The sequence below is a fragment of the Thalassospira sp. A3_1 genome, assembly GCF_017744215.1.
Classification (GTDB): domain Bacteria; phylum Pseudomonadota; class Alphaproteobacteria; order Rhodospirillales; family Thalassospiraceae; genus Thalassospira; species Thalassospira lucentensis_A.
Genome location: NZ_JAGHQQ010000001.1, coordinates 346,030 through 807,402, shown reverse-complemented (window position 1 = coordinate 807,402; position 461,373 = coordinate 346,030). Strand labels below are relative to the sequence as shown.

Annotated in this window: 395 protein-coding genes, 4 tRNA genes, 2 pseudogenes and 3 riboswitches (1 of these 404 only partly in view); of the genes and pseudogenes, 226 read left to right on the top strand and 175 right to left on the bottom strand. The window is 55.4% G+C overall.

From position 1 onward, the window contains the following. Positions 1 to 147, bottom strand: the beginning of a protein-coding gene (puuE, locus tag J7395_RS03560) for an allantoinase PuuE (RefSeq protein WP_209220544.1). The gene continues 774 nt to the left of window position 1, outside the view; only the first 147 of its 921 coding nucleotides appear in the window; it begins with the start codon at positions 145 to 147; its stop codon lies off the left edge, out of view. 421 nt (positions 148 to 568) lie between these two features. Here puuE and uraH point away from each other — a divergent pair, with 421 nt between their 5' ends. The 9 genes from uraH (at position 569) to J7395_RS03515 (ending at position 11,425) form a co-directional block, all read left to right on the top strand. After that, on the top strand, positions 569 to 922 hold the full coding sequence (uraH, locus tag J7395_RS03555; RefSeq protein WP_209220543.1) for a hydroxyisourate hydrolase: 354 nt from the start codon (positions 569 to 571) through the stop codon (positions 920 to 922). Between the two features lie 7 nt (positions 923 to 929). After that, entirely contained in the window at positions 930 to 2,423 is a 1,494-nt protein-coding gene (gene xdhA, locus J7395_RS03550) for a xanthine dehydrogenase small subunit (protein WP_209220542.1), read from the top strand. Continuing rightward, positions 2,416 to 4,824, top strand: a complete 2,409-nt coding sequence (gene xdhB, locus J7395_RS03545) for a xanthine dehydrogenase molybdopterin binding subunit (protein WP_209220541.1) — start codon at positions 2,416 to 2,418, stop codon at positions 4,822 to 4,824. The genes xdhA and xdhB overlap by 8 nt, the downstream gene beginning before the upstream one ends. Positions 4,825 to 4,829: 5 nt before the next feature. Further along, a complete protein-coding gene (gene xdhC / locus J7395_RS03540; protein WP_209220540.1) occupies positions 4,830 to 5,864 on the top strand; it encodes a xanthine dehydrogenase accessory protein XdhC in 1,035 nt (344 codons plus the stop codon). Positions 5,865 to 5,995: 131 nt separating this feature from the next. After that, positions 5,996 to 6,448 carry a nucleoside deaminase gene (locus tag J7395_RS03535; RefSeq protein WP_062951155.1) on the top strand — a complete coding sequence of 151 codons (453 nt, stop codon included), beginning with the start codon at positions 5,996 to 5,998 and terminating at the stop codon, positions 6,446 to 6,448. A 122-nt stretch (positions 6,449 to 6,570) separates the two neighbouring features. Continuing rightward, entirely contained in the window at positions 6,571 to 8,154 is a 1,584-nt protein-coding gene (locus tag J7395_RS03530) for an ABC transporter ATP-binding protein (RefSeq protein WP_209221014.1), read from the top strand. Then, a complete protein-coding gene (locus J7395_RS03525; protein WP_209220539.1) occupies positions 8,141 to 9,220 on the top strand; it encodes an ABC transporter permease in 1,080 nt (359 codons plus the stop codon). The genes J7395_RS03530 and J7395_RS03525 overlap by 14 nt, the downstream gene beginning before the upstream one ends. Next, the gene (locus J7395_RS03520) at positions 9,220 to 10,140 is read left to right on the top strand and encodes an ABC transporter permease (RefSeq protein ID WP_062960630.1); all 921 of its coding nucleotides are present in this window, start codon (positions 9,220 to 9,222) and stop codon (positions 10,138 to 10,140) included. The genes J7395_RS03525 and J7395_RS03520 overlap by 1 nt, the downstream gene beginning before the upstream one ends. Before the next feature lie 217 nt (positions 10,141 to 10,357). Then, entirely contained in the window at positions 10,358 to 11,425 is a 1,068-nt protein-coding gene (locus J7395_RS03515) for a BMP family ABC transporter substrate-binding protein (RefSeq protein WP_209221013.1), read from the top strand. 71 nt (positions 11,426 to 11,496) lie between these two features. On the opposite strand, the gene J7395_RS03510 is transcribed toward J7395_RS03515, so the two are convergent. Continuing rightward, positions 11,497 to 11,880 (bottom strand): hypothetical protein, encoded by a 384-nt coding sequence (locus J7395_RS03510; protein ID WP_062960631.1) that lies wholly within the window; start codon positions 11,878 to 11,880, stop codon positions 11,497 to 11,499. Positions 11,881 to 12,148: 268 nt separating this feature from the next. Here J7395_RS03510 and J7395_RS03505 point away from each other — a divergent pair, with 268 nt between their 5' ends. The 3 genes from J7395_RS03505 to J7395_RS03495 all read left to right on the top strand — a co-directional run bounded on the left by J7395_RS03505 (position 12,149) and on the right by J7395_RS03495 (position 14,997). Next, entirely contained in the window at positions 12,149 to 12,682 is a 534-nt protein-coding gene (locus tag J7395_RS03505; protein WP_062960632.1) for a PAS domain-containing protein, read from the top strand. 26 nt (positions 12,683 to 12,708) lie between these two features. Further along, the gene (locus J7395_RS03500; protein ID WP_062960633.1) at positions 12,709 to 13,884 is read left to right on the top strand and encodes a methyl-accepting chemotaxis protein; all 1,176 of its coding nucleotides are present in this window, start codon (positions 12,709 to 12,711) and stop codon (positions 13,882 to 13,884) included. Between the two features lie 75 nt (positions 13,885 to 13,959). Continuing rightward, the gene (locus J7395_RS03495; protein WP_209220538.1) at positions 13,960 to 14,997 is read left to right on the top strand and encodes a histone deacetylase family protein; all 1,038 of its coding nucleotides are present in this window, start codon (positions 13,960 to 13,962) and stop codon (positions 14,995 to 14,997) included. Between the two features lie 64 nt (positions 14,998 to 15,061). On the opposite strand, the gene J7395_RS03490 is transcribed toward J7395_RS03495, so the two are convergent. Next, the gene (locus tag J7395_RS03490) at positions 15,062 to 15,976 is read right to left on the bottom strand and encodes a LysR family transcriptional regulator (protein WP_209220537.1); all 915 of its coding nucleotides are present in this window, start codon (positions 15,974 to 15,976) and stop codon (positions 15,062 to 15,064) included. 262 nt (positions 15,977 to 16,238) lie between these two features. Here J7395_RS03490 and J7395_RS03485 point away from each other — a divergent pair, with 262 nt between their 5' ends. Further along, positions 16,239 to 17,435, top strand: coding sequence for a urate hydroxylase PuuD (locus J7395_RS03485; protein WP_209220536.1), 1,197 nt, complete (start codon positions 16,239 to 16,241; stop codon positions 17,433 to 17,435). 96 nt (positions 17,436 to 17,531) lie between these two features. Here J7395_RS03485 and J7395_RS03480 read toward each other — a convergent pair whose 3' ends face one another. Next, positions 17,532 to 18,515: an MBL fold metallo-hydrolase gene (locus J7395_RS03480; RefSeq protein ID WP_209220535.1), complete on the bottom strand. Its 984-nt coding sequence runs from the start codon at positions 18,513 to 18,515 to the stop codon at positions 17,532 to 17,534. A 95-nt stretch (positions 18,516 to 18,610) separates the two neighbouring features. Here J7395_RS03480 and J7395_RS03475 point away from each other — a divergent pair, with 95 nt between their 5' ends. The 19 genes from J7395_RS03475 to J7395_RS03385 all read left to right on the top strand — a co-directional run bounded on the left by J7395_RS03475 (position 18,611) and on the right by J7395_RS03385 (position 37,428). Beyond that, a complete protein-coding gene (locus J7395_RS03475) occupies positions 18,611 to 19,564 on the top strand; it encodes a LysR family transcriptional regulator (RefSeq protein ID WP_209220534.1) in 954 nt (317 codons plus the stop codon). A gap of 357 nt (positions 19,565 to 19,921) precedes the next feature. Beyond that, on the top strand, positions 19,922 to 21,196 hold the full coding sequence (gene urtA, locus J7395_RS03470) for an urea ABC transporter substrate-binding protein (RefSeq protein ID WP_062951166.1): 1,275 nt from the start codon (positions 19,922 to 19,924) through the stop codon (positions 21,194 to 21,196). Between the two features lie 116 nt (positions 21,197 to 21,312). Then, positions 21,313 to 23,001 (top strand): urea ABC transporter permease subunit UrtB, encoded by a 1,689-nt coding sequence (gene urtB, locus J7395_RS03465; RefSeq protein WP_209220533.1) that lies wholly within the window; start codon positions 21,313 to 21,315, stop codon positions 22,999 to 23,001. A gap of 3 nt (positions 23,002 to 23,004) precedes the next feature. Then, positions 23,005 to 24,192 (top strand): urea ABC transporter permease subunit UrtC, encoded by a 1,188-nt coding sequence (urtC, locus tag J7395_RS03460; RefSeq protein WP_209220532.1) that lies wholly within the window; start codon positions 23,005 to 23,007, stop codon positions 24,190 to 24,192. Further along, complete coding sequence (gene urtD / locus J7395_RS03455) at positions 24,189 to 24,980, top strand: urea ABC transporter ATP-binding protein UrtD (RefSeq protein WP_062960639.1); 792 nt, start codon at positions 24,189 to 24,191, stop codon at positions 24,978 to 24,980. The genes urtC and urtD overlap by 4 nt, the downstream gene beginning before the upstream one ends. Positions 24,981 to 24,982: 2 nt before the next feature. Further along, entirely contained in the window at positions 24,983 to 25,678 is a 696-nt protein-coding gene (gene urtE / locus J7395_RS03450) for an urea ABC transporter ATP-binding subunit UrtE (protein ID WP_062951169.1), read from the top strand. A 222-nt stretch (positions 25,679 to 25,900) separates the two neighbouring features. Further along, entirely contained in the window at positions 25,901 to 26,776 is an 876-nt protein-coding gene (locus J7395_RS03445; protein ID WP_247741941.1) for an urease accessory protein UreD, read from the top strand. A 9-nt stretch (positions 26,777 to 26,785) separates the two neighbouring features. Then, entirely contained in the window at positions 26,786 to 27,088 is a 303-nt protein-coding gene (locus J7395_RS03440) for an urease subunit gamma (protein ID WP_007088863.1), read from the top strand. A gap of 16 nt (positions 27,089 to 27,104) precedes the next feature. Further along, the gene (locus J7395_RS03435) at positions 27,105 to 27,416 is read left to right on the top strand and encodes an urease subunit beta (RefSeq protein WP_007088864.1); all 312 of its coding nucleotides are present in this window, start codon (positions 27,105 to 27,107) and stop codon (positions 27,414 to 27,416) included. Positions 27,417 to 27,418: 2 nt separating this feature from the next. Next, on the top strand, positions 27,419 to 29,128 hold the full coding sequence (ureC, locus tag J7395_RS03430) for an urease subunit alpha (protein WP_209220530.1): 1,710 nt from the start codon (positions 27,419 to 27,421) through the stop codon (positions 29,126 to 29,128). An 11-nt stretch (positions 29,129 to 29,139) separates the two neighbouring features. Then, the gene (locus J7395_RS03425) at positions 29,140 to 29,760 is read left to right on the top strand and encodes an urease accessory protein UreE (protein WP_209220529.1); all 621 of its coding nucleotides are present in this window, start codon (positions 29,140 to 29,142) and stop codon (positions 29,758 to 29,760) included. Beyond that, the gene (locus J7395_RS03420; protein ID WP_209220528.1) at positions 29,750 to 30,475 is read left to right on the top strand and encodes an urease accessory protein UreF; all 726 of its coding nucleotides are present in this window, start codon (positions 29,750 to 29,752) and stop codon (positions 30,473 to 30,475) included. Before J7395_RS03425 ends, J7395_RS03420 begins: the two co-directional genes overlap by 11 nt. Beyond that, positions 30,472 to 31,092 carry an urease accessory protein UreG gene (ureG, locus tag J7395_RS03415; RefSeq protein WP_007088868.1) on the top strand — a complete coding sequence of 207 codons (621 nt, stop codon included), beginning with the start codon at positions 30,472 to 30,474 and terminating at the stop codon, positions 31,090 to 31,092. Before J7395_RS03420 ends, ureG begins: the two co-directional genes overlap by 4 nt. 163 nt (positions 31,093 to 31,255) lie before the next feature. Beyond that, a complete protein-coding gene (locus J7395_RS03410) occupies positions 31,256 to 32,332 on the top strand; it encodes a DNA cytosine methyltransferase (protein ID WP_247741940.1) in 1,077 nt (358 codons plus the stop codon). A gap of 8 nt (positions 32,333 to 32,340) precedes the next feature. Next, positions 32,341 to 33,405 (top strand): DUF262 domain-containing protein, encoded by a 1,065-nt coding sequence (locus J7395_RS03405; RefSeq protein WP_209220526.1) that lies wholly within the window; start codon positions 32,341 to 32,343, stop codon positions 33,403 to 33,405. Continuing rightward, entirely contained in the window at positions 33,406 to 34,137 is a 732-nt protein-coding gene (locus J7395_RS03400) for an MAE_28990/MAE_18760 family HEPN-like nuclease (RefSeq protein WP_209220525.1), read from the top strand. It begins immediately after the preceding gene. A 1,394-nt stretch (positions 34,138 to 35,531) separates the two neighbouring features. Beyond that, a complete protein-coding gene (locus J7395_RS03395; protein ID WP_209220524.1) occupies positions 35,532 to 36,080 on the top strand; it encodes a biotin transporter BioY in 549 nt (182 codons plus the stop codon). A 74-nt stretch (positions 36,081 to 36,154) separates the two neighbouring features. Beyond that, positions 36,155 to 36,829 carry an ABC transporter ATP-binding protein gene (locus J7395_RS03390; RefSeq protein ID WP_209220523.1) on the top strand — a complete coding sequence of 225 codons (675 nt, stop codon included), beginning with the start codon at positions 36,155 to 36,157 and terminating at the stop codon, positions 36,827 to 36,829. Next, entirely contained in the window at positions 36,826 to 37,428 is a 603-nt protein-coding gene (locus J7395_RS03385) for an energy-coupling factor transporter transmembrane protein EcfT (protein ID WP_209220522.1), read from the top strand. Before J7395_RS03390 ends, J7395_RS03385 begins: the two co-directional genes overlap by 4 nt. A gap of 93 nt (positions 37,429 to 37,521) precedes the next feature. Here J7395_RS03385 and fghA read toward each other — a convergent pair whose 3' ends face one another. Both fghA and J7395_RS03375 read right to left on the bottom strand, forming a co-directional pair. Continuing rightward, positions 37,522 to 38,379, bottom strand: coding sequence for an S-formylglutathione hydrolase (gene fghA, locus J7395_RS03380; RefSeq protein WP_209220521.1), 858 nt, complete (start codon positions 38,377 to 38,379; stop codon positions 37,522 to 37,524). 73 nt (positions 38,380 to 38,452) lie between these two features. After that, a complete protein-coding gene (locus J7395_RS03375; protein WP_085645581.1) occupies positions 38,453 to 39,577 on the bottom strand; it encodes an S-(hydroxymethyl)glutathione dehydrogenase/class III alcohol dehydrogenase in 1,125 nt (374 codons plus the stop codon). 101 nt (positions 39,578 to 39,678) lie between these two features. Here J7395_RS03375 and J7395_RS03370 point away from each other — a divergent pair, with 101 nt between their 5' ends. After that, a complete protein-coding gene (locus tag J7395_RS03370) occupies positions 39,679 to 40,554 on the top strand; it encodes a LysR substrate-binding domain-containing protein (RefSeq protein ID WP_209220520.1) in 876 nt (291 codons plus the stop codon). Between the two features lie 61 nt (positions 40,555 to 40,615). Here the strand turns inward: J7395_RS03370 and J7395_RS03365 are convergent, their stop codons facing one another. From J7395_RS03365 to J7395_RS03350, 4 genes are all read right to left on the bottom strand, one after another. After that, positions 40,616 to 41,926, bottom strand: coding sequence for a type II toxin-antitoxin system HipA family toxin (locus J7395_RS03365; protein ID WP_209220519.1), 1,311 nt, complete (start codon positions 41,924 to 41,926; stop codon positions 40,616 to 40,618). Then, positions 41,926 to 42,192, bottom strand: coding sequence for a helix-turn-helix transcriptional regulator (locus J7395_RS03360; RefSeq protein WP_097051590.1), 267 nt, complete (start codon positions 42,190 to 42,192; stop codon positions 41,926 to 41,928). Before J7395_RS03360 ends, J7395_RS03365 begins: the two co-directional genes overlap by 1 nt. Positions 42,193 to 42,307: 115 nt before the next feature. After that, the gene (locus tag J7395_RS03355; protein WP_247741939.1) at positions 42,308 to 43,093 is read right to left on the bottom strand and encodes a 3-hydroxybutyrate dehydrogenase; all 786 of its coding nucleotides are present in this window, start codon (positions 43,091 to 43,093) and stop codon (positions 42,308 to 42,310) included. Between the two features lie 81 nt (positions 43,094 to 43,174). After that, the gene (locus tag J7395_RS03350) at positions 43,175 to 44,785 is read right to left on the bottom strand and encodes a sigma 54-interacting transcriptional regulator (protein WP_209220518.1); all 1,611 of its coding nucleotides are present in this window, start codon (positions 44,783 to 44,785) and stop codon (positions 43,175 to 43,177) included. Positions 44,786 to 45,009: 224 nt separating this feature from the next. Between J7395_RS03350 and J7395_RS03345 the strand changes: the two genes are divergently transcribed. From J7395_RS03345 to J7395_RS03325, 5 genes are all read left to right on the top strand, one after another. Continuing rightward, the gene (locus J7395_RS03345; RefSeq protein ID WP_209220517.1) at positions 45,010 to 46,227 is read left to right on the top strand and encodes a methionine gamma-lyase; all 1,218 of its coding nucleotides are present in this window, start codon (positions 45,010 to 45,012) and stop codon (positions 46,225 to 46,227) included. A 640-nt stretch (positions 46,228 to 46,867) separates the two neighbouring features. Then, positions 46,868 to 49,252: a transketolase gene (locus tag J7395_RS03340; RefSeq protein WP_209220516.1), complete on the top strand. Its 2,385-nt coding sequence runs from the start codon at positions 46,868 to 46,870 to the stop codon at positions 49,250 to 49,252. Positions 49,253 to 49,417: 165 nt separating this feature from the next. Next, positions 49,418 to 50,356: a calcium/sodium antiporter gene (locus J7395_RS03335; RefSeq protein ID WP_209220515.1), complete on the top strand. Its 939-nt coding sequence runs from the start codon at positions 49,418 to 49,420 to the stop codon at positions 50,354 to 50,356. 228 nt (positions 50,357 to 50,584) lie between these two features. Continuing rightward, positions 50,585 to 51,754, top strand: a complete 1,170-nt coding sequence (locus J7395_RS03330; protein ID WP_209220514.1) for an HPP family protein — start codon at positions 50,585 to 50,587, stop codon at positions 51,752 to 51,754. 27 nt (positions 51,755 to 51,781) lie between these two features. Beyond that, positions 51,782 to 52,801 carry an Ldh family oxidoreductase gene (locus J7395_RS03325; protein WP_209220513.1) on the top strand — a complete coding sequence of 340 codons (1,020 nt, stop codon included), beginning with the start codon at positions 51,782 to 51,784 and terminating at the stop codon, positions 52,799 to 52,801. A gap of 44 nt (positions 52,802 to 52,845) precedes the next feature. On the opposite strand, the gene J7395_RS03320 is transcribed toward J7395_RS03325, so the two are convergent. The 3 genes from J7395_RS03320 to J7395_RS03310 form a co-directional block, all read right to left on the bottom strand. Next, positions 52,846 to 53,547: a MarC family protein gene (locus tag J7395_RS03320; protein WP_247741938.1), complete on the bottom strand. Its 702-nt coding sequence runs from the start codon at positions 53,545 to 53,547 to the stop codon at positions 52,846 to 52,848. A gap of 175 nt (positions 53,548 to 53,722) precedes the next feature. Then, on the bottom strand, positions 53,723 to 54,055 hold the full coding sequence (locus J7395_RS03315) for an HNH endonuclease signature motif containing protein (protein WP_247741937.1): 333 nt from the start codon (positions 54,053 to 54,055) through the stop codon (positions 53,723 to 53,725). A gap of 30 nt (positions 54,056 to 54,085) precedes the next feature. Next, positions 54,086 to 54,991: a M48 family metalloprotease gene (locus tag J7395_RS03310; protein WP_209220512.1), complete on the bottom strand. Its 906-nt coding sequence runs from the start codon at positions 54,989 to 54,991 to the stop codon at positions 54,086 to 54,088. A gap of 445 nt (positions 54,992 to 55,436) precedes the next feature. Here J7395_RS03310 and J7395_RS03305 point away from each other — a divergent pair, with 445 nt between their 5' ends. The 3 genes from J7395_RS03305 to J7395_RS03295 all read left to right on the top strand — a co-directional run bounded on the left by J7395_RS03305 (position 55,437) and on the right by J7395_RS03295 (position 81,538). Beyond that, entirely contained in the window at positions 55,437 to 57,755 is a 2,319-nt protein-coding gene (locus tag J7395_RS03305; RefSeq protein WP_209220511.1) for a type I secretion system permease/ATPase, read from the top strand. Further along, on the top strand, positions 57,755 to 59,059 hold the full coding sequence (locus tag J7395_RS03300) for an HlyD family type I secretion periplasmic adaptor subunit (RefSeq protein WP_062960660.1): 1,305 nt from the start codon (positions 57,755 to 57,757) through the stop codon (positions 59,057 to 59,059). The genes J7395_RS03305 and J7395_RS03300 overlap by 1 nt, the downstream gene beginning before the upstream one ends. Before the next feature lie 237 nt (positions 59,060 to 59,296). Continuing rightward, entirely contained in the window at positions 59,297 to 81,538 is a 22,242-nt protein-coding gene (locus J7395_RS03295) for a hypothetical protein (protein ID WP_209220510.1), read from the top strand. Positions 81,539 to 81,624: 86 nt separating this feature from the next. Here J7395_RS03295 and J7395_RS03290 read toward each other — a convergent pair whose 3' ends face one another. Beyond that, positions 81,625 to 82,623, bottom strand: coding sequence for a tRNA-dihydrouridine synthase (locus J7395_RS03290; protein WP_209220509.1), 999 nt, complete (start codon positions 82,621 to 82,623; stop codon positions 81,625 to 81,627). 231 nt (positions 82,624 to 82,854) lie between these two features. Between J7395_RS03290 and J7395_RS03285 the strand changes: the two genes are divergently transcribed. Then, positions 82,855 to 83,010, top strand: a complete 156-nt coding sequence (locus J7395_RS03285) for a hypothetical protein (protein ID WP_156487991.1) — start codon at positions 82,855 to 82,857, stop codon at positions 83,008 to 83,010. Positions 83,011 to 83,308: 298 nt separating this feature from the next. After that, complete coding sequence (locus J7395_RS03280) at positions 83,309 to 83,464, top strand: hypothetical protein (protein ID WP_156484587.1); 156 nt, start codon at positions 83,309 to 83,311, stop codon at positions 83,462 to 83,464. Positions 83,465 to 83,514: 50 nt separating this feature from the next. Here J7395_RS03280 and meaB read toward each other — a convergent pair whose 3' ends face one another. The 3 genes from meaB to J7395_RS03265 are packed head-to-tail and all read right to left on the bottom strand — an operon-like array spanning position 83,515 to position 88,839. Beyond that, positions 83,515 to 84,600, bottom strand: coding sequence for a methylmalonyl Co-A mutase-associated GTPase MeaB (gene meaB / locus J7395_RS03275; RefSeq protein ID WP_209220508.1), 1,086 nt, complete (start codon positions 84,598 to 84,600; stop codon positions 83,515 to 83,517). Positions 84,601 to 84,616: 16 nt separating this feature from the next. Then, positions 84,617 to 86,773, bottom strand: a complete 2,157-nt coding sequence (gene scpA, locus J7395_RS03270) for a methylmalonyl-CoA mutase (RefSeq protein ID WP_209220507.1) — start codon at positions 86,771 to 86,773, stop codon at positions 84,617 to 84,619. A 2-nt stretch (positions 86,774 to 86,775) separates the two neighbouring features. Beyond that, positions 86,776 to 88,839: a methylmalonyl-CoA mutase family protein gene (locus J7395_RS03265; RefSeq protein ID WP_209220506.1), complete on the bottom strand. Its 2,064-nt coding sequence runs from the start codon at positions 88,837 to 88,839 to the stop codon at positions 86,776 to 86,778. A gap of 114 nt (positions 88,840 to 88,953) precedes the next feature. Further along, positions 88,954 to 89,053: riboswitch (cobalamin riboswitch) on the bottom strand. 312 nt (positions 89,054 to 89,365) lie between these two features. On the opposite strand from J7395_RS03265, the gene J7395_RS03260 reads away from it, so the two are divergent. Next, a complete protein-coding gene (locus J7395_RS03260) occupies positions 89,366 to 89,788 on the top strand; it encodes a response regulator (RefSeq protein WP_007091698.1) in 423 nt (140 codons plus the stop codon). Positions 89,789 to 89,913: 125 nt separating this feature from the next. Here J7395_RS03260 and phhA read toward each other — a convergent pair whose 3' ends face one another. Then, positions 89,914 to 90,804, bottom strand: coding sequence for a phenylalanine 4-monooxygenase (phhA, locus tag J7395_RS03255; RefSeq protein ID WP_209220505.1), 891 nt, complete (start codon positions 90,802 to 90,804; stop codon positions 89,914 to 89,916). Between the two features lie 142 nt (positions 90,805 to 90,946). Here phhA and J7395_RS03250 point away from each other — a divergent pair, with 142 nt between their 5' ends. From J7395_RS03250 to J7395_RS03230, 5 genes are all read left to right on the top strand, one after another. After that, entirely contained in the window at positions 90,947 to 91,432 is a 486-nt protein-coding gene (locus tag J7395_RS03250; RefSeq protein ID WP_209220504.1) for an Lrp/AsnC family transcriptional regulator, read from the top strand. Between the two features lie 110 nt (positions 91,433 to 91,542). Then, positions 91,543 to 92,565 carry an asparaginase gene (locus tag J7395_RS03245; RefSeq protein WP_209220503.1) on the top strand — a complete coding sequence of 341 codons (1,023 nt, stop codon included), beginning with the start codon at positions 91,543 to 91,545 and terminating at the stop codon, positions 92,563 to 92,565. 12 nt (positions 92,566 to 92,577) lie between these two features. Next, complete coding sequence (locus J7395_RS03240; RefSeq protein WP_209220502.1) at positions 92,578 to 92,898, top strand: YnfA family protein; 321 nt, start codon at positions 92,578 to 92,580, stop codon at positions 92,896 to 92,898. Between the two features lie 194 nt (positions 92,899 to 93,092). Beyond that, positions 93,093 to 94,529, top strand: coding sequence for a catalase (locus tag J7395_RS03235; protein ID WP_209220501.1), 1,437 nt, complete (start codon positions 93,093 to 93,095; stop codon positions 94,527 to 94,529). A 26-nt stretch (positions 94,530 to 94,555) separates the two neighbouring features. Beyond that, positions 94,556 to 95,272: a hypothetical protein gene (locus J7395_RS03230; protein WP_209220500.1), complete on the top strand. Its 717-nt coding sequence runs from the start codon at positions 94,556 to 94,558 to the stop codon at positions 95,270 to 95,272. Between the two features lie 95 nt (positions 95,273 to 95,367). On the opposite strand, the gene J7395_RS03225 is transcribed toward J7395_RS03230, so the two are convergent. From J7395_RS03225 to J7395_RS03175, 11 genes are all read right to left on the bottom strand, one after another. Continuing rightward, positions 95,368 to 96,015: a ThuA domain-containing protein gene (locus J7395_RS03225; protein ID WP_209220499.1), complete on the bottom strand. Its 648-nt coding sequence runs from the start codon at positions 96,013 to 96,015 to the stop codon at positions 95,368 to 95,370. Positions 96,016 to 96,026: 11 nt separating this feature from the next. After that, positions 96,027 to 97,136, bottom strand: coding sequence for a Gfo/Idh/MocA family oxidoreductase (locus J7395_RS03220; RefSeq protein WP_209220498.1), 1,110 nt, complete (start codon positions 97,134 to 97,136; stop codon positions 96,027 to 96,029). 15 nt (positions 97,137 to 97,151) lie between these two features. Continuing rightward, complete coding sequence (locus J7395_RS03215; protein ID WP_209220497.1) at positions 97,152 to 98,183, bottom strand: ATP-binding cassette domain-containing protein; 1,032 nt, start codon at positions 98,181 to 98,183, stop codon at positions 97,152 to 97,154. Next, positions 98,176 to 99,798: a glycoside hydrolase family 43 protein gene (locus tag J7395_RS03210; protein WP_247741936.1), complete on the bottom strand. Its 1,623-nt coding sequence runs from the start codon at positions 99,796 to 99,798 to the stop codon at positions 98,176 to 98,178. Before J7395_RS03210 ends, J7395_RS03215 begins: the two co-directional genes overlap by 8 nt. A gap of 4 nt (positions 99,799 to 99,802) precedes the next feature. Further along, entirely contained in the window at positions 99,803 to 100,633 is an 831-nt protein-coding gene (locus tag J7395_RS03205; RefSeq protein WP_209220496.1) for a carbohydrate ABC transporter permease, read from the bottom strand. Beyond that, on the bottom strand, positions 100,630 to 101,562 hold the full coding sequence (locus tag J7395_RS03200; RefSeq protein ID WP_209220495.1) for a sugar ABC transporter permease: 933 nt from the start codon (positions 101,560 to 101,562) through the stop codon (positions 100,630 to 100,632). Before J7395_RS03200 ends, J7395_RS03205 begins: the two co-directional genes overlap by 4 nt. Positions 101,563 to 101,658: 96 nt before the next feature. Next, positions 101,659 to 102,918, bottom strand: a complete 1,260-nt coding sequence (locus J7395_RS03195; protein ID WP_209220494.1) for an extracellular solute-binding protein — start codon at positions 102,916 to 102,918, stop codon at positions 101,659 to 101,661. Positions 102,919 to 103,065: 147 nt separating this feature from the next. Then, positions 103,066 to 104,097 (bottom strand): LacI family DNA-binding transcriptional regulator, encoded by a 1,032-nt coding sequence (locus J7395_RS03190; RefSeq protein ID WP_209220493.1) that lies wholly within the window; start codon positions 104,095 to 104,097, stop codon positions 103,066 to 103,068. Between the two features lie 113 nt (positions 104,098 to 104,210). Continuing rightward, positions 104,211 to 105,644 (bottom strand): ATP-binding protein, encoded by a 1,434-nt coding sequence (locus J7395_RS03185; protein WP_209220492.1) that lies wholly within the window; start codon positions 105,642 to 105,644, stop codon positions 104,211 to 104,213. A 17-nt stretch (positions 105,645 to 105,661) separates the two neighbouring features. Next, entirely contained in the window at positions 105,662 to 106,855 is a 1,194-nt protein-coding gene (locus J7395_RS03180; protein ID WP_062951253.1) for an HD domain-containing phosphohydrolase, read from the bottom strand. 12 nt (positions 106,856 to 106,867) lie between these two features. After that, positions 106,868 to 108,088: a response regulator gene (locus J7395_RS03175; RefSeq protein ID WP_062951398.1), complete on the bottom strand. Its 1,221-nt coding sequence runs from the start codon at positions 108,086 to 108,088 to the stop codon at positions 106,868 to 106,870. A 400-nt stretch (positions 108,089 to 108,488) separates the two neighbouring features. On the opposite strand from J7395_RS03175, the gene J7395_RS03170 reads away from it, so the two are divergent. Further along, a complete protein-coding gene (locus J7395_RS03170; RefSeq protein WP_209220491.1) occupies positions 108,489 to 109,760 on the top strand; it encodes a pentapeptide repeat-containing protein in 1,272 nt (423 codons plus the stop codon). 80 nt (positions 109,761 to 109,840) lie between these two features. Here the strand turns inward: J7395_RS03170 and argJ are convergent, their stop codons facing one another. The 4 genes from argJ to J7395_RS03150 all read right to left on the bottom strand — a co-directional run bounded on the left by argJ (position 109,841) and on the right by J7395_RS03150 (position 114,600). Then, entirely contained in the window at positions 109,841 to 111,070 is a 1,230-nt protein-coding gene (gene argJ / locus J7395_RS03165) for a bifunctional glutamate N-acetyltransferase/amino-acid acetyltransferase ArgJ (protein WP_062951261.1), read from the bottom strand. A 146-nt stretch (positions 111,071 to 111,216) separates the two neighbouring features. Then, entirely contained in the window at positions 111,217 to 112,071 is an 855-nt protein-coding gene (locus tag J7395_RS03160) for a peptidylprolyl isomerase (protein ID WP_062951262.1), read from the bottom strand. Positions 112,072 to 112,299: 228 nt separating this feature from the next. Then, on the bottom strand, positions 112,300 to 113,427 hold the full coding sequence (locus tag J7395_RS03155; protein ID WP_209220490.1) for a hypothetical protein: 1,128 nt from the start codon (positions 113,425 to 113,427) through the stop codon (positions 112,300 to 112,302). A gap of 69 nt (positions 113,428 to 113,496) precedes the next feature. Further along, positions 113,497 to 114,600: a hypothetical protein gene (locus tag J7395_RS03150; protein ID WP_209220489.1), complete on the bottom strand. Its 1,104-nt coding sequence runs from the start codon at positions 114,598 to 114,600 to the stop codon at positions 113,497 to 113,499. Positions 114,601 to 114,933: 333 nt separating this feature from the next. Between J7395_RS03150 and secA the strand changes: the two genes are divergently transcribed. After that, on the top strand, positions 114,934 to 117,645 hold the full coding sequence (gene secA / locus J7395_RS03145) for a preprotein translocase subunit SecA (protein WP_114109496.1): 2,712 nt from the start codon (positions 114,934 to 114,936) through the stop codon (positions 117,643 to 117,645). Between the two features lie 82 nt (positions 117,646 to 117,727). Here the strand turns inward: secA and J7395_RS03140 are convergent, their stop codons facing one another. Further along, on the bottom strand, positions 117,728 to 118,603 hold the full coding sequence (locus J7395_RS03140; protein WP_209220488.1) for an alpha/beta hydrolase: 876 nt from the start codon (positions 118,601 to 118,603) through the stop codon (positions 117,728 to 117,730). 92 nt (positions 118,604 to 118,695) lie between these two features. Here J7395_RS03140 and J7395_RS21040 point away from each other — a divergent pair, with 92 nt between their 5' ends. From J7395_RS21040 to J7395_RS03120, 4 genes are all read left to right on the top strand, one after another. Further along, the gene (locus J7395_RS21040; RefSeq protein WP_209220487.1) at positions 118,696 to 120,189 is read left to right on the top strand and encodes an ankyrin repeat domain-containing protein; all 1,494 of its coding nucleotides are present in this window, start codon (positions 118,696 to 118,698) and stop codon (positions 120,187 to 120,189) included. 89 nt (positions 120,190 to 120,278) lie between these two features. Continuing rightward, positions 120,279 to 120,710, top strand: coding sequence for an 8-oxo-dGTP diphosphatase MutT (mutT, locus tag J7395_RS03130; protein ID WP_062951283.1), 432 nt, complete (start codon positions 120,279 to 120,281; stop codon positions 120,708 to 120,710). 58 nt (positions 120,711 to 120,768) lie between these two features. Then, complete coding sequence (locus tag J7395_RS03125; RefSeq protein ID WP_209220486.1) at positions 120,769 to 121,530, top strand: molybdopterin-binding protein; 762 nt, start codon at positions 120,769 to 120,771, stop codon at positions 121,528 to 121,530. Between the two features lie 82 nt (positions 121,531 to 121,612). After that, positions 121,613 to 121,954 carry a hypothetical protein gene (locus J7395_RS03120; RefSeq protein ID WP_114109500.1) on the top strand — a complete coding sequence of 114 codons (342 nt, stop codon included), beginning with the start codon at positions 121,613 to 121,615 and terminating at the stop codon, positions 121,952 to 121,954. Between the two features lie 48 nt (positions 121,955 to 122,002). Here the strand turns inward: J7395_RS03120 and J7395_RS03115 are convergent, their stop codons facing one another. The 3 genes from J7395_RS03115 to J7395_RS03105 all read right to left on the bottom strand — a co-directional run bounded on the left by J7395_RS03115 (position 122,003) and on the right by J7395_RS03105 (position 124,472). Further along, positions 122,003 to 122,254 (bottom strand): hypothetical protein, encoded by a 252-nt coding sequence (locus tag J7395_RS03115; RefSeq protein WP_209220485.1) that lies wholly within the window; start codon positions 122,252 to 122,254, stop codon positions 122,003 to 122,005. Positions 122,255 to 122,283: 29 nt separating this feature from the next. Continuing rightward, entirely contained in the window at positions 122,284 to 122,973 is a 690-nt protein-coding gene (gene bluB / locus J7395_RS03110; protein ID WP_209220484.1) for a 5,6-dimethylbenzimidazole synthase, read from the bottom strand. Between the two features lie 101 nt (positions 122,974 to 123,074). Continuing rightward, the gene (locus J7395_RS03105) at positions 123,075 to 124,472 is read right to left on the bottom strand and encodes a hypothetical protein (protein WP_348541204.1); all 1,398 of its coding nucleotides are present in this window, start codon (positions 124,470 to 124,472) and stop codon (positions 123,075 to 123,077) included. A gap of 240 nt (positions 124,473 to 124,712) precedes the next feature. Here J7395_RS03105 and J7395_RS03100 point away from each other — a divergent pair. The 3 genes from J7395_RS03100 (at position 124,713) to J7395_RS03090 (ending at position 125,958) form a co-directional block, all read left to right on the top strand. Then, positions 124,713 to 124,801: transfer RNA gene (locus J7395_RS03100), tRNA-Leu, on the top strand. A gap of 442 nt (positions 124,802 to 125,243) precedes the next feature. Beyond that, complete coding sequence (locus tag J7395_RS03095; RefSeq protein ID WP_062951288.1) at positions 125,244 to 125,636, top strand: hypothetical protein; 393 nt, start codon at positions 125,244 to 125,246, stop codon at positions 125,634 to 125,636. Between the two features lie 46 nt (positions 125,637 to 125,682). Continuing rightward, entirely contained in the window at positions 125,683 to 125,958 is a 276-nt protein-coding gene (locus J7395_RS03090) for a DUF3572 domain-containing protein (RefSeq protein ID WP_062951292.1), read from the top strand. A 29-nt stretch (positions 125,959 to 125,987) separates the two neighbouring features. Here the strand turns inward: J7395_RS03090 and J7395_RS03085 are convergent. Continuing rightward, positions 125,988 to 126,410, bottom strand: a pseudogene (locus tag J7395_RS03085) (GNAT family protein); the annotation flags it as partial. A gap of 192 nt (positions 126,411 to 126,602) precedes the next feature. Further along, on the bottom strand, positions 126,603 to 127,433 hold the full coding sequence (locus tag J7395_RS03080; protein WP_181850498.1) for an undecaprenyl-diphosphate phosphatase: 831 nt from the start codon (positions 127,431 to 127,433) through the stop codon (positions 126,603 to 126,605). A 265-nt stretch (positions 127,434 to 127,698) separates the two neighbouring features. On the opposite strand from J7395_RS03080, the gene J7395_RS03075 reads away from it, so the two are divergent. The 3 genes from J7395_RS03075 to pncB all read left to right on the top strand — a co-directional run bounded on the left by J7395_RS03075 (position 127,699) and on the right by pncB (position 135,169). Continuing rightward, positions 127,699 to 129,129: an NAD(P)-dependent oxidoreductase gene (locus tag J7395_RS03075; RefSeq protein ID WP_062961310.1), complete on the top strand. Its 1,431-nt coding sequence runs from the start codon at positions 127,699 to 127,701 to the stop codon at positions 129,127 to 129,129. Positions 129,130 to 129,157: 28 nt separating this feature from the next. After that, positions 129,158 to 133,708: a glutamate synthase large subunit gene (gene gltB / locus J7395_RS03070; RefSeq protein ID WP_209220483.1), complete on the top strand. Its 4,551-nt coding sequence runs from the start codon at positions 129,158 to 129,160 to the stop codon at positions 133,706 to 133,708. 180 nt (positions 133,709 to 133,888) lie between these two features. Further along, on the top strand, positions 133,889 to 135,169 hold the full coding sequence (pncB, locus tag J7395_RS03065; protein ID WP_209220482.1) for a nicotinate phosphoribosyltransferase: 1,281 nt from the start codon (positions 133,889 to 133,891) through the stop codon (positions 135,167 to 135,169). A gap of 24 nt (positions 135,170 to 135,193) precedes the next feature. Here the strand turns inward: pncB and J7395_RS03060 are convergent, their stop codons facing one another. The 5 genes from J7395_RS03060 to J7395_RS03040 form a co-directional block, all read right to left on the bottom strand. Then, a complete protein-coding gene (locus J7395_RS03060) occupies positions 135,194 to 135,424 on the bottom strand; it encodes a hypothetical protein (protein WP_062951299.1) in 231 nt (76 codons plus the stop codon). 71 nt (positions 135,425 to 135,495) lie between these two features. Continuing rightward, complete coding sequence (locus J7395_RS03055) at positions 135,496 to 136,044, bottom strand: NUDIX hydrolase (RefSeq protein WP_247741935.1); 549 nt, start codon at positions 136,042 to 136,044, stop codon at positions 135,496 to 135,498. A gap of 79 nt (positions 136,045 to 136,123) precedes the next feature. After that, positions 136,124 to 136,348: a hypothetical protein gene (locus J7395_RS03050; protein WP_062951301.1), complete on the bottom strand. Its 225-nt coding sequence runs from the start codon at positions 136,346 to 136,348 to the stop codon at positions 136,124 to 136,126. Positions 136,349 to 136,613: 265 nt separating this feature from the next. Next, positions 136,614 to 138,971, bottom strand: a complete 2,358-nt coding sequence (locus J7395_RS03045) for an ATP-binding protein (protein ID WP_062951303.1) — start codon at positions 138,969 to 138,971, stop codon at positions 136,614 to 136,616. 45 nt (positions 138,972 to 139,016) lie between these two features. Then, entirely contained in the window at positions 139,017 to 140,933 is a 1,917-nt protein-coding gene (locus J7395_RS03040; protein ID WP_348541203.1) for an ABC transporter substrate-binding protein, read from the bottom strand. Positions 140,934 to 141,444: 511 nt separating this feature from the next. On the opposite strand from J7395_RS03040, the gene J7395_RS03035 reads away from it, so the two are divergent. The 4 genes from J7395_RS03035 (at position 141,445) to J7395_RS03020 (ending at position 144,297) form a co-directional block, all read left to right on the top strand. Further along, positions 141,445 to 141,723, top strand: a complete 279-nt coding sequence (locus J7395_RS03035) for a hypothetical protein (RefSeq protein ID WP_209220480.1) — start codon at positions 141,445 to 141,447, stop codon at positions 141,721 to 141,723. 91 nt (positions 141,724 to 141,814) lie between these two features. Continuing rightward, entirely contained in the window at positions 141,815 to 143,029 is a 1,215-nt protein-coding gene (locus J7395_RS03030) for a hypothetical protein (RefSeq protein ID WP_209220479.1), read from the top strand. Positions 143,030 to 143,138: 109 nt separating this feature from the next. After that, positions 143,139 to 143,498, top strand: coding sequence for a TraR/DksA family transcriptional regulator (locus tag J7395_RS03025; RefSeq protein ID WP_062951311.1), 360 nt, complete (start codon positions 143,139 to 143,141; stop codon positions 143,496 to 143,498). A 139-nt stretch (positions 143,499 to 143,637) separates the two neighbouring features. After that, positions 143,638 to 144,297, top strand: a complete 660-nt coding sequence (locus J7395_RS03020) for a hypothetical protein (RefSeq protein ID WP_348541202.1) — start codon at positions 143,638 to 143,640, stop codon at positions 144,295 to 144,297. A gap of 19 nt (positions 144,298 to 144,316) precedes the next feature. Here the strand turns inward: J7395_RS03020 and J7395_RS03015 are convergent, their stop codons facing one another. From J7395_RS03015 to J7395_RS03005, 3 genes are all read right to left on the bottom strand, one after another. Further along, entirely contained in the window at positions 144,317 to 145,033 is a 717-nt protein-coding gene (locus tag J7395_RS03015; RefSeq protein WP_231858221.1) for a Crp/Fnr family transcriptional regulator, read from the bottom strand. A gap of 166 nt (positions 145,034 to 145,199) precedes the next feature. Further along, a complete protein-coding gene (locus tag J7395_RS03010) occupies positions 145,200 to 145,871 on the bottom strand; it encodes a response regulator transcription factor (protein WP_062951314.1) in 672 nt (223 codons plus the stop codon). Positions 145,872 to 145,931: 60 nt separating this feature from the next. Continuing rightward, positions 145,932 to 147,335, bottom strand: a complete 1,404-nt coding sequence (locus J7395_RS03005) for a cache domain-containing protein (protein ID WP_247741934.1) — start codon at positions 147,333 to 147,335, stop codon at positions 145,932 to 145,934. A gap of 434 nt (positions 147,336 to 147,769) precedes the next feature. Here J7395_RS03005 and J7395_RS03000 point away from each other — a divergent pair, with 434 nt between their 5' ends. The 4 genes from J7395_RS03000 (at position 147,770) to glcF (ending at position 155,389) form a co-directional block, all read left to right on the top strand. Next, positions 147,770 to 151,237: a pyruvate carboxylase gene (locus J7395_RS03000; RefSeq protein ID WP_209220476.1), complete on the top strand. Its 3,468-nt coding sequence runs from the start codon at positions 147,770 to 147,772 to the stop codon at positions 151,235 to 151,237. Positions 151,238 to 151,253: 16 nt separating this feature from the next. Further along, positions 151,254 to 152,738 (top strand): FAD-linked oxidase C-terminal domain-containing protein, encoded by a 1,485-nt coding sequence (locus J7395_RS02995; RefSeq protein ID WP_209221006.1) that lies wholly within the window; start codon positions 151,254 to 151,256, stop codon positions 152,736 to 152,738. Positions 152,739 to 152,828: 90 nt separating this feature from the next. Beyond that, positions 152,829 to 154,070 carry a glycolate oxidase subunit GlcE gene (gene glcE / locus J7395_RS02990; RefSeq protein ID WP_209220475.1) on the top strand — a complete coding sequence of 414 codons (1,242 nt, stop codon included), beginning with the start codon at positions 152,829 to 152,831 and terminating at the stop codon, positions 154,068 to 154,070. Next, positions 154,070 to 155,389: a glycolate oxidase subunit GlcF gene (gene glcF / locus J7395_RS02985; protein WP_209220474.1), complete on the top strand. Its 1,320-nt coding sequence runs from the start codon at positions 154,070 to 154,072 to the stop codon at positions 155,387 to 155,389. The genes glcE and glcF overlap by 1 nt, the downstream gene beginning before the upstream one ends. Positions 155,390 to 155,480: 91 nt before the next feature. On the opposite strand, the gene J7395_RS02980 is transcribed toward glcF, so the two are convergent. Next, complete coding sequence (locus J7395_RS02980) at positions 155,481 to 155,771, bottom strand: hypothetical protein (protein ID WP_062961298.1); 291 nt, start codon at positions 155,769 to 155,771, stop codon at positions 155,481 to 155,483. Positions 155,772 to 155,828: 57 nt separating this feature from the next. Between J7395_RS02980 and J7395_RS02975 the strand changes: the two genes are divergently transcribed. The 7 genes from J7395_RS02975 to phoB all read left to right on the top strand — a co-directional run bounded on the left by J7395_RS02975 (position 155,829) and on the right by phoB (position 162,342). After that, on the top strand, positions 155,829 to 156,032 hold the full coding sequence (locus J7395_RS02975) for a hypothetical protein (RefSeq protein ID WP_209220473.1): 204 nt from the start codon (positions 155,829 to 155,831) through the stop codon (positions 156,030 to 156,032). A gap of 165 nt (positions 156,033 to 156,197) precedes the next feature. Then, a complete protein-coding gene (locus J7395_RS02970) occupies positions 156,198 to 157,226 on the top strand; it encodes a PstS family phosphate ABC transporter substrate-binding protein (RefSeq protein WP_097051536.1) in 1,029 nt (342 codons plus the stop codon). A 132-nt stretch (positions 157,227 to 157,358) separates the two neighbouring features. Next, positions 157,359 to 158,738 (top strand): phosphate ABC transporter permease subunit PstC, encoded by a 1,380-nt coding sequence (gene pstC, locus J7395_RS02965; RefSeq protein ID WP_062951336.1) that lies wholly within the window; start codon positions 157,359 to 157,361, stop codon positions 158,736 to 158,738. Beyond that, a complete protein-coding gene (gene pstA, locus J7395_RS02960; RefSeq protein WP_062951337.1) occupies positions 158,731 to 160,080 on the top strand; it encodes a phosphate ABC transporter permease PstA in 1,350 nt (449 codons plus the stop codon). Before pstC ends, pstA begins: the two co-directional genes overlap by 8 nt. A gap of 1 nt (position 160,081) precedes the next feature. After that, positions 160,082 to 160,885 (top strand): phosphate ABC transporter ATP-binding protein PstB, encoded by an 804-nt coding sequence (gene pstB, locus J7395_RS02955; RefSeq protein WP_062951342.1) that lies wholly within the window; start codon positions 160,082 to 160,084, stop codon positions 160,883 to 160,885. A gap of 21 nt (positions 160,886 to 160,906) precedes the next feature. Further along, positions 160,907 to 161,629 carry a phosphate signaling complex protein PhoU gene (gene phoU, locus J7395_RS02950; protein ID WP_062951343.1) on the top strand — a complete coding sequence of 241 codons (723 nt, stop codon included), beginning with the start codon at positions 160,907 to 160,909 and terminating at the stop codon, positions 161,627 to 161,629. A 17-nt stretch (positions 161,630 to 161,646) separates the two neighbouring features. After that, positions 161,647 to 162,342: a phosphate regulon transcriptional regulator PhoB gene (phoB, locus tag J7395_RS02945; RefSeq protein ID WP_007091986.1), complete on the top strand. Its 696-nt coding sequence runs from the start codon at positions 161,647 to 161,649 to the stop codon at positions 162,340 to 162,342. Between the two features lie 61 nt (positions 162,343 to 162,403). Here phoB and J7395_RS02940 read toward each other — a convergent pair whose 3' ends face one another. Further along, the gene (locus tag J7395_RS02940; protein WP_209220472.1) at positions 162,404 to 164,164 is read right to left on the bottom strand and encodes a cation:proton antiporter; all 1,761 of its coding nucleotides are present in this window, start codon (positions 164,162 to 164,164) and stop codon (positions 162,404 to 162,406) included. Between the two features lie 320 nt (positions 164,165 to 164,484). Here J7395_RS02940 and J7395_RS02935 point away from each other — a divergent pair, with 320 nt between their 5' ends. The 6 genes and pseudogenes from J7395_RS02935 to moaE all read left to right on the top strand — a co-directional run bounded on the left by J7395_RS02935 (position 164,485) and on the right by moaE (position 170,414). Then, entirely contained in the window at positions 164,485 to 165,447 is a 963-nt protein-coding gene (locus tag J7395_RS02935; protein WP_209220471.1) for a calcium/sodium antiporter, read from the top strand. A 173-nt stretch (positions 165,448 to 165,620) separates the two neighbouring features. Further along, a complete protein-coding gene (locus tag J7395_RS02930) occupies positions 165,621 to 166,379 on the top strand; it encodes an SDR family oxidoreductase (RefSeq protein WP_209220470.1) in 759 nt (252 codons plus the stop codon). Positions 166,380 to 166,440: 61 nt separating this feature from the next. After that, positions 166,441 to 166,866 carry a dihydroneopterin aldolase gene (folB, locus tag J7395_RS02925; protein WP_051682075.1) on the top strand — a complete coding sequence of 142 codons (426 nt, stop codon included), beginning with the start codon at positions 166,441 to 166,443 and terminating at the stop codon, positions 166,864 to 166,866. Between the two features lie 523 nt (positions 166,867 to 167,389). Next, positions 167,390 to 169,225, top strand: a pseudogene (uvrC, locus tag J7395_RS02920) (excinuclease ABC subunit UvrC); the annotation flags it as partial. Between the two features lie 152 nt (positions 169,226 to 169,377). Continuing rightward, positions 169,378 to 169,929, top strand: coding sequence for a CDP-diacylglycerol--glycerol-3-phosphate 3-phosphatidyltransferase (pgsA, locus tag J7395_RS02915; protein ID WP_209220469.1), 552 nt, complete (start codon positions 169,378 to 169,380; stop codon positions 169,927 to 169,929). Between the two features lie 26 nt (positions 169,930 to 169,955). Further along, positions 169,956 to 170,414 carry a molybdopterin synthase catalytic subunit MoaE gene (moaE, locus tag J7395_RS02910; RefSeq protein ID WP_209220468.1) on the top strand — a complete coding sequence of 153 codons (459 nt, stop codon included), beginning with the start codon at positions 169,956 to 169,958 and terminating at the stop codon, positions 170,412 to 170,414. On the opposite strand, the gene J7395_RS02905 is transcribed toward moaE, so the two are convergent. The 4 genes from J7395_RS02905 to J7395_RS02890 form a co-directional block, all read right to left on the bottom strand. Then, positions 170,411 to 170,701, bottom strand: coding sequence for a hypothetical protein (locus J7395_RS02905; protein ID WP_209220467.1), 291 nt, complete (start codon positions 170,699 to 170,701; stop codon positions 170,411 to 170,413). The two genes, moaE and J7395_RS02905, sit on opposite strands and share 4 nt — an antisense overlap. 11 nt (positions 170,702 to 170,712) lie before the next feature. After that, positions 170,713 to 171,582 carry a hypothetical protein gene (locus J7395_RS02900; protein WP_209220466.1) on the bottom strand — a complete coding sequence of 290 codons (870 nt, stop codon included), beginning with the start codon at positions 171,580 to 171,582 and terminating at the stop codon, positions 170,713 to 170,715. A gap of 120 nt (positions 171,583 to 171,702) precedes the next feature. Continuing rightward, complete coding sequence (gene metW / locus J7395_RS02895; protein ID WP_209220465.1) at positions 171,703 to 172,347, bottom strand: methionine biosynthesis protein MetW; 645 nt, start codon at positions 172,345 to 172,347, stop codon at positions 171,703 to 171,705. Positions 172,348 to 172,350: 3 nt separating this feature from the next. Next, positions 172,351 to 173,511 carry a homoserine O-acetyltransferase gene (locus J7395_RS02890; protein ID WP_062961289.1) on the bottom strand — a complete coding sequence of 387 codons (1,161 nt, stop codon included), beginning with the start codon at positions 173,509 to 173,511 and terminating at the stop codon, positions 172,351 to 172,353. 177 nt (positions 173,512 to 173,688) lie between these two features. On the opposite strand from J7395_RS02890, the gene J7395_RS02885 reads away from it, so the two are divergent. The 6 genes from J7395_RS02885 to J7395_RS02860 all read left to right on the top strand — a co-directional run bounded on the left by J7395_RS02885 (position 173,689) and on the right by J7395_RS02860 (position 179,211). After that, positions 173,689 to 174,582, top strand: a complete 894-nt coding sequence (locus J7395_RS02885; protein ID WP_062961288.1) for a chorismate mutase — start codon at positions 173,689 to 173,691, stop codon at positions 174,580 to 174,582. Positions 174,583 to 174,636: 54 nt separating this feature from the next. Further along, positions 174,637 to 175,734, top strand: a complete 1,098-nt coding sequence (hisC, locus tag J7395_RS02880) for a histidinol-phosphate transaminase (protein ID WP_209220464.1) — start codon at positions 174,637 to 174,639, stop codon at positions 175,732 to 175,734. A gap of 1 nt (position 175,735) precedes the next feature. Then, positions 175,736 to 176,701 (top strand): prephenate/arogenate dehydrogenase family protein, encoded by a 966-nt coding sequence (locus J7395_RS02875; protein ID WP_209220463.1) that lies wholly within the window; start codon positions 175,736 to 175,738, stop codon positions 176,699 to 176,701. 89 nt (positions 176,702 to 176,790) lie between these two features. Further along, on the top strand, positions 176,791 to 177,672 hold the full coding sequence (locus J7395_RS02870) for a DMT family transporter (protein WP_062961285.1): 882 nt from the start codon (positions 176,791 to 176,793) through the stop codon (positions 177,670 to 177,672). Positions 177,673 to 177,715: 43 nt separating this feature from the next. After that, positions 177,716 to 178,276, top strand: coding sequence for a gamma-glutamylcyclotransferase (locus J7395_RS02865; RefSeq protein WP_209220462.1), 561 nt, complete (start codon positions 177,716 to 177,718; stop codon positions 178,274 to 178,276). Further along, on the top strand, positions 178,276 to 179,211 hold the full coding sequence (locus J7395_RS02860; RefSeq protein ID WP_209220461.1) for an EamA family transporter: 936 nt from the start codon (positions 178,276 to 178,278) through the stop codon (positions 179,209 to 179,211). The genes J7395_RS02865 and J7395_RS02860 overlap by 1 nt, the downstream gene beginning before the upstream one ends. A 74-nt stretch (positions 179,212 to 179,285) precedes the next feature. Here the strand turns inward: J7395_RS02860 and J7395_RS02855 are convergent, their stop codons facing one another. The 4 genes from J7395_RS02855 to ftsE all read right to left on the bottom strand — a co-directional run bounded on the left by J7395_RS02855 (position 179,286) and on the right by ftsE (position 182,684). Continuing rightward, a complete protein-coding gene (locus J7395_RS02855; protein WP_209220460.1) occupies positions 179,286 to 180,137 on the bottom strand; it encodes a 1-acyl-sn-glycerol-3-phosphate acyltransferase in 852 nt (283 codons plus the stop codon). A gap of 72 nt (positions 180,138 to 180,209) precedes the next feature. Beyond that, positions 180,210 to 180,935 (bottom strand): YdcF family protein, encoded by a 726-nt coding sequence (locus J7395_RS02850; protein ID WP_062961281.1) that lies wholly within the window; start codon positions 180,933 to 180,935, stop codon positions 180,210 to 180,212. Between the two features lie 121 nt (positions 180,936 to 181,056). Next, a complete protein-coding gene (locus tag J7395_RS02845) occupies positions 181,057 to 181,959 on the bottom strand; it encodes a cell division protein (RefSeq protein WP_097052158.1) in 903 nt (300 codons plus the stop codon). A gap of 47 nt (positions 181,960 to 182,006) precedes the next feature. Beyond that, positions 182,007 to 182,684, bottom strand: a complete 678-nt coding sequence (ftsE, locus tag J7395_RS02840) for a cell division ATP-binding protein FtsE (protein ID WP_082824648.1) — start codon at positions 182,682 to 182,684, stop codon at positions 182,007 to 182,009. A gap of 366 nt (positions 182,685 to 183,050) precedes the next feature. Here ftsE and J7395_RS02835 point away from each other — a divergent pair, with 366 nt between their 5' ends. Continuing rightward, positions 183,051 to 183,866: a DUF3426 domain-containing protein gene (locus J7395_RS02835; RefSeq protein ID WP_082832870.1), complete on the top strand. Its 816-nt coding sequence runs from the start codon at positions 183,051 to 183,053 to the stop codon at positions 183,864 to 183,866. An 84-nt stretch (positions 183,867 to 183,950) separates the two neighbouring features. Here the strand turns inward: J7395_RS02835 and J7395_RS02830 are convergent, their stop codons facing one another. The 4 genes from J7395_RS02830 to argH all read right to left on the bottom strand — a co-directional run bounded on the left by J7395_RS02830 (position 183,951) and on the right by argH (position 190,482). Next, positions 183,951 to 186,380: a DUF4175 family protein gene (locus tag J7395_RS02830; RefSeq protein WP_247741932.1), complete on the bottom strand. Its 2,430-nt coding sequence runs from the start codon at positions 186,378 to 186,380 to the stop codon at positions 183,951 to 183,953. 1,281 nt (positions 186,381 to 187,661) lie between these two features. After that, complete coding sequence (gene lysA / locus J7395_RS02825; RefSeq protein ID WP_209220458.1) at positions 187,662 to 188,927, bottom strand: diaminopimelate decarboxylase; 1,266 nt, start codon at positions 188,925 to 188,927, stop codon at positions 187,662 to 187,664. Beyond that, entirely contained in the window at positions 188,924 to 189,070 is a 147-nt protein-coding gene (locus J7395_RS02820) for a lipoprotein (RefSeq protein ID WP_147250134.1), read from the bottom strand. The genes lysA and J7395_RS02820 overlap by 4 nt, the downstream gene beginning before the upstream one ends. Then, positions 189,067 to 190,482, bottom strand: a complete 1,416-nt coding sequence (gene argH, locus J7395_RS02815) for an argininosuccinate lyase (RefSeq protein WP_062948436.1) — start codon at positions 190,480 to 190,482, stop codon at positions 189,067 to 189,069. Before argH ends, J7395_RS02820 begins: the two co-directional genes overlap by 4 nt. Before the next feature lie 32 nt (positions 190,483 to 190,514). Here argH and J7395_RS02810 point away from each other — a divergent pair, with 32 nt between their 5' ends. Next, complete coding sequence (locus J7395_RS02810) at positions 190,515 to 191,075, top strand: TlpA disulfide reductase family protein (RefSeq protein ID WP_209220457.1); 561 nt, start codon at positions 190,515 to 190,517, stop codon at positions 191,073 to 191,075. Between the two features lie 5 nt (positions 191,076 to 191,080). Here the strand turns inward: J7395_RS02810 and rbsK are convergent, their stop codons facing one another. The 8 genes from rbsK to J7395_RS02770 form a co-directional block, all read right to left on the bottom strand. After that, entirely contained in the window at positions 191,081 to 192,010 is a 930-nt protein-coding gene (rbsK, locus tag J7395_RS02805; protein ID WP_209220456.1) for a ribokinase, read from the bottom strand. A 153-nt stretch (positions 192,011 to 192,163) separates the two neighbouring features. Continuing rightward, on the bottom strand, positions 192,164 to 193,630 hold the full coding sequence (gene xylB / locus J7395_RS02800) for a xylulokinase (protein ID WP_209220455.1): 1,467 nt from the start codon (positions 193,628 to 193,630) through the stop codon (positions 192,164 to 192,166). A gap of 198 nt (positions 193,631 to 193,828) precedes the next feature. Next, complete coding sequence (locus J7395_RS02795) at positions 193,829 to 194,716, bottom strand: 3-hydroxybutyryl-CoA dehydrogenase (RefSeq protein WP_062948428.1); 888 nt, start codon at positions 194,714 to 194,716, stop codon at positions 193,829 to 193,831. Between the two features lie 80 nt (positions 194,717 to 194,796). Then, a complete protein-coding gene (locus J7395_RS02790) occupies positions 194,797 to 195,732 on the bottom strand; it encodes an FAD-binding protein (RefSeq protein WP_062948426.1) in 936 nt (311 codons plus the stop codon). A 15-nt stretch (positions 195,733 to 195,747) separates the two neighbouring features. After that, positions 195,748 to 196,497 carry an electron transfer flavoprotein subunit beta/FixA family protein gene (locus tag J7395_RS02785; RefSeq protein WP_037987118.1) on the bottom strand — a complete coding sequence of 250 codons (750 nt, stop codon included), beginning with the start codon at positions 196,495 to 196,497 and terminating at the stop codon, positions 195,748 to 195,750. A gap of 242 nt (positions 196,498 to 196,739) precedes the next feature. After that, positions 196,740 to 197,312, bottom strand: a complete 573-nt coding sequence (locus tag J7395_RS02780) for a cob(I)yrinic acid a,c-diamide adenosyltransferase (protein WP_209220454.1) — start codon at positions 197,310 to 197,312, stop codon at positions 196,740 to 196,742. A gap of 52 nt (positions 197,313 to 197,364) precedes the next feature. After that, on the bottom strand, positions 197,365 to 197,559 hold the full coding sequence (locus J7395_RS02775) for a twin transmembrane helix small protein (protein ID WP_062961271.1): 195 nt from the start codon (positions 197,557 to 197,559) through the stop codon (positions 197,365 to 197,367). A gap of 127 nt (positions 197,560 to 197,686) precedes the next feature. After that, positions 197,687 to 199,633: a sigma 54-interacting transcriptional regulator gene (locus J7395_RS02770; RefSeq protein ID WP_247741931.1), complete on the bottom strand. Its 1,947-nt coding sequence runs from the start codon at positions 199,631 to 199,633 to the stop codon at positions 197,687 to 197,689. Between the two features lie 209 nt (positions 199,634 to 199,842). Here J7395_RS02770 and J7395_RS02765 point away from each other — a divergent pair, with 209 nt between their 5' ends. The 7 genes from J7395_RS02765 (at position 199,843) to J7395_RS02735 (ending at position 207,398) form a co-directional block, all read left to right on the top strand. Beyond that, positions 199,843 to 201,312, top strand: coding sequence for a CmpA/NrtA family ABC transporter substrate-binding protein (locus J7395_RS02765; protein ID WP_209220453.1), 1,470 nt, complete (start codon positions 199,843 to 199,845; stop codon positions 201,310 to 201,312). A gap of 1 nt (position 201,313) precedes the next feature. Beyond that, positions 201,314 to 202,144 carry a nitrate ABC transporter permease gene (gene ntrB / locus J7395_RS02760; protein WP_007092352.1) on the top strand — a complete coding sequence of 277 codons (831 nt, stop codon included), beginning with the start codon at positions 201,314 to 201,316 and terminating at the stop codon, positions 202,142 to 202,144. Between the two features lie 11 nt (positions 202,145 to 202,155). Then, a complete protein-coding gene (locus J7395_RS02755; protein WP_209220452.1) occupies positions 202,156 to 203,085 on the top strand; it encodes an ABC transporter ATP-binding protein in 930 nt (309 codons plus the stop codon). Positions 203,086 to 203,121: 36 nt separating this feature from the next. Beyond that, positions 203,122 to 203,562: a cyanase gene (cynS, locus tag J7395_RS02750; protein ID WP_007092354.1), complete on the top strand. Its 441-nt coding sequence runs from the start codon at positions 203,122 to 203,124 to the stop codon at positions 203,560 to 203,562. Positions 203,563 to 203,846: 284 nt separating this feature from the next. Beyond that, positions 203,847 to 204,551 (top strand): glutathione binding-like protein, encoded by a 705-nt coding sequence (locus J7395_RS02745; RefSeq protein ID WP_062948414.1) that lies wholly within the window; start codon positions 203,847 to 203,849, stop codon positions 204,549 to 204,551. A 141-nt stretch (positions 204,552 to 204,692) separates the two neighbouring features. Then, the gene (locus J7395_RS02740) at positions 204,693 to 205,871 is read left to right on the top strand and encodes an adenosylhomocysteinase (RefSeq protein ID WP_209220451.1); all 1,179 of its coding nucleotides are present in this window, start codon (positions 204,693 to 204,695) and stop codon (positions 205,869 to 205,871) included. A 183-nt stretch (positions 205,872 to 206,054) separates the two neighbouring features. Then, positions 206,055 to 207,398, top strand: a complete 1,344-nt coding sequence (locus tag J7395_RS02735) for a ferric reductase-like transmembrane domain-containing protein (protein ID WP_209220450.1) — start codon at positions 206,055 to 206,057, stop codon at positions 207,396 to 207,398. Positions 207,399 to 207,474: 76 nt separating this feature from the next. Here the strand turns inward: J7395_RS02735 and J7395_RS02730 are convergent, their stop codons facing one another. From J7395_RS02730 to ccrA, 3 genes are all read right to left on the bottom strand, one after another. Then, positions 207,475 to 209,574 (bottom strand): methyl-accepting chemotaxis protein, encoded by a 2,100-nt coding sequence (locus J7395_RS02730; RefSeq protein ID WP_209220449.1) that lies wholly within the window; start codon positions 209,572 to 209,574, stop codon positions 207,475 to 207,477. Between the two features lie 242 nt (positions 209,575 to 209,816). Continuing rightward, positions 209,817 to 211,484: an acyl-CoA dehydrogenase family protein gene (locus tag J7395_RS02725; RefSeq protein WP_209220448.1), complete on the bottom strand. Its 1,668-nt coding sequence runs from the start codon at positions 211,482 to 211,484 to the stop codon at positions 209,817 to 209,819. A gap of 154 nt (positions 211,485 to 211,638) precedes the next feature. Beyond that, on the bottom strand, positions 211,639 to 212,919 hold the full coding sequence (ccrA, locus tag J7395_RS02720) for a crotonyl-CoA carboxylase/reductase (protein ID WP_062948406.1): 1,281 nt from the start codon (positions 212,917 to 212,919) through the stop codon (positions 211,639 to 211,641). Positions 212,920 to 213,220: 301 nt separating this feature from the next. On the opposite strand from ccrA, the gene J7395_RS02715 reads away from it, so the two are divergent. Continuing rightward, complete coding sequence (locus tag J7395_RS02715) at positions 213,221 to 215,278, top strand: protein meaA (RefSeq protein WP_209220447.1); 2,058 nt, start codon at positions 213,221 to 213,223, stop codon at positions 215,276 to 215,278. Positions 215,279 to 215,309: 31 nt separating this feature from the next. Here J7395_RS02715 and J7395_RS02710 read toward each other — a convergent pair whose 3' ends face one another. Continuing rightward, positions 215,310 to 215,930 (bottom strand): TetR/AcrR family transcriptional regulator, encoded by a 621-nt coding sequence (locus J7395_RS02710; RefSeq protein WP_209220446.1) that lies wholly within the window; start codon positions 215,928 to 215,930, stop codon positions 215,310 to 215,312. 105 nt (positions 215,931 to 216,035) lie between these two features. Between J7395_RS02710 and J7395_RS02705 the strand changes: the two genes are divergently transcribed. Then, positions 216,036 to 216,776 carry a 3-oxoacyl-ACP reductase family protein gene (locus tag J7395_RS02705; protein ID WP_209220445.1) on the top strand — a complete coding sequence of 247 codons (741 nt, stop codon included), beginning with the start codon at positions 216,036 to 216,038 and terminating at the stop codon, positions 216,774 to 216,776. 55 nt (positions 216,777 to 216,831) lie between these two features. Here the strand turns inward: J7395_RS02705 and J7395_RS02700 are convergent, their stop codons facing one another. The 5 genes from J7395_RS02700 to ispH form a co-directional block, all read right to left on the bottom strand. After that, positions 216,832 to 217,506: a DNA-3-methyladenine glycosylase I gene (locus tag J7395_RS02700; RefSeq protein WP_209220444.1), complete on the bottom strand. Its 675-nt coding sequence runs from the start codon at positions 217,504 to 217,506 to the stop codon at positions 216,832 to 216,834. Between the two features lie 36 nt (positions 217,507 to 217,542). After that, positions 217,543 to 219,942: an EAL domain-containing protein gene (locus tag J7395_RS02695; RefSeq protein WP_247741930.1), complete on the bottom strand. Its 2,400-nt coding sequence runs from the start codon at positions 219,940 to 219,942 to the stop codon at positions 217,543 to 217,545. A gap of 216 nt (positions 219,943 to 220,158) precedes the next feature. Further along, positions 220,159 to 220,602, bottom strand: coding sequence for a ribonuclease HI (gene rnhA, locus J7395_RS02690; RefSeq protein ID WP_062948394.1), 444 nt, complete (start codon positions 220,600 to 220,602; stop codon positions 220,159 to 220,161). Between the two features lie 6 nt (positions 220,603 to 220,608). After that, entirely contained in the window at positions 220,609 to 221,583 is a 975-nt protein-coding gene (locus tag J7395_RS02685) for a homoserine kinase (RefSeq protein WP_114109551.1), read from the bottom strand. Positions 221,584 to 221,615: 32 nt separating this feature from the next. Beyond that, complete coding sequence (gene ispH, locus J7395_RS02680) at positions 221,616 to 222,563, bottom strand: 4-hydroxy-3-methylbut-2-enyl diphosphate reductase (protein WP_062961351.1); 948 nt, start codon at positions 222,561 to 222,563, stop codon at positions 221,616 to 221,618. A 229-nt stretch (positions 222,564 to 222,792) separates the two neighbouring features. Between ispH and J7395_RS02675 the strand changes: the two genes are divergently transcribed. From J7395_RS02675 to J7395_RS02645, 7 genes are all read left to right on the top strand, one after another. Next, positions 222,793 to 223,377 (top strand): hypothetical protein, encoded by a 585-nt coding sequence (locus J7395_RS02675; RefSeq protein ID WP_247741929.1) that lies wholly within the window; start codon positions 222,793 to 222,795, stop codon positions 223,375 to 223,377. A gap of 236 nt (positions 223,378 to 223,613) precedes the next feature. Continuing rightward, positions 223,614 to 223,737: riboswitch (glycine riboswitch) on the top strand. Positions 223,738 to 223,740: 3 nt separating this feature from the next. After that, positions 223,741 to 223,843, top strand: a riboswitch (glycine riboswitch). 57 nt (positions 223,844 to 223,900) lie between these two features. Beyond that, positions 223,901 to 225,013 (top strand): glycine cleavage system aminomethyltransferase GcvT, encoded by a 1,113-nt coding sequence (gene gcvT / locus J7395_RS02670; RefSeq protein WP_209220443.1) that lies wholly within the window; start codon positions 223,901 to 223,903, stop codon positions 225,011 to 225,013. A gap of 165 nt (positions 225,014 to 225,178) precedes the next feature. Continuing rightward, positions 225,179 to 225,550: a glycine cleavage system protein GcvH gene (gcvH, locus tag J7395_RS02665; protein WP_062948384.1), complete on the top strand. Its 372-nt coding sequence runs from the start codon at positions 225,179 to 225,181 to the stop codon at positions 225,548 to 225,550. 3 nt (positions 225,551 to 225,553) lie between these two features. Continuing rightward, positions 225,554 to 226,909 carry an aminomethyl-transferring glycine dehydrogenase subunit GcvPA gene (gene gcvPA / locus J7395_RS02660; protein WP_209220442.1) on the top strand — a complete coding sequence of 452 codons (1,356 nt, stop codon included), beginning with the start codon at positions 225,554 to 225,556 and terminating at the stop codon, positions 226,907 to 226,909. Further along, entirely contained in the window at positions 226,906 to 228,402 is a 1,497-nt protein-coding gene (gene gcvPB, locus J7395_RS02655) for an aminomethyl-transferring glycine dehydrogenase subunit GcvPB (protein WP_062948380.1), read from the top strand. Before gcvPA ends, gcvPB begins: the two co-directional genes overlap by 4 nt. Before the next feature lie 205 nt (positions 228,403 to 228,607). Continuing rightward, positions 228,608 to 229,516 carry a protein phosphatase CheZ gene (locus J7395_RS02650; protein ID WP_209220441.1) on the top strand — a complete coding sequence of 303 codons (909 nt, stop codon included), beginning with the start codon at positions 228,608 to 228,610 and terminating at the stop codon, positions 229,514 to 229,516. A gap of 211 nt (positions 229,517 to 229,727) precedes the next feature. Further along, positions 229,728 to 230,132: a hypothetical protein gene (locus J7395_RS02645; RefSeq protein ID WP_209220440.1), complete on the top strand. Its 405-nt coding sequence runs from the start codon at positions 229,728 to 229,730 to the stop codon at positions 230,130 to 230,132. A gap of 78 nt (positions 230,133 to 230,210) precedes the next feature. On the opposite strand, the gene J7395_RS02640 is transcribed toward J7395_RS02645, so the two are convergent. Further along, positions 230,211 to 230,693, bottom strand: coding sequence for a peroxiredoxin (locus tag J7395_RS02640; protein ID WP_062961252.1), 483 nt, complete (start codon positions 230,691 to 230,693; stop codon positions 230,211 to 230,213). Positions 230,694 to 230,864: 171 nt separating this feature from the next. Further along, positions 230,865 to 233,096 (bottom strand): protein-disulfide reductase DsbD domain-containing protein, encoded by a 2,232-nt coding sequence (locus J7395_RS02635; protein WP_348541201.1) that lies wholly within the window; start codon positions 233,094 to 233,096, stop codon positions 230,865 to 230,867. 394 nt (positions 233,097 to 233,490) lie between these two features. Here J7395_RS02635 and J7395_RS02630 point away from each other — a divergent pair, with 394 nt between their 5' ends. Further along, positions 233,491 to 234,069: a YqgE/AlgH family protein gene (locus tag J7395_RS02630; protein WP_062948372.1), complete on the top strand. Its 579-nt coding sequence runs from the start codon at positions 233,491 to 233,493 to the stop codon at positions 234,067 to 234,069. Between the two features lie 21 nt (positions 234,070 to 234,090). Here the strand turns inward: J7395_RS02630 and J7395_RS02625 are convergent, their stop codons facing one another. Next, positions 234,091 to 234,264, bottom strand: a complete 174-nt coding sequence (locus J7395_RS02625) for a hypothetical protein (RefSeq protein WP_209220438.1) — start codon at positions 234,262 to 234,264, stop codon at positions 234,091 to 234,093. A gap of 124 nt (positions 234,265 to 234,388) precedes the next feature. Further along, entirely contained in the window at positions 234,389 to 236,026 is a 1,638-nt protein-coding gene (locus J7395_RS02620; protein ID WP_114124016.1) for an electron transfer flavoprotein-ubiquinone oxidoreductase, read from the bottom strand. A gap of 245 nt (positions 236,027 to 236,271) precedes the next feature. Here J7395_RS02620 and J7395_RS02615 point away from each other — a divergent pair, with 245 nt between their 5' ends. The 3 genes from J7395_RS02615 (at position 236,272) to J7395_RS02605 (ending at position 239,529) form a co-directional block, all read left to right on the top strand. After that, positions 236,272 to 237,162, top strand: a complete 891-nt coding sequence (locus J7395_RS02615) for a uracil-DNA glycosylase (RefSeq protein ID WP_209220437.1) — start codon at positions 236,272 to 236,274, stop codon at positions 237,160 to 237,162. Positions 237,163 to 237,389: 227 nt separating this feature from the next. Further along, on the top strand, positions 237,390 to 239,246 hold the full coding sequence (locus J7395_RS02610) for a lytic transglycosylase domain-containing protein (protein WP_062948313.1): 1,857 nt from the start codon (positions 237,390 to 237,392) through the stop codon (positions 239,244 to 239,246). Positions 239,247 to 239,256: 10 nt separating this feature from the next. Further along, entirely contained in the window at positions 239,257 to 239,529 is a 273-nt protein-coding gene (locus tag J7395_RS02605; RefSeq protein WP_114109569.1) for a hypothetical protein, read from the top strand. A 33-nt stretch (positions 239,530 to 239,562) separates the two neighbouring features. Here the strand turns inward: J7395_RS02605 and J7395_RS02600 are convergent, their stop codons facing one another. The 10 genes from J7395_RS02600 to J7395_RS02555 all read right to left on the bottom strand — a co-directional run bounded on the left by J7395_RS02600 (position 239,563) and on the right by J7395_RS02555 (position 247,450). After that, on the bottom strand, positions 239,563 to 240,321 hold the full coding sequence (locus tag J7395_RS02600) for a cytochrome C biogenesis protein CcmI (RefSeq protein ID WP_209220436.1): 759 nt from the start codon (positions 240,319 to 240,321) through the stop codon (positions 239,563 to 239,565). Positions 240,322 to 240,373: 52 nt separating this feature from the next. After that, on the bottom strand, positions 240,374 to 240,865 hold the full coding sequence (locus tag J7395_RS02595) for a cytochrome c-type biogenesis protein (protein WP_062961232.1): 492 nt from the start codon (positions 240,863 to 240,865) through the stop codon (positions 240,374 to 240,376). Then, positions 240,862 to 241,398 (bottom strand): DsbE family thiol:disulfide interchange protein, encoded by a 537-nt coding sequence (locus J7395_RS02590; protein ID WP_209220435.1) that lies wholly within the window; start codon positions 241,396 to 241,398, stop codon positions 240,862 to 240,864. The genes J7395_RS02595 and J7395_RS02590 overlap by 4 nt, the downstream gene beginning before the upstream one ends. Further along, on the bottom strand, positions 241,395 to 243,449 hold the full coding sequence (locus J7395_RS02585; RefSeq protein ID WP_209220434.1) for a cytochrome c-type biogenesis CcmF C-terminal domain-containing protein: 2,055 nt from the start codon (positions 243,447 to 243,449) through the stop codon (positions 241,395 to 241,397). The genes J7395_RS02590 and J7395_RS02585 overlap by 4 nt, the downstream gene beginning before the upstream one ends. A 142-nt stretch (positions 243,450 to 243,591) precedes the next feature. Then, entirely contained in the window at positions 243,592 to 244,080 is a 489-nt protein-coding gene (gene ccmE / locus J7395_RS02580) for a cytochrome c maturation protein CcmE (protein WP_082832867.1), read from the bottom strand. 14 nt (positions 244,081 to 244,094) lie between these two features. Continuing rightward, a complete protein-coding gene (ccmD, locus tag J7395_RS02575; RefSeq protein ID WP_209220433.1) occupies positions 244,095 to 244,298 on the bottom strand; it encodes a heme exporter protein CcmD in 204 nt (67 codons plus the stop codon). Then, the gene (locus J7395_RS02570) at positions 244,295 to 245,086 is read right to left on the bottom strand and encodes a heme ABC transporter permease (RefSeq protein WP_062961230.1); all 792 of its coding nucleotides are present in this window, start codon (positions 245,084 to 245,086) and stop codon (positions 244,295 to 244,297) included. Before J7395_RS02570 ends, ccmD begins: the two co-directional genes overlap by 4 nt. A 55-nt stretch (positions 245,087 to 245,141) precedes the next feature. Then, positions 245,142 to 245,807 (bottom strand): heme exporter protein CcmB, encoded by a 666-nt coding sequence (ccmB, locus tag J7395_RS02565; RefSeq protein ID WP_062948282.1) that lies wholly within the window; start codon positions 245,805 to 245,807, stop codon positions 245,142 to 245,144. Continuing rightward, positions 245,804 to 246,526, bottom strand: a complete 723-nt coding sequence (ccmA, locus tag J7395_RS02560; RefSeq protein WP_209220432.1) for a heme ABC exporter ATP-binding protein CcmA — start codon at positions 246,524 to 246,526, stop codon at positions 245,804 to 245,806. The genes ccmB and ccmA overlap by 4 nt, the downstream gene beginning before the upstream one ends. Positions 246,527 to 246,706: 180 nt before the next feature. Then, positions 246,707 to 247,450 (bottom strand): DUF1223 domain-containing protein, encoded by a 744-nt coding sequence (locus J7395_RS02555; protein WP_209220431.1) that lies wholly within the window; start codon positions 247,448 to 247,450, stop codon positions 246,707 to 246,709. A gap of 281 nt (positions 247,451 to 247,731) precedes the next feature. Here J7395_RS02555 and J7395_RS02550 point away from each other — a divergent pair, with 281 nt between their 5' ends. Then, complete coding sequence (locus J7395_RS02550) at positions 247,732 to 249,069, top strand: sodium-dependent transporter (RefSeq protein WP_062948276.1); 1,338 nt, start codon at positions 247,732 to 247,734, stop codon at positions 249,067 to 249,069. Positions 249,070 to 249,131: 62 nt separating this feature from the next. On the opposite strand, the gene J7395_RS02545 is transcribed toward J7395_RS02550, so the two are convergent. Both J7395_RS02545 and acnA read right to left on the bottom strand, forming a co-directional pair. After that, entirely contained in the window at positions 249,132 to 251,696 is a 2,565-nt protein-coding gene (locus tag J7395_RS02545; RefSeq protein WP_209220430.1) for an EAL domain-containing protein, read from the bottom strand. A gap of 227 nt (positions 251,697 to 251,923) precedes the next feature. Further along, positions 251,924 to 254,611: an aconitate hydratase AcnA gene (gene acnA, locus J7395_RS02540; protein WP_062948272.1), complete on the bottom strand. Its 2,688-nt coding sequence runs from the start codon at positions 254,609 to 254,611 to the stop codon at positions 251,924 to 251,926. 804 nt (positions 254,612 to 255,415) lie between these two features. Between acnA and J7395_RS02535 the strand changes: the two genes are divergently transcribed. From J7395_RS02535 to J7395_RS02505, 7 genes are all read left to right on the top strand, one after another. Beyond that, positions 255,416 to 256,225 carry an ABC transporter ATP-binding protein gene (locus tag J7395_RS02535; RefSeq protein WP_062948270.1) on the top strand — a complete coding sequence of 270 codons (810 nt, stop codon included), beginning with the start codon at positions 255,416 to 255,418 and terminating at the stop codon, positions 256,223 to 256,225. Between the two features lie 2 nt (positions 256,226 to 256,227). Continuing rightward, positions 256,228 to 258,177: a long-chain fatty acid--CoA ligase gene (locus J7395_RS02530; RefSeq protein WP_209220429.1), complete on the top strand. Its 1,950-nt coding sequence runs from the start codon at positions 256,228 to 256,230 to the stop codon at positions 258,175 to 258,177. 68 nt (positions 258,178 to 258,245) lie between these two features. Next, the gene (locus tag J7395_RS02525; RefSeq protein ID WP_062948266.1) at positions 258,246 to 259,139 is read left to right on the top strand and encodes a branched-chain amino acid ABC transporter permease; all 894 of its coding nucleotides are present in this window, start codon (positions 258,246 to 258,248) and stop codon (positions 259,137 to 259,139) included. A gap of 18 nt (positions 259,140 to 259,157) precedes the next feature. Beyond that, complete coding sequence (locus J7395_RS02520; protein WP_062948264.1) at positions 259,158 to 260,231, top strand: branched-chain amino acid ABC transporter permease; 1,074 nt, start codon at positions 259,158 to 259,160, stop codon at positions 260,229 to 260,231. 110 nt (positions 260,232 to 260,341) lie between these two features. Then, a complete protein-coding gene (locus J7395_RS02515) occupies positions 260,342 to 261,580 on the top strand; it encodes an ABC transporter substrate-binding protein (RefSeq protein WP_062948262.1) in 1,239 nt (412 codons plus the stop codon). A 110-nt stretch (positions 261,581 to 261,690) separates the two neighbouring features. Next, positions 261,691 to 262,512, top strand: a complete 822-nt coding sequence (locus J7395_RS02510) for an ABC transporter ATP-binding protein (RefSeq protein WP_097052096.1) — start codon at positions 261,691 to 261,693, stop codon at positions 262,510 to 262,512. Positions 262,513 to 262,557: 45 nt separating this feature from the next. Next, positions 262,558 to 263,793 carry an AMP-binding protein gene (locus J7395_RS02505; protein ID WP_209220428.1) on the top strand — a complete coding sequence of 412 codons (1,236 nt, stop codon included), beginning with the start codon at positions 262,558 to 262,560 and terminating at the stop codon, positions 263,791 to 263,793. A gap of 170 nt (positions 263,794 to 263,963) precedes the next feature. Here the strand turns inward: J7395_RS02505 and J7395_RS02500 are convergent, their stop codons facing one another. After that, positions 263,964 to 265,223, bottom strand: coding sequence for a permease (locus J7395_RS02500; protein ID WP_209220427.1), 1,260 nt, complete (start codon positions 265,221 to 265,223; stop codon positions 263,964 to 263,966). 142 nt (positions 265,224 to 265,365) lie between these two features. On the opposite strand from J7395_RS02500, the gene J7395_RS02495 reads away from it, so the two are divergent. The 9 genes from J7395_RS02495 (at position 265,366) to J7395_RS02455 (ending at position 273,995) form a co-directional block, all read left to right on the top strand. After that, positions 265,366 to 266,592, top strand: coding sequence for an MFS transporter (locus J7395_RS02495; protein ID WP_247741927.1), 1,227 nt, complete (start codon positions 265,366 to 265,368; stop codon positions 266,590 to 266,592). Positions 266,593 to 266,771: 179 nt separating this feature from the next. Further along, complete coding sequence (locus tag J7395_RS02490) at positions 266,772 to 269,642, top strand: monovalent cation/H+ antiporter subunit A (protein ID WP_209220426.1); 2,871 nt, start codon at positions 266,772 to 266,774, stop codon at positions 269,640 to 269,642. A gap of 4 nt (positions 269,643 to 269,646) precedes the next feature. After that, positions 269,647 to 270,003, top strand: coding sequence for a Na+/H+ antiporter subunit C (locus J7395_RS02485; RefSeq protein WP_062948254.1), 357 nt, complete (start codon positions 269,647 to 269,649; stop codon positions 270,001 to 270,003). Then, positions 270,003 to 271,538, top strand: a complete 1,536-nt coding sequence (locus J7395_RS02480; RefSeq protein WP_209220425.1) for a monovalent cation/H+ antiporter subunit D — start codon at positions 270,003 to 270,005, stop codon at positions 271,536 to 271,538. Before J7395_RS02485 ends, J7395_RS02480 begins: the two co-directional genes overlap by 1 nt. A gap of 20 nt (positions 271,539 to 271,558) precedes the next feature. Continuing rightward, positions 271,559 to 272,053, top strand: coding sequence for a Na+/H+ antiporter subunit E (locus J7395_RS02475; protein ID WP_231858121.1), 495 nt, complete (start codon positions 271,559 to 271,561; stop codon positions 272,051 to 272,053). After that, positions 272,050 to 272,319 (top strand): K+/H+ antiporter subunit F, encoded by a 270-nt coding sequence (locus J7395_RS02470; RefSeq protein WP_062948248.1) that lies wholly within the window; start codon positions 272,050 to 272,052, stop codon positions 272,317 to 272,319. Before J7395_RS02475 ends, J7395_RS02470 begins: the two co-directional genes overlap by 4 nt. Positions 272,320 to 272,330: 11 nt before the next feature. Then, the gene (locus J7395_RS02465) at positions 272,331 to 272,735 is read left to right on the top strand and encodes a Na+/H+ antiporter subunit G (protein WP_062961220.1); all 405 of its coding nucleotides are present in this window, start codon (positions 272,331 to 272,333) and stop codon (positions 272,733 to 272,735) included. Between the two features lie 72 nt (positions 272,736 to 272,807). Beyond that, positions 272,808 to 273,323 (top strand): GNAT family N-acetyltransferase, encoded by a 516-nt coding sequence (locus J7395_RS02460; protein WP_209220424.1) that lies wholly within the window; start codon positions 272,808 to 272,810, stop codon positions 273,321 to 273,323. Positions 273,324 to 273,380: 57 nt separating this feature from the next. Next, positions 273,381 to 273,995, top strand: a complete 615-nt coding sequence (locus J7395_RS02455) for a ribonuclease HII (RefSeq protein WP_209220423.1) — start codon at positions 273,381 to 273,383, stop codon at positions 273,993 to 273,995. Between the two features lie 239 nt (positions 273,996 to 274,234). On the opposite strand, the gene J7395_RS02450 is transcribed toward J7395_RS02455, so the two are convergent. Beyond that, positions 274,235 to 275,017 (bottom strand): acyl-ACP thioesterase domain-containing protein, encoded by a 783-nt coding sequence (locus J7395_RS02450; RefSeq protein ID WP_209220422.1) that lies wholly within the window; start codon positions 275,015 to 275,017, stop codon positions 274,235 to 274,237. Between the two features lie 282 nt (positions 275,018 to 275,299). Between J7395_RS02450 and J7395_RS02445 the strand changes: the two genes are divergently transcribed. Beyond that, entirely contained in the window at positions 275,300 to 275,893 is a 594-nt protein-coding gene (locus J7395_RS02445) for a helix-turn-helix domain-containing protein (RefSeq protein WP_209220421.1), read from the top strand. A gap of 14 nt (positions 275,894 to 275,907) precedes the next feature. Here the strand turns inward: J7395_RS02445 and arfB are convergent, their stop codons facing one another. Then, on the bottom strand, positions 275,908 to 276,324 hold the full coding sequence (gene arfB / locus J7395_RS02440; protein WP_062948238.1) for an alternative ribosome rescue aminoacyl-tRNA hydrolase ArfB: 417 nt from the start codon (positions 276,322 to 276,324) through the stop codon (positions 275,908 to 275,910). A gap of 164 nt (positions 276,325 to 276,488) precedes the next feature. On the opposite strand from arfB, the gene J7395_RS02435 reads away from it, so the two are divergent. Continuing rightward, positions 276,489 to 276,899, top strand: coding sequence for a YbaN family protein (locus J7395_RS02435; RefSeq protein WP_062948236.1), 411 nt, complete (start codon positions 276,489 to 276,491; stop codon positions 276,897 to 276,899). Positions 276,900 to 276,926: 27 nt separating this feature from the next. On the opposite strand, the gene J7395_RS02430 is transcribed toward J7395_RS02435, so the two are convergent. The 5 genes from J7395_RS02430 to J7395_RS02410 form a co-directional block, all read right to left on the bottom strand. Then, a complete protein-coding gene (locus tag J7395_RS02430) occupies positions 276,927 to 277,307 on the bottom strand; it encodes a MerR family DNA-binding transcriptional regulator (protein ID WP_209220420.1) in 381 nt (126 codons plus the stop codon). A 37-nt stretch (positions 277,308 to 277,344) separates the two neighbouring features. After that, complete coding sequence (locus J7395_RS02425) at positions 277,345 to 278,946, bottom strand: ATP-binding protein (protein WP_062948232.1); 1,602 nt, start codon at positions 278,944 to 278,946, stop codon at positions 277,345 to 277,347. A 14-nt stretch (positions 278,947 to 278,960) separates the two neighbouring features. Further along, positions 278,961 to 279,587: a chemotaxis protein CheC gene (locus tag J7395_RS02420; RefSeq protein ID WP_062961214.1), complete on the bottom strand. Its 627-nt coding sequence runs from the start codon at positions 279,585 to 279,587 to the stop codon at positions 278,961 to 278,963. Then, on the bottom strand, positions 279,584 to 279,958 hold the full coding sequence (locus J7395_RS02415) for a response regulator (protein ID WP_062948228.1): 375 nt from the start codon (positions 279,956 to 279,958) through the stop codon (positions 279,584 to 279,586). Before J7395_RS02415 ends, J7395_RS02420 begins: the two co-directional genes overlap by 4 nt. Positions 279,959 to 280,022: 64 nt before the next feature. Further along, on the bottom strand, positions 280,023 to 282,452 hold the full coding sequence (locus tag J7395_RS02410; RefSeq protein ID WP_209220419.1) for an EAL domain-containing protein: 2,430 nt from the start codon (positions 282,450 to 282,452) through the stop codon (positions 280,023 to 280,025). A 372-nt stretch (positions 282,453 to 282,824) separates the two neighbouring features. On the opposite strand from J7395_RS02410, the gene fdxA reads away from it, so the two are divergent. From fdxA to J7395_RS02395, 3 genes are all read left to right on the top strand, one after another. Further along, positions 282,825 to 283,160, top strand: a complete 336-nt coding sequence (gene fdxA, locus J7395_RS02405) for a ferredoxin FdxA (protein ID WP_007090191.1) — start codon at positions 282,825 to 282,827, stop codon at positions 283,158 to 283,160. A gap of 297 nt (positions 283,161 to 283,457) precedes the next feature. Further along, the gene (locus J7395_RS02400) at positions 283,458 to 283,958 is read left to right on the top strand and encodes a CarD family transcriptional regulator (protein WP_062948226.1); all 501 of its coding nucleotides are present in this window, start codon (positions 283,458 to 283,460) and stop codon (positions 283,956 to 283,958) included. Positions 283,959 to 284,050: 92 nt separating this feature from the next. Next, the gene (locus J7395_RS02395) at positions 284,051 to 284,857 is read left to right on the top strand and encodes a hypothetical protein (RefSeq protein WP_097052084.1); all 807 of its coding nucleotides are present in this window, start codon (positions 284,051 to 284,053) and stop codon (positions 284,855 to 284,857) included. Positions 284,858 to 284,911: 54 nt separating this feature from the next. Here the strand turns inward: J7395_RS02395 and J7395_RS02390 are convergent, their stop codons facing one another. Then, entirely contained in the window at positions 284,912 to 286,393 is a 1,482-nt protein-coding gene (locus tag J7395_RS02390; protein WP_097052083.1) for a M48 family metalloprotease, read from the bottom strand. Between the two features lie 266 nt (positions 286,394 to 286,659). Here J7395_RS02390 and J7395_RS02385 point away from each other — a divergent pair, with 266 nt between their 5' ends. The 6 genes from J7395_RS02385 to J7395_RS02360 all read left to right on the top strand — a co-directional run bounded on the left by J7395_RS02385 (position 286,660) and on the right by J7395_RS02360 (position 290,224). Next, positions 286,660 to 287,409, top strand: coding sequence for a hypothetical protein (locus tag J7395_RS02385; protein WP_142994499.1), 750 nt, complete (start codon positions 286,660 to 286,662; stop codon positions 287,407 to 287,409). A gap of 73 nt (positions 287,410 to 287,482) precedes the next feature. Next, the gene (pip, locus tag J7395_RS02380; RefSeq protein WP_209220418.1) at positions 287,483 to 288,445 is read left to right on the top strand and encodes a prolyl aminopeptidase; all 963 of its coding nucleotides are present in this window, start codon (positions 287,483 to 287,485) and stop codon (positions 288,443 to 288,445) included. An 82-nt stretch (positions 288,446 to 288,527) separates the two neighbouring features. Next, complete coding sequence (locus J7395_RS02375; protein WP_062948216.1) at positions 288,528 to 289,052, top strand: acyloxyacyl hydrolase; 525 nt, start codon at positions 288,528 to 288,530, stop codon at positions 289,050 to 289,052. A 142-nt stretch (positions 289,053 to 289,194) separates the two neighbouring features. After that, positions 289,195 to 289,271: transfer RNA gene (locus tag J7395_RS02370), tRNA-Arg, on the top strand. 109 nt (positions 289,272 to 289,380) lie between these two features. Continuing rightward, positions 289,381 to 289,746 carry a metalloregulator ArsR/SmtB family transcription factor gene (locus J7395_RS02365; protein ID WP_062948214.1) on the top strand — a complete coding sequence of 122 codons (366 nt, stop codon included), beginning with the start codon at positions 289,381 to 289,383 and terminating at the stop codon, positions 289,744 to 289,746. After that, the gene (locus tag J7395_RS02360; protein WP_062948212.1) at positions 289,721 to 290,224 is read left to right on the top strand and encodes an SRPBCC family protein; all 504 of its coding nucleotides are present in this window, start codon (positions 289,721 to 289,723) and stop codon (positions 290,222 to 290,224) included. Before J7395_RS02365 ends, J7395_RS02360 begins: the two co-directional genes overlap by 26 nt. 119 nt (positions 290,225 to 290,343) lie before the next feature. Here J7395_RS02360 and J7395_RS02355 read toward each other — a convergent pair whose 3' ends face one another. Together J7395_RS02355 and J7395_RS02350 are read right to left on the bottom strand one after the other, a co-directional pair. Further along, a complete protein-coding gene (locus J7395_RS02355; protein WP_062948210.1) occupies positions 290,344 to 290,736 on the bottom strand; it encodes a GFA family protein in 393 nt (130 codons plus the stop codon). A 29-nt stretch (positions 290,737 to 290,765) separates the two neighbouring features. Then, a complete protein-coding gene (locus J7395_RS02350) occupies positions 290,766 to 291,647 on the bottom strand; it encodes a LysR family transcriptional regulator (protein ID WP_062948208.1) in 882 nt (293 codons plus the stop codon). A gap of 140 nt (positions 291,648 to 291,787) precedes the next feature. Between J7395_RS02350 and J7395_RS02345 the strand changes: the two genes are divergently transcribed. The 5 genes from J7395_RS02345 to J7395_RS02325 all read left to right on the top strand — a co-directional run bounded on the left by J7395_RS02345 (position 291,788) and on the right by J7395_RS02325 (position 297,696). Continuing rightward, positions 291,788 to 292,441, top strand: coding sequence for a hydrolase (locus tag J7395_RS02345; protein ID WP_062948206.1), 654 nt, complete (start codon positions 291,788 to 291,790; stop codon positions 292,439 to 292,441). Between the two features lie 271 nt (positions 292,442 to 292,712). Further along, entirely contained in the window at positions 292,713 to 293,345 is a 633-nt protein-coding gene (locus tag J7395_RS02340) for a hydrolase (protein WP_209220417.1), read from the top strand. Positions 293,346 to 293,654: 309 nt separating this feature from the next. Then, complete coding sequence (locus tag J7395_RS02335; protein WP_209220416.1) at positions 293,655 to 294,812, top strand: homogentisate 1,2-dioxygenase; 1,158 nt, start codon at positions 293,655 to 293,657, stop codon at positions 294,810 to 294,812. Between the two features lie 311 nt (positions 294,813 to 295,123). After that, complete coding sequence (locus J7395_RS02330) at positions 295,124 to 296,254, top strand: hypothetical protein (RefSeq protein ID WP_231858119.1); 1,131 nt, start codon at positions 295,124 to 295,126, stop codon at positions 296,252 to 296,254. Then, positions 296,251 to 297,696 (top strand): hypothetical protein, encoded by a 1,446-nt coding sequence (locus J7395_RS02325; RefSeq protein ID WP_209220414.1) that lies wholly within the window; start codon positions 296,251 to 296,253, stop codon positions 297,694 to 297,696. The genes J7395_RS02330 and J7395_RS02325 overlap by 4 nt, the downstream gene beginning before the upstream one ends. Before the next feature lie 17 nt (positions 297,697 to 297,713). Here the strand turns inward: J7395_RS02325 and gcvA are convergent, their stop codons facing one another. Continuing rightward, positions 297,714 to 298,610: a transcriptional regulator GcvA gene (gene gcvA / locus J7395_RS02320; protein WP_209220413.1), complete on the bottom strand. Its 897-nt coding sequence runs from the start codon at positions 298,608 to 298,610 to the stop codon at positions 297,714 to 297,716. Positions 298,611 to 298,834: 224 nt separating this feature from the next. On the opposite strand from gcvA, the gene J7395_RS02315 reads away from it, so the two are divergent. From J7395_RS02315 to J7395_RS02305, 3 genes are all read left to right on the top strand, one after another. Then, entirely contained in the window at positions 298,835 to 300,025 is a 1,191-nt protein-coding gene (locus J7395_RS02315; protein ID WP_062948194.1) for an acyl-CoA dehydrogenase, read from the top strand. Positions 300,026 to 300,100: 75 nt separating this feature from the next. Continuing rightward, complete coding sequence (locus J7395_RS02310; RefSeq protein WP_209220412.1) at positions 300,101 to 301,324, top strand: CaiB/BaiF CoA-transferase family protein; 1,224 nt, start codon at positions 300,101 to 300,103, stop codon at positions 301,322 to 301,324. A gap of 81 nt (positions 301,325 to 301,405) precedes the next feature. After that, positions 301,406 to 302,296, top strand: coding sequence for a 2-dehydropantoate 2-reductase (locus tag J7395_RS02305; RefSeq protein ID WP_209220411.1), 891 nt, complete (start codon positions 301,406 to 301,408; stop codon positions 302,294 to 302,296). A gap of 46 nt (positions 302,297 to 302,342) precedes the next feature. Here J7395_RS02305 and J7395_RS02300 read toward each other — a convergent pair whose 3' ends face one another. The 3 genes from J7395_RS02300 to J7395_RS02295 form a co-directional block, all read right to left on the bottom strand. Continuing rightward, positions 302,343 to 303,266 (bottom strand): DMT family transporter, encoded by a 924-nt coding sequence (locus J7395_RS02300; RefSeq protein WP_209220410.1) that lies wholly within the window; start codon positions 303,264 to 303,266, stop codon positions 302,343 to 302,345. Between the two features lie 219 nt (positions 303,267 to 303,485). Continuing rightward, positions 303,486 to 303,614 (bottom strand): hypothetical protein, encoded by a 129-nt coding sequence (locus tag J7395_RS20985; RefSeq protein WP_280634633.1) that lies wholly within the window; start codon positions 303,612 to 303,614, stop codon positions 303,486 to 303,488. A 29-nt stretch (positions 303,615 to 303,643) separates the two neighbouring features. Further along, positions 303,644 to 304,435, bottom strand: coding sequence for a helix-turn-helix transcriptional regulator (locus tag J7395_RS02295; RefSeq protein WP_062961114.1), 792 nt, complete (start codon positions 304,433 to 304,435; stop codon positions 303,644 to 303,646). Positions 304,436 to 304,573: 138 nt separating this feature from the next. Here J7395_RS02295 and J7395_RS02290 point away from each other — a divergent pair, with 138 nt between their 5' ends. Both J7395_RS02290 and J7395_RS02285 read left to right on the top strand, forming a co-directional pair. Further along, a complete protein-coding gene (locus J7395_RS02290; RefSeq protein ID WP_097052071.1) occupies positions 304,574 to 305,860 on the top strand; it encodes an MFS transporter in 1,287 nt (428 codons plus the stop codon). 167 nt (positions 305,861 to 306,027) lie between these two features. Beyond that, positions 306,028 to 308,010 (top strand): bifunctional 2',3'-cyclic-nucleotide 2'-phosphodiesterase/3'-nucleotidase, encoded by a 1,983-nt coding sequence (locus tag J7395_RS02285; RefSeq protein WP_209220409.1) that lies wholly within the window; start codon positions 306,028 to 306,030, stop codon positions 308,008 to 308,010. 96 nt (positions 308,011 to 308,106) lie between these two features. On the opposite strand, the gene J7395_RS02280 is transcribed toward J7395_RS02285, so the two are convergent. Continuing rightward, positions 308,107 to 308,547, bottom strand: a complete 441-nt coding sequence (locus J7395_RS02280; protein ID WP_062948182.1) for a GcrA family cell cycle regulator — start codon at positions 308,545 to 308,547, stop codon at positions 308,107 to 308,109. A 224-nt stretch (positions 308,548 to 308,771) separates the two neighbouring features. On the opposite strand from J7395_RS02280, the gene J7395_RS02275 reads away from it, so the two are divergent. From J7395_RS02275 to J7395_RS02265, 3 genes are all read left to right on the top strand, one after another. Then, positions 308,772 to 309,434: an NnrU family protein gene (locus J7395_RS02275; RefSeq protein WP_209220408.1), complete on the top strand. Its 663-nt coding sequence runs from the start codon at positions 308,772 to 308,774 to the stop codon at positions 309,432 to 309,434. Between the two features lie 135 nt (positions 309,435 to 309,569). Beyond that, a complete protein-coding gene (locus tag J7395_RS02270; RefSeq protein ID WP_209220407.1) occupies positions 309,570 to 310,031 on the top strand; it encodes a methylmalonyl-CoA mutase in 462 nt (153 codons plus the stop codon). 119 nt (positions 310,032 to 310,150) lie between these two features. Beyond that, complete coding sequence (locus J7395_RS02265; protein WP_062948176.1) at positions 310,151 to 310,630, top strand: hypothetical protein; 480 nt, start codon at positions 310,151 to 310,153, stop codon at positions 310,628 to 310,630. 36 nt (positions 310,631 to 310,666) lie between these two features. On the opposite strand, the gene J7395_RS02260 is transcribed toward J7395_RS02265, so the two are convergent. The 5 genes from J7395_RS02260 to J7395_RS02245 form a co-directional block, all read right to left on the bottom strand. After that, positions 310,667 to 311,530 carry an NUDIX hydrolase family protein gene (locus J7395_RS02260; RefSeq protein WP_209220406.1) on the bottom strand — a complete coding sequence of 288 codons (864 nt, stop codon included), beginning with the start codon at positions 311,528 to 311,530 and terminating at the stop codon, positions 310,667 to 310,669. 80 nt (positions 311,531 to 311,610) lie between these two features. After that, positions 311,611 to 311,937: a hypothetical protein gene (locus J7395_RS02255; RefSeq protein WP_062948496.1), complete on the bottom strand. Its 327-nt coding sequence runs from the start codon at positions 311,935 to 311,937 to the stop codon at positions 311,611 to 311,613. A gap of 197 nt (positions 311,938 to 312,134) precedes the next feature. Next, positions 312,135 to 312,257 (bottom strand): hypothetical protein, encoded by a 123-nt coding sequence (locus J7395_RS20980; RefSeq protein WP_256376265.1) that lies wholly within the window; start codon positions 312,255 to 312,257, stop codon positions 312,135 to 312,137. A gap of 223 nt (positions 312,258 to 312,480) precedes the next feature. Beyond that, positions 312,481 to 314,904, bottom strand: coding sequence for a bifunctional diguanylate cyclase/phosphodiesterase (locus J7395_RS02250; RefSeq protein WP_209220405.1), 2,424 nt, complete (start codon positions 314,902 to 314,904; stop codon positions 312,481 to 312,483). 191 nt (positions 314,905 to 315,095) lie between these two features. Next, on the bottom strand, positions 315,096 to 316,124 hold the full coding sequence (locus tag J7395_RS02245) for a M23 family metallopeptidase (protein WP_062948170.1): 1,029 nt from the start codon (positions 316,122 to 316,124) through the stop codon (positions 315,096 to 315,098). A 103-nt stretch (positions 316,125 to 316,227) separates the two neighbouring features. Between J7395_RS02245 and J7395_RS02240 the strand changes: the two genes are divergently transcribed. Next, positions 316,228 to 317,124 carry a sterol desaturase family protein gene (locus tag J7395_RS02240; RefSeq protein ID WP_247741926.1) on the top strand — a complete coding sequence of 299 codons (897 nt, stop codon included), beginning with the start codon at positions 316,228 to 316,230 and terminating at the stop codon, positions 317,122 to 317,124. 12 nt (positions 317,125 to 317,136) lie between these two features. Here the strand turns inward: J7395_RS02240 and J7395_RS02235 are convergent, their stop codons facing one another. Beyond that, complete coding sequence (locus J7395_RS02235; RefSeq protein WP_209220404.1) at positions 317,137 to 317,928, bottom strand: class I SAM-dependent methyltransferase; 792 nt, start codon at positions 317,926 to 317,928, stop codon at positions 317,137 to 317,139. 242 nt (positions 317,929 to 318,170) lie between these two features. Between J7395_RS02235 and J7395_RS02230 the strand changes: the two genes are divergently transcribed. Further along, positions 318,171 to 318,605 (top strand): MaoC family dehydratase, encoded by a 435-nt coding sequence (locus J7395_RS02230; protein ID WP_082832855.1) that lies wholly within the window; start codon positions 318,171 to 318,173, stop codon positions 318,603 to 318,605. A 101-nt stretch (positions 318,606 to 318,706) separates the two neighbouring features. On the opposite strand, the gene J7395_RS02225 is transcribed toward J7395_RS02230, so the two are convergent. Beyond that, entirely contained in the window at positions 318,707 to 319,924 is a 1,218-nt protein-coding gene (locus J7395_RS02225) for an MFS transporter (RefSeq protein WP_209220403.1), read from the bottom strand. Positions 319,925 to 320,264: 340 nt separating this feature from the next. Here J7395_RS02225 and J7395_RS02220 point away from each other — a divergent pair, with 340 nt between their 5' ends. From J7395_RS02220 to mutL, 7 genes are all read left to right on the top strand, one after another. Next, positions 320,265 to 321,221: a bifunctional riboflavin kinase/FAD synthetase gene (locus J7395_RS02220; protein ID WP_168177176.1), complete on the top strand. Its 957-nt coding sequence runs from the start codon at positions 320,265 to 320,267 to the stop codon at positions 321,219 to 321,221. 103 nt (positions 321,222 to 321,324) lie between these two features. Further along, on the top strand, positions 321,325 to 324,165 hold the full coding sequence (gene ileS / locus J7395_RS02215; protein ID WP_209220402.1) for an isoleucine--tRNA ligase: 2,841 nt from the start codon (positions 321,325 to 321,327) through the stop codon (positions 324,163 to 324,165). 69 nt (positions 324,166 to 324,234) lie between these two features. Then, positions 324,235 to 324,708 (top strand): signal peptidase II, encoded by a 474-nt coding sequence (gene lspA / locus J7395_RS02210; protein WP_062961101.1) that lies wholly within the window; start codon positions 324,235 to 324,237, stop codon positions 324,706 to 324,708. Positions 324,709 to 324,758: 50 nt separating this feature from the next. After that, positions 324,759 to 325,337, top strand: a complete 579-nt coding sequence (locus J7395_RS02205) for a DUF3035 domain-containing protein (protein ID WP_062948159.1) — start codon at positions 324,759 to 324,761, stop codon at positions 325,335 to 325,337. Between the two features lie 187 nt (positions 325,338 to 325,524). After that, positions 325,525 to 326,946: a pitrilysin family protein gene (locus J7395_RS02200; protein ID WP_209220401.1), complete on the top strand. Its 1,422-nt coding sequence runs from the start codon at positions 325,525 to 325,527 to the stop codon at positions 326,944 to 326,946. A 2-nt stretch (positions 326,947 to 326,948) separates the two neighbouring features. Continuing rightward, on the top strand, positions 326,949 to 328,304 hold the full coding sequence (locus tag J7395_RS02195; protein WP_209220400.1) for a pitrilysin family protein: 1,356 nt from the start codon (positions 326,949 to 326,951) through the stop codon (positions 328,302 to 328,304). Between the two features lie 118 nt (positions 328,305 to 328,422). Continuing rightward, on the top strand, positions 328,423 to 330,330 hold the full coding sequence (mutL, locus tag J7395_RS02190) for a DNA mismatch repair endonuclease MutL (protein ID WP_209220399.1): 1,908 nt from the start codon (positions 328,423 to 328,425) through the stop codon (positions 330,328 to 330,330). Positions 330,331 to 330,337: 7 nt separating this feature from the next. Here the strand turns inward: mutL and J7395_RS02185 are convergent, their stop codons facing one another. The 4 genes from J7395_RS02185 to J7395_RS02170 form a co-directional block, all read right to left on the bottom strand. Beyond that, positions 330,338 to 331,648 (bottom strand): pentapeptide repeat-containing protein, encoded by a 1,311-nt coding sequence (locus J7395_RS02185; protein ID WP_209220398.1) that lies wholly within the window; start codon positions 331,646 to 331,648, stop codon positions 330,338 to 330,340. 54 nt (positions 331,649 to 331,702) lie between these two features. Continuing rightward, entirely contained in the window at positions 331,703 to 332,626 is a 924-nt protein-coding gene (locus J7395_RS02180) for an OmpA family protein (RefSeq protein ID WP_097052057.1), read from the bottom strand. A 57-nt stretch (positions 332,627 to 332,683) separates the two neighbouring features. Continuing rightward, on the bottom strand, positions 332,684 to 333,457 hold the full coding sequence (locus tag J7395_RS02175) for a MotA/TolQ/ExbB proton channel family protein (RefSeq protein WP_062948147.1): 774 nt from the start codon (positions 333,455 to 333,457) through the stop codon (positions 332,684 to 332,686). A gap of 364 nt (positions 333,458 to 333,821) precedes the next feature. Continuing rightward, the gene (locus tag J7395_RS02170) at positions 333,822 to 334,673 is read right to left on the bottom strand and encodes a GNAT family N-acetyltransferase (RefSeq protein WP_209220397.1); all 852 of its coding nucleotides are present in this window, start codon (positions 334,671 to 334,673) and stop codon (positions 333,822 to 333,824) included. Positions 334,674 to 334,873: 200 nt separating this feature from the next. Between J7395_RS02170 and J7395_RS02165 the strand changes: the two genes are divergently transcribed. Then, positions 334,874 to 335,947 (top strand): siderophore-interacting protein, encoded by a 1,074-nt coding sequence (locus tag J7395_RS02165; protein ID WP_209220396.1) that lies wholly within the window; start codon positions 334,874 to 334,876, stop codon positions 335,945 to 335,947. A gap of 14 nt (positions 335,948 to 335,961) precedes the next feature. Here the strand turns inward: J7395_RS02165 and J7395_RS02160 are convergent, their stop codons facing one another. The 5 genes from J7395_RS02160 to J7395_RS02140 form a co-directional block, all read right to left on the bottom strand. Beyond that, a complete protein-coding gene (locus J7395_RS02160; protein WP_209220395.1) occupies positions 335,962 to 336,888 on the bottom strand; it encodes a hypothetical protein in 927 nt (308 codons plus the stop codon). Between the two features lie 170 nt (positions 336,889 to 337,058). Then, on the bottom strand, positions 337,059 to 338,009 hold the full coding sequence (locus J7395_RS02155) for a metal ABC transporter permease (protein WP_209220394.1): 951 nt from the start codon (positions 338,007 to 338,009) through the stop codon (positions 337,059 to 337,061). Further along, positions 338,006 to 339,226: a metal ABC transporter permease gene (locus tag J7395_RS02150; protein WP_209220393.1), complete on the bottom strand. Its 1,221-nt coding sequence runs from the start codon at positions 339,224 to 339,226 to the stop codon at positions 338,006 to 338,008. The genes J7395_RS02155 and J7395_RS02150 overlap by 4 nt, the downstream gene beginning before the upstream one ends. Before the next feature lie 39 nt (positions 339,227 to 339,265). Further along, positions 339,266 to 340,066, bottom strand: coding sequence for a metal ABC transporter ATP-binding protein (locus J7395_RS02145; protein ID WP_062961090.1), 801 nt, complete (start codon positions 340,064 to 340,066; stop codon positions 339,266 to 339,268). A gap of 22 nt (positions 340,067 to 340,088) precedes the next feature. Then, positions 340,089 to 341,063, bottom strand: a complete 975-nt coding sequence (locus tag J7395_RS02140; protein WP_209220392.1) for a zinc ABC transporter substrate-binding protein — start codon at positions 341,061 to 341,063, stop codon at positions 340,089 to 340,091. Between the two features lie 142 nt (positions 341,064 to 341,205). Between J7395_RS02140 and mntR the strand changes: the two genes are divergently transcribed. The 14 genes from mntR (at position 341,206) to J7395_RS02070 (ending at position 357,593) form a co-directional block, all read left to right on the top strand. Further along, positions 341,206 to 341,634 carry a manganese-binding transcriptional regulator MntR gene (mntR, locus tag J7395_RS02135; protein WP_209220391.1) on the top strand — a complete coding sequence of 143 codons (429 nt, stop codon included), beginning with the start codon at positions 341,206 to 341,208 and terminating at the stop codon, positions 341,632 to 341,634. Between the two features lie 721 nt (positions 341,635 to 342,355). Beyond that, on the top strand, positions 342,356 to 343,435 hold the full coding sequence (gene gmd / locus J7395_RS02130; protein ID WP_209220390.1) for a GDP-mannose 4,6-dehydratase: 1,080 nt from the start codon (positions 342,356 to 342,358) through the stop codon (positions 343,433 to 343,435). Between the two features lie 8 nt (positions 343,436 to 343,443). Beyond that, a complete protein-coding gene (locus J7395_RS02125; protein ID WP_209220389.1) occupies positions 343,444 to 344,409 on the top strand; it encodes a GDP-L-fucose synthase in 966 nt (321 codons plus the stop codon). Continuing rightward, on the top strand, positions 344,406 to 345,179 hold the full coding sequence (gene rfbF, locus J7395_RS02120; protein ID WP_209220388.1) for a glucose-1-phosphate cytidylyltransferase: 774 nt from the start codon (positions 344,406 to 344,408) through the stop codon (positions 345,177 to 345,179). Before J7395_RS02125 ends, rfbF begins: the two co-directional genes overlap by 4 nt. Before the next feature lies 1 nt (position 345,180). Further along, a complete protein-coding gene (gene rfbG, locus J7395_RS02115; RefSeq protein ID WP_209220387.1) occupies positions 345,181 to 346,230 on the top strand; it encodes a CDP-glucose 4,6-dehydratase in 1,050 nt (349 codons plus the stop codon). Then, the gene (locus J7395_RS02110; protein WP_209220386.1) at positions 346,217 to 346,786 is read left to right on the top strand and encodes a dTDP-4-dehydrorhamnose 3,5-epimerase family protein; all 570 of its coding nucleotides are present in this window, start codon (positions 346,217 to 346,219) and stop codon (positions 346,784 to 346,786) included. The genes rfbG and J7395_RS02110 overlap by 14 nt, the downstream gene beginning before the upstream one ends. Continuing rightward, positions 346,783 to 348,009 carry a class I SAM-dependent methyltransferase gene (locus J7395_RS02105; protein ID WP_209220385.1) on the top strand — a complete coding sequence of 409 codons (1,227 nt, stop codon included), beginning with the start codon at positions 346,783 to 346,785 and terminating at the stop codon, positions 348,007 to 348,009. Before J7395_RS02110 ends, J7395_RS02105 begins: the two co-directional genes overlap by 4 nt. Further along, the gene (locus J7395_RS02100; protein ID WP_348541212.1) at positions 347,951 to 348,877 is read left to right on the top strand and encodes an NAD-dependent epimerase/dehydratase family protein; all 927 of its coding nucleotides are present in this window, start codon (positions 347,951 to 347,953) and stop codon (positions 348,875 to 348,877) included. The genes J7395_RS02105 and J7395_RS02100 overlap by 59 nt, the downstream gene beginning before the upstream one ends. 43 nt (positions 348,878 to 348,920) lie before the next feature. After that, positions 348,921 to 349,667, top strand: coding sequence for an ABC transporter permease (locus J7395_RS02095; RefSeq protein WP_209220383.1), 747 nt, complete (start codon positions 348,921 to 348,923; stop codon positions 349,665 to 349,667). 267 nt (positions 349,668 to 349,934) lie between these two features. Further along, the gene (locus J7395_RS02090; RefSeq protein ID WP_209220382.1) at positions 349,935 to 350,984 is read left to right on the top strand and encodes a hypothetical protein; all 1,050 of its coding nucleotides are present in this window, start codon (positions 349,935 to 349,937) and stop codon (positions 350,982 to 350,984) included. Further along, positions 350,959 to 352,368: an ABC transporter ATP-binding protein gene (locus tag J7395_RS02085; RefSeq protein WP_209220381.1), complete on the top strand. Its 1,410-nt coding sequence runs from the start codon at positions 350,959 to 350,961 to the stop codon at positions 352,366 to 352,368. The genes J7395_RS02090 and J7395_RS02085 overlap by 26 nt, the downstream gene beginning before the upstream one ends. A gap of 4 nt (positions 352,369 to 352,372) precedes the next feature. Beyond that, positions 352,373 to 355,888, top strand: a complete 3,516-nt coding sequence (locus J7395_RS02080) for a DUF5672 family protein (protein ID WP_209220380.1) — start codon at positions 352,373 to 352,375, stop codon at positions 355,886 to 355,888. Continuing rightward, positions 355,867 to 356,793, top strand: coding sequence for a glycosyltransferase family 2 protein (locus J7395_RS02075; protein ID WP_209220379.1), 927 nt, complete (start codon positions 355,867 to 355,869; stop codon positions 356,791 to 356,793). The genes J7395_RS02080 and J7395_RS02075 overlap by 22 nt, the downstream gene beginning before the upstream one ends. 47 nt (positions 356,794 to 356,840) lie before the next feature. Next, entirely contained in the window at positions 356,841 to 357,593 is a 753-nt protein-coding gene (locus tag J7395_RS02070; RefSeq protein ID WP_209220378.1) for a glycosyltransferase family 2 protein, read from the top strand. Between the two features lie 286 nt (positions 357,594 to 357,879). On the opposite strand, the gene J7395_RS02065 is transcribed toward J7395_RS02070, so the two are convergent. Then, positions 357,880 to 357,969, bottom strand: a tRNA-Ser gene (locus tag J7395_RS02065). 292 nt (positions 357,970 to 358,261) lie between these two features. Here J7395_RS02065 and rplU point away from each other — a divergent pair. The 4 genes from rplU to proB all read left to right on the top strand — a co-directional run bounded on the left by rplU (position 358,262) and on the right by proB (position 361,193). Beyond that, positions 358,262 to 358,573, top strand: a complete 312-nt coding sequence (gene rplU / locus J7395_RS02060) for a 50S ribosomal protein L21 (protein ID WP_007090142.1) — start codon at positions 358,262 to 358,264, stop codon at positions 358,571 to 358,573. A 30-nt stretch (positions 358,574 to 358,603) separates the two neighbouring features. Further along, complete coding sequence (rpmA, locus tag J7395_RS02055; RefSeq protein ID WP_007090141.1) at positions 358,604 to 358,864, top strand: 50S ribosomal protein L27; 261 nt, start codon at positions 358,604 to 358,606, stop codon at positions 358,862 to 358,864. Positions 358,865 to 359,043: 179 nt separating this feature from the next. Beyond that, complete coding sequence (obgE, locus tag J7395_RS02050) at positions 359,044 to 360,081, top strand: GTPase ObgE (protein ID WP_209220377.1); 1,038 nt, start codon at positions 359,044 to 359,046, stop codon at positions 360,079 to 360,081. After that, the gene (gene proB / locus J7395_RS02045; protein WP_209220376.1) at positions 360,078 to 361,193 is read left to right on the top strand and encodes a glutamate 5-kinase; all 1,116 of its coding nucleotides are present in this window, start codon (positions 360,078 to 360,080) and stop codon (positions 361,191 to 361,193) included. Before obgE ends, proB begins: the two co-directional genes overlap by 4 nt. A 46-nt stretch (positions 361,194 to 361,239) precedes the next feature. Here proB and J7395_RS02040 read toward each other — a convergent pair whose 3' ends face one another. The 4 genes from J7395_RS02040 to phaR form a co-directional block, all read right to left on the bottom strand. Then, positions 361,240 to 361,878 carry a hypothetical protein gene (locus J7395_RS02040; protein WP_209220375.1) on the bottom strand — a complete coding sequence of 213 codons (639 nt, stop codon included), beginning with the start codon at positions 361,876 to 361,878 and terminating at the stop codon, positions 361,240 to 361,242. Between the two features lie 106 nt (positions 361,879 to 361,984). After that, positions 361,985 to 362,380, bottom strand: coding sequence for a helix-turn-helix transcriptional regulator (locus tag J7395_RS02035; protein ID WP_007090137.1), 396 nt, complete (start codon positions 362,378 to 362,380; stop codon positions 361,985 to 361,987). Positions 362,381 to 362,550: 170 nt separating this feature from the next. Further along, entirely contained in the window at positions 362,551 to 362,820 is a 270-nt protein-coding gene (locus J7395_RS02030; protein ID WP_209220374.1) for a hypothetical protein, read from the bottom strand. A gap of 329 nt (positions 362,821 to 363,149) precedes the next feature. Then, on the bottom strand, positions 363,150 to 363,764 hold the full coding sequence (gene phaR, locus J7395_RS02025; RefSeq protein WP_209220373.1) for a polyhydroxyalkanoate synthesis repressor PhaR: 615 nt from the start codon (positions 363,762 to 363,764) through the stop codon (positions 363,150 to 363,152). Positions 363,765 to 364,087: 323 nt separating this feature from the next. Here phaR and J7395_RS02020 point away from each other — a divergent pair, with 323 nt between their 5' ends. Both J7395_RS02020 and J7395_RS02015 read left to right on the top strand, forming a co-directional pair. Then, positions 364,088 to 364,915 carry a hypothetical protein gene (locus J7395_RS02020; protein ID WP_209220372.1) on the top strand — a complete coding sequence of 276 codons (828 nt, stop codon included), beginning with the start codon at positions 364,088 to 364,090 and terminating at the stop codon, positions 364,913 to 364,915. Beyond that, positions 364,896 to 365,972, top strand: coding sequence for an alpha/beta fold hydrolase (locus tag J7395_RS02015; protein WP_209220371.1), 1,077 nt, complete (start codon positions 364,896 to 364,898; stop codon positions 365,970 to 365,972). Before J7395_RS02020 ends, J7395_RS02015 begins: the two co-directional genes overlap by 20 nt. Here J7395_RS02015 and J7395_RS02010 read toward each other — a convergent pair whose 3' ends face one another. Then, a complete protein-coding gene (locus J7395_RS02010) occupies positions 365,973 to 366,983 on the bottom strand; it encodes a hypothetical protein (RefSeq protein WP_247741925.1) in 1,011 nt (336 codons plus the stop codon). It abuts the gene before it with no gap. 272 nt (positions 366,984 to 367,255) lie between these two features. Here J7395_RS02010 and J7395_RS02005 point away from each other — a divergent pair, with 272 nt between their 5' ends. From J7395_RS02005 to phbB, 3 genes are all read left to right on the top strand, one after another. After that, a complete protein-coding gene (locus J7395_RS02005; RefSeq protein WP_348541199.1) occupies positions 367,256 to 367,552 on the top strand; it encodes an Lrp/AsnC family transcriptional regulator in 297 nt (98 codons plus the stop codon). Positions 367,553 to 367,757: 205 nt separating this feature from the next. Next, entirely contained in the window at positions 367,758 to 368,930 is a 1,173-nt protein-coding gene (locus tag J7395_RS02000; RefSeq protein ID WP_062960838.1) for an acetyl-CoA C-acetyltransferase, read from the top strand. A gap of 248 nt (positions 368,931 to 369,178) precedes the next feature. Beyond that, positions 369,179 to 369,901 carry an acetoacetyl-CoA reductase gene (gene phbB, locus J7395_RS01995; RefSeq protein WP_062948099.1) on the top strand — a complete coding sequence of 241 codons (723 nt, stop codon included), beginning with the start codon at positions 369,179 to 369,181 and terminating at the stop codon, positions 369,899 to 369,901. Positions 369,902 to 369,969: 68 nt separating this feature from the next. On the opposite strand, the gene J7395_RS01990 is transcribed toward phbB, so the two are convergent. Beyond that, positions 369,970 to 370,563 carry a cysteine hydrolase family protein gene (locus J7395_RS01990; protein ID WP_209220370.1) on the bottom strand — a complete coding sequence of 198 codons (594 nt, stop codon included), beginning with the start codon at positions 370,561 to 370,563 and terminating at the stop codon, positions 369,970 to 369,972. Positions 370,564 to 370,686: 123 nt separating this feature from the next. Here J7395_RS01990 and J7395_RS01985 point away from each other — a divergent pair, with 123 nt between their 5' ends. Next, complete coding sequence (locus J7395_RS01985; protein ID WP_209220369.1) at positions 370,687 to 371,556, top strand: LysR family transcriptional regulator; 870 nt, start codon at positions 370,687 to 370,689, stop codon at positions 371,554 to 371,556. A 15-nt stretch (positions 371,557 to 371,571) separates the two neighbouring features. After that, on the top strand, positions 371,572 to 372,441 hold the full coding sequence (locus tag J7395_RS01980; RefSeq protein ID WP_247741923.1) for a class I SAM-dependent methyltransferase: 870 nt from the start codon (positions 371,572 to 371,574) through the stop codon (positions 372,439 to 372,441). Between the two features lie 21 nt (positions 372,442 to 372,462). Here J7395_RS01980 and J7395_RS01975 read toward each other — a convergent pair whose 3' ends face one another. The 4 genes from J7395_RS01975 to J7395_RS01960 form a co-directional block, all read right to left on the bottom strand. Next, entirely contained in the window at positions 372,463 to 373,089 is a 627-nt protein-coding gene (locus J7395_RS01975) for a nucleoside triphosphate hydrolase (RefSeq protein WP_209220368.1), read from the bottom strand. Positions 373,090 to 373,093: 4 nt separating this feature from the next. After that, positions 373,094 to 373,882, bottom strand: a complete 789-nt coding sequence (locus J7395_RS01970) for an ATP-binding cassette domain-containing protein (protein WP_197467411.1) — start codon at positions 373,880 to 373,882, stop codon at positions 373,094 to 373,096. Then, positions 373,879 to 374,961: an ABC transporter permease gene (locus J7395_RS01965; RefSeq protein ID WP_097052039.1), complete on the bottom strand. Its 1,083-nt coding sequence runs from the start codon at positions 374,959 to 374,961 to the stop codon at positions 373,879 to 373,881. The genes J7395_RS01970 and J7395_RS01965 overlap by 4 nt, the downstream gene beginning before the upstream one ends. Positions 374,962 to 375,150: 189 nt before the next feature. Beyond that, entirely contained in the window at positions 375,151 to 376,179 is a 1,029-nt protein-coding gene (locus tag J7395_RS01960) for a sugar ABC transporter substrate-binding protein (protein ID WP_062948087.1), read from the bottom strand. A gap of 230 nt (positions 376,180 to 376,409) precedes the next feature. Here J7395_RS01960 and J7395_RS01955 point away from each other — a divergent pair, with 230 nt between their 5' ends. Further along, positions 376,410 to 377,657: an ROK family transcriptional regulator gene (locus J7395_RS01955; RefSeq protein ID WP_097052038.1), complete on the top strand. Its 1,248-nt coding sequence runs from the start codon at positions 376,410 to 376,412 to the stop codon at positions 377,655 to 377,657. A gap of 162 nt (positions 377,658 to 377,819) precedes the next feature. Beyond that, the gene (locus J7395_RS01950) at positions 377,820 to 379,244 is read left to right on the top strand and encodes a mannose-1-phosphate guanylyltransferase/mannose-6-phosphate isomerase (RefSeq protein ID WP_209220367.1); all 1,425 of its coding nucleotides are present in this window, start codon (positions 377,820 to 377,822) and stop codon (positions 379,242 to 379,244) included. Between the two features lie 102 nt (positions 379,245 to 379,346). Here the strand turns inward: J7395_RS01950 and gloB are convergent, their stop codons facing one another. Further along, positions 379,347 to 380,117: a hydroxyacylglutathione hydrolase gene (gene gloB / locus J7395_RS01945; RefSeq protein WP_209220366.1), complete on the bottom strand. Its 771-nt coding sequence runs from the start codon at positions 380,115 to 380,117 to the stop codon at positions 379,347 to 379,349. Between the two features lie 155 nt (positions 380,118 to 380,272). Between gloB and J7395_RS01940 the strand changes: the two genes are divergently transcribed. Further along, positions 380,273 to 381,094: a class I SAM-dependent methyltransferase gene (locus tag J7395_RS01940; protein WP_247741922.1), complete on the top strand. Its 822-nt coding sequence runs from the start codon at positions 380,273 to 380,275 to the stop codon at positions 381,092 to 381,094. 59 nt (positions 381,095 to 381,153) lie between these two features. Further along, positions 381,154 to 381,966: an ABC transporter substrate-binding protein gene (locus J7395_RS01935; RefSeq protein WP_209220365.1), complete on the top strand. Its 813-nt coding sequence runs from the start codon at positions 381,154 to 381,156 to the stop codon at positions 381,964 to 381,966. Positions 381,967 to 382,039: 73 nt separating this feature from the next. On the opposite strand, the gene J7395_RS01930 is transcribed toward J7395_RS01935, so the two are convergent. From J7395_RS01930 to petA, 3 genes are read right to left on the bottom strand one after another with little or no spacing between them, the layout of a single operon-like run. Further along, complete coding sequence (locus J7395_RS01930) at positions 382,040 to 382,816, bottom strand: cytochrome c1 (RefSeq protein ID WP_209220364.1); 777 nt, start codon at positions 382,814 to 382,816, stop codon at positions 382,040 to 382,042. Beyond that, positions 382,809 to 384,080, bottom strand: a complete 1,272-nt coding sequence (locus tag J7395_RS01925) for a cytochrome b N-terminal domain-containing protein (RefSeq protein ID WP_209220363.1) — start codon at positions 384,078 to 384,080, stop codon at positions 382,809 to 382,811. The genes J7395_RS01930 and J7395_RS01925 overlap by 8 nt, the downstream gene beginning before the upstream one ends. 8 nt (positions 384,081 to 384,088) lie before the next feature. Further along, complete coding sequence (gene petA, locus J7395_RS01920; protein WP_209220362.1) at positions 384,089 to 384,640, bottom strand: ubiquinol-cytochrome c reductase iron-sulfur subunit; 552 nt, start codon at positions 384,638 to 384,640, stop codon at positions 384,089 to 384,091. A gap of 394 nt (positions 384,641 to 385,034) precedes the next feature. Between petA and J7395_RS01915 the strand changes: the two genes are divergently transcribed. Next, positions 385,035 to 385,505, top strand: coding sequence for a tRNA (cytidine(34)-2'-O)-methyltransferase (locus J7395_RS01915; protein WP_209220361.1), 471 nt, complete (start codon positions 385,035 to 385,037; stop codon positions 385,503 to 385,505). Beyond that, positions 385,505 to 386,380, top strand: coding sequence for an oxygen-dependent coproporphyrinogen oxidase (gene hemF / locus J7395_RS01910; protein ID WP_209220360.1), 876 nt, complete (start codon positions 385,505 to 385,507; stop codon positions 386,378 to 386,380). Before J7395_RS01915 ends, hemF begins: the two co-directional genes overlap by 1 nt. An 80-nt stretch (positions 386,381 to 386,460) precedes the next feature. On the opposite strand, the gene J7395_RS01905 is transcribed toward hemF, so the two are convergent. Together J7395_RS01905 and J7395_RS01900 are read right to left on the bottom strand one after the other, a co-directional pair. Next, on the bottom strand, positions 386,461 to 387,126 hold the full coding sequence (locus J7395_RS01905; RefSeq protein WP_209220359.1) for a glutathione S-transferase: 666 nt from the start codon (positions 387,124 to 387,126) through the stop codon (positions 386,461 to 386,463). A gap of 96 nt (positions 387,127 to 387,222) precedes the next feature. Then, the gene (locus tag J7395_RS01900; protein WP_114109659.1) at positions 387,223 to 388,119 is read right to left on the bottom strand and encodes a branched-chain amino acid aminotransferase; all 897 of its coding nucleotides are present in this window, start codon (positions 388,117 to 388,119) and stop codon (positions 387,223 to 387,225) included. A gap of 113 nt (positions 388,120 to 388,232) precedes the next feature. Here J7395_RS01900 and J7395_RS01895 point away from each other — a divergent pair, with 113 nt between their 5' ends. From J7395_RS01895 to J7395_RS01885, 3 genes are all read left to right on the top strand, one after another. Then, positions 388,233 to 388,748: a MarR family transcriptional regulator gene (locus tag J7395_RS01895; RefSeq protein ID WP_062948064.1), complete on the top strand. Its 516-nt coding sequence runs from the start codon at positions 388,233 to 388,235 to the stop codon at positions 388,746 to 388,748. A gap of 157 nt (positions 388,749 to 388,905) precedes the next feature. Continuing rightward, positions 388,906 to 389,634 carry a response regulator gene (locus tag J7395_RS01890; protein ID WP_209220358.1) on the top strand — a complete coding sequence of 243 codons (729 nt, stop codon included), beginning with the start codon at positions 388,906 to 388,908 and terminating at the stop codon, positions 389,632 to 389,634. 87 nt (positions 389,635 to 389,721) lie between these two features. Further along, entirely contained in the window at positions 389,722 to 391,020 is a 1,299-nt protein-coding gene (locus tag J7395_RS01885) for an ATP-binding protein (protein ID WP_209220357.1), read from the top strand. 70 nt (positions 391,021 to 391,090) lie between these two features. Here the strand turns inward: J7395_RS01885 and J7395_RS01880 are convergent, their stop codons facing one another. Together J7395_RS01880 and J7395_RS01875 are read right to left on the bottom strand one after the other, a co-directional pair. Then, the gene (locus J7395_RS01880) at positions 391,091 to 391,786 is read right to left on the bottom strand and encodes a nitroreductase family protein (protein WP_209220356.1); all 696 of its coding nucleotides are present in this window, start codon (positions 391,784 to 391,786) and stop codon (positions 391,091 to 391,093) included. A gap of 200 nt (positions 391,787 to 391,986) precedes the next feature. Then, a complete protein-coding gene (locus tag J7395_RS01875; RefSeq protein ID WP_209220355.1) occupies positions 391,987 to 392,670 on the bottom strand; it encodes a GntR family transcriptional regulator in 684 nt (227 codons plus the stop codon). 310 nt (positions 392,671 to 392,980) lie between these two features. Between J7395_RS01875 and J7395_RS01870 the strand changes: the two genes are divergently transcribed. Next, on the top strand, positions 392,981 to 393,757 hold the full coding sequence (locus tag J7395_RS01870) for a ferredoxin--NADP reductase (RefSeq protein WP_062948056.1): 777 nt from the start codon (positions 392,981 to 392,983) through the stop codon (positions 393,755 to 393,757). Between the two features lie 177 nt (positions 393,758 to 393,934). After that, a complete protein-coding gene (locus J7395_RS01865; RefSeq protein WP_209220354.1) occupies positions 393,935 to 395,425 on the top strand; it encodes a PAS domain-containing methyl-accepting chemotaxis protein in 1,491 nt (496 codons plus the stop codon). A 76-nt stretch (positions 395,426 to 395,501) separates the two neighbouring features. On the opposite strand, the gene J7395_RS01860 is transcribed toward J7395_RS01865, so the two are convergent. The 6 genes from J7395_RS01860 to J7395_RS01835 all read right to left on the bottom strand — a co-directional run bounded on the left by J7395_RS01860 (position 395,502) and on the right by J7395_RS01835 (position 399,571). Continuing rightward, the gene (locus J7395_RS01860) at positions 395,502 to 395,846 is read right to left on the bottom strand and encodes a tRNA-binding protein (protein ID WP_114109664.1); all 345 of its coding nucleotides are present in this window, start codon (positions 395,844 to 395,846) and stop codon (positions 395,502 to 395,504) included. A 166-nt stretch (positions 395,847 to 396,012) separates the two neighbouring features. Continuing rightward, positions 396,013 to 396,465, bottom strand: a complete 453-nt coding sequence (gene phaP, locus J7395_RS01855) for a TIGR01841 family phasin (protein WP_062948051.1) — start codon at positions 396,463 to 396,465, stop codon at positions 396,013 to 396,015. A gap of 199 nt (positions 396,466 to 396,664) precedes the next feature. Beyond that, complete coding sequence (locus tag J7395_RS01850) at positions 396,665 to 397,369, bottom strand: TetR/AcrR family transcriptional regulator (protein ID WP_209220353.1); 705 nt, start codon at positions 397,367 to 397,369, stop codon at positions 396,665 to 396,667. Between the two features lie 24 nt (positions 397,370 to 397,393). After that, on the bottom strand, positions 397,394 to 398,209 hold the full coding sequence (gene proC, locus J7395_RS01845) for a pyrroline-5-carboxylate reductase (protein ID WP_209220352.1): 816 nt from the start codon (positions 398,207 to 398,209) through the stop codon (positions 397,394 to 397,396). A gap of 347 nt (positions 398,210 to 398,556) precedes the next feature. Then, the gene (locus J7395_RS01840; protein ID WP_209220351.1) at positions 398,557 to 399,063 is read right to left on the bottom strand and encodes a YbjN domain-containing protein; all 507 of its coding nucleotides are present in this window, start codon (positions 399,061 to 399,063) and stop codon (positions 398,557 to 398,559) included. Positions 399,064 to 399,253: 190 nt separating this feature from the next. Beyond that, positions 399,254 to 399,571: an accessory factor UbiK family protein gene (locus J7395_RS01835; RefSeq protein WP_209220350.1), complete on the bottom strand. Its 318-nt coding sequence runs from the start codon at positions 399,569 to 399,571 to the stop codon at positions 399,254 to 399,256. 230 nt (positions 399,572 to 399,801) lie between these two features. Between J7395_RS01835 and rfaD the strand changes: the two genes are divergently transcribed. The 10 genes from rfaD to J7395_RS01785 all read left to right on the top strand — a co-directional run bounded on the left by rfaD (position 399,802) and on the right by J7395_RS01785 (position 409,669). Further along, entirely contained in the window at positions 399,802 to 400,788 is a 987-nt protein-coding gene (gene rfaD, locus J7395_RS01830; protein ID WP_062948041.1) for an ADP-glyceromanno-heptose 6-epimerase, read from the top strand. Positions 400,789 to 400,880: 92 nt separating this feature from the next. Next, positions 400,881 to 401,732 carry a prolipoprotein diacylglyceryl transferase gene (gene lgt, locus J7395_RS01825; RefSeq protein WP_209220999.1) on the top strand — a complete coding sequence of 284 codons (852 nt, stop codon included), beginning with the start codon at positions 400,881 to 400,883 and terminating at the stop codon, positions 401,730 to 401,732. Continuing rightward, positions 401,729 to 402,856, top strand: coding sequence for a class I SAM-dependent methyltransferase (locus J7395_RS01820; protein WP_209220349.1), 1,128 nt, complete (start codon positions 401,729 to 401,731; stop codon positions 402,854 to 402,856). The genes lgt and J7395_RS01820 overlap by 4 nt, the downstream gene beginning before the upstream one ends. Before the next feature lie 11 nt (positions 402,857 to 402,867). Then, entirely contained in the window at positions 402,868 to 403,689 is an 822-nt protein-coding gene (gene pgeF, locus J7395_RS01815; RefSeq protein ID WP_209220348.1) for a peptidoglycan editing factor PgeF, read from the top strand. 112 nt (positions 403,690 to 403,801) lie between these two features. After that, positions 403,802 to 404,815: a hypothetical protein gene (locus J7395_RS01810; protein ID WP_209220347.1), complete on the top strand. Its 1,014-nt coding sequence runs from the start codon at positions 403,802 to 403,804 to the stop codon at positions 404,813 to 404,815. 317 nt (positions 404,816 to 405,132) lie between these two features. Next, complete coding sequence (locus tag J7395_RS01805; protein WP_062948033.1) at positions 405,133 to 406,065, top strand: ribose-phosphate pyrophosphokinase; 933 nt, start codon at positions 405,133 to 405,135, stop codon at positions 406,063 to 406,065. 122 nt (positions 406,066 to 406,187) lie between these two features. Continuing rightward, a complete protein-coding gene (locus J7395_RS01800) occupies positions 406,188 to 406,808 on the top strand; it encodes a 50S ribosomal protein L25/general stress protein Ctc (protein WP_062948031.1) in 621 nt (206 codons plus the stop codon). A 14-nt stretch (positions 406,809 to 406,822) separates the two neighbouring features. After that, positions 406,823 to 407,596 carry an aminoacyl-tRNA hydrolase gene (gene pth, locus J7395_RS01795; protein ID WP_062948029.1) on the top strand — a complete coding sequence of 258 codons (774 nt, stop codon included), beginning with the start codon at positions 406,823 to 406,825 and terminating at the stop codon, positions 407,594 to 407,596. A gap of 64 nt (positions 407,597 to 407,660) precedes the next feature. Continuing rightward, the gene (ychF, locus tag J7395_RS01790; RefSeq protein ID WP_062948027.1) at positions 407,661 to 408,764 is read left to right on the top strand and encodes a redox-regulated ATPase YchF; all 1,104 of its coding nucleotides are present in this window, start codon (positions 407,661 to 407,663) and stop codon (positions 408,762 to 408,764) included. Between the two features lie 158 nt (positions 408,765 to 408,922). Continuing rightward, complete coding sequence (locus J7395_RS01785; RefSeq protein ID WP_209220346.1) at positions 408,923 to 409,669, top strand: GMP synthase; 747 nt, start codon at positions 408,923 to 408,925, stop codon at positions 409,667 to 409,669. An 18-nt stretch (positions 409,670 to 409,687) separates the two neighbouring features. Here J7395_RS01785 and J7395_RS01780 read toward each other — a convergent pair whose 3' ends face one another. The 10 genes from J7395_RS01780 to J7395_RS01735 form a co-directional block, all read right to left on the bottom strand. Further along, on the bottom strand, positions 409,688 to 410,206 hold the full coding sequence (locus J7395_RS01780) for a DUF2478 domain-containing protein (protein ID WP_209220345.1): 519 nt from the start codon (positions 410,204 to 410,206) through the stop codon (positions 409,688 to 409,690). 125 nt (positions 410,207 to 410,331) lie between these two features. Further along, the gene (locus tag J7395_RS01775) at positions 410,332 to 410,922 is read right to left on the bottom strand and encodes a cytochrome c3 family protein (RefSeq protein ID WP_209220344.1); all 591 of its coding nucleotides are present in this window, start codon (positions 410,920 to 410,922) and stop codon (positions 410,332 to 410,334) included. Between the two features lie 11 nt (positions 410,923 to 410,933). Then, positions 410,934 to 411,398: a nitrate reductase cytochrome c-type subunit gene (locus J7395_RS01770; RefSeq protein WP_209220343.1), complete on the bottom strand. Its 465-nt coding sequence runs from the start codon at positions 411,396 to 411,398 to the stop codon at positions 410,934 to 410,936. Positions 411,399 to 411,409: 11 nt separating this feature from the next. Beyond that, positions 411,410 to 413,914: a periplasmic nitrate reductase subunit alpha gene (gene napA / locus J7395_RS01765; RefSeq protein ID WP_209220342.1), complete on the bottom strand. Its 2,505-nt coding sequence runs from the start codon at positions 413,912 to 413,914 to the stop codon at positions 411,410 to 411,412. A 42-nt stretch (positions 413,915 to 413,956) separates the two neighbouring features. After that, entirely contained in the window at positions 413,957 to 414,208 is a 252-nt protein-coding gene (locus J7395_RS01760; protein WP_209220341.1) for a chaperone NapD, read from the bottom strand. Continuing rightward, positions 414,201 to 414,728: a ferredoxin-type protein NapF gene (napF, locus tag J7395_RS01755; protein ID WP_209220340.1), complete on the bottom strand. Its 528-nt coding sequence runs from the start codon at positions 414,726 to 414,728 to the stop codon at positions 414,201 to 414,203. Before napF ends, J7395_RS01760 begins: the two co-directional genes overlap by 8 nt. A gap of 17 nt (positions 414,729 to 414,745) precedes the next feature. Further along, complete coding sequence (napE, locus tag J7395_RS01750; RefSeq protein WP_062948015.1) at positions 414,746 to 414,919, bottom strand: periplasmic nitrate reductase, NapE protein; 174 nt, start codon at positions 414,917 to 414,919, stop codon at positions 414,746 to 414,748. Positions 414,920 to 415,140: 221 nt separating this feature from the next. Beyond that, positions 415,141 to 416,181 carry a zinc-dependent alcohol dehydrogenase family protein gene (locus tag J7395_RS01745; RefSeq protein WP_209220339.1) on the bottom strand — a complete coding sequence of 347 codons (1,041 nt, stop codon included), beginning with the start codon at positions 416,179 to 416,181 and terminating at the stop codon, positions 415,141 to 415,143. A gap of 32 nt (positions 416,182 to 416,213) precedes the next feature. Beyond that, positions 416,214 to 417,176, bottom strand: coding sequence for a rhomboid family intramembrane serine protease (locus J7395_RS01740; protein ID WP_209220338.1), 963 nt, complete (start codon positions 417,174 to 417,176; stop codon positions 416,214 to 416,216). Between the two features lie 55 nt (positions 417,177 to 417,231). Then, positions 417,232 to 418,155, bottom strand: a complete 924-nt coding sequence (locus J7395_RS01735; RefSeq protein ID WP_062948011.1) for a LysR substrate-binding domain-containing protein — start codon at positions 418,153 to 418,155, stop codon at positions 417,232 to 417,234. A 166-nt stretch (positions 418,156 to 418,321) separates the two neighbouring features. Here J7395_RS01735 and J7395_RS01730 point away from each other — a divergent pair, with 166 nt between their 5' ends. Beyond that, entirely contained in the window at positions 418,322 to 418,849 is a 528-nt protein-coding gene (locus tag J7395_RS01730) for a peroxiredoxin (protein ID WP_007090070.1), read from the top strand. A 158-nt stretch (positions 418,850 to 419,007) separates the two neighbouring features. Continuing rightward, positions 419,008 to 419,544: a carboxymuconolactone decarboxylase family protein gene (locus tag J7395_RS01725; protein ID WP_209220337.1), complete on the top strand. Its 537-nt coding sequence runs from the start codon at positions 419,008 to 419,010 to the stop codon at positions 419,542 to 419,544. A gap of 73 nt (positions 419,545 to 419,617) precedes the next feature. On the opposite strand, the gene J7395_RS01720 is transcribed toward J7395_RS01725, so the two are convergent. Next, a complete protein-coding gene (locus J7395_RS01720; protein WP_209220336.1) occupies positions 419,618 to 420,424 on the bottom strand; it encodes an alpha/beta hydrolase in 807 nt (268 codons plus the stop codon). 116 nt (positions 420,425 to 420,540) lie between these two features. Then, entirely contained in the window at positions 420,541 to 421,743 is a 1,203-nt protein-coding gene (locus tag J7395_RS01715) for an aspartate transaminase (RefSeq protein WP_062948005.1), read from the bottom strand. A 318-nt stretch (positions 421,744 to 422,061) separates the two neighbouring features. Here J7395_RS01715 and uvrB point away from each other — a divergent pair, with 318 nt between their 5' ends. Beyond that, on the top strand, positions 422,062 to 424,197 hold the full coding sequence (gene uvrB / locus J7395_RS01710) for an excinuclease ABC subunit UvrB (RefSeq protein WP_209220998.1): 2,136 nt from the start codon (positions 422,062 to 422,064) through the stop codon (positions 424,195 to 424,197). Between the two features lie 90 nt (positions 424,198 to 424,287). Here the strand turns inward: uvrB and msrP are convergent, their stop codons facing one another. Then, complete coding sequence (gene msrP / locus J7395_RS01705) at positions 424,288 to 425,256, bottom strand: protein-methionine-sulfoxide reductase catalytic subunit MsrP (protein ID WP_062948003.1); 969 nt, start codon at positions 425,254 to 425,256, stop codon at positions 424,288 to 424,290. A 250-nt stretch (positions 425,257 to 425,506) separates the two neighbouring features. Here msrP and J7395_RS01700 point away from each other — a divergent pair, with 250 nt between their 5' ends. The 7 genes from J7395_RS01700 to J7395_RS01670 all read left to right on the top strand — a co-directional run bounded on the left by J7395_RS01700 (position 425,507) and on the right by J7395_RS01670 (position 432,440). Continuing rightward, positions 425,507 to 426,400: a LysR family transcriptional regulator gene (locus J7395_RS01700; protein ID WP_209220335.1), complete on the top strand. Its 894-nt coding sequence runs from the start codon at positions 425,507 to 425,509 to the stop codon at positions 426,398 to 426,400. A gap of 89 nt (positions 426,401 to 426,489) precedes the next feature. Further along, a complete protein-coding gene (locus J7395_RS01695; protein ID WP_209220334.1) occupies positions 426,490 to 427,341 on the top strand; it encodes a putative hydro-lyase in 852 nt (283 codons plus the stop codon). Between the two features lie 39 nt (positions 427,342 to 427,380). After that, a complete protein-coding gene (locus J7395_RS01690; RefSeq protein WP_209220333.1) occupies positions 427,381 to 428,433 on the top strand; it encodes a TRAP transporter substrate-binding protein in 1,053 nt (350 codons plus the stop codon). Positions 428,434 to 428,463: 30 nt separating this feature from the next. Then, positions 428,464 to 429,012: a TRAP transporter small permease gene (locus J7395_RS01685; RefSeq protein WP_348541198.1), complete on the top strand. Its 549-nt coding sequence runs from the start codon at positions 428,464 to 428,466 to the stop codon at positions 429,010 to 429,012. Further along, on the top strand, positions 429,009 to 430,289 hold the full coding sequence (locus J7395_RS01680) for a TRAP transporter large permease (RefSeq protein WP_062960804.1): 1,281 nt from the start codon (positions 429,009 to 429,011) through the stop codon (positions 430,287 to 430,289). Before J7395_RS01685 ends, J7395_RS01680 begins: the two co-directional genes overlap by 4 nt. Positions 430,290 to 430,423: 134 nt before the next feature. After that, on the top strand, positions 430,424 to 431,107 hold the full coding sequence (locus J7395_RS01675) for a DUF2848 domain-containing protein (RefSeq protein ID WP_247741920.1): 684 nt from the start codon (positions 430,424 to 430,426) through the stop codon (positions 431,105 to 431,107). 52 nt (positions 431,108 to 431,159) lie between these two features. Further along, entirely contained in the window at positions 431,160 to 432,440 is a 1,281-nt protein-coding gene (locus tag J7395_RS01670; protein WP_209220331.1) for an amidase family protein, read from the top strand. Positions 432,441 to 432,518: 78 nt separating this feature from the next. Here the strand turns inward: J7395_RS01670 and J7395_RS01665 are convergent, their stop codons facing one another. From J7395_RS01665 to trxB, 5 genes are all read right to left on the bottom strand, one after another. Further along, positions 432,519 to 432,989, bottom strand: coding sequence for a Dps family protein (locus J7395_RS01665; RefSeq protein WP_007089859.1), 471 nt, complete (start codon positions 432,987 to 432,989; stop codon positions 432,519 to 432,521). 121 nt (positions 432,990 to 433,110) lie between these two features. Further along, positions 433,111 to 435,198, bottom strand: a complete 2,088-nt coding sequence (locus J7395_RS01660) for an elongation factor G (RefSeq protein ID WP_209220330.1) — start codon at positions 435,196 to 435,198, stop codon at positions 433,111 to 433,113. Positions 435,199 to 436,114: 916 nt separating this feature from the next. Then, a complete protein-coding gene (locus J7395_RS01655) occupies positions 436,115 to 437,428 on the bottom strand; it encodes an adenylate/guanylate cyclase domain-containing protein (RefSeq protein WP_209220329.1) in 1,314 nt (437 codons plus the stop codon). A gap of 993 nt (positions 437,429 to 438,421) precedes the next feature. Then, on the bottom strand, positions 438,422 to 439,339 hold the full coding sequence (locus J7395_RS01650; RefSeq protein WP_062947986.1) for a LysR family transcriptional regulator: 918 nt from the start codon (positions 439,337 to 439,339) through the stop codon (positions 438,422 to 438,424). Between the two features lie 340 nt (positions 439,340 to 439,679). Next, on the bottom strand, positions 439,680 to 440,630 hold the full coding sequence (gene trxB, locus J7395_RS01645) for a thioredoxin-disulfide reductase (RefSeq protein WP_062947984.1): 951 nt from the start codon (positions 440,628 to 440,630) through the stop codon (positions 439,680 to 439,682). A 309-nt stretch (positions 440,631 to 440,939) separates the two neighbouring features. Between trxB and J7395_RS01640 the strand changes: the two genes are divergently transcribed. Continuing rightward, entirely contained in the window at positions 440,940 to 441,425 is a 486-nt protein-coding gene (locus J7395_RS01640; protein WP_209220328.1) for an Lrp/AsnC family transcriptional regulator, read from the top strand. A gap of 260 nt (positions 441,426 to 441,685) precedes the next feature. Here the strand turns inward: J7395_RS01640 and J7395_RS01635 are convergent, their stop codons facing one another. From J7395_RS01635 to carA, 4 genes are all read right to left on the bottom strand, one after another. Beyond that, positions 441,686 to 442,162 carry a GNAT family N-acetyltransferase gene (locus J7395_RS01635; protein WP_209220327.1) on the bottom strand — a complete coding sequence of 159 codons (477 nt, stop codon included), beginning with the start codon at positions 442,160 to 442,162 and terminating at the stop codon, positions 441,686 to 441,688. An 86-nt stretch (positions 442,163 to 442,248) separates the two neighbouring features. After that, positions 442,249 to 442,722: a transcription elongation factor GreA gene (gene greA, locus J7395_RS01630; protein ID WP_062947978.1), complete on the bottom strand. Its 474-nt coding sequence runs from the start codon at positions 442,720 to 442,722 to the stop codon at positions 442,249 to 442,251. Positions 442,723 to 442,826: 104 nt separating this feature from the next. Beyond that, the gene (carB, locus tag J7395_RS01625) at positions 442,827 to 446,069 is read right to left on the bottom strand and encodes a carbamoyl-phosphate synthase large subunit (RefSeq protein ID WP_209220326.1); all 3,243 of its coding nucleotides are present in this window, start codon (positions 446,067 to 446,069) and stop codon (positions 442,827 to 442,829) included. A gap of 90 nt (positions 446,070 to 446,159) precedes the next feature. After that, positions 446,160 to 447,326 (bottom strand): glutamine-hydrolyzing carbamoyl-phosphate synthase small subunit, encoded by a 1,167-nt coding sequence (gene carA / locus J7395_RS01620; RefSeq protein ID WP_209220325.1) that lies wholly within the window; start codon positions 447,324 to 447,326, stop codon positions 446,160 to 446,162. Positions 447,327 to 447,691: 365 nt separating this feature from the next. On the opposite strand from carA, the gene J7395_RS01615 reads away from it, so the two are divergent. The 4 genes from J7395_RS01615 (at position 447,692) to J7395_RS01600 (ending at position 452,541) form a co-directional block, all read left to right on the top strand. After that, a complete protein-coding gene (locus J7395_RS01615; protein ID WP_062947972.1) occupies positions 447,692 to 448,147 on the top strand; it encodes a GatB/YqeY domain-containing protein in 456 nt (151 codons plus the stop codon). A gap of 143 nt (positions 448,148 to 448,290) precedes the next feature. Next, positions 448,291 to 450,180, top strand: a complete 1,890-nt coding sequence (dnaG, locus tag J7395_RS01610; RefSeq protein ID WP_062960794.1) for a DNA primase — start codon at positions 448,291 to 448,293, stop codon at positions 450,178 to 450,180. Between the two features lie 118 nt (positions 450,181 to 450,298). Then, a complete protein-coding gene (rpoD, locus tag J7395_RS01605; protein WP_114109689.1) occupies positions 450,299 to 452,368 on the top strand; it encodes an RNA polymerase sigma factor RpoD in 2,070 nt (689 codons plus the stop codon). Between the two features lie 96 nt (positions 452,369 to 452,464). Next, positions 452,465 to 452,541, top strand: a tRNA-Ile gene (locus J7395_RS01600). Positions 452,542 to 453,314: 773 nt separating this feature from the next. On the opposite strand, the gene J7395_RS01595 is transcribed toward J7395_RS01600, so the two are convergent. Beyond that, positions 453,315 to 454,121 (bottom strand): oxidoreductase, encoded by an 807-nt coding sequence (locus J7395_RS01595; RefSeq protein ID WP_209220324.1) that lies wholly within the window; start codon positions 454,119 to 454,121, stop codon positions 453,315 to 453,317. A 179-nt stretch (positions 454,122 to 454,300) separates the two neighbouring features. Here J7395_RS01595 and J7395_RS21035 point away from each other — a divergent pair, with 179 nt between their 5' ends. Next, positions 454,301 to 454,471 (top strand): hypothetical protein, encoded by a 171-nt coding sequence (locus J7395_RS21035; RefSeq protein ID WP_348541211.1) that lies wholly within the window; start codon positions 454,301 to 454,303, stop codon positions 454,469 to 454,471. 173 nt (positions 454,472 to 454,644) lie between these two features. On the opposite strand, the gene J7395_RS01585 is transcribed toward J7395_RS21035, so the two are convergent. Further along, positions 454,645 to 455,217 (bottom strand): TetR/AcrR family transcriptional regulator, encoded by a 573-nt coding sequence (locus J7395_RS01585; protein ID WP_209220322.1) that lies wholly within the window; start codon positions 455,215 to 455,217, stop codon positions 454,645 to 454,647. 195 nt (positions 455,218 to 455,412) lie between these two features. Here J7395_RS01585 and J7395_RS01580 point away from each other — a divergent pair, with 195 nt between their 5' ends. From J7395_RS01580 to J7395_RS01570, 3 genes are read left to right on the top strand one after another with little or no spacing between them, the layout of a single operon-like run. Next, complete coding sequence (locus J7395_RS01580; protein ID WP_209220321.1) at positions 455,413 to 456,531, top strand: efflux RND transporter periplasmic adaptor subunit; 1,119 nt, start codon at positions 455,413 to 455,415, stop codon at positions 456,529 to 456,531. Beyond that, a complete protein-coding gene (locus J7395_RS01575; RefSeq protein WP_209220320.1) occupies positions 456,531 to 459,644 on the top strand; it encodes an efflux RND transporter permease subunit in 3,114 nt (1,037 codons plus the stop codon). The genes J7395_RS01580 and J7395_RS01575 overlap by 1 nt, the downstream gene beginning before the upstream one ends. Before the next feature lie 43 nt (positions 459,645 to 459,687). After that, on the top strand, positions 459,688 to 460,098 hold the full coding sequence (locus tag J7395_RS01570) for a MarR family transcriptional regulator (protein ID WP_209220319.1): 411 nt from the start codon (positions 459,688 to 459,690) through the stop codon (positions 460,096 to 460,098). The last annotated feature ends 1,275 nt before the right edge of the window (positions 460,099 to 461,373 follow it).

Here is a 461,373-nt window from a genome sequence, read left to right as displayed (position 1 = left end):
GCGATCACCGTGCAGAACGCAGTTTTCACCGCCTTCCTCGTAATTCAGCACGAACTGGACCGCAACACGGGCCTTGCCCGGCCAGTTGGCCTTTGGTGGATTGGGGCCATAGCCAATCAGGTCGCGTGCATAATTTTGTTCGGTCATCTTTGGCCTCTCCTGATATCGCAACGCCCGGCTTTGTCATGCTGGCTGTTTGGTGTAGCATTAACCATAGGTCGCAGCGCAGCAAGGAAGAACTCCTGCGCGCTGATTGATGGATGATCATGCCGCACTATCAATATGACTTTGATAATGTTCCTGGACGGGAAATCGCTTTGGCCGGTTTTTTGTTGGCTTTTAAAAGCTTTTTATCCGGCTTTGATCGTATTCTGCACGAAGCTGTGGCAATCGTTTTTCAAAGAATTATTGATATAGTTTCACTTTATCACCTCTTTCCACGATCCGTGTCCTAATGCGACCTTTTTGAAACGCTATAAATTCGTTCGGCATAAAACGATCAATCAGAAAAGCCGACCAGGGAAGAAGCGACCGACCACCGCATGAGAGAGAAAAGAGGAGGCCCGGCATGGGACGACTGACTACCCATGTTCTTGATACGGCAAAAGGTTGCCCGGCGGGCGGCATCCGGATCGAGCTGCACCGTTTTGGTGATGGCCATGATGATCTGGTTGCCGAAGCCGTAACCAATGCCGACGGGCGAACCGATGCGCCAATGCTTGATGGTGCTTCGTTCAAGCCGGGCGAGTATCAGCTTGTCTTTCATGCCGGTACGTATTTCGATGCCATCGGTCTTGATCTGCCGGAACCGAAATTCCTTGATCAGGTTGTAATCCGGTTCGGTATTTCAGATGCGCAGGCGCATTATCATGTGCCGCTGCTGCTTTCGCCGTTTGGCTATTCCACCTATCGCGGCAGCTGAGGCCATCATGACCAAACCGGCCCCTGATACACGCGATGATATCCGGTTCCTGTTCGGGAACGAAGAACGCAGCCTGCGTGATGTCGATCCGCAAATGACGGTTCTGAACTGGCTGCGCTTAAACGAGCGCAGGACCGGGACCAAAGAAGGCTGTGCCGAGGGCGATTGCGGTGCCTGCACGGTCATTATGGGCGAACCGGATAGTCAGGGCAGCATGCGTTACCGGACGGTCAATGCCTGTATCCAGTTTATGCCGACCCTTGATGGGAAGCAGCTTCTGACTGTTGAACATCTTAAATCCGATGACGGCAGCCTTCATCCGGTGCAGCAGGCCATGGTAGAAACCCATGGGTCGCAATGCGGTTTCTGTACGCCGGGCTTTGTCATGAGCCTGTATCAGCTTTGGCTGGATGGGGGCGAGGATGACCGGGGTGCCATCAATGATGCCCTTGCCGGGAACCTTTGCCGTTGCACCGGTTACGGACCAATCATCGAAGCCGCCCGCAAGGCCGGTGGCATAAGCGCAACCGATCCGGTCGAACAAAAACGCCGTTCCGATATCGCGACCCGATTGACCACGATGATCGAAGGTGCCGACATGCTGGCACTTGAAATGCCGGTGGGGCGTTATTTCGCGCCCCGCAGCAGCGATGAACTGGCCGCACTTTTGGTGGCCCATCCCGATGCGACGGTGCTGGCGGGCGGGACGGATGTCGGGCTTTGGGTGACCAAGATGCTTAAGCGACTTGATCCGATCATTTATATCGGGGATGTCGCCGATCTTAAATCGGTCCGGGAAAAGGATGGTGTTCTGACTATCGGTGCCGGTGTGACTTATAGCGATGCCCATAACGCACTTGGCATGATTGCCGGTGATGTCGGAGAGCTGGTCCGCCGGATCGGGTCACGGCAAATCCGCAATGCGGGGACGGTTGGTGGCAATATCGCCAATGGATCGCCAATTGGCGATACACCGCCTGCCCTGATTGCACTGGACGCGCGCATTGCCCTGCGCATGGGCGATATCCGTCGCGAAGTTGCCCTTGAAGATTTCTTTATCACCTATGGCAAGCAGGACCGGGCCAAGGGCGAGTTCGTCGAAAGCATCATCGTTCCGAAGCCTGCGGCCGGGGTGCAGTTCAAGGCCTACAAGATTTCCAAACGGTTTGATCAGGATATTACGGCGGTTCTTGCGGCCTTTGCCATTCGGATTGATGGCGGCAAGGTTGTCGAGTTCCGGGCGGCATTCGGTGGCATGGCTGGAACACCGATGCGGGCCAAAAAGTGCGAGGCGGCCCTGATCGGCAAGGACTGGAACGAGGCCAGTCTGAACGCGGCGCAACTGGCCCTGACCAAAGATTTTGCACCTATGTCTGATATGCGGGCATCAAAAGAATACCGCATGTTGGTCGCGCAAAACCTTCTGACCAAACTGTTTATCGAAACAACGGCACCTGAAATTGCCACCCGTCTGGTTGGCAGGGAGGCCGCCCATGTCTGACAACGCATCCAAAGTCATCGATACCAAAGACCCGGACGAACTTCTGGCGCCGACACCGGGGCTTTCGGGTGGGGTCCGGTCCGCCAGCAAGCATGACAGCGGCCCGAAGCATGTCGCGGGCGAAGCGGTTTATGTTGACGATATTCTTGAACCGTTCGGCACTCTTCATCTGGCTCCCGGTGCGGCGACAATCGCACATGGCAGGATCACGAAGATGGATCTGTCAAAGGTGCGATCCGCACCCGGTGTGGTGTGTGTCCTGACAGCGGATGATGTGCCCGGTGTCAATGACGTGTCGCCCGCCCATACCCATGATGATCCGGTTCTGCCCGACGGGATTGTTCAGTTTTACGGTCAGCCGGTTTTCTGTGTTGCCGCTGAAACCCGCGAACAGGCACGCAATGCTGTCAAGCTGGCCGAGATCGAATATGAAGAACTGCCCGCGATCCTGAGCGTCAAGGAAGCACTTGAAAAACAGCAATTCGTTGCACCACCCCATGTCATGGCGCAGGGCGATGCCAAATCGGCACTGGCGCGCGCCAAACATCGCCGATCCGGGGTGATGGAAATCGGCGGGCAGGACCATTTCTATCTCGAAGGTCAGATCACCTTTGCCATTCCGCAGGAAGATGGTGATGTGCTTTTGCATTGCTCGACCCAGCATCCGTCCGAGGTTCAGCACAATATCGCCAATGTCCTTGGTCGTCCGGCCAATGCGGTAACCGTCGAAGTGCGCCGTATGGGCGGTGGTTTCGGTGGCAAGGAAACGCAGGCATCACAATGGGCTGCACTGGCGGCGATTGTTGCGGTTAAAACCGGTCGCCCGGCGAAAATGCGTCTGGACCGCGATGATGACATGGTCATGACCGGCAAACGCCATGACTTTATCGTCGAATATGATGTCGGCTTTGATGATGATGGCCGGATTTGCGGGTTGGATATTCAATATGCCGCCAATTGCGGTTTCTCGGCCGATCTGTCGGCCGCGATCTGTGATCGTGCGATGTTCCATACCGACAATGCCTATTTCCTTGGCGATGTCGAAATCCGGTCCTATCGCTGCAAAACCAATCTGGTGTCCAATACCGCGTTTCGCGGATTTGGCGGGCCGCAGGGCATGGTTGCGATTGAGCGGATCATCGATGAAATCGCCATGACGATTGGCCGCGATCCGCTTGATGTGCGGATCGCCAACTATTACGGGACAATCGACCGCAACACGACGCCCTATCACATGACGGTCGAGGATAACGTCCTTGCGGAACTGACGAACGATATTCTGGCATCTTGCGACTATCGCAAGCGCCGCGAGGAAATCGACGCGTTCAATGCGCAAAGTCCGGTGATCAAGCGCGGCATTTCAATTACGCCGGTCAAGTTCGGCATTTCCTTTACCACGACCTTCCTTAATCAGGCCGGTGCGCTGATCCATATTTATCAGGACGGATCGGTGCATCTGAACCATGGCGGGACGGAAATGGGGCAGGGCCTGTTTATCAAGGTTGCCCAAGTCGTGGCCGAGGAATTCCAGATTGATCTCGACCGGATCAAGATCACGGCCACCAACACTGGCAAGGTTCCCAACACATCGGCAACTGCGGCCTCAAGCGGTGCGGATATGAACGGCATGGCCGCGCGCGATGCCGCGATTACCATCAAATCGCGCCTGATTGCGTTTGCGGCTGAGAAATACGGTGTTGCCGAGGCCGCCATTCGCTTTGTTCCGGGCCGGGTAATTGTTGGTGATGTTGCCGAACTGGAATTTGCCGATCTGATCAAACAGGCCTATCTGGCGCGTGTTTCGCTTTCGGCGACGGGCTATTACGCGACGCCGAAAATCCATTACGACCGTGAAACCGCGTCGGGTCGGCCATTCTATTACTTCGCCTATGGCGTGGCCTGTTCCGAGGTGATGATCGATACCCTGACCGGTGAATACAAGGTGACCCGCGTTGATATCAGCCACGATGTCGGCCGGTCGTTGAACCCGGCGATTGACCGGGGGCAGATCGAAGGCGGCTTTATTCAAGGGATGGGATGGCTGACATCCGAGGAATTGTGGTGGGATGATGCCGGTCGTTTGCGAACACACGCGCCGTCCACCTATAAAATTCCCGCATGTTCGGATCGGCCGGAAGATTTCCGTCTTGAATTGTGGTCTTCCGGAAGAAATGTTGAAAAAACCATTCACAGATCCAAGGCGGTTGGTGAGCCGCCCCTGATGCTGGCGATTTCGGTGCATCGTGCCATTGCCGATGCGGTTGCATCGGTCGGGGACTACAAGGTGATCCCGATGCTCGATACGCCGGCAACGCCTGAGGCCGTGCTGAACGCGGTGGCCAATGTGGCCAAGGGTATGATCGTCCAAAGTCACGATGCGGTTCCGGTGGCGGGGGAATAGACATCATGCGCCTGTCACCCGACGCCCATATCGCTTTGCTGCAATCATCCGATCCGGTGATGCTGGTCAGTGTGGCGGCCATTCGCGGGTCCACCCCGCGTGAGGCAGGGGCCTTTATGCTGATCAGTGAGGCCGACATTGCCGGGACGGTTGGTGGCGGCAATCTGGAACATCAGGTGACGGTACGGGCGCGTGAAATCCTGACCTTGGGTCGGTACCTTGGCGCGGAACTGGTTCCCTTTCCGTTGGGGCCGGGGCTTGGTCAATGTTGCGGTGGTTCGGTCGAGATTGCCTTCCACCTGCTGGGGGCAGTGCAAAAGCATCAGCTGGCAACAGCGATCCGAAACACGCGGAACCCTGCCGGTGCTGGTCATGGTGACTGGGTGATGCTCTCGATGAGCGAAAGCCGGAATATTGAAACGGCCAGCATTCAGGATACCGACGCACTGGATCGCCTGTTTGCCGGGGGCCGTGGCGGGTTGTGTGATCTGGCCGGGCAGCAGAAGCTGTGCTTGCGTCTTGATGATGGGGCAACACCGCTTTGGCTGTTTGGTGCCGGGCATGTCGGGCAGGCGATTGTTCAGGCACTGGCACCGTTGCCGTTCGATATTCACCTGATCGATTCGCGTGACGAATACCTGACCCTGCCGGAAACATCGAAACTTCATCTGCATCAAAGCGAAAGGCCCGAGGACGAGGTGCGCGACATACCGCCCGATGCCTTCGCGCTGATCCTGACACACAGCCACGCGCAGGACTTTGATATCTGTCGGGCGGCCTTGTTGCGGAATGATCTTGGTTTTGTCGGTATGATCGGAAGCCAGACCAAACGCGCGCGCTTTGTCCGGCGATTAAAGGATCGCGGGTTGGGTGACATGGAAATCGGTCGTTTGACATGCCCGATTGGAATTCAGGGCATTACCGGCAAACAGCCGGCAATCATCGCGGCATCGGTTGCGGTGCAATTGCTGTCCGTGCGTGAAGCACGTCTGGCGCGATATCCGGTGAACAGGGTTGCACAAGACGGCTTTGCCGGATGATAAAGCCTTCATTGCAAGGCATATAAATGATAAAGGGCCGCGCCAATAGCGGCCTGATCAGGAGGATCCGTTTACCGGATCAGGAGTTCATATAGGGAGATTTGGCTGTGTGTGATGCCAAGCATAAACACATGCTCCATGCCGTGAATTTGTCGCGGACAAAAATGGAAGAAGGCTGTGGCGGCCCGTTCGGGGCAATCATTGTCAAGGACGGCGAAGTCATATCCGAAGGCTGGAACAAGGTAACATCCAGCAACGATCCGACCGCCCATGCCGAGGTCAGCGCCATCCGTGCGGCCTGTGAAAAGCTTGGTACCTTCAATCTTGCCGGTTGCGAGATTTACACCAGTTGCGAGCCATGCCCGATGTGCCTTTCGGCGATCTATTGGGCGCGTCTTGACCGGATCTATTATGCCAATTCCCGCGATGATGCAGCGGCAATCGGCTTTGACGATCAATTCCTGTATGATGAAGTGGCAAAACCGATCCCGGATCGGAGCCTGCCGTGCGAACATCTGGATTTAGGGGAAGCGCGTGATGTCTTTGCGGCCTGGGATGCCAAAGAAGACAAAATCGCGTATTGAGACCGTTTGATTAGCAAACCGTGAACGGGTAATACCTTCGGTGCGCGTGATCGGATCGCAATTTAGGGGTGGCAGCAGTGACGTCGACGACCGGGAATACCGGATCAGATACAGGCTTGGCGATGACAGGCGGGTCAAAACCAGCGCAGCTTGAAGTGCGCGGTGTGACCAAGGCCTTTCCGGGCTGTCTGGCAAATGACGATATCAGTTTCCGTATCGAACCTGGTGAAATCCATGCTCTTCTGGGGGAAAATGGTGCGGGTAAAAGTACGCTTGTAAAAATCATCTATGGTGTGCTGCAGGCCGATCAGGGCGAATTGCTGTGGGAGGGTAAGCCAGTCACGATCCATAGCCCGCATGACGCGCGCGAAATGGGTGTTGGTCTGGTGTTCCAGCATTTCTCGCTGTTCGAAACCATGACGGTTCTGGAAAACATTGCGCTGGCGATGAATGACGTGCGCGATATGGTCGCCCTGCGTCAGCAGGTGATCGAGGTCGAAAAGACCTATGGTCTGCCGCTTGATCCTGATCGTCATGTTTACACGCTTTCGGTTGGCGAACGGCAGAGGATCGAAATCGTTCGCTGCCTTCTGCAAAATCCCAAACTGCTTATCCTAGACGAGCCGACATCGGTTTTGACACCGCAGGAAGTCGAAAAACTGTTTGAAACATTGCGCCGTCTTGCCGATGAAGGTTGCGCAATCCTTTATATCAGCCACAAACTGCACGAGGTCAAAGCACTGTGTCAGAAGGCAACCGTATTGCGCGGAGGCAAGGTCGTTGGCGGGTGTGACCCGCGCGAGGAAACGGCGAAATCCATGGCCGAAATGATGATCGGCCAGAAACTGACAGCACCCGATCGCAGTGGCACGCGCAAATTCGGTGATGTGCGTCTTGATATTTCCGATCTGTCACTGATCAGTGACGAACAGTTTGGCACCGACCTTAAGGGGATTGGCCTGAAGGTGCGGGGTGGGGAAATCATGGGCGTTGCCGGTGTCGCCGGAAATGGCCAGAACGAACTGTTTCAGGCACTGGCCGGTGAAACCGAAATCATCGGCACACCCGACTGCATCAAGATCGATGGCAATCCGGTTGCACATTTTGGCCCGCGCCGACGCCGTCGGCTTGGCGCGGCTTTTGTACCCGAAGAGCGTAACGGGCATGGTGCGGTCCCTGATATGAGCCTTTCGGAAAACGGGTTTTTGACCGCGTTCCGGCGCATGGCGCTGTCCGCGCGTGGTCTGATCCGCGAAGTGCCGACCCGTACCTTTGCCGACAAGATCATCAAGACGTTTGACGTGCGTACCACCGGTGCCTCTGCCGAGGCCGGAAGCCTTTCGGGCGGCAACCTTCAGAAGTTTATCGTCGGGCGTGAAATCCTTCAGGATCCGGGCGTGCTGGTGATTTCACAGCCGACCTGGGGTGTTGATGCCGGTGCGGCAAGTGCCATCCATCAGGCGTTGCTTGATCTGGCGGCAAAGGGCACGGCGGTTCTGGTGATTTCGCAGGATCTGGACGAAATTTTCGCCATCTGTGATCAGGTGGTGGTGATGTCCGAAGGCAAGATGTCCGCCCCGCGGCCAATGGCCGATGTCAGTGTCGAGGAAATCGGTTTGTTGATGGGGGGACTTCACGATCTGGACGGCGACGTAACCCTGAAGACGAAAGAGCTTATCGAAGGAGATCGCGTTGGTCAGGCTTGAACCCCGTCGCCAGCATAGTCAGGCGATGGTCTATCTGTCGCCGGTTCTGGCAATTCTCATGACGCTGATAGTCGGCGGGATCATCTTTTCCTTTATGGGCAAGAACCCGTTTGATGCGCTTTACACATTTTTCATCCTGCCGGTCAACAACAGCTATGGCATTTCCGAACTGTTTGTGAAGGCAACCCCGCTTGTGATCATCGCCATCGGGCTGTCGATGGGGTTCCGCGCCAATGTCTGGAACATCGGTGCCGAGGGGCAATTGACCATGGGCGCCATATTCGGCGGTGGTCTTGCGCTTTATTTTTATGACAGTGAAAGCATGTTCCTGTTGCCCGCAATGTTTGTGCTTGGGGCAATTGGCGGGGCGTTCTGGGGCGGCATACCAGCACTTCTGCGCACCCGATTTAATGCCAACGAAATTCTGACCAGCCTGATGCTGACCTATGTCGCAACGCTGTTCCTGAGCTTCCTTGTGCATGGTCCGTGGCGCAACCCCGAAGGTTTCAACTTCCCTGAATCCCGATCGTTTCCGGATGCGGGCCTGTTGCCGGTGATTTATGACGGCACGCGCGTTCATCTTGGAACCGCCTTTGCTGTACTGGTGGTGATTGCTGGTTGGGTTTTACTGTCGAAATCGGTGATCGGGTTCCAGCTGCGAGTGGTTGGCAAGGCCCCACAGGCCGCCCGCCATGTCGGGTTCCGTCAGAAACGCATGGTCTGGTTTACCCTGTTGCTGGGCGGCGCGCTTTCCGGTCTTGCCGGTTTGTTCGAGGTTGCCGGGCCGATTGGCCAGTTGCAGCCTGCCATATCGCCCGGTTATGGCTTTACGGCAATTATCGTTGCCTTCCTTGGGCGGTTGCATCCGCTGGGTATCCTGTTTGGCGGGCTGATTATGGCGCTGACCTATCTGGGTGGGGAATTGGCCCAGATTACTTTGGGGCTGCCAAATGCGGTGACCGGCCTGTTTCAGGGGATTTTGCTGTTCTTCCTGCTGGCCTGTGATGTTTTGACCAAGTACCGGGTGCGTTTCGGAACCCCGGCAGCCAAAGGGGAGGCCGCATAATGGATTGGCTCATTCCACTGATCCTGACCGTGATTACGGCATCGACCCCGCTTCTGCTGGCATCGACCGGCGAACTGATTACCGAAAAATCCGGGGTGCTTAACCTTGGTGTCGAAGGCATGATGCTGGTCGGTGCTATTTCCGGATTTGCGGTCACCGCATCAAGCGGCTCTGCCATTCTGGGCATTCTGGCGGCGATCATTGCCGGGATGCTGATGTCGCTGATCTTTGCCTTTCTGACCCTGACCCTGATGGCCAATCAGGTGGCAACGGGTCTGGCGCTGACCATTTTTGGGGTCGGTTTTTCAGCGCTTGTTGGTTCCGGCTTTGTCGGCTTTGCGATCGAGCCGCTTCCGGGGCTTCATATCCCGGTTCTGACCGATATTCCGCTGGTTGGCGAAATTCTGTTTGGTCAGGATTTTCTGGTTTATCTGTCGATTGTGATGGTGATTGCGGTTGGGTTTTTCCTGTCGCGTACGCGTGGGGGGCTGATCCTCAAGGCGGTTGGTGATTCCCATCATTCCGCGCATGCAATCGGCTATTCGGTGATCAAAATCCGGTATATGGCTACCATGTTTGGCGGCGCGATGGCTGGCCTTGCCGGCGCATATCTTTCGCTGTCCTATACGCCGATGTGGGCCGAAAACATGACAGCCGGGCGCGGTTGGATCGCGTTGGCGCTTGTCGTGTTTGCAACATGGCGTCCGGGCCGTCTGTTGGCGGGGGCCTATATGTTCGGGCTTATTTCGGTATTGCAGCTTCATGCGCAAAGTGCAGGCGTGCATGTGCCGTCGCAATTCATGTCGATGCTGCCATACCTTGCGACCGTGATTGTGCTGGTGATCATTTCCAGTGATCGCGCAAAGATCAGACTGAATGCACCTGCCTGTATCGGGCAGGCGTTCCGGCCCGCACAATAGGGCTGGTGAAACGGGATCGGGGTGCGTCAAAGGATACCCCGACCCGGTGGGAGGAAGTGCGTATCGGACCAACACTCAATCAAACCGGTCTTGTATCATGCGGTCGGTTTGGCTGAGTCTTGGTCTGGACAAGAACACGTCATTGATTGCGTAAACAATTGGGTTTAAATCCTGATTAGCTGATTAACAGGGAGACCAAATAATGAATGCAAACCTCGTGAAGCGCACGCTTGCCGCCGTTGTGGCAACCGGTGCACTTGCACTCGGCATGGGTGCTGCCCAGGCCGAAGAAGTCAAAGCCGGCTTTGTCTATGTCGGCCCGATCGGTGACCATGGCTGGTCCTACCGCCACGATATCGGCCGTCAGGCAATCGAAGCGGCCCTTGGTGACAATGCCACCACCACCTATGTCGAAAGCGTGTCGGAAGGTGCGGACGCGGAACGCGTGATCCGTCAGCTGGCCCAGACCGGTTATAACCTGATCTTTACCACTTCCTATGGTTATATGAATCCGACCGTCAAGGTTGCCAAACAGTTCCCGAATGTAAAATTCGAACACGCAACCGGTCACAAGCGTGATGCAAACGTTTCGACCTATGCCGCGCGTTTCTATGAAGGTCGTTATGTTGCTGGTGTGATCGCCGGTAAAATGACCAAGTCGAACATTGTCGGCTATGTCGGTTCGTTCCCGATCCCGGAAGTAGTTCGTGGCATCAACTCGTTCATGCTGGGCGCATGGTCGGTTAACCCGGACGTTAAAGTCAAAATCGTCTGGGCCAACACCTGGTATGATCCGGGCAAAGAAGGCGACGCTGCCAAGGCACTGATCGACCAGGGCGCTGATATCATGGTTCAGCACACCGACAGCCCGGCGCCGCTTCAGGTTGCCGAGAACCGCGGTATCGTCGGTTTTGGTCAGGCATCTGACATGATCAAGTTCGCACCGAAGGCTCAATTGACCGCGATTGTTGACCATTGGGACGAATATTATGTCGCGCGGGCCAAGGCTGTTGCCGAAGGTACGTGGGAATCGACCGACACCTGGGGGGGTATTGATTCCGGTATGGTCGACATGGCACCCTACACCAATATGCCTGATGAGGTAAAAGCACTGGCCGAAGAAACCGAAGCCAAGATCGCATCGGGTGAAATCCACCCGTTCGCAGGCCCGATCTATGATCAGGCTGGCGAACTGCGCATCAAGGAAGGCGAAGATGCAACCGACGAAATGCTTCTGGGCATGGACTGGTACATCAAAGGCATCGATGCCGAACTGCCGAAGTAATCACGATCTGCAAGCCTCTTGAGGGCAGCACGACGAACAACCCCGCATCTGGTATGCGGGGTTGTTTCGTTTCAGGGCTTCTTGATGCTTGTTTCCGGATCCCCCGGACGGATGCGTTTCGGGCTGTCGTCGATTTTTTCGTAGGCGATCATTTCCATTTTCGGGTGCAGCAGGGCGTAGAGTGCGGCGCGCCAGAATTTCAGTTTGACCTTATGTTCGCGCGTCTTGCCAGCCCATCGTTCACGGAAAAGCTCCATATCCTCCCGACGGGCAAAATAGATCACCATGTCGACGATGGGGGCGGATTGGGTCGCACGCGGCAGTTCGATATTGCGAATGCCCATGGTCCATCTGTCGCTGCGTATATTCTTGTCCAGCCAGTCAAGCACCCCTTGGGCGGAGTGCTTTTCATGGATGACCACGCGAAATGGAAAGTCCCGAAGATCTTGTGCCATGCTGCTTCCCTGCAAACGTCACCATAATCAGAAAATCAAAAGCATGAACATCTGACAAGGCGTGATCGATGACCGGCGCCGCTATTGTATGTCGGGAGCGCTATGGCCAATTATATTTATCTAATTTTTATCATCACGCTTAGTCTATGTATCACATGGATATTTTACATTTATCATTCGCGGATATATCGTTACATGATATCCGGACATGCAAAACTGCTGTGATCTACAATGGCAGGTTATCGGACAGAAAATCGGGGACAGAAACGTGAGCGAAACGCTAGTCAGGTCCAAGCCAACCGGCAAGGAACGCCATTTCAAGCCTGAAGAACTGATTGTCAGTAAAACGGACCTTAAGGGCCGGATTACCTATGCCAACGAGGTTTTTCTGCGTCTTTCCGACTACCGTGAAAAGGAAGTTCTGGGCCAGCCCCATTCGATCATTCGTCATCCCGACATGCCGCGCTGCGTTTTCAAGTTGCTTTGGGATGAAATCGCTGCTGGTCACGAGATTTTCGCCTATGTCGTGAACATGTCAAAGAACGGCGATCACTACTGGGTATATGCGCATATCACGCCCAGTCTTGACGCAAATGGCAAAATTATTGGCTACCATTCGAACCGTCGGGTGGCTGATCCGAAAGTTCTCAAGGATAAGATTATCCCGCTTTACGCGGAACTCCGCCAGATCGAAGAAAGCACAGCCAACCGCAAGGACGGCATGATTGCGGCTGGTAAGGCGCTGGCGCAAAAGCTTTCAGATGCCGGTCTGGCATACGACAAATTCATTCAAAGCCTTTAGGCTGATTGCTAATTCGAGGTTTCAAAATGTCGCTATTTGGTGGTTCCAGCAAATCGGGGATCAAAAAGGCACTGGACGTTGTTCTTGCCGCGGCTGAGGGTGATTACGAAGCACGCATTACCAATGTCGACAGTCATCCCGACATGCGCGAACTTTTCATCGCGATCAATAGACTGATCGACCGCAATGACGCCTTCCTGCGTGAAAGTGCGGCATCCATGGGCGCGGTTTCTGAAAACCGTTATTATCGACGGATTGTCGAAACCGGATTGGTCGGTGCCTATCTGACGTCAGCGCAGAAAATCAATGCGGCAACTTCGTCGATTGAAAAGAAGCTTACCGGCTTTAACACCATCATCGAAGAATTCAAAAGCGGATCATTCGAGGCCGTCGATCAGATTGCCGAAGCCGCAGGTGCACTTTCAAACGCATCGGGTGATGCCAACCGCATTGCGCACGAAACCAGTTCGCGTTCGACCAATGTTGCCGCTGCGGCCCGCCAGACTGCCGCCAATGTTTCGGGCGTCTCCGAGGCATCCGAAGAACTGAACCAGTCGATCCGCACCGTTGCCGATCAGGCCCGTGAATCGGTTGAAATTGCCCATCGCGCCAATGGTCTGGCGCAGGAAACCGATGGCCGGATTGGTCAGCTCGAAGCCGCCGCAGGCGAAATCGTCGAAGTCGTCAGTTTTATCCGCGATATTGCAGCACAGACCAACCTTCTGGCATTGAATGCCACCATCGAAGCCGCCCGTGCTGGTGAAGCAGGCAAGGGCTTTGCTGTTGTCGCCAACGAGGTCAAGGGACTTGCCAACCAGACCAGCAAGGCCACTGAATCGATTGAGGAAAAAGTCCAGGACATCCAGAATGCGATCGAAGCGTCGGTCAATTCGATCCGCGAAATTGCATCTGTCATTGATGATCTGGCTGCCCGTTCGGACCTGATTTCGAACAATGTTGAAACCCAGACGGCACTGTCATCGAACATCACGCGCAATGTCGAACAGGCATCCAGCGGCGCACAGGAAGTGACCGACAATATCACGGTGGTTTCTGAAATGGCCGGTCAGACGGGCGAGGCTGCCGATACCACGCGTGATATGGCGGGCAAACTGGCGCGGGAAGCTGAAAATCTGCGCAAACAGCTTGGCGGGTTCCTTGAAACCATCGCCGAACTGCTATACAGCACCGCGCGCAAATAGCTACCTGTTAAGAACTTTCTGCTACGATAAGGGGATAGATGCCCCTTATCGCCTTTGCCGGAAAGGAAGTCAGTCATGCGTGTGTTTTTTAATTCCCGCCACGATGCCCATGACGGGAATGGTGAAATGCACCATGGGCGTTTGATTCCATGCTTTGAAAATTCCCGCCGTATGGCAATTATCCGTGATGCGGTAGCCCACTCGGTGCAGGCGCAACTGGTTGATCCGGCCGATCACGGCATGGCACCGATTGCCTCAATTCATGATGCGGATTATCTGGCCTTTCTTGAAAACGCATGGGCGGACTGGAATGCGGCGGGCAACGACCACGACGCTTTTCCCTATGTCTGGCCAACAGCCGGATTTTCAGGCGGCAAACCCGCCCATATCAGCGCGCGTCTTGGGCAATATGCCATTTCATCCGATACCCCGATTACCAAGGGAACGTGGAAGGCGGCCTATTGGGGCGCGCAAACCGTAGTATCGGCGGCCGATGCTGTCTGGAACGATGGTGAGGCATCCTTTGCCCTGACCCGCCCGCCGGGACATCATGCGCATGCCAATCGTTATGGCGGATATTGCTTCCTCAATAACTCGGCCATTGCTGTCCAGCAGATGATTGCCAAGGGTGCTAGAAAGGTTGCGATACTTGATATCGATTACCATCATGGCAACGGAACGCAGGATATTTTCTATGACCGTGGTGATGTTCTGACTGTCTCGATTCATGCTGACCCGAAGCACCAGTTTCCGTTCTTCATGGGCTATGAAAACGAAACCGGTCGTCTGGACGGGCAGGGGGCGAATCTAAATATTGTGCTGCCCGGCGGATCGGATTTCGGTCCTTGGTCACAAGGCTTTTCCAAAGCCATCCAGAAAATCATTACCTGGCAGCCCGAGGCATTGGTGATCGCCCTTGGCGTTGATGCCCACGAGGCCGAAACGCTGTGCGATTTCAGACTGCAAACCGATGATTTCAACCGGATCGGGCAAATGATCGGGCGGCTGGGATTGAAAACCGTCTTTGTCATGGAAGGTGGTTATGCCCATGACGTCATCGGGTTCAATGTCGCGGCTGTTCTGGGTGGGTATCTGTCCGAAATCAAAAAGTAATACAAACAAAAGCCGCAATACGCCTTGCATCTATTGGGGCATTTTGTGGATGTACGGATTTGTATCAGCTCTTGTCCCATGGCGGTGTCCCGCCAAACTCGCTTACCAGAAAATCGACAAAGGCCCGTACACGTGTCGGCAGGTAACGGTTTTCGGGATAAAGCGCGTAAACTGCATGGGCTGGAGGGGTATAATCGGGCAGAACCACCTGAAGCTGGCCGTTGCGGATATATTCGCCGACTTCCCAGTAGGATTTAAGGGCGATGCCATGCCCGTCAAGGCACCAGCGGGTCAGGACTTCACCATTGTCTGAATCCATGGATCCTGAAACCGACAGGGTCACCGGGCCTTCTTCCTGTGAGCCGAGCAGGGTCCATTGATATTGACGTGATCCCGGAAATCGCAGCAACAGGCAGTTATGGTGCAGTAAATCACCGGGTGCGCTGGGGGCACCATGCCTTTTCAGATAGGCCGGGCTTGCCACCAGCATGCGTTTGTTGGCCGCAAGCTTGCGCACGATCAGCGAGCTTTCCTTTAACTCGGCAATGCGAATGGCAAGGTCGACCTTGTCCTGAAGCAGGTCAAGCAACCGGTCGGAAAGGTGCAGTCTGACCTGCACATCGGGGTTCTTCTCAACAAATTTCGGGATGATCGGTGCGACATATTTATTGCCAAACGCAATCGGGCAGGTCAGCGTTACCGGGCCGCGGGTGGTGTTTTTCTGGTTGGCGATGGCATTTTCGGCTTCCTGCATTTCGGCCAGAATGCGCAGGCAGTGCCGGTAATATACATCGCCTTCGGTGGTAAGGTTCACCCGGCGTGTGGTGCGGTTCAGAAGCCTGACACCCAGCCGTTCTTCAAGGCGTGCAATCCGGTTTGAAACAACCGCCGCCGAATGGCGCAATTCGCGCCCGGCAGCAGACAGGTTTCCAAGCTCGGCTACGCGGACAAAAATCTGAATGTCCTCAAAGTCGGACATGGGTTGCGGGCTCCTGATACAGCTTTTTTTATTTTCTGAATTTGTATTCTTCCAAATCCTGACGGTCACTGTGCCATTTTAAAAAATAACTTGAAAGTCATTTCGATTATGCATCTGCCCTTAATAATAGAGCGCCCGGATACGCTATGTTAGGACTCTGATTGGAATAATTCCGGATCAATGTGGTCAGATGTATCGCATAACCGGCAAGGGGATAGTGGGGCAGTATGAGAGATGCCCTGCAAGACGGAGGTTTCAACGGGTGGATATTCTGTTTCAGGACTGGATCAATCTGATCCTGCGCTGGGCGCATTTGATCACCGGTATCGCGTGGATCGGTTCATCCTTTTACTTCGTCTGGCTTGATCTGAGCCTGCGCAAGCGTCCGGGCATGGACGAGGGCGTTTATGGCGAGGCATGGATGGTTCATGGCGGCGGGTTTTACCATGTCAATAAATGGATGGTCGCGCCGAAATCCATGCCGCCCGAACTGCACTGGTTCAAATATGAAGCCTATTTTACCTGGCTGACCGGTTTTTCGCTTCTGGTGACGATGTATTACTGGAGTGCCGAAAGCTATCTGATCGATCCGAATGTCATGCCGCTTGGCAAATGGGATGCGATCCTGATCGGGCTTGCCAGCCTGTTTGCCGGTTGGGTGATTTATGACCTGATGTGCAAAAGCCCGATTGGCCAAAGCACCGGAAAGCTTGCGATTGGCGTTTTCATTCTGGCGATGGTTGCGGCCTATGGTTTTACCCATGTGTTTAGCGGCCGTGGGGCGTTTATCCATGTCGGGGCGATGATTGGCACGATCATGGCTGCCAACGTGTTTCGCATCATCATTCCCAACCAGAAAAAGGTCGTCGCCAGCCTCATGGCGGGCGAAAAACCCGATCCGGCATTGGGATTGCAGGCCAAGCAGCGATCCACGCATAACAACTATCTGACGCTGCCGGTTTTGCTGATGATGATCAGCAACCATTATTCGATGCTGTTTTCCCATGATCAGTCGTGGCTGATTGTCGGCCTGATCCTGATCATTGGTGGGTTGGTGCGCCATTTCTTTAACACGCGTAATGCCGGGGGCCGCGGCAAGGCGATTGCATGGCAACTGCCATCGGCTGCGGTGGGCATGGCGATCCTGGCGATGTTTGCGTCCTATGATCCCGATGCCGCCAAGCTGGCCGATCAGGAAATCATCACCGGCGATCATGCGCTGGCGATTGTTCAGACCCGCTGCACGGCCTGTCATTCTGCCAACCCGACCGATGAAGGCTTTGACGAGGCGCCGATGGGCGTAATGTTTGATGACATCGCGCAGGTCAAAGCCAATGCGCAGCGTGTTCTGGCCCAGTCCGTTATCGGGCGTGCCATGCCGCTTGGCAACATGACCGAAATGACGGACGAAGAACGGGTACAACTGGGGCAGTGGATCCGTGCCGGGATGCCGGAATAGCCGGTTTTGTCGAAAAAGGAAATCAAAGGGCGGCCTGCGTGATGCAGGTCGCCCTTTTTTCGTCTGGCGTCTTAAGCGCGGGTCGGGGAAGTCGGATCAGACGTCAGCGCGATAGTTCATCGGCACCCAGTCAAACATCGTGCTGTCTTCGATGACATGCCCAATACCCGGGAAGGCGATATGGCACCCGGCAACCAGATATTTTTCTGATACGGCTTCGGCAAAGGCAGCCTCGCGGGTGGTTATGGCCTGATCTGGATCGACATCAAACGCAATCGAGACGCCCGGTTCGTCAAACTGGATGACATCGCCGTGGGTGATGTCGCCCCAATAAACGAACTTTTCGCCTTTGCTTTCAAACCAAAGTGCACTGTGGCCCGGTGTATGACCCGGACGATGCGTTGAATTGATCAGGCCCGGAACGGGTGATGCATTGGCCTCGTAAGTCGAAAGTGTACCGCTTTCGCTATAAAGCTTTGTCGATAGGACGGCCTGATCAAAATATTGCTTTGCACTTTCTGGTGCCTTGTTCCGATTTTCCGTACTCAGCCAGTATTCGGCATCGAGTTTCGGTACATGCACTGTGGCGCTGGGGAAGACTTTCTTGCCGTTCATGATCAATCCACCGCTATGATCGGTGTGAATGTGGGTAATCACCACATCATCGATCTGATCGGGGTGATAACCCGACGCGATGATATTGGCCGGCAATTTACCAAGTTCCGGTCCCAACAGGTCGCTGGTCCCGGCATCAAGCAAAACAAGACGGTCGCCGAAATTCAGAAGATAGGCATTCACGGATGTCGATGTCGGGGTTCCCTGAAATGCATTGGCAAGGGCCGTGCGCGCATGTTCGGGGCTGGTATTCAGATACAGATCGGCAAGCGGGAACTGCCCGGTCCCATCCGAAAGTGCGGTAACTTCGACCTCGCCCACCATCAGTCGGTAATATCCGGGGGCCTGTGTGCCCACCAGTGGCGCCTTGGCCGCGGCGCGCAATGGAATAAAAACGGTGCTGGCCGTCGCCCCGATGGCAGCGGCAGCAAGCGAACCTTTAAGCATGTCTCTGCGTGACAGCATCAGAATATTCTCCCTCAATCAAATGCCGGGATTTAACCGGCAGCTTGTAACGCGATAGAGAAAGGCTATATTCCAATTAGTCAGTAATCAAATCGATGCGGATCATGGATACTATTGATCATTTCAATTTAAGGTCATTTGACCTCAATCTCATGATTGCGTTTGACGCAATGATGCAAGAGCTAAGCGTCACAAAATCTGCGGAAAAGTTGCGGATTGGGCAGTCCGCCATGAGCCACAATTTATCAACGCTCCGGATGCTGTTGCAGGATGATCTTTTTGTCCGTGTCGGACAGAAAATGCAGCCAACCGCAAAAGCACGTGCGTTGGCTGGACCGGTTCGGGCCGCATTGACACAGGCACAAAGTGCGCTTCAGGCGACCGACAGTTTCGATCCGGACACGGCAGATCGCATTTTCCGGATCGGTATCACCGGCGAAATGGAAATGGTTCTGTTGCCGGCATTGGTGCACCATTTGCAATCAACCGCACCCGGTGTGCGTCTGGTGAGTCGTTCGATTACTGTCGAGACGGTCGATCTGATGCTAAATGCCGGGGAAATCGATCTGGCAATCGGATGTAAGGAATCCCGCCAGATCGGCGAAGTGCTGTTTGAATCCAGTGTGGCCTGTTGCTTTAACCCCGATATGTGCAAGCTGACACTGCCACTATCTCGCGAAACATACCTTGGCGCGCGCCACGCGGTTCTGTCCCAGACGGGAAATGTCGAAGGCTGCGTTGGTGATGCCTTGCGCGCAATCGGTATTGATCTTGATGTCGTTCTGGCCGCGCCGGATTTCATGCCGTTGCTTGCCGCCGCCCGGAACGCCCCGATTGTCGCGACTGTGCCGCGCAGGATTGCGGTACAATATGCGCCGTTATTCGGGCTGGTGTTCTGTGAAATGCCTATTCCGCTGAACTTCCCGCCGGTGACCATGAACTGGCCGATCTGGGCGGATCGGGATGTCGGGCTTGTCTGGTTGCGTAATCGGATCAGATCAGTGATCGGCGACATTTCAACGGATCTGACTACCATTGCGGCACAATGATTGACCCGCATCACTGCATGTAAGCAACCCCGCCGGCGAACCGGCGGGGCGCGGGATGCTTCGGCCTATGGGCATTGTGGTGCAATAACCGCAGAAAGGCGAAACTTCCGCCCCTCAGATAAGGGCTGAGCGGGTGCAGGTCAACGTGATTAAAAAATAATCAAATTTTAATTAATGATCGAAAAGTGATCATTGAAATCGCGTCTAACGCAAATATTTTCCGTTTTTTGCCTGTTAAATAGTTGGATATTGCGTTGAGTCGCCGCGATTTCTGGCGCTGCAGCATATTATTCGGAATCTGGCACGATTTTAGCAAGCACCACTGCGGTGCAATAAACTCGCAGTGGAGGCAATAGAATGAATAAGAAGCTTCAGGCGCTTATGGGCGCTGGGGCCTTGGCTTGGTCGGCAATGACCATGTCAAATGCCCAGGCCGCTGATACGATTAAAGTCGGCGTTCTGCACTCTCTCTCTGGGACGATGGCTATTTCGGAAACCACGCTGAAGGATACGGTCCTGATGCTGGTGGACGATCTGAATAAAAATGGCGGCCTGTTGGGGAAACAGGTTGAGGCAGTTGTTGTCGATCCGGCTTCGGATTGGCCGCTTTTCGCCGAAAAAGCACGTGAACTGATTGAAAAAGACAAGGTCGATGTCGTGTTCGGCTGCTGGACCTCGGTCTCGCGCAAGTCGGTACTGCCGGTCTTCGAAGAACTGAACAGCATGCTGTTCTATCCGGTTCAGTATGAAGGCGAGGAAAGCTCGCGCAACGTGTTCTATACCGGTGCCGCGCCGAACCAGCAGGCAATCCCGGCTGTTGACTACCTGATGAGCGAAGATGGCGGCGGTGCCGAGCGTATCGTTCTTCTGGGGACGGACTATGTCTATCCGCGCACGACCAACAAAATCCTGCGTTCCTACCTGAATGGCAAGGGTATCTCCGATGAAGACATCATGGAGAATTATACCCCGTTCGGTCATTCCGACTGGCAGTCGATTGTAGCCGATGTGAAGGCATTCGCATCCACCGGCAAGAAAACCGCAGTGGTTTCGACCATTAATGGTGATGCCAACGTGCCGTTCTACAAGGAACTCGCCAACCAGGGCATCAAAGCCGAAGACATTCCGGTTGTTGCCTTCTCGGTCGGTGAAGAAGAACTGGCTGGTATTGATACCGCCCCGCTGGTTGGTCATCTGGCTGCCTGGAACTACTTCCAGTCGGTTGAGTCCGATGCGAACTCGGCCTTCATCGAAAAATGGCATGCCTTTATCGGTGATGAAAAACGCGTGACCAACGATCCGATGGAAGCAACCTATATCGGCTTTAACATGTGGAAACAGGCTGTTGAACAGGCTGGCACCACCGATGTCGATGCCGTCCGTCAGGCTATGTATGGCCAGGAAGTTGCAAACCTGACCGGCGGTACCGCTGTCATGAACACCAACCATCACCTCTCCAAGCCGGTTCTGATCGGCGAAGTGCAGGACGATGGCCAGTTTGACATCGTTTGGGAAACCGAAGGCACCGTCGTTGGCGATGCATGGTCGGACTTCCTGCCCGAAAGCGCAAAGCTGACCGCCGACTGGACCTATCCGTGGGTCTGCGGCAACTGTGAAAAACCGATGTATTGATCGGGATAGGACAGGCTGGCTGTTGATGCAGCCAGCCTGTTTTTCGTTGTCCTGATGATTGGGCAACCATTCTTTTTGCGATTTTCTGACATCCGATTTTCAAAGGCTTGGTGACCATGCGCACTGTCATGACCGCTGTCCTGTGCCGTTTCCGCGCGAACAACTCCGTGCCTGTCCTGTTTGCCCTGGTCGCAATTTTTGCGGTGATGGTGCTGGCATCGCCGCGACCGGCACACGCATTTAGCGACGAAGAACTGCGCAATGTAACGGAACAGCTCAACCATAAAAGTTCGACCAAAAAGGTTGAAGCAATCGAGGCCATGGCCGCCGATGGCGACCCCCGCGTCGCGCCGATCCTGAACGCGATACTTGAAGGCAACCTGTTCGTCCGCGCTAGCGACGAACACGTCGTGATTGGCGAGAAAAAGGGCAAGGTCTGGAACCATATCGACGTCGTCAGCGGCGAGGTTGTGGGTGAAAGCGGTTCCAAGGAACTCGACAAGATCAAGATCAACAACCGTCTGCGTGGCGCGCTGCGCGATGCGTTGGCCGCCCTTAACCTGTTTAGTCAGGATATCGGCATCCGCACCGCCGCCGTCGAGCAGGTCATGGACGCCCGCGATCCGTCGATGTTACCATTGCTGATCCGCGCGATCGAGCGTGAGGAAGATGCGACGCTTCTGGCGCGGATGGAACTTGCACGGGCGACCATGGCGCTGGCGGCCGGTGAAACCACCGAGGAACGTCTGACCGCCATCGAAGTGCTGGCCAGCGAAACCACACCGCAAATCCGTGCGGTATTGTCGCAATTCGTTGCCAGTGCTGAAGCCGAAGGTTACCAGCCCGAAGTCGTTGCCGCCGCCAAAGACGCGCTTGCCGATGTCGAGGGGCGGCTTTCGATGTGGCAGACGCTGGGGGATGTGTATCGCGGCATTAGTTTGGGATCGGTGCTGTTGCTTGCCGCGGTTGGCCTTGCCATCACCTTTGGCGTGATGGGCGTGATCAATATGGCGCACGGCGAAATGATCATGATCGGTGCCTATACCACCTTTGTCGTGCAGCAGATTTTTTCATCTGTCATTCCGTCGGGTTCGCCGTGGTCGTTGATGATTGCGGTGCCTGCGGCATTCGTTGTTGCCGGTCTGGTCGGCATCGTGATCGAACGCTGCGTGATCCGGTTCCTGTATGGTCGTCCACTTGAAACGCTTCTGGCGACTTGGGGTGTCAGCCTTGTCTTGCAGCAGGCGATCCGAAGCCTGTTTGGCGCAACCAACCAGCAGGTTACCGCCCCTGATTTCATGAGCGGCGCGCTTGAGCTTTCAAGCGGTCTGGTGCTGACCTACAACCGGCTGTGGATCATCCTGTTCAGTCTGATTGTGGTGGGTGGAATCGCGATTGTGCTGCGCTATACCGCCTTTGGCCTGCAAATGCGTGCCGTGACCCAGAACCGCCGCATGGCCGGGTCGGTCGGCATTCGCACCGGATATGTCGATGCCCTGACTTTCGGGCTTGGTTCCGGGATTGCCGGGATTGCCGGTGTCGCGCTTAGCCAGATTTCAAACGTAAGCCCGAACCTTGGCCAAGCCTACATCATCGACAGTTTCATGGTCGTGGTGTTTGGCGGGGTCGGCAACCTTTGGGGCACGGTTCTTGGTGCATTCAGCCTTGGCATCGTGAACAAGTTTCTTGAACCGGTGGCCGGTGCGGTGCTGGCGAAAATCTTTGTTCTGATTGCGCTGATCCTGTTCATTCAGAAACGACCAAAGGGGCTGTTTGCCCTTAAGGGTCGCGCGGTGGAGGCCTGATACATGACCGACTATCGCACGAAATACCAAATGACGCCGGTGATCGGGTGGCTGTTGCGTGATCGCGGCGGGATGATCCTGCTTGCGATCCTGATTGCGGCGTCGATCCTGATCCCGGTCGGCAACCTGATCGTACCGGAAGGATCGGCCTTTCATGTTCCGACATGGATGATGAGCCTGCTTGGCAAGTACCTTTGCTATGCGTTGCTGGCGCTTTCGGTTGATCTGATCTGGGGGTTCTGCGGGATTCTAAGCCTTGGTCACGGGGCGTTCTTTGCACTTGGCGGTTATGCCATGGGCATGTATCTGATGCGCCAGATCGGGGACCGCGGGGTTTATGGCAACCCGGAACTGCCGGACTTCATGGTGTTCCTGAACTGGACCGAATTGCCGTGGTACTGGTACGGCTTTGACATGTTCTGGTTTGCCATTGTGATGGCGATGTTCGTGCCGGGGCTTCTGGCTTTTGTGTTTGGCTTCCTTGCCTTCCGGTCGCGGGTGACGGGGGTGTATCTTTCGATCATCACCCAGGCGATGACCTATGCACTGTTGCTGGCATTCTTCCGCAACGATATGGGATTTGGCGGCAATAACGGCCTGACCGATTTCAAGGATCTGCTTGGTTTCTCGTTGCAGGCCGATGGAACGCGGGCGGCCCTGTTCATTGCATCCTGTGTGATGCTGGGCATCTGTTATGTCGTTGCGCGCTGCATTACCAACTCGCGTCTGGGCAAGGTTCTGATTGCGATCCGCGATGCCGAGGCGCGCGTGCGGTTTACCGGTTACCGGGTCGAATATTACAAGCTGTTCGTCTTTACCGTATCGGCCGTGATGGCCGGGATTGCCGGGGCGCTTTATGTGCCGCAGGTCGGCATTATCAATCCGGGTGAATTTGCCCCGGCCCTGTCGATTGAAATCGTCATCTGGGTTGCGGTTGGCGGGCGTGGCACGCTGTATGGTGCGGTGCTGGGGGCGTTCATCGTGAACTATGCCAAAACCTTCTTTACCGGTGTGATGCCTGATTTCTGGCTGTTCTTCCTTGGTGGGCTGTTCATTGCCGTGACCCTGTTCCTGCCAAAGGGAGTGATCGGGGCGGTGCCGGCATTTGGAGCACCCGACCGGCAATCGGCGTTTAGCACCCTGCGCAAGCGTTTCCTGAACGGGCGTGCAAACGAAGGAGGCAAGGCATGAGCGAGGCAGCCGCAATCGAGATTGAAAAGGCCGAACGCAAGGCCGCCAAAGCCAATACCATCCTTTATGTCGATGGGGTTTCCGTCACTTTTGACGGGTTCCGGGCGCTCAATAGCCTGTCGTTTTATGTCGAGCCGGGCGAACTTCGCGCGATCATCGGGCCGAATGGCGCGGGCAAAACGACGATGATGGATATCATCACCGGTAAAACCCGGCCCGATACCGGCGATGTGATGTTTCGAAGCGAAGTCGATCTGACGAAGCTTGATGAAGCCGAGATCGCGAACCTTGGCATCGGGCGCAAGTTCCAGAAACCGACCGTCTTTGAAAGCCATACGGTGTTTGACAATCTGCTGCTGGCCTGTTCGGGCGGGCGCGGGGTGTTTCAGGCGCTTTTCCATCGTTTGGGGAATGCCGAGAAGCGTCGCATCGAACAGACGCTTGAAACCATCATGCTGACCGACAAGCGTGACGAGACGGCAGCCAACCTGTCGCACGGGCAGAAACAGTGGCTGGAAATTGGCATGTTGCTGATGCAGGAGCCGGAATTGCTTCTGGTGGATGAACCGGTTGCCGGGATGACGGATTCCGAAACCGAACAGACCGCGAAATTGCTGCGATCCATTGCAACGGATCGGTCGGTTGTGGTTGTCGAACACGACATGGAATTTGTTCGCGACCTTGATTGCAAGGTGACGGTTCTGCACGAAGGATCGGTTCTGGCCGAAGGCCGCCTTGACCATGTTCAGAAAGACCCGCGGGTCATCGAAGTATATTTGGGGCGCTGATCATGCTGGATGTAGCCAATATCGATCTGTTTTATGGGGCGTCGCATGCGCTTCGCAAGGTGTCGCTCAGTGCTGAAACCGGCAAGGTCACAGCGGTTTTGGGGCGTAACGGTGTGGGTAAAACATCGCTGATGCGCGCCGTTGTCGGGCAACATCCGATTGCCGATGGCAACATCACGTGGGAAGGCAAAAACATTTCGCGTGATCCGGCGTGGCGTCGTTCGGCGTCCGGGATCGCGATTGTCCCCCAAGGGCGCGAGATTTTCCCGCTTCTGACCGTGAAGGAAAACCTTGAAACCGGGTTTGCCGCCCTTCCGCGCGCCCTTCGTCATATCCCTGACGAGATTTTTGAACTGTTCCCGGTCCTGCGTGACATGCTGGGTCGTCGTGGTGGCGATCTTTCGGGCGGGCAGCAGCAGCAGCTTGCCATCGGGCGGGCGCTGGTCACACGTCCGAGACTTCTTGTGCTGGACGAGCCGACGGAAGGCATTCAGCCATCGATCATCAAGGATATCCAGCGCGTCATCAAACAGCTCGCGGATCGCGGCGATATGGCGATCCTTCTGGTCGAACAGTATTTTGATTTCGCCCATGAACTGGCCGACGAGATCGTCGTGCTCGAACGTGGCGAGGTGGTGCTGGCGGGGTCCAAGGATGCACTGGATCGCGAAAAGGTGCGGTCGTATCTGACTGTTTGATCAGCATTTGCCAAAATTTTGCGCATGGGTGAATTGGGGCCGGTGCGGTAAATGGCGCGATTGCGGGCTGTGTGGTTTGGCCCGCATCTTGCTGTGTTTGCCGATGGGCCAGCCGGTCTGACCACGGGTTAACCGGTTGTGCGACTGAAACATTCAGGTGGCTTTGTGCAGCTTCGCAAACTCGAAAACCCGGTCCGCAGCGATTTGAAGGCGGAACCGCAAATGTCAGACGCTTCCAACCCGATCGTCACCGACGGCCGGGCCCAGGTTGCGTTCAAGCCGGGCCCTGAGTCTGCGGATAAACCGGGTTTTGCGGCCCTTGATCATCTTTATTACCGCGATCCGATGAAAATCCTGTTCCCGCGTCCGATGGCCGGGGATCTGGTGACCGCCGTTCTGGTGACGACATCGGGTGGCATGGTGGGTGGCGATCATCTGGCATTTGAAGGCCGGGTCAAGGCAGGGGCATCCGCCCTGTTTACCGCACAGGCCGCCGAAAAGATTTACCGTTCCGCCGGGCCCGATTGCGTCATGTCGGTTGATCTGGCGGCCGAAGATGATGGCTGGCTGGAATGGTTGCCGCATGAAACCATCCTGTTTGAGCAGGCGCGTCTGCGCCGCAAGACGAAGGTTTCCGTTACCGGTTCCGGACAGGTGATGGCCGGTGAAATCATGGTGTTTGGCCGTCTTGCCCGTGGCGAGGTTTTCACAACCGGTCTGGCACGCGATGCGTGGGATGTCTCGATTGACGGGCGGCCTGTCTGGCGCGATGCGCTGCATCTGGAAGGTGATGTTTTGCGCATGCTTGATCACCCGGCATCGTTTGATGGTGCGCGGGCGGCGGCGACCGCCATTCTGGTCGGGCAGGGTGCCGAGGATAAACTTGATATTGCCCGCGATTGTCTGGTGCGCGCATCCGAGGGTTTGATGGATACGGATGTGCTGTGCGCGGCAACGGCGATGAAGGGGATTGTGATCACGCGTTTCATGGCGCGCGATCCGATGAAATTGCGCCGGGTTTACGGCGCGTGGTGGAAACAGTTCCGCCATGAAACACGCGGACTTCCGGCGCGCCTGCCGCGTCTTTGGGAAATTTAGGAGAACGGCATGAATCTGACGCCACGCGAAAAGGACAAATTGCTGGTTTCAATGGCCGCCATGGTGGCACGACGCCGCCTTGAACGCGGTGTGAAACTGAACCATCCCGAAGCCATCGCCCTGATCACGGATTTTGTGGTCGAAGGTGCGCGCGACGGCAAATCGGTTGCCGATCTGATGCGTGACGGGGCGACCGTGATCACGCGCGATCAGGTGATGGATGGCATCGCCGAAATGATCCATGAAATTCAGGTCGAAGCGACATTTCCCGACGGGACGAAGCTTGTGACCGTTCACGAACCGATCCGCTAGGCAAAGGAAACAGGCCATGATTCCAGGTGAAATCATTACCAAAGAAGGCAGCCTGATCCTTAATCAGGATCGCGAAACCAAAACACTGACCGTCGCCAATACCGGGGATCGCCCGGTACAGGTCGGATCGCACTATCATTTTTATGAAACCAATCCGGGCCTTGATTTTGATCGCGAGGCGGCGCGCGGTTTCCGTCTTGATATCCCGGCGGGCACCGCCGTTCGGTTCGAACCGGGCCAGACGCGCGAGGTCAATCTGGTGAAATATGCCGGGTCGGGTGTGGTCTATGGCTTTAATGCCAAAATCAATGGCAAGCTGGGAGCGTAAAAATGGCTTATGAAATTGATCGCGCATCCTATGCCGCCATGTTTGGCCCGACCGTGGGTGATAAGGTCCGTCTGGCTGATACCGAGCTTTTGATCGAGGTCGAACAGGATTTCACGATCCTTGGCGAGGAAGTCAAATTCGGCGGCGGCAAGGTCATCCGCGACGGCATGGGCCAGTCGCAGGCATCGCGTGCCGAAGGATCGGTCGATACCGTGATCACCAACGCGCTGATCCTTGATTATACCGGCATCATCAAGGCCGATATCGGCATTCGCGATGGCCGTATCGCCGGGATCGGCAAGGCCGGGAACCCCGATGTGCAGCCCGGTGTCGACATCATCATCGGTCCGGGGACCGAGGTGATTGCCGGTGAGGGCAACATCATCACCGCAGGCGGTATTGACGCCCATATTCACTGGATTTGCCCCCAACAGGTCGAAGATGCGCTGTATTCCGGCGTAACCACGATGCTGGGCGGCGGGACCGGCCCGGCGGCGGGCACGAACGCCACCACCTGTACGCCCGGTCCGTGGCACATTGCCCGCATGTTGCAGGCAGCCGACGGATTGCCAATGAATATCGGTTTCTTTGGCAAGGGTAACGCGACCCTGCCGGGGTCATTGATCGAACAGGTCAAAGCCGGTGTTTGCGGGCTTAAACTGCATGAAGACTGGGGCACGACCCCGGCGTCGATTGATACCTGTCTGTCGGTGGCTGATGACCTTGACGTGCAGGTGATGATCCATACCGATACGCTGAATGAAAGCGGCTTTGTCGAACATACCCGCGCATCGTTCAAGGGGCGCACCATCCATACCTTCCACACCGAAGGGGCCGGTGGCGGCCATGCGCCCGATATCATCAAGCTGTGTGGCGAGGCCAACGTTCTGCCAAGTTCGACCAACCCGACACGTCCCTTTACGGTGAACACCATCGACGAGCATCTTGATATGCTGATGGTGTGCCATCACCTTGATCCGAAAATCCCCGAAGACGTCGCCTTTGCCGAAAGCCGCATCCGCCGCGAGACCATTGCGGCCGAGGATATCCTGCATGACCTTGGCGCGTTTTCGATCATCTCATCGGACAGTCAGGCCATGGGCCGCGTGGGCGAAGTGATTTCGCGCACCTGGCAGACGGCGGACAAGATGAAAAAGCAGCGCGGCAACCTGTCGGAAGACGGGCCGGGGAATGATAATTTCCGTGCCAAGCGTTATGTCGCGAAATACACGATCAACCCGGCAATCGCACAGGGCATTGCATCCCATGTCGGATCAATCGAGGTCGGCAAGATCGCCGATATCGTGGTCTGGAAACCGATGTTCTTTGGCGTCAAACCCGATATGATCATCAAGGCGGGCATGATCATCGGGGCGGCGATGGGGGATCCGAATGCCTCGATCCCGACACCGCAGCCGGTTCATTATCGTCCGATGTTTGGTGCCTATGGTTCGGCATTGTCGAAATCGAGCTTCTCGTTCGTGTCCCAGGCCGGGATCGATGCCGGGATTGCCGCCGAATTCGGTCTGGCAAAGCAGCTTCTGGCGGTTTCGAACACGCGCAATATCGGCAAAAAGGACATGAAGCTGAACGATGCCCTGCCGAAAATGGAAGTCGATCCGGAAACCTATCAGGTTCGTGCCGATGGCGAACTTCTGACCTGTCAGCCGGTTGACCGCGTGCCGATGGCACAACGTTACTTCCTGTTCTAGGAGCCCGGATCATGCGTCGCGCGATTGAACATATCCCGGTCAGCCAGTCCGACACATCCGAAGTGCGCGGTACGGTAACACTTGCCTTTGCCGACCGTCACCGGCGGCGCATCCGGCTGATGGATGATGCCGGGGATGCGTTTCTGCTTGATCTGCCCCATGCGGTGCGGTTGGGGGATGGTGACCGGTTGCGTCTGGTTGATGGCGGGGTGATCGTGGTGCGCGCGGCTGCCGAAGATGTTCTGACCATCACCTGTTCCGGCCCGATTGCGGTGGCCAAAATGGCATGGCATATCGGCAACCGTCATACCCCGCTTCAGGTCCTGAAAGACGGGCGGCTTCGCATCATTGATGATCATGTCATGCGCGACATGGTGCAGGGGCTGGGCGGTGTTGTTTTTGCCGAAGTCGCCCCGTTCGATCCGCTGAATGGAGCCTATCACGGGCTGGGCGGCGATGGCGGTCATGGTCACAGCCACGGCAATGATCATTTCGAAGACCCGCATGATCATGACGATCACAATCATGACCACCGGCATGATCACGGCCATGACCATAGCCATGCGCATTCTCACGGGCATTCCCATTCTCATGCGCACGCCCATGCCATCGGGGAGCCGCATGACCACTGAACTTGATCCCTGTTCCCCCGCCAACCTGACGCCGAGTGGCCTGATGCGGTTGATGACATGGCTTAGCCCGTCATTCCCGGTCGGTGCCTATACCTATTCCCACGGTGTTGAATACGCGGTCGAGGATCGCCGGGTCATCAGTGCCGAAAGCCTGACTACCTGGATCGAAGGGGTTCTGGAATTTGGTGCGGGGCGGATTGATGCGGTGCTGTTTTGTGCCGCATGGCGCGCGGCGCGTGCGGAGGACCTGGACGCGCTGTTTGATATCGGGGTTGATGCCGATTGCTGGCGCGGGACGGCTGAAATGGCGCTGGAGGCAACCGCACAGGGGCGTGCCTTTGTCTCGACCGCCCAAAAGGTCTGGGGCGATGGCATTTTGACCCTCTGGGCCAACCGAATGCGCGATGATGATCGTCTGCCATCCTATCCGGTTGCGGTTGGTATTGCTGCGGCCGAGGCGGATGTGCCGCTGCGCGATGCGCTGAGCGCGTTTTTGCATGCGATGGCGGCCAATCTGGTGTCGAGTGCGGTGCGTCTGGTGCCGTTGGGGCAGACCGATGGCGTGCGGACCCTGGCGTCCCTTGATAAGGCGGTGGCGATGGCGACCGAAACCGCGATGAATACCGATCCGGTCAATCTGGGGGCGGCTGCCCCGATGGTGGACTGGACGTCGATGAAACACGAAACCCAATATACGAGGCTTTTCAGATCATGAGCTCACCCCTTCGCATTGGTATCGGTGGCCCGGTTGGTTCGGGCAAAACCGCCCTTCTGGAACGGCTGTGCAAGGCCATGCGCGACGAGTTCAATATCGCCGCGATCACCAACGATATTTACACCCGCGAGGATGCCGAATTCATGACCCGGTCGGGAGCATTGGCCGCGGACCGCATTGCCGGTGTTGAAACGGGTGGCTGCCCGCACACCGCCATTCGCGAAGACGCATCGATCAACCTTGCCGCGGTCGAGGATATGAGCGCCAAACATCCGGGGCTTGAGGCGATCTTTATTGAATCGGGTGGTGATAACCTTTCGGCGACATTTTCGCCGGAACTGGCCGATATCACCATCTATGTCATCGATGTTTCGGCGGGCGACAAAATCCCGCGTAAAGGGGGGCCTGGCATTACGCGGTCCGATCTGCTGGTGATCAACAAAACCGATCTGGCACCGCTTGTTGGGGCTGATCTGGGGGTGATGGATCGCGATGCCAGAAAAATGCGTGGCACCCGTCCGTTCCTGTTTACCAATCTCAAGGCGATGGATGGCCTTGAAGACGTCAAGAATTTCATCATCGAGACAGGGGGGCTCCGTCAATCCGCCGCGTCCTGATGGGGATCTGGACGCAATAATACCGGATGACGGGAGCACACAGCGCCCGGCCTGAAAATGGCCGGGCGTTTGTGTTTTAAATATTTTTTTAGAGGGCTATATTAAGGTTCGTGGTAAGTGTGACCCCGTTTTTGCCTCAGGCATGAGTTTGGATAAAAGTAAGTTGATTGAAGAAAAAATGGGCAAACCCGTCGTTGTTGACTTTTTCTGTGGTGCCGGTGGCCTCTCCTACGGTCTTCAGTCCGCTGGACTAAAAATAGCTGTTGGCGTCGATATTGATGCCTCTTGTCAATATGCTCTCGAAGCAAATACAGGAGCTAAATTCGTCTGTGCGGACGTTTCACAAGTTAAAAGCAAAGATGTTCAAAGTTGGTTTGGCGGCGCTTCAGTAAGAGTGATGGCAGGGTGCGCACCGTGCCAGCCTTTCTCTACGTACTCGCAAGGCCGTAAGACTAAAGACGAGCGTTGGAACTTGTTGGAAGAGTTTCAGCGCCTAGCGCTTGAAGTTTTGCCTGAAATAATAACTGTTGAAAATGTTGTAGGTCTTGCAAAGCAAGCAGTTTGGGAGAAGTTTGTTACTGCATTGCGACGTGAGAATTATTATGTATCTTGGCGGGTGGTGGATTGCGAGAAATTTGGTGTTCCCCAAACTCGAAAAAGGCTTGTGCTTGTAGCCTCTCGCATCGGAGATATCGCGCTTCCTGATCCCCAGAGCTTTGAAGTAATATCTGTTAAAGATGCTATCGCTGGATTGCCGAAAATTGACGCGGGTAGCCGAAACTCTGAAGATATTATGCACTCGGCAGCCAGTTTAAGTGATTTGAATCTAATGAGGATTAAGCATTCCAAGCCCGGAGGTACCTGGCGTGATTGGCCCGAGGACTTGAGAGCTGACTGTCACAGGAAGGATAGCGGCAAGACCTATCCTTCCGTATATGGCCGAATGGATTGGAGCAAGCCTGCTCCTACTATGACTACGCAATGTTACGGATTTGGAAACGGTAGATTTGGACACCCAGAGCAAGATCGAGCGATAAGTTTGCGTGAGGCTGCAATAATACAGTCATTTCCTACAACCTATAAGTTTATTCCAGAAGGTGGCTCAATTTCATTTGTCCACCTTGGGCGCCTTATTGGAAATGCCGTACCTCCTAAGCTCGGAGAAGCAATTGGGGGTTGTATTCTTGATCACTTAAACGGTAAAACAAATGTTGGACAGACAAGTTTGCCTTTTATTTGAGAGAAGATATGGCCCGAACTCGTGTAACTGAAGAGCAGACAGCCCAAGCTGAAGCCGCCATTGTTGATCGCTCGAAGCGAATTGATTTTTACACTACAGAATACAACGTGGAGCTTCTAGTCACGAAGCTAACAAATGAAGAGTTTGTGGTCCCAGACTATCAAAGGGCTTATACTTGGGATGAGCCAAGAAAGGCGAAGTTTATAGAATCTGTTCTTATTGGTCTTCCAATACCATTTCTGTTCTTCTGGGAGGGATCAGATGGAAAGATGGAAATTGTCGATGGATCTCAAAGACTGCGTACTTTGAAGGAATATGTTGATGGTGGATTGGTTTTAAAGGATCTTGAAGAGATACCTTCACTTAACAAAACTAAGTTTTCCGATCTACTTCCCGGGCGGCAAAGGAAGTTCTTAAATAAATCCATTCGTGGCATTGTCTTAAACGAAAACGCTGATCCTCAAGCGCGGTTTGATATGTTTGAGAGAATCAATACAGGCAGTAAAGTTGCTAACCCCGCAGAAGTTCGTCGTGGAGCACTTGCTGGTCCTTTCCAAAGCTTGGTCGAAGAGTTAGCTCAAGGGGAAAAATTTAGTAGGCTTGCCCCAGTTTCTAAGAAATCTAAAGATGAACGGGTCCCCGATGAACTAGTGACGCGGTTTTTTGCTTATGGCGACGGTCTGGAAGATTACAAGGACAGTCCAAACCGCTTTGTCTTCGAATACACGAAGAAGATGAATAAGATTTGTGGCGAGCATCCGGAAGTCATAGAACAATATCGCAGCCGTTTTGATAGAATGTTGAGTTTTGTAGCCAAGAATTTCAATACTGGGTTCACAAAGCCAAGCAATCCTAAGACTACCCCTAGGGTAAGGTTTGAGGCTATAGCGATTGGCGTTGATCAAGCAATTTCTGAGGCTCCAGATATAGTCGATAAGGACTTTTCTCGTGTGAGCGATTGGTTGGAAAGTGCTGATTTTAAGACTGCGACAACGTCTGATGCTGCCAATGTCAAATCAAAACTTGAACGCCGAATAGCGTTTGTTAAAGACGCCCTGCTAGGTGAAATCTAAATGGGTACAGTTTCTGAACTACTTGAGCGTCGATACTCTGAGATTGATGACTACTTGAAGTTGTTGGAGAGCTTGGATTCATCGCTTCTGTCTGGCCCGCCTAAGATCGGTACGGGCGTAGTATCTGCACGACAGAGTAGAGTTCTAAAATCAAGTGTTTATCTCCAATTATACAACTTGATCGAAGCAACTGTGACTTCAAGTATTGAAGAGGTTTGCAATTCAACGATTATTGGTCGCAAAGTGGCACCAGCTGATTTAAATCAGCATCTGCGAAAGGAATGGGTTCGTTCGGTCGCAAAAACGCACACTCAAATGAACGAAGATAAGCGGCTAGAATATGCCGTAGGTCTGTGTGAGCATTTGACTGCGACGCTTCCTGTATCAAACTTTGAGCTTGAGAAAGGTGGGGGAGGCAACTGGGATGATACGCAGATACATAAACTTGCTGTGAGAATCGGATGTGATCTGAAGTTTTCTTCCGACACTTATAAGCTAGTGAAGCGACCACTAAGGGATGATCTCGGTCCTTTGGCGCTGGTAGTTAATTTGCGAAACAGGCTAGCCCACGGGAGTATTTCATTCGAGGAATGTGGTCAGGAAGATACAGCAGCAGAACTTCGCGCACTTACAGAAGTAGTCATTCAGTATCTAAGGGAGTTTGTTGTTGCCTTTGAGCTATACCTTGAGAAAGAAATGTTTTTGCGTGAAGAGGTTCGGGCGGAAGCCTAGCTGCACGAGCAAAACATTGATTTTGATGTGAGGGTGGCGGGAGCACGCATCGCCCGGCCTGACAATGGCGGAGACTAAACATTTAGTCGGAAGGTTGAGCACGGACGATAGCCGCGTGCGCGGACTGCATATAAAACTTTTTTCAAAAAGTTCTTGATTTGTTCTTTTATTTGTGGCATAAGATAAAAGTCAACGGGAGAAAACCGCCCGGACCAAAACCCGCGAGGCCTTGAGCCTCGCGGGTTTTTGCGTTTGGGGTTGGATCAAAGAGGTGATCAGGATGCAGCGGCAAAGATTGAGGCAGGGTAGCGGGGTACTCCGCAGGATATGGGACGGCGGGTGGTGGAGCCATTATGGCGGCCTTCTGCCCGAGGACTAAGGGAGCTAACCCGGTCATTTGTCATGACGGGAGAGGTGCGTCTTGTTGGAGAGCGAGCGTTGAATTTGCCGGGAGCGGCAGTAATGGCAGCATCGGGCAGCGGTGATCTGTGACCCGCCGATGGTGGACCAGTGGGGGCCGTGCGCCCGAAGTGTGTCCGGGCTCCATCGGTTGCATGAAGGCCGCCATTGCCGAAGATGACCGGAGCGGGTGGCGGGCCAGAAGGCCGTCAGTTGGCGAGGATGGCGAACGCCCGAGGTTTGTCCGGGCTTCGTCTGTTGCCGGAAATGTTGACATGGCCGGGAGTGATCGGAGCGGATCGAGAGCCCGAAGGTCGTCTGCTGGCGAGGATGGCAGATGCCCGAGATGTGTCCGGGGCTCATCGGCTGCCGGAAATGCCGACATGGCCGGGAGTAACCGGAGCGGATCGAGAGCCCGAAGGCCGTCTGCTGGCGAGGATGGCAGATGCCCGAGATGTGTCCGGGCTCCATCGGTTGCCGGAAGTGCGGCCATTGCCGAAAGTGACCGGAGCAGGCCGTGAGCCCGAGGTGGTTTATTGGCGAGACTGGTGGTGGCATGAGGTTGGCTCGGGGTGTGGGGGCAGAATTGCCGGAAAGCGAGCGGAGCGAGGTGTTCGTCCGAAGGCGGCCTTGTCAGCGGCGCTGTCTGCGCCCGGTTGGGCGAGGATGCGAAAGCCCAAGGTTTGCCAGACTTATCTGATTGCGGGAAGCCCGGTTTTGGGTGGGGGGCCCTGCCGTCGCACCGGTCGTCGACTGTCTGCGGTCCGGGCATGTGATGCTGTTTGATCCGTAGCAAGCTTTTGAAACCAAAATATTATTAGGCGATTCTGATCCTGTCCTGATGGAGATGATGCGTCATTTTTCTTTGCGATCTGCGGTTTTGCGGCTATCCCTTCGGCCGTTGAACCGGTCGGGCGGACCGGAAAACGAACGGTGATGTGTCGGGGCTTGTGCCATCACCGCCGGGGAGAACGGGAAGGAAGGATCGTAAAATCATGAACACCAAAGATATCGTCTATATCGCGCTGTTTGCGGCGGTGACTGCCGTGCTTGGGCTGTTTCCACCCATCACCCTGCCGATTACCGGCGTGCCGGTGACCGCGCAATCGCTGGGGCCGATGCTGGCCGGGGCGATTTTGGGGGCGCGTCGTGGCGGGCTTTCGATCCTGCTGTTTGTTGTGCTGGTTGCGCTTGGCCTGCCGCTTCTGTCGGGTGGTCGCGGTGGTTTTGGCGTTCTTCTCGGGGCGACGGGCGGCTTTATCGTTGGCTGGGTGATTGCGGCCTTTGTGATCGGCCTGCTGATTGAAAAATTTTGGGACAGGCTGAATGTCGTTAACGCGGCATTGTCGATCGCGATTGGCGGGATTGTTGTCCTGTATGCGATTGGCAATCTTTGGGTCAGCATCGTTGTTGAAATCAGTTACTGGAAGGCGACCGTCGGGGCCGCGCCATTCCTGATTGGCGATGTGATCAAGGTTGCGATTGCGACCGCGGCCTGCCTTGCCGTTCGCCGCGCCTATCCCTTGATTTCCAGGGCACGCTAGGTTTTGATGGGGCGCGGTCATCAGATCGCGCCTTTTGCTGTTATTCCCTGTCTGAAATTTTGCGCCAGGTGCCGATGATCACGCTTGAAAATGTCACCGTGGAATTCGATCAGCGTCGCGTGCTTGACGATATTTCACTGTCACTTTCCGAAAGGCGGATCGGGATTGTCGGGGCCAATGGATCGGGCAAAAGCACGTTTGTCCGGCTTCTGAACGGGCTTCAGGTGGCATCGTCGGGGACTGTGCGCGTCGATGATTTCGATGCCGCCAAGGACGGGCGCAAATTGCGCCGTCATGTCGGCTTTGTTTTTCAGAACCCGGATAATCAGATCGTCTATCCGGTGGTCGAGGAAGACATCGCCTTTGGCCTGAAGGCATTGAAACTGCCCAAGGACGAGATTGACCGTCGGATTGACGAAGTCCTTGCGCGATATGACCTGTCGGAATTTCGCAATCATCCCAGCCATCTGTTAAGCGGGGGCCAGAAACAGCTTCTGGCGATTTCCGGTGTGCTGGTGATGGCGCCGCGTTATGTCATCTTTGACGAGCCGACCACGTTGCTTGACCTGCGCAATCGCAACCGGGTCGAACGCGCGATTGCCCAACTTGATCAGACCGTGATCACCGTTTCCCATGATCTTGATCTGATTGCCAATTATGACCGGGTGCTGGTGTTTGAAAATGGCCGGATCGCCTGTGACGATGTCCCGGCCATCGCCATTCCCCGCTATCGGGAGATGATGGCGTGATCGCCGGACTTTACATCGATGGCAATTCCGCCCTGCATCGGGCGGCGGCGGGGTTAAAGGTGCTTGCCCTTGTGCTGCTGGGGACCGGTGTTTTTCTGATCCCGGACTGGCCGGTTCTGGCGGGGGTGCTGGTGACGGTTTTTGTCCTGTATCCGGCGTCGGGTTTTGGCCCCGGCATCCTTTGGGCGCAGATCAGGCCGATATTGTGGTTGCTGGCTTTGTTCTTTGCCGTGCAGCTCTGGCTCAATGACTGGCAGGCGGGGCTTGTGGTGATTTTCCGGTTAGCCGCGATTGTTACCTTCGCCGGGCTTGTCACCCTGACGACCAGAACGTCCGACATGCTGGCCGCGCTGGAGCGGGCGATGAGGCCGCTGGCGCGGTTTGGGGTTAATCCGGAGAAGGTCAGTCTGGCCTTTTCGATGGTGTTGCGATTTATCCCGGTGATTGCGCAAATCGGTCATGAAATCCGCGATGCGCAACGCGCGCGCGGACTTGATAAATCGGTGCTGGCGCTTGTCGTGCCGCTGATCATTCGCACGCTTAAAACGGCGGATGATGTGGCCGATGCCATTGATGCGCGCAGCTTTGACCCGGATTAATCTTCAAAAAAAAAAGACCCGGCACGCCTACAGGGACGAGGCGCGTGCCGGGTGAAAACCGCTTGGGTGCGGGTTCTGTGCGGTTGCCTGATCTCAGGCGATACCAAGATGCCATGCGTGGAAACGCAGATGGTCTTCGATAAAGCTCGCGATGAAGTAATAGCTATGGTCGTAGCCTTCCTGCATGCGCAGGTTCAGCGGATAACCGGCATGGCTTGCCGCGGCAAAAAGCGTATCGGGTTTAAGCTGCTCGGTCAGGAAGCCATCGGCATCGCCCTGATCGACAAGGGCGGGGGTTTGCATATCCTTGGCGGTTGCGGCCTTCATCAGTTCCGAACTGTCCCACTGTTTCCAGACGGATTTGTCATCGCCCAGATAATTGCCAAGCGCCTTCTGGCCCCACGGGCAATTGATCGGGTTTGAAATCGGGGAAAAGGCCGTCACCGATTTGAACATGCCCGGATTTTTAAGCGCGATCATCAGCGCACCGTGCCCGCCCATCGAATGGCCGGAAATCACCGCATCATCGGAAATCGGGAAATGATCGCGCACAAGGGCCGGAAGTTCCTTGGTCACGTAATCATACATGCGGTAATTGCGCGCCCAGGGTTCCTGCGTCGCGTTGACGTAAAAACCGGCACCCTTGCCAAAATCGTAGGCCTCTTCTTCGTCATCGGGGACATGGTCGCCGCGCGGGCTGGTGTCGGGGGCGACGATGGCAATGCCAAGTTCGCTTGCGATGCGAAACGCGCCGGCCTTCTGCATGAAGTTTTCATCCGTGCAGGTCAGTCCCGATAACCAGTACATCACCGGCACGCGGTTGCCCTTGCCCGCCTGACGCGGCAGGAAGATGGCAAACCGCATATCGCAGCCCAGTACATCGGACCGATGGGTATATTGTTTGTGCCAGCCGCCGAACACCTTGTTGCTGGACGAATTTTCAATGCCCATTTTATTCTCCCGTTCGCCCGCCTTGCCGGAATTTCACCGGCAGGGCGGGGTTTTCGTATGAAGCCAGATGGTCTTAATAGTGAATGACCGAACGGATGCTTTCGCCTTCATGCATCAGGTCGAAAGCTTCGTTGATGTCTTCAAGCTTCATGGTGTGGGTGATGAAATCGGACAGTTTGAATTCGCCCTTAAGGTAGCGTTCGACATAATCGGGCAGTTGTGAGCGGCCCTTGACCCCGCCAAAGGCGGTGCCGCGCCAGACGCGACCGGTGACAAGCTGGAACGGACGGGTCGAGATTTCCTGTCCGGCACCGGCGACACCGATAATCACCGACTCCCCCCAACCCTTGTGGCAGCATTCAAGGGCGGAACGCATCACATTGACATTGCCGATGCATTCAAAGCTGTATTCAACGCCGCCATCGGTCATCTCAACGATGACGTCCTGGATCGGTTTGTCGAATTTTTGCGGGTTGATGGTGTCGGTCGCGCCAAGCTGTTTGGCGAGTTCGAATTTCTTTTCGTTGATATCAATGGCGATGATGCGGCTGGCGCCCGCCATTTTGCAGCCGATGATGGCCGAAAGACCAATCCCGCCCAGACCGAAAATGGCAACGCTGTCACCCGGTTTGACCTTGGCGGCGTTGGTGGCGGCCCCCATGCCGGTGGTGACACCGCAACCCAGCAGGCAGACTTCTTCAAGCGGGGCGGTTTTGTTGACCTTGGCAATCGAAATTTCCGGCAGAACCGTATATTCCGAGAAGGTCGAGCAGCCCATATAATGATAGATCGGCTTGCCATTCTGCGAGAAACGCGTGGTGCCATCGGGCATAAGGCCCTTGCCCTGGGTGGCGCGGATTTTCTGGCACAGGTTGGTTTTGCCCGATTTGCAGAATTTGCATTCGCCGCATTCCGGGGTGTAAAGCGGGATCACATGATCGCCGACCGCAACGCTGGTGACCCCTTCGCCGATTGATTCAACAATCCCGCCACCTTCATGGCCAAGGATGGCGGGGAAAATGCCTTCGGGGTCGTCGCCCGACAGGGTAAAGGCATCGGTGTGGCAAACACCGGTGGCAACGATACGCACGCGGACTTCGCCAGCCTTGGGCGGGGCGACCTGAACTTCTTCAATCGATAGCGGCTTGCCCGCTTCCCAGGCAATGGCGGCTTTGCAGGTGATGGTTTGGGCGCTCATGTCGCTCCTCCGGCTTGAATGATTTACTGCCAACAGTGTATTTATTTCCCCTGATCTGATAATCCGGTATTTCGGTAAATGACTTTTACGGTGGTGTAATAATGAATGCGTGGGACGGGATCAGCGAATTCGTTGCCGTGACGGAACGCAAAAGCTTTACGGCAGCCGCCAGGCAGCTTGGCATTTCCGTGGCCCAGGTCAGCCGCCAGATCACCGCGTTAGAAGAAAAGCTTGGCGTTCAGCTTTTTTACCGCACCACGCGCAAGGTGAGTGCTACCGAAGCCGGATTGGTTTACTACCAGCATTGCCGACAATTGCTGGATGGTTTGCAGGATGCGGAACGCGCAATCGGCACCCTGACGCAGGTGCCGCGTGGCAAGCTTAAACTGACCGCGCCCACCACCTATGGCGAAACAGTGATTGCGCCGCTGGTGAATGATTTCGTCGCGCGATATCCGGAACTTGAAGTCCAGTGCCGCTTTACCAACCAGAAACTTGATCTGGTGCTCGAAGGCTATGACATGGCGATCCGCCTTGGGCGGCTTGATGGCACGACCGGCAGTTTGATGAGCCAGCAGCTTTCAACCCGACGCCTATATGCCTGCGCATCGCCAGCCTATCTTTCCAAACGTGGGGAACCGCACTCGCTTTCGGAGCTGGCGCGCCATAACTGCCTTGTCGGGACGCTGGATTACTGGCGGTTTGAAGAAGATGGCCGGGAACGCACCATCCGCATTCATGGCTCGATCCATGCCAATAGCGGGCAGGCGTTGCTGGATGCCGCGCTAAAGGGCATCGGCATTGTCCAGTTGCCGGATTATTACGTCGATCCGTGGATCGCCAGCGGTGATCTGATCCCGGTCCTGTCCAAATTCCAGCCGACCGATGAAGGTATCTGGGCGCTGTATCCGACCAACCGGCACCTTAGTCCGAAAATCCGGATGCTGGTGGAGCATTTGGGGCGGTATTTGGGGTGATTTTGTTACCGAACGGTTCCATTTATCCTGAAATCGAGGAAATGATACCGTTCGGTGTCGCTTAATGGTTCTGGCAGCGCGATTTAATGTCTTCCAAGGCGAGATCAAGCAGGCTTGTGTCCGCAATTGTTCCGCGCGTGGCTTGGCGCAGTTTGGCTGCGGCTTTTCCGGTCAGGCTGGCGAGTGTTGCAAGTTCGTCGATCACCAGCTTTGGGCTGATATTGATATCGGATGCAAAAGATTCCCAATGTTCACAGCCAAGCAGTTTCGGGTTGCGTTCGCCACCGATGGACATGGCAAGAAGTATGCGTTGCTCTTTGTAAAAATTACGAAATGCGGCGGCGTTATTGAGGTCATAAAGCGGGGCGAGGCGCACGCCGCCAGCCTGCCAGATCAGGCTGTAATTTTTGGCATGGGCATCAGGATTGCCGACAAGATATTGGAAAATGGCATATCGCAGCAGCAGCAGTTTATCGCGGGCAGGATCGAGGCTGAAATCCAGCGCGGCAAACATTTTTTCCCAGTTTGGGCCACCATCGCGCTCATATTTCTGATGCGGAAAATATCCGAGCGCCTGACAGAAATCTTCCTGATGCAGGCGGGTCAGATATCGTTGGCCGGATATTTCGCGCAATGTCCGGTCGTATCGTGCGACAAGCATGAAAATCTGATCTTCTGCCTGCAAAATGTGTGACCGGGGGCAGGGAAGCCCGATTTCACGGGCGATTTCAAGGCAATAGTGTTCGACGCGGATCGATTCCGGAAGGCCCTGAATATCGGTCTTGAGGATGTGGGAACTTGGTGTATTGCCATGCGGCAGGGCAATTTTTCCACCGGTTCGAATAACAACGGCCTTGTCATGCACGCCTGCCAGCGAAATGCGGACTTCGCCCTGCGCATCAACGAATAGGGGGCGTGCAGGCAAATCGCGGATGTGCGTAGCAAGTTCTGCTTCGTCGAGAATTCGATATTCCGGATGGGTTGTATCTTCGGGGGTTTCAACAGTACCGGTTGGGGCAATGGATACCGCCCCCGCACAATCCTTGCCAAGGGCAAATAACATTGCAAATTCGTCATCTGCGGCGATGTCGTGATCTCTGCTTAAAACAAGAGCGAGTTTTCGACGGGTTAATTTGTTGTCCGGCAGCAGCCCGGCAAAGAAAGGCCCGCATTCAGCATCATCAAACCAGTGATTTTCACCCGCTTGGGTCGGCACCGGCAGGCGAAGGGATAGTTGGTGATTTACGGTTTGATCGGTGGCAGATCGGTGAATGTGATCGGGACTATAGCGGAAGCGCAGGCCACCATTATCGTCGGTGCCAAGTGTGCCGATTTCGATGCCGTGCAACCGAACAGAGGCTTCCTGTGTCATTAAAGCCCCTCGTCAATGTCGATAACGCCGGATAGATCGTTTGGTGTTGTGGTGGTCTGAAGATCGGTCAGAGATAAAGGGCTGCCCAGTAAAACGAACAGGCGAATGATCATGTCAATGGGCGGGGTGCTGCTGCCGCGCTCGAATGACGATAGCCATTTTCGGCTGTAGCCGATAAGGGCTGCGGTCTGGCTTTGGGTAAGGCCGCGCTGCTTGCGTAATCTGCGCGCGGCCTCCCGGATATCGTCTATGTTTCGAATGATCATATGTCACCGAACAGTTTCTTTCTTGCCTGAGACAAGATTATGTAACTATTCGGTATCATTCAAGCAAAATGCGCTGTTTTGACACCAAGCGGTATCAAAGCAGCGCATGAAAACTTTACTGCGCGGTCCAGCCACCATCGACCGACATATGCGTGCCGGTCATTTGGGATGCGGCGTCCGAGCACAGGAACAGGGCCGTCTGGCCGATCTGTTCGGGGGTGACGAACTGTTTGGACGGGTGTTTGTCCGAGACCAGATTGGTTGCGGCCTGTTCGACGGAAATGCCGCCTTCCTTGGCCTTGGCTTCGATCTGGCGTTCGACCAGTTCGGTGCGTACCCAGCCCGGGCAGATTGAATTGGCTGTGATGCCGGTTTCGGCGGTTTCAAGGGCTGTTACCTTGGTCAGGCCCATGATGCCGTGCTTGGCCGCGACATAGGCGGCCTTTTGCACCGATGCGACCAGACCGTGGGCGGAGGCGGTATTGATGATCCGGCCCCAGTTTTTCTTTTTCATGTTCGGCAGGGCAAAGCGCGTCGTGTGGAAGGCCGAGGTCAGGTTGATCGCGATGATCGCATCCCATTTTTCCGGCGGGAAATCCTCGATCAGGGCGGTGTATTGGATACCGGCATTGTTGATCAGGATATCGGCACCACCGCCGAATTTTGCGGCGGCGTCCATCATCATCGCTTCGATCTGGTCGGGTTTGGAGAGGTCCGCGCCATTGTAATGCGCGGTGACGCCAAATTCGGTTTCAAGCGATTTGCGGGTGGCCTCGATTTCGTCCTTGTCGCCAAAGCCGTTCAGCATGACATCCGCCCCGGCCCCTGCAAGGGCCTTGGCCATGGCAAGACCGATGCCGCTGGTCGATCCGGTAACAAGTGCGCATTTGCCTGTCAGCATGATGTTTCTCCCTGTGGGTGAGGAGTTGTTCCTCCTCATAAGTTAGGTGGATCATGCCGCAATGCAACATGGGAGGCAAGATCAACCGGAAATGCCATATTTGCGAAGCTTGCGGGCAATCGCAGTGTGCGAGATTCCAAGCCGTTCGGCAAGCTTCCGCGAGCTTGGATAATCCGGGTAAAGGCGCATCAGCATTTCACGTTCGAGCATGTCGATCCCATCGGCAAGGCTTCCTTGGGCGATGGCGGCATTGATCGGGTCGGTTGCGGGGGCGGTGGTTGCCGGATCGCGGAGTTTGCCGGGTTCATCCGCGGCCGTGGCGGGCGGGTTGCTTGCGGTTGTGGTCAGGTCGCGTGCGGTCAGGATGTCGCCATCCAGAAGGGCGACGGCGCGAAACAGGGTGTTTTCCAGTTCGCGCACATTGCCGGGCCAGTCGTGGCTGGCAAGCCAGGATAGGGCGTCCCTTGCGATATGGGGTGTGGGGCGTTCGGTTTGCTGGGCGGTGCGGGTGACGAAATAAAGGGCCAGTTCGGCAATGTCTTCGCGCCGGTCGCGCAAGGGCGGGAGGGTGATGCCAAGGACGTTAAGGCGGAAATAAAGGTCTTCGCGGAATGTGCCGTCATGCGACATGGCTTCAAGGTCGCGGTTGGTCGCACTGATGATGCGGACATCCACCGCAATTTCATCCGTGCCACCGACACGCCGGAACCGGCCATCCTGCAACACGCGCAGAAGCTTTGCCTGTAAATACGGTGTCAGTTCGCCGATTTCATCGAGAAACAATGTGCCACCATCGGCCAGTTCCAGAAGCCCCGGCTTGCCACCACGCCGCGCACTGGTAAAGGCCCCGGCGGCATAGCCAAACAGTTCGCTTTCGGCCAGGCCTTCGGGCATGGCGGCACAGTTAAGGGCCAGAAACGGCTGATCGGCGCGGTTGCTGGCACGGTGGCAGGCGCGGGCGAAAAGCTCCTTCCCCGTGCCGGTTTCACCCAGGATCAGAAGCGGGGCGTCGACCGATGCCAGTCGTTTTGCCTGTGCCTTGACCCGTGCCAGGATCTTGCTTTGGCCGATGATGTCGTCAAATCCGGTGTGGCTGCGATCCTGAAGGGCGGTCATGACGCGGCCAAGGCGTGCGGCCCGGTGAAACACCATGACCCCGCCCCACGGCTCGTCATCGGCGGCGTCGGTGCCATCATCGACATGGCCGATGGGTTCGACCTGCAACAGATAGGTCTGCCCGCCCAGTGTGACTTCGCGTTCCGGCAGGCGGAAATGGCTTTGGCGCAGGTCATCAATATCCGGGTCGGTCAGGAAATCGGCCAAGGGGCGGTCGCGCAGCGGCGCATCGGGGGAGCCTGCGATATTCTGGGCGGCCGGGTTGGCCTGCGCGATCAGGCCGTTGGCATCCACCGCGATCACCGGATCGCCAAGGGCGGCAAGGGTTGCGTGCAATTGGGCGCGTCTGCGTTCGGTCGGCAGGCGGTCAATCGGTTTGACGTCCTCAATGCCGGGTAGCTGCATCAAACGATGGGCCAGCAGCGGAAAGCGTTCCGGCCGGATTGCCGGGATATCGGCAAAGATATGATGGGTTGTGACCTCAAAGGCGCGGATATCAAGTTTGAAATCCGCCAGCACATTGACGACGTCCCGCGTGATGCCGACCCTGTTTTCCCCGGTGATTTCAAAACGCATGACTGTACCGAAATGTTTACGCTGTAACGAAAACTATACAGTCGTAAGGGGCTGTTTTCCAGTGGTTTTGCCAAAATGTCGCCGTTGGTGAAGGTGTTTGTAAACTTAAGTTTACAGTTGATCTAAGGGCGGTGGCGCTAAGTAATTGAAATACATGGGTTTTCAATTCTGGCATGGGCCTTGCGGTTATGGGGGCAGAACACTTTAGATAACGGGAGCCTTTCATGTCTGATCCGCGTCACACCAAATCCGGTTTTGCCACCCGCGCCATCCATCATGGGTATGATCCGCAAAGCCATAATGGCGCGCTGAACCCGCCGGTTTACATGAGCTCCACCTTTGCGTTTGAAACCGCCGAGCAGGGCGGGCGCATGTTTGCCGGGGAAGAGCAGGGCTTTATCTATTCGCGTATTGCCAACCCGACGCTGGCCCTTCTTGAAAGCCGTCTGGCGGTGCTTGAGGGTGGTGAAGCGGCCCTTGCAACCGCGTCGGGCATGGGGGCGATCACGTCGGTCTTCTGGACATTCATTGCGCCGGGCGACGAGATCATTGTGGACCGCACCCTTTATGGCTGCACATTCGCCTATTTCCGCCACGGGCTTGAGAAATTCGGGATCAAGCATACCCATGTTGACCTGACCGATCCGAAGGAACTTGAAAAGGCGATTTCGGACAAAACCAAAATCGTTTATTTCGAAACCCCGGCCAACCCGAACATGCGCCTGGTCGATATCGAAGCCATTTCCGACATCGCGCACAAACATGGTGCCCAGGTCGTGGTCGATAACACCTATTGCACGCCGTATCTGCAGCGCCCGATTGAGCTAGGGGCTGATATTGTCGTGCATTCGGCGACCAAATATCTGGGCGGTCATGGTGATCTGATGGCCGGTGCGGTGATTGGCCGTGCGGAAGACCTTGAACAGGTTCGCCTTGTTGGCCTGAAAGACATGACCGGTGCGGTCCTGTCGCCGCAGGATGCCAATCTGGTGATGCGGGGGCTCAAGACGCTTGAACTTCGTATGGAACGCCATTGCGACAATGCGGAAAAAATCGCGGCCTTCCTTGAAAATCATCCGAAGGTTGAAAAGGTTTTCTATCCCGGTCTTGAGAGCTTTGCGCAATATGAACTGGCGAAAAAGCAGATGGCCCGCTTTGGCGGCATGATCGCGTTTGAACTTAAAGGCGGGATCGAAGAGGGCCGCAAGCTTATGAACGGTCTTAACATGATCACGCGCGCGGTCAGCCTTGGCGATGCCGAAACCCTGATCCAGCACCCGGCATCAATGACCCATTCGACCTATACGCCCGAAGAACGCGCCGAGTATCAGATCACCGACGGCCTGATCCGTCTGTCCGCCGGTCTTGAAAGCATCGACGATATTCTTGCCGATCTTGAGCAGGCGCTTGACGGGGATCAGATGGCGATTGCCGCCGAATAATAATCCGGTATTTCCCGAACAAGGGAGGCGGACCGCACCCCCCGAACGATTTTCGGTCCGTATAAGGTTGCGCATGGCGTGGGTGCCGTTCCACGCCATGCGGCAACCGCCTTGGCAGGGTTAGAGCCTTTTCCGTTTAGATTGAAGCGATTTTGCTCGCGTTTGGCGAACGGTTTTGCAAGGCACAGCGCGCAAGGGCGATGCGGGGCATCGTTCAAGCGGTGTAACGTAGCGAAACGTCGCCAAACCCGAACCCTTCGGGCCGGGACATTCTTCTGCCCCGCAGCGTCAAGGATCTTGACCGTAGCCCCGCTACGCTCTGCGATCCTTTCCTTGCAGGACAGAAGAATGCCTTCGGCAAAACGTTCAATCTAAACGGAAAAGGCTCTAAGGCATCCCGAATCGGGATTGAAGACAGCCAAAAATCAATTCCGGGCCTGTGTGCCTCATTCGACGAATTTCAAAAAACTTGCGTGGGCTGAACGAGGGTTTTTTGAAAGTTTCGTCAATCCTGCGATTTTTGTTGCTTTCGCTTGATTGGCGCTTCGTAGCAGCAAAAATACGCAAATCCATACCGAAATAAGGCGTGCGGCAAAACCGGTGATGCCGGGCCGAAACGCTAGCGAGAGGCGAGATAAAGATGTCAGCACAAAACAGCACACCTGAAATTGGCGAAATGATCGAAGCAACCTCGACCGGGCGCGTGGCGGCCAAGGATCTTGAGATGCTGGGCCAGATTGAAAAAAAGGTGCGCTGGCTATCAAGCTGGACCATCCATAACGCCAACCATATCCGCCCGAAGCGCGATGGCATCAAGGTCGGCGGCCATCAGGCAAGCTGCGCATCGATGACCACATTGATGACGGCGCTTTATTTCAATGTCCTGCGCCCGCAGGACCGGGTCGCGGTCAAGCCGCATGCATCGCCGGTTTTCCATGCGATCAATTACCTGTTTGGTCGCCAGACCAGGGAAAAGCTTGAAAACTTCCGCGCATTTGGCGGCGCGCAATCCTATCCCTCGCGGACCAAGGATGGCGATGTTGTCGATTTTTCGACCGGGTCGGTTGGGCTTGGCGCGGCGGTGACCAACTTTGCCGCGTTGACGCAGGATTACCTGCGTTACAAGGATATGCTGCCGCGTGGCGAGCAGCCCGGTCGCATGGTTGCGCTTGTTGGCGATGCGGAGCTTGATGAAGGCAATATCTATGAGGCGCTTCTTGATACCTGGAAGCATGATATTCGCAATGTCTGGTGGGTGATTGATTACAACCGTCAAAGCCTTGACGGCATGATCGATGCGCATCTGTTCCGCGTGATCGGCCGGTTTTTCCGGGCGGTCGGCTGGAACGTGATCACCATCAAATATGGCCGCAAGCTGCATGATGCCTTTGCCAAGCCGGGTGGCAGGTCATTGAAAAAATGGCTGAACGAGGCGCCGAATGATGTCTATTCCGCCCTGACCTTCCAGGGGGGTGCGGCATGGCGCAAACAGATCCTTGGCGATATGCCGGGCGACAATGCGCTGGCAAGCCTGCTGGGCGATTATGATGACGATGCCCTGCATGACCTGATGACCAATCTGGGCGGGCATTGCATGGAAGCGGTTCTTAATGCGTTTGATTCCGTTCCCAATGACAAGCCGACAATCTTTATCGCCTATACGGTCAAGGGCTATGCCACCCCGCTTCAGGGGCACAAGGACAACCATGCGGGCCTTATGAATGTGGCCCAGATGGATGCGTTCAAAAAACAGAACAATGTTCAGGACGGGCAGGAATGGGATTACGCCGCCGGTCTTGACGTGGCCGAGGACAAGGTGCGTGCCTATATCGATGCAGCACCGTTTAATGACGGCAAATCGCGCAAGAAGCTCGCGACCGTCATCGACATCCCCGAAATGCCCTATGCCCGGGTTGATACATCGAGCACGCAGGAAGTTTTTGGCAAAATCCTGAACGAGCTTGCGAAAATGAAGGATAGCGATCTGGCGGACCGGATCGTCACCACATCGCCCGATGTGACGGTATCGACCAACCTTGGCGGGTTTGTGAACCAGCGCGGGCTGTTTGCGCGTGAAAATCTTGCCGATGAATTCCGCGAACGCAAGGTGCCCTCGGCCCAGAAATGGATCAGATCGCCCGAAGGCCAGCATGTCGAACTTGGCATTGCCGAAAACAACCTGTTTTTGAACCTGGCCGCCCTTGGCCTGTCGCACAGCCTGTTCGGGCAGCGGCTGTTTCCGATTGGGACGCTTTATGATCCGTTCATTGCACGCGGCCTCGATGCGTTGAATTATGCCTGTTATCAGGATGCGCGGTTTATGGTCGTTGCCACGCCAAGCGGTATTACGCTGGCGCCGGAAGGGGGTGCGCATCAGTCGATTTCAACCCCGATGATCGGCATGGGGCAGCCGGGCCTGACCAGTTTCGAGCCAAGCTTTGGCGATGAACTTGCGACCATCATGGGCTGGTCATTTGATCATCTGCAAAATCCCGAAGGCGGATCGGTTTATCTGCGCCTGTCGACCAAGCCGCTGGCACAGCCGGAACGTGATCTTTCCGATGCCACCAAATCCGAAATCGTATCGGGTGGGTACTGGCTGCGCGAGCCGGGCGAAAATTGCAAAATGGCGATTGCCTATTGCGGGGCGATGGCCCCCGAAGCGATTGCCGCGTGGGAAAAGCTTGAAGCCGATCATCCGGGGATTGGCTTGCTTGCGGTGACATCGACTGACCGGCTTTATAACGAATGGCAGGATCTGGAACGGGCGCGCCTTGAAGGCAAATCGGACGGGCGCATGGCCCATATCGAAAACCTTCTGAAACCGCTGGCATCGGATGCGCGTCTTGTTACCGTGATTGACGGTCATCCGGCGGCATTGGCGTGGCTTGGTTCGGTCCGCGGTCACGCCGTCGCCCCGCTTGGCGTCAATGCGTTTGGCCAGTGCGGCGACAGCATTGATCTTTATAAATATTACCAGATCGATACCGATGCGATCATCCGCGCGACCAAACGCTGGGATTGATATCCATCTGGAAATCTGTGTTAACGGCCGGGAAATTCCCGGCCGTTTTGCTTTGCGGACGGAAATGTAATCAGGGTCACTTGCGCTGGCCCCGGGGTGCACACACATCTGCGCGCTGTATGCTGTGACAATATTGATCATTGGCGCATTTTGGGGGCTTTGGTTATGGAATATCTGATGTTGCTGGCGGGCCTTGCCGGTCTGTTTTTCGGGGGCGAGGCGCTGGTGCGTGGCAGTGTCGGGATTGCGCAGCGTCTGGCGATGCCGCCGCTTCTGATCGGCCTGACCGTGGTTGGCTTTGGCACATCGACCCCGGAATTGCTGGTTTCGGTTGATGCGGCCCTGCGCGGGGTTTCCGATATTGCGCTTGGCAATGTTGTTGGATCGAATATTGCCAATATTCTGTTGATCGTGGGGGTGTCGGCCCTTGTCTGGCCGATCCGGGTTTCTGGCGATACGCTGAAACGCGATACGGCGGTGATGATGGCGGCGGCCATTATCCTTGTGCCGATCTTTGCCTTCGGGATGATGGGGCGTGTTGCCGGGGGGATCCTGTTTGCATCGCTTGTCGCTTACCTCGTGTTTGCCTATCGCCAGTCGCGCAATGGGCCCAATGCGCCGCTTGCCGATGAGGGCGATCTGCCGGTTCTGCCGGTTCCGGTGCGTGGCTTGTGGCTGTCGCTGATCTGGGTGATTGGCGGGCTGGTGGCGTTGATGTTTGGCGCGCGTTTCATGGTCGATGGGGCGGTGACGATTGCCCGGACCTTTGGCGTGTCCGAGGCGTTTATCGGGCTTACGGTTGTTGCGGTGGGTACTTCCCTGCCGGAACTCGCCACCTCGTTAATCGCGGCCTTGCGCAAGCAGTCGGAAATTGCCATCGGCAATATCGTCGGATCGAACATTTTCAACATTCTGGGCATTCTTGGCCTGACCGCCATCATTGCCCCGATCCCGGTTGCCAGCCGCTTCCTGACCTTTGATCTGCCGATCATGATTGCGGCGTCGCTGGTTCTGACTTTGCTGTTGCGCCGTCAAACGGTCGGGCGGGGGATCGGGATTGTGATGCTTGTCGCCTATGGCGGATATGTTCTGACCGCGCAGTAAAATATTGCCAATCAGCACGGGCGCGATCCGGCCTTTTGCAGGGCATTGCGATCAAAGGCCTTACCGCGAAAAGTTCAACAGGAGGGCCGGGTGCCCTCCTTTTTGTTGAGGATTTATCGGTCGCCGTTATTGACGGGAATGTGAATTATAAGTACTAGAAAAAATCGCATTTATAAAAATTGAACGATAATAAAATGTTCAATAATGGGCCGGAAATGAACCAATCCTATGAAAATTCGCAACTTTCGCGCGCTTTATCCGGCGATACCGGCCAGCACGCATAAGGAAGCCATCCGTGCCGGGTTCGGGGCGTTGATCGGGCTGGGGGTTGCCGGTTTCGTTCTGTCGTTCCTTGATCTGCATGCTGCCGGGCTTTATCTGATTGCGCCGTTCGGGGCGTCATCGGTGCTGCTGTTTGCCGTACCAAACAGCCCGCTGGCCCAGCCGTGGTCAGCGATTGTCGGCAACTCTGTTGCTGCCCTTGCCGGGGTTGCGGTTTGTTATGTGATCCCTGACCCGGTTTTGCGGGTGGCGGTGGCCGTGGGGCTTGCCATTACCGTTATGATCTTGGCGCGCGCGGTTCATCCGCCGGGCGGGGCGGTTGCGATGGTTGTTGCCATGAACCCGGATATTGCAACCGAGCTTGGATTTCGGTTTGCCATCACACCGGTTACCGCGATTACGGTAATTCTTGTTCTGACGGCAGTGCTTTATGCCCGGGCGACCGGGCGGAAATATCCGTTGCGTCACTTCGATGACAAGGGGCCGTATCAAACCGCGGACCGCGCCCCGATCGAGCGGCTTGGTCTGGACGAGAGTGAACTGAACACCATTTTACAGCAATATCGCCAGTCGCTTAACCTTGGTGTCGAAGACCTGGCCCGTCTGATCGGTGCCGCCGAATTTCAGGTCGCGGCCCATCGCGCCGGGCCGATCACGGCAGGGCAGATCATGTCGCGCGATCTGGTGACGGTGAATGCCAAAACCCCGCTTAACGAGGTCGCCGACCTGTTTCGTCGCCACAGCTTTACCTCTTTACCGGTGGTTGGCGAGAGCGGGCAGTATCTGGGTGTGATCTTTCAGATTCATCTGATCCGGCGTGCCCGCGAAGATGCACTGCGTCTGGATCGTGGGTTAATGGCGGCAATGTCGCGGCTGATCGACCGGCAGCGTAGCGCACCGGTGCGCGCCATCGAGATCATGTCGGTGACAGAGCCGCGTGCCACGGCAAGTACGCCGATTGCCGCCCTGTTACCGTTGATGGCCGATGGGGCATGTGATGCGGTGCCGGTTGTTGAATCTGGTAAGATCATTGGTATTGTAACGCGTACAGACCTGATTGCTGCCTTGGCCCATGCCGGGTTGAGCCATGGTCAAATCCATCACAGTTCAGAATGAACGTGTTTTGCGGAATTGGAAGACAGTATGACTGATACCGTCACCTTATCGATCAAACAGGCCGAAAAACTTAGCCTTGCCGTGCTTGAGGCGGGCGGTTTCAGCCATGAACATGCCAGTGCGATCATGCGCAGTGTCATTGCAGCCCAGATTGATGAATGCCATTCCCATGGTCTGTATCGTTTGATCGGATGTGTGCAGACTGCACGTAATGGCGGGCTTGATACCCATGTGCTGCCTGAAATTATGGATCAGGCTCCGGCAGTTACCCGGATCAATGCGCATAAGGGGTGCTCGCTACTGTCATTCGAGAAAGGCTTGCCTTTTCTGATTGAAAAAGCACGCCATTGCGGGATTTCGGTTCTGGCGATCAATAACAGTTTTCATTTTTCGGCTCTGTGGCCGGAGGTTGAACAGATTTCCGCCCATGGGCTGGTTGGTATGGCGATGACGCCGACCCATGCCTTTGTTGCGCCAGCGGGGGGAACAAAACCGCTTTTGGGGACCAATCCGATAGCCTTTTCATGGCCGCGTCCGGGGAAAAACCCCTATACGTTCGATTTTGCCACCAGCGTTATTGCACGCGGCGAGATCGAGCTTCATCGTCGGGCTGGCAAGGAAATTCCTGAAGGTTGGGCGATTGATGAAAACGGTCAGCCGACAACGGATGCCACCAAGGCGCTTGCAGGGGCGATGCTGACCTTTGGCGGGCATAAGGGATCCGCACTTTCGACCATGATCGGTTTGCTGGCCGGGCCATTGATTGGGGATGTTCTGGGGCACGAAACCCATGCGGCGTCCGAAGATAGACCGGGCAATCCGCATCACGGGGAAATCATTATCGCCTTCGCCCCGGAAACCTTCCTTGGCGAAGAGGCGCAAAAACACTTTGATCACGCTGAGGAACTGTTTGAGCGGATTATCGAACAGGGGGCACGTCTGCCATCACAGCGCCGGTTTGAGGCCCGTGAACGTAGCCGCAAAAACGGGGTGACGATCCCCAAGGCGCTGCATGATGAGCTAAGTATTCTGGCCGAAGCTGTTTGACATCACGGTATAGGGATGGCTGGGGGCTCCGCCCTTTTTCGGTATTACGGGAAAAACGCCTGCTTGATGCCATCGATGATGAACTGAACCGCAAGGGCGGCGAGGATCATGCCGAGCAGGCGGGAGATCACGGTCGCGACCGTCGGGCTCAGGCGTTTGGCGACCAGATTGGCCAGAAGGAACATGGTCAGCGCGCAGAGCATGACAAGGCCGACAACCGCGACGACGCTGACCTGCATCACCACGCTGTTTTCATATTTGCCCATCAGCAGCATCACGGTCGCGATGGAACCGGGACCGGCGAGGAACGGGATCGACATCGGGAAGATCGAAATGTCGTCGGGTTCTTCGTCGGGTTGTGCCGGTTTGGTGTCGGTGATCTGCTGATCAAGTTCGTGTTCGTCTTCAAGTTCCTGATGAACCTGTTCGGCGCGCTGGTTGCGTTTCTGGCTGCGGCGTTCAAACAGCATTTCAAGCGCGATCAGGAACAGAAGTGTTCCGCCGGCAATCCGGAAGGCCGGCATGTGAATGCCAAAGATGCCCAGCACGCTTTCGCCTACCACGGCAAAGGCGGCAAGGATCAGGAAGCTTGCGATGCAGGCCCGGATCGCCATGCGGCGGCGATGTCTGGTATCGGTGCCCTGTGTCAGAACGATAAAGACCGGCACCAGCCCGATCGGGTCGATGATCACAAATAACGTGACAAAGGCCGGGATCAGTTCGCTCAGCATGTCTAGGCTTGGCATCTGGTTTCCTTTGTCCGTTCGTAGGGTCCTGACCCTAAGGCTGATCGTTTGTCATAGTGCCAATTGCGACCAGGTTTGTCGCCGCAAAACTGAGGCCGTATATCGGCCCGGCCACGCAAGGTAAACCTTTATGTCGGCGGCAAAATGCAATCGGCTGTTGTCGATTTTCGTGATTTTAACGGCTGCGGCGACGATTGCGCCCGTATCGTCCGGTATTTTCCGGCCAGTCGACATAATCAACGGGCTTTTTGCGTATCCATCGGATGAATGTCTGCATATCGGGATGGGTGATGATTTTTTCCGGTGTATCGAAATCGCGCGCCAGTGTGGTTTCGTCAAACAATCGGTGGATCATGCGATGACAGACGCGGTGCAGCCATTGGGTATCCGTGCCGCCCCTTGATTTTGGCGTCCAGTGATGCCGGTCGACACTGTCGCCCGCGATCATCTTCCGCCCGCAAATCGGGCAGGGACCAAGTTCCTGATCTGGGGTGGATGATAGGGGCATGAAAGAGGGTGTCGTTGTTGTCGGATCGGGTTAGTTTGCGCCGGGTGGACGCCGGTTTTCAAAGAATTTCTGCCATGTGCCGGGTTTGAGGTTCCGCAATGCCCGGATGCGCGCGCCGACAGACGGATGGGTATCAAGCAGGGATGGCGGTTGCGTGCTGCGATAGGCGATCAGACGCAGGCGGCGGCGATTGATCTGATCGATATGCAAAAGCGCATCGATCATGTCTTCGGGTCCGTTCAGAAGGTCGCTTGCGCCGTGATCGGCAATGAATTCACGATCCCGGATTACTGCGCGCTGCAACAGGAAGCTGATTGTGGGTACTGCCCCGAAAATGATGATCATCCATGCCGGCGGGTTCAGATCGCCAAAGATGAAAACCATCAATCCGAACAGGGCCACCGTCCAGGTCGCGCGATACAGCACATCGGTCATCAGAAGGATGCGGGTATCGCCATGCCATGCGTGGGCGATCTCGTGCGCCAGAAGGGCGCGCATCTGGCGCGGGGAAAGGTCATGCAGAGCGTCGCTGGAGATTGCGATGGTGGTATCCTCGGCGGTGCCGGTGGTGATCGCATTGACCCCCTTGCCCGGCAGAAGGAAAAGTTTGGGTAGGTAATCAAGCCCGGCACGGCGCGCCAGCATGGCCGCCATTTCGTGAATGGCGGGGAATGATCCGCTATCGAGTGGCCGGGCACGCAGAAGCTTCATCAGGATTTCGGGCGAAACCATGGGGGCAAGCATCAGCATCAGCGCAACCGCAATCGCAGCCGAAATCGCCATCGACAATCCGCCCAGCATCCATGCGCAGGCCGCAAGAACACCCGCCATGCAGGCCATCAAAGGAAAGGTGTGCGATGCACCCCCCGGGCTGATGGCAAGAAAGCGTTGCAGGAAGCCGGGGAGATCTGACTGGTTGTTTTCGTCGTTTTCCATGCGGTTTACCGATTCTCTTTCCCTGTATGAAAAGTTGTTCCTTTGCGCCGGAACAGCAAGGGCAGAGAATTTCCCGGCAGGTGGTTTCAAGGTTATGTCAAAAGCCGTGGTATGGATTTGAGATCGCGCAATTCAAACCGGAAAATGAATGATTTCCAGTATGTTGCCCGTGAATTGCGGCTATCGGTTCGATGGCAGGGCGTTGCGGGTGGGGCCGGATTCGCAGCCAATGATCGCATCCGGGGATGTGCGAAAGACGGCATTATTGCCCGCAAATCGTTGAACTTCCTTAATTTGTTAACACATCCTTATATGTTGCCCTAGAATAGTGCTTATGCAATCGGATAGGTGGCTCGTAACAGGTTTGTCGCGGGTCGTTTGGCGCGTGCACCATATTTGATATGATACAAGACTTGCTGCGAACGGGGTTTCGGGAAGGAACGCAATGACCCTGCTGGACAAAATCCAGTCGGTCCGCAAGGCGGGCGCGACACGGGAAGGGGATCGCACCCCGCTGGAACGGGTGTTCTGGCGGTCGATTGCCCTTGTCGGCGGATTCAGCATGGTCATCAACATGCTGAACATGGTCATCCCGATCTATTCGATGCAGGTATTTGACCGTGTCCTTTCCAGCCGCAGTGTCGATACGCTGCTGTTGCTGACGCTTGGGATCGTGCTTGTCCTGGTCTTTATTGCGGCGATGGAACAGTTGCGTTCCCGCCTTCTGATCCGGGTTGGCACCGCACTTGATCTTCGACTTGGTGGCGATCTGTTTGCCCATGTCGTGCAGCAGGCGGCACGCGGTAACAATATGCGCCAGCGACCCTTGCGCGATCTTTATGGTCTGCGCGGGTTTCTGACCGGATCGGGGCCCTTTACCCTGATCGATTTCATGTGGGCGCCGGTTTATATCGGTGTGGTTTTCGTCTTTGATACGCGGCTTGGGCTTGTGGCCTGTGCCGGGGCGACGATCCTGATCCTGATTGCGATTGCCAACGAGGCGGCGGCAAAGATTTCGGTCGACCGGTCCGAAGAAAGCCAGAACCGGGGCATCGCACAGGAAGAAACCTATATCCGCAATGCCGAGGCGATGGAAGCCATGGGCATGACCCCGTCCGCACGCCAGCGCTGGCAGGCAGACCAGTCCGATGCCCTGTATTGGGAAGGTCAGGCCAGCCGCCGGGTCGGCACATCGACCACGCTTTCGCATTTCATTCGTCTGGCGATGCAGGTGTGCTTTATCGGGGTTGGCGCCTATCTGGTGCTGACTGAGAGCATCACGATCGGGATCATGGTGGCATCCATGATCATGGGGATGCGCGGGCTGGCGCCATTTGATGGGGCGGTTTCGGCATGGCGGAGCTGGAATTCGGCACGCAATTCGTTCGAACGGCTTAACAAGATCCTTCTGGATAAACGTCAGACGAATACGGCCCCGCTGCCGCGCGGGCGCGGTATGTCGGTGACTGTTGACCGGTTGGTCTTTGCACCACCGGGCAGCCGAAACGTCCTGTTCAAGGGATTTTCCTTCAAGACCGGGCCGGGGCAGGTGATTTCCATCGCCGGGTTCAATGGGGTTGGTAAAACCGCCCTTTTGAAGCTGATCATGGGCATCTGGGTGCCCGGATCGGGATCGGTCAAACTTGACGAGATCGAAGCATCGCGGATTGATCGCGGTGAACTTGGCCCGCAGGTCGGCTATCTGTCGCAGAACCCGTTCCTGTTTCCCGGAACGATTGCCGAAAATATCGCGCGTCTTGGCAATGCGGAAATGCGCGACATCATTCAGGCGGCCGAACTGGCCGGGGCGCATAAATTCATCCTTGATCTTCCCGATGGCTATGAAACCCGGGTTGAACGGGGCGGGCGCAACCTTTCGGGCGGGCAGCGGCAGTTGATTGCCCTTGCCGCCGCCCTGTTCGGGCGGCCGCGCCTGTTGCTGCTGGATGAACCGACAACCGCCCTTGATGACAATGGTGTTGGTCATATCAGTGCGTTGATCGATATCGTGCGCCGGGCCGGGATCACGACCTTTATCGTCAGTCACGAACGCGAAATTCTTTTGCGGGCCGATGCGATCCTTGCCCTTGCCAACGGGCAGATTCAGGTCGTGCCGGTGCGGGCCAAGGCCGATCAGATGATCGCGCCTCCTCCCGCCCCAATGGCCTCGCCCGCGACCGAACCGGCGCGTGACGGACAAATGCGGATCACCCCCAAACGGATTGCCGTTCCCAATCCGGATGCCCCACGCCCGATCATTGAAAAGAATTCGTCGCAAAATCAGACACCTGAACAGCCGCTCCTGCCGGCAGGCATCATGCCGACGCCGACGCCGACCCGCGCACAGGCCAGCCGTGCCGCGCAGGCCAAGGCAACGGCCGGGATCGAACGCGCCGAAATGGTGCCGCAACCGACACCGGGCGGCACCATGATGACCATGCGCCCGGCAACCCGTAAAAAGGCCGCGGCAACGGCGGATGAACGTGCGGAACGGATGCGCATCGCCCGTGAAAAACAGGAACAGCAAAGACTGAGCGCGCGCAAAACCGCCCGCGAAGCCGCCCTTGAAGCCAGCCGCAAGGAAGCACGTGCGCAGGTTCTGGCCAAAAAGGCCGCCGCGCGGGAAGAAGCCCGCAAGGCACGGCGTGCCGCCGAACGCACCGCCGCAGAACAGCCAGCACCGGCCCCGCGCCCGAAACGCAGCGACCCGCCGCAGCTTCGCGTGGTTGAAGGATCGGCTGGTCGCAGACAGGGTGGTGCCTGATGGCAGGGGTGCAGCTTCCGACCGCGCGCGAACTTGAAACCGATGTCAGACCGCTTGTGCGGATCGGTCTTCTGATCCTGATCCTGGGTGTCGGGTCGGTGATTTTGTGGGCGGCAACCGCGCGCATCAATTCCGCCGCGACGGCAAGCGGCGTGGTGGCACCGTTTTCGGGCCGCCAGAGTGTCCAGCATCTCGAAGGCGGGATCATTCGCGAAATTCTGGTGCGCAATGGTGCGCGCGTGCAGGGTGGGGATGTTCTGATCCGGCTTGACGATACGCGTGCGCGCGCCAGTTATGACCTGCTTAACAACCGGTATCTCAATGCGCTGGCGACACAGGCGCGCCTGATTGCCGAGCGTGGCGACAAGGACCGAATTCAGTTTCCCGCCCCGCTTTATGATCCGAAATATGCCGGGATTGTTGAATCGCAGGAAACCCTGTTTCAAAGCCGCATGAACGCGTTTCGCGGTGAACTTGACCTTTATGACGAACGGATCAAGGAACTGCGCCGCGAGATTATCGGCACGCGCGAACAGAAAACCGCAGCCGAACAGCAGGTTGGCATCGTCAAGGAAGAGCTGGCGATGGTCAAACCGATGGTCGATCTTGGCTATGCCAGACGGACCCGGTTGCTGCAGCTTGAAAGCCGTCTGGTTGAAATTCTGGGTAATATCGGGCGGTTTTCGGCCGATATTGCGCGCATCGAACAGCAAATCCAGCAGGTCAAATCCAGTCAGGCGCAGCTCACACGGGACAATCTGCAAACCATCAATACCGAGCTTCGCGATATCCAGGGCGAGATTTCCGACCTGAATGAACGGCTGCGATCGGCCGAGGATATTCTGGTGCGGTCCGACATCAAGGCCCCGCGTTCCGGGACGGTGACCAATTTGCAGTTTTCGACCGTTGGCGGGGTGATCCCGCCCGGTGCGCAAGTCCTTGAAATCGTGCCGCAAGATGACAAGCTGGTGATCGAGGCACGGGTATCGCCGAACGATATTGATGTCGTGCATGAGGGGCTTGAGGTTAATATCCGGGTGACGGCGTTCAGTCAGCGCTGGTTTGCGCCGGTAAAGGGGATTGTGTCCGATGTGTCGCCGGACCGTCTGACGGATCCGGAAGGCCGCCCGTATTTTCAGGCGATGATCGAAATCGATTCGGAAAGTCTTGCCGAACATGAAGGCATGATTTTATCGCCGGGAATGGCCGCACAGCTTGAAATCGTGACCGGTGCCAGAACGATTCTCGCCTATCTGTTTGCCCCGATCACCGACAGTTTTGATCGCGCATTCCGCGAACAATAGGCACTGGCGCCCGATTTGGGGTGCCTATATCCACCCTATACAACCTGACAGATTCTGTCAGAGGCGAATTTCGCCTTCCAAATCCCCGTAAAACATGAAAAAAATGTGATTTACCGATTCTGGTGCTCATCTTCCGTTGATGGGCTCTTGATTGGGGTCTATACTAGTGTATATGGATGGTTGATTGCCTTCCATGAAAATGGATTGAAAAATTAGTCCCAAGTAGGGAGCAAAGCCTTGGCCTCGCCCGCCAATCAAGACGATGGCACCGGTTTAACCGATGCCGATATCGAACAGGTACTGGATGACCGCGCAGAGGATGGCTCTGCTGCGGGTAATTCCGATTCCGGTTCGTCGGGCGAGACGGGTTCACAATCCCCTGCAACGCAGGTCTTTACCAATATCCAGAACGTCATCGGCACGTCGTATAACGACATCCTGATCGGGGATGCGGGCGACAACACGCTGATTGGTGGCGCGGGCAACGATATCCTGGTACCGGGCGAGGGTCAGGATGAAGTTACTGGTGGCGAAGGCCGCGACACATTCGTTTTGCAGGCTGGATTTGGGCAGGCGACCATTACCGATTTCACCATTGGCGAAGATTATCTGGCCCTTGATGATCTCGGCATTGAAAGTGCGGCCGATCTGGTTTCGCGCGCTTCGGATGACGGTCAGGGCAATGTCGTCATTACCTTTGCGACCGGCGATCAGCTTACGCTTAAGGGCATTACGATTGCCCAGCTTTCCGACATCACCCTTGTTGATGCCCCGAAACTGACGGATTTCGCGCTGGACAGCTCCGGCGATCCGTCGTCGGGCGATGCAACCGTCATTGACGGAACGTCGGGTGATGACGTGATCCAGGGCACGTCTGGCGACGATGTGATTTCGGGCAATGGCGGCAGTGATGCTGTTGATGGCGGTTCTGGCAACGATACGCTGTCATTTGACGGGTCCGAAGATGCCGTGACCGCCGATCTTTCGACCGGTACGGCAGGCAGTGTCAGCGGCAGCAATACCGTTTCATTTAGCAATATCGAAAATCTGACCGGGACATCGGGCGATGATGTCCTGCGCGGGGATGCCGGAAACAATACGCTTTGGGGTGGTGCAGGCGACGATACCTTTGGCGCCAGTGCCGGCAGCGATACGATTGACGGTGGCGCGGGTCGCAACACCCTTGATTACAGCACGTCCGAACAGGGTGTGGTTGTTGACCTGAAAAATGGTGCAGCCGAAAGCCGGACCGAGGCCGAAACGGACGATGATGCCGCATCTGAAACCGGCAGCAACACGGATTCCGGCGCGGCAAATGACGATGCATCCGGCGGTGATACGGCAGCCGAGACCGACACCGGTGCGGACAGCAGTTCCGAAAATTCTGGTGAAACGACCGGCGATACGACCGATGAGGCATCAGACCCGTCGGATGATCCGGTGACGGGCGAAACTGATACGTCCGGCGGTGATACGACCGATAGCGAAACAGGTGATCAGGCTTCTTCCGGTAGCGGTGGGGAAACCTCCCAGCCAGAAACCGATGGCGGGGCTGGCGATGATTCTGCATCTGGGGGCTCGGGTGATGACACCATCACCGAGGAAACCGGCGACGCAGAAACCGACACGGGAACCGAAACCGACACCGGTTCGGACGAAGGTGATGAAACCACCGGTGACGCCGGAACGGATGACGAAGCCGATCCGAACACTGGTAGCGATGAAACAACCCCAACCGGTCAGAATGGGACCGAAGCGGGCTCTGATGCTGGCGCTGATACCAACACGGAATCGGAAACCGGCAGTGACGAGACGGATGGGGCTGGCAATAACGATGGTGCGCCGCAGGAAATCGAAACCGGATCGACCAACGACGGTGATCAGACGCAGACGGGCGATACGCAAACCGGCGCGCAGGATGACGCATCCGATAACGCATCCCCGAACGAGCCGGATGATACGGCATCGGGTGATGGTTCGGGTGAAACCGGTGCATCTGGCGAAGAGACTTCAAACGGTGCGGGTGGCACCGATCCCGCAGACACCGCCGATGAAGGTTCGACCGATCCGGTGACGGAAGGAGAAGACGCCCCGGCAGAAAACGGTTCGGAAACATCCGGAACCGAAGAAGGCTCTTCGACCGAAACCGACGGTGAGACTTCCGGTGATGCATCGAATGAGGCCACCGACGGAGAAACCACACCCGATCAGCAAACACCCCCTGCTGAAACCGGTTCGGACGCAGAAGGCGACGAAACGAACGCGGGTGACGGTGCCGAAGGCGACAGCCTCGGCGGTTCGGATGGCGCGGGCGAAGACGTTCTGAATGAAGATACGCCTGTGTCGGATGATGGTGATGACAGCACGGACGGCGAAGAACAGCCATCCGGAGAGAACCAGACCGAACAGGAAAACACCAATAGCGGCCTTCAGGCCGGGGCAGAAACATCGCCGGAATCCGGTGCGGATGAAACCGGTCTTTCCGGTGACGCAACCGGTGATGAGACTGTTGGTGAAGATGAAGGCGACGGCGAGGATACGACCGGCGGCGAAACCATCGATGGCGAAGCAGACCCGATTGACGCGGGTGCTGAAGGTGGCGACAGCACATCGGGCGAGCAGACGGATGGTGAGACCACGGGCGAGACGGATTCCGAAGCCGGGGATGAGGCTGGTGGCGATACCGGAGGTGGTGCTACCGACAGCGGAAATGAGACCGGCGACGATACCAATATCTATGACAACACCCCGACATCGGGGAACGACATTGTCCATGGCTCCGATGGTGATGATTTCCTTGGCGGGGCTGCCGGGAATGACACCCTGCAGGGCAGTGGCGGCAATGACGTCATGGATGGTGGTCTTGGTAACGATGTGCTGCAGGGCGGCCTTGGCGACGACACCCTTGATGGAGGTGCCGGTGCCGATGTCTTGCAGGGTGGTGAAGGCAATGACAGCCTTTATGGCGGCTCCGAAGACGACATTCTTCAGGGTGGCGAAGGCAGCGACCTTCTGGTTGGTGGTACCGGCAATGACGTTTTGCAGGGCGGTTCGGGTGATGATTTCCTGCGCGGCGGTCTTGGCAATGATCATATCCAGGGCGGCGATGGTACTGATACCGTCAGCTATACCGATGCGACCGATGCGGTAACCGTCGATCTTTCGCAGAGCACGGCAACCGGTGGGGCAGGCAATGATGTCCTGCAGATGGTTGAAGACGTCATCGGTTCGGACTTCGATGATCATATTACCGGTGATGACGGCAATAACGTGCTGATTGGCGGGGATGGCATCGATACCCTGACCGGTGGGGCGGGTGACGATACGCTGACGACCGGTTCGGGCAAGGATGACATCGAACTGACCGAGAATTTCGGTAGTGACACGGTTACCGATTTCAATATTGCCGAAGATACTGTCGATCTTTCGAAGCTGGGCGTGACCGATTTCGCGACCCTGCAAGCGATGATGAGCGACGATGGCAACGGCAATACCATTATCGATTTCGGCGAGCAGGGTGTTCTGACCCTTGAAGGGGTCAGTTCGGACAGTCTTGTTGCGGATAATTTCCGCGGGTTTGGCCGTATCTTTGAAAGTGATGGCGACGACGTTGCCGAAGGTACTGACGGCGATGATGCGCTGTATGGGTTTGACGGGAACGATATCCTTGGCGGTGGAGCCGGTGACGATGTCATTTCTGGCGGTTATGGCAATGACACGCTTTCGGGCGGTTTGGGCAACGATACCCTGCGCGGTCAGGAAGGTATTGATACGGTTGATTATTCCGGTGCCAATGGGTCGGTGAATGTCGACCTTGCCGCCGGTAGTGCAACCGGTGCCGATGGCAATGATGTTCTTGACCGTATCGAAAACGTTATCGGATCGAATTACGACGATACGATTTCGGGTGACAGCGGTGTTAACGTGCTCCAGGGCGGGGCAGGCAACGACACCATCACCGGTCGCGATGGCAACGATACGCTTGATGGCGGTGCCGGTGACGATACCTTTGTCGCCGAGGCAGGCAATGACACCTATATCGGCGGCGCGGGCAACGATACGCTGGATCTGAGTGCGCGCGATGGTGCGCAGACGGTTAATCTGGGTGCCGGTGTTGTCATTGATGATACCAGCGGTGAGACAGATACCGTCACGGGGATCGAGAACATTGTCACCGGTGCTGGCAATGACGTTGTGACTGGCGATAGCAGTGATAACGTTATTTCGACAGGTGCCGGTGACGACTTCCTGAATGGCGGACGTGGCAACGATACTCTTGATGGGGGTGACGGTGTCGATACCGTCAGTTTTGCCGGACAGACTGGAGTTACTGTCGATCTTGCTGCCGGGACAGGACAATCCGATTTTGGCCAGACGATTTTGTCCAACATCGAAAACGCTGTTGGTTCGTCGGGTGACGATGTTATTCGCGGCAATGATGGTGCCAATATTCTTTCAGGTGGTGCAGGCGACGATACCCTTTCGGGCGGGGCGGGGGACGACACGCTGGTTGGTGGTACCGGTAGCGACACCGCCGACTTTGTCGGGACGAATGCCGATATCAATGTCGATCTGGCCGATGGCACTGCAACCGGCGAGGGCAATGATACCCTGATCGAAATCGATAATGTGACAACCGGCGATGGTGATGACGTCATTCACGGTAACGATCAGGACAACATTATTGATACCGGTGCCGGAAACGATACCGTTTTCGGTAGTACTGGCGATGATACTTTGTCTGGCGGGGATGGACGGGACACGTTGTCCTATGCGGGCGGGGCGGACTTTGCTCAGGGGATCGTTCTGGATGCGCAGACCGGTCAGGCCGTTTCCGGTGGTTCGGCGGATATTTTCAGCGGGTTTGAAGAATACGAGGGCTCTTCGGGCGCGGATATTCTTTCGGGCAGTGATGCGTCGGAACGTTTCATTGGTGGTGCGGGCGACGATACCATCGATGGGCGCGGTGGCGACGATACCCTCAGCGGTGGAAGCGGTCGGGACACATTTGTTGTCTCGGCGCAAAGCGACAATGACCTGATCACTGATTTTGATCCGGCCAATGACGTCATCGATATTCAGGGCATCGACGGACTTGAACTGTTTTCCGATGTCGCCGGATTTATCGGTGAAGATGCCGCGGGCAATGCCACGATTACGGTTGGCGGTTCGGTCGTCACACTTGAAGGTGTGGATCCCGATGCCCTTACATACGCGAACTTTGCCGGTATCCGGTCGCTGGATGGTACGGAAAATCGTGATGTTCTGAGCGGAACGAACCGCAGTGACGTCATCAATGGCCTGGCTGATGACGATACGATTCATGGTAATGCCGGAAACGACACCCTGTTTGGCGGGGATGGAAACGATCTTCTGAACGGCGGCACGGGCGACGATGTCCTTGATGGTGGTGCCGGAAACGATACCGCGCAATACGGAGACGCAGCTTCCGGTGTTTCGGTCGATCTTGGTGCGGGAACGGCATCGGGTGGTGCGGGTAACGATACCCTGACCGGGATCGAGAACGTCAGTGGTTCGATTTATGCTGACAGTCTTACGGGTAATGATCAGGCCAATACCCTTCTTGGTGGACAGGGCGACGATACCATCAGTGGGGGGGATGGTGACGATTATCTTGTCGGCGGTGTTGGCGCTGACATGCTGAATGGCGGTGCCGGCAACGACAAAATCGCGGGCGGTAGCGGTATTGACACCGTTACCTACGATGACGCGGCTGGCGGTGTTGAAATCAATCTCGGTGCCGGGTCAGCGATCGGGTCCGAAGGTTCCGATACGATTACCGATATTGAAAACGCTATTGGTTCCAGCTTCAACGACACCATTACAGGTTCCGAAGGCGCAAATACCCTGAGTGCCGGTGCCGGGGATGACACCCTGAATGGCGGGCGTGGTGACGACCTTCTGATTGGTGGTGACGGTTCGGATACTTTTGTTTTCGGGACGTTTGCCGGGAACGATAAAATTGCCGATTTCGATGTGACCAGTGACCAGATTGATCTGGGCGCGTTTGATATTCCAAACTGGGAAGCGTTAAAACCGTTGATCAGCACAGATGATAATGGCAATGCCGTTATCACGATCAATGGCAACAGCCTGACATTGACCGGTATCCCGGTTTCGGCACTCGACGTTTCAAACTTCAGCGGCCTTGAAACCCTTGGCGCGACCGAAAATGATGATGTGATCAACGCCACGGATGTTGCTGAAATCATCGATGGTCTCGCCGGGAACGATACGATTTTCGCGGGTGCGGGGAACGATACTGTTTTTGGTGGGGAAGGCGACGATACGCTTTCAGGTGGTGCGGGAACGGATGTTCTTGACGGTGGTACAGGTTGCGATACGGTTGATTATGGTCAAAGTGTCGGGGTCGATGTCGATCTTTCTGCCGGGACAGGTTCTGTAGGCGGTATTACCGATACCTTGATCAATATCGAAAACGTTATCGGTTCGCAAAATGCCGACCGTATTCTTGGCGACGATCAGGACAATATCCTGCGTGGGGAAGCAGGCAATGACACGTTGTCAGGCGGTGCCGGGAACGATCAGGTTCTTGGTGGTGCCGGGACAGATATTCTTTCAGGTGGTGCCGGTGACGATATCCTGAACGGGGGCAGTGGTGTTGATCTTGCCGATTACTCTGCTGCTACGGGCGGTGTTACCGTCGATCTGGCGGCGGGCACGGCGAGTGGCGCGGATGGCAATGATACATTGTCAGGCATCGAAAACCTGCAAGGCAGTGCGTTCGACGATACGCTAATAGGCGATGGCGCTGATAACACCCTGATTGGCGGCGATGGCAATGATGTCCTGGCCGGTGGCGATGGCAACGACATGCTTCGCGGCGGAGCCGGTAATGATGTTATCGACGGCGGTGCAGGCCTCGACACTGCGAGTTTCGAGGATACCGGTGCTGTTACGGTCAATCTTGCGGACGGTACGGCGACAAGTGCATCGGGAACCGATACGCTTTCAGGTATTGAAAACCTGATCGGTTCGTCCGGGGCTGATAACCTGACGGGTGATGCTGGCAATAACGTGATTTCTGCCGGGGGCGGGAATGATACCATCACCGGCGGCGCAGGGGATGATACCCTGACTGGTGGCGCGGGTGCCGATATTTACCAGATTGCGCCGGGTGACGGGAACGACACAGTTACCGACTTCAATGTCAACAGTGATCAGATTGATCTTACCGGGCTATCCATCGACACCTATGGCGAACTGTTCGAGCAGATGAGCGAGAACGGTAATGGCGATCTGGTGATCGACTTTGGTGACGGTGTGACGATGACGCTGGAAGGTGTCAGCAAGGCCGGTATATCTGCGGATAACTTTATCGGCATTCGCGACATTGTCGGTACGCTTGGTGATGACGTTCTGACTGGCACGGACGGGCGCGATACCCTGTCGGGTCTTGACGGGGATGACACGCTTTACGGTTTTGAAGGGGATGACAGCCTTGCCGGGGGGGCTGGTGACGACCTGCTGAATGGTGGCGACGGGGATGACCGTATTGACGGTGGTGCCGATACCGACACCGTCGATTACAGCGATGCCGCTGGTGGCGTTAATGCAAGTCTTCAAACCGGTGAGGTTTCCGGGGCCGCGGGCAATGACCGTCTGTCGAATATCGAAAACATCATTGGCAGTTCTTCCGCCGACGTCCTGACCGGCAGTTCCGGGGATAACGTGATTTCGGGTAATGCCGGGGATGACGTGATCGATGGCCTTGGCGGGAATGACACCCTGTTTGGTGGCGCGGGCAGTGATACCGCATCCTACGCATCGGCGTCGGGCGGGGTTAGTGTCAATTTGGCCGATCTGACGGCAACCGGTGCCGCCGGTGATGATGTTCTGGTCGATTTCGAAAATGCCACTGGCTCGGCATTCAATGACGTGCTTGAAGGTGATAACGGCAATAACCGTCTTGATGGCGGCGCAGGCAACGACACCCTTATCGCAACGGGTGGCAATGATACCCTGATCGGTAACGGGGGTGTCGATACGGTCGATTACCTCAATGCGACCAATGGTGTGAATGTTGACCTGACAACCGGATCGGCAACCGGACTTGGGACGGATACATTAAGTGCCATTGAAAATGTGAGCGGATCGAATGCCGGTGACATCATCACTGGAGATCAGGGGGGTAATATCCTTGATGGCCGTGCGGGCAACGATATCCTTTCGGGTGGGGCCGGCGACGATACCCTGTTGGGTGGGGCTGGTAACGATACCCTGATTGCAGGTGATGGTGTCGACCATGTTGATGGCGGTGATGGTATTGATACCATCGATTATTCGGCACAAACCGGTGGTGTTGAAATCGATCTTGCGACCGGTCAGACAGATTCGGAAACAGCCGACAGCGTTTCCAACGTTGAAAATGTCATTGGTTCGTCCTTTGGCGATACGATCACGGGTTCGGATGCTGATAACACGTTGATTGGCGGTGCCGGGAACGACCGGTTTATTGGCAGTGCCGGAAACGATGTGTTTGACGGTGGTACTGGCACAGACACGATTGATTACAGTACTGCTGATGGTGGTGTATCGCTGAACCTGCAGGCAGGTTCGACGCAAAAAGCGGATGGTGCGGACAGCTTTACCGGTATCGAGAACGCAACCGGTACTGACTTCAACGACAGCATGACCGGGTCGAGCGGTAATAACGTTCTATCGGGTGGTGCCGGGAATGATTTCATCAGTGCCGAAGGTGGAAACGATACCGTTATCGGTGGCGCGGGCGATGATACTCTTCGCGGTGGTGCGGGCATTGATACGCTTGATTATTCCGGTGCGACCGGCGGACAGACCGTCAATCTGGCGACGGGCATATCCAGCGGTGCCGATGGCAACGACGATATTGCCGGTTTCGAAAATGTCACGGGTACGGCTTTTGACGACACGATTACCGGTAATGATGCTGACAATACATTGCTTGGCGGGCTCGGGAATGACGTATTGTCGGGTGGTGCCGGTAACGACCTTCTGAATGGTGGTGCTGGCAATGACAGCTTTGTCGGCGAAGCCGGTGACGACACCTATGTCGGTGGTGAGGGATCGGATACTCTTGATTTCCGGACGGCCCAGTCGGGTTTGAATATCGATCTTGCCAACAATATTGCCACCGGAGCCGATACAGGAACCGATCTGTTCACCGGGATCGAACAGATTCTGGCGTCCGATTTCAACGATACCATCACCGGAAGCAACAATGCTGATACGGTTATCGCTGGTGCCGGCGAAGATACACTGCTTGGCGGTGCCGGTGACGACGTTCTATCGGGTGGCGACGGTAATGACCTGATCGATGGTGGCACAGGTCGCGATATTCTCGACGGTGGAGCTGGCGAAGATACCATTTCCTATAACAGCGCCAGCGGCTCGGTAAGTGTCGACTTGCAAAGCGGTGTCGTTGGCGGTGCCGACAACGACCAGATTTCCAATTTTGAAAATATCAACGGTTCGGCCTTCGCCGATACTTTGCGTGGTGATTCCGGCACCAACAGCATTGACGGCGGTGCAGGTGATGATTTCATCGATGGTCGTGCCGGTGATGACGTTCTGTCAGGTGGTGCGGGGAATGATACGCTCCGTGGCGGTACCGGGTCGGATACCATAGATGGCGGTGCCGGTGTCGACACGCTTGATCTTTCTGACCTTGCCGGTGACGTCACCGTTGATATGGCCGGTGGTCAGGCAACTGATGGCGCGGATACCGACAATTTTGCCAATATCGAAAATATCACGACCGGATCGGGCAATGACACTGTCGTTGGGGATGATGGCAACAACATCATTACGACTGGCGCTGGCGACGACGTTGTAAATGGTGGTGCTGGCGACGATGTCATTTCCGGCGGTGACGGTGCCGACACGCTTGAAGGGGGGGCAGGCAACGATACCCTTCTTTCCGGCGGCGGTGACGATGTTCTGATGGGTGGTGACGGGCTTGACACCGCCAGTTATGCCGACGCAACCGGCCCTGTTCTGGTTGATACCGCAAACGATACTGTCAGTGGGTCTGCAACCGGCACAGATACGCTTGACGGTATTGAAGTTATTGAAGGTTCGGCATTCGACGATACCTTTATCGGTGGTGCGGAGAACGACACCTTCATCGGTGGTGCTGGTGATGACACATTCGAAGCGGGTCTTGGTAGCGACACGCTGACACTCGGAACTGGCAGGGATCAGGTCGTGTTTCGTCCGGGCGACGGTAATGACACGATTACCGATTTTGATCCGGCGAATGACGTCATTGATCTGACGGACTTCAATATTGCCGGTTATGGTGCTCTTGAAAGCCTGTTTGGAACCGATGCCCGCGGCAACCTGACCATTACGCTCGATAGCGGTGATACGATCACCCTTGAAGGTGTTCAGGCATCTTCGCTTGGCATTGATAATTTCATCGGTGTCGATGTCCGCCTGGGGACCGAAAATGCTGATGAAATGATTGGCGGTTCAGGCGGTGACATCATCAACGCGTTGGGCGGGGATGACACTGTTTCGGGCGGTGACGGCAATGACCGCCTGATTGGTGGCGCTGGCAATGACATCCTTTCTGGCGATGCCGGCGATGATACGCTGGTTGGTAATTCGGGTTCCGATACGCTGGTCGGTGGTGCAGGCAGTGATACGGTCGACTACTCGACCGAGACGGCCGGTATTGTGGGTGATCTGTCGACCGGTACAGTCACTGGTGGTGATGGCGATGATGTGCTTGATGGCATCGAAAATCTTACCGGGACGCTGTTTGAAGATACGCTGACGGGTGATGTTGGTGACAACACCCTGTCGGGCCTTGCCGGGAATGACACGCTGGCCGGGGGCGAAGGCAATGACGTCATTGACGGCGGTGCCGGTTCGGATACCGCTGATTATGGCAGCGCCAACAATGCTGTTGACGTTAATCTTGAAGACGGCACAGCCACCGGTCAGGGCAACGACACGCTTGCCAATATCGAAAATGTTGTCGGTTCGGACTTCAACGACACAATCAATGGCAATGCTGCAGATAACACCGTAACGGCCGGGGCCGGGAACGACGTGATCAATGTCGGTTCGGGGGATGACGTTGTTGATGCCGGAAGCGGTGATGACGAAATTACCGGCGGTGCGGGATCGGATACCCTTTCCGGTGGTACCGGCAACGACGTGCTGGATGGTGGGGCGGATAACGACACCCTGTCGGGTGGCACGGGTGACGACATCATTCAGGCCGGGACCGGCGACGACTGGATTTATGGTGATACCGGTGACGACATCATTGATGGTGGCGACGGTATCGACACGGCCGATTATTCCAATGTCGAAGGCCCGGTTGTCGTTGATCTGGTCAACCAGTATGCATCGGGTTCGGGCGGCAATGATATCGTTCGCAATGTCGAACGGGTCATTGGTACCGATTTTGCCGATACCCTGATCGGGGCGGACGGGGTCAATACCCTGGATGGTGGTTCGGGCAACGATACGCTGTTTGGCGGCGATGGTGACGACGTCATTATCACCGGCGACGGCGAAGACATGATTGTTGTTACCCCGGGTGGCGGCAGCGATACGGTTACCGATTTTGACGTCAACGAAGATGTGATTGATCTGTCATCCTATGGGATTGAGGATTATAGCGATCTTGCTGATCGCATGTTCGATGACGCCAACGGCAATGCGGTTATCTCGCTCGGCCCGGGTGAAAGCATCACGCTTGAAGGTGTTTCGGTCGATGATCTTGGGCCGGATAATTTCTTTGGCTATGTCACCATCGAAGGTACTGAATTCGACGACGTCCTGCAGGGCAGCCAGCTTGGCGATGAAATCAATGCGCTGGACGGTGACGATATTGTTGATGGCGGTGCCGGTGACGATGTCATCAATGGCGATGCGGGCAACGATACCCTGATCGGTGGTGCCGGTGATGACGAACTGAATGGCGGGGATGGCAACGATACCGCCGATTATTCCGACACATCCGAAGGTGTCACCGTTGACCTGAGCACAGGTAGCGCAACTGGCGCAGCCGGAAACGATACCCTTGATAGCATCGAAAATGTCACCGGCGGGGATGGCGACGATATCCTGATTGGTGATGAAAACGCCAATATCCTGGATGGCGGCGCAGGCAACGATACCGTTTATGGCAATGGTGGCGACGATACCCTGATTGGCGGCGAAGGCGATGATACGCTGTCCTACGAAGGGGCCGAAGAAGGCGTTTCCGTTGACCTTGCCAATGGTACCGCAACCGGTGGTGCCGGAAATGATGTGATTGACGGCTTTGAAACCGTGATCGGGTCTGATCATGCCGATACCATTTCGGGCGATGATGCCAGCAACGTGATCGAAGGTGGTGCCGGTGACGATGTGCTGGCCGGTGGTGGTGGCGATGACACCATTCTGGGCGGGGCGGGTAACGATACCCTGCAGGCGGGTACCGGCAATGATACCCTTGTCGGTGGCGATGGCACCGATATCGCCGATTATTCGGACCGGACCGATCCGGTTGTGGTCGATCTGGCCGCGGGTACCGGCACGACTGGCGATGGCAACGATACCCTGATCGATATCGAAGGGGCGACCGGTGGTTCGGGCAACGATACCCTTCTGGGGTCGGATGGCGATAACATCCTTTCGGGTGGTGCCGGTGATGATACCCTTTCGGGCGGTGCGGGCAACGACACCCTTGCCGGTGGCGCCGGGGCAGATCTGCTTGATGGTGGGGCCGGTGACGATGTCCTGGCCTTCGAAGGGGACCATGTCGCGGCGTCGGGTGAAACCACCGACCATGTCGGCAGCCCGACGACGGATGGCACCGGTGACGTTGCCGATATCAGTGGTAAAAACCTTTCTGATGACAGCTTTGTCGGTGGCGAAGGCAACGATACCCTGCAGGCAGGGGACGGTGATGATGCCATCATCCTGGATCGCGATCACGCCGGTGGCGGTGCCGCCAACCCGTCGATTGTCGATATTGAAAACATCAATGCCGGTGCGGGTAACGATGTTGTCGATCTGACCAGTGAAACGCATTCCTATGGTGACGTCACGATTGATGGCGGTGCCGGTGACGATACCCTGTGGGCCAATGATGGTGATGACGTCATCCTTGGGGGTGCCGGTTCGGACAATATTCTTGGCGGTGCGGGTGCCGATAATATCGATGGGGGTGCTGATAACGACATCATCGATGGCGGAACCGGAAATGACATCATCGCGGGCGGTGCTGGCGACGACACCATCATGGCCGGTATCGGTGATGATACGCTTTCGGGTGGTGACGGTGCCGATACACTTGATATGTCTGCGGCCAATGGCGCGACAATTGACCTGACCAATGGCACGGCAAGCAGCGATGCCACCGGTTCGGACAGCATTTCCGGCTTTGAAAATGTGATCGCGACGGATGGTGATGACACTATCATCGGTAATGCCGCGGACAATGTGATTGATGCCGGTGCAGGCAACGATACGGTTTCGATTGATGCCGGTAACGATCACCTTGATGGCGGCGACGGTATTGATACGCTTGATCTGTCGGGCACCAGTGGCGGGGTAACGGTTGATCTTGCCGCCGGCACGGCGAATGGTGGGCAGACCGGTTCCGATACGATTGCCAATTTCGAAAATGTCACGGGTTCGGCAGGCGCCGATACCATTACCGGCAGTGATGCGGCCAACACGATTGACGGCGGCGCTGGCGAGGACGTGATTGATGGTGGCGCTGGCGACGACGTCCTTTCGGGCGGTGCGGGGAATGACACACTGGTGGCAGGCGACGGCAACGACACCCTGAGCGGTGGCGATGGCGCGGATGTCTTTGTTTTTGAAGATGGCAGCGACGCCGATCTGGTCAGCGACTTTGACATCGCCAGCGACGTGATTTCCCTGCCCGATATCGGTGTTTCAAGCTGGACCGAATTGCAGCCGCTTCTGTCCGATGGTCCGGATGGTGCGGTGATCACGTTGCCGTCCGGCGGCACGGTAACGCTTTCGGGCGTTGCTGTTGGCGACCTGACACCGGATCACTTTGCCGGAATCGAAAATGTCGGAACGCCGGGTGATGATACACTTGGCGGTGGCAGCGGTGACGATACGGTTGGTGCCGGTGATGGCAACGACACGGTCGACGGTGGCGAAGGTAATGACTCGGTCGATGGTGGCGACGGCGATGATTCCGTTGGTGGCGGCACGGGCGACGATAGTGTTGGCGGTGGTGCCGGTAACGATACGGTCGACGGTGGCGAAGGTAATGACACTGTCGACGGCGGCGACGGTGATGATTCCGTTGGTGGCGGATCGGGTGACGATAGTGTTGGCGGTGGTGCCGGTAACGACACGGTCGACGGTGGCGATGGCAATGACACGGTCGACGGCGGTGATGGTAATGATTCCGTCGGTGGCGGTGCGGGTAACGACACTGTTGGTGGTGGTGCCGGCGACGATACGGTTGATGGCGGCGAAGGTGATGATACGCTTGACGGTGGTGATGGCAACGACACCCTGATCGGCGGCCCCGGCACGGATACGCTTGACGGCGGTGCGGGTGATGACGTTCTGGAATTTGGCGCGGATCGCACCGGTCAGTCGGGTGATACCACCGATCATGCGGGCAGCCCGGGTGTCGATGGCACCGGCGAAATTGCCGATCTTGACGGTCTTGGTATCAGTGATGATCAGTATGATGGCGGTGACGGCATCGATACGCTGGTGGGCACGTCGGGCGGCGATGCGATCATTCTGGATCGCGATCATGAAAATGGTTCCGCCAATCCGTCAATCAGTGGCGTTGAAGTCATTGAAACCGGCGACGGTGATGACGTTGTCGATCTGACCAGCCAGGTTCATTCCTATGGCGATGTCACGGTTGATGGCGGGGCTGGCAACGATACCATCTGGACCAGTGCCGGGGATGACAGCGTCCTTGCGGGTGATGGCAATGACCATATCAATACGGGTGCCGGCAGTGACGTGATTGATGCCGGGTCGGGTGATGACGATATCGCCGCTGGTTCCGGCGATGATGTGATTGCCGCAGGTGACGGCAATGATGTGATTTCGTCGGGTGACGGTAATGATACGGTCGATGCCGGTGCGGGTGACGATACCGTTATCGGTGATGCCGGTAATGATATTCTTGCCGGTGGCGATGGCACCGATACGCTTGATCTGACCAATGCCGATGGCGGGGCTGTCATTGATCTTGAAAATGGTACGGCAAGCAGCACGGAAACCGGTTCTGACAGTATTTCGGGCTTCGAACAGGTCGTTACGGGTGCGGGTGACGATACGATTTCCGGAAGTTCCGCCGATGACACAATATCGTCTGGTGCCGGAAATGACACGATTGACGGTGCCGATGGCAATGACCGGATCGTTGCCGGTGATGGCAACGATGTCGTGTCCGATGGTGCGGGCAGTGACCATGTCGATGCCGGGACGGGCGATGACACGGTTATCGCGGGTGCCGGTGATGACAGTCTTGATGGTGGCCAGGGCAATGACACCATCGACATGCGCAACGCAACCAGTGGTGCCACGGTCAATCTGGCGGCAGGTTCGGCGCAATCGGCAGAAACCGGTTCGGACATCATTTCGAACATTGAAAATGTCACAACCGGTTCGGGCGATGATGAACTGACCGGATCGGACGCCAATAACGTCATGGCCGCAGGGGCGGGTAACGACACCCTTGATGGCGGGGCTGGCGACGATACGCTTTCGGGCGGGGCGGGCAATGACAGCTTTATCTTTGCCGATGGCACCGATGATGATGTTGTCACCGACTTCGAAGTCGGGACCGACAAACTGACTCTTGATGGCACGGGCATTGAAACCTGGACCCAGCTTCGTGATCTGATCACCGGCAATTCGCTTGGCGATGCGGTGATCAATCTGCCGTCCGGCGGCACGATAACGCTGCAGGGTGTCAATCCGCTTGATCTTTCAGCCGATGATTTCACCGGTGTGACCGATGGTGGGACGCCTTATGACGACAGCCTGACCGGTGGCGATGGCGATGACGTCATTGATGCGCTTGCGGGTGACGATATTGTCGATGGCGGTGCCGGTAACGATACGATTGATGGTGGTGCGGGCAACGATACCCTGACGGGTGGTTCAGGCGATGACACCGTCGATGGCGGGACCGGTTCGGATACGCTTGGCGGCGGCACCGGCAATGATGAACTTAATGGTGGAGATGGCGCCGACACGCTTTCGGGTGGTGCAGGTGACGACACCCTTGATGGCGGATCCGGCGACGATGTCCTGAATTTCGACGCCGATGGCACGGCCGCAAGCGGTGAAACCACCGAAAATACCGGCAGCCCGGGCGTCGATGGCACCGGTGAGCTTGCAAATATCGGCGGCAAGAACATCTCGGACGATACCTTCATCGGTGGTGACGGTACCGACACCCTGAACCTGACCGGTGGCGGTGATGCGCTGATCCTTGATGGCAGCAAACTGGGCGATGGCCAGACGACGGGTAGCACGATCGAAACCCGGACATTCGGCCTGACGGATTCGGCATCATCGGGTGCCGTGCAGGCCGCATGGTCGGATGCAAATCTTTACGCCTTTGATTTTGGTACATCCTATGTCGGTGAAGACGGCAAACTGAACCTTGCCGCGGCCGATGACACCGTGACTTTTGATGGCAACGGTATCGGTAATAACGGCGGTTCACCGGCCGGAAGCCAGATCAACCACAATGGCAATACCGGCGAAAGCGAAGCCGTTGTTGTCGATCTTGGTGCCAATGCGCGCAATGCCACGGTTCAGGTTTCCAACCTGATGGCATCGGAACATGGCGGCGAAGTCGGTTCGTGGCAGGCCTTTGATGCCGATGGCAATCTGGTGGCATCGGGTGTGCTTGACGAAAGCACGATCAATTACACCAGTGGCGGTGTCGGCACCGCAACCATCAGTGTCACCGACAGTCTGGGCAATCCGGTTGAATTCCGTTACCTCGCCTTTGAAAGCGAACCTTATGCCGACGGTTCATCGGGTGGTGACAGCAGCGACTATTTCGTGCGTTCCATCACCTTTGATGCGGTGGTTGAAGAAACCGTCACCGACGGCGCGCGCCTTGACGGAATCGAGGTTATCAATGCGGGCGAAGGCAACGACGTTGTTGATCTGACCAGCGATACGATTGCCTATGGCGATGTCACCATCAATGGTGGCGGCGGCAACGATGCGCTTTGGGCCAACGAAGGCAATGACCGCATCAATGGCGAGCTTGGCGACGACAATCTTTATGGCGGTGCGGGTGACGACTATCTCGATGGTGGTTATGGCCGTGATGTCCTTGATGGTGCCGAAGGCAATGATACGCTGATCGGCGGGCAGGGTAACGACACGCTTCGTGGTGGTGAAGGCGACGACATCATCCATGGCGGTGGTGACATCGATACCGTGACCTATGACGATGCGGCATCGGGCGTGAATGTTGATCTGGCCAATTACACCGCGACTGGTGGTGCCGGGAATGACGGCATCTACTGGGTCGAAAACGTTGTCGGATCTGCCCATGATGACATCATCAGGGGCGATGCGCAGAATAACACGCTGGATGGCGGTTCTGGTGATGACACCCTGTCGGGTGGTGCCGGGAATGATGCGCTGCGCGGTGGTGATGGCAACGATACGGCGGATTACAGCAATTCGGCCGCGGCGGTTCGTGCGAACCTTGCAACCGGTACCGCACAGCTTGCCAATGGCGAAGCAGACACCCTGACCAGCATTGAAAACCTGATTGGTTCTGGCGGCAGCGACACCCTGACCGGGTCGAATGGCGACAACCTGCTTTCGGGCGGTGCGGGCAATGACAGCCTGATCGGCAATGGCGGCAATGATACCCTTGATGGTGGTATCGGCAACGACATGCTCGATGGTGGTGATGGTGACGACACCCTGATGGGGGGCGACGGTGCTGATCGTCTTTATGGCGGGGCAGGCAATGATACGCTTGATGCTGGTGCTGGTAACGATACCCTTGATGCCGGGGCGGGTGACGACGTTATTCTGGCGGGCGATGGTAATGATGTTATCACCGCGGGTGCCGGCGCCGATACGGTTGATGCGGGTACGGGCGATGACACGGTTGTTGCCGGTGCAGGCAACGATATCCTTGCCGGTGGTGATGGCACCGACACCCTTGATTTCAATGCTGCCAATGGTGTGACGGTTAACCTGTCGACCGGCACCGCAAGCAGCGATGCCACCGGTACAGACACCATTTCCGGCTTCGAGAATGTTCTGGGCACGGCGGGTTCGGATACGCTTATCGGATCGAGCGGGGCAAACGTCCTGTCTGGTGCGGATGGTGATGACGTTCTGGACGGGGGTGCGGGTGATGACTCCGTTTATGGCGGGGCCGGTAACGACACCATTATCGCCGGTGCCGGGAATGACACGCTTTCGGGTGGTGCGGGCACCGATACCCTTGATCTGAGCCAGGCGGCAAGTGGTGCCACGGTTGATCTGTCGGCCGGTACCGCAAGCAGTGCCGAAACCGGCAACGACACTATTTCCGGTTTTGAAAATGTCATCGGATCGGCGGGCAATGACGACATTACCGGATCGGATGGTGATAACGTCCTTTCGGGCGGTGCCGGGGATGACACCATCGAAGGCGGTGCGGGTGCCGATACGCTTGATGGCGGCGATGGCATTGATACCATCAGCTATGAGGGTTCAAGCGCCGGGGTCGAGATTTATCTTGGCGATACCGATGGCAATGCCAGAACACCGGGCGAAGGTGGCCGTGCGTTTGGCGGTGATGCCGCGGGCGATATTCTTGCCAATTTCGAACGCGTCATTGCGTCGGCGCATGATGACTATGTCTATGGCAACAGCCAGAACAACGTTGTCGATCTGGGTGATGGCAACGATACGTTTGACAATGTCGAAGCCGATGTCAGTGCCGATACAGTCGATGGCGGCGAAGGCAATGACACGATCTGGACCGGCGATGGCGCCGATACCCTGATCGGTGGCAATGGCAACGACTATCTGAACGGTGAAAAAGGCGACGACACGCTTGACGGTGGGGCTGGTAATGACAGCCTTGTGGGCGGCGATGGCAACGATACGCTGGATGGCGGATCGGGCAATGACCGTATCACGACCGGGTCGGGTGCCGATCTGGTCAAGGTCACAAGCCTTGTCGGTGATAAGGTCGTTACCGATTTCAACACAAGCGTTGATCAGATTTCCCTTGATGCCCTTGGCATTTCCGAATGGTCCGAACTGGCCCCGCGTCTGAGCGAGGTCAATGGCAATACCGTTATCGATCTGGGGCCGGATGGCTCGGTCACGCTGCTTGGTGTGCGCCTGAACGAAGTCACGTCCGACATGTTTGTCGGGATCGAAGGCCCGGTTGGCGCGACGCCGTTTGATGATGTCCTGCTGGGCACCAGCGAAGATGATTATATCGATGCACTGGCCGGGAATGACGTGGTCGATGGCGGGGATGGCAATGACACCATCCTTGGCAATGATGGCGACGATAACCTGTCGGGTGGTGCCGGGAACGATACGGTTTCGGGCGGCAACGGCAATGATGTGATCGACGGTGGCGACGGCGATGACAATCTGGATGGCAATGACGGCCATGACGTGATCGCGGGCGGTGCGGGCAATGACACCCTGATCGGCGGATCGGGCAACGATGTGATTTCCGGCGGCGGTGGTTCGGACTTCATCGATGCGATGGATGGCAACGATGTTGTCACCGGCGGTGATGATACCGACACGATCTATGGCGCGGCCGGTGATGACCAGCTTTCGGGCGAAGCGGGCGATGATGTCATTTCGGGCGGAGATGGTGCCGATACCATCAATGGCGGTCTTGGAAATGACTTGCTTTCGGGTGATGCGGGCAATGACACCCTTTCGGGAGCGGATGGCAACGATACCCTGATGGGTGGCGACGGTGCCGATACGCTTTCGGGTGGCACCGGCAATGACGTCCTGTCGGGCGGCAATGACAATGACCTGCTCGAAGGCGGTATCGGAAGCGACACCCTGTCGGGCGATGCCGGTAACGACACGCTGCTGGGTGGGGACGGCAACGATACGCTTGATGGCGGGGCTGGCAACGATACCTATACCGGTGGTGCCGGTTCGGATCAGATCATCGTGTCGGATAATTCCGGCGACAAGGTTGTCACCGATTTCAATCCGGCAAGTGACCAGATCAATCTGTCTGCGCTTGATGTGGATAACTGGGCCGAACTGCGTGGCCTGATGTCCGAGGTCAATGGCAACGCCGTCATCAACCTGAACGGTCAGGGTACACTTACCCTGCTGGGTGTCGCGATCAGTGATCTGAATGCGAACATGTTCGTCGGTGTCGAAGCCTCGACCGGGCCGACTCCCTATGACGATGTCCTGTATGGCACCAGCAACAATGACACGATTGCCGCCCTTGCGGGTGACGATACCGTCTTTGGCCTGAATGGGCAGGACACGCTGTCGGGCATGGATGGCAATGACAGCCTCTATGGCGGTGATGGCGACGACAAGCTGTATGGTGACAACGGGAATGACCTTGTCGATGGTGGTAGCGGGCAGGACAGCATCACCGGCGGCGAAGGTGACGATACGCTGGATGGTGGGTCGGGTGATGACCGCGTCTGGGGTGGAAACGGGGCCGATACGCTGCTGGGCGGTCAGGGTCAGGACAGGCTGTATGGCGAAGCCGGCAATGACGTGATCGATGGCGGCACCGGCGATGACTCGATCCTTGGCGGTGACGGTAATGACGTTCTGGATGGCGGTGAAAACAACGACCGTCTGTGGGGCGGCGATGGCAACGATACCCTGTTTGGCGGATCGGGCGATGACAAGCTTTATGGCGATGGCGGTAATGACACCCTGATGGGTGGTCAGGGTCACGATACCCTTTCGGGTGGATCGGGCCGGGATACCGCAAGCTATGCCAATGCAACATCCGCCGTTGGCGTCAGCCTGAAAAACGGTACTGCTGTTGGCGGTGATGGCTATGACGTGCTGTCTTCGATCGAAGATCTGATCGGCTCGAACTTCAACGATTACCTGTTTGGTGATGATGGTGCCAACCTGCTGTCGGGCCTGTCGGGCGATGACGTTCTGGGCGGTGATGGCGGTAACGACACCATCTGGGGCGGCGATGGCAATGACGTCATCAATGGCGGTTCGGGCACTGATTTGATCGATGCCGGTGCCGGTGACGACATCATCGAATATCAGAAGGATGCGACCTGGTCGGGCAGCTATGCCGCAAAGAATGTCGGCGATCCGGATATGAACGGCACCAACGAACAGATCAATCTGCAGGGTTATACCCGTTCGCAGGATATCTTCGACGGTGGCGATGGTACCGATACCCTGTCCCTGACCAGCGGCAATGATGCCTTGTTCCTTGACGACAAGATCACCGACCCGGGTGTTTCGCCGCGCATTTCGAATATCGAAGTCATCGATGCCGGTAACGGCGACGATATTGTCGATCTGACCAGCGAAACCCAGTCTTACGGTGATGTGACGGTTCTTGGCGGAACCGGCAACGACATCATCTGGAGCAACGCGGGGGACGACGTCCTTGACGGCGGCGAAGGCAATGACACGCTTTGGGGTGGTTCGGGCAACGATACCCTGTCCGGTGGCAATGGTATCGACATTCTGAACGGTGGTGCTGGTGATGACGTCCTGCAATATAACGCCGATGGCGTCTGGAGCTCCAACTGGCATGCGCTGAATGATGGCGCGCCGGGTGAAGATGGCCACGACCACAATAATGGTTGGGGCCATACTGGCCATCACGGGAACGGTTGGGGCCATGATTACAGTGGTGATTCCGGCACCGGTGAATATGTCAATCTGAACGGCTATAACCAGTCGAACGACATTTTCGAAGGCGGCGATGGTACCGATACCCTGAAGCTGACCAGCGGCAATGACGCCCTGTTCCTTGCCGATACGGTCAGCGATCCGGGCATTTCGCCGCGCATCCGCAATATCGAGGTGATCGAAGCCGGTGATGGCGATGACATCATCGATCTGACCAGCTCCTATGAAACCTATGGCAATGTCACGCTGGATGGTGGCAACGGCAATGACATCCTCTGGAGCAATTCGGGCGATGACGTGCTTTTGGGCGGGGCGGGCAATGATCGCCTGTATGGCAGTGCCGGTGACGACACCCTGACTGGTGGTTCGGGCTGGGATGAGTTCGAGATCGGCAAAACCAACGGTCACGACATCATCACCGATTTCACCCCGGGCGAGGACATCATCAATCTGTCGGAATGGAATTACAGCAACTTCAACCAGATCAAGAACGACATGCATCTTGATACCGATGGCAATGTCGTCATCGATCTTGGCAATGATGCGTCTGTCACCCTGATGGGTATTCATGATCCTGATGATCTTGATGCCGATGATTTCGGGTTCGGCACCTGATCGCGGATCGCTCCGATTACCTGACCGGAAAATGACAAAGGCAGCCAAACAGGCTGCCTTTTCTTTTATTGTTCCATATTTTCCGGCTATTCGGCGGCAATCGGAACATTTGTCCGCTGATTATCCGGATTGTCGCGATCCATGGTCAGTTTGGCGCGAAGCTCGTGAATGTCGCGAATGCGCTTGATCTCGTCAAAGCAATCGGCGGCCTGTTCATGCCCCTTGCGGATCATCGCCACCCATTGCTTGATACGCCCTGCCTGATGATTTTCGGTGGTGTCATCGGCATTCATCAGATCGATATAGGTCAAAAGCATCGTCAGGACATCGGACCAGCTTTGTTTTTCAAGGTTCTGGCCCGCTTCAGACGCCTTGATGCGATTGGCCATGTCGGGGGCGGCAATGGCGCCGCGGCCCAGCATGAAGGACGTGCAACCGGAAACATCCCGGCATTTTGCGTAATCCTCGACCGTCCAGATTTCGCCGTTGGCGGTCATCGGGATTGAAATGGCGTCGCGGATGCGCGCCAGATATTCCCAATGTGCGGGCGGTTTATATCCTTCAAGCTTGGTGCGCGCATGCACTGTCAGGTGCTGCGCACCGGCGGCCTCGACCGCGCGCGAATTGTCCAGAAACAGTTCCTTGTCGGCATAACCCAGACGGATTTTTGCACTGACCGGGATATGATCGGGAACCGCACGACGAACGGCCGAAACAATGTTGAATAGATTGTCCGGGCATTTCAAAAGCGACGCGCCAGCTTCGCGTTTATTTACGGTCTTGGACGGACAGCCGAAGTTGATATCAATCCCCGGTGCACCAAGGGACGCGGCAAAGGCGGCATTTTCGCCCATCAATTCGGGATCATGGCCCATCAACTGCACCAGAACCGGCGTGCCCGATGCGGTTTTGCCACCCTGAAGCAGTTCGGGGCAATAACGGTAAAACACGTGGGCCGGAAACAGGTTTTGCGACACACGGATAAACTCGGTCACGCACAGGTCAAACCCGCCCGTCGCACTCAGCAATTGCCGAACGCGCCAGTCGACCAGTCCTTCCATTGGTGCAAGCACCAGATGCGTCATTTGCGAATTATCCCGTTAAATGAAATTGAGTGCGCGGCTTTTAACACAAACCGCAACATCATGCCGGTCAAAAATCACAGATCAGGTTTGTCCTGCCAACAGCAGGATCGGCGAATTAAGGCCAATTTGGCTTAATTCCGACAATGTTTCAGCGAATTTCCCGCCCACCTTCATAAGGTCTAATCACAATAAAACGACCCGAACGAATGGTTCGGGCAGGAGAGTGTGGAAATGCTGTATGTCATCGAAAGTGCGCTGGACGAAGTCGAAGCCGTATCGCGCGATGCCCGTGAAAAACTGTCACGTCTTGAAACCGTGATGAAATCAACCGCGCAAAATCTGAAAATCCTCAAAGACAAACTCGAACAGCCTGCCACCAACGGCTAGTTTCCGGTCTGCTTTTTCAACAAATAGCGTCTTGATCCCTGTTTCTTTGCCCCTGTTTTGGGTAGAATAACCTGCGGGTCCGGCAGACGATCCGGGCGGCTCATTGGTGCGCACTAAAACGGGTGCGCTACCAATAAGCCGTTGATCCGGCTTGACCGGATTGTTGATCAGGATCATGGGGACTGATAGCAAACCGGGCTATGACGGTGGCGATTATGACAGGCCGGATTACGGCCTGCTTAAGACAAAGAGATTTCGAGCTGTCATATAACCGGCAGCCATTAATGGAGGACAGAATTTGCTTTATATCATCGAAAAAGCTTTGAACGAGATTGAAGCCATGCCGCGTGACAAACGTGAAGACCTTGCGCATCTTGATACTGAAATCAATGAAGCCGTCGAGAAGCTTAAGGTTCTCAAGGCAAAACTCGAAGCAGCTGGCGAAAAGAAATAAGACCTGCTGCGATGGGCTATCCAATCAAAGGTCGCACTTCTGTGCGGCCTTTACTTTTGTGGGGACTTGATCAATCCAAGCATTTCCTCGACCGCGGCGGTCGGGTTGGTTGATCCGGCCAGCACGTCGGCTTCAAGGGCTTTGAGGCGTCCGGCAACATCTTGGCGGGCGGTAAATGTTTCAAGCAACCGGTCGCGCAACATGGTCCACATCCAGTCGCGTTGCTGACGGGCCCGTTTGGCGGCGAACTCGCCTTCGTTTTCCATGATGGTGCGGTGTTGGTTGATCAAATCCCAGACCTGATCAAGTCCGTCATTGATCAGGGCGGAAACCATGATCGATTGCGGGCGCCAATGATGGCTGCTGGGTTGCAGGATGCGAAGGGCGGATGAATATTCGCGTTTGGCTTCGCGCGCCTTGGCCGGGTCGGCATCGGCCTTGTTGACCGCGATCAGATCGGCGATTTCAAGAACGCCTTTCTTTATCCCCTGCAATTCATCCCCGGCACCGGGCAGCATCAGAACCAGAAAGAAATCGGTCATCTGGGCGACCATGGTTTCGCTTTGACCGGCCCCGACGGTTTCGACCAGAACCACATCAAAACCGGCTGCCTCACACAGCAAAATGGTTTCGCGGGTCATGCGATTGACCCCGCCCAGATAGCCACTGCTGGGCGATGGGCGGATATAGGCATTGGGATCGATCGAAAGTTCATTCATCCGGGTCTTGTCACCCAGGATCGAACCACCTGACCGTGCACTTGTGGGATCAACCGCGAGCACGGCGACCTTTTTGCCCGCCTTGGTCAGGTTTTTGCCAAATGCCTCGATAAAGGTGGATTTGCCGACACCGGGGACACCCGTAATGCCGATGCGCTGTGACCCGCCAGTATGGGGCATCAGGCGCGAAAGAACATCCTGCGCCTGATCAAAATGTCTGGCATTGCGGCTTTCGACCAGCGTGATCGCGCGTGACAGAATGGTGCGGTCACCGGCCAGAATGCCATCGACAATCTGGTCGGTTGAAAGAACCCGTCTGCGCACCGTTTTGCGGGGCTGGCCCTTGGGGCCGCCCGATAGGGTGCGCAGTGTTTCCGGTGCATTTTGGGGCGCACTCTTTGGCGCGGTTTCTGTCACGATCTTGCCTTCACAATCAGGCCGCTTCCTCGGACGTTGATTCCTTCAGCTTTTCTAACAGGTCACAGGCCGCTTCGGCAATCACGGTTCCAGGCGGGAAGATCGCCTCGGCCCCGGCTTCGTATAGCTTGTCAAAGTCCTGCGGCGGGATAACACCACCCGCAACGATCATGATGTCTTCGCGGCCAAGCTTGTCCAACTCCGCACGAAGCTGCGGCACAAGTGTCAGGTGACCGGCAGCAAGAGAACTGGCACCGACGATATGCACATCGTTCTCGACCGCCTGCCGCGCGGCTTCTTCGGGTGTCTGGAACAGCGGGCCGATATCGACGTCAAAGCCAAGATCGGCAAAGGCGGTTGCTATGACTTTCTGGCCGCGGTCATGCCCGTCCTGCCCCATCTTGGCAATCAGGATGCGCGGGCGGCGGCCCTCAGATTGTTCGAACTCGTTTACCAGCCGGTCGACTTTGGCCAGTGCTTCGTTATCGGCACCGACTTCGGTTTTATAGACCCCCGAAATCGACCGGATCACGGCTTGATGACGGCCATAAACCTTTTCAAGCGCGTCGGAAATCTCGCCCACCGTGCATTTCGACCGGGCGGCCTGCACGGCAAGTTCAAGCAGATTGCCATTCCCCTGATCGGCGGCATTGGTCAGGGCGGTAAGGGCGCTTTCAACATCCGCATTGTTGCGTTCGGCGCGCAGACGTTCCAGCTTGGCGATCTGCTGACGGCGGACTTCGGCGTTATCGACCTGCAAAACATCGACCGGGCGATCATCGGTCGCACGGTATTTGTTCACGCCCACCAGTGTCTGACGGCCGCTATCGATGCGGGCCTGTGTGCGCGCAGCCGCTTCTTCGATGCGCATTTTCGGAATGCCGGCTTCAATCGCCTTGGCCATGCCGCCCTGTTCTTCGACCTCAAGAATATGGGCCCATGCCTTTTCCGCCAGATCACGGGTCAGCCGTTCAACATAATAGGACCCGCCCCACGGATCGATGATCTTGGTCGTACCGCTTTCCTGTTGCAGGAAAAGCTGTGTATTGCGGGCAATGCGGGCCGAAAAATCGGTCGGCAGGGCCAATGCTTCGTCAAGGGCGTTGGTATGAAGCGACTGCGTGTGGCCTTGGGTTGATGCCATCGCCTCGACACAGGTTCTGATGACATTGTTAAACACATCCTGTGCTGTCAGTGACCAGCCCGATGTCTGGCTGTGCGTGCGCAACGAAAGCGATTTGGGGTTCTGCGGATCGAACTGTTTGATCAGTTTGGCCCAGATCATGCGCGCAGCCCGCATTTTGGCGATTTCCATAAAGAAATTCATGCCAATCGCCCAGAAGAACGACAGACGCGGCGCGAATTTATCAATCGGAAGCCCGGCGGCCTGACCGGCACGGGCATATTCGATGCCATCGGCAAGGGTATAGGCCAGTTCAAGGTCCGCGGTCGCCCCGGCTTCCTGCATGTGATAGCCGGAAATCGAGATCGAATTGAATTTCGGCATGTTTTGCGAGGTAAAGGCAAAGATGTCCGAAATGATCCGCATCGAGGGTTTCGGCGGATAGATATAGGTATTGCGGACCATGAATTCCTTCAGAATGTCATTCTGAATGGTGCCTGAAAGCTGTTCATGCTTCACACCCTGTTCTTCGGCAGCCGCGATATAAAGTGCCATCACCGGCAGAACCGCACCATTCATGGTCATGGAGACCGACATCTGATCGAGCGGAATACCATCAAAAAGGGTCCGCATGTCATAGATGCTGTCAATTGCCACCCCGGCCATGCCGACATCACCGGTCACACGTGGATGGTCGCTGTCATAGCCGCGATGGGTGGCAAGGTCGAAGGCAATCGACAGGCCCTTTTGCCCGGCGGCAAGGTTGCGGCGATAAAACGCGTTGGATTCTTCGGCGGTCGAAAAACCGGCATATTGCCGGATCGTCCAGGGTTGCTGGACATACATGGTCGGATAGGGGCCGCGCAGGAAGGGCGGCATGCCCGGCATGGTGTTGAGATGATCAAGCCCCGCCAGATCATCCGCGCCAAAGACGGCCTTGACATCAATGCCTTCGGGGGTGGTCCAGGGTGCTGTATTGACCGGGCTGGTCGGGCCGGAAGTTGCGCCATCAAACAGCGGCAGATCGGAAAAGTCCGGAATCCGGGTCATGGTTATTTTACCCCCAGATGTGAAAGGGCCGTCTCGCAGATCGCGAGAACATCCGCCCCGATAAATATGAAATCATCAATACCCGCCGCCTCGTAATCGGCCCTGGCATCGCCGGGATGCCCGGCAAGGTAAATGCGGGTCGCTCCGGCCTGTTTAAGGGCTTTGGCAACATCGGCGGCCATGTCGGCATATTGCGGGTCCGATCCACAAATGACTGCGATTTTGGCACCACTTTCAACAAATGCCTTGGCGGCATCGCTGGCATCGGCAAAGCCGTTATTGGGGATCGCCTCGATCCCGCCGGCCTCGAAGAAGTTTCGGGCAAACATGGCGCGCGCGGTGTGCTTGGCAACCGGGCCCAGATTGGCCAGAAAGATTTGCGGAAATTTGCCGGTTGATGCCTTGTGGGCATCGGCACGATCGCGCAGGGTTTCGAAGCTTTCCGAAAGACGATGAATTGGCAGCGGATCGATGGTTGTGTCCGCGGCCTTGCCATAAAGGGCTTCATACATCTGTGTGATGGTTGCACCGGATTTGGCCGCCGTGATCAGACCCTCAAGGCTGATGCCGATTGCATCCTTAAACCCGGTCTGGCGGGCTTTGGCTTCCTTGCGGATTGTCGTCAGGTCTGGCGCATCGCAGGTGACTTTGGCCTCGGCGATGTTGGGGAATTCCGACACGCCGGTCAGCGGATCGCGCCGGGTGGCAACGCGGCTTTCGCGGGTCTGCCAGATTTCGGAAATCTCTTTTTGCAGGGACCCGTCGGCAAGGGTCTTGATAATGCCGCCCTTGGCTTCAAGTGACTGGAACCGGCCCCAGGCATTGGATGCCAGTTCGCGGGTCAGGTTTTCGATGAACCATGAACCGCCTGCCGGGTCGATCACACGATGAACGTTGCTTTCTTCCTGCAGGATCAGTTGGGTGTTGCGCGCAATGCGGCGCGCAAAGCCATCAGACAGGCCGATCAGATGATCATAGGGCAGGCAGATAACGCTATCGGCCCCACCCAGACCGGCGCTCAGGCTGGTGACGGTGGTGCGCAGCATATTGACCCATGGATCAACCTTCGACAGGGCCATTTCGGCCGATACCGCATTGATCGTGATGGTGGCGTCATCCACACCCGATGCCGAAAGAATCCGGCTCCACATCAGGCGAAGCGCACGAAGCTTGGCAATCCCGGCAAAGAAATCGGTGCCAACCGCCACATTGAACGCAATCGCACCCGCCGCCTGATCAATCACCATGCCGGTATCGGTCAGCGCGCGAAGGTAGGTCACACCACCTGCCAGCAGGCAGGCGAGTTCCTGCCCATCGGTTGCACCGGCATTGTAAAACGGCGCGCCATTTACCGTGATGGCAGTGGCGTGCGGGAAACGGTCGATCAGATCGGCGGCAATATCAGCGGCCTGTTTGATCGCATCATCGACTGAAACCGGAAGGCACCCTGTTGCGGCCAAGGTGCCAATCGGATCGATGTTGAAGGCCGGTGCGGCGTCGCTTGCAAAATCGTCATCCGCGTCGGCGCTGTTTTGCCCGTCCTTTTCAAGGCGCGCGGCCAAAAGGGCGGCGGCCGGGATTGCGGCGGCACCGGCATCAAGTGCAACGGTCGCAAGGTTGGTATAGACATCGTCAAGTGTGACATCGAGATCGGCAAGGCAGTGAATGGCAATGCCGTCAATGCCAGCATCGCCCGATGTGATATCCGCGCCCGTGCGTGCGGCGGCATCCAGACGTAGCAGGACCGACGTTGCGCCGTTTTCCAGATCATCGAGAATCGCGGCATTGACCGATTTGGGATCGGGATGGGCATGAAGCTGGCGGATGTCCCAGCCGCTGGCGGAGTCCTTGGCATCGACGGCGGCACACAGGACCTGATGGATCAGGCGGGTTGCGTCGTCCTGATCGTCGTTGGTGTAAAGCGGCTGCATCGCGAAACCGTCAAGCATCCTTGTGACCAGTTTCTTGTCAAAGGATGCGCCTTTCAGGCCGGATTCCGCCAGTTGACGCCAGCTTGCATAATCGGCGGCTGGAAACTCTGAGGCCAGCTTTAACGGGTCTGTCATGCTCTCTCCCGGTCGCGGTCGGATCTTTTCGGATCTGGGCCGATATCTATTTTACAACGGACTCCCTCCGCCCGGTACACCCCGCCCGGTCCGGCAGAAACAAGAGCCATCTTTCGGTATCTGGCTTATGCGCCGCCAAAAACGGCGCAGTTACAGTTGCGAGGGCAGCTTCGGCCTTGATCGCGGACATGCGCCGGACCGCACCGAATTCCCGAAAGAATGTTTCATATCGCATCTGCGACATGGCGGTGTTTATAGCACCCGCCCATAATTACGTAAATATGCATGGAAATACCTATTTAGGTCAATCCCGCCGTCGTCTTGCAGCATTCCGTAACGTTATCTTTCTGAAAAGTGGTTGTTTTCTGCCAAGGGCGAGATTGATGAACGGATATTAATGGCGTGCCGCTGCCATTATACTTTGGCCGGATTGTGATGGTTTCTGGGAAAAATTGCGGGGTTTAACCAATTTGACATTTTCGTCTGCCAGATTGGGGCTGTCCCAAATCTCGGAGTATTGCCATCCATGAATGCGCTTAGCGCCGTGCCGCCCCGACCAATGAATGACGGTCTGGTGGTGTTTGCCGACGACAGCCCCAGCGCCAAGGCGGCTCTTGAAACCGTTTTGCGCCGTGCCGGCTATGACGTGGCAGGGTTTGATTGTGCCGACGATTTGATCGACCAACTGGACGGTCTTTATCCGCGGGCGATCATTCTGGATCTTGAAATGCCCGGGATGAGCGGGTTTGAAGCCTTTTGCGAGATTCGCCGCCGCTATCCCAATGCGGTTGAAGTGCCGGTTCTGTTCTTCTCGGCCCATTATGATGCCGATACGCGGGCCCAGGCCGATGCTCTTGGCGCGGCTGATTTCATCAGCAAGGATGCAAGCCCGATGGTGGTGATCGAGCAGCTTAACCGGGCGCTCGATAAATCCATGAGCCATTGCTGAGTTATTTTTGGCAATCGCCTGCATTTTTCATTTTTAGTGAATAATCAAAAAATCGGGTCTTTTGGCAAAAAATGCCGTTCGACCCGATTTTTCGTATTGCTCATATCATAATAGCAAATGCCGTCTCAGGCGTGGCGAAGCTGTGCCGGGTCACCCGATGGCATGGCGATCGTATGGTCCTCGTCCCCGTGGACATGATAAAGCCGATCACTGGCAAGCGTGGTCGACGGATCGATGGTTGGACGCTGGGCGAGGCGGTCATAGATGGCCGCAAAATCCGCATCCATTGCGTCGAAAAGTTGTTGGTAGTCGGTCAGCACGAAATAGGTTTTCTGGAAATCATCAATCGCATAGTCGGTTGCCATCACCCGTTCGAGATCAAATGCCACCCGGTTGGGGGTTGGATCAGATACGGAATAGATGGTTTCCGTTTGCGATGACAGCATGCCCGCGCCATAGGCGCGCAATCCATGGTCGGTCATGATCAGGCCGAACTCGACCATGTACCAGTACATCCGTGCAAGTTTTTTGAGCCCGCCTTTGGCAATCGCCTCGGGCCCCTTGGCACCATAGGCCGCCAGATAATCGGCAAAGACCGGATCATAAAGCATCGGCACATGACCAAAGAAGTCATGGAAGATGTCGGGTTCAACCAGATAGTCGATTTCTTCGGGCTTGCGCAGCCAGACGGTTACCGGAAAGCGCCGGTTGGCAAGATGATCGAAAAACACATCATCGGGCACCAGCCCCGGCACCGCGACAAGGTGCCAGCCGGTGGCGGCATGCAGTTTCTCACTGACCCGGCCGAAATGCGGAATGCCATCGGCGGCATCAAGTTTTTCAAGATTGCGGATGTAATCGGGGGCGGCATAGCCCGGCAGGATCGCCTTCTGGCGGGCATAAAGTTTCCGCCAAAGGTCATGTTCGGCGGCGGAATAGGATGCCCAGTCCTGGGCCACGGTGTAGTCGTCATTGATGTGGCTGTAATCGCCGCGCAGATTTTTGTTCTGGTCCATGACGGTCCTCGTTTGCTCCCTGATGAGACTTTCTGCATGAGCCATTTTACATCAATTCAAATGTCATTTTCGCGCGATGTCGCGGTCAAAATGCGTTATGGTTGATCAGATGTGACCGTATAAACCAGTTTCGGGGCAAAAAATGACCGAGATGCAATTAAGCCCGACCGATATCAAAATCCTGCAAATCCTTCAGCGCGACGCATCGATCAGCAATGTGCAACTGGCCGAAAAGGTTGGTATGTCGCCATCGCCCTGCCTGCGCCGGGTCAAGCAGCTTGAGGCATCGGGCATCATCCGACAGACGGTGGCGTTGCTGGATCGCAAGAAGGCAGGGCTTGGCGTGCTGGCAACCATTCAGGTCCGCCTGCAACGCCATACCGAAGAAGGGGCAGAGGATTTCGCCAAGGCGATGAACGACCTGCCGCAGATCATGTCCTGCTGGGCGATGACCGGGCGGCAGGATTTCCTTCTGGTGGCCCTGGCGCGCGATATTGAAAGCTTCGGGGATTTCGTCACGCACAAGCTGTTATCGATGCCCAATGTGCGTGATGTGCAGTCAAGCCTTGTGCTGAAGGAATACAAGAACCAGACGGCCATTCCGGTTGGTCATCTGGCGGGTGGGTGATCGTTTTGATCACGCTGCACTGCATCACGGGTGATGCTTGCTTTTCAGGGGGAATTTCGGGCATAGGTTTGATCCTGTTCTGAATGCGCCCGGTCATGGAGAGCCCCAAGATGCCTGCCAATTCTGCCAACCAGATTGCTGCCAATCCGATCCTTGTCGAAGCCACGCGTGGCGGGATGGTCGAAAGTTTCCATCGCGGGCGGTATGTCGTGATGAAGGCCGATGGCACCGTGGTTGCCGAAGGGGGCGATATTGACGCGTTGATGTATCCGCGATCCGCGATCAAGCCGTTGCTGGCGATCCCGCTGCTTGAAAGCGGGGCGGCGGATGCCTTCGGGCTTGAGGACAAACATATCGCGCTGGCCTGTTCGTCGCATAATGGCGAGGAAGAACATGCCAAGACCGTTGCCGCATGGCTTGAGAAAATCGGGTTGTCCGTCGATACGCTGGCCTGTGCGCCGCATTATTCGCTAAGCCTGAATGCGGCGATCAAGCAGGCGTCTGATCATGTGAAGCTTTCAAAGGCGCATAATAACTGTTCGGGCAAGCATTGCGGGTTCCTGACGACCGCGCAGCATCTGGGTGATGATCCCGAAGGTTACATTGAAGAAGCCCATCCGGTTCAGCAGCGCCTGATACGGGTTCTGGAAGAAATGGGCGATTGCGATCTGTCGTCCACGCCACGCGGCATTGATGGATGCGGCATTCCGGTGATCGGGATGCGGTTGCGTGACCTTGGCCTTGCCATGGCGCGCATGGCTGATCCGACCGGGCTTTCGCCCAAACGTATCGAGGCGATCAAACGCATTCGCAAGGGATGTGCGCAAGCCCCGTTCATGGTGGCGGGCACCGGGCGTTTTTGCACCGGGATCATGGAAGTCTGTGGCGAGGATGCGCTGGTCAAGGTCGGCGCCGAAGGCGTTTATTGCGCAGCATTCCCCAAACAGGGTCTTGGCGTTGCGCTTAAGATCGATGATGGCACCCAGCGCGGGGCCGAGGTTGCGATGGGGGCGATATTGCGCCAGCATGGCGTGATTGACGATGCCCGTGCCGAGACGCTTAAAAACTATCTGACGCCGGTTCTGACCAACTGGGCAGGCAAATATGCCGGGGATTTGCGCCCGGCATTCTGATTTGGGGGAAAGATGCACAGCATTGCGGCCTATGCCGGTGCAGCAATTGCCGAAATCGCCGGATGCTTTGCGTTCTGGGCGTGGCTTCGGCTTGGCAAATCCATGCTTTGGATCGTGCCGGGTATTTTGTCGCTGATTGTGTTCGCGTGGCTTTTGACCAGGGTTGAAAGTGATTTTGCCGGTCGGGCCTATGCGGCCTATGGCGGGATTTATATCGCCGCGTCGCTGGGCTGGTTGTGGCTGATTGAGGGTAAAATGCCCGACCGATGGGACATGACCGGGGTTGCCGTTTGCCTGATCGGGGCGGGGATTATTTTGTTCGCGCCGCGCTAGGCCCAGTCCCGACATCGGCACCACAAAGAGCGTGATCAGGCTTTAAAGAAGTTCTTTTTCCGTGGGCTGTTGCCATGAATGGCGAACTGTAAATTTGCATCAATTTACAGCCATTAACTCGCGTCAATATCGGCAACAAATCATTGTTCTGTCACCGCAGACGATCTCATCTTCGCAGAGAACAGGTGACAATTATGAGCAGCGATAAACTGACACACGCGAATGGCGCGCCCGTCGTCGACAATCTCAATATCCAGACTGCCGGCCCCCGCGGCCCTGCATTGCTTCAGGATATCTGGTTGATCGAGAAGCTTGCGCATTTTGATCGGGAAGTCATCCCGGAACGCCGCATGCATGCCAAGGGATCGGGGGCTTATGGCACTTTTACCGTAACCTCCGACATCACCCGGTTTTCAAAGGCGTCGATTTTTTCCCAGACAGGCAAACAGACCGCTGTGTTTGTAAGGTTTTCGACTGTTGCGGGGGAACGTGGTGCCGCAGATGCCGAACGCGATATTCGCGGCTTTGCCGTCAAGTTTTATACCGATCAGGGCAACTGGGATCTGGTTGGCAACAATACTCCGGTCTTTTTCTTTCGGGATCCTCTTCGTTTTCCGGATCTGAACCATGCGGTCAAGCGCGATCCACGAACCGGGATGCGCAGCGCCAACAGCAACTGGGATTTCTGGACATTACTGCCCGAAGCCCTTCATCAGGTCACGATCGTCATGAGCGATCGGGGCATTCCAAAATCCTATCGCACGATGCACGGGTTTGGCAGCCATACCTTCAGCATGATCAATGAGGCCAACGAACGCGTTTGGGTAAAGTTTCACTGGCGTAGCAGTCAGGGCATTGAAAATTTAACCGATGAGGATGCCGGGACGGTTATCGGTGCGGACCGAGAAAGCCATCAACGCGACCTTTATAACGCCATCGAACAGGGAAATTACCCATCCTGGACGCTTTATGTTCAGGTCATGACGGCTGAAGACGCGCAGCAGCACCGCCATAATCCTTTCGATCTGACAAAGGTATGGCCGAAATGCGATTTCCCGTTGCACGAAGTCGGGGTCATGGAGCTGAACCGTAATCCCGAGAATGTCTTTGCCGAGGTGGAGCAGGCGGCCTTCAGCCCGGCGAACATTGTTCCGGGTATCGGGTTTTCCCCCGACAAGATGCTTCAGGCCCGGCTGTTTTCCTATGGCGATGCCCAGCGTTACAGGCTTGGCGTCAATCATACGTCCATTCCGGTCAATGCGCCCAAATGCCCATACCATTCATATCATCGCGACGGACAAATGCGCGTTGACGGGAATGCAGGATCAACAATTGCCTATTACCCGAATTCGCAATCAGAATGGGAAACCGGACGGGAACTTGATCCCCCGCTGCCACTCGACGGTGATGCTGATCATCATGACCACCGGGTCATGGAGGATCATTACGAACAGCCTGGCAATCTGTTTCGGCTGATGTCGCCAGCACAGCAAAAGACATTGTTTGAAAATACCGCGCGCTCCATCCGGGATGCCGATCCCGTGATACAGCGGCGTCATATTGCAAACTGCACACTTGCGGACCCTGCCTATGGTGACGGTATCGCAAGTGCACTTGGCATTTCGCTTTGACCTCCTGAATGAACAGGTTTTCCGACATGATTACAAAAGCAGTAACCGGCGCGATTGCGACCGGCGCGTTATTGATGTCAATAACATCCGTACTTGCACATTCAATCAAATCCGAGCCGTCGGAGGCGGTTCAGGCCTCATTCGACATTGTCGATACAATGATAGTGACCAAGGGTGAAATAGCAATTTTCTCCACCCGTGTTCGCGGGGAGGCGGGAAAGGACAAGCCAGACGCAACAGGACAGTTCGAAGGATCGAGTGTTTACGCCTATGTCTGGCCGACCAGTCTTGATAGCAGTGAGATCGGGTTTGAAAAAGCGCAGGGAATTGTTGCGCTTGCCGTGACGTTTCATCCCGATTTTGACGATGCAGCTTATGGCGGAACGAACCGGCATATCTGGCACCCGCATTGGGTTGTTCTTGCCAAGGATGAGGCCTGTGGCGGCGGATTGAAGGTCGTGGACATTCCCGCGGGTACAACACCCAAAGTGCCGCCAACCTGGCCCGGTGTTCCCATCCTGATCGACAGCCCGGAATACGAAACCGTCTTTGACGGTGATACAGTTGATGTCACCATCCCGGTTGCGCTTATCGGGGGTATCAGCACGGCCAGCTATGATGGTGTAACAGCGGGCCTGAAAATCAACGGCAACCTCCATGCGCCCCTGCTTTGTGTCAGTGACGTTTTCAAGGTTGCCTCTGGCGACCTAAGTTTGCCGGGCAAGGTTGTTCCTGCCAAGTAGTAGAACACGCTTGGGCTTAGTCGGGTTGGCCGGGGAAACATCTTCGTTTCCCCGGCCAACTCCGTTGTTTTGATGACAGATAAACCAATCCGGTCTTAGCGCGCCGCCCAAAGCAGGCCGCGGCGGACGATTTCGTGCATCTGGGGAACCTTGAATTCGTCGGCCACGTGGCCAAGGGCCGAGTAGAAGACACGGGCCTTGCCATAGCGGTGTTTCCAGACAACCGGCATTTTCACCCCGTCGATCCATGGGGCATGTTCGCCGGTGAAGGTGGTTTCGGCCAGCACATCAATCGCTGGGTCGATATGCATGTAATACTGTTCGGAATGGTAATCGAAATCGCCGATGCCTTCGACAACGGGATCATCGGGTTTGGTAATGTTGACGCGGTAATCAATGATATTGCCCGGATGGGCGACCCATTGCCCGCCGACAATGAATTGATAGGCCGGTTCCATGCGGAACGTATCACCCATGCCACCATGAAAACCGCCAAGCCCGGTTCCGGCTGCAATGGCGGCAACCAGATTATCGAGCGCATCCTTTTCAACCGTCGTCTGGGTGCAGAGAGGCACAATCAGATCAAACCGATCAAGGTCTTCGCGTGCAAGGCAGTCTGTGCCTTCGACCCGTTCGGTGTTGAAGTTTTCGTTGCGCAGCATGGTGTCGATAACTTTGGCGCAGGCTTCGGGTTCGTGTCCTTCCCATCCGCCGTAGAAGATGAGGGCTGATTTCTGGGGCATGGATTTATCCTTTATGCGTGAATTTGGCCGACGGACAGGTTTGGTGCGAGCCCGTCGGGTCGGTCACAATGGCTTTGGATGGCGATGGTGCGTTGTTCGAGGGTGGCGGTCAGGAGGCTTTCCATCACGTCAAGAACATGCAGGGCGAGTTTGCCACTGGCACGGTGCGGACGATTATTGAGAATGGCATCGGCCATATCGGCGATGCCGATCCCGCGATAATTGTCATCGCCATAGCCATGCGTCATTGGCATGTCCTGCCAGTCCTCGTCACGGCGATAGAGTGCGACGGTGCCATCAAAGCGGTTTGGATCGGGCACAAGCAGGGAGCCTTCGCTGCCATAGACTTCAAGCGGGGTGTGGCGGTGTGCCTCGACATCAAAACTGGTGGTGATCTGAACCAGTGCGCCGCTGGTGAATTCCATGACACCGGTAATATGGGTCGGCGTGGTGACGGGGATTTCCTGCCCCTTGCGGGGGCCGGATTCAATGACGCGGGTGGTGCGGCTGCTTCGCCCCATGCCCGAAACACGTGATACCGGCCCCAGCATATTGACCATCGCGGTGATGTAATAAGGCCCCATATCAAGCAGCGGACCGCCGCCATCCCGCACATAGTAGAAATCCGGGTTGGGATGCCAGCGTTCGTGACCGGGCAGCATCAAGGTAGCGGTCCCGGCCAGGGGAGTGCCGATTTTGCCCTGATCAATCAGGGCGCGTGCGGTCTGGTGACTGCCGCCAAGGAAGGTATCGGGCGCGCAGCCGACCCGCACACCTTTTTGGGCTGCGAGCGATAGCAGGGCACGGGCATCGGCGACATTTCCGGTTAGCGGTTTTTCGGAATAGACATGTTTGCCGGCATTTACCGCCGCCATGCTGACATCCATGTGGGCGGCCGGGATTGTCAGATTCAGGATGATATCAATGTCATCGCGGGCCAGAAGGGCATCGACGGTCAGGGCATCGACGTTGAATGCCTCGGCGCGGATGCGCGCCGCATTCGGGTTCAGATCGGCGACGGCCTTGATGTCGATCTGCGGGAAGGTTTGGGCACGTTTAAGGTATATTTCGCTGATTACACCGCATCCGATGATACCAACGCCAAGTGATGATGTTGTCATAACGCGTTTTTCCGTTCAGGTGGCGGGCGCAGAAAGTGCATCTTTGGTGTGGATTTTCCGGCCATCCTTGCCAAACAGATGCAGGTGTTTTTCATCCGGGGTCAGGAAAACACGATCCCCGGTACGAAGGGGGTGATGGCCGGGCAGGCGCACGGTAACGGACCCGAAATCATCGGTTTCCATATAGACGACCGTGTCGCTGCCAAGATTTTCAATCACCCCGACCCTGGCGGCCCATTTGCCGTTTTCCATATGGGTTTCGAGATGTTCGGGGCGGATGCCAACCGATTTGATGTCATCGCGGCCAATGGCCTGACCGGGCAGCAGGTTCATTTTCGGTGACCCGATGAAGGCGGCGACAAATTCGGTTTGCGGATTGTCGTAAAGTTCCATCGGCGGTCCGACCTGTTCGATGCGACCGGCATTCATCACCACGATCTGATCGGCAAGCGTCATGGCTTCGACCTGATCGTGGGTGACATAAACTATGGTCGCACCGATGGATTGGTGCAGTTCGGCCAGTTCGACACGCATCTGGGTCCGCAGGGCGGCATCCAGGTTTGAAAGCGGTTCATCAAACAGGAAGACCTTGGGATTGCGCACAATCGACCGCCCGATGGCAACGCGTTGACGTTGCCCGCCGGAAAGTTCGGACGGTTTGCGATCCAGCAAAGGTTCAAGATGCAGGCGTTTGGCGGCATCCCTGACGCGTTCTTCGCGTTCAGAGGCGGGCATTTTCATCAGACGCAGGCCAAAATCGATATTCTGTGCCACCGTCATATGCGGATAAAGCGCATAGGATTGGAACACCATCGAAATGCCCCTGTTGGATGGTTCGAAACCGGTGACGTCAGTGCCGCCGATTTCAATCGTCCCGGATGTCGGTTTTTCCAGACCGGCAATCATGCGAAGCAGGGTCGATTTGCCGCAACCCGATGGCCCGACCAGAACGGTAAAGGAGCCATGCGGGATTTCGAGTTCGATATCAGGGATGACTTCGATGGGGCCGAAGCATTTATTGATATGTCTGAGATGAACGTCAGCCATTGTTGCGTTCCCCGTTGGCTTGATAGATGAAATGAGCAAAATCGGCGTGAATGCCGCGGCCGCTATTGTCATGGGCGGCCATGCCGATGAAGGCACCGGTGAAGTTCGTGCCTTCGCCGCTTCCGGCTTCGTCAGACAGGGCGGTGTGATCGAGGACCGCATCGATCATGGTCCAGTCCCCACCGGGAAGGGCATAGCGGAAGCGCAATTCCGGCCCGTTCACATCGACGCCAAGGCGGATGACACCGTCTTTCGGAAGGTCGATAGACGCCGGCAGCGGGTAGGTCAGCCGGGCATAGGGGAAATCGCCCGGGCAGCTATAGATGTTGAGTTTCCGGTTGCCGTCTTCGTCGGCGGTGACAGCAAGGTAATGGTACTGGAACCGGTTGTACCACGCCATCAGGCCCGCCATCTGCTGGAAGTCCAGTGGGGTAAATTCGACAACGGTTTCGGCACTGTAATTGATGTCGGTCTGGCGACGGGCCACAAGGGAATGTTCGAATGCGCCCCCCGGTGCCTGACGCCCGAACAGGCGCAGATGCCCCGGCCGTTCGCCAAGCGAAAAGAGGCGTTCGGGTTCGGGGGTGCGCAGCCATTGGAACGTGGCAGGTAGGTCGCCCGGTGTGAAATCAATACGCGACGGTTCGGCTTCGAACGGATGGGGTTCAAGATCGGGGGCCGGGACCGTCAGGTCAGGCTGGTTGGTGCCATTGGCCAGACGGGGCCATTCGCCTTTTTCCCAAACAAGTTTCTGGATCGCGGTTTCGCGGCCCAAGGGGGATCTTTTGGTGCCGGGCAGCGGACGGCTGCACAGATGCACCATATAAAATTCACCATTCTGCGTTTCGACAATATCGGCATGGCCCGCACGTTGCAGCGGGTTTTCGGGATTGTCCTTGGACGTCAGGATATGTTTGGCCGGATCGGTTTCATACGGGCCGGTCAGTTCACGTGACCGGGCGATGGTCACGGCGTGGTTATAGCCGGTGCCGCCTTCGGCCACGAGCAGATAGTAATAGCCATCGCGACGATAAAGATGCGGGCCTTCGGTAAACAGGTGATCGGTCCCGCGATAGATGTTGCGGATCGGTCCGACAAGTTTCTGTTCGGTAATGGCGTATTCCTGAAGGGCGATACCGACAAAGCGTTCACCGACCACCTGATTATGATCCCAGATCATGTTGATCAGCCATTTGCGGCCGTCATCATCATGGAACAGCGACGGGTCAAAACCCGATGCGTTGAGATAGATCGGATCAGACCACGGGCCATCAATGGCGGGGGCGGTCACAAGATAGTTTGGCGTATCCTTGAAGGCGCCGTCCTTGCGTTTGACGTCGGTATAAATCAGCCAGAACAGACCATCGGCATAGGTCAGGCAGGGCGCCCAGATTCCGCCGGAATCCGGGTTGCCACGCATATCGAGTTGCGATTTTCGGTTTAACGGACGCGATATCAGTTTCCAGTTCACCAGATCGCGGGAATGGTGAATTTGCACACCGGGGAACCATTCGAAAGTCGATGTCGCGATGTAATAATCATCGCCAACGCGGCAGATTGACGGGTCCGGGTTGAAACCGGGCAGGATGGGGTTCTGGATCATTTCAGCAGACATGGCATCAACCTTTGACAGCACCACCGGTCAGGCCGGCGACGATATATTTCTGGGCAGCGAGGAAAAACACGATGGCGGGCAGGATCGTCAGGGTGACGAAGGCCAGTGTGCGGTTCCATTCGGTGACGAATTCACCGCGGAACTGCATCATGCCAAGCGGCCATGTGAAGGCTTCGCGCGAGTTGAGCATGACCAGAGGCAGCAGGAAGTTGTTCCAGCTCTGGACGAAGACGAAGACGCCAACGGTGGCGAGGATCGGTGTGGAAAGTGGCAGGGTGAACCGCCAGAAAAACCGGATATAGCCACAGCCATCGACATAGGCGGCTTCGAACAGTTCACGCGGGAGCTGTTCGAAGAAGGTGCGGAACAGCAAAATCGCCAGCGACAATCCAAAGGCGGTTTGCGGCAGAATGACCGACCAGTAGGAATCCAGAAGGCCGATATCGCGCACCTGAATGAACAGCGGCAGGATGGCGGTTGCAAACGGGAACATCAGGCCCAGCAGCAGATAGGAAAACAGCATCCGCGATCCGAAGAAGCGGATTTGCGCGAACACATAGGCCGCCGCCGCCCCTACCAGAAGAGTGAGGATCACCGCCGAAACCGAAATCAGTAGCGAATTGCCCAGATAGCGCCAGAAAGCCGGATCGGACGCGATGGCGTTATAGAATTCGAAATTCCAGCTTTCGGGCAGGCCAAAGGCGCTGGTGCGGATTTCGGCATTGGTTTTAAAGCCGCCAAGAGCGGTGGCAAGCAGGGGGGCGATGACGAAACTGGCGATGATGCACAGTATGGTCACGCGCAGAAGATTGCGCAGGAAGGATTTGCTTGTCATGGCTTTTTCCCCGGCGACATGGCGGCACGTTGATAGAAAATGGCAACGGCAACTGCCGTGATGAACAGGACAATCCCGATGGCACTGCCAAAACCGATGCGCAGACGTGTCAGGCCGAAGGTGTAGAGATAGGTCACAATGGTGTGGCTGGTGTTGGACGGGCCGCCATTGGTCAGCGGGATGATCACGTCAAAGACCTGAAGGGCGCCGATGATGGCGAAAAAGGCGCTGACGATGATGGCGGGCTTGATCAACGGGATTTGCACATAGCGCACGATATCAAACGGTTTTGCGCCTTCGATGCGGGCGGCTTCGATCAGATCGCGGGGCACGCCTTGCAGGGCGGCGATATAGATCATCATGTGGAAGCCGAAATATTTCCAGACGATCACGGTCATCACCGCGACAAAAGCCCAGTCACGATCCGCCAGAATGAAGAAGGGTTCGAGCCCGAAGGCACCCCCAACCGATGCCGTGACGCCATAATGGCCATCGAAAACGAAGCTCCAGATCAGGCCGGCGGCGACTTCGGCCAGAATGTAGGGCACAAAGAAGATCAGCCGGAAAAGGGCGTTGGTCGGTGTTTTCTTATAGATCAGAAGGGCGAGAAACAGGGCGAGTGGCATTTGGACCAGAAGCGATACCAGAACGATCTTGATCGTGTTCCAGATCGCCGAATGGAACACGGAATGCCCCATCATCTGTTCGAAATTCTTCAGTCCGACATAGTCGGTCGGTTCGCCATATCCGTTCCAGTTAAAAAACGCGAAATAGCCCGACTGAAGCAGGGGCAGGATGACAAACAGGCTGAACAGGATCAGGGCAGGCGGCAGCAGCAACACAAGGGCCGCGAATTTGCCATTGGTCAGGACGTTTCTTGTGCGCTGGGCCAGCGAAAGGTGCGGCGGGGCGTGGGGGATGGTCGGCATGGGCCGCCTCCGAAGCAGGTATCAGTGGAGAAGGCGGGGGCGTTGCCCAACCCGAAATCGGGTTGAGCCAGACGCCCCCGAATACAGGGCCAGGAATTACTGGAAGTCCCAGGCTTCCTGAATCTGGGCCGCGGCTTCTTCGGGGGTGATGACTTCCTGTGCCAGATCGGCGGAAATATCATTCACCGTGGCGCCGACGGACGCCCCGAGATACTGGTCAAGGAATATCTGGTGATAGGAAGTTTCCGACAGATCGCGGGCGACCTGTTTGAAGAAGGGGTTATTGATCGCGTCATCGCTTCCCTTGACGATCGGGATGAAGATCCCGGCCTTGGCGGCTTCGCGCTGATATTTGGCGCTGATCATGTGCTGCAGGAAATCAGCAGCCTCGTCAGGTGCATTATGGGAAACAGCCCAGCCATTGATGCCGCCGAATGTCGCATCGGCGCCGGCTTCGTCGCCATCAATCATCGGGAAGGGCATGATGGCCAACTGGTCATCAGACAGGCCCTTGCCACTTTGGGAACGCGCACGCGACGGAAGGTAATCCCAGTCCCCCATCAGGTGGAAAGCGGCCGCGCCATCGCCGAACATGCCGCTGGCCTGTTCATAGCTTGTGCCCATCATGCCCGACTGGAAGGGTTCGAGCTTGACCAGTTCCTGAAAGGTCCGGCCCGCATTGACGAAAGGCTCTGACTCGAAATTCTCGCCGTCATCCTGCATGGCTTCGTTAATCGCATCCGCCCCGCCATAGCGCAGCGCGAGATAGGCCCAATAGAAATGCAGCGGCCATTTATCCTTGCCCCCGGCGACAATCGGGGTGATGCCGGCATCCTTGATTTTCTGAACCGCTTTAAGGAAATCATCCCACGTTTTGATCTGGGTGTGATCCACACCCGCCTTGGCGGTCAGGTCTGTATTGACCCAGAAGACGACCTCGGTCGCATAGATCGGCAGGCCGTAAATCTTGTCCTCGACCGAATAGGCGTTGACCGCGGATTTGGGAACGGTATCAAGGAAATCGCTGTTTAGCAGGCCGGAGATGTCTTTGAGGAAGCCGGCCTTTGCCTGATCGGCCAGCGTCTGACCGCCCCAGCTATAGAAAATGTCGGGGGCGGCATCGGATTGCAACAGGGTCGGCAGTTTGCTTTTATAGGCTTCGTTGGCGAGATATTCGAAATTGACTTTCACGCCGGGATGGCTGGCTTCGTAATCTTTGCCGATAGTCGACAGATATGCCTTCTGGGCCGGATCGCCGGTTTCAACGCGCAGAATATTGATGGTGGTGTCCGCCTGTGCGGCGACGGTGCACAGACTGCATACGGCAATGCCGACAGCGCCAAACATATGTTTCATTGGTTCCTCCCGGGGGCTGCTTCTGCAACCTTTTGTTGATGTATTTTAGGACGAGACGATATTCAGTTGCTTTTCTGAGGTACGTACGTCTTTGATGAACGTACCTCAAAAGAGAGGAATTTAAAAGTGCCTGTTTCAGATTTTGTTCTAGGGGAGGTTGTCACGCATGAAAATATCGATGCGGATACGTTCCTGCGCATTCAGGAACGGACGGCCGTCAACCAGTGCCTTTAGCACACGCACGGCACTTCTGGCTTCGTGGCCGGGGTCCTGATTGATGACGGCGTCAAAGATGCCGTTTTGCAAGGCGGTCCGGGTATGTTCGGTCAGTTCGTGGGCGACCACCGGGATTTTTCCGGCCTTACCGGTTTTTTCAAGAGCGCGGATAACGCCACGATTGCCCGCCCCCAAGCTGTATAGTGCGACAATATCGGGATTTTGTTCAATCATTTCGCGCAGCAACAGTTCCACCCGGTCGGAATTATCGAGACCTTCGATCGCGGGCAGGATCGAGAAATGCGGATACTCGTTGCGGATGATCCGTTCAAAGCCATTGCGCCGTTCCATATGGTCGCGCAGCAGCATTGAGCCTGCTATGACCGCGATTTTCCCCGATGGCGCATGACAGAAACGGCCAAGCAATCCGGCGGCAGTCCGCCCGGCGACTTCGTTATCGATCCCGATGAAATGTTCGCGTCGGGATGTCGGATGGTCACTGACCAGGGTCACGACATGGATATTGTTTTCCTGCAATCCCTCTATGGCCTGATGCACGGCTTGTGATTCTGTGGCGACAACGGCGACACCGTCGAATTTCTGATGGCCAATGGCATCAAGCACCTCTGCCAGGGCAACGCCATCGAAGGCCCTGACCATGATGGTTTCGATTTCTATGCGATCAAGCGGCCCGTGTTCGGCAATTTTGCCGACTTCCTGCTCCAGTCCACGCATGAAGGTATTGGGGCCTTTGGGCAGGATAAAGCAGAACCGGTAAAAGCGCTTTTTAGAAAGGTTGGCGGCGGCGATATCGCGTTCATATCGCAGTTTTGCCATGGCTTCTTCGACCTTGCGCGCGGTGACCGGCCGCACGCCGCTTCGGGCATTTAAAACTCTGTCAACGGTGGCAAGACTAACCCCGGCTTCGCGGGCAACGTCATGAACGGTCGGACGCGACGCCATATTGGTCTCCGGATTGGGTTTTCACCGATGAGGTTTTCAGAAGCCTGACCCTAACTTATGAAATAGTTCTGTTAAATCCAATATATTCAAAGATGTCGCGATACATCGGGATCCTAGGCATTTTTCTTCTTTTTATCGGGAGCCTTTTTGACCGTATCGGGTTTGCCTGTCCGATCCTCTGCCGGCAGGAGGACATGGAAGGTTGTGCCTTTGCCCATTTCGGTTTCAAACCAGATGCGCCCGCCATGCTTGATCTGGACGATGTCATGGGTGATGGCGAGGCCCTGACCCGTGCCTTTGCCGACTTCCTTGGTGGTGAAAAACGGGTTGAAGATTTTGGACCGGTTTTCCTTGGCGATGCCAGTTCCGTTATCGGAAATGCTGATCAGGACACTGTCATCAAGGAAGGTGGTTTTGATTTTGATCTCGCCTTCTTCGGGGGATCGACCGGCGGCGTCGATTGCCTGCGCGGCATTAACGATCAGGTTGAGAAATACCTGATTGATTTCGTTGATGTGGCACGGGATATGCGGCAGTTCCGGTTCGTAATTTTCGACGAGCTGCGCGTAATGTTTCCATTCATTGCGCGATATGACGGTGACGTTTGACAGGACCCGGTTGATATCGGTCGCGGTTTTTTCCGCCCCGCCCGGATGGGAAAATTCCTTCATCGACAGGACGATACGCGCAACCTGATTGATACCATCAAGGGATTGCTGGGTCGCATGCGGGATTTCATCAAGCAGGAATTCCAGATCGGCATCGCGCATTTTGCGGGCAAAATTGTTGAAGGTGTTTTCCGGCAAACGATCACGATTTTGCCAGAGCGTTTGCAGCGCCAGCCCCAGAATGCGTGACAGCGCCCCGTAGCCGTCATTGAGGAATTTCAGGTTGTCGCGGATATACTGGCTGGGCGTGTTGATTTCATGCGCGATCCCGCCCGCCAGATGGCCGATGGCTTCGAGTTTCAATGCCTCACGCAGTTCACCTTCGAGTTTTTGCTGCGATTCTTCGGCCTGTTTGCGGCGCGTGATATCGCGGAAAATATAAAGGTAGCTCATTTCGCCGGTAAAGTTGGCGGGGCTTACGGTGATTTCCATCGGGAAGGTATCACCATCAAGGCGTTGACCCATGGTTTCGGTATAGTCATAGCGTAGCGTGCCGCTGCTGATATTGATGCAGCGGTTCAGCAGTTTGTGGCGCACCGTCGATTTGCGGTCGACAAAAAGGGCGTCGACCGACAGGCCGAGCATATCGGTCATCGTGCCGCGCAGAAGGTTAAGGGCGGACTCGTTGCAGTCACAGATCATCCCCGCACCATCAATGACCAGAATGCCTTCGACCACGCTGTTAAGGATGGTTTTCAGCCGCTGATTGGCTTCGGTTTCACGTTTCTTCTGTTCGTTCAGAAGGGCATGGATCTGCTTGAGAGCCTCGGGGCTGACATCAAGCTGATTGATCGCATCAAGAAGATCGTCGGTCCCCGCCGAGTCACTGGCAGGGTGAATGACCTTGAGATGATCGTCGTTATGCCGCTTGTCTGTCATGCCCGCGGTTCCGTTATTCAGTTATTGGTCGAAGGGCGGGAGCCGCCGCGGCGAATACGGATCGGTTCACGAAATTTGTGGATCTGCTGGAATACGCGCAGGCGTTGCAACTGGACTTCGGAAACGTGATTGCCGTGAGTCAGCAGGATGTGGCCTTCGACGGTTTCGATATCCGTCATCAGAAAGTCGTGTACCCGCAACGACTTGAGATAGACATCCTGTTCACGTCCCTTGGGGTGGGCTTCGATATCGTAGGAGTCGTCAACAATGGCAAGAAGGTCGGATATCTGACCCAGAAGTTCGGGGTCATAGCGGTGCGGATGTTCCTGCAATTCATCGAAATTCTGGGCGAGCGGCATGTCGCTGGTGCTGAGTTCGGCAAGATCATTGAGGATGCGCAGCACACGCGCGCCAAGCGGGATATCCTTGCCCTTGGGGCTGTCGCCGACCGGAAAGCCCGATCCGTCGAAGTTCTTGAACTGCAGATAAACAATTTCGCCGATATGGTGCAGGCGCGGAATATTGGCGATCAGCTGCTTGCCGACTTCAGGCGTGCGTTTCAAAAGATCGCGTTCCAGCGGTTGCAGAACCTTGCCCATCGCCAGACGGGCGAGGGTATCAGGTGGCAGTGATACCATACCGATCGGCGCAAGCAGGGCTGCAAGACCAAGTTCCCACGGCTGGGGATAGCCGATATCGCGCGCAATCATGTCACACCATGCTTTCACCCGCATGGAACGCCCGAATATCAGGGGGTTAAGCTGTGCCAGAACATCGGTCAGAACCTTGACGCTGCCAGCCAGTGTCTGTTCAAGCAGATCGCGTTCCGCCGTGATCAGGTGATGCTGGCGAATGGCATCATTGATCCCCTGTTCGAGGACCTCGTCATCGCAGGGTTTGCTGAAGAACCGGAAAATCTGGCCGCGATTGATGGCCTCGACCGCGGTGTGCTGATCGGCATTGCCGGTCAGCATCATGCGGACGGTATCGGGGCTGACCCGGCCGATTTCGGTCAGAAGTTTGACACCATCCATGCCGGGCATGCGCATATCGGCGATACAGACGGCAAAGGGACCGTCTTCCATCAGGATACGCAGGGCTTCCTCGCCGCCGACTGCAATTTCGAAATCGAATTTGCGGCGCATTTTGCGCTGCAGGGCGTGAAGCAGGTTTCTGTCATCGTCGACGAATAGGACTTTGCTTTTTTCCATGGCCGCGGGTCTTTACTGGGTCAGGGTTTTATATTTGTCGGCTACAACGCGTGCGATCTTGTGCCATTCATCAAGCTGGTCGGCCTTGCCGATACCCGCCAGGTAATCCATGTCGATATGGCTTTCGACTTTCTTGCCGGTTTCGTTGGCGGCAACCTGTCGTGTGAGGTCCTGGGCGACATAGATCGCGGTCAGAACATTCATTTCGCGATGGGGCGTATCCATCGGTCGGTGATGATAGGCAACCGCCTGAACCACCGGGGCGGGGAAGCCCCACAATCCCAGAAGATAGGCACCGATTTCCGGATGACCTGCGCCGAACTGTTCAATTTCGGCCTGCTCGATGGGAATATGATCTTTTTCAACCCTTGCAATCACCTTGGTCATTTCTTTGTTGCGATTGGCATAAAGGATCAGACTGCCGACGTGGCTGAGCATTCCGGTCGAGGGGACGGCCTGACATATAGGGCGCGGCAGTTTTTCATATTCGGCGATCAGGGCGGCAGTAACGCCGATCTGCTGGCTGCGATGGCAAAGGCGCAGCAGATTGTCGGCTTCGCTTTTGGGGCCGTCAAAGCCGCGGAAAATGCCAACGAAAAGTGCCAGGGCCTTAAGCGTTTCGGTGCCGATCATCCGCACGGCATGGGAAACGGAACTTATTTTCTGGGCGATGGCGAAATAGGCCGAGTTGGTCAGTTTCAGGACTTCGGCGGTCAGCGCGATATCGGATGAAACGATCTGGGTGATCTGTTCCTGCGAGATTTTCGGGTCTTCGAGGGCCTTGACCAAGCGAAGATAGGTATCGGGCGGGGAGCTTAGCGTATCGATGCTGGCAACCAGCGAACGCAATTCCGGACGGGAAAGCAGACCGCGGAGATCCAGTGCATTTTCGATGGTTTCGATCAGAAGCGAATCCTCGCACGGTTTGGCCAGATACTGATGGGCGGGGCCGACGGTCCTGAGGACGGCTTCTTCTTCGGCGAAGCCCGACAGGATGATGCGTGTGGCATGCGGATGTGTTTTTTGAAGGGTGCCAAGCAGTGTTGCCCCGTCCATGCCGGGCATGCGCATGTCCGATACGATGACATCAATCTGCATGCTTTTGGAAAGTTCCAATGCTTCGGCCGCACTGGTTGCAAAGACCATCTGCCAGTCGGGTCGCATGCTGCGCAGGCGCCTGCGCAGGCCGTGCAGGATGTTCTCGTCATCGTCAACGAACAGAATCTGATTCATTAATCGGGCCCATGCATCGATTTCGGCGTTTGATGCCAACTATGGATTTGGTGATTTTGCACGCCGGATCAAAGGTATCGGACAGCAATTAATTAAAGTTGTGCCCGAAAATTTTTGCACGTTACAGATTATGTCACCGAATGTGCCAGGGGCAACCGGCCCCCAAGGCAGCCGGTTTTGCCAGGAAACGGCGGCAAGACAGGTGTCAGATTTCCGCGTATCTGTGCGGATAGGCAGGTTTGTTTGCGATTTCTCGCATCAACTTGTTGGAAAGCGGCGTGAAAATGCCAAGATGTCATATTGTGTCAGAAAATTAGCGGTGAAGCCCGGCTATCATAAAGCTGTAACCGTTCCAAAACTGTTCCGGGCCAGAAGATCATCGGGGGATCGATCCTAGAAAATGGTTTCACGTACAGAGCTGATTGAAGCGATCAAAAAGCATCAGCGATATGTATTGAAGCAACCTGGCGGCAAGCGCATGCAGCTTCGCAACGGGAACCTTTCGCGTATCAAGATGAGCAAGATCAGCCTTGATGACGCGATCATGCCAGGATCGAACTTTATCCAGGCCGTGATCAAGGATGTCAGTTTCAATTTTTGCGATCTTTTCGGGACCAATTTTGTTGAAGCCGATCTTGAAGGGTCAAGCTTTGTGCGGGCTGATTTGCGCGGGGCGAATATGGCACGGGCCAAGTTGCGCAATGCCAACCTCAAGGGGGCGGATCTTCGATCCGGTGTGATGATCGTGATGGATGCCGGGCGCGAACGCCGGGTCAAACGGGCCACCGATCTTGCCAATGCGGATATGGAAGGATCGATGCTGGTGGGGGCCAATCTGGCGGAGGCCAATATGTCGGGTTCGAACCTGATGGATTCCGACCTGAGCGATGCCAACATGTTTGCCGTCAATCTTGCGGGGGCGGATTTGACGGGCTGCAATCTTTCGGGGGCCAAGATGAAGAACGCCAACCTCAAGGGGGCGAAGCTTCAGAATGCGGTACTTTCGGGAACGGATTTAAGCGGCGCCAATCTTCGAAATGTCGACCTGAACGGTGTGGATCTTTCGCAGGCCAATATCGTCAACAGTCTGGGCAGCAAGGCGGTCGCCCCCCTGCCGGATGATATTCGCGATCTGGTGAATGCGCATAGTGAATGGCTTTCGAGCGGTGGCCAGCAGGGCAAGCCGCTTAACGCGACGGGGCGTGATCTTTCGGGGATGGATTTTTCGGGGCTGGACCTCTCGGCGGCCTGTTTTGACGATTGCGTCCTGCGCGGGGCATTGTTTATCGATACCATTCTTGCCATGGCATCTTTGCGTGGGGCGGACCTCAAGCTTGCGAAGCTTAACAGTGCGACCCTGAACGGGGCACGATTGAACGGGGCGAACTGCCAGAAGGCAATTTTCCAGGGGGCACGGTTTGGCGCGGTCGAGCAGCGTGACGGCCATGGCCACAAAACCGGGGTGACGTGGCATGCAGACCTTAGTGGCGCGGATTTTTCCAAGGCCGATATTCGCAATGCGATCTTCACCAATCCTAAAATGGCCGATGTCAAAATGATCCGCACCAATATTTCGGGCGTTGCGTTTGGCGATACGGATCTGAGCGGTGTTGATTTCCAGGGGGCGAATGTCGGCGCGATCCTGAGCGGGAATTTGCCCGATCATTCCTGAGCAGAACCGGTACCTCCGACAGCAAAAAAGCCGCCTTCGTATGAAAGGCGGCTTTGATTTATTCAGGCTGTTTGGATCAATCAGCTGCGATAATCGGCATTGATCGAGATATAGCCATGCGTCAGATCGCAGGTCCAGACGGTGGCCTTGCCATCGCCAAAGCCGAGATCGACGTCGATATCGATATACTGGCCCTTGATGTGGGCCGCGACCGGGGCTTCGTCATAATCGGCAACGCGTTCACCGTTTTTCGCAAGAACGATGCCGCCGATTGAAACGGTCAGTTTGTTTGGGTCGGCCTGAACGCCGCATTTGCCGACCGCCATGACGATACGGCCCCAGTTGGCGTCTTCACCGGCAATCGCGGTTTTGACCAGCGGGGAGTTTGCAATCGCCTTGGCGGTGATTTTGGCTTCTTTTTCGCTGATGGCGCCAGTGACATTGACGGTGATGAATTTCGAAGCCCCTTCGCCGTCGCGCACCACCTGATGGGCCAGATCACGCATCACGTCTTCAAGGGCGGTTCTGAAACCGGCCAGCGCCGGATCATCAATACCCGAAACGGTGGCATTTCCCGCCTTGCCGGTTGCGGCCAGAAGGACGGTATCGGATGTCGAGGTATCGCTATCGACCGTAATCGCATTGAACGACCGGTTGGTGCAATCGGCCAGCAGCGCCTGAAGCAGGTCATGGGGCACGGCGGCATCGGTAAAGATGAAGCCCAGCATGGTGGCCATGTTCGGCTCGATCATGCCTGAACCCTTGGCAAAACCGGCAATCGTGACCTTGGCACCATGGATGGTGGCGGTGGCCGATGCACCCTTGGGGAAGGTATCGGTGGTCATGATCGCCTTGGCGGCATCAAGCCAGCCGGATTGGTTCGCCAGAAGGTCGGGCAGGGCATCGGTAATGCGGTTTGCAGTGGTTGGTTCGCCAATCACACCGGTGGAGGCGGTGAAGATTTCGGTCTTGTCGCAACCCAGTGCCTTTGCGGCGGCTTCGACTTTGTCTGCGACGAATTTTTCGCCTGCCTTGCCGGTGAAGGCAACCGAGTTGCCGGCATTGACAAAGAATGCGCGACCGGTGCCGCCCTTGAGTGCTTCGCGTCCCCAGCGAACTGCGGCCGATGCCGTGGTCGAGGTGGTGAAGACACCCGCGACCTGTGTGCCCGGTTCCAGTTCGGCCAGAAGGACATCGGGGCGACCCTTGTATCGGATGCCAAGGGTTACGGTATGCAGTTTGACACCGGAAATTGCCGGAAGATCGGGAAAACCGGCCGGAGCCAGCGGAGAAAGCGAAGTCGCAACCATCTGTTCAATTTCCTTCGTTGAACGTGATCAAGCCATTAATTCAAAGGTAGCGCATTTGGAACGGTTGGATGATAAAAAAACGGGGTGAAGCCCGATGGCTCACCCCGTTCTGGATCCCAGCTTTGAAACCGGTCAAGCCGTACGGCTTAGTTTTTCGGGGTTTCTGCGCTGTCGTCTGCGGCCGGGGCTTCGGTGTTGTTCACCACCTCGGCATCGGATCGGAGTTCCTCAATCAGGTCCTGAACGGCCTGCTGGGTTACTTCGGCTTCCATCTGCTGACGGATTTCTTCAAGGCTTGGCTGGACGCCGTCCTTTTTCTCTTCGACCAGGATCACGTGCCAGCCGAACTGGGTCTGAACCGGTTCTTTGCTATAGGTGCCCGGCTCCATCGAGAAGGCTGCCTCGGCGAACGGTGCGACCATGTCGCCCTTGTTAAAGAAACCAAGATCGCCGCCATTCGGGGCGGACGGGCCGGTTGATTTTTCCTTGGCGAGTTCGACGAAATCGGCACCGCCATCAAGTTCGGCAATCACGGCTTTGGCGTCTTCTTCGTTTTCCAGAAGGATGTGACGCGCGTGAACCTGCGGCTCCGGCTCGTTGGTTTTGATGAATTCGTCGTAATGGGCCTTGATCGCGTCGTCGGTGACTTTCTCTTCGATTGCGCGCTCAAGATAGGTTTCGGCAACGATACGGCGTTCAAGGGCTGCGAGCTGTTTCTTGACCTCTTCGTCGTCTGCAAGACCCGCGTCCTGACCGGCAAGCATCAGCAGGCGCTGATTGATTTCGCGGTCGACAAGCATCGGCTTGAGCATTTCAAACGGGAGCTGGCGATACTGTTGGGGCAGGCCCTGTTGCGTCGCGCGCACTTCGGATTCCAGGATTTCCTCGCCATTGACGGTTGCCAGAACCTGGTCTTCGGCCGGTGCAGCGTCCTGAGCCATAACCGGGCTTGCAAACATAACGGTCGCAAGTGACGCAGCGAGTAGGGTTTTGCGCAGCATATTTTCTCCAGACTTTCATTTTAGGGGGATTTTGCCCCATGCCTCACCCCACGGATAAATCACATCCGTTCGTGACACACAAGGGTTCCCCTCGGGTGTCACGGTTTTTTCAAAGCAATCTGGCTAAAATGTGAAATGCTGATGTAGCGCGGAAAACATAATAGCCGCGAATTGGGGGGCTTTAATGTTCTTCCCTGATGGGTTGTGGCGCAGATCGGCAAATGACAGCTAGGCACGAACGTCAAAAAAGACTTCGCCAACAGTGCCGGTGCTGCCGTCATCACGTTCAAAACCGGCACTTGCCGCGAGAACACCACCGACCAGTTTCTGATCAAGCGGGGTGATGAAAGTCAGATCAATCGCGGAAATTCCGGCATCGGCTAGATTGGTGGTCGAACCATCAGCGCGCAGCAGAATCAGGGACGAAAAAACATCATCGTTGCTGTCGATCCGGCCATCTTTGTTGCCGTCATATTTGGCAAGTTCGGCAAAGCCGTCTTTTGCACCATTCTGATCTCCGAACAATTCGGTGCCATCATTGATGATGCCGTCATGGTTGCGATCAAGCGCAAGCAGGGCGTCATTCCCGGTGATCCATGCGGTTCGGTCCTGCGTGCCATCACCATTGATGTCAAATATCCTGCCGTCTTCTAGGCTGGTGATGTCGATCCCGTTGCCGTCAAGATCAAGGATCAGCGGGTCCTGCTGGGTAATGCCGATGATTTCAACGCGGATCTGTTCGACGCGGGCGTGAAATTCGCTGATCGAGATGCTGCCACTGCCAAGGGCGTCGGAAAAGCGGGCTTCGATCTGTTTCATATCGATACGGATGCTTTGCGACACCATCGAAAAGGCCGCACTGCTGCCGCGTTCGGCAAAACCATTGGCCAAAGCCAGACCAAAATCACGCGCCATGGCGGCGGGGCTGCCATCAATACCGGCAGCAGCCGCCATATCACCCTCAAGCCCCTTGGTCAGGGCATTGGCCATTTCACGGGCCTCGGCCGGGGGAATGCCCAGCATGGCGAGTACGATGAAAGCATCGCGGTTCATTCTTGTCGCCGCATCGCCAAGCGTTGCGCCGACGGCACCGGTCAGTTTTTCAATTGCCGTTGGGGGCACAGGATTGGAAAGGGCACCGTCGCCGAGTGTTTCATCAAGGCGCAGATTGATCCGCAGGCTTTCATCGATCTGATCGATGATGCGGCGTCCTTCCCGAACATTTTGCGGTTCCGGGGACGGGCGTTTTTGCCGCGTGTCGGGCTGAATGTCGGCGGCCGAAACACGACGGGACGTTGCCAGCAAATCGGCGGATCGTCCCTGGGTGCTGTTATTAAACGACGGGTGTCCAAACATTCAGCGCCTCCTTCCTGAAGGGCTGCGGGACGGGAGCGGCAATTGCGACCCCATCCCGTGCTGCTATGGTCAGGCCAGAACGTCCTGTTCCTGGCTTGGGTCAATTACGGAAACGGTTTCACCGTTCGGCAACTGGAAGGTGGCACCGTTTTCATCCTGTCCGAAACGGCCCATCGGCATCAGCATGTCGACCGACAGTTTCAGCATCGGATCACCAGAACCGTCTTCGGCCATGGTTTCGGTCACGCCACGTACGACCAGGGTTGCCTGTTCCATGATCTGGGCATTGAGTTTCGCCATGCGGCTGGCGAGAATTTCCTGCATGCTGGCATCTTCGGTGGTGCCATCTGCATTTTCTTTGCCCTCGGCTGCCGGTGCGGCCCCTGTGGTATCAAGCATCAGATCACGGATGAATTCGGCGACTCCGCTGCCTTCCATGTCAAACAGAAGACCGCCATTGCCCGCACTGGCCGGATTGCCGAGCATATCGACCAGATTACCGCCGCCAAGGCCGTTCATGACGGCGCCAAGCGCACCCATCGCAGCCCCCATGCTGTTGCCGATGGCAACGGCTTCGGTTCTGACGATCTGAACCTTGGACGCCTCGTAGTTGAACGAGAATTCGCCGGTTTCGCTGTTGATGTTGATATCAAGGGACTGCATCGCCATCATCGCGGACTCGGAAACCCCGACACCGGCACCATTCGCCCCGGCATAAGAGATTTCGGTGCGCGAGTGACTTGCGATGGCCTGCTGGAAGGAGAAATCGATCTGGCCGTCATCAGCAGCCATTTCGCGGATTCCCTTGAACATCGCGTTGGTTGCGGCAAGGGCTTCCTTGTCATCCATTCCGGCCAGTTTGAACATTTCGACCATGTCATCCTTGATCAGTTCAAGGGCAGCGTCGAGCGCCTTGGCGAAAAGTTCATCCGTGGTCATCGGTTCGGATGTCAGAGATTTTGAACCGGCAGCCTGCAACGGGTTTTTATCCGCATTGCGTGCAGCAACGGCATCTTCGGACAGATCTACAGGATCAACAATCGGACGCTGTTTCGAGCCGGTCTGTGTCGCACCGTTGCCCGAAGGATTCCCGGATGTGGCAATCGGCTGACGCGTATCGGTCAGTGAAGACTGTCCCTGTCGAAAGGGATTAAGCGTGGAGAAATCCACCATTTCCTCCTCCTGAGGCTTCTTTCGCGCAAGGGGGTGAACCCTGACATGTCGCGAAAAAGATGAGCTACTTGCTCTCTAATTCAAAGTTGAACACCGATCATACGTGTTTTTTGCGATTTCCTCAAGCATGAAGGAAGTGACATTCGCGAGTACAGGCAAAGGTTGTGCAAGTCGGCCCCTTTGGCCCGGACTTTTGGGGGTCATAACAGCCCGAACATTAGCGATAATGGTTCGTTCCGTTGACAGATGGCAGACAGGGTTCTATCTGTGATCGGGCCTCGGTATATAGCCGTTGCCCCATAACTGTTTTTTCATTTGTTCAGGAACGTTTTAATGCTCGGCGTAATTGCCCGGAAAATTTTCGGTTCAGCTAACGATCGTGAAGTCAAAGCCCTGCGGGCCACGGTCGAGCAAGTCAATGCCCTGGAACCCGAAGTCGAGAAGCTTAGTGACGACGAACTGCGCGCCCGTACCGATTGGCTGCGCGAACGTCTGTCGAAGGGCGAGACTCTGAAGGATATTCTTCCTGATGCATTTGCCACCGTCCGCGAGGCGGCCAAGCGTGTCCGCGGCGAACGTCATTACGATGTCCAGCTTATGGGTGGCATGGTTCTGACACTTGGCAAGATCGCCGAGATGAAAACCGGTGAAGGTAAAACGCTTGTTTCGACCCTTCCGGTTTATCTGAACGCGATTGAAGGCAAGGGCGTTCACGTTGTTACGGTCAACGATTACCTTGCGCGTCGTGACGCGGAATGGATGGGGCAGGTATACGGCTTCCTGGGGCTGAGTGTTGGCGTGATCATGCATGGCATGACCGATGACCAGCGTCGTTCAGCCTATGCGTGCGACATTACCTATGCCACCAATAACGAGCTGGGCTTTGATTATCTGCGCGATAACATGAAGTTCCGCCTTGAAGACATGGTGCAGCGCCCGTTCAACTTTGCCATCGTCGATGAGGTTGACAGCATCCTGATCGACGAAGCGCGTACCCCGCTGATCATTTCCGGCCCGGCCGAAGACAGTTCGGAACTGTATCGCGCGATTGATGCGCTGATCCCGAAACTGACCGAGGACGATTACGAGAAGGATGAAAAGGCACGCGCCGTCACCCTGACCGAAGATGGTACCGAGAATGCCGAACAGCTTTTGCAGCAGATGGGCATCCTGACCGAAGGCACGCTTTATGACGTGGCCAACGTGCATCTGGTGCATCACGTCAATCAGGCGCTGAAGGCGCACAAGCTGTTTCAGAAGGATACTGATTACATCGTCAAGGACGACAAGGTCGTGATCATTGACGAGTTCACGGGGCGTATGATGGAAGGCCGCCGTTATTCCGATGGTCTGCATCAGGCACTGGAAGCCAAGGAAAAGGTCAAGATCCAGAACGAAAACCAGACTCTGGCTTCGATCACCTTCCAGAACTATTTCCGTCTTTACCCGACGCTTGCGGGGATGACCGGTACGGCGATAACGGAAGCCGAAGAGTTCGAGGAAATCTATAACCTTCAGGTTGTTGAAATCCCGACCCATCGCCCGATTGCCCGTAAAGACGCCGATGATGAAATTTATCGGACGGCCAAGGAAAAATGGAACGCGATTGCCGATCTTCTGGAAGATTGCCACAAGCGCGGCCAGCCGGCCCTTGTCGGCACGGTTTCGATTGAAAAATCGGAAATTCTTGGCGCTTTGCTGAAAGAACGTAAAATCCCGCACGAAGTCCTGAACGCCAAGCAGCATGAACGCGAAGCGTTCATCGTGGCACAGGCCGGTGCGCCGGGCGCGATCACGATTGCAACCAACATGGCCGGTCGCGGGACCGACATCAAACTTGGTGGCAACGTTGAAATGCGTGCCGAGATCGAGCTTGCCAATATCGACGACGATGCAAAGCGTGCCGAGGGGATCGAGCGGATCAAGGCCGAAGTGAAGGCCGATCAGCAGAAGGTTCTGGATGCGGGTGGTCTGTTCGTGATCGGTACCGAACGCCATGAATCGCGTCGTGTCGATAACCAGCTTCGCGGTCGTTCCGGTCGTCAGGGTGACCCGGGTGGTTCGAAATTCTTCCTGTCGCTTGAAGATGACCTGATGCGTATTTTCGGGTCCGAGCGCATGGACGGGATGCTTCAGAAGCTTGGCCTTCAGGAAGGCGAGGCGATCTATCATCCGTGGATCAACAAGGCGCTTGAAAAGGCACAGCAGAAGGTCGAGGCGCGCAACTTCGACATTCGTAAGAACGTGCTGAAATTTGATGATGTCATGAATGACCAGCGTAAGGTCATTTATGAACAGCGCCGCGATCTGATGCAGGCCAAGCATGTTGCCGAAGATGTGGCCGACATGCGCAGCGAAGTCGTCGAAGACCTCGTGACCAAATACTGCCCGGAAAAGGTTTATCCGGAACAGTGGGAAGCGGCCAGCCTGCATGAAGAATGCACGCGTCTGTTTGGCCTTGATCTTCCGGTGACCGACTGGGTCAAGGAAGAAGGCATTGATGTCGAAGTCATGCGCGAGCGGATCGAGCAGGCGGTTGAAAGCAAGATGGCAGCCAAGGTTGCCAATTATGGCGCCGATATCATGCGCCAGGTCGAAAAGAGCCTTGTTCTTCAGCTGCTGGATCAGACATGGAAAGAGCATCTTCTGGCGCTTGATCACCTGCGTCAGGGTATTGGTCTTCGCGCCTATGGACAGCGCGATCCGTTAAACGAATTCAAGCGCGAGGCGTTCAACCTGTTTGAAGGTATGCTGGTGACATTGCGTGAACGTGTGACCCAGATGCTGTCGCATGTTGAATTGCAGTCCACCCCACGCCCGGAAGACCTTGAACCACGCCGCGCACCGCAGGAAATGCACGAAAATCACCCGGAACCCGAAACCATGGCGGGTGAAGGTGGTGACAGTGCAACGGTCCATTCGCGTGCGGCATCGGGTAATGTTGACCCCAACGATCCTTCGACATGGGGCCGTGTTGCACGTAACGCCGCATGTCCGTGCGGATCGGGCAAAAAGTACAAGCATTGCCACGGTCAACTGGCGTAAGCCAATCTATGTGGGTTTGATTTGCAAAACGCGTCGTTTTAAACGGCGCGTTTTGTTTTATGGTCGGGGTTTTATGCGCTTGTTACTGTGTCGAAAGTAATGGCGCAGTTTGCATCTTTCGTGCGGCCAGAAATTCCCGAATGGGATCCAGCACGGCCCGGTTTTCTGTCAGTATACTGCCGAGTGCAATCAGGGTTCCGGCGTGGCCGGTGTCGTCGATTTCAATCAGTTTTGCATCCGGGGCGAGTTCCGCCAAGCTGCGGGAATTGCGGGGGTAGACCGTATGATCACGCGTACCCGTGATCAGAAGCATCGGCGGCATGTGTGACAGGTCCTGTTCGACCGGCTGGCTTTGGGCAGCAGGGGTTTCGCCAAAGGCAATCCGGGTTGCCTTAACATCGTAGGGATAGAAATCATAAGGGCCGGAAAGCCCGATGATGCCTGCAATGTCGTTAGACGACATTGCCACAGATGCCAGATAGGACTGATCGGCCACCAGTTGAACCGCGTTATAGGCCCCCGCAGAGTGACCAGCCAATATCATCGGGATTGCGGTGATGTGGTCGGGATGTTGATCGCCGTACTGCTTCATGAAGGCGAGTGCCCTGGCGCCGTCTTCGATGAATTCCGGGAAACGGATTTGGGGCACCAGCCGGTAATCGGGGATCGCCACCGCGTAGCCCATATCGGTAAAGCGTTTGGCGACGAAGGCGTATTTTGCCTTGTCACCCGAATCCCACGATCCGCCATAAAACCAGACGATCAGGGGGTCCGGTTTTGAGCGGTCAGGCGGCAGATAGAGATCAAGTTTCTGGCGTTCATCATCGCCGTATCGCAGGTCGGCAACAGTCGGGTGATAGTCCCCTGCCTGCAGGTGATTGAATGCGGCGAGTTTGTCGCAGGCCGCCAGAAACAGGGCTGCGATCAGGGCATTTGCCGTCAGTTTGAGTACGCGCATTGTCACCGTAAAACAGATATTATCGATTTGGATCTAAAGCTTATACGCAAAAGCCCGCCATCGGGATTTGTTTCATTTCAAGGGTGTTAGACGTGCATCGCAATTCGGGTTTGATGACTTTGGCAAGAACACTGGTTGTGATGCCGGTTCTGATCGTCTTTTCATCTGCGGCATTCGCATACAATGACAATGAGGCTTATGAAGCCGCGATTGCCGGTATGGCAGAAAATCCGCAAGCCGCAGAGAAGGCGGTTAAGGGCCGGTCGGACGGTGTCGGATTGCTGGACCGGATGTTGTTTTTATACGCCTTCAAGGACCAGAGCCCGGCACGCGATCGTGAAATCGCCGCCTTGCAAGACCGAGTCAATGAAGACGTCATTCCGTTGACTGACGAGCTGGAACGCAGTGTGCTGGGGGACTTGCAAAGCTTTGACGGATCAATTGAAAGCATGTTGCCGACGATCACGCTGGCGTCGAGCAGCGGTTATGCGAATACGGATTCCGCGTTTTACGCCATTCCCTGTGCGATTTTGCAGCGACAGCCGGGGCTTCTGGATGCAACCCGACCGACATGGGGTGGCAATCGCGACAATTTCATGCCGCGTTCGGGGTGCCAATGGGGGCGCGGGGCGGTTGCGGGCTATCCAACCGCGTTGATGGATGCCTATGTTGATGCGGCTTATCTGGCCAGTGGGGATATGTTTGCCCCGGAAAACGGAACGATACGTTTTGCGCATATGGCGGGGCAAAGTCACGATCTTGAGATGGCGATGCTAAAGCCTGATGAATTGCCGTCTGCCCCCACGGGATCGCGTAAACCGTTCGAGGTCTGGTCGTATCTTTCGCCCACCAACCGGGATGTTTTCAACGCGATTGAAGCCGCGCGGATACCGGCGCAGGATGCATTGATTACCTATTGGGTTTCACGCGGCGAAAGCCGGGATATGGCGGTTAAAATCGCCCGCGATACCCTGTTTTCCGTGGTGTATGGGGCCGATTGCGATACGCCGGTACCGGTTGATGCGATGCGTGTGATGTTAATCGAAAACCGCCCGGTTGCGGATATTGCGGCGATGGCAACGCGCGGTGCGGGGCAGGATGGAAACCTGTTTGCCCGATGTGCGGCGTACGGGGGTATTGACCCGTTATTGCATGTTACGGTGATGCGATCCGACAGTGCGGAAATCCTCGATATTTTGTCGCAGAACGGCTATTTCGCCGATATCGAGGCACACAATGATTTTGGCAAAACCGCCTTGATGGCCGCCGCCCAGCAGGGCAACAGCCCGGCGGTAAGATGGTTGTTGGACAAGGGGGCGGATGTTCAGGCGCGGACAAATGCCACGGATAAATGGGAATATCCCCGCCATGGGGAACGAACCGCATTGCATTATGCCGCGGCCGCAGGGGAGGCTGCGGTCGTGAAGATGCTGATTGCGGCCGGGGCCAAAACCAATGCGGTTGATGACGAAGGATTTTCGGCGCGCGATTACCTGATCGGGCGGGAAGATTTGCCGGGGAATACGACGGTTTCGAACGAAGATCGTGCGATGATTTTGCGATTGCTGGACGGGCAAAAGGGTTGAGCCGATTTCGGTCAAATGCGGCACTTGGCGAAAGCAGACTTGCAGGATAAAACAATCGCATGAGCATTCAGAATCCAGATAGAGGCTGCATGTCGGTGGACCTGCGGCAGGGGAAAATCCCGGAAAGAACGGTGTTTGTCAGTGCGGTGGCGCTGGTGGATGCCGATCATCGCGTGTTGATCGCCCAGCGCCCCGAAGGCAAATCGATGGCGGGGCTGTGGGAGTTTCCGGGTGGCAAGGTCGAGGCAGGCGAGACGCCGGAAATGGCATTGGTGCGCGAGCTTAAGGAAGAGCTTGGTATCGACATCACCGAAAGCTGTCTGGCACCTTTTACCTTTGCATCATTTACCTATGACGATTTCCATCTGATGATGCCGCTTTATCTTTGCCGGGTCTGGAAGGGGGAGATTACCCCGATGGAAGGCCAGCAGGTCAAATGGGTGCGCCCGATCCGGTTGGGTGATTATCCGATGCCGCCGGCCGATGTGCCGCTGGTGGCAATGTTGCGCGATTTTCTGTGACGATCCGGCCGGTGTCGCCGGTCGTACCAAATGACGAATTCAAGTTTGCGGGGTTGTGATGTCTGAAGCGGTTCGGGCCTGTCTGATCATTATCGGCAATGAAATCCTTTCGGGGCGAACCCATGACAAGAACCTGCCCTATCTGGCGGAAGAACTGAACAAGCTTGGCATTCGGTTGGCGGAAACCCGTGTCATTCCCGATATCGAAACCACGATCATCGAAACGGTCAATGAGTGCCGGGCAAAGTTCGATTATGTCTTTACCACCGGGGGCATTGGTCCGACCCATGATGATATTACATCACCCTGTGTCGCGCGGGCCTTTGGGGTCGAGATTGAACTAAACGCACAAGCGCATGAATTGCTGAAAAGCCATTATGAAAATCCGGCTGATCTGAACGAGGCGCGGCTTCGCATGGCGCATATTCCGGTCGGGGCAGAGCTGATTGATAATCCGATATCCAAGGCACCGGGTTTCCGGATGGAAAATGTCTATGTCATGGCCGGTGTGCCGATGATCATGCAGGCGATGTTCCAGGGGATCAAACATCAGCTGACCGGCGGGCGACCAATGGTTTCGCGGTCCATCGGGGGGTATATCCCCGAAGGCACGATTGCCAAGGTGCTGGGTGAAATCCAGCATGATTTCCCCGATACCGATATCGGGTCCTATCCGTTCCTGCGTGAGGGGAAATTGGGCACGACGCTTGTGGTGCGGGGCGAAGAGGCCAAGGATGTCGATCTGGCATCCGAGCGCATCCGGGCTGCGATCACAGAGCAGGGCCGCGAGGTTATCGAGGATAGCGGCGCGGTTTCGTAACGCGTGGATTGCGATTGATCATTTTGGCGATGCTATAATTCCGGCTATGACAATCCGATGATGTCGCGTTGGAGGAACCAGCATGACGGGCAAGTCAAACGACACGGATGAAATTCGTAACAGCAAGGCTGCGCGCGAAGCCCGTTCCATTATCAAGTTCATGATCGAACATACCGCCTATGGCGGGTTCGGGGCGCTGGTATTTGGCTCCTTGGTGCTGTTTTTTGACATTGGCGGGATTTATAGCCTGGCCATGGCATCACGTGATGCGCCGATCTTTATCATGCTGCTGTTTTTCGGGTTGTTCATTACGTTTGGCGGTATCAGCCTCGGCATCGGAATCATGAATTTGGGCGGGTTTTCCGATAATGACAACTATGACGACGAACGAAAAAAGCATCGTGATGATCGGAACGGATCATAAAAAAGGCGCTGATGATTTCAGCGCCTTTTGCCATCTAGCGAATCGCGATCAGGGCCGATCCGCACCACTGCGCGAACGCAGTATTTTGGCGATGATCATGCCGCCGATCCAGAATGCCAGCGGCACGACAAAGATATAGTCAAACATCGGGTGCGTGGTATCGCCCCCGGAAATTGCCAGAATATAACCAACCCACGCCGCGGTCAGAAGATAGCCCATGATCTTGAAGTAATGACCATTGGGCAGGCCTTTTTTTGCGGATTGTTCGGGGTTGGTTGGTTGGCCTTTATCGGCGGTCATCGGGATTTCCTTTGATGATCGGATTTGGGTTAGCGTTCAAGCGTCAGGTCAGCGGGATTGATGCGATCCTGCCAGCCCTCGCGGACGAGTTCGGGAACGACGTGGTCTTCTTCGGGATAGCCGATGCACAGATAGGCGATCAGTCGCCAATGTGATGGGACTTCAAGCGTTTTGAGAACGGTTTCGGGTTCAAGGATCGAGACCCAGCCGACCCCGATGCCCTTGACGCGCGCGGCCAGCCACAAAAGCTGTACGGCGGCGACGGCAGAATAATCGAGCATTTCTGGCATGGTTTTGCGGCCCAGTCCCATGCCAGCCTCGGTTTCCTCGTCGGCGAAGACGGCGAGCTGCACAGGGGCCTGATCCATGCCCTGCAATTTCAGGGACGCATAAAGTCTGGCACGTTCGCCGTGATAGTCGTTGAGCGCCTGCTGATTGGCGCGTTCAAAACTGTCGCGGATGGCCTGGCGGCGGTCGGGATCGTTGACCTTTACAAAACGCCATGGCTGAGAATTGCCGACAGACGGGGCAAGGCAGGCTTCCTTGATCAGGTCATCAATATCGGCCCTGGGGATCGGGTCGGTGCGAAAACGCCGCACGTCACGACGCCACAAAAGCAGATCGATGAACTGCTTTTGAAAGGTGCGATCAAACACCGGCGGGGTCAGTGTATCTGTCGCATCGGGCGTATCGGGCGCATCGCGATCGGATTGTGTCATGGCGCGAACCTGCTGGTCTTGGCGGTTTCGAATTCTTTGTGCACCCTAACCGGACAGGGATGTAACGCCAAGCCACAAGATATCAGCAAGGGGCGGAAACATCAGAAATCGAAATGGATCGTCATCAGGCCAGAAAGATTGTTGTGTTCGGTTTCGAAGGTCAGTTTTCGCTGTACCTCGAGGCTCATCTGACCGGGAATGCCACCCCAGTTATGGGTGATGCCACCCCCCATTTGCGAATAGGTGCTGGTATTTTCACTTGTCACGTAGGGGCTCAGGACCCCGTAGCCATAGGGCAATTCCGAACGCAGACTGAGTTCCGACCTTATACCCTCGACCGCATCGGAATTTGGTGAAAATTCGCGGAAGCCTTCGACGGATGCCCCAATCTGCCATGGGTCATAGGCATATTCGGTGCCGGCGAAGTAGCGGCGATTGGTTGAGCGGCCATATCCCTGGTTCATCAGGGTGATAGCCTGATCCTGGCCAGCAAAGGGCACAAGGCGATGATCGCCGAGAACAAGGTTATAGCGTGCCTCGGCGGTGCTATCGAAAATCTGGTTCAAGGCCGTGCGTGCCGGCACCAGTGATCCGTCGACCGCGCGTGCGCTTTCAAATTCCTCGCGGGCGGTGATGATATCCCCGTCAAGGCTGAGCGTGAGGGGTAGAAAGCCGAGATCATATTCCGTGCCGAAGCCGATGGAGCTCGACAATGTAGAACTGTCGAGATTTTCGGCATAGCTGAGATCATCCGAACCGCCATTGAGTGCGGATTGGGTGATGGTACTGCTGCCAATTCCGATGCTGCCGCGAATATTCAGCCATTCGGTCATGCGCGATACAAAATAGGGGGAAAATGTAACGTTGTTTTCCCGGTATAAAACCTGCCTTGCGGCGGCTTCGCTGAGCGTGCTGCCCCAACCGACACCAAGTCCGATAATCAGGCTGTCATCGACCTGATAATCGACCCCGGTATCAATCGAGATGACATCGCCGCTGAGGTTCGGGTTGTAACCGGTATCGGCAATGCGATTCTCGATATTCGTCTGGCTGCCATGGACCCACATGTTGATGGGCGTGGCCCGGCGGCGTGCCTGATTGGGGAAGGTGCCATTTGCCGTATCGAAATCAAGTTTCTTGGCAATTGATGCCAAAGCGGACCGGCCGCCAAATGTTTCGATGGTTGTTGCATCACCGGTGCCAAGCGCAAGTGCATTTGGCGGCTGGGCCGGGGCAGGAATTGAGTTATCGAGAAAAAGAGGCCCGATTGTGCTTCCGACGAGATCTTTTTCCATCTTGTCATAGAGGCGATTGAGGTGGCGTTGCTGGTTGGTCGACCGGTTGATTGTCTCACTTCGCAGGATCGGAGCGTCAAGACGGCTAGGGCCGTCATCTTCGGCGTTGGCATTGGGAATGAATTCGTGGCGCAACAACAGGCCAAGCATGGCAAGCGCCAGACATGCTGAAATAGCCAGTGAAATGTACCTGTGCCTCTTCACGGTCAACCGGATCGCCTGTTGGATTCCTTTGGGATCGTTGCAACCTTGCCGGGGAAAAATGGGGGTAATGTGGTGAAAGACAGGCAATTATGTCGCAATGCCGCATTCGCCATTATGCAGGTACCACCCATGTCGGGCTTACCGGGATTGGCAAAATCGGGCATTCCGGTATTGCGCCGTTTTTAAAGCCGCGCTAGAACCCTGTTCTGCCGGTTGGAACTCCAACCTTGTTAGCGCTTTGCGGGCGTGGCGAAATTGGTATACGCAGCGGACTTAAAATCCGCCGGTCCTTAAAGACCTTGCCGGTTCAAGTCCGGCCGCCCGCACCATTTACATCTGATTGTAAGATTGCCCCGTTCGTCCGGGGGATATGCGCCATCAAATAACCTGCTTTGCAAGCTAGTTATCAGGAACAAACGCAAAGTGAGTGCGTTTGACCGGGACCGATGTCCCCTTGCGACAGGAGCAAATGATGATCCATCTTTTTGTATTCGGCGTGATTGCTGTCAGTGCACTGGTTGTTGCCTGAGGCAAATAATGATGCGCGTCTCGGACCGCAGATGCGGTCTGAGAAGGTGCGCGTTTTAACGTACCAGAACACTTCCACTCTTTCTTTTGGCGTCTGAGATTATCTGTTTTCCTGCAATCTTTTGCGGGACAGAAAGTGCTGCGTGATGGTTCTCACAGCGTTGCCGGATTTACCGGATATAAATCAGAAACGCTTATGACCAATGGCATGGCCCGAAAACGGGCAGCTTTCGGAGTGGTTGGGTGAACGATATCGATAGTGAAGACGAAGGCCCGCGCAAGAAAGAGCGGTTCGGCAAATATGTCGTGCCCGAGGAACGTGCGGCCAATATCGTCAAGCAGCTTGACGAGTTTCTGCGCAAGGGTCCGCGCAAGGGGCTTAAATATTCACGCTGGCAGCAGATCGCCTGGTACGAGATTGTTGACGAGCTTAAACGTGCCGAAGCCGCCCAGAAGAATCAGGACAGTCTTACGAAGTCGGCATTTCTGGCCCTTGCGGTCGGGTTCGGCACCATCGGATTCTGGGGACTCGTCGTGTTGCTGGGGCAGAATTTCGGCATGATCGGCGGCATTCTGATCGTGATTGCCGGGCTGGTTGTCTGGCGTGCCCTGGCCAAGGCAAAGTGGTTCAGCTAGCCCCGTCGGCAAACGGCGAGGTATAGCGATAAAGGATGGGGGGACGATGAACAAGGAAGCGGCTGAAACTCTGGCCATCCGGGCAATTGCCCATATTGCGGGCGATGACGAGTTGCTTGAAGGGCTTTTTGCCCAGACCGGTATGGGGCTTGATGACCTGAAAGCCGGGATCACCAGCAATGAAGTCCAATTGGGTGCGATTGACTTTTTAATGTCGCACGAGCCGTTCCTGATGCGTTTTGTCGACGATAGCGGTTATGCGCCGGAAGATCCGGCGCGTGCGCAAATCGTCCTTTCGGGCGGGCCGATCTGGCAGGATTAATGCCTTCCGGTCGTGTTGTCGGACCGGATTCATATCATCACGACGGGGACCGGGCCGATATCGGGTTGTGGGTCTGTTTTCATCAATCCGTAGATCACCGAATCACGAATGCCGATATGTGTGTTCCAGGTCCCGCGAAGCTGACCTTCGCGGGTAAAGCCCAGTTTTTCGAATACCCGGATGGATGCAATATTGTCCGGATCGATATCGGCAAAGATGCGGCGCGCGGTCGTGGTTTCAAACAGATACCCAATGGCATGGGACAATGCCCGCGCGGCGAGGTTTTGCCCGCGTGCCGCAGGGGAAATCATACAGGCGGCTTCCCACACGTCGGGATCATCGCCGGTGTTATATAGGGCGATGCGGCCAAGGGCCGGGCCATCCGGCGACGCGGCAACCGCCCATGACGTCTTTTCAAAGCCGTTGTTCCAGTGTTTGAGCTTTGCGATGGTATCCGCGACCGATGCAAAGGCCGGTTCGGGAAGTCATGTGCAGCATTCCGGATCACCAAAAATGGCGTGGAGAGCCGCACCGTCGACAACGGGATCAATCGGGCGAAGAAACATTCGGGCAGGCATGGTCGATCACTTGGCCAGTCGGTTGGTCAGTCAGGCGAGCAATTGCAGGCTGTCTTGGCGGCAGGCTTACCCAAGGAACGGGATCGGACCGCCGCCATAGCCATAAATCCACACCAGCAAGCCGCCGCCCAGAAGAATGCGGTAAATCGCAAACGGCGTGAAGGTTGACCGTTTAAGCCAGCTCATGAGCATGGCGATGGCGATCAGGGCGGTGATGAAGGAGAGGCCGGCAGCCAGCAGGACATCCATGGTCAGCGCCATGTCGCCCGATTGTTGCAGGTCGATACCGGCCAGAAGGCCAGCGCCCAGAATGACCGGGATCGACAGTAGCATTGAAAACTGTGCGGCATCAGCACGTTCATAGCCCATCAGGCGTGCCGCCGTCATGGTGATACCCGAACGGCTGGTGCCGGGAACAAGGGCAATGACCTGTGCGAGGCCGATGAACAAGGCCCCGCCCCAGCGCATATGTTCAAGCCGGTTGATCGTCATGCCGATCTTGTCGGCAATCCAAAGGACAATGCCAAAGACAAGCGTGGTCCAGGCAATGATTTCGACCGAGCGCAGTTGTTCCTCGATGCCCGAGACTTTGAAATAGAAGCCGACCGCGACCACCGGGATGGTGGCGAAAATGATGTGCAGGGCGAGTCGGGCGCCGGGATTGATCCGGCCGGACAAAAGCACGAAGAATCCGCCGATCATCGCGAAAACATCGCGCCAGAAATAGATCATTACAGCGGCCAGTGTGCCGACATGAACGGCAACATCTACCAACAAACCCTGATCTGCAGCACCAGTCAGGGCGGGGGTCAGGATCAGGTGACCTGATGAACTGATGGGGAGGAATTCCGTGATCCCCTGGATGACTGCCAGAAGAATTATATGTTGTAACGTCACCCCGGCCTCGATCGCTGTTATCGGCAAAAACTCCCCGCTTATAGCAGCTTAGCGCGAACAGGCGAAATGCATTAATAGTACCAAAATGGTACTAATGAAACTTTCTTTCAGCGCTTTAAAACCCGAAATTCCCGATATCCTGATTTTATTTGGGGATATAATGGTCAGCAATATTGACCTATCATGCATTTTGTGCTGGATTCTTGCAAAACCGGCGCGTATACAAAAGCCAACCCGCAACATAAAACCCTTTTAGAGGGCTGCTATGACAGAAAAGATGCTGAAGTTTGTTCATCTTGAACAAAAATATCCGCACAAGAGAGAAGCATCCGAGCGTCGCACGGACTTCAATGAAATTTACGAAGGTTTCGAGACAGAAGCTGCGGCCGATCAGTCTGCGCGCTGCTCGCAATGTGGTGTGCCGTTCTGTCAGGCCCATTGTCCTTTGTATAATAACATCCCGGACTGGCTGCGCCTGACGACCGAAGGTCGCATGGAAGAAGCCTATGCCATTTCGGCGGCAACCAACAATATGCCGGAAGTGACCGGTCGCATCTGCCCGCAGGACCGTCTGTGTGAAGGCAATTGCGTGATCGAACAGTCAACGCATGGCGCTGTCACGATTGGCTCTGTCGAGAAATACATTACCGATACCGCCTTTGCGAATGGCTGGGTCAAGGCGCCCAAGCCGACGCAGGAAAACGGTATGTCGGTCGGGATCATCGGTGGTGGTCCCGCAGGCATGGCAGCGGCCGAACAGCTGCGCCTTAAAGGATATGAAGTCCATATCTATGACCGCTATGACCGCATGGGCGGGTTGCTGGTTTACGGGATTCCGGGCTTCAAGCTTGAAAAACATATCGTTGAACGCCGGGTGAAGCTGCTTGAAGAAGGCGGTGTCGTCATGCACACCGAATTCGAGGTTGGCCGTGACGCGACGCTTGATGAACTGCGCCGCAAACATGACAGCGTTCTGATCGCCACGGGTGTTTACAAGTCCCGCGATCTGAAGCTGCCGGGTGTTGGTCTTGGCAATATCTATCCGGCACTGGAATATCTGACCACGTCGAACCGCATCGGTCTTGGCGATACGGTTGCAGCCTATGACGATGGCACGCTAAACGCCAAAGACAAGAACGTTGTCGTTATTGGCGGCGGCGATACGGCAATGGACTGTGTCCGTACCGCAATTCGCCAGGGTGCGAAGTCGGTCAAATGTCTTTATCGCCGTGACCGCGCCAACATGCCGGGTTCACAGCGCGAAGTGGCCAATGCCGAGGAAGAAGGTGTCGAATTTGTCTGGCTGACCAACCCGGAAGCCTTTGTTGGCGACGACAAGGTTACCGGTGTGCGCGCGGTCAAGATGCGCCTTGGTGCGCCGGATGCCGGTGGCCGCCAGAGCCCGGAACTGATCGAAGGTTCGAACTACACCATGGATGCCGACATGGTCATTCTGGCACTTGGTTTCGAGCCGGAAGACCTGCCGACCATGTTCGAGGCACCGGAACTGGGTGTATCGCGCTGGGGCACGGTTAAAATTGATTTCCGCTCGATGATGACCAATCTGGATGGCGTTTTTGCCGCCGGTGATATTGCGCGCGGTGCGTCGCTGGTGGTCTGGGCCATCCGTGACGGTCGCGACGCGGCTGACCGGATCGATGAATATCTGCTGGCGCGCAAAGAAGCTGCTGCTTAAGCCCGCTGCCGCATTAGGAGAGAGAGTTATGAACAAGATTATTCATGACCGTGGCGCGCAAGAGATCGCCCGTTTTGAAAAGAATGCCGAACATCTGTCGGCGAACGGCATGTATGACCCGACCGAAGAACACGCCAACTGTGGCGTGGGTCTTGTCGGTGCGATTGATGGCAAGCCGCGTCGCGAGGTTGTCGAAGCCGGTATCGAGGCGCTGAAAGCCATCTGGCACCGCGGTGCGGTTGATGCCGACGGTAAAACCGGCGATGGTGCGGGCATTCACCTGCAGATCCCGCAGGATTTCTTCAAGGCGTACCTGAAGGTTATCAACCAGGAAGCCCCGGAAAGCCTGATTGCGGTTGGTCAGGTATTCCTGCCGCGTATCGACATGTCAGCACAGGAACGGTGCCGTGCCATCGTTGAAACCGAAATCCTGAAACAGGGGTACGGTATTCTTGGCTGGCGTCAGGTTCCGGTTGATGTTTCGGTTATCGGTGAAAAAGCCAACCAGACGCGGCCTGAAATCGAACAGGTTCTGATCGGTGCGCGTGATGACGTTGATGAAGACCAGTTCGAGGTCGATCTTTACACCATCCGTCGTCGCGTCGAGAAAGCGGTCCTGTCCGAAGCGATCAAGGATTTCTATATCTGTTCGATGTCGTGCCGTTCGATCATCTACAAGGGCATGTTCCTTGCCGAGCAGGTCGACATCTTCTATCCGGATTTGCGCGACGAGCGGTTCGTTTCGAACTTCTGCGTCTATCACCAGCGTTATTCGACCAACACCTTCCCGAGCTGGCCGTTGGCGCAGCCGTTCCGCGTTCTGGCCCATAACGGCGAGATCAACACGCTGCGCGGTAACGTCAACTGGATGAAAAGCCACGAAGCCCGCATGGCGCACGAGGCATTTTCCGACACCATCGAAGACCTGAAACCGGTTATTCAGCCGGGTTCATCGGACTCGGCCGCCCTTGATGCCGTGTTCGAACTGATGGTGCGTGCCGGTCGTGACCTGCCGATGGTGAAAACCATGATGGTGCCCGAAGCATGGTCGAAAAAGGCATCGACGCCGGACAGCTATAAAAACCTTTATGCCTATTGCAACGCGGTGATGGAACCGTGGGATGGCCCGGCGGCACTGGCAGCTTATGGTGGCAAGTGGCTGATGGGCGGTACGGACCGTAACGGTCTTCGTCCGCTGCGTTATGCCGTCACGGGTAACGGCCTTCTGATTGCCGGTTCCGAAGCAGGCATGGTGCATATCGATGAGGAAAGCTGCCTTGAAAAAGGGCGGCTTGGCCCGGGGCAGATGATTGCCATCAACCTTGAAGAAGGCAAGCTGTACCATGACAGCGAGCTTAAGGACAAGCTGGCGAACCGTCGTGACTGGTCGAAATGGGTTGGCCGCACCAAGGTGCTTGATGACCTGATTTCGCCGGAACATACCGAACCGGCACGCCTTGGCAAGGAAGCGCTTCTGCGTCTGCAAAAGGCGATGGGTCTTACGCATGAAGACCTTGAACTGATCCTGCACCCGATGGGTGAGGACGGCAAGGAAGCCATTGGCTCGATGGGGGATGACACCCCGCTTGCGATCCTGTCGGATCGGTATCGCGGTCTGCATCACTTCTTCCGCCAGAACTTTTCGCAGGTGACCAACCCGCCGATTGACTCTTTGCGCGAAGCCCGCGTCATGAGCCTGAAAACGCGACTTGGCAACCTTGGCAACATTCTTGACGAGGATGAAAGCCAGTGTGACCTGCTTCAGCTTGAAAGCCCGGTTCTGACCAATGCCGAATATGACGCGATGCGCGGTTATATGGGTGAAACGGCGGTCGAAATCGACACCACGTTTGACATCAATGGCGGCCCGTCAGCACTGCGCGATGCGATTACCCGCATCCAGCGCGAAGCCGAAGAAGCCGTTCGTGGTGGTGCGCTTCATATCATCCTGACCGATGAAGGCATCACCACAGAACGTGCTGCAATTCCGATGGTTCTGGCAACGGGTGGTGTGCATAGCTATCTCGTGAAGACGTCGCTGCGTACCTACATCTCGCTTAACGTCCGGTCGGCGGAATGCATGGATGTGCATTACTTTGCGGTTCTGATCGGTGTGGGTGCAACGACGGTGAACGCCTATCTGGCGCAGGAAGGTCTTCTGGACCGTTATGCGCGTGGGTTGTTCCCGAATGTCGGCAGCACCGCCGAAGTCATGCAGCGTTTCAAGGCGGCGATTGATGCCGGCTTGCTCAAGATCATGTCCAAAATGGGCATTTCGATCATCAGTTCCTATCGCGGTGGCTATAACTTTGAAAGTATTGGTCTGTCGCGGTCGTTGGTGGCGGAATTCTTCCCGGGAATGCCGTCGCGCATTTCGGGTATCGGTCTTCAGGGTATCCAGCGCCGATGCATCGCCCAGCACAAGGAAGCATTTAACGGCAATGTCGTGACCCTTCCGGTCGGTGGCCTTTACAAATATCGTCGTTCGGGTGAACGCCATGTCTGGACCGGCCCGCTGATCCACACGTTGCAGTCATCCGTCACCACGGGTTCGTACAATACCTTCCGCAAGTTTTCGGAAGGGCTTCGTTCGCGTGAGCCGCTTCATCTTCGTGATCTGCTTGATTTCCGTTCCGACCGTAAACCGGTTCGTCAGGAACAGGTTGAAAGCATTACCGAAATCCGCAAACGGTTCGTAACGCCGGGCATGTCCCATGGTGCGCTTTCGACCGAAGCCCACGAGGCGCTTGCGATTGCGATGAACCGCATCGGTGCGAAATCAAACTCTGGCGAGGGCGGTGAATCGCGTGAACGTTTCCGTCCGCGTTCGAATGGGGACAATGCGCGTTCGTCAATCAAACAGGTAGCATCGGGTCGTTTCGGGGTTACCGCCGAATATCTGAACAACTGCGAAGAAATCCAGATCAAGGTCGCCCAGGGTGCAAAACCGGGTGAAGGTGGTCAGCTTCCGGGCTTCAAGGTCACGGTGGAAATCGCACAGCTGCGTCATGCGACGCCGGGTGTGACCCTGATTTCGCCGCCGCCGCACCACGACATTTATTCGATCGAAGATCTGGCGCAGCTGATCTATGACCTGAAGCAGATCAACCCGCGTTGCCGCGTTTGCGTCAAGCTGGTGTCGCGTTCGGGTGTCGGTACGATTGCAGCCGGTGTGGCAAAGGCAAAGGCCGACGTCATCCTGATTTCGGGGTATGACGGTGGTACCGGTGCCAGCCCGCAGACCTCGATCAAATATGCCGGTATTCCGTGGGAAATGGGCCTTTCGGAAGTCAATCAGGTCCTGACGCTGAACAACCTGCGCAGCAAGGTGAAACTGCGCGTTGATGGTGGTTTCAAAACCGGCCGGGACGTGGTGATCGGTGCGATGCTGGGCGCGGAAGAATTCGGTATCGGTACCGCGTCCCTGATCGCGCTTGGCTGTATCATGGTGCGTCAGTGCCATTCGAACACCTGCCCGGTTGGCGTTTGTACCCAGGACCCGGCATTGCGTGCCAAGTTCGTCGGTACCGCGGACAAGCTGGTCAACCTGTTCACCTTCATGGCCGAAGAGGTCAAGGATATCCTTGCCGAGCTTGGCTATGACAATCTGCAGGAAATCATCGGTCGTTCGGATCTGCTGCAGCAGGTTCATCGCGGCGCGAAGGATCTTGTTGACCTTGATTTGAACCCGCTGCTTGCACAGGCTGATGCCGGTGATCACAAACGTTACTGCACGACGGTTGGCCGTAACGAAGTGCCCGACACGCTTGACGCCCAGATGATTAAGGATGCGCGTGCATTGCTTGAAGACGGCGAAAAGATGCAGCTGCAATACAACATCCAGAACACGCAGCGCGCGATCGGGACGCGTATCTCGTCGCTGATCACGCAGAAATATGGCATGACCGGTCTGAAACCGGGCCACCTGCATGTGCGTTTGCGTGGTTCTGCCGGTCAGTCACTGGGCGCGTTTGCGGTTCAGGGGCTGAAAATCGAAGTTCAGGGCGATGCCAACGACTATGTCGGCAAGGGTCTTTCGGGCGGTACCATCGTCTTGCGCCCGCGGCCGTCAAGCCCGCTCAAGACCAACGAAAACACGATTATCGGTAACACCATCCTTTATGGTGCGACGGCCGGTAAGCTGTTTGCTGCCGGTCAGGCCGGGGAACGTTTCTGCGTTCGTAACTCGGGCGCAACCGTGGTGGTCGAAGGATGTGGCTCGAACGGTTGTGAATACATGACCGGCGGTACGGCTGTGATCCTTGGCTCGGTCGGTGAGAACTTCGGTGCCGGCATGACCGGTGGCATGGCGTTCATCTATGACGTTGAAGGCACCTTTGGGGATGTCGTCAATGATGGCTCCATCCTGTACCAGCGTATTGAAACCCAGCATTGGGACGAAGTCTGTCGTTCGCTGATTGAAGAGCATGTTGCAGAAACCGATAGCGGTTTTGCTCGCACCATCCTTGACAATTGGGATCGCGAACGCGGCAATTTCTGGCAGATCGTGCCGAAAGAAATCGTCGACAAGCTGGAAAACCCCATTCGCTCGATGAGCGAAAACCAGGCAACTGCGTGAACCCTTTTCACGCTTTTGCGCAAGCTCCCTTGTCCACACACCCGGACAAACAAACTGGCCCCGTACTTTGTACGGGGCTTCTTTTTTTGCCGGTCGGAATGTTTGCGGGGTGGCGCTTTCGCCCGGTGGCATTGATACTTATGTCAAAGCGAACATCCCAGCCAATCTGACAGGTGGTTCATGACCGTTACCGACATCGCCACACGGACCTATAACCACAATTTCAAGCTTGATCCGATCATCCGCAGTCTTCTGGACACGGATTTTTACAAGCTTCTGATGTTGCAGGCGATCTGGCAGGAACATCCGGATGTGGAGGTTACCTTTTCGCTGATCAATCGCAGCCATCACATAAGGCTTGGCGATATCATCAATGAAGGCGAATTACGTGCGCAGCTTGATCATGCGCGAAGCTTGCGTTTTACGCGACAGGAACTGATCTGGCTGGCCGGGGCGACGTTTTACGGGCGCAGCCATATGTTCAAACCGGAATTCATCAGCTGGCTGGGCGATTTCCAATTGCCCGACTATGAACTGCGCAAGATCGACGGGCAGTTTGAGCTGCATTTTTCCGGGCCATGGACGCATAGTTCGATGTGGGAAACACCGGCATTAGCGATCATTACCGAATTAAGGTCGCGTGCTGTATTGCGCAATCGCGGGCGGTTTGAACTTGATGTATTGTATGCGCGTGCCAAGGCCAAGCTTTGGGAAAAGGTCGAACGGCTTCGCGATTTGCCTGATCTTGTTCTGGCTGATTTCGGTACCCGGCGGCGGCATGGCTTTTTATGGCAGCGCTGGTGTGTCGAGGCCCTGAAAGAAGGAATTGGCAGCCGGTTTATCGGTACATCGAATGTGTTGCTGGCGATGACGGCGGATATTGAGGCGATTGGCACCAACGCCCATGAATTGCCGATGGTCGAGGCGGCAATTTCCAAAACCGATGAAGAACTTGCTACGTCGCCTTATCGCGTGCTTGAGCAATGGCGCCAGCATTATAGCGGTAATCTTCTGATCGCGTTGCCCGATACATTTGGAACGACGGCCTTTCTTAAAGGTGCGCCGGACTGGCTGGCGGACTGGACCGGCTTTCGCCCCGACAGTGCGCCGCCGATTGAAGGTGGTGAGCAGATCATCCGATGGTGGGAAGAGCATGGCAGGGACCCGCGCGAGAAGCTTCTGGTCTTTTCAGACAATCTCGACATTGATGCGATTATCGAAACCTATCTGCATTTCCATGGCCGGGTCCGTATGAGCTTTGGCTGGGGTACGAACCTGACCAATGATTTTCGTGGCTGTGATCCGGCGGGCGAACAGGGGCTTGAGCCGATGTCGCTGGTGTGCAAGGTGACAAGTGCCAACGGGCAACCCGCGGTCAAGCTCTCAGATAATCCGGAAAAGATTTCGGGCGATCCCAAGCAGGTTGAACGTTACATCCGGGTTTTTGGAAATCCTGTATAACAGGCTTGATCCGGATAAGCCGGATCAGAGGACAATGTTCAGATAAGTCCCGCGCCGCGCATTGTGGTCAATCTGATCGGCTGCGATCAGATTTCGCAGACGGGCAAGCTGGGCGGCGATGAAGCTATCAGATGATGGCTGATCAGTGTTGGCGGCAACACGACCGCGCACACCCGAAGGCACGCCTTGCGGCATGGAGCGGGCATCGTGAAGGCCCGTTTGTGTGGTACTGCTGCCGATCCGGTTGGTTGCCATGAGTTCATCCGTTCTGAAATCGCAAAAAGATTAGCACGGTCAACGGGTTTTGTCATGAAGTTGCGGGGGCATCAATTGCCATCGCCTCCCATTCGGGCCGATGCGCCGGGTGGGTTGCCAAATGGCGGAAAGACATCCTGACCGATGGCGTCACGATGATGATGCAGGGCCCAATGGACGGTGGGAAAGGCGATGTCATCCCAAGGGATATCGGCCCAGCGAAACAGGCCGACATCAAGACTTTCCGGGCCACAGGAAATATCGGGACTGTTCAGGGTTGCGCGATAGAGCAATTGTAACTGGCTGATATGAGGCAGGTCATAAAGGCAGAGCAAACGATCAAGCGAAAGATCCGCGCGGGCTTCTTCATAGGCTTCGCGTGCTGCACCGGCGGCAGAGGTTTCACCTATTTCCATGAAACCGGCGGGCAGCGTCCAGAAGCCCTTGCGCGGATTGATCGCGCGGCGGCACATAAGATAGCGGTCTTCCCAGGTTGCGACGACACCGACGATGATTTTGGGATTGTCGTAACGGATGTAACCGCAATCGGGGCAGCTTAACCGTTCGCGGTCATCGCCTTCGGGAATGATTTTTTCACGGGGTCCGGATGGTTTCTGCATACAGACAGGATACATCCGGAAGCCACGCAGAAAAAGGGGTGGTCGAAACCACCCCGAGGAAGCTAACGAGAGGGAAAAATCACGTTAGAAGATTGACGCGGGTACCGCGTGCGCCGCTGGTTTCAAGCGGCTGATGTTCCGTGACGATAGAGCCGATAACCTGTGCAAGGCCTTGCGCCTTCTGGATCGAAGACGTTGCCGCGGCAAGCGGTGCGGATACGCCATCTTTACCACCGCCCGGTGTGATCGCGTCATTTACGGCCTGTGCGGCAGAGCTAAGTCCTGAACCTGCTGATCCGATCATTGTATCCTCGTCCCAAATTCCGTGAAGTTGTGATAGCTGCGCATTGGCGATATCACGGCTTCTGGCTCTTAGATTAGGCTTCGGTTAACACTTTTAAAGTGACAGCTGTCACAGCATGGCATCAAACAGCGATTACTTTTTTGTGAACGATGCAAAATCAAGGGTTTATGTGGCTCTTGGAAAATAAATTTTTGGGTGTGATGTGGCAGCGTGGTAAGGGATCGCGCAACCGCCACGACGTTTTGACGAATCGGCTGATGATGCCCTAAAGCCGCTGGCGTTCGGTTTTGTGGGCAAGAGCCTCGTGGATGGCTTTTTGCAACTGGGCGGGGCGGAACGGTTTTTTGACGAAGATATAATCGCCCAGCATCTTTTCCATTTCCCTGCGCGTCCGTGCCGGATAGCCAGACATGAAGACCACGGCCAGATCGGGGTATTGACGCTGTGCCTCGATGGCAAGCTGCGGCCCACTTAGCCCCGTCATCACCACATCAGTCAGAATAACGTCAATCCGGTCGGTCTTTTGTGATTCGGTGATGATCTGCAGGGCTTCTTCGGCACTGCGTGCGACTATGGCGTCAAAGCCGGCATCTTCAAGAATGATCTTGGCGGTCGTGCGCAGTGACTGTTCATCATCGACAATCAGGACCCGTTCGCCATTGCCGGGAAAATAGTCGATTTCCTGCAGGGCAGATGCCTTGACCTTGCCAGCTTCGGAGCGCGGCAGATAGATCGAGAAAGTCGTACCTTCGCCCTCGACACTTTCGACATCGATAAAGCCACTGGATTCTTCGACCCAGCTATGGACGATCGACAGGCCAAGCCCTGTGCCCTTGCCGGGTTCCTTGGTCGAGAAGAAGGGTTCGAATATATTGTCCAGAATATCCGCAGGAATGCCGGTACCGGTATCCTGAACTGTTACCACGACATAATCGCCTGCGGCGGCCTTTGGGAAGATGTCATCTTCGTCATCAGGGGACCGCTCATCGGCAGGTGGAACTGTTGCACCATAGCAGGAAATCTGCAACGTGCCGCCGTCAGGCATCGCATCACGGGCATTGATCGCAAGGTTCAGGATGCAGGCCGAAAGCTGTGTTGGATCAACGCGCGTGTAAAGCGGCGCGTCATTGGCCCAGATTTGCAGTTCGATCCGGTGTTCCAGTAGCGTAACGAGCAGCTTTTCCATTTCGCTAATCGCGGTATCGACCTGAACGATGGTGGGCTGATCAATACGGCGGCGCGAGAACATCAGAAGCTGATCGGCCACACTGGTGGCGCGTTCGCCAAGGGAGATCACGTGATCAAGGTATTCCTTGACCCGTTCTGGATCATCAATTTTGGCGCGCGCAACTTCGGCAAAGCTTAAAATGCCAGCAAGACAGTTATTGAATTCATGCGCCACGCCACCCGCCATTTGCCCGACGGCTTCGAGTTTTTGTGATGTGGCAAGTTGACGTTGCAGGGCCTGCTGTTCTTCGGTTGCGCGATGCTGTGAGGTTACGTCGCTGCCGGTACCGCGATATCCCTTGAACGAACCATCCAGATCAAAAACCGGCACGCCATTGATGCGTCCGAAATGTTTTTGTCCGTCGCGCGAGATCCAGGAAAATTCAAAATTCTGAAACGCCAGATGGCTTTCAAGCCGTTTGACCAGACTGTTCCAGCTATGATCGGTTTCGGCCTTGAGGCCCAGTTTGTCAAAGGATTGACCCTGTGGCGAGCCGTTCAGTTCTTCGATCAGCTGATAGAATTTATAGGATGCAAACGCGATCTTGAGGTCCGGCCCCATTTCCCAGTACCAGTCGGCAGAAGAAAGGGTGAAGTCGCGGAACCGTTCCTCGCTGTCGCGAAGGGCTTCCTGGGCGATCTGGTGCTGATTGGTGCGTCGTTCCAGACTTTCGGCCATTGTATTGAGGCCACGTTCCAGTGTGCCGATTTCGTCTCGTCCGGCAGGTTTCAGGCGGGCGCTGAGCTTGCCAAACTGGATTTCGGAAACGAACTGTGCGGCTGTGATCAGTCGGCGCAACACGGTTTGCTGCATGAACAGGAAAATCAGCCCCGACGTCATCAGAATGCACAGGACCGACCCGATCAGCAGCACGGATTGCATCTGGCGCTGGCTTTCTTCGAGGCCGACGGTCGAAACCTTGAAATAGGCAAACATGAAAGGCTGATTGGCGTTCAGGCTGAACAGCGGGGTAATGCTGACCATGTTGCGGCCACCGGCATCATCGGTTGTGAACAACACCTGACTGCGCAGATCGGCAGAAAGCCGTTCTTTCGGAAAATCAGGAACGGAATCAATATCGGATCCGATCAGCATTGGGTCCATCGCATGATAAATCGTGCCGTCAAAACCGATTGCCATGGCTTCGCGAAGATGAGGACCCAGAAGAAGTTCAAGCTGCTTGGGGTCGCTGATCACGGAAATCTTGAGCTGTTCATCCTGAATCAGGCGACCGGGTGCGCTTATCTGCTCGGCAATGCGCCGATCAATTTCTGCCCCGAAATACTGAACATAATAACCGCCAAAGAGGCCAAGCAGGATGGTTTCGACAATAACAATTGCGATCCCGATCTTGAAAACCAGACTGCCAAACAGGCGGTCAAAAAGCTTCTTCACGCCAACCTCTAAACCCTGGCCCAGCCTGATTGCCGGTTAATTCTGTTATTGGCTCTCAAGATAATACTGGGATGGATTGGTCGGTGCCGGTGTGGCATAGCTCCAAGCCGCAGGGATCACCTTGGGAACATTCTTGAAGTTCTTTGCCACGAGCCCCTTGCGATTGGGCGGCAAGGCAATTCCCATAACGTAAAACTGATTTGCGCTGATGTCGAGAATATCGCGCATAAGTTTATTTTGTTTTTCCGCATCTGCCGTTGCTTTCAACTGGTTATAGAGTGCCAGCTGACGTATTACCTCGGCGGGTGGGGCGATTGCATCGGGATTTGTCGGGTTTGTATACCACTCGGCCCAGCCGGTCGCGTACCACGATGATTCGCTTGATACCGGCAGATAGTTAATCGGAATCACCATGGCATCAAGGCCGCCGTCACCGCCCCATGCGCTGGCGTGATGATTGTTATTGTCACGCATGTTTACAAAAACATCGCGCGACAGATCGCGGGGCGTCACATCAAGGCCGATATCGCGCCAGTAATCAACAACGGCAGACAGCATCTCGAAGCGGGATGCGCCTTCGGTATCGATGGTGAAGGACAGCCGTTTACCATCCGGGCGCAGAAGGAAGCCTTCGTCGTCTTTGTGTGTCAGCCCGGCATTGGCCAGGTGGCTTGCGGCAAGCACCGGATCGTAGGTGATGAACTGGCGCGCGAGAACCGTGTGGTAAAGCGGGCTTTCGGGGCGTGGGGCGGCCTGATGAGGCAGGGCGCCGGGAACGAACCTGCCGATGATGCTGTCGCGGTCAATGGCATGAGACAGGGCGATACGGAATTCCTTATTCTGGAATATATCGCGCAGAACAGGGTCCCTGTCGTTGAGATTGAGCGACAGGGTCAGAATATTCATGTCGCTTTCGATCAGGGTAAAGGACTGCAGGTTGTCATTGGCGGCAAGGATTTCGTCCGCACGACGGCCGATATGGCGTTCCTGCATGTTAACCTTGCCTGCAATTGCCGCATCACCGGCTTCGTCTTTGCTATTGACCAGATCAAAGGACACCCGGTCGATATAGGGCAGCTGTCGTCCGCCCGAATCGATTTTCCAGTAGAACGGATTACGGACGGCAACAAGCGGGTCGTCCTTGCCGTAAACGCCGGTCAAAACCCACGCGTTCAGGGTGGGAACATTCGGGTTCGACCATCGGCCGGGATCGTCGATAGTACCTGGTGTGCCGAATACCGAAACGAAACGATCCTTCCATCCTTTGAAGCCAAGCTCCTGTGCCTTTGCATCCGCATCCTTGTTATATTTTGGCAGCAGGGGTTTGAGGAAATGCGCCGGGTAGCTTACCGGTTCAACGCCTTCGGGACGGGCAAGGAAGGTCGGAAAGAGGCCATAGGGTGTGTTGAACCGAAAGGCGATGGTGGTTTCGTCGATCTTTTCAACGTGCACCGGATTTCCGCCGGCGGTCAGCCATTCGGGCGTTGCATTTTCAAATGCGGGATTAAGCAGAATGTCTTCGTACCAGAAGGCGATATCATCAGCGGTAAAAGGGGCACCATCCGACCAGTGCATTCCCGGGCGCAGCCGGAACACGAATTCCGTCGCATCGCTATTGGCTTGCATGGAAAGGGCAACATTGGGAACCGTATCCGTCCATTGCGGCGTCCAGCGCAAGAGAGGTTCATATCCGATGGTTCTGATCAGAAGGGCGTGATCGCGTTCGGCATTCTGCGCCATCAGCCATGTGCCGCCATATTGGCCAAGCTTGTCATTGGGGGTGACAATCATCGGGGTGCGCGGAAGACGTTCCCCGGCGGGTGGCAGTTTTCCGTTTGCAACCATATCGGCAAGCATCGGTGCTTCACCAAATTCAGCCGCATGCACATCATTTCCAACCGCAGTCAAAACCACGGCCAGCAATAATACCAGCGATGTAAAACAACCCACTACCCTGTACACGTCGGGCTTCCCCTGAATTTCTTATGCCTATCGAAAGGTATCGATATTCCTACTCTTAAGTGGTGAATATCCTAAAGCCAATGCCGGGTAAAGTTCTGAAAGCCGGTTTTCCCCTGATCTTCTAAAGATGCGCGAGCTGTTCGTTGTTTACAACGCACAGGCGGATAATTTTCCTATGTGCATCTTTTTGTATCTATAAACAACATACCGGTCCGCCAAATTTTCGTTCGAACCTCTTAGAATAGCGCGATAAACCGGGCCTTGTTCAACTGAGGCCGACACCTTCTACGGCGATCCGTGCGGGTTTCCCGACCATTTGGACAGGAATCGGCTTTCGTGCTGATCAACGTTGGCTGAGACTAAAGTATAACATAATCTGATGTGCTTGTTATCACCATATAAGTTTTTGGTAATAAATTTCGTTTTGAACGCTTTGTGGGCCGTATGATGGCAAAGATACCAACTATGATTCCTCTTGCCAGAAAGAGCTGATCGGAGAGACAATTTCGGCATGGCAAACAAATCTGCATCATCCGGGCAGGCTTCTTATGATCCTGGCTATCTGGCCGGTCCGAAGCCGTTGGCACCGATCCCGCGTTATGAGCCGGGATCGTCGCCGGACCGCTATCGTCCGGATGAACGCGCACATGATTCTGATGCTGACAGTTTTTCGGTGGCCGGGATTGAAGGAAAAATTGATCGTCGCAAGGTCAATATTGCCAACAGGATTGTCGATACCGATCCAGGGCAGGCATTGCGCGTGATCAGGAATTGGCTGGCTCAGGACTGACTGTCGTTGCTGATCTTTGTTTCTGTTTCACTTTCCATTTCGGGCGGCACCTGTTTTAAGTCGTCGAACACACCGATGACAGGGGCCCCGCGTGACAGATTTCAATTCCTTGATAGAGCAGCAGTTCAGTGCTTTTGATCCGGACTATTCCGATCGAAAAGGTGCCTATGCCGACAAGCTTGCCCCGCTGGAAGAAAAGCTTATCGCGGCCCAGCAGACAGGCAACAGCATGGCAGCATCCGATCAGTATATGATCGAGTGCAAGTGGTTGCTGCTTTACACCGCCAACTGGGATGCGCTTGAAAAGAAGATGGCCCAGTTTGAAACGTCGCTGAAAAACAAGGATCAGGACTGGGCCGAGGAACAGGTAGCAAGCGATGGTTCCTGGGGGCCATGCTATGACCAGTGGTTCTTGAAGGTGGATGCGATGATTGATGCGGTTAACGCGTTGGCCGACGAAGGGATTGCACCGGATTATCCGCTGACATTTCTGGCGCCGATTGCCCAACCGGCCGATCTGGTCGCCTGGCTGAACAGTCAGAAAACATCGCGAATTTTTGCCGATGGGCTTGATCGTCGCGATGCGCTGGGTGCGGTCAGTGCGGCATTATCGGAAATGTGTTTCAAAAGCGAAATTCGCGATTATTTCCGCAAATACGTCAAAGGCTTTGATCTTAGCGATGACTATATTGCGGCTTATAAAAGCTGGCTGGATGACTGGCAGGATGCGCAATCGGGATATTGGGGCGGTTGGTTTGAAACAGACGCGGGCGATATTCTGAAAAGTCCGGACCTTAGTCTGACCTTCCACAATATTTCCTATCAGCATGGCAAGGTCGGGCTATGGCCGGCCATCTTCAAGACAACACTTGCAATCCGTGATGATGCCTATCCGTTTGGCTGGAAGCACAATGGTGATTTTAACAATCACAACAACTATGACGTTGCCAAAATCTTTGATCTTGGCTGGGATGAAGTCGATAGCGGCAGCCAGAAATCCGCATCAGCCGACATTTCCACGATCCTTGACTGGTGCCTGACCAAATCCATGACGCCGGATGGCGGGTTTATTGATGATCCGACTTTCTATAATTCAGTCGGGGCAGCCTATTATTACGGTGTGTCGTTCCTGGATCAGATTGGATATTTCGGCACCGATATTCCGTTCTGGACCGATCATGCCTTTGCCGATGGTCCGGCACTGTGCTGCAAGATCCAGAAAAAGATGAAGGCCGAAAAGCTCGATGATGATGAGGCCGAGGCAGCGAAGGAGAAGCTGGTCGATGCCTGCGGAAACTGTGGGTAGGCACGGCTGAATGCAGGGGGCGAACAAATTCGTGACGCCCCCTTGGCGAAAGGCACCGGTCGCTACCCATATATGTTTTATGGCGGCAACAAATCGGTGAGGGAACAGAATGTCTGATCGTAGAGATATTGACATTGCATTCTTGCGTCAGCGGCTTGAAGACCGGCGCGCGGATATCAGTGCCCATTCAAACCATTCTGAAGATTATCGAAAGCCGGTCGAACTTGATCAGCAGGCCGTCGGCCGCCTTTCGCGGATGGATGCGCTTCAGGATCAGCAGATGCATCTGGAACAGGAACGTCGCCGCGCTGCCGAACTTGATCGCATTGAAAAGACGCTGGCCCGGATCGAACGTGCTGATTACGGTTTCTGCCATAACTGTGGCGAGGAAATCGAAAAGAAGCGTCTGGAATTTGATCCGACCACACCGCTTTGCGTTGATTGCGCTGCCCATGTCAAACACAGTTAGGGGCGGATTGATCAAACCGGTCAGGCCGAATTAACGTATCCTTTATATGGCAGATCAAAGGGCGAAACACGCTGTACCCAAATCATTGATCAGGTGGGGCGCAATTACAGTATGCAGTCTGATCGCGGTGTTTCTGTTTGTGACGCCGAGCGATCATGCCGCCGCACAGCAAAACAGCTGTGCGGTCGCGCGTGCGCCTGTTGCAAGCCTTTCATTCATCAATCAGGACCCGATGCTGGATCGTCATCGGTCTGTGCGTTGGCTTAACAACCGGGCCAACCAGGGCAGTCGTTATCTGGTGACCGGCTTGACCGAATATGAGCTTCAGGCACGGTTCGACATGCGGCTTGAACCAGTCGAAGTCGGGTTGGGACAATTTTGCCTTTATCCGATCAGGATCAATCCCGAGGTCGAGGTGATCAAACATCTGGTGTATGTCGCGTCCGAGCTAGAGCGTGGCACATGCGAATATGATGTGGTCTATGCCCATGAGGGGCAACATGTGCAGATCAACCAGCATATGGAACGCGATATCCAGCGGGAACTTGACGCGATGGTTGCGGAAATTACCGCAGACTTTGCCGCCATGCGACCGGTTGGTGCGGGCGAGGTGCAACGCCTGCAACGGCGTTTGCTGAACCAGTATGGACAGGATTTCAAACGCCGGTTGCGCGCCATCGATCTTGCGCGGCGCGAAGACCATCGTGCGATAGACACCCCGGAAGAATATGAACGGCTATCGAAGGCATGCGGACCAGATTCGGCATTCCAGACAACATTGCCCGATGCAATGCGCTGACTGGTTTTGTGCAATTCGGTCAAGCTGCTTCGTGATCAAGTCCGGCAACGATCTGAAGTGCTTTGACATCAAGTCCGAATTCAGAGCGATTGCGCAGGTTTAGATGGCCATGTCGGCGAAACTCGGCGATAACCCGGCTGGCGGTTTCGGTCGTGATGCCAAGCATGGCCCCCATGTCTTCGCGACCGGGCAGAACGCAACTGTCATCGGTATCATCACACAGATACAGGCACAGCCGTGCAACCCGTTCCCGGGCGGAACCGGTCGACATCTGGGTAAGCCAGTTATCGGATTCCATCACCGCCTGATGCCAGCGGGTGAGCAACTGTTTGTGCAAACGGGGGCTTTCGCGATCAAGCTTTTCAACAACCGCAACCGGAATCCGGCATAGCGTGCTGTCCTGAAGGGCTTCGGCGTGATGGGCAAAGCTATCGCTGACAAGGGCTTCGAGGCCGATTGTACCGCCGGGGCGGACAAGCCTGACAACCCGTTGCGAACCGTCGGCGAGATAATGCGTCAGTTTGATCAGGCCGCTACGCAGGGTGAACAGTGCGTTCGCATCATCACCAGCGTTATAAAGGGCTGTGCGTTTGGCAATTGCCATGTCTTCGACCGGCAGGTGAACCAGTTTGAAATCGGCATCGGTCAGGTCGTTGAAAAGCGCAAGTTGCCGAACGCCGCATTGGCGACAACGCAACATGTCGGGCATGGCTGATTGCGGTGCGGAGTAATTCACAAAACCCCCTGACGGAACGGGACAAATGCAGGATCGGTCGCCGCAGGCTGTTAGGTGGAAGCACTCTAAATCTTGGAACAATCTACCTTATTGATTTGTAAATTCAACCTAATAGCGACCAAGACGCGAAAAACATCACAATGGCACGACCTTTTCGGGAGGGCCGTTATGCAGTGTTGTCCAGAGTGACCAGGCCTTTTTCAATCGCATAGCGGACCAGACCAGCGGAACTGTCGATATCAAGCTTGCGTTTGATGTTGCGGCGATGGGTTTCGACGGTACGCACACTGATATCAAGTTCGCGGGCAACGTGCTTGTTGCTGGCACCTTTGGCCAGAAGCCGCAATACGGTGCGTTCCCGGGTCGTCAACGGCATGCCGTCGTCAGGCATGCCTTCGTTGTTGCTGATGCGATCAAATGTCGGGCTATAGGCCTCGCCGCCATTGGCAATCGTTTCGATTGCGCGGACCATGTCGTTTGACGATACGTCCTTCAGGATGAAGCCCCGCGCGCCTGCCAGCCGGGCGGTGCGAAGATATTCCGGATTTTCATGCATGGTCAGGATGATGACCTTGATGTCGGGCATGGTTTCGCGGAATTTTTCAGCGGCTTCAAGCCCGTTCATCACCGGCATCGAGATATCCATCAGAACGATGTCGGGTCTGACATTAGAGGCAAGCGACAAGGCTTCCATGCCGTTGCCAGCTTCGCCGACGATATCGATATGGTCATAGCATTCAAGACGTGAACGAATGCCATCCATGACCAGCGCATGGTCGTCGCACAGCAAAACACGAATGGGGCGGTTGGGCGAATAGGAGATATTTGCGCTGCTCATGGTCAATTCAGTTCTCTGTCACATTGCTGAAGCATTTGGGTCGAAACATCTGATGTCACCTTAGCCGGTGATGGCGGTGACGGGTAGATCATTATCACGCGAAACCGGAATATAGGCTGTGATGGTTGTGCCATCGTCCGGTTCGGATTTGACGGCCATGCCGCCGCCATGGAATTCCATGCGTTCGCGCATATTGCGAAGTCCGATCCCGGCACGCGGATCGCGATTTCGAATATAACGGTTGGTTTCAAACCCGACACCGTTATCGATGATTTTCATCACGACACTCTGGCCTTCGCGGCGGATCGTGACCTTGATATGCGTGGCATCGGCGTGGCGTTCGATATTGGTCAGGGTTTCCTGCAAGACGCGATACAGGGTCGTCTTTTTCGCGATATCAAGAACAACATCAATATTATCCGATTTGACATCAATCTGCATGTCGGACCGGTCTGCCAGTTCCTTGCACATGCTTTCAATTGCCGGACGCAGGCCCAGATCATCAAGCACTGCCGGGCGCAGGTCGCGCGATATGCGACGGACTTCGTGGATGGCATCCTGCAATCGTTTGGCGGCTTTTTCCATCGGTTCGGTCGCGGCATTCTTTTCCGGCCCCAATCGTGCGATGGCGGTTTCGACCGAATATTTGACGGAAACAAGGATCTGGCTGATGCCGTCATGCAGTTCGCGGGACACCCGCAAACGTTCCTGTTCCTGAACGTCGACAACCCGATGGGTCAGTTCCTTTAGCTTGGAATCGGCAAGTTTGCGTTCTGAAAGCGTAACAACAGTGCCCGAAATACCAACCAGCAAAACCGCAAGAATGGTGATGCCGACAATCGATATTGTCGTGTCACGGATGTGGGACGATACCTCGGTCTCGATTTCCTTCACCTGTTCGGAAATATCGTCGATATAAATCCCGGTGCCGATCATCCAGCCCCATTTATCCAGCATCAGGGAATAGGCGATTTTTTCGGCAGGCTCGCCGGTCGATGGTTTTTCCCAGACATGGCGCAGGAAATCGCCCCCCTTTTCGGCATTGAAAATCAACGCCTGAATGACGGAATTCCCGTTCAGATCGCGCAGGTTCCAGTATGTCCGCCCCAGTCGCCACGGTTGGGGCGGATCGACAAGGGCAGTGCCATCGCGGTCATAGATAAAGAAATAGCCATCCTCGCCATAGGACAGGTCTTCGATGATGCTTTTGACCCGCTCCTTGGAAACCGCATCCAGCGGACTTGCAACCGAATAGATGTGATCGATAGAGGCAAGGGCGAGTTCAAGATAGCTTTTAAGCTCTTCCTTGCGGGCTTCGAGGATGTTGCGCTCGAACGTTCTGATTTCGGCTTCGGCCAGTCGCTCGGCCTGTGCAAACACCAGATAAGAGATTGCCGCAGCCGCCAGAACCAGTGGCAGGATCGACAGCAGCAAAAACTTTAGTCGAAGATTGATTTTCGGCATGGGCGCAACAGTCTCGGATACAGGAAAATTTTTCGGGCCGGACAATATCATAAAAGCATCAAAAGTCTGCGCCTGATCGCAGTTTTCGAACCTTTGGGTTGCATTGTTCAAAGTCGAGATTTTCCGCATGGTGAAAAGGCACTGGCCGCGACAAAGTGAAATTGGTATTACCAATTTCGAAGATCATGCTTTGACAGAGGCAGCGCATTGCGCATATATCAGACACGTCGCCTGCCCACCGGGCGCCAGGAACCCTGGATGCACTGCACGCGTTTTAACGTGACAGACATCCTTTATCGCCACAGATGGTATGGCGTTGCAGGCATCCCGCACCGCAACGCATTCCGGGATCATATCGTGGCGTTTCTCTTGGTTTTCGGCAGGGGCGCACAGGGACGCACCTGCCCTACAAATCTGGTAGGAGCCCGGTGTCCATGACGCGTTCTGCACCAAAGCGTATCCGTAAACTTCTGGTCGCGAACCGCGGTGAAATCGCGATTCGTGTTCTGCGTGCCGCCAACGAGCTTGGCATTCGCACCGTTGCCATCTTTTCCGACGAAGACCGTTTTGCCCTGCACAGGTTCAAGGCCGACGAAAGTTACACTGTCGGCAAGGGCAACAAACCCATTCGCGCCTATCTTGATATCGAGGATATCCTGCGCGTTGCCCGTGAAGCTGGCGTTGATGCCATTCATCCGGGCTATGGGTTCCTGTCCGAGAATCCCGATTTTGCTGATGCCTGTGCCGAGGCTGGCATAACATTCATTGGTCCCGATTCTGAAGTGATGCGCACGCTGGGCAACAAGGTTGCCGCGCGCAATCTGGCGGAAAGTGCGGGTGTGCCGGTGATGCCAGCATCAGGCGCATTGCCCGATGATATGGATGAAGTGGCCCGCATTGCTGATCAGGTCGGTTATCCGATCATGCTGAAAGCCAGCTGGGGCGGTGGTGGTCGCGGGATGCGCGTCATCGAGAATTCCAAGGACCTTTCCAAACAGGTTCTGGCCGCCAAGCGCGAAGCAGAAGCCGCATTTGGCAATGACGAGGTTTATTTCGAAAAGCTGATCCGTCGTGCCCGCCATGTCGAAGTCCAGCTTCTGGGCGATACGCATGGTACGCTGGTGCATCTGTTTGAACGTGACTGTTCGGTTCAGCGTCGCAACCAGAAAGTCGTTGAGCGGGCACCTGCCCCCTACCTTAACGAAGATCAGCGCAAAGAACTTTGCGAAGCAGCGCTTCGTCTGGGCAAGGCTGCAAATTACGTCAATGCGGGTACCGTCGAATTCCTGATGGATGTCGATACATCCAAGTTTTACTTTATCGAGGTCAATCCCCGCATTCAGGTCGAACATACCGTGACGGAATGCGTGACCGGATTTGACCTTGTGAAGGCGCAAATCCTTGTTGCGCAGGGGGGGCGGATTGGTTTCCCGTCGGAAACCGGTATTCCGTGGCAGGACAAGATCAAGTTGCGGGATCATGCGCTTCAGTGCCGCATCACGACCGAAAACCCCGAAAACAGCTTTGTCCCCGATTACGGGATCATCAAGGTGTATCGTGGTGCCAATGGTTTTGGCATCCGTCTGGATGGTGGCACGGCCTATTCCGGGGCGGTGATCACACCGTTCTATGACAGCATGCTGGAAAAGGTTACGGCATGGGGCAGCACCCCGCGTGAAGCGGTGGATCGGATGGACCGCGCCCTTCGTGAATTCCGTATTCGTGGTGTCGCGACCAACCTGGCGTTCCTTGAAAACCTGATCAATCACCCGAAATTCCGGGCCGGTGAATATACCACGCGGTTCATCGACGAAACGCCAGAGCTGTTCAAGTTCGTACGCCGTCGCGACCGTGCAACCCGGTTGCTGCGCTTCATCGGTGAAGTCACGGTGAACGGCAATCCGGAAGTCGAAGGCCGGGTGGTGCCGACCAATCTGCATGCGCCGGTCATGCCGAAATCGATTGATCTGGGCGAAATCCGGCCGGGCACCAAGCAGAAGCTTGACCAGTTGGGGGCCGAAGGTTTTTCACGCTGGATGAAGGATCAGAAACGGGTTCTGATCACTGATACCACAATGCGTGATGCCCATCAGTCACTGCTGGCGACCCGGATGCGGACCTTCGATATGCTCGAAATCGCGCCTTATTATGCGCATGGGCTGCCGGAACTGTTTTCGCTGGAATGCTGGGGTGGTGCGACATTTGACGTCGCGATGCGGTTCCTGAAAGAAGATCCTTGGGATCGTCTGGTCAAGCTGCGCGAACGCGTTCCCAATATCCTGACCCAGATGCTTTTGCGGGCATCGAACGCGGTCGGTTACACCAACTATCCCGACAATGCGGTCGAATATTTCGTCAAGCAGGCAGCAGAACACGGCATGGATGTTTTCCGTGTCTTCGATTCCCTGAACTGGGTCGAAAACATGAAAGTCGCCATGGATGCGGTTCTGAAAACCGACAAGCTGTGCGAGGCGACCATTTGCTACACCGGCGATATCTTTGACGAGAAACGCCCGAAATATAACCTTGATTACTATGTCAAAATGGCCCGGGAGCTTGAGGCATCCGGTGCGCATATCCTGGGGCTTAAGGATATGGCAGGGGTTCTGCGCCCGGCGGCGGCAACAACCCTGATCAAGGCGTTGAAGGATACGGTCAATATCCCGATCCATTTCCATACCCACGATACCAGCGGCATTTCGGCAGCAACCGTGATTGCCGCAATTGATGCCGGGGTGGATGCGGTTGATGCCGCGATGGATTCGATGTCGGGCCTGACATCGCAGCCAAACCTTGGTTCGATTGCCAATAACTATATCGGGCAGCCCCGTGATCCGGGGCTGAATACCGAGGCGCTTAAAGAAGTTTCGACCTATTGGGAGCAGGTCCGGCGGTATTATGCCGGATTTGAGAGCGATATCCGCAGTGGCACATCGGATGTCTATGTCCATGAAATGCCGGGCGGCCAATATACCAACCTGCGTCAGCAGGCACGTTCGCTTGGCATCGAGGAACGCTGGCCGGAAGTGTCGAAAGCCTATGCCGCGGTCAACAAGATGTTTGGTGATGTCGTCAAGGTGACGCCAAGCTCGAAAGTTGTCGGTGATATGGCGCTGACGATGGTGACGTCGGGTATTAGCGAAAAGGATGTTCTGGACCCGAAAAAGGACATCGCATTCCCCGATAGCGTCATTTCGTTCTTCCGCGGTGAAATCGGTCAGCCGGTTGGCGGTTTCCCACCAGCGCTTCAGCGTAAGGTGCTTAAGGGGGCCGAAGCACTTTCGGATCGTCCGGGCAAATCCATGCCGCCGATTGATTTCGAAGCCACCCGCAAGGAAATCGAAAAGAAAACCCATCGCAGCATCAGTGATGCCGAGGTCGCATCCTATGTGATGTATCCCAAGGTGTTCCTCGATTATGCCGAACACCGCAGCCACAATGCCGATGTTTCGATCCTGCCGACCCCGATCTTCTTCTATGGGATGAGCCAGAATGACGAGATTTCCGTCGATCTGGAAAAGGGCAAGACGCTTGTCATCCGCTATCTTGCAACATCCGAAGGCGGGGACGAGGAAGGCAATCGGACCGTGTTCTTTGAACTGAACGGTCAGCCCCGAACAGTCAAGGTTGCCGACAAGACATTGGCCGCCACCGGCAAGGTCAAACCAAAGGCCGAGGATGGCAATCAGCTTCATATCGCAGCCCCGATGCCGGGTCTTGTCGTCGAGGTCCATGTTGCCGAAGGCCAGAAGGTCAAGGCGGGCGATGTGATGTGTTCGCTTGAAGCGATGAAAATGGAAACCGCGGTTCATGCGGAAAGGGACGGGGTCGTGGCAACCATCCATGCCCCCGCCGGTACACAGGTCGACAGCAAGGATCTGCTGATCGAATTAAGGGAGTAAACTTCGCATGCTTAGGATGCCTGAGCCGGATCAATCGACCCTTGCGCGTCGCAAGGATATCATCGCCGCCATGCGGGACATCGTTCCGAACGAAGGCGGGGTTATCGTCGATGAGGATCAGCTCAGGCCCTATGAATGCGATGGGTTGATGGCCTATCGCCAGCTTCCGATGATCGTGGTCCTGCCCGAAAATACCGGGCAGGTCGCGGCCATCCTGAAATATTGTCATACCCATAAAATTCGTGTCGTTCCCCGTGGGGCGGGCACCGGCCTTTCGGGCGGGGCGCTACCGATGGCGGATGGGATCACGATCAGCATGATGAAATTCAACCGTGTTCTGGATATCGATTGGGATAACCGCGCGGTCGTTGTGCAGCCCGGTGTGACCAATCTTGGCATCACGCGTGCGGTCGAACATAAGGGGTTCTATTACGCCCCGGACCCGTCCAGCCAGATTGCCTGTTCGATTGGTGGCAATATCGCCGAAAATTCGGGCGGGGTGCATTCCCTGAAATACGGACTGACCACCAATAATGTCCTTGGTGTTGAAATGGTCACGATCGAAGGTGAAATCCTTCGTGTCGGGGGCAAGGGGCTGGATCAGTCGGGCTATGACCTTTTGGGGGTTATTACCGGGTCCGAAGGGTTGCTGGGTATCGTTACCGAAGTCACGGTACGCATCCTGCGCAAGCCGGAAACGGCGCGCGCACTTCTGCTTGGCTTTAACAGTAGCGAGGAGGGCGGCAATTGCGTCGCCCGGATCATTGCCGACGGGATCATTCCCGGCGGACTTGAAATGATGGATGCCCCGGCCATCAAGGCGACCGAGGATTTCGTGCATGCGGGTTATCCGCTTGATGTCGAGGCGTTGCTGCTTGTTGAACTTGATGGGCCAAAGGTCGAGGTCGATTATCTGATTGAACGTGTCGGCGCGATTGCCAAGGAATGCGGTGCGGTTTATTCGCGCATTTCTGAAAGCGAGGATGAACGCTTGCTATTTTGGTCGGGGCGCAAGAATGCCTTTCCGGCGATTGGGCGCATTTCGCCTGATTATATCTGTATGGATGGCACCATTCCGCGCCGCCGTCTGGCCGAAGTCCTGACCGGCATGCAGGTTTTGTCGCAACGCCACGGGTTGCGGGTTGCCAATGTGTTTCATGCGGGGGATGGCAATCTGCATCCGCTGATCATGTTTGATGCCAACCAGCCCGGCGAACTGGAACGGGCGGAAGCCTTTGGGGCGGATATCCTGAAGCTGTGTGTCGAGGTCGGCGGGGTATTGTCGGGCGAGCACGGGATTGGTGTCGAAAAACGCGATCTGATGCCTGAAATGTTCACCGAAGACGACATGAAGCATCAGGAACGCCTGAAACTGGCGTTTGACGAAGACGAATTGCTAAACCCTGGCAAGGTATTCCCGACCTTGCATGGCTGCGGGGAACTTAAAACCCTGCATGCGCGTGAAGTCGCCAACAAGTTCCCGGATATCCCGCGTTTCTAAGTCGGGCCGAAAAACGAAAATAAAAATAATCCTGCCATCGGTTCCCACCAACCGGTCGGCAAGAATCAGGAGAGGAAGAGAGAAACCGTCATGACGGAAGTCATATCCCCCGCCACACCCGTACAATTGCGCGAGGCCATCAGTTGGGCGCTTGGTTCAAAAACCCCGCTGGAAATCATCGGATCGGGTAGCAAGAAAACATACGGACATTCTGTTGCCGCCGACCATGTTCTGGACCTGTCGAAATTGAGCGGGATCATGTTTTATGAGCCCGAAGAACTGGTGATGTCGGTAAGGGCGGGCACGTCTCTTGCAGAAATCCACGCATTGCTGAGCGATAAAAACCAGCAATTCCATTTTGAGCCCGGAAATTTTCCGGGATTACTGGCCGATGGCGTTACGGATCACGCCGGAACGATTGGTGGGTTGGTTGCATCAAATTTGTCAGGTCCACGCCGCATCAAGGTTGGGGCCGCACGCGATCATCTTTTGGGGTTTGAAGCCATTAGCGGCCGGGCCGAGGATTTTAAATCCGGCGGGCGGGTGATGAAGAATGTGACGGGTTTTGATCTGTCAAAATTGATGGCGGGATCGTTTGGCACGCTTGGCGTGATGCATACCATCACCATGAAAGTCATGCCGCGCGACGAGAAAACCCGAACCGTTCTGATCGCCTGTGACGATATAGAAAGTGCCGGGCGTGCGATGACCCGTGCCATGGGCAGCGAAAATGAAGTTTCTGCCGCCGCATGGATTGCACGGGAACAGGTTGGAATGCTTGGCGTGGATATCGCAACCGGCATCGGGGCCGGGATTGTCGCGCTGCGCGTTGAGGGACCGGCTCCCTCGGTTGCCTGGCGGAGCGAGGCATTGTGCAAGCTTCTGGCCGATATCGGCACGAGCGAGGAACTTCATAGCACCAACAGTCATGCGTTCTGGCGGTCGGTCGCTGATGTGGCGCCGTTTGCCGGTGGTACGGGAATTTTATGGCGTGTTTCCGCAGCACCGGCATCGGGTGGGGCGATTGCCGCGAAGCTGGCGGCGGAAACCGGTGGGAAGGTCATGATGGATTGGGCCGGGGCGCAAATCTGGCTGCAACTGGCGGGGGGCGATGCGATTGCGGACAAAGTGCGCGACATTGCCGTGTCCTACGATGCGCGGGCGGTTTTGGTCCGTGCGCCAGAAGATATTCGAGATCAGGTGTCGGTGTTCCATACCGAGGGTGCGGCTTTGGCCCGTATCAACGCCAGAATCCGCGAAAATTTTGACCCTGAAGGCATCCTTAATCCAGGGCGCATTGGCCAAATGATTACCAAGCGGGGGGATGCGTAATGCAAACGAACTTTACCCCCGCCCAGCTTACCCATCCGGCAATCGCCGAAAGTGAACAGATCCTGCGGAAATGCGTGCATTGCGGGTTCTGTACCGCGACATGCCCGACTTTTGTCACGCTGGGCGATGAACTCGATAGCCCGCGCGGGCGCATTTACCTGATCAAGGACATGCTGGAAAACGATAAACCGGCGACCGATAAGGTGGTGAAGCATCTGGACCGGTGCCTGTCATGCCTGTCCTGCACGACGACATGTCCGTCGGGTGTTGATTACATGCATCTGATCGATAATGCGCGCGCCCATATCGAAGAAACCTATGACAGGCCATTTGCTGATAAATGGTTACGTCGGATTCTATCGATTGTTGTTCCCAACCCGACACTGTTCAGACTTTCGCTGATCGGCGCGAAGCTGGCATCACCATTCGCAAATCTTTTGCCAGGGCGGCTGAAGGGGATGGTAAAAATGGGGGTACGGCATATGCCGCCGCCAAGCTGGGTCGATAAGCCGCAGGTGATCCCGGCCATTGGTCAACGTAAAGGCCGGGTCGCCATCCTGACCGGTTGCGCGCAGCAGGTGCTTGAGACCGAGATCAACGAAGCAACCGTGCGTTTGCTGACACGCCTTGGCATCGAGATTATTGTGGCCAAAGGGGCTGGTTGTTGCGGGTCGCTTGTTCATCATATGGGCAAGGAAGCGCAATCCCATCAGCAGGCCAAAGCCAACATTGATGCCTGGACCGGTGAACTTTCGGGCGAGGGGCTTGATGCGATTGTCATCACGGCATCGGGATGTGGCACAACGGTCAAGGATTACGGGCATATGTTACGGAACGACCGGGATTACGCGGCAAAAGCCGCCAGAATTTCGGAACTTGCCTGTGACGTGACCGAATATCTGGCAGGAATTGATGTCCCGGTGGATCGTTTTGCCGGTGCGACCCATAGCGGGGTACGGGTGGCCTATCATTCGGCATGTTCGATGCAGCATGGCCAGAAGATCATTCGTGAACCGCGCGACCTTCTGAAAAAGGCCGGGTACGAGGTGCTTGAAATTGCCGAGGGACATTTATGCTGCGGGTCGGCGGGGGTTTATAACCTGCTGCAGCCGGAAATCGCGGGTAAATTGCGTGAACGCAAACTTGGCAATATCAGAAACACGGCACCGGACCTTGTCGCGACCGGCAATATCGGCTGCATGGTGCAGCTTGAAACCGATGCGTTAAAGGTTGTGCATACGGTTCAATTGCTTGACTGGGCAATGGGCGGACCGGTCCCGGAAAAGCTTTTGCCTTATTATACGGAAAGGACCGCCTAGCTGGCGGTTGGAGTTTTAATGCAAAAGCCCGCACGACGTAATGTCGGCGGGCTTTTGTGCAAGTTGATGGGCGGATGCGTTGTAAAGCCGCTTATTTCGCAAGCAGGCTGGTGGCGATGCCTTCGGCGGCGGAACCTTCGCTGCTATCTTCGGCGAAGGCAGCGGTTTTCTCGCGAATCCAGTTTTGCACTTCGGCTTCGCTAACATCGACCTTTGTTGCCATCACGGCAATGACGGCTTCCATGGCAAGAACATGGGATGCAATGTTATTAACCGCGACATGCAGGTCATCAATATGGCGTGATGCGGCTTCGGACATGTCGCCCAACTCGCCGGAAAGTTTCTGGATCAGTTCCTGAATCTCGTCGAGCGAAGTGCTCATTATCGTCTCCCTTTTGCGCGGTTCTGCGCTACTTTGTCCCCAACGGATTGATATCTTATGAACAAGCTTCGTGTTTTCGGCCCGCTTTGTAAAGTCGGGGAAGCAGAAAGCAGCTTGGGCGTGTTTGCTAGACAGTCTCAAGAATTTCCAGTGCCGCGTTTAGGCAATGTTACAGTTTTTGTAACCAAGTCCGTCAAAATCGAACAATGCAGCCCTGGAATTGCCGGTTCCGGCTTTGATTATTCACAGGCGCTATTTTGAAAAAATCATTGAGAAATAAAGGTTTTCAGAAGGTCGTTTGCATCTCTGATACGTTGTCACATAACGTTAACAAAACTGACGCAATACCGTAAGCACCCGGCGTTAGAGTCCGCCTCGCAGATCGTTGCACCGTTCCGGTTTGGAACAATCAATGGGGAATTTACCATGAAGAAGACTCTTGCTGTTGCGGCGCTGATGAGCGTTGCCTTTGTTGGCGCGGCCCAGGCACGCGACCAGATTCGTATCGTTGGTTCGTCCACCGTATTCCCGTTCGCAACTGCGGTTGCTGAAGAATTCGGTAAAACCACCTCGTTCAAGACCCCGGTTATTGAATCGACCGGTTCCGGCGGTGGTCTGAAGCTGTTCTGCGCCGGTGTTGGCGAACAGCACCCGGACATCACCAATGCTTCGCGTCGCATCAAGAAGTCCGAAGTTGAAACCTGTGCCAAAAACGGCATCAACGAAATCACCGAAGTCAAAGTTGGCTACGACGGTATCGTTCTATCGAACTCCAAAGATGCTCCGCGTCTTGACCTGACCAAAGAACAGATCTTCCTGGCGTTGGCCAAAACCGTTCCTTCGAAAGACGGCAAGTCGCTGATCGATAACCCGTACAGCACCTGGGCCGAAATCGACCCGAGCCTGCCGGACGTTAAAATCGAAGTTCTCGGCCCGCCCCCGACCTCTGGTACCCGTGATGCCTTCACCGAGCTGGTACTTGAAGAAGCCTGTGACTCCTTCGAAGCCATCAAAGCAATCAAGGACAACAAAGATCAGCACGGTGCAGTTTGCAAAGGCGTTCGTGAAGACGGTGCCTATGTTGAAGCCGGTGAAAACGACAACCTGATCGTTCAGAAACTCGAAGCAAACCATGATGCGCTTGGCATCTTCGGCTTCTCGTTCCTTGATCAGAACGGCGACAAACTTCAGGGTTCCCTGATTGCCGGTGTCGAGCCGACCTTCGAAGCCATCTCGGCTGGTGATTACCCGGTTTCGCGTTCGCTGTACTTCTATGTCAAGAACGCCCATGTTGGTACCATTCCGGGTATCAAAGAATATCTGACCGAATTCACCTCCGACAAAGCATTTGGTGACGAAGGTTACCTTGCTGACCGTGGTCTCATCCCGATGGATGCGAGCGAGCGTGAAGCAGTTCGCAATGCTGCGCTGAACCTTGCTCCGCTGAGCATGTAACGCGATCTTTCAACCGGTGGCGGCCCCTGCTGCCACCGGTTTCTTTGTTTCTTGGCTTGATTGATTTATTATTTTTGTCCTATTGGCTCCTCGTGATTTAAACAGGCCCTCCAGGCAAACGGATTTATCGAAATGTCCCTGACTTTTCTGTTGCTCGCGGTTGCTGCACTTTGCGCGCTGTCATTCTATTTCGGGCGGCAGCGGGCCGTTGCCCTGTCGGGCGGCCGATACAGCAATCTTCATTCCCTGCCAGCCCATTACGGGACCTATACGGCGATGTGGTGCGGTATTCCCGCGCTTTTGCTGCTTTTGGTCTGGCACGTGTTTCAGGGGTCGATCATCGAAGCGATGATCGTTTCTGATCTTCCTGCTGAAATTACCGGTGACTCGGGCCGTCTTTCACTGGCGCTGAACAGTATCTCGCTGATTGCCGCGGGCAATGGCGAACATCTGTCGGTTGATCCGGAAGTGGTGGAAGCCGGCCAGCGACTTGCGAACCTGCAGACCATTGCAAATGCAGCACTGGTTGTCGTGATGCTGAGTACGGCGGTTGTCGGGCTGGCGCTTTCGTATCGCAAGATCGCAAAAGAAATGCGGGCACGCAACAATGTCGAACGTATCGCGCGTTATGCGATGATCGCCTGTTCCGGGATCGCGATTCTGTCGACAGTGGGGATCGTTTTCTCGCTGTTGTTCGAAGCACTGCATTTCTTTTCCAAGATCAACCCGCTCGAATTCCTGTTCGGGCTGGAATGGAGCCCGCAGACGGCGATCCGTGCTGATCAGGTGGCATCCGAAGGGGCCTTTGGTGCGATCCCGCTATTCGTAGGGACGCTGCTGATCACTGTGATCGCGATGTTTGTCGCAGTGCCGATCGGTTTGTTCTCTGCCATCTATATGGGCGAGTATGCATCATCGAAATTCCGTGCTTTTGCCAAGCCTGCGCTTGAAATCCTGGCCGGTGTTCCGACGGTTGTGTATGGCTTCTTTGCTGCCCTGACAGTCGCGCCGTTCCTGCGTGACAATGGTGCTATTCTTGGACTTGATGTCAGTTCCGAAAGCGCGCTTGCGGCCGGCCTCGTTATGGGGGTCATGATCATTCCGTTTGTGTCGTCGCTGTCTGACGATGTCATGTCGCAGGTGCCCAAATCCCTGCGCGACGGATCTTATGGTCTGGGTGCCACAAGGTCGGAAACCATCCGCCACGTGATCCTTCCCGCTGCCCTGCCGGGTGTTGTCGGGGCGGTTCTGCTGGCAGTGTCGCGTGCAATTGGTGAAACCATGATCGTGGTTATGGCCGCCGGACTTGCGGCCAATATGACGGTCAACCCGTTGCAGGCGGTTACCACCGTTACCGTGCAGATCGTGACGCTTCTGGTCGGTGACCAGGAGTTCGACAGTGCCAAAACCCTGTCGGCCTTTGCACTCGGTCTTGTTCTTTTCCTCGTCACCTTGGGCCTGAACGTGTTTGCCCTTAAGGTTGTTCAGAAGTATCGCGAGAAATATGACTGATATGGCATCGCTTATGGAAGATAGAGCCGCCGCAAAAGTGATCTCTGGCAATCTGCACACGCCGGTTGACTGGGATAGCCCGAAAATTGCCCGCAACATCAAAAGGCGGTATGCGGCGGAACGCCGGTTCAAGATTTATGGCCTGAGCGCGATTGCCATCGCTCTTATGGCGCTTGTCGTGCTTGGCTATTCGATTGTTTCGAAGGGGTATAGCGCCTTCTTCCAGACCTATGTTCAGCTCGAAATTCATTTCGATCCGGCTGAAATCGATCCGGACGGAACAGGTGACCCCGCAGTTATCGGTCGCGCCAATTTTGATGGTCTGGTCAAGGAAGCATTGCGCAACCGGTTCCCGGATGTAACCGATCGCCGCGAACGCCGTGACCTTTATGACATCGTTTCGGGCGGGGCATCTTACGACCTGCGCCAACGTGTGCTTGATAATCCGAGCCTGATTGGACAGACCCGCAAGGTCTGGCTGATTTCGGGTGACGATTTTGATATGCTCAACAAGGGTTATATCAGCGCAGATACAGATGAAGGCGACCGTCGCCTGAATGACCAGGAACTCGGCTGGTATGACGCCCTGACCGCCGAAGGCGCTGTTGAAAAGCAGTTTCACACGCGGTTCTTCACCAATGGTGACTCACGCGAACCGGAACTTGCCGGCATCTGGGGGGCCGCGGTCGGGTCGTTCTATACTCTGATTGTGACGCTTCTCCTGTCATTCCCGATCGGTGTTCTGGCCGCGATTTATCTCGAGGAATTCGCCCCGAAAAACCGTTTCACGACAATTGTCGAAGTCAATATCAACAACCTTGCGGCTGTACCTTCCATCGTGTTCGGTCTTCTCGGGCTTGAGGTCTACCTCAATGTCATGCATCTGCCGCGTTCGGCACCGGTTGTCGGTGGTTTGACGCTGGCACTGATGACCCTGCCGACGATCATCATCGCATCGCGCGCAGCGATCAAGGCGGTACCGCCGTCAATCCGGCAGGCTGCCCTTGGACTTGGGGCATCACCGGTACAGACGGTGACGCATCATGTGCTGCCGCTGGCAATGCCGGGCATTCTGACCGGAACCATCATCGGTATGGCGCAGGCGCTTGGTGAAACCGCACCGCTTTTGATGATCGGCATGGTGGCATTCATCGTTGATGTTCCGGGGGGCGCGCTTGATCCGGCGACGGTTCTTCCGGTGCAGATTTATCTGTGGGCTGACAGTCCGGAACGAGCCTTTGTCGAGAAAACCTCGGCGGCGATCATGGTGTTGCTGGGCTTCCTGATCCTGATGAACGGATTGGCCGTGTATCTGCGCAAGAAATTTGAACGGAAGTGGTAAAATGGCTGTTGTAACTCAAAGCGCAATGACGGCAGAGCCGTCAGTCACTAGCCCGAAAATGACGGCCCGTGACCTTAATCTTTTCTATAGCGACAACCAGGCGCTTTTCGATGTCAATCTTGACATTGTCGAACGTCAGGTTACCGCGCTGATCGGTCCGTCGGGCTGCGGCAAATCGACCTTCCTGCGCTGCATGAACCGCATGAATGACACGATTGACGGTGTCACGATCAACGGCAAGGTGACGCTTGATGACCGTGACATCTATGACAAGGCCATCGACGTTGTTCAGTTGCGTGCCCGTATCGGCATGGTGTTCCAGAAACCGAACCCCTTCCCGAAATCGATCTATGACAATGTGGCCTATGGTCCGCGTATTCATGGTCTGGTGAACTCGCGGGACGAGCTTGACGAGATCGTCATGACCTCGCTTGAACGGGCAGGCCTTCTGAAAGAAGTCAAAGACCGCCTGCCGGAACCAGCGACCGGTCTTTCGGGTGGGCAGCAGCAGCGCCTTTGCATCGCACGTGCGGTTGCCGTCAGCCCGGAAGTCATCCTGATGGATGAGCCGTGCTCGGCGCTTGACCCGATTGCGACCGCAAAGGTCGAGGAACTGATCGACGAACTTCGTTCGAACTACACCATTGTGATCGTAACGCACTCCATGCAGCAGGCGGCCCGCGTGTCGCAGCGCACGGCGTTCTTCCACCTCGGCAAGCTGGTCGAAGTGGGCGAAACCGATCAAATTTTCACCAATCCCAAGGACGAACGCACCAAGGGATACATCACGGGTCGCTTCGGTTAATTCCGGGCAGGAGTATTTTAGATGGCCGACGAAAAACACCATATCGTCAGTTCGTTTGACGAAGAACTGACCCGTTTGAACAATATCATCTCGCAGATGGGCGGGCTTGCCGAAAGCCAGCTGATTTCTGCGATCCGCGCAATCGTGAAGCGGGATTCGGAACTGGCCGAAAAGGTCATTATTTCCGATCATCGTATCGATACGCTGGAACAGGAAGTACAGGATTTTGCCGTACGTCTTCTGGCCCTGCGTCAGCCGATGGCAGATGACCTGCGTCAGGTGGTGACAGCACTTAAACTTTCCAACGATCTGGAACGTATTGGCGATCTGGCGAAAAACATTGCCAAGCGCGCGCAGGTTCTCAACCAGGTGCCGCCGATCCGTCCGGTTCAGGTGATCCCGAACATGGCGAAGCTGTGCCAGGAAATCATCAAGGACGTTCTGGACGCCTATATCGAAGGCGATGCGGAAAAGGCCCAGCGTGTCTGGGCGCGTGATCAGGAAGTTGACGATATGTATAACTCCCTGTTCCGTGAATTGCTGACCTATATGATGGAAGATCCGCGTAACATCACGGCATCGACCCATCTGCTGTTTATTGCCAAGAACATCGAACGTATTGGCGATCACGCGACCAATATCGCCGAAACGATCTATTACCGGATCAAGGGTGAAGACCTGCCGATGGATACTCGGCCAAAAAATGACGCGGCGAATTTCGCTGTCGTAGAACCGAATGAGTGACACTGGAGCATAGGAAGATGGACCCAACGGTTCTTATCGTCGAGGACGAAGCTGCAATCGTAACCATGTTGCGCTACAACCTCGAACGCGAGGGGATGCAGGTTGTCGAAGCCGGAGACGGTGACGAAGCGTTGAAGATTCTGGCTGAAACCCATGTCGACCTGGTCCTTCTGGACTGGATGTTGCCGGTAATGTCGGGGATCGAGGTTTGCCGCCAGATCCGCCGGAAACCGGAAAGCCGCGATTTGCCGGTGATCATGGTTACCGCGCGTGGCGAAGAAGGTGACCGCATCCGTGGCCTTGATACCGGTGCCGACGATTATGTGACCAAGCCATTCGCGATTGGCGAATTGCTGGCGCGTATTCGCGCGTTGCTTCGCCGATCCGGCCCGGCGCAACCACAAGGGCAGTTGATCTATTCCGATATCGAAATGGATCTGGCCGCCCATCGTGTCAGCCGTAACGGCAAGGCCATACATCTTGGCCCGACCGAATTCCGTCTGCTGCGTTACTTCCTCGAACATCCGGGGCGGGTTTTCTCGCGCGAGCAGCTTCTGAACGCGGTTTGGGGTCCGAACATCTATGTCGAAACCCGAACGGTTGACGTACATATTCGCCGCCTGCGCAAGGCATTGAATGACGTCAAGGGAACGCGCGATGTGATCCGTACGGTTCGTGCCGCTGGTTACGCACTGGATGTCGAAGCCGCCTGATCGCGGTTATTCCGGAAGGTGAAACGAAAAACCCCCATCCTTATGATGGGGGTTTTTGTTTTCAGGTGGTTTTCCTGGATTTTACCGGTTTGGCCGATTTTGATGCCGGATCTTCGGTTTTCTGGCGCGCGGTGCGTGGCGCCAGTTCGTTCATCAGAAGCATATCGGCACGACGGAACTTGGCAATTTCGGTATCGATATCTTCCTGCGGGATGTCGCAGGCTGCCAAAACATGGTCGGACAGGCGCAAACCGGTTTCGAGTACTTCGGGGATGGCGGCATCCGCACCGCTGCGTGACAGGGGCCCGATATGGGTGATGTCCTGTGCGCGGGCAAAGATTTTCAGGTGTGGATAGTGCTGGCGCAACAGGGCAACCGTCTTTTCGGTTGCGTGTGGGTTCCCCATGGCAACGGCGGCAATATGGGCCTGTTCTGTATGGGCCGCTCGGAATGTTTCCGGACGTGATCCATCTGCAAAATAAACCGGCAGACCTTCGGCACGGCCGCGTGAAACCTGCTGGGCATCGGATTCAAGAACGATGAACGGGATATCCTTGGTACGCAGCAGACGGGCCAGAACCCGGCCGACACGCCCGCAACCAATCACCAGAACATGCTTCTGAATGCCATCGGTTTCATCTGAAATTTCGCTAAGCTGATCGTTTTCCTTGGGATGAAGTTTCTGTTCGATCCGGTGGCCCAATGAAATCAGGGAGGGGGTCAGACCCATCGAAATCGCGACAACCGGGATCAGCATTACGGCGATATCAATCGGAACCGCGCCATTCTGCGATGCCAGTGCCAGCATGACAAAGGCAAACTCGCCGCCAGCGGCAAGGCTCATGGCAACCCGGATCGATGATGCCCGGTTAAAGCCGATCAACAGGGATAACCCGAAAAGGACCGCCGCCTTAACGACCAGCAACCCGATCAGCCATAAAATGATGGTACCGGCTTGACCAATGACGACATTGGCATTCACCGACATGCCGACTGACATGAAGAACAGCGACAGGAAAACCCCGCGAAATGGCGAAATGTCGGCTTCGATCTGATGGCGGAATTCGGTTTCGGCAAGCATTACCCCGGCGATGAAGGCACCAAGCGCCATCGAAAGACCGGCGGCCTCGGTCAGGGTACTGGCAGCCAGAACGACAAACAGGGTGCCGATGGCAAAAAGTTCGGGATTTTTAAGGGACGCAATATAACGAAACAGTCGTGGCAGCAGATAACGACCGGCCAGCAGCAGGACGGCAACAGCGCCGACCCCACTTAACGCGCTGATCCATGGGCTGGTTTCGGTTCCGGCCTTGCCAGCGGCCTGCACCATGATCAAGAAGGGACCAACCGCGACGTCCTGCAACAGCAGGATGGCAAGGGCTGCACGGCCGAAACGGGTATGCAACTGGCGTTCATCGGAAAGCTGTTTAAGGATAATGGCTGTTGATGACAGGGCCAGTGCTCCGGCAATCACGATAGAGGCGGGCATATCGTAATTGATCAGCAGCAATACACCGAACATCACCGCCATCGTGACGCCGATTTGCAGAAATCCAAGGGTGGCAAACCGGCCGCCAATCACGCGCAATCGTTCGCGCGACAGTTCAAGACCGATCATGAATAGCAGAAAGACAATGCCAAGCTCGGCCACCGTTGAAATGTCTTCGCGGTCATTGATCAGACCAAAACCAAAAGGTCCGATGCAAAAACCACCGATCAGAAAGCCGATGATCGAGTTTGCACGTAATTTCTGGGCCAGCGGCACAGCAATCACCGCGGCCGTCAGGACAAGGAACAGTTCGAAAAGAACGCTGTGAGACATGTTGGGATATGCGTCCGGCGCAGATGGGCGTGTAAAGGAAACTCGTTCAAATCAGGATAGCGGAAATACCCCTATGATTTCTATGGAAATTTCGCGTATGCGAAGACATCTGTGGTAGACGACACGTATTAAGAGTAAGCGACCGTGGCGATTACGTTCGGCGTGCTTGCCTGTGTGGGAACAGCATCACACAGCCATCCAAAAGGGTTCCGAGGCGGGACGACACGGCTTGCTATTCTGTGTTCGGAATGCCATGTTCCGCTGGCCCGATAAAGGGCACAGAAATAATCAAAATTTTCCCCAGACGAGCAGGCTGACATTTGGAACAGTTCATCCCCTATTTGCAGATTATTGGTGGTCTTTTGCTTTTGACGGCTGGTGGCGAGTTCATTGTTCGCGGCGCTGTTGGTCTTGCACTGCTAATGGGTGTTTCCAAGGTTATCGTCGGCCTGACCGTGGTGGCCGCCGGAACGTCGGCCCCGGAATTCGTAGTGTCGCTGAATGCGGCACTTGCCGGTTCGGGGGATATCGCGATGGGGAACGTTGTTGGGTCGAACATTGCTAACATTCTTCTGATCCTTGGTGCGACGGCTGTTCTGAAGCCAATCGCAGCGTCCCGGACCATGATTGTTCGCGATGGTGGGACCATGTTGCTGGGCACTGTTCTGTTCATCGGTCTTTGCATGTTCGGTGTTGTGGAGCGTTGGGCAGGAGCGGTAATGCTGCTGGTTTTGGCGGCGATCTGGTATTTCACCTACCAGCATGACAAAAGAAGCCCGGGCGAAGCCAGCCACCTGCACGAGGAAGAAGTCGACGAAGTTGGCGAGGTGCCAAGCGGTTGGCTGAAACCGATTGTTGCGACCGTTATCGGCATTGTCGCCCTGACCTATGGTGCCGATCTGCTGGTGAATGGTGGTGTTTCTGTTGCACGTCAGTTCGGCGTTTCCGAAGCCGTGATTGGTTTGACACTTGTCGCGTTCGGAACGTCACTTCCGGAATTGGCCGCGTCCATTGTTGCGGCGTTTCGTGGGCATTCCGATGTCGCACTGGGCAATGTGGTTGGTTCAAACCTTCTGAACCTGCTGGTGATTATCGGTGGTGTGTCGCTGATTGCGCCGATTGCGGTGCCTGATCAGATACTGCAATCCGATCTGTGGATCATGTTGGCGGTGACCGTTCTTTTGCTGGTTGTCGGCTATTTCCTGCGCGGCGTGTCGCGGATTACGGGGATTGTCTTTGTTCTTGCCTATCTTGGATATGTCGCAAGTCTGGTTACCGCATGATCCGTCTTACGTGCCTGAAACCGTTCACACGGTGATGGACCGGCAGGCAGGTTTGATTGTAAGTTCCGGAATTACTGAACTAAATGATGGCGGCCTGCGTTCGAATGCGGCCGCCTTCCCCGGAAAAGGGGACGCATCTTGACGGACGGGATGGAAACCGGATGACAGGGATAATGCCGAAAACGGTCCTTGTGACAGGGGCTGCGAAGCGTATCGGACGGGCTTTATCGCTTGATCTGGCTGCGCAGGGATATGATGTTGCCCTTCATTGCCATTCCTCGCGCAGGGATGCGGAAAGCCTGGCGGATGAAATCCGTGCCCTTGGCCGTCGTGCCTGCGTTATTTCGGCCGATCTTGGCCGGGAAGAAGACACCGGGCGTGTCGTGCGCGAGGCAACGGCTGCACTGGGCCCGATTGGCGTTCTGATCAACAACGCATCCACCTTTGAATATGATGATATTGGCACTGCCACGCGTGAAGGCTGGGACTATCATATGGAAGCCAATCTGCGTGCGCCGTTCGTGCTGTCGCAGGATTTCGCTAAACGGTTACCGGACGGGTACAAGGGTGCCATCATCAACCTGATTGATCAGCGCGTCTGGAATCTGACACCGCATTTCATGACCTATACCTTGTCCAAGGCAGGTCTTTGGACCCTGACCCAGACGCTGGCACTGGCATTGGCACCGCAAATCAGGGTCAACGCCATTGGCCCCGGTCCGGCATTGCCTAGTGTTCGGCAAACACAGGAAGTTTTCGATCAGCAATGCGATCAGACTCCCCTGAAAATTGGGACAAACCCGCAAGAGATTTGCGACGCGGTACGATTTTTCCTTGCCGCGCCAGCCATCACCGGGCAAATGTTAGCGCTTGACGGCGGGCAGCACCTGAATTGGGCGCCCAGTGGCGAACAGAATATGCCAGAGGAATGATGCATCGGGCTTGGGTTCCGGACATCTGGCCGCAGAAGCGCAGCACAAGGAAGACCAGACCATGACCGCAGGCCTTAAGCAGGATGATAACATTACGACACTGCCCTATGCAGATCATGCAGGCAGTTTGCGTCGTGTATTCGTTCGCGACATGGTGGTCGAGACATCCATTGGCGTATATGACCACGAAAAACATGCCCCGCAGCGGGTGCGCATCAATCTGGATCTTGCCGTGCTCGAAGGCGAAGGTGTACAGAATGACGATATTGCCACTGTTTTAAGCTACGAGGATCTGGTGACAGGCACGCGGGAAATCTGCCGTGACGGTCATGTGAACCTTGTGGAAACCCTTGGGGAAAAACTGGCCGATATGTGCCTGGCGGATCGCCGGGTGCGCAAGGTAAACGTCCGGGTTGAAAAGCTTGATGTCTTTGACGACGTTGCGGCGGTCGGGGTCGAAATAGAGCGCTTTAATATCGCGCGCTGATCGCATCGGTAAATCTGCGTAAAATTTACTTTTGTTAACGGTTTTGGACGGGGACTCTGTGATTCCTCTGGGCCGAATCGCTGCCGCCCTTATGCACAAGCACCTGGGGACGTGGAATCAAAGGAAAATATTCTTTTTTGACTCCTCTATTACCGAATGTTTTCAGGTTGACAGTATTTTTTGTGAATTAAATCAATAACTTAACTTGTTTGCTCAATAAATGTGCACTTCATAGAACGTTAAGACTCTCAAGGGGTGTAGCAAAGAGCCCCCCTATTACCCACAAACTTATCCACAGCCTTGGTGGACATCTTTTTCCGGTCGCGATTCTGTGAAGTGATGTTGCGGCGTTAATCTTTTTGAGTATTGTCGGAAGCCACTTTGAGAAGTGACGGCCATCACAACTTTTGATTTTTAATAAATCTGCCGGAGACGCCTGATGAAGCCTGAAACCCCATCCGAAAACCCCGCTCGGGAAATCGGATTGTCGCTTGAGAGCGATGATTATGACGGGGGAGCTGCGCGTGGTGTCGAGGCCATCAAACATGCGCTGAAAACCATGCCGGGATCGGCGGGTGTCTACCGCATGATCGATGACAAGGACCGGGTTCTTTATGTCGGCAAGGCCAAGAACCTTAAAAAGCGTGTGGTGGCATATACCCGTCTGATGCAGTTGCCGATACGGATTGCCCGTATGGTCGCGCAGACGGTGCGTATGGAAATCATCACCACCCATACCGAAGCCGAAGCGCTTCTGCTTGAATCCAACCTGATCAAGAAGCTTAAACCGCGTTACAACATCCTGCTGCGCGATGACAAAAGCTTTCCCTATATCCTGATCACCGAGGATCACGATTATCCGCGCATCGTCAAACATCGCGGGGCACGGGCCAAGGATGGCAGTTGCTTTGGGCCGTTTGCGTCCGCCTGGGCCGTGAACAACACGATCAATCATCTGCAGCGGGCTTTTTTGCTGCGGTCCTGCACGGATGCGGTGTTTGCCAACCGCTCGCGCCCGTGTCTGCTGTATCAAATCAAACGCTGTTCCGCGCCGTGTGTGGACCGGGTTGCCAAGGCCGAATATGACGGGCTTGTCGATATCTGCCGCGACTTCCTGACCGGGCGCAGCCAGAAAATCCTCAAACAGCTTGAAACCGACATGCTGGCGGCATCCGAACGCATGGATTTTGAACAGGCCGCGATGTATCGCGACCGTATCCGTGCCCTAAGCCAGATACGATCGCATCAGGATATCAATCTTGAAGGCGTTGAAGAGGCCGATGTGATTGCCCTGCATCACGAAGGTGGGCAAAGCTGCGTTCAGGTGTTCTTCTTCCGGTCCGGGTCGAACTATGGCAACCGGTCCTATTTCCCGCGTCATGAACAGGGGGCTGAGATCCCCGAAATCCTGTCGGCCTTTGTCGGGCAGTTCTATGCCGATAAACCGGCCCCGAAACAGGTTCTGCTGTCGCACGAGATCGAAGGCCAGGAACTGGTCGAAACCGCGTTGTCGATCAACAATAACCGCAAAATCACCCTGCAGGTGCCCAAGCGCGGCGGTCGGCGCAAGCTTGTCGAACATGCGATGAACAATGCAAAGGATGCGCTGGGGCGTCGTATGGCCGAAAGCGCGTCACAGCGCAAATTGCTGGAAGATCTGGCCGATAAACTGGAACTGGACGGTACGCCGGAACGGATCGAGGTTTACGATAACAGCCATATTCAGGGCACCAACATGGTCGGCGGCATGATCGTTGCCGGGCCCGAGGGTTTTATGAAAAGTGCCTATCGCAAATTCAACATCAAGGGCGACATCGCACCGGGTGACGACTTTGCCATGATGCGAGAAGTTCTGACCCGACGTTTTGCCCGTGCGCAAAAGGAAGATCCGGACCGGGAAAACGGCACATGGCCTGACCTTTGCCTGATTGACGGTGGTTTGGGGCAGCTTGGCGTTGCCCGCGAAGTGCTTGAGGATTTGGGAATCGAAGATGTGATGCTGGTTGGGGTCGCCAAGGGTGTTGATCGGAATGCGGGCAAGGAAGTCCTGCATATCCCCGGAAAGCCGCCCGTGCGCCTCGATATGCAGGACCCGGTTCTGTATTTCATCCAGCGTCTGCGCGATGAAGCCCACCGCTGGGCGATTGGCACACATCGCGCCAAACGGTCCAAGCAGATCGGCAAAAGTGTTCTGGATAATGTGCCCGGCGTTGGCGGGGCACGCAAAAAGGCATTGCTGCATCATTTCGGGTCGGCACGCGGGGTGGCGGATGCCGGTTTGACCGATCTTGAGGCGGTGGACGGTATTAGTGCCGCCCTTGCTCGCAAGATTTACGATCATTTCCACGGCGAAAACTGATCCCGGTTACCGGCTGTTTCATAACAGGTTTGTTGCAATTGAACACGGCACTTGTGGTAACTGCCCGGAGACATTAATAATTGCCTCGCATCGGGGAGACAGAAAACGCTTCGCCGGACCGTTCGATACAATACCCGCAAACAGGCCCGTTTATGAAAAACCAGGTTCCCAATCTGCTAACCTTGTCGCGCATCATTGTGATTCCGGCTCTGGTTGCGTCCTTTTATATCAGCGGACCGGTTGGTAACTGGATCGGATTTGCGCTGTTTGCCTTTGCCGGGGTGACGGACTTTTTTGATGGTTACCTTGCGCGCAGCATGAATGTTGTCTCGCCGCTTGGCCGGTTCCTTGACCCCATTGCTGACAAGCTTCTGGTCGCTGCTGCCCTGATGATGATGGTGGCGTTTGAACGTATTTCCGGTCTGGCCATTTTGCCCGCCGTGATCATCATGTGCCGCGAAATCATGGTGTCGGGTTTGCGCGAACATCTGGCCGAACTGAAAGTTCCGCTGCCGGTGACGGTGCTTGCGAAATGGAAGACCACGGCACAAATCCTTGCCATCGGGTTTCTTCTGGTCGGTGATGCGTCGCCCGACATGATCCCGTCGATCCTGATCGGTGATATCCTGTTGTGGATTGCCGGCCTGGTGACGGTTCAGACAGGGTATATCTATCTTCGCACCGGGCTCAAGCATCTCGACTGACACCTATCGGAAGGATCAGGTCGCGCATGGCACGTATATCTGTTCAGGAACAGGATTTTGATCCGGGTGCCGAACTGGCAGCCCTGACCGAAGGTCGTACCGATATCGGGGCGGCGGTCAGTTTCGTCGGATTGGTGCGTGATATCCATGGTGGGGACAGCGTTTCCGCCCTGACACTTGATCATTATCCCGGAATGACCGAACGCGAACTTGAAAAGATCGCAGACGAAGCCACCAATCGCTGGCCTCTTGATGATGTGCGGATCGTGCATCGGTTTGGCCGCATGTTGCCCGGTGAACGGATCGTTCTGGTGATAACCCTGTCGGCCCATCGACGCGCCGCCTTCGAGGCTTGCGACTTCATCATGGATTTTCTTAAAACCCAGGCCCCGTTCTGGAAACGCGAAGAAACCGCCCAAGGTGATCATTGGGTCACGGCGAAGGCATCGGACGATGCCGATGCTGATCGCTGGAAAACCGATTAACCGACAAATTTTGCCAGCAACCCGACAAACTGAAGAAGGGCTGTCTGGATTTGCGCGGCATCATCGATCCGGTCTTTAAGGTTCTTCATTTCGGCTATATCCGCATCGGTGATCACCGATGCATTCTGGATCAACCGCTTTGCCTGAAGTGTTATAAGCTGATCAGCGGCTTTATTGCGTGTTTCGGCCATCACAAGTTTTTCGTTGATATCTGCCGACTGATAGGCCGCGTCGATTTCAATGAAGCTGGCTTTGGCGGCCCTTATCAATTCATCAAGATTGCTCATGGTGATACTCCCTATTGTGCTGGTATCGCGGTTGCACTACCGGTGGCGGTTTCAAGCAGGTTGCTGCCCTGCGCAACAAGTTCAGCCGGTGGCAGGTTACGAACTTCTCCAGCCAGTGCGATGCCCTGTTCGGCCGCACCAATCAGGGCGGTTACATCGAGTTTCGCGTAACTGTTGATCTGATTTTGCAGATGCGCGCCAAGAGAGGATGCCGTCATGAAGCTGCGTAGCGTATGTGTCTGAAGCAGCTTTTCCTCGGCCATCAGAGCCTGCCAGTCCTGCCACCAGATTTGCAGACGCAATGATTTGGCGTCGTCATCATCGTTTGGTTCGGAACGGATTTTGTTCAGTTCGGCGATCAATGTGCCGCGACGTACCAGATATTGCGGCGGGTCTTTGGCCAGATCGCTGGTGATGGCGTCAAGCTGACTGCGCAGTTTTTCAAGGATCGAACCGGAATCCGTGACTGCCGATGCCCCAAGGGCCGACCCGCCTTCGACCTGATCGAAAATTGCGACAAATTGCCGATACTGGCTGCGCAGGTCGGCCAGTGTCTTTTGCCATTGTTGCGCAACATTCGGATCTATTTTAACCGCATCCGGATCAAGCAACGTGGGCAGATTGGACGGCGTCACCTTGCCGGTGAAGGCTTCCATATTTGTGATGAATTCGGATTGCCGGGCATTTTGCGATTTTGGTGTCGGTGCAAATTGCGCGGTCTGTGCCGTGCCATAGGCATCAAAGGCATCCTCGGTCGCGCTGCCAAACTGGGTGACCGTGATTTTCAGGGTTTCGGCCTTTTGCGAACAGGCGGCCAAAAGCCCGATGCCAATAATCAGGACTGCTTTGCGTGTGAATTGGTAGATCGATGAAACTGCCATAACGTCCCCATCACGTGATCATGCTCGTCATCTGACGGGAACAGGTGCAAAATGTGATGGCAAAAATAACAAAGGCCGCAGATTTGCTGCGGCCTTTTAAAATCCGGATACCGGCAGGTGCTATTTGCTCAGCATGAAAAGCGCCTGATTGCCAAAGAAATTGGCAAGCCGGGAATGACTGTCGAGACTGACTTTCGATCCGCTTTCATTAAGCACCATCGATCGTTCGATTTTAAAGCCGCACTCATCACAAAGGGTGACGAAATCCCGGACGGTGCAAAAATGGATGTTCGGGGTTTCGTACCACATGATCGGCAGGTTCGGGTTTTGCGGCATGCGCCCGCGGAACATCAAATCAAACCGTGCGCGCCAGTGCCCGAAATTAGGAAAGGAAACGATGGCTTTCTGGCCGATGCGCAGCAGTTCGGTCAGGACCTGTTTCGGGCGGTTGGTTGCCTGCAAAGTCTGGCTGAGAATGGCGTAATCAAACGCCCCGTCGGGATAATCGCCAAGATCGCGATCTGCATCACCCTGCATCACCGGAAGACCCTGTGCCACGCAGTTGCGCACCCCCTCGTTGGAAAGCTCAAGCCCACGGCCATCCACATTTTTGCTGCGCGTCAGATAGCCCAGCAATTCACCATCGCCGCACCCGATATCAAGTACACGTGTGCCGGGTTCGACCATATCAGCAATAAGCTGCAGGTCGACACGAATGCGATCATTCGGGATAACGCCGGTAGCGTTTGGTAAAGAGTGATTCATAACCTATTTCAATCCCCGGATTTCAGCAGCGCCTTCGATAAAGCCGCTTAACACCATATGGAAATCCGGCTCGTCGAGCAGGAAGGCATCATGCCCCTTGTCGCTCTCGATCTCGACGCAACTGACATTGCACGATGATGCATTCAATGCGTGGGCAAGCTGGCGGCTTTCGGCAGTGGTAAAGCACCAGTCGCTGGAAAACGAGATGACGCAGAAACGGGTTTTGCAGCCAACAAACGCTTCGCCAAGGCGGCCTTCGGCATCGGCGGACAGATCGAAATAATCCATCGCCCGCGTGATATAAAGGTAGCTGTTGGCATCAAACCGGTCGACGAAGCTTTTGCCCTGATGGCGCAGATAACTTTCGATCTGGAAATCGTGATCGAAGCTATAGGTGATCGCCCCGCGGTTCTGAAGCTTGCGGCCGAATTTACGATGCAGAGCCGGTTGCGACAGATAGGTGATGTGCGCGGTCATGCGTGCCACAGCAAGCCCGCGGGACGGCTTTTTGCCTTCCAGCAGGTAATTGCCCCCGCACCAGTCCGGATCGGCCATGACCGCCTGACGCCCGACTTCGTGAAACGCGATATTTTGCGCCGAATGGCGGAAGCTGGTTGCAATCGGGGCGGCGGCGAAAACGCGATGGGAATAGCTTTTGCACCATTCAAGAACCTGCATGCCGCCCATCGAACCGCCAATAACCGCAAACAGGGTATCGATGCCCAATGCATCAATCAGCATGGTCTGCGCACGCACCATGTCGGCAATCGTGATCACCGGGAAATCAAGACCCCAGGGTTTGCCGGTGGCCGGGTTGATTTCCTTGGGGCCGGTGCTGCCCAGGCAGCCGCCAATCACGTTCGAACAGATGACGAAATATTTGTCGGTATCGATGATTTTGCCCGGCCCGACGATTTCACGCCACCAGCCCTCCTTGCCGGTGATCGGGTGGACTTCGTCGGCGACATACTGATCACCCGTCAATGCATGGCAGACCAGAATGGCATTGGTCTTGTCGGCGTTAAGTTCGCCGTATGTCTGATAGGCAATGGTGAACGGCCCGAATTCGATGCCGCTATCAAGGCGCAGCTTTTCCGTTTCCCCAAGAACCATGTGATGGCCGGGAAGTTTGCTGCGCTGATCCGTGCTGGCGGCGGTCGACATGAATGTCCGTTTCCCTTTGATTAGGTTGTTTTTCTTGCAGGCAAGGTTGGCTGTTCCTTGCTATCGAAGGAAACAAGCCTGTTCTAGCTAGGAATAGACCGGGATTTAGTCAATCTTTTCTTTGCTTTTCGGCTGCCCTGTCCTAATACTGGGCGCCGTTTGAGAAAAGAGCGGATCATGGCGCAAAGCGACGAAAATTTAGCAAATCTTGACCTGAACGGGCTCAGGGCGGAAATCGATGATATCGATCAGGCACTGCAATCCCTGATCATCCGGCGCACAAAGGTGGTTCAGGCTGTCGGGGCCTATAAGGACCGGGTGATTGCCGCGGGTGGCAAGGTAAAAGTGCCTTATCGTCCGGCACGTGAAGCCCGCATCATGCGCACGCTGGTTGACCGTCACGATGGTGCCTTTCCGAAAACGGCCTTGATCCAGATCTGGCGCGAAATGATTGCGGCGGGAACGCGCCTTGAAGCGCCGTATACGGTTGCACTTTGCCGCAATGCCGATGGTGTTGATTGTTGGGAACTTGCGCGCCTTAACTTTGGCTGCCTGAACGAAATCGTCGAATTCGATACCCCGCGCGAGGCATTTTACGCCCTTGAAGAAGGTCGTGCGGCGGTCGGCGTGTTCCCGAAACCGGAACTTGGCGAAGCACAGCCGTGGTGGACTTTGCTGTCCGATGACAGCCCGGTGCGCATTGTTTCGAAACTGCCATTTGGCGGGCGTCCGGTCGGACGAGGCGAGCAGACCGAAGGATTTGTCCTTGCGGCGATCGAGCTTGAAGAAAGCGGGGATGATCGCACGCTGTTTATCGTCAGCCTGCCAAACGAGATTTCGATGGATACGGCGCGCAAAAAAATTGCGAATGGCATCGATGGATCGGCAATCCTTGGCTTTTCTGCTGATGAAACCGGTGATCGCCGTTTTGTTCTTGTTGATGTGCCGGGATTCTTTTGTAATCGCGCAGAAGTGTTTCAGCGTGCACTGACCGATCAGGGGCTTGATCCCGAAGGGCTCAGTGTTGTTGGTGCCTATGGCGTGCCGATTCCCGAAGACGCGCTGAGTTGATTGTCACCGGCCGGTTGATTGTCACCGGCCCTGCCCACTGGGAGAAACTAGGAAATGTCTGCGCCCACCCCACGTCCCGGCATTCTTGATATTGCGCCTTATGTTGGCGGCAAGTCGCGCACCGATGGTGCAACCCGTGTGATCAAGCTTTCTTCGAACGAAGGCGCGCTTGGCCCGAGCCCCAAGGCCATCGAGGCGCTCCGCAAGTCGGCTGAAAAGCTGCATCGCTATCCCGATGGTGGTTGCGAGGCGCTGCGTAACAAGCTGGCCGAGAAATACAATCTTGAAGCCGATCAGATTGTCTGCGGTGCCGGTTCGGACGAACTGATCACTCTTCTGATCCGTGCCTATGCCGGTCCGGGAGATGAAGTGCTGTATTCGCAGCATGGCTTCCTGATGTATCCGATTGCAGCCAAGGGTGTTGGTGCGGTTCCGGTGACTGCGGCCGAAACCAATATGACCACCAGCATTGATGCGTTGCTGGCCGCTGTGACCGAAAAAACCAAAATCGTTTTTGTCGCGAACCCGAACAATCCGACGGGCACCTACATCAATGATGCGGAAATGAAGCGCCTGCGTGATGGCCTGCGCGAAGATATCGTTCTGGTCGTTGATGCGGCGTATGCCGAATTCATGACCGGTCAGGAAGATTATTCTGCGGGTGAGGAACTGGTGCGTGCCGGTAAAAATACCGTCATGACCCGCACATTTTCCAAGATTTATGGTCTTGGCGGCATTCGTCTTGGCTGGTGCTATGCGCCGGTTGATATTGCCGATGTTCTGCAACGCCTGCGTAATCCGTTTAACGTGGCCCTTCCGACACAGGAAGCCGGTCTTGCGGCACTTGATGATGATGAATTCGTCAATGCCTGCGTGCGTCACAATGCCGAAACGCTGGCGTGGTTCCGCGATCAGGTGAACGCGATTGACGGTCTGATCGCCCATCCGAGCTATGGCAACTTTGTTCTGGTCGAATTCCCCAAGGAAGAAGGCAAGAACGCCGATGCTGCCAATGATTTCATGATGGCACAGGGCGTTATCCCGCGCAAAATCGGTGCCTATGGCCTGCCGCAGATGCTTCGTATTTCGATCGGTACGAAGGAAGAAATGGAAATCTGCCTCAAGGCGATCAAAGACTTTGTGAACAGGTAAAATGACCAACACCGCATCCGAACCGCTTTTTGATACCGTTGCTTTTATCGGCATGGGGCTGATTGGCTCGTCTCTGGCGCGTCGCATTCTGCGCGATGGTCTGGCGAAAAAAATCACCTGTGCCGTGCGTTCCGAAGCTACCCGTGACCGGGTGCTTGAGCTTGGTATTGCCGATGAAGCCTATTGCGACATCAAGGAAGCGGTTAAAGATGCCGATCTGGTGATGATCTGTGCCCCGGTGGGCGCCAATGAAGCCATTGGCGCCCAGCTTGCCGGAAAACTTAAAAAGGGGGCGATTGTTTCCGACGTCGGGTCGGTCAAACAGGCGGTCATTCGCGATATCGCCCCGCATCTTGACGAAGGTGTTTCGTTTGTACCGGGCCACCCGTTGGCCGGGACCGAACATTCCGGACCGGATTCCGGTTTTCCCGAACTGTTTGAAGGCCGCTGGTGCATTTTGACCCCGGTTCCGGGGGAGAAGGAAAGTGCGACCGCACGTGTGCAGGCCCTTTGGGAAGCATGTGGCATGAAAGTCGAATGCATGGATGCCGATCATCACGATCGCATTCTTGGTATCACATCGCATCTGCCGCATCTGATCGCCTATACCATCGTCGGGACGGCAACCGATCTTGAAGACGCACTGCGTCAGGAAGTGATCAAGTTTTCCGCATCCGGTTTCCGTGACTTTACCCGTATTGCCGCGTCCGATCCGACGATGTGGCGGGATGTGTTTTTGAATAACCGCGAAGCTGTTCTTGAAGTTCTTGGCCGTTTTCAGGAAGATTTGATGGCGTTGCAACGTGCGATCCGTTGGGGCGAGGGCGAAAAATTGTTCGACCTGTTCACCCGTACACGCGAAATTCGCCGTGGTATTGTCGATGCCGGGCAGTATTTCACCAATTTCTCGGCCGAGGGTGAAGACCGCCAAAGCGACGCCAAGGGCAAAAACAAGACCGATAAATAATCAATTTTCACGGTTTGCAAATGGCAGGCCGTCGTCGGGCGGAAAGATGCGCCCCAAACAGCATCTTTCGCCGGAAAAAGGGGAACGTCATGCCTGCCACCGATCATCCGGCTTTTGCACGGATCATGCCGTTTGTGTTTGTGTTCCTATGGAGCACGGGCTTTGTCGGCGCAAAGTTCGGTCTTCCCTATGCCGAACCATTTACCTTTCTGTTTGCCCGTTTTGCCATCGTCATCGTTCTGATGGTGCCGGTGATTTCGCTGCTGGGTGCCAAATGGCCCAAAAGCTGGCGACAGGTTGCCCATATCAGTACGACCGGGGTTCTAGTTCACGGGATTTATCTGGGCGGCGTTTTCTGGGCGATTGATACGGGGCTTCCGTCGGGTTTGGCGGCGCTGATCGTCGGGTTGCAGCCGGTTGTGACGGCATCGGTTGTTGGTGCCCTTCTGGGTGAACGTGTCAGCGGGCGTCAGTGGGCCGGGCTTGTTCTTGGCCTGATTGGTGTGGCTTTGGTTCTGTTGCCCAAAATCGGTGACGGCATCGGTATTACCGCTTTTGGCATCGGGCTTGCCATCATGGCGCTGTTTGGCATGACGGCCGGGACGCTTTATCAGAAACGGTTCTGCACGGGCATGGACCTGATGAGCGGTACGGTTATCCAGTATATCGCCGCAGCGGCCTTTGTCGGGCTAGTGGCCCTGATCAAGGAACCCTTGGTGATCGAATGGAGCATGAACTTCATTCTTGCGATGGCATGGCTGGTTCTGGTGCTGTCAATTGGGGCGATCATGCTGCTGATGGTTTTGATCAAACAGGGCGAAGCAACAAGGGTTGCAAGCATGTTTTACCTTGTCCCGCCCACGGCTGCCTTCTTTGCCTGGCTGCTTTTTGATGAACATCTGGGCCTGCTCGGTTTTGCCGGATTTGCAATTGCCGCACTCGGGGTGGCATTGGTGATGGTGAAACGCTAGGTTCAGAACCGGACATAAAATACCAGCATGACCGGAGGAAATTTTGACTGAGCCCCAGGAAAGATGGGTATTTGGATATGGATCGCTGCTGTGGCGGCCGGGCTTCGAATTTGAAGAACGGGCACGCGCGACGCTGCGCGGCTATCACCGGTCCTTTTGCATATATTCCCATCATTATCGCGGCACACCGGAAAATCCGGGACTGGTTCTGGGGCTGAATGTTGGCGGGGAATGTGTGGGCAATGCCTTCCGGATCGCGCCGGGCGACTGGCCGTTGGTCAAGGCCTATCTGGATGAACGCGAACTGGTGACCAACACCTATATTCCCGCCGATGTCGAGGTCGAGCTTTCTGATGGACGCAAGGTCATTGCGCACACCTATGTCGCCGATCCAACGCATGAACAGTTTGCCGGGAACCTGCCGGTCCGGACGGCGGTTGAAATCATTGTCGCGGCACACGGCAATATCGGCCCGAACCTTGAATATCTTGAAAATACGGTCTGTCATCTGGATCAGATGGGAATTGTCGACCCGCCATTGCACGATCTGATGGATCTGGTGCGCCGCGAATACGGTGAGATCAATATGGGAGCCGGTATCTGATGTCGAATGCCACCACGATGTCAAAAGGTGGAAACACACCGATGATGGCAGCCTATCTGATGCTGGTTGCCTGCGCGATGATGTGGGGATCAAACCACGTGGTTGCCCGCGGGGTGAATGCCACGGTGCCGCTTGAGGCGCTGGCGTTCTGGCGTTGGGTTGTGGCTGCCGTATTGCTGTTTCCGGTCTGTATTCCGCACCTTAAACGCGATCTGAGACTGATGGCTGATCATAAAATGTCGATGTTCCTGATCGGAACAACCGGTGTTTTCATGTTTTCGATTGTCATTTATCTGGCTGCCTACAACACGACCGCGGTCAATACCGGGCTTCTGAATGCGACCACCCCGGTCTGGGTTCTGTTGTTCGCAGCTTTCCTGACTGCCGATAAACCCAAGCTTGGCCAGTGGGCCGGTGTGCTGATTGCCGGTGTTGGTACGGCGGTGATTATTGCCAAAGGTGATTTTTCGGTATTTGCCGAGATGAATTTTGTCTCGGGCGATCTGTTTGCGATGATTTCGGCAATGGTCTGGGCGGCCTATTCAATGCTTTTGAAACGCGCGCCCCAGGGTGTGCATCCGCTAAGCCTCGTATTCGTTTCGGCCCTGATCGGGTTGGTGTTCCTGACGCCGCTTTATATCTGGTCGGTGACCGTGGGCAATGAGCCGTTCTTTACGCATCTTGATCCGGCATGGCCCGATATGCTGAAGATTTTCTATATCGGGGCAGGACCAGCCTTTTTGGGTTATCTGTTCTGGAACAAGGGCGTTGCGGTTGTCGGCCCGGCAAATGCCGGCGTGTTCCTGTATCTGATGCCGGTTTTCGCCAGTGTTCTTGCCATCATCTTTCTGGGCGAGGAACTGCATCTTTACCATCTGGGCGGGATCGCATTGATTGCCTTTGGTATCTGGCAGGCAACACGCCGAAAGGCATAGCTGCCCGAAAGAGGGATGGAATTGAAAAAGGCCGGACAAAAATCCGGCCTTTTGCATTTGAAACAACCGTCTGATCAGGAAGGCGTTTTTTCCTTGTCGATGGATTTCATCGGAATTGCGGTTTTGGCTTCCTGCTGTTCGGCTTCGGCCTTTTCGCGGGCTTCCTCAATCTCGACGTCACGGGATGTCAGGGTCGGCAGGTTGAATTCGGTTTGTGCTTCGCGTTCAAGTTCACGGGTGCGGTCATCAATCCTGCCCTTGATCGCCTTCATAAAGGTTTTGCGATCCAGATCAGGTTCCATCGCGGGCAGGAATTCCATGGTGACCTCGCCACCATATTTCATGAAGCTGTGCCGTCCCCAGAACATGCCGGAATTAATCGCGACCGGAATGACCGGGATATTCGGGAAAGCCTTGTAAAGCGCGTAAATGCCCGGGTGATAGGGGCGATCCGACCCGGGGGGCGTGCGCGTACCTTCGGGGAAAATCACGATCTGTCTGCCATCGGCAAGGGCACGTTCGGCACCCTTGATCATGTCTTTCAGGGCCGATGATCCGGCCGATCTGTCGACCGCAATCTGCCCTGACAGCAACAGAAACTGCCCCATCAACGGGATGCGGGTCAGTTCCTTTTTCAGGATATAGGCCGGGTCGGGCACAACCGTATGAAAGGTCAGGGTTTCCCACGCAGACTGATGCTTGGCAACCAGAATACACGGGCCTTTCGGCAGGTTTTCAAGGCCGCGAATACGCCTGTACATGCCAACCGACGTCGCCAGCATTCCCTGTGTCAGGCGACACCACGTGTGGCCGACCCACTGATTGATTTTGCGGCCAAACGGCATCACCGGAATGAGCACAATGCACAATGCTGCGGTACCGGCGAAAAACAACACGTTAAACAAAAACGCGCGCAGGGCTCTCATGCAGACAGATCCTTCAAACACTTCGTCAAAGGGTTTGTAACAGTTATGAGACACGAGTGAAACGCCGTATCTTCAGCCTGATTTCTGGGACAGGCGATTGGATGCCGAATAATCCTGCTTTGGCGGCGTTGATGGCGTGCTCGGACCATGCAGGCCGGCACGGTCCCCGTCCGGAAGAAATCCGAGAAGATAGTTCCGCAGGCTGGCAAACAGGAACTTGTTATATTCACTGGCAATCAGGCTGGCGCTTCCCGGCCAGCGCCACCAGCTATCGACCTTGACATTCTCGGGGAAAACCGGATGGGCGATGATATCGACATCGGGCATCAGGCTACGAAATTCCAGAAGCGATCGCGGCATGTGATAATTGGCTGTGACGATACGCAGGCTTTTATAGCCTTCTTCATAGACCCAGACCGCCGTTTCAAGCGCATTGCCCCGCGTGTTTTCCGCGACATGGCCCAGAACCACACAGCATGAAATCAGCCGGGGGTCGGCTTTGCCAGCGGACAGAAGCTCGTCCACTTCGACCCCGCGATAAACGCCGGAAATGAACAGCTTTTTGGCAAGATGGCGCGTCAGAAGGCGACGGCCTTCCGACAGGCGTTCACTGCCGCCGGTCAGAACGACGATCGCATCGGTTGTGCGATCAGGTTCATTGACCTCGGTCGGGATGATATCGACATACCAGACAAAACCACCCGCCCAGACCAGCCCCAGCAGGATCAGGGTCGACAGCAAAAAACGGAACCGGCGGAAGCGTCGCCGGTGCTGAACGGAAAGGGGTGGCTTACTCATATGATTGGGCCTGACGGGACGCTGGCATGCGACAAGGCTCTCCTTTTGGGGACAAGGTCATGATCCGAAACGGGAAATGATCACGACGCTGCAGGCCGACTATACGGAGGAGTGAGGCAGGTTACAACATTCTGCGCAAGACGCGCAGCACAGTTCTTTTGGCCGTCATCTGGGCGACACCGGCGACCACGAACGGAATGGCAATGATGATCGCAATGAAAAGCGGGCTGAAAACCAGTGTCGGGATCGGCCAGCCCGCCCGCATGCCAAGCCATGCGATTACCCCCGAAACCGGCAGGGCGATCAGAAGGCCGATCAGGGCACCAAAAAACGCCAGCCGCAGGTTATGACGGGCAAATTGTCCCGCGATATACGAATCCTGCGCCCCGATCAGGTGCAGCAATTCGATGATTGTGCGGTGAATGGAAAGACCTGATCGGGTGGCAAATACGACCGACAGCATCGTTGCCCCGAACAGCACGATAATCAGTGTAATCAGCGCCAGTTCGACCGAAAAGGCAACATCGGCAATCCGTTCAATCCAGATGCGATGGTCGTCCAGAACCGCCTCGGGCGCGATTTCGCCCAGCCTGCGTTCAAGGGCATCGAAATTAAAACCGGTTTCCGGCGTGATTTCGATAATGCGCGGGATGGGTAATTCGCTGACGACCTCGTCCGGGCCAAGCCACGGTTCCAGAAGGGCGGACATGGTTTCCGGGCTGAGTTCCTCGATCCGGGAAATGCCCGGCATGTCGGCGAGCTGTTCGATAATATCGTCAACCGTTGCCTGCAAAGCCTGTTCGCGTTCTTCGGGGTCGCGATCCGCCATGCCGGTCGGGGGGACCTGGATGGACAGGCTGCCTTCGATCTGGCCGGACCATTTGCCGACGCTGTCATGCAGGGCGGCAAGGCCAACAATCGAAAACGTCAGCAGGGCCACCATCAATGCGACGATGCTTGGCAAAAAGCGCGTCGATGAGTCGCTATCAAGTGGCAGATGTGACGGTTGCGAACGAAAAGCCATGATCGATTTTGGGTCCTGTCTGAGCCAGTTGCCGTCGGTTGGTTCGGTTACGCGCTATGCGTGATGTCGTGCAGGGTGCCAGCTTCGAGCAGCCATTGATTATGGCCAAAACGACGCACCAGTTGCCGGTTATGGGTGGCGATGAGCACCGTGGTGCCAAGTTTGTTCAGTTCTTCAAAAAGATATAACAGCCGCATGGCGATGCGGTCATCAACGTTACCGGTCGGCTCGTCAGCCAGAAGCAGGGCCGGGCGGCCGATAACGGCGCGCGCGATGGCAACGCGTTGCTGCTGTCCGCCCGAAAGTCGGGATGGTACCGCGTTGATCTGATCACCAAGACCGACCCATTCCAGAAGTTCGGTCACGTTCTTGCGGATCTGCAAATCCTCGACCCCGGCGACGCGCAGCGGCAGGGCGACATTTTCAAAAGTCGTCAGGTGATTGATCAGGCGGAAATCCTGAAACACCACGCCGATCCTGCGGCGGATCGCGGGCAATTCATCGCGTGGAATACGGATATTGTCGCGGCCGAAAATATTGATCTCGCCGCGGGTCTGGCGCAGGGCAAGATAAAGCAGGCGCATCAATGTGGATTTGCCCGCACCCGAAGCCCCGGTCAGGAAATGGAAGCTGCCACGATGCAGGGTAAAGTTCAGATCGCGCAGAATCTCCGGCCCGGATTCATAGCGGACACCCACATTCCTGAAACTTACGACTTCAGTCAAAACTTGCGCTCCATATCGCAGCACGACGTATCAGACCCGACATAACATGATAATGCGGGGGCCGGTTGAACAATTGCAAAAGTCCGATCTGGCAGACCCCACAGTGGGTATCATTGCAGATTGGCTTAAAATATGACGACTTAAACAGTTCTTCGGATGTCATCGAAGCACCATATATGCAATGCTGTGCCAACCAAATTCGGGCAGCTTCAGTTATCTGTGCTTAACAGTCTGTTAAATCGCCGCTATTTACATATAGTGTAGGTTCTGCCCTACACCGGCGAATTCGGGGGATCGCCGGAAATCACTCAGGTTATGGCCGTGCCCCGGGTTTCATGCCGCTGACATCGAGATGCCAGGTTTGCAATGATCATTACTTGCCCAGATTGTTCAAAAAAATACTCTGTGAAAACAGAGGCGATCGGCCCAAAGGGCAGAACCGTGCGCTGCAAAAATTGCGGCAATAGCTGGCATCAGGACCCGCCGGGAATGAAAACCCCGTCGCCAGCGCAGGAAAACAAGCTGCCGCCACCTTTCGATCAGGACGGCGCACTTGGTGCCGACTTCAATGCCGACCAGATGCCAGGTCAGGTTGATCCCGGTTTCGAAGAAGCCGATAAAATCCCCGATCCGCCCCCCATCCCGCAGCAGCTGATTCGCAACAATCCGAAGCCGCCTGCGAAATCGAAAAAGGGTGTGGTTGGCTGGATCCTGTTCTTCCTGATCCTTGGCGGGATTGGCGCCGGCGGATATTTTGCCAAAGATATCCTGATCAATCTGTGGCCGCCGATTGCCAAGGTCTATGACATGGTCGGGCTTGACGTCCCGCATGTTGGCGAAGGCCTTGATATTCGTGAATTGCCGCCGACTCGCGAAGAAGAAGATGGTGTCGATGTTCTTGTCGTGCGCGCCGAGATCGTCAATATCAGCGAGGTTGACCGGGTTCTGCCCTATCTGCTGATCGAGCTTCTTGATCCGCTGGATCGTGTGGTTCAGCGCAAAAAAGTGCCGCTGATCTATGACGAAAGTGCGGTTCAGGGCAGTGCGGAAATGCCAATGGAAGCCCAGATGCTGCCGGTTGGCGAAACCATGACGGTAGAAACCAAAATCCGTCGTCCGAACCCGACCGCAACCCGCCTGCAGGTTACATTCCTTGACCCGCGCGAGGCGGTCGAACCCTGATCGGTTTGATCTGAAAATGACAAGGGCAGCGATCCGTCGCTGCCCTTTTTTTATGGTCGTTCGCAAAGGGTCCGGTAGGACGCCCTAGAACCGTTTAAGCAGCCGGTCGATATATTCCTGTTCGATCACCGGGCGGTCCGGGTCGCCGGATCGGCGGCGCAGTTCCTGCAAGATACGCCATGCCCGTTCAAGCGTGTCGACTTCGGGGATGACGGTTGTGCCATCCCCGCCGACAGGCCGGCCAAGCGGATCACGGTTGCCCGACCCGCGCAGTTCATCAAGCATCGGCATCATCTGGCTAAGCCCTTCGAGCGCGCGGCTCAGTTCGCCAATGCCGCGCTGAAGGGCCTCCATGGCCTGTCCCTGCTGTTGCAGGGCTTCGTGGGCGCGGTTGCGGCCAAGGGCTTCTGCGGCGCGCTGCATCGCCTCGATGGCGGTTTCAATGCCACTGAGATTGCCAAACTGGCCAAAGCCGGAATTGTTGGTCAGGTTCTGGGCATCACCGGCAAGGTTTTGCTGTTCCTCGGCCCGGTTGCCATTGCCGCCGGAATTGTTGGATGGGTTGTCGCCCTGGTTCATCAATTCCTGCTGCCGACGGGCAAGATCACGGATGCCATCGAGCATTTCGCGAAGGGTCGATGTGATATCGGTCCCGCCGTCACCCGATGTGACCTGCATGTTTTCAACCAGTTCACGCAGGCGATCAATCAGGGCGCGCGCCTGATCACGGGCACCGGCGCGCATCAGGGCGTCGATCTGATCGACAATGCGCGAAAGGTCCTGCTGTTCAAGGATGGCGGCGGGGGCCTGTTGCTGGCTTTGCTGGTTTTGCGGTGCCTCGCGGGCGAGGGCGGCCATATATTCGTTAAGGGCCCGGCGATAGTTTTCGATCAGCTCGGCGATTTCGGCCTCGGTGACGTTTGGATCGGCGAGTGCTTCGAGCAGCCGTTCCTCGGCCTCCATCAGATTGCGTTCGGCCATGCCATAGCTGCCGCGTTCGATTTCTTCGGCGATGTGCCATAGCAGCCCGGCGACTTCCTGATGGGTGTCGCGGTCGCGCAGATGGGCTGAAAGACGGGCTTCGGTGACCGACAGGGCAAGGAAAATACCGATATGGCCGTTAAATGCCTGCGGGGCATACAGCACGGGCAAAAGGGCATTGCGCATTTCAAGCGCCTTGTCGGGATAACGCAGCAAGCCACGCCGGATCGTGATCAGCTTTTTGGCAACCGGATGGGTGAATTCGCGTTCCGGCAACACTATGGATCGCATGTCGCTTTCGCCGCGCTGCCCGGAATTGTCCTGCGATACCAGTTGCAGATTGACCGGAAGCCCGGCCCAGGGATGCGAAACAAGGTCAAGGAAACGGGGCCCTTCGATCCGGGTCGGCATGGATACAGCACCCCCCTGACCATCGCGACCGGACATATCGATACGGATATTGTCGATCGACCCGAACTGTTCGGCACCAATGCCATCGGTCGCGGGGGTGATGATCAGATCAAGGTTGTTCATGCCGTAATCATCGGTCGCGACATAATCAAGACGGATATGATCGCGGCGGGTCGCCGAGGGCGGACTGACGAATGAAAGGGCGGGCGGTTTATCGGCCACCAGATTGACATTCAGTGTCAGCCGGTCATTGCCCCAGACCGAAATGCGCCACGGCCCGGCCTGATCAAGGGCGGTCGAAATGACATAGCTGTTGTCGCTGCTTTCCGATATGTCGCGTTCGCCGGTGGGGGTATGCAATGTCGGTTGCCAGACACTTCCGATGCTGCCGGCCAGAGTTGACCCGACGGGGACATCCACATCGATGACATTGGGATTCCCGGCGTCTGTATCCGCCGGTTGCTGCTGCGGCTGGTCGGTGCCATCGGCAAAACGCAGGACTCGCGGGATCTGTCCGGTATAGGCAGGCGGGGTGACCCATAATGTGGTGCTGAAATCGGCAGCACCCAGCCGTTGAAGCGGGCTGAATGCCTTATAAAAGCGTTCCCCCATCCGGTCATGGGCGACAAACAGCCCGACGGCGAGGAGCAATACCGGCAAAACCACCAGCCCATAGCGGTCAATGCGCGCCAGCGAGGGCAGGGGGCGGGGCAAATGCAGGTTATCAAGCATCGCCTCGTGACGTTGTAGCTGCTTTTGCCACAGGTAACTGGTTAGCGGGTCGTCACCATCATCGATATGGTCTTCGAGGCTTTGCAGTGGATTGTTTTCAAGGCCATTTTCCTGTTCGATCCTTTGCAGGACAGCACGGCGATTGGGCCAAGCGAAGTGTCGCCACGGCAGGATGATGGCGACAAGCCCGGCAACCGACAGGATCGAAAGCAACATGATATGCCCGGTCGCGGGCAGTATTTCAAAGGTGCCGGTCAGGGTCAGCCCGGCGATCAGCATCACGATTGTCAAAGGCGGGATCAGGCGTGGCCACACCCGTTCCCACGACATGATCATCCGCGCCAGGCGCAGATGCCGTTCCAGTCGGGGATTGGGTGGTATGATCGACATATCGATTTCAGGCCCCTGCAATCGCCCCGTGTCCGGGACATGTGACGCCAGCGTGGTCCTATGAACAGATTTCAGACCTTAATCTAAGTTTGGGGCTTTGGCAGGGCGGGTCAAGTCAGGATCGCGACCGAGCCAAAATAAAAGGCGGTCCGTGATGGGGCAGCATTTGGCGGTATATAAAGTTTTTTCAAAAAAGTTCTTGATTTGTTCTTTTATTTATGGCATAAGAGCAAAGTCAACGGGAGAAATGCACCCGGACCGAAACCCGCAAGGCCTTGTAGGCTCTGCGGGTTTTTGCGTTTGGGGCTGGATGAAAGAGGGGATCAGGATGCAGCGGCAAGGATTGAGGCAGGGTCGCGGGGCAATCCGCAGGATGCTCATCGGCGGATGGCGGAGCCATTACGGCGGCATTCCGCGCCGGTTCTAACAGGTTTCGAACACCCTTATTTGTCATGACGGGAGAGGTGCGTCTTATCGGGGAACGGACCCCGGATTTGCCGAAAGAGGCAGCAATGGCAGTAGTGGCGGCATCGGATTGTGGCCCGTCGGTGGTGGACAGGTTGGGGGCAGTGCGCCCGAAGTCCGTCTGCCGGTGAAAATGGCAGCGGCCCGAGGTGTGTCTGGATGTCGGCGTGGCAGGTTGTCGCCGTGGCCGGACGGTGATCGAGGCGGCAGAGCGGCCGATGAGGGTCCGTCGGCGGCGGTTGCCGGAGGCCCGAGTTTTGTCCGGGCGTCGGTGGTCATGACATTGCCGAAAGGGGCGGAGCGGGTAGCGAGGCTGTGGGCCGTCAGAGGGCCATCTGCTGGCGAGGGATGGTGGAGGCCCGAGGTGCGTCCGGGGTTCGTGATCATGCCATTGCCGGAAGCGGCTGAAGCGGGCAGCGATGTTTTGGGCGGTTTGTGGGTCGTCTGGTGGTTAGGCTTTCGGAGGTCCGAGGTTTGGCCGGGCTTCGTGGTCATGGTGTTGGCGGAAGGGACCGGAGCGGGCGGTAAGGCTGTGGCGGTCAGTGGGACGTCTGTTGGAAGGCCGTGTTTTGGCCGGGTGGGGCATTTCGCCTGCTTCGGGGAAAATCACCCTGTTACCGTGCTTTCGGAGTCTGGTGTTCCTGTCCTGCCCTTGGCCCTCGGAGCCCCCCGGAACCATCCGGGAGATCGAAGGAGATGGGGGCAGGTCAGATGAACCCTGTCGGACAGGATGCGGATATGCAGAAGGCGGCCTTTGGTGTTGAAAGGCCGCCTTGCAAAGTTTTTCCGGGTTCTTCTGCGTTCTGCCGGGCCGGATCAGTCCAGCCAGTCGGGAATGCGGTCCAGACCGATCAGGTCGTCAATCGACTGACGTGGGCGGACGATGGCGAAGTCGTCGCCCTTGACCAGAACTTCGGGCGTCAGGGCACGGGTGTTGTAGGTCGATGACATCACCGCGCCATAGGCACCTGCCGACATGACGGCGACCAGATCGCCCGGTTTCAGGTCATCGGGCAGTTTGCGGTCCTTGCCAAAGGTGTCGCCGGTTTCGCAGACCGGTCCGACGATATCGACGGTCGCCTGTTTGTCGCCTTCACCCTGTTCATCGACAGGGATGATTTCGTGATAGGCGCTGTAAAGCGTTGGCCGGATCAGGTCGTTCATCGCGGCATCGAGAATGACAAAGCGTTTGGCTTCGCCGTCCTTGATATACATGACACGCGAAATCATCACACCGGCATTGCCAGCGATCAGGCGGCCCGGTTCGAGCGTGATGTGGCAGCCAAGGTGACCGACGGTTTCACGCACCATCTGGCCATAGGCATCGGGCAGGGGCGGTGTTTCGCCCTGATAGGCAATGCCAAGCCCGCCACCAAGGTCGAGGTTGCGGATATTGATGCCTTCGGCGCGAAGCTTTTCGACCAGCCCGGCAAGACGGGTGAATGCCTCGCGGAAGGGGGCAAGATCGGTCAGCTGCGATCCGATATGCATCGCAATGCCGGTGACTTCGATCCCGTCCATGGCGGCGGCCATACGGTAAACCTCGATCGCGCGGGTCCAGTCGATGCCGAATTTGTTTTCGGCCTTGCCGGTGGCGATCTTTTCATGGGTCTTGGCATCGACATGCGGGTTGATGCGGATCGCGATGCGGGCCTTTTTGCCCATGTCGAGGGCAACCCGGTTGAGTTCTTCAAGTTCCGGAATGCTTTCGACATTGATCTGGGCGATATCGGCATCAAGGGCTTCGCGCATTTCGGCATCGGCCTTGCCAACGCCGGAAAAGATGACTTTGCCCGGGGCAACACCGGCACGCAGGGCGCGGCGCATTTCACCAACCGAAACCACATCGGCACCGGCACCCAGTTTGGCGAGCGTTTTCAGGACAGCCTGATTGGAGTTTGCCTTGATCGCATAGCAAACCGTGGCATCAAGCCCGTCAAACGCACCGGCATAAACCTTGTAATGACGTTCAAGGGTGGCGGTGGAATAGCAATAGAACGGCGTGCCGACTTTTTCGGCAAGCTCGGGGATGGAAACGCCTTCTGCGTGAAGGACGCCATCAATATATTCAAAATGGTTCATTGTGCCGGATATGTCCGTGGATATTTGTTGCCTTCGTCGGTCGGTGGTTCAAGCGGGCCTTTTTTGCCGCAGGCGGCAACAGACAGGCCCAGCATCACCGCCAGTACGATCACTGTGCTGCGTTTAAAGATCGGGTTGCTCATTTCAGGAACCTTTCCTTTGCCGCCGCGACCTGTTCCTTGACGCGGACCGGGGCGGTGCCGCCAAAGCTTTGACGTGCGCTGACCGATGCCTCGACAGTCAGGACGTCGTAAACGGCGTTGGTGATTTTCGGTTCGATCCCCTGAAGGTCTTCGAGCGAAAGCTGATCGAGATCGCAACCCTTGCCTTCGGCAAGTTTCACGGTGGCACCGACCACGTGATGGGCGTCGCGGAACGGCATGCCAAGTTCGGCGACCAGCCAGTCGGCAAGATCGGTTGCGGTGGTGTAACCCGCACCGGCAGCCGCACGCATATTGTCCTTATGCACCTTCATGTCGGCAATCATACCGGTCATGGCGGCGACACAAAGACCCAGATGGTCGTGGGCCTCGAATACCGGTTCCTTGTCTTCCTGCATGTCCTTGGAATAGGCCAGCGGCAGACCCTTCATCGAGAGCATCAGGGAATTGTAGCAGCCAACGATACGACCGATCTTGGAGCGGATCAGCTCTGCGGCATCGGGATTGCGTTTCTGCGGCATGATCGAGGAGCCGGTGGAGAACTTGTCCGACATGCCGACAAAGCGGAACTGTGCCGAACACCAGATCACCATTTCCTCGGCCAGGCGCGACAGGTGCATGGCGGTGATCGAGGCCGCGTTCAGATATTCCAGCGCAAAGTCGCGATCCGACACCGCATCCAGCGAGTTCGCGGTCGGGCGATCAAAGCCAAGGGACGATGCCGTCATGTGACGGTCAATCGGATAAGGCGTTCCGGCAAGGGCCGCCGAACCCAGCGGGTTTTCATTGGCGCGCGTGCGGCAATCGGCAACGCGGCCACGATCCCGGCCAAACATTTCGACATAGGCCAGCAGATGATGGCCAAAGGTGACCGGCTGGGCGGCCTGAAGGTGGGTGAAGCCCGGCATGATGGTTTCAGCATGGGTGCCGGCCTGTTCAACCAGTGCTTCCTGAAGGCCCTTGAGCCCGGCTTCAAGATCGGCCAGTGCCACGTCGCGCACCCAGAGTTTGAAATCGGTGGCGACCTGGTCATTACGGGAGCGCGCGGTATGCAGGCGACCGGCGGCAGGCCCGATCAGATCACGCAGGCGGCTTTCGACATTCATGTGGATGTCTTCAAGGGCGGCAGAGAAGGTAAACTGGCCGCTCTCGATTTCTTGAAGAATCTGGTCTAGACCCGCGACTATTTTCTCGCCATCTTCTGCGGGGATGATCTTCTGCTTGACCAGCATGGCGCAATGGGCTTTGGAACCCTGAATGTCCTGGGCGTACAGGCGTTTGTCAAAGCCGATGGAAGCATTGATTTCTTCCATGATGGCGGACGGGCCCGCTTCAAAGCGGCCTCCCCACAGGGCGTTGGCATTTTTCTGGTCGGTGGCGTTTTGATCGGTCATTGTGATCCGCAAGCGTTGGAAAGGTGAGTATTGTGAAGGCACTGCTTCGTTACGTAAAACTGGGCGTGATTGTCGCCATATCGGCCATTTATGCAAGCCCTGCCTTTGCAGATACGCAATTGCCGCAAGAACTTTCGAAAATGGACACCGCACCTGATAGCACAAGCCTGCCGGAAAAGGCGGTTTTCATCGAAAAAGATGGCAGCGAAAGTGACCTTAAAGACCTGAAAGGTCAGGTTATTCTGGTCAATCTTTGGGCGACATGGTGCGCGCCCTGTATCGAAGAAATGCCCGATCTTGATCGTCTGGCGTCTGAGATGGAGGGCAAGCCGTTCCGTGTTCTGGCCCTTAGCCAGGATCGCGGCGGGGCAGAAATCGTGCAGGAATTCTTTGATGAAAACGGAATCGACCATCTTGATGTCGTGCTTGATCCGCGCGGGGCGACCGCACGTGCCTTTGGCGCGCGCGGTCTTCCGACCAGTTTCGTGATTGATGCCGACGGGCAGATCATCGGCAAGCTGGAAGGGACGGCCAAATGGGATGCCGATCCGGTCATCGATTATTTCAACAGCCTGATTGATGCCGCGTCCTGACGCGATCAGGTGCCGGTATCTTGTTCCAGAAGCGATAAAACCTGATCCAGCGTCGGGGCGGCATCGGCGGCACCATAGCGTGTGGTCGCCAATGCCCCGGTCGCACAGGCAAAGCGGACGGCATCGCGCAAGGATCGTTCTTCATGCAGGGCCACGGCCAGGCCGCCGTTAAAGCAATCGCCCGCCGCAACCGTATCAATCGCCGAGACATCAAAGGGCGGGACCATCCCGGACTGATCGCCATCGGAATAAAACGCGCCCTTTGATCCCATTTTGATAATCGCGATACTGGCGCCCATTTCGCGCAGCTTTTCGGCGGCCTGATGGGCGGTTTCAAGGTTTTCGGGAAGAATGCCGGTCATGGCGAAACATTCGCTGCTATTGGGGGTGACGATATCGGTCAGCGCCATCAGATCGCGCAGAACAACCCGGTCGGGTACCGGTGCCGGATCAAGAATGATGGTGGCCCCGGCGTCGCGGGCATATTTCATGGCGCAGGCCACGGCGACGACCGGGCATTCAAGCTGCACCAGCAGATAGTCGCAATGTTCAAGGAAAACCTGCTTTTCGCGGATGTCGGCGCGGCTCATGGTCATGTTGGCCCCACCGGCCACGGTGATGATGTTTTCCCCGGCATCGTCGATTGATATCAGGGCGGTGCCGGTCTGTGCATCCGTCGTCTGGATCAGCTGGTTGGTGTCAAATCCTTCGATTTTGAGCGTATCAATCAGGCTGCGTCCCAGAACATCATTGCCGATTTTGGAAATGAAAACAGGTTTCTGCCCCAGACGGGCCACGGCAACCGCCTGATTGCATCCCTTTCCCCCCGGTCCTGTGATGTAATCCTTGGCCGATACGGTTTGGCCGGGTTTGGGCAATTCGGCAACGCGGGCGGCAAAATCGATATTGGAACTTCCGACAATGGCAATGGTCATGGGCTATCCGATTGGCAAATTTCTAATACCTTTTGCTGATATTGGCATCTTTTGAAGTGATTAAAGAACCCGGTGCAACATTTCAGGTGAAATGCATCACACCGCAAAAAAGCCGATCAGGTGGGGCAAAAGGTATCAGTCTGGTGGCGTGGATCAGGCGGGTTGGAATTCTTCGCGGAGCGCAGAATAGATGCGTTTGAATTTGGCAAATCGCGGCTGATAGGCCGCGTGTCTGTTCATATCGGGTTCGATCACTTCCTGAATGGCCGGTTTCTGGCAGACATCCTCGACCGTTTCGTTATCGAGTGCCAGCCGTCCAAGACGGGCCGCGCCAAAGGCCGGGCCCTTGGCCGCCCCTTCGTATCGGGCAAGCGGGCAGCCCATGATGTCCGATATCAACTGAATCCAGTATCGGCTGCGGGCACCGCCGCCAATGACACCGGGCAATTCACAATGCGTTCCGGCGGCATGCAGGCGCGACTGCCCATCCAGAAGGGCAAAACCGACACCTTCGAGCACCGACTGCACCATTGTTTCGCGTGATGTGTCACTGCCAAGGCCAAAGAACACGCCGCGCGCATAGGGATCGTTATGCGGGGTCCGTTCGCCATTAAGGTAGGGCAGGAACACGACATCCGAGGGCGCCTTGTGCCCGGCTTCGGTCCGTTGCAGCAATGCGCCGATATCCTTTTCACCCAACAGGTTTGCCGCCCACAAAAGGCAGCTTGCCCCGTTCAGAAGGACGGCCATCTGGAACCAGTGCTGGGGCACGGCATGGGCGAAGCTGTGCAGAAGTTCCTGTGGTTTCGGGCGATAACGATCCGATGCGACGAAAATCTGTGACGATGTGCCAAGCGAAATGAAGCCGTCGCCGTGGCTGACCGCGCCGACACCGATGCCACCGGTCGCGGCATCCCCGCCGCCGCCCGCAACAATCACGGTCGGCTTCATGTCCCAGCGCGTCGCCAGTTCACCGCGCAGATGGCCGGTGGGGTCGCTGCCTTCGACAAGGCGGGGTAGTTGGGCGATATCCATGCCGGTTGCGGCGATGGCGTCAAAATTCCAGCTTCGGCTTTCTTCATCAAGCCAGAGCGTGCCGGCGGCATCCGACATTTCGGTGACCTTTTCGCCGGTCAGGCAGAAACGGATGTAATCCTTGGGCAGCAGGACGGTTTTGATCCGGGCAAAGATTTCGGGTTCGTGTTTGCGCAGCCAGATCAGTTTGGGCGCGGTCATGCCCGGCATGGCGACCACACCGGCACGCGAAGGCAGGTCGGGCAGGGCGGCCTGCAATTCATCGCATTCGGCCTTGGCCCGGCCGTCATTCCACAGGATCGCCGGGCGGAGCGGTTTATCATCGGCATCAAGGATCACCGCCCCGTGCATCTGGCCGGACAGGCCAATCGCGCGAACCGCGGCAAGGGCGGCGGGATTGGATGATTTCAACTGATCCATCGCCGTGCAGGTCGCAGCCCACCAGTCATCCGGGTGCTGTTCGCTCCAGAATGGTTTGGGGTTGCTGAGCGTCAGGGGCACATCTGTTTCGGCGACGGTGACCGAATGTTCATCCATCAGAAGCGCTTTAACGGCAGATGTGCCGACATCTATTCCGAGAAACATGTGGGACGGCCTCCTGGGTCCTGACCTGGACTCTTTTTGATCTTCGTTACTTGCGGTCATCATAGCAGGGCAATTTCTGATCGAAAGATCAAAAGCTTTGCACGTCGGTTAAATCATCAAGGCGGGGGGGTATACCCCCAATGCAAAAAGGCCACCGCAGTGATGCGATGGCCTTTTGAATTTTTGATCCGGCGATGATCAGCGGGTCGGAACCGGCTCGTCGCCGCTATAGTCATAGAAGCCGCGGCCGACCTTGCGGCCAAGCCAGCCGGCTTCGACATATTTGACCAGAAGCGGGCAGGGGCGATATTTGGTATCGGCCAGACCATCATGCAGGACATGCATGATCGACAGGCAGGTATCCAGACCAATGAAATCGGCCAGTTGCAGCGGACCCATCGGATGGTTTGCGCCAAGGCGCATGGCATCGTCGATGGACCGGACATTGCCGACACCTTCGTAAAGCGTATAGATCGCTTCGTTGATCATCGGCAGCAGAATACGGTTGACGATGAAAGCCGGGAAATCTTCGGCACTTGCCGTGTCCTTGCCCAGTTTCTTGGTCAGTTCATGAATGGTGCGATAGGTCGGCTCGTCCGTGGCGATACCACGGATCAGTTCGACCAGCTTCATCAGCGGCACCGGATTCATGAAGTGCATGCCCATGAATTTCGACGGGCGGTCTGTATAGGAAGCCAGACGCGTCACCGAAATGGACGATGTGTTGGTCGCAATGATGGCTTCGGGACCCAGAACCGGACACAGAGCCTTGAAAATCTGTTTCTTGGTCTCTTCGTTTTCGGTTGCGGCCTCGATCACGAGATCGCAGTCAGACAGGAAGCTGTAATCCGTACCCGTGGTAATCCGGGCAAGGGCCGCTTCTTTCTGTGCCTCGGTAATCAGGTCTTTCTTGACCTGACGATCCATGTTCTTGCCAATCAGGCCAAGCGCCTTGTCGAGCGCCTCTGCCGATACGTCAAGCAGTCGGACGTCGTAGTCGGCAAGCGCAATCACATGAGCAATCCCGTTGCCCATCTGACCGGCGCCGATTACGCCAATGGTCTTGATATCTTCAAGCGAAGCCATTTGTTCCCCACTCATCCCCCAGGGTCAAAACAAGGTCAGAACAATGTTCTTTGACTGTTCTGACCCTAGATGGGATCTGATTATTTGTCGAGTTCGCTCGCCAGTGCGGGAAGGGCCTCGAACAGGTCCGCGACAAGACCGTAATCGGCAACCGAGAAGATCGGTGCTTCTTCGTCCTTGTTGATCGCAACAATGACCTTACTGTCCTTCATGCCGGCAAGGTGCTGTATCGCACCTGAAATGCCTACCGCAATGTATAGCTGCGGTGCAACAACTTTGCCGGTCTGGCCGACCTGCCAGTCGTTCGGAGCGTATCCCGCATCGACTGCGGCGCGCGAAGCGCCAATGGCAGCGCCGAGTTTATCGGCAATCGGTTCGATCAGGTGGAAGTTCTCGCCCGAGCCCATGCCGCGACCGCCAGAGATGACAACACTGGCTGCGGTCAGTTCCGGACGTTCCGACTCGGTCAGTTCCTGACTGACAAAAGCGGATTTTCCGGCATCTTTCGCAGTTGCGATATCTTCGATCGATGCAGAACCGCCTTCGGCCGCGACCGGATCAAAGCCCGTGGTACGGACGGTGATCAGTTTCAGGCTGTCTGACGACTGAACGGTTGCCATCGCGTTACCGGCATAGATCGGACGAACGAACGTATCGGCACTTTCGACATCGGTGATGTCGGAAATCTGCGCGACGTCTTTCAATGCTGCAACGCGGGGCATGAAGTTTTTGCCCGTGGTCGAAGCCGCCACCAGAACGTGGCTGTAATCACCGGCCAGTTCATTGACGAGACCGGCCAGGTTTTCAGCCAGGAAATGGCCATAGGCCGCGTTATCGGCAACCAGAACCTTGGAAACGCCCGCCACCTTTGCGGCCGCATCGGCAACCGCACGGCAGTTTTCGCCAGCGACCAGAATGGTGATGTCGCCACCGATTTTCTGTGCGGCGGCAACGGTGTTGAGCGTTGCGCCCTTCAGTTCGGTATTGTCGTGTTCGGCAATAACAAGAATGCTCATTTGATCGGCCCCCGCTTAAATCACTTTGGCTTCGTTGCGAAGCTTGTCGACAAGCTCGGCGACGCTGGCAACTTTTACACCTGCCTGACGTGCCGGCGGTTCCGTCACTTTCAGGGTTTTCAGGCGCGGCGCGGTGTCGACACCAAGATCAGCCGGGCTTAGCGTATCAAGCGGCTTTTTCTTGGCTTTCATGATGTTGGGAAGCGACGCATAGCGCGGCTCGTTCAGGCGAAGGTCGGTGGTGACGATGGCCGGAAGGTCGATCTTGATGGTTTCAAGGCCACCATCGACTTCGCGGGTGACGTCAAGCTTGCCATCGGCAACGGCGACCTTGGACGCGAACGTACCCTGCGGCCAGTCCAGAAGGGCGGCCAGCATCTGACCGGTCTGGTTGGCGTCGTCATCAATTGCCTGTTTGCCGAGGATCACGAGATCCGGGCTTTCCTTGGCAACGACTTCCTTGAGAAGTTTGGCAACGGCAAGCGGTTGCAGTTCGTCGTCGGTTTCGACCAGAATGCCGCGATCGGCACCCATGGCAAGGGCGGTACGCAGTGTTTCCTGACACTGTTTCACACCCAGCGATACAGCGACCACTTCGGTCGCGGTGCCGGCTTCCTTGAGGCGGACGGCCTCTTCAACGGCGATTTCGTCAAACGGGTTCATGGACATTTTGACGTTGTTCAATTCAACGCCAGACTGGTCCTGTTTGACACGGATCTTGACGTTGTAATCCACAACGCGCTTAACGGCGACAAGAACCTTCATGACAGACCTGTTCGTTTTTGTTGTCGAAGCTATGGGCTTGCTGCGTTCTGCCGGGGCAGTCCGCAGTGGGGCCCGATGTTACTGTTTTCCCCGCGATGCACAATAGGGGGTGCTACGGGGCTTGTCAATTTACGTAAAGAGGTTAACGTTAACGACAACTTCTTTACTGAAATTCTGAAGTCTCGGGCTGCCTTGATACGCAACCGAACCCTGAAAAGACAGGGGTTTGTTCGAATATTTGCCTAGCGGGTCAGGCCGGGTTGCCACAGGATATCGTCCTTGCCGCCATTATTGGCATGGCGGGCCAGAACGAACATATGGTCCGACAGGCGGTTGATGTACCGCACCGCTTCGGGGTTGATCGCCTCGATTCCCGAGAGCTCCACAATCAGCCGTTCGGCGCGGCGCGATACGGTGCGCGCGACATGAAGCTGTGCCGAAAGGGCGCTGCCACCGGGCAGGACAAAGGATTTCAGCGGATCAAGACCGGCATTGATCGCGTCGATTTCGCTTTCCAGCCGCTCGGTTTGCGTGGCCGTAATGCGAAGGGCCGGGCGTTCCGGGTTGTCATCACTGCCATCACCGGGCGTACACAGATCGGCACCAAGATCAAAAAGGTCGTTCTGGATGCGGGCCAGCATATCATCGACATCACCACTCGCATGCAGGCGGGCGACCCCGATCACCGCATTGGTTTCGTCCACCGTGCCATAGGCGGCAACGCGAATATCGTTTTTGGCAACGCGGGTGCCATTGCCAAGGGCGGTTTTGCCCTTGTCGCCGGATTTGGTGTAGATGCGGGTCAGTTGAACCATCTTGAATTCCGTTGTCCTGATGCGTGACTTTCGGGGTGGATCATCGGCGGGCTTATTTGCCCAGCGCCATGAAGGACAGGATGACCAGAAGCAGCAGGGCAATCCCCTGTACCAGTACGCGAAGCTGCATCAGCTTGTTGGATTTCCTGGCATCCTTGCCACGCGCCATGGTGATGATGCCAAGCACCAGAATAACCGCGACCGCGGCCATCGCGATCAGAACGCCAATCTGTAAAAATCCAGCCATACCGGACTACTCCTTTGTGCCGCCCTTGCGGGTGTGATGTGCCGGGCGGGGCGACATGCTGCGTCAAACTGCGGGCGGGGGCAAGGTCGCAGATCGAAAAATCTTTGCGATTTCCGATGGCTGACGCTTAGGGCTGGCCCGATGGCGTGAAATCACGCCGGTCAATCCGAAGCTTTTTGATCCGCGATGCCAGTGTTGTTGGCTTTACATTCAAAAGGGCCGCCGCCCCATCGGGGCCGAAAATCCGGCCGCGCGTGGTTTCAAGGGCGCGGATGATATTGTCATATTCGTGTTTGCGCCGGTCATCTTCGGTCAGGATTGCCGATTGGGGGCTTGCCTGATCACGCGTGGGGTTGGCATTGCCATGGTCGGTTTCGCGGCGGTTGGGTTCGGGCAGGTCAAAATTCAGTTTACCATCACGGGCCAGAATGGCAGCACGTTCGATAATGTTTTCAAGTTCGCGCGCATTGCCGGGCCAGTCATATTTCATCAGGCTTCGGACCTGCCCGTTGGTCAGGGTCAGTTGCGGAATGTTCAGCCGCTGGCAGATATTGCGCAGGAAATGTGTCGCCAGGGGCGGGATATCGTCGGGCCGTTCGCGCAGCGGCCGGCATTCGATGGGAAACACATTGAGGCGGAAATAAAGGTCTTCGCGGAAGCGGCCCAGCCGGACTTCTTCCTTGAGATCGCGGTTGGTGGCGGCCAGTAACCTTACATTGACCTCGCGCGTGCGTTCCTCGCCGATGCGTTCGAACTTCTGATCCTGCAGAACGCGCAAAAGCTTGCCCTGCAGTTCCAGCGGAATTTCGCCGACCTCGTCCAGAAACAGCGTGCCGCCATCGGCCAGTTCGAACCGCCCGACGCGATCGCGCACAGCGCCGGTAAAGGCACCGCGGACATGGCCGAAAAACTCGCTTTCGAACAGTTCATGGGGGATGGCGGCACAGTTCACACGTACCAGAACACGGTCGCGCCGGTGGCTGGCCTGATGGATGGCGCGTGCGATCAATTCCTTGCCGGTCCCCGATTCCCCGGTGATCAGGACGTTGGCATCGGTCGGGGCGACCAGATCAATCTGTTTAAGCGCACTGTTGATCGCCTCGGACTGGCCGATGATTTCATGATGGTTGTTGGTCGAGAGGATTTCTTCCTGCAGATAGGCGTTTTCAAGTTCCAGCCTTTCGCGCAGGCGATCAACCTCGGCAAGCGCCGCATGCAGCTTTTCCTCGGCAATCTTGCGTTCGGTGATATCGCGAAACACGATCACCGCCCCGATCACCAGCCCATGATCGCGGATCGGGGTGGAGGTATATTCAACCCGGATCGGTTTGCCGTCGCTGCGCCAGAAAACCTCGTCGTCAACGCGCCGGACGATGCCTTCGCGAAACGCATTGTAAATCGGGCAATGTTCGGCGTGGTAGGGATCGCCATTGATATGCGAATGGTGGATGATCGAATGGATTTCCTTGCCCACCAGTTCCTCGGCTGTCCAGCCCAGCATCCGTTCGGCGGCGGGATTGACAAAGGTGGTGATACCGTCGCTGTTGACCCCGTAAATGCCCTCGCCCGCCGCCCCCAGGATCAACTGGTTTTCGCGTTCGATTTCACGGAAAAACCGTTCGGCACGGCGCCACTCGGCAATGCCTTCGCGCAGGTAATTGTCGGCCTCGGCATCGACATCGCGGCGGTGGCGGGCATCGAGATCACAAAGGATGATGATCAGGTAATCCTCGCCATCCCAGTGCAGGGCGCGGGCTTCGTGTTCAAGCTGGATTTCGGTGCCATCCGCATGCATCAGGTTAAGGCCCCGCGTCCAGGCAAAGCCGTGATAAAGGGCAGCCTGACTGAACACCACAAGGCTTGGCACCTGCCCCTTGTGCAGGCTGCTCATGGCGGTGGATTTCAGATCGGAAATGCTGCGGCCCAGCAAATGCGCCGCCGCCTGATTGGCAAACATGATGCGATCACTTTGCGGATGCACCAGCAAAGTCGGATGAATATGCGATGCAAGCGCCTGTTGATATAGGGCGTCCGAAACCGTTGGGGGTGGCGGGTTTGCAATCTGATCCATCATGATCGGCCTACGATATTTCGTAAATATGGTTACGAAATATCGTAAATTACGAAATTTCGTATAGCCTGAGATTGCGCCTGTTTCGGGCCAAAGTCCAGTCTTTCCCTAGAGTTTTTTGCGCCGCACCAATCTGGCACGCCGGTTGCTGTTATCACCCCGAATATCGGTGTCGCCTGACGGGCGGCGTAAACAAAACAGGGGGTGACCACATGTCTATCAAAAGTCTGGGCGATCCATTCAGTGGCGAAAGCGATCTGCGGCATAGCAAATCGTGCGGCTGCGAGGCTTGCGCAACCGGCAAACATCACCATGCCGGTCATGACCATCACGAAGACACATACGATCTGGCATCGATGCCCGCCCATAGCGATATGGCTGTGGATGGCGCGGCGTCATCGTCTGGCAAGCTTGCCAGCAGCGAGGAAATGCTGGATCGCGCGATTGAAAGTGCGGTGGTCCGCTCTGTCTTCGGGCATAACGAGATTTCGCGTCGTTCCTTTGCCAAAATGGTTGGCAGCGGCACGATGATGGCGGCACTGGCGTCGGTCCTGCCGCTGGATAAGGTCAAGGCGGCGATCCTTGATGATCTGGGGAAGCCGGAAAAGACCAAGCTTAATATCGGCTTTGTTCCGATCACCTGCGCCACACCGATCATTATGGCCCAGCCGATGGGCTTTTATGAGAAATACGGTCTTGATGTCGATGTGATCAAAACCGCGGGCTGGGCGGTCGCACGTGACAAGTCATTGAACAATGAATATGACGCGTCGCATATGCTCACCCCGATGCCGCTTGCCATCACCATGGGGGCCGGTTCGACCGCGACCCCGTTCCTGATGCCGGCAGTTGAAAACATCAACGGGCAGGCGATTGTCCTGCATAACGACCATCTTGATAAACGTGATCCAAAACAGTGGAAGGGCTTCAAGTTCGGTGTGCCGTTCGAATATTCGATGCACAACTTCCTGCTGCGTTATTACGTCGCCGAACATGGCCTTGATCCGGATAAGGACATCCAGATCCGTGTCGTTCCGCCGCCCGAAATGGTCGCCAACCTGCGTGCCGGTAACCTTGATGGTTATCTGTCGCCTGATCCGTTCAACCAGCGTGCCGTCTGGGAAAAAATCGGCTTCATCCACACCCTGACCAAGGATATCTGGGAAGGTCATCCGTGCTGTGCGTTTGCCTGTTCCAAGGCATTTGCCGATGAAATGCCCAATACCTATGGCGCGCTTCTGAAATCGATTGTCGATGCGACGCAATACGCATCCAAGCCGGAAAACCGCAAGGAAATCTCGGCAGCAATCGCGCCGACCAACTATCTGAACCAACCGGTGCCGGTCATCGAGCAGGTCCTGACCGGGCGGTATGCCGATGGTCTGGGCGAGGTCAAGAACGTGCCGGATCGCATCGATTTCGATCCGTTCCCGTGGCATTCGATGGGGGTCTGGATTCTGACGCAGATGAAGCGCTGGGGCTATATCGACGGCGATGTCGATTACAAGAAAATCGCCGAAGAAGTCTATGTCGCGGCCGATTGCGCCAAGATCATGAAGGACCTTGGTTACGAAGCACCAGACAGCACCTATCAGAAATACACGATCATGGGCAAAGAGTTCGATCCTGATCAGCCCGAGGCCTATGTCAGCAGCTTCCCGATTGGCAAAGGGGTAAGCTGATATGATCGCATCCCTGAATGCCAGGGCGCTGCTGTTGTCTGCTGTTTTGCTGGCGGTTCTTCTTGGAATATGGGAGGCCGCCAGCCCCCAGCAGAAACTGGGCAGTGAACTGACGGAATATGAAATCCTGATGGGCGGGGCAGAGCCAAAGGCCGCCGTGCCGCCGCCATCTGCGGTGTTCGTCAAGGCGTGGGAAGAACTTTCCAACCCTTTCTATGATGCCGGTCCCAACGACAAGGGGATTGGCATTCAGATCGGCTATTCGCTTTATCGCGTGCTGTCGGGCTATTTTCTGGCCGCCGCAATTGCCATTCCGGCGGGGTTCCTGATTGGCATGTCGCCATTGATGTATCGGGCGCTTGATCCGTTCATCCAGATCCTTCGCCCGATTTCGCCGCTGGCGTGGATGCCGCTTGCGCTGTTTGTCATTCAGGACAGTCAGGCATCGGCGATTTTCGTGATCTTTATCTGTTCGATCTGGCCGATGCTGATCAATACGGCCTTTGGCGTTGCCGGTGTCCGCAAGGACTGGGTCAATGTCGCGCGCACCCATGAACTTGGCACGCTGAAAACCGCGTGGATCGTCATTCTTCCGGCGGCGGCACCGACGATCCTGACGGGGATGCGTATTTCCATCGGGATTGCGTGGCTGGTGATTGTGGCCGCCGAGATGCTCGTGGGCGGTACCGGCATTGGCTATTACGTCTGGAACGAATGGAACAATCTGGATCTGACCAGTGTGATCTTTTCGATCCTGATGATCGGCCTTGTCGGCATGCTTCTTGATACGGCGTTCGCCTATTGCGCCCGCCTTGTGCAGTACCAGGAATAAGGAAAAGCACCATGCCAACACCCTTCCTGAGCGTACAGGGACTAAGTAAACGGTTTCCCAGCCCCAAGGGATCCGATCCGTTAACCGTGTTTGAAAACGTCAATCTGGGCATCGAAAAGGGCGAATTTGTCTGCATCATCGGTCATTCGGGCTGCGGCAAATCGACGATCCTCAATATCCTTGCCGGGCTGGACGAGCCGACCGACGGGGCGGTGATCATGAATGGCAAGGAAGTATCGGGGCCAAGTCTTGATCGCGGTATCGTGTTTCAGAACTATTCCCTGTTGCCGTGGTTATCCGCGCTTAAGAACGTGACCTTTGCCGTGCAGGCGCGCCATCGCAACTGGACCAAGAAACAGGTCCATGATCATTCGATCAAATATCTGGAAATGGTGGGGCTTACCGGCGGGGCGGAGCTTCGCAAGCCATCACAATTATCAGGTGGCATGCGTCAGCGCGTTTCGATTGCGCGTGCCTTTGCCATTCAGCCGGAACTGCTGTTGCTGGATGAGCCGTTTGGGGCACTTGATGCCCTGACACGGGGCAGCATTCAGGATGAATTGATCCGTATCTGGGCCGGGTCGGATCAGACTGTCTTCATGATCACCCATGATGTGGACGAGGCGATCCTTCTTGCCGACCGCATCCTTCTGATGACCAACGGCCCCTATGCCAGGGTCGCGGAATCGGTACAGGTCGATATCGAACGCCCGCGCGTTCGCGCCGATATCATCCATCATCCCGACTATTACGACATTCGCAACCATCTGGTCGAATTCCTTGCCAAACGGTCCCGCGAACTGGCCGGGAAACGCGACGAGGATGGCGTTTCCGAACCAAACGTCATCCGTTTTGGCCTGAACGGGCCGGTTGCCAATAAATCCAACAAAGGTGCCGGGGAAACACCTGCGCGTGCGCGGGTGGTGAATGGTGCCGACTAATCCGTAACGACACAGACAGTGAAGTGGAGAAAAGCTGTGAAAAAAGCAGATGTGAAAGAACTGATCATTACGTCCAAAAAAGCCAAGGGTCTTGGCTGGGAAGAAATCGCCAGCAAGATCGGCATGTCCCCGGTCTGGACCACGTCGGTCTGCCTTGGCATGAATTCCGCGCCCAAGGAAAAGGCCGATATGCTGGTGGCCCTGCTGGAGCTTCCGGCGGAGGCATCCGCCGTGTTGCAGGAATGCCCGATGAAAATCTGGGAACAGGCGGTGCCGACCGATCCGGCCGTTTACCGCATTTATGAAATCATGGGCGTTTACGGCGAAACGATCAAAGAAATCATCCATGAGAAGTTCGGCGACGGCATCATGAGCGCGATTGATTATGAAATGTATATCGAACGCAAGGCCGATCCGAAGGGGGACCGCGTTGTTGTGACCCTTGATGGCAAATTCCTGCCTTATCGTGCCTGGTAAGATAATATCGCACGCGGTTAAGGCAATCCCATATCGGCAGCGGATGAATATTGATCCGCATGTCGCAGTCCAGTCAGGCCAATCTGCATGCGCGGGTTGGCCTGATCTGTTGTTGCCGCAGGACTGAAACAGGGCGGGAAACAGTCAATTGCCAATTTCGCGCTGGCGGGAAGGCCGTCTTATCCTACATCTTGGGGATATCACGTTGGATAAGGGTTGATGGTCTGGCGCAATGTGCGATCCCATCAACCACCATGACCCAAATCAGGAAGGATAATAATCAGATGGCTGATCTGTCCGCATTTGACATCACCAAGCGATGGCCAGCGAAGAACCCCGATATATTGCAGCTTTATTCCCTGCCGACGCCAAACGGGGTCAAGGTTTCGATCATGCTGGAAGAAACCGGCATCGATTACGAGCCGCATTTCATCGATATCGGCAAGGACGAAACCTGGACGCCGGAATTCCTGTCGCTGAACCCGAATGGCAAAATCCCGGCAATCATTGACCCGAACGGCCCGGATGGGAAGCCGGTTGGCCTGTTTGAATCGGGCGCAATTCTTTTGTATCTGGCGGAGAAAACCGGAAAATTCCTGCCGTCTGATCCGATTGCCCGGATCGAAACCATCCAGTGGGTGTTTTTCCAGATGGCGGCGATTGGCCCGATGTTTGGCCAGCTTGGCTTTTTCCACAAATTTGCCGGTCGCGAGTATGAGGATAAACGCCCGCGGGATCGGTATGTTGGGGAATCCAAACGCCTGCTGGGTGTTCTGGAAACCCGTCTTGCCGGGCGTGACTGGATCATGGGTGATGAATATACCATTGCCGATATCGCAACCCTTGGCTGGGTGCGCAATCTGGTCGGTTTCTATGATGCCGGGGCACTGGTGGATTATGACAGCCTGAAAAACGTTCCGGCATGGCTGGAACGCGGGCTTGCACGACCGGCGGTAAAGCGTGGTCTGGAAATTCCGGCGCGTCCTTAAAGTACGGGGTTCGCGTCCTTAATCCTGCCCGCCGGATGAAAAATCTGACCAACCGGTCAGAAATGCTTTTCATCCGGCCGGGCTGGGATTAACACATGGGGGTAATCCAGTATTCGTCCCACGTTTCAAGCGAGCCCACCCATGACCACCTCGACGACCAGCCGCATCAAGGACCCGGCACTTGCCGCCAATATCACCGATGAAACCCTTGCCTGGCGCGAGGTGATCTGCCCGGTGACCGCCAAATACGGCAATTACGTTGCCAAACGCGATCTGCGTGACAAAACCATCGTCAGTTTCCAGCACGTTCTTGAAGACACCATTCCGACCCTGCTGCCGTTTGTCAAAGCCGGTGCCACGGTCAAGGTGGGTGCGTGCAACCCCGACAGTACCGATGATGTTGCGGCGGCCTATCTGGCGGCCAACGGGGTCGAGGTCCATGCCTTTTCAGGCATGACGCCCGATGAATATGTCAAAAGCATCGATATCCTGTCCGATGGCCCGGCCGATATCGTGGCCGACATGGGCGGGGAGCTGATCGAGGCGTTCGTGAAAAAGGGCCATAAGGTTGATGGCGCGCTTGAAGCGACCACGACCGGTGTTCACCGTGTTGAAAAGCTTGATTTTACCTTCCCGGTCTTTAACTGGAACGATATCGCGATCAAGGACCGCCTGCATAACCGCCACCATGTGGCACAGGAAATGTGGCCGGTCTTTTCCAATGTCACCGGTCTGGCGCTTTATGGCCGTTCGGTTCTGGTGATCGGTTTTGGTCCGGTCGGGCGCGGGGTTGCCGAACGGGCGCGCAATCTGGGGGCGGTCGTATCGGTCGCCGAACGCGATCCGGTTCGCGCCCTTGAGGCCCAGCATCACGGTTGCCGCGTTGTGGCGCTTGAAGACGGGCTTCGGGAATGTGCGATTGTTGTCACCGCCACCGGTTTTTCCGGCATTCTTGGTGCGGATCAGATCAAGCTGGCGCGTCGTGGTGTCATTCTGGTCAATGTCGGGCATTCCAATACCGAAATTGACGTCAAATGGCTTGATACGCAGGAACGCACCCGTATGCGCCGCTATATCGAACGTTTCACGCTTGATAATGGCAAGGAAGTTTACCTTCTGAACCGGGGCAGTCTGCTTAACCTCGCACCGGGCATGGGGGGATCGGGCAAGGACCTGTTTGATCCGTTTTCCGCCATTCTGATCCGCGGGATCGACTGGCTGGCATCGGGTGGGGCATCGTCGTTCAAGCCGGGATTCTATGATTACCCGGCGGACGTTGAACGCGAAATCGCCGAGGCGGTTTTACGGTCGCATAGCTGACGGGACGGAAGATGCAACAGGGCGGGGATATCGATTTCCCGCCTTTTGTATCAGAACCGGTATTTTGATACGGTTTGATACAAGTTAATGCCCCAACTGGCATAATATGGTGAAGTTTTTCTGGTTAGTTCATTCCGCTGTCGGGGTCTTCCCGGCTGCGGGATGACATTCGGGACCACGATCATGAAAAACATATCCTTCATTTATGTCGGTTTCCTTTCTGTGATTACGCTGCTTTGGCTGGCGGCCAATCCGGGCCTGTTCGAGGTTGCCGAATTCATTCAGCTTCGAAATTTCATGGTCCAGTATTTTGGCACCCTGTCGATTGCTATCATGAGCCTGATCATGATCCTGGCGACACGTCCGGTATGGCTTGAAGATTATACCGGCGGCTTGGATAAAACCTATCGGCTGCACAAATGGCTTGGCATTACGGTTCTGGTGACATCCGTGATCCACTGGCTTTGGTCGAATGGCCCGAAATGGGCATCGGCCCTTGGCCTGATTGAAGGCGGTCGGCGCAGATCGCATGGGGATCAGACCGGATTTTCCCAGTTACAGGGCTTCTTTGCCGGTCAGCGCGGCTTTGCCGAGGGGATTGGCGAATGGGCTTTTTATGTTGCCGCGGCCCTGATGATCATTGCTCTGATCAAATGGTTTCCCTATCGCTGGTTTGCCAAAACACACACCTTCATCGCCGGGGCGTATCTGGTGCTGGTGGTGCACGCGACGTTGCTGTTTGAATTTGGCAACTGGATCAGCCCGATTGGCATTGTGACGGCTGTGCTTCTGATCGCGGGCACGATATCGGCATGTATTGTCCTTACCAGGCGGGTCGGCCGTAACCGGCAGGTCGCCGGAAAGATCGTCAATCTGGTACGTCTGCCTGATATCTATACCGTGCAGATCACCATCATGCCCGAGGCGGGCTGGAAGGGGCACAGGGCAGGGCAGTTTGCCTGCGTTGCCTTTGGGGATGACGAACGTCCGCATCCCTTTACGATTTCGTCGCACTGGCACCCGGAATTCCCGCAGATAACCCTGTTGGTGAAGGCACTAGGCGATTATACGGAAACACTGCCGGATAATTTGCGCGTCGGGGGTGACGTCCGGCTTGAAGGGCCCTATGGCCGGTTCACCTTTGGGCAGGGCAATGATCGTCAGGTCTGGATTGCCGGTGGTATCGGTTTGACCCCGTTCCTTGCAAAACTTGAAGAACTTGCGCTGAAACCGGCTGCGGGCGAACAGAAGATCGATTTCTATCAGGTCGCCCCGAGCGAGGATGCGACCCTGATGGACCGTATCAGGCAACTGGCGCACAAGGCCGGTGTTACCCTGCATGTCTGGCGCGACGATGTGGACGGCCTTTTGAAAGCGGACCGGGTTCGAGCCGATATTCCGGACTGGCATGCCGCCAGTTTCTGGTTCTGCGGGCCACAGCCCTTTGCTGCGGCATTGAAGCGCGATCTGGTCCGTGAGGGGTTGCCTGCCAAATCATTCCATACCGAACTGTTCGAATTTAGATAAGCCAGAATGCGAAAGGGGCAGGCCTTGCGACCTGCCCCTTTTTTCAATCTGCGATCTGGCTGGCAGCCCGATCTGATCAGGCGCGATAGCCGATGCGCAGATTGCCCCATTGTTCGCCATTCACGACAATCGGGATGTCACATTCCTTCATGAACACGACTTCCGATCCCATGTCGCGGAAATAGGTCTGCAACAGTTTGGGTTTGGTGTTGCGCGCGGCCATCAGGCCGGCCCGGTCGTCAAAGATGCGCCGGTTGCGGCAATTGCCCATGTTCCATGCCGGTTCACCGGGGCGCTGTGGCTGGCTGTAGACCTTGTTATGGGTCGGCAGGAAGCCGTTGATATCCACCCCGGCGGCAAACACGATATGTTTGTCCTTTTGCAGGATTTCTTCCTGTAACGGGGTGAAATGCCGGTCGGTGTAGGGGATATAGGGCGTCATGAACTGTATCGGATCAGAGCCGTCAATCGGTTCATAGCGGGGACGGAACAGATCTTCTTTCCTGATCTCGCCATTGCGGATGCCGTTTTCCAGTACCTTTGCCAGTTGGGCCGCCAAGGGTGCGCCCAGTTCGGCGATCTTGTTGTCGTGATCGCGGGTTTTCTGCAAAAGCCCCATGATCGTGCGGTTGGCTTCTTCGTCCAGTTCGGTGAATTGGACATGCGATCCCAGATTTGAAACCGCCTTCAGGATGCCGTGCAGACGGGTGCTGCCATCAAGCAGGATCGAAACCGGTTTGCCATTGTCCTGATCGCTGGCCTTGATCCGGGCCAGAAGACCGGCCACCGACATATCGGCGGTAACGCCCTTGCGTTTGTCGCCATTGCCGAAATCCATTTCGATATCAACGGCAATCGGAACGCGTTCCTGATTGCGGCGGTTGCTGGTGTCTGCCGAACGCAGAACAACGCGGAACCGGTTTTCCATCTCGTTGATATCCTTGCGGATATTCGATGCCAGAATGCGCAGGTTTTCCGATGTCTTGCTGGCGTTGTGTGATCTTTCGCTGGCCAGTGCGATGTCGCTGGAAATGCCCTGCATGTGGGTGGACACTTCCTGGGCGCTGGTTGAAATCTCGCTGATGGCGGCGGTTTGCTGCTGAACGGAGGAGGCGATATCCGATGATAGCTGGCTGACTTCGTCAATCGCGCCGCCAATGCCCTCGATCGCGCCGACCGCCTCGGATGTGGCGTTCTGAATGGCGGTGATCTGGGCGTTGATGTCGGAAATGGCCTTTTCGGTTTGCGATGCGAGGTTCTTGACCTCGTTCGCCACAACCGCAAAGCCCTTGCCAGCATCGCCCGCGCGGGCGGCTTCGATGGTGGCGTTAAGGGCGAGCATCTTGGTCTGATCGGAAATGCGTTTGACGATATCGACGACCTTGCCGATCTCGCTTGCGGTGTCTGACAGGCTGTTCATCGTGACCGATGTTTCCTGTGCGCGGGTCACGGCCTGACTGGCGATGTCGTTGGTTTTGTGGATGCGATCCGCAATTTCCTCGCTCGATGCCTGCAATTCCTCGGTCGCGGAGGCGACGGTGGAGACATTGTTGCTGGCAATGGCGGTGGTCGATGTGATCCGTTCGACCAGTTCCGACAGATCATGCGCATCGGATGCCATGATTTGCGCCACGTCATTGGTGCGACCGGCCTGAAAACCGACTTCGGCGATCATGTTATCGGTTTCGCGTTCGATGATTTCCGACATCGACTGGATTTCCGATGCCGAACGGCCCTGTGCGGATTTGCGTTCCGCCTTGGCCATCAGGCAGGCCATATCCCCCATCAGCACCGAACGGCAGGCGTCCAGCACGCCGGGATCGCGTCTGCCGCGTCCCTCGGAGGCCGCCAGTCGGGCAAAATTTTCGATTGTGTTGTGGTAGGCCTGGACGATGCGGCTTGCCGGGGTGCCGACAATGGCATCGGCCAGAATGTGATCGGCAAAGCAGGCATCAAAATCCGATCCGTTGGTTGCGGCCATCAATGTGCGCAGGCGTTTTGCCAGTGCGCTGACATGGGCTTTCGGATCGTGCGGATTGCGGCTGTTCTGACCTGTGCCAAACAGCTCGGCCAGAAGGCTTTCGGCGAGCTTGTCGGCATGTTTGTCAAAAATCTCGCGCGCGGCGTTTGCACGCGTAAAAATTGTATTTTCCGGTGATGCAGACGCGTGATTCATAAAAACGTCTCTCCCTATTTCCCCTTCGGCACATCAGGCCGCACAGGCTTCGATTTTTCGATTTTTTACCTGTTGATTAAAGTGATGTTACCACCGCAGGGTAGGTATACAGATATCATACTTTAGGTTGATACAAGAAAGAGGCCCGTCAAGGTTGACGGGCCAAGTTTGCCCAAGTTTTTCACCGGGGCCACGGTTCGCTGGAACAGGAACTAAGCGAGACGTTCGGGCAGCGGCCCCGTCTATCGGCCCAGAAGGCCGCGGGTCACGACCTGCGCCTGTATTTCGGCCGCCCCTTCGAAAATGTTCAGGATGCGGGCATCGCACAGGACGCGGCTGATCTGGTATTCAAGCGCATAACCATTGCCGCCATGGATTTGAAGCGCATTATCGGCGTTCGACCACGCAACACGTGCGCCCAGAAGCTTTGCCATGCCCGCCTCGATATCGCAGCGGATATCCTGATCTTTTTCGATGGCGGAAAAATAGGTGAGCTGACGGGCGATCATGGTTTCAACCACCATCCAGGCGATTTTGCCGTAAACCCGCGGGAAGCTGTAAAGCGGATTGGAAAACTGGATGCGGTCCTGCGCATAGCGCATGCCGATTTCAAGCGCGTTCTGCGCGACACCCACCGCACGGGCGGCGGTCTGGATGCGGGCCGATTCAAAGGTCGCCATCAATTGCTTGAAGCCCTGACCTTCATCGCCGCCCAGAAGGTTTTCGGCGGGGACTTCGAAGCCATCAAAAGACAGTTCGTATTCCTTCATGCCGCGATAGCCAAGCACCTCGATCTCGCCGCCGCTCATTCCCTTGGCCGGGAACGGATCATTTTCCGTGCCGCGCGGCTTTTCGGCAAGCAGCATGGATAGCCCGCGATATCCGGTTTCATCGGGGTTGGTGCGCGCCAGAAGCGTCATCAGGTCGGATCGGGCGGCATGGGTGATCCATGTTTTGTTGCCGGTGACCTTATAGGTATCGCCATCCTTGATCGCACGCGTGCGCAGGCGCGCCAGATCCGATCCGTTATTGGGTTCGGTAAAGACCGCGGTTGGCAGGATTTCACCCGATGCCAGTTTCGGCAGGTAATGTTCTTTCTGCGCGTCGGTGCCACCAAGGCGGATCAGTTCGGCGGCAATTTCGGACCGTGTGCCAAGCGAGCCGACTCCGATATAGCCGCGCGAGAGTTCCTCGGTCACGACGCACATCGCGGTTTTGCCCATGCCAAGCCCGCCGAATTCTTCGGGGATGGTCAGACCGAAAACGCCCAGTTCGGACATTTCGTTGATAATTTCAATCGGGATCAGTTCATCGCGTTCGTGCCAGCCATGGGCATGCGGGCTGACCTTTTCATCGACAAAGCGCCGGAACTGATCGCGCACCATATCAAGAGTTTCGTCTTCAAGCCCGGTTTCGCCAAAGCGGCCGGTATCAAGGCTGTCCTTGATCTGATCTGCGATGGCGCGCCGGGTGGCGTCGCTGTTGCCCGAACCGGTCAGGGTCGCGACCGCGCGGCTATCGCCAAGGGCGGCTATCACATCGCCCGGGACGCCAAGGGTTGAAAGACGGATGAACTCGCCCTGCGACATCGCAATGCCGCCCTGGATCTGCGCCAGATATTCGCCAAAGGCTGCCTGAAGGATCAATTGTTCAAGCGTTCCGAACTTTCCCTGTGCCGTAAGCCGATCCGCCCATGCCTTCATCTGCTTTAGGGCGGTGACATAGGTTGAAAACCATGCAAAGCCGTGGGCGGCATACTGGTTTTCATCCAGTGCGCTCGCATCGATTTTGCCATCTACCGTCACGATTTCGCGCATCGCGGTTTCGGCGGCCTGATGGACCGGGGCAAGGGCCGCCAGCGCATCATCGCAAAGCCGGGTCAGTTCGGGCAGCAGGGCTTTATCGCTCATTGGTCTGATCCTCGGGTTCGGTCCATCTGGTGCATGAAGCAGACTATCATTGTTGTCATGCCGGTTCGGCAAGGATTGAAAAGTGGCAGCCCCGATGCGGATCGGGCGAGAACGCATCAGGGCCACCAACGGTCAGTCGACGCTTTATGTGGGCTTAGGCGTCGACTGCTTCTTCAAGGGTTCGCATGCCCGGGCGTTTGGCCTGAACCAGAACGGCCATGTTTCCCGGTTTGTGTTCGTTGCGCATCATTTTCATATGTGCGCGCGGAATATCGTCCCAGCCAAGTACTTCGGACATGCTGGGATCAATGCGCCGTTCAATCACAAGCTTGTTGGCCTGGGCTGCCTGTTTCAGGTTGGCGAAGTGGCTGCCCTGAATGCGTTTCTGGCGCATCCAGACAAAGCGCGCGTCGAAGGTCAGGTTAAAGCCCGTCGTTCCGGCACAGAACACGACCATACCACCGCGTTTGACCACGTTGCACGATACGGGGAAGGTCTGTTCGCCCGGATGTTCAAAGACGATATCAACGTCATTGCCCTTGCCGGTGATGTCCCAGATCGCCTTGCCGAATTTGCGGACTTCTTTCATATAGTCGCCAAATTCCGGGCCATTCACGGTTGGCAACTGGCCCCAGCAATTGAAATCCTTGCGATTGATCACGGCCTTGGCACCAAGGCCCAGTACGAAGTCGCGTTTGCTTTCATCCGAAATCACGCCAATCGCATTGGCACCCGCGGTGGTGATCAGCTGGATCGCCATCGATCCAAGGCCGCCCGACGCCCCCCACACCAGAACATTGTGACCGGGGCGCAGGATATGCGGGCGATGGCCAAACAGCATGCGGTATGCGGTGGCAAGGGTCAGCGTGTAGCACGCACTTTCTTCCCAGGTCAGGTGTTTGGGGCGCGGCATAAGCTGCTGTGCCTGTACGCAGGTGAACTGGGCGAATGATCCGTCCGGTGTCTCGTAACCCCAGATGCGCTGGGTGGGGGACAGCATCGGGTCACCGCCGTTGCATTCCTCGTCATCGCCGTCATCCTGATTGCAGTGAATGACGACTTCATCGCCGACTTTCCAGCGCGTGACCTTTGACCCGACCGCCCAGACAATGCCCGACGCATCCGATCCGGCGATATGATAGGGCAGGTCATGCACGTCAAAGACCGAGATCGGCTTGCCGAGCGATGCCCACACACCATTATAGTTCACACCCGCCGCCATCACGAGGACGAGGACCTCGTGACTGTCGGGCTGAATGACCGGCAGGACTTCGCATTGCATGGCGGTATCAGGTTCGCCGTGGCGTTCGCGGCGAATGGCCCAGCCATACATATTCTTTGGCACATGGCCCAGTGGTGGAATCTCGCCGATTTCATACAGGTCTTTTTCTTCATGACCACCACGGAACGGCAGAACTTCAGCAGTCGTATTCATGGCCTTCACTCCTTGTTCGGGTCGATCCGAATCGCGCTGTAAAAGGATGGTAATAAAATTATCCTGTGTTGCGCTGCGGTCGACGAATCCTCCAAGCCACGGATTTTGTGATATTTTCCCTGAAATGCACCGGTTTCCCTTGGTTTCTGGTTGGGGTTCCCGAATGCTTTCTTAGTTTTCGCTTTTATCGCGTTGCACAAATTGTTATATAATTATCCAACTGATGTCCAGTAGGTAATTTAATAACGTTTCTTTGTAATAAACAAAAAGCTTTTGGGTAATAAAGATACGCGAGGTCGGCATGTCGATGGAAAATCAACGCAGTGCAGCAAAGTCGGAACGCGATCGCCCGTGGCTGATCCGGACTTATGCCGGGCACAGTTCGGCCAGCGCATCGAACGCGCTGTATCGGCAGAATCTGGCAAAGGGGCAGACGGGGCTGTCGGTTGCGTTCGATCTGCCGACCCAGACCGGCTACGATTCGGACCATATTCTGGCGCGCGGCGAGGTCGGCAAGGTCGGCGTGCCGGTATCGCATCTGGGCGACATGATGACCCTGTTTGACGGCATTCCGCTTGATCAGATGAACACATCCATGACAATCAACGCGCCGGCGGCGTGGTTGCTGTCGTTATATATTGCCGTTGCCGAAAAACAGGGAACGCCGCGCGACAGCCTGCAGGGGACGACCCAGAACGACATCATCAAGGAATATCTGTCACGCGGGACCTATATCTTTCCGCCCGCACCCAGCCTGAAGCTGATTACCGATGTTGCGGCCTTTACCTATCGCGAGGTGCCGAAATGGAACCCGATGAATGTGTGCTCGTACCATTTGCAGGAGGCCGGAGCGACCGCGGAACAGGAACTGGCCTATGCGCTGGCGACCGCGATTGCCGTGCTTGATGCGGTCAAGGCATCCGGTCAGGTACCCGAAGAAGATTTTGCCAAGGTTGTCGGGCGCATTTCATTTTTCGTCAATGCCGGCATCCGGTTTGTGACCGAGATTTGCAAGATGCGGGCATTTTGCGAATTGTGGGATGAAATCACGCGGGATCGTTACGGCATCGCTGACGAAAAATACCGCCGGTTCCGCTATGGCGTGCAGGTCAACTCGCTTGGTCTGACCGAACAGCAGCCTGAAAACAATGTGTATCGCATCCTGATCGAAATGCTCGCCGTGGTGCTGTCGAAAAATGCGCGTGCGCGTGCCGTGCAGCTTCCGGCGTGGAACGAGGCCCTTGGTTTGCCGCGCCCGTGGGATCAGCAATGGTCGCTGCGCCTGCAACAGATCATGGCCTATGAAACCGATCTTCTGGAATATGATGACCTGTTTGACGGCAATCCGGCGATTGAACGCAAGGTCGGATTGCTTAAGGAAGGGGCACGTGCGGAACTGGCGAAAATCGATGAGATGGGCGGGGCGATTACGGCGGTGGATCGCGGTTATATGAAACAGGAACTGGTGCGATCCAATGCGCGCCGTCTGGCCGATATCGAAACCGGGCTGACCAAGGTGATCGGTGTGAATGCCTATACCGAAACCGAAGCATCGCCCCTGACATCGGGTGAAAAATCGATCCTGACGGTCGATGACATGGCCGAACAGGAACAGATCGAAAAACTGAAAGAATGGCGATCCGGCCGGGATCAGGCCGCTGTTGCCAGAAGCCTTGCCGATCTTGAAGCTGCCGCCCGCGAAGACCGCAACATCATGGAAAGTTCGATTGCCTGCGCCCATGCCGGGGTCACGACCGGGGAATGGTCCGAAACGCTTCGTCAGGTGTTTGGCGAATACCGTGCGCCGACCGGCATCACATCGATGATCGTGACCGGGGATGAAGAAGACATCAAGAAACTGCGCAGTCGTGTGGATGAAGTTTCCGAAAAGCTTGGCGAACGGATGAAGATGCTGGTCGGCAAACCGGGGCTGGACGGCCATTCCAACGGGGCGGAGCAGATCGCGGTCAAGGCGGGCGATGCCGGGATCGAGGTGCTTTATGATGGCATTCGCTGGACACCTGATGAACTGGTGCGCAATGCCATCGACGAAGGCGCGCATGTGATCGGGCTTTCGATCCTGTCAGGGTCGCATGTGCCACTGGTGCGCGAAGTGGTGAATGGTTTGCGCACACACGGGGCGGGGCATATTCCCGTCGTCGTTGGTGGCATCATCCCGGATGCGGATATGCTTGTCCTGCGCCAGATGGGTGTTTCGGCGGTGTATACGCCCAAGGATTACCAACTGGTCCGGGTGATTTCCGAAATTGTCGATCTGGTGGATCGCAAATCGACCGAACATCCGGCCCCGCGTAAGGTTGAGGGCAAGCCGGAAGGGGCCGGAACTGCGATCTATTGATGGTGGCGTTTGATTGCTGTGGGGGCCGGTTTCAGGCTTTGGCCAATGAGGTGCTGATCAGGCTTGGCCAGGTTGCCATGGCGGCATCGGCAACGGCGATCAGTTCGTCGCGCGTTGCGCCATCGCGGGCCTGGATCGACATGCCATGCTGCACGGTCGCGTAATAGTTCGCCATTTTATCGATATTCGTACCGCGCGGGATATCGCCGCGATCCAAGCCTGCTTCATACAGGTTTTTCAGGATTTCCGTCACCTTGCGACGATGGCCGCGCAGGGTCTGATTGACCGTTGCGTGGTTTGATTCCGCCTGTGGTGCGGCCAGAACAACCAGACAGCCATGCGGTGTATCATCGCGGGTAAAGGCATTGGCGGACGCGATCAGGACATGCTGTGTCGCCTCCCGTGCCAGTTTGAACCGGTCCAGATTTCCCCAGATCGATGCGCCATAATGCGTGGCGTAATGCGTTATGACCTCGTCAAACAGCATTTCCTTGCCGCCAAAGGCGGCATAGATGCTGGGCGGGCTTAGTGCCATGGCCGCGCTCAGATCGGCCATGGACGTGTTGTCATATCCCCGTTCCCAGAACAGGGCCAGGGCCTTGTTCAGGGCGTCGTCCCGGTCGAATGCGCGTGGTCTTCCGCGTGGCGCCATTTTGTGCTCGTCTAATTATGTAACGATCACTAAATAAATCACTTGACAGAGAAATGCAAGCCTGTCACGAATTATGTAGTGATCATTACATAAATGGAGTTCATCATGCAGAACCTTGCAGGAAAGGTCGCATTCGTTACCGGCGGCAGCCGCGGAATCGGTGCCGCCATCGCAAAACGTCTCGCGCGTGAAGGTGCCAAAGTCGCCATCACCTATGTCAGTGCGCCGGACCGCGCACGTGATGTGGTCGGTGAAATCGAGGCTGCGGGTGGTGTAGCATTGGCGATCAAGGCCGATAACCGCAAAGCACAGGAAGTCGAAGCGGCGATTAACGAAGCTGCCGCGAAATTCGGCAGGATCGATATTCTGGTCAATAATGCCGGGATTATCGAAATGGCACCGGTCGATGAATTAAGCATCGAACAGTTTGACCGGACGGTCGATGTCAATGTCCGGGCCGTCTTTGTCGCGACCAAGGCAGCACTGGCCCATATGCCCGATGGCGGTCGGATCATCACAACCGGCAGCAACCTTGCGCATCAGGTGCCATGGCCGGGCTTAAGCCTTTATGCCCTGTCAAAATCGGCCCTTATCGGATTTACCCGTGGCGCGGCCCGCGATTTGGGGCCGCGCAAGATCACGGTCAATGTCGTTCACCCCGGACCGACCGATACCGACATGAACCCGGCAGAAGGCGACATTGCCGATGCCGCGCGCAGCACCATGGCCATCCCCGATTACAGCGATGCCAATGACACGGCCGGTCTTGTCGCATGGCTTGCCGGGCCGGAGGCAAAGGTCGTCACCGGTTCGGAATTCACGGTCGATAGCGGCATGAACGCGTAACGGAAACGAGGTTTTCCGTTAAAGGCGAAATAAAGTTATCGGTGGGCTGGATATCTCAGCCCACCGATAATGCCAGTATCTGGCTGATCTGCGTCAGGGGGCGACCGGTTTCACCGTGCCAGTGGTTAATCGCGTCCTGAACGGCGGCAAAATCCTTGCCCGATGATGGCATTTTCGAAACCACGCCTTCACGGCCAAGGGCCTTGATCACGTCGTTGGAAAAGACCAGCGTATCGACCCCCATCCGGCGCAGGAACATTTGCCCGGTTTTGCCGCCAAGGCGCGATCCGCCTTTTTGAACGATGCGCAGATTGTCGCAATAATCGGCAACCTGCCAATCGGCGAACCATGCACCAATGCTGCCATGCTTATCTTCGATCTGGCACAGGAAATGGGCGTTCGGGCCAACGGATCTGATTTTCGGTGCATGGGCGACAAGCCCGTCGGTTGCCATCAGGCGATCAATATCCTCGTCATGCATCATCGACCAGCGGCTGATATCGAACCCGTCATAGGCGGTTTCGAAATTCGGCCATTTGTTTTCAATGACCTTCCAGCTAAACCCCGCCTGAAACACGCACATCGTCATGGCCGAAAGCCACCGGTCCGACGGGATTTTACGGATTTCATCGGGGGTCTTGGGCGTGATCAGCCGGGCATTGATGGAATCCATGCCACCCTTGAGGGCCGCCGTTTCGGTGATGATGTCGGTGAATGAACGCAACGGCATGACGCAATCCCTGTTGCCTGAAGCCTTAAAGCCCGGTCAATTCTTGACGGCAATCCGTGCCGTCTGGCGGCCGTGGCGTTCAAGAACCCAGTTTTCAAAGGTTGCGGCGGGCAGCGGTTTGGCGAACAGGAAGCCCTGAATGAAGTCGCATCCCTTGTCGCGCAGATATTCGTGCTGTTCGACTTCTTCAACGCCTTCGGCGACGACTTCAAGGTTAAGGCTGTGGCCCAATCCGATCACCGCATCGACAATCGCCTTGTCATCCATATCGACATGGATGTCGTTGACAAACGACCTGTCGATCTTGATCGATGAAACCGGGAAACGTTTCAGATAGTTCAGCGATGAATAACCGGTACCGAAATCGTCAATCGCGATCCGCACGCCAAGGCCCTTAAGCTCGTTCAAGGTCGAAACGGCTTTTTCCGGGTTGTTCATCAGGATCGATTCTGTGATTTCCAGTTCCAGCGTGCCATCGGGCAGGCGGGTCTGATCCATGATCTGGGTGACGGAACTGACCAGTTCGGCATCCTGGAACTGTGCCGGGGACAGGTTTACCGCAATACGAAGCCCCGGCAAGGTGGTTTCGCGCCAGATTTGCGTCTGTTTGCAGGCCTTGTTCAGAACCCATGCACCCAGCCGGTTGATCAGGCCGCATTCCTCGGCGACCGAAATAAACTCGCCCGGCAGGATCATGCCACGATCCGGGTGGTGCCAGCGCACCAGCGCCTCGGCCCCGACGACCTTTTCGGTGCGACAGTCGATTTTCGGCTGATAGTAAAGTTCAAGCTGGTCATATTCCAGCGCGTTGCGCAGGTCTTCTTCGATTGTTTTGCGTTCCTTGACCCGTTCATGCATTGACGGCAGGAAGAAGCGGTAATTGTTGCGGCCTTCGGCCTTGGCGGCATACATCGCCATATCGGCGTTTTTGACAAGCTGTTCGGGGTTTTCGCCGTCTTCGGGGAACAGGGTGATGCCGACACTGGCGGTCGAATGCAGGCGGATGCCACGGCAATCGAACGGCTGGGACAGTTCATCGATGATGCGCTGGGCAAGGGCGATGGTGTCTTCGATATTCTGAACGTCGGTCTGGATGATCGCGAATTCGTCGCCGCCAAGACGGGCGGCGGTATCGGAATCACGGATGATCCGTGACAGGCGCTGCCCCATTTCCTGAATCATCAGATCGCCAACATCATGGCCAAAGTGATCGTTGATGTCCTTGAACCGGTCAAGATCGACAAACAGGACCGTGACCCCGCGCTGGAACCGGCGGGCGGACAGCAATGCCTGACGCAGGCGATCCAGGAACAGGGTGCGGTTCGGCAGGCTGGTCAGCACGTCATGGACGGCCAGATGGCGCATGCGGGCTTCGGTCTGTTTGCGTTCGGTAATGTCGGTATAGGTCGCGACGTAACCGCCGCCGGGCATCGGGTTATGATCGACCTGAACCACACGGCCATTCGGGCGGGTACGTTCCATCCGATAGGGTTCGCGACGGCGCGCAATCGCGACACGGTCGGAAATCAGGGCCTGAATGCTAACATCGCCATACTCGCCGCGTTCGGCGTTAAAGCGCAGGATATCGGAAAGCGGCGTGCCTTCCTTGACCAGATCGCGCGGCAGGTTCAGCAATTCGATATAGCGTTCGTTCCAGACCATCAGGTTCAGGTCCTGATCGAACAGGCATATCCCTTGGCCGATATTGTGAAGGGTGGCTTCCAGAAGGGCCTGTTTGCGCTGGGCCTCTTCCTGTGCCTGCCCCTGCAGGGCGACCATTTCGTTATATTCGCGGATCAGAAGGCCAAGTTCATCCGCACTGTTCCATTCCACCGGGCGGCGGAGCCGGCCATGTTTGGTCATGCGGATGGAATGCAAAAGCCGGTTCAGCGGTTCCTTGATCGAACGCTTGTTCGCGATCAGGAGGCTTGCAGCCACAACCGCAATCAGCAGGCCGAACAGGATCATGTCGATCACGATCCGGCGGAACAGCAGATCCTGAACGCGGGCTTCTGTGAAGAAGATCACAAGTTCGCCGACATCATGGCGCACATTGTTGCGTTCAAAGAACACGCGACGCGACAGGCGCAGGGTATCGTTCAGTTCGGATTGGGAAACGCCGGTATGGGCGAATTCGGTCCCGTCAGCCCCCAGTGCCTGCACCGCGACGATATCGCGATCGCGGCTCATGGCGTTCAGGGCTGATTCAATATTGTCGACATCCAGATACCAGAAAGGTGTTGCCAGAACGCGGGCATTGATATCGGCCGTCTGTTCGATTTTTTCCGTCAGATCGTCGCGCAGCACAGTATAACTGACGTATCCGAAGACAACGAACAGGGCGAGGGAGAACAAGGAAACCAGCGGCAGCGCGATAAAAAGCAATCGGCTGCTAAGCGACTTCCGTTGTAAAAAGCCGTACGATCCGCGCGACAAGCGTATTTCTCCTCGGCACCCACTATCGATTAGTTAATGGCAACCATACTCGACCTTCGGGTGGGCTCCAATACCCCTAAGACTGTCATACTCAATCCGGAAGTCAGCCCAAAAGCAAGTTTGATTTCATTTTTTTCATATAGCGTTCACAAAAACTGTCCCGGTCCATCTATTTTGGATCGAAGTCCAGCAGCTTCAAGGACTTGTCGGTCAAGTTTATTTTGGTACGGCCTGTCGTGCGAGCTCGTCACACCGTTCGTTTTCGGGGTGCCCGGCATGTCCTTTGACCCAGTGCCATTCAACTTTATGAGGTTTCAGGGCATCCAGAAGCCGTTGCCATAGCTCGACATTCTTGACCGGTTTCTTGTCTGCGGTCTTCCATCCGCGTTTCTGCCATCCCCAAATCCACTTGGTAATTCCGTCCCGGACATAGCTGCTGTCGGTATAAATGTCGACGATGCAGGGGCGTTTCAATGCTTCAAGCGCACTGATCGCAGCCATCATTTCCATACGGTTATTGGTGGTTTCGGGATCACCGCCCGACATTTCCTTTTCCACCCCGCGAAATCGCAGGATTGCACCCCAGCCGCCGGGACCGGGATTGCCGCTGCACGCGCCGTCTGTGTAAATCTCGACGCGGTTGTCTTCGGTTGCCGTCATTAGATCCTATTCCTCGCCCAGGCCATAGGCGCCGGCACTGTCGATGCGCTGATGGAAACGCAGTTTATTGATGTATTCGCGCGGATTTTTCGGCGTGACCAGCGCATCCTTGGGCGTATTGATCCAGTCATAAAGCCGGGTCAGAAGGAACCGCAAAGACGCCCCGCGCGCAAGGATCGGAAGGGCGGCCAGTTCGTCATCGGACAGGGTGCGCACCTTGCCGTAGCTTGACAGAAGGTTTCGCGCCTTGGTGACGTTAAAGCTGTTATCGGGTTCGAAACACCATGCATTCATGCAGATCGCAATGTCATAGGCCAGCAGATCATTGCATGCGAAATAGAAATCGATCAGGCCGGATACATCGTCCTTTCCGGGGAAGAAAAACACATTGTCCGGGAACAGATCGGCATGGATGACGCCCGCGGGCAATTGATGGGGCCAGTTTGCTTCGAGAAAGGCCAGCTCGTCCTCGATCAGCTTTTCAAGGCCGGGCTGAACGCCATCGGCATCGGCACGGCAGCTTTCAAACAGCGGACGCCAGCCCTTCACACTCAGCGCATTGCCAAGATACATCTCGAAATCCTGACCGGCGGTATGCAATTGCGCCAGCGCGGTACCAAGACCTGTGCAGTGATGGGGCATGATCCGGCGTGGCGACATGCCATTAAGGAAGGATGTGATGGCGGCCGGGCGTCCGCAAAGACGGCGCAATGCAACCCCGTCCCTGCCGTGGATCGGCGTCGGGCAGTTCAGCCCCTTGGCCGACAGATGATCCATCAGGCCCAGATAGAACGGCAGATCATCGGGGTTCACGCGCTTTTCATACAGGGTCAGGATAAAGGATGCCTGATCGGTCTGAAGCAGGAAATTGGTGTTTTCAACACCCTCGGCGATGCCTTTGAACGAAATCACATTGCCGATATCGTATTCGGCAACAAAACGGGCGATGTCTTCGTCAGAAACGTCGGTATAGACGGCCATGTGATGTCCGGATTTCCTGGATCAGAGCTGGGTTAGCTGGCAAGCTGTCGGGGCAGCTTGAAGGTGACGTTTTCATTGGTCAAAGTCAGGGTTTCGACCGTGACGTTATAACGTTCGCGACAGGCATCAATGACTTCCTCGACCAGAATTTCCGGGGCGGAGGCACCGGCGGTAATGCCAAGGGTCGAAATGCCGTCAAGCTTGGACCAGTCGATGTCCTTGGCGCGTTCGACCAGAACCGAGCGGTCGCATCCTTCGCGTTTCGCGACTTCGACCAGACGGTTCGAGTTCGACGAGTTCGGCGCGCCCAGCACCAGAATGGCATCGGCATCGGTTGCGATCAGCTTGACCGCGTGCTGGCGGTTGGTGGTCGCATAGCAGATGTCTTCTTTCTTCGGGACCTCGATCGCGGGAAAACGGCTTTGCAGGATCGAGATGATCCTTGCCGTATCGTCCAGCGACAGGGTGGTCTGGGTCACGAAGGCAAGGTTTTCCGGGTTTTCGACCTGCAGGTTTTCGGCGTCTTCCTCGGTTTCGATCAGGGTCATGCTGCCCGGTGGCAACTGGCCCATGGTGCCGATCACCTCGGGATGGCCGGCATGCCCGATCAGAAGGATATGTTTGCCATCGGCATGGTGGCGTTCCGCCCCGCGATGGACCTTGGAGACCAGCGGGCAGGTCGCATCAAGATATTCAAGCTTGCGGCTTTCGGCGGTTTCGGGGACGGATTTCGGCACCCCGTGGGCGGAAAAGATCACCGGAACCCCGTCGGGAACCTTATCAAGTTCATCAACAAAAACAGCCCCCATGTCGCGCAGGCGGTCGACCACGAATTTGTTGTGGACGATTTCGTGGCGGACATAGACCGGCGCGCCGTACTTCACCAGCGCCTTTTCGACGATCTCGATCGCGCGATCCACCCCGGCGCAGAAACCGCGCGGGTTGGCAAGAATGATCCGAAGGTCGGCTTTGTCAGACATGATACGGGTCCGAATGTTCATGAGGTGTGCCATGCGATGGCACGGTTATTCAAATGTCTTCGTTACATAACCCGCCAGCACCGGACGTGCAATGACAGACACCATGCAAAGATGGATGTGGATGCATGTATTGGTGGCAATTGTTGTGAATGCACTGATTTCAAACGGAAGCGGGTTGTGTCGCCATATCGGAGCGAATAGACTGCGCGCGGCTGTGCCCGGATCGGGCATGACAGCGAATTTGACCAGTTCTATAGAGGCTTGGATGACGATTGCGAACGGACTGCGGCGTATTTGTGCATTGGGTTTGGTGTCGTTTGCCGGTTTCCTGGCAGCGTGCGGCACGTTCGAAGAGCAGCCGGTCCCGGCATGCCCGCGGGCCTTTTTGCCCAATGATACCGCCCGTCTGGTGCAGTTCAACGGTCAGGGCAGGGATCTGACCGATGTGATCCTTGAAGCCGAATTTGGCGGATATCTGGGCGATTGCGGCTATGACCTTGATGACAAGGTTCTGAATGTCGTCATCAGCCCGATCATCAATGCCGAACTGGGCCCGGCAGCGCAGGGGCGCAACGCAAAACTCCAGTATTTCGTAGCCCTTAAGGACCCGTCCGGCGAGTTCATCCAGAAGAATCTGTTTGATGTCGACATGGTCTTTCCGAGCAATTTGAACCTGGCGCGCTATCGTGACGAGCAGGTGACCCTGAACGTGCCGCTGGACGATGTCTGGGCCGGTCCGGATTACGAGATTTACCTTGGCTTCCAGCTGAGTGCCGATCAGCTCGATTACAATCGACGCTTCGGAAAAAATTAATAATCCGGCCTATTATTCATTTTTAGTGAGTAATCAAATCCCGCCCGCATCGCGTGGCGGGATTTTCGTTTTTGGACAAAAGTTCGTTTTCGGTAATCCTCATACGAAATAATGGACATTTGCCGGAGGGGCCAAAAAAGGGCTTTTAATCCTCATACCAATGGGTGGGGTCGAAAGGATATGATTTTTGGGGCTGGTCTGGTCGGATTCAAATCCGTATAAGGGGGCATACCCAAATGATCCCCGTGGGAGAGTGCCACGGTCTTGATCGATGTGCGTGATTGCATCGATAGGGATTGCGCGGACGCCGAAGGAGCAACCACCCCGGAAACTCTCAGGCAAACGGACCGCGGGGAGATGGGACTCTGGAAAGCAGGCGGCATTGAAAATCGATGTGCGCCTCGCCGAAGATGTAAGCAGACCGGTGTCCAAACCGGCTGTGATTCTTTCAGGCTCCAAGACAGAGGGGGACGTGGTTGGCCACTGGTCGGCTATGTTTCGCAACGCCTGTCTGGAGACCTTGATGGCCGATCATCAAACCGAACTGCTGAAAACCGCCCTTTATGATTTGCATGTGGAACTGGGTGCCAAGATGGTGCCGTTTGCCGGTTACGACATGCCGGTGCAATATCCGCTGGGGGTGAAGGGCGAACATCTGCATACCCGTGCGAAGGCCGGTCTGTTTGACGTTTCGCATATGGGGCAGGTTCGCCTGACCGGTGAACATCGCGTGGCCGAGCTGGAGAAGCTGGTGCCCGGTGACATCGCGATCCTGAAACCCGGCCGCACCCGTTATTCCGCATTCACCAATGACGATGGCACGATTTTGGACGATCTGATGATCACCAATGCGGGCGACAGCCTGTTTCTGGTGATCAATGCCGCGTGCAAGGATGATGACATTGTCCATATGCGAGCCAATCTTGATAACGGTGTGGAGCTGATCGAGATTGACGACCGCGCATTGATGGCCTTGCAGGGACCGGACGCCGCCCGCGTGCTGGCACGGTTTGCACCGTCGGTTGCCGAGATGAAATTCATGAGCTTTGCCGAGATCGATATTGCCGGTATCGCGTGCTTTGTCACCCGGTCGGGCTATACCGGCGAAGACGGTTACGAGATTTCCGTGCCGAATGAGCGCGCCGAAGAACTGGCGCGCAAGTTGTTGGCGGAGGAAGAAGTCGAGGCGATTGGCCTTGGCGCGCGTGATTCGCTGCGTCTTGAAGCCGGTCTTTGCCTGTATGGCAACGATATCGATACCACGACCACCCCGGTCGAAGGCGACCTTAACTGGATCATCAACAAGCGCCGCCGCGAGGAAGGCGGGTTCAAGGGAGCAGACATCATCCTTGATCAGCTTGCCAACGGGGCGGATCGCAAACGTGTCGGGATCAAGCCCGAAGGCAAGGCACCAGCGCGTGAACATACCGCTGTCCTGAACAGTGACGGTGAAGAAATTGGCGAAATCACCAGCGGTGGTTTCGGCCCGACCGTGGATGGCCCGATTGCGATGGGATATGTCGCAATTGAATTTGCCGCCCCGGGTACCAAAGTCGATCTGATGGTGCGCGGCAAGGCCCGCCCGGCGGAAATCGTCGAGCTGCCGTTTGCACCGCACCGTTATTATCGCGGCTGATCGCCAGAACGGATCGGGCGGGCGGCGCGACGTTGCCCTTCCGGGATAAAAATAGCGGAACAACCGGAACAACCGGGAAGCCGCAAAACCGGAACATCCCGGAAAACGGGAAGACCGGACAGACCACAGATTTTAGAGACAACTGATCTTACAGGGACGATTACAATGGCTAAAAAATTCTCGCAGGAACATGAATGGGTTGAATATGAAGACGGTGTCGCGACCGTCGGCATCACCGATTATGCCCAGCAGGCGCTTGGCGATATCGTGTATGTCGAACTGCCGGAAGTTGGCAAAAAGCTGACCAAGGATGGTGATGCGGCAGTTGTCGAATCGGTCAAGGCCGCCAGCGACGTTTATGCGCCGCTTGATGGTGTCGTTGTCGAAGCCAACGAAGAGCTTGATGACAATCCGGCACTGGTGAACGAAGCCCCGGAAAGCGATGGCTGGTTCTTCCGCATGGAACTTTCCGATGAGTCCCAGCTTGATGAGCTGATGGACGAAGCTGCGTATAAAGACTTTGTCGAAGGCCTTTAAGATATGCGTTATCTTCCGCTAACCAGTGCGGATCGCGCCTCGATGCTTGAAACCATCGGGGCAAAGTCCGTTGATGAATTATATAGTGACGTGCCCGAAGGCGCGTTGCTGTCCGAGCCGGTCGATCTGCCCCATCATCTGGGCGAATTGCAGGTCGAACGCGACATGGCGAAAATGGCCGCCAAAAACATGGGCACGGCCAGCGTGCCGAGCTTCCTGGGTGCGGGGGCGTATCGCCACCATGTTCCGGCCACGGTCGATTACATCATCCAGCGTGGTGAATTCCTGACGGCCTATACCCCGTATCAGCCGGAAATCGCACAGGGTACGTTGCAGTATCTGTTCGAATTCCAGACCCAGGTGGCATCGATCACCGGCATGGATGTGGCCAACGCATCGATGTGGGACGGGGCAACGTCGTGCGCGGAGGCGGTTCTGATGGCGTGCCGTGCAACACGGCGCAAGAAAGCGGTTCTGTCGGGTGGTCTGCATCCGCATTACCGTGAAGTCACGGAAACCTATTGCCAGTATAGCGATACCGAAGTTGCCGGTCGCGACGGGCACCCGGAAAAGCAGGCAACCGCCGACGAGCTGGATGATCTGATTGATGATCAGACCGCCTGCGTCGTGGTTCAGTATCCGGACGTGTTTGGCCGTATTCAGGATCACACGAAGCTGGCGGACGCCTGCCATGCCAAGGGTGCGCTTCTGATCGTGGTCTTTACCGAGGCGATGGCGTTTGGCGCGGTCAAATCACCGGGCAGCTTTGGCGCGGATATCGTCTGCGGCGAAGGCCAGTCGATTGGTAACAACCTGAACTATGGCGGGCCATATGTCGGTCTGTTTGCGACGACCAGCAAACTGGTACGCCAGATGCCCGGTCGCCTGTGTGGTGAAACGGTCGATCAGGACGGCAAGCGCGGTTTTGTTCTAACACTTTCGACCCGCGAGCAGCATATCCGCCGCGAAAAGGCGACATCGAACATCTGCACCAATTCCGGTCTGTGTTCGTTGGCCTTTACGGTGCATATGAGCCTTCTGGGTGAAGACGGGTATCGTGGTGTGGCAATGCTTAACCATGAAACCGCCTGCAAGACCGCCGATGCGATTGATGCGGTGCCGGGTGCGGAAGTTGTCAATGACAGCTTCTTTAACGAGTTCACCGTCAAGCTTGCCAAACCGGCAGCCGAGGTGGTCGAGGCACTGGTTGCCAAGGGTATCCTTGGTGGCGTTCCGTTGTCGCGCCTGTATCCGAACCGTGACGATCTGGACCATTACATGCTGGTGGCGGCGACCGAAACCAACACCGACGAAGACATCGCGGACCTTGCGTCTGCATTGAAGGAGGTGCTGGCATGAGCTTTACCACCCATACCGGTAACCGCGGCCTGGTTCTTGAGGAAAAGCTGATTTTCGAACAGGGCGAACCGGGTCGTACCGGTGTTGACCTTCCGAAGCCAGCGGGCATCAAATCACGCCTTGGTGGCCTTGATCGCGATAGTGATGTTGGTCTTCCGGGCCTGTCCGAGCCGCAGGTGGTGCGTCATTTCACGCGCCTGTCGCAGAAAAACTTTGGCATTGATTCCGGCTTCTTCCCGCTGGGTTCGTGCACGATGAAACACAACCCGCGCCTGAACGAAAAGGTTGCGCGTATGCCCGGTCTTGCCGACCTGCATCCGATGCAGCCCGAAAGCACGGTTCAGGGGGCGCTTGAACTGATTGACAGTTGCGCACACTGGCTGCTGGTTCTGACCGGGATGCCCGCGGTTTCCATGTCGCCCGCAGCGGGTGCGCAGGGTGAACTTTGCGGCATGATGGCGATCCGTGCGGCGCTTGATGCGCGCGGTGAAAACCGTCGTCGTGTTCTGGTGCCGGAATCAGCCCACGGGACCAACCCGGCAACGGCCGCGGCATGTGGTTTCACGGTTGATTCGATCCCGGCCACCGAAGATGGCCGTGTGGACCTTGCGGCATTCGAAGCCAAGCTTGGCGACGATGTTGCGGGGATCATGCTGACCAACCCGAATACCTGCGGGCTGTTTGAGCGCGACGTTCGCAAGATTGCCGATCTGGTCCATGCGGCCGGTGGGTATTTCTATTGCGACGGGGCGAACTTCAACGCGATTGTCGGACGGGTGCGCCCGGCCGATCTTGGCATTGATGCGATGCATATCAACCTGCATAAAACCTTTTCGACCCCGCATGGCGGCGGTGGACCGGGTTCGGGTCCGGTTGTGTTTTCCGACGCACTGGCCCCGTTCGCACCGATCCCCTATGTCGTGCGCAAGGGCGAGAAATTCCATCTGGTGGAAACCGCAGAAGAACAGGATGGCAAAAAGCCGTTCGGTCGTCTGAAGGGCTTCCACGGCCAGATGGGCATGTTCATTCGGGCGCTGTCTTATATGAAAAGCCACGGTGCGGACGGATTGCGTCAGGCATCGGGTGATGCGGTGCTGAATGCCAACTATCTGCTGGCGCGTCTGAAAGACAAGCTGAGCGTGGCATTCCCCGGCTATTGCATGCACGAAGCGCTGTTTGACGATGATTTCCTGAAAGATACCGGTGTTTCGACGCTGGATCTGGCGAAGGCGATCATCGACGAAGGCTTCCACCCGATGACCATGTATTTCCCGCTGGTGGTTCATGGTGCGCTTTTGATCGAGCCGACGGAAACGGAAACCAAGGAATCGATTGACCAGTTCTGCGATGCGGTTCTGGCATTGGTGGCCAAGGCAGAATCGGGCGATGCGGAATTCTTCAAGAATGCACCGTATCTGACGCCGCGCCGTCGTCTTGACGAAACGGCGGCGGCAAGAAAGCCGGTTCTGCGCTGGATGCCTGAATCTGCTTGATTTGCAACGCAGCATAACCTTTTTGCACACCCCGGTCGGTTGGCCGGGGTGTTCTTTTTCAAGGGGTTGTTCTTGAAACCCATTGGACTTGTAGCAATCTGGACCCTTATACTTGTTTTAAAGTGATCATCGGACCACGGGGACGGATGATCGGGGGAATTGGGATCGGGGAATACACCCCGTTGCCGGAGGATTGAAGTCAGTCATGTCACGTCGCGTGCAGAAGGTTTTCACCGCAGAACGCCGTTTAAAAGAACGTTCGGGTGGTGTGGTCGAAGATTGGTCGGATTCCTTTTTCGATCCGACGCTTGAAACCGGTATGGGGGCAGGTGCGGCATTACCGGCGCCAAAGCCAGCCGCGACGGCGGACGCGACGGGGATCAATCAGGCGGTTCTGGATGAAATCCGTGCCCTTCGATCCGAAGTTGCCGAGCTTCGCGATGCGGTTCGTACCGGTGGCACGGTTGATGCGGCCCATCTGGAAAACCCGGCCCCATCCGGTGGTGCGACGGATGTTCTGCCCGAACCGGTCAGCAGCAATTTTACCCACAGCAACCGTCCGGGGGCATCCGAGCCCGACCGTGACGACCTCGAACTGATCCGCAAGCAGATCGAGGAAATGAACGAGCATATTCACAAGGCGAAGATGCAGATTGCGTCGCTGCGCCATCCGAAGGCGGAGGATGACCGTCTGGTCAATGCGACCACCGAACTTGATGCGATCATCAAGGATACGGAAATGGCAACGCATACGATCCTTGAATCCGCCGAACAGATCGATGATCTGGCGATGACGCTTAAAAATGCGGCGCCGAACGACTTTGTCGCCGACCATGTCGAACAGATCGCGTTTCTGGTCACCAAGGTTTTCGAGTCCTGTAACTTCCAGGACATCACCGGGCAGCGCATCAACAAGGTGGTTCGCACCCTTGAATTCGTTGAGGAACGGGTTCACAACATGATCCTGATCTGGGGCGAGGATGCCTTTAGCGACCTGCCGGTTCCCGATGATGATGACGGAACGCCAAGAAATGAAGATGACGATCTTCTGAATGGTCCGCAGCTTGAAGGCGAGGGAATCAGCCAGGACGACATCGACAAATTGTTTGACTGACTATTCCAAAATGTTCGACAGGATATTATATTCCAGGTTGAAACCCGGAGTGAGTCTTGCGCCAGAACAAGATCTTGCGAAATCGCGACCTGTAATCAGTCAACCAAAAGTTTACAGTTTCCCGATATCGTATTGTTCATAAAAACAAAAGCTTGTGTTGGGATGCGTGTGACGGGCAGTTGCGCGCATTCATGCACGCTTGGAGGATGAAATGGGATTCTGGTCGCTTGGCGGTATGCGCCAGCCAAAGGCACAAGATATCAAATGGCGGAAAAGCCCGCGCGGCGAATATTATCGTCTGTTCATGATTGATGATTTCAGCGAACTCAAACTCGACAATGTCGGGGGTGTTTATCTGCTTTGGCATGGCGGTTTGAAGCCGTCGTGGCTGGTTGCCGGGGCGACCGAGGATCTTGGTCACAGTTTCCGTGAACTTTTCCGGGACCGCGATATTCGCGAATATGACAACCGGGGCGGCGTATTCATGAGTTGGTCCCCGATCAAGGAGGACTTCAGGGAAGGTGTGGTGCATTTCATTGCCAAACACACCAATCCGACTTTTGAATGCGATTTTGACAGCAAGTCGGACCCGATTCCGATCCTTTTGCCGCGTTAAGCGTCTACAGATATAGGAAAAGCTCCGCAGTGATGCGGAGCTTTTCTGTTTTCAGGCCGTGGGGTTCGGGTGAACCGATCAGAGTTTGCCCAGAACGGTTTCGGCACTCGACACGTCAAAGGCACCGGGTTCTTCGACCGCAAGATCGGTAACCTTGCCATCATCGACAATCATCGCAAAACGGTTGGCGCGTTTGCCAAGACCGCGACCGGTCAGGTCCAGTTCAAGACCGGTCTTGCTGACGAAGGCGAGATCGCCATCGGACAACATGGTGATGTTGTCACCGGCATTTTCCGCCTTGGCCCATGCGCGCAGAACAAAGGCGTCGTTCGATGCCAGGCAGACGATTTCATCAACGCCCTTTGCCTTGATGGCATCGGCATTGGCAACGAAGCCCGGCAGATGCTTGGCCGAGCAGGTAGGGGTGAAGGCACCCGGCACGGCAAAGACGACGACCTTGCGACCGGCGAAAAATTCCTTGGTGTTGACGGCTTCGGGGCCGTCAGCCGTTGCGCGGAAAAGGGTGACTTCGGGAAGGGTGCTGCCGATTTCGATGGTCATGGGGTTTTCTCCGTCATGCGGGTGGCTTTATTGCCGCCCTTGTTCTGGGATAGGGCCATCAAACAGCAAAACGGGTTGATCTTCAATCATATCCGGTGATGTTGCGATGGTTTCAAATCTTTGTCATCGGTTCCTGCATGCTGGCCGCGATACGCAAAGACATGGACCGGATCAGTTTTTGACAAGATCGGCCCGGCCGCTTGCATCGGCCAGTGCAGCAATAACTTCTTTTTTGCTGAGAAGTTCCGAAAGCAGGATGCCTTTTTCGGCGTTCGGGCCAAACACGGCGTTAAACGGAATGCCATAACGGCCATAGCCGGCAAGATAGCCTGCAATCACCGGGTCGGGACGGGTCCAGTCGCCCTGCATCACAATGACATCATCGGCAGACAGGGCCGCGGTGATCTCGTCGGTTTCAAGGACCAGCTTCTTGTTGACCTGACAACTGACACACCATTCGGCGGTGATATCGACCAGAACGGTTTTGCCATCGGCAACGTGGCGGGCGATTTCATCCGGGGCGAAGGGCTGCCACGGGAGTTTGCCGGTGACGGTTTCAGCGCCCCCCGTTTCGCGAACCGGGGCCTTGGAAAAGCCCGGTGCAAACAGGGCGGCCAGCACGCCAAGGGTGGCAAGTGCTGTAAAAGAAAATTTGCGTTTCTGCACCGTCGTGCGGTGGCGGGCAAACAGCAGGATGCCCGCGATCACAAGGGCCACACCAACCGCAATCGCCCCGCCCATGCCGATCTGAACCGCCAGAACCGACAGCAGCCAGATGGCGGTCCCGGCAAGGGCCACGCCCAGAACCCCTTTGACAAAGCCCATCCAGCGACCGGGCTTAGGCAGAAGTCGGGCGATTTCGGGCCGGGCGGCAATCGCGAGATAAGGAATGGCAAGCCCGATGCCCAGCAGGGTGAATATCCAGAAAATGTCGAAGCTGCTTCCGGCCAGCGCGAAACCGACCGCCGTGCCAAGGAACGGGGCCGAACACGGGGTTGCCAGCAGGGTGGCGAACATGCCGGTCAGGAAATGACCGCCAAGGTGGCTTCCGGATTGTTCGCGCGTGGTGATGGCATCATTGGCGGCATTGCCGAGTTCGGCCGGGCCGTTGATTTCAAACAGGCCCCACATATTGAAGGCAAACAGGGCGACGATGATGGTCATCACGGTCAGGAACAGCGGTTGCTGGAACTGGATGCCCCAGCCAATCGTACCCCCCGCAAGCTTGATGCCGATCAGAACGGCCGCGATCAGCCAGAAAGAGGTGATGATGCCCGCCGCACTGGCAAGGAAGCCGCGCCGGGTGCTAGCACGCTCGGCACCCTGGGCCTTCATCGCCGACATGACCTTGATCGAGAGGACCGGCAGGACGCAGGGCATGAAATTAAGGATGAAGCCGCCCAGAAGGGCCAGCGCGCCGATCAGCCACAGGCTGGTGGCGGCGATGCTGGTGCCGGAAACGGTGTTGCTGCTGCTGGTGGCAGAACCAGACGGGGAAGCGGCGATCTGGCGGTCCTGTTCGATGGCAAGGGGGCCGGCAATGACGGTGACGATCACGTCATCGCCAATCGTGGTCTGACCGTCTTTCAGGCCATAGATCGGGATCTGGAATTGCTGTGTGCCGTTTGCGTCATCGGTTGCGGTCGGGACCGGCACGCCAAAGCCAAGGCGGACATTGCCTTCGATCAGGATTTCAACCGGATCGGTCGCGGTTTGATCAAGGCCCGAGACGGCGACATTGAGAACCGTTTTGTTCTTTTCGCCCGATGCGTCGACCGACTGCCAGATATCGGTGACCGACATTGGCAGGTTGTCACCGCGAAGCGGGACGCGGGATGCGAATTTTTCGATGTCATGGGCAAAGCTGCTGATGGCGGGGTTATCGCCATCCGTGCCGCCCGAAAGACTTGCCGGGATATCAAGGGTAAGGTGGGCCTGTGCGGGGATGCAGACATCGCTGCAGACCAGATAATCGACATCAAGTTCGATATGGGCGGCCTGTGCGGGATCGGTCACGGGGACATCAATCGGCAGGATGATGTGATCCTTGTAGCCGAATGTTTCGAGGCCAAAGATCGAAAAACGGTGCGGGGCGGGCCAGCGGATTTCGCCATCGCCGATATTGGTTGATCCGGCCCAGTCGAGCTGCGGCGGGAAACCGGCATCACCGGCACTGCGCCAATAGATTTTCCAGTCGGGCTCAAGTTCGAATTCAAGACCAAGGCGGATTTCATCGCGGCCATTGATGGCGTCACGCGCGCTGAGCAGGCGGACCGATGCGAAATCCTCGTCAACCCGGTTGCTGGCGGCGGTTTGTGCATGCGCCCCTGTGCCCGCCCCGATACCCAGGGGGGCGAGGGCTGCGATAAACAGGCCAAGGATGACAGGCAAAGACCGGATCACGGGTGGTTCCTTCTGGTTTTCGAAACGGGCACGATGACATTCCGTTTGGTGGATATGGCACAAAACCGGGCTTTGTGCCACCGGCATGCCCTAGGATGCCATGGAAATGATGGCTAATCCCGGTTGATGTTCAAAGCAAGGCACGACTGCGTTACCGGCTCGTGTGCCTGATGGGTTGATCGGTGGTGTGCCTGTTGATGTGATCAGGAACACCATCTTTTTTACCAGGCGATTGCTGTCGATTGCCTGTCTGGCTACCTACATGTAAAGCAGTGGCGCGTTTCGGCTTTGATCAATGTCATTTTTGGACTGTTTTCAGGCAAAGGTGGCTTTCGGTGGTAATGGGCGACGGATCGCGTTAGGTTTGTATGAGCAAAACAGGAAAAGTTCGGGAATGGGAATTAAAGAACACACTGGCGAATATCTGGAAGGGAAGCTGCTTGTGGCGATGCCGGGCATGCGTGACCCCCGCTTTTCGCAAAGCGTGGTCTATATCTGTGCCCATAACGAGGATGGGGCGATGGGGCTGGTGGTCAACCGGCTGATCGACAGCATCACGTTTCCCGAACTGCTTGAGCAGCTTGGCATTGCGCGCCCGGCGCCGACGATTGCCGATATTCAGGTCCATTTCGGCGGCCCGGTTGAAAGCGGGCGCGGGTTTGTTCTGCACAGTACCGATTTTGAAAACGAGGCGACCCTGCATGTCGATCCCGGTGTGTCGGTGACGGCGACGGTCGATATCCTTGAACAGATTGCGCTCGGCGAAGGCCCGAAAAGCAGCATTCTGGCCCTTGGTTATGCCGGATGGCGCAGCGGGCAGCTTGAAAGTGAAATCCTTGCCAATGGCTGGTTGCATGTTGATGCGGATGCCGACCTTCTGTTTGATACCGATTGCGAAGACAAATGGGAACGGGCCTTTGCCAAGCTGGGCTTTGCCCCCGAACTTCTTTCGGGTGAGGCGGGGCACGCCTGAGGCCACGCGATGATGATCCGGTCATGAAAAGAAACTTCGGCTTGCCATCGCACACCATGTAGTAGCTCTCGGGGCCGGTCGCCCGTTATCGGCACAGTATAAATGCGCGACACAGTCATGGATGAAATCAAAATCAATCACCGCCTTAGTCTTGTGCAGCAAATCATCCAACGGCACCAGAAATGACAGTGTCATCCTTTCCAGCTCTTCCTGATGGGCTTCTTTCTTTTTAAACGTGCCGCATTGAAACAAAAGTCCCCGCTTAATGCGAGGACTTTGTCAGCAGTCTAAGGCCTGAAAAAAAAGCTCTTTTTGCGGATTACATATTGGGATAGTTCGGGCCGCCGCCACCTTCGGGCACCACCCAGACGATGTTCTGGGTCGGGTCCTTGATGTCGCAGGTCTTGCAATGCACGCAGTTCTGCGCATTGATTTGCAGACGTTTGCCGCCTTTATCTTCGTCCTCGACAAATTCGTAAACGCCAGCCGGGCAGAAGCGGGCTTCGGGCCCGTCATAGACCGCAAGGTTGACGTCGACCGGCACGCTGGCATCCTTGAGCGTCAGATGGATCGGCTGGTCTTCTTCGTGGTTGGTGTTTGACAGGAACACCGACGACAGCTTGTCGAAGCTGATTTTGCCATCCGGTTTCGGATAGTCGATTTTCGGCATGTCGGCAGCCGGTTTCAGGCAGGCGTGGTCCGCATGGTTTTTGAAGGTCCAGGGGGCCTTGCCACCCAACAGATAAGTATCGACTGCACTATAGGCCATGCCGCCCCAATAGCCCCATTTGGCAAAGCTTGGGCGGATGTTGCGGACCTTGTGCAGTTCGGGATAGACCCAGCTGTTTTTAAGCTTTTCCGGGTAGCTTTCCATCGAGGCGGGCGGTGTTTCGGCAGTTAGCGCCTCGAACGCGGCCTCGGCGGCGAGCATACCGGTCTTCATCGCGGTGTGCGATCCCTTGATTTTCGGCACATTCATGAAACCGGCCGAACAGCCGATCAGGCAGCCGCCGGGGAAGACCAGATCGGGGATCGACTGGAACCCGCCTTCGTTCAGCGCGCGCGCGCCGTAAGAAATACGGCGACCCTTTTCGAAAATCTTGCGGACCTTCGGGTGGGTTTTGAAACGCTGGAATTCGTCAAACGGGCTGAGATGCGGGTTTTCGTAATCAAGCCCGATCACGAAGCCGACCACCACCTGATTGTTATCAAGGTGATACAGGAACGACCCGCCATAGGTGTTTTTATCAAGCGGCCAGCCGGTGGTGTGGGTGATTTTGCCTTCTTCGTGAACTTCGGGGTCGACTTCCCACAGTTCCTTGATGCCGATGCCATAGGTTTGCGGATCGGAATTTTTGCGCAGATCAAACTTTTTGATCAGCTGTTCGGACAGCGAGCCACGGCAGCCTTCGGCAAAGAAGGTGTATTTCGCATGCAGTTCCATGCCCGGTTCGTGGTTCGGGCCGGGCGTGCCATCGCGCTGGATGCCCATATCGCCGGTCGCGATCCCCTTGACCGAACCGTCTTCGTTAAACAGGACTTCAGCGGCAGCAAAGCCGGGATAAACTTCGATCCCCATGGCTTCGGCCTGTTCGCCAAGCCAGCGACAGACATTGCCGAGGCTTACGATATAATTGCCCTTGTTATGCATCTGCGGCGGGGTGGGGAGCTTGATGCCACCGGTTTCGCTCAGCATCAGGAACTCGTCCTTGCCAGCGGGGACATTCAGCGGTGCGCCGCGTTCTTTCCAGTCGGGGAAAAGTTCGTTCATCGAACGCGGTTCCATCACCGCACCCGAAAGCGTATGCGCGCCGACCTCGGAACCTTTTTCCACCACACAGACGGTGATTTCTTTTTCATGTTCCTGGGCGAGTTGCATCAAGCGAATGGCAGCCGACAGACCGGATACACCGGCACCGACGACAACCACGTCAAATTCCATGGATTCGCGTTCCATATGGCCTCTCTCCTTTGGCTGCCGACCGTTTCGGACTGTTTCCGTCCGTATGGGTCACAAGCCGGTATTCACCGATCAGAGTCTCGCCCAAGCCCTGATTTCTCACATTCATTGGTTAATCGGTATAGGTGTACCGATTTAAGCCGCGTTTGTATATGGTGCAAGTGATCCAAAATCGTTAAAGTCGATTTAAATCCATGCGCCATTCCAACGAGTGCGCCGCAACATACACCGTTCCTGTGTAGATGAGCAAACCAATTACAGATTTTGATGTAAATAACCTCGACCCGCTGCAGGCATTGATCTGGCAGTTTGAAATGGGCGCGGACGAAGCAATTGCCGACGAGCCGCTGGACCGTTTCAAGGCGTCCGAAAGCCTGAGCCGTCAGGCAGGCCAGTTCGGCCGTGCTTCATTGCCGCCCAGTGGTGGCGGGGCCGCCCGCCCGGCGATGCCCCGGCCCGCCGGAGGTACAGGTGCGATGACACCGCCGCCGCCGATGGCACCGGGGGCGGGGTTCCTGTTATCCGATACGCCCCACGAAGCCCGGCAATCGGCCCGTGATCTTGCCGCGGCGGCAACCAGTCTGGCCGATCTTAAGGAAGCGGTCGAAAAGTTCGAAGGCTGCGCGCTTAAGAAATCGGCGAGCAATACCGTCTTTGGCGTGGGCAACCCCGAAGCACGATTGGTGCTGGTGGGGGAGGCACCGGGTGCGGAAGAGGACCGGCAGGGCGAACCCTTTGTCGGGCCGAGCGGCAAGTTGCTTGATGCGATGTTGCGGTCCATCGGCTTTGCGCGTGAGGAAGTCTATATCACCAATATCCTGCCGTGGCGTCCGCCGGGAAACCGTCAGCCGACCATCGCCGAGATCGCGGTGTGCGAACCGTTTGTTCGCCGTCATCTTGAACTGATCGGGCCAAAGGTTGTTGTCTGTCTTGGCGGCAGTTCGGCCAAGACCCTGATGGAAGAGGATCGCGGCATTACCCGGTTGCGGGGCACATGGAAGGAAATGACATTGGGGGCGTCCAGTGTCGCCGATGTGACGGCCATGTTCCATCCGGCCTATCTGCTTCGGACACCCGAACAGAAGCGGCTGGCGTGGCGTGATTTGCGGGCCGTGGCGCAGAAATTGTCGTAAATTACCTTACGAAACCCACGATGCATGGCCGATATGCAGCGGGCAGGCAGCGTGCGAACATCCCCGCCAAGTGGTTGATTTCGGAGAAATCATTTCGCGAGGCAGGCTTTTGCTGGTATATATGGCGGCTTCAAGCGGGGGGACACCGCACTCTACAGGTTGCGACGAGAAACTGCTTCGGGATACAAACACGGCTTTGCCGGAGTCTCGCAGGGGAAAGACTGGTTTTGATCGAAGCAATAAAAACAGGCCTGCCGCGTGCCGCATTGGCATTACGGCGTACCGTTTTCTTCACAGCACTTGGTGCCATCGCGCTGGCAGTGCCCGTAACGCATGCCCAGGCCACCAAGGAACAGGCCGCCTTAAGCGCGCCCGAGACTGGTGACGATGCTTCGGTATCGGTTCCCCTTGCGCTGTCCAAGCGCGACGCAGAACTTTACGAACAGATTTTTGCCGTTCAGGAACAGGGCCGCTGGAAAGATGCGGATAACCTGATTTCGCGTTTGTCCGATGATCTGCTGATGGGCCATGTGCTGGCGCAGCGGTATCTGCATCCGACGGCATATCGGTCGCGTTACAAGGAATTGAAGGACTGGCTGGCGCTTTATGCCGACCATCCGCAGGCACCGCGCATTTACAAACTGGCGTTGCAGCGCCGTGGCAGTGCCAGCTATCCGAAAAAGCCGGTTGGTGGTTATGTCAACGGTGCCGGATATGATTACGAAGACATCCGTCCCTATCACCATAAATCGACCAAAAGCCTTTCATCGGCACAGCGTTCGCGCGTTTCGGTTCTGAAACGCCGCATTCGCCAGCGGATCGGTGACGGCTGGCCGACCGGGGCGTTGCAGGTTCTTGAGGCGCAGGAAACCAAACGCCTGTTTGATGCCTATGAACTTGACGAATCGCGGACATCGATTGCGTCGGGATATTATTATTTCGGCAAGCCGGATCTGGCATTGCGCCATGCGGCGGAAGCCGCAAAGCGGTCGGGCAAATACCTGCCGCAGGCGCATTGGACGGCGGGCCTGACCGCGTGGCGCCTTGGCAAGATGGATCAGGCGCACAGCCATTTCATCGCACTGACCGAAAACAAATATGCGTCAAGCTGGACCCGTTCGGCCGGGGCGTTCTGGGCGGCACGTATTGATCTGGCGGCGGGGCGTTTTGTTGAAGCCGACAAACTGTTGCAGATGGCGGCGGAATATCCGCGGTCGTTCTATGGGCTTCTGGCTTTGCGGTCGCTTGGCCGGGATGACGTTTTTGACTGGGACAGTCTGGCGCTTGATGAAAATCGCGCCAACAAGCTAAAACTTGATCCGCATGGTCGCCGTGCCCTTGCCCTGATCCAGATTGGCAATCGTGACGAGGCGGAACGTGAATTGCGCAAGGCCGCGGCAAGTGATGATGACAAGCTGCGCCGGGCGGTGCTCTCCCTTGCGGACAATGCCAATTTTGCGTCGCTGACCATGCGGCTTGGCGGGTATATCGCGCAGAAGACCGGCGAGGTGATCGTCAATGCGCTTTATCCGGTTCCGCCATGGGCACCGGAAGGCGGGTATGAAGTTGACCGGGCGCTGATTTATGCGCTGATGCGTCAGGAATCCGGTTTCAATGCCGAGGCACGAAGCCATGCCGGTGCGCGCGGTTTGATGCAGTTGATGCCCGCAACCGCCAGCTATATCGGCAATACCCGTTATCGCGGTGAAAAGCGTGCGGAGCTGTATGAGCCGGAAATCAACCTGTCGCTGGGGCAGAAATATGTCGACCATCTGCTGGGACAGGACGGGGTTGATAACGGCTTCCTGCAGTTGATGGCGGCCTATAATGGCGGGATCGGCAATCTGGGGCGCTGGCAGAAGGCGCTCAAGGATAACGAAGATCCGCTGTATTTCATCGAAAGCATTCCGTCGCGTGAAACGCGCCTGTTTATTGAGCGTGTGATGGCGAACCTTTGGATGTATCGGTCGCGTCTGGGGCAGGATAGCCCGTCGCTCGATCGTCTTGCCGCGGGGCAGTGGCCGGTTTACCAGTCACAGGACCTTGGCGGTACGGGTGATAGTGGCCTGACCGCCGAACGCTAAGCCGGGATTGATGACCGCAAACAACCATCGCAATGATGATCCGTCGTCTGGTCGTCGGGATCAGGGCACGGTTCTGGACCGGATGCAGATGCCACCGATGAGTGGTGATGAGGCACTTCGCCGGTTCCACAAGGACCGCGAAGCAGGCGGCCTTCAATCACAGAGCGACGAGACCACGGAACTTGCCAAACTGCATCCGGTGATGCGATTTGCGGTGGTCGCGGGAACTTTCATTCTGATTGTCGCGGCTTTGCTGGGTGTGCTGTATCTGATTGGGGCCTAGCCCGATAAAGTCCCATGGGGGGCAGTCAGTTCGTCAGTTCGGTTCCGACTCTGTCGCGTCGGCGATTTCAGCATTCAGCAACTGGATTTCCGCCTCGGTCGCGCCGCTGAGCGGGTCGTCCTTTGGAATGTCGCGATAGAGATCGGTAAAGACATTCAGGGCCTGCTGATACTTGTTCTGCTGTTTCAGCATCATGCCATAGTAATAGCGGCTGAGCTGATGGTTTGGCATCTGGCCAAGGGCATGCAGGACAAGATCACGTGATACCTGATCAATCTGGCCCTGCTGGGCGGTGATGCGCGTGTCGGCATATTCAATGGCGAGTAACGGATTGTGCCCCGACAGGGCATAGGCACGTGCAAAGGCCGCGACCGCCCGTTCAACGTCACCCAGCCGTAGCGACCCGCGCGCCAGAACAATCCAGCCCTGCAGGTTACGGGGATTGGCTTCAAGCGTGAGGACAATCTGACTGAGCAGGCGGCGGATCTGCTGATCGGTTTGGAAATCGGGATCTGTCACATCGGTTGCGGCAGCCGCCGCCGCGGCAAGATTGCGTTCGCCTTCCCGTTCGGCATAGGGGCGCGACGGAATTTGCGGCATGCCAATCGCGGTATAAAGAATAACCGCGGCAATAATCGGCAGGGCGGAAAAGCCGATCCGGGCGACGGGGCCAAAGGAAAGTTTGGTACCCGGCGTTGCAGCATCACCGGATCTGCCATGGTGGCGCGGCAGGCTGGCATAAATCGCAAGCCCGCCAAACGCGGCAAGTATGACAAGACCAAGCCAGATCACAGGGAACCTCGCTTGCGGGGAGTGCGGTATGCAGGGTGATCAAACTGCATCGTTACGAGCGATCCTGTGACGTGCCGAGGATTTCATCAAGCCGCTTCTGTTCCTGGGCGGAAAGCGATTTTGGTCCTGCACCGTCTTCACGCTGTTTGCGGCGGTAAAAGGCAATCACGGCAATCAGGGCAAGGAATGCAAGAACCGCCGGGCTGATCCAAAGAATATAGGTTTCGGGTTTCAGCGGCGGGTTGAGCAGAACATAATCGCCATAGCGTTCGACAATGTAATCGATGACTTCTTCGTTGCTGTCACCGGCAACCAGACGTTCGCGGACAAGAATGCGCAGATCGCGAGCCAGATCGGCATCGGAATCATCAATCGACTGGTTCTGACAGACCAGACAGCGCAGTTCCTGGCTGATATCGCGCGCGCGTTCTTCCAGTTTCGGATCGGCCAGCATTTCATCGGGGTTGACCGCAAATGCCGGGGCTGCATGCAAACCCAGCAGGATCACGAAGGCCGCGAACAGTGAGCAATTTCGACGGATCATCCCTTTAACTCCGCAATCTTGGGCAGCAGGACTTCTTCGAGGATTTCATTGGTGACCGGACCGACATGCTTGTATCTGATCTGTCCGCTGCCATCGATGATAAAGGTTTCCGGCACGCCATAGACACCGAAATCAATCCCGGTCCGCCCGGACAGATCCATGCCGACTGCGGTATAGGGATCGCCCAGTTCATCAAGCCAGTTCACACCGTCCTGCGGGTCTTTTTCCTTGTAGTTCAGACCATAAACAGGCACATCGGCCTCGCGCGAGAGGCGCTTGATCAGCGGATGTTCGGCACGGCAGGGAATGCACCAGCTGGCAAAGACGTTCAGCACCGAAACCTCGCCCTTTGAAATATCGGCCCGCGACAATCCCCGATCACGACCAGGCAGCGGGGGGAGCTGGAAATCCGGTGCCGGTTTGTCGAGCAAGGCAGATGGTACAACCGATGTATCCTTGCCGATATTCATCAGAAAGACACCGGCAAGGGCCGCAAAGAGCACCAGCGGGATGACTGCGATCCAGAATCTCATGAAGCGGGAACTCCGTTCTTCTTATAGCGCAGGACGATGCGCGTACAGATGCTGATGGCACCACCAATCAGCATCAGTAACATTCCACCCCAAACCCAGGGCATCATCGGCAGGAACCGGACGGTCACGACACGTCCGCCGTCTTCGGCCCGTTCGCCGACGGAAACATGCAAATCCCCGTCGCGTCCGTGCCAGATATCGGCTTCCTTGGTTTCAATGCCGCGGATCGGATAATAGCGGACTTCGGGGAACAGTTCGGCGACCGGCTGGGCGTTGCGATAGACGATAAAGGTTGCCTTGCGCGTGGCGAAGTTTTCGCCGGGCAGCAGTGCCACACCTTCATATTGCAGGTTATAGGGGCCGATCTGGATGCTTTGGCCGGTGCGGGCCGATAACGATATCTGCTGTTCCCAGATGGCACTGGCCGAGCCACCGGCAATCAGGATGGCGATGCCGATATGGGCAAAGGTCATGCTGAGATAGCGGGGGCCCAGAAGCTGGAGATTGCGGTATTTGCCTTCGCCGTGATCGGGCTGCCGCCACAGGCGTTCCCAAAGATCACCAAGGGCGGCGGTAAAGACCCATGCCGCAAGGCCGATGCCAAGCAATGGCAGGGGGGATGCATTGATAAAGCGCATCCAGACAAACAGAATGACAATCAGCGACATCATGGCCGCCAGTTTCATCCGGCGTCCGATCTGCCATGCCTCGTCATTGCGCCAGCGAAGTGTCGGGGCAAAACCCATCAGGAACAGAAGCGGCAAACCGATCGGGATTAGCGCCTGAACGAAGAACGGCGGACCGACCGTGATGATATCGCCGTCAAACCAGCGCAGGAACAGCGGATAAATGGTGCCGATCAGAACGGTTGCGGCTGCGACCGACAGCATCACGCTGTTTAAGAACATGCCGCTTTCGCGCGATATCAGGGAAAAGTCCTTGTTGTCGATCATGCCGCCAGCACAGCGCCAGAACATGAAATAGGCCCCGGCAAACAGCACACAGAACCCGACCAGAAGGGCCACACTGTCGCCGCTGCTGAGCAGGGCGGTTGGCAATGGCCCGAGCAGGTCGGAGCGCACAAGGAATGTCCCGAACCAGCCCGCCCCGAAGGCAGACAGGGCCAGAAGGGCCGTCCAGGGTTTCAGGGTATCGGTTTTTTCAAGGACCGCACGGCAATGCACGAAGGCGGTGGTCAAAAGCCAGGGCAGCAGCAGGGCATTTTCGGATGTATCCCAATACCACCAGTTGCCCCATGCCTGTTCGGTATAGGCGCGGTAGGCGCTAATCGCGATGGCACCGCCAAGGAACGTCCAGGAGACCATTGCCCACGGGCGAAGCTGTTCGGACCATGCACGATCAAGCTTGGCACCCGGCAAGGCGGCAAAGGTTACGGCAAAGATCACCGACAGTCCGGCAAGACCGGCATAGAGGATCGGTCCGCGGATCATGCCGGCGATGTCCTGCAATTCCGGGTCAAGACCGCTGCCATCAAGGGGCGCCATCCCGGAACGCATGAAGGGATCGGCATCAATGATTGCTGCCGCCGCCAGCAGGGCGACAACGATGCCAAGAATGCCAAGGGCAACACGATCCTGTTCGGTAACGCCGCGCGCAACACTTTGCAGGGCAAATAACAATGTCGCCAGCGTAGTGGTCGCGACCCAGAACAGCATCGCGCCGCTATCGGGGATGAAGGCCGCACCGATGCGGTAAATCAGCGGGGTGGAGGAATGGCTGTAACCGGCCACCACGGGCAGGGTGAAATCGCTGACAATGAAGGAATGGATCAGGGCGGCCTCGGCAATGATTGCCAGAACGCACATGGCAAATGGCAGCGGCCAGACACCGAAACCGGATGTTTCGGCAGGCCCGGTCGTGCCGGTCATTCCGTCAGGCAGGGAGCCGCTTGCGATTGCCGGAGCCATTGCCGGTGTCGGGCCGAGCGCGCGATAGCTTGCGCGAAACAGGGCCGGACAGAACAGGACGGCCTGGCAGGTCCCCAATGCGAGAATGAGGATAAGGGCAAAATGTCCAAACTCTGCGATCATGCGTTTCTTCAGATTTCCCCGTACGTGATGTGCGGTAAACGAACACCACTCAGCCCCTGCTGTCAAATAGCAAGGCATCCACCCAGTTTTAATGCCGCGTTGAAGGCTTCAATATGAGGTTTTTATGATGGCAGAATGTGGCTTAATTACGCATTTGTTCGGCATTTCGGGCTTCGATTTCTTCCCAATAACCGCTTTTTTTCAATGAGTCAGCGACTTCTGGCGGCATGTAATTCTCGTCATGTTTGGCCAGAACCTCGGACGCGATGAACTGACCCTCGGAGCCCATATGGCCTTCGGCGACGACGCCCTGACCTTCACGGAACAGGTCGGGCAGGATGCCGGTATAGGAAATGGTGACCGAATTTGCCATGTCGGTAACGGTGAAGGTGACGGTTTCACCGCCGCCGAGTTTTTTGAGCGATCCTTCTTCGACAAGGCCGCCGACGCGCAGGCGCTGATCGGGATCAATCGGCGATTTTTCGGCGATTTCGGTCGGGCTGAAGAAGAACACAACCGAATCTTCAAACGCCGTCAGGGCAAGTGCGGCAGCCGCACCGACCGCGAGAAGGGCGGCCATGATGATATACATGCGCTGACGTTTGCGGGATTTGGCACGCGAAAGAGACACTTCATATTCTCCGCTCAGGATGTCTGAGACTGGTCTGTGGTGCGGGCACGTCTGGGACGGCGGGCTTTCAGAACGGTTTCAAGCTGATCAAGTTCGGTTTTGCTTTGACGCAGGCCCCGCAGGGTTGCGACCAGCAGCGCAATCATGGCAAGGGCAGCGATGCCATAGCTGGCCCAGATATAGCTGCCGTATCCGCCCATTGAGAAGAATTCACTCATTTTCCGGCTCCGGCGTTGTGACCCTGATCATAGGCAAGTGCGTCGTCATCGCCATTGGCAGCGGCGCGTTCGTCAAACAGGCCGCTGAGCTGAAGGGCGCGAATGCGGCGCTGGTTCAGTTCAAGGCGCACGCGCAGGACCAGAATGATGAAATAATATCCGGTAAAGGCAAAGGCCATGATCAGAAGCGGGGCCAGCATGCTGGGATCGATGCTGGGGCCGCCCATGCGGGCGACCGATGCCGGTTGATGCAGGGTGTTCCACCAGTCGACCGAAAATTTGACGATCGGCACATTGACCACCCCGACCAGCGCCAGTGCCGATCCGGCCTTTGACCCGCGTTCGGGATCGTCAAAGGCATTTACCAGCGCGATATAGCCAAGATAGAGGAACAGCAGGATCAGCATCGAGGTCAGGCGCGCATCCCAGACCCACCATGTTCCCCACATCGGTTCGCCCCAAAGCGATCCGGTAATCAGGGTCAGGGCGGTAAAGGTCGCGCCGACCGGTGCGGTGGCGCGCGCGCAGATATCGGCCAGCGGATGTTTCCAGATCAGGCTCATGGCGCCGCAAAGGGCCATGCCGACATAACAGAACAGGCCCATCCATGCGGCGGGCACATGGATATACATGATGCGGACGGTGTTGCCCTGCTGATAGTCAACCGGTGACCCGATCAGGGCCAGATAAAGCCCGACCACGGTCAGGATGACGGTCAGCGCGACCATCCAGGGCATCATGGCCCCGGTCAGTTTCAGAAACACGCTTGGTTTGGCGAAACGATGCATTTTCTCTCGTCCGTTTGCGGCGATGCCGCCGAAGGTCGTCAGTCTGTGTTCTTTGTCATTCCACGGCCTGCCGGATGGCGTGGGCCGTGGCAAACGGGGCAGCAGCCAGTGACAGCAACAGGATCGCCCCCATGATCTGTAACTGTGCCTGGGCGGAAATGCCAAGCAATGCGGCCTCGACCGCGCCAGCACCGAAAATCAGTACCGGTATATATAGTGGCAGGACCAGTAACGACACCAGTACACCGCCGCGCCGTGCCCCCAGTATCAGTGCCGCGCCAATCGCCCCGATCAGACTGAGTGCGGGTGTGCCGATCAGCATGGCGATCATCAGGGTGCCAAAGCCGTCCTGATCCATATTCAGCATCACGGCCATCACCGGTGCGGCAATAATCAGCGGCAGGCCCGTCGTCAGCCAGTGGGCGCAGACCTTGCCCAGCACCAGAAGCTCCAGCGGGGCGGGCGACAGGGTCAGCAGTTCCAGCGTGCCATCCTCGTAATCTGTCTGAAAGACGCGTTCGAGTGACAGCATGGCGGCCAGCAGGGCCGCGACCCAGATCACCCCAGATGCGATACGCGCCAGAATGTTGGCTTCGGGCCCGACACCAAACGGAAACAGGGTGGTGGTTACGATAAAGAAGGCAACCACCATCACGGAATCCGCCCCCTGACGCAGGGCTAGACGCAAATCGCGGCGCAGGATGGCGACAAAGGCATTCATATCGTGGCCTCCGTCGTCTTGCCTTGATTCATGTCGTGCGACAGGTTTTCGTCTGCTTCTTCATCATCCTGTTCGACCAGCCATTCCATCATCGGGATGGCGAACTGATCCAGATCGAGGACGGTCGGGGCCGCGATATCCAGATCGACATGGGTCGAATAAACCACGATGCCGCCTTTGGCGCGGAATTCGGCAATCAGGCGGGCCAGCTCGGCACAGCTTTCGCGATCAAGGCCAACAGTTGGTTCATCAAGCAGCCAAAGGTCGCTTTGACCCAGCAGGATACGGGCAAGGGCGGTGCGGCGTTTCTGGCCGCTTGAAAGATATCGCCCGGCGGTGTTGCCAAGATGATGAATATCAAGGGCGCGAAGGGCCTGATCAATTTCGGCGTCGATATCGGAAATACCGCGCAGTTCAGCCCACAGGCGCAGATTGTCACGAACACTCAGGACCGGTTTGATGGCATCCTGATGACCAAGGTAATGCAGGCGGGCACGATGGGCGATTTTATCATCGGCGATATCATCGCCCTGCCAGCGGATGGTGCCAAGGCGTGGGGGCATAAGGCCCGCCATCAGGCGCAGCAGGCTTGATTTTCCTGCACCATTGCGGCCACGCAGCATCACGGCATCGCCGGTATTGGCGCCAAAGGAAAGATCGCCAAAGACCAGACGTTCGCCACGCAGACAGGTCAGATCAGAACCGGTAAAAACTGTCATCTAACTCGTTTGACTGTCGGAATTCATGCCGGATATGCGTTTTCTATAACGCGTCCGGGGTGATTAATCATGCTTTATCCGACATTGGATGTGATGACATTGTTTCAAATCAATCCAAAGAAACGCCAAACGCCGCAGCGATCAAAAACCGGCTGCGGCGTTTGGCAGAAGGACAGATAATCAGAAGCGGATGACCGAGGCGCTTCGAACCGGGCCGCCGCGGCCTTCCTGAACAAGGACCACGACACCACCGTCACAAGGCTGGCTCAGGGCGAAATCAAGTTCGCGCTGCTGGCCGTCCCACTGACCGAGATCGATCATTTCGCGCACGACATTGGCGTGAACCAGACGCCGACCGGCATTTTCACCAGACCGGACATCGCGTTCATGTTCGCGATCAAAGCCGATTAGCCAAAGCTGATAGGATTGACCGGCGGGCGGGGTATCGACCATGCCGAGTTTCAATTTGCCATTGGCGGGCGTGGCACTTTTATCCGATTGCAGGGCCAGTTCCGCCCATTGCCGAAGCGGGGTTGTTTCATCGCTGGTGGTGACGATTCGGTTTTTGGCGGTGGCCCGCACGACATGATCACCATTGATCACGACCTGCGGGGTATAGACATAACGTTCGCGCATGCGACCGGCATAATCACGTTGGCGTTCCGTATTGGCGGCACTGGAAAACGGGTCTTCCCAACCAAGATAGTTCCAGTAATCGACATGGAAGGACAGTGCGAGAAGGTCGCTACGTTCCTGATTTAATTCGTAAAGGACGCGATCCGCCGGGGGGCAGGAATTGCATCCTTCGGATGTGTAAAGCTCGATCACGGCGCGGGGTGAAGTGGATTCGGCTGCATATGCGGTCGAAAAACCACCGAAAAACGCGGTTGCAAGCATGATGATAAGGGGGCGAAGCTGTTTCATGGCTTGATGATGCCCCAAAATGCGTATCAACCACCAATCACAAGGCGTTGAAAGGCCCGTATGCACCGAAACGACCGATTTTTGCGTGAAATCCGGGAATTTAGACAGGAGATTTCGGAAGATTGGTGTTATTAGCTCCGGTCAATTCCGAAAGGGGGCAACAGGTCTTCACGGAATGCGTGAGGTGAAATCGCCTTTGCGTTTATACAGAAAAATGAGGAACAGGCACTGCGGCGGGAGCGACTTTCCGTGGATGCCGGTCCAAGAAAGGTTTGCAGGCAATGATTAAACGAGAGCATTGGGGTTCACGCCTCGGCTTTATCCTGGCGGCTGCCGGGTCGGCCGTGGGGCTGGGCAACATCTGGAAGTTTCCCTATATGGCGGGCGAGAATGGCGGTGGTGCCTTCCTGCTGATTTATCTGGCGCTGGTCTTTACCATCGGGCTTTCGGTCATGCTGGCCGAGATGGTCATCGGCCGGATGGCGGAAAAGAACGCGATTGGTGCGTTCGCGAAGCTTAAAGGCGGCGTCTGGCCGCTGGTTGGTTTCTGTGGTGTCGCGGCGGCCTTTATCATCCTGTCATTTTACAGTGTCGTTGCCGGCTGGACGATTTCCTACATGGTCAAATCGATCACCGGGGCGCTTGCGATTGAAGACCCGGCCGCATTGGGCAGCATTTTTGGCGGGTTCATTTCCGATCCTGTTTCGCCGCTGATCTATCATGCGCTGTTCATGGCGCTGACGATCTTTGTGGTTCTGGCGGGTGTCGGTTCGGGGATCGAGCGCGCGTCCAAGATTCTGATGCCGGCCCTGTTTGCGCTGTTGCTGATCCTGATCGTGCGTTCGGTAACGCTTCCGGGTGCAGGCGAAGGTATTGCCTTCCTGCTCTCGCCGGACTTTTCGAAAGTCACGTGGACGACGGTATCGGAAGCCCTTTCGCAGGCGTTCTTCTCGCTCTCGCTTGGGATGGGCGCGATGATTACCTATGGCTCGTATCTGAGCAAAAAGGAAAATATCGCAAGTTCGGCCGGTTGGGTGACGCTGCTTGATACCTCGGTTGCGGTGATGGCGGGTCTTCTGATCCTGCCTGCCGTGTTCGCCTTCGGCTTTGATCCCAGTGCAGGTCCGGGCCTGACTTTCATCACGCTGCCGGCGGTGTTTGCGCATATGCCGATGGGATCGGTCTTTGCGTTCATGTTCTTCCTGCTGCTCGGTATTGCGGCATTGACGTCGGCGGTTTCGATCCTTGAGGTGGTTGTCGCCTATTTCGTCGATGACCGTGGCATCAGCCGCAAATCGGCATCAATCGTGGTGGGTGTGATCATCTTCCTGCTGGGGATTCCGTCCTCGCTGTCGCTTGGCATCATGGGCGAGTTCACCATCTTTGGCCTCGGCTTCTTTGATCTGATGGATTACATCAGCTCGAAATTGCTGCTGCCGATTGGTGGTCTGTTCATCTCGCTGTTTGTCGGCTGGGTTGTCTGGGGCAAGGCCAAGGAAGACATCGCCGCCCATAATGGCGTGGTGCCGGGCTGGATCAATGCCTGGGGCATTATCGTCAAGTTCATCGCACCGCTTGCGATTGCCTTCATTCTGCTGAAGGGGCTTGGCGTGCTTTAGGCCAGCTTTTCAAAGCATCCGAAATGCGAAGGGCGGGGAAATTCCCCGCCCTTTTGTCTGTGTCAGGAAGCTTCGGCCGATCTTTGCTGTGACAGGTCGAAAATGTCATCGGCACTCATTGGTTTTCCCATGAGGTAACCTTGAATATAGTCACAGCCGGCATCGCGCAGAAGCGTGAGCTGGGCATTGGTTTCGACACCTTCGGCGACACATTTTTTGCGCAGGTTCTGGGCCATATTGAGGATCGTGATCGCAAGCGTGCTGCCTTCACGCCCCTGATTGATGTCGCTTACAAAGCTGCGATCCATCTTGATCGTGTCGAACGGCAGTTTGCGCAGGTAGCTGAGACTGGAAAAGCCGGTGCCGAAATCATCCAGTGCGATTTTGACACCGAGATCGCGAATGCGCTGCATGTTGGCGCGCATTTCCTCGATATTCTGCATGAACAGGCTTTCGGTGATTTCGATTTCCAGCCGGTCGGCAGCCATGCCCTTTTCGACCAGGATTGTTCTGATCTGGTCGGCGAGATCGACCGTGCCATAGAATTGCTGGACCGAGACATTCACCGCCATGGTGATGTTGTGCAGGCCCTTTTCGCGCCATGAAACGGCCTGTCGGCAGGCATGGCGCAGTACCCAGCGGCCGAGTTCCCCGATGACGCCGATTTCCTCGGCCACGGGAATGAACACGGTTGGCGGGATCGGGCCGCGTTCCGGATGGTTCCAGCGCAACAGGGCTTCGACCCCGTGCAGGTTGCCGGTACGGGCTTCGAATTGCGGTTGATAGACCAGATGAAATTCATCCCGGTCCAGGGCGCGACGCAATGCGGTTTCAAGGGCAAGGTCGGTATCGCTGCGTGAATGGCTGGCGCGGTTATAGCGGCTGAACCGGTTTCGCCCCTGTTCCTTGGACTGCATCATGGCAATTTCGGCATTGCGTAAAAGATTGGCGGTATCGTTGGCATCATGGGGGAATGATGCAATGCCGATGCTGGCCGAAAGATAGATTTCCTGCCCCTTGCTGGTGCGGTGCGGCTGGCTTAAAGCCTTTAGAAGATCATCGGCCAGTGCGGCGTCATCGTCGGCAGATTGGCCGCCTGAGAGCAGGATGGCATATTCATCCGCACCGACACGTGCCAGAACCCCGCCCTGATCCAGACGGCGATGCAGGCGACGCGCAACTTCGACCAGAACATCGTCGCCGTCGCCGTGGCCCAGTGTGTTGTTCACCCGCTGGAAATTATCGATATCAAGCAGCAGGATCGTAAGGCGCGTTCCCTTGCGCCGGGACTCACCGATGCCATGTGCCAGCAGTTCAAGGAAGCGGCGGCGATTGGGATAGCCGGTCAGTTCATCAATATGGGCAAGCCGCAGGATATCCTCGCGGTTTTTCTTGCGTTCGCTGATATCGGTGAAGATCGACGCATACTGGCTGATCTGGCCATCGGCATCGCGGATCGCGATGATCGAAAGCCATTCGGGATAAATTTCTCCGGATTTGCGGCGGTTCCAGATTTCGCCTTCCCATTTGCCCTGTCGCGCAATATCGCGCCACATCGCAGTATAAAATTCGCGGGACTGACGACCGGATTGCAGGATATTCGGGTTCTTGCCGATCACATCGCTGGCGGTGTAGCCAGTTACGCGCGTGAAGGCAGGATTGACCAGTTCGATCGTGCCGTCGGCGGCACAGACCATGATCCCGTCGGGCGAGGTTTCAATGATCTTGTCGGCGAGAAACAGTGACCGGCGCGCCGCACTCAGTTCGATATCGCGGCCTTCCATCACGGACCGGAGATGGGCGAAGTAGTCCTGTTCGATGAATTCCAGCAGATCGGCAAATGACAGAACACCGATCACGTTGCCGGCTTCATCAATGACGGCAAGATGGCGGATATGTTCGGCCAGCATCGTGTCGCGGGCATTGTTCAGGCTGGCCCTGGCGGAAATAACGCGCAATGGACGGCTGGCGACCTTGATGGCGGGGGTTGCGTGATCGCCATTGGCCAGATTGCGCAGGATATCGCGTTCGGTGATGATCCCGGTGTGATCGAGCATCGCGACCGGGTCGGTCGCAACTGACGGATCATAGACAATCGCGCAGTCGCATTTGGCGTCATGCATGCGGGCGCGCAGTTCCGACATCGCAATATCGCCATCGACAAAGATTGTCGTGCGGCGGATGGCGGCACCGACATCACCATCGCCCAGTTTGCGCCAGCTTCCCTGCTGACGGATCAGATCCGACTGGCTGATGATGCCGGCAAGGCGGTTTTCCTCGTCCACGGTGACCAGATGGCGGACATGGCGTTCGCGCATGCGGATGATCGCGGCCTCGGGCGTGGCGTGGACGGAAATGCTGTGAACCGGGGCTGACATCCATTTTGATATCGGCTCGTTCAGGGTGGCTTCGCAGTCGGCCGGCAGGGACAGGCAATCCTTTTCCGTCCAGATTCCGACCGGCAGATGATCCCTGGTGACAATGATGGAGCTGCAATTGGCTTCGCGCATCATGTCGATGGCCTGACCAATGGCGGTTTCCGGCCCGCAGCGCAACACAATGCCGGGGGAAATCGTACCTACGGTCAGGTGGGGAGGCTTGCCATCCGAAAAACTGGGGCGCGTCATAATAACCTGTTGCTGTCCAAATCCTGTCTGGCACCCGGTTTGCGGGCATTTCTGGTCTAGCCTCATCCCTAGCAAATCGTCGGGATGGCTGACTTGTTATAAATCAATGGATAGATGTGGTTTGGATTTGGCGCAATTTAAAGGTGCAGGAACCTGCAAAAAAAACACCCCCGTCCATAAAAGGCGGGGGTGTTTCACATTCAGTCAGCTTCTGATTTCAGGAAAAATCAGGCCGCTTTCATCATGTTACGCAGAACGAACTGCAGAATGCCGCCGTTCTGGTAGTAAAGGACTTCGTTTTCGGTATCGATACGGCAGGTGGCAATGACCTCTTCGGTGGAGCCATCCTTGCGCGTGATACGAACCGTAACGTCCTGCATCGGGTTGATACCGTTGCCGATACCCAGAACGTCGAAGACTTCGGTGCCATCAAGCTTGTAAGTCGCACGACCTTCACCATTCTTGAACTGCAGCGGCAGGACGCCCATGCAGACCAGGTTGGTGCGGTGGATACGTTCGAAGCTTTCGGCCAGAACAGCTTTGACGCCAAGCAGGTTGGTGCCTTTGGCTGCCCAGTCACGGGAAGAACCGGTGCCGTATTCCTTACCAGCGATGACAACCAGCGGGGTGCCTTCGGCCTGATAACGCATGGCAACATCATAGACCCAGCCCTGTTCGCCGGACGGGTAATGAACCGAAACACCACCTTCGGTGCCCGGTGCCATTTCGTTGCGGATACGGATGTTGGCAAAGGTACCGCGCATCATGACTTCGTGGTTCCCGCGGCGTGCGCCGTAGGAGTTGAAATCACGAACTTCGACGCCATGCGCCTTGAGGTATTCACCTGCCGGGCTTTCTGCCTTGATCGAACCGGCCGGAGAAATGTGGTCGGTGGTGACAGAGTCACCCAGGATCAGGAGCGGACGTGCACCATGAACTTCCGAGAACTCACCCGGTTCTTTCGCCATATTGACGAAGTAAGGCGGGTTCTGGACGTAGGTTGATTTGCCATCCCAATCGAAGGTTTCGCCTTCGGTGACTTCGATTTCCTGCCACGGTTTCGGGCCGGCAAAGATGTTGTCGTAACGATCCTTGTACATCGAAGCAGAGATCGAGGACGCGATGGTGTCCGCGATTTCCTTGTTGGTCGGCCAGATGTCTTTCATGAAGACGTCTTTGCCGTTCTTGTCGGTACCGATCGGGTCTTTGTTCAGATCGACCTTCAGGTTACCGGCAATGGCATAGGCAACAACCAGCGGCGGGGAGGCAAGGTAGTTTGCCTTGACCTGCGGGCTGATGCGGCCTTCGAAGTTACGGTTGCCCGAGAGAACGGCGGTAACGAGCATGTCGTTGCCGTCAATTGCCTCGATGATCGGGTCGGCCAGCGGACCGGAGTTACCGATACAGGTGGTGCAACCGAAACCGGCAACGTTAAAGCCAAGCTTGTCGAGATAGGACTGCAGACCGGCTTTTTCGAGATAGTCGGCAACAACCAGCGAGCCCGGTGCGAGCGAGGTTTTCACCCACGGTTTGCGCTGCAGGCCGAGTTCAACCGCTTTTTTCGCCAGCAGGCCGGCTGCGATCAGCACGCTCGGGTTCGAGGTGTTGGTGCAGGACGTGATGGCGGCAATAACGACGTTACCGTCTTTCATTGCGAAGTTTTCGTTCGAAACCGGAACAGAACGATCCGCATCAACACCCGGTGCCATATCGGCAAAGGTCTTGGTGAAGCTTGAAACGGCATCTTTCAGCAGAACGCGGTCCTGCGGACGTTTCGGACCGGACAGGGCCGGTTCGACGGTCGAGATGTCGAGTTCAAGGGTCGAGGTATATTCTGCTTCGAAGCTCGGGTCGCGCCACATGCCCTGTTCTTTGGCATATGCTTCGACCAGTGCGATCTGTTCTTCGGAGCGGCCGGTGTTACGCATGTAGTTCAGCGTTTCATCGTCGATCGGGAAGAAGCCACAGGTCGCACCGTATTCCGGTGCCATGTTACCGATGGTCGCACGATCCGGCAGGCTCATATGGTCAAGCGCGTCGCCATAGAATTCGACGAACTTGCCGACAACGCCTTTTTCGCGGAGCATCTGAACGACGCGCAGCACGAGGTCGGTTGCGGTGATGCCTTCTTTCATCGAGCCGGTCAGTTTGAAACCGACGACTTCGGGGATCAGCATCGAGATCGGCTGACCGAGCATTGCGGCTTCGGCTTCGAGACCACCAACACCCCAACCCAGAACGGCAAGGCCGTTAACCATGGTGGTGTGAGAGTCGGTACCGACCAGCGTATCGGGATAGGCAACGGTTTTGCCGTTGTCATCTTCGCCGGTCCAGACGACCTTGGCGAGATGTTCGACGTTCACCTGGTGGCAGATACCTGCCCCCGGCGGGACGATGCGGAAATTGTTGAACGCATTCTGGCCCCAGCGCAGGAACTCGTAGCGTTCGCCGTTACGTTCGAACTCGACTTCCATGTTTTTGTCGAGTGCGTCGTCGGTGCCGAAGAAGTCGATCATGACCGAGTGGTCAATGACGAGGTCAACCGGTGAAAGCGGGTTCACCTTCTGGGCGTCGCCACCCATTTTGACGACGGCATCGCGCATCGCGGCAAGGTCGACAACGGCGGGAACGCCGGTGAAATCCTGCATCAGGACGCGGGCCGGACGATAGTTGATCTCGTGCGAGCTCGTACGGGATTTGAGCCACTCCACGACAGCTTTGACATCGTCGGTTTTGACAGTGAAATCGTCTTCGTAACGCAGAAGGTTTTCCAGAACGACCTTCAGCGTAAACGGAAGTTTGGAAACGTCGCCGATTTTTTCGGAAGCAACTTTAAGGCTGTAATAGTCGTAGGATTTATCCCCGACTTTCAGCGTGCGGCGCGTTTGCAGGTTGTCTTTGCCACAAATGGACATCAGACCCTCCTCAAGGTGGTTAAAGGGCTTGTCGTGACAAGACACCCCGACCGTCGGAGCGCCGAGCGGTGGGCTATCTGTTTCTCGTGACGCGGGTCACGGCTACATATGTATGTGCCACGGGGTTACACCACAATTCCCCCTGAAAGTCCAGACCCGCAAAAGGGTCATTCTTGAAATCCCTGCGATAACAACGAATTGGTGAATGGCTGGCGTGTAATGGCAATCGCAAGGTATGTGATTCCGGTGAAAAACGCCGCAAATCCGCCCCGACATCGTTTGCGAGTCCACGGGGTCACCGTCCAGTTTGGAAAGACTCGAATGTAGAAGGCGACCTGTACAATAAGGGGAGAAGCCTGTCCAAACGGCAACGAATCGGGTGGCTGCCTGATTGTGCAAGGGGGCAATTTCGGGGTTTGCAGGAATGCACGTGGTGCAGCGCGAACAGGTACCCTAATGGTGCACCGCAATAATTTCAGGGTTTTCGGTTTCCGGGTTGTGCCACGATGACCTTACGGAATTATAGGTGGAAATGCATTCATCAGACCAGAACGCAAAAATTGTGCAGCGCGAATTTGTGAAAAGTCTCAATCCGTTGCTGTGCAACACGTTGACGTGATTTGCTGAAATTGGTACTTAAATACGTATTAAATGTGCCAAGCCCGGTTTCCGTAAGGTCCGGGGCAAATAAAAACCGGCACATCATCAGGGAAACTGAACAAGAGGCACGAGGTATCCACCTTTGATCCGGTCAACCGGACACGAGGATGCCTGCGGCCCAAGTCAGGGAGGATAAGCGACGTTATGACGTCACAGGGTCCCATCTTGCAGATCAGCGACGTGTCGCTTGTGTTTGGCGGCGTGCGCGCGCTGAGCGATGTCAGCTTTTCCGTCCAGCCCGGCGAGCTGTTTTCAATCATTGGTCCGAACGGGGCTGGCAAGACATCGATGCTTAACTGCATTTCGGGTCGCTATCAGCCGACCACCGGGTCCGTTGCCTTCAAGGGGAAGGATGTCACGGGGCTTAAACCCAATGACCGTGCCGAGCTGGGCATTGGCCGTACCTTCCAGAACCTGGCGCTTTTTGGCCATATGAGTGTGCTTGATAACATCATGGTCGGGCGCCACCATCTTCTGAAAAACAATTGCCTGACCGGGCCGCTTTACTGGTTTTCCGGTGCGCAGAAGGAAGAGCTTGAACATCGGCGCTTCTGCGAGGATGTGATCGATTTCCTTGAAATTTCCCATATCCGCAAGGCAACGGCGGGAACGCTGTCCTATGGTCTGCGAAAGCGGGTCGAACTGGCGCGTGCGGTGGCGTTGCGCCCCGATCTGATCCTGCTGGATGAACCGATGGCGGGCATGAACCTCGAGGAAAAAGAGGACATGGCGCGCTTTATCATCGATCTGAACGAAGAATGGGGCATGACGGTTGTCATGATCGAACATGACATGGGGGTGGTGATGGATATCTCCAACCGGGTCATGGTTCTTGATTTCGGGCGCAAGATTGCGGCCGGCCTGCCCGAAGAAGTCATGGCGAATGCCCATGTCAAAAAGGCCTATCTCGGCGAAGATGATGACGCAACCGATGAAGACGAGCAGGTGGCCTGAACATGAGCAGCAATACCCCCGATTATGCCGATGTGCAGGCGCTTGATACCTTTCCGAAGGTGCTGGCTTATAACGCGCGCCACTGGGGCGACGAAATTGCCATGCGCGAAAAGGAATTCGGCATCTGGCAGGAATTCACGTGGAAAGATTATAACGACCGCGTCAAATGGATGGCGCTTGGCCTGCGCGATATGGGCATCAAGCCCGGTGATGTGATCGGCGTTATCGGCGAAAACCGCCCGGAATGGGTCTGGGGCGAAATTGCCGCCCATGCGCTGCGTGCCATGTCGGTCGGCCTGTATCAGGACAGTCTTCATGAAGAAGTCGCTTATCTGATCACCTATTCCGGTGCGCGGGTTCTGATCGCCGAGGACGAGGAACAGTGCGACAAGCTTCTGGAACTGGCCGACCAGATTCCGACGGTTGAACATATCGTCTATTGCGATCCGCGCGGGATGCGGAAATACGAAGACCCGCGCCTGATGGATATCGAAAAGCTTTACGAGCTTGGCCGTGCGGTCGAGGCAAAAGACCCCGGTGCCTATGACGGGATGGTGGCCGATACGCGCGGTGATGAATGCGCGATCCTGTGCACCACGTCAGGCACGACGTCCAAACCGAAAATGGCGATGCTGAATGCCGGTGATTTCCTTGATCACTGTGCGGCCTATTTGCGGGCCGACCCGAAATATCCGGGTGACAACTATGTTTCGGTTCTGCCGCTGCCATGGATCATGGAACAGGTTTATGTCGTCGGTCAGTCGCTGATCAGTCGCCAGATCGTCAATTTCGTCGAAGAACAGGAAACCATGATGGCCGATCTTCGCGAGATCGGCCCGAACTTCGTCCTGCTGGCGCCGCGCGTCTGGGAAGCCATTGCCGCCGATGTGCGGGCACGCATGATGGATGCGACCCTGTTCAAACAGAAAATGTATGATTTCGGCATGGCTCTGGCGCGCACCGCCCTTGATGGTGGCGGTCATTCCAGGGTTGCCGATGTCCTGTTGATGAATGCGTTAAAGGACCGGTTGGGCTTTTCCAATCTGCGGTCGGCGGCGACCGGCGGGGCGGCGATGGGGCCGGAAACCTTCAAGTTCTTTCATGCCATGGGCGTGCCGTTGCGCCAGCTTTATGGCCAGACCGAACTTTGCGGTGCCTATACCATCCATCAGCCCGGCGACATTGATTTCGATACGGTCGGGCGCGCGTTTGATAATTCGGAAATCAAAATCATCAATACCGATGAAAACGGCGTTGGCGAGATTGTTGCGCGCACATCGGGCATGTTTACCAGCTACTATAAAAACCAGGCGGCCTATGACGAGGATGTCCGGGATGGCTGGATGCATACGGGCGATGCCGGTTACTTCAAGGAAGGCAACAAGCATCTTGTGGTGATTGATCGCCTGAAAGATCTGGCGGAAACATCCAAAGGTGTGCGTTTCTCGCCGCAGTTTATTGAAAACAAACTGAAATTCTCGCCCTTCATTGCCGAGGCCGTGATCCTTGGCAAGGGATTGCCGTTCCTGTCGACCATGATCTGCATCCGTTATTCGATCATGGCGAAATGGGCCGAGCAGCGCGGGATTGCCTTTACCAACTATACCAATCTGTCAGCCCAGCCGCAGGTCTATGACATGATCGTTGATGAAATCCGTCAGGTGAATGAAACCCTGCCGGAAGCCCAGCGCATCAAGCGGTTCCTGCTGCTTTACAAGGAACTGGATGCCGATGACGGCGAACTGACGCGTACCCGCAAGGTCCGTCGCAGCGTGGTTGCGGAAAAATACGCCGACATCATCGACGCGGTTTATGCCGGCAATGAAAAGGTTGATATCGACACCATGATCACCTTCCAGGACGGGTCGAAAACCCGCATCCAGACAAGTGTGAAGGTCGTCGATCTGGACGGGGACAAGGCCGCACAGACGGCCCCCAAAGCCGCCGAATAAGGCAGCGATAAAACAGTGCGCCCCAAATGCCATAAAGGTTGCGGGGCCGCCATTACAGGGATGGCAACATGAATTTCGAACTTCTGTTCCAGCTTCTGCTTAACGGGCTGATTGTCGGAACATTGTATGGCGTGGTCGCCATGTGTTTCGTGCTGATTTACAAATCGACCCAGATCGTGAACTTCGCACAGGGCGAGTTTCTTTTGATCGGGGCATGGGTTTGTTATGCGTTTCTGGTGGAAATGCAGATGCCCTTCTGGCTTGGGTTCCTGTTCACATTGCTGTTCATGATGGCGTTTGGCATTGTCCTGCAAATGGTGGTGCTGCGCCCGATGATTGGCGAGCCGATCATTTCGGTGATCATGGTGACGATCGGGCTTTCGATCTTTTTCCAGGCGGCGACGAAATGGATATTCGGTGCGACCACCGCGACCTATCCGCAGGTGTTCAGCGAACGGTCGATCAACCTTTTCGGCATGCAGATCGAAACCGCCTATATCATGAGTTTCGTGATCTCGTTGGTGATCATGGCGGCGTTCTACTGGTTCTTCAAATATTCCAAGCTGGGCCTTGCGATGCGGGCCACCGCCTTTGACCAGCAGGTCGCGCAAAGCCTTGGTATTTCCGTCAAGACCGTGTTTGCCATGTCCTGGGCGATTTCAGCCCTGGTATCGGGTGTTGCCGGTATCGTGATCGGGATGGTCAACGGGGTTTCATCCGCGCTTTCGGTGATCGGGATCAAGGTTTTCCCGGCGGTCATTCTGGGCGGGCTTGATTCAATCATCGGTGCGATTGTCGGCGGTGTGATCATCGGTCTTCTGGAAAACACCGCCGAGTTTGTCGACGGGCAGTATCTGCACTGGGGCAACCTGTTTTCGATCGCACCGTTCTATGTGCTGATCATCATTCTTTGCATCAAGCCATACGGTCTGTTTGGCACCAAAGACATCGAACGCATCTAAGGGGCGGAGTAATACGTTATGGCTGGATTTTCGATGCGTCCCTGCGGTGATTTTCGCACCACCTATCGACAGGATACGCGGATTTTCGACACCACCTTTGTGCGCAATGCCGCGATCCTTGGTGTGATTGCAACCGCCCTGATCCCGTTTGTTCTGGATGGCTATTACGTCAACCTGTTCATCCAGATCTCGTACTTTGCGATTGCCGCCCTTGGTCTGAATATTCTGGTCGGTTTCACCGGGCAGATTTCGCTGGGTCATGCGGCGTTCTTTGGCTTTGGCGCATTCGCATCCGCCTGGATCAACAATACGACCGGCATTCCGGTTTTACTGTCGATCCCGCTGGCGGGTCTTATGACGGCGGCCGTCGGGCTTTTGTTCGGTCTGCCTGCTGCCCGGATCAAGGGGCTTTATCTGGCGATTGCGACATTGGCAGCCCAGTTCATCCTGGAAGATTTCTTTGCCCGGGCCGACTGGTTTACCGGCGGGTCTTATGGGGCGGCGGCGAACCCGGTCAATGTGTTCGGTTATGAAGTGCTGGATGATTTCAGCTTCTTCTATGTCTGCCTGTTCTTCCTTGTGATCATGTATCTGCTGGGCACGAACCTGATGCGGACCCGTGATGGGCGTGCCTTTGTTGCGGTACGTGATCATTATCTTTCAGCGGAAATCATGGGCATCAATCTGACGAAATATCGTCTGATGAGCTTTGCGATTTCATCCTTCTATGCCGGGGTCGGCGGGGCGATGTATGGCCACTATCTTGGCTTTGTCTCGGCCGAGGGCTTTACCATCCTGCTGTCGATCCAGTTTCTGGGCATGATCATCATTGGCGGCCTTGGCTCGGTCAAGGGCACCCTGATGGGGACCGTCTTCATGGTTCTGCTGCCGGAAGTCATGGAAAACGGTGTCGGGCTTTTAAGTGTTTTCGAATGGGCCAATTCGACGGCTGTGACCGACGGACTGGCCTATATCAAGGAGATGGCGATCGGTCTGGCCATCATCCTTTTCCTGATCTTCGAACCGGACGGGCTCGCGCACCGCTGGCAGCAGATCAGGGCGTACTGGAAGCTTTATCCCTTCTCGTACTGATAATTACCGCCGAAACCCGCCCCGCTAAAAAACAAAAAAGGGGCAGGATCAAAATCGGGGGAGACCGGGAGGCTATATCGTTGATGAAAACGTCCAAGGGAGACGTCGTGATGAAAAGACTGATTGCTGCAACCGCGATGGTTGCAACCGGCCTGTCGGTAACGGCAGCCAAGGCAGACGAAGTATTCGTCGGCCATCTGATGGATATCACCGGTGCCACCGGCTTCATCGGCAAGTTTTATGCCGACGGGGTTCGCGATGCACTGTCTTATGTCAACACCCATGGCGGGATTGACGGCACGGTTCTGGATTCTGAGTCGGTCGATTACGCCTACAAGGTGCCGCAGGCCATTGCGAACTATAAAAAATGGCGTTCGCGCAATGAAATGGTCGCCATGCAGGGCTGGGGCACGGGTGATACCGAAGCCCTGATCAGCTTTGTGGCCCAGGACAAGGTGCCGGTCTATTCCGCATCCTATTCCGGCCATCTGACCGATCCGACCGCGAAAAACCCGAAAACCGCAAAACCGGCCCCCTATAACTTCTTCTATGGCGCATCCTATTCCGATGCCTGCCGTGCAATGGTTCAGTGGGCTGCCGAAGACTGGAAAACATCGGGTGGTTCTGGCAAGCCGGTATTCTCGCATATCGGGGATAACCACCCGTATCCGAACGCCCCCAAAGAAGCCTGTGCGGAATACGCGACCGAACTTGGTTTTGAAGTGACCGAGCCGGTTGTTGTTTCGATGAAGCCGGGTGACTTCAAGGCGCAATGCCTGACGATCAAGGAAGCCGGAACCAATTATGGGTATCTTGGCAACCTCGGCCCGTCGGTGGTTTCGCTGGTGAAATCGTGTGACACGGTTGGCGCGTCCCCGAAATGGCTCGCCAATATCTGGGCGGGTGACTTTGAAACGCTGAAAACCATCGGCGATGTTGAAAACTATGTCTTCCCGGCCATGACCAGCTTCTGGACCGACGAGGGCGTACCGGGCATGGAACTGGTGCGTGAAATCTCGAAAATGTCGGACAGCTCGGGCGAACAGTTCCGTACGCACCACTATATCCGCGGCATTTGCTCGGTCTATTACATGAAAGAAGCCATGGAATGGGCCAAGGCCAATGGCGGCATCACCGGCGAAAACATCAAGGCCGGGATGTATGCCCGCACCGACTGGGTGCCGAAAGGTCTTGAAGGTGTCTGCATGCCGGCAACCTGGACGGCCGAAGATCATCGCGGCATCAACACCGTGAATATCTATAACGGCAGTGCCAAGGGCGGTGAGCCGACGGTCGAGAAACTGACCACGGTAACCCTGCCGCGTCGTGACGACTGGCTCGGCTATTAAGTCGTAGTCAGAAGACGGCTGTCTCCCGAGGGTGTTCGGGGCGGGGTGGCGAAAAGCGCGCCCGCCCCGGCGCCGGGAGATGTAATCAGAACGTGATTGAAGGGGACACCATGTCAGAGCCCGCCCGCAAGATCGAAACCGCAGAACCGTTGCTGTCGGTCAACAATATCGAAGTCGTGTATGACGAGGTGATCCTTGTGCTGCGCGGGGTATCGCTTGAAGTTCCGCAGGGCAAGATCGTGACCCTTCTGGGCCCGAACGGGGCCGGGAAATCGACCACGCTTAAGGCCATTTCTGGTTTGCTCAAGACCGAGGATGGCAAGGTTACCCGAGGTGACATCAATTTCATGGGGCAGCAGATCGCCAATGGCAGCCCCGAGGATATCGTGCGTTCCGGCCTGTTTCAGGTCATGGAAGGCCGCCGCATCATCGAAGACATGACCTGTGTCGAAAACCTGCGGCTTGGCGCCTATACCCGCAAGGACAAGGGCGTTAAGGACGATATCGACATGGTGTTTGAATATTTCCCGCGTCTGCGCGAACGCACCGGGCTTGCCGGTTATCTGTCGGGCGGGGAACAGCAGATGCTGGCGATTGGCCGGTCGTTGATGGCGCGCCCGAAAATGATTTTGCTTGATGAACCTTCGATGGGTCTGTCACCCTTGCTGGTGAAGGAAGTGTTCGGGATCATCGAAAAGATCAACCGCGAGCAGGGCATCACCATGCTGATCGTTGAACAGAACGCCAATTTTGCGCTGAAGGTTGCCGATTACGGTTACATCATGGAAAGCGGCAAGGTGGTTCTGGATGGCACCCGTGACGAGCTTCTGAACAACGAAGACGTCAAGGAATTCTATCTTGGCGGCGGTTCGGAAGACCGCAAGAGCTTCAAGAACATCAAATCGTACAAACGTCGCAAGCGTTGGCTTTAACACGCGCCTGTGCCTTGTAACGACCAGAAAACGGACCCGGCCACCATGCTTAATACCTTCTTTGACGCCAGTGAAACCCGCAGCCCCAAAGACCGTGAAACCGGTTTGATGGCGGCATTGCCGCGGGTTATTCATCACGCAAAAAGCAAGGCCGCCGGGTTTGGCCGTATCCTTGAAGGTGTTGATCCGCAGTCGGTGAACAGTCGCGAGGCACTGGCAAAACTGCCGGTGACGCGCAAATCCGACCTGATTGACATGCAGGCGAAAAATCCGCCCTTTGCCGGGTTGAATGCAACACCGGTGCCGGCTCTTGGCCGTATTTTCCAAAGCCCGGGGCCGATTTACGACCCCGAAGGCAAGGGTGATGACTGGTGGCGGATGGGGCGCGCATTTTTTGCTGCCGGGTTCCGACCGGGCGACATTATTCATAACTGCCTGTCCTATCACCTGACACCGGGCGGCTTCATTTTTGACAGCGGCGCGCGTGCGTGTGGCTGCGCCGTCATTCCGGCCGGTGTTGGCCAGACCGAGGCCCAGATCAAGGCGATTACCGACCTGAAACCGAACGGCTATTCCGGAACACCGTCGTTTTTGAAAATCCTGATGGAAAAGGCCGACGAACTGGGCGGGGATGTTTCATCCATCACCCGTGCGCTTGTGTCGGGCGAGGCATTGCCGCCGTCATTGCGCGACTGGTTTGCCGAACGCGGTGTTGCCATGCTGCAATGTTATGCCAGTGCCGATCTTGGCCTGATTGCCTATGAAAGCGATGCCAAAAGCGGCATGATCGTTGCCGAGGACATCATCCTTGAAATCGTGCGTCCCGGTACCGGTGATCCTGTGGCCGAGGGCGAGGTGGGCGAGGTCGTTGTTACCAGCCTTAATATGGATTATCCGCTGATCCGGTTTGCCACCGGTGATCTTTCGGCGATTGCATCAGGGCCAAGCCCGTGCGGGCGGACCAATATGCGCATCAAGGGCTGGATGGGCCGTGCGGATCAGACGACCAAGGTCAAAGGCATGTTTGTCCATCCCCACCAGATTGCAGAGGTCGTCAAACGCCATGCGGATATCGGCAAGGCCCGTCTGGTCGTCACCCGTGAAAACGATGTCGATGTCATGACGCTTGCCTGTGAAACCGATGCCGCCGGGTTCAGTGCCGATGCGGTGATGGATAGCCTGCATTCGATCTGCAAGCTGCGCGGCAGGGTCGAAATCGCAACACCGGGCAGCCTGCCCAATGATGGCAAGGTGATCGACGACCAGCGCGATTATTCCTGAGCAACCGCCAGAGCCCCTTTTGCTGCGGTGCCGTTACTGGCCGACACTGCGAAAAGGTATCTACCCGTTTTCATTCCCGCTCGGGAAACTTGGTGCCGTCCGGCTTTGTTCGGGCGGCATTTTTTTGTCTGACATCAGAGGACTGTCTCGGTCCTTCAGAAAGTGTCAGGTCAACTGCTTACCGTTTGCCACCCTTGAAGGGCCAGACCCGTGGCCAGTGCGACCACGATACCCGTGACGAGCAGGTTTTTGGGCGCGAAGAACGAGGCAGATCCGTCACCATGATCGTGATTGTGATGATCGTGAGAACCGTGGTCATGGCCGTCCTTGCCGGATTTTTGGCCGAGACGGTGCAGCCAAAACAACCCGGCTGTCAGGGCAAATGCCGTGAGATTAAGGAAGAAGGTATAGTTGATCTTAAAGCCGCTGACCTCGGCAATATCGCGGCTGCCTTCAGGCAGGATACCGATAAGGGCATAAGCGTAATGCAGGCCCAGTGCGGTTATCACGATGCTGACATACATGACCGCAGCAATATAAAGGGCGGTTTTCCAACCGTAATAGCGGGCATTGACCTTGACCAGTGGCGGGACCATCAGATCGGAATAGATGAAGCCCATGATCCCGGCAAAGCTGACCCCGCCGGCAGTTAACACGGTGGCAAGCGGGATATTGCCCATCGAGCCGATAAAGGTTGCCGCCGCCACAAACGGCGCGATTGCCGCGTTTTCAAGCACGGTTAGAAACGGCATGTTGCCACTGTTTCCCGAACCGCTATTGGCCATGAAAAGAGTTTGCCAGACCTGATCGGGGACAAAAACGGCAATGAAACCGGCGACGGTGAAACCAAACAGAATTTCCCGCCAAACCATCTGCCATTCCATGACAAAACGTGTTCCGACCTGTTGCCAGCCCGCTGAACTTTTGATGCGCTTTTTCCAGTCGAAATCGTTCTCTTCCTGCCCTGTGGCTTCATCTGCGTGCTGTTTGGCCCTTTCGATCAGGGACTTGGGATAGGTCAACCGGATCAGGATTGCCGAAATGGCGATCATCACGATGCCACCGGCAATTTCGGCAATAAGGTACTGCCAGCCAAGAAACAGGAAAATAAGCACACCCAGTTCGATTACCAGATTGGTTGATGCGAACATGAAGGCGACCGTGGCGACGAAATGTGCGCCTTTCTGAAACAATGCGCGGGCTGCTGACAGGGCAGCAAAAGAGCATGAACTTGAAATGGCGCCAAACACACCGGCAAGCGAGATACTTTTTATATCGCAGTCGCCCATATGCCGGGTCAGTCGGCTTTTGGGCACGAAAACCTGAATGGCGGCACTGATGGCGTAACCCATGACGAATGCCCAAAGTGCGTTCCAGAAAAAGCCAAGGGCGGTCATGACGCCATTTGCATACTGATTGAAAAAAGACATGGTGCAGGCTTTGGTTTGCGAATGAAGTTTGTCGATATCATCAAGGCATCGGCAATCGGTTTGTCAGTCAAACGCAGGTTGGGGCATTCTGTTCCATCATGTCCTTTTGGCTTTTGATGTGTATGATGACCTGCAAATTTGAATGATTACAGGGGAAGGCATGGCGCAGGCAGGCAAACCATTTGCCGTTGGCATGATCACGATTTGCCAGTTGATGGCACTTGCGCTGTGGTTTTCGGCAACGGCGGTATTGCCGCAATTGCGTGCCGAGTTTGATCTGGGGGCAGTGCAATCATCCCTGTTTACCAGTTCAGTATTGCTGGGGTTTGTACTGGGCACTTTGATCAGCGCGTTTTTCGGTCTGGCCGACCGGGTTGAACCAAGGCGTTTCTGGGCGGCATCCGCATTGATTGCCGCGACCGCCAATCTTCTGATCCTGACCGTGCCGGTCGACGGGGTGGTTGTGATCGGGCTTCGCCTGATTACCGGGATCTGCATGGCAGGAATTTATCCCATCGGCATGAAAATGGTCGCGACCTGGTCGCGCGGCGATACGGGATTTCTGGTCGGGTTGCTGGTCGGTGCATTGACCATGGGATCGGCCCTGCCGCATCTGTTTGCCGTGGCAGTACCGCTTGACTGGCGGATGGTGATCGTGATCGCCAGTATTTCCGCTTATATCGCCGGTGTGGCGATCCTGTTTGTCAAACTGGGTGGGACGCCGGGAAAATCCCCGCGATTTGATCCGCGTATGGTCGGGCAGATATGGTCGAACAAACCCCTGCGCCATGCCTGTTACGGGTATTTCGGGCATATGTGGGAACTGTATGCCATGTGGGGCTGGATCGGGTTGTTCCTGTATGGGGCGCTTTCCGGGCGGGAATTTGATAATCCCGGTATCTGGGCGGCCCTTCTGACATTTGCGATTGTCGGTATCGGCGCGTTCGGAAGTCTTGCGGGCGGTTTGCTGGCGGACCGGATCGGGCGGACGACGGTGACCATGGCCGCGATGGCGGTCAGTGGCATCTGCGCCCTTGTTGCCGGGGCGCTTGGCGATGCGTCGGTCCCGATCCTGATTGTCGTCTGCATTGTCTGGGGCATTTCGGTGATTGCCGATTCTGCGCAATTTTCATCCTGCGTGATCGAACTGGCCGATCCCCATCAGGTGGGAACGGCGCTGACCATGCAAAATGCCATTGGTTTTCTTATTGCCCTTGGATCGATCCATCTGGTGCCGGTGATTGCCGACGGTTTTGGCTGGTGGGGGGCGTTTGCCATGCTGGCGGTGGGGCCATTACTGGGCTTTATCGCCATGGGACGATTGCGCAACATGCCCGAAGCCATCCGACTGGCGGGAGGACGGCGATAGTTTTGAGCCGGAATAGTGAAAAGAGTCGGTGATCCGCATCACTTGACAACCTGAAGGCAAAAAACTGCGCCGTTTGGGTTTTCTTGACCATTTTCAGCACAAATATTACTTTCTGCCAGAATTTTCTTGCTGTTGCGCGTTGGGGGCGTTGCGGCGTTTTCCAAATATAAGGGTCTTTCATGAGTCTCACCCTCATTGTTTTGCTTCCCTTCCTTGGGGCGGTGTTACCCGCCGTCATGATCAGGGCCGGGCGCAATGCGTGCGCCACAGCAACCGGCTCGGTCACGCTGCTTGCCCTGATCCTGCTTATCGCCAAGGCGCCGGCCGTCATTGGCGGCGAAGTGTTTCAGGTCCGCTATGAATGGCTGACCGAGCTGGGATTGAACGTGACCTTCTTCCTTGATGGTCTGGGATTGCTGTTTGCGACCCTGATCCTCGGGATTGGTCTGCTGATCATCATTTATGCCCGTTTCTATCTGTCGAAAGACGATCCGATGGGGCGGTTCTATGTGTTCCTGCTTTTGTTTCAGGGCGCAATGGTCGGCATTGTTCTGTCGGACAACATTCTGCTTCTGCTGATTTTCTGGGAACTGACGTCGCTGTCATCCTTCCTTCTGATCGGTTACTGGAAACATCTGCCCGAAGGTCGACAGGGCGCGCGTATGGCGCTGACCGTCACCGGGGCAGGCGGGCTTGCGATGATTGCCGGGATGCTGATCCTTGGAAATATCGTCGGATCCTATGATCTGACGGTGATCCTGCAAAATGCCGATCTGATCCAGGCGTCGCCGCTTTATATGCCAGCCCTTGTTCTGATCCTTTTGGGCTGCTTTACCAAATCCGCACAGTTCCCGTTCCATTTCTGGCTGCCGCATGCCATGGCCGCACCGACACCGGTTTCGGCCTATCTGCATTCGGCAACCATGGTCAAGGCGGGCATCTTTTTGATGGCGCGCATGTGGCCGGTTCTGTCGGGAACGCCGGAATGGTTCTATATCGTTGCGACCGCCGGTCTTGTGACCATGGTGCTGGGCGCATGGATTGCGATCTTCAAACATGATCTTAAGGGGCTTCTGGCCTATTCCACGGTCAGCCACCTTGGTCTTGTGACCATGCTGTTTGGTTTTGGAACGCCGATGGCCGCGGTTGCGGGCGTGTTTCATATCATCAACCATGCGACCTTCAAGGCGGCCCTGTTCATGACCGCCGGGATCATCGACCATGAAACCGGGACGCGCGATATCCGCCGTCTGGGCGGGTTGCTGAACCTGATGCCGATTGCCGGGACCATCGGGATCATTTCGGCCGCATCGATGGCCGGGATCATTCCGTTAAACGGGTTCCTGTCCAAGGAAATGATGCTGGAAGAAGCATGGCATACCGTCTGGCTTGATCAGAACTGGATCGTGCCGTTGCTGGCGACGGTTGGCGCGCTGTTCTCGGTTGCTTATTCGCTGCGCTTTATCTTCCATGTCTGGTTTGGCAAAACCCGTGATGAACTGCCCCATCATCCCCATGATCCGCCCTTTGGCATGTGGGCACCGCCCGCATTCCTGACGGTTCTTGTGGTTCTGATCGGCCTGTTCCCGGCGGCAATTGCCGGGCCGCTGGTGGCGGCCACGTCCAATGCGGTCACGGGCGGGAACCTTCCGGACTATTATCTGGCACTTTGGCACGGTCTGACCCCGGCACTTGCCATGAGCACGATTGCCCTTATCGGCGGTGCGTTGCTTTTGCTGCGCCATGGCGGTTTGATGTCGGTAACCGCCAACCTGTCGCGGCCCGATGCCAAGGCCATGTTTGACTGCCTGATCGTCAAGGTCGTCGCGCTTTGCCGTGTGATATCGGACAATCTGCACAACGGTTCGCTGCAACGCTATCTGGCGGTTATGGTCTTTGCCGCAATTGCCATCGGTCTTTCGGGGTTCTATGCCGAACCCGATCATACGGCAGGCACACGTGAACTTCTGGCCGTTTCACCGCCCGCTGCCATTGGCTGGGTGCTTCTGGTCGGGACCTGTATCGCGGCGGTCGCGATGCATCACAACCGGCTTCTGACCCTGCTTCTGGTGGGGGTCATCGGTTTGATCGTCTCGCTTGGCTTTATCTATCTGTCGGCACCTGATCTTGCCCTGACGCAGATCTCGGTCGAGGTGGTGACGGTGATCCTGATGTTGCTGGCGCTGAACATCCTGCCAAAGGAAACCCCGAAAGAAAGCCAGCCTGGACGCAAGTTCCGCGACTGGGTAATTGCAATTGCGGCCGGTCTTGGCATGGGCGGGGCTGTCTGGGCGATCATGACGCGTGAATTGCCTAATTCGATTTCAGCCTATCATCTGGCCAATTCGAAAATCGAAGGCGGGGGGACCAACGTGGTCAACGTGATCCTCGTTGATTTCCGCGGTTTTGATACCTTTGGCGAGATCATCGTTCTTGGCATTGCCGCCCTTTCGATCTTTGCCCTGATTGAAACCGTTACCCAGGGTGAGGCGGCGAAACGTCTTGCAAGCTGGGTGGTCGATAATCGCCGGTCGGCTGATCGCCATCCGATGATGATGGTCATTGCAACGCGGGTGATGTTGCCGCTGGCGCTGCTGGTGGGGGTTTACATCTTCCTGCGCGGCCATAACGAACCGGGCGGTGGCTTTATCGCCGGTCTGGTCGTTTCGGTCGCACTGGTCATGCAATATATGGCGTCGGGCTTTGGCTGGACCCAGAACCGCATGAAAGCCAATTATCACGGGATGATCGGGTTGGGTGTGATTGCCGCGGCCATTACGGGTCTTTCGGCCTGGGTGGCGGGGCTGCCGTTCCTGACCAGTGGCTTTGTCCATGTTCATCTGCCGATTGTCGGCGAATTTGAACTGGCATCTGCCATGGGCTTTGACCTTGGCGTGTTCCTGACGGTTGTCGGGGCGGTTACCCTTGCCCTTGCCAAACTGTCGCAGGTGGAACGCATGGCCGAGCATGTCGACATCAATCCCGAGCCGATGGACCATGATCCGTCCGCCGCGGCCCAGCAGGTCGCGACAGCTGAGAAAGAGGCCTGATATCATGGAGTTTCTTGTAGCAAGCAGTATCGGGCTTCTGACCATGTGCGGCACTTATATGTTGCTGCGTGGTCGTACTTTCCCGGTGGTGATCGGTCTGGCACTTCTGTCCTATGCGGTGAACGTTTTCCTGTTCGCCATGGGGCGCCTGACCATCGATATGCCACCAATCCTGCGTGATGGTGTTACGGAATACACCGATCCGCTGCCTCAGGCACTTGTCCTGACAGCGATCGTGATTTCGTTCGGGATGACCGCACTTATCGTTGTGCTGTCGATCCGCGCCTATCTTGAAATCGGTAATGACCATGTTGACGGTCGCCCGGTTGGCGAGCCTTCCGAAGCAGGAGACAAAAACTGATGGGTCACTGGATTGTCGTTCCCATTGTGCTGCCTGCCGTGATGGCCGCCCTGATTGTTCTGGCGGTTCGGCATGACATTGTGCTGCAGCGCATATTCTCGATCACCTCGACCGTTGCCCTTGTGGCGGTCACTCTGTCGCTGGTGATTTTTGCCAATAACAACAACCCGGAAATGTACGCACTTGGCGACTGGCCGGCACCGTTCGGGATCGTGATCGTACTGGATCGCCTGTCGGCGATGATGATCTTTCTGACCTCGATCCTCGGTCTTGGTGTCATCCTGTTTGCATCAAGCGAATGGGACAAGCGTGGCCAGCATTTCCACGCCCTGTTCCAGTTCCAGTTGATGGGGGTCAATGGTGCGTTTTTGACAGGTGACGTGTTCAACCTGTTCGTCTTCTTCGAAGTGCTGCTGATCGCATCTTATGGGTTGATGCTGCATGGTGCCGGGGCGGAACGCCTTAAGGCGGGCATGCAGTATATCGTCATTAACCTGACGGGTTCGACCCTGTTCCTGGTCGGGGTCGGCATGATCTATGCCGTGACCGGAACGCTGAACATGGCCGATCTTGCCATCCAGGTGCCGCAGGTGGCCGCCGGTGATGCCGCGTTGCTGCGTGCCGGGGCGCTGATCCTGCTTCTGGTGTTCTGTGTGAAGGCGGCTTTGGTACCGGTTCATTTCTGGCTGCCGGGAACTTATGCCAATGCACCGGCACCGGTCGCGGCCCTGTTTGCGATCATGACCAAGGTCGGTGCCTATTCGATCCTGCGCGTTTACTCGCTGGGCTTTGGTGAAAATGCCGGTGATATGGCATGGCTCGCACAGCCCTATATCCTGCCTGCGGCGATTGTGACACTGGCGATTGGCATGATCGGGGTGCTGGCGGCCAAGCGGCTGAACGGCCTGATTGCGTTTTCCGTGATCGGATCGATGGGAACGCTTTTGATTTCCATCGCGCTGTTTACGCCCGAAAGCATTTCGGCCGGTCTTTATTACCTGCTGCATTCGACCTTTGCCGGGGCGGCCCTGTTCCTGGTCGGTGATCTGGTGGCGTCACGCCGGGGGGCCATCTATGGCGACAAACTTGAAACGGCACCGGTTTTCCATCAATCGGGGCTTCTGGCGGTTCTGTTCTTTGTTGCGGCCATTGCCATGGCCGGGATGCCGCCGCTTAGCGGTTTTATCGGCAAGCTGATGATCCTTGATGCGGCACGTGACAGCGACCTGTCTGTCTGGATCTGGTCAGTCATTCTTGTGACGTCGCTGATGTGCATTGTCGGTTTTGGCCGTGCAGGCAGTGTCCTGTTCTGGAAAAGTGCCTCGGCCGAAGGTGTGATCGAGGTCGAGGGGGCAAATTGGCCGGTTCTTCCGATCGTTGCCGCCTGCGGAATGCTTTGTGCGCTTGTTGCCCTGACGGTGTTTGCCGCACCGATCACGGATTACCTGCAGGGCACGGCAGCGCAGTTGTTTGACACCACGGATTACATCCGGGCTGTGCTGGGTGAAATACCCGCCACACAGCCTGGCCAGTAAGCGGTGATGAAAGGATAGTGATGATGTTGAAACGTTGTCTTCCCCACCCGCTTCTGTCGCTGGCCCTGCTGGTTGTCTGGGTGTTGCTGGTCAATGAAATATCGGCCGGTGCCGTGGTCTTTGGTGCGATCCTGGCGATTGTGGTGCCGTTGATCACGTCAAGTTTCTGGCCGGCCGCGCCAAAGGTCGGCAATGCCTATGCGATCTGCGAATACGGCCTGATCGTGTTGTGGGATATTCTGGTGGCGAATGTTGTCGTTGCCGGATTGATCCTGTTTCGCAAGGCCGAAAGCCTTGAAACGAAATGCGTTGTCGTTCCGCTTGATCTGACCTCGCCCGAGGCGATCACGACCCTTGCGGGGACGATCACCATGACGCCGGGCACCGTGACCATTGATCTGAGTGCCGATGCCAAAAGCCTTCTGGTGCATTGCCTGCATGCGCCGGACCCGCAGGGCGTGGTTGATGATATCAAGACCCGCTATGAAGGCCGTCTGAAGGAGATTTTCGAATGATCGAATATGCACTGAATTTCGGCTTTATCTGTGTGGCGGTCGCCCTGTTGATGAACCTTTGGCGGCTTTCGAAGGGACCGACCATCGCGGACCGTGTTCTGGCCGTCGATACCATGGCGATCAACGCCATCGCCCTTCTGGTGCTGTACGGGATCAGCCGCGCAACCTCGATGTATTTCGAAGGGGCGCTTCTGTTTGCCATGTTCGGCTTTGTCTCCACCGTTGCCTATTGCAAGTTCGTCTTGCGCGGCGACATCATCGAATAGGGAGAGAGACGATGCCGTTTATTGCCGAACTCGTCATTTCCGTTTTGATCGTGATTGGCGGATTGTTCCTGCTGATCGGGTCGTTCGGGATGCTCAAACTGCGCGAATTGCTGCCGCGGCTTCATGCGCCGACCAAGGCAACCACGGTTGGCGTTGGCGGAATCCTGATCGCATCGATGCTGTTCTTCTGGATCGAACGCGGGCATTTCACCATTCATGAATTGCTGATCACGCTGTTCCTGTTCCTGACGGCACCGATCACCGCAAACCTGATCGCCAAGGCCTATTTGCTGCGTCATGTCGATCCGCACGCGGACCTTCCGAAAAGCGGTCAGGACGAAGGCTGGGCAACGTTTGATCCGGTTGGCCCGGATGGCTATGACCCCAGCGAAGAATACAAACCCGATCAGAAGTGAACACGGGTGGAGATTTGCAAACGGCACCGTTCATGCGGTGCCGTTTTGGTATGCTGTTAACAGGAAAACCGCATGATCCTTGAAACCGAACGGCTTTGGCTGCGTCCGCGAACACTGGATGATCTTGAAGACTGCTTTGCGATGGATCGTGAACCCGGTGTGACCGACTTTGTTCAGGGGCCATGGGCCGACGAAACCGAACATCGTGCCTTTATCCATGATCGCATCACCATGGATTACGGGCCGGGGCTTGGATACTGGTCGCTGTTTTTAAAAACGGAACCGGATCGTTTCATTGGCTGGGTTCTGCTGATCCCCGAGGATGCGGTTGGACCCGAGATCGAAATCGGCTGGCGTCTGAAACCGGCTTTCTGGGGCAGGGGATATGCATCCGAGGCCGCCAATGCCCTGTTGGCGCATGGGTTTGAAAAAATGAAACTGCCCGGTTTCATTGCCTGTATCGATGCCCGGAATATCGGGTCACTTGCGGTGGCGCGAAAGATCGGCATGTGTCCTCACAAGGACGACAACGATATCGTGCAATATGCGATCACGGCGGATGATTTTGCAAAACGTCCTCATAGATGACATTGCCGATCTGCCCCTGATCTTGTTATGACAAGGGGCAGGAGGAACGCGTTTCACATGCCGGATTTCAGCATCGAAGATCAGTATTGCGGGCGGATCGCCGGGATTGATGAGGTCGGTCGTGGGCCGTTGGCCGGGCCGGTGGTTGCGGCGGCCGTTATTCTGCCGCGCGATGAACGGTTGCCGGAAGTCCTTCTGGGGGAACTTAACGATTCCAAAAAGCTTTCGGTCAAGAAACGCGACTTTCTGTTTGAGCTGATCATGGGCTGTGCCGAGGTTGGCATCGGTGCGGCATCTGTCCGCGAGATCGACCGGATCAATATCCTGCAGGCAACATATGTCGCCATGCGCCGTGCGGTGGCGCGCCTGCCGCAATGTCCCGATCAGGCGCTGGTTGACGGCAATCGTGACCCGGGGCTGCCCTGTGCGGTCGAAACGGTCATCAAGGGTGATGGCAGGTCATTGTCCATCGCGGCGGCATCCATCGTTGCCAAGGTCGTGCGCGACCGCGCCATGACCCGCCTTGCCGTGCGCTATCCGCATTTCGGCTGGGATGGCAATGCCGGTTATGGGGTGAAAAAGCATATGGACGGGCTTGGCATTGTTGGCCCAACCCTGCATCACCGCCGCAGTTTCAGGCCGATTGCCGAATTGTTAGTATTAAGAAGTTAGCTGAACATTTCAGGACACATCAGCATCATGAGAAAAGATCAGGCGAAGATATTAATACTGCGGGCTTTCGACAGTTGGAAAAGTGATCATTTCCCTGATCAGACGCCAACAGGAACGGACGCGCTTTTGTTCTTTCGTCACATAGAGCTTACTCACCCGGAGTTGCTCGATTTCCGATCTTCAGCTCACAAATGGCAAGTAATACATGGCTGGCTGCTGAACTCCAGTCGATGTGGTGATTAGGCAAAAGCGACTTCGTTTCGCATTACAACATGCGCACGCACCAGATCAACACCGTCTCCGTCACGTGTAATCGCGGCAAATCCGTCCTTCTGGCACACCGTGACCCGTTCCTGGACCCGGCATTCGGTGCGGAACTGGATATCGATGCTTTCGGGATGGAAGTCCGGTTTTGCATCCGCACCGGTTGCGCCAAGGACCCACTGCATCAGGCGGACATTGTTGACATGCCCATACAGGTCAAGGTCGGATGGCCGGGCCTTTATGCTGTCGATTTCGGGTAATGGGTCGCTGGTAAAGGGCGGTCGAAACGGCGGCGCGATCAGCTTGCGGCCGGGCGGCTCTGGCAGCCTTTCTTCGATCCAGTCGTGCCAGCTTGCCGCGCGCCGTTCAATCAGGTCAAACATCACCCAGAAGCTTTGCGCGACTGCAATCACATCACCCTTGCCATCGATCAGACGGAAATCGCGGGTGGCAACACGTTTTGCAACGCCCGATGGCCATGTTTCGACAATGATATCCTCGCCATTGCCGGGATAGCGCCGCACATGAATGACCATGCGCGCCAGCACCCATGCCATGCCCTGATCCACCGTATCGTCATAGGCCAGTTTCAGGATACGGGCGCCCCAGCCAGCCGCATCCTGCATGTAATCGGCGAGGGCCGGTAGCATCGCAAGGCTATTATCCCCAATTTCCGAATATCGCACGCGATAGGTGCCGCGCCATCCGCAATTGGCGGGCAGGGCCGGTCTGGCGATTTCGTCCCAATCGATGATCATTTCGGCCAATCCTGTGTCATTCCCTGACAGTTATAGAAACCCGGTTGGCTGCGTGCAAATCCAGATTGGAAACCCGCAATACAAACCGGGATGTCTCAAAGGTTCATCTTGCTCATTTCGGCAAAGCTGGTGATGATGGTTAAATTCAGGGTTGGGCTGCATCATGTGTATTTTGTGGCTCTTTGGGGAGCTGTCAAAAAATGAATGATCATATGTGTTTATTTAAAATGAAGAATACGGCTCCCCTAGGTTCAAATTAAAAGAACAGTGATGTTTAATTAAATGGAAAAGCGAAAATACAACAAGACGTTACGCGCAGAAAAAGAAGATGAAACGCGCCTGAAGATTGTCGAGGCCGCGATGAGTTTGCATGGTGAAGTCGGCCCTGCACGCACAACCATCAGCGCGATTGCCGACCGCGCCGGTGTGCAGCGCCTGACGGTCTATCGGCATTTTACCGAGGAAAATGAACTGCTTGATGCGTGCTCGTCACATTGGCGGAGCCTTAACCCGCCGCCCGATCCCGCATCATGGCGCGAGTCGGTGGCAGCGGGGGATTGGGGCCTTGCGATCCTTAGCATGCTTTATCACTATTATGGTGAAACGGCCTATATGTGGGATCATTGCTATCGGGATCGGGAGAGCGTTGCGGCGCTTCACGAACACATGACGGGCTTTGATGCCTATCTCGACATGCTGTGTGTTGATGTGCTGGCAAGCCTTCCCGATGCCCGGCGCAAGGGCAAAATGTGCAAGGCGGTTGCGCGGCATGCGGTGCAGTTTGCAACATGGCAGTCGCTGTCACAGACGGGCGTGGAAAATTCGGAAATGGCGGCCCTGATGGATGACTGGCTGCATAAATGCCCGGTTTCGTGATCGGGCTTTGCCGTCTAATCCATCGGTCGCTGGCGCATCTTTTTGACATCGCCGCGTTTCTTTTTCGTGTCGACCCGTTTGCGTTTCGCCGATAGGGACGGGCGGGTTTTGACGCGGAACTTTTTGCGTTCGGCGGCTTTGCGCAGCAGCGCCAGAAGCCGTTCTATCGCGTCCTGCTTGTTGCGTTCCTGTGTGCGGAAACGCTGCGCGTCAAAGATGATTTCCCCGTCATTGGTCAGCTTGCTGCCTGCCAGTTCGCGCAGGCGATCACGCACGCGTTGCGGCAATTCCGTCAGATCATCGATGCGCACGCGCATTTGTACCGCGGTCGATACTTTATTGACGTTCTGGCCGCCCGGACCGGATGCACGCACGAACTGGAATTGCAGGTGGCGTTCATCAAGATAAAGATCATTTGAGATTTCGAGCATGGCGGATCGTCTAAGTAATATGGGCGATAAGTTGTGCGGCGAATTTGTACGGTGGATGCCCGGAAACCGGTGGGTGCTGTCGATTGAAAATCGATCGCATTCCACCTACATTGAAGGCACTTACCCTGTCAGGGGCGGGCAGGGCTGTAAACAGGAAATAAGACGTGCAGGCATCGTATCTTTATCTGGCGTTGGGCTGGCTTTCAGTTGGACTTGGCATTGTGGGCGCATTTCTGCCAATTCTGCCGACCACCCCGTTCATGCTGCTTGCAGCCTGGCTGTTTAGCAAAGGATCGCCGCGCCTGCATGCGTGGATTTACAACCATCCACATTTTGGCCCATCCATCCGTCACTGGACCGAACATGGCGTGATCAATCGCCGGGCCAAGATCATGGCGATGTCGGCGTTTGTCGTGGTGATTGCCGCATCCCTGATCTTTGTTGAAAACCGCTGGGTCGTGATGATCCAGTTACTGGTCGCAATCCCGGTCAGCTGTTTCATCCTGTCACGCCCGTCGCGCATTCCCGCATCCATCCCGGTAACACAGGGCGGGGAGCCGGGCACAGGCGTCTGATGCTGTCGGGTGTTGAGGTATTGCCGCTTAGCCCGATTTACGGGTCAATTCTTCCTGACAGGTTTCTTCGAGCTTATTGAGTTCATCGAGTGTCGCGTCGATATCCTGACGCTGTTTGCGCAGGGTATCGCGGCGCTCATTGATCTTGTCGACAAGGATGGTCAGCTGCATGATTTCGCTGCGGTCCGTATCATACAGGTCCAGCAGATCACGGATTTCCTTAAGCGAAAAGCCAAGCCGTTTGCCGCGCATGATCAGACGCAGGCGCACGCGGTCACGCTGGCTATAGATGCGCGTCTGCCCCTGACGCGCTGGCGCGATCAGTTCCTGGTCCTCGTAAAAACGGATGGTACGCGTCGTGACGTCGAACTCGCGGGCAAGGTCGGTGATGGAATAGCTGTCGTTCATGACATCCCGTTCAGGTTTACGCTTACGTAAACGAAAACTACATGCTTTCTTGTGCGATCACAATCGGCAATTCTTTTGGCAATTCAACGCAGAACGTGCTGCCTTTTCCCGGTTCGCTTTCAACCGTGATCGTCCCGCCATGCCGGTCGGCGATTTTTTTGCAGATCGCAAGCCCGATGCCGGTCCCGGCATATTCACCGTAACCGTGCAGGCGTTTGAAGATTTCAAAGATTGTCGCGTGATATTGCGGTTCGATGCCGATGCCGTTATCGGCAACAAAAACCTTCCAGCTTTCATCGGTTTCCCCGGCATAGATCCGCACTTCGCCCTTGTCGGGGTCACTGTATTTAAGGCCGTTCGAAACAAGGTTCTGAAACAGCAGCAAAAGCTGGCTGGCATCACCGGTCACGGTTGGTAGAAAGCCATCGCGAACAATGTTGCCTGCCGGACCCAGTCCCGCCCGCCTGAAATTGGCGGCAATCGCGTCAAACAGGCTGTCAAGTGGCACTGCATGGAACGGTTTGCCGTGCCGCCCGACCCGCGACAGGGTGAGAAGATCATCGATCATGCGCTGCATGCGCTGGGTGCCATCGACCGCATAATGAATGAATTCATCGGCGGTTTCGTCAAGCTTGTCCTTGTATCGCCGCGCGATCAACTGCGTATAGCTCGACACCATGCGAAGCGGTTCCTGCAAATCGTGGGACGCGGCATAGGCGAACTGTTCAAGCTCGCTGTTGGATCGTTCCAGTTCCGCCATGGTGCGCTGGATTTCCATTTCATGGCGTTTGCGCTGGGAAATGTCACGCAGGGTGATGATGTAATGATATCGCCCGTCAGCCGAAAAGTGGCTGATTGCGACTTCAAGGGGTACGTTGCGGCCGTTTTTGGTGCAGGCCAGAACCTCGATCACGCCTGTGCCAAGATCGGTCAGCAGACGGTCCGCAGTCGGGCGTTGCGGTGGGGTATGTTTGCTGTCGGGGAGCAAAAACCGGATGATGTTGCTCAGTTCCGGGTCGCCTTCGGGACCGCAGAGTTCCTGTGCACGGGCATTAAGCGGTTCGATATTGCCGTCATCGGATGCGACCAGAATCGCATCGATGGTGTTTTGCAAAATCGCACGTGTACGGTCTTCACTGCGTCGGGTCTGGGTCACCAGTTCGGCCAACTCGGCGGCCTGCTGTCGTAAAAGCCGGTCGCGCTGCACGGCAAGTGTGACGTCACGTACAGTCAGTGAACACAGCTTGTCCCCGCGCGATGTCGTGATCGGATGAACACGGATGGATTGTTCCATGCGTTCAAATGTCGCGGCAAACTGCGGCAGCGGACGAAGCGGCAGGGCCCCCTGATTAAGGGACGGCGAAATCACAGCAGGCATGCCGAATTCCAGGCAATCCTGAATGGCCTGGCACAGACGCCCCAACCGGGTTTCGGGGAACAGGGCACTTAACCGTTTACCGATTGCCTGTTCGTGCAAAATCCCCGACCGGCTTTGCATCCACTGGTTCCAGTGGCAGATGGCCCGGTCTGCCCCGATCACCACAAGGCCGACATCGGCTGTATCAAGCAGATTGCCGTAAAGGTCGGCGGCTTCTGCGGCATCCTTGATATCGACAATCGGGGAGGTGGGTTTTGTCATCGCGCTGCTGCCCGTTAACCGAGCGAGTTTTCAAGGAAACGCCGCACGAGTTCCTTCAGGGTCTGGATCGAGTCAAGATCCATGACAAACAGCACATAACCATCAATGTCATTCTGGCGCAGCATGAATTGCACATGCAGGATCATCAGAACCGGCATTTTGCCCGAGGTGGTATCGTACGCGGCCTCATCATTCAAAAGCGCTTTGGTCTCGCGTTTGCGGAAGGTCGGCATCGAACAATTGATCGGCTCGCCCAGAACGTTGGCAATACTGCCAAGACATGCATTCAGGATGATGTTGCCGACCTCCATCAGGGCTTCCTGTTCCAGGTCGGTCAGAGTATCAAGCGGCACATCAACCTTAAGCAACCGTCGCACCAGTTCAAGGCTGCGCTTTTCGGGGAAAACCAGCATGGCCTCGCCCTTGAACGGGCCATCGAATGTCTGGCTGACGGCGGAAACCACTTCTTCGGGCGATGATGTCAGGTTTGAATCGGAAAACCGTTCGACAAAGGTAATCGTCGGGACCGTCAGTTCGACCGGCTGATCGACCATTTCCGAAAGTGACGCGGCGGCGCGACCGACCCCGATATTGATCAGTTCACTGATCGTGTCATGTTCAAGCTCGCTCAGATCGATCATCGCCCGGCTTCCTTGCCTTTCAGATAATCGCAAATCTTTTCTTCGGTCGGCGGTTTGGCAATGAAATCCATGCCCAGTCCCGCCGCCTTGTTCTGGATTTCCTTCTGTATATTGGCGGTCAGAAGCGCAATTGCAGCATCGGGATAAGCCGCGCGAAGCTTTTCGCCCAATTCCAGCCCGTTCATGCCCGGCATGTTGAAGTCGATCACAAGGTAATCATAGGCGTGCTCGGCGGCCATTGCCTGCGCTTTTTCAGCTTCTTCGGCTTCATCCACCCGCCAGTCGGCAAAGTTGCTGGTGATAAAGGCCTTAACCAGCAGTCGGGCAAATTTGCTGTCATCGACAAGCAGGACGGATCGCTTCTGGGACATGTTTTTCTCGGATCTTCGGTTTGTGTTTTTGTGGTATCAGCGCCACCCGCAAGGATAGGTCCGATTATAGAGTAGGCGCAACCTTGCGCGAAAGCTGTTCGATCTGTTTGGCGATGATATTTGCCGGTCGCGGTTCGGAAATCAGGAAGCCCTGGATTTCGTCGCAGCCATGTTGACGCAGGAAATCAAGCTGTTCCTGGGTTTCGACACCTTCTGCCACGACTTTCAGGCCCAGATTATGACCCATGATGATAATCGTATTTGTGATCGCGGCATCGTCGGGATCGGTCGTCACATCGCGGACAAACGATCGGTCGATCTTGATCGAATTGATCGGCAACCGTTTCAGATAGGCCAGTGACGAATATCCGGTACCGAAATCGTCAATGGCAATCTGCAGGCCAAGTTTACGCAATTCATCAAGGATTGATGCGGATCGTTTGATTTCATGCATCATCACCGTTTCGGTGATTTCAAGGACAATACGTGATGCCGGTGTGGCGGTTTCGTCAAGGATGCGCGATATCGTTTCGGTAATTCTGCCTTCGATCAACTGGCGGGGCGACAGGTTAACCGCAATGCTGACAGGCGGCAGGCCGAGCAGATCCCATTCGCGGATCTGGTCACAGACCCGGCGCAGCACCCATTCCCCGATCTTGCCGATCAGGCCGGTTTCTTCGGCAACCGGGATGAATTGCATCGGGGAAATAAATCCGCGCCCCGGCTGGTTCCAGCGTATCAGGGCTTCGAGTCCGGCAAGACCGCCGGAAACCAAATCTATTTTAGGCTGGTAGTAAAGTTCGAATTGACCCTGTGCCAGGGCTTCGCGCAGATCGTTTTCAATTGCCAGGCGGGCAACCGCGCTTTCATTCATCGTCTTGGTAAAGAAGTGATAGGTCCCGCCACCACGGGCCTTTGCGCTATACATTGCCGTATCGGCATTGCGCATCAGTGTCGGGAAATCATCCCCGTCGGCAGGGCAAAGGGCGATCCCGATGGATGGCGTGATGAACAATTGCCGCCCCTGAATATCAAAGGCCGGGGACAGGGCATCAAGAACCGCCTGCGAAAGTGTTGCGGCATCCTGTGTTTCGCGCAGGCGCGGAATGATGATCAGAAATTCGTCCCCGCCCAAGCGGCCAACGACCTCCTGTCGGCTGACAACCCGGCGCAGCCGGTCGGCAACGGCCTTAAGCAGCAAGTCCCCGACATTGTGGCCAAGGCTGTCATTGATCAGCTTGAATCTGTCCAGATCAATAAACAGGATGGCGGTGGCCCGGTCGCGCGGTCCCTGTGCATCGCGCTTGTGACCTTCCAGTGCCGTTTTCAGACTGTATTCGAGCATGCTGCGATTGGGCAGGTTCGTCAGCGCATCGTGGTTGGCCATATAGACCAGTTGTTCCTCGTAGCGTTTGCGCGCTGTAATATCGTGCAGAACAGCCGTGATCAGCGGTGTTTCCGCCTCGGGGATCGGGCGGAAGGCCGCGCTGACTTCAATTTCGGTCTTGTCCTGACGCACCAGCGGCAATGTCAGGCGTTGTTCGGCCACATGGTCGCGCGTCTGGAAACCGGCAAGTTCGGTCAGGCATTCTTCGAAATGCGGGATCGCACGTGGGGCGACGAATTCAAGAAAGGACCGGCCTTTTGGTGTTTCGTCTTCGGAAAGCCCCAGCAAAGGGAAGGATGCGTTGTTGATTTCAACAATGGTGCCGCCCGGTGTGATCGTCAGGATGCCGTCGGCAACGTTCTGGACGATGGCGCGAAGACGGGATTCGTTATCGCGCATCTGCTGTTCGGTCTGGCGCAATTTGCCAAGCGAGGTCGCAATACCGTCAACCAGTGATCGGACCGAGTGCGACAACAGACCCAGTTCATCGCGTTCATGATGGCGGGCAACCGTGATGCCGGTGGCATCGGGATTGTCGCGGTCAATGCCGATGACGGCCTGGGATATGCGCAAAAGCGGTTTGGTCAGGGTCAGATAGAAGAATGCAACCAGCGCAAGGCCGAGCAGGAAGTTGCGCAAAATGCCAGATGTCAGGATACGGGTTGCACGATTGATAAAACCGTCAGCAATCAGATCGGTATCGATCCGCACCACAAGATGCCCGACAAGATCGCGACTCTCGCCGATTTCAAGAGGGACATCATATTGCTGGTTGTTACCAAACATCATTTCGGTCAGGGCTGAGCGGCCCGATGACGATTGCGGGCGTGACTGTTGCGCCAGCACATTGCCGAAATTGTCACGAAGGGTTGCGCTGTAAACCGGTTCGTACTCAAACAGGCCTGATACAACGCGCGCGGCAAGCGTTTCATCAAGGCCATAGGCCGCCTGTGTCGCGGATTCGCGCAAAGTCGACAAAACCTGATTAACGGTCCTGTCGATCAGGTTGCGTTCTTCATGCAGGTCCCAGGCAATTTGGGCAAAACTGAAAAACAGACCAATCAAAAGGGTGATTATGACGGCTGCACGTGCCTGTTTGACAGACAAGCGATCACGCCATCTGAGCCGTTGCGTTTTCAGGCTACCCTCCGCCAATCCACACCCCTGCATGGCTCTATGACCATTTGCACAGTCAAGACTATGTGCTTAATGCGTCAAAAGCAATTGTTGCACGGCTTCTAATACTGGAAAAAGGCGACGAAATCTGTATTTTCCGCCCAAAGCCGATTTTGCCTGTCCGATGCGCGTTAAAAATCTGCGATATCGCAATGCGTCGAAAGAGCAATACTACTAAAAAAAATGGGATTTTATTGGAGTTGCACACAAGCGTCGTGCGTGATAACCCAATCCCCGAGAGAGAACAAGGCCGAGCGCGGGCGCAGCCGCATCACGGCCTCGCAACCTGAACGGAGTTACACCATGACCTATGTGGTGACAGAAAACTGCATCAAGTGTAAGTATCAGGACTGCGTCGAGGTTTGCCCCGTCGATTGCTTCTATGAAGGTGAAAACTTCCTGGTTATTCACCCGGACGAATGCATTGATTGCGGTGTCTGTGAACCTGAATGTCCGGCCGAGGCCATTATTCCCGATACCGAGCCGAATCTGGATAACTGGCTCGAAATCAACCGCAAATTCGCGGAAGTCTGGCCGAATATTACGCGCAAGGGTGATGCACCGGCCGATGCCGACGAATGGAATGGCAAGTCGGGCAAGACTGAATTGCTTAGCGAAGCGCCGGGAACCGGTGATTGATCGCACGCGTTAAACGCCTGTAAAACAACTGTTTTTGCGCCCTAATTTTATTGGCGCATGGCTGCATTGAGCCGGTCGCACGGAAAAAATCTGTGATAGGCCGGCTCTTTGTGTTATTGTGGGCAACTCGCGTTCAAGGGCTCGGCAGGCTCGCTCCGCGCAGTCGGATCTCCGTTATTATATCCTGTCAAAAACCGCGACTTCGCCAAAAGCATGGTCGTGTGAAGCTCTTCGCGTCGCTGGGTCTATAGTGTTACAGTTGAATGACCAGGCCTGTTTGGGCCGGAAGGAAGCTTGATGTCGGATAAGTTGCCCTTTGCTGTTGGCGATTACGTTGTTTACCCCGCACACGGTGTTGGCCGTGTTGATGGCCTGGAAACCCAGGAAATCGCGGGTCAGGAATTACGCCTTTACATCATCACTTTTGAATCGAGCCGCATGACCTTGCGCGTCCCGGTCAATAAGGTGGGCAACTCCGGACTGCGCAAGCTGTCCTCGAAAAAACAGATGGACTCGGCGCTTATCACCCTTAAGGGCCGTGCACGCGTCAAACGCACCATGTGGTCGCGCCGTGCGCAGGAATACGAAGCAAAGATCAATTCCGGTGATCCGGTTTCGATCGCCGAAGTGGTTCGTGACCTCCATCGCACCGCCACCCAGCCTGAACAGTCGTTCTCTGAACGCCAGATTTACGAAGCAGCGTTTGAACGTCTCGTTGATGAACTGGCCGCGATCGAAAAGATCGACAAGGACAAGGCATCGGGCAAGCTCGAAAAACTGTTGCAGAAAGCTGCCTGATACGTCTGTACAGCTTTCTTATACAGAGACCTCTTTTTAAAAACCGGCCTACAAGGTAATCTTGGGCCGGTTTTGTTTATTTTGGGCACGTTATGGCGATGAGCGCAGTTCTGGCACCGATAAAACCGGCGGACAAAATTTGGACCGTTGGTGCGATCAATGGCGATCTTGCCGCGCTGCAGGCCGTTCATGGCAAGCTTCGGGGTAAAATCGCGGCAGGTGATCGTCTGGTCTATCTTGGCAATTACTGGGGCGATGGCACGGCCGAGGCCGTCTCGGGCGCCATCAATGAAGTGCTGCTGTTCCGCCGCTATTTCCTTGCCAAGGATGGTGTTGATATCGCCGATATCGCCTTTCTGCGCGGTGCGAGCGAAGAAATGCTCAGCAAATTGCAGCAGATTCATTTCGCCCCCAACCCGGGCGAGGTATTTGACTGGATGCTGTCGCGCGGCATTGCCGGAACACTTCGGGCCTATGGCTTTGATCCGTCGCATACGCAGGCCCTGATGCGGCAGGGGGCGCACGCGATTTCGCAATGGACCGGCCAGTTCGGCGAAGCCTTCCGCAGAAAGCCCGGGCACAGTTCACTTTTGTCTGATCTTAAACACGCGGCCTATGCCACCGACGGATCGCTGATCTTTGTTCATGCGGGGCTCGATGGATCGCGTCCGCTGACCGGCCAGACCGATACCTTCTGGTGGGGCGGGTCGATGTTTGAAAGCATCACGGACCGTTATTACGATTGCCGCCGGATCGTGCGCGGATCGGCACCGGGCAATGTCGGCCTGCAGGAACGCGAATTCACCCTGTCGATTGATGGCGGGGCCGGGCGGGGTGGTCAGTTGATCGCCGTTGCGATTGGCCGTGATGGGACGATCATTGATCGCATCGAAAGCTGATTTGAAAAATGTCAGATAAAAAGGGCAGCAAACCGGATTTGCTGCCCTTTTTGTTTAATCAATCACAACTTTGACCATCGAATTGGTTGCCGGTGGCTGGCCGGGTTCAAGTCCGTTCAGCACGGCAAAGGTTTCGGATGGTTCGCGCGATACCGCCATCTGGCCGACAAAGGTCGACAGGTCATATTCCGGGTTCACCGCGCGCACCTTGATCCGCAGCGGATGGTATTTCTGCTGTTCCTCGCGGGTGAGCGGCCGGAAGCTGTAGGTCGTGCGGCGTAACGCCACGTTATAATCATCGACCTTATTAAGTGGCGTGATGAACAGGAACTGATAGGCGTTTTCGCCGTGCCGGATCACGACCACACGCAGGCGCGCCTTCCCGCCGGAATTCAGATTGACGTCGGCATAGCCGGTTGCGGCTTCCTGACCGTTGATATCGATATTCTCGATATTGGTGATCGCGATCTTGCTGGAAAAACCGCGCGACAGATATTGATCAAGTCCGACACCCTTGGCCTTTGGCGCCCCTTCAAACACGATTTGCGCGCCGCCGTCATCCTGTGCGATGACGGCATCGGGCTGGTTGATCATTGAAAATCCGTCGGGCACGTCAAAGCGGAAATCAAGCGGCACATGGATAAAGGCAGTGCCCCGCACATAACCGTTATCCGGCCCATCACCATAAATAATACCGTCAATCGCCCGCATATAACGCACGCTGCCGATTTCGGGATTGGCGACCGGGGTCACGTTGGCGGCTTTGTGGGCCTGCTCGATCCGGTCAAGGGTGCGCGGGTGGGTTGCCATGAAATCGAACTGATCGATTTCGTCGGGTGACCGTCCGGCCAGTTTCGCCTGCAGGCGCGAATGGGCACGCAGTTTTTTCAGGAAAGATGCCATGCCTTCCGGGTCATATCCGGCGCGCGTGATGTAACGCACGCCCAGCATGTCGGCCTCAAATTCATGTTCGCGCGAAAACGACTTCAGATAGGCATTCGCCCCGGCACCGACGATATCGCCCGCACCACTGCCAAGGGCAGCCGACAGTCCCCCGGCAAGGATTTGTGTCAGGACACCGCGGCTATAACGCTGGGCGGAATGACGGGCGACCACATGGCCGATTTCATGGGCCAGAACCCCGGCAAGCTCCGCCTCGTTCGAGGCAAGTCCGGCCAGACCACGGGTGATATAGACATAGCCGCCAGGCAGTGCAAAGGCGTTGATCACCTGTGAATCAAGCACGGTAAAGGTGAATTTTTCATCCGGTGCCTCGGATACTGCCACCAGCTTGTTGCCGATTTCCGTGACATAGCTTTGCAGGTCTTTTTCATCATAATCGCCGCCAAACTCGCGGACGATCTTCGGATGTTCCTCGGCACCGACCTGTTTTTCCTGCTCGGGGGACATAAAGGCGGTAAAGCTGTCTTCGCCTGTTGCACGATTGGTCGAGCAACCCGCAAGGGCGGCAATCAGGCCAAGTGCGCCAATGGCGGTTGCCAATCGTCTTGTCTTGCGATGAAAAAGCCAGCTCATTGAAGTCTTTCCTCTTATGCCCTCGATGCGTATCCTTTGCCGGAAACGCCATTTTATCCCTTACGATGTGGTAGCGCGTGTTGGCTTGCCAATCAATATCTTGCAGCAATCAATCCTATTCGCAAAAATCGGGAAATTTTGCGGCGAACTTTGCTGTTCGTGTTGCAGGATGCCTGTTTGCGGCATCCCTGATTGCAGTCACATCCACCCCCGCGCACGCACAGGAATGGATATGTGGCCCTGACTTTGGTTCTGCCAAAATTGACGTGGCCAATATTGATTGGGCTGGCGCGCGTGGCGGTGATCTTCCTGTCATGCCGGTACGAATGGCAAGGTTTGATGCTGTTGATGCCCTGATGACAGCCGCGCAAGCCGATGTCCTATGGCGTCTGGCCGATATCGCCTTTGTGCCGGAATTTGAAAATGCCGCGCTTGTGTTGATGAAGGGCACAGCCAATACCATCACCGGCCTCGTCGCATATGACCAGAATCCGGATTTTGCCGGGCGTCACGTTGCCGACATGCAGGATGGCGCAGGCGGGTTGTGGCAGGAAAAGCTTCTGGAACAGGGGCTTGTGATCCTTCTGCCCGAAGGCGACCGCCCGATTGATACCCTGATTAAAGCCGAACAATCCGCCATGACGCAGCAGGCGGGACTTTGGGCGACCAGCCAAAACCCGGCTTACCATTATGCTGGTTCATCGGGGCTGGCGGGTGATCTGCCCGATGCCGCGCAGGCCATCGGGCGGTTTGCGGTGATTGACGGGATTCTTGAACGTATCGAAGACCGGGAATGGCGCAGTTACCTTAATTTCGGTGCCAACTGGCGCGACGATTTCACAGTGATGATCGACCGCGACCGTCGTGACGCCATCGCCGCCACCGGGCAGCGCATGGAAGACTGGATTGGCCGCAAAATCCGTGTCCGCGGCCTGATCGAAGACCGCGGTGGCCCCTATCTTGAACTCGCCAATCCGGCGTCCCTGTGTGTGGAACAGTCTGTCGGTCAGCCGTGAACGGCTTTGGACTTGTCCAATAACACTTTAGACGTGTAGAAGAATGGGACGATAGATTCCAAGAGGCTCCCCAATGCTTTATCCCGAGATTGAACCCGCTTATTCCGGCTGGCTGGAACGGCCCGACGGGCACGAAATCTATTGGGAAGAACTTGGCAACCCTGACGGCATTCCGGTGGTTTTCCTGCATGGCGGGCCCGGTGCCGGGATGTCGCCAAATGCGCGGCGCTTCTTTGATCCCGAAAAATACCGGGTGATCCTGCATGATCAGCGCGGTGCCGGTAAATCCCGTCCGTTCGGCAGTCTTGAAAACAATACGACCGACCATCTGATCGGCGATATCGAAGCCCTTCGTGAGGATCGCGGTATTGATAAATGGCTGGTCTTTGGTGGTTCGTGGGGATCGACGCTGTCGCTGGCTTACGGACAGGCCCATCCGGAACGTGCCTTGGGCTTTGTCCTGCGCGGGATATTCCTGTGCCGGGATCAGGAAATCGACTGGTTCATGGATGGCATGGGCAAAATCTTTGCCGAGGCCGAGAAGAAATTCCTTGCGGCTGTGGGGTTTGATCGCAATCCCGGAAGTGCTGCCCTGCTGAAGCGATTTGGTGATGTCTTTGCCGGCAAGGAAGGCGAGGCCGCTGCCATTGCCGCGGCGCGTGCATGGTCGGGCTATGAGGCCACCTGCTGCACATTGCTTCCCGATGACAGTCTGGTCGAGGATTTCGAAAGCGACGGGATCGCACTTGCGCTGGCGCGGCTGGAGCATCATTACTTCGTCAATAAGGGGTTTTTCACGCCCGACCAGTTACTTCAGAATATGGATCGCATTCGTCATTTGCCCGCCCGGATCATTCAGGGCCGCTATGACATCGTCTGCCCGCCGGTTTCCGCGTTTGATTTGCTCGCGACATGGCCGGATGCTGAAATGAATATCGTTGAGGATGCCGGTCACGCGGCAAGTGAGCCGGGGATCGTGCGTGAACTTGTGCGCGCCACGAACTCCTTTAATGGCACCGGATTTGATAAAAATTAAAACTGCCGGTTCATTGTTTTGTTGTCTATATCATACGGTTGGGTAGTATACGCCCGACATGATCTTAGAGGGGACTAAGTTGATGCGGTTGGTTTTGGGGAAAATCCTTGCCTTGCTTCTGGTGGCAGGATTTGCAGGCGCTGCACAGGCGCAGCAATTTCTTGGAAATAATAACGATTCCGGCCTGCTGGAATTTTCGACCGGTATGGTCGATATCACGCAGGATGACGAGGCGGCTGAATTCCGTCTTGATTACCGTTTCCAGCATGCGATGTTTGGCGTTGCCCGCCCGATTGCCGGTTTGATGGTCACCAGCGACAAGGCGGCACACGGTTATGGCGGGATTGCGATGGATGTGCTTTGGGGCGATCACTTCGTTTCAAGCATCTATACCTCGGTCGGTGCCTATCATCAGGGTGACGGCGAAGACCTTGGTCACTGGATCGAATTCCGTTCGGGCCTTGAGCTCGGCTTCCGCTTTGACAGCCGCGAACGTCTGAGTCTTGGCATTGCTCACATTTCGAATGCCAGCATCGGCGACGAAAACCCGGGTACGGAAATTCTGTCTCTGACCTATGCGATTCCGATCGACGCCATCTTTAACTGATCTTCGCTTTGGAACGATGCACCAAGCCCCGGTATCTGCGGGGCTTTTTGCGTTTCTGGTCAATGAAGGGCGAAATTTGGTTCGCTGCCGGATTGATCGCAGCTATCGAAGCTGCTAATTGAATGCCTCTTGCCGATAAAGTGCGCCCGTAGCTCAGCAGGATAGAGCACCAGATTCCTAATCTGGGGGCCACAGGTTCGAATCCTGTCGGGCGCACCATTTTTCCAGCACCAATATTTCCCGTCTATACAGAATAAGTTGTCAACAATAGATAGCTAAATGGGTAACTATTGTTGACGACTTATGTGGAAGGTATATAGTTACCCATATGACTAACCATGATGTCCATTTGAATCGTCTTTTCCACGCGCTGTCTGATCCCACTCGGCGGGCAATCATAATGCGCCTGAGCGAACGGGAATGCGCGGTCGGTGAATTTTTTAAACCGATGCCGATGGCGCTGCCGACACTGCTCAAGCACATCCGGGTTCTCGAAGAAAGTGGCCTTGTAACTTCGCAGAAAGTGGGGCGCGAGCGGGTCTGTCAACTGAAACCTGAAGCGATGCATGAAACGAACAAGTGGCTTGCCGACCAACGGGCGATTTGGGAGGGACGCATGGATCGGATGGAAGCTCTTGCTCTCGAACTTCATGCGGAGAAAGCACAACATGACACAAGCAAACCAAGAAAATAACGTTGCCTTGAATATCTGGTCACGTGATCGCGAAATCGTCTTGTCGCGCGTCGTTGCAGCGCCGCGAGAACTGGTATTCAAAGTCTGGACCGATCCCGAGCACCTGCCGAAATGGTTTGGGCCAGAGGGCTTTGGTGTCGAAACACTGGAAATCGACATTCGTGTCGGGGGGCGTTGGCGTTTCATTTTTTGGGGACCAGATGGAAAACGCTATGACAATCGGATGGTATTTCTGAAGGTTGATGCCCCGCAATTGCTGGAAATGGACCATGGTTCGGACAAGGATAACGACCCCGGTCGGTTCCGGGTCATCGTCACATTCGATGAACAAAACGATGGCAAAACCGTCGTAACGTTGCGCCAGCTGCACCCGACAAAAGAGCAACGCGAGGCTACAATTGGCTTTGGTGCCGTTGAGTTTGGTTATCAGACACTCGATAAACTGGTACGACATGTCGCGGCCATGCAAAATGCCTGATTGCAAGCGGCTTTAATCTTGTGCAGCACGTATCACGTGCTGCACATGAAAATCGTTTGCAAAGCATGAAAAACTTAGCCTGCGATCCTTACTGATGGTCAGAATTAGCTGTCGGGCGGCTATTCTTCCGAACGACCCGTACCTTCCCGATCCCGTTCATAGTGCTTCGCAAGCGGAAATTCAGGCAGCCAGTTTTCGCGGCGGATGGTCCAAAGTTCGTAGGTGGGCTTTAACTGATCGGGGGCATCAAGCGACCCGATATTGACTTCGATTTCATCCCCGCTATGCCCGAAAACCGATGATCCGCAGGTCGGGCAGAAATAGCGCCCCTGATAATCGCGGACGTCGCCTTCGATTGTTACCGCATCCTCGGGATAAACCGCCGATGCATGAAAAAGCGTGCCGTGATGTTTCCGGCAATCAAGGCAATGACACAGGCCCACGCGGTATGGCTTTCCGGATGCCACAAGCCGGACTTTGCCGCACAGGCAACCACCAGTGATTTTGTCCATTGGCTTCCTCCTTTGTGAAACTGCTGTGCTTACTGAATGCGGGCGTCCGTACCACAATACTCGATCAGAAGGTCGGTTAGGGCGCGAACCTTTCTGTCGGGATGCTGGGATGGCGGGCGGACAACATAAATGCCCGCAGGTGGAATGGGATAACGTTGCATCACGGGAACAAGCGCGCCCGACGCAATATGATCGCTGATCAGGCCATCGGGAAGATAGCCGATGCCAAGCCCCGCAAGTGCGGCTGCAACCAGTGCTGTGCCGTTATCGGCCTTGAAGCGGCCTTGCGGGCGAACCGTGATGACTTTGTCGCCATCCATAAGTTGCCATGCTTCGTTTCCCTTCATAAGAGCCTGATGCAACTGCAATTCTTCCGGTGTTTCGGGGGCACCGTGCGCTTTGATATAGTCAGGGCTCGCAACAACCGTTCCATAGATCGGTCCGACACGTCTTGCGATCAGGTTGGAATCCTGAAGATGTCCAAGGCGCACGGCGCAATCAAATCCCCCCTCGATCAGATCGACGACGTGATCACTGTAACAGGTATGGATATGCAGCAGGGGATAGCGCTTTGCCATTTCCGACAGTATTGGCGCGAAGTGATCAGGCCCAAAGGAAAGCGGTAAGGAAACCCGCAAAAGTCCGCAAAGCTGGCCGGTCGGCAGCAGGGTTTCCCTTGCCTCGTTGATTTCGGCCCAGGCTTTGGCCGCATGGTCGCGGAACACGGCCCCGGCTTCGGTCAAGGAAGCCCCGCGCGTGGAGCGCGTCAGAAGCTGAACGCCAAGTTCCGCCTCCAGCCGGATCAACCGCCGACTGACGACAGACTTGGACACGCCAAGCCGACGCGCGGCGGGTGTAACACCACCAGTATCAGCAACTTCTACGAATGTTTGTAGATCTTCTATGTCCAATTTGGTGTTCCCGTTTTTGCGACACAGCGTAGCAGAGTTGGTCGGTACCGCAACATCAGCAGCCATGAGAGTTTGGATATAGCCGCAGCCCAAGAATGACTTGCGGCAGAATAATCACACGATAGCTGCAGAGGATTATCATGACTTTTCGTAACGGCCTTGACTCACTTCTTCGCCCCGAAGATTCGGTACTCGTCCTTATCGATCATCAGCCCTACCAGCTTGCAAATCTGAACAGCCACGATCCCCATATGGTGATCAACAATACAGCAGGGTTGTCAAAGGTTGCCAAGGCGTTTGGTGTGCCCACCATTCTGACAACCGTGATCGCCGCCCAAGGTGGTCGCCTTTTCCCGCAGATTACGGATGTATTCCCCGGGCAGGAAATTATTGACCGGACATTGATCAACACCTGGCAGGATCCAAAGGTGGTGGATGCGGTCAGGGAAACCGGTCGCAAGCAGCTTATCATTGCAGGTCTTTGGACCGAGGTCTGTGTCGCGATGCCAACGATACAGGCGCTTGGTGAAGGCTGGGATGTGACGGTGGTGACCGATGCCTGCGGCGGTGTTTCGGTCGAAGCCCACGAAGTCGCCATCCAGCGCATGATTGCCGCCGGGGCAAACATGATGACATGGCTGGCCGTTGCATCCGAATGGCAACGTGACTGGGCCCGGACCGAACATGTTGCCGAAATGGCCGAAATCCTCAAAGACCATGCCGGTGCAAGCGGCAGTGCCTTCCTGTGGGAACAGCAACTGCTTAACACACCGGTTCCAAACGCCCGGGACTGATCCGGGCGGGGATGACGAAAGTGCCCCCCTGCAATGCTGGCCCTTGGCCTGCCTCGTCATCCCCAATTTATCCTTACGCCGTCTGACCGGTGATCGGGTTAACCGATATCACCGACATTGAGCTTCATTTCACTGGCCGTCGATTGTCAGGGCCAGGCCCGCAGTCATGGCTGCAATTCGCCGAAATCGTGAAGGGGGCGCGCTACCCCATTCACCAAACGGGCTTTGCCCGAACAGAAGCGCGTTTTTAACCAAGGAAAGGACCTGCCAGATGGCAAGCGAGAAAATGCGTAATCCCCATACCGACCAACTTCTGACGCCGCAAAATTCGGCCCTGATCGTCATTGATTATCAGCCGATCCAGGTTTCCTCGATCCGTTCGATGTCCCGCGAAGAACTGGTCTTCAACATCACCAGTGTTGCCAAGGCCGCGGTCAATTACGACCTGCCGATCATCCATTCGACCGTCAATGTCGAAACCGGTCGCAACAAGCCGCCGATTCAGGAACTTCAGGACGTGCTTGGCCATCTGCCGACCTATGATCGTACCTCGATCAATAGCTGGGAGGACACCGGGTTCAAGGAAGCCGTCAAGGAAATCGGCCGTCCGAAACTGATCATGACCGCGCTTTGGACCGAAGCCTGCCTGACCTTCCCGGCACTTGATGCCATTCAGGAAGGCTATGAAGTTTACGTGCCGGTCGATGCGGTTGGTGGAACGTCGCTTGCCGCCCACGAAGCGGCACTCCGTCGTATGGAACAGGCTGGTGTGAAACTGATCAGCCGAGTGCAGTTGTATTGCGAGCTCCAGCGGGACTGGGCACGCGAGGCAACCGTCCCCGGTTTCATGGGTGTCTTTGATAATTTTGACGGCTTCAACGTCGAAAAGGCCGCCGAAAAATAGGCCAGGGGCCTGTTAATCACATATGGCGAATGATGGCGGCGACCGGAACCGGGTTCGCCGCCATTTATTTACCGTCACGCTTTGCGATGGCTTCGCCTGTCAGGAAATACAGAAACCTGCCTGACCACGCACCTATTGCCGATAGCGGTCGGTTCTTCAGGATGCTTCTTTGCGGGGAATACAGCGAAAAGTTGTGACTTCCCAAAATCTTGCTCGTCTTGAAATGATCTTTGCGCCTGCACATATCCTTATATAACGGGCAAATCCGACAAGCCCTTTCATATGGCCGATCCGGCCGGGAGGTGTCAGGTGAAGAACTGGATTCGTCTTCCGAACAGCGAAGGCAATTGCGTTGCAGCGTCCAAGAATGCCGCAGGTTCAACAAATTCCCCATCCGTTACCGTTCATGAACGCGAAATAGGACGCAACGGGTTCCTTGGGCCATCGGCCCATATTTATCACAAACATCCCCCCGCAGGGTGGGCATCATTCGAAGGGCCACTTCGACCGCGTGCCTTTGATCTGAACAAACTTGCCGCCGGGCCGGATTGCCCCTTGCAGGCGCGCCGCATTCTGCATAATGCGGTGATGGAAGTCCGTTACTGGCGGCTGGATGGTAAAATGCATGCGCTGGCGCGTAATGCCGATGGTGATACGCTGGCCTTTGTGCATAACGGCAATGGTGCACTTTATTGCGATTACGGTCACATGCCCTATCGTGATGGGGATTATATCCTGCTGCCGCGCGGTACGGCCTGGCGGTTCGAGGCATCCGAACCATCGGAATTCCTGTTTGTCGAGGCAACCAATGATGCCTTTGGCCTGCCAAACGAAACCCAGTCAGCCGGTCATCCATCGATCAATCCGACCCGTTTTGAAGTGCCACGAATTGACGATAAATTCCGCGCCCAGCAGGACGAGGCCTATTGGGAAATTCACATCAAGCGTCGCAATGCGATTTCGACACTGACCTATCCCTATAACCCGCTGGATGCGGTGGGCTGGCAGGGGGATCTTAGTGTCGTGCGGCTGAACTGGCGCGATTTGCGACAGGACCGCCAACCGGGCCAGCCGGTCCCGCCCGCGGCACACAGCACCTTTGTCGCCAACCGGTTTGCCATCAGTACCTTTGTGCCGAAAATTGGCGAAGGTGAATCAGGGACGCTTCGCGTGCCGTTCTATCACTCGAACGAGGATTTCGACGAATTTATCTTCTATCACCGGGGTGAATTCTACAGCCGGGGCAATATCAAGCCGGGCATGGCAACCTTCCATCCCAGTGGCTTCCCGCATGGACCGCATCCATGTTCGTATCAGAAAACCATGATCAGGGTGCCGGTCGAAACCGACGAGGTGGCGGTGATGATTGATTGTGCGGAAATGGTCAATATTGACGAAAGCATTCCGGACGGAGCGGAATGGAAGGCCTATGTCAACACCTGGGAAAAGGCGAAAGAAACACTGTGATGCCATGCTCATGGTTGCACGTGCTTGTTTCAAGACGGCTTTCTGCACTTTTGTGACCATTCGGCATTGATCTTCGGATTTGTTTGACCTATCCGGAACGTTAAGGGTTTCATCAGCATGTCCCGGTAATCTGCTTATCTGCAAAATGCCGGTTCCTTTGTCATGGACTGGCTTGCGCGATAGTATAAGCTTGGCAGCGGCACTCGTGGCGTAAACCTGACAGCGCAGATGGCCAACGAATAGAATTTGTCGGGATGGGTTGATCAAAGCCGAGAATGACCAAACAGCAATTAGCAAATAATAAAGCAAGCATGTCGTCTTCTGGTCGTGCAGGTCAGCCGGATGCACTGTCCTGTTTGCCCGCGTCATTCGTTACCCGTGGTGTGCGGACACCTTTCACGACCAAAAGCCTGCGTTATGCCCGTGTGCTGATTGGCCAAAGCGGTCGCACGCTTGTCAGTCTGCCGGGGCTTTCGGGCGGGCTTGGTACCTATGAAATGCCGCTTGAAACCCTGCGCGAGGTTTTTGATCTGTCGGTTCATGACCGGATGCTGTTTGACCGCCTGATCACGCTTGAAAAATTCACCCCGGAAGTTGTGCGCGAACATGCGCGTGCGGTGGCGGTAACCGGTGTTGGCGGTGTCGCGCTGGCGCGTGCCGGAATTACCGGCAACAAGGAAGAAAAAGCCGCGCGCGAACTCGGGCAACTGACCCTGCTGTATCAGGCATTGCGCCAGCTTGGCGGTAATGACGTTCAGGACATGAAACGCGAAGACCTTCTGACGATGGAAGGCCAGATACGCGCACGCAAGGCATTGAACCGCTTTGCGGCGTCAGCCGGTCTGGAAAACGATTCGATCATTGATACCCTTGGCGAATGGAGCGTTCTGAGCGCGCCGGTCGGCCTTGGGATCGAAGGTTGTGAAGGGCCGCTTCGCCTTCTTGCGCTGGGTTTGCAGAAACTTGCCGGTGACGTTGAGGAATGGTCGATTTCCGAACAGTCAGATTTCCGTTTCATGGCGACCCGTGTGATCAATGCCGCCAGCGCAACCAACGATCATGCGGTGCGGGTGCTGCGCAAAATCGATTTGTGGAATAATGAACTTGGCAAGGTTCTCAAAGACTGGTCCAAAGCCAGGGACGACCTGCAAAAGGATATCGGCCGGTTGTGGTGGGTGCTTGACGGATGGCAGGAGCTGATTGATTTGTGGCGGTCACGCCCCGGGCATGACAGGGCACGCCAGCGCGAGATTGTCGAGGAAATAGCAAGTTTCGCACCGGTCCTGCCAATCGAAGAGCTTGAGAAACTTGAATATGAATTCTGGGTCGATGTACGTGTTAACCAGATGCTTTGGGCGTCCGAATTGCGCAAACTGGGCAGTGGTGAAATTGACGCCGATATGGTTGACCGGCTGGAGCGGTTCCGGAGGCAGTCGGCGTGAAGGTTGAAAATGCCGCAAACATGGGTGTTTCCCAGCTTGGCGATCTGTTTGAATCGTTAAACAGTTCGGAAATCGCGCGTTTTACACGTGCGATCGAAAGTGACCGTGCCGACCCCAAGCTACCGCTGCCCCATGAACAGATTTTGCAAATTCTGCGTCCGCGTCTGGCGTCGTTAAAACCGGAACGATATCCAACTCCGATGCGCCAGTTCTGCGATCCGTTCGAGGATTTGCTGACGTCGGCACCACCTGCGGAAAAAAGCATTCGCATCAGCCGTTCATCACTGATGCCGATCTGGAAGGTGGTCGAAACGTCCGGCGGTCCTGAAATGACCAAGGCGATTGCCGATATCGAAAAGGCGGCTGCCAAGCGCGATCAGGATATGCTCGAACAGGCTGAACGCCGGATGTGGAAACTGGCGTCGGTCTGTATTGCGCAGGAAATCGAGAATTCGCTGAACGGGGTCAAGACCGAACGCGCATTGGCAACGCGGCTTGGTTCGCGCAGCCATCTTCCCGCATTCGAGCAGATCGGCAAAATCCTGAACGTTGCCGAAGAAATCACCCAGATGCGCAAACGTTTCCCATCGGCCCCGATCAGAAGTCTGGGCACGGCCGATATCAGATGGCTGCGCGACCGGTTTATTGAGATCTCGCAGGAAAAACCGGGATACGAGCCGGTTTATCTTTTGGCGGTTCTGGCGCGTCTGCTGCGTCCGAGCGAGCTTTTCAAACTGATCCGCGTGCTATCGAGCAAGGCCGACGACAGAACAATTTCCAGTACCAATCTGGCGACCACCGGCGATCTGATCATTGATCTTCTGGCCGAAACCGTGACCGAGATTGAACAGGGTATCGGCACTGGCAAGGGCGAGCATCACATCCTGTCGCTTGCCCGCTGGTATGCGTCCGAATTTACCCGGATCACGCGCGAGTTTAATATCCGCAAGGATGGCCGCTGGGGCGAGAAGCTTCTGGAAACGCGCCGTCGCGTGTCAAAGGCGCTGGCCAATACCATGTTCGGCGCCAGTCCGGATCGCGTCATCGATGCCCTGCCGCAGATCGATACCAAGCAGGGGCCGGGTTCTGGCCGTCAGGGTGTGCGTCCGATTTTCGCCCAGCCCTTTGATGAGGAAAAGGTTCTTGCCGCTGAACAATCGGCCGAGGCGATTGCTGAAACCGCGCGCATTTCCCACGTTCTGGCTGCCCAAAGTTCGGCAACCAAGGCGGTGGTCGAGCTCAAGAAAAAGCTGAACCAGATTGGCCGTGCCGGCGTGGATGGCATGGGACGGCTTGATGCTGACGAACTTGATAATGCGCAGCGCAACCTGATGGCGATTGTCCGTCTTCTTGAAATCATCGACGGCCCCGAAGAAGCCGATCTGCTGCGCCGTCGCGGTATGAACGCGCTGCGCGCACTTCAGGGTAAAAAGGCAAGCTAGTCGCTCTTTTTCTTCTTTTATGCTTCCTGATTTTTGCGCTGATCAAGCCAGGTCATGAAAGCCCGAATTTTCGGGTTGCGAGCACGGCCGGTTGGGGTGGTGGCGTAATAATGAAACGGGCTTGCGCGCGGCGGACCAAAGGGGGCGACAATCCGACCGTTGGCCAGTTCGTCCTCAATGGCGAATGTCGGCAGCAAGGCCACGCCAAGGCCGGCAATGGCAGCCTGCATCGCCATCGTGAAATGTTCAAACTTCGGACCGTTTTCCCCATCAATATCGGTAAGGCCACTTGCGGTCAGCCAGTCGCTCCATCCGCGCGGGCGGGTGGCTATGTGTAAAAGTGAATAATCACGAAGATTATTTGGTTTTGGTGAATAATCCAGATTCTCGATCAGTTTCGGGCTGCAGATCGGCACCATTTCCTCGCCATGCAGCAAATGCGCATCCAGCCCCGGCCAGCTTCCATCGCCAAACAGAACCGCAATGTCGATCTGTTCACGGTCAAAATCGGGGATGCCGATGCGCGAAATGAAGTTGATGACAATGTCGGGATGGGTGCTGCGAAAATCGGGCAGCAACGGGATCAGGCAGCGCGACCCGAAAGTCGGTGGGGCGGCGATGGTCAGAACCCCGCCTTCGGCGCCGCCCGACAGGAAGGTCAGGGTCGCGGTTTCAAGCTGATCCAGCGCGGGGCGGATCGCCTGCAGATAGCTTTCGCCCTCTGATGTCAGGACGAGGCGCTGTTTATGGCGGGCAAACAGCTTGCAGCCCAGCCAGTCTTCAAGCCCCTGTATCTGTCGGCTGACCGCGCTTTGTGTCAGGTAAAGTTCCTCGGCCGCGCGTGAGGCGCTGCCAAAGCGGGCGGTCTGCTCAAAACAACTCAGTGCTTTCAGGCTCGGGATGCGGCGGCTCATGATCTAATTGCTCGAAATATGAGGATATTTGCACTTTATCTGGGCTTGTTATCGCTAGTTTATGAGTTTTACGCATAAACTATATCCGATTTATCATTTGCAAGCGCGTCTGCCAATGCCTAGCTTTAGCCCAGAAGCGATAAGCTTTCAGGGATGATGCCGTCTCGCCCTTCTATGGTGTCATCCCTGCTTTGGTTTCAAAAATTTCATAAGGGATCAGGACGATGGCAAGCCGCGCACCTTTTCACTGGGAAGACCCGCTGCTGATTGAAGATCAGCTGAGCGAAGAAGAACGCATGATCCGAGACGCGGCGCGCGCCTATTGTCAGGAAAACCTGCAGACCCGTGTTCTCGAAGCCAACCGGCACGAGATTTTCCACCGCGAGATCATGACCGAGATGGGCGAACTTGGCCTGCTTGGCCCGACCATCCCAGAAGAATACGGCGGACCGGGTGTCAACCATGTGGCTTATGGCCTTGTCGCGCGCGAAGTCGAACGTGTCGATAGCGGCTATCGTTCGGCGATGTCGGTGCAAAGCTCGCTTGTGATGCATCCGATCTATGCCTACGGCAGTGAAGAACAGCGCAAGAAATACCTGCCGAAACTGGCGACCGGTGAATGGGTTGGCTGTTTTGGTTTGACCGAGCCGGACCACGGGTCCGATCCGGGCGGCATGAAAACCCGCGCCCGCAAGGCCGACGGCGGTTTCACCCTGTCGGGATCGAAAATGTGGATCACCAACAGCCCGATCGCCGACGTGTTTGTCGTCTGGGGCAAGGATGACGAAGGTGTCATTCGCGGTTTCATCCTTGAGAAAGGCATGAAGGGTCTGAGCGCGCCAAAGATCGAAGGCAAGTTTTCGCTGCGTGCGTCGATCACCGGCGAGATCGTTATGGATAACGTCTTTGTCCCGGCGGAAAACATGCTGCCAAATGCCAAGGGTCTTGGCGGGCCGTTCGGTTGTTTGAACAAGGCACGTTACGGCATTTCATGGGGGGCGATGGGGGCTGCTGAATTCTGCTGGCATGCAGCACGTCAATATACCCTTGATCGCAAACAGTTCGGCCGTCCGTTGGCCGCCAATCAGCTGATCCAACTGAAACTGGCGAACATGCAGACCGAAATTACCCTTGGTCTGCAGGGCGCGCTTCAGCTTGGCCGGATGCTGGATGCCGGAACCGCCGCACCCGAGGCGATTTCGCTGATGAAACGCAATAACTGCGGCAAGGCGCTTGATATCGCGCGTGTTGCCCGTGACATGCATGGCGGCAACGGTATTGCTGATGAATTCCATGTCATCCGTCATGCGATGAACCTTGAAGCGGTCAATACCTATGAAGGCACGCATGATGTGCATGCCCTGATCCTTGGTCGTGCGCAGACCGGCATTCAGGCGTTTAGCGCCGAGGGCTGAGGACTTTGATGACGGGCGGCACCGATCTTTGGTGTCGCCCTTTTTCCTTTTTGATGACGATCCCGGGATGAAATGATGACCAGCGCGCTTTCTGGACTTCGTGTGCTTGATCTTTCGCGTGTATTGGCGGGGCCTTGGGCCAGCCAGACCTTGGCCGATATGGGGGCCGAGGTGATCAAGATCGAACGTCCGGGGGCAGGCGACGATACCCGCGGCTGGGGCCCGCCCTATGCCAGAGACGCAGCTGGCAACGACACCAGCGAGGCCGCCTATTACCTGTCGGCCAATCGCGGCAAAAAGTCGCTGACGATTGATATGACCAAGCCCGAGGGGCAGGAAATCCTGCATAAACTTGCCGCCGAATGCGACGTGGTGATCGAGAATTTCAAGGTCGGTGGCCTTGCCAAATACCGGCTGGATTACGCATCACTATCGGAAGTCAATCCCAAGATCGTTTATTGTTCGATCACCGGCTTCGGGCAGGATGGCCCATACAAGGACCGGCCGGGTTATGATTTCATGATCCAGGCCATGGGCGGGCTTATGAGCATCACCGGTGCCCCGGATCAGGAACCGGGTGGGCAGCCGATGAAGGTCGGGGTGGCGGTTGCCGATATCTTTACCGGGCTTTATGCGACGATTGGTATTCTGGCAGCCCTGCGTCACCGCGATGCGACCGGCGAGGGACAGCATATCGATCTGGCACTGCTGGATGTGCAGACCGCGATCCTTGCCAATCAGGCGATGAATTTCCTGACAACCGGGAAGGCCCCGGGGCGGCTTGGTAATGCGCATCCCAATATCGTGCCCTATGAAGCGTTCCCGACAGCGGATGGTTACATCATCCTTGCGGTCGGCAATGACAGCCAGTTCAGAAGCTTTTGCCACGTTGCCGGGATCGGGCATTTGCCCGATGACGCACGATATACCACCAACCGGTCACGGGTGGCAAACCGCGAAACGCTGGTGCCGCAAATCCGTCAGGCAATGGTGATGAAAACCACCGACGACTGGATTGCCATTCTGGAAACGGCCAATGTGCCGTGTGGCCCTATCAATACGCTGGATCGGGTGTTTGATAACCCGCAAGTCAAACATCGCGATACGGTGCGGTACCTTGATCATCCGACGGCGGGCAAGGTGCCAACGGTTGCCAATCCTATCAAGTTTTCCAAAACACCGATTGCCGGTGAAACCGCCCCGCCGATGCTGGGCCAGCATAGCGATGAAATCCTGCGCAAGGTCGCGGACCTTAGCGATGTGCAGATTGCCAAATTGCGCGAAGCCGGGATTATCTGATGCCACCTTCCTGCTTGGCAGAATGCCCGCCGGTATGAAAAGGTATCGGCAGCAACATTCATTCAAGGCAGGATATTGGACATGAAAATCGCGGTGATGGGGGCGGGGGCTGTTGGCTGTTATTACGGGGCCATGCTGGCGCGGGCGGGGCATGATGTCACCCTGATCGGGCGGCCTGCCCATGTTGATGCCGTCAATCGCGACGGACTGCTTTTGGAATTTGGCGGAACACAGCAGTATATTGAAATTAACGCCAGTTCGGATGCCAGCGCGATTGCCGGTGCAGGTCTGGTTCTGTTCTGTGTCAAATCGACCGATACCAGCGATGCCGGGGCACAGATTAAGCCGTTTCTGACCCCTGATACCATCGTGATGAGTCTTCAGAACGGGGTTGATAATGCCGAACGGTTATCCGCCGTGATCGGCATGCCGGTGATCCCGACGGTGGTCTATGTCGCGACCAGCATGGAAGGTCCGGGGCATGTCAAACATCATGGGCGCGGCGAACTGGTGATCGGCACGTCTGCGCAAAGCGAAAAAGTCGCAGAGACCCTGCGCCCGGCACATATCTCGGTCGAGATTTCGGATAATGCCGAAGGTGCACTTTGGGCCAAGATGATTTTGAACTGTGCCTATAACGCGTTATCGGCAATATCGCAGATGCCCTACGGCGCGCTGGTGCAGGGCGAAGGCATTTGGGATGTCATGCGCAATGCGGTTGATGAATGCCTTGCGGTGGCCAAGGGGTGCGGGGTGACGGTGCCCGGTGACGTCTGGGGTGCGATTGAAAAGATCGCCGAAACCATGCCGGGGCAATATTCATCCACCGCACAGGATCTGGCGCGCGGCAAAACCAGCGAGATCGATTTCCTGAACGGTTATATCGCGCGCAAGGGGACGGAGCTTGGCATTGCAACACCGACCAATCTGGTCCTTCACGCAATGACGAAGTTGCGCGAACGCCGGGATTGATCCCGGCATCCGGTGAGTCGACCGGTCATTTTCCGGATTGTCCGCGTTATTCCGCCTGCTTGGCCTGTGCCGCGGCGATATCGGGTTTGGGGACCGGCACACCGAGCCGATCACCAAACATCACGATGGCGGCTGCCAGTACGATCAGGAAGGCACCAAACAGGGAAACCGGTTCGGGCAGCAGGCCAAACACCGTGACATCAAGCAGCAGGGCCCAGATCATTGCTGTATATTCGAATGCTGCCAATGTGGATGCGGGCGCACGTGCCAGTGCCTCGGTCATGAAGATATGGGCAAGACCGCCGGTAAGTCCGGCCCCGATCAGCCACATCAGGATTTCAGGCGACGGATCGGCCCAGCCAAACGGCAGGGTCAGCAACCCGCCAAGCGAACAGATCACGGCAAAATAAAATGCAATCGTGCCCGATGATTCGGTACTGGTCAGGGCCTTGATCTGGACCTTGGCAAAGGCGGTGGTGACTGCCATGGCAAGACCGGCCCCAATGCCGATCAGCACACCTGTATCAATGCCCGGTGTCGAGAATGTCGGCCACAGCATCAGAAACACGCCACCAAATCCGGCAAAGGTCGCGGTGAAGACCGCCATGCCGGGCTTTTCGCGTAACATGATCATCGCGACCGGCAACACCAGAAGTGGTGCCAGGAAGCCAAGTGCGGTGGCAAGGGCCAGCGGCAGATAGGCGAGCGACAGGAACGAAAAGAACATCGACACAAGGCCGAATGTGCTGCGTTTAAGATGACCGAACGGGCGGGCGGTGCGAAGGCCACGCGGAAACTGGCGGCGCCACATCAGATACAGGACAATAGGGATCAGGGCGACGGAGCTTCGCCAGAACATGATTTGCCCGATCGGTGCCTCGAACGAGGCCAGACGCACAAACAAACTCATCACTGCAAACAGACCGGTGGCGGCAAGCCGCAAGCCGATCCCGGACCATACACTGCCCATTTTCGGGATCATCCTGCATTCCGCGGGAAGGATGTCCCGCCAATCAAGCAGTAACCCGAATAAGCTGTGTGAAATACTGAGTTTTTTTCATATCAGGGTAGAGCGAAACTCAGTGGTCGGTGTTGGGATCGCGGACAGTCGATAAACCAACTTGTCATGTGTTCCTGCGCTCCCGCCTGGATTTCCGCCTTCGCGGGAATGAGGATTGTGAGTGGGCTATTAGTGATCTTTGCCATCGACATGATGCGGGGTCAGGCTGCGCGGGTCGACATCGTCAAGGCAATTGACATTGATCGCGGCCATTTTGGCACCGCACTGGCAGCCGCCGGTATATGATTTCTCGCTCATGTGTTTCCTCCTGCTGTTCTGTTTATTTGTTACCGGTAATATCCGCCCGGTGTTTTGCCGGTTGCCTTGCGAAACATTGCGATAAAGGCCGAGGTGTTTTCATAGCCAAGATCAAGGGCAACCTCGGTAACCGGTCGATGATGAGCCAGTTTTTCAAGCGCGTAAAGCAGGCGCAGCTTTTGCCGCCAGTCGCGAAACGGCATGCCGGTTTCGCGTTGAAACAGCCGGGCCAAGGTGCGTGACGATGCGCCGCAATCACGTGACCATTCATCAAGAGTCCGGTTATCGGACGGATTGGCCTGCAACTGTTCGCAAATGCGCGCGAGGCGCAGGTCCTTGGGTGCGGGTAGATGCAGGTTATCGTTTCTGGGTGGTTTTAGCTGATCAAGCAGCACGCGGATCAGCCGACCATCCGAACCGGCTTCGTCATATTCAATTGGGATTTCGGTTGCGGCCCGGATCAGTTCGCGCAGAAGCGGGCTTACTTCCAGCACGGTGCAGCGATCGGGCAAATCGACCGGCGCATTTTTATCGATATAGATATGACGCGCACGGGTAAAGGTGGCATGTGCGACAGCATGTTCAACACCGGGCGGCACCCAGACCGCACGCTGGGGCGGGACGACCCAGATGCCAGCCGCGGTGGTGACGGTCATGGTACCTTCGATGGCAAAAATCAGCTGATGCCAGTCGTGACTGTGCGCGCCGATACTGTAACCGGCGGGAAGGTCGCTCATGCGGACATAAACCGGGCGGGGCAAATGATCGGGCCGGGGACGGGAATGTTGCGGATATTTCGAGATATCCCGTGATCCATCCATGAGAATGTCCTGTTTGCAATATATGATGGCAGATTATCGCAAGACAGACGTATGCCGCAACGCTAGTTTGAAGACATTCCAATCAAACAGATAAAAGCACGTGCCCCGATTGCCACCGGTTCCGTGCGGGGAGACATCATGTCCAAGGATTTACCACCGGAAACAAGCACCCACGCCGCCCCCATCGAGGTACCGGGCAATCCCGATCTGTCGGGTGCGGCTGTTGCGCACAAGGGATGGCGCAACCCGGAGGTGCTGCTGATTTTCATGGCGGCGGCGATGCCGCTGTCATTTTCGACCTGGATGGCGCTTTTGAACAACTTTTCGGTCGAGATGGCGGATTTTACCGGCCGCGAGATCGGAATTTTGCAGTCGTTGCGTGAAATTCCGGGCTTTATGGCCTTTACCGCGATTTTTGTGCTGATCATCCTGCGCGAGCAGACCTTTGCGCTGATCTCGCTTCTGGTGCTGGGCATCGGGGTGGCGATTTCGGGCTATTTCCCCACTGTCGTCGGGCTTTATTGCACCACGGTTCTGATGTCGATCGGGTTCCATTATTTTGAAACCATGCAGCAGGCATTGTCGTTGCAATGGGTGAAAAAGGAACGCACCGCGATGGTGATGGGCCGGCAGCTTTCGGCGAAATCGGTCGCATCGCTTGTGATGTTTGGCATTGTCTGGGCGATGCTGGAACTGCTGAATGTCGAATACCGGTATGTGTATCTTTTTGGCGGGGCCTTGACGGTTATTGCTGCTGTATTTGCATGGATGGCGTTTCCGAAATTTGCCGATGCCCACCCGCAGACCAAGAAACTGATCCTGCGCAAACGTTACTGGCTTTATTATGCCCTGACCTTCATGAGTGGGGCGCGCCGCCAGATTTTCACGGTGTTTGCCGGGTTCCTGATGGTCGAGAAGTTTGGTTATGACGCCGCAACCATCACGCTTCTGTTCCTGTTAAACCATGCGATCAATATGGTTCTGGCACCCAAGATCGGGAAACTGATTGGCAAATGGGGTGAACGCAAGGCGCTGACATTTGAATATATCGGTCTGTTCATTGTCTTTGTGTCTTATGCCTTTGTCGAAAACGACAAGCTGGCCGGGGCGCTTTATGTCATCGATCATCTGTTCTTTGCGATGGCGATTGCGATCAAAACCTATTTCCAGAAGATCGCCGATCCGGCCGATATTTCATCGACGGCCGGTGTCAGCTTTACGATCAACCATATTGCCGCGGTGTTTATCCCGGTGGCGTTCGGGATGTTGTGGCTGATATCGCCATCGGCGGTGTTCCTGTCAGGGGCGGCGATGGCGGCGGTTTCGCTGATCCTGGCGCTGAATGTGCCCCACGATCCGGAACCGGGGAACGAGGTGGTGATGGGGTACAAATCCCACCAGCCGATGTTGCGGCCGGCGGAGTAGAAAGCGGTTCCGTCCTGGCGCAGAATTTCAATCCTGAAAACGCCTGCCATCCTGTGCGGGTGTTTTTGTTTGTGTTTGCCTTGGTATTTTCGCAAAATCTTCAAAACCTGACCAAACGAACAATAATAAATTCGAGCATGAGCATCGCTTCAACAGGAACCAGTCACATGTCACATTTTCGTCCGATCAGTCGCACCTTTGTCGGTCGTGTCCTTGCGGGATCTGTTTTATCCCTGACCGTGGCGCTTGCCAGTGGTACGGCATTGGCCGACAGCACGGTATCGCTGCGCATTCTGGAAACCACCGATATCCATACGCATCTGGTCAATTATGATTATTATCGCGACGGCGAGTCTGACACGGTTGGTCTGGCGAAGGTCGCGACCCTGTTGAAAAATGCCCGGGGCGAAGCGGAAAATGTCGTTCTGATTGATAATGGTGACCTGATCCAGGGCAACCCGCTTGGCGATTACATGGCCAAGCGCCACGGCCTGAAAGAGGGCGAGGTCCACCCGGTTTACAAGGCGATGAACCTGCTGGGTTATGACGCGGCTAATATCGGTAATCACGAATTCAACTATGGTCTCGATTTTCTTGGCAAAAGTCTTTCGGGCGCCAAGTTCCCCTATGTCAGTGCCAATGTCTTTGCCGATGACGGTGACGCTGATGCGGAAAATGACAAACCGTATTTCCAGCCTTATGTGATCCTTGATCGTGAATTTACCGATAGCGACGGCAAAAAGCACAAGGCGAAGGTCGGCGTGATCGGGTTCGTCCCACCGCAGATCATGCAGTGGGACAAGGCCAATCTCGAAGGGCATGTCGTGACCAAAGACATCGTCGATATGGCCAGAAAATACGTGCCGGAAATGCGTGAAAAGGGTGCGGATATCGTGATTGCGGTGCCGCATTCCGGTCTGTCGACTCTGGCGCGCGAAGGCATGGAGGAAAACGCGACCTTTTACCTGAGTGAGGTTGACGGCATTGATGCCATCCTTTTTGGCCATGCCCATACGGTTTTCCCGTCCGATACCTATGCCGATATTGATGGTGTTGACCTTGCCAAAGGGACGATCAATGGTGTGGCCGCCGTCATGCCGGGCTTTTGGGGCAGCCATCTTGGCGTTATTGATCTGACGCTTTCGGTCAATGATGCCGGGGAGTGGAAGGTGACCGACAGCCTTTCGGAAGCACGTCCGATCTATCACCGCGAAGGGCGCGATATCACACCGCTGGTTGATGCCGATCCGGAAGTGATCGAGGCGGTGAAAGAAGAGCATGAGGCGACAATTGCCTATATGCGCGAAGGTGTCGGTACGACAGCAACGCCGATCAACAGCTTCTTTGCGCTGGTGGCCGATGATCCGTCGATCCAGATCGTGACCAATGCGCAGAAATGGTATCTGGAACGCATCCTGAAGGGATCGGAATATGACGGCATGCCGATCCTGTCGGCCGGTGCCCCCTTCAAGGCCGGTGGCCGTGGCGGCCCGGAATATTTCACCGATATCCCACAAGGCAAGATCGCGCTTAAAAACGTTGCTGATCTTTATATATATCCCAATACGTTGCGTGCGGTGCTGCTTGATGGTGCGCAGGTGCGTGAATGGCTTGAAATGTCGGCCGTGCAGTTCAATCAGATCGATCCGAACAGCACTGAAGAACAGCCGCTGATCAACGAGACATTCCCGACCTATAACTTTGATGTCATCGACGGGGTCAATTACCAGATCGATGTGACACAGCCCGCGCGCTATAACGCATCGGGCGAAGTGGTGAACAAGGATGCGCACCGCATTATCAACCTGACCTATGATGGCAAGCCAGTTGCCGATGATCAGGATTTTGTTGTGGCGACCAACAATTACCGCGCAAGCGGCGGCGGTAATTTCCCGGGACTGGACGGATCGACCATCATTATCGAAGCCCCGGATGAAAACCGAACGGTTCTGGCAAATTACATCCTTGAGGAAAAGGAAATCGATCCGAAGGCCGATGGCAACTGGAGCCTGGCACCAATCGGTGAGGCATCCAAGGTAACGTTCGTGACGAGCCCCAAGGCATCGTCGGCCCTGAATGCGCCCGACAATATCAGCTTTGTCGGCGAGGATGAGGCGGGCTTTGCCCAATATGTCCTTCAGTCGAAATAGGATCGCCTAATCGCAAAAGAAAAGGCCGCCCATCGAAAGAGGGCGGCTTTTTCATTCGGCGTTTACCGGCTGGTCTGGTTGACCGGCGGAAAACCGTTATTTTTTTGCACCGTGCGACATATGCGGTGCATTCGGGCGGCCCGGAACGTTCCGCGGGCCATCTTCGCGCGGGTTTTTCCCATTCAGATAAGCGGCAGCGCAATGCTCGTCACAATAGGGTTTGCCGGGCACAATTTTTTTGCCGCAGAAATGGAAATCTTCATCGCCCGGGTCGCCAAACGGCCAACGGCACATGCCGACACCCAGATCAAAGATACTGATGCCTTTGCTTTGTACCTTGGGCGCGGGGGCCTTTTTCGGCTCGCTTTCTTCGGCGCGACGCTGGATCGGGGAGGGGCGCTTGGGCAGGCCAAGGCGGTGAGCCTTGCCGACGACGGCGTTTTTGCCAACACCCAGTTCTTCACCGATGCGTGCTGTGGTCCAGCCCTGATTCCAGAGCGAGGTCAGCAATTCAATCTTTTCCGGCGTCCAGCTCATTTCGAGTATATTCCGTGTTTCTTTGTCTGCCCGGTGGAAAATCCATAGGCAGGTGCTTATTGTCCGAAGTCAAACAGGGATACAGACGTATCCGCTAATATCACGCGGCGCAAGGGTCTTAGCCATTTCGGGCCATTCCGGACCAGTTTGCCGACCGGCTTTGCGCACGCGGAAAGATGCGCAATTTGCATGACAGCGCGTCAATGTAAAGGGGAGATCGTCATTTGACATGGTTTTTCGTTTCGGTTGTGGTCTTTATGGCAGGGCATATCGTGCCCGGTCTTTTGCGTGGCGCGATCACGGCAAGGATCGGTCATCGGGCCTATATCGTAACGTTCTCGATCACGTCGCTGTTCCTGTTGGGATGGGTGATTTATGAAGTGCAGCATGCAGACTTCATTGCGCTCTGGCCCTACGAAATCTGGCAAAACCACGTGACGATAACACTGATGCTGCCCGCCTGTATTTTGTGGGCAACGGCAATTATTCAACCCTGTCCGCTGTCGATCGGACGAAAAAAAGGTTTTGATCCGGCACATCCCGGGATCAACCGGTTTACGCGCCATCCGTTGCTTTTGGGCATGATGTTGTGGGGGCTTGGTCATATCCTGCCCAATGGCGATTTGGTGGCGTTCATGTTCTTTGGCGGTGCGACGGTTTTTGCCATTGCGGGGTTCTGGCGGATGGAAAAAATCCGCACCCGACATATGGATGATGCGGAATATAAGGCAATCCTTGACGGGACTCGGCGGTTTGACCTGACGGGAATTGCCAAGGGGGCGTTTGGCTGGCGCGATATCGTGTTGGGGATCGGACTTTATATCGTGATCCTGTGGGCTCATCCCCATGTGATCGGAGTTGATCCCTTAGCCGCAATGGGCGGCTGAGCAGCGGTGTCGGGCATATCGCACTTGCGCGAAGCGATGCAGAAAAACTCGCGGCAATGCTTGAAGTTCCAGAGTATCATTGGGATACTGGGCTGCCAATTGTCCGCCCCGGACAGATTATTTCTGCGAGGTGTTATGACGTCTCCTGAACTTGCGACCAATCTTGCCCGTTTTGCCGAAATGGAAGGCCGACATCCCAGATTGCTTTTGGCGACGGCATCTTCGGCGGAAGAATCCCATCACAAGCATGTCGCAACCCTGTTTGCTGATGGCGGGTTTGACGTTGATATCGCACCGAAAAATTCCGATGCACAATCGATTGCCCGTCAGGCGGTTGATTGCGATGCCGATATTCTGGTGCTGATCCGCTTGTCACTGACGGCGGAAGACCGGGTGGGGGTTGCCGATGTGATATCGTCGCTGGCCGCTCTTGATGCGGAATATATCAAATTCGGCATCGTCGGAAAAACCGACGATCCGGCGCGCGACAATGTTGATTTTGTCTTTGATCTTGAACATCTGGGCACAGAGGATTGCGAAGCGCTGGTCGGGTACATCCTTGAGATTGAAGAAGACCGGGTTGCACAACATATATAACGGACCGGTATCGTGGTTCCGGGTCGTTCCGGCGGATTTGAGGCAATGATTTTGAAACCCTTTGGGGGCATAATGGTTGTCTTGCGGTAAAGGCAATCAAACCATAGCGGGAATGATGAATGGGAATGCTAAAGGAGACGCTGCTGCGCGTTTTCGTTGGAAAACGCGGACGGGAGGCCCTGAAGGCCTATAGCGATGCGCAGTCCCTGCAACTGAATGATCCCGATATGGCCGCCCGCACCGCTGCCCAGGCCAAACAGGCACGCCGGATCGAAGACCGGGCGATGGCCTATCAGGAAAGCGGCATGTCCTTTGACGAGGCCCGGGCCCAGGCCCTGGCCGAGACCCTGACAGAATCATCAAGTGATCCGCAGACAGCTATCCTGAAGGCACTGGAAGAAGCCGATGCCAAGATCGGCAAAAAGAAAAGCCGGATGCCGAGCGCAGCCGATGATCAGCGCGCCAAGCTGATTTCCGAGGCGCTCAGCGCGATGCGCACCAAGCAGGAAGACCTAGACAAGCTTGACCCGGAACTGCGTGCCAAGCTGACCCTGATGGCGGTCGGCGCACTTATGGGTGGGCCGCCGACCAAACAATAAGTCAGGCGTTTCCGCGCGGAACAAATCGACAAATCCCTATCTGAAAATATTACGATGAAGACCGGTCGTGAGCTGGCAATATTCCGGTTCGTTATCGGCGGTCAGAAAGCCGTGTCGGATCAGGAAATCGATGATCACCAGCGCACAGTTGAATTTGAAATCGAAACTTTTGCGTACGATTTCGGCGACTTCGGCTAGCGGAAGCAGTTCGAAACGTTCGACCTCGCCATCGGCACATTGCGGGACGAAATCGGCGGGCAGTTCCAGATCGTAATTGACCATCACATCGGGTTTTAGCCCTTCGTTGGTTTCATACAGATAGGAAATGGTGCCGACCGGCTTCAGATTCCGGGCAAGGGTTTCGGGAATGGCGGCTTCTTCGGCGCATTCCTTGATCATGTTTTCCAGAAAGCCAAGACCGGCGGGCTGTCCACCGGCGACCATGTTATCGAGCATGCCGGGATAGGTCGGTTTGTCCTTGGCACGATGGGCGACCCACATATGGATGTCGTTGCCCTTGCGCACATAACCGTTCATATGCACGCCCCAGGACCGGAACCCGAAATAGGGCATGGCGGATCGATCAAGCTGGCATAGGGGATCATGGCCCAGTGTCGGGCGGATATCGAACCGTTCACCATGGAGGCGACGGATCACACCCTTGTCGTGCAGTGCTCTGGTCGCGGTATCGAGCACGCGGTTGCGGTCATCAAGATTGACGACATGCGGCGCGAAACAGAATTCACCATTGTCGTCGCGCACAAAGTCGGACCCCAGCGATACAAGGGCTGTGGCGAAGTCCGGACGTAGTGCCCCCATCGACAGTCCGTTGATGCGGAATGGTACATAGCGTGCCGGATTGGCGTTGTTGCAGGCTTTGATATGGTCAAGATAGGTCAAGGCGGGCTCCGTCGGTTGGGACGCGCTGCAACACGATCATATTGCAGCGCCGCGACCCGAACAGACTAAGCGTCCAAGACCTAAGCGCCAAGTGCCGAGTTGGAATATCCCTTTTCCGAGGTCAGGACCGTATTCACATGCACGATCTGACGCAGGCACCGGGCGATATGTTCGGCAACCTTGGTTTCAAGTTGCTGAATCTGGATATCGATCTGCAATTCGCTGAAACCGGCATGGCCGTCGGCGACGGTGGAATGCCAGCTGGCGGGGACAAGATTGCGTTTGGAAAACAGTTCAAGAACACGCGGCATCACATCGGGTTCTGCGGCGGCGTGAACGGCGAAACAATAAACGGATTTGGTCGGCTGCGCGCTTTCAAGCGGCGCGAGAAAGGCATGATCGGTCATGACAATGCACACACATTTTCATTGTATCCAAAAGGCGAAAAGACACGTCCCGGGGTCCTCAGACCACCGGGCTGGTAATTCGCGTAATGGCAACGATGAAAAGGCGGCGGTTGTTCATGAAAATGTTCTTGAACGTTCGGGGCCGTTATCCCGGATGGCTAACGGCCGATTAAATGACGAAGCGCGTTATAAAAAGATCAGAGGATCAGAAGCGATGCAATCAGAGCCAGAATGGTGCCAGCAAACAGGATTTCCATCGAACGGGCAATCTGCTGTTCACGAGCAACGGCGATAGCAACGGCTTTGCGCTTATTCATCATTTTTACTCCGTCTTATGACAGGTATCTTTAAATGCACCGTATGGCGCACTGTTGAAATATATGCAGGCATATGGTCCCGATACAAGTGCTGTCCTTTGAAAATTGTCAAAAAACTTTCAACCTGATGGAAAAGGCCAGCTTTTCTGTATCGAATTTGGTCACAAATAACCAAAGGTTGATGGTGCGCTGCATAAAAACGTCAGAATCGGGAAGCCGGACCGGCTCAGTTACTGCCGATTCCCGCGATGCTGCGATGCTGCGCCGCGACGGCGGTCCCGCTGACGGTGGTTTGATAGTCGGCAATCGGACGGGGATGACCGAACTTGTATCCCTGAACCGCATCGCAATCATTAGCCGTCAGGAAGGCGACCTGATCCTCGGTTTCGACGCCTTCGGCGATGACTTCGAGTTTAAGGTCGCGGCCCAGATTGATCACGGCACGGACAATCGCCACCGCCTGTTCGCTTGCCATCAGCCTTGCGATGAATGACTGATCGATCTTGATACGGTCGACCGGGAAGTTCTGCAGGGTTGCGAGTGACGAATAGCCGGTCCCGAAATCATCCATCGCGATCCGAACGCCAAGAGCCTTGATTTCGGTCAGAATTTTGCGCGACCGGGACGCATTGTGGATCAGGGCGGTTTCGGTGATTTCCAGCTCAAGCCGTTCCGGAGCCAATCCGGTTTCGTCAAGGATACCAGCGACTGTCTGGGCCAGATCAAGGTTCTGCAACTGAACTGCGGACAGATTAACTGCGATACCAAGCGGGTTGGTCCAGGTTACGGCCTCTTCGCAGGCCTTGCGCATAACCCATTCACCCAGCGGATTGATCAGGCCGGTTTCCTCGGCAATCGGGATGAAGCGCGATGGCGGTACCTGACCGAGTTCGGGGTGATGCCAGCGCAGCAATGCCTCGAAACCTATGATCTTGCTGCTGTGGGCGTTGCATTGCGGCTGATAATGCAGTTCGAGTGCGTTTTCGTCCATGGCATGGCGAAGGGCACCGGAAAGCTGACGTTTGTAGCGGTATTCATCATCCATTTCCGGCGAGAAGAACACCAGATGATTGCCGCCGCCCTGCTTGACCCGGTACATCGCCAGATCGGCGTGGAACATGATGCTTTCGATATCATCGCCATCATCAGGGAAATGCGCGATGCCGACACTTGCCGCGATCCGGGCCGAATTGCCGGGATTGATAAATACGGGAACGCTCAGACAATCAAGAAGCGCCTGTGCCTTGTTCTGTGCGGTCGCAATCATGCTGTCCGGGTCGGGATTGTCATGCACGATCAGCGCAACGAATTCATCCCCGCCGACACGGGCAAAAATCACGTTATCCTCGATCAGTTTGCCGATCCGTTCGCCGACTTCGCGAAGCGCGTGATCACCTGCGATATGGCCATAGGTGTCATTCAGTTCCTTGAAATGATCAAGATCGATACACAGAACCGAAACCGGATTTCCGGTGACGCGCGACTGTTCCAGTGCCAGCGCAAGACGATCATGGAAAGTGGCCCGGTTCAGAAGCTTGGTCAGGGCGTCATGTTCCGCGAGATACCGGATATGACGTTCCGCCTCGTAACGTTCGCGCAAATCGCGAAGGGCGTAAATCACCGCATCTTCGGAAAATTCGTCGGCAGGCAGATCGCGGCGGATCACTTCAACCGGTATCGTATGGCCGGGACTGAGCGCCAGACTGGTTTCGGTGTAATGTTCGGCCCCATCGCGAAACGCAGGAGAGGCATCAGGCAGCCAAGTTTCGATAAAATCGACACCCGATATTGTTGCTGTTTCGCCCTTGATCATCTTCAGGAAGCTGTGATTGGCATCGACGATAATACCGTTCTGGGTCATCACCAGCGCCTCGATCGCTGAATCGCCAAAGATGCGCATTCGCGCCGACGCATTTTCGCGCAATTGCCGGTCAATCATCGCCATGACAAAGCCGATCCCGATGACAAGGGTGGCAACCATGGCAACGGCAAGCGCCAGACTGCTTTGCGAAATGATCTGTGCCGGGACGGGGATGGTTGGATCGGGAGTAATGATCAATGCGCCCATGGCGCTGAAATGCATGGTGACAATGGCAACGGTCAGCCCGATTTTGCCATAGGTCTTTTCACGCCCCGTCTGGGCCTTTCCCGCGATCAGCAGCGTGACCATACCAAATGCAGCCCCCATCAGAATGGCGGCGAAGACAATATCCATATGCCAGCTTATGACACCTGGAACCCGCATTGCAGCCATCCCGGTGAAATGCATTGCCGAGATACCGAGTCCAACGACAAGGCCACCGACCAGACGTGCCGGAACAAGGTTTTGTTTCGCAATCCCGGGAATGGTAAAGCCGATGAAGGTTGCAACAATCGCAATCAAAAGCGACAGGATGGTCAGACCGGGATTATAGCCAACCGGCAAAACCGGGTCGTAGGCCAGCATTGCAACGAAATGGGTTGCCCAGATTGCACAACCGGTCACCACACCGGTCAGGAACAGCCAGCTCAGTTTTTGCTGAAGGCGTCCGACGCATGCGCGGCTATAAAGGTTGAATGCCGTATGCACCCCGCCAAGGCACAGCAGGACGGCAATCAGAACCAGCCACGGGTCATGCTGTGTGGTCAGGCAATCGAGAACTCTATACATCCACTCGCCGTTCGGAAATCTGTCTTGGGGATGATCGTTAGATATCAGCTTACAAGGAGATTATCTAATGTAATTCTGGTTATCACGATCATGAACCTGTCGAGCATGCGTTTTTTAAAATCCTACCATGAAACATAGGTACGAAGCGCACGCGCAACCAGACTTGAAGACAAATGAATTAAACGTTCCGCCTAGCGAATGGTGAGGTCGGTAATGCCGATTTCCCGAGCCGGTTGCCCAGGCCGGGTGAAGGTTACCTCACCGCGATAGGCCCCTGCTGGCCAGCGATCACCGGGGCGGTTGATATTGACGTAAAACCACTTGGCGCGTGGGCCGTTATCATTTTCGACATTGATGGTGAAATCACGATGGCCGCCGATGCCGTTCGGGCCATCCATACGCAGGCGGATGACATCGCCATTGGCCGCCCCAATCAGATAGGCCCAGAAAAACAGGCCGGGGCTTGAGGCGGGCAGTTCGCTGCTTTTGCCATAGCCGCGCTTGATATCGGTTGCATTGGGTTTGGCCGACGAAAATCCTGACGCATAAAGTGTTATGGCGCGATAGGACATCTGTTCCTGCGCGGCCTCGGTCCAGAGAACGGCGTTATTGGCATTGCAATCCTGCGGGGCGACAGCGCCCATTGGCGTGCCGCTGAACGGATCAATAAGCTGGTTATCCTTGCGCAGGTTGAAATGCAGATGCGGGAAGGTGGCCTGTCCGGACATGCCAATCAATCCGATTGTCTGGCCGCGTTCGACCGTATCGCCCTTTTTTACCGCCAGTGATCCGCGGCGCAGATGGCAATACTGGCTTTGCCAGCCGTCTTCATGGTTGATCAGAATGCCGTTGCCGCATTCAATCCCCTTAAGCGAATCCCCGACCAGTCGGCCGGCGTCGATATCCTCGACCCCGTCACGTGTGGCAATCACCGTACCCGCTGCAACTGCATTGACCGCAACCCCGCCAATCATGGTGGCCTCGTCGGGAATGGAAAAATCGGTGCCGCGATGACCTTCATAGGTGGTGGTGCCACACGCAAAATCACGGATTTCGGGGCCGGGATCATGGTCGACATAATGGACCACATCACACTGGCCATAGGGGCAATCGACGGGCAGATCAAAGGGCGGGCCATCCGCACGGGCGATGGTCGCGAACGGCACGAGGATAAGGACCCCGAATAAACCTGCCGCAATACGTCCTGTCGCCTGCCCCATCAAATCCTCCTGCCGGTGCCCTGTGTCGTTGGTTTTGAAACCGCTTTTGACAGGACTGCTTCGTCACACATCCTTCATCTAACATAATGGTGATGGACTTGCGATGGGCAAGGTACTGTATTGTTTCAATATCATCGACTATGACCATAAAGACACAATCGTCGTCACCACCCTGGTATTTGGCAGGAACATGATGGACCAACAGGCCGGGCTTTTAAGACTGGTTATCTTTGCCGCCATCCTTGCCGTGATGGCAATGTGGGAGGCGTTCATGCCTTATCGTCCGGCGGGTGGGTTGCGCAACCCTGGGCGGTGGCTGACCAATTTTGGTTTGCTGTTGATGGGGGCTGCATTAACCCGTTTCACCATCGGGGCCGCGATGATTGCCGCGGCCATTCTGGCCGGGCAGCAGGGCTGGGGCGTGATCAATCAGGCCGAGGAATTGATGAGCCTACCCGGGTGGCTGAGTGGCCTGATTGCAATCGTCGCACTTGATTGTGCGGTTTACTGGCAGCACCGCCTGACGCATATCGTGCCGGTTTTCTGGCGGTTCCACAGGGTGCATCATTGCGATATCGAATTTGATGTCTCGACCGCGGTGCGGTTTCATCCGTTCGAAATTGTCGCATCAGCGATTTATAAATCGGCTTTTGTGATCCTGCTGGGGGCTGATCCGTGGGCGGTGCTGATTTATGAAAGCATGCTAAGCGGATTTGCGCTGTTTAATCACGGCAATGTTCATTTGCCCGGCGGGTTTGACCGGTTATTGCGCCGATTGATTGTAACGCCCGATATGCATCGGGTGCATCATTCCAGCCTGATGGGCGAAACCAACAGCAATTACGGAAATATCCTGTCGGTTTGGGACCGGATGTTTGTCAGTTATGTCGACCATACCAAGACCAATGATCATGACATGCAGATCGGACTTGAGGAATTTCGCGACAAACGCAGTCAAAGCCTTTGGTCGGTATTATGGATGCCGTTTCGCCGGTCTTGATGTAATCGTCGCCTATTCCCCGACGATACCGCGCACAACCATAGCGGATGCCACCAGCGAACGGCGGCCATCATCCTTGCCCCCCAGATAGGACCGTTCGGTAGCGGTGCGCAGCTGCAGGGCCAATTCGGGATCAAGGCCGGTAAAGAAATCACGGATCAGGCTGTGCGCCCCCAGAAGCGACTGCCAGTAATCCTCGAAATCGAGAAAATCCATGCGGATCGACAGGGTCGCGGTATCAACATCGCTCAAACCCGCATCGGACCAAAGATCAAACAGGGCGTCTTCGCTTTGATAGGGGATGTCGAAAATCCTGCTGCGCAATTCATCGCCTGATGGATAGGCGACAACCGCGGCAGCATCCAGAAACAGGCGGATAAAGGACAATCCCCCGGCACGGTCCCAGACACTTGCTGCAATCCGCCCGCCCGGTTTGGTGACGCGAACCATTTCCGAAACAGCACCCGCCGGACCTTCCAGATCGTTTAACAGCAATTGCGAAAAGGCGGTGTCGAAACTGTCATCGCCAAAGGGCAGGTTGCTGGCATCCCCGGTTTCAAAGCTGACATTGGGGGCGGCGCTAAGCAACGCTTCGGACAGGTAATCCGGGATCAGATCGACCCCGACAATGCGTGCCTTTGGGTACCGCGTGGCGGCGGCGAGTGTGAGGCTGCCGGTACCGCAGCCGACATCAATCAGCGAACCGCAGGAGGGTGCCGCAACAAAATCAAGGAAGCTGCGCGACAGGCGGCGGCTCCATCGGCCCATGGCGATTTCATAGATGTCGGCAGTGGTCGCATTCATGGACGTTTTCCGCAATTTGTTGTGCTGAGGGGCAGTTTGCACCGTGACGGTGCAGGACGGAAGTCCCCATTTGGGCAGTTCCGCCGGATATGGCAAGCCTGTGAAATTACCCTGTTCAACCAATTACCCATTGCCGAAAAAAGAAAACGCGAAATAATATTGCGAATGCTGCGGCGCAAAAATAAATCAGAAGTCAGACGCAGCGATCAGAAACAGGCAAGGAAAGTCAGGAAATGAGAGAGATGAACGGACTGGAAGGGCTGTATCTTGAAGATATCGAGATCGGCATGGTCGGAAGTTACGCCAAAACCGTGACGGAAACCGATATCGTGATGTTTGCCGGATTGTCCGGCGATACCAACCCGGTTCATCTTAATCAGGAATTTGCCGAAACCACGATGTTTGAAGGCCGCATTGCGCATGGCATGTTGTCAGCCGGTTTCATTTCAACCGTGCTGGGTACGCGTCTTCCGGGGCCGGGGACGATTTACCTGTCGCAGAATTTGCAGTTCAAGGCACCGGTCCGTATTGGCGATACTGTGACCGCAAAGGTTACGGTGCGCGAGATCATCGCGCCCAAGCGTCGGGTGGTTCTGGAAACCAACTGTTATGTTGGCGATAAATGCGTGATCGCGGGCGAGGCGATGGTGATGGTGCCATCGCGCGCCGCAGCCTGACAACAGGAAGACACCCGCAAAGAAAAGCTGGCGCGACGGACATCGCGCCAGCATCCGGATCAGGAAGCCCCATCGGCACGAGGGCGGGGTGGAGCTTTGCCCTAGGCGGTGACGCTGATCCGGCGTCTGATGGCGGTCAGCAGTCCGACCACGGCGAAACATCCGACAAGCATGCCCATATCGTGATAGATCGCGCGGTATCCAAACGCATCCACCCATGGCTGACTGATCAGCGGGGATAGAAACTGGCCGATAAAGATGCTGGCAGTCAGCACCCCGGCAACGCGACCACGGATGGATGGCGGGGCGACAGCCATGGCGCCGGCCATCATGTTCGAAATCACCATGCCCAATCCCAACCCGGTCAATCCGATGGAACCGGCAATGCCGAAATAATCCTGGGTCAGGGCGATCAGGTTCATGCCCACCGCCATGATGCCAAAACCAATGGCAAACAGGGCCGGGATGGTGAAGTGACGCCGCAGACGTCCGTAATTCAGCGATGCGATGGCCGATGCCAGTGGCAAGAGGCCCATGGCAAGACCGGTGCCGCTGGCAGGCGCAATGCCGAGTTTCTCGATATAGAACGGCATCTGGGTCGGGATCAGGTAGAAGGCCGTGCTGTTAAGGGCGGCGATCAGGCAGAATAACGCGACCAGCAGGATATCGCGCCGGGTAATGTCATCGGCCGGGGCGTGTCCGGGTTCGTGCCGGACCGGTTCGGGTTCATACAATACTTTCAGAACCGCCGGGATCAGCAGGAAGGCAATGGCATAGACCGCAAAGGGACTACGCCAGTGCAGTTCGGTCAAAACACCGCCGCCGGCAATAAAAACCAGCCCGCCAAGTCCGGTGAAGGCAACCTGATATCCCATGAAACGGTCGCGCATATCACCGCTGAAATAGTCGCCGACAAGGGCGGTGGCGGTGGTCATGGTTCCCGCAACCGCAAGACCAAGCAACGCCCGACCGATCAGAAGGCCAGACAGGCTGTCGGCAAACAGGCCCGATGCACCTGCTGTCCCATAAAGCAGAAGCGACACCAGAAGCAGCGGTTTGCGCCCGATCCGATCCGCAATCGCCCCGGCAAAGGGCGCACCGATGGCAACGAACAGGCCAGGCAGGGTCAGGACAAGGCGGCTGAGCATCACGACATTTTCATGATTGGCAAAACGGGCTTCGATCCCCGGAAGCGATGTCGCGATCAGCGCGCCCGACATGATCGTCAGCGACGCCAGAAGCAGCATGGTGATCCGGATCGAAAGGTTTAGTGTTTCGGTTGGCATATCTTGCTGGCGTGTTAGGGGCAGGTCAGTCACAGGGTAGTCTCCGATCGGGTTGATTGGCGCGAGGCAGGCCGGGGTTCCGTGTGGTGGTGCAAAAGGTTCTGATCGCTTACCGGTATTGGTTGAAACCCCTTCTGTCGGGGGGCGTGACAATTATCCTCCATCCTGAAGTAAAGTTGAGGTCAAGGGTTAAAACAGCGCGATTTTTTAAAAATCTGCGACCACAATGATCCGGGCGCATAGCAGCAGCCAGACGCTTTTTGTCGGAAAAGTCTTTACGCTTCGGGCTTGCGCGCTTTATAGCTGCCCGCTGGACTGTGCGGATATGCGATCTGCTGGCATGATGACGAGCAAAAAAGAGAGACCGGCGCGGATGCGCGTTTTTCGATCTTTTGACAATCTGGGTAATGACGCGCGTGGCGCGGTTGTTGCGATTGGCAATTTTGACGGCCTTCATCTGGGCCATCAGACGTTGCTTGATCATGCGCGCAAGATCGCTCGCGATCTGAATGCACCGCTGGGCATTCTGACGTTCGAACCTCATCCCCGGATGCTGTTCCGCGCAGGCGAACCCGAATTCCGTCTGACATCGGCCGATGACCGGATTACGGCGGCGTCCGATCTGGATATCGATCTGTTTTTCGAAGCCGAGTTTAATCGCGATTTTGCCGCGATGAGCGCCGAAGAGTTTATCGAACGCATTCTGGTGAATGGACTTGGTGTGCGCCATGTCGTTGTCGGTTGGGACTTCTGCTTTGGCAAGGGCCGGGCGGGAAATGTCGATCTGCTGCGTGAAATCGGCGAAAAATCCGGTTTCGGGGTGACGGCGATCGAGGCGGTTACGCATGATAACGGGATCATCTATTCCTCGACAGCGATCCGGCAGGCATTGCGTGAAGGCCGCCCGCAGGATGCGACCCATTTGCTGGGGCGCCCGTGGGAAGTTGCCGGTGTGGTGATCAAGGGCGATCAGCGCGGCCGCACGATTGGTTTCCCGACCGCCAATGTCGCACTTGGCAATCATCTGCGTCCGAAATTCGGTGTTTATGCCGTCGAGCTTGGCCTGATATCGGACGAAAATGATGAAACCGTCGAACGCTGGATCGACGGAGTCGCAAATATTGGTGTGCGCCCCAGCTTTGGCGGGGATGCGGATGCCGGGCTTGAAGCCCACCTGTTCGATTTCGATCAGGACATCTATGGCCGTCGCGTTCGCGTGCGTTTGCACGGCTTTATCCGGGGCGAACAGAAGTTCGACGGGCTTGACGCACTGAAAGCCCAGATCGCTGCGGATGTGATTGCCGCCAAAGAGATTCTCGGCAAGATTTGAAATTGTTGTCGAACCCGTTATGATCCGCGCGCCTTTACGGGGGCAGCCAGTATCACCGGGGGTTCGCCCTTGTAATTTGTTTAAAGACGACAGGACCGTCACGATGAGTGTCGAATACAAAAAGACCGTTATCCTGCCCAAGACCGATTTTCCGATGCGGGCGGGTTTGCCAAAGATGGAGCCGACCCTGCTGGAACAGTGGGCGAAAGAGGACCTCTATGGCAAAATTCGCGGTATTTCGGCGGATCGTGAAATGTTTGTCCTGCATGATGGCCCGCCCTATGCCAACGGCCACCTGCATATTGGTCATGCACTCAACAAAATCCTGAAAGACGTGATCACCCGTTCGCAGCAGATGATGGGCAAGAACGCGGTTTATGTTCCGGGCTGGGATTGCCACGGCCTTCCGATCGAATGGAAGATCGAAGAACAGTACCGTGCCAAGGGCAAGAACAAGGATGATGTTCCCATCGCCGAATTCCGCAAGGAATGCCGTGAGTTCGCCCAGAAATGGCTTGATATCCAGCGCGAGGAATTCAAACGTCTTGGCGTGATGGGCGACTGGGACAATCCCTATGTCACCATGGATTACAAGGCCGAGGCATCTATTGCCCGTGAACTTGGCAAATTCCTGATGAACGGTTCGCTCTATATGGGCTCGAAGCCGGTCATGTGGTCGGTGGTTGAAAAGACCGCGCTGGCCGAGGCCGAGGTCGAATATCACGACCATACCAGCAAAACGATCCATGTCCGGTTCCCGGTTGTTTCATCCAAGGTTGATGCCCTTTCCGATGCGACGATCCTGATCTGGACGACGACCCCATGGACGATCCCGGGGAACCGCGCGATTTCGTATGGGGCCGAGATCGACTATGTCGTGATCGAAGTGACCGAAACCGCCGAGGAAGCCTGGGCCAAGGTCGGCGAGAAAATGGCGATCTGTGCCGATCTGGTCGAAGACGTTTGCAAGCAGGGGCGTATCACCGGACACAAGGTTGTTGGCAATTTCAAAGGTTCCGACCTTGAAGGCACCGTTGCTGCCCATCCGTTCCGTGGGCAGGGTTATGAGTTTGACGTACCGCTTCTGGCCGCGGATTACGTCACGACCGATACCGGTACCGGCTTTGTCCATACCGCGCCGACGCACGGCCCGGACGATTACCAGACCGGTCTGAAATATGGTCTTGAAGTGCCGGAAATGGTGGATGGCGACGGGGCTTATTACCCGACCGTGCCGCTGTTTGCCGGCAAACGCATCTATGATGAAAACGGCAAGGAAGCCGATGCCAATGAGGCGGTCATCGCCAAGCTGGTTGAGGTTGGCGCGCTGTTGTCGCGCGGGCGTCTAAAACACTCCTATCCATGCTCGTGGCGGTCCAAGGCTCCGATCATCTATCGCACCACACCGCAATGGTTCATTTCCATGAAGGATAATGACCTGCGTGAAAAGGCGTTGAAGGCGATTGATGAGACCCGCTTTGTGCCGGAAGCTGGTCGCAACCGTTTGCATTCGATGATTGCCAACCGCCCGGACTGGTGCGTTTCGCGCCAGCGTGCGTGGGGTGTGCCGATTACGGTGTTCATCAATAAAAACACCCGTGAACCGCTGCGTGATCAGGGGGTACTTGATCGTGTGTACGAAGCATTCTGTGCTGAAGGTGCCGATGCGTGGTTCACCCGCGATGCGCAATATTTCCTTGGTGACAAATATGATGCCAAGGATTTCGAGCAGGTCACCGATGTTCTTGACGTCTGGTTTGATTCCGGTTCGACCCATGCCTTCGTGCTTGAAGAACGTCAGGACCTTAAATGGCCGGCCGACCTTTATCTTGAAGGATCGGATCAGCATCGCGGCTGGTTCCATAGCTCTTTGCTGGAATCGTGCGGAACGCGCGGCCGTGCGCCGTATGACGCGGTCCTGACACACGGTTTCGTTCTGGACGGCGAAGGCCGCAAGATGTCCAAGTCGCTTGGCAACATCATTGCACCGCAGGAGGTCATCAACAAACTGGGTGCAGATATCCTGCGTCTTTGGGTGGTCAGTTCCGACTATCACGATGACCTGCGTATCAGCCACGAGATCATCGAACGTCATTCTGACATCTATCGCCGCCTGCGCAACACGCTGCGCTTCCTGCTGGGGAACCTTGATGGCTTTACCGAGGCGGAAAAGGTTGCGGACAGCGAATTGCCGGAACTGGAACGCTGGGTCCTGCATCGTCTGAGCAAGCTTGACGATCTGGTGTGTAAAACCACGGCAGATTATGATTTCCATACGATGTTTATCGAGCTGCATAACTTCTGCGCGCTTGATATGTCGGCATTTTACCTCGATATCCGCAAGGACGCGCTTTATTGCGACGCGCCAAGCAGTGCCAAACGCCGTGCGGCGCGCACCGTCATGGATCGCGTATTTGACTGTCTGGTGCGCTGGCTGGCACCGGTTCTGTGCTTTACCGCGGACGAGGCATGGCGCGCCCGTTATGGTGCCGACAGTTCGGTCCATTCCGAAACCTTCAACACGGTTTCGGATGGCTGGAAGAACGAGGCACTGGCTGCCAAGTGGGAAAAAATCCGCAAACTGCGCCGTGTCGTGACTGGTGCGCTGGAACTTGAACGTGCGGAAAAACGTATTGGCGCCAGCCTTGATGCCGCGCCAAAGGTCTATGCGACGACGGAATATGTCGAAGCGCTTAACGGCCTTAATCTTGCCGAAATCGCCATCACATCTGATGTCGAACTGATCACCGGCGATGCGCCCGAAGGGGCCTATACCCTCGAGGAAGTCGCAGGCGTTGGTGTGGTTCCGGCATTGGCCGAGGGCGAGAAATGCGAACGTTGCTGGCAGACACTGCCCGAAGTCGGCAGCCATCCGGTGCACAAAACCGTGTGCCTGCGCTGTGCCGATGCCGTAGATGAAATGGGGATCGAGGCCGCCGAATAAGGCGGCCCTTTTCCGGTCCGGGTCTTTCCATCCGGAAGACCTTGTTCAGGCAAGACAGAAAGAGTGTTGATGAAACATCGTGCCTTTGTCTTTGGACTGGTTGTTATTGCGGTGGTTTTTGCCGTCGACCAGTGGACCAAGCAGCTTGCGATTGACGGATTGTCAAACCCGCATCGCGTGATCGAAGTCACGCCGTTCATGAATTTCCTGCTGGCATGGAACAGTGGCGTTTCGTTCGGCCTGTTTCAGGGGCAGGCGCCTTGGGTCATGATTGCGGCGACGGCAGCAATCACCATTGGTTTCCTGATCTGGATGTGGCGGACGCGCGACCGGTTGCTGGGTGTTGCGCTGGCACTGGTGATTGGCGGGGCGGTTGGCAACCTTGTTGACCGGTTGCGTCACGGGGCGGTAACCGACTTTATCGACATGCATGTTGCAGGTTATCATTGGCCGGTTTTCAATATCGCTGACAGCGCAATTACGATTGGCGCAGTCCTGCTGTTGATCGATTCCCTGTTTGGCGGTAAAAAATCATCCAGGTAATTTTTGATCCGGCATTTCGATGCCGGAGACTGAGTGGTAAAGAGGCATCAATGGCCCGGAAACTATCGACATCGATTTTCAAAGTTGCGCTGCTGGGCGGGTTGGCACTTGCCGTGTCCGGTTGTGAATCAACGCGTGAAACGTTCGGTCTGAACAAAACGGCCCCGGACGAGTTTCAGGTTGTTTCCCGTGCACCGCTGAGCCTGCCGCCTGATTTCACACTGCGTGTTCCCGAACCGGGCGCACCACGCCCGCAGACAGGTACGACCACCGATCAGGCGCGTCGTATCCTGACTGGTGAAGATCCCGATGCGGTCAAGCGCGATATCACCGATGGCAATCGCAGCCAGGGGCAGATTGCCCTGCTGTCGCAGTCGGGCGCGCAATATGCCGATCCGGCAATCCGCACCACGGTTGATCGCGAAACCTCGATCTTTATCGAAGAAAGCGACAGCGTCGTCGACAAGCTGATCTTCTGGCAGGACAAGCCGGAATTCGGCACCCAGGTTGACGCCGAAGCCGAAGCCAAACGCATCCGCGATCAGCAGGCATTGGGTGAGTCGGTTTCCGAAGGTGAAACACCGGTCATCGAACGCCGTCAGAAAGGCTGGCTCGAAGATATTTTCTAGAGCGTGACGGTCACATTCCGGTGAAATTTTCCGGAAATAGAACAAAATTCGAATTATAGCAGGGCGCGGTCTTTCCGCGCCCTTGTTCTGTCATATTCAGTTCTTAATCAAAAACTTGTCCGTTGCCGTATAGATCAGGCACCCTGCCTGTTTCTGGCGATCCTGCTTATAGCATTGGGATGACATAATGACATTTCCGACCCGATCCCCGATTTCGTTGTTTGCGCGCGGGCCGATTGGCCTGCTTGCCGCAATTCTGATGATCCTGAGCCCCCATCTTGCCGGGGCGGCGGTTTTCAGTCCGCAAACCATGACCCTTGATAACGGCATGCAGGTCGTGCTGGTGGAAAATCACCGTGCCCCGGTCGTGACCCATATGGTCTGGTACAAGGTCGGTTCCGCCGACGAGACCGAGGGCGTATCGGGGATCGCCCATTTCCTTGAACATCTGATGTTCAAGGGTACCAAGGACATTGCCCCGGGTGACTTTTCCAAGATCGTTGCCCGCAATGGCGGCAATGACAATGCGTTTACCAGTTGGGATTATACCGGCTATTTTCAAAATATTGCCCGCGACCGGCTTGAAATGGTCATGAAAATGGAAGCCGACCGGATGCAGAATTTGCAGCTTACCGATGATGTGGTGCTGCCTGAACGTGACGTGATCATCGAAGAGCGCAGATCACGGATTGATAATAATCCCGGTGCTTTGCTTGGCGAACAGATGCGTGCTGCCCTTTACATGGCGCATCCCTATGGCCGTTCGATCATTGGCTGGCTCAATGAAATGGAAACGCTCGGCACCGACGACGCGCTGGCGTTTTATCACAAATGGTATGCACCCAATAACGCCATTCTGGTTGTCGTCGGCGACATCACCATGGATCAGCTTAAACCGCTGGCCGAAAAATATTACGGTGCCATCCCGGCAGGTGATGTGGCGACCCGTCACCGGGTCAAGGAACCGACCCAGCATGCCCCGCGCAAGGTAACGCTGACCGATCCGAGGGTCGGGCAGGCATCCATGTCGCGTTATTATCTGGCACCATCCTATAACAGCGAAAATGCCGATCAGGCCGCCCCGCTTGAAGTGTTAAGCGAAATCCTTGGATCTGGCACGACCAGCCGGTTCTTCAGATCGCTTGTGGTCGATCAGTCGATTGCGACCAGTGCCGGAACGTTCTACGACCCGGTTGCGGTCGATCTGGCAAGCTTCGGGCTTTATGCCGTGCCACGCGATGGTGTCGAACTGGCCGATCTTGAAAAGGCGGTTGATGCCGAAATTGCCAAGGTTGTCGAAAATGGCGTGACCGAGGAAGAACTGGCGCGTGCCAAGCAGAAGCTTCTAGATAGTGCGGTGTTTGCCCGTGATTCCCTGTCGGCTGCTGCCCGCACCCTGGGCGAGGCACTGGCGGTTGGTTTGACCGTTGATCAGGTGGAAAGCTGGCCGGACCGGATCAATGCCGTGACGATCGAGCAGGTCAATGCGGCCGCGAAATCCGTGTTTGACGACAAACGTTCCGTTACGGGCTGGTTGCAACCGCCCGAAGGCGGCCCGATCAGTGGTATGCCGACCGCCCCGGTCATCGGCGAGCAGGAGGTGCATTGATCATGAGCTATATCGCAAAAAACACTCCGGTACTGAAAATGCGCAAAACACTGCTGGGGCTGGCATCGGCCACCCTGCTGATGACAGCCTTCGCAAGTCAGGCAAGTGCGGTCGAGGTGCAGGAAGTCACATCGGATGGTGGCATTACCGCATGGTTGATCGAAGATCACCTGAACCCGCTTCTGACCGTTGATTTCGCCTTCAAGGGGGCCGGTTCCGCAACCGACCCGGCGGGCAAGGGCGGGCTTGCCAATATGGTGTCGGGCCTGATCGACGAAGGGGCTGGCGAAATGGACAGCCAGACCTTCCGTACTGAAATGGAAGATCGGTCGATCAGCATTTCCTTTGATGCCGGTCGCGATGACTTTTCCGGATCGATGGTGACGTTGACGCGTGAACGCGATACGGCGATTGACCTTTTGCGTCTGGCCCTGACCGAGCCGCGCTTTGATGACGAGGCGGTTGAGCGCATCCGGGCACAGGTGATGTCCGGCCTGCGCCGGGCGCAAACCGATCCGGGTGATATTGCCGGAAAGGCATTTTTCAAATCGATCTTTGGCGATCATCCCTATGCCAATCCGGTATCTGGTACGATTGCATCGGTCAGCAGCCTGAATGCCAATGATTTCCGTGAATTTGTCCGTCATGCGATGGCGCGCGACAATCTGGTGATCGGGGTTGCGGGCGACATAACGGCCGAGGAACTCGGCCCGCTGCTTGACGAAGCTTTTGGTGGTCTGCCGGAAAAAAGCGACCTTCCGGCTATTCCCGAAGTCACGCCGAAATTTGGCGGGATTGAAGTGATCCAACAGGATATCCCGCAAAGCCAGGCCGTCTGGGGCCAGAAGGGCATTGCACGCAAAGACCCGGATTTCTATGCCGCTTATATCATGAACTATATCCTTGGCGGCGGTGGTTTTTCATCGCGCCTGACCGAGGAAGTCCGTGAAAAGCGCGGCCTTGCGTACGGCGTTTACAGCTATCTGGCCGATATGGACAAGGCAGAGTTGATGACAGGCGGGGTTGCGACGCGCAACGACGCCATTGGTCAGAGCCTGTCGATCATTGGCGATGAATGGCAGAAAATGAAGGAGGGCGTGTCGCAGGAAGAACTCGATAACGCCAAGTCCTATCTGACCGGGGCCTTCCCGCTGCGCTTTACCAGCCTTGGCAATCTGTCGGGCATGCTGGTTGGGATGCAGATGCAGGATCTGGGGATGGACTTCCTTGATAAACGCAACAGCCTTGTCGAAGCCGTCACCCTTGATGACGTCAATAGGGTTGCCGGGGAACTGCTTGATCCGGCCAATGTCACCGTGACGGTGGTGGGACAGCCCGAAGGTGATCTGGCGTTTTAAGCCGATCCTGACGTTAAAATGTATGAAGCGCGGTGAAAGGCATTTCGCCGCGCTTTGTGCTTTGATAGGTTCGGATCAACCACAATAATATCACCCAGTTTTAACGAGCATCGCCTTTATGACCCTGCGTGTCCTGCCCCAGAACCTGATCAACCAGATTGCCGCCGGTGAGGTGGTTGAACGCCCTGCTGCGGCGTTGAAGGAACTGGTGGAAAATGCGCTGGATGCCGGGGCGACGCGTGTTGATGTGACCTTGCGCGATGGCGGGCGGACCCTGTTGTCCGTCACCGACGATGGCAAGGGCATGACACCTGATGAGCTCGGCCTTGCGGTTGAACGCCATGCGACATCGAAACTGCCCGATGATGATCTGTTCAATATCGGTTTTATGGGGTTTCGCGGCGAAGCCTTGCCGTCCATCGGATCGGTATCGCGGATGCGCCTGACCAGCCGGACACGCGGGGCAGAAAATGCCTGGACATTAACGGTCGAAGGCGGGGCGAAAAGTGCTCCGGAACCAGCCGCCCATCCGTTCGGCACACGGGTCGAGGTACGCGATCTTTTCTATGCCACCCCGGCGCGCCTGAAGTTTCTTAAAACCGCGCGAACCGAGCAGATGTATGCCCGTGAAATCATGGATCGGCTGGCCATGGCCCGGCCCGATGTCGGCTTTACCCTTTCGGGCGATGGCAACAAGCAGATTTTGAATTACCCGGCTTGCGAAGGCGATTTGTTCGACGCGCGCCTGAAACGGCTGGGTGCGGTGATGGGCCGTGAATTTCAGGATAACGCCCTTCAGATCGAAGCCGAACGCGAAGGCATCCGCCTGACCGGCTATGCCGGGGTGCCAACCCTGAACCGCGGCAATGCGCAGATGCAGTTCCTGTTCGTGAATGGCCGACCGGTCAAGGACCGGCTGTTGCAGGGGGCCGTGCGCGGGGCCTATCAGGATTTTCTGGCGCGGGATCGTCATCCGTTGCTGGCGCTGTTTTTTGAACTTTCGCCGCGCGATGTTGACGTCAACGTCCATCCGGGCAAGACCGAAGTCCGGTTCCGTGATCCGGGCATGGTGCGTGGTTTGATCGTTGGTGCGTTAAAGCATGCACTGGCTGGGGCCGGTCATCGGGCATCGACCACGGTGGCCGATATGGCGCTGGGCGCGGCAAGGCGCGAGGGCGACGGGCCGTCTTTACCCTATGGCGGGTCACGTCCGGCCTCCGGCGGATATAATTTCGGGTCCTATCAGCCGAGTCATCCGGGGCTGGCCGCAGTGCAGCGTGACTATGCCGCGCAGGCACCGTCTTCGTCCTATGGCGGGTTGTTTGACCGCGGGCGCGATTTCGCTGGTGGTGAGACCGGCGGTGATAATGGCGGATATGGTGGCGGGTATGCCGGTGCGGCCCCGTCGGCACGGATTGACGACACCGACACATCGAAATTTGTTGATCATCCGCTGGGTGCTGCGCGCGGGCAGGTACATGCCAATTATATCATCGCCCAGACCCGCGACGGGTTGGTGATTGTGGATCAGCATGCCGCCCATGAACGCATTGTCTATGAACGTATGAAAGCTGATCTGGCGGAAAATGGCGTCAAACGGCAGGGGTTGCTACTGCCAGAAGTCATTGAACTGGACGAGGCATCCGCCGAACGCGTTGCCGACCGCGCCGAAGAATTTGCCGAATTGGGGCTGGTGGTCGAACCGTTTGGTCCCGGCGCGCTGGTGGTGCGTGAAGTGCCGGCCATGCTGGGCAAGGTTGATGTGGCCGGGCTGGTGCGTGATCTTGCCGACGAGATCGCCGAACTGGGACAGGGCATGGCGCTTAAAGACCGGTTGATGTATGTCTGCGCGACCATGGCGTGTCACGGATCGGTGCGGTCAGGTCGCAAATTGAACGCCGATGAAATGAACGCGCTGTTGCGGCAGATGGAAGCCACCCCTCATTCCGGACAGTGCAACCATGGTCGCCCGACCTATGTCGAACTTAAGCTGCATGACATCGAAAAGATGTTTGGCCGACGCTAGGGTAGCATTATTCCTTGAGCGTCATATTGCGGGGCAGGCGGGTATTGGCATTGACCCGCGCGCGTTGGATCTGTTCGGCAAACAATCCCTTGGCCGAGGATAAATCCGCATCGCGGAAATCGGTTTTGGCAAGATTGGCGCCGCTCAGATCACAATTGTGCAATGTCATGCCGCGAAATGATGCGCCTGACAGGTCGGAGCCGAGGAACACCGTGTTGCGCAATATGGCATCGGTGAAACGCGCCCCGGCAAGGCGGCTTGCAGCCAAGACTGCCTGATCCAGATTGCAGCCGATGAAATCGCCTGCAGTCATATCGCAACGACGTAGCACCGCCTTTTGGCAATTGGCATTGCGAAATGACACATGCGGCAAGGCACACCGGGTCAGATCAATGCCTTCCAGATCGGCATCACGCAGATCGGCATGCTCGATTGACATCATCGCGCCTTCCTTGCCACCGGTATCAACCCAGAGACGATGCCCCTGAAGGGCAGTCATCAGGTCGATTTCAACCAGTTCCTCGTCGATGGCGGTATCAATCGGAGCAGTGTCCGCGACTGGTAGTGCCGTTTCGTCGGGGATGGGAAGCGTACCAAGGACCTCGCGCACGGAACTGGCAGCATCAAGGTTATAGTCGCGCGCCGATTTTTCCGATGCGATCTCGGCTGTTTCGATGCCGATTGCACCGGTTGCGGGGCGGGCGCTGTTTTGGACCGGATTATCCGTTTTTGGCGAAGAAAACCTCGATGCTGGTTTGCCTGTTACCGACGCAGCTACACGCGTTGATATTTTTGATTGGGGTGCCGGTTTAATCGTTACAGAAGCAGATGGACGGGTTTTGCGGGATGGCTCGGCCAAATTGTCACCTTCGCGTGCCGGGCCGAAATAATTGCCTTCAAATACAAAACGGCGCGGTTTCCTGATGACAGTCTGAACGATTTTGCGCAGACGATCATCATCGACGGGCTGGCGAAACACACCTTCGATCCCGGCACTGACCGCATCGTGCATGGCGCGACGATCCAGTTTGGGGGCGCCCAGTAAAACCGGAACCTGATTGCAGAACGGATCGGCCTCAGAAGCGCTTTGACGCAATGTGCGGATAGTCGAAATACCGCGAATGCCATCAAGATAAAGACCGATCAGGATCAGGTCAGGGCGATGGATTTGTGCAAGTTCGACGATGGATTCGCGATTGTCGCTGGTATGAAAGGCTGCCAGATCAAGTGGTTCGAGCGCGGTTCGCACTGCCTTGATGTTCCGGTCACTGTAATCGGCATACAGGACGGACAGTTTTTTTTGTGACCGCGATGTCATGACATCAAGCTTGCCTGCTTTTATCGGGTTTTGTGGCTTGGGCGTATTTGACTTTTACTGATTGCCCGGTATGGAAAAGCTTCGACGCCGTTCCACCGGCGGAATATCCGGGGCGGTGCTTTCGCTTGCTGTTCCCGGGGTTTCTCCGCCGGACGGTGTATTTCCGGTCGGGGAGAATTTAGCTGGTCCACCATTGTCCCCTGTATCGTCGATCATCTCAATGGTGATTTCAACACGCCGGTTTTGTGCGCGACCTTCGGCTGTACTGTTATCGGCAATCGGGCGGCTGTCGCCGCGTCCCTGAACGACCATGCGGATCGGATCGGTGCCGTTTTGATCAATCATGTAATGCAAAACCGATGTCGCACGCGCCGCCGATAAATCCCAGTTCGAGATATAGGGCGAATTTGACGATACCGGAATATTGTCGGTGTGGCCGGAAACTATAACCTGGCCTTCCGTCTGATTGATGACGGGCACCAGCCGGTTGAGGATCGCTGCAAATTCCGGAGTCATCCCCGAAGAGCCGGATGGAAAGGCGATTTCATTGGGGAAGCGGACGATAACGTCACCATCTTTCCGCTCGACCCCGATTTCGTCGGCCATACCCATTTTATCAAGCACGGTTTCAAGCGTTTCTTCGAGTGCCTCGGCTTTTTCAGCCTTGCTGTCGCCTTCCTTTATCTCGACCTCGGGCGTTTCGACCGGGGGAATGTTGGAAACAACGCGTGGGGTATCAGGGGTCGGCTGTTTCAATGCCTTGCCAAGGATCGAGCCATCCAGTTCGACAACACCGGCCAGTTCATCCTGTTTGGAAAAACCAAAGGCGGCTTTAACCGATCCGGCAATCTGTTTGTATTTAATGACATCCATTTCGGCAAAGGTCAGCAACAGCACGAAAAGCACAAGCAGCAATGACATGAGATCGGCGAATGTCGCCATCCATGCGGGTGCTCCTGCTGCCGGTTTCTTTGCCATTTCTTGTGCCTGTTGCCTTCGGGTATCTTCGTTGCGTTAAGGGGGAGAGAAAACGGGTTACTCGCCACCTTCGCCTTCGGCATCCTTGGGAATGCCACCTGGCAAATAAGGCCCAAGAATTTCCTTCATGACCATCGGGCTCTGGCTGGACTGTATCTGGACCACCGATTCAATAATCAGTTGCTTAGTGCTTTTAAGCTGTTCGACCTTGAGGGCCAGCTTGTCAGCCACCGGAAGCGCAATCAGGTTGGCCAGAACCGCACCATAGAATGTCGTCAGCATCGCGATCGCCATCGCCGGGCCGATGGCATCGGGGTCCGAGAGGTTGGCCAGCATCTGTACCAGACCGACCAGGGTTCCGATCATGCCAAAGGCCGGGGCCGTATCACCAATGCCACGGAACATCAGTTCGCCAAGTTCGTCATTCTGGATCGACTTTTCGACTTCGCTCGATATCGAGCTTCGAATGACTTCGCCGCTGTGACCATCCACGCACATGCGAATGCCGCGCGCCATGATGTCGTTTTCAATCTCGACATTCTCAAGACCAAGCAAGCCGTTCTTGCGAACCAAAGTGGAAAGTTCGATTGCCTTCTCGTAGATCGACAGCGGATCTTCCTTGGGGTTTTTGAAGGCGATCCTGATCCCGATCTTCAACGACTTGATCACATCGCGCATCGGAAACTTGATCAGCGTTGCCGCCGCCGTGCCACCAAAAACAACCATGATCGATGGTAGATCGACAAAGGCATCCAGGCTGCCACCCATAAGGATGGCGCCAAAGATAACGCCCATACCGGCGACGATCCCGATAAGTGTTGCAATATCCATGATGCTTATTTGTTTTCCGGCGTTATGAGTTTGTGCGGCAAAAGCCGGTTCTGGCTTACAAGAGGTGATCTCTCTTGCTGGCTGGCAGGCAGCTGATTTGTGGTAGCAAACATCAGAACGCGGTACCCCTGATACGTGTCATGGTGTTGGCGACTATCTTTTCTGTTTCATTCCATCAAATTGGGAGGCTGCAGACCGATTTTCCATAGCAAATGGACAAAATCCGGCATAATTCGTTCGCTGCTGCGAACAGTCCATGCCTGTGCTCCTCCCAATCCGCATATATGCTTAGCGTGAATGGCTAGTGCATACTATACGTTTGTTAGTCGACTTTTGTCGGGGCTCAACCCACCGGCAAGGATAGTCAGCCTAATTCAAACGATGTAATGCCAAACGTCATTCCAAGGTTCAGTTCGGGGGTTTTGCCGCGATACATGCGCGCGGTTTCAAATTCGGCCTGCATGCCGTGTTCTTCAACCAGCGCACGTGCAGCCTCATTACCATCGGGAATATCAAGATAGACCGGCTGGTCCTGATCCTTGCGGGTGGCGAGCAGGGCGTTGAACAGGCCGTGGGCATCGTCGATATTGTCGGCAAAAAGCGGCCCGACCTTATGCCCGGTACGGCACGGCCGGATCACGCCATAGCCGCGTAAACCCATCGGCCCGCGAAGGGCCAATGCGGTATGTTTTTCCCCCGAAATCCAGCCGCGCAGAAACTCTATCCGGCTTTCGGGGAACAGGTTGCAGGTCTGTTCGAACGCGTCAATGATCGCGATATCATTGATCAGAAGTTCAAAAAGATCATCGGTTTGCGGGGTTGATACGCTTACCACACCACCAAAACGCAAATTGCGATGGGCCAACTCAAAGCCGGATTTGCGATAGTTCTCCTGCTGATCGACAACGCCATCAAGACCGATTGTCTTGGCAACCGCCTCGCTCAGCACGGTTTCCCAAAGACGGAAACCGAGACCTTCGCCGCGGCGATCCGGGCGGCAGATGTAAAAGCCGACAAATCCGTAATCCGAATTGTAATGCACGGCTGAAATCACGGCTGCCAGTCCCTGCTTGTCAAACGCGCCCCAGAATCCCAGCGGATCGGTATTGAAAAACGCATCCGCATCCGAGAATCCCGGATTCCAGCCTTCCTGAGCGGCCCAGTCAACGGCAGTGGCAAATTCAAAGGATTTCAGGCGGCGGATTTTATCGGTCATGGCGTGCTATTTCGTCTTTGTGGATCATGGACTTCCAGCCATTCATGCGTTGACGCATCATCTGACCGGTACGGTTTGGGCCATGATGTAACATGAGCCCGCGATTGTAATGACAATAATTTTATTGAGAATGCCTATCAGTTTTATTATCAATATAACGCGACTTCATGCCGCCCGTCATCGCCACCGAAAGCCACCTTATGTCTGTAAAAACCGATAGCCCCCTGATTGCCAAAACCCGTGTCGTGCTGTCCGGCAGTGCTGATGCCGCAAATGCGGTTGCGGCCTATTATGCCGAACACGACTGCGATGTGACGAATGATGACAACGGAGCGACGATTTCCCTGTCGGTCGGGCATCTGATTTTGCGGCCCGGTGAAAAGCACCTTGATATCGAAGTCGGATCAAAAAGCGAGGCCGGTGTCGCCCAGATGAAGGCAGCACTCATCGCCATCCTGCAAAGCATCGTGCCTGAAGCCGATCTTGACTGTCGCTGGAAGGGTGCAGGGGAAAGCAACGGCAAGCTACCGAACTTCCGCGAACTTCGCGTCATCGGGGTGACGGACCTGTCATCGCATATGCGGCGGTTGCGGCTTGCGGGCGATGATCTGGAATTTTACGACGGCGATGGCATTCACATGCGCCTTTTGATCCCGCCGCGTGGTGTGGTCGAGCCGCAATGGCCGACCTTGGCACCCAATGGCATGGTGATCTGGCCCGAAGGCGAGAATGCTGTAGCGCCGCGGGTTTATACTATCCGAAGGATTGATACCACGGCAGGATGGATCGAAGTCGACTTTGTCATGCATGGCGATAATGGACCCGGTTCGGCCTTTGCGCTTAATGCGCAACCGGGTGACCGGATCGGCATGACCGGGCCGCTGGGCGGGGAATTACCCGATGCCGACTGGTTCCTGTTTGCCGGGGACGAAACAGCCCTTCCGGCGATTGGCCGTTATCTTGAAGAACTGCCTGAACATGCCAGCGGTCATGCGGTGATCGAGGTGGAAACCTCGGCCGATATCATTGACCTTGCAACCAAAAGCCGGATCGCGATTGAATGGGTATGCCGGGATCTGCATCCATCATCTGATGCCAGCCCGATCCGCGATGCGGTCAGCCGCATCGAAGTTCCCAGGGATGCAACCCGTGTCTATTGCTGGGCCGGGGTGGAGCAGGCGAGCTATAAATCCATCCATCAGATGTGGCGCAAGGAAGCCGGCCTTGATCGCGATCAGTGTCTCGCCATGACCTTCTGGCGCAAGACGGCCTGATCTTAGTTCAGGTGCTATTGGACTGATTTGTTCCGGTCGTGCAGTTCGGGTGCGAAATGGGCGATGGCCTTATCAAGATCGACCAGAATTTCCGCAACCAGCGAATTGCTTTGTGGCTTGTTGGCCAGTTCGATTACGGCGCGGATAATATCCTGATTGGTCGGACCGGCACCGGTTGCGATGGCTTTGGCGTGATCGAACACTTGTTGACGTGCCGCAAGAAAGGCCGCGATTTCGTTGGCAGCCGTCGGATCGTTTCCAGATTGTGTGTCATGCAGTGTACGTTTCAGTGACAGGCCGGTCATATGGCTGCTGCTGGCAAACAGGGTCGCGGTGATCATGCGAAATGCCAGCGCATCCTGCGCCAGCTTCTGACGAATAACCGGATCGGTGATGACGTTCAGCGCGAAAAGATCGGCTTCTATTTCGTTATCACGTTCCTTGTCGCCGCCATCGCCAAAATGTGACGGATCGCAATGGCGCACTTCGTGGCGCATCAACCAGTCATAGGTCAGATTAGCGCTGCTGGCGTAGTGAAGCTGATCGCCAAACCAGCCGCGCATCAGTTCAGCGAATATTTCAGTACCGCTACCCGGTGCGATCTTGGCTGGAATGAAAATCTGGCACGGTACTGCCTGATTGTTGCCGCGGCGTCCCGATACGGTAAAGGGTGACCGTGGAAGTTTGGCAAACAGCAAATCGGCACCCTTGATGTTATCAAGGCCAAGGGTCTGATCAATGATCGACAGAAAGGCGTCGCGGTCAGCAAAACTGTGCAGGGCGACCTTTTCATAACGGTTAAGATCGCGTTCAATATCGGCAAGCGTTCTTACATCCTGCGCTTTTGCAGGTAAAACCCCGCCGCCCGCCATGCCCGATAGCAGGCAGTAAATGATCAGAAGCGGCAGATAGCGACAGGATGCGAGTTTCACCATACCCATAGTATGCAGTTTTGGCAGACCGGGGGCGAGGTCAAACTGATCCGGTCTCGCGCCCTATCCCAGTTTGCGGGCCGCAGCTATCGCGCGGCGGATTTTGGCCAACCGGCGCGATGCCCGTTTAAGATCAAGTGTTGATCCTGTCAGTTTTGTCATTGGTAGGCAGACCTCCTTTACGCTTCGGCGCGCTGGCCGGTACGTTTGCGCTGTGGCCCGAACAGGCAGGCGAGTAGCAGGATAATACCGGAAATCGTGGCGATCATGCCAGCCGCACTGACCGCATAGGGCGACCCGAACCAGCCGGGGCCATATCCGGCAAAGACATAACCCAGAATTGCCGAGATCACGGCAAATGCGACGCTCCAGCCGATCTGCCGGCCAAGCTGATTGGTCATCAGGCGGGCGGCGGCGGGCGGGCAGACAAACATCGCAATCACAATGATCGATCCGACCGCGTCAAAGGCCGCAACCGCGGCAATCGCCGTTACCACGACAAGTGCAAATCCAAGAACACGGGTGCGAATGCCGATCGCCTCGGCAAAGGCAGCATCAAAGGTCGATATTTTCAGTTCTTTCCAGAACAGCGTGATGAACAGCACGATCCCCACAAGAACGACCGCCAGACGTGGCAATTGCGGTGGCAGGGTCGCCAGTGCCACCGGGTCAAGCAACGATTGCCAGCCCTCGGCATCAAACCAGATCAGGCTTTCAAGATTCCCCAAAAGCGCGTGCTGCACATCGATATGCACCGAACTGGTGTCTGTCATTTCCAGAAACAGGACACCAGCGGCAAACAGGGTGGTGAAAACCAGCCCCATGGCCGCGCCCGGTTCAACCCGGCCCAGCCGTTTGACGATTTCAATCAGGATGACGGCAACGATTGCCGCACAACCGGCCCCGATCATCATCGGGACCGCCGTAATGGTGCCGGTGACCAGAAAGGCCGCAACAATCCCGGGCAAAACCACGTGACTGATCGCATCCCCGATCAGGGCCTGACGACGCAGCAACAGGAAGTTGCCGGGCAGTGCGCAGGCAACCGCGCCCAGAATACCGATCACAATCGGCGTCAGGCTAAGCTGCACGAATTCAGCACCTAGGGCGGTAATCAGATTGTCGATCATGCGGGGGCTCCAGTCTGTTCGGAAATCACACGGTCGATTTCATCGATCTGATCCTGTGTCATCATGTCTTCAATCGGGGTCAGTCCATCATAACGTTCGATGGCGGAATCATCGGGCAGGATGCGCCGCGCCATCGCCCAGCGCGCTTCGTCCCGGGCGGCTTTTTGCGATGCGGTTTTACCGCGCAATGTCGCCACACCGTCACGCCGGATCATGCCGGAATGACGAAGGATGCGAAGGGTAAATCCGTCATAGATCGGTTCGCGCCGTGCCAGTGCCAGAAGCCCCTGCCGACGGTGCACGCGTCGCTGGAACCGCCAGTGACGCAGCGCCGACGCCAGACCGCCACGAAGTGGTGAAAACAGGGCAGAGATGACAAAGAACCCGAAAGCCACCAGAACAATGATCGGGCCGGTCGGAAGGGATGTTACAGCCGCCGACAGCACCGCACCGACATAACCTGCAAGCCCGCCAATGGCGGCTGCGATGCCGATCATCGGTCCGACCTGATTGGTCCAGAACCGTGCCGTGACTGGCGGAATGATCAGCAGGGCAACAATCAGGATCAGCCCGACAATCTTGAGCCCGATCACGGTGACAATCAGCGCCAGCCCCATCATGGCCAGATCAATATGACGGACATTGATGCCGGTTGTTGCAGCATATTCCGGATCAAACGCCACCAGCGTCATCGGACGGCGCAGCATGAAAACAAAGGTGGTGGCAAGGGCTCCGGCGATGGCGATTGTGGTCGCCTCGCTGATCAGCATGCCGGCGGTCGAGCCCAGCAGGAAGTTTTCAAGCCCGGCCTGACGTCCCGACGACATGGTTTGAATAATCGTCAGAAGAACAATGCCAAGCCCGAAAAACACCGACAGAACCGCCCCGATTGCGGCATCCTCGGTCAGGCGGGTCTGACGCGTGATCCATTCGACCATCAAAAGACCGATGCCTGATGAAATTGCTGATCCGATGATCAGGCCGGGCAACCAGCGCCCATCTCCGCCAAAGGCCACCATCAACATGAAGGCAATGCCGACACCAGGCAGGGTGGCGTGACTGATCGCATCGGAAACAAGGGCGCGTTTGCGCAGGAAAATGAACGCACCGGCGCCACCCCCGGCAAGGCCAAGCAACCCGGCACCAATCGCGACAAGGGCACTGTTATATCCGGCCTGCAGGAACAGGGCGCTTATGAAGTAATCAAGAAAACTCATCTTAAGGGTTCCGATGGCTTTGCCGGGACGGGCGTGTGATCAGGCAAGACGCAATTCATCGATATGCGTGGTCGCCAGTCGCCCGCCATAGGTTTCCTGCAAATTGGCGGCGGTAAAGGTGGTGTCGACCGGGCCTTCGGCGATACGGCGCACATTGATCAGAAGCACGCGGTCAAAATACTCGGCAACGGTCGAAAGGTCATGATGCACGCAAACAACGGTTCGGCCTTCGGATTTCAGATCCTTCAGCACGGCGACAATGGCGCGTTCGGTTGCGGCATCGACCCCGGCAAATGGTTCGTCCAGCAGGTAAAATTCGGCATTCTGTGCCAGTGCGCGCGCAAGGAATACGCGTTGCTGCTGACCGCCGGAAAGCTGCCCGATCTGCCGGGTGGCGAAATCGGCCATGCCGACGCGATCAAGACATTCCATGGCCTGTTCGCGGTGGCGTGCGCGCCAGAACCGAAACAGCCCGACCGAGCCATAAAGCCCCATCAGGACAACATCGATGACGCGGGCGGGAAAGTCCCAGTCCACACTGGCGCGTTGGGGGACATAGGCCACCCGGTCCCGGGCCTCATGAAATGGTTTGCCGAAAATACGGATTTCGCCAGACAGTCGGGGGATAACGCCAAGCGTCCCTTTGAGAAAGGTCGATTTACCCGCCCCGTTCGGCCCGATAATCGCGGTCATGGAACCCGCCGGGATAGAGGCATCGACGGAAAAAACCGCCGGTTTGTTGCCATAGGATACCGTAAGGCCACGCACCGTCAGTGGTGCGTCCTTGGCTGCGACATCAACGATCTTTCCGGCTTCTGCAATCAGTTCTGCGTTGCTCATGACAGTTCCTTCGGAGCACGGCTCAGGAGCCGGCGGCCAGTTTGCCCTGCATCCCGGTGGCCGGGGCATCGCCGCCAAGCGCACGGGTAATCAGGGTCGCATTATGGTCGATCATGCCGATATAGGTGCCTTCATACGTCCCGGGCTCCCCCATGGCATCGGAAAATAGTGTGCCGCCGATTTCAACTTTCTGCCCGCGCGCGGCAGCACCCTCTATCAGGGCACGTACATTACGCTCCGGCACGGAACTTTCAACAAAGACCGCGGCGATGTTGCGATCAACTATGGTGTCGACCAGTTCCTCGACCCGGCGCAGACCGGCTTCGGACTCCGTTGAAATGCCCTGAATGCCCATAACCTCAAAATCATAACCGCGCCCGAAATAGTTGAACGCGTCATGCGCGGTCAAAAGCACACGGCTTTTCTCCGGCACGGTTTTTGTGACCGATTGCATGTAGGTAATCAGCTTTTCGATATCGGCAATATGCTTGTCGGCATTGGCGCGATAGGTGGCCTCGCCCTCGGGGTCGGTCTTGATCAGCGCATCACGCACCGCCAGAACCACGGTTTCCCACAATTTCGGATCCATCCAGACATGCGGGTCATAACGACCTTTATATTCGGCGTGACTCAGAAGTTTCGATTTATCAATCGCTTCACCGACGGCAACGACATTGCGGCGCTTTTCCAGATCAAGGAAGAATTCCTCAAGCTGCGCTTCAAGATAAAGGCCATGCCACAAAACCAGATCGGCGCGCGCCATGGCGGCGATGTCGCTGCGTGTCTGGCGATAGGAATGCGGGTCAACCCCGGGACCCATCAGGGCTGTGACCTTGGCGCGGTCGCCTGCAACCTGGCGGGCTGCATCCGCGATCATGGAAGTTGTGGCGACAACATCAATCGGCTTGGCCGACACATCTGTCACTGAGGCGGCAACAAAGCTACAGACGGCAGCAAGGGCAAAACCGAAATTCCGAACGATGCGGCGAAGCGACATGTGAGGGATCCTGTGATGCAAGTTAAAATCAGTCTGTTAATATCCCCTATTTATGTGCGGACTTTTAAAGTTAGTCAAGGCTAAATTGATTTTTGTGTGCTGTGTTGATATGAAGGCTTTGGGGATTTTAAAGGAGATATCGATGGGCGATACAGGCGCGCGTCATCCGCGACACAACAAGGCCGAAGTTTTCGCGCAACTGCGCGACGCCCATGCGCGCGAAGTAACCGAGGATTACGTCGAAATGATCGCCGATCTGATTGAAGAAGAAGGCGAAGCGCGATCCGTCGCCCTTGCTGAACGATTTGGCGTAACAGCGGCGACGGTCAACAATACGATCAAGCGCCTTGAGCGTGACGGCTTTGTCACATCACGCCCATACCGCTCGATTTTTCTGACTGATCGGGGTAAAGAGCTCGCTGAGAAATGCCGCAAACGCCACGAGATCGTCTATAATTTCCTGATCGCCCTAGGCGTCGATCCCGCCATCGCAGAATTCGATGCCGAGGGGATCGAGCATCATGTGAGTGAGGAGACGTTGAGGGTATTCTCTAATTTTAGTTGTCGATAATTTTCTGATATATGAATTGTAGGTTGAATTTATTTTCGTGATGATGTTTTTCTTTGCAAGTAGCTAATGATTTACTTTGTGATTTCGGTTTTGTGAGGATTTTATTTTCAGTACTGTATTTTAAATCTTTTTTTGATGCTAATTCTAGAATGATTGCGAGAGGGTACTTCTTATGGACGGTTTCTCAAGCGAAAGAGGTTGGAATATGAGGTTGTAAATGAGAAAGTTTATGGGCTGTAAGCAGAGCTTTGAGCTATTGATCGCGCTTCATTTGAAGAAAAGCCTCTTCAATTGGGTAACAGGTATTGTCCTGGCAGCTGTCTTGCGATATTCGGGTGTTGCTTGGTTGGAGTCTCGGTAGGAATTTTGTGTGGGTTACAGGTTTCAAGATAGTTTGATCTTTAATACTTAAGACGGTGTTCTGGCTCATTGATGACTAAGTATTTTGTGCAGCGTGCTTTCTTTACAGAAGCGATGGTGCGCTTTTGAGGTTACGGAAAGGGGGGGCTGTTGCTCGCGGAGAAAAAAAACTTTCATGCCCTCTGACAATCCACCAACTTATATCCGAATTGGGACAAAATTTCGTCTCAGGGCTCTGGCACGATTTTGTTGAAGTGATTGAAGTGCAATCTGGCCGTTAATCTTAGATAAGATGATGCTGAGTGTTCAAAACTGTTACGGTCACTCAAGGGTCATCACCATTAAAGAGAATTATGAATAGATGAAAAAAGCCCTAATTACTGGTGTTACTGGCCAAGACGGTGCCTATCTCGCTGAGTTTCTCCTTGAGAAGGGATATGAGGTCCATGGTATAAAACGTCGAACCTCTTTATTTAATACTGATCGGATCGATCATCTTTATCAGGATCCTCATGACGCTGATAGACGGTTCATCCTGCATCATGGGGATTTGACTGACTCCAGCTCGCTGATCCGCATCATTCAACAAGTTCAGCCGGACGAGATTTTCAATCTTGCCGCGCAGTCGCATGTCGCTGTGTCATTTGAAGAGCCAGAGTATACTGCAAACTCCGATGCGCTTGGAGCGCTCCGAATTCTTGAGGCAATCCGCATTCTGGGCTTCGAAACGAAAACCCGTTTCTATCAAGCTTCAACTTCTGAGCTTTTTGGCTTGGTGCAGGAAGTGCCGCAGAAAGAAACTACACCATTTTATCCGCGTAGCCCTTACGCTGTTGCAAAGCTTTACGCCTACTGGATCACTATCAACTACCGCGAAGCCTACGGCATCTATGCTTGTAATGGCATTCTCTTTAATCATGAATCGCCGATACGGGGGGAAACCTTTGTCACCCGTAAGATCACCAGAGCACTCGCACGAATTAAGCTTGGGCTTCAAGATTGTCTCTATCTCGGTAACTTAGATGCGAAGCGTGACTGGGGGCATGCCAAAGACTATATCGAAATGCAGTGGCTGATGTTGCAGCAGGAAAAACCCGAGGACTTTGTTATCGCCACCGGTCGGCAGTATTCGGTAAGGGATTTTGTTAACGCTGCAGCTAAAGAACTGGGTATGACTATTAGCTGGCGAGGCAACGGTGCGGATGAGATTGGAGTTTTGGGGGGCAAAGAGATTGTGAAAGTCGACCCTCGCTATTTCCGTCCAACAGAGGTAGAGACTTTGCTGGGAGATCCGTCCAAGGCTAAGGAAAAGCTCGGTTGGGCTCCGAAGATCACGTTCGACGAACTGGTCGCGGAGATGGTACGGGAAGATTTGAAATCTGCAGAACGTGACGAATTGATCAAGCGTCACGGCTATACTCCTATGAATCGTCACGAGTGAGTGCGGCCTTGAATAAACCAAAAATATACGTTGCCGGTCATCGGGGAATGGTTGGTTCGGCTATCGTGCGGGCATTGCAAGCACGAGATGGTGCACAAATCATCACCCGTACGCGCTCGGAACTGGACCTTACCGATCAGGAAAAGGTCCGTACGTTCTTTGAGCAAGAAGCGCCTGATGAGGTTTATATGGCTGCTGCGAAAGTTGGTGGTATTCATGCCAACAACACTTACCCGGCCGAATTTATATACGAAAACCTTATGATAGAGGCGAATGTCATCGACGCCGCTTTTCGTGGCGGGGTGAAAAAATTGCTGTTTCTTGGCTCAAGCTGCATCTATCCCAGACTTTCCAAACAACCTATGCGCGAAGATGACCTGTTGACCGGGCCTCTTGAGCCAACCAACGAACCTTACGCAATTGCCAAGATTGCAGGTATCAAGCTCTGCGAGAGTTACAATCGTCAATATGGTGATAGTCATGGGTTGGATTATCGCAGTGTAATGCCGACCAATCTCTATGGTCCAGGTGACAATTATCATCCGGAAAATAGCCATGTCATTCCAGCTTTGATCCGCCGCTTCCATGAAGCAAAGGTGAGTAACGCGCCCAGTGTCGTCATCTGGGGAAGCGGAACGCCAAAGCGGGAATTTTTATATGTTGATGATATGGCACGGGCGTGTGTTCATGTGATGAATCTCAGTAAAGCGATCTACAAGCGCCAAACAGAGCCCATGTGCAGTCACATTAATGTTGGTACTGGGGTCGATGTGACCATTAGAGAGCTAGCAGAGTCTATTAAAGAAGTGGTCGGTTACAACGGTCGTCTCGAATTCGACCTGACTAAACCTGATGGCACTCCCCGTAAATTAATGGATAGCCAGCGACTTGAAGACTTTGGCTGGAAGCCAGAGGTGGAATTCAAAGACGGGCTTGTTCGTGCATATCAGGAATTCAAGGAGAAAAGTCATTGAAAGCGGTAATTCTTGCTGGTGGCCTTGGGACTCGCCTTTCCGAAGAAACAGATATTAAACCGAAGCCGATGGTCGAAATCGGATATCGACCGATCCTTTGGCATATTATGAAAATGTATTCCGCACATGGCGTAAATGAATTCATTATTTGTTGTGGATACAAGGGCTATGTGATCAAGGAGTATTTCGCGAACTACTTCCTTCATATGTCGGACGTTACGTTCTCCATGAGGGACAATAGTATGCAGGTGCATCAAAACAACGCGGAACCTTGGACAGTCACTGTTGTGGATACCGGTGAAAATACTATGACTGGTGGTCGGCTCAAGCGGGTGGCGCCATATCTCAAAGATGAGAGTGAGTTTTGCCTTACATACGGAGACGGTGTGAGCGATGTGAATATCTCAAAACTTATTGAGTTCCATCGTGAACATGGACTGCAAGGCACCCTGACCGCAACATTTCCTCCTGGCCGTTTTGGAGCTCTGGATATTGAAGCGGATCAACGGATAAGCTCCTTTAAGGAAAAGCCGATGGGGGATGGGGGAATGATCAATGGCGGTTTCTTTGTGCTTTCTCCCAAGGTTATTGATTTGATTGAAGGTGACGAAACCACTTGGGAGCAGCGGCCTCTGGAGAGATTGGCGGCAGCGGGGGAATTAAAAGCATTCCAGCACAGTGGTTTTTGGCAGTGTATGGATACGTTGCGAGATAAAAACCACTTGGAAGAGCTTTGGTCCACTGGCAAAGCACCGTGGAAAGTGTGGTGAGATGAACGGGGATTTCTGGAACGGCAAAAAGGTTTTGTTGACCGGCCATACTGGCTTTAAGGGTGGATGGATGTCAGTGTGGTTGCATGCCATGGGGGCTCGTCTGTTCGGAGTTTCTATTGATCGGGTGTCAGATCCTGATTTTTTTATGGCCTGCGACGTTCAATCACTGTTCGAGCGGGAATGGCGCTCCGATATCCGTGACCTTCAGGAAATGCGTTCCATCATGACGGATGCGCAACCCGATATTCTGATCCATATGGCGGCACAACCGATAGTACTTTACGGACTGGTGAACCCTGCAGAAACGTTTGCTGTGAACGTTGTTGGTACCGCGAATGTGCTTCAGGCTGCCAAGGAAACGCCTTCGATTAGAGCCATCATAAATGTGACCACTGACAAGGTGTATCGCAATTTGGAGTGGATTTGGCCCTATCGCGAAGGAGATGTGCTTGGTGGCAAGGACCCTTACTCAAGCTCCAAATCTTGTGCTGACCTGTGCGCGCAGTCATTTTATCTTAGTTACTTCAAAGCTCAGGAAGTTGGCTTGGCTAGTGTCCGAGCAGGGAATGTGATTGGTGGGGGAGATTGGGCTGCTGATAGACTAGTACCAGATTTCTTCCGAGCACTGGACGCAGGACAAGCTCTTCGGATCCGCAACCCGTCGTCTATTCGTCCTTGGCAGCATGTGCTTGAACCGGTATCTGGTTATCTGAATCTGGCAGAGCAGTTGTATCAGGCACCTTCGAAATACTCCGGTGAATGGAATTTCGGCCCGCGTGACGAGGATTGCAGGCCTGTCGGCTCAATGATCGACTATTTGGCTGACCGCGCTCCTGTCGAAGTCGTGTATGAGACGGCTGCGAATGACAGAGAGGCTAAGCTGCTGAAACTTGACAGTTCCAAAGCAAAGGCAGAACTCGGTTGGTCTGGTCGTCTTTCCGTTGAACGGGCGCTGGATTTTTGCCTAGACTGGCATAATGGGTGGCATAATGGCCGGGCACTTGCGCTTACAAAGTCACAGATAGAGGCTTATAATGCAAAGTGCTGAGCGTTTCAGCTTCGAAGCACTGCACTTGGAGGGAACTTTCAGAATCACCCGCAAGAAATTGGGAGATGAAAGAGGTTTTCTCGAGCGCATGTTCTGTGGTCGAGAGTTGGCTGAACATGTTGGCTTTGGAGCAATCGCCCAAATCAATCGTACAATGACTCGTGCCGTTGGTGTTGTTCGAGGGATGCATTATCAGAATATCCCAAGTGTCGAGGCAAAAATTGTTACCTGCCTGCGTGGAGCGATTTTGGATGTAATTGTGGATATCCGAGAGGGATCTCCCACTTTTCTTCAACATGTCGCGGTTTCATTGTCATCAGATGACGACAGTGCTTTATATGTCCCGCATGGCTTTGCACATGGGTTCCAGACTTTGAAGCCAGATACGGAACTCCTGTACCTACACGACAATTATTACGATCCAGAGCACGAGCGCGGGCTTCAACCGCTTGATCCAGCTCTTGCAATAGCATGGCCACTGGAGATCAGCCAGATGTCAGAACGTGATCGGAATCATCCGGCAATAAAAAATGATTTTGAAGGAATAGTACCATGAAGTGCCGTCATTGTAACAGCGAAGTGACGCAACCCTTCTGCGATTTGGCCTGCTCTCCTCCCTCGAACGCTTACTTGAGCGATGAACAGCTTGATGCAGCGGAGATTTGGGCCCCGTTGCGGACCTATGTATGTGGCAAGTGCTTCTTGGTTCAGACACAGGATTTTCACGTGCCGGATGAGTTGTTTGTCACTGATTACGGCTATTTCAGTGCAACAAGTGCTTCTTGGCTGAAGCATTGTGAAGCATATGTGAATATGATATCCCAGCGGCTGGAGCTGGACGCCTCCTCTTTGGTGGTAGAGTTGGCCTCCAATGACGGTTATTTGCTGCAATATGTGAAAGAGCTAGGGATTCCTTGCTTGGGTGTCGAGCCGACCCAAAGCACAGCCGAAGCTGCGCGCGCCAAAGGGATCGAGGTCATTTCAGATTTCTTCGGAACAAAACTGGCAGGGCAGTTGGTCGAACAGGGACGTCAGGCGGACCTGATTATCGGCAATAATGTCTTGGCGCATGTTCCCGATATCAATGACTTCCTCAAAGGTGTGACGCAGTTGCTGGCAGAAGATGGCGTGGCTACTTTCGAATTTCCACATCTGCTGCAACTGATCAAGTTCAACCAGTTTGATACGATCTATCATGAGCATTACTCGTACCTCAGCCTGCTGGCCGTCGAGACGATCAGTCGTGCAGCCGGGCTGACGGTTTTCGATGTCGAAAAATTAACAACCCATGGTGGTAGTCTGCGCGTATATCTGCAGCGAAGCGACACGGGACAGCGGCCGCAAGGGCCTAATGTGCCCGTATTGCAAAAGGAAGAACTTGATGCCGGCCTCGCTGATGTTGCCTCTTACGGCAAGTTCCAGTCAGTCACCAGCGATATCAAATTCGATCTGCTGGAATTTCTGCTGGAACAACGGCAAGCAGGTAAGAAGGTTGCAGCCTATGGTGCGGCAGCCAAGGGAAATACGCTACTGAACTTCTCCGGGGTGCGTAGCGATATGATCCCCTATGTAGTTGATCGCAGTCCAGGCAAGCTTGGGCGGAATATGCCAGGTTCCCGCATCCCGATTGTAGCAGAGGAACGCATTCGCGAAGACAAGCCGGACTACATTATCATTCTGCCTTGGAATATCGCGGACGAGATCGAGACCCAGCTTGCTTATGTTCGGGAATGGGGGGCGAAGTTTGTCCGAGCCATTCCCGAGTTACGTGTGTGGTAAGATGGCTCGATCGATTATTGTCACGGGTGGATCAGGGTTCATTGGCAGTAAAGTCTGTGTCAAGTTGGCGTCAGAAGGCTGGCTGGTTCATGCATGGATGCGTGGTAAGACACGTATGGATACGCTAGACGTTTCCGGTCATGTTGAACGTCGCCAGATTGACATTTATGATGAAGCCAAAGTCCGAGAGGCACTTCGGGAAACCGGGGCGAAAGACATGATCCACCTCGCTTGGGGAGGTTTGCCAAACTATCTGTCTTGCCATCACATCGATACGGAACTCGTCCAACAGATCCGGTTTGTCCGGAATGCGGTCGAAAATGGTATTGAACGCCTGACGCAGACGGGGACCTGCTTCGAATATGGTGCGCGGGATGGTGAATTGCATGAAGACATGGACTGTCATCCAACCAACCCTTACGGCTATGCCAAGCTTGCACTGCAGCGTTACCTTACGTTTCTAAGTCAGGAAATCCCTTTTTCTCATCGTTGGCTCCGACTGTTTTACATGTATGGTGAGGGACAGGGAGAAAAATCGCTTTATACATTGTTGCGGGCAGCATACGAACGCGGAGATACCAGTTTTGACATGTCCGCGGGACATCAGATCCGGGACTTTTTGCCAATTGATGAGGTCGTTGATCGGATTGCTGCGTTGCACGCTGCGGACGTTGCGGATGGCATCTATAATGTATGCTCAGGTCAGCCTGTTTCGGTGCGCCAACTGGTTGAGCACTGGATTGCCGACTGGAACTACGACGTTCATTTGAATCTTGCCAAATTTCCAATACCCAGCTACGAGCCACTTGCATTCTGGGGAAGTGGCTTAAAAGCAGCGACTGCGCTTAAAGGTAGCAAACGTGCCTAGTTCAAGAAAATTAAATATGCCTAATTTTAAGTTGGTTGCTCAAATGGCGAAGAACGATCTGAGAGCCCGCTATCGGGGGTCGATGATCGGAAGGCTGTGGTTGGTTGTAACGCCGCTGGCGATGTTGCTGCTCTATTCTTTGGTCTTCTCTACTATTTTCAAGGCCAGATGGGAATCTTTGGGGGCTGAGGTATATGGAAGCTATGCAATTGTGCTATTCCCCGGACTGATGATGTATCAGTTGATGATGGATGTGCTGCAGAAGGGGGGATCGGCCTACGATTCTTATTCTCCGATTACGACCAAACTTAATATTTCTGTCCTTGATCTGATTCTTGGGGCCGTGTTGGCTAGCCTGATTCCCTTCTGGATAACCATTGGAATCTGGTATCTGGTTATTTGCGTGATGGTCGGTGTCAGTGTGCAAGGGGTTGCTCTGGTCTTGCTTGCGACCATAGCCTTCAGTATTTTCTGTTTGGGGTTGGCTTTGCTGTCGACAGTTCTTGGTGCACTGGTAAAGGATTGGGTGCAGGTGTTGTCGATGTTTGGCATGGGAATACTGTTTATTTCTCCTGTTCTTTATCCAATCGACCACCTGCCATCTACTTTCCAGCAAATTATCTATTTGAACCCGCTTTCGCATTTTGTTGATGTTATCCGCGAAGGAGCGTTTCAACCGGAACAGGCGTTTTCGTCAAATTCGCTGCTGCCAGTTCTCTTGATGACGGTGGTTTCGTTAGCGCTGGGAATTTGGTTTGAGCGCGTGCTTATGAGGTTTATGCATGAATAGATTTACCGTTTCCCCAGAGATTTAAAAATCTCCGAGACCTCTCACCGCTGCCCGCCACTTTTTGTGAAATTGATTACGCTGCTGATGTCTTTATCGCGATCTCTTGATAAGATATCGCTTCGATCCTAGAGGTTCTAACCTTTTGGTGCATTGTTTGGAGTGAATATGAAACTGTCTTGGCTGAAACGAAAGTTGTGTTCAAACGTCCAAGAAGACAACTCTGAGGGGCGACCGCTGATGTCGAGACCAATTCCACGGTCTTCGGCCATGGAATTGCAGTACACTCAAACAACACCTGTATTGAAGTATGATCCGGAACTGATGGATCGTTTGTTAGCGGCTTACCGCTGCGCACAGGAACATGCCAAAAATGCAGATATCCCTGTTGCCCAGTCTGATTTGTGGGACTTGATTGTTGATCAGGAAATGCAGCCTCTCAAGACGGCAATTGAGGCTGGTGATACGCGGGGAATGTTCGATTATCTGAGTCGAATTGGTAAAGACTATGCCTGGTTCGGTGGGTTGACTTTGGGTATCGACGGTTACACTCCTCAACACTGGACTACAGGACAAGTGGCTGAACTTTATTGGGAAAAGCTGGTCTTGCTAGGGGAAGCATGTGGTGCCTTATGCATAGAAAATCCAGAGTCCGGCCCATACGAGAGTAATATTAGGCTTAGCCCTGAAATCGTTCTTGCCAAAATCGAAGCACAAATAGGTGTTTCGTTGAGCCCACCAGACAATATTTTGACAACCTTTGGAATTAAGGTCGGCTCTGGTGTTTATCACTATCGCCATATCAATGCTATTTATGCAGCGCAAATGATGGCCAATCTGCTCCCAGATGCAGGGAGAGTAGTGGAAGTCGGCGGGGGGCTAGGTTTGCTTGCGCTTTATGCTCAGCGTATGAAGACTTTGGACTACAGCATTTACGATTTACCAATTTCCGGCATGATTTCCGGGTTCTTCTTGCTGAATACACTGGGTGCTGATCAAGTGTGTTTGTTTGGCGAGGATAGGCAAAAGGCTGCCGTTCATATCAAGCCATTCTGGACATTGGCCGATATTTCGACCAACAGCGTGGATCTGGTTGTCAATCAGGATGGTCTGAATGAAATCGACTTGGTGACGGTTGAGTTTTTGATCCAACATATGGAACGGGTCACCAAATCTCGTTTCCTAAGTCTGAACCTTGAAACTTTAGGGGAAGATCGACGGGTAGCTGCGTATGTTCGCCAATTTACGGATATGAAGCGACTATGGCGCTCGAAAACTTGGGTGCGAGAAGGCTATGTCGATGAACTGTATGAATGTTGAAAGTGAAATCAGCATGAACGAAATCGAGACTGCCAAGCGGCCCATCGTTATTCAGGCGCAAGGTTTGTGCAAATCATATCGCAAGCATAACAGTACTGCGTCCCGGTTGGTCGATTTCGTTAACTATTTTCTGCGTAGGCGTCGATCTCCACGATTCTTTAAGACCAGTCATGTCTTGAGCAATGTCGATCTAACCGTGCGCAAAGGCTATTCACTGGGGATCATCGGTCAAAATGGCGGTGGAAAATCCACTCTACTGAAGATGGTGGCTTCGATCATTAGTCCGACTGGTGGAGAGCTGCAGGTAAACGGGCGTGTTGCATCAATTATCGAGTTGGGGGCAGGCTTCAACCCTGAAGATACAGGGCTGCAGAACATCAAAAGCTATTTGACGATGTATGATATCCCTTATTCTGCTTTTGCAGAAAAAATCGATAAAATCGTCGAGTTTTCTGGATTAGGTGACAAGGTATCGGCACCTGTCAAAACTTATTCGAGTGGTATGACTGTGCGCTTGGCATTTGCCATTATTGCGCATTTGGATGCCGATATCCTGCTGGTAGATGAAGCGCTGGCAGTGGGAGACGCAGTTTTCTCGCAAAAATGTATGCGCTACATTAAGGCATTTAAGGAACATGGTACAATTTTGTTTGTAAGTCATGACCTAAATGCATTGCAGAATCTATGTGACGAAGTGATTTGGTTACACGATGGTGTTGTCCGTCAGCGAGGGCTCGCGCGTCCCGTATGCGAGGCCTATCTGGAATTTACACTCTCAAAAGATTATCCGGAATTTGCGGGTCGACAAGAAACAACGCCCTCATCGGAGCGAAGCAAGATGAAGGAACTTTCTCTTGATGTGCCTGGCTCGACGATAAAAATCGGATCAGAACAGCAACTTGATCGCGGGTTCGGAGGTGAAGAAGTTGAAATACTTGATGTAAGTTTTCGCTCAACCTCTGGCGAGTCCTGTCGTGTCATCGCCGGTGGCGAGGCGGTGGAGTTGGCTATTAGTGTGCGTGCCAAAGCCAAAGTGATGTCACCGGTTTTAGGGTTTTTAGTCAAAAACAATCGCGGCGTTGAAATTTTTGGTGAGAATACACTACACGACTTAAAGACAGAGCCGTTACATTTTGAGCCCTTCGGGCAGTATGAAGCTGTATTCCGTTTCGTCTTTCCAATTCTTCCTAGTGGAGATTATACCGTTTCGGTTGCCGTCGCCGATGGGGACTTTTTCCAGCATCAACAATTGGTTTGGCGCCACGATGTGTTGGTTCTGCGGGTAGCTTCGGAGCGGTTCCGTTATGGGTTGATTGGTTTAAGCGGCACAAACGTATCTGTATATCAAGATAAAATAACATCAACAAAGAGAAAGCTGGCTTAAATTCATGCGTGGTTACGATAAATGGGGATCGTATCTGCCTTTCTACAGGCAGATCATGAAAGATGTCCGTCCCGGATCAATCTATCTGGAAATTGGCGTTCAGAACATGGGCTGGCCTGCGGCTCTGGATCCAAGTGGTTTGTTTACCCGGTGTGTTGCGTGCGACATCAACCCCGCCATTGCAGAAAACGTAGAAGGCACTCGATTTACTGATATCATTGTAGGCGACGCTACCTCACAAGAGGCATTCGAGAAGATCCGAGACTTAAATTTGCAGTTTGACTTAATCGTCGATGACGCTTCGCACACACAGCACGATATTTTGGCAACTTTCATGAAGTATTGGCCGCTATTACGTGACGGTGGAGATTTTGTAATCGAAGATACGCATGCAGATTTTAGTGGAGTCTTCGCGGGAGGGAATTATTTTGGTGTTTCAGTGTACAATTTCTTTGGAGCACTAGCAGCGCAACCAACGCTGAATTGTTTTGACCCTATTGTGCGGCGGAAGAATCTAGCCTATCGAACCATGCGTCGTTTCTATTCAACTGCATACTGTGATTCGATCATTGAAAGCATAAAGTCTCTAAGCTTTGTCAACTCATGTATCTTGATTAAGAAGGGTAGCCCTTCTCTTGGAGAACGCACTCTTACGGACGGTGATTGGCCGATTAAGCCAGAGGACAATGGCGACCCTAACATATTAAATGTTTTGGGTAGCTTAATGGACAAGTCTGCACCTGAGCTTGCTGTTGTCTATCTGAACCGTGCCAAGACAAAAGAAGAGAGAGATAGTTGTGAACGCTTTATAAAGGCTTATCAGCGCTTTTACCCTTCTGTTCCGCACGAATTTTACGTTGTAAACAAAGGGTTCTCGGTAAATGAATTATCCGAACAATATATGCTGTTCAAAGATTTATTGCCGCGCTTCATTAATGTCAATGATGAGGGGCTTGATCTGGAAGCTTACCGCAAAGCTGCGATCCAGATTGAGGAACAGACTGTTTTCTTTATGAATACGCATTCCGAGCCGCTTCAGCATGGTTGGCTCGATAAACTTTATTCTGCATTTACTTCTGGAAATGATGTCGGGCTTGTTGGATGTTCCGGCAATATGGAAACCCGCTATCCCTTTACTGAAGGGTTTCCTGATTTCCCGAACTTCCACGTTCGCAGTAACGGATTTATGATTTCCAGGCAAGATTATTTGGATTTACTGGCTGAGCGACCGCTCGAAAATAAAATGAAGGCCTATCAGTTCGAGTCCGGATATCAGTCAATGACCTCCGTGATTGAGGCATCTGGACGGCAAGCACTCGTAGTTGGTAGAAAGGGCCCCGTACGGCCGGGCGCGTTGTGGAGAGCGGGCATCTTTCGGTCTGGAAAACAACAAAACCTTTTGCTGGCTGATAACCGGACGCGAGCCTACCAGAGTGCGTCTGTCTTCAGGAAACTGGTATTCTGGGCTTCAAGCTATTCTTATTTGGGCTTTATCTACCCATTGCCGAGGCTTCTAGCACGGTTGAAGCACCGGCCGATCCGGCGATTTTTTCGAGACCAGTTAAAGAGGGTAAGCTTTTCCAAGAGCCCGATGCTAAAGGAATTTTCGATTGACCGTGAAGTCTCTCACAGCCGCTTGGTCGTCGTCGTTCCTACCCATTTGGAGGAATTGAATGACGATTTGGCAGTCGTCCTGCTCCATAATGCCACTAAGCTGAAAGCCTATCCGCTGGAAGTTGTCCTGCCGGAAACATGCAGCCCTTCATGGTACGAGGAGTTCTTTGCTAAACATGGTATCAATGGGAAGGTTCGACTGGTAGAGGCTGGCTATTTTGGTAGTCCGGAGGCGGTCAACAAGATGGGTACAGATCCGAATTTTTACCGGATGTATCGGGAATTTGAGTACTTATTGATTTGCCATCTAGATGCTTGGATATTTCAAAACCGGCTTGATGAATGGATGGCCGAAGGATACGACTTTGTTGGGGCCCCGTTGTTCCTGCCCGAAAAGGGTAAGGAGCATTTTGTGAAGCGCATGGCACCCTTCGGGTTCAATGGAGGATTAAGCCTGAGGCGCGTTGATACCTGTATCCATATTCTCGAAAATTTCCAGGCTGGGCGCAGTTTTGAACATATTACTCGCGCGGTATGGTTTTTTGTGCGCAACGGAAGGTGGAAATTCGTCAAAATTTTGTACAGCCTTCTGCGTGAGCTATCTCAGGATTGGCGGGGTACTTGCGAAAAATACAATATCTATGAAGATATATTTTTCACCGTCATTGCTCCTCTTTGTGGGAATAGAATTCATCTACCAGAACGTCATGTGGCGATGAAGTTTTGTGGCGAAGTGAACTATCCCCTGCTTCAGAAGGAATTTCTGCTTCTGAACCCTCCCGTGGGAATACATGGCTATGACAAATACATAGATTCCGCCTACCTGTCGCATGTGCAACGCTTTTTTGAGCGCAAGAAAATATATTACGATGTCAAGGTGCTTCCGGCATCTCCACTTGTTTCTGTGGTTATGATCGTCAAGGATCTCATAAAATGCGGACGGATAGAAACGTTTGACCAAGCCCTTAAGTCGGTCATTGGACAATCATACGAGCATGTGGAAATCGTACTTCTTGATGGTGCATCAACCGATGGAACATTCCAAGAGCTGCAAGAGCGTTACGCGCATTTGACGCAAATTGCTTTCCATTGCAAGGCAGATAGCGATGTATGGGAAGGAATGGCCAACGGGGTTGATCTGGCGAACGGCGATCTGATCGCGTTCATGAACTCCGATGACTATTTCTGCAATCCCAAAGCGCTGGAATTGATGGTTTCTCGAATAGCAGAGACCGATGCTGACATGGCATTCGGTGGAGCCGAACTACTTACCGAAAAAGGGATGATGCATTTCCCCACACATCTGCCATCGGTACTCAATTGTTTCGGGATTGTTCATCAGGCTACATTGATCAGAAAAAGTGTGATCGAGACAATTGATCCATTCCGGTCTGGCCATGTAACAGCAGAAAACTACCTTTTTGTCGCAATTCTTATGACAGGTTTCAAGGTGGTCGAAGTGCCCGAAATTTTGGTAAGTTATCGTCTCGGGGGGGTAAGCTCCGAGCTTTATGGTGGGGTGAACTTCGAACGAACAATTGCCGATTTTACTGTTTATATGAAGAAGGTAACGACAATCGGACATTACCTTCGTGACGATGAAATTAGGCTGCTACATGGGTTCATCGGCGTTTCAGAGGAAGGTGTGATCCCATTTGTTCGCATCATCTTGAAGATTCGCGATAAGCGACTGCGCCGACTATTTCTTTCAGCCGCATGGCATTTTATATATCGGAAAGCAACCCTTGCTGAGATGGTCAGGTTCCGTGCCGCTTGGAGTCTCCTAAAGCGGGAAACTAGCCCGGCCACAATCAAATTCCGCGTCGCCCGATTTCTTAGTAAGTTTAAGCTGGGTAGGTTGATGTTGAAAGGTGCCAAGAAATTTTGCTCTCCCGCCCAAAAGTAAGTGTCTGCATACCGGTTTACAATGGCGCGGCGTATGTCAAGGGCGCAGTGGCTTCGGTTCTTCAGCAGAACTATGAAGACTTTGAAATCGTCGTCGTGGACAATTGTTCCTCTGACCAAACTGCGGCCATTGTAACCGAGCTCTCGGAACAATTTGGAATGATTCGTTTTTTTAAGAACCCGAGAAATCTAGGTTTAGCAGGAAATCTCAACAAATGCCTTGATTGTGCTCGCGGCGAATACATCAAATATTTGTGTGTCGATGATTTGCTTTTACCTGATTGCTTATCAAAGATGGTTACGGGGTTGGAGACGAATCCCGAGGTATCCTTGGTCTGTGGCGGACGGCTCAGTCTTAACGAAGCAGGGCAGGCTTTCGGAACTCGGCATTATTCGAGTAGTAGGGCAGTTATTTCCGGACGAAAAGCAATTAGTCGATGTCTCTTTGGAGGTAATTTTATCGGAGAACCTACTGCCGTCATGTTTAGGAAGGCGGATGCGCATGTTCGGTTCCGCGATGATTTGCCCCAACTGATGGATATGGAAATGTGGTTTAGGTTGCTGGAAAAAGGTGACCTGCTGAATATCGAAACGTCTGTGTGCGGAATCCGTTTCCATGAGGCACAGATGACCCAGGAAAACATCAAGTTGGGGCATCTGATTGGAGACAATGTTCGTATTCTCAGCGAGTTTTTGAAAAAGCCGTATCTGGAAGTTACTAAATGGTCGATGATTCGACTTAAATTGTTGATGACTTATCGTGTATGGGTATCCAGAAAATATATTTCCGGAAAGAAAAGGTCAAATGTTCTCAGAGAATATGGAATAAGAGCGTTATATCCATTCGCACCAATGGCCTACTATGGTGTTTTCCTAAAAAGGAAGTTGATGAAAAGAAATGGTTGAATGTTCGATGCATTCTTATTCTTTGCGATTAATGCGAAACTCTTGATATGATAATCACTATTATCACTGTATGTTTCAACAGCTCCAAAACCATTATCAGGACATTGGACTCAGTCGCTTCACAGTCGTGCTCGGACATTGAGCATATAGTGATTGACGGCGCGTCTACTGACGGAACTCTGGACCTCATTAAAAATCATGGACAGCATGTAATTCGATGGGTATCTGAGCCTGATCAGGGTATTTATGACGCAATGAACAAGGGCCTCAAGCTTGCTTCTGGTGATATCATAGGCTTTCTTAATGCAGATGATATTTATAAGGATTCAAGCGTTTTAGCACGCGTGTTATCGATTATGGATTCTGAGAACCTTGATGTGTTGTTCGGCGATGCAGAATTCATCAATCCAGAGCAGCCCGATCAACCTCTTCGTCGTTATAGCTCCAAACGGTTTTCCGCTGATCGAATCGCATGGGGGTGGATGCCAGCACATCCGACCCTGTTTATGCGGCGTGCGATATACGAGAATTTTGGTCTTTTCAAAACGGATTACCATATTGCTGGTGATTTTGAGCTGGTTGCACGCGTTTTCTACGGAAATGCCCTTATGAGATATCGACATATTTCCGAAGTTCTGGTGCAGATGAATATGGGTGGTATTAGTACTAGTGGATGGAGGAGTACAGTTCTTCTAAATAAAGAAGTCTTGCGGGCATGCAGGGAGAATAATATTTCCACCAACATGTTTAAAATTTTTTCAAAGTATCCGGCAAAGTTTTTGGAGTTTATTAATAAATGAAATTTTCAGTTTAATGTACGTTGCGATAATATTGGTGGAATTCGCTTATTTTAAGCGGCAAGTTAAGAATTTCCATGTTGATGTTTCGAGTCTTGGAGACCGGACATGATAAAGCTTTTAACTGGCAGTATTCCATGTTTCAGTATTCCGGAATTGTCGAGACTGCACTTATTTTTTACACTGATTACATGGAAAATTGTCACCAGTTTGCACCTCAGATGATGAATGCTGGGGCCGTTGTATACTGAAGGTGTAAAAAAGATATGTAGGACAAGATCTCTTAGAGTGGCGGAGAGGGTGGGATTCGAACCCACGGTACTATTGCTAGTACAACGGTTTTCGAGACCGCCCCGTTCGACCACTCCGGCACCTCTCCGCATGTGTGGTCTGGCGTTCGAGGCGCTGTTTAACGATCCTTAAGCCAGAATGCAAGAGGGAAAACGTATTTTCCCCGAACTCTTTTGCCGGTTGGGCCGGGCCGGGTTGGGAAACAAACCTCTGCCATGCGTCCCTGCCATGGCCAAAGCCCGGAAACGGTGCGCTTTGCGGTTGACTCTGGCGGGCGAAAAAGGTATTTCACCCGTCTCTCGCAGCGGTTCGGTTTCAGTTAGCAGCGACACCGAAGCGCGCGTGTGCGTTTCCAGAATGATTTTTCAGGAACTATATCGATGTATGCAATCATCAAAACTGGCGGCAAACAGTATAAAGTTGCTGCCAACGACGTTATCAAAGTCGAAAAGATCGCTGCCCAGGCCGGTGACACCGTGAAACTTGAAGAAGTTCTCATGGTTGCTGGCGACGGTGCGCCGAAGGTTGGTGCTCCGTTGGTCAAAGGGGCTTTTGTGAATGCAGAAGTTCTCGAACAGACCAAGGGCGACAAGGTGATCGTTTTCAAGAAAAAGCGCCGGCACAACTACCGTCGCAAAAATGGTCATCGCCAGAACCTGACTGTTCTGCGCATCACGGACATCACGGCCTGATCGGCCGGGATGCAGTTTTAGGAGAGTTTCATGGCTCATAAGAAAGCTGGTGGTAGCTCCCGTAACGGTCGCGACTCCGAAGGTCGGCGCCTCGGCGTCAAGAAATTCGGCGGCCAGACGGTTGTTGCAGGTAACATTCTCGTTCGTCAGCGTGGCACCAAGTTCCATGCTGGCGACAATGTTGGCCTGGCCAAAGACCACACCCTGTTTGCGACGGCTGGCGGCAACGTCCAGTTCAAGTCGGGCTTCAAGGGTCGTACCTATGTATGTGTCGTTCCGGCCGAGGCGTAAGCCTCCCGTCGGCTGCGCTCATCCGTAGCAAAGATTTCGAGGGAGGAATGAGCAATCATTCCTCCCTTGTTTTATGTGTTATATGAAAATTTCCCGTGCCGTCGATGCGAGGCGATCTGTTTCGAAATCGCGATCCGGCCGGGCGGAATGATTGACGGGCATCGCCCAAAGGACCGGTTATGAAGTTTCTCGACGAGGCAAAAATCCACGTACGCAGTGGCCGCGGCGGTGCCGGTGCGGTCAGCTTCCGGCGCGAAAAATTCATCGAATATGGCGGGCCTGATGGCGGCGATGGCGGGCGCGGCGGTGACGTGATTGTCGAGGCGGTTGAAAACCTCAACACCCTGATCGATTTCCGTTATCAGCAGCATTTCAAGGCCGAAATCGGCATGCACGGCATGGGGCGCAACCGCACCGGCCGTTCGGGCAACTCGATCACGATCAAGGTCCCGGTCGGAACCCAGATCCTTGAAGAAGACCGCGAAACCCTGATTGTCGATATGCTTGAGCCGGGTCAGACCTTTGTGCTGTGCCGGGGCGGCGATGGCGGCCGGGGCAACACCCATTTCAAATCCTCCACCAACCAGGCCCCGCGCCGTGCCGAAGAAGGCTGGCCGAACGAGGAAATGTCGGTCTGGCTGCGTCTGAAGCTGATTGCCGATGCCGGTCTGGTCGGTCTGCCCAATGCGGGCAAATCCACCTTCCTTGCCGCGTCATCCAGCGCGAGTCCGAAAATCGCCGATTATCCCTTCACCACCCTGCATCCGCAGTTGGGCGTGGTTGAAATCGATGATCATGAATTCGTTCTGGCCGATATTCCGGGCCTGATCGAAGGCGCATCCGAGGGCAAGGGCATCGGGACCAGGTTCCTGGGCCATATCGAACGCTGCGAAGTTCTGCTGCATCTGATCGATTGCGCGGACGAGGACCCGGTCGCGACCTATCGCACTGTTCGCGAAGAACTTGAAAGCTATGCCGACGTCCTCATAGACAAGCCCGAAATCGTCGCCCTTTCCAAGGCCGATCAGCTTCTGCCGGAAATGGTCGAGGAACAGCGTGAAATCCTTGAAAAAGGGATCGGCAAGAAAGTCTTTATCGTGTCTGGCGCCACCCAGCAGGGGGTCAAGGAAGTTCATCGCGAACTGCGCCGCCACATTGTCGAAGAGCGCGAGCACCGTGCGATGGAGGGCCGCGAAGATGAGGGCTTCCAACCGTGAGCCTTGCGGACGCAAAACGCCTGATCATCAAGGTCGGTTCTGCCCTTCTGGTCGATGAAAATACCGGCAAGCTTCGCCGTGCCTGGCTCGAGGCACTTGCCGATGACGTCGCACTTCTGCGCGAACGCGGGGTCGAGGTCATCGTGGTTTCAAGTGGCGCGATCGCCATGGGGCGGCGTTTGCTGGGGCTTGATCACCGCACCATCAGCCTTGCTGATAAACAGGCCGCAGCGGCCACCGGCCAGATCAGCCTGTCGCAGGTCTGGCAGGAAGCATTGGGTCGCAACGGCCTGATCATGGCGCAGGTTCTGGTGACGCTTGAGGATATGGAAAGCCGTCGCCGTTACCTGAATGCGCGCGGGACGTTAAATGCCCTGTTGGCACGCGGGGCTGTGCCGCTGATCAATGAAAACGATACGGTTGCCACCGAAGAAATCCGCTTTGGCGATAATGATCGCCTTGGTGCCAAGGTTGCCCACATGATTTCGGCCGATACGCTGGTATTGCTGTCCGATATCGATGGGCTGTATACCGCCGATCCGCGCAAGAACCCGGATGCGACCCTGATCCCGACGGTGCGTGAACTGACACCCGAAATCATGGACATGGCCGGTGCTGCGCCGACGATGTATAGCTCCGGCGGTATGGTGACCAAATTGCAGGCCGCCGAAATCGCGATGAAGGCCGGTTGCCGCATGATGATCGCGCGCGGCACCATCTATCATCCGCTAAAGGCGCAGCTCGAAGGCGGGCTCCATACCCTGTTTTTGCCAAGTGAAAGCCCGCTTGCGGCACGTCGCCACTGGATCGCAACGTCACTTTCGGCACGCGGGGCCATCATTGTTGATGGCGGTGCGGCAAAGGCATTGCGGGCAGGCAAAAACCTGCTGGCGGCGGGGATTGCCGGTGTTGATGGCAGCTTCAAGCATGGGGATGCGGTGCGCATTCTTGATGCCGAGGGCAATGAAATCGCGCGTGGCATCACGTCCTATTCGGCCGAGGAAACCCGGTTGATCAAGGGGCATTCCTCGCAGGAAATCGAAACCGCCTTGGGATATAGCCGTGGCAACGCGGTTATTCATTCCGACGATCTTGTGATCGCCGATCAATAGAGTTCGGTTACAGGATTTGCGACAAAGGGGTAGCCATCGGCTGCCCCTATTTTGCATCCGGATGATAGAAGGACTGCATCCGGACGTTTTCCGGGGCGAGAGTGCCGTTTCCGGCAATTACCTGACCGGTCTGAAGGATAATCCCGCTTCCCAGTCCAACCCCCTTTAAAACCGCACCACGTTCATCGGCAATCGGGTGGCGAAATGATCCGCCTGCACCAAGCTGCACATCGCGGACAATAATATTGCCAAGAATCTGGCTGCCATCACCCAGAACGGATAAGCCTGAAATCTGGATTGATCCGCGATAACGGCCGTCTGATCCGATAGTGATCGCCGCACCGGGCTGGTTTGTGGCAACATGAACGCAACCTTCGCCAAACAGATTGTCATTGCCGATCGTGATCGGCCCTGTCTGGGCATCAATCATCGTGTTGGCGTAAAACGTATTTCGGCTGCCAATCTCAAGGATCGCCGGGGAGGTGGCATCAAGCCGGACGGCAGGATGGAAAATATTGTCGCGCCCGATATCGGCATGGATGCTGATCAGGGTTGAAAACGGATCAAGGATGACATTCCCGGTCTTTGTCAGCGCCATAAGGGCTGATATCGACAGATAGCCAAGTTTGCTGCGTTGCTCGTCGATCAGATCGATCAGGCCGGATTGCGTGATATCGCCTGTCATGCGGTTTGCCCCTGTCTTGGTCTTGCCGTGACGCTATCACAAAAAAAGGCTGCCATGGAAGGCAGCCTGATTTTTGCAGCAATGCTGAAGATCGCAGTGATCAGGCTTAGGCAGCCTGATCGGCCAGTGCGCGTGCCATCTGGCTCAGCGCTTCCTGGTGTTTTTCGTGCTTGATGCTCGCAAAGTTGCGCGCCAGTTCAAGGCACATGCGCTGACGCGCATTAAGTTCGGTTTCCTGGTTGCCGTCGAGACCTTCGTAGAAGTAGCTGACAGGAACGCCCAGGACCTGGGAGATTTCGTAAAGACGACCGGCAGAAATGCGGTTGATGCCGCGCTCGTATTTATGAGCCTGCTGGTAGGTAACACCGATCAGATCGGCCATCTGCTGCTGGGACAGACCCAGCATGATGCGACGTTCGCGAATACGCTGACCGACATAACGGTCCGTATCTGTTGCGCGATTAGCGCGTTTCGGTTCTTCGTTTGATACAATCTCAGTCATTGCATATTTTTCCGTTATCAACCGCCAGTTATTTATTCCCACTCGGGACGCTGTCAGGCTTGTTAATTTCGCCTATTAATCACAATCAGGTTGACCCGGTTTGAAGGCCTTCTGCTTGCAAGAAATATCTGAACTTTGGTCAGATAGGAGTCTCAGCGATCCGCCAGAAGCTAGCTATATAGGTCAATTCGCCTGTCGTTGTCTAGTGCGTTAGGCGAAAAAAAGACATGGCTTTCTGAGCCGTAAGGTGTGGAATGACGTGCATAGCTGGCATGCAATTCCTGAATGACCGCAGGTTGCAAAAGGTTTTCCTGAGGTAGGAGCTGGCCCAAAAGCTGCGCCCAAAATGCTGCACTGCCCCCAGGATCATGGGGTTCAAGCCATGCGCCACCGTTCTGCGCGATTTCCCGTACAGGCGAAACCAGTGCAGTGATATCCATCCCGATCCCGGCAGGGCCGTCTGTTCCACTACTTGCAGCGTCGGGCCTGCGGGCCGGGTGCAAGGGGATCGGTGTGATCGCTGTCATGTCATTTTGCGGTTTTGTGCGTTTAACCGGGGTATTTAACTGGTCTTATGCAAGGGACTCCATTCAAGGGGGCGTAAACCCGGCAAAAATTGCCGCCTTGCGACAGGTGCCGGGCGGTGAAAAACGTTAATGAAAAGTTTATGCAGGAATGATGCCGCGACACATGCGGGCAAAAACAAAAAAGCCCCGGAAAATCCGGAGCTTTCTGCGTGATGCTTTGAAATGAACGGGTTTGGGGCCGTTTACTTGCTGGCTTTGTTGTTGACCAGACTGTTGAGCTGCGCCTGCATGGCTTCGAGCTGGCTTTTCAGGTCATCAAGGGATGCGTCATTTTTTGCCGGTTTGCCGCTCTGGGCTGCATCGGCTTTCCCGTTGGCCTTGTCGGCCTCTTCCTGAAGGAAGGGGGAAAACATCTTCATGGTTTGCTCAAACAGCGCCATGTTCTGCTTGTTCATTTCCTCGAACTGGCCGAACGGGAAAATGCCCTGCATCGTGCCCTGCATATATTCGCGCATCTGTTCCTGATTATGCGCAAACGAACGCATCGCCTGTTCCAGATAGCTTGGCACCAGACCCTGAAGGCTGTCGCCATAGAACCCGATCAATTGACGCAGGAAGCTGATCGGCAGCAGGTTCTGCCCCTTGTTCTCTTCCTCGACAATAATCTGTGTCAGGACCGGACGGGTGATATCCTCGCCGGTCTTGGCGTCATAAACGACGAAATCGGTATTGTCCTTGACCATCTGCGACAGGTGGTCAAGCGTCACATACGAACTGGTCGCAGTGTTATAAAGGCGGCGGTTCGCGTATTTCTTGATAACGACGCGATCCTGATCATCTGATTTTTTCGTGGTCATGACGTTATTCCCTGCTTCCCTGTTTCCCGGACGTTTGGCTTGGGCAGTGCGGTATGAAATACCTTGTTTGCGATTGCACAAATTTGAATGTTGCGCAGCATTTTGAATTTTGCGCCTGCTCAAGCGTGCATAAGAGTGCCGTGTAAATTCCAATGTGTCCAGTGTTCAACGCGATGTGCGCTGCGAAAAACAACCTCTGGTCCCGGTTGCTGCCGCGCAGCAATGGATTTCGTTTTCGTGCAGGCCCGAACCCCCTATAGTATTTGCCAGTCACAAGGCGCATGTCATCTGCGTGATCTGTATCAGAACCGGGGGAAGCAACATTGTCCGACACAGGGGCGAAAAAGGATCAGGATCCCGACGATCTGCCCAATGACAACCTCGAGGATGAACTTGACGATCATCTTGATCATCTGGCCCAGCAGTTCATGGACCTTTGGCGCGAACAGGTTGCCGCAACGGCCGATGGTGCCGACGCGGCAAGCGCCATCGGGCGGCTTTACGCATCCCTTGGGGCCGATACTTCGCGGATTGGCGAGGGGTTCGAGGCATGGGGCAAGCTGATCGGGCAACTGGCAACCGGCCAGAAACCCGGGGCTTTTCCCGGTGCTGCTCCGGGCGGTTTTCCGGGTATGACAGCGGGTTTGATGCCCGAAACGATCCCGGAAATGATCAAGGGCACGCCGATGGACCCGGCAGCCAACCCGATGGCGGCCATGTTCAATCAGATGTCAAAAATGGCAATACCCGGTTTTCCACCCGGTGGGCCTTTCCCGCCAAATATGGCGACGATGGCCGGAATGACGGGCGCAACCAGCGCCGATGAAACGTCCCATCCGGACGCAGCCGCCAAAGATGCCGATACGGCCAAGGCCGCCGCAGGCAGGATAGACAAGACAGGCCAAAGCAAGAAAACGGGGCAGGGAAAAAATGAGCGCGCAAAACCGACAGCAGACAAACCCGCCGAAAAGGGCAAGCAATCGTCGCGCGGGACCAAGGCCGCTGGCGATGCATCTGGCGGTCGAGATGACGAGTTGGCTCAGCTCACGCGCCGCATTGCCGATCTTCAGGAAACAATTTCTGCCCTGGAGGCCGGAACTGCAGGAGCAGGCGAAGAAGCTCCTGAGCGAGATGGAAAACCATCATCCTGACGATATCGCGCAGGCACTTGATCGTGTCGCCTTTGCCAGCCAGTCGGCCTTTCATGACGGTGTGCGTGCCTACCAGAAACATGGCTATAAACGCGGTGCCGATGATGCGCCGGTGATCTGGGAAGATGGTGCAACCCGCATTCTTGATTACGGTGCGGTCGAAGATGCCAAGCCCAAAAGCCCGCTTGGCATTGTCGTGCTGGTGCCGTCGCTGGTGAACCGCGGCTATATCCTTGATCTGAACAAAAAACGCAGCTTCGCCCGCTTTCTGGCCAAGGCCGGATACCGGCCGCTTCTGGTCGATTGGGGCTATCCCGGCGAAGAAGAAGTCAATTACGGCCTTGATGATTACATCGCCGGTCGTCTGGTCACCGCCCTTCAGGATATCGCCGATATGAATGGCGGGCCGGTGCCGATGATCGGCTATTGCATGGGGGGCGTGCTGGCGCTGGCCGCGACCCTGCTGGATCCCGCGCAGGTATCGCGTCTGGTGCTGTTGGCGACCCCTTGGGATTTCATGGCGGCCGGTCCGACACAGGGGCGCATTGCCGCGGCCTTCGCGCCGTCCTTGCCCCATATGCTGTCGATCCATGACAGCCTCCCGGTCGATGTGCTGCAAAGCCTGTTTGCAAGCCTTGACCCGTTCATGATCGGAGAAAAGTTTCGCCGCTTTGCCTCCATCCCGGCCAATTCGGCCAAGGCCGATGATTTTGTCGCCCTTGAAGACTGGCTGAATGACGGTGTGCCACTGACCCGCCGGGTGGCGATTGATTGCCTGATTGGCTGGTATGTCGAAAACAAACCGGCCAAGGGCGAATGGCAGATCGACGGCATTGATATCAACCCGGCCAATATCAGCTGCCCGACACTTGCCGTCATCCCGGAAAATGACCGGATCGTCCCGCCCGAAAGCGCGCAGGCTCTTTTCGCGTCCCTGCCCGAAGATATGCGAACCGAATTGCACCCATCGGCCGGTCATATCGGCATGATGGTCGGATCGCGCGCGGAAAAATCCACATGGGTGCCGATGCTTGATTGGCTGGCGGAAACGAAATAATCAGGTACCGGTTTCGGTCGCAGTCACGGGGGCGGTTTGCCAGCGCAGCGTCAGGCGTGCAAGGGCGGCAATGATCAGCAATGTCAGGATCACCCGCCCGACCAGAACGACCCAGATATCTGCACCAAGGGCCAGCATGATCGCCGTATCCTCTATCAGCGAATGCGACAGCGACAGCCAGCTTAGCGACAGAAAAAGGGTGCGCGGCGGGAAGTTCTTTTTGCGCGCCTCGTCAATGATCAGCGCCCCGCCATAGGTCAGGCCCAGCAACACCCCAATGGTCGTCACCGGGGCGACGTCGCGCGATAATCCCGAAACCCGCAGGATCGGCATCATGCCGCGCGTGATGCGCTCGGTAATTCCTGTTTTATCAAGGATATCGAGCAACACCAGCAATCCGACAATCACCGCAAAGCTGACAACAAGCGATTTGACTGTCTGGATGGTCCAGTCGATCCAGCCTTCAAGGCCAGTTGCGGCTATAACGGTTTCACCGCCGGCCATCCATGAAAAATCAACCGGTTCGGAAAGCCATCCGGTGGTGTCGCTGATCCATGTGACCAGTGCGGCGTAAAACACCGCCGTGCCAAGCCGAAGCGCAGTCGTCGCGACAAAGCTGGCCCCGGCCCTTTTGACAATTGCCTGTTCGACCGGAAGCCCATGGGCAAACAGCATCATGGCGCAAAGCGCACTGAGCTGCGCCGCTGTCATATCAAGATGGGCGGATAACCCGATAAACGCCCCGACCGCGCCATATATACTGACCAGTGCGCAGGTCGCCCAGATCAGGCCTGCCTCGGGCGGCAACCCGATCAGGCTCATGACAGGGGATAACAGATCGGATGTAAAGGCAACCGCGCCGAATTCATCGGCGATGCGCACAATGATCATCACCGGCAACATGACCTTGATCAGGGTGATGAACAAACGCTGGCTGCGGTTTAGCAAATTCAGGAAATAGCGATGCATGGGGCGCGAGGTTCCGGGCTTCTTGGGTGGTACGCGGGTCATATGTGGGGCATTCGTTTAACGATGCGCATCCTCGCATAACCATCGTATTATTACGCGGCGAAATTACGTGCTTTTGTGCAATAATACGGCGTAATTTTATCACTTGGCGCTTCGGAGTTGCAGATATTGGCCGACCTTGACCGTATCGATACCAAAATCCTTCGGATATCGCGAATGCAACCCTTGCCGATCATGTTGGTCTGTCGCCCTCGGCCTGTTTGCGCCGTGTCGCCAGACTGCGCGAATCTGGGGTTATTCGCAAAACTGTCGCCGTGATTGATCCGGCGCTGGTCGGGCGGCCACTGACTGCGGTGATCAATCTGGAATTTCATCGCCATGGCAACCGCTATCGGCAGGACTTCATCAAAAAAGTCCGCACCCTTGAAGCCGTTCGGCAATGTTACCTTGTCACCGGCGAGGTCACCGGTGTTCTGGTCCTGCATATGCGCGACATGGCGGAATATACCGCCCTTTGCGAAACCCTGTTTGACGCGGACGACAACATCGTCTGGTACCGCACCTATATCGCGACCGAGATATTAAAGGATGAAGTCGGGGTTGCGTTATAGCCGTTTCAGGCAAACTATGAGGATAACGGATCTGCGCGGATTTGCCCGGCCCATACACCCGGAAACAAAACTGTCCGAAAGTGGTGCGTATCAATGCTTGGCTTTTTGTTGCGTCGCGATAAGATCGTAGGTGGATTGCAGGTCCGATCAGCAGGATCGTCAGGGTCCGGGGAAAAACGTATTCAAGATATAATCGGAGGGTTTCATGACAGACGTCGTAATTGTGGGTGCAGCACGCACACCGATCGGCGCTTTTAGCGGTTCGCTGGCCAATACCCCAGCACACGAGCTTGGCGCTGTTGCCATCAAGGCGGCTCTGGAACGTTCCGGTGTCGAGGCGGATGCCGTAAACGAAGTCATTTTCGGTCAGGTCCTGACCGGTGGGGCCGGACAGAACCCGGCACGCCAAGCGGCCATCGCGGCGGGTATCCCCGATAGCGCAACCGCCTTTGTCATCAACCAGGTTTGTGGTTCGGGCCTTCGCACCGTTGCCCTTGCCGCCCAGCAAATCATGGCGGGTGACGCCAAAATCGTTGTCGCCGGCGGTCAGGAAAACATGTCCATGTCACCGCATGTCGCCAATCTGCGCGCCGGTCACAAGATGGGCGATGTCAAATTCATCGACAGCATGATCAAGGATGGCCTGTGGTGTGCTTTCAACGGCTATCACATGGGCAATACCGCGGAAAACATCGCCAATAAATGGCAGATCACCCGCGAAGATCAGGATGCCTTCGCGACCGCGTCCCAGAACAAGGCAGAAGCCGCCCAGAAATCCGGTCGCTTCAATGATGAAATCGCCCCCGTTACCCTTTCCTCGCGCAAGGGTGATGTGATCTTCGATGCCGATGAATATCCGCGCCACGGTGCTTCTATCGAAGGCATGGCAAAGCTCCGCCCGGCGTTTGACAAGGAAGGCACGGTAACCGCGGGTAACGCATCGGGCATCAATGATGGGGCCGCCGCCCTGATTGTCATGTCGGCCGATGAAGCCGCCAAACGCGGCCTGACGCCGCTTGCGACGATCAAAAGCTGGGCGACTGCCGGTGTTGATCCTGCCGTCATGGGCTCCGGCCCGATCCCGGCATCGCGCAAGGCACTTGAAAAGGCTGGCTGGTCGGTTGGTGATCTTGACCTGATCGAAGCCAACGAAGCCTTTGCCGCACAGGCAATTGCGGTCAACCGCGACATGGGCTGGGATACCGATAAGGTCAATGTCAATGGCGGGGCGATCGCCCTTGGCCATCCGATCGGCGCATCAGGCGCACGTGTCTTTACCACCCTGCTTTACGAAATGCAGAAACGCGATGCCAAAAAAGGCCTTGCGACATTGTGCATTGGCGGCGGCATGGGGGTCGCACTGTGCGTCGAACGCTGATCGCTTCGAACCATCTGATTGGATGAAACGTGCAGGGCGGCCTCCTTTGGGGGCTGCCCTGTTTGTTTACCCGAGGACGCAGATGAAATTCGACCAAAGTTCACGCATTTCACGTGACATGGATGATGGAGAAGAAATAAAGTTACGTTTATAGTTCGTTTTGTGGACTAAAGTTTCGCATGTCGTAGAAGGGCAAACTACGGGATACCGATACATGAATTCGATGACTGAAGTTTAGGGAGGCGACCATGACAAAAACAGCACTGGTAACCGGTGGTACACGCGGAATTGGCAGGGCAATCAGCCTGGCGCTTAAGGAAGCGGGCTATACGGTTGCGGCAAACTATGCCGGCAATGACGAAGCCGCGCGCGCCTTCACCGACGAAACCGGCATTGCGACCTTTAAATGGAGTGTCGCGGACGCGGATGCCTGTGCCGATGGCATCCGGCAGGTCGAATCCGAAGTCGGCCCTGTCGATTTCCTGATCAATAATGCCGGTATCACCCGTGATGGCTTCATGCACAAGATGTCCGTCGATCATTGGCAGGCAGTGATTGAAACGAACCTGAGTTCGCTGTTCTATATGACCAAGCCGGTTCTGGATGGCATGCGTGAACGCGGCTTTGGCCGGGTGGTCAATATCTCCTCGATCAATGGTCAGGCCGGTCAGCTTGGCCAGACCAACTATTCCGCGGCCAAGGCCGGGGTGCACGGCTTTACCAAGGCATTGGCACAGGAAGTCGCGCGCAAAGGTATTACGGTCAATACCATCGCGCCGGGTTACATCAATACCGACATGGTTGCTGCGGTTCCCGAAAAGGTTCTTGAAAGCATCATCGCGAAAATCCCGGTCGGACGTCTGGGCGAGGCCGAGGAAATCGCACAGGCCGTCCTGTTCCTGTGCGGCCCGAATTCCGGCTTCATCACCGGTTCCTGCCTGTCGCTGAATGGCGGACAGCATATGTTCTGATCGCATTGCTTGCGTTCAAACTCATCAAAACACCCCGCAGATTGCTGCGGGGTGTTTTGCGTTTACAATCACGCTTTCAGAACGTCGTCGGTCGTTACAATCTTGGCAAATGCATCGGCCAGAATGGCCAGTTCGGCGCGGTGCAATTCTGCGGCCGGGATGGCAGCGTGATCGGTGGTTGCAGGCAGGTCACGTGTGGTGACCGCATCCCCGGCGATGGTAACCTGCAATCCCTGTTCGTTGGCGGAACGTGCGGTGGTCGACACGCAGACATGGGTCATGAAACCGCTCAGCACCACATGTTTCAATCCGGCCTGATCAATCAGGTCGCGCAGATTGGTGCCGCCAAAGGCATTGGGCACATTCTTTGTCAGAACCGCCTCGCCCTCATGGGGCGCAACTTCGTCCATGATCGCGGCATACGGACCTTCGGGATCAAACAATCCCTGTCCGTGATGCTGGATATGGATCAGGGTGCCGTTCTGTACGCGCCAATGGGCGATCAGGCGGGCAACATTGTCCAGTGCCGGTTCAAGCTCTGATAGCTTCAACCGCCCGCTGCGATATTCTTCCTGGGCATCGATCACGACCAATGCCGCATCACGAACCGATCCGGTCGGCAGTTCAACGCCAAGAATTTCAAAGATGGATTGTGCGCTCATGGTGGCTGTCCTTTCAAAGTGAATTGGATAGCCCGATCATGCATCTGCATGTTTGCAGTTTAAATCCGTCAATTTGCAGATATGATCTGCGTATACGCAGAAATCATAACCGGGTGACGATCCATGGATTGGGAAGCCTTGCGAACATTCGCGGTCGTTTGCCGCGCAAATACCATGAGTGCCGCCGCACGCGAACTCGGCGTGAATCAGACGACAATCGCGCGTCGCATTGCCCGCCTTGAAGAAGTCACCGGCTTTCCCGTCCTGCTGCGTCGGGATGGCCAGATGAGCCCGACATTGCGTGCGCAAAGCCTTCTGAAAACCGCAAGGGCGATGGAGGCCGAAGTCAGTATCTTGCTCGAAGCAAATGGCACTCTGTCGGAAAAGGCGGCTCGTCCGGAAATATCGGGTGTTGTTCGCGTTGCCGGGGTGGATGTGATTTTTGAAAACTGCATCGCCCCGCGTCTGGGGGAACTGACATCAAATCATCCGTCCCTTTGCGTCGAACTGATTGGCGGCAACCGCAATCTAAGCCTGCCGCAACGCGAAACCGATATAGCGCTGCGTCTTGCCCGGCCACAAACCGGGGCATTTCACATCCGGAAAATCGGTGTGATGGAATACGGTATTTACGGTCCGGCCGGGATGGATGACCCGACCACTGCACCGTGGGTCGATCTTGACGATGCGTTTGCCGACAAGCCCGAACAGATATGGCTCAACCGCCATTTCCCCAATCGCCACACCATCAGTCGATCCAACCGCGGATCCATCATGGCGACGATGGCATGTTCGGCCAATGCCTTTGCCCTGCTGCCACGATGCCTGGGCGATCGCATCCCGGGGCTTACGCGCAAACCCGATATCGATCCGGAGGGACGCGAAATCTGGCTCCTGATCCATCAGGATATGCGCCATGTGCCGCGCGTGCGGGTTGTTGCCGAATGGGTGTCTGATGTGCTGATTGGCAATCCGGCTATTAAATCCGTGTGATCCTGCATTGTTCGTTTGACAGGCCGCTGTCTTGGTTGTGATTATTGGAATGTTACAACTTATGATATTGGTGGGCGGGCCATGGACGAGCACAAAAAATACACATCGGCCAACCGTGCCGCATGGGATGCCTCCGCACCGTTGCATGAAGTCGGTGAAACCTGGCAAAGACTTTTGGCCGAGGTTGCGAAAGCCGATTTTTCGACATTCGACGAAACCTTGCGGGAAACGCTGGCGGATGTCGGTGTCGCGGGAAAACGCGTCGTGCAGGTGTGCTGCAATAATGGTCGCGAAGTGTTGTCCTTGTCGGCCATGGGCGCAAAAACTGTGCTTGGGATTGATCAATCCGATGCATTTCTCGCGCAAGCCCGGAAGCTGGCTCATCTGTCGGGACGGAAATGTGATTTCCTCTGTGCTGACATTTACGAGTTACCGCAAGACACACCGGGCGATTTTGACCTTGGTTTGATTACCATCGGCGTTCTGAACTGGATGCCGGACCTGAAACGTTTCTTCGATGCTGTCTCAGGGCTGCTGGCTCGGGATGGGGGGCTCGTTATCTATGAAACCCACCCGTTTCTTGAAATGTTCGACCCGTCTTCTGCCGATCCGTTTTCACCCTCCCAGTCTTATTTTGACCGTGGGCCACACGCAAATGAAGGTACCATAACGTATGACGGATCTGATGGCGGGCAGGGACCTGTTTCATGGTGGTTTTCCTACACGATGGGCGAAATCGTGTCTGCGGCTATTGCAGCCGGATTAAAGCTGGAATGTTTTAACGAATATCCGCATTCAAATCGGGAAACTGAATTTGATATCTATGAAGACAGGAAAGCCCAGATCCCGATGTGCTATACGCTGGTGTTGCGAAAAGAGCGGTAATTCTTATGGATGGAACAATGATTACGCCGCGGTAATCGTGATATCGGCCAGGATGCTGCTTTTCTGAACGGTATGCGCGTTGGGGATGTCATTATCCGATGCTTTTTGCCGTGCTGCTGGTTCGTCATGGCCATGATCAAGCCACCGTTGCACAAGACGCCTTTCCAGAACCGGAAGCGGTATGTCGATGAACAGGGTCAGGTCGAACAGGCCTGCCAACTGGTTCCAAGGCGACTGGTTGAGCAACAGATAATTGCCTTCGACAATCACGATCCGATGGCCGCGTGAAACGCATCGCGCCGATCCGCGTGACAGTTCCAGATTGCGGTCAAACACCGGCACATAAACATCGTCAATGTCGTCGCGAATGGCATCAAGGGTGCGCTTGAAGCCGCTGGTATCGAAGGTTTCCGGTGCCCCTTTGCGCGGGAGGAGGCCGCGTGCGGAAAGGATGGCATCATCGAAATGATACCCATCCATCGGCACGACAACAGCCCCGGCCTCATCACCCCCCAGATGGTGATGAAGCCGTTCGGACAAGGTTGACTTGCCCGAGGCTGGTGCCCCGGCGATCGCGACAAGGAGGCGTCGATCGCCAATACGTTTGTCCCTGATCATCGCAGTCAGGGTCTCGATATCCGGTATCATCCCGTCATGCCGCCGCCGATATTTCGGGTGGTTCCTTGGCGCCGGTCATGAAGGCGACCGCGTCCGACATGCTGTAATCATCGGGATTTATTGTACACAGACGTTTACCCAAACGGTGAACATGAATTCGATCCGCCACCTCGAACACATGCGGCATATTGTGTGAAATCAGCACAATCGGCATGCCGCGCGATTTGACATCGGCAATCAGTTCCAGCACCCGGCGGCTTTCCTTGACGCCCAATGCCGCGGTCGGTTCATCCATGATCACGACGCGCGATCCAAAGGCCGCCGCACGGGCAACCGCAACCCCCTGGCGCTGCCCGCCCGAAAGCGTTTCGACCGCCTGATTGATGTTCTGGATGGTCATCAGGCCAAGCTCGGAAAGCTTTTCACGCGCAATTCGCTGCATGCCCTTATGGTCCAGTGCGCCGAAATACTTGCCCATGAAACCCGGTTTACGAAGCTCGCGGCCCATGAACATATTGTCCGCAATCGAAAGGGCCGGCGAAAGCGCAAGGTTCTGGTAAACCGTCTCGATGCCTGCCTCGCGGGCTTCCATCGGTGATGAAAAGCGCACCGGTTTGCCATCAAGCTCGATCGTGCCTTCATCAACCGTGATCGCACCTGAAAGAGCCTTGATCAGCGATGATTTCCCCGCACCGTTATCGCCGATCACCGCAAGGACTTCACCGGGATAAAGGTCAAAATCCGCCTGATCAAGTGCGGTCACCCGGCCATAGCGTTTAACGATACCGCGTGCGCTCAAGACCGGCTTTTTGTCCATGCTCATGACGATACCTTTCTGATCCACTGGTCGATGGCAACGGCAATAATTGTCAGCCAGCCAATCGCAAACACCTGCCAAAGAACATCAACGCCGACAAGCCGCAGCCCGGAATTGAACACGCCAACGATCAATGCCCCGATCAACGGGCCAATGATCGAACCGCGTCCGCCAAACAGCGAAATGCCGCCAATCACAACTGCGGTAATCGACTGCAGGTTTGCTTCCTGAAAACTTTGCGGCGATACCGAGCCAACGCGCCCGATCGATGCCCACGCCCCAATGCCGCAGACAAGCCCTGCAAGGCCATAAACCATGATAAGCGTGCGGTTGGTGCGAATGCCAGAAAGCTCGGCGGCTTCCTTGTCATCGCCGATGGCATAAACATGCCGGCCCCAGCTTGTATGGTTCAGGATGTACCAAAGGACCGCAAAAATCACCAGCATCAGGACCGAGCCATAGGTGATCCGTGCCCCGCCAATCGCGATGCTTTCGCCAAAGAATTTCAAAAGCGGTGCGATTTCGTCCAAGGTCTGGCTGCGGATCGACTGCGCGCCCGAAAGCCAAAGGTTCAGCGCAAAGAAAATATTCCACGTGCCCAGCGTCACGATAAACGGCGGCAACTTGATCCGGGTGACCAGAAACCCGTTCAGCATCCCGGCCAGAATCCCGCCGACAAACCCGATCAGGATAGCAAGCGGTGCCGGAACGCCAAGCGTAATCGCAAGCTGCCCCATAATGACCGACATCAGCACCATGATCGCACCGACCGAAAGATCAATCCCGGCAGTCAGGATCACAAGGCTTTGGGCCGCGGCCAGAATGCCGATGATCGAAACCTGCTGCACAATCAGCGACAGGTTGAACGGCGAAAAGAACTTCGATCCCGCCAGCGCCCCAAAAATGATAATCGAAATGACAAGGACAATCACCGGCACCATTGTCGGATTGCCATGCAGGAAATGCTGCGTGGCATCCAGAAAGTTCCGGCTTTTATGTTCGAACTGCGCAACCGCCTTGTCGCTGGCGTCAAGCGTCTGTTCGTATTCCTGTTTTGTACGAGATGTGCGAGCAGTTTCGCTCATCGCTTCCTCCCGGCCTGGTCGTGAATATCGGTTGCGAAAAGGCATGCGCAACGGCTCATCACATGCCCCCGCCGGTTCTGATGACCGGTTTGCATCGGGTAGGGGGCTGACCAAGTGTAACCTTTTTGTGGGACAAGAGGGCGGCGTTTATGACCGCCCTCCTCGAATATCGGAACGTTGCGTTGGGAATTAGCCCCAGCAGCGTTTCATGCCTTCCTCGATATCAATCGACGGAACGCCTTCTGCCGGATCACCGGTTACAAGGTTAACCCCGGTATCATAGAAGTTAAGACCTTCGGAATTGGCCGGTTTTTCACCGCTTTCGGCCCAGGATTTGATCGCCTCGATCCCCTTGTAGGCCATATCAAGCGGATATTGCTGCGATGTCGCGCCAATCACGCCATCCTTGACGTTCAAAACGCCCGGGCAACCACCATCGACCGACACGATCAGAACGCCTTCTTCCATGCCAAACGATTTCAGCGCCTCATAGGCACCGGCAGCGGCCGGTTCGTTGATGGTATAGACGACATTGATTTCGGAATCCTGCTGCAACAGGTTTTCCATCGCCTTGCGGCCGCCTTCCTCGTTACCGTTGGTGATGTCATGGCCGACAATACGGGGATCATCTTCATCACCGATTTTGTTCGGATCCTTGATGTCGATCCCGAACCCTTTCATGAAGCCCTGATCGCGCAGGACATCAACCGATGGTGCACTTGGCGTCAGGTCAAGAAACGCGATTTTCGCATCCGAGGCCTCATCGCCAAGTTTGGCCGCGGCCCACTGACCGATCAGTTCACCCGCCTTGAAGTTATCGGTGGCAAAGGTTGCATCGGCCGAGTCAATCGGTTCAAGCGGTGTATCAAGGGCAATCACCAGCAACCCGGCATCGCGCGCCTTTTTGACAACCGGTACAATCGCCTTGGTGTCCGATGCGGTCAGAAGGATGCCCTTCGCACCCGATGCAATGCAGGATTCAATCGCCTGCACCTGGGTTTCATGGTCGCCATCGATTTTACCGGCAAAAGTCGAAAGGTTGACACCATTGGCAACAGATGCCGCCTGTGCGCCTTCTTTCATTTTCACGAAGAACGGGTTGATGTCGGTTTTGGTGATAAGGCAGGCACCGATTTCATCGGCTTTGGCCCCGTTGGGTGCAACGGTAAAGCCAAGCGCAAGCGCCCCAAGGGTGGCGCCAACAAGAGTCTTCTTCATCTGTTTCCTCCCAGGAATAACCTGATGTTCGGCCATTTTGGCCGGATTTGTTCATTTTGCGACAGGTGGAACGTATCGTTACGCACGTCTTTTGCGCCTGTCTGTTGCCTACGACACACCAAATGCGTGAAGCTGTCAATTAATAAATCCGATTGATTTATTAATTAATCCTGTCACTCTTATTAGCAATCGGGCAATAAAGGACCCGAGTGGGAGGACAACGGATACCAATGACAGCTTCACTGAATACCAACCCGGATATCACCGGGGATGAGGGGCAGGGAGCGCGTCCGCTTCATCCGGGCGGGGGTGCGAACCAGTTGCGCGTGCGCGCCTATAATGAACGGCTGGTGCTGTCGCTGGTCCGCCGCAATGTCGGATTGTCCAAGGCCGATATCGCCCGTCTTTCCGGCCTGTCCGCCCAAACCGTCTCCGTGATCATGCGTGCCCTTGAAAAGGATGGCCTGCTTAAACGTGGTGATCCGGTGCGCGGCAAGGTTGGCAAACCATCGATCCCGATGGCGCTTAACCCGGATGGTGTTTTTTCCTTCGGCCTTAAAATCGGACGACGCAGTGCCGAACTGATCCTGATGGATTTTGTCGGCACGGTGCGGGCCAGCCTGAACGAAGCCTATAAATACCCGACCCCCGATGGCATCCGCAAATTCGTCCGCGCCTCGGTCGAACAATTGTCCGGCGGGCTATCCACTGCCCAGCGCCAACGCATCGCCGGGATCGGCATTGCCGCGCCGTTTGAATTATGGAACTGGGTCGAAGAAGTCGGCGCACCACCCGAAGATATGAGCGCCTGGCGCGAAGTCGATCTGATCGATACCATTGGCGAAATCGTACCGTTTCCGGTCTTTCAGCAGAACGATGCAACGGCGGCCTGCGGGGCGGAACTGGTCTTTGGGGCGGGGCCGAATTATTCCGACTTTGCCTATTTCTTTATCGGTTCGTTCATCGGCGGTGGTGTGGTGCTTAATCAGGCGCTTTATGCCGGTAAAACCGGCAATGCCGGGGCTTTTGGTTCCATGCCCGTGCCCTCGCGTTCCGGCCATCCCAGCCAGTTGATCGATCAGGCATCCATCTTCGTGCTCGAAGAAATGCTGACCCGCGAAGGACGCGATCCCGCCTTGTTGTGGAAGGACCCCGATTACTGGCATCAGCTTGGCGCAACCCTTGATCTCTGGATTGATCACACCGCGCGCGGCCTTGCAATTGCCATTACCTCGGTCTGCTCTGTGATTGATTTCGAAGCCGTTATTGTTGATGGCGGTTTCCCCACCGATGTCTGCGCCAAAATCGTCGATGCCACACGCAAGGCAACGCTGAAACTCGACCTGCAGGGCATCGCCACTCCGCATATCGAACAGGGTGTCGTCGGCAGTGCCGCCCGCGCCATCGGGGCGGCCAGCCTGCCATTGTTTTCCCGCTATCTGCTTGATCAGAACGTCCTGTTCAAACAGATGGCCTGATCAGATAGCTGAATAGTTGCATCACTCTGAAGTCGTTGGATATTTGATTGTCGAGGCGATTTATTGGTCGGCTACAGTTTTAACCTCTTGGAACGGCGGGCTGTTTACAACTATAACGGAGTATTGATTTTGGCTTGATAGTGTCTGGGAATGACCTTTGAAATGAATATACAAGAAATAACACCTGTTGTGCTTTGTGGTGGTTCCGGGACGCGTTTGTGGCCCCTGTCACGCAAGGGGTTTCCCAAACAATTCATTCCTGTCTATCATGGTAAATCCTTGCTTGAACTCACCTTCGAGAGGCTTTCACCATTTGGCGAGATTTTGGCATTGTCGAGTGAAGAACATCGTTTCTTTGTCGAAGAAGCGGCTGAAAAAGCTAGGTTAAGACTGACCCAGATTCTTGAGCCGATTGCAAAAGACACGGCTCCTGCAATGGCGCTTGCTGCTTGCCATGCCCGGCTGGAAAATCCGGAAAAGATTTTACTTTTCTGTCCGGCAGATCATTTCATTCCTGATGATCAACTTTTCCGCAAAATGGTAACTGCTGCTGCGGATTATGCAAAGAATGGCAACATCGTTACTTTCGGTGTGCAGCCTACGTCACCAAGCACGGCGTACGGTTACATCGAAACAGGAGAGGAAGCCGGACCCGGAATTCGGAAATCTGCGAAGTTTCTTGAAAAACCTGATCTTGAAACCGCAATGGAGTTCCTTTCGTCCGGAAAGCATCTCTGGAACGCAGGGATATTCCTTGTCCGTGCGGATGTATTGAGTGATGCACTTGCGCAGTTTGAACCCACGACTTTTGAAGCATGCAGTGAAGCAATAGAAACTGCGAAACGGGATGGCAATTTTCTGCGCCCGGGGGACAAATTTGCAGACGCGGTGCCAAAGAGCATCGACTATGCGGTGATGGAGCGCGCTGACAATGTTCTTGTTGCGCCGTTCCAAGGCGTGTGGAGCGATGTTGGTAGCTGGAATGCCATGTCAGGTCTGGGCACAAAGTTGGCCGATGGGAACTGTGTTCTGGGCGTTGAAGAAAACGTTCGCATGTTCAGCTCGGAAAACACGGTTGTTCACGGGACAGAACGTCGACTGATCGTCACATTGGGTACAAAGGACCTAATTGTCATCGATACGCCTGATGCCTTGTTGGTCAGTTCTTCCGCTGATGTTGAAGGGATCAAGAATATTGTGGGTGAACTGGTTGCGCAAAATCAGGGACAGGCCATTGAACATCGTCGGGTTGCACGCCCATGGGGTGATTATGACAGCATCGATCACAGTGATCGCTATCAGGTCAAAAGGATCACCGTAAAACCCGGGGCCCAGCTCTCGCTGCAACGGCACCACCATCGCGCCGAGCACTGGATCGTGGTCAAAGGGAGTGCATTGGTTACTTGTGACGACAAGAAGTTCTTGCTTGGCGAAAATCAGTCAACCTATATCCCGGTTGGTGCAGTGCACCGGATGGAAAACCCTGGGAAAATTCCGCTGGAGCTTATCGAAGTTCAATCCGGAAGTTATCTTGGCGAGGATGATATTGAACGTCTTGATGACGTTTACGGCCGTATTCCTGAATAAGCCTCGCTGAGCTGCTTTCTGTTATAGGGTCGCAGTAATGGGAAATTGCCTTGGCGGCAATTTCCTTTTGCGACCTCAAGTGTGAGTATTGAGTGGATTGCTTTAAAAGCGATCCTTCCGCCCGCGGATTTCGGCAAAGATTTCGGTGGCAGTCGCGCTTTCCATGCCAAGGTCGCTGGCGACCGATGCATGATCGGCGCGCAGGAACGGGTTGGTCGCCAGTTCCTTGTCCAGACGTGATGGAATGGTCGGGATACCGCGTGCGCGCAGATCGTCAATCTCCGCACAGCGCGCCTTAAGCGCGACATTGCCAGTTTCAATCGTTGCGGCAAACCGGGCATTGGACTGGGTATATTCATGCCCGCAATAGATCAGCGTCTCGCCCGGTAAATCGCGAAACTTTTGCAGCGATTGCCACATCTGATCAGGCGTTCCTTCAAACAACCGTCCGCAGCCCAGCGCAAATAAACTGTCGCCTGAAAACAGGGCCGATACCGCAGGGAAATAAAATGCGATATGGCCGCTGGTATGGCCCGGCACGTCAAACACCTGCCCGGAAAGCTTACCGATCATAACCGTATCACCCTCGGCAACTTTCTGATCCATGCCGGGAATGCGTGCCGTTTCTGCCCTGGGGCCAATAAGCTTTGCATCGTATTTGGTGATCAGCTCGCCATTGCCGCCGATATGATCATTGTGATGGTGGGTATTGATCACGATATCAAGCGACCAGCCGCGATCTTCAAGCGCGCTGATCACCGGGCCTGCTTCGCCGGGATCGACAATCGCCGTTGTGCCGGTTTCATGGCAGCGCACCAGATAGGTGTAGTTATCGGAAAGACACGGAATGACAAAAACGTCGCCTGCGGACATGGCCGACCTCACATCTGTGAATGCTGTTTGCGGCTAGCCTAACAGGTTGCGGCTTCTTAAAACAATCACGCATCATGCAAAGTTTTTACGCTTCTATGAGGCTACGGGTACGTAAATAAGTTCCCGCCCGTATCACTCGATGCTAGGCTATTTTCATGCGTCAGGATGTTGTTGATCTTCACCGCTTTTATGCCGGAAGCCTCGGGCAGGCCGCCCGCCGTCTGATTCGGCGCCGTTTGCGCGTCATGTGGTCGGATGTGCGCGGCATGCGCGTGCTCGGTTTTGGTTATGCCACGCCCTATCTGCGCCCCTTCATGGGCGAGGCGGAAAGCGTACTGGCTTTTATGCCTGCCCAGCAGGGATGCGTGCACTGGCCGGCCGATGATCCCAACCATGTTGCCCTGACCGAAGAAACCATGCTGCCGCTGCCTGACAGCTCGGTCGACCGCATCCTGCTGGTGCATCTGGTTGAACATTCCGATTCCATGCGCCGTCTTATGCGCGAATGCTGGCGGATTTTAACCCCCAATGGCCGGATCGTGGTGGTAACACCGAACCGAAGCTCGCTTTGGTCCTGGTCGGAAAATACACCCTTTGGCTTTGGTCATCCCTATAGCGTGTCGCAGCTTCAAAACCTGATGCGCGAAAATATGTTCCTGCCCGTGCAGCACAGCCGTGCATTGTTCCTGCCCCCGACCCAGCGACGGTTTCTGCTGCGCTGGTCGCAGGTATTTGAAAATGTTGGATCGCGTCTGTTCAAGGCATTTGCGGGTGTCTCTATTGTCGAAGCCGGCAAACAGCTTTACGCCAGCACCGGCACTCCGGCGCGAAAGCGCCGCCTTGTGCATATCCCGGTTTCCGTGCCACCCCTGCGCCCGGCCGATGGCAATCAAAGCCATCAGGGCAAGCTGCTGACATGCGAAAAACGCGCCGATGATCCAGCCGGGAAATCAGATTGCGCCGCTTCCGGGGATTGACCTTTGTTGCTGCAATCGCGAAATAACAGTCTTGGCGTTTGCTGGGAAAACAAGAAAAAATGCATAACGGGATTGGCAAAAGGGCAACGTGGCTTCGGGCTGCGCTGATATCGCTGTTATTGTGTGGTACTGCATCGGCGAAGGAACCGATACGGATCGAACTGTTTGGCGAGGAAAACAATATCCCCTACGCCTATCTCGAAGATGGCGTTCAGCCCGCCGGAATTTATGTCCGCATCCTGCGCGAGGCATTCCGCAAACTGCCCGACTACCATGTAAGCTTTGCCGCCATGCCGTTTAAACGGGGTATGGATTTGTTGCAATCCGGGCAGATATTCGGATATTTCCCGCCCTATTATCGTGAAAGCCGCGACTGGATTGAACGCTATTCCGTGCCGATCCTTCAGGAAACGGTGGTTGCGATCTGTAATGGCGACTATGTCCGAAGCCATCGGCTCGATCATTTCCCGCGCGATTTCAAAGGTGCCAGATTTGCCAATAATGCTGGCTACCGCATGGCCGGAGCCCCCTTTTTTGATATGGTCGAGAAGGGCGATATCGAACTTGAAGAAGGCAACACCACCGAAAGCAACCTGCGCTTTCTGATGGCCGGGCGGGTGGATTGTTATGTCAATGAACGGATGGCCATCCTGGCGGGCCTGCGTGAATTGCGCACGGACCCGGACATAGCGCGCAAATTCAACGAGGTCGCGATCATCGCGCGCGAATTCGGCTATGTCGCATTCGGCCCGGATCCCGATGGCAAATGGCCCTATCGCGATAAGTTCGCCAATGATCTTGACCGTGTATTGCTTGATATGAAGCAAAGCGGCGAAATCGACCGGCTGGTCACGGAATATTTCGCGTATTAAGTCTGCTGCCTCTACACAAAAAAGCCGCCGGGGGAACCGGCGGCTTTTAACGTCTTAGCAGATACTCGAACGCTTAATGTTCGACATCACGCCAGATTTTGCGTTTCACCGCATACAGCATCGCGGTCAGAACGATCAGGAACAGGATAACTTTCAGGCCCATGGATTTGCGGGCTTCAAGTTCCGGCTGTGCTGTCCAGTTCAGGAACGCAACAACATCACGCGCATGCTGTTCCATCGTCATCGGCGTGCCATCGGTATATTCAACAGCCTCGTCATAAAGCGGCGGTGCCATTGAAATCTGATGACCCGGGAAGTAGTGGTTGTAATGCTTCCCTTCCGAAAGGTCGAAGCCTTCGGGGGCTTCTTCCTCGTAACCGGTCAGCAGACCGAAAACATAATCCGGGCCTGCTACGCGGGCTTTGTTCATCAGCGACAGATCCGGCGGAATTGCCCCGCCGTTTGAAGCAGCCGCAGCCTTTTCATTGGCAAAGGGCGACGGGAAATAATCGGACGGCTTGCCCGGACGGGTGAACATGTCACCATCATCGTTCGGGCCGTCTTCTATTTCATAGTCCGCTGCAATTGCCTTGATCTGGTCTTCATTGAAGCCGATGCCCTGAAGGTTACGGAACGCAATGAAGCGAAGGCTGTGACAGCCTGCGCAGACGTTTTTGTAAACCTGGAAGCCACGCTGCAACTGGGCACGGTCATAAGTGCCAAACAACCCGTCCCAGCTCCAGTCCTGCGACGGCGGAACCGGCGCGTCACCGGCGGCTTTTGCGCCCGTGCCGACAAGGGCAGTCAGGGCAAATGCGGCTGCCAGGGCGGTAAGTGCAAATTTACGCATTTGCCCCCTCCTTGAGAACGGATTCGCTGATACTCGCCGGAAGCGGTTTGGGTCGTTCCAGTTTGCCCACAAGCGGCATAACCACAAGGAAATGCACAAAGTAGTACAGCGTTGAAAGCTGGCCCATGACGATGACCTTAAGGCCCTCGATCCCCATGAAGTAATCATCGGGTGCCTTTGCACCGCAATAGCCGAGCACGAAAGTGTCGATGACAAACAGCCAGAAGAACCATTTGTAAACCGGACGGAATTTCGAGCTGCGAACCTTCGAGGTGTCAAGCCACGGAATAACGAACAGGATCACGATCGACGCAAACATTGCCAGCACGCCTAGCAGCTTTGCCGGAATGCCAAAGATCGTGAAATCGATTGACCGCAGGATCGCGTAGAACGGCAGGAAGTACCATTCCGGCACGATATGCGGCGGGGTTACCAGCGGATTGGCCGGGATGTAGTTATCCGGATGGCCAAGGAAATCCGGGGCAAAGAACACAAACGCACTAAAGAAGATCAGGAACACGCCCAGACCGAACAGGTCCTTGATCGTATAGTACGGATGGAACGGTATGCTGTCCTGCGGGGTTTTGATTTCAACCCCGGTCGGGTTGTTCGACCGCACGGAATGCAATGCCCAGACATGCAGGACGACAAGGCCCAGAATGACGAATGGCATCAGATAATGCAGCGAGAAGAACCGGTTCAGCGTCGGGTTATCGACCGAGAAACCGCCCCACAGCCAGGTCACCAGCGGATCACCGATGATCGGGAAGGCCGAGAACAGGTTGGTAATAACCGTGGCACCCCAGAAGGACATCTGGCCCCACGGCAGGACATAGCCCATGAAGGCGGTTGCCATCATCGCCAGAAGGATCAGGATACCGATCCACCACAGCATTTCGCGCGGAGCTTTATATGACCCGTAATACAGGCCGCGGAAAATATGGATAAACACGGCAATGAAGAACATCGACGCGCCGTTCATGTGGATATAGCGGATCAGCCAGCCATAATTCACATCGCGCATGATGCGTTCGACCGATTCAAACGCCATACTCGTATGCGGCGTATAATTCATCACCAGGAAAATCCCGGAGAGGATCATCGTCACCAGAACAAAACCGGCAAGGGAACCAAAGTTCCACATATAGGACAGGTTCTTCGGGGTCGGATATTCATATGCGGAATGGTGCAGCATGGAAATGATCGGAAGACGATCATCGACCCATTTCACCACTTTGTTATTCCAGACGGGTGCACTCATCATACAGCTCCTTAGCCGATCCGGACGGATGTGTCGGTGAGGAAGGTGTAGGTCGGCACCTCTAGGTTCTTCGGCGCAGGACCCCGGCGAATACGGCCAGACGTATCATAGTGCGAGCCGTGGCAAGGACAGTACCAGCCGTCATAATCACCGCGGGCCTCGCCTGTGGCGGTGCCCATCGGAATGCAGCCCAGATGGGTACAGACACCGACAACGATCAGCCATTCCTTTTTCTCGACGCGCGCGTCATCGGCCTGCGGATCGACCAGCTCGTTCAGTGCGACCTCTTCGGCCTCGTTGATTTCACGCTCGGTACGGTGGCGGATGAATACGGGTTTACCGCGCCACATGACCTTGATGGCCTGACCGACCGGAATATTTGACAGGTTAACTTCGACCGAGGCCAGCGCAAGAACGTCCTTGGACGGGTTCATGCTGTCCACGAACGGCCACAGCGCCATGCCGGTGCCAACAACACCGACTGCCGTGGTCGCCAGGGTCAGGAAATCCCTGCGGTTCTCGTCCGGGTTATGTTCCCCGGATGATTGCACCGTTTGCGACATAATGTATTCCTCTTTCTGCCCCCAAAACAGGCATGCGGAATGCCCAACTGCACACTTAGGGCAAACACCTTTAATTTCCATTGACGGAAATCAAACAATGCTTTTGCCCCAAAGCCTTCAGGCCTGAAACCGGGTTCGTATACTAACAAAAAAGAGGTTTGTTAAGGGGAACTTGGAGTTGCAAATTGTTCGCATTCGATTTGCCTATTTGGTTTTGCGCTGCACAATGGAAGCGAACGTAGCGTTTTCTAACAGGCTGGCGTATTCACAACCAAGTGGTTATATCCTTGTCTCGTCTTATTCCAAATAAGTCTAATGGCGATATATCGGCGTAATTTTGTAAGGTTTTGCGCCCGGATTTCAGGTCGAAAATATTACGAGTCTATAGGGCGTTATGAGAATCTGTCTGTTCGAACCCGACATTCCCCAGAACACCGGTACAATCCTGCGCATGGCGGCATGTCTTGGCGTTCCCGTTGATATTATCGAGCCCTGTGGTTTTCTTCTGACCTCGGCGGCACTCAAGCGTGCGGGGATGGATTATCTGGGGGCGGCGGATTATACACGCCATGCCGATTGGCGCGGCTTTGTGCAGGCGCGTAATAATGGAACCGTTCCGGGGCGTCTGGTATTGCTGACGACCAAGGGGGCGGTGCCCTATTGCGATTTTGACTATCGACCGGATGATATTCTGATGCTGGGCTCCGAAAGCAGTGGCGTGCCCGATCAGGTGCATGATTATGTCGATGCCCGCGTCGTTATTCCGTTAAAACCCGGAATGCGGTCACTTAACGTTGCTATGGCAACCGCCATGACATTGGGCGAGGCCCTTCGACAAACCAGCAGCTTTCCGGAGAAGGCCTGATGACCAGTACTGATAACGATCTGATCGCCCAAAAGATCGAAGAGCACAAGGAAACAGCGCGGAACTGGTTCCGCCAGTTGCGCGATGAAATCTGTGCCAGTTTCGAGGCACTCGAAGACAGCTATACCGGACCGCTTGCCGATCAACCTGCCGGGCGGTTTGAACGCAAAAGCTGGGAACGCGGCGAAGGTCAGGGCGGCGGTGAAATGTCGGTCATGAAGGGCCGTGTGTTTGAAAAGGTCGGGGTCAATATCTCGACCGTATATGGCGAATTTTCCGAAAAATTCCGCGCTGAAATCCCCGGTGCGGCCGAAAACCCGAATTTCTGGGCGGCGGGCATTTCACTGGTGGCCCATCCCTGTTCGCCGCATGTCCCGGCTGTTCACATGAATACCCGCCATATCGTGACCACCAAGGCATGGTTTGGCGGTGGGGCCGACCTCACCCCGGTTTTCCCACAGGATGCCGACACGGCCGATTTTCACGGTGCCTTGAAGGCCGCCTGTGATGCGCATGGCGATGATTATTACGACCGGTTCAAAAAATGGTGCGATGAATATTTCTTCCTGCCGCACCGGAACGAACCGCGCGGGGTTGGCGGCATTTTCTATGATTATCTCGAGGCCGACTGGGATGCGGATTTTGCCTTCACGCAGGATGTCGGCCGTGCCTTTCGCGATATCTATCCCGAACTGGTCAAACGCCATTACAACAAGCCATGGACCGACGATGAGCGCCGTGCCCAATTGATCAAGCGCGGGCGTTATGTCGAGTTTAACCTGCTTCATGATCGCGGCACGCGCTTTGGCCTGATGACCGGTGGCAATACCGAGGCGATCCTGATGTCGCTGCCGCCTGAAGCCAACTGGCCGTAAATAAATTGTATGAGGAATAGCAAGGGCCGCCTGGTATCCGGGCGGCCTTTGCATATCTGTGTCGGATTTCAGGTTGCGGGCTAGTCGTGAGTCTGGCCGCTAAAGCCGGTTTGCGTCATTGATGGCCGGTCACAGAAATCCTCATACCATTGGCTCAGTCTTGGGCGGCTGGTTCTGAAATCGGCCAGTTCGCGAAATGCGATCCAGTCGAGCCCGGTCGCCAGCGCAATATGGCCGCCATTGATCGGCTCTTTGGGATCAAGTTCGTTTTCGAGATAATCGAAGGCTTCGATCAGTTTGGTTTTCTGCCCTTCTGCCAACGGCGGGTAACGCAGATTTTCAGGGCGGCGATTGGTTTCCCAGCGATACAGCACGCCGGCATCGCACATACCCTGCGCTAATGCTTGCAAACGCAGGGCTTTCCAGCGTTCCGCTCCCTTAGCGGGGATCAGTTTCCGGCCGGTATGCAGGCTGTCGAGATACTCGCAGATCACATCCGAATCAAACAATGCCATGCCGTCAGGCAGGATCAGAACCGGCACCTTGCCGAGCGGGTTGGCTGCAAAAACCCGATCATTGCGATTGGTCGGGCTGGTTTCCTGATGGATCACCTCGATCCGGTCGCCCAGTCCGCATTCGAGCGCAAAGACCAATGCCTTGCGCGCAAACGGGGAATGGGTCTGATAGAGCAGGGTATGATCGGTGTTTTGTATATCATCAGACTTTTGTGAAAACCGTGCCGTCATGATGCGTTTTGTCCTGAAATCAAAAAATAGCCCGGCAAACGGGTGCCGGGCTATTTTTCATTAAAAGTGAATAATCTGGTCGATTATTGAATTTTACTACTCAGCGGCAACCGCGTTTTTTTCACCGCGTACCAGAGCCATATAGTCTTCCATCAGCGTCTTGCAAACATGCGCCGGGGTAAAGGTGTAATCGGCGATGGAGGCTACCGGGGTGACCTCTGCAGCCGTTCCGGTCAGGAAGCATTCCTCGAATTCTGCCATTTCTTCCGGCATTATCGCGCGCTCGATCACCTCGAAACCGCGGGCTTTGGCAAGCCCGATCACGGTACGGCGCGTGATGCCATCCAAGAAGCAATCCGGGGTTGGCGTATGGATTTTGCCATCCTTGACAAAGAACACGTTCGCCCCGGTCGCCTCGGCAATCTGGCCACGGTAATCAAGCATCAGCGCATCGGCAAAACCGTTACGTTCCGCTTCGTGTTTCGACAGGGTGCAGATCATGTAAAGACCGGCAGCCTTTGCCGAAGTCGGCGCGGTATTCGGGGCCGGACGGGCCCATTTCGAAAGTGCCAGACGAATGCCTTTCAGGCGTTCTTCCGGTTTGAAATAGCTTGGCCATTCCCATGTGGCAATCGCGACATTGATGCGCGTGGTCTGTGCCGATACGCCCATCATTTCACTGCCGCGCCATGCAATGCGGCGGATATAGCCATCGGTGATATTGTTGGCCGCAAGCGTTTCAATGACCGCATCATCAAGTTCGGCCGCGCTATAAGGCACTTTCATATCAAGAAGCTCGCCCGATTTGATCAGACGCTGACCATGTTCGGCAAGTTTGAACACTTTACCGTTATAAGCCCGTTCCCCTTCGAAGACGGCACTGCCATAATGGACCGCATGGCTCAGCACATGGAGGGTGCTTTCACGCCAGGGTTTAAGTTCGCCATTATACCAGATAAAACCATCACGGTTGTCGAAGGTCGGAGTGATCATTTGCCAGATTCCAATTCAAAAGGGCACTTGGACGTAACTTTATGTCCTTAATTGTCTGGCCGGAGTAACATTCATCGATTAATATGTCAATATAACTGACATAACGGAAAAGCATGGCTGATATCTCAACACGCAAGGTAAACCCGCTTTTTCTGCGGGAAGAAGAGCTTAGGCAAGGTATTGAACTGCTGTTCTATGCCTATCGCGATTTCACGGCAGTGGCAGATCAGATTCTTGAGCAATATAATTTCGGTCGCGCCCATCACCGGGTCATCTATTTCGTCAGTCGGAACCCCGGCATTACGGTAAGCGAGCTTCTGTCGATTCTAAAAATCACCAAGCAGTCCCTGTCGCGTGTTTTGGGCCAGCTCGTGCGCGAAGGATTTATTGATCAGAAAACCGGTGTGCAGGATCGCCGCCAGCGGCTTTTGACCCTGACGGAAAAGGGTGATGCGCTGGAACGTGAACTGACCGAAAACCAGCGCGGCCTGATTGCGGCCGCCTATCGTGAAGCCGGGGCCGAGGCGGTTGAAGGGTTCCGCAAGGTGATGCTGGGCATGCTTGAAGAACCAGACCGTGCCCGTTTCACCGACGACAGCCCGCCCGGTATGCGCCGCCGCGCCAGCTAGCGTAAAGCCGGTCTTGATTTCAGTCGCGCGACATCAAGCGGATCAGGATGATGGCCTGATCCGCTGTCTTTTGGACAGATACAATTTTGAAACTTTTTTTTGCCTAACTCGCATAGGATAAAGCGTTTCAAATGTTCAGCTTTCGGGAGAGCCGCGTATGACAAATCAGGATCAGCCGCATATTCTTGTGGTCGATGATGATGATCGTCTGCGTGATCTGTTGACCCGCTATCTTGGCGAAAACGGTTTTGTCGTCTCGGCGGCGCGAAATGCCGCCGAAGCAAGGTCGAGCCTTGCCGGGTTGCAGTTTGACCTTCTGGTGCTGGATGTTCTGATGCCCGGTGAAAAAGGGGTTGATCTTGCGCGCAGTCTACGGGACGAAGGGTCCAAGGTGCCAATCCTTCTGCTGACGGCACTTTCGGAAACCGAAGACCGCATTTCCGGGCTTGAGGCGGGGGCCGATGACTACCTTGCCAAGCCGTTTGAGCCGCGTGAGCTTGTGCTACGGATCGAAGCCATTTTACGGCGTTATGCCGAAGCGCCGGTATCGGTCACCGACGAGATGCGTGGTGAGGCATCGACCACGGCGCAGTTTGGTGGCTTTACCTTTGATGTCAGCCGGATGACCTTGCAGCGCGGATCGGAACATATCTATCTGACAAGTGCGGAGCAGGCGCTTCTCGCGGCCCTTGTTCGTCGGCGCGGCGAAGCGACAACCCGCGAAGACCTTCATGAGATGATGGGGGGCAACGCCGTTGATCCGGGGGCATCGCGCAGTATTGATGTGCAGGTGACGCGCCTTCGTCGCAAGTTTGAGGAAGACCCAAAACAACCAAGATACTTGCAGACTGTACGCGGACGGGGCTATGTGCTGTATGTGGATTAAAGACAGAGCGTCGAACCGTCGGCGCGACGAACACGGATAAGGATTAGGGTATTGGGCAGCGGAAAAACAGGATGGATCAAATCGCTGATGCCGTCAGGTCTTCTGGGGCGGTCGCTGTTGATCCTGATGACGCCGATGCTGCTGTTGCAGATCGTCACCGTGCTGATTTTCTTTGAGCGGCATTGGGACACGGTTGCGCGCCAGCTGAGCCGGGGCCTTGCCGGTGATATTGTTTTCGTTATCGACTATCTTGGCGAATATCCGGATGCGGATCATTTCGAATGGCTGCAGCATTCCGCACGTACGCGCTTGCAGCTTGATATCCTGTTTGAACCAGATGAAATCCTTGAACGGCAAATCACCCAGCCGCCCTTCGGGCTTGTCTCCCAGGAATTGTTCAACGCCCTGAATGAACGCTTGCAGCGTCCGTTCTTCTTCGATCTTGATGTCGATGACCGCAAACTGGAAATCCGGGTGCAGTTGAAGGACGGGGTCCTTTCGGTGGTTGCACCGCGCAAGCGTCTTTATTCCTCGACCACTTATATATTCTTTATGTGGATCGCCGGTTCGGCACTGATCCTGTACGGCGTTGCCGTGATGTTCATGCGCAACCAGGTTCGTCCGATCCGCCGTCTTGCCAAGGCTGCCGACCAGTTTGGTCGTGGGGTTGAAGTCGATACCTTTAAGCCCGAAGGGGCGGCCGAGGTGCGATTGGCAGCATCGTCCTTCATTTCGATGCGCGACCGTATTGCACGTCATTTGTCGCAACGAACTGCCTTGCTGGCCGGGGTGTCGCATGATCTGCGCACGCCACTAACGCGCATGAAGCTGGAACTGGCGATGCAGGGGTCGCTGCCCGGTGTTGACGCGCTTAAGCAGGATGTTGTCGACATGGAACGCATGGTCGATGCCTATCTTGCCTTTGCACGCGGTGAAGAGGGCGAGAAGGCCGTGCCGACCGATATCGGCAAGCTGATTACCGATCAGGTTGGCGAATCCCTTCGGGATGGCCAGCAGATTGATCTGCATATTGCCGATAGTCTGGAAATGGATCTGCGTCCGCAATCCGTGCGGCGCTGCCTCGCCAATATCATGTCCAATGCCGGTCGTTATGCGAACAATCTGTCGGTACGTGCCGGACGTCGCGGGCAGGATTATGAAATCGTGTTTGACGATGATGGTCCGGGTATCCCGGTCGACAAACGCGAAGACGTCTTCAAACCGTTCTATCGTCTTGAGGAATCCCGCAATCAGGCGACGGGTGGTGTAGGTCTTGGCATGACAATCGCGCGCGACTCAGCGCGCGGTCATGGCGGCGATGTCTTTCTTGAAGATGCGCCGGGCGGCGGACTTCGCGTGCGTCTTGTTCTGCCGATCGGGCATTAAATATCTGGTTCTGCCAAATGAAAAAGCCCCGCACATATTGCGGGGCTTTTGTTTGGAAAGCTGCCAAACCTTAGAAGAAGGTCGCGATTTCCGAGAGGTCCTTTTTCTCGGTCGCATGTTTCGGGATCGTTGCATTCGCTGCCGGATATCCAGTGACCAGAAGAATATAGGGTTTGTTGTGGTCCGGGCGTTGGCATATCTCGGTCAGGAAGCTCATCGGGTTCGGAGTGTGCGTTAATGTTGCAAGTCCTGCGCGATGCAGGGCGGCAATCAGAAAGCCGGTGGCAATGGAAACGGATTCCGGCACGTAATAGTTTTTGCGAAACTTCCCGTCGGCCGACGCACTTTTGCGTTCGCCGAAAATGCAAATCAGCCATGGGGCGATTTCCAGAAACGGTTTGCTGTCATCCGTGCCCAGCGGGCGCAAGGCTTCAATCCATTCCTCGCCGGCGCGTCCGGCGTAAAAGGCGCGTTCTTCTTCTTCGGCGGCGGTGCGGATTTTCTTTTTCATCGCCGGATCGCCAATGACGGAAAAATGCCACGGCTGATGATTGGCCCCATTGGGGGCTGTACCCGCCGCACGAATACAGGTTTCGATGATGTCACGTGGCACTGGCCGGTCCGAAAAATCGCGCACGGTGTGGCGTGTGCGGATGTCATCATAAAACGCCTGGGCCCCGCGGCGCATCTCTTCAATCGGGCGTTCCTGATAATCCGGCAACGGGATCGGTAAAAAATCGGCGGTCGGCGTGGGGCGGGCTGTCATGGTGCTCTCTGATATTTGTTTGTTTAAATTGTCAGACAATCGTAATAGGGAGAGTTCAGCGATGCAAGTCTCATGTGCTTTGTCATCCATTCCCTGTCCGGGAACAGGTAATTAATCCGGCTCGGATGAGCGGATGCGTGAGTGGCGATGTTTTATTCGCTCATCGTCTGAAGAGTGATCGGTGGGGGCTGGGAAGGCCGTTAGTCTTCCGGGCTTTCGGCAAAATGAGTGTCGGGTAGCGATTGCACCAGTTGGCGCGAGTGGTCGACATGATTGATCATGATGGCTTCGGCCTTGGCGGGGTCACCGGCAAGGACGGCATCGACAATATCGCGATGCTGGGGATTGGTTTGCAGGACCTTGTCATCCGCGACCAGAACACGGAATTGCAGCCAATAGACGCTGTTGGAAATGCGGCGGAGTTGTTCAGACAGAAGCGCATTTCCGGTGACATCGGCAAACAGCATATGGAAGGCAAGGTTGTGGCGCGACATGGCCGCGAGGTCATTACGGGCCTCGGCACTGTCGAGTTCGGCCTGAATGGATCGTAATTGCAGCGTATCGCCTTGCAGGATCGGGGTTGCAAGCCGCACGGCGAGACCTTCAAGCGCGCCGCGCACGACAAACAGATCGTCCACTTCGCGCCGCGTCATGTGACGGACACTAACCCCGCGATAGGGCTGACTGTGCAAAAGTCCATCCGCGGTCAGTTGCCGAAAAGCTTCCCGAACGGATGGACGACTGACGCCAAGGCGTTTTGCGAAGTCGATTTCGGTCAGGCGTTGACCAGGTACGAGGCGACCTTCACGAATTGCATTGGTGATGGCATCGGAGACGTGCTGAACGGTCAGAGCCTCGTTGGCGGAAGCGTCGGTTTCTGTCATTTGTCACCGGATTGCGATGGATCATTGCTGCAGGGCACATCTTGTCCTATCTAAGAGGGACTTCGCGGTTGCGATATATCCCTGATGTGATTATCGTGCACTATTGTCAGACAATATTCTACACTTAATTTTTATGATTATTTGTGGTTCTACATAAAAACACACAACGAGTGAATGTTTTCTTGCGATATACGTTTGATTGATGTTAAATCGCGTCAACTTGGCATGGATACAGTGCCGGGAAAGTGTGTCCGTCGTTCCCGCCACGGTCCAGTAGAAAGCTCTAGACGAAACGGATTGATGCAGCGTTATGGCCAGCAATTTAAACGAAGAAACAGTCACTTACGTCCATCACTGGACTGACACTCTCTTCACCTTCAAAACCACCCGTGATCCGGGTTTCCGGTTCATCAACGGTCAGTTTGCCATGATCGGACTCGAAGTCGAAGGCAAGCCGCTTTTGCGCGCCTATTCGATGGTGAGTGCCAATTACGACGAAGAACTTGAATTCTTCTCGATCAAGGTGCCGAATGGTCCGCTGACATCGCGTTTGCAACATATCAAGGTTGGCGACAAGATTCTGGTCGGGCGCAAGCCGACCGGAACCCTGATCCATGATAACCTGCTGCCGGGCAAAAACCTTTGGCTGCTGTCAACCGGTACCGGTCTGGCACCGTTCATGAGCGTCATTCGCGATTACGAAACCTACGAGCGTTATGACAAGGTCATTCTTGTTCATGGCTGCCGCGAAGTTCGTGAACTGGCTTATCAGGAGTTCATCCACAGTGAGCTGCCAAACAATGAGTTCTTTGGTGAAGATGTCCAGAACAAGCTTCTGTATTATCCGACAGTCACCCGCGAAGAGTTTAAAAACCAGGGCCGCATCACCGAGCTGATGAAGTCGGGCAAGCTTTATGATGACCTTGGCCTTGAAAAACCGACCCTTGAAAATGATCGTTTCATGCTTTGTGGCAACCCGGAAATGATTGCCGAAACCCGCCAGATGCTGATCGAGTGGGGCGGCAAGGAAGGCAACATGAACGAACCCGGTCATTTCGTGATCGAAAAGGCGTTTGTCGAGAAATAACGCATTTCAGGGCAATCCGTGATTTGACAAAAGCGCACCCCCGAGTGCGCTTTTGTCATTTTGCACTCCCCATATGGGGATATGGATGCCTATACATCTGTATTAATTATGGCGTCACCAAAAGCCAGATCGCAGCAACAGCATTGACGTTCTGGTACTCCTTTCATGAGGTATGTGATGTCTATGTTGAGTTTCTTTTCGTCTAAGAAGAATGGTCTGGCTTCTGAAACGCTTGTTGCACTTGAAAAATCGCTGGCTGTAATCGAGTTTGAAACGGATGGTACGATCATTCGTGCAAACGATAATTTCCTGAGTTTGATGGGCTACAGCCTTTCGGAAATCACGGGAAAGCATCATCGTATCTTTGTGCCGGCCCAAATTCGTAACGCACCGGAATATGATTTGTTCTGGAAAGACCTGACAGCGGGCCAATTCAAAAGCCAAGCGTTCCCGCGTATCACCAAAAGCGGAAAGCAGGTTTGGATCGAGGCAACCTATAACCCTGTGTTTGACCGGAAGGGGAAGGTGGCAAAGATTGTCAAATTCGCATCTGATATTACCGCCCGTCAGGAAAAGCTTGCCGAGCTTGATGGCAAGGTGGATGCAATCGGCCGCAGTCAGGCGGTGATCGAATTTGACCTGGATGGGACAATTCGGGACGCGAACGACAATTTCCTGTCGGTGATGGGATATGAGCTTTCGGAAATTCAGGGCCGACATCACAGGATGTTTGTGGAGCCGGAATATGCAAGGGGTGCCGATTACGCGGATTTCTGGAAAGATTTGCGCGCAGGCAATTTTACATCACAACAGTTCAAACGCATCGCCAAGGGCGGACGCGTGGTGTGGATAGAAGCATCCTATAACCCGATCTTTGATGCCAACGGGGTGCCTTACAAGGTTGTCAAATTCGCAACCGATGTGACCGAACAGGTCAATCTTCTGATTGAACTGAAGGCGATGATCGATAACAATTTTTCTGAAATTGATCAAAGTCTGTACCAATTGGACGAGAAGTCGGTCTTTGCGGTTTCGGTTTCCAGTGAAACATCGGCAAACGTTCAGGCCGTTGCAGCAGGGTCCGAAGAATTGGCGGCCTCAATCGCGGAAATTTCGCGCAGTATGTCCGAGGCCAGAACATCCACCGATCGGGTTTTCGAAAAAACGGTTCTGGCTGGTCAATCAACCGACAAAATGACCGAAGTTGTTGCGGCAATGGGCAATATCGTTGAAGTGATCCAGAATATAGCCAGCCAGATCAATCTACTTGCGCTTAATGCGACAATAGAGTCCGCGCGTGCAGGTGAAGCCGGAAAAGGTTTTGCCGTTGTTGCGACCGAGGTCAAGAACCTTGCCAACCAGGCCGCCCGGGCAACCGAACAGATTTCCGGCGAGATCGGTGGGATTCAGGGCATCGCGGCCGAGGTTGTCGATGTGCTGGGATCTATCCGTACCGATGTAGAAACTGTTCTGAACAACGTGACGACAATTTCCTCGGCGGTGGAAGAACAGAGCGCCGTGACGCAGGAAGTTTCAGGCAACATGCAAAGCATGGCGACTTCGGTTGAAAGTTTTGCAGCGACCATTGAGGCGATCAAATCGTCAGCAACCAGTGTTGCTGGAACCGTTGGACGTACGCGTGAAGCAGCGATGGTGCTGGCACGCTAGGAACAACCGGAATACGGGGTGGGGGAAGGGCGGAGCCAACGGCTGCGCCCTTTTTTGTCTGGTTATGGCTTGCGTATCAGAAAAGGCGTCCACCATTGGGCACTTTGCGTTCCGGTGCGATCAGGACAATGCCTTTGTCGTCCTCGTCATCAGGGAAGCCGAGGCAGAGGAATTCGGACATGAAAGGGCCGACCTGTTTTTTGGGGAAGTTTACCACACCGGCAACCTGACGCCCGATCAGGCTTTCGGGCGTGTAATATTTGGTGATCTGAGCCGATGTCTTCCGGGTACCGATTTCCGGTCCGAAATCCACCCAGAGCTTTAAGGCCGGGCGGCGGGCTTCGGGGAATTCCTGGGCATCGACGACGGTCCCGACACGGATATCCACTTTCAGGAAGTCATCAAAACTGATCTCGCTCATAAATCTTTCTCCGATGAATTTGAGCCAGATTAGCGGGATCACAGTTTGCCGTTAAGGGCTTATCGACGCGTTTGGGCAGATCAGGAGTTTGGGCAAAAGCACAAATAAAAACGGCAGAGCCAGAAGGCTCTGCCGGTAAGTTGATAACGGGAAGTTATCAGCTAGATTATTTCGCAGTGGCGGTCTTTTCGATCGCCGACTTGAACTCGTCGAGAGATTCGGTAAAGCGGGTCTGCAGAAGAGCAAGAGCTTCTTCCTGGGACTTGCTTACCAGACCAGACAGTTCCTTGGCATTTGCGAGGGCTTCTTCGTAAGCGGCTTTCGCAGCTTCGGTCTGCTTTGCAGCAGCAGCCATCGGGTTGTCAGCAGGAGTAGCAGCGAAATCCTTGCCCTGGGTCTGAACTTTATCCAGCAGCGTTTTGAAAATTTCGCTCTGACGCTGAGCAACAGCCTGGAAACCGTCGAAGGCTACCTTGTTGGCTTTGGTCAGGGCTTCAACGTTTTTGCGCTGAAACGCCATCATCTCGTTCACGTCGACACCCGGAATCTTGAAATCCGCGGTGTATTTGGTGAAGTCGAGATCGAAGAACGGGTTGGTTGCCTTTTTTGCGGCGGTCATGGTTTGCACTCCATCAACAATTTGCAACAGGTGTGGAATGAGGCGCTATTGTGCGCCGCACAAATTCAACTGCAATATGAAGGATCGAACCGGTTTCGTCAAGGTTTATTTTGCAGTGCACAAAAACTTCATGGTTTTGGTTTTATCTGATGATGTAACCTTAGGTTACGGTGTGCGGTCTCTGTTTCAGATCAGATAGTTAGGGTGCTGTACTGTTATTTTCAGCCGACGGGGATGTCTGTTCGGCGTGATCGGCACGGCGACATTTTTGTGCAAACCGGTCACATTTTTTCTGAATTTTTCCGCAAGCCCGGCTTAGTCGGGAAATGCCGGTGCCAATGCGTTTGTCCCATTCACTGCCGCGTGCCAATGCTCGATCAAGGGCGGCCATGGTTGGTCCGAAATCGGCGGTTTCATCAACGAGCCATTGTTTGAAGCACCGGGCATAAATCGTTCCCATCCCGGCTACACGCAGGCTGCCATGCAGACCACCAGTGGTGAAGCCGCTGGCATCAAGCATCCAGCGCATCGAGCCGAAATGGGTCTTGATCGCACGCAGTGTGTCAGTCGGGCCGAGGTCACCGCCGCTGGCGACGATGGAGCGAAGTGCCGGGCGATAGGGTGCCAGCGCATCAAACCGCGCCATCATCACCGCGATCAGACGATCATGACCGGGCTCGTTGAAATCGGCGGGATCAAGATCGGCAAGAACGATCCGGTCGATCCTGCGCACGAACTGGCGCAGGATATCGGCCTTGCTTTTGAAATGATCAAACGCAACCCCGATATCGACACCTGCCGATTGCGCGATGTCGATCATGGTGACGTCATGCCAGCGTCCGGCTGCGGCCAAATCCATGGCTGCATCAATCAGTCTGGTTTGCGGGTCTTTCTTTGCCGGCATGATCGTCTCCTTGATTGTTTATGCTTATCCCGCCAGTTCGACGGAACGTTTCCGGGCGGCTTCAACCGCGCGGGTCATCAGGTCGGGCAGGCCGTTCTGCGCATCCATCAGTACCGAAAGAGCGGCGGCCGTGGTGCCGCCGGGGCTTGTGACATTTTCGCGCAGGGTGGATGCGGTTTCCTCGCTGGCATCCAGAAGGAAGCCTGCCCCGACAACCGTCTGGCGCGCGAGCATCATTGCCTGATCGGCAGGAAGACCGGCAGCCTCACCAGCCTGGGCCATGGCTTCGACCAGATGGAAGATATAGGCAGGCCCACTACCCGAAAGGGCTGTGACCGCATCCATCAGGCTTTCATCACTTACCCACGAAACCATGCCGACGGTGGCCAGAAGCGTTTCGCACATGTCGCGTTGTGCCTGGCTGACATTGTCGGTCGGGCACATTACGGTCATGCCACGCGATACGGCAGCCGGGGTATTGGGCATGGCGCGAACGATGCGCGCAGTCTCGCCCAGGTGACCGGCAAAGAAGTCGATGGTTTTGCCAGCGGCAACCGACAGGAAGACCGTTTCGGCACGAACCAGCGGTTTGTAACCGTCGATCACATCGGGCAGGACCTGCGGCTTGACCGCAAACAGGATCACCTGCGGGATGAAATCCTGCGGGACTTCGGTGACATCGGTAATGCCATGAACGCCATAGCGGGTTGACAGTTTTTCGGCGGCTTCGGCCTGTTCTACAATATAGACATTGTCCGATTTAAGCCCTTTGGCCAACCAGCCTTCCAGCATGGCACTGCCCATTTTGCCACAGCCGACCAGCAATAGACGCGTATTCATCAAATCTGCTCCGATTTTTCCATCCCTGACTGCCGAACATGTGTGGATCAGCAATCGCAATGCAATGCCGTAGCGATGTTCTCAAGGTGGGTCAAGTCGGTGACAGGGGCAAGGGGAGTGACAAAATTCACAGAATCCGGCCGTCAAATATCGTGACGCGGGGTGTTTTTCCAAGAGAAGTAACCGACACGGGATTTTGTGTTGTTCAGGGGATTATTCCGTCACACCTGCCGGGATTTATATCGAATCAGACATTGGGTGGGATGCGCAAAAAAAATTAACGCCAGCAGCAAAAAGGGCCGAAGCGATGCCGACCCTTTGAAAAAATTCGTGGCGGATAAACCCGTCTATGCCTGACCAACAGGTTCCAGCATGGAATGGGTCAATGCCTCGTCCGGGGTTTTACCCTGACCCAGAACGAAGTTGAAGGCCGGGAAAAAGCGTTCGCATTCGGAAACGGCGATATCAATCAGTTCTTCGAACTGTTCGACCATCGGTGGTACATCGCCGCCGAACAAAAGCGTATGGCGGAACAGCGGCATGTTTTCATCCAGCCACAATCCGAAATGGCCGAGCCAAAGCTGTTCATTGCACTTTGCCAGCAATTCATAGATGCGCGGACGGAGTGGTTCGGGCACGAACAGATCATAGCAGCAGGCAATGTGAAGCGCTTCGGCATCTTCGCGCCAGGTGAAATAGACCAGATACGTGCACCAATGTGCCGGGATCTCGACAACGACTTCATCGTCGCTGCGACGTTCCACGTGCCAGTCATTCGTGCGGGCGATATCTTCGACAAGCAGCAACGGGTTTTCGTCGCTAAGGTCGCCGATATCTTCCAGATGGTCGTTCATATAAATTTGCCAGTCTCTGCATATGCGAAAGGGCGCGCACTATATGCCGGTGCCCGCCGCGTTTCAACCGCCCCGCGACGCAGGACAGAAATGAATTTCATGTGATCGGCAATCCGCGGTTCCCGGCCGACCTTTCCGCGACCCTGTTATGAACGGCTTTCCTTGCCTGTATGTGGGGATGATTTCCCGGTTATGCGTCTTTTTTTGCAGCCGGTTTTCTGCTGGCGCGTTTGGGAGCCGTTTTTGCCACCGGTTTCTCGGCCTTTGCCAGACGTTGTTCAAGTTCGGCAATTCTGGCTTCGAGGCCGTCAATACGTTCGGCAGCACGGATCGCGACATCGTGCACGACGTCAAATTCTTCGCGTGTAACCATATCCATACCGGCCAGAATCTTTTCAAACTGCTGACGGACAAGTGCATCGATCTCGCCCTTCATGCCGGTCATGGTACCCAATGCGGAATTGGTGACACGGGTCAGGTCGTCAAGAATACGGTTATTGATCTGCATCTTTGTCTCCGTCTTTCGGGCAATATCGGCTGTTACGGCATATCCGCAAAACATGCGCATAATATGGGTGTTAGGGTTATCAAGGCAAGTTGATCGTCGATCCGCCGGATATAGAGGAAAAACAAACAGCTTTTCTTGCTCCAGATCAGGGCGGGGCCTATAAAGTTGTCAGTTTTTACAATCGACTGCCCAAAAGGCTGCATAAGACAAGGCGCCGCGAGGAGAATGCAATGCTGATCGTAACCGGAGGAGCCGGATTTATCGGGTCCAATATCGTGGCGGCCCTTGAAGAACGCGGCGAAACCGACATTGTGGTTGTTGATCGCCTGCGTGATGGGATCAAATGGAAAAATATCGCCAAGCGTAATCTGCGCGATATCGTGCATCCCGATGATCTTCCGGCGTTCCTTGAAGCGCATAATAACGACGTTGATGCGATTTTCCACATGGGCGCGATTTCGGCCACAACCGAACGCGACGCGGACAAGATCGTACAGAACAATTACAAGCTGACGACATGGCTTTGGGAATGGTGCGCACGGCATTCGTCACGTTTGATCTATGCGTCGTCGGCGGCGACCTATGGCGATGGCAAGCAGGGCTTTGACGACAGTTTCGATCAGGCCGATCTGGCAAAACTGGCACCGCTTAATGCCTATGGCTGGTCAAAACATGCAACCGATCGCCGGTTTCGGACCATCCTTGATCAGAACGGTTTCCGACCGAAACAGTGGGCCGGGCTTAAATTCTTTAACGTCTATGGCCCGAACGAATATCACAAGGGCGGCATGCGGTCGGTCGTGTCACAGATGTTTGACAAGCTTTCGGCAGGTGAAACCGCAACTCTTTTCAAATCGCACCATCCCGATTACGAGGATGGCGGGCAGCTTCGCGATTTTGTCTGGGTCGGGGATGTTGTCGACATCATCATGTGGCTTTACGACAATCCGCAGGTCAGCGACCTGTTCAATGTTGGCACTGGCAAGGCGCGTAGCTTCAAGGATCTGGCGCTTTCGGTGTTTAGCGCGATCGGCAAGGAACCCGATATCCAGTACGTGCCAACTCCCGAAAGCATCCGCGACAAATACCAGTATTTCACCGAGGCCAATATGGCCAAGCTGCGCGCGCGCGGATACGGCGCGAACATGACCCCGCTTGAAGAAGGGGTGCGTCAATATATTCAGGATTACCTCGCGACCGAGGACCCGTTCCGTTAAGCCGATGCGGGGTGGGGACGGCTTGCCATGTTCCTGCCCTGATCGTTTGCGACCAGTCGGTAAATAAACACACATACGTCACGGAGTTTCCCCTGATGCTAAGCCTAGCCTTTCCGGCGATTGATCCGATCGCGATCTCTATCGGTCCGATTGCAATCCGCTGGTATGCCCTTGCCTATATTGCCGGGTTGCTGCTTGGCTGGCGTTATGTCGTCTATTACTGCACCAAGACGCCCAATATCATGAGCAAACGCGACATCGATGATTTGCTTTTCTGGGCGACGCTTGGCGTCATTCTTGGCGGACGGCTGGGATATATCCTGTTTTACAATCTGGAATATTACATTGAAAACCCGGCCAATATCCTGAAGGTATGGCAGGGTGGCATGGCGTTCCATGGCGGGTTCATGGGCGTGATCGTTGCGATCATCCTGTTTGCGCGTAAACGCGGTATTTCCATTCTGGCGGTGCTGGATGCGGCGGCGGTGGCAACCCCGATCGGGCTGTTTTTCGGGCGGATCGCCAATTTCATCAATGGCGAGCTGTTTGGCCGTGTAACCGATTCCCCGCTTGGCATGGTGTTCCCGCATGGCGGGCCGGAACCACGCCACCCCAGCCAGCTTTACGAGGCAGCGCTTGAAGGTCTGATCCTGTTTATCGTCCTGTTCGCTCTGTCGCGTAGCGCCTATGTCCGCCATCGTCCGGGGATACTTGGCGGAACGTTCGTCGCCGGTTATGGCATTTCGCGCATCATAGTAGAGTTTTTCCGTCAACCAGATGCACAGCTTGGTTTCCTGACATTCGGGGCAACCATGGGGCAGTTGTTGTCGATCCCGATGGTTCTTGTCGGGGTGGGTGGCATTATCTATGCGATGCAAGCCGCACCGATTGAAACGCGGAAACTTCCGAAAGACGATCAGGCAAAAGACGGACAGAAGGCGTGACCGGGAGTTCCGACAAACCATTGCTCGACCATTTGAAACGGCGGATCGCGCTTGACGGGCCGATCACGATTGCCGATTTCATGAACGAGGCGTTGGCCCATCCCGAGCACGGCTATTACCGTAAACAGGACCCGTTCGGACGCAAGGGCGATTTCATTACCGCACCCGAAATCAGCCAGATGTTTGGCGAACTTATAGGGCTGTGGGCGGCGGTAACGTGGCAGCAGATGGGAAGCCCGCGCAAGGTCAACCTTGTGGAACTGGGACCGGGGCGTGGCACATTGATGGCCGATGCCCTGCGCGCGGTGCGTAATGTCCCGGGGCTTTCCGATGCCCTGACAGTGCGGTTTGTCGAGACCAGCCCGGTCCTTAGAACCCATCAGCAAACCGCGATCATGCCCTATGGTATTCCCGCAACCTGGCACGAGGCATTTGACGATATTCCGGTCAGTGGCAATGCGCCGATGATTGTGATCGGCAACGAATTTTTCGATGCCCTGCCGGTCCGCCAGTTTGAACGCGCAAGCCATGGCTGGTCCGAACGGCTGGTTGGGGTGGATGCCAATACCGGTGAACTTGGATTCGTGCGCGGGGCGGAAACGCCGGTGACGGATGCGCTGGTTCCGGCGATCTTGCGCGGAACCGCAAAGCCCGGCGATATTTTCGAAAGCTGCCCGGCGGCCATTGCGATTGCCGATCAGGTCGCGCGCCGTCTGAACGAGGTTGGCGGGGCGGCATTGTTTATCGATTACGGCCATCCACATAGCGCGTTTGGCGACACTTTGCAGGCGCTTAAGGACCATAAATATCATCCGGTTCTCGAACAGCCCGGTGATGCGGACCTGACTGCGCATGTCGATTTTGCTGCTATCGGACGGGCGATGCTTGAGGCAGATGCACGGATCGGGGCGGTTCTGACCCAGGGTACGTTCCTTAGGATGCTAGGCATTGAACAGCGTGCCGAACTTTTGAAAGAGAATGCCGATGACGTGCAGGCGAGGTCGATTGACGCGGCCCTTGCGCGCCTGATTGATGCCGATCAAATGGGAACACTTTTTAAAGTGCTGATCGGATATGGTCGCGAAACTGCACCGCCGCCCTGTGTCAGCGGCGCCGAAGGATAACGGAGTTTTCGATGTCCAGCCAGACGACCCGTGGAATTGAACGCAATGAGGATGGCCTGATGTGGATTGAGGCCGAAAGCCTGCAGAATAAAGATGGCCTGCGTCATGGTTTCCTGACTCGCAAGGGCGGGGTGAGTGACGGCATTCATAGCGGACTAAATGTCGGTTTCGGATCCGATGACAGCCGCGAACGGGTTGCGGAAAATCGCGCACGTGCAGCAAAGGCATTCGGTACGAAGGCCGACCGTCTAACCACAGTTTATCAAGTGCACGGGATTGATGTCGCGGTGCTGAAACGCCCGCTTGATCGCGAAGAAGCGCCCAAGGCCGACGCGATGGTAACCGACCGGCCCGATGTGATGTTGGGTATCCTGACTGCCGACTGCACACCCGTTTTGTTTCATGATGCAAAGGCCGGTGTGATCGGGGCGTGCCATTCGGGATGGCGCGGGTCGTTTGCCGGGATATCCGAGGCAACAGTCACTGCCATGGAAAAACTTGGTGCGTCGCGTGACAATATATCGGCTGTGGTTGGGCCGTGCATTGCCCGACCGTCCTACGAAGTCGATGCCAAGTTCCGCGATACGATCCTGTCGGGACCAGCCGGGGACGAGGATATTTTTGATCCGTCAGTACGCGATGGTCATTTCATGTTCGATCTGCCGGAATATGTGCGTCGCCGGACCATGGCGACCCGCATTGAAGCAGTCGAACTGGTGGCACGCGATACCCTTGCCGAAGAAGAATTGTTTTACAGCTATCGCCGTACGACGCTTCGCGGCGAACCCGATTACGGACGGCAGTTATCAGCGATCATGCTGACCGGTTCGTGATCCCGGGATTGCGAGGAAACATGCTATGCCCCATTTGATCATGCTGTTCTTCTTTATGATCATTGCAGCCATGGTCGGCTGCGTTTTGATGTGACGCGGTGAATTTGAATAGATGATTTCTGCAATCCGGATTTTGCCCCTTGTCATGATGCTTGTTGTGCCGCTTGCGGCTTGCGGTGATTTGCCGCGTCCGTTCGAGGGGGCCGGGCGGGAGGGCGATCCAGCCCTGCTTGAGCTGCGCGATACCAATACGGTCCGGGTCGAGATTGGCGACGACCTGCCTGAAGGGGCATCTGTGCATTTGACGCGTGCCATGGCGCGCGCGCTTCGTAATCTTGATATCCCGGCCTATAGCGACAGCCAGATCGGCGGCGATTTCATTCTGCGGCCCAATGTCGAATCCCGCCTTGCCGAAGGGGATGCGGCCTATATCGATGTCACGTGGGTTTTGATGAATCCGGAAGGATTGGCGATTGATACCGCGCGCGGTGCCGGTGAATTGCAGTCCGACTACTGGTTCGCACAAGTTCCGAACGGACCCGAAGAAACCAACCTTGCCGTGCCCAAGGAGCTTGTCGACAAGGTCCGCGACCTTAAGGGGGAAAAGGTTGATCCGGCAGAAAAAGCCTATGATGAACTGGTGGCCAAACCGGCTGAGCGGATCGCGTTTCTGATTTCAGGCGATCGTTCCCAGCTTGCCGGGGCGCCGGTGGTCAAGATCGCGCTTGTTGATTTTGCCGGGGCACCGGGCGACGGTAACGAGGCACTGGCAAGGTCGGCGGGGGCTCTGTTGCGGGCCAAGGGGATCGAGGTTGACGATGCGATTGACGACAGATCAATCATATTGTCGGCGACCATTTCGGTTAAACCGGTGGAACGCAAAACCACCACACCGCTTGATCAGGTTCAGATCGACTGGGTGATCATGGATCCGGATGGTACCGAATTGGGCCAGATGGCGCAAAACAATGTCGTGCCGCGTGGCCGGCTTGATGAACGCTGGGGATCGGTGGCATCGATTGCGGCACAGGCGGCCGTCGATGCGCTTGAAGGTGCGCTTAATCAGGTGGCCCGAAAAAAGGGCATGATCCTTAAATCCGATAAAAAGACGGTATCGTCGCGCTGATGGCGGGTTTATCGTTCTGAATTGCGTCAATCTGCATGACTGCCTTGTCGATATTCGGTACCGCGACCATTTACAGACTGTTAACGGCTGGTTATAACACCGCCGCGGTTCACTGATATGTGGACTTGCTAATTATTGGTCTTTGAGTGTCGTGGATATGTCGTTGGACCGGAAGGCGAAAGCGCCGAATTTTATGGTCAGGTGGACGACAGGAAAGACGTGACGGGATCTGTTACCGGCAAGTTTGCATCCGGCCTGTACCGTACAGGACATTAGATTTATTCACTTTCCCGGCACCCATTAACCGAGGCCCCGCCATGAAGATCCTCGCTTGTAACAGCAACCGCCCGCTGTCTGAGGCCATTGCTGATCACTTGAACCTGCCGCTGACCCGTGCAGATCTCAAGCGATTCTCCGATCAGGAAATCTGGTGTGAAATACAGGAAAACGTCCGCGGTGAGGACGTTTTTGTCATTCAGAGCACCTCTTTCCCTGCAAACGACCATCTGATGGAACTTCTTGTGGTTCTTGATGCACTGCGCCGTGGTTCGGCCCGTCGTATCACTGCCGTTCTTCCGTATTTCGGTTATGCGCGCCAGGATCGTAAATCGGGTCCCCGTACCCCGATTTCGGCCAAACTGGTTGCCAACCTGATCACGGTTGCCGGTGCAGACCGCGTTCTGACCATGGACCTTCATGCCGGTCAGATTCAGGGCTTCTTCGATATTCCGCTCGATAACCTGTTTGCGTCCCCGGTACTGACCAGCGACATCCGCAACAAGTTCGAAGGCCAGAAACTGGTGATCGTCAGCCCTGACGTCGGTGGTGTGGCACGTGCGCGTTCCGTTGCAAAACGTCTGGATGCGGAACTGGCGATCATCGACAAACGTCGCCCGCAGGCCGGTGTGTCGGAAGTCATGCATGTTATCGGTGACGTCAAGGATGCTGCCTGCATTCTGGTTGACGACATCGTTGATTCGGCAGGTACCCTTTGCAATGCCGCGACCGCCCTTAAAGAGCGCGGTGCGGCATCGGTTGCGGCCTATGTTTCGCATGGCGTTCTGTCGGGCCCGGCTGTTGAACGTATCGCCAATTCGCCGATGACCGAGGTTGTGACGACGGACTCGATCAAGGCGTCTGAAGCGGTACGTGGCTGCTCGAAAATTCGTCAGCTTCCGATTGCGCCTTTGATGGCCGAAGCCATTCGTCGAATTTCGGAAGAAAAATCTGTTTCCGTTCTTTTCGATTGAGGGTATAAGGCGCTGCTGCGCTGGCACCCCTGGAGGCCAGCGCGTTTGCTTTCGTGGGTTTTCACCGGTGATTTGCACCAGCCCACGGTCGCAATATGTTTTTAGTTCAAGGAGATTTTCCGATGGCAAACACTGTTATCACTGCGGAAATCCGTGAACGGGCCGGAAAGGGGGCCGCCCGTGCCGTGCGTCGTGCCGGTATGGTCCCTGGTGTCATTTACGGAGCAAAACAGGAACCTGTTCTGTTCCAGATTGACCCGCGTCCGCTCAACAAACTTCTGCACAAGCAGGGTTTCTTCTCGCACATTCTTGATGTCAAGATTGGCAAAGAAACCTACGAAGTCCTGCCACGCGACGTACAGTTCGACAAAGTGACGGATGCGCCGATCCATGTCGACTTCCTGCGTTTCGCAAAAGGTCAGACCATGACCGTTGAAGTCCCGGTTCGCTTCGTTAACGAAGAGAAATCCCCGGGGCTGAAAAAAGGCGGCGTTCTGAACATCGTTCGTCACGATGTCGAAGTCGAATGTGCACCGAGTGCCATTCCGGAAGAACTCGTCTTCGATCTGACTGGTGTCGAAGTTGGCGACTCGATTCACATTTCGGCGATCAAACTGCCGAAAGGTGTCGAACTCACCATTACCGACCGTGACTTCACGGTTGCGACTGTTGCTGCTCCGTCTGCGCTGAAATCGGAAGAAAATGCCGAAAGCGACGACGAAGAAGAAGCGACCGAAGAATAAGATCGAGGTCTACGATGTTACTGGTGATTGGATTGGGGAACCCGGGTTCGGGATATGCCGCCAATCGCCACAATATCGGCTTTATGGCGGCGGACGAACTCGTCCGCCGTCATTCTTTTGGCCCCTGGCGCAAGAAATTTCAGGGGCAATTGTCCGAAGGTGAAGTGAACGGTCAAAAAGTTCTGGTGTTAAAGCCCGAAACTTTCATGAACCTTTCAGGGCAAAGTGTTGGCGAAGTCCTGCGTTTTTACAAAATTCCGATCGAAGACGTTATTGTCCTGCATGACGAGCTGGATCTTCCACCGGGCAAGCTGCGCGTCAAACGCGGCGGCGGCCATGGCGGGCATAACGGATTGCGATCCATCGATGCCCATTGTGGCAAGGAATATCGCCGTGTGCGGCTTGGCATTGGCCATCCCGGAGAAAAGGAACGTGTTCACGGGCATGTTCTGGGCGATTTTTCCAAGGCCGAACAGAACGGCTGGCTTATGGCGCTGCTGGATGGTGTCGCGCTTGAATTCCCGCGTCTCGTCAAGGGGGACGACGGCGGCTTTATGAGCAAGGTTTCGCACATTGTCTCGCCGCCAAAACCCAAGGCCGAGAAAAAGCCGAAACCGGCTGCAGCGGGTGAACAATTGGCCGACGCTGTAAAAGAAGGCGACGGCAAGATCGAAGATAAAGGTGCGTCTGACGCGCCGGAGGTCGAAGGCAAACCCGACACCCCGGTCAGCAATGCCGCAACTGCCATGGCGCAGGCACTGGCACGCGCCTTTAACAAAAAAAAATAGCATCGGGATCGGGGCCAGCCCCATCCTGTTTCAGACACATTAGAAGTGACGGAGCCCGGAAAAGATGGGATTCAAATGCGGTATTGTCGGTCTGCCCAACGTTGGTAAATCGACCCTGTTTAACGCCCTGACACAGACGGCCGCTGCCGAGGCAGCGAACTTCCCGTTCTGTACCATCGAACCGAACACCGGTCGGGTCAGCGTCCCTGATGAACGCCTTGACAAGATTGCAGCCATCGGCAAGTCGGCGACCATCATCCCGACCCAGCTTGAATTCGTTGATATCGCGGGTCTGGTGCGCGGTGCGTCGAAGGGCGAGGGGCTTGGCAACCAGTTCCTGGCCAATATCCGCGAAACCGATGCGATCGTGCATGTTCTGCGGTGCTTCGAAGACGGCGACATCACTCATGTGGAAGGTTCGGTCGATCCTGTACGCGATGCGGAAACCATCGAAACCGAATTGATGCTGGCCGATATGGACAGCCTTGAAAAGCGCGTTACCGGCCTTCAGAAACGTGCCAAGGGTGGTGATAAAGACGCCAAGCTGTCGCTGGAACTGATCGAACGTACGCTTGAAGCCCTGCGCGAAGGCAAGCCAGCCCGTGTTGTTGAAATCAACAACGAAGACGAAGCCAAGGCGTTTCGCATGTTGCAGCTTCTGACCAGCAAGCCGGTCCTTTATGCTTGCAACGTGGATGAAGACAGTGCGGCCGATGGCAATGCGCTTTCGGCCAAGGTTGCCGAAATGGCCGCTTCTCAGGGTGCGCGTTCGGTCGTGATTTCAGCCGCGATTGAGTCCGAAGTTGCCCTTCTCGATAGTGCCGAAGACAAGAAAGAATTCCTTGAAGGCCTTGGTCTTGAAGAAACCGGTCTGACGCGTGTTATTCGCGAAGGCTACAAGCTGCTGAATCTTTTGACCTTCTTCACCGTTGGCCCGAAAGAGGCACGCGCATGGACGGTTCATTCTGGCGCAACCGCCCCGAACGCGGCTGGCGTGATCCATACCGATTTTGAACGTGGTTTCATCAAGGCCGAAACCATTGCCTATGACGATTTCATCGCATTTAACGGTGAAGCCGGTGCGCGTGATAACGGTAAGCTGCGTCAGGAAGGCAAGACCTACATCGTCAAGGACGGTGACATCTTCCACTTTAAATTCAACGTCTAAGCCGTTTTACGGCATTATACGACGATTGGGAAATACCCCGAAGGCCATCGCGGAAATGCGGTGGCCTTTTGTCATGTTGTTTTGCCTTTTAGGGTCTCGGGGCTTGTCAAAACGGTTCTAAACCGCCAACATTTCGCTGTCGCAGCAACGAGGTCGGTATGAATGAATTAAGTCCCGTGAAACGCGTTTTGATGGTTTTCAACTCTGCCACCGGTCAGCCCGGTCGGGTGGGGGCCGTTTTGCGGCGGTACGGGTATGAGTTCGATATTCGCCGTCCGGGTGAAGGCGACGCATTACCAACCGATATGGCGGGCTACCATCTGGCGATTGTCTTTGGTGGCCCGATGAGTGCCAATGATGATCATGAAGCCAATGTTGCCAGAATCATGGAATGGCTGCCCCATGTCGTGAACAGCAATGTGATGTATCTGGGCATTTGCCTTGGTGCGCAATTGATGGCGCGCCATCTGGGGGCTTCAGTTTCACCCCGTTCCGACGGAATGACTGAAATCGGTTATTACCCGGTTGAGGCAACCGAAGCCGGGCGTGACCTCTTCCCAAATGAAATGATGGTTTATCACTGGCACAGTGAAGGGTTCGAGCTTCCTGACGGGGCTGAACTAATGGCCCGCGGTTCGGTTTTCCCCAATCAGGCCTATCATATAGATAACCGCATCTGGGGCATTCAGTTCCATCCCGAAGTTGATGATGAAACGCATGAACGCTGGCTTGCGAAATCGGCGGAGAAGACGGAACGACCGAATGGTCAGAACCCTGATCAGCAACGTGCCGGGCGCGCGAAATATGACGCGGCATTTGGCGCGTGGTTTGAAAGCTTTGCGACGCGTGTGCTGATCGACGAGCGGGTTATTGTCGATTCAAGCCTTGGTGCATGCAGCGTTTAGGATGCGACCTTATGGTCGTCAGGCGTTCTGGGTTTCGCGTTCCTGTGCCTGTTCCTGCCACCAGGTGATGATTGAGGCCTCGTCAAAGGGCAGGGTTTGAGCATAGCCACCGTGGAAGCCCTGCCAGGCGGCGTCATATTCATCGCGAACACCGACCAGTACCGGAATTCCCAAATCCATCGCCTTTGATATCACATCGCGCAATCCGCGCCCGTCGGCTTCGCTGCGTCCAAACCGCCCGATGATCAGGATATCGGGGGTATGATCCAGATCGCCTTCAAGCTGTTCTGACAGGGTTGCCAATGCATCGCTATCAAGCTTGCAGCCACGCGCCATTGAACCGCGATTTTTGGTAATCGGCATTTCATGACCGGTGCCAAGATTGCGGACATAAACCAGAGTCCCGCAATCACGGTCAGCACGGCGTTTCTGCACATAACCCGCGACGCGTTGCCCCTTGGCAACGACGTGATTTGCCAAACGATCCAGCAGATCGTCGATACCGTCTTTGGGAAGAAAGGGGATACCAGCCAGCATGGATTTATCCCCGGTCGCCATTTTGCGAAATTTCGGTACTACCAAGTATCGTCAACGTCATCGTGCGTCCTTCGCGCGGATTTCGGCGTGATCGCCACAGGAGTACGATCACGCCGGAAAATCGGTTACTGCCACTCGGGAACACCCGACATGTCAGGCAGATGATGCGCGATCCCTTTGTGACAGTCGATACATGTCTTTTCGCCGGTGAACAAAAAATTCTCGTGCGCTTCGACGGCACGGGGGCTTTGGCGGGTGATGTCCATCGATTCAGCAGAATGGCAGTTACGGCATTCCAGCGAATTGTTGGCTTTCAGCCGGGCCCATTCGTGCTGGGCCAGTTCAAGACGCTTTTCAACAAACTTGTCGCGTGTGCTGATGGTGCCGAAAATCTTGCCCCAGACTTCCTTGGATGCCTGCATCTTGCGGGCAATCTTGTCAGTCCATTCATGTGGAACATGACAATCCGGACAGGTGGCGCGCACACCGGACCGGTTGGAATAGTGGATGGTTGATTTAAGTTCGGCAAAAACGTTGTCCCGCATTTCATGACATGAAATGCAGAACTTTTCGGTATTTGTTGCTTCGAGTGCGGTGTTGAACCCGCCCCAGAAGATAACACCGGCAACGAAGCCGCCCAGCGTCAAAAAGGCGAGGCTGAAATGCACGCTTGGTGAATTCAGGACCTTCCAGTAGCGTTTCAGAAGATCGAACATTGGCAATCTCCCTATTCCGCGATCCGCGTGCTGTTATTGGGCAGCAATGCATCAATATCGACAAAGCTGTTGCCGACCAGCGGCTCGACCTGACGTTGGGACACATGGCACTGCGTGCAGAAATAGCGCCGCGGGCTGACCGCGGCCAAAAACTGACCGTCCCGATCCATGAAATGGGTGATCGAAACCATCGGTGCGCCGCTTTCGCCGGTGCGCGACCGCGCATGGCATGACAGGCATTTATTGGCGTTTTTATCGATCTGATATCCTTCGATATCGTGCGGGATGGTTGGCGGCTGTTCGGGATAATTGCGCGGACGTTTCTGGTCCGTATCCTCGAAGTTGCTGATCCGTGGGGCCGCGCTTTCCTGATCGGGGGCGGTATTGCGCAGGGTGGTGATCGGTTCGGCGGCATATGCCGCGCCAGCAATTGCAATAATCGCCAGCGTCATGAGCCATTTCGGGGTCATTTTCATGGTTTCCTCCCTCACACCTTTTCCAGACGGACGGCGCATTTCTTGAAATCCGTCTGTTTGGACATCGGGTCGGTTGCATCCAGCGTGACCTTGTTGATCAACTGGCTGGCATCGAACCACGGGACAAAGATCAATCCGCGCGGTGGTTTGTTGCGGCCGCGTGTTTCAACACGAGTACGCATTTCGCCACGTCTTGAAATTATCCGGACCTCGTCACCGCGACGCATACCCATTTCGGCAGCGTCGTCGGGATGGAGGAAGCAAAGGGCATCGGGGAAGGCCCGATACAGTTCCGGCACGCGTTCAGTCATGGAACCGGAATGCCAGTGTTCCAGAACACGCCCGGTGCACAGCCAATAGGGATATTCTTCATCCGGGCTCTCGGCCGCGGGTTCATAAGGCAGGGCGAAGATGCGTGCCTTGCCATCCTTGTGGCCATAAAATTCGACACCGGCCCCCGGTGTGACATAGGGATCGTAGCCTTCGCGATACCGCCACAGGGTTTCCTTGCCGTCGACTACCGGCCAGCGCAGACCGCGAACCTCGTGATATCGATCGAACGGTGCAAGGTCGTGACCATGGCCGCGGCCAAAGGTTGCGTATTCCTCAAACAGGCCCTTCTGGACGTAGAAACCGAAATGCTTGGCTTCGGCGTTGTTATAGTCCGGTGCGGTATCCTCAAGCGGGAATTTGTTGACCTGTCCGTTCTGGAACAGCACGTCAAACATGGTTTTACCACGCAGTTCCGGTGCCTTGGCCAGAAGTTCTTCGGGCCAGACTTCCTCGATGGCGAAACGTTTGGAAAATTCCATCAATTGCCACAGATCGGATTTGGCTTCTCCCGGGGCATCGACAAGCTGATGCCACATATGCGTGCGGCGTTCGGCATTGCCATAACAGCCTTCTTTTTCGACCCACATGGCGGTGGGAAGGATCAGATCGGCGGCCTGACAGGTAACAGTCGGATAGACGTCTGAAACGGCAATGAAGTTTTCCGGGTTGCGGTATCCGGGCCAGCCTTCCTCGTTCATGTTGGCTGCGGCCTGCATGTTGTTATTGCACTGGACCCAGTAGGCGTTGAGCTTGCCGTCCTTGAGCATGCGGTTTTGCAGTACCGCATGATAGCCGACTTTGTCGGGAACTGTGCCTTCGGGCAGTTTCCAGATTTCTTCGGCGTGTTTGCGGTGTTCCGGATTGGTCACCACCAGATCGGCGGGCAGGCGATGGGAAAACGTGCCGACTTCGCGCGCCGTGCCGCAGGCCGACGGTTGCCCTGTCAGCGAGAAGGGCGAATTGCCCGGTTCGGCGATTTTACCGGTCAAAAGATGGATGTTGTAGCACAGATTGTTGGCCCAAACCCCACGGGTATGCTGGTTAAAGCCCATGGTCCAGAAAGACGTGACCTTGATTTTCGGATCGGCATAAAGTTCGGCCAGTGCTTCGAGGCGTTCCTTGGGAACGCCGGTCATTTCATGGACCTTATCAAGCGTGTATTCCGACACAAATTCGGCGAATTCGTCAAATGTCATGTCGGTCGAACCACCGGCATCGGATGCATTCTGGGCCGACTGTTCGCGCGGATCTTCGGGGCGCAGGCCATAACCGATATCGGTGTTGCCGCGGCGGAAGACCGTGTGTTTGTTGACAAAGTCGGTATTGACCCGGTCAGTCTGGATAATGTGATTGGCGATATAGTTCAGGATCGCCAGATCGGTCTGCGGTTTGAATACCATCGGGATGTCGGCAAGATCAAAGCAGCGATGCTCATAGGTCGACAGGACCGCGACTTTCACATGCGGTGCCGACAGGCGGCGATCGGTAACACGCGTCCAGAGGATCGGGTGCATTTCCGCCATGTTTGATCCCCAAAGCACAAAGGCATCGGCGGCTTCCATGTCGTCATAGCACCCCATCGGTTCGTCCATGCCAAATGTGCGCATGAAACCGACAACGGCGGACGCCATGCAATGACGTGCGTTAGGATCAAGGTTGTTGGACCGGAAACCGGCCTTCATCAGTTTGGAGGCGGCATAACCTTCCCAGACCGTCCATTGGCCAGACCCGAACATGCCAACAGAAGTCGGCCCCTTTGCCTTGAGTGCGGCCTTCCATTTTTCGGCCATAACGTCAAAAGCCTCGTCCCATGAGACGGGGGTAAAGTCGCCGTTCTTGTCATAGACGCCGTTCTTTTTACGTAGCAACGGCTGTGTCAGGCGGTCTTCGCCATACATGATCTTTGACAGGAAGTAACCTTTGACGCAGTTAAGACCACGGTTTACAGGCGACAGGACATCGCCATGGGTAGCAACCACGTGGTTGTCCTTGGTTGCGACCATGACCGAACAGCCCGTGCCGCAGAACCGGCAGGGGGCCTTTGACCATTTCAGTTGGGTGTGTTCCGCATCGGTGACCAGATTTTGCGCCGCTGCGGGCAGGCTGATGCCGGCGGCCGCGGCGGCAACTGCGGCGGCTTTTGCTTTCAGGGCATCGCGACGGGATATCTTTGCCTTGAACATTGTTAATTTCCTCGAGCCAAAGGTCAGACGGATTATTGGTTGTTATTGGGCATTTTCACTGTGGTGAAAGACCAGGTTAACCCCCAGAACACCGGGGATGTCGCCGATCTCTTTCATGCCGTCTGCGAGCTGTCGGTCGCTTTCGGCTTCCATCACGACAACGATTTTTCCGGACGGATCATCGGCACTGATTTCAGTGTCGGGCATTTTCAAAAGTGCTGCCTTGATTGCTGTCATATTTTCAGGGCGAGACTGAATGATCATGCTGGAGATCACGCCTACTTTGTCATCCATGGGCTATCTCCGTTGCGGGTTTGATTGAAATGGCATCAACTGGACAGGCGCTAAAACAGGCACCACAGCCGGTACAAAGATCGTCGTCGATCAATACGCGGGCGCGACCGCCCAATTGCGGAATGATGTGGATGGCACTTTCCGGGCAGACATCACCGCAGGAACGGCAATAGACACCATTTTCGGCAAAGCATTTGCTGCTTACGGAAACGTCAAGATGCCAAGGGGCAGTAACCGAACGATCAAAGACCGGTTCGGAACAGGCATCGGCACAGGCATCACAAAAAGTGCATTCGCCCTTTCCAAAATCAATTTCCGGCAGGCCACCCTTGCCGATGGCGATGATGTTTTCCGGGCATGCAGGAATACAGTCCCCGCAGGCAGTGCAGCTTTCATCAAACTGCCAGGCCCAGGGAGGTCGGATAACCATTGGCGTTTGCGTTCCGCCCGTGTCTGCATTCAAGCCGCGCAGACCGGAAAAGAAAGCACGCCGACTGGCAACTTTCGGTGCGGATGACATGGCGACGTTCCCCGATGTTACATCGGTGGTCCAGGAGGTCCGGCAAACATCTGATAAATCCAGATTGAAAATCCAAGCCCACCGACCAGCGCAACCGCCAGCACCGGGGCCAAGACAACGGCCAGCAGAATAAAACAGCGCAATTCGGTTTTGCGCCGCGTGCCGGAATCCATTGTTTGAATATCTGTCATCGGTTCCCTCTCTTTGCAGGCTGGAAACCGTTTCTTTCGCACTTTGTATCCCCTGCGAAAGCCGGTGTTCTCTTGTGAGTTATTTAAATACCCACAAGGAACGTAAGGACGAACCGGAATGCATTCAACCAATAATATAATAAAAGCGATCAGTCTTAAATTATAAGCATTCTAAAGTGTGCGGCTATACTGCGGGGCGCCTGTCATATTCAATATTGGTGTTAGAAGCGGTCGATCACGGTCACGCCGGTGCTGACGAAATTATCCATATTCATCAAGGCCGTTGCGCCCTCGGCTAGGGTGACTCGATCCCTGATCAGTTTTTGCGGTGCGAGTTTTCCGGTCATGATCATGTCGATCATCGCGTCATAGCGGAATGCCTGCATGCCGTGACTGCCAAGGATTTCAAGTTCGTGGGCGACAACGCGATCCATCGGAACGCGGGCATGAGCATGATCACCGGTCATGAGTCCGATCTGGATATGCTTGCCGCGTTTGCGTAAAGATGACACCGAATTGAAGCTGGTGATCGCACTGCCGAGGGCATCAACGGAGACGTGCGCCCCGCCGTCGGACAAATCCCTGATCGCTGACGGAATGTCATCACAGTTTTTGGCGTTCAGGATATCTATTGCGCCAAGTTCGCGGGCAAGGTCAAGCTTGGCATCGTCGATATCAACCGCGATGACACGCGCACCGGCCGCCGCGGCAATCATGATCGCCGAAAGTCCGACGCCGCCGCAGCCATGCACGGCAACAACTTGACCGGCACTGACTTTGCCCTGATCGATCACGCCACGGAAACTGGTTGCAAAACGACAGCCAAGGCTGGCGGCGGTGGCGAAATCCATTTCTTCGGGCAGGCGCACCAGATTGGTATCGGCATAATCAATCGCGACATATTCGGCAAAGCTTCCCCAATGGGTAAAGCCCGGCTGGAACTGATGATCGCAGACCTGATGATTGCCGCTGTGACATTCCGGGCAATGACCGCAGCCCGACACGAATGGGACCGTGACCCGATCACCAACTTTCCAGCGTTTGATATCCTTGCCAACCGCTTCGATGGTGCCTGCAAATTCATGGCCGGGAACGTGGGGAAGTTTGACATCGGAATCATGTCCCATCCAGCCGTGCCAGTCGCTGCGGCAAAGGCCGGTTGCCATGACCTTGATGACAACGCCGCCATTTTCCGGAGTGGGGTCGTCGAGTTTCTGAACTTCGACAGGACCCTGATATTCGGTGAAAAAAGCGGCGCGCATGATCGTTCCCCGGTTCGAATGATAGATTTCGGTCAAGTATTGTCGGGTTCATCTCCGCGATGCAAGCGCGTAACTTTCGGTACGCCAACACCGGGTTTGGATTGTGGCTTCGGCGGCTGATACCGGCCCCATGGGGATTTGTCGGTATTGGTTTCGCCTGCACGACCCCATGGCCCGCGCCCGGCGCGTTTCATCCGTTCGCGGCGTGCCGCACGTTCAGCCTCGTAGGCAGCGGCCCAGGGTGGAGGGGCGGTATTGGTTGCATTGCCCTTGCGCCCCGGACGGTAAACACCAAAAACCGGAACCTGTTTCGGGCCACCCTGCCAAAGGGGGATATGGCGATATTTGAAAAACGGGATCAGTACCAAACCTGCAAAGAAACCGGCAATATGAGCCAGAATGGCAACGCCCTGTTCGGCTCCGCTCGACAGATTGACAAACTGCATCCCGATCCAGAGGCCAAGGACGGCGACCGCCGGGACGTAAAAGATAAACACCCAGAAAAACCAGACCAGAACCCGCGCCTTGGGAAACAGCAGGAAATATGCACCGAGTACCCCAGCCAGTGCGCCGGATGCGCCAATCATCGGGATTTGTGATGTTGTATCCAGCAGGCCATGACCAAGTGCGGCAGCAATACCGCAGACAAGGTAAAACACCAAAAACCGGAAATGCCCCATGGCGTCTTCGACATTATTGCCGAACACCCAAAGATACAACATGTTGCCGCCAATATGCATCCAGCCGCCATGCATGAACATGGCGCTAAAGATCGACAGGAGCTCAAAGCCCGGTGGAAAAACCGCAAGCTGCGGGGGCAACTGGGCATGCCCGAACAGGATAGCCGGGATGGCACCATATTGCAGATTGACCTGAAACTGGCTTTGCGGCGCAAGGGATACGGTTAACAGGAACACGACGACATTTACGGCAATCAGGCCATATGTCACCCATGGGGTGATGGTTGTCGGGTTGTTATCCTTGATCGGCAGCATAGGTTATCGTCCGGTCCCGTGGCTTTCCCCAAAAATGCAGGGAGTCACTGCACAATCAGGCGACATGCGATCGTTCGCAGGTTTCAAGTGTGTTGCGCAAATATGTTCCCAACTGGCGGAATTCTTTTTTACGTGCCGAACTGCGCCGCCAGACCAGCCCGATACGACGAACAGGAACCGGGTTCTGGAACGGAAGAATGGCAAGCGAGTCGGGTCGACGCGCCTCCACCTCCAGCGACATTTCCGGAAGGAGGGTGGCACCGATACCGGCAACGACCATCTGAACCAGTGTCGACAGGCTGTTAGCCTGGAAATCGGCGGATTTGCTCCAGCCGGCTTTTTGACAGACTTCCAGTGCCTGATCGCGCAGACAATGACCGTCTTCAAGAAGCAGAAGCTTTTCATCCTTGATATCAGCGATATCGATTTTCTTTTTGCGTGTCAGCGGATTGTCGGGGCTGCAGGCAAAAACGAACCTGTCTTCGAACAGGTCCATTTCCTCGAGCCAGTTTTCCTCGATCGGCAGGGCGATCAGGGCAATGTCGAGTTTCCCGGCTGCAAGAAGTTCGACAAGCTTGGCTGTCTGGTCTTCGCGCAGGAAGGGCTGCAATTTCGGGAAACCGGATTTAAGGCGGTTCATGACATCGGGCAGAAGATAGGGGCCGATTGTCGGGATCACGCCAAAATTGATCGGGCCTGAAAGCGGTTCGGTTGCCGACTGCGCCATCATGGTCAGTTCATCAACTTCGTGCAGGATATTTCGCGCCCGCGAAACAACCTCGCGGCCAAGCGGGGTGATCAGGACTTGACGCTTGTTGCGTTCCACCAACTGGGCGCCAAGCAGGTTTTCAAGCTCGCTGATGGCAGCCGACAGGCTGGGTTGGGTGATAAAGCATGCCTCGGCAGCACGGCCAAAATGGCCGGTTTCCGACAATGCGACCAGATATTTGAGCTGCTTGATGCTGGGTTGGGCAGCCATAAATTTTTCCTATCGAACATCGAAATTAATTCTATTGGTCTTAGTTAGTTCATTTAACTACAAATCGCCAGCAAGGAGTGCATTATTGCACTTGCGAACAAAATTTGTACGGTCTGTCGGGGACCGTCTCTGGGATAAATTTGAACCAAGGTTAGGAGTAACCAAAATGCTTACAGTTGGCGATACGCTTCCAGAATTCAATCTTACCGGCGTTTCGGGCAAAGGTCCGGACAGCTTCGCACCGGTTACCGACAAGTCCTATGAAGGCAAATGGAAGATTCTGTTCTTCTGGCCGAAAGACTTCACCTTTGTTTGCCCGACCGAAATCGTTGGTTACGGTGAACTGAACGGTGACTTCGAAGACCGTGATGCGGTTCTGCTTGGTTGCTCGACCGATACCGATTTCGTCCATGCCGCATGGCGTACCCACCACGAAGACCTGGGCGACAGCCCGTTCGTCTGGCTGGCTGACGAGAAAAAAGAACTTTCGAACGCGCTTGGTGTTCTGGCGAAAGGCGAAGGCGTTGCATTGCGTGCGACCTTCATCATCGATCCGGACAACATCATCCGTCACGTTCAGGTCAACGACCTTTCGGTTGGTCGTAACCCGCAGGAAGCCCTGCGTATTCTTGACGCGCTGCAGACTGACGAACTCTGCCCGTGCAACTGGAACCAGGGTGAAGCAACCCTTTAAGGTTTTCCAGACCGATTTGGATCCGGGCTTTGGCCCGGATCCGCTTTCAGTCCATCGGTGAAATTAATCCACGTACCCGCAAGACTTGCGGTGTGCACGATGGCTGCGGGCATTTTTCAGTTTTGAATTTCATTCTTCAGTCAAAAGGGGGTGCTTCAATGTCTTCCATTTCCGAAATCAAAGACGTCATGCCGGACTATGCCAAGGATCTGAAGCTGAACCTTAGCAGTCTTGCCAACAACCCTGGTATGACCGATCAGCAGGTTTACGGCACCGCGCTTGCGTGCGCCTATGCATCGCGGAACGCGAAGCTTTTGAAAGCCGTTGCCGCCGAAGCCAAAAACAAGCTGAGCGACGAAGCGTTTCAGGCAGCCAAGGGTGCGGCTGCGATCATGGGTATGAACAATATCTATTATCGTTTTACGCACCTTGTGTCCGAACCCGAATATGCCACCATGCCCGCACGCCTGCGCATGAACATCATCGGCAAGCCGGGCATTGATAAAGCCGATTTCGAGCTGTTCTCGCTTGCGGTTTCCGCGATCAACGGCTGCGGCATGTGCATCGACAGCCACGAGAAAGTGTTGAAAGCCGCCGGGATCAAAAAAGAAACCGTTCAGAATGCGGTGCGCATTGCATCGGTGATCCATGCGGTCGCGGTTGTGCTGGATGCCGAGGATGCGTTGGCTGAATAAGTCGGGTGCACCAAACTCAGTCTATCATTCGAAAAGCCCCGCTGCATCATGCAGGCGGGGCTTTTTTGTTTGATCAGGCCGTAACCGGTTCGATCTGGCGAAGCAACTTTTGGCTGGCATCAATGATCTGATCGGGCTGATCGAAATGCGGGATATGGCCGCAATCGGCAAGGATCATCTTGGTTGCAGTGCCGCTGACTTTGTCGCAGATGATATGGACCTGCTCGTCGCTGCCGAACTGGTCGTCATTCCCCTGAATGACCAGAAGCGGGCAGGTGATGTTGGGCAGTTCGTCAATCATCTGCCAGTCGCGGAAGGTCGGTTGGCGCCATGTATCGACCCAGGCACGGAATACAGCATCGGTCTGGAAGAAATGGTGCCGTTCGAGTTTTGATTTCCAGTCAGTCTTGGCATAGATCGATGCCGCTTCGTTGATCCCGGCAATCGTGACGTCCTCGACAAAAACATGTGCGGCTTCGCTGATGACGGCGCGGACATTGTTTGGGAAGCGGGCGGCATATTTAAGCGCGATGGTCGCCCCGTCGCTGTGTCCAAACAGGATCGGCCGATCAAGGCCAAGTCCACTGATCAGTCCGTGCAGATAGATATCGGTTTCCGTGTTATGGAAATCGACAGGGCGGGGGATGTCGTCCGGGCCGTGCGGGTCGGATTTGCCGTGCCCACGCCGTTCATAGACAATCACCGGATGGCCGGTTGCGGTGGCGAGCCTTGCCGGGAAATCGCGCCACATGCGGATGGTGCCGAGTGCCTCGTGCAGGAACAGGATCGTTGGCGCATCGGGCCTGACATTGGTTGGTATGATCCGCTGACAGGACAGGCTGATGCCGTCCACGGTAACGTAGAAATTCTCGTTTTGCATGATATGTCCGATTTATCGGTAATTCAGTGCGTAAATGTTGAATTGGATAATGGACAAAAAAACAGGGCCCGGCAAGTGCCGGGCCCCAACGAATTTTCCGTGATCGAAAAACCGGCTTATTTCAGCGCAGCACAGGCACGTTTAATGCGCGCGCATGCTTCGGTCAGTGCTTCGGTCGAGGTGGCATAGGAAATGCGGAAATACGGTGCAAGACCGAATGCCGAACCCTGAACCGCGGCAACACCCTCGGCTTCGAGAAGGTAGGTCACGAAATCGGTATCGGTTTCGATCACTTTGCCGTCCGGAGTTTTCTTGCCAATCGTGCCTGCGCAGGACGGATAGACGTAAAACGCGCCTTCCGGCTTTTTGCAGGAGAGACCTTCGCATTCATTCATGGCCTTAACGACCAGATCGCGACGTTCCTTGAACACTTCGGCGCGTTCTTTCAGGAAGTCCTGCGGACCGTTCAGGGCTTCGACCGATGCGGCCTGGCTGATCGAAGAGGTATGGGTGCTGGACTGCGACTGAACCTTGTTGATCGCCTTGATCAGTTCAACCGGGCCCGCAGCATAACCAAGACGCCAGCCGGTCATGGCATAGGATTTCGACACACCGTTACAGGTCAGGGTACGCGATTTCAGTTTCGGTTCGATCTGTGCAATGGTGGTGAATTCGAAACCGTCATAGACGAGATGTTCGTACATGTCGTCGGACATGACCCAGACATTTTCATGTTTGAGCAGAACATCGGCAATCGCGCGCAGTTCGGCACGTGAATAGGCCGCACCGGTCGGGTTTGACGGCGAGTTCAGAACAACCCATTTGGTTTTCGGCGTGATCGCGGCTTCGAGTTCGGCGGCCGTGATTTTGAAGTCGTTTTCTTCCTGGCATTCAACAACAACCGGAACGCCTTCGGCCATCAGGGTCATATCCGGATAGGACACCCAGTACGGTGCCGGAATGATGACTTCGTCACCCGGGTTCAGCGTTGCGAACAGCGCGTTGAAAAGCGTCTGTTTGCCACCGCAACCGACGGTGATTTCGTCGATAGTGTATTCCAGGTCATTTTCACGTTTGAACTTCGCGACAATCGCCTTGCGCAGTTCCGGAGTACCAGCGACCGGAGTATATTTGGTCTTGCCAGCATCAAGGGCTGCTTTGGCGGCGTCTTTGATGTTGTCGGGGGTATCGAAATCCGGCTCGCCTGCGCCAAGGCCGATCACATCAACGCCGGCAGCCTTGAGTTCGGCAGCCTTGGTGGTGACAGCAATGGTAGGAGAGGGTTTGATACGGCTCAAACGGTCGGCAATAAACGCCATTGGTCTGTTTCCCTGGAATGAAATGAAATAGAAAGAATCGCTTTCTTTCGGTTCGGACCCTACGCCCGTGTTTAAAGCAATTCAAGGCAGTTTCGCGCCTTTTGCGGGTTCTTTGGGATGAAAACGGCCCATCATGGCATCCGATCCGAAAGTCATGACGTTTTAACGCGATGGTTCGATGCCTGTTCCGGCGTTTTTTGTCCTGACGTCTCCTGACAACTGCTGACAGCAGTTGTCAGGGCCGGGGGTTGCGATGTTGTCGCGGTGGCCTATAACTATGGTCATGTCCAAAAAGGGATCAGTCCGATGAATGCGCCGATGTATGGCTTACCTGAATTCTTGCTGAAACGTCGCCCGCCGGTTGCGGGATCGCACGAATTCAAACTGGTGACCGATTATGAGCCCGCAGGTGATCAGCCAAAGGCGATTGCCGAGCTGATGGACGGGATCAATAGCGAAGAACGCGATCAGGTGTTGCTGGGTGTGACCGGGTCGGGCAAGACCTTTACCATGGCCAACATTATTGCCAAAACGCAGCGCCCCGCCCTTGTTCTTGCGCCGAACAAGACGCTGGCGGCACAGCTTTATTCAGAGATGAAGGCGTTCTTCCCGGAAAACGCGGTAGAGTATTTCGTATCCTATTACGACTATTACCAGCCTGAAGCCTATATCCCACGCTCGGACACCTATATCGAAAAAGATAGTTCGATCAATGAGCAGATCGACCGGATGCGCCATGCGGCGACGCGTGCGATCCTTGAACGCAACGACTGTATCATCGTGGCATCTGTTTCCTGCATCTACGGTATCGGTGCGGTTGAAACCTACCTAGAAATGACGCAGCGGATTGCGGTGGGCGATGAGGTTGATCGCAACCTGATCATGAAGCGGCTGGTCGAGTTGCAATATACCCGTAACGACGCCGCATTCTCGCGCGGGACATTCAGGGTGCGCGGGGATGTTCTGGAAATCTTTCCGGCCCACGCCGAGGATCGCGCATGGCGTGTTTCAATGTTTGGTGATGAGGTCGAGGAATTGGCGGAATTTGATCCGCTGACCGGGCATAAGTTTGCCACCATGGACTCGGTCACTGTCTATGCCAATTCGCACCATGTCACGCCTCGTCCGACACTGGTACAGGCGATGGCTGGCATCAAACAGGAACTGAAAGACCGGCTTGCGCAGTTCCAGCAGGAAGGCAAGCTTCTGGCGGCCGAGCGGATCGAACAGCGTACAATGTTCGATCTGGAAATGATGGAAACCGTGGGCCACTGCAAGGGGATCGAAAACTATTCCCGTTGGCTTTCGGGACGTAATCCCGGCGAGCCGCCGCCGACATTGTTTGAATATCTGCCGGAAAATGCGTTGCTGTTTGTTGATGAAAGTCACGTTGCCGTGCCGCAGATCGGTGGCATGTTCAGGGGCGACTATAATCGCAAATTCACCCTGGCCGAACATGGCTTCCGCCTGCCGAGTTGCGTGGATAACCGTCCACTGAAATTCGAGGAATGGGAAGCCATGCGCCCGCAAAGCGTGTTTGTCTCGGCAACGCCGGGCAACTGGGAAATGGAACGCACCGGCGGTGTGTTTGCCGAACAGGTCATCCGCCCAACCGGCCTGATTGACCCGGTTTGTATTATCCGCCCGGTTGAAACGCAGGTCGATGACCTGTTGGCCGAGGCCAAGGAATGTGCGGCGAAGGGGCAGCGTGTTCTGGTTACGACGCTGACCAAGCGCATGGCCGAGGATTTGACCGAATATCTGCATGAACATGGTGTGCGGGTCCGGTATCTGCATTCGGATATCGATACGCTTGAACGCATCGAGATCATTCGCGATTTGCGGCTTGGCGTGTTTGATGTTCTGGTCGGCATCAACCTTTTGCGCGAAGGCTTGGACATCCCGGAATGTGCGCTTGTTGCGATTCTGGATGCGGACAAGGAAGGTTTCCTTCGGTCGAAAACATCACTGGTGCAGACCATAGGGCGCGCAGCGCGTAACATTGATGGCCGGGTTTTGCTTTATGCCGACAAGATGACCGACAGTCTGGAATATGCGATTGGCGAAACCAACCGCCGCCGCGAAAAGCAGATTGCCTATAACGAGGCCAATGGCATCACGCCAGAATCGGTGCGCAGCAAAATCCGCGATGTTCTGGAAAGCGTTGCCGAGCATGATTACGTCACGGTCGATACCGGCGTTTCGGGTGATGTCCTGATCGGGCACAATCTGCGTGCGCATATCGAAGACCTTGAAAAACGGATGCGTGAAGCCGCCGGGAACCTTGAGTTCGAGGAAGCAGCACGCCTGCGTGACGAGATCAAGCGGCTTGAGGATCAGGAATTGGGCCTTGCTGATGCCGGGCCGATGGCACGCAGCATTGGAACCATCGGGCCGGGATCGAAATCGGCCAACAAGCCGAAATACAAAGGCCGTCGGCGCAGCGGCCCCTGATTTGATGTAATATTGATTAACGAAAACAAGGCCCGGAACACTCGCAGGTTTCGGGCCTTGTTGGTTTTTCCGAGTGGGTGGGAAGGACAATTACATGAACAGCTTTTCGTCTTCCATGCCCTTGTAAAGATCGGCAACATACTGGCCATAGCCATTGTAAATCTGTGTCGGGACTTCATCACCCGTGGTCAGCAGGCGTTCTTGTGCCTGGCTCCAGCGGGGATGTGGGACTTTGGGGTTCACATTGGCCCAAAAGCCGTATTCTCCGTCGTTAAGCTGTTCCCAGAAACTGACCGGGCGTTTGTCGGTGAAGGTGAAGCGGACAATCGATTTAACGTTCTTGAAGCCGTATTTCCACGGGGTAACCAGACGCAGCGGTGCGCCGTTCTGTTTTGGAAGCGGTTCGCCGTATATGCCGGTTGCGATCATCGCAAGTTCATTGGTGGCTTCTTCAATTGTCAGGCCTTCGATATAGGGCCATGGATACCAGAACTGCCGCAGGCCCGGCATGGTGTCCTTTTGTTCCGCAGTTTGCATTTCGATGTATTTTGCGCCTGAAAGTGGTTTGGCATAATCGACCAGCGCCTTCATCGGGAAACCGGTCCAGGGCACGGTCATCGCCCAGGCTTCGACGCAGCGGAAGCGATAAACGCGTTCTTCCAGCGGCATTTTGCGCACCAGATCATCAAAATCGATTTCAATCGGTTTTTCGACCATGCCGTCGATCTTGACTGTCCATGGGCGGATTTTCATCGCCTGGGCCGCGTCGGAAATGAATTTGTGCGATCCGAATTCATAGAAGTTGTTATAGGTCAGCGCCTTGGATTTATCGGTAATGGCGCGATCAACGACATAGGCCGGATTGCGCATCGCCGGATAAAGATCGGCGGTTGGATCGGATCCTTGGGCCAAAGCGCGACCGATCGGCAGGCTGGTTGCCGCCGCGCCGATGGATCCTGCGGCAATGCCTTTCAGGAACTGACGACGGTTCTTGTAAATGGATTGCGGGGTTGCATCGCGTTCGGCGATTTCCCAACCCTTCTTGCGGCGTATCAGCATCTAACCCTCCAATCTGGCGTATTCCCAATGTCTAAGGAAAAGGTGCTTCGGGCAAGTAACGCCTCGGTGAGGGGGCGGTGAAGCCGGAAATGTGTTCGAAGCGGCCATTGGTGCGCTTTGTTCTGCATACGATAGAAAAATCGCAACGGATTGATCGTGCCAGATGATCGGTTGCAGGGTATTGTGATCATAAATCAAACGATCCGGCTGACAGGATCGACGATGCAGTTGCTATTTGGGAAACGAAAACGTGTTTGAATTCAAGGATATCGAGATTTTACAGGACATCGTGAAGGCAGGCGGCTTTCGGGCCGCGGCCCAGAAATACGATCTGTCCCAGTCGGCAATTTCATCGCGGGTTTCCGCACTTGAGAAAAAGCTGGGTATCATGCTGTTTGATCGATCCAACCGGCAGGTGCGTTTGACGGCGGCTGGTCTTCGGTTTCTTGAAGAGGCGCAGCGTTTATCGCGTGCACGCGATCGTATCTGGCAGGAATTGACCCATCCGGGGGAACTGAGCGGCACGGTTCGTATCGGTGTTGCTGAAACCATCGTTCATACGATCCTGACCGACATGTTGAACAAGCTGAAAGACGATTACCCAAAGGTGCGTTTCGAATTGTCGGTTGATACATCCGGCCAATTGGCGATGACCATGGCCGATGATGCGCTTGACGTTGCGATCATGTTGCGGGAATCGGTGCCACAGGGGGCGGTTGCCGCGGCCCTGAAGCCGGTTCAACTGGGCTGGTATTGCACCGGATCGATGGAATTACCCGACCATCCGATGTCGCTGGCGGAGCTTGCCGAGCATGCTATTGTCACCTTCCCAAAGGGAACACCCCCGTTTCGCGAGGTCGAAAGCATCTTTTCCGCGCCCGATATTTCGCAGCCAGCATTACATGGATCGGCGTCACTTTCGACCGTAAAACACCTTGTCGGCGGAGGTTTCGGGATCGGGGTTCTGCCGTCCCTGATGGTCACAAATTCCGTTTGGGATGAACATATTAAGGCAATCCCGGTGCAGGAAGAAGCCCGGCTGACCGACCTTCATTTTGTGATCAGTTATTACCCGGAACGCAATCGTGAAATTGGCGAGGCGGTGATTGAGGCGGCCAGATTGTTCGATCAAACTGATCGTTAAATTAGATCATAAATTGACTAAAATGATTTCTTGACAAGATCGGTTGAGTTTCTCAAGCTTGTTGCGAGGCTGAGAACAGGACCGAATAAATGAACGCGACAAAAAGCGCATCTTGTTCCCCGACGACCGTTTCGGAATCTGCATCGACGATATCGCCGCTGGCTTTGCGACACGCAATCCGTTCCGGAAAACATCGGGGCACCACCACCGGCTATGCATCCGGGTATCTGCAGGGCAATCTTGCGATCCTGCCGGCAAGCTATGCCGACGAGTTCCTTAAATTTTGTGCCAAAAACCCGAAATCCTGCCCATTGATCGGCATGTCCGAACCGGGTTCGCCGTATATTCCGGAACTTGGCGCCGATCTTGATATTCGTACCGATCTGCCGGGCTATCGTGTGTTTCGTGGCACGACTGATTTTAACAGTGTTTCCGATCTGAGTGCAGTCTGGCGCGATGATCTGGTGACCTTTGTTCTCGGTTGTTCATTTTCGTTCGAGGCGGCGATTACGCGCAGTGGTGTGCCACTGCGTCATATGGACGCCAATCGGAACGTTCCGATGTATGTGACCAATATTGCCACCACCCCGGCCGGGCGTTTCCATGGCCCGCTGGTGGTTTCGATGCGGTCCTTCAAACCATCCGATGCCATCCGTGCCATCCTTTATTCCGATCGTTATCGCCTGGCGCATGGTGCGCCGGTTCATATTGGCGATCCGGCCAGCATTGGCATTTCCGATCTCATGAAGCCGGACTTCGGCGACGAACCTGTCGTGGACGAGGGGGATATCCCGGTTTTCTGGGCCTGTGGCGTTACGCCGCAAATGGCGATCCGCAATGTTTTGCCGGACCTTGCCATCACGCATGAACCCGGTCTGATGCTGGTGACGGATGTCCTGGCAGAAGCCGCGGAATTTTCACTGCAGACAAAGACCGCCTGAAATCACAAATAAAACCTAGCTATCAGAGAGGACCATCTCATGAAAAAGACAGTATCTTCGTTACTTGCCGTTTCTGCCCTTGGTGCGGGCATGATGGCAACCCCTGCCTTTGCCGAAGACCTTTCGGTTGTCGGCAGCTGGAGCAGCCTGCCGCTGAACAAGCAGTTTGAAACACCGTTCTGGACCGAAGAACTGCCCGCCGCATCAAACGGCGACATCAATGTCCAGATGACCACCCATGATCAGATGGGTATCGGCGGCGGCGACGTTTTTCGTATTCTGAATGACGGCGTTTTCGATGTTGGTATGACGGTTGCCGATTATGCGGTTGGCGATGCTCCGGAACTTGAAGGTCTTGACGTGCCGCTGGTTGCCAACACCGCCGAAGAGGCAAAGGCGATGGTTGAAGCTGCCCGCCCGATGGTCGAGGATATTTTCAAGGAACGTTTCAATTCCAAGGTTCTGGCCGTTGCGCCATACCCGCCGCAGGTCGTTTTCTGCAAAGGTGATGTGACCTCGCTTGAAGACCTTAAAGGCAAAAAGGTTCGTGGTTCGGGGCGCATGACCACCAAGTTCCTTGAGGCGCTGGGTGCCAACGGTGTGAATGTTGCGTTTTCCGAAGTACCGGGCGCGCTTGAACGTGGTGTGATTGATTGTGCCGTTACCGGTGCTGGTTCGGGATACAGTGCGGGTTGGTGGGAAGTTTCCGACCACCTTATGACCATTCCGCTTGGTGGCTGGGATCCGGTTGTAACGGCGATGAATTTTGACAAGTGGAACAGCCTGTCGCCGGAAATGCAGAAACTGATTACCGACGAAGTCAATTCCAAGTTCGAAGCCCCGGCATGGGCCGCAGCCGCCGGTGCGCTTGAAGCCGATATTGCGTGCCTTACCGGTAATGGAACCTGCCCCGCGGGTGATCCGGCGAGCATGACGTTGGTTGAGGCATCTGATGCCGATCTTGCCAAGGCCAAGGAAATCCTGACCACTGTTGTCTTGCCGGAATGGGCTGAACGTGCAGGTGCGGAGTGGGTTACGCGCTGGAACGAAACGGTTGGTAAAGCCGTCGGTGTTACCGTACCTCTGAGCTAAGCAGTAAACCAGCCGGAGGAGGCCGCAACCGTGACTACCTCATTGATTGCGGCCATCCGCCGCATTAACCGTATGATCGCGTTGTTTGTCGGACTTGTTCTGACAAGCTGCGTGGTCCTGATCATCGCAGATATTCTTTTGCGTGAAGTCGGTATTTCCTTTGGGGGTGCTGATGAAATATCGGGATATGTGATGGCCGGCGTCGCCAGTTGGGGCATGTCTTATGCCCTGACGGAACTGGCGCATGTGCGTATTGACCTTATTCGTCTGCGCCTGCGCCAGCGTGGCAAGGCAATGCTTGATCTTCTTGCGATCATCGCCCTTGCCGGAACATCGATTGTTATTGCCGTTCAAAGCTGGCCGGTTCTGCAAAAGACGATTGAACGCGGATCACGCGCCAATACCCCGCTTGAAACACCGTTATGGATACCACAATCGATCTGGCTTTCCGGCTGGATATGGTTTGCCGTGTGTTCAAGTGTTCTGGTGATCCTGACATTGTCGCTTCTGGCCAAGCGTAACCTTGAGCAGGCCGATGCGCTTGTTGGTGCCCGCTCCGAGCTGGAGTTGGAAGCATGATCTTTACCGTTACCGCATCGCTTCTGGGGCTTCTCGCCCTGTCCATTCCGGTCGGGATTGTTCTGTTCCTTTTGGGGTTCGGGGTTGATCAGCTGTTTTCGCCTTTCCCGCTGTTGCGCGGGCTGGGGCAGGTGGTCTGGTCATCGTCGAATTCATCGACCCTGATCGCCATTCCGTTCTTTGTGCTGCTGGGCGAAATTCTGGTGCGTGGTGGCATTGCCGAACGCACCTATGAAGCCCTTGATAAATGGTTTTCGTGGCTTCCCGGTGGCTTGATCCACGCCAATATCGGCACGGCAACGATGTTTTCGGCAACGTCGGGGTCGTCTGTTGCGACGGCGGCGACGGTGGCAACCGTTGCCATGCCGCAGGCCGAAAAGCTTGGATATGATCCCAAACTGTTTTCCGGCGCGATTGCCGCGGGCGGGACGCTTGGCATCATGATCCCGCCATCGATCAACCTGATCGTCTATGGCTTCCTGACCGAAACATCGATCCCGCGTCTTTTCCTTGCCGGATTGATCCCGGGGCTTCTGATGGCGGTGGCCTTCATGATGGTTACGGCGATCCTGTGCAAGATCAAGCCGACCCTTGGCGGCACAAGCCGTTCATTCACCTGGTCGGAACGCATCGGCAGCCTGCAGCATCTTTTGCCGATTTTGGTTCTGTTCCTGGTAGTGATCGGGTCGATCTATGCCGGTTGGGCAACCCCGACAGAATCGGCTGCTGTCGGTGTGGCAATTGCGATGCTGATCGCGGCCTTCAATCGCGGTGTTTCGCGCGAAATGATGGAAAGATGCCTGTATGGCACGGTTCGGATCACCGCGATGATCATGCTGGTGATTATCGGTGCCTATTTCCTGAACTTTACCCTGACCGCCGCAGGCATGGGACGGGAACTTAAAGACCTTCTGACCGGTTTGAACCTGTCACCGATGGGCACATTGATGGTCGTGATCCTGCTTTACATCGTGCTTGGTTTCTTCATTGAAACCCTGTCGCTGATGGTGGCAACCATTCCGATCATTGTGCCGATCATGACCGGCATGGGGTTTGACAAGGTATGGTTTGGCATTCTTCTGATTGTTCTGATCGAGATGGCTTTGATCACACCGCCTGTCGGACTTAACCTTTACGTCGTGCAGGGCGCACGCAAATCGGGCCGATTGTCCGAAGTGATGCTGGGCACCATCCCGTTTGTTCTGGTGATGCTTGCCATGATCGCCCTGCTTGTCGCGATGCCGTCCGTCGCCCTGTTCCTGCCCGACATCCTTTGATCCGGTCGGGATAAACACGCGCGACAACACGCATCATGACTTGATCTTTTGTGCCTTCGGGGCGGACCGGGAAACCGGTCCGCAACCGCCCAATGCGCGCAAAATTCGTAAAAATTAGAATTGGGATAGAGCAAATGCAGATGAATTTTACCCTTGATGGCAATGAAGTCAGCTTTGAAATCGGTCATTGCACGGTTGCCGGATGGACCGGCCGCGATGCCAAGGCGATCCAGCATCACATTGACGAACTGGCCGCCATCGGGGTCAAGCCACCATCGACCGTGCCGCTTTATTACCGCACATCGTTTGGCATGCTGACCCAGTCCCCGCTGATTGAGGTGGTTGGCAAAGGCACCTCAGGCGAGGTCGAGCCGCTGGTGATTTCAAAGGACGGTGTTCTGTATCTTGGACTGGCATCGGATCATACCGACCGGGAACTTGAAGCCCATTCGGTTGCACTGTCAAAGCAGATTTGTGCCAAGCCGGTTGCTGATGCGATCTGGAAGTTTGACGATGTTGCGGACCATCTGGAACAGATCGAACTGAAATCCTGGATCCGTGAAGGCGACAGTGATGAATGGGTTCCCTATCAGGAAGGCACGATTGCGTCAATCCGTCCGCTTTCCGATCTGATCGAAGGGGCGGGGCTAAAGGCGGCAGGGGCCAATGGCAAGGCGGCTGTGATGCTGTGCGGAACTTTTGGTGCGAAGGGCGGGGTGCGCCCGGCACGTTCGTTTAAAATGACAATGCATGATCCGGTGCGGGAGCTGAGCATTACACACAGCTATGACATTGTTGAACTGCTTGAAATCGCCTAGGCTCGGTTTCAGAAAATTTCCATAAAAATCAGAACGTGACGGAGGCAGCCCGATGGGCGCGATCATCGACAAGGCAAAGGCAGCGATTGATAAGGTGGATCAACTGGGTGATTTGGCAGCCAGGATTTTCACCGAGTTTGACCGCGACCGCATTTTGCGTGATGCCGACGCGGCCGAGGAACGCGTGGCGCAATCGGCAACGGCCCTGCCGTTGGCCGGTATGCTGGTTTCGGTAAAGGACCTTTATGACGAGGCCGGTGTTACCACCACGGCCGCATCAAAATTGTTGCAGGGGCGTCCGGCAGCAACGCGGGATTGCGAAGTCATCGCGCGCATCAAGGCCGCCGGTGCGGTGCCGTATGGTCGTACAGCACTTAGCGAATTTGCCTATTCCGGTGTCGGGCTTAACCCGCATTACGGTACGCCGGGCAATGTGTTTGACCCCGAAGGCATTCCGGGCGGCTCGACATCGGGCGGTGCATTGACGGTTGCACTTGGTCTGGCCGATATTGCACTTGGCACCGATACCGGCGGATCGGTTCGCATTCCGTCGGCGATCAACGGGCTTTATGGCTATAAGCCCAGCCGTTTGTGGATGTCGGGTGAAGGCATTCATCCGTTGGCCAAAAGTTTTGACACGGCGGGGCCGCTTGCCGGTGATCTGCAAACCGCGATTACCGCGTTTGAAGTCATGGCGGGCAAAACCTTGCCCGCACAGGATGGCAAACCCGCCCCGATCAAAATCGGTGTGCCGGTTCATGCCTTTGTTAATGATCTTGATGACCGGGTGCGGGCGGATTTTGATGCGGTTTGCAAAAAGCTGGCAAATGCCGGACATCAGTTGATCGAGATTGATCTGGGCTTTTTGGCCGAGAATGCGGTGATCAACAAAATTCTTGTCGCGGCAGAAGCGCACAAAATCTATTCACAGGATTTCAAGGCGCTTGAAACCTGTGGCGATCTGCGTGTGCTTAACCGGATGCGTTTTGCTGATACCCTCAGTGCGGCAGACCTGATTGATGCCTATGCCAAGCGAACCGACGTGATTGCGATGTTCAGTTCGGCCATGGCGGATGTCGATGTGATGATTTCACCGACATTGCCAATGATGGCACCCAAGATCGCCGAAGTCGAAGCCGACTTTGACCGTTTGAATGCGATGATGTTGCGCAACACATCCTATCTGAACCTTTCGGATGCCTGCGCCATTTCAATCCCGGTTCCGGCTGGTGACGGCGTTGCGCCGGGGGCATTGATGATTGCGGCACCGCACGGGCACGACTTCGCCGTCCTGCATGCGGCGCGCCGGATTGATCCTTTGCTGCGTGGATAGTGTTCGGTTGGCTTCACCGGATATGAAAAAGGCCCGGATGGATTTCCGGGCCTTTGTTTTGAACACGACGTTCTCGTCTTAGCTTTCCAGCAGGGAGCGCAACATCCATGCGGTTTTTTCGTGGACCTGAATGCGTGCGGTCAGGAGGTCGGCAGTGGCATCATCGTCTGACGAGTCACAGATCGGATAAAGCGAACGCGCGGTCTTGATCACGGTTTCATGGCCTTCGACCAGTTGTGTGATCATGTCCTTGGCGGCAGGCACACCGGTTTCTTCCGGGATCGACGAGAGTTTGGCATAAGCCGAAAAACTGCCCGGGGCAAATGCGCCCAGCGAACGAATACGTTCGGCAACTTCGTCAATCGCCATGGCCAGTTCGGTATATTGTTCTTCGAACATGGTGTGCAGGGTCTGGAACATCGGGCCGGTCACGTTCCAATGGAAGTTATGGGTTTTGAGATACAGCGCATAAGAATCTGCCAGAACGCGGCCAAGGCCGTCGGCGATCGCAGTGCGGTTGGTTTCATTGATTCCGATATCAATCTGCATGTTTTCACTCCGGTAAAAGGGGCACATGCCCGAAGGTTAGCTCTTTGTTTGCACAGAGTATCAACGATTGGAAAACTTTACGCCAATCAATAGTTTAATGATTAGCGATAGATCAATTCTATTACTTTTTATGTGGTTTTTGTCGGGCGCTGACGATCATGTCGGCCTGCTTGCCTGCAAGTTCCTGCATGTGCGAGAAACTTCGCGTGAAAAAGCCCGTTCCCTGTGTCAGTGATCGTAGCTCCATCACCATATCGCCGGTTTCGGATGCGGGCATTTGGACATCAATTTCGTCCCATCCCTGCCAGCCATCCTTGGCACTGAAACCAAGGATCTGACCGCGCCGGGTGCTGACCAGCCGCTGGGCCTTGGATGTGAATTCCGACGGGATCGAAATCGCGTATCTTTCGATGGGTTCAAGCAGAACCGACTCCCCTTCCTTAAGCGCATCGGCGATGGCAATGCGCCCGGCCATCTGAAATGCCTGATCGGAACTGTCAACCGCGTGATAGGACCCGTCAACCAGTTCGACCGCGATATCAACCACCGGAAAACCAAGCGGCCCGGAACGCATGGCATCGCGCACCCCCTTTTCGACAGCGGGGATGTATTGCCGGGGAATGGCACCGCCGACGATCCGTTCATTGAATGAAAAACCTTCGCCGCGTCCAAGAGGTTTCAGTTCGATCTGGGCATCGCCAAATTGCCCATGTCCGCCAGTCTGCTTTTTATAGCGACCCCGCGCCTGTGCCGGCTTGCGCACGGTTTCCTGATAGGCGGTTTCAACCGGTCTGGTTTCGATTTCAAGGTGATAGCGGGTGCGAAGCTGGGCGAGTGCGACCTGAAGGTGAATATCGCCATGGCCCCGCAATACAAGTTGTCCGGTATCGTCGCTATGAACGAACGACAGCGACCTGTCCTGTTCGCACAGATGGCGTAATGCTTCGGTTAGTTTGACGTCATCGCCGGGCTTGGTGACTTCCAGTCCGGTTTCATAAAGCGGGGGCAGGGGATCTGGCCAAAGACTATCCATCTCGCCATCGGCTGTGCACAGCGAACCGGTGCGCAGATGATCAATTCGCGGCAGGCCGACGATGCTGCCAAATGTACCGATATCGAGCTTTTCGTGCTTGTCGCCAAATACCTGACACATGCCTGCGATCTTGTCGCGACCAAGTGTGTCGCCGTTCTTTACCTGCCCCGAAAGGATCCGCCCATAACAAAACCGCCCCGCATGGGGCAGATGAACGGTTTTGAAAATCTGGACAGCAGTAACCTCGCCTTGCGGTTCAACGCCCAGACGATGAGCGCACACATCGGCATTCGGCGCTTCGTGACGCAATGCCTTTAACAATCGAATGATGCCGTGGTCATGTTCGGCTGACCCGAAGAACACCGGAACGATCAAATCCTTGGCCAGATCACGTTCAAGATTGTCATAGATCGTTTCTCTTGCCGGTGTCTGATCTTCAAGGATTTGTTCAAGCAGATTGTCGTCAAAATCGGCAAGTGCCTCGAGCAATCCATCCCGGACCTCGGCTTCGCGTTCTTTGGCGTTGGCGGGCAGAGTGATCAGTTTTGAAGGTTGTCCTTCCAGATATTGATAGGCCCGTTCGGAAACGACATCGACGAAACCGGTTATCGTATCGTCCGGCCCCTTGCCGTCGCGGATCGGAATTTCACGGAGCACAAGCGGACGCTCCGAGATTGATTGCAGCGCATCAAGGCTATCGCGCAGGCGAATGCCGCTATGATCGGTTTTATTGATGAAAATCAGATGCGGAATACGGTTGCGATCCAGAAATTTCAGGATCGGTGCGGCGATCATGGCGCGTGTCGGGTCGGGTTCGACAACCACGATGGCAACATCGCATATCATCGCGGCTTCACGGGAATCCTGTGCAAAATCAACCGAGCCGGGGCAATCGATAAAATGCCATTCCTCGTCAAGATACCGGGTTTGGGCAACCGTCATTTCGGTGCTCATTTGCCGTTCGCGTGCCTCGGCTGTTGCATCGCCGATTGTCGTGCCATCACGAACGGACCCCTTGCGATGTACTCGACCTGTCGCGGGAAGAAGGCTTTCAAACAGGCTGGTCTTGCCACTGGAATAGGGGCCGATTAACGCGGCACATCGCGGAACGTGACGGGGGCTAGCGAGCGGATTTGTGGTGTCTGCTTTGTCTTTTGGCTCTTTGGACGGGGGCATGGACATCTCCTTGATGCATCATGGGACGCATGGGGCCGGCCCGCGCATGGAGATCTGTATTATCCCGCCTAAATAAGCGGTTTGCCAATTCCATGTGCTTTCTGCAAATGATGCAGCCGGTCAGGACGTTGCGCGCGCCCGGTTTTTCCGGGTCTGTGTGGTGCGGGTGTCCGGTCTGCGTTGGCACAGAAGGCAACAGGGTACGGGTGCCGGAAGGGAATGCAGTTGCATGCGTCATTCCGGATTGGCGTGTTTCTGCCAATGCGGAGCCGGACAATCTTCAGGATAGATCATTATTGGCTATATCGCTATCAAGGGTTTACGGGTTCCTATGCCCCTTTTTGACCATAATTCGCCCTCAAATGGCCCTATGCGGCCTGTTTTCCTGCCCTATTCACAAGGCAGATTAGGCATTGTCAGTCGAGGCAACGGCCAGAACCTTCTGTCCCCCCTCAAACGTCTTCTGGCCCGTTCTTTCATCTTCCCCCGAAGAAAGAACAATCCCAGGCCCCGGCTGATCGGTCTCCCCAAGACCATGAAGACCCCGAAAATGGGGCGGGTAAATCCCGCCCCTTCTTTTTTCCCAAATCGGGAACGGCTTTTCGCGGTTACAGTTCCAAACTTTATTTCGCCCCAATTTGCCCCTGAATGGTCATTACCGGCCGGTTTTTACGCCCCAATTCAAGGGCATATTCACAATTGTCAGATGCGGAAACGCCGGTGAAGCGCCCCTCCCTCGCTAATCACCGGGACCTTTAAAATCACTGTCCCCCGCAGTGATCTGCACCCCAAGGTCAAGGCACCGTATCTGACCGGTCTCCCCAAGACCATCTGTCCCCAAAAAGCGTGGGGCGGGCAAATCGCCCGCCGCGCGCTTTTTCTTTGTGGGGATGGCAAAGGCGATAAGCGCATCTGCCTAGAGGCTGAAGATCGGCGTTGGCGTTTCACGCCCGCGCACGGTGACCTCGCCGCGTGCCTGCCATGCGAACTCTTCCTGGCAGGACTTCACTGTATCCTCGGTTGCAAGGATGTAGCTTCCATATTGTTTGTTAAGCTGTTCAAGCCGGGCGGCGATATTGACGTTGTCGCCATGGACGGTGAAGGTCAGCCGGTTTTCCGAGCCAATTGCACCTATTACGATATCCCCGGTATTGATGCCGCATCGGGTTTTAAGCTTTCCACCATGACAGAATGTGGTGTCGGCACAGAGCCGTGTGATATCAATTGCCGTGCGGACGGCGTTTAACGCGTGATCGGGATCAGGTTTGACGGCGTTGAAGGTAATCAGCATGGCATCCCCCTGAAACTGGGTGATGACGCCGCCGTGTTTGTTGATCACATTGCTGGTTGCTGCGAAATATTCATTGAGCATTGCGGCAAGTTCCTGCGGGCTCAGCTTTTCGGAAATGCCAGAAAACCCTTCGATATCGGTGAACATGATGGTGGCTTTGGCGGCTTCGCCGTCGCCGGGTTTGATTTGCTGGTTTGCGTGGGTAATGCGGGCCGCGACCTCGGGCGAGATAAAGCGCGACAGCTCGCTTGCCGCGATTTCATCGGTAACGGCACGGGTAAAGGAACGTTGTGCGCGTGAAACCGCAATCGCCAGCACGGCTGATACCAGAACAATGGAAATGATCTTGTCGATCTCGGCCCCGATCAGGATCGAATTGGATGTCAGATAGGTCACATAATCCCGTGTGACCATGCTCTCGCCCCGTTCGCTCCAGATCACATAAAAGACCAGTATCAGCCAGCCAATCGCCGCCGTTGCCCCGGCCAGCAAAATATAACGCGGATCAAACCGCAGGGTGCGCAACGAGATGAAGATGAACACATAGATCATGGTCGGCGCTTTGAGATAGAAGCTTGCCGGTTGCATATACTGGATATGGAAGCTCCAGATCAGGACCATCAGCAAACCAATATCGGCAATGACTGACAGCGTCAGGAACCAGTTCGACAGGCTGCCGCGGTAGGACAGCACCAGCCGGATAAAGGTAAACAGGAAATACAGCCCCAAAGCCCATGGCACCGGATGAATTCCGGTATTCATGAATGTTTTGGGCGACACGGTGTAAAGGGTCGCAAAGATCGTCACCAGCAGCAACTGCACCCAGCCGATCAGTTTTTCGCTGTCCTGCTGCTGACGGGCAATGGCATCGCGCACACGGTCCGGCAGACGATCCTGTGCCGGTTTGCCAAACAGGAATTGGCCAATATTGCTTTTCATGATTTCAACCCTGATCGTCAGACGCCATTGCACGCAGATGCCATACTGCGCGGTTTATCTGTGACTGCCAAGCCGGGACCGATCACAGTTGTGCCTGCTAGAGGAAGGGATTTCATCAAGGCAAAAAAAAAGCCGGGCAACAAATGTGCCCGGCAAGTTTATCAGGGAGGCTTCACGTCTGGGAGACGTAGGACCCTTCTCAGGGCCCTGGGTATGCCGGGCAGGGCGCCCGACAAAGACCGAAAATTCGGTCAGGGAGAAAACTCTGTACCGCGATGCAGTTATTCACCGCTGCGGTTCGAAGAGGAAGATAGCGTTTTTGACGGGAAACACCACTGTCAAATTGCTCATTCAGCCATGCGTAAATTGCATAAATCTTGGGCTACGAAAATTCAGACATTAAGCATCTGAAATAACTACAATATTTATGGTTTCTAATGCGCTTGTTCCCAATCTTTTGATCAATTCGCTGCCACTTAATTGTGCGAATGCGAAAAAAATGCCGGTAGCTAGGGGGAGCTACCGGCAAGATCAACAGGGAGGCTTTAACGTCTGGGAGACGTGGAATCCAGGGAAGATTCCATGCCGAATAACGTTTCGGCAGACGGATCATGCGGAGATCAGGGAAAGATGAAAGCGCTCATCGCTTTCGCGGTCGCTAACAACTTCTGATGTGAATATACGCATATGATCTTACGCTTAAAAATAGAATAACAACAATCCAACCATGCGCTGAGTGCATGGCGAAAAAATGTCAGTAATTTGAAGCTATTATGACTGCGTTTTCCTGGAGAAGCTGATTTTGAGTGCTGATGAACTGGTTCAAAAGGTCATTATCGGTGACAGTTCGCGTCAGGGTTTTGTGTTGAAGACCTGCTATTGCAGTTTCTCGCATGAACTAGGGGTTGTATTTTTACGGGCTGGCACATCAAAAAAAAAGCCCCGCAGCCGATTTCGGTGCGGGGCTTTCGGATTCTTCTCTTGTCGCTTGCATTAATCGGTCGCGGCGGCGGCGTTCATCTTGGCTTTGACCTTACTGATTTCCTCGATCAGGAAATCGCGGAAGACGGCAATGCGTTTGGAATGACGCAGTTCTTCAGGATAAACGAAATAGGCATCGAAGCTTGGCCCTTCGAGTTCCGGCAGAATGCGGACCAGATTGCTGTCAGTCGGCAGCAGGTAATCGGGCAGGGCCGAAATACCAAGCCCGGACTCGGTCGCACGGAAGATGCCATAGATATTGTTCAGTTTCAGGATCGGCCGCATATCCGGTTTGAACTGCTGGGCGACGGCCATCATCCAGTTGACGTTCGAGACCGGTGGGCGCGCATCCGCACCGTAAATGATCAGACGATGATCTTTGAGGTCTTCGGGCTTTTTGGGAATGCCGAACTGCTTGATATACTCAGGCGACGCAAAGACATGATAGCGCAATGTCATTAATTGGCGCTGAACGAGATCAGCCTGACGCGGTGGCTGCATGCGGATAGCAACATCGGCCTCGCGCATGGCAAGATCGAGTTCCTCGTCATTGAGCACCAGCGACAGTTCAATTTCTGGATAGCGTTCAAGGAATTCGTTGATACGCGGGGTCAGCCAGGTTGATCCGAAGGCAACCGTGGTGGTTACTTTTAACGGACCGCTGGGACGTTCCTTGGATTCGCGAATGCGGGCTTCGGCCATGGAAAGTTTGGCAAACACATCATGGGCCGTGCGATACAGAAGTTCGCCTTGCTCGGTCAGGATCAGGCCGCGTGCATGGCGGTGGAATAGCGGCACCTTGACGCTTTCTTCAAGTGCGCTGATCTGTCGGCTGACCGCCGACTGGCTCAGATTGAGATTTTCCCCCGCGTGTGTGAAGCTTCCAGCTTCCGCAACAGCGTGAAAAACACGCAGCTTGTCCCAGTCCATAGACCTGCTCCTAATGTCACTGTCGCGCCATTGCCGCGCCAGTCCCCTGATACTTCTTTATCTTCTTCTTAGAAGCATTTGGTTTCCACACTATTAAGCCGCATGTGAAATTGCTTCCAAACTGATATCATTAAATCAATATGAGGCCTTTGGCACGATCTGCAAGCAACCAATTACGAAAGTGGTGATTTCGTTCACGCCGGATTCATAAATGAACTCAGGGGATTGCCGAAAATTGGCACGTTCGCCGTTTCTGAATGCAGTCATATTTCCAGGCCGTAGGCACAAAAAAGGGGCACCATTGGCGCCCCTTTGTCATATCCGGTAAGGATGACCGTGCTTATTCGTTGTGCTCGGCAATGAACTTTTCAGCTTCGAGTGCCGCCATGCAGCCCATGCCCGCCGCAGTAACTGCCTGACGGTAAATCTTGTCGGTCACATCACCTGCGGCAAAGACACCGTGAACGTTGGTTGTGGTGCTACCCGGTTTGACGAGGATGTAATTTTCATCATCCATGTCGATTTGCCCCTTGAACACGGCGGTTGCCGGATCATGACCGATCGCGACAAAGAAGCCATCGGCGGTGATGTCGGAAAGATCACCGGTTTTGACATTGCGCACGCGAACGGCTTCAACGCCGTCCATCGGGCCGTCGCCACCGAGGATATCGTCAATGACGCTGTCCCAGACGACATCGATCTTTTCATGCTTCAGCAGGCGATCCTGCAGCATTTTTTCCGCGCGCAGTTCGTCGCGACGATGCACGAGTGTCACCTTCGAGCAGATCCCGGCAAGATAAAGGGCTTCTTCAACAGCGGTATTGCCACCACCAACAACCACGACCGGTTTGTTGCGATAGAAGAAACCGTCGCAGGTGGCGCATGCAGAGACACCACGACCGTTGAATTTTTCTTCGCCCGGAAGGCCAAGCCACCGGGCCTGTGCACCGGTTGAAATGATCACGCTTTCTGCGACATAGATATCACCCGAATCGCCTTTGCAGACAAAGGGGCGTTTGGAAAAGTCGACTTCGGTGATCAGGTCATGAACCATTCTGGTTCCGACATGCTCGGCCTGTGCCTTCATCTGATCCATCAGCCACGGGCCCTGGATGACGTTGGCAAAGCCGGGATAGTTTTCGACATCTGTCGTGATCGTCAACTGCCCACCCGGCTGCAGGCCCATAACCATCATGGGTTCCAGATTGGCGCGTGCAGCATAAATCGCCGCTGTGTAACCGGCCGGGCCGGATCCGATGATGAGGACTTTGGTGTTATGTTCCTGGGCCATGTGCTTTGCATATTGTGGTCAGTGAAAAACAGGTTCCGAACATATGGGGTGATATGGCATTGCGCAACCGCCTCGCACGATGTTTTGCAAGGTTTTCGGAACAGTTCCTGATCGGGTATTTTACTCCGCCATCGCGACTGGCGGAAAATGGCGGTTTGCAACGTTTTGATACAAAATTGTGCAACGCATTTGTGCGCATTACAAAAGGGCAGATTGCATTCTGCCGCCGAATATATTATTGCCAGCGTACCGGCCCCCTGTAATATTGTTTCGTCCGGGGTAAGTTCAGCGCACAGAATCGAGGGATAAATGCAACGGGTCAAACTCGACAAGATCGACCGCAGAATTCTGCACGATCTCCAGGAAGATGGCCGCATGACCAATGTGGAACTTGCACGCCGTGCAGGTATTTCTGCGCCACCCTGTCTGCGTCGTGTCCGTGCGCTTGAAGAAGCCGGTTTCATTCAGGGCTATCATGCCGACGTTGATGCCCAGGCGCTGGGTTACAATGTAACCGTGTTTGCGCTGGTCGGTCTTGCAAGTCAGGCCGAACATGATCTGCGCGCCTTCGAGGGCCGTGCTGCGGCATGGCCGGAAGTGCGTGAATGTCATATGGTTGCAGGTGAAATGGATTTCCTTTTGAAAATCGTTTCGCATAGCTGGGACGAATATCAGAAGTTTCTGACGACCGAGCTGACCGTTGCGGAAAACGTCAATCATGTGAAATCGGCACTTTCGATTCGTACCGCTAAAAATCAGCCCGGCGTTCCCATCGATATTGAAGCTGAAGACTGACGTGCGTTGCCACGCCAAACTTTGAAAACCGGCACCCTTTGGTCGCCGGTTTTTTGTTTTTTGAATGTACCAATTGCTGATCCGATAATCGAAGCGGGACCGGTCAATTCAACCGGTCCCGCTTCGAGACGCCCGTTATCCCCCCGGCCGGGCGTCGCACCCTGTTGATGTTCCCGATACTTCCGGAACGATCATTTCAGAATTATGCCGGAAAGTATTCTGAATTCAATGCTTTGTCATCTGCCTGATGATTTATTTCCCTATCGGGCAAGGTCCTTTAGCTCATCACCATCAATTTCGTACTGCAGGGCGCCGGAATTGCGCGCTCCCAGCCGTTCGTAAAACCGGCAGGCGGCCTCGTTGCGATGCAGGACGGACCACCACATCGAAATATAGCCCTCATCGATGGCGAGTTTGCCAAGTGCCTTCATCAGTTTGTTTCCGATCTTTTCCGAACGCATATCGGGTGCAACGTAAAGCTCGGTCATCCATAACCCGATCTTCGAGTAATCCGGGTTATAGAACGGTTGAAAGATCGTCTGTCCGACAGCGCGACCTCCGTTCCATGCGATCAGGCTTTTGATCAGTGCTTTTGGCCCGAACATCATTTTATGGATGCTTTCGGTCGTGTGGGGCGGATTGTCGTAATCAAGTTCGACATGCAGGGCATTCGACATGTCGGCGACATGGATGCTGTCTTCCGGACGGGCCTTTGAAATGATGATATCAGATGTCATGGCAGATACTTGTGCAGAGTATTTGGATCAAAAAAAACGGCCCGATATTTATCGGGCCGTACTTTCGCAAGATAGTGTATCGAGGATCAGGCGAACTTGACCGTAAGGATCTCGTAGCTCTTTGTACCACCGGGAACGGTGACTTCTACGGATTCACCAACAGCCTTGCCGATCAGCGCCCGGCCAATCGGAGACGTGGTCGAAATGCGGCCGGAATTGATATCAGCCTCGATCGGACCGACAACCTGATAGGTGGTTTCCTCGTCGGTGTCTTCGTCAACAAGATGCACGGTCGCACCGAATTTGACGACCGATCCGGCCAGCGATTTGACATCGATGACTTCGGAGCGGCTAAGAACATCTTCCAGTTCGGCAATTCGACCTTCGCAGAAGCTCTGTCGTTCACGCGCAGCATGGTATTCGGCGTTTTCCGAGAGATCGCCATGCTCGCGCGCTTCCGAGATCGCCTTGATGATTTCAAGGCGTTCGACGGATTTGCGGTGCTTCAGCTCTTCTTCGAGGCGCTGATGCCCTTGCGGGGTCATAGGTACTTTTTCCATCGCGCTCACAGCCTATTCTTATTAGCGATCGATACTACAAAATCGACCGCCCGGCAGATACCGCCGGGCGGTCTAAACTCGTTGAACGGGTTCGAAAAGGAACCTCAGTATTCATCCCCAAGATATTCCTGAACGGGCCGCACTGCAAGTGCTCCGCGTTTCAGGTTGTCGATGGCACGCAGGGTGGCGCGGGCACCGGCAATCGTGGTGTAGTACGGAATATCGTTGCTGAGTGCAGTCCGCCGGATCGAGAAACTGTCGACCACGGCCTGTTTGCTCTCGGTGGTATTGAATACCAGGTTGATATCGCCGTTCTTCATCATGTCCACGATATGGGGACGTCCTTCCTGTACCTTATTGACCGGGGTAACGTCCAGCCCTTCTTTTTCAAGAGCTTCGGCAGTGCCATGCGTCGCAACAATCACAAAGCCAAGCTCGATCGCGTCGCGTGCGAGTTGAACAGCGGCCGGTTTGTCATAGTTTTTGACTGACATGAAGATCTTGCCAGATTGCGGCAAATCGTGACCCGCCGCCATTTGGGCCTTGGCAAAGGCGCGACCGAAATCGGTATCAAGGCCCATGACTTCGCCGGTTGAACGCATTTCCGGGCCAAGCAGGGTGTCGACACCCGGGAAGCGGTTGAACGGAAGCACCGCTTCCTTGACCGCAATATGCTTGAACGGACCTTCGTTGATCCTGAAGTCCGAAAGCTTTTCGCCTGCCATGATGCGCGCGCCGATTTTTGCAATCGGGTTGCCGGTGGCCTTGGCAACAAACGGAACAGTACGCGAGGCACGCGGGTTGACTTCGATCAGATAGATCACATCGCCCTTGATCGCAAACTGCACGTTCATCAGGCCAACAACATCAAGTGCCTTGGCTAGCTGAACAGTCTGTTCTTTCAGGCGATCAATCATGTCCTGACCCAGCGAGTAGGGCGGCAGCGAGCAGGCACTGTCACCGGAATGGATACCGGCTTCCTCGATATGCTGCATGATGCCGGCCACAAAGACATTTTCCCCGTCCGAAACCGCGTCGGCATCAATTTCGATCGCATCCTGAAGGAAGCTGTCGATCAGAACCGGGCTTTTGCCCGAAACCTGAACGGCTTCGGTCATATAGCGCAGCAGGTCTTCGGTGGTGTGAACGATTTCCATCGCGCGGCCGCCAAGCACGTAGCTTGGGCGGATTACGATCGGGTAACCGATGCTTTCGGCGATTTTAACAGCTTCGTCAACCGAACGCGCAATGCCGTTGGCCGGCTGTTTCAGGCCCAGCTTGTGGATCAGTTCCTGGAACCGGTCGCGGTCTTCGGCAAGGTCGATACTGTCCGGGCTGGTACCAAGGATCGGAATGCCTGCTTTTTCAAGGGCAGCGGACAGTTTAAGCGGGGTCTGGCCGCCATACTGAACGATCACGCCAAGAAGTTCGCCCTTGCTTTGTTCAAGCTGGCAAAGTTCGATGACGTCTTCGGCGGTCAGCGGTTCGAAATACAGGCGGTCCGAAGTGTCATAGTCGGTTGAAACCGTCTCCGGGTTGCAGTTGACCATGATGGCTTCGATGCCGACTTCGCGAAGCGCGTAAGCCGCGTGCACACAGCAGTAATCAAATTCGATACCCTGACCGATACGGTTCGGTCCACCGCCAAGAATAATGACTTTCTTGCGATCGGTGACTTCGGCTTCGTTTTCCGGTTCAAAGAAACCGTCGCCTTCGTAAAGCGAATACATGTAGGACGTGCGCGACGGGAATTCGGCCGCACAGGTATCAATGCGTTTGTAAACCGGGCGAAGGTTCATAGCCTGGCGGGTTTCGCGCACGGCGTCTTCTTCGATACCGGCCAGTTCCGCCAGACGCGCATCCGAGAAACCGAGTTTCTTGAGACGCAGCAATTCCTGCTTGTCTTTCGGGATGCCGTTTGCGCGGACCTGCTCTTCTTCGGAGACCAGCATTTCGATCTGGCGCAGATACCACGGATCAAACTTGGTGGCTTGCTGGATTTCCGACAGGGACAGGCCATGCCGGAACGCCTGTGCCGCGTAAAGAATGCGGAACGGCATCGGCTGTGTCAGTTTCGCACGGATCGCGGCCTTGTCCGGTGCACCTTCGATTTTGACTTCGTTCAGACCCGTCAGGCCGGTTTCCATCGACCGCAGGCCTTTCTGAAGGCTTTCGGCAAAGGAGCCACCAATCGACATGGCTTCGCCAACCGACTTCATCGCAGTCCCCAGAAGCGCCTGCGCACCCGGGAATTTTTCAAAGGTGAAGCGCGGAATTTTGGTGACGACATAATCGATGGTCGGCTCGAACGAAGCCGGGGTGACGCCGGTAATGTCGTTATCAAGTTCGTCAAGTGTGTAACCAACCGCCAGCTTGGCCGCGATTTTGGCAATCGGGAAGCCGGTCGCCTTGGATGCCAGCGCAGACGAACGCGACACGCGCGGGTTCATTTCAATAACGATCAGGCGACCATCATCAGGATTGACCGCGAACTGAACGTTCGAGCCGCCGGTATCCACACCGATCTCGCGCAGGACCGCCAGGGAGGCGTCGCGCATGATCTGGTATTCCTTGTCCGTCAGGGTCAGGGCCGGGGCAACGGTGATCGAATCCCCGGTATGAATGCCCATCGGGTCGACGTTTTCGATTGAGCAGATGATGATGCAGTTATCCGCGTGATCACGGACGACTTCCATCTCGTATTCTTTCCAGCCAAGAATGGATTCTTCGACCAGAACCGTATGGGTCGGCGAAATCGCCAGACCATTACGCACGATCTGTTCGAATTCTTCGCGGTTATAGGCAATGCCGCCGCCTTCACCGCCAAGGGTGAAGCTTGGCCGGATGATGGCCGGAAGACCGGTAGTTTCAAGGGCAACAACGGCTTCTTCAAAGGTACGGACCATTGCGGAACGCGCGCTTTCAAGGCCGATCTTGTCCATGGCTTCGCGGAAAAGCTGACGGTCTTCGGCTTTTTCGATCACGTGCTTTTTCGCACCGATCATTTCAACGCCATATTTATCCAGCGTGCCATCGTCATAAAGTGCCAGTGCGGTATTCAGTGCTGTCTGACCACCCATGGTCGGCAGCAGGGCATCCGGGCGTTCCTTTTCGATGATCTTGGCGACCATTTCAGGTGTGATCGGCTCGATATAGGTTGCATCGGCCAGGTTCGGATCGGTCATGATCGTCGCCGGGTTCGAGTTGACCAGAATGACGCGATAGCCTTCTTCCTTCAGGGCCTTGCAGGCCTGTGCACCGGAATAATCGAACTCGCAGGCCTGACCAATGACAATCGGGCCGGCACCGATGATAAGGATGGATTTGATATCTGTACGTTTCGGCATGTCTTTTTCCGCTTTTGGCGTGGCGGGCGCGATTGCTGCACCGCCCGAAATTAAGTCCGTTAATCGCTTGTCGCTGATGTCGTCGCGCTATCAGGCTTTCGCGTCTTCGATCAGGCCAACGAAACGTTTGAACAGGTAATGGCTATCATGCGGTCCCGGGGATGCTTCGGGGTGGTACTGAACCGCAAAGACCGGTTTGTCTTTCAGGCGAAGCCCGGCAAGGGATCCGTCAAACAGCGAGAAGTGTGTTGCTTCGACATTGTCGGGCAGGCTGTCCTTGTCGACGACAAAGCCGTGGTTCTGGCTGGTGATTTCCACGACACCGGTTGTGGTGTCCTTTACCGGATGGTTCGCGCCGCGATGACCGACATCCATCTTTTTGGTTTTCGCACCAAGGGCGAGCGCCATCATCTGATGACCAAGGCAGATACCGAAAACCGGTTTGCCGCTGGCGATCAGTTTTTTGATGGTCGGAACCGCATATTCGCCGGTCGCCGCCGGATCGCCAGGGCCGTTCGAAAGGAAGACCCCATCCGGGTTCATCGCAAGGATTTCTTCGGCGGACGTCGTTGCCGGAACAACCGATACTTTGCATTCAAGCGCGGCAAGATTACGCAGAATGTTGCGTTTCACACCGTAATCGATGGCAACAACATGGTGTTTGGCATTGCCCAGTTCGCCATAACCGCCTTCGCGGGTCCAAAGGGTCTGATCCCAGTCATAACCCTCGGTGCAGCTATTGTCCTTGGCAAGGTCCATGCCCTCCAGGCCCGGCCATTCATTGGCCTTGGCGATCAGGGCATCGATATCGAACTTGCCATCCGGGTTGTGGCAGATCACACCGTTCGGAGCACCCTCGTTACGGATGCGTTTGGTCAGGCGGCGGGTATCAATACCGGCTATGCCGATCCGGCCATGCTTTGCCAGCCAGTCATTGAAATGACCCTTTGCGCGATAGTTTGACGGCTCGGTAATGTCCTGGCGCAGGATGCAGCCAAGGGCGACGGGGATTGCGTTTTCGATATCCTCGTCATTGGTGCCGACATTGCCGATATGGGGGAAAGTAAAGGTGATCATCTGCCCGGCATAGGACGGGTCGGTCATGATTTCCTGGTAGCCCGTGATCGAGGTGTTGAAGCAGACTTCACCAACCACCTCTCCTCGGGCGCCGACGCCTCGTCCCCAGTAAACAGAACCATCAGCAAGTACCAGAACGGCAGAAGCTCCAGGAGGCGGGGTGTGCGTGGGCGCTGACATTGGCGAATGTCCTTTCGATCTTTCCACGGTGAGACACGGAGTCTTTATATATAATAATTACGAGAAGGCCGAGAAAAACGGCCAAATTCCCCTGCATATCGGGCATGCGGACATGACAAGGTATCCCCAGCATGAACGACCGTAACGTCAAAAGACGTTGGTGCAATATGCTGAAAGCGGGTTAAAACCTCATCCCGGCAGGCAAATTGGCGGATGTCTACGGGAGTCGTGTCGCCCTGTCAAGGATGCATCCAAACTTTTATTTTTCTTTTAAAATCAATAAGTTGAGTGGAAAGGTTTTCTTTGCTTAGATGGCGCTTTTGGGGTATGTTCGCTCCTTTCTTCCACAGAATCAGAGATAAGCCATGCTGCGATCGCAGCTTACAGACGCTTTGAAAAAGGCCGTCCTCGAAAAGGATGCCGTATCCGTGACCACCGTGCGCCTCATTCTGGCAGCACTCAAGGAACGCGATATTGCGGCACGCGGAGAGGGGAATACGGATGGTATTTCCGACGAGGAAATCCTGACCCTGCTGCAGGCGATGGTTAAACAGCGTCGCGAAAGCATCGAAATGTACACCAAGGGCAATCGCCCCGAACTTGCAGCGCAGGAAGCCGCAGAGATTGGCGTGATTGAACGGTTCCTGCCCAAGCAGATGTCCGATGAAGAAATCGAGGCGGCTGTTAAGGGGGTTGTGACCGACCTTGGCGCGACATGCCTTAAGGATATGGGCCGGACGATGGCGGCGCTTCGCGAAAAATATGCCAGCTGCATGGATTTCGGCAAAGCCGGCGGTGTTGCGAAAAAACTTCTCGGCTGATTTCGAGAATAGCTATTTTTTATGGAAGCCGGGCGTGTAAAATCGTCCGGCTTTCGTCGTCCCTAAGCCCGGATTTCAGAATGGAATCAATAAAAGGGTAAAACGGGACTTGGTATCAACATGATCACGGGATCGGGACAATCATGAGCTTTCCCCAGTCGTTTCTTGACGATCTGCGGGCGCGCGTCGGACTGGCAGATATTGTCGGTACGTCGGTGAAGCTGATTAAACGCGGCCGGGAATATTCTGGCCTGTGTCCATTCCATTCCGAAAAATCCCCGTCTTTCACGGTCAACGAGCAGAAGGGCTTCTATCACTGCTTTGGCTGTGGCGCGCATGGCGACGTGATCAGTTTTGTGATGAATACCCGCGGGCTGACCTTTGTCGAGGCGGTCGAGGTGCTGGCCAATCAGGTCGGCATGGATGTGCCCAAACCATCCCGTGAAGCCCAGGAACGTGAAAAAAAGGCCAAGACACTTTACGAAGTAATGGAAGCAGCCTGCGTATTTTATGAGCGCGTGCTTCATATGCCCGAAGGTCGCGAAGGGCTTGAATATTTTCGTCGTCGCGGTCTTGACGATAAAACGATTGCCGAATTCCGACTGGGCTTTGCACCCGATAATCGTGGTGCGCTGAAGGCCGCGCTCAAACGCGAGGAATTTGACGAGCCGCTGATGATTGAAGCTGGGCTTCTGATCGAGCCCGAAGATCAGGGCCGTCAGACCTATGACCGGTTCCGTGGTCGCGTGATGTTTCCGATCCTTGATCGAAGGGGTAGGGTTGTTGCCTTTGGCGGGCGTGTCATGGGCGATACCAAGCCAAAGTATCTGAATAGTCCTGATACACCTTTGTTCCACAAGGGCCAGCTTCTTTATGGCTTGCCGCAGGCCCGTGAAGCCAGCCAGCAGGATGCACCGATCATCGTGACCGAAGGTTACATGGATGTGATCGCCTTGCACCGGGCCGGGTTCCGCGGGGCAGTGGCCCCGTTGGGGACAGCGGTGACCGAAGAACAGATCGGCGAGCTTTGGAAAATGACCAACGAGCCGATCCTGTGCCTTGATGGTGATGCGGCGGGCAAGCGCGCGGCGGTGCGTGCCGCAGAGCGTGCCCTTCCCATCCTGCGTCCGGGCAAATCATTGCTGTTTTCGATCCTGCCGGAGGGCGAAGACCCCGATAGTCTGATGGCGGGAGCAAACGGATTTGCCAGTTTCCGCAAGATACTCGATAGCGCCGTGCCGCTGGCGGAACTGGTATGGCGCATGGAAGTTGGTGGGCGGGCAACGGACACCCCAGAACGCCGTGCGGCCCTTGAGGCCGATATTCAGAAACGCATTTCGGCAATCGGTGATGACGCGGTCAGATCGCAATATCAGTCGATGTTCCGGGATCGTATCTGGCAATTATTCAAGGGTGATCGCGCAAAAGGCGGGGGATCACGGCCTGCGCCAGGCGGCGGATACCAGAACAAAAAATTCAACCGGGGTGGCAAAGGCGGAAAAAAAGACTATTTCTGGGAACCGGCAGGTAAAGCCGTTCCGGGGATGTCGCGTCCACCCATGCAAAAACGTCGTGTCGTACAGGACTGTATTTTGCTGGTAACGTTGATAAACCATCCCCACCTGCATGAGGATGTTGGCGAGCGGCTTGGAATCTACACTTGTGCAGACTCCGACCTTGACAATCTTCGTCGTGCCGTCTTAAAGCTGCTTGACGGTGATCCCGGACTTGATTCCGAAACAATCAAGGCCCATTTGGAGCGCGACGGGCTGTCAGAGACAGTATTGCGGGTGGTTGGTGCGGACATTTTGGCGCACGCCGCTTTCGCCAGGCCCGAAACGCCGCTCGAACGGGCTCGTGCGGGTTGGGAACAGGTTTTTTCCATGGCTGTAAGCTCCCTGGAGGACGAAGAGGCAAAATACGCCGTCCGACAGTTGGCAGCAGATATCAGCGAGGAAGAATGGGAAAGATTTTCGCATAGACGCGACGATCTGGCCCGGCGCCGGGAAAAAGTGTTTAAGCTCGACGACTGATCGATGCATGCGGTTTGTATGCGGGATCGGCGTTCGGGCTATTTGTGATTTGCGCTGATGAAAACAGTGCGTGGGACAACAACGGTACGAACTGTACCCAGCGGGAAACGGGGAATAGATGTCGTCTAAGACTTCGAACGCTGAAGAGAAAAAGAACTCTTCTGAAACCGCAGACGGACCTCTTCTCGATACATATAAAGCGGCCATCAAGAAGCTCATTGCCAAGGGCAAGGAGAAGGGCCACATCTCGGTCGATGAACTGAATGCTGCCTTGCCGTCGGAGCATTTTTCCTCCGAGCAGATCGAAGACGTGATGAGCAATCTCAACGAGATGGGCATCAATGTTATCGATGGCGAGGATGGTGACGACTCGGACGACGATGACGAGAAAGACTCGGATCCGAGCGGCAATATTTCCGAAGATGATGTTGGCCGTACCGATGACCCGGTCCGGATGTATCTGCGTGAGATGGGCAGTGTAGAACTGCTGTCGCGTGAGGGCGAAATCGCCATTGCCAAGCGTATCGAGGCTGGCCGTGACATGATGATTGGCGGGATTTGCGAATCCCCGCTGACCATTCGTGCGATCGTCAACTGGCATGATCAGCTTCAGGCAGGCAACCTTCTGCTTCGCGATGTGATCGATCTGGAAACCACCTATGGCGGTGGTCCGGATGCAGAAATCGCAGCCGAAGAAGGTGAAGAAGCCGACGCCGAAGGCGATGATTTCGAGGCAGCCGCCGTCGAAACCGATGCCGACGAAGACGAAGAAGCCGAAACCGAAACGCCTGAGCCGACCGGTGCGCCTGCCAGCGACGAGGAAGAAGAGGACGACGACGAAGAGTCGGACGATGATTCCGAAGGCGAAGAAGGCGAGGGTGATGGCGACGACGAGGACGATGACGAGAACGAGCAGGTCAACGTTTCGCTTTCCAAAATGGAAGAGGAACTGACCGAGCAGGTTCTTGAGAAGTTCGAGCTGATCGCGAAAACCTACGAAAAACTGCACAAGGCCCAGGAACAGCGCCTTGTCGCGATGAACAAGGGCGAAACCGTTCCGGCTGCGACCGAAAAGCGGTATGCCAAGCTGAAAGGCGAGATGGTTGACCTGATGGAAGATGTTCACCTGAACAACTTCCGGATCGAGGAACTGCTTGATCATCTGACCGGCTTGAACAACCGTTTGCTCGGCCTTGAGGGCAAGCTTCTGCGTTTTGCCGACCGTTGCAAGATTAAACGCCCCGATTTCGTCAAACAGTATCAGGGCCATGAACTTGACCCGAACTGGATGGAGCGCGTTGGCGAACTGCCGGGCAAGGGCTGGAAGGCTTTCATCGAACGCTACCCGGATGAAATCGCCCAACTGCGTGAACAGGTTGGCGGTGTTTCCGCCGAAGTCGGCTTGCCGATCGGTGAATTCCGTCGTGTTTACGGCGTCGTTAACAAAGGCGAGCGCGAAGCGGCACGTGCGAAAAAGGAAATGATCGAGGCCAACCTGCGTCTCGTGATTTCGATCGCCAAAAAATATACCAACCGTGGCCTTCAGTTCCTTGATCTTATTCAGGAAGGCAATATCGGCCTGATGAAGGCGGTGGACAAGTTTGAATACCGCCGCGGTTACAAATTCTCGACCTATGCGACCTGGTGGATCCGTCAGGCGATTACGCGTTCCATCGCTGATCAGGCCCGCACGATCCGTATTCCGGTTCACATGATCGAAACCATCAACAAGCTGGTTCGTACCTCGCGCCAGATGTTGCATGAAATCGGTCGCGAGCCGACCCCGGAAGAGCTGGCAGAAAAACTGCAGATGCCGCTTGAAAAGGTTCGTAAGGTCCTGAAAATCGCCAAGGAACCGATCTCTCTCGAAACCCCGATCGGGGACGAGGAAGACAGCCATCTTGGCGATTTCATCGAAGACAAGAACGCCGTTCAGCCGCTTGACGCTGCGATCCAGGCCAACCTGCGTGAAACCACCACGCGCGTTCTGGCATCGCTCACTCCGCGTGAAGAACGTGTTCTGCGTATGCGTTTCGGGATCGGCATGAACACCGACCATACCCTCGAAGAGGTTGGTCAGCAGTTCTCCGTGACCCGCGAACGTATCCGCCAGATCGAGGCAAAGGCGCTGCGCAAGCTCAAGCATCCGTCACGCTCGCGCAAATTGCGTTCGTTCCTCGATTATTAAAGAATCTTGCGACGTTCGGGCTTGACCTTGGCCCGAAAATCGCTAGTTTTCGGGACCGCGCCAAACAATTGGCGCGGTCTTTTCTATTCCCCTTTGGGGCCCGTAGCTCAATTGGTTAGAGCCGACCGCTCATAACGGTCTGGTTGGGGGTTCAAGTCCCTCCGGGCCTACCACTCATGCAGTTAACTTGTTGATATTAAACTGTTAATTGGTGATTGTGTCCCGCGATTTTTAACGTCGTGGGGCACATTTCCCCTAAAATGCCTACCAAATTTTCGTAAAAGTTCTTGATTTGTTCTTTTGTTTGTGGCATAAGAGAAAAGTCAACGGGAGAAATGCACCCGGACCGAAACCCGCAAGGCCTTGTGCCTTGCGGGTTTTTGCGTTTGGGGCTGGATCAAGGAGGTGATCAGGATGATGCGGCAAAGACGCGGACATAGAAAAGGCGGCGGAACACTCCGCAGGATGTGGGGCGGCGGCTGGCGGAGCCATTACGGCCATTCTGCCCGAGGACTAAGGTAGAGGACTAAGGGGACTAACCCGATCATTTGTCATGACGGGAGAGGTGCGTCTTGTTGGGAAAGGAGCGTTAAATTTGCCGGGAGCGGCAGGAATGGCAGGAGGGGGCAGCATTGAGCTATGGCCCGTCAACGGTCGAAAGGTGGGGCCCGTGCGCCCGGAGTTTGTCTGGTCCTCGGTGGTTACCGGGAAGTACCGCCATTGCCGAAAGTGACCGGAGCAGGTCATGAGACGGAAGGCAGCCGATCTGTGCTCCGTTGGCGAGGATGCCGAAGCCCCGGGTTCGTCGGGACTTCCCGGATTGCGGGAAATCCGGTTTTTGGCTGATGTACTCAGACGAGCGCGGTCTGCTGGTTCTGATTTGAGCGCACCGCTGATGCGGGCTTCAGCTTTCCCGGACATCGTCCGCGTTATGATGCTCGTCCGTTCAGGAAAGCCCAAAGGTTTTCCTGAGGCCGGAATCCACTGGGCCGAACGGCATGAACCGTCGCAGTTTTCTGAGAAGCGAGGCCTCGCCTTTTGGTGTCCGTCGCATCTTCCATGTGCCTAGGGCAAGATTAACGATCGTGGAAGTGACCTCATCTGGCTCGGGGGCTTTGTGGACATTCGCTTGGATGGCTTCGAATACCGTATTGCGATCCTTGTCATAGGCTGAGATTGTTGATGCTGTCTGGGGCGCGTTGATGTCCATATTGGTCTTGGTGAAGGACGGTTCGACAAGCGATACCCGGATTCCAAATTTGCGGACTTCATGATCCAGAGTCTCCGAGAGGCCTTCAACAGCATGCTTCGATGCTGAATAGAGGCCCATATACGGGGCAGGAAGAAAACCCAGTACCGAGCTGATATTAACAATGCGCCCCGAACCTTGTTCGCGCATATAGGGTAGGACAGCTTTTACGACGCGCAGGATGCCAAAAACGTTGGTGTCAAATAGCGACTGTGCTTCGGCAATAGAGGTCTCTTCTGTCGCGCCGAGCAGGGTCACGCCCGCACTGTTGATCACGACATCAATGCGATTGGCCTGAGCAATGATGGCTTGAACACCATTTTGAACAGCTGTTTCGTCGCGGACATCCATCTCGATCAGTTCAACGCCTTCTATGGACTGTGCTTTTTCAATATTTCGCACGGTCCCAAAGACCCGGCAGCCCATTTGGGCAAACTTGATGGCAGTAGCGCGGCCAATGCCAGACGATACGCCGGTTACGACCACAACTTTAGAATTCGGCATGGTTGTTCTTTCCTGTTTTGGGATGATGGAATCCCGAGCATTGTCCGACTGAGTGAATAGATTTCACTCATACTCTATAAAAGATTTAGATTTCAATCGAAATCTAAATAGCTGTCGCAACAAATAATCTGTGATCAGGCAGAGCGTCTGGCTGCTGGGGATTTTGCCCGTCAAATAGCCTGTTCCTTGAGGCGGAGGCTTTTGCGGTCGTGCGGTCCTCTGTCCTGCAGGCAGCAGGGGCGACCCGATGTATTGTGAGTGTGGAGGGAGGTGGCATCGCGCTTGGTCATGCGATAGGAGCGGCGGGTGCGGTCCTGATCACGCGTGCTACCGCACTTCATAATGCATGATAGTGAGAAGAAGGCTGTCACGCTTGCATTGAGGGAGGGCATCGCATTGGCGCACGAAGCCCCGTGCGCAGGAGCTCTATGCTTGGCAGCGATTTTCGAAATTGCCAGATTCCTGACGGGACATGTTCGTCCCAAACATTCTGTTCTTCGCAAAATGCTTGGTGGTCGCGATCTCAGGCGATTTCCCGGACTTTTTTGGCCGCAGCATCCAGAAATGATTTTGCCATTTCCGGATCGTTGACAACTCGGGCCAATGTCAGGGCACCAACCATCAGCGACAGGATGGCGATTGACTTTTCTTCCCGCTCTGCCTCGCTGGCTGCCGAAATCATTTGGCCAAGCACGTCAAGATGAGCCTTCACGCCAGCTTCAAATGAAGCTTTGACGTCAGGGCTTTGCCGGGCGGCATCGGCACCAAGTGCGACGATCGGGCAGCCATCCATTCTGGCTTCCTGATGGTCCTTGCTGAGATAGAATGCGACCGCGGCCTCAAGCGGATTGTCCGGATTTTTCTCGGTGGCTTCGATCCATTGTTCCGTCGATCCCCCGAGCGCGCGTTGCGATGCCTGTGCGATAAGGTCCTCTTTTGAGGCGAACTGCTTGTAGAAAGCGCCCTGGGTCAGTCCGGCACTTTTCATCAGATCCTTGAGGCCAATCCCGTCAAACCCATGTTCCCGGAACAGGCGACTGGCGACGTCGATCACATTCTGACGGTTTCGGGTGGCTTGTTCACGGCTGACACGCATTGCTTGATATCCGTAGTTAGATTTCAACTAACATCTATATCCGCTTTTCCGTCCCGGCGCAAGTGATCGGAGAACCCCCTGGTTTCAGCCGTGCCTCGTTGTATATAAAATAGATTGCGATCGAAATCTAAATGAATTAATGATGTCGTATGTAATCTAATTTGTCGGTTAAGTTTTCCAGTGAAAGGCTCCGCTATGAGGCGCAAACGGCTATTTCTTTTTGGTGCGGTCGCATTGGCAGCTGTCGGGGCGATCGGGTTTGCTGTTCTCTCGCAATCCGCACCCGGCGAAGCGTCGGCGGCGACAGATCCGCGTGAAGCACCGGTTTTGGTGAAAGTTGCAAGGGCGGCGGGTGTTCATGGGGCTGAGCGTTCTTTCACGGGCACCGTTGCCGCGCGGGTTCAAAGCAATCTGGGATTCCGCGTGCCGGGCAAGATTGTCGAACGTTTTGTCGATGTCGGACAGCAGGTCGAAGCGGGGCAGCCTTTGATGCGACTTGACGAGACGGATTTGCAGCTTGCCCTGACGGCAAAACGCAATGCGGTTGCGGCGGCGCGTGCATCTTTTGTTCAGGCGCAGGCAGACGAAAAAAGATACGCAGCACTGGTCAAGGACGGGCTGGCGGCCAGTCGGCAACGCTATGAACAGGTCAAGGCGATCCGCGATACGGCACAAGCTCAATTGGCCGCCGCACAAGCGGACGCGAAAGTGGCCGAAAATGAAGCAACCTATTCCACATTGTTAGCCGATGCCGATGGAACAGTGGTTGCGACACTTGGCGAACCGGGGCAGGTCATCGCTGCGGGGCAAACCGTCGTTCAGCTTGCCCATGCCGGGCCGCGCGAGGCGGTTATTGCCCTTCCTGAAACGATCCGCCCTGAAATCGGATCCGTGGCTATCGCCAGTGTTTATGGACAGAATGAAGCGCACGGGAACGCGCGTTTGCGGCAGATATCTGATGCTGCTGATCCGCTGACGCGTACCTATGAATCCCGCTATGTGCTTGAAGGTAGAGCCGCCTCAGCGCCACTTGGCGCAACAGTGACGGTTTCGATTGCCAGCCAGAGTCAGCAAGCAGGTGTCGTGGTGCCGATTGGAGCGGTTCTTGATGATGGCCGTCGAACGGGTGTCTGGACGATCACGCAGGATTCTGCGTCTGTGCAGTTTGTACCGGTACAGATCAGGAAGCTTGGGGAAGAAACCGCAATTGTCACCGGGATCAATGAAGGGCAGGAGATTGTTGCCCTTGGTGCGCATCTGCTTGCGGACGGTACTGCAATCCGAACGACCCTTCATGCAGAGGCGGCGAACTGATGCGTTTCAATCTTTCCGCGCTCGCCGTTCGCGAGAGAGCTGTCACATTATTCTTTATCATTCTGCTTGCCGCCGCCGGGATTTACGCCTTTGTAAATCTGGGCCGGGCGGAAGATCCATCCTTTACCATCAAGACGCTGACGGTGACAGCCGCATGGCCCGGAGCAACCGCGCGCGAGATGCAGGATCTTGTCGCTGAACCGTTGGAAAAGCGGGTTCAGGAACTGGCATGGTATGATCGGGTGGAGACAATAACGCGTCCCGGATATGCCTTTCTTACCGTTACATTGAAAGACAGTACGCCGCCGTCAGAAGTTGACGAAGAGTTCTATCAGGCGCGCAAGAAACTGGGGGATGAAGCCCGCAATCTGCCTTCCGGCGTCTTTGGACCCTTCGTTAATGATGAATATTCGGATGTAAGTTTTGCCCTGTATGCCTTGCAGGCCCGGGGCATGCCGATGCGCGATCTGGTCCGGCAGGCCGAAACGATCCGTCAGGACCTTTTGCATGTTCCCGGCGTCAAGAAGATCAATATTCTTGGCGAGCGGACCGAACAGATTTTCGTTGAATTCTCCTATGCGAAGCTCGCGACACTCGGCATATCGATGCAAGAGATTGCGGGTGCTTTGCAACGCCAGAACACCGTTACGCCAGCCGGTTCAATCGATACACGCGGTCCGCAGGTCTTCCTTAGGTTTGATGGCGCCTATAACAGCATCCAGACCATCGCGGATACGCCGATTGTTGCGGGTGGCCGTACGCTGAAGCTTTCGGATGTTGCAGAGGTTCGTCGTGGCTATGAAGATCCGCCGACCTACATTATCCGTCACGACGGCGAACCGGCCCTTTTGCTGTCGGTGGTGATGCAACAGGGGTGGAACGGGCTGGATCTGGGCGAAGCACTGGAAAACCGGTCTGCTGCCATCGCCAAGACATTGCCGCTTGGTATCAGTTTCGAGAAAGTCAGTGACCAAGCCGTGAATATCAACGCGGCCGTCGGCGAATTCATGATGAAATTCGCCATGGCGCTTGGGGTTGTATTGCTGGTGAGCCTGATCAGTCTTGGCTGGCGGGTGGGGATCGTTGTTGCGGCTGCTGTTCCGCTGACCCTTGCCGTTGTTTTTCTGATCATGCTGGAAACCGGCAGGTTTTTTGATCGGATCACGCTTGGCGCACTTATTCTGGCGCTTGGCCTGCTTGTCGATGACGCCATCATTGCCATCGAGGTCATGGTGGTCAAAATGGAAGAGGGTATGGACCGCATCAAGGCCGCGGCCTATGCCTGGAGCCATACCGCAGCCCCGATGCTTTCCGGTACACTGGTCACGATCATTGGTTTGATGCCGGTTGGTTTTGCCAGTTCCAGTGCGGGTGAATATGCTGGCAATATCTTCTGGATTGTCGGTTTCGCGCTTATTGTCTCCTGGCTTGTGGCGGTGATTTTCACACCCTATCTTGGCGTCAAGATGCTGCCGGCGATCAAGCCGGTTGAAGGTGGCCATCACGCGATTTATGACACACCGAACTATCGGCGTCTTCGCGGGCTGATCCGTTATGCCGTGCGTCACAAATTCCTGACATGTGGCCTTGTTGTCTTTGCCTTCCTTCTCTCCGGGGTCGGAATGGGGCTTATCAAGCAGCAATTCTTCCCGACGTCGGATCGCCCCGAAGTGCTGGTTGAGGTGCGCCTGCCCGAAGGGACGAGCATCGAAACCACAACGGCAGCGGTCGAGAAGATTGAAAACTGGCTGCAACAACAGCCCGAGGCAAAGATCGTTACCAGTTATATCGGGCAGGGCGCGCCACGCTTCTTCTTTGCCATGGCGCCCGAACTTCCTGATCCATCCTTTGCCAAGATCGTCGTTCTGACACCGGACGCAGAAGGGCGGGAGGCGTTGAAACATCGCCTTCGGAAGGCCGTATCCGATGGGCTTGCACAGGAAGCCTATGTTCGTGTTACGCAATTGGTATTCGGTCCCTATACCCCGTTCCCCGTCGAGTTCCGCATCACTGGGCCAGACCCGGAAAAGCTTTACGAGATTTCGGAAAAGGCGCTGGAGATCATGCGTAAGGTTCCCGATGTCCGGCAGGCAAATCGCGATTGGGGCAACCGTGCGCCGGTCCTGCGCTTCACGCCGGATCAGGATCGTCTCAATCTTATTGGCCTGTCGCCGGCCGAGGCGGCACAGCAGATGCAATTCCTTCTGACGGGAATTCCGGTGACGCAGGTTCGCGAAAACATTCGCAATGTACCTGTCGTGGCACGCAGTGCCGGGGAAACGCGTCTTGATCCTGCCCGGCTTGCAGATTTCTCGCTGATGAGCCGGGATGGTCAGCAAATTCCGCTCGATCAGATCGGAAGAACCGAAATACAGCTCGAAGAACCGATCCTGAAACGGCGTGATCGCACACCGGTGATCACGGTCCGCTCGGACATCAACGAGGCAACGCAGCCGCCAGAGGTTTCAAAGCAGATCATGGAGGCATTTCAGCCGCTGATCGCGTCGCTTCCGGTCGGATATCGCATTGAAATGGGCGGAAGCATCGAGGAATCGGTCAAGGCAAATACGGCCCTTGCGAAAATCTTCCCGGCAATGATTGCTGCTACCCTGATCGTTATCATCCTGCAGGTCCGGAGCCTGTCGACCATGACCATGGTCATGCTGACCGCGCCATTGGGGCTTGTCGGGGTTGTTCCGACACTGATCGCCTTCAATCAACCCTTTGGTTTCAACGCCATTTTGGGATTGATCGGGTTGGCCGGGATTTTGATGCGCAACACCCTGATCCTGACAGAGCAGATCAAGGATAACCGTGCTGCGGGGCTTGATGATTATCATGCTGTTGTCGAGGCAACCGTCCAGCGCGCAAGACCAGTTATCCTGACGGCTCTTGCGGCTGTACTGGCCTTTGTTCCTCTGACGCATTCGGTGTTTTGGGGCTCTATGGCTTACACGCTGATTGGGGGGACTGCGGCCGGGACTGTTCTGATCCTGCTCTTCCTGCCTGCGCTTTATGCTGTTTGGTTCCGGATCAAACCGGCGTCTGACATGGGACGGGCTCCTGCAAACATTGGCCTCCATGAAAAACGCCCGAATAATGCAGCAGAATAAAAGAAACCCGTCGGGGACAAAACCGATACAGGCAAACGGCGACATGCCGTTATCCGGACGCTTCTGCTTTGTTTTGCAGCGGGTCAACCGCGTGATTTCAAGGAGGCTTAACAGCGTCTTGCAGTCGATCAGAATAACCGGTTCACAGTTGATGATTTTGGATGCCATCGGCATGGATAGCGACCTTCGCCAGAAAGATCTGGCAGAGCTGCTTGGAAAGGATCACGCCACGATTACGGCCAATCTTGCGCCGTTGGTGCGACGTGGATTGGTTGTTCGGGATGAAGATCGGAAGGACCGTCGTGCCCATAGGATTGCACTTACTCCGGATGGGGTGAGTCTTCTGGGGCAGGCACGTGAGCTTGTGGAAGGATTTGAGGCGGACCTAGGGTGCCGTATCTCCGGTGAACATGCACTGGTCGAACTTTGTCGCGCCTTGAACCGATTATCGTAGCGTTTATGTCGCATTACAGAGGAGAGCCAATTTTACAGGAATTTGGCTTTGGTCGGACGAAAAGGGAGAAACTGAAATGTTTCAGCGGTTATGGAAAAAGTGTCAGGGTTGCATTGGAAAGTTTGAATGGGTTGATGATCCGGAAGGGGATTATCTGCTTGATCTCGAGCAAAGAATTCATCGTCTTGAGAGGGATGTCACCCATCTGAGAGAAGCATATTCGGATTCAAAACTTCAGTCCGGGAAGTAGGGACCGGAAAACAATCAACCGGATCTGACAGGCTGGCCGAGTGTGCCGACGTTCATTTTTTGAGCCCATAAAAGTGACCGCGGGTGAAATGTCAGCTTTTCTGGCACGTGACACCATCCAATGGGCATGTGCCACATCTTGCTTATCATGCAATTTTCTGAAAAAGTTCTTGATTTGTTCTTTTATCTGTGGCATAAGAGAAAAGTCAACGGGAGAAATCCACCCGGACCGAAACCCGCGAGGCCTTGTGCCTCGCGGGTTTTTGCTTTTGGGGCCGGATCAAAGAGGGTGATCAGGATGCAGTGGCAAAGATACGGACACAGACACGGGCAGGGCGGCGGGGTGCTCCGCAGGATATGGGCCGGTGGATGGCGGAGCCATTACGGCGGCGTTCTGCCCAAGGACTAAGGCAGAGGACTAAGGGAGCTAACCCGGTCATTTGTCATGACGGGAGAGGTGCGTCTTGTTGGGAAAGGAGCATTAAATTTGCCGGGAGCGGCAGGAATGGCAGCAGGGGGCAGCAGTGAGTTCTGGCCCGACGATGGTGGACAGGTGGGGCCCGTGCGCCCGAAGTTTGTCCCGGGTTCATCGGTTGCCGGAAATGTCGCCATGGCCGGGAGTGATCGGAGCGGGACGTGGGTCCGAAGACCGGTTGTTGGCGAGGCTGGCGGAGGCCCGAGGTTCGTCCGGGCTTCCGATGATTGCGGGGGTGCTGTCATGACCGGAAGTGACCGGGGCGGGCTGTGAGGCGGAAGGCCGCTGTCTGCGCGGCATTAGCGGGGATGCCGAAGTCCTAGGTTTGTCGGGACTTCCGATGGTTGCCGGAAATGCGACCATGGCCGGAAGACCGGAGTGGGCTGTGAGGCCGAAGGCGGCCTGTCTGCTGCCGTGTTGGCTGGGATGCCGAAGCCCCGCGTTCGTCCGGACTTCCCGGGTTGCGGGACGTCCGGTTTTGGCGGAGGTGGTTTGCCGTTGGGGCCGTCGTCGGCTGGGAGCGGGTTGGGGTTCGTGGCGTGGCTTTTGCG

What these genes read in the sequence shown, in the direction of transcription:
- uraH (WP_209220543.1), top strand. Translation starts at nt 569, where the DNA reads ATGGGACGACTGACTACCCATGTTCTTGATACGGCAAAAGGTTGCCCG.
- xdhA (WP_209220542.1), top strand. Translation starts at nt 930, where the DNA reads ATGACCAAACCGGCCCCTGATACACGCGATGATATCCGGTTCCTGTTC.
- xdhB (WP_209220541.1), top strand. Translation starts at nt 2,416, where the DNA reads ATGTCTGACAACGCATCCAAAGTCATCGATACCAAAGACCCGGACGAA.
- xdhC (WP_209220540.1), top strand. Translation starts at nt 4,830, where the DNA reads ATGCGCCTGTCACCCGACGCCCATATCGCTTTGCTGCAATCATCCGAT.
- J7395_RS03535 (WP_062951155.1), top strand. Translation starts at nt 5,996, where the DNA reads ATGCTCCATGCCGTGAATTTGTCGCGGACAAAAATGGAAGAAGGCTGT.
- J7395_RS03530 (WP_209221014.1), top strand. Translation starts at nt 6,571, where the DNA reads ATGACAGGCGGGTCAAAACCAGCGCAGCTTGAAGTGCGCGGTGTGACC.
- J7395_RS03520 (WP_062960630.1), top strand. Translation starts at nt 9,220, where the DNA reads ATGGATTGGCTCATTCCACTGATCCTGACCGTGATTACGGCATCGACC.
- J7395_RS03510 (WP_062960631.1), bottom strand. Translation starts at nt 11,880, where the DNA reads ATGGCACAAGATCTTCGGGACTTTCCATTTCGCGTGGTCATCCATGAA.
- J7395_RS03500 (WP_062960633.1), top strand. Translation starts at nt 12,709, where the DNA reads ATGTCGCTATTTGGTGGTTCCAGCAAATCGGGGATCAAAAAGGCACTG.
- J7395_RS03495 (WP_209220538.1), top strand. Translation starts at nt 13,960, where the DNA reads ATGCGTGTGTTTTTTAATTCCCGCCACGATGCCCATGACGGGAATGGT.
- J7395_RS03490 (WP_209220537.1), bottom strand. Translation starts at nt 15,976, where the DNA reads ATGTCCGACTTTGAGGACATTCAGATTTTTGTCCGCGTAGCCGAGCTT.
- J7395_RS03480 (WP_209220535.1), bottom strand. Translation starts at nt 18,515, where the DNA reads ATGCTGTCACGCAGAGACATGCTTAAAGGTTCGCTTGCTGCCGCTGCC.
- J7395_RS03475 (WP_209220534.1), top strand. Translation starts at nt 18,611, where the DNA reads ATGCGGATCATGGATACTATTGATCATTTCAATTTAAGGTCATTTGAC.
- urtA (WP_062951166.1), top strand. Translation starts at nt 19,922, where the DNA reads ATGAATAAGAAGCTTCAGGCGCTTATGGGCGCTGGGGCCTTGGCTTGG.
- urtB (WP_209220533.1), top strand. Translation starts at nt 21,313, where the DNA reads ATGCGCACTGTCATGACCGCTGTCCTGTGCCGTTTCCGCGCGAACAAC.
- urtC (WP_209220532.1), top strand. Translation starts at nt 23,005, where the DNA reads ATGACCGACTATCGCACGAAATACCAAATGACGCCGGTGATCGGGTGG.
- urtD (WP_062960639.1), top strand. Translation starts at nt 24,189, where the DNA reads ATGAGCGAGGCAGCCGCAATCGAGATTGAAAAGGCCGAACGCAAGGCC.
- urtE (WP_062951169.1), top strand. Translation starts at nt 24,983, where the DNA reads ATGCTGGATGTAGCCAATATCGATCTGTTTTATGGGGCGTCGCATGCG.
- J7395_RS03445 (WP_247741941.1), top strand. Translation starts at nt 25,901, where the DNA reads ATGTCAGACGCTTCCAACCCGATCGTCACCGACGGCCGGGCCCAGGTT.
- J7395_RS03440 (WP_007088863.1), top strand. Translation starts at nt 26,786, where the DNA reads ATGAATCTGACGCCACGCGAAAAGGACAAATTGCTGGTTTCAATGGCC.
- J7395_RS03435 (WP_007088864.1), top strand. Translation starts at nt 27,105, where the DNA reads ATGATTCCAGGTGAAATCATTACCAAAGAAGGCAGCCTGATCCTTAAT.
- ureC (WP_209220530.1), top strand. Translation starts at nt 27,419, where the DNA reads ATGGCTTATGAAATTGATCGCGCATCCTATGCCGCCATGTTTGGCCCG.
- J7395_RS03425 (WP_209220529.1), top strand. Translation starts at nt 29,140, where the DNA reads ATGCGTCGCGCGATTGAACATATCCCGGTCAGCCAGTCCGACACATCC.
- J7395_RS03420 (WP_209220528.1), top strand. Translation starts at nt 29,750, where the DNA reads ATGACCACTGAACTTGATCCCTGTTCCCCCGCCAACCTGACGCCGAGT.
- ureG (WP_007088868.1), top strand. Translation starts at nt 30,472, where the DNA reads ATGAGCTCACCCCTTCGCATTGGTATCGGTGGCCCGGTTGGTTCGGGC.
- J7395_RS03405 (WP_209220526.1), top strand. Translation starts at nt 32,341, where the DNA reads ATGGCCCGAACTCGTGTAACTGAAGAGCAGACAGCCCAAGCTGAAGCC.
- J7395_RS03400 (WP_209220525.1), top strand. Translation starts at nt 33,406, where the DNA reads ATGGGTACAGTTTCTGAACTACTTGAGCGTCGATACTCTGAGATTGAT.
- J7395_RS03395 (WP_209220524.1), top strand. Translation starts at nt 35,532, where the DNA reads ATGAACACCAAAGATATCGTCTATATCGCGCTGTTTGCGGCGGTGACT.
- J7395_RS03390 (WP_209220523.1), top strand. Translation starts at nt 36,155, where the DNA reads ATGATCACGCTTGAAAATGTCACCGTGGAATTCGATCAGCGTCGCGTG.
- fghA (WP_209220521.1), bottom strand. Translation starts at nt 38,379, where the DNA reads ATGGGCATTGAAAATTCGTCCAGCAACAAGGTGTTCGGCGGCTGGCAC.
- J7395_RS03375 (WP_085645581.1), bottom strand. Translation starts at nt 39,577, where the DNA reads ATGAGCGCCCAAACCATCACCTGCAAAGCCGCCATTGCCTGGGAAGCG.
- J7395_RS03370 (WP_209220520.1), top strand. Translation starts at nt 39,679, where the DNA reads ATGAATGCGTGGGACGGGATCAGCGAATTCGTTGCCGTGACGGAACGC.
- J7395_RS03365 (WP_209220519.1), bottom strand. Translation starts at nt 41,926, where the DNA reads ATGACACAGGAAGCCTCTGTTCGGTTGCACGGCATCGAAATCGGCACA.
- J7395_RS03360 (WP_097051590.1), bottom strand. Translation starts at nt 42,192, where the DNA reads ATGATCATTCGAAACATAGACGATATCCGGGAGGCCGCGCGCAGATTA.
- J7395_RS03355 (WP_247741939.1), bottom strand. Translation starts at nt 43,093, where the DNA reads ATGCTGACAGGCAAATGCGCACTTGTTACCGGATCGACCAGCGGCATC.
- J7395_RS03350 (WP_209220518.1), bottom strand. Translation starts at nt 44,785, where the DNA reads ATGCGTTTTGAAATCACCGGGGAAAACAGGGTCGGCATCACGCGGGAC.
- J7395_RS03345 (WP_209220517.1), top strand. Translation starts at nt 45,010, where the DNA reads ATGTCTGATCCGCGTCACACCAAATCCGGTTTTGCCACCCGCGCCATC.
- J7395_RS03340 (WP_209220516.1), top strand. Translation starts at nt 46,868, where the DNA reads ATGTCAGCACAAAACAGCACACCTGAAATTGGCGAAATGATCGAAGCA.
- J7395_RS03335 (WP_209220515.1), top strand. Translation starts at nt 49,418, where the DNA reads ATGGAATATCTGATGTTGCTGGCGGGCCTTGCCGGTCTGTTTTTCGGG.
- J7395_RS03330 (WP_209220514.1), top strand. Translation starts at nt 50,585, where the DNA reads ATGAAAATTCGCAACTTTCGCGCGCTTTATCCGGCGATACCGGCCAGC.
- J7395_RS03325 (WP_209220513.1), top strand. Translation starts at nt 51,782, where the DNA reads ATGACTGATACCGTCACCTTATCGATCAAACAGGCCGAAAAACTTAGC.
- J7395_RS03320 (WP_247741938.1), bottom strand. Translation starts at nt 53,547, where the DNA reads ATGCCAAGCCTAGACATGCTGAGCGAACTGATCCCGGCCTTTGTCACG.
- J7395_RS03315 (WP_247741937.1), bottom strand. Translation starts at nt 54,055, where the DNA reads ATGCCCCTATCATCCACCCCAGATCAGGAACTTGGTCCCTGCCCGATT.
- J7395_RS03310 (WP_209220512.1), bottom strand. Translation starts at nt 54,991, where the DNA reads ATGGAAAACGACGAAAACAACCAGTCAGATCTCCCCGGCTTCCTGCAA.
- J7395_RS03305 (WP_209220511.1), top strand. Translation starts at nt 55,437, where the DNA reads ATGACCCTGCTGGACAAAATCCAGTCGGTCCGCAAGGCGGGCGCGACA.
- J7395_RS03300 (WP_062960660.1), top strand. Translation starts at nt 57,755, where the DNA reads ATGGCAGGGGTGCAGCTTCCGACCGCGCGCGAACTTGAAACCGATGTC.
- J7395_RS03290 (WP_209220509.1), bottom strand. Translation starts at nt 82,623, where the DNA reads ATGACGCATCTGGTGCTTGCACCAATGGAAGGACTGGTCGACTGGCGC.
- J7395_RS03285 (WP_156487991.1), top strand. Translation starts at nt 82,855, where the DNA reads ATGCTGTATGTCATCGAAAGTGCGCTGGACGAAGTCGAAGCCGTATCG.
- scpA (WP_209220507.1), bottom strand. Translation starts at nt 86,773, where the DNA reads ATGACCCGGATTCCGGACTTTTCCGATCTGCCGCTGTTTGATGGCGCA.
- J7395_RS03265 (WP_209220506.1), bottom strand. Translation starts at nt 88,839, where the DNA reads ATGACAGACCCGTTAAAGCTGGCCTCAGAGTTTCCAGCCGCCGATTAT.
- J7395_RS03260 (WP_007091698.1), top strand. Translation starts at nt 89,366, where the DNA reads ATGAATGCGCTTAGCGCCGTGCCGCCCCGACCAATGAATGACGGTCTG.
- phhA (WP_209220505.1), bottom strand. Translation starts at nt 90,804, where the DNA reads ATGGACCAGAACAAAAATCTGCGCGGCGATTACAGCCACATCAATGAC.
- J7395_RS03250 (WP_209220504.1), top strand. Translation starts at nt 90,947, where the DNA reads ATGACCGAGATGCAATTAAGCCCGACCGATATCAAAATCCTGCAAATC.
- J7395_RS03245 (WP_209220503.1), top strand. Translation starts at nt 91,543, where the DNA reads ATGCCTGCCAATTCTGCCAACCAGATTGCTGCCAATCCGATCCTTGTC.
- J7395_RS03240 (WP_209220502.1), top strand. Translation starts at nt 92,578, where the DNA reads ATGCACAGCATTGCGGCCTATGCCGGTGCAGCAATTGCCGAAATCGCC.
- J7395_RS03235 (WP_209220501.1), top strand. Translation starts at nt 93,093, where the DNA reads ATGAGCAGCGATAAACTGACACACGCGAATGGCGCGCCCGTCGTCGAC.
- J7395_RS03230 (WP_209220500.1), top strand. Translation starts at nt 94,556, where the DNA reads ATGATTACAAAAGCAGTAACCGGCGCGATTGCGACCGGCGCGTTATTG.
- J7395_RS03225 (WP_209220499.1), bottom strand. Translation starts at nt 96,015, where the DNA reads ATGCCCCAGAAATCAGCCCTCATCTTCTACGGCGGATGGGAAGGACAC.
- J7395_RS03220 (WP_209220498.1), bottom strand. Translation starts at nt 97,136, where the DNA reads ATGACAACATCATCACTTGGCGTTGGTATCATCGGATGCGGTGTAATC.
- J7395_RS03215 (WP_209220497.1), bottom strand. Translation starts at nt 98,183, where the DNA reads ATGGCTGACGTTCATCTCAGACATATCAATAAATGCTTCGGCCCCATC.
- J7395_RS03210 (WP_247741936.1), bottom strand. Translation starts at nt 99,798, where the DNA reads ATGTCTGCTGAAATGATCCAGAACCCCATCCTGCCCGGTTTCAACCCG.
- J7395_RS03205 (WP_209220496.1), bottom strand. Translation starts at nt 100,633, where the DNA reads ATGACAAGCAAATCCTTCCTGCGCAATCTTCTGCGCGTGACCATACTG.
- J7395_RS03200 (WP_209220495.1), bottom strand. Translation starts at nt 101,562, where the DNA reads ATGCCGACCATCCCCCACGCCCCGCCGCACCTTTCGCTGGCCCAGCGC.
- J7395_RS03195 (WP_209220494.1), bottom strand. Translation starts at nt 102,918, where the DNA reads ATGAAACATATGTTTGGCGCTGTCGGCATTGCCGTATGCAGTCTGTGC.
- J7395_RS03190 (WP_209220493.1), bottom strand. Translation starts at nt 104,097, where the DNA reads ATGGCGTCGCGTCCGACCGTTCATGACGTTGCCCGCGAAGCCGGGGTT.
- J7395_RS03185 (WP_209220492.1), bottom strand. Translation starts at nt 105,644, where the DNA reads ATGACAGACAAGCGGCATAACGACGATCATCTCAAGGTCATTCACCCT.
- J7395_RS03180 (WP_062951253.1), bottom strand. Translation starts at nt 106,855, where the DNA reads ATGGAAAAAAGCAAAGTCCTATTCGTCGACGATGACAGAAACCTGCTT.
- J7395_RS03175 (WP_062951398.1), bottom strand. Translation starts at nt 108,088, where the DNA reads ATGAATCAGATTCTGTTCGTTGACGATGACGAGAACATCCTGCACGGC.
- J7395_RS03170 (WP_209220491.1), top strand. Translation starts at nt 108,489, where the DNA reads ATGGTTTCACGTACAGAGCTGATTGAAGCGATCAAAAAGCATCAGCGA.
- argJ (WP_062951261.1), bottom strand. Translation starts at nt 111,070, where the DNA reads ATGGTTGCGACTTCGCTTTCTCCGCTGGCTCCGGCCGGTTTTCCCGAT.
- J7395_RS03160 (WP_062951262.1), bottom strand. Translation starts at nt 112,071, where the DNA reads ATGCTGCGCAAAACCCTACTCGCTGCGTCACTTGCGACCGTTATGTTT.
- J7395_RS03155 (WP_209220490.1), bottom strand. Translation starts at nt 113,427, where the DNA reads ATGTTTGGACACCCGTCGTTTAATAACAGCACCCAGGGACGATCCGCC.
- J7395_RS03150 (WP_209220489.1), bottom strand. Translation starts at nt 114,600, where the DNA reads ATGGTGGATTTCTCCACGCTTAATCCCTTTCGACAGGGACAGTCTTCA.
- secA (WP_114109496.1), top strand. Translation starts at nt 114,934, where the DNA reads ATGCTCGGCGTAATTGCCCGGAAAATTTTCGGTTCAGCTAACGATCGT.
- J7395_RS03140 (WP_209220488.1), bottom strand. Translation starts at nt 118,603, where the DNA reads ATGCGCGTACTCAAACTGACGGCAAATGCCCTGATCGCAGCCCTGTTT.
- mutT (WP_062951283.1), top strand. Translation starts at nt 120,279, where the DNA reads ATGTCGGTGGACCTGCGGCAGGGGAAAATCCCGGAAAGAACGGTGTTT.
- J7395_RS03125 (WP_209220486.1), top strand. Translation starts at nt 120,769, where the DNA reads ATGTCTGAAGCGGTTCGGGCCTGTCTGATCATTATCGGCAATGAAATC.
- J7395_RS03120 (WP_114109500.1), top strand. Translation starts at nt 121,613, where the DNA reads ATGACGGGCAAGTCAAACGACACGGATGAAATTCGTAACAGCAAGGCT.
- J7395_RS03115 (WP_209220485.1), bottom strand. Translation starts at nt 122,254, where the DNA reads ATGACCGCCGATAAAGGCCAACCAACCAACCCCGAACAATCCGCAAAA.
- bluB (WP_209220484.1), bottom strand. Translation starts at nt 122,973, where the DNA reads ATGACACAATCCGATCGCGATGCGCCCGATACGCCCGATGCGACAGAT.
- J7395_RS03090 (WP_062951292.1), top strand. Translation starts at nt 125,683, where the DNA reads ATGAACAAGGAAGCGGCTGAAACTCTGGCCATCCGGGCAATTGCCCAT.
- J7395_RS03075 (WP_062961310.1), top strand. Translation starts at nt 127,699, where the DNA reads ATGACAGAAAAGATGCTGAAGTTTGTTCATCTTGAACAAAAATATCCG.
- gltB (WP_209220483.1), top strand. Translation starts at nt 129,158, where the DNA reads ATGAACAAGATTATTCATGACCGTGGCGCGCAAGAGATCGCCCGTTTT.
- pncB (WP_209220482.1), top strand. Translation starts at nt 133,889, where the DNA reads ATGACCGTTACCGACATCGCCACACGGACCTATAACCACAATTTCAAG.
- J7395_RS03060 (WP_062951299.1), bottom strand. Translation starts at nt 135,424, where the DNA reads ATGGCAACCAACCGGATCGGCAGCAGTACCACACAAACGGGCCTTCAC.
- J7395_RS03055 (WP_247741935.1), bottom strand. Translation starts at nt 136,044, where the DNA reads ATGCAGAAACCATCCGGACCCCGTGAAAAAATCATTCCCGAAGGCGAT.
- J7395_RS03050 (WP_062951301.1), bottom strand. Translation starts at nt 136,348, where the DNA reads ATGATCGGATCAGCAGGTTCAGGACTTAGCTCTGCCGCACAGGCCGTA.
- J7395_RS03035 (WP_209220480.1), top strand. Translation starts at nt 141,445, where the DNA reads ATGGCAAACAAATCTGCATCATCCGGGCAGGCTTCTTATGATCCTGGC.
- J7395_RS03025 (WP_062951311.1), top strand. Translation starts at nt 143,139, where the DNA reads ATGTCTGATCGTAGAGATATTGACATTGCATTCTTGCGTCAGCGGCTT.
- J7395_RS03010 (WP_062951314.1), bottom strand. Translation starts at nt 145,871, where the DNA reads ATGAGCAGCGCAAATATCTCCTATTCGCCCAACCGCCCCATTCGTGTT.
- J7395_RS03005 (WP_247741934.1), bottom strand. Translation starts at nt 147,335, where the DNA reads ATGCCGAAAATCAATCTTCGACTAAAGTTTTTGCTGCTGTCGATCCTG.
- J7395_RS03000 (WP_209220476.1), top strand. Translation starts at nt 147,770, where the DNA reads ATGACGCGTTCTGCACCAAAGCGTATCCGTAAACTTCTGGTCGCGAAC.
- J7395_RS02995 (WP_209221006.1), top strand. Translation starts at nt 151,254, where the DNA reads ATGCCTGAGCCGGATCAATCGACCCTTGCGCGTCGCAAGGATATCATC.
- glcE (WP_209220475.1), top strand. Translation starts at nt 152,829, where the DNA reads ATGACGGAAGTCATATCCCCCGCCACACCCGTACAATTGCGCGAGGCC.
- glcF (WP_209220474.1), top strand. Translation starts at nt 154,070, where the DNA reads ATGCAAACGAACTTTACCCCCGCCCAGCTTACCCATCCGGCAATCGCC.
- J7395_RS02980 (WP_062961298.1), bottom strand. Translation starts at nt 155,771, where the DNA reads ATGAGCACTTCGCTCGACGAGATTCAGGAACTGATCCAGAAACTTTCC.
- J7395_RS02975 (WP_209220473.1), top strand. Translation starts at nt 155,829, where the DNA reads ATGAACAAGCTTCGTGTTTTCGGCCCGCTTTGTAAAGTCGGGGAAGCA.
- J7395_RS02970 (WP_097051536.1), top strand. Translation starts at nt 156,198, where the DNA reads ATGAAGAAGACTCTTGCTGTTGCGGCGCTGATGAGCGTTGCCTTTGTT.
- pstC (WP_062951336.1), top strand. Translation starts at nt 157,359, where the DNA reads ATGTCCCTGACTTTTCTGTTGCTCGCGGTTGCTGCACTTTGCGCGCTG.
- pstA (WP_062951337.1), top strand. Translation starts at nt 158,731, where the DNA reads ATGACTGATATGGCATCGCTTATGGAAGATAGAGCCGCCGCAAAAGTG.
- pstB (WP_062951342.1), top strand. Translation starts at nt 160,082, where the DNA reads ATGGCTGTTGTAACTCAAAGCGCAATGACGGCAGAGCCGTCAGTCACT.
- phoU (WP_062951343.1), top strand. Translation starts at nt 160,907, where the DNA reads ATGGCCGACGAAAAACACCATATCGTCAGTTCGTTTGACGAAGAACTG.
- phoB (WP_007091986.1), top strand. Translation starts at nt 161,647, where the DNA reads ATGGACCCAACGGTTCTTATCGTCGAGGACGAAGCTGCAATCGTAACC.
- J7395_RS02940 (WP_209220472.1), bottom strand. Translation starts at nt 164,164, where the DNA reads ATGTCTCACAGCGTTCTTTTCGAACTGTTCCTTGTCCTGACGGCCGCG.
- J7395_RS02930 (WP_209220470.1), top strand. Translation starts at nt 165,621, where the DNA reads ATGCCGAAAACGGTCCTTGTGACAGGGGCTGCGAAGCGTATCGGACGG.
- folB (WP_051682075.1), top strand. Translation starts at nt 166,441, where the DNA reads ATGACCGCAGGCCTTAAGCAGGATGATAACATTACGACACTGCCCTAT.
- pgsA (WP_209220469.1), top strand. Translation starts at nt 169,378, where the DNA reads ATGAAAAACCAGGTTCCCAATCTGCTAACCTTGTCGCGCATCATTGTG.
- moaE (WP_209220468.1), top strand. Translation starts at nt 169,956, where the DNA reads ATGGCACGTATATCTGTTCAGGAACAGGATTTTGATCCGGGTGCCGAA.
- J7395_RS02905 (WP_209220467.1), bottom strand. Translation starts at nt 170,701, where the DNA reads ATGAGCAATCTTGATGAATTGATAAGGGCCGCCAAAGCCAGCTTCATT.
- J7395_RS02900 (WP_209220466.1), bottom strand. Translation starts at nt 171,582, where the DNA reads ATGGCAGTTTCATCGATCTACCAATTCACACGCAAAGCAGTCCTGATT.
- metW (WP_209220465.1), bottom strand. Translation starts at nt 172,347, where the DNA reads ATGAATCACTCTTTACCAAACGCTACCGGCGTTATCCCGAATGATCGC.
- J7395_RS02890 (WP_062961289.1), bottom strand. Translation starts at nt 173,511, where the DNA reads ATGTCGACCGCCGCCAGCACGGATCAGCGCAGCAAACTTCCCGGCCAT.
- J7395_RS02885 (WP_062961288.1), top strand. Translation starts at nt 173,689, where the DNA reads ATGGCGCAAAGCGACGAAAATTTAGCAAATCTTGACCTGAACGGGCTC.
- hisC (WP_209220464.1), top strand. Translation starts at nt 174,637, where the DNA reads ATGTCTGCGCCCACCCCACGTCCCGGCATTCTTGATATTGCGCCTTAT.
- J7395_RS02875 (WP_209220463.1), top strand. Translation starts at nt 175,736, where the DNA reads ATGACCAACACCGCATCCGAACCGCTTTTTGATACCGTTGCTTTTATC.
- J7395_RS02870 (WP_062961285.1), top strand. Translation starts at nt 176,791, where the DNA reads ATGCCTGCCACCGATCATCCGGCTTTTGCACGGATCATGCCGTTTGTG.
- J7395_RS02860 (WP_209220461.1), top strand. Translation starts at nt 178,276, where the DNA reads ATGTCGAATGCCACCACGATGTCAAAAGGTGGAAACACACCGATGATG.
- J7395_RS02855 (WP_209220460.1), bottom strand. Translation starts at nt 180,137, where the DNA reads ATGAGAGCCCTGCGCGCGTTTTTGTTTAACGTGTTGTTTTTCGCCGGT.
- J7395_RS02850 (WP_062961281.1), bottom strand. Translation starts at nt 180,935, where the DNA reads ATGAGTAAGCCACCCCTTTCCGTTCAGCACCGGCGACGCTTCCGCCGG.
- J7395_RS02845 (WP_097052158.1), bottom strand. Translation starts at nt 181,959, where the DNA reads ATGGCTTTTCGTTCGCAACCGTCACATCTGCCACTTGATAGCGACTCA.
- J7395_RS02835 (WP_082832870.1), top strand. Translation starts at nt 183,051, where the DNA reads ATGATCATTACTTGCCCAGATTGTTCAAAAAAATACTCTGTGAAAACA.
- J7395_RS02830 (WP_247741932.1), bottom strand. Translation starts at nt 186,380, where the DNA reads ATGTCGATCATACCACCCAATCCCCGACTGGAACGGCATCTGCGCCTG.
- lysA (WP_209220458.1), bottom strand. Translation starts at nt 188,927, where the DNA reads ATGAACCATTTTGAATATATTGATGGCGTCCTTCACGCAGAAGGCGTT.
- J7395_RS02820 (WP_147250134.1), bottom strand. Translation starts at nt 189,070, where the DNA reads ATGAGCAACCCGATCTTTAAACGCAGCACAGTGATCGTACTGGCGGTG.
- argH (WP_062948436.1), bottom strand. Translation starts at nt 190,482, where the DNA reads ATGACCGATCAAAACGCCACCGACCAGAAAAATGCCAACGCCCTGTGG.
- rbsK (WP_209220456.1), bottom strand. Translation starts at nt 192,010, where the DNA reads ATGACCATTGCCATTGTCGGAAGTTCCAATATCGATTTTGCCGCCCGC.
- xylB (WP_209220455.1), bottom strand. Translation starts at nt 193,630, where the DNA reads ATGTTTCTCGGAATAGATGTCGGCACATCTGCCGTTAAAGCGCTTCTG.
- J7395_RS02795 (WP_062948428.1), bottom strand. Translation starts at nt 194,716, where the DNA reads ATGGCTTCGCTTGAAGATATCAAGACCATTGGCGTAATCGGCGCCGGT.
- J7395_RS02790 (WP_062948426.1), bottom strand. Translation starts at nt 195,732, where the DNA reads ATGAGCATTCTTGTTATTGCCGAACACGACAATACCGAACTGAAGGGC.
- J7395_RS02785 (WP_037987118.1), bottom strand. Translation starts at nt 196,497, where the DNA reads ATGAAGGTTCTTGTCGCCGTTAAGCGCGTTGTGGATTACAACGTCAAG.
- J7395_RS02780 (WP_209220454.1), bottom strand. Translation starts at nt 197,312, where the DNA reads ATGGTTCAACTGACCCGCATCTACACCAAATCCGGCGACAAGGGCAAA.
- J7395_RS02775 (WP_062961271.1), bottom strand. Translation starts at nt 197,559, where the DNA reads ATGGCTGGATTTTTACAGATTGGCGTTCTGATCGCGATGGCCGCGGTC.
- J7395_RS02770 (WP_247741931.1), bottom strand. Translation starts at nt 199,633, where the DNA reads ATGATGGATCAGATTGCAAACCCGCCACCCCCAACGGTTTCGGACGCC.
- J7395_RS02765 (WP_209220453.1), top strand. Translation starts at nt 199,843, where the DNA reads ATGTCTATCAAAAGTCTGGGCGATCCATTCAGTGGCGAAAGCGATCTG.
- ntrB (WP_007092352.1), top strand. Translation starts at nt 201,314, where the DNA reads ATGATCGCATCCCTGAATGCCAGGGCGCTGCTGTTGTCTGCTGTTTTG.
- J7395_RS02755 (WP_209220452.1), top strand. Translation starts at nt 202,156, where the DNA reads ATGCCAACACCCTTCCTGAGCGTACAGGGACTAAGTAAACGGTTTCCC.
- J7395_RS02745 (WP_062948414.1), top strand. Translation starts at nt 203,847, where the DNA reads ATGGCTGATCTGTCCGCATTTGACATCACCAAGCGATGGCCAGCGAAG.
- J7395_RS02740 (WP_209220451.1), top strand. Translation starts at nt 204,693, where the DNA reads ATGACCACCTCGACGACCAGCCGCATCAAGGACCCGGCACTTGCCGCC.
- J7395_RS02735 (WP_209220450.1), top strand. Translation starts at nt 206,055, where the DNA reads ATGAAAAACATATCCTTCATTTATGTCGGTTTCCTTTCTGTGATTACG.
- J7395_RS02730 (WP_209220449.1), bottom strand. Translation starts at nt 209,574, where the DNA reads ATGAATCACGCGTCTGCATCACCGGAAAATACAATTTTTACGCGTGCA.
- J7395_RS02725 (WP_209220448.1), bottom strand. Translation starts at nt 211,484, where the DNA reads ATGAGCGATAAAGCCCTGCTGCCCGAACTGACCCGGCTTTGCGATGAT.
- ccrA (WP_062948406.1), bottom strand. Translation starts at nt 212,919, where the DNA reads ATGAATACGACTGCTGAAGTTCTGCCGTTCCGTGGTGGTCATGAAGAA.
- J7395_RS02715 (WP_209220447.1), top strand. Translation starts at nt 213,221, where the DNA reads ATGTCGATGGAAAATCAACGCAGTGCAGCAAAGTCGGAACGCGATCGC.
- J7395_RS02710 (WP_209220446.1), bottom strand. Translation starts at nt 215,930, where the DNA reads ATGGCGCCACGCGGAAGACCACGCGCATTCGACCGGGACGACGCCCTG.
- J7395_RS02705 (WP_209220445.1), top strand. Translation starts at nt 216,036, where the DNA reads ATGCAGAACCTTGCAGGAAAGGTCGCATTCGTTACCGGCGGCAGCCGC.
- J7395_RS02700 (WP_209220444.1), bottom strand. Translation starts at nt 217,506, where the DNA reads ATGCCGTTGCGTTCATTCACCGACATCATCACCGAAACGGCGGCCCTC.
- rnhA (WP_062948394.1), bottom strand. Translation starts at nt 220,602, where the DNA reads ATGACGGCAACCGAAGACAACCGCGTCGAGATTTACACAGACGGCGCG.
- J7395_RS02685 (WP_114109551.1), bottom strand. Translation starts at nt 221,583, where the DNA reads ATGGCCGTCTATACCGACGTTTCTGACGAAGACATCGCCCGTTTTGTT.
- ispH (WP_062961351.1), bottom strand. Translation starts at nt 222,563, where the DNA reads ATGTCTGACAAAGCCGACCTTCGGATCATTCTTGCCAACCCGCGCGGT.
- J7395_RS02675 (WP_247741929.1), top strand. Translation starts at nt 222,793, where the DNA reads ATGACAGCGAATTTGACCAGTTCTATAGAGGCTTGGATGACGATTGCG.
- gcvT (WP_209220443.1), top strand. Translation starts at nt 223,901, where the DNA reads ATGGCCGATCATCAAACCGAACTGCTGAAAACCGCCCTTTATGATTTG.
- gcvH (WP_062948384.1), top strand. Translation starts at nt 225,179, where the DNA reads ATGGCTAAAAAATTCTCGCAGGAACATGAATGGGTTGAATATGAAGAC.
- gcvPA (WP_209220442.1), top strand. Translation starts at nt 225,554, where the DNA reads ATGCGTTATCTTCCGCTAACCAGTGCGGATCGCGCCTCGATGCTTGAA.
- gcvPB (WP_062948380.1), top strand. Translation starts at nt 226,906, where the DNA reads ATGAGCTTTACCACCCATACCGGTAACCGCGGCCTGGTTCTTGAGGAA.
- J7395_RS02650 (WP_209220441.1), top strand. Translation starts at nt 228,608, where the DNA reads ATGTCACGTCGCGTGCAGAAGGTTTTCACCGCAGAACGCCGTTTAAAA.
- J7395_RS02645 (WP_209220440.1), top strand. Translation starts at nt 229,728, where the DNA reads ATGGGATTCTGGTCGCTTGGCGGTATGCGCCAGCCAAAGGCACAAGAT.
- J7395_RS02640 (WP_062961252.1), bottom strand. Translation starts at nt 230,693, where the DNA reads ATGACCATCGAAATCGGCAGCACCCTTCCCGAAGTCACCCTTTTCCGC.
- J7395_RS02630 (WP_062948372.1), top strand. Translation starts at nt 233,491, where the DNA reads ATGGGAATTAAAGAACACACTGGCGAATATCTGGAAGGGAAGCTGCTT.
- J7395_RS02625 (WP_209220438.1), bottom strand. Translation starts at nt 234,264, where the DNA reads ATGACACTGTCATTTCTGGTGCCGTTGGATGATTTGCTGCACAAGACT.
- J7395_RS02620 (WP_114124016.1), bottom strand. Translation starts at nt 236,026, where the DNA reads ATGGAACGCGAATCCATGGAATTTGACGTGGTTGTCGTCGGTGCCGGT.
- J7395_RS02615 (WP_209220437.1), top strand. Translation starts at nt 236,272, where the DNA reads ATGAGCAAACCAATTACAGATTTTGATGTAAATAACCTCGACCCGCTG.
- J7395_RS02605 (WP_114109569.1), top strand. Translation starts at nt 239,257, where the DNA reads ATGACCGCAAACAACCATCGCAATGATGATCCGTCGTCTGGTCGTCGG.
- J7395_RS02595 (WP_062961232.1), bottom strand. Translation starts at nt 240,865, where the DNA reads ATGATCCGTCGAAATTGCTCACTGTTCGCGGCCTTCGTGATCCTGCTG.
- J7395_RS02590 (WP_209220435.1), bottom strand. Translation starts at nt 241,398, where the DNA reads ATGAGATTCTGGATCGCAGTCATCCCGCTGGTGCTCTTTGCGGCCCTT.
- J7395_RS02585 (WP_209220434.1), bottom strand. Translation starts at nt 243,449, where the DNA reads ATGATCGCAGAGTTTGGACATTTTGCCCTTATCCTCATTCTCGCATTG.
- ccmD (WP_209220433.1), bottom strand. Translation starts at nt 244,298, where the DNA reads ATGAGTGAATTCTTCTCAATGGGCGGATACGGCAGCTATATCTGGGCC.
- J7395_RS02570 (WP_062961230.1), bottom strand. Translation starts at nt 245,086, where the DNA reads ATGCATCGTTTCGCCAAACCAAGCGTGTTTCTGAAACTGACCGGGGCC.
- ccmB (WP_062948282.1), bottom strand. Translation starts at nt 245,807, where the DNA reads ATGAATGCCTTTGTCGCCATCCTGCGCCGCGATTTGCGTCTAGCCCTG.
- ccmA (WP_209220432.1), bottom strand. Translation starts at nt 246,526, where the DNA reads ATGACAGTTTTTACCGGTTCTGATCTGACCTGTCTGCGTGGCGAACGT.
- J7395_RS02555 (WP_209220431.1), bottom strand. Translation starts at nt 247,450, where the DNA reads ATGAAACAGCTTCGCCCCCTTATCATCATGCTTGCAACCGCGTTTTTC.
- J7395_RS02550 (WP_062948276.1), top strand. Translation starts at nt 247,732, where the DNA reads ATGATTAAACGAGAGCATTGGGGTTCACGCCTCGGCTTTATCCTGGCG.
- J7395_RS02545 (WP_209220430.1), bottom strand. Translation starts at nt 251,696, where the DNA reads ATGACGCGCCCCAGTTTTTCGGATGGCAAGCCTCCCCACCTGACCGTA.
- acnA (WP_062948272.1), bottom strand. Translation starts at nt 254,611, where the DNA reads ATGTCCATTTGTGGCAAAGACAACCTGCAAACGCGCCGCACGCTGAAA.
- J7395_RS02535 (WP_062948270.1), top strand. Translation starts at nt 255,416, where the DNA reads ATGACGTCACAGGGTCCCATCTTGCAGATCAGCGACGTGTCGCTTGTG.
- J7395_RS02530 (WP_209220429.1), top strand. Translation starts at nt 256,228, where the DNA reads ATGAGCAGCAATACCCCCGATTATGCCGATGTGCAGGCGCTTGATACC.
- J7395_RS02525 (WP_062948266.1), top strand. Translation starts at nt 258,246, where the DNA reads ATGAATTTCGAACTTCTGTTCCAGCTTCTGCTTAACGGGCTGATTGTC.
- J7395_RS02520 (WP_062948264.1), top strand. Translation starts at nt 259,158, where the DNA reads ATGGCTGGATTTTCGATGCGTCCCTGCGGTGATTTTCGCACCACCTAT.
- J7395_RS02515 (WP_062948262.1), top strand. Translation starts at nt 260,342, where the DNA reads ATGAAAAGACTGATTGCTGCAACCGCGATGGTTGCAACCGGCCTGTCG.
- J7395_RS02510 (WP_097052096.1), top strand. Translation starts at nt 261,691, where the DNA reads ATGTCAGAGCCCGCCCGCAAGATCGAAACCGCAGAACCGTTGCTGTCG.
- J7395_RS02505 (WP_209220428.1), top strand. Translation starts at nt 262,558, where the DNA reads ATGCTTAATACCTTCTTTGACGCCAGTGAAACCCGCAGCCCCAAAGAC.
- J7395_RS02500 (WP_209220427.1), bottom strand. Translation starts at nt 265,223, where the DNA reads ATGTCTTTTTTCAATCAGTATGCAAATGGCGTCATGACCGCCCTTGGC.
- J7395_RS02495 (WP_247741927.1), top strand. Translation starts at nt 265,366, where the DNA reads ATGATTACAGGGGAAGGCATGGCGCAGGCAGGCAAACCATTTGCCGTT.
- J7395_RS02490 (WP_209220426.1), top strand. Translation starts at nt 266,772, where the DNA reads ATGAGTCTCACCCTCATTGTTTTGCTTCCCTTCCTTGGGGCGGTGTTA.
- J7395_RS02485 (WP_062948254.1), top strand. Translation starts at nt 269,647, where the DNA reads ATGGAGTTTCTTGTAGCAAGCAGTATCGGGCTTCTGACCATGTGCGGC.
- J7395_RS02480 (WP_209220425.1), top strand. Translation starts at nt 270,003, where the DNA reads ATGGGTCACTGGATTGTCGTTCCCATTGTGCTGCCTGCCGTGATGGCC.
- J7395_RS02475 (WP_231858121.1), top strand. Translation starts at nt 271,559, where the DNA reads ATGATGTTGAAACGTTGTCTTCCCCACCCGCTTCTGTCGCTGGCCCTG.
- J7395_RS02470 (WP_062948248.1), top strand. Translation starts at nt 272,050, where the DNA reads ATGATCGAATATGCACTGAATTTCGGCTTTATCTGTGTGGCGGTCGCC.
- J7395_RS02465 (WP_062961220.1), top strand. Translation starts at nt 272,331, where the DNA reads ATGCCGTTTATTGCCGAACTCGTCATTTCCGTTTTGATCGTGATTGGC.
- J7395_RS02460 (WP_209220424.1), top strand. Translation starts at nt 272,808, where the DNA reads ATGATCCTTGAAACCGAACGGCTTTGGCTGCGTCCGCGAACACTGGAT.
- J7395_RS02455 (WP_209220423.1), top strand. Translation starts at nt 273,381, where the DNA reads ATGCCGGATTTCAGCATCGAAGATCAGTATTGCGGGCGGATCGCCGGG.
- J7395_RS02450 (WP_209220422.1), bottom strand. Translation starts at nt 275,017, where the DNA reads ATGATCATCGATTGGGACGAAATCGCCAGACCGGCCCTGCCCGCCAAT.
- J7395_RS02445 (WP_209220421.1), top strand. Translation starts at nt 275,300, where the DNA reads ATGGAAAAGCGAAAATACAACAAGACGTTACGCGCAGAAAAAGAAGAT.
- arfB (WP_062948238.1), bottom strand. Translation starts at nt 276,324, where the DNA reads ATGCTCGAAATCTCAAATGATCTTTATCTTGATGAACGCCACCTGCAA.
- J7395_RS02430 (WP_209220420.1), bottom strand. Translation starts at nt 277,307, where the DNA reads ATGAACGACAGCTATTCCATCACCGACCTTGCCCGCGAGTTCGACGTC.
- J7395_RS02425 (WP_062948232.1), bottom strand. Translation starts at nt 278,946, where the DNA reads ATGACAAAACCCACCTCCCCGATTGTCGATATCAAGGATGCCGCAGAA.
- J7395_RS02420 (WP_062961214.1), bottom strand. Translation starts at nt 279,587, where the DNA reads ATGATCGATCTGAGCGAGCTTGAACATGACACGATCAGTGAACTGATC.
- J7395_RS02415 (WP_062948228.1), bottom strand. Translation starts at nt 279,958, where the DNA reads ATGTCCCAGAAGCGATCCGTCCTGCTTGTCGATGACAGCAAATTTGCC.
- fdxA (WP_007090191.1), top strand. Translation starts at nt 282,825, where the DNA reads ATGACCTATGTGGTGACAGAAAACTGCATCAAGTGTAAGTATCAGGAC.
- J7395_RS02400 (WP_062948226.1), top strand. Translation starts at nt 283,458, where the DNA reads ATGTCGGATAAGTTGCCCTTTGCTGTTGGCGATTACGTTGTTTACCCC.
- J7395_RS02395 (WP_097052084.1), top strand. Translation starts at nt 284,051, where the DNA reads ATGGCGATGAGCGCAGTTCTGGCACCGATAAAACCGGCGGACAAAATT.
- J7395_RS02390 (WP_097052083.1), bottom strand. Translation starts at nt 286,393, where the DNA reads ATGAGCTGGCTTTTTCATCGCAAGACAAGACGATTGGCAACCGCCATT.
- pip (WP_209220418.1), top strand. Translation starts at nt 287,483, where the DNA reads ATGCTTTATCCCGAGATTGAACCCGCTTATTCCGGCTGGCTGGAACGG.
- J7395_RS02375 (WP_062948216.1), top strand. Translation starts at nt 288,528, where the DNA reads ATGCGGTTGGTTTTGGGGAAAATCCTTGCCTTGCTTCTGGTGGCAGGA.
- J7395_RS02365 (WP_062948214.1), top strand. Translation starts at nt 289,381, where the DNA reads ATGACTAACCATGATGTCCATTTGAATCGTCTTTTCCACGCGCTGTCT.
- J7395_RS02360 (WP_062948212.1), top strand. Translation starts at nt 289,721, where the DNA reads ATGACACAAGCAAACCAAGAAAATAACGTTGCCTTGAATATCTGGTCA.
- J7395_RS02355 (WP_062948210.1), bottom strand. Translation starts at nt 290,736, where the DNA reads ATGGACAAAATCACTGGTGGTTGCCTGTGCGGCAAAGTCCGGCTTGTG.
- J7395_RS02345 (WP_062948206.1), top strand. Translation starts at nt 291,788, where the DNA reads ATGACTTTTCGTAACGGCCTTGACTCACTTCTTCGCCCCGAAGATTCG.
- J7395_RS02340 (WP_209220417.1), top strand. Translation starts at nt 292,713, where the DNA reads ATGGCAAGCGAGAAAATGCGTAATCCCCATACCGACCAACTTCTGACG.
- J7395_RS02330 (WP_231858119.1), top strand. Translation starts at nt 295,124, where the DNA reads ATGTCGTCTTCTGGTCGTGCAGGTCAGCCGGATGCACTGTCCTGTTTG.
- gcvA (WP_209220413.1), bottom strand. Translation starts at nt 298,610, where the DNA reads ATGAGCCGCCGCATCCCGAGCCTGAAAGCACTGAGTTGTTTTGAGCAG.
- J7395_RS02315 (WP_062948194.1), top strand. Translation starts at nt 298,835, where the DNA reads ATGGCAAGCCGCGCACCTTTTCACTGGGAAGACCCGCTGCTGATTGAA.
- J7395_RS02310 (WP_209220412.1), top strand. Translation starts at nt 300,101, where the DNA reads ATGACCAGCGCGCTTTCTGGACTTCGTGTGCTTGATCTTTCGCGTGTA.
- J7395_RS02305 (WP_209220411.1), top strand. Translation starts at nt 301,406, where the DNA reads ATGAAAATCGCGGTGATGGGGGCGGGGGCTGTTGGCTGTTATTACGGG.
- J7395_RS02300 (WP_209220410.1), bottom strand. Translation starts at nt 303,266, where the DNA reads ATGGGCAGTGTATGGTCCGGGATCGGCTTGCGGCTTGCCGCCACCGGT.
- J7395_RS20985 (WP_280634633.1), bottom strand. Translation starts at nt 303,614, where the DNA reads ATGAGCGAGAAATCATATACCGGCGGCTGCCAGTGCGGTGCCAAAATG.
- J7395_RS02295 (WP_062961114.1), bottom strand. Translation starts at nt 304,435, where the DNA reads ATGGATGGATCACGGGATATCTCGAAATATCCGCAACATTCCCGTCCC.
- J7395_RS02290 (WP_097052071.1), top strand. Translation starts at nt 304,574, where the DNA reads ATGTCCAAGGATTTACCACCGGAAACAAGCACCCACGCCGCCCCCATC.
- J7395_RS02285 (WP_209220409.1), top strand. Translation starts at nt 306,028, where the DNA reads ATGTCACATTTTCGTCCGATCAGTCGCACCTTTGTCGGTCGTGTCCTT.
- J7395_RS02280 (WP_062948182.1), bottom strand. Translation starts at nt 308,547, where the DNA reads ATGAGCTGGACGCCGGAAAAGATTGAATTGCTGACCTCGCTCTGGAAT.
- J7395_RS02270 (WP_209220407.1), top strand. Translation starts at nt 309,570, where the DNA reads ATGACGTCTCCTGAACTTGCGACCAATCTTGCCCGTTTTGCCGAAATG.
- J7395_RS02265 (WP_062948176.1), top strand. Translation starts at nt 310,151, where the DNA reads ATGGGAATGCTAAAGGAGACGCTGCTGCGCGTTTTCGTTGGAAAACGC.
- J7395_RS02255 (WP_062948496.1), bottom strand. Translation starts at nt 311,937, where the DNA reads ATGACCGATCATGCCTTTCTCGCGCCGCTTGAAAGCGCGCAGCCGACC.
- J7395_RS20980 (WP_256376265.1), bottom strand. Translation starts at nt 312,257, where the DNA reads ATGATGAATAAGCGCAAAGCCGTTGCTATCGCCGTTGCTCGTGAACAG.
- J7395_RS02250 (WP_209220405.1), bottom strand. Translation starts at nt 314,904, where the DNA reads ATGTATAGAGTTCTCGATTGCCTGACCACACAGCATGACCCGTGGCTG.
- J7395_RS02245 (WP_062948170.1), bottom strand. Translation starts at nt 316,124, where the DNA reads ATGGGGCAGGCGACAGGACGTATTGCGGCAGGTTTATTCGGGGTCCTT.
- J7395_RS02240 (WP_247741926.1), top strand. Translation starts at nt 316,228, where the DNA reads ATGGGCAAGGTACTGTATTGTTTCAATATCATCGACTATGACCATAAA.
- J7395_RS02235 (WP_209220404.1), bottom strand. Translation starts at nt 317,928, where the DNA reads ATGAATGCGACCACTGCCGACATCTATGAAATCGCCATGGGCCGATGG.
- J7395_RS02230 (WP_082832855.1), top strand. Translation starts at nt 318,171, where the DNA reads ATGAACGGACTGGAAGGGCTGTATCTTGAAGATATCGAGATCGGCATG.
- J7395_RS02220 (WP_168177176.1), top strand. Translation starts at nt 320,265, where the DNA reads ATGCGCGTTTTTCGATCTTTTGACAATCTGGGTAATGACGCGCGTGGC.
- ileS (WP_209220402.1), top strand. Translation starts at nt 321,325, where the DNA reads ATGAGTGTCGAATACAAAAAGACCGTTATCCTGCCCAAGACCGATTTT.
- lspA (WP_062961101.1), top strand. Translation starts at nt 324,235, where the DNA reads ATGAAACATCGTGCCTTTGTCTTTGGACTGGTTGTTATTGCGGTGGTT.
- J7395_RS02205 (WP_062948159.1), top strand. Translation starts at nt 324,759, where the DNA reads ATGGCCCGGAAACTATCGACATCGATTTTCAAAGTTGCGCTGCTGGGC.
- J7395_RS02200 (WP_209220401.1), top strand. Translation starts at nt 325,525, where the DNA reads ATGACATTTCCGACCCGATCCCCGATTTCGTTGTTTGCGCGCGGGCCG.
- J7395_RS02195 (WP_209220400.1), top strand. Translation starts at nt 326,949, where the DNA reads ATGAGCTATATCGCAAAAAACACTCCGGTACTGAAAATGCGCAAAACA.
- mutL (WP_209220399.1), top strand. Translation starts at nt 328,423, where the DNA reads ATGACCCTGCGTGTCCTGCCCCAGAACCTGATCAACCAGATTGCCGCC.
- J7395_RS02185 (WP_209220398.1), bottom strand. Translation starts at nt 331,648, where the DNA reads ATGACATCGCGGTCACAAAAAAAACTGTCCGTCCTGTATGCCGATTAC.
- J7395_RS02180 (WP_097052057.1), bottom strand. Translation starts at nt 332,626, where the DNA reads ATGGCAAAGAAACCGGCAGCAGGAGCACCCGCATGGATGGCGACATTC.
- J7395_RS02175 (WP_062948147.1), bottom strand. Translation starts at nt 333,457, where the DNA reads ATGGATATTGCAACACTTATCGGGATCGTCGCCGGTATGGGCGTTATC.
- J7395_RS02170 (WP_209220397.1), bottom strand. Translation starts at nt 334,673, where the DNA reads ATGACCGATAAAATCCGCCGCCTGAAATCCTTTGAATTTGCCACTGCC.
- J7395_RS02165 (WP_209220396.1), top strand. Translation starts at nt 334,874, where the DNA reads ATGTCTGTAAAAACCGATAGCCCCCTGATTGCCAAAACCCGTGTCGTG.
- J7395_RS02160 (WP_209220395.1), bottom strand. Translation starts at nt 336,888, where the DNA reads ATGGGTATGGTGAAACTCGCATCCTGTCGCTATCTGCCGCTTCTGATC.
- J7395_RS02155 (WP_209220394.1), bottom strand. Translation starts at nt 338,009, where the DNA reads ATGATCGACAATCTGATTACCGCCCTAGGTGCTGAATTCGTGCAGCTT.
- J7395_RS02150 (WP_209220393.1), bottom strand. Translation starts at nt 339,226, where the DNA reads ATGAGTTTTCTTGATTACTTCATAAGCGCCCTGTTCCTGCAGGCCGGA.
- J7395_RS02145 (WP_062961090.1), bottom strand. Translation starts at nt 340,066, where the DNA reads ATGAGCAACGCAGAACTGATTGCAGAAGCCGGAAAGATCGTTGATGTC.
- J7395_RS02140 (WP_209220392.1), bottom strand. Translation starts at nt 341,063, where the DNA reads ATGTCGCTTCGCCGCATCGTTCGGAATTTCGGTTTTGCCCTTGCTGCC.
- mntR (WP_209220391.1), top strand. Translation starts at nt 341,206, where the DNA reads ATGGGCGATACAGGCGCGCGTCATCCGCGACACAACAAGGCCGAAGTT.
- gmd (WP_209220390.1), top strand. Translation starts at nt 342,356, where the DNA reads ATGAAAAAAGCCCTAATTACTGGTGTTACTGGCCAAGACGGTGCCTAT.
- rfbG (WP_209220387.1), top strand. Translation starts at nt 345,181, where the DNA reads ATGAACGGGGATTTCTGGAACGGCAAAAAGGTTTTGTTGACCGGCCAT.
- J7395_RS02110 (WP_209220386.1), top strand. Translation starts at nt 346,217, where the DNA reads ATGCAAAGTGCTGAGCGTTTCAGCTTCGAAGCACTGCACTTGGAGGGA.
- J7395_RS02105 (WP_209220385.1), top strand. Translation starts at nt 346,783, where the DNA reads ATGAAGTGCCGTCATTGTAACAGCGAAGTGACGCAACCCTTCTGCGAT.
- J7395_RS02100 (WP_348541212.1), top strand. Translation starts at nt 347,951, where the DNA reads ATGTTCGGGAATGGGGGGCGAAGTTTGTCCGAGCCATTCCCGAGTTAC.
- J7395_RS02095 (WP_209220383.1), top strand. Translation starts at nt 348,921, where the DNA reads ATGGCGAAGAACGATCTGAGAGCCCGCTATCGGGGGTCGATGATCGGA.
- J7395_RS02090 (WP_209220382.1), top strand. Translation starts at nt 349,935, where the DNA reads ATGGAATTGCAGTACACTCAAACAACACCTGTATTGAAGTATGATCCG.
- J7395_RS02085 (WP_209220381.1), top strand. Translation starts at nt 350,959, where the DNA reads ATGTCGATGAACTGTATGAATGTTGAAAGTGAAATCAGCATGAACGAA.
- J7395_RS02080 (WP_209220380.1), top strand. Translation starts at nt 352,373, where the DNA reads ATGCGTGGTTACGATAAATGGGGATCGTATCTGCCTTTCTACAGGCAG.
- J7395_RS02070 (WP_209220378.1), top strand. Translation starts at nt 356,841, where the DNA reads ATGATAATCACTATTATCACTGTATGTTTCAACAGCTCCAAAACCATT.
- rplU (WP_007090142.1), top strand. Translation starts at nt 358,262, where the DNA reads ATGTATGCAATCATCAAAACTGGCGGCAAACAGTATAAAGTTGCTGCC.
- rpmA (WP_007090141.1), top strand. Translation starts at nt 358,604, where the DNA reads ATGGCTCATAAGAAAGCTGGTGGTAGCTCCCGTAACGGTCGCGACTCC.
- obgE (WP_209220377.1), top strand. Translation starts at nt 359,044, where the DNA reads ATGAAGTTTCTCGACGAGGCAAAAATCCACGTACGCAGTGGCCGCGGC.
- J7395_RS02040 (WP_209220375.1), bottom strand. Translation starts at nt 361,878, where the DNA reads ATGACAGGCGATATCACGCAATCCGGCCTGATCGATCTGATCGACGAG.
- J7395_RS02035 (WP_007090137.1), bottom strand. Translation starts at nt 362,380, where the DNA reads ATGACTGAGATTGTATCAAACGAAGAACCGAAACGCGCTAATCGCGCA.
- J7395_RS02030 (WP_209220374.1), bottom strand. Translation starts at nt 362,820, where the DNA reads ATGGATATCACTGCACTGGTTTCGCCTGTACGGGAAATCGCGCAGAAC.
- phaR (WP_209220373.1), bottom strand. Translation starts at nt 363,764, where the DNA reads ATGACCACGAAAAAATCAGATGATCAGGATCGCGTCGTTATCAAGAAA.
- J7395_RS02015 (WP_209220371.1), top strand. Translation starts at nt 364,896, where the DNA reads ATGGAAAACCATCATCCTGACGATATCGCGCAGGCACTTGATCGTGTC.
- J7395_RS02010 (WP_247741925.1), bottom strand. Translation starts at nt 366,983, where the DNA reads ATGACCCGCGTACCACCCAAGAAGCCCGGAACCTCGCGCCCCATGCAT.
- J7395_RS02000 (WP_062960838.1), top strand. Translation starts at nt 367,758, where the DNA reads ATGACAGACGTCGTAATTGTGGGTGCAGCACGCACACCGATCGGCGCT.
- phbB (WP_062948099.1), top strand. Translation starts at nt 369,179, where the DNA reads ATGACAAAAACAGCACTGGTAACCGGTGGTACACGCGGAATTGGCAGG.
- J7395_RS01990 (WP_209220370.1), bottom strand. Translation starts at nt 370,563, where the DNA reads ATGAGCGCACAATCCATCTTTGAAATTCTTGGCGTTGAACTGCCGACC.
- J7395_RS01985 (WP_209220369.1), top strand. Translation starts at nt 370,687, where the DNA reads ATGGATTGGGAAGCCTTGCGAACATTCGCGGTCGTTTGCCGCGCAAAT.
- J7395_RS01975 (WP_209220368.1), bottom strand. Translation starts at nt 373,089, where the DNA reads ATGATACCGGATATCGAGACCCTGACTGCGATGATCAGGGACAAACGT.
- J7395_RS01970 (WP_197467411.1), bottom strand. Translation starts at nt 373,882, where the DNA reads ATGAGCATGGACAAAAAGCCGGTCTTGAGCGCACGCGGTATCGTTAAA.
- J7395_RS01965 (WP_097052039.1), bottom strand. Translation starts at nt 374,961, where the DNA reads ATGAGCGAAACTGCTCGCACATCTCGTACAAAACAGGAATACGAACAG.
- J7395_RS01960 (WP_062948087.1), bottom strand. Translation starts at nt 376,179, where the DNA reads ATGAAGAAGACTCTTGTTGGCGCCACCCTTGGGGCGCTTGCGCTTGGC.
- J7395_RS01955 (WP_097052038.1), top strand. Translation starts at nt 376,410, where the DNA reads ATGACAGCTTCACTGAATACCAACCCGGATATCACCGGGGATGAGGGG.
- J7395_RS01950 (WP_209220367.1), top strand. Translation starts at nt 377,820, where the DNA reads ATGAATATACAAGAAATAACACCTGTTGTGCTTTGTGGTGGTTCCGGG.
- gloB (WP_209220366.1), bottom strand. Translation starts at nt 380,117, where the DNA reads ATGTCCGCAGGCGACGTTTTTGTCATTCCGTGTCTTTCCGATAACTAC.
- J7395_RS01940 (WP_247741922.1), top strand. Translation starts at nt 380,273, where the DNA reads ATGCGTCAGGATGTTGTTGATCTTCACCGCTTTTATGCCGGAAGCCTC.
- J7395_RS01935 (WP_209220365.1), top strand. Translation starts at nt 381,154, where the DNA reads ATGCATAACGGGATTGGCAAAAGGGCAACGTGGCTTCGGGCTGCGCTG.
- J7395_RS01930 (WP_209220364.1), bottom strand. Translation starts at nt 382,816, where the DNA reads ATGCGTAAATTTGCACTTACCGCCCTGGCAGCCGCATTTGCCCTGACT.
- J7395_RS01925 (WP_209220363.1), bottom strand. Translation starts at nt 384,080, where the DNA reads ATGATGAGTGCACCCGTCTGGAATAACAAAGTGGTGAAATGGGTCGAT.
- petA (WP_209220362.1), bottom strand. Translation starts at nt 384,640, where the DNA reads ATGTCGCAAACGGTGCAATCATCCGGGGAACATAACCCGGACGAGAAC.
- J7395_RS01915 (WP_209220361.1), top strand. Translation starts at nt 385,035, where the DNA reads ATGAGAATCTGTCTGTTCGAACCCGACATTCCCCAGAACACCGGTACA.
- hemF (WP_209220360.1), top strand. Translation starts at nt 385,505, where the DNA reads ATGACCAGTACTGATAACGATCTGATCGCCCAAAAGATCGAAGAGCAC.
- J7395_RS01905 (WP_209220359.1), bottom strand. Translation starts at nt 387,126, where the DNA reads ATGACGGCACGGTTTTCACAAAAGTCTGATGATATACAAAACACCGAT.
- J7395_RS01900 (WP_114109659.1), bottom strand. Translation starts at nt 388,119, where the DNA reads ATGATCACTCCGACCTTCGACAACCGTGATGGTTTTATCTGGTATAAT.
- J7395_RS01895 (WP_062948064.1), top strand. Translation starts at nt 388,233, where the DNA reads ATGGCTGATATCTCAACACGCAAGGTAAACCCGCTTTTTCTGCGGGAA.
- J7395_RS01890 (WP_209220358.1), top strand. Translation starts at nt 388,906, where the DNA reads ATGACAAATCAGGATCAGCCGCATATTCTTGTGGTCGATGATGATGAT.
- J7395_RS01885 (WP_209220357.1), top strand. Translation starts at nt 389,722, where the DNA reads ATGCCGTCAGGTCTTCTGGGGCGGTCGCTGTTGATCCTGATGACGCCG.
- J7395_RS01880 (WP_209220356.1), bottom strand. Translation starts at nt 391,786, where the DNA reads ATGACAGCCCGCCCCACGCCGACCGCCGATTTTTTACCGATCCCGTTG.
- J7395_RS01875 (WP_209220355.1), bottom strand. Translation starts at nt 392,670, where the DNA reads ATGACAGAAACCGACGCTTCCGCCAACGAGGCTCTGACCGTTCAGCAC.
- J7395_RS01870 (WP_062948056.1), top strand. Translation starts at nt 392,981, where the DNA reads ATGGCCAGCAATTTAAACGAAGAAACAGTCACTTACGTCCATCACTGG.
- J7395_RS01865 (WP_209220354.1), top strand. Translation starts at nt 393,935, where the DNA reads ATGTCTATGTTGAGTTTCTTTTCGTCTAAGAAGAATGGTCTGGCTTCT.
- J7395_RS01860 (WP_114109664.1), bottom strand. Translation starts at nt 395,846, where the DNA reads ATGAGCGAGATCAGTTTTGATGACTTCCTGAAAGTGGATATCCGTGTC.
- phaP (WP_062948051.1), bottom strand. Translation starts at nt 396,465, where the DNA reads ATGACCGCCGCAAAAAAGGCAACCAACCCGTTCTTCGATCTCGACTTC.
- J7395_RS01850 (WP_209220353.1), bottom strand. Translation starts at nt 397,369, where the DNA reads ATGCCGGCAAAGAAAGACCCGCAAACCAGACTGATTGATGCAGCCATG.
- proC (WP_209220352.1), bottom strand. Translation starts at nt 398,209, where the DNA reads ATGAATACGCGTCTATTGCTGGTCGGCTGTGGCAAAATGGGCAGTGCC.
- J7395_RS01840 (WP_209220351.1), bottom strand. Translation starts at nt 399,063, where the DNA reads ATGAACGACCATCTGGAAGATATCGGCGACCTTAGCGACGAAAACCCG.
- J7395_RS01835 (WP_209220350.1), bottom strand. Translation starts at nt 399,571, where the DNA reads ATGCAGATCAATAACCGTATTCTTGACGACCTGACCCGTGTCACCAAT.
- rfaD (WP_062948041.1), top strand. Translation starts at nt 399,802, where the DNA reads ATGCTGATCGTAACCGGAGGAGCCGGATTTATCGGGTCCAATATCGTG.
- pgeF (WP_209220348.1), top strand. Translation starts at nt 402,868, where the DNA reads ATGTCCAGCCAGACGACCCGTGGAATTGAACGCAATGAGGATGGCCTG.
- J7395_RS01810 (WP_209220347.1), top strand. Translation starts at nt 403,802, where the DNA reads ATGATTTCTGCAATCCGGATTTTGCCCCTTGTCATGATGCTTGTTGTG.
- J7395_RS01805 (WP_062948033.1), top strand. Translation starts at nt 405,133, where the DNA reads ATGAAGATCCTCGCTTGTAACAGCAACCGCCCGCTGTCTGAGGCCATT.
- J7395_RS01800 (WP_062948031.1), top strand. Translation starts at nt 406,188, where the DNA reads ATGGCAAACACTGTTATCACTGCGGAAATCCGTGAACGGGCCGGAAAG.
- pth (WP_062948029.1), top strand. Translation starts at nt 406,823, where the DNA reads ATGTTACTGGTGATTGGATTGGGGAACCCGGGTTCGGGATATGCCGCC.
- ychF (WP_062948027.1), top strand. Translation starts at nt 407,661, where the DNA reads ATGGGATTCAAATGCGGTATTGTCGGTCTGCCCAACGTTGGTAAATCG.
- J7395_RS01785 (WP_209220346.1), top strand. Translation starts at nt 408,923, where the DNA reads ATGAATGAATTAAGTCCCGTGAAACGCGTTTTGATGGTTTTCAACTCT.
- J7395_RS01780 (WP_209220345.1), bottom strand. Translation starts at nt 410,206, where the DNA reads ATGCTGGCTGGTATCCCCTTTCTTCCCAAAGACGGTATCGACGATCTG.
- J7395_RS01775 (WP_209220344.1), bottom strand. Translation starts at nt 410,922, where the DNA reads ATGTTCGATCTTCTGAAACGCTACTGGAAGGTCCTGAATTCACCAAGC.
- J7395_RS01770 (WP_209220343.1), bottom strand. Translation starts at nt 411,398, where the DNA reads ATGAAAATGACCCCGAAATGGCTCATGACGCTGGCGATTATTGCAATT.
- napA (WP_209220342.1), bottom strand. Translation starts at nt 413,914, where the DNA reads ATGTTCAAGGCAAAGATATCCCGTCGCGATGCCCTGAAAGCAAAAGCC.
- J7395_RS01760 (WP_209220341.1), bottom strand. Translation starts at nt 414,208, where the DNA reads ATGGATGACAAAGTAGGCGTGATCTCCAGCATGATCATTCAGTCTCGC.
- napF (WP_209220340.1), bottom strand. Translation starts at nt 414,728, where the DNA reads ATGTCATCCGCACCGAAAGTTGCCAGTCGGCGTGCTTTCTTTTCCGGT.
- napE (WP_062948015.1), bottom strand. Translation starts at nt 414,919, where the DNA reads ATGACAGATATTCAAACAATGGATTCCGGCACGCGGCGCAAAACCGAA.
- J7395_RS01745 (WP_209220339.1), bottom strand. Translation starts at nt 416,181, where the DNA reads ATGCGCGCCGCTTTTTTCACCGAATATCAGGGTCCTGTCGAAGTTCAG.
- J7395_RS01740 (WP_209220338.1), bottom strand. Translation starts at nt 417,176, where the DNA reads ATGCTGCCGATCAAGGATAACAACCCGACAACCATCACCCCATGGGTG.
- J7395_RS01735 (WP_062948011.1), bottom strand. Translation starts at nt 418,155, where the DNA reads ATGGCTGCCCAACCCAGCATCAAGCAGCTCAAATATCTGGTCGCATTG.
- J7395_RS01730 (WP_007090070.1), top strand. Translation starts at nt 418,322, where the DNA reads ATGCTTACAGTTGGCGATACGCTTCCAGAATTCAATCTTACCGGCGTT.
- J7395_RS01725 (WP_209220337.1), top strand. Translation starts at nt 419,008, where the DNA reads ATGTCTTCCATTTCCGAAATCAAAGACGTCATGCCGGACTATGCCAAG.
- J7395_RS01720 (WP_209220336.1), bottom strand. Translation starts at nt 420,424, where the DNA reads ATGCAAAACGAGAATTTCTACGTTACCGTGGACGGCATCAGCCTGTCC.
- J7395_RS01715 (WP_062948005.1), bottom strand. Translation starts at nt 421,743, where the DNA reads ATGGCGTTTATTGCCGACCGTTTGAGCCGTATCAAACCCTCTCCTACC.
- uvrB (WP_209220998.1), top strand. Translation starts at nt 422,062, where the DNA reads ATGTATGGCTTACCTGAATTCTTGCTGAAACGTCGCCCGCCGGTTGCG.
- msrP (WP_062948003.1), bottom strand. Translation starts at nt 425,256, where the DNA reads ATGCTGATACGCCGCAAGAAGGGTTGGGAAATCGCCGAACGCGATGCA.
- J7395_RS01695 (WP_209220334.1), top strand. Translation starts at nt 426,490, where the DNA reads ATGAACGCGACAAAAAGCGCATCTTGTTCCCCGACGACCGTTTCGGAA.
- J7395_RS01690 (WP_209220333.1), top strand. Translation starts at nt 427,381, where the DNA reads ATGAAAAAGACAGTATCTTCGTTACTTGCCGTTTCTGCCCTTGGTGCG.
- J7395_RS01680 (WP_062960804.1), top strand. Translation starts at nt 429,009, where the DNA reads ATGATCTTTACCGTTACCGCATCGCTTCTGGGGCTTCTCGCCCTGTCC.
- J7395_RS01675 (WP_247741920.1), top strand. Translation starts at nt 430,424, where the DNA reads ATGCAGATGAATTTTACCCTTGATGGCAATGAAGTCAGCTTTGAAATC.
- J7395_RS01670 (WP_209220331.1), top strand. Translation starts at nt 431,160, where the DNA reads ATGGGCGCGATCATCGACAAGGCAAAGGCAGCGATTGATAAGGTGGAT.
- J7395_RS01665 (WP_007089859.1), bottom strand. Translation starts at nt 432,989, where the DNA reads ATGCAGATTGATATCGGAATCAATGAAACCAACCGCACTGCGATCGCC.
- J7395_RS01660 (WP_209220330.1), bottom strand. Translation starts at nt 435,198, where the DNA reads ATGCCCCCGTCCAAAGAGCCAAAAGACAAAGCAGACACCACAAATCCG.
- J7395_RS01655 (WP_209220329.1), bottom strand. Translation starts at nt 437,428, where the DNA reads ATGAAAAGCAATATTGGCCAATTCCTGTTTGGCAAACCGGCACAGGAT.
- J7395_RS01650 (WP_062947986.1), bottom strand. Translation starts at nt 439,339, where the DNA reads ATGGACTGGGACAAGCTGCGTGTTTTTCACGCTGTTGCGGAAGCTGGA.
- trxB (WP_062947984.1), bottom strand. Translation starts at nt 440,630, where the DNA reads ATGGCCCAGGAACATAACACCAAAGTCCTCATCATCGGATCCGGCCCG.
- J7395_RS01640 (WP_209220328.1), top strand. Translation starts at nt 440,940, where the DNA reads ATGCAACGGGTCAAACTCGACAAGATCGACCGCAGAATTCTGCACGAT.
- J7395_RS01635 (WP_209220327.1), bottom strand. Translation starts at nt 442,162, where the DNA reads ATGACATCTGATATCATCATTTCAAAGGCCCGTCCGGAAGACAGCATC.
- greA (WP_062947978.1), bottom strand. Translation starts at nt 442,722, where the DNA reads ATGGAAAAAGTACCTATGACCCCGCAAGGGCATCAGCGCCTCGAAGAA.
- carB (WP_209220326.1), bottom strand. Translation starts at nt 446,069, where the DNA reads ATGCCGAAACGTACAGATATCAAATCCATCCTTATCATCGGTGCCGGC.
- carA (WP_209220325.1), bottom strand. Translation starts at nt 447,326, where the DNA reads ATGTCAGCGCCCACGCACACCCCGCCTCCTGGAGCTTCTGCCGTTCTG.
- J7395_RS01615 (WP_062947972.1), top strand. Translation starts at nt 447,692, where the DNA reads ATGCTGCGATCGCAGCTTACAGACGCTTTGAAAAAGGCCGTCCTCGAA.
- dnaG (WP_062960794.1), top strand. Translation starts at nt 448,291, where the DNA reads ATGAGCTTTCCCCAGTCGTTTCTTGACGATCTGCGGGCGCGCGTCGGA.
- rpoD (WP_114109689.1), top strand. Translation starts at nt 450,299, where the DNA reads ATGTCGTCTAAGACTTCGAACGCTGAAGAGAAAAAGAACTCTTCTGAA.
- J7395_RS01595 (WP_209220324.1), bottom strand. Translation starts at nt 454,121, where the DNA reads ATGCCGAATTCTAAAGTTGTGGTCGTAACCGGCGTATCGTCTGGCATT.
- J7395_RS01585 (WP_209220322.1), bottom strand. Translation starts at nt 455,217, where the DNA reads ATGCGTGTCAGCCGTGAACAAGCCACCCGAAACCGTCAGAATGTGATC.
- J7395_RS01580 (WP_209220321.1), top strand. Translation starts at nt 455,413, where the DNA reads ATGAGGCGCAAACGGCTATTTCTTTTTGGTGCGGTCGCATTGGCAGCT.
- J7395_RS01575 (WP_209220320.1), top strand. Translation starts at nt 456,531, where the DNA reads ATGCGTTTCAATCTTTCCGCGCTCGCCGTTCGCGAGAGAGCTGTCACA.
- J7395_RS01570 (WP_209220319.1), top strand. Translation starts at nt 459,688, where the DNA reads ATGCCGTTATCCGGACGCTTCTGCTTTGTTTTGCAGCGGGTCAACCGC.